This window comes from Burkholderia anthinoferrum (genome assembly GCF_002925705.1).
GTDB classification, from domain to species: domain Bacteria; phylum Pseudomonadota; class Gammaproteobacteria; order Burkholderiales; family Burkholderiaceae; genus Burkholderia; species Burkholderia semiarida.
Genome location: NZ_LFZP01000032.1, coordinates 1 through 404,935 on the forward strand (window position 1 = coordinate 1; position 404,935 = coordinate 404,935).

Below are 404,935 nucleotides of genomic sequence, written 5' to 3' on the forward strand. Positions count from 1 at the left end.
ATCGCGATCGGCCACCCGATCGGCGCGTCGGGCTGCCGGATCCTGGTGACGCTGCTGCACGAGATGGCCAAGCGCGACGCGAAGCGCGGGCTGGCGTCGCTGTGCATCGGCGGCGGGATGGGCGTCGCGCTCGCGGTCGAGCGTCCGTGACCGGCCGTCCGTGACCAGCCGTCCGTAACCGGCCGTCCGTAACCGGCCGTCCGTAACCGGCCGTCCGTAACCAGCCGTTCGCCATCGGCGAACCGAATCCGTGCGCCGGCCGATTGCGGCTTCGGCCGGCGTCACGTGAAGTCAGAGGGGGCTCCGGCAGCTCTCGAAACCAAAAAATGGAGTGAGATTTATGTCTCAGCGAATTGCGTACGTAACCGGCGGGATGGGCGGCATCGGCACCAGCATCTGCCAGCGTCTGTCGAAGGACGGCTTCAAGGTGGTGGCAGGTTGCGGCCCGAACTCGCCGCGCCGGGTGAAATGGCTCGAGGACCAGAAGGCGCTCGGGTACGACTTCATCGCGTCGGAAGGCAACGTCGGCGACTGGGACTCGACCAAGGCAGCATTCGACAAGGTGAAGGCCGAAGTCGGCGAGATCGACGTGCTGGTCAACAACGCGGGCATCACGCGCGACGTCGTGTTCCGCAAGATGACGCATGAAGACTGGACGGCGGTGATCGACACGAACCTGACGAGCCTGTTCAACGTGACGAAGCAGGTGATCGACGGGATGGTCGAACGTGGCTGGGGCCGCATCATCAACATTTCGTCGGTGAACGGCCAGAAGGGGCAATTCGGTCAGACGAACTACTCGACCGCGAAGGCCGGCATTCACGGCTTCACGATGTCGCTCGCACAGGAAGTCGCGACGAAGGGCGTGACGGTCAACACCGTGTCGCCGGGCTACATCGGTACCGACATGGTGAAGGCGATCCGTCCGGACGTGCTCGAGAAGATCGTTGCGACGATTCCGGTGCGGCGTCTCGGGGGGCCGGAGGAAATCGGTTCGATCGTCGCGTGGCTCGCGTCGAACGATTCCGGCTTCGCGACGGGCGCCGACTTCTCGCTGAACGGCGGCCTGCACATGGGCTGAGCGTCCGGGCCGCGCGGGCGGATGGTCGCGCGGCCGGGCGTTTTCCGAAGGCCCCCGCCTCCCGGATTCGGGCGGCGGGGATTCGTCACTTGCGCTACGCTGCACTCAAAGGCGTTACATGACTACTACAAAGAAGACGGCCGAACGGCTCATCAAGAAGTATCCGAACCGCCGGCTCTACGATACCGAGACAAGCACGTACATTACGCTGACCGACGTGAAGCAGCTCGTGCTGGAGCAGGAGGATTTCAAGGTCGTCGATGCGAAATCCAACGAAGACCTGACGCGCAGCATCCTCCTGCAGATCATCCTCGAAGAGGAAAGCGGTGGCGTGCCGATGTTCTCGTCGTCGATGCTGTCGCAGATCATCCGTTTCTACGGTCATGCGATGCAGGGCATGATGGGCACGTACCTGGAAAAGAACATCCAGGCGTTCATCGACATCCAGAACAAGCTCGCGGATCAATCGAAGAACCTGTACGAAGGGAACGCGATGAATCCGGAAGTCTGGTCGCAGTTCATGAACATGCAGGCGCCGATGATGCAAGGGATGATGACGAGCTACATCGAGCAGTCGAAGAACATGTTCGTGCAGATGCAGGAACAGATGCAGAACCAGGCGAAATCGATGTTCAGCACGTTCCCGTTCAAGCAGCCGGGAGCGTCGGAACCGGAGAAGAAGTAAGCGGCGATCCGGCGTGGGCGCGCAAAGTGTCGCGCCGGCATCGCGCGGGACGGCAACGGGCCGTTTCGCGGAACGATTGTCCGCACGGTGGCATTGCCCGCGAGTGCATGGGCGTTGTCGTACCGTGGCGCATCAGTGCAAATTAAAAAGGCCGACCGGCAAAGCCCGGTCGGCCGAATATCAGATAAAGCGCTGATTGTAAAAGATGCCGATGGCCGGATTTTCGGCCGGCTTATCGAACCGCGAAGCGGCTTGCCGCCGATCCGTTCGAGCAGTTGTTTCCGTAAATAAAGATATTTCTATTTTCGGAAAATGCCGAGTAGATGATCGGAAAAACTTCCTTTGCACTGAACGAATAAATGCCATCGTTGATGGATACGAGGAGATTGCCGCTCGTATCGGTTTCGATCTTGTCGATCTTGCCTGCCTTGCAAAGCGATTCCGCAGAGGCGTACGAGGATGCAGCAAGCATCATGGCCGAAACGAGGGCGGCCGCGAGTTTTCTCATGGTCTTTCCTTGGTGAATGGATGACTTGGTTGTGGTACGGGTAATGCGCGGTTCAGTGTTGCCAGGCTGAATAGGTGTCGAATATATTGGAGATTGATCGGGTGTTGGATGGGGGTGGCGGATTTGGAAATGATTTTTGTGGATTATTGACTATTTCAAAATATTTTTGTGAATTGTGTGTTGTGATGGTTTGCAAAGAATGCGGTGATTGGGTGGTCGTAAAAAATAAATTTATGGATTATTTCGAGTTGTGGTTTTGAGTCGTGGTGTGGTTTGGTGATTTTCATGTGGTTTGTTTTTCTATTTTTATTTTGTTGGTCGGATTTTTTGAATACGATTCATCGACAAACCCGAGGCCAGCGACGAGCGAGCCGCCGTGCCGGCCGATCGGTCGGGCAAGCGCTGATCGCGCTGGCGCGGGCCGAGCATCGGTGCTCGGGAAATAGACGGGCGGCCCGTTGGCGGGCTTCGACGTGAACGGCGACTTCGTACCGGGCGATGCGCGGGGTGCGCACGTTTCGTATGCGCGTTTCGGTACGCTACAGGCGATCGCGGGAAGAGTCGCCCGGCGGCGTGCTGCGACGCGCAGGCATGCGATAACGGTGGCGCACAGGCTGGGTGCGTGCGGGGACGGCCGATAGCGATAGTCGCGCGCCTGCGCCGACAACCGGCCGACCGCAACGCGACGTGGCGCTGTGGTCGATCGGCGATGGCGACGATGCGGTCTGGTTCAATCGGTGCTTGACGGCAGCAACGTATCCGGCGCGAGCATCGGAGCGAGTACGGGCCTGCTGCGGCGGATTTTTGGCGATTGCGTCACGGAACTGGAGGCGTCAAGATTCTGGATCGAACCCGTGTTCGTCATCCGACGGCGGTAGATCGAGAACGAGCTTGACCGCGCTGTAGTTCGCCTTGAGCGAGAACACGCGGCCGATCACGAGAAACGTCTGCCGGGAGTTTTCGAGCTCGACGAAGTCGCCCGGTTGCGGGACGTGCGCGCCCTGATCATACGAAAAGCTGGTGCTCGTTTGCTCGCCGATGGCTTCCGCCGCGTGCTCGGTGAATTCGATCGTGATGTGCGTGGTCATGCGAACCCCGTTGGGTCGATTGAAAAGGGTGGAGGGTTCGATTTTCGCATAGCGGCCGGCTGGGTTCGGGCCGATTTCGGTGTGGCATGTGGCGCCGATGGCGCGCCATGTCGCCTTTGCAGAAGGTGAAGCAGATCATCAGGCGGTGGCACGCATGAGAGAACAGGGTCGCCAGGAAGCGATGTATCCATGGCGCGTTAGCCGTTGTGCCGGGCAGAATCGCTCAGCGTGCTCGTCGCGCCACCGCCCGAATGTGGCGCGACGACACGCTGATGAATGGTTGCCGCCTGATCGGCGGTGTCGAGCGTGCCGGTCCCTGACAGGCGTGCCCACTCGACCGAAGCGAGCACGTGTCACGCAACGCGCACGCTTCGGCTCACAGCGCCAAGGTGGTGATCGTCGGATCCCATTCGTAGTAGCTATGGAACTTTTGCGTTTCCCCATCGGGCGCGAGCGTATACAACGCAAACCGGATCCAGAAACTCTCCGTTCCGTTTCCAATGACGCGCGTGTCGAAGAGCGAGAACGACCTCGGGACATGAATCGCATCAAGGCCGTCCTTCGTCTCCGGATTGGGCTCCGCGGCCCGCGCCAACGTATAGCCGCGGTGGGTCAGCCCGATTCCCGGGCGCAAATCCAATACGTTATCGCCGCTCTGATGGACAAGATCGTAGACAATGACGGCGTAGCGTGAATTGGTGTGAATCGTGGTTCCGGTAAAATTGACGGAATCGAACTTTTTTGCATAGAACTTGATATTCCATGCCCCTTGGTTTTCGGATGGGCGATAGGGGTCGTCGCATAGCAGGTACTGGTGATTGTGCCCGACCTGGACGGGGCGGCTTTTGTCGGACGACACTTTCCCATTCGCTTCTTCTATTACTTTTTCTGCATTAATAACCGAGAGTAACGTGATTTCCTGAATGCTGGCGTCAACGCTGGGTCCCTTGTACATTTCATTTCCTCGGTAAGTAGATGGTTCGCATTCCTGGTAGGCGCATATGGATTTGCGGCGTGCTGTTCGATGCTCACGCACGACAAACCGTACATGCTGGAAAACAGTCGATCCATTACAGCCAATTACGCGCGGACGGCATCGAAACGCAGCGCAATTACGAGAAGTCGAGGCGTCCCGATATTTCGACACATCGCCTTGTCGGCATAAACGGGAATGGCACCATCAGGAGCCGTGGTGTCGTGAAGATCTGGCCGAAGGTTTCGACCTCGCGCCAGCGCGCCCGGGGCCGGATAAAGCCCGCAATTTCGGTTTTCTGTCCCCATTAACACGCTTTGCCCGCGCCGTGAGGTGCGCGGGATGCGGACCGTCCGCCCCCCGACGCGATCGTCAATGACCGGCACGGAGCCGACGAGCACCCGGCATGGGCGCGCGCCGGCTAGCGCTGCGGGATTTTGCCTCGCGGTCCCTAAACGGCTGTAAACTCACGCTTTTGCCGCCACGCCCCCACACCCCAGATGTCTCAGTCCCCCAAAGTAGGTTTTGTCAGCCTCGGGTGCCCGAAAGCGCTCGTCGATTCCGAACAGATCATCACGCAACTGCGCGCCGAAGGTTACGAAATCTCCGGCAGCTACGACGGCGCCGACCTCGTCGTCGTGAACACCTGCGGCTTCATCGACGAAGCCGTGCAGGAAAGCCTCGACGCGATCGGCGAAGCGCTGACCGAAAACGGCAAGGTGATCGTCACCGGCTGCCTCGGCGCGAAGTCGAGCGCAAGCGGCTCGAACCTGATCGAGGAAGTCCACCCGAAGGTGCTCGCCGTCACCGGCCCGCACGCGGTGGGCGAAGTGATGCAGGCCGTGCATTCGCACCTGCCGAAGCCGCACGACCCGTTCGTCGACCTCGTGCCCGCGGCCGGCATCAAGCTCACGCCGCGTCACTACGCATACCTGAAGATCTCCGAAGGCTGCAACCACCGCTGCACGTTCTGCATCATCCCGTCGATGCGCGGCGACCTCGTCTCGCGCCCGGTCGCCGAAGTGATGCTCGAAGCCGAGAACCTGTTTAAGTCGGGCGTGAAGGAACTGCTCGTGATCTCGCAGGACACGAGCGCATACGGCGTCGACGTGAAGTACCGCACGGGCTTCTGGAACGGCAAGCCGATCAAGACGCGCATGACCGACCTGGTCGCCGCGCTCGGCGAACTCGCCGCGCAGTACGGCGCGTGGGTGCGCCTGCACTACGTGTACCCGTATCCGAGCGTCGACGAAGTGATTCCGCTGATGGCCGAAGGCCCGTTCAAGGGCCACGTGCTGCCGTATCTCGACGTGCCGTTCCAGCACGCGCACCCGGACGTGCTGAAGCGCATGAAGCGTCCGGCGAACGCGGAGAAGGTGCTCGAGCGCGTGCAGAAGTGGCGCGAGATCTGCCCGGACCTGACGATCCGCAGCACGTTCATCGCGGGCTTCCCCGGCGAGACGGAAGCGCAGTTCGAAACGCTGCTCGACTTCATCCGCGAAGCGGAACTCGATCGCGTCGGCTGTTTCGCGTATTCGCCCGTCGAAGGCGCGACCGCGAACGACCTCGATGGCGCGCTGCCGGACGAAGTCCGCGAGGAACGCCGCGCACGCTTCATGGAAGTCGCCGAGGAAGTATCGGCGAACCGCATGCAGCGCAAGGTCGGCAAGACGCTCAAGGTGCTGATCGATGAGGTGAGCGCAGAAGGCGGCATCGGCCGCACGGCAGCCGACGCGCCGGAAATCGACGGCGTCGTCTACGTCGAGCCGGCGGCGAAGGCATCGAAGCGCTACAAGGTCGGCGATTTCGTGTCCGTGAAGATCACGGGCGCCGACGGGCACGATCTGTGGGGCGAGGTGTAAGCGATGGCCGCCGCATTCCCGGAGATTCTCGCGCTCGGCGAGGCGATGATCGAATTCAACCAGTCGCGGCCGGGGCGTCCTGAATTCCTGCAGGGCTTCGGCGGCGATACGTCGAACTTCTGCATCGCGGCGGCGCGCCAGGGCGCGTCGACGGGCTTCGTGTCGGCGATCGGCGACGATCCGTTCGGCCGCCTGCTGGCCGACATGTGGGCGTCGGAGCGCGTCGACACGACGTACGTGCGGATCGACCGTTCGGCGCCGACCGGCGTGTATTTCGTCACGCATGGCGCCGACGGCCATCAGTTCGACTATCTGCGCGCGGGGTCGGCGGCGAGCCGCTACGCGACGGTCGACCTGCCGCTCGACGCGCTCGCGGCCGCGAAGGCCGTGCATTTGTCGGGTATCAGTCTTGCGATCAGCACGGCCGCGTGCGACGCGGCATTCGCGGCGATCGATCATGCGCGCAGCAACGGCGCGCAGGTCAGCTTCGACACGAACCTGCGGCTGAAGCTGTGGCCGCTGCCGCGTGCCCGCGCGGTGATGCGCGAGGCGCTGCGCCAGACGGACATCTGCCTGCCGAGCTGGGACGACGTCACGGCGCTCACGGGCGCGAACGATCGCGACGCGATCGTCGACGCGATGCTCGAACACGGGCCGCGGGTCGTCGCGCTGAAGCTCGGCAAGGAAGGCGCGTATGTCGCGACGCCGAACGAGCGGCGCGTCGTGCCGGGCTTCGCGGTCGAGGCCGTCGATGCGACCGGCGCGGGCGACTGCTTCGGCGGCGCGTTCGTCGCGCGGATCGTCGCGGGCGACGATCCGTTCGCGGCCGCGCGCTATGCCAACGCGGCGGCGGCGCTGTCGACGACCGGTTACGGCGCGGTCGCGCCGATTCCGCACCGCGATGCGGTGGAACGCCTGATGCAGGGCTGACGCGAAACGCGCAAGCCGGCGCATTGGCCGCGCCGGTTCGCGCGGCCGCGCAGGAACCGGGTCTCGACCCGGCACGGTCCGCGATTGCCGGGCCAATCTGAAGCAAGGAGCAACACAAGGTGGGTCGATATTCGGAATGGCAACGGGCGCTCGTCGTCGCGGGTGCGCTGGCAGCAGGCGTCGCGATGCCGACGGTGGTCGCGGCGCAGGCCGTCGTACCGGGCGTGCAGCAGGATGAACCGGCGCCGGCGCGGCCGCTGAAGCCGAATCCCGAGTTCGCCCGCCTGCCGCGCTACGAAGGCACGCTCGGCGATCGGCCGATCGTCGTGCATCTCGGCCCGAAGACGGACGAGGAAGGCGTGCACGGCGAATACCAGTTCGCCGACACGGGCGAGGTCGTGCTGCTCGCGGGCGACCGCGACGGCGATACGCTCGAGATCGAGGAGTCGAACGACGGCACGAACATCACCGGCGTGTGGATCGGCCGCTTCGACGCGACGGGCGACCTGAAGGCCGACCGGATGAATTCGGACGAATCGGACCCGCAGCCGGTCGTGCTGCGTCTGGCGCCGGGCAAGCGCGCGGCGCTGCAGGTGCGCGACGGCCGCGTGAACGAAATCGAGACGGTGGGCGGCATCGTCAACCTGCGTACCGACGACTGAGCGCGTGCTGGCTCGGTGTGCGCGGCGCGCATTGTACCGGGCCAAGCGTACCGATTTTGGCTACTCTAACGACATATTCCGCAACCGAACGGCCTCGTGCCCGGCCCCAGTCATGACTGCATCCACTCCCAAGCGCGCACTGCAAACCCGTATCGTTCAACCCGACGACGTCATTCCGGAAGGCTTCCGTTCGTTCGTGCCGCCGGTCGCGCGCGCGTCGACGGTCGTGTTCCCCGATCTCGCGACGATGCGCGCGCTGGTCTGGCACGACGACAACCAGTGGCGCTACGGGCTGCACGCGACGCCGACGTCGCTCGCGCTCGCGCAGCGGCTCGCCGAGATCGAAGGCGGCACGCACGCGCTGCTGCAGCCGTCGGGTCTCGCGGCGATCATGAACGTCTACTTCGGGATCGTGAAAGCGGGCGACGACGTGCTGATTCCGCATAACGTGTACGGCCCGAACGCCGATTTCGGCAACTGGCTCGCGAAGGATTTCGGCCTGACCGTGCGCTTCTACGATCCGCTGATCGGCGCCGGCATTGCCGGGCTGATCCAGCCGAACACGCGACTGATCTGGCTCGAGGCGCCCGGCTCGGTGACGATGGAAGTGCCCGACGTGCAGGCGATCACGGCGGCCGCGAAAGCGCGCGGCGTACTCACCGCGATCGACAACACCTTTTCGGCGGGGCTCGCGTTCAAGCCGTTCGAGCACGGCGTCGACATTTCGGTGCAGGCGCTGACGAAGTACCAGTCGGGCGGCAGCGACGTGCTGATGGGCGCGACGATCACCGCGAACGCGGAACTGCACGCGAAGCTGAAGCTCGCGCGGATGCGCTGCGGGATCGGCGTGTCGGTCGACGATTGCTCGCTCGTGCTGCGCAGCCTGCCGAGCATGCAGGTGCGCTTCGACGCGCACGGCAAGAGCGCGCTCGCGCTCGCGCAGTGGCTGAAGGCGCGGCCGGAGATCGCGGCGGTGCTGCATCCGCAGATCGCCGATTGCCCGGGGCACGCGTCGTTCATGCGTGATTTCACGGGCGCGGGCGGGCTGTTCTCGGTGGTGTTCGACGCGCGCTACAGCGCGGAGCAGGTCGACCGTTTCGTCGAGTCGCTCGAGCTGTTCGCGATCGGCTGGAGCTGGGGCGGCGCGTGCAGCCTCGCGATGCCTTACGACGTCGCGTCGATGCGTCCGGACTGGCCGCATCGCGGCACGCTGGTGCGTTTCTACGTCGGTCTGGAAGACGAAGCGGACCTGCGCGCGGACATCGAGCGCGCGATGCAGGCCGCACTCGGCTGATCGCACGCCGGCAACGTCCGGCACAAAAACAAAACGCCGGCGCGATGCGATATCGCGCCGGCGTTTTTCATTGACGGTGCGGCGGGATCAGAACAGTCGCAGCAGCCCGTCGAGGCCGACATGGTCGAATGCGACGGTGGCGGCATCGCGCACGACGGGCTTCGCGTGGAACGCGACCGACAGCCCGGCTTCGGCCATCATCTTCAGGTCGTTCGAGCCGTCGCCCATCGCGATCGCGCGGCTCGGCTCGAGGCCGAGCGATGCGCACGTCTCGCGCAGCAGACGCGCCTTCACGTCCGCGTTGACGATTTCGCCGAGCACCTTGCCGGTGAGCTTGCCGTCGACGATCTCGAGCGTGTTCGCATGCGCGTAGTCGAGGCCGAGGCGGGCTTTCAGCCGCTCGGTGAAGAACGTGAAGCCGCCCGACACGAGCAGCGTCTTCAGGCCGGCGGCCTTCACGCCAGCCAGCATCGTCTCGGCGCCCGGCGACAGTTGCAGCCGTTCTTCGTACACGCGCTCGAGCGCGTGCGCGTCGAGCCCGGCCAGCAGCGCGACACGGCGCGTGAGGCTTTCGTTGAAGTCGCGGATCTCGCCGCGCATCGCCGCTTCGGTGATCTCCGCGACCTGCGTTTTCAGCCCGCAGAAATCGGCGATCTCGTCGATGCACTCGATCGTGATCAGCGTCGAATCCATGTCCATCACCGCGAGCCCGAAATCGCCGAGCGTGCGGCCGGCCTCGACGAAGCCGAAGTCGAGCGCATGCGTGCCGCAGTACGCGTCGATGTCGAGGCGTTGCGCCGGGTTCGCGTTTTCGATGCGCAGCGCGTGATCGTCGGTCTGCACGACGCGGGTGCCGCGCGACAGCGCGAGCAGCGGTTTGTGATGGGCGTCCGACAGCGGCGCAAGACTCTGGATGACGAGATTGTGGGTCATGACGAGTGGTTGGGAGGCGAATGAATGACGTGCGCGGCCCGCGGGCGGCCGCCTGCGAACGCGGGCCCCGTGCGGCTGCGGGCCGTTGTGTCGCGAACGCGCCATTGTAGCCGGTTGGCCGCGCAGGGCGCCCGGCGCCGGAGCGAAACCGTGCGCGCAGCGGTGGCGCTCACCCGTTTGCGCGATCCCAGTACGGCGGATCGCCGAAATGCTCGGCCAGGAACGCGATGAACGCGAGCGTTTTCAGCGGCACGTGCGCGCGGCTCGGATAGACGGCCCAGATCGCGACGTCTTCCGCGAACGGGTAATCGTCGAGCACGGTGACGAGCGCGCCGCTCGCGAGCAGCGGGCCGACGTCCCAGGTCGACTTGATCGCGATCCCGAAGCCGTCGACGAGCGCTTCGCGGATCGCCTCGCCGTTGCTCGCGACGAGCCGGCCGCCGACCCGCACCGTGAGCGGGCCCTGCGGCGTCGCGAACGACCAGTCGCGCTGGTCGCCGAGGATCACGCACTCGTGCTGGGTCAGGTCGGCCGGATGGCGCGGCGTGCCGCGTTCGGCGAGGTAGGCGGGCGAGCAGCACAGCACGCGGCGGTTGACGGCGAGCTTGCGGGCGACGAGCGTCGAATCCTTCAGCGCGCCGAGGCGGATCGCGACGTCGTAGCCGTCGTCGACCAGATCGACGATCTCGTCGGACAGCCGCAGATCGAGCGATACGGACGGGTAGCGGCGCAGGAACGCCGGAATTACGGGCGCGACGTGCTGGCGGCCGAACGACGACGACATCGACACCTTCAGCCGCCCGTACGGCTCGCTGCGGCCGCGGCCGACCGATGCGCGCGCGGCGTCGGCGGCCGCCAGCAGCGCGTCGGCGCGCGCCATGAAGATTTCGCCGTCCTGCGTGAGGCTGATGCGGCGCGTGGTGCGATGCAGCAACCGCGCGCCGAGCTGGCGTTCGAGTTGCGCGATGCGCGCGCTGGCGACCGCGGCCGACACGCCGAATTCTCGGCCGGCCGCGCTGACGTTCGCGAGTAGCGCCGCGCGCACGAACAGCGCGACGTCGAGCAGGTCGAGCGGCTTGTCGGGCGCAGGCATCGGATCGGACGTCATTATTCTGAAATTCCTGAAAATGTTTCAGGAAATATAGCGGTTTTCTCGAATGATCGGGGTGGCTACGATGGCACGCATGGAGGTTGCGCCGCAGCCTGTCCGAATTCCGTTGAAAGGAGTATCGAAATGAAAGCCGTTGGATTGACCCGTTATCTGCCGATCGACGACCCGCAAGCGTTGCTCGACGTCGAACTGCCGCAGCCCGTGCCGGGCCCGCGCGATCTGCTCGTGAAGGTGGAGGCGATTTCCGTGAACCCGGTCGACACCAAGGTGCGCGCGCCGAAGCCGCAGGTCGAGGAGACGCCGCGCGTGCTCGGCTGGGATGCGGCCGGCATGGTCGTCGCGGTCGGCGCCGACGTCACGCTGTTCCGGCCCGGCGACGAAGTGTTCTACGCGGGCAGCATCACGCGGCCCGGCGCGAACAGCGAATTCCACGCGGTCGACGAGCGGATCGCCGCGCTGAAGCCGCGCACGCTCGACTTCGCGGCGGCGGCCGCGCTGCCGCTCACCGCGCTGACCGCGTGGGAAGCGCTGTTCGACCGGTTGCGCGTGTCGCCGCAGGGCGCGGACGCCGGCAAGTCGGTGCTGATCATCGGCGGCGCGGGCGGCGTGGGCTCGATCGCGATCCAGCTCGCGAAGACGCTCGGCAAGCTGCACGTGATCGCGACCGCGTCGCGGCCGGCGTCGGCGGAATGGGTGCGCGCGCTGGGCGCGGATGCGGTGGTCGACCATTTCGGCGACCTGCCGGCGCAGTTGCGCGAGCTCGGGCATCCGACGGTCGACTACGTGCTGATCTTCAACGATACCGACCATCATTTCCCGGCCGCGGCGGAAGTCATCCGGCCGCAGGGCGGCATTTGCACGATCGTCGAGAACGCGAAGCCGGTGCCGGTCGAATTGCTGAAGGCGAAGAGCGCCGCGTTTCATTGGGAATTCATGTTCACGCGCGCGATGTTCGAGACGCCGGACATGATCGAGCAGCACCGGATCCTCGGCGAAGTCGCGCGGCTCGTGGACGGCGGCACGCTGCGCACGACGCTCGGCGAACAGCTCGGCACGATCAACGCCGAGAACGTGCGGCGCGCGCATCGGATGCTCGAAGGCGGGCGCGCGATCGGCAAGCTCGTGCTGAGCGGGTTCTGAGCCGGGTACGCGCGATTAAGGTCGCGGCGCCGCGAACGCAAGCGGGGTAACACCCGATGCGTTTGCGGCGCATTGCGTCCCGCTTGGCGGTAGACTGGCAGCGCATCATGCATCTAAAACCGCGCGGCACGCGCGTGCCGCCGCATGACAAGGAGGTCAGCATGAGCCAACGCAGCTTGTCGGTCGCCGCATCGTGGTCGGTCGTGTTCGCGGCGGCGTGCGCCAGCGCGAGCGTATTCGCGGCGCCGCCGGTCAAGGGCAGCCTGAAGGGCGGCGGTACCGGACAGCTCGAATACACCGTCAAGGTCGACTCGAAGACCTTCGGCAACACGCAGGAGACCCGCAAGATTCGCTCGGGCGAGACGGACGATTTCAACTGGAAATCGGTGCCGCCGAGCGGCGCGGTCGCGATGCCGGATGGCTGCCCGAACGCCGACAACCTGCCGCGCGACGCGAACGGCGCGATGGTGCGGCAGACCCAGGTGCGGCTCGCGCCGTCGGTCGACGCGAAGGGCGTCGCCAACGTGCAGTTGAGTTTCCAGGCGGCCGCACCGAAAGGCGCGCGCAGCGTGACGGCCGGCGGCAAGTCGCTGCAGTGTCCCGACGTCGTGTCGGTGAGCCAGGTGAAGTGGGTGTCGATTCCCACCAACGGCGGGTCGAAGTCCGTGACGATGAGCGACGGAACCAAGGTGACGGTGTCGATCAAGCATTGAGCGGTGCGCGCGAGCCGGGGCCTCTTCGGTGCGCGCGCAACCGGTTCGATTGGCGTGACGAGCAGGGCGGCGCGCGAGCAAGTCGCGCCGTGCCGCCGTTGCAATGCGTCCTGCTGCCCGCTTCGCGGTACGGCTCGCGCCGTCGCCGCCGCGCGTCACTGCGTGCGCTCTTCGAGCCGCGACGCGAGAAAGCGGTGATCGGCCGAGAACAGCCGGCGATAGGTCATCAGCACCGCGCCGACGGTGCCGAGCGCGGACGCCGCGGCGATCAGGAACATGATCACGATCTGGTAGCGCACGGCCTGCAGCGGCGACTGGCCGGCGAGCACCTGGCCCGTCATCATCCCCGGCAGGCTCACGACGCCGACCACCGCCATCTGGTTCAGCGTCGGCAGCATGCCCGCGCGCACGGCCTGGCGTGCGGCGTCCTGCGCGGCTTCCCAGCGCGTCGCACCCAGCGCGAGCGCGGTTTCGACGCGATCGCGGCGCGCCGTGAGTTCTTCCATCATCCGCTCGACGCCGAGCGAGACGCCCGTCAGCGTATTGCCGAGAATCATCCCGAGGATCGGGATCGCATACTGCGGCGCGTACCACGGATGGATGCGGATCACGACGAACAGGCCGACCGCCGCGACGAACCAGCTGCTGAACCAGATCGACGCGATGCTGTCGACGCGCTGGCCGCGGTACGTGCGCTTGCCGCGCCCCGCGCCGGCGAAGCCGGCGATCAGCGTCATCAGCGCGGTGAGCGGCAGCACGACGTACCAGTGCGGATGACCGAACACCCAGCCGAGCACGTAGCCGATCGCCAGCAACTGCACCACGGTGCGCACCGCCGCGAGCGCGAGCTTGCGGCCGAGGCCGAGCGACAGCGCCGCCGAGATCGCGCCGTTGACGGCGACGAGCGCGGCGGCGATGCCGACGTCGACGAGGCTCAGATCCTGCAGTGCCGGACTCATTGCGCGGCCTCCGTCGGGTTGGCCGCGTGCAGGACGCCAGCCTGCATCACGAGTCGCATCGTGCCGATCCGCGCGGCCTGGGCCGGATCGTGCGAGATCCACATGTAGGCCCGTGCGTCGGGCGCCGCGTCGAACCACGCGCCGACGAGCGCCTCGATCGCGCGCGCCGATTCGGGATCGAGCGCGGAGGTCGGCTCGTCCAGCAGCAGGACGTCCGGGTCGAGCTGCAGCACGCGCAGCAGCGCGGTAATCTGCGCTTCGCCGCCGGACAGGTCGCTCGCGCGCTTGTCGAGAAAGTCGGCGCCGCGGCCGGCCTGCGCGGCGAGCGCTTCGGCGCGCGCGCGATCGAACGCGACGTCGCGATAGATCGCGAGCGAGTACGGGTAGCGCAATTGCGATTCGACGGTGCCGTCCATCTGCGCCGGGCGCTGGCGGACATAGGCGATGCTGCGCCGGTAACGCGGGATCGCACTGCGCCGGATCCGGCGGCCGCGCCACAGGAGGTGACCGCCGTCGAGCGGATCGAGCAGCGCGAGCGCGCGCAGCAGCACGCTCTTGCCCGACCCGGATGGTCCGGTGATAGCAATTCGCGATCCCGCGGCGAGGCAGAAATCGGTCGGGGCGAGCAGCGTCTTGCCGCTGCTGGCGTCGCGCCGCGTGATGTGCCGCGCGTCGATGAGGCCGGTGGGGGAGGTCATGTCAAAAATGAAAAAAAGCGTTAATGGCGCCGAAAGGCCGCCATCTCGTGCGCCATAATACCGATTGAAAAGCCGCAGTTGTCGTGCGCCGTTCGTCCACGCAAGCGGCCCGGCATGGTGCGGCAACACTTCAGAACAACAACGGAACCGCCATGACGCTAGCCCGAACCATCGGCAAATCGGCTGCATGGATCGTCGGTATCGTCGCGGTGCTCATCGCGGCGGCCGGCATCTTTCTCTTCACGTTCGACTGGAACCGCGCGAAACCGTGGGTCAACGAACAGGTGAGTACGGCACTTGGCCGTCCGTTCGCGATCAACGGCGATCTCAAGGTCGGCTGGCGTCGTCCCGATGGCGAGACCGGCTGGCGCGCATGGGTGCCGTGGCCGAGTTTCTCCGCCACGCAGCTCGAGATCGGCAATCCCGACTGGGCGCAGGCGCCCAAGTTCGTCACGCTCGACGCCGCGCACTTCGACCTCGCGATTCTGCCGCTGCTCGCGCATGAAATCGTGATCCCGTCGATCGACGTCGTGAATCCCGCCGTCGATCTCGAGCGGCGCGCGGACGGCAGCAATACGTGGACGTTCCAGTTCAAGCAATCGTCGCAGCCGTCGCGCTGGAAGGTGCGGCTCGAGAGTTTCGGTTTCGCGAAGGGCACCGTCACGTATCGCGACGCGATCACGAAGGCCGATCTGACCGTCGCGATCGATACGCTCGGCCAGCCGATCCCGCTCGGCGACGTGTTGAAGGAGCAGGAGCAGACGTCGCGAGCGGCGTCGGCGCAGCGCGTCGGCAAGCACGGCGCCGCGCAACTGGGCGCGAAGGTCGATGCGCAAGCCGCGTCGGGCGCGTCGGTGGCGAGTGCGAGTGCGGCTGCGGCCTCGGGCGCGTCGGCGGCGAGTGTCGCTTCGGCTGCTGCCGGTTCGTCGGGTTCGTCCGCTTCATCCGCGCCTTCCGCATCGGCGGCTGCCGCGTCCGGCGCGAGCGGGGCCGCGGCGCCCGCGAAGCCCGCCGGCCCGACCTATGCATTCGGGCTGAAGTTCGACGGCCGCTACAAGAACGTGCCGGTCAGCGGCACGGGCAAGGTGGGTGGCGTGCTGGCGATCGAGAACGCGACGCGGCCGTTCCCGCTGCAGGCCGACGTGAAGGCCGGCGATACGCGGCTCGCGATCGTCGGCACGCTGACCGACCCGAGGCATCTCGCGGCGCTCGACCTGCGGCTGTGGCTGCAGGGCGCGTCGATGTCGCACCTTTACCAGCTCACCGGCATCACGCTGCCCGATACGCCGCCTTACGCGACCGAAGGGCGCTTGATCGGCAACTTCAAGCCGAACGCGAGCACGTTCCGCTACGAGAACTTCAACGGCCGCGTCGGCGGCAGCGATCTCGGCGGCACGCTCACCTGGGCGCAGCGCGAGCCGCGGCCGAAGCTGTCGGGCGAACTCGTGTCGAACCTGCTGCAGTTCTCTGACCTCGCGCCGGTGATCGGCGCCGACTCGGCCGCGAGCAAGAAGAAGCGCGGCGACACGACGCGCCAGCCGCCGGACCGCGTGCTGCCGGTGGCGACGTTCCGTACCGAACGCTGGAGCGCGATCGATGCAGACGTGAAGTTCACCGGCCGCAAGCTGATCAAGAGCGCGCAGTTGCCGATCACGAACCTGTACACGCACATCCTGCTGCAGGACGCCGTGCTGACGCTCGAGCCGCTGCAGTTCGGCGTCGCGGGCGGCACGCTCGCGACGAATGCGCATCTCGACGGTAGCCGCACGCCGCTCAAGGGGCACTTCACGCTGAGCGCACGCCACCTGAAGCTCAAGCAGCTGTTCCCGACTCAGAAGGTGATGCAGACCGCGCTCGGCGAGATCAACGGCGACGCGTCGCTGTCGGCGACCGGCAATTCGCCGGCCGCGCTCGCCGGGACGTCGACCGGCGAAGTGAAGGCGCTCATCACGAACGGCCGCATCAGCCTCCTGCTGATGGAGGCCGCGGGCCTGAACGTCGCGAACGTCGTCTACGAGAAGCTGTTCGGCACGCGCGACGCCAACATCAATTGCGCGGCGATCGATTTCGTCGCGAACGACGGCATGCTCGAGCCGAAGGTCTTCGCGCTCGATACCGACGATGCGCTGATCAACGTCGACGGCCCGATCAACCTGCGCGACGAATCGCTCGACCTGAAGATCCATCCGCACACGAAGGGCTTCCGGATCTTCTCGCTGCGCTCGCCGTTGTATGCGAAGGGCACGTTCAAGAACCCGAAGGTCGGCGTCGATGCGGGCGCGCTCGCGCTGCGCGCCGGCGCGATGGTCGGGCTCGGGCTGATCAACCCGTTCGCGGCGCTGATCCCGCTGATCGCGCCGAGCAACAACCGCGACGTGCCGTGCTCCGAGTTGTTCGGGCAGATGAAGGCGCAGGCCGCGCAGAAGGCGGCCAAGAAGGCCGGCAAGTGATGCTCAGCCGCCGGAGCGGCTTGCTCTGGTGCGCCCGGGGCGGTTGCGGCGCTCGAGCGCCCGCTGTGCGACGCCGCCGGGGGGCGTTCAGCGGCGCGCGCGGGCCCAGACGAGCACCGGTTCGACCTCCCGGCCGCCGATCCGGATCGGGGCGGTGGTGCCGAGTTGCAACCGGTCGCCGTCCAGGCTGACGACACGCTGCTGGACGTTGCCGATCCAGTTCGGATACAGGCTGACGTCCATTTCATGAGTCAACGTGCCGTCGTCGTCGACGTTGAAGGGGCCTGAATACGCAATGTAGCCGTGCGCCGCGGCCGCGCGCTCCTCGACGCTGCCGCCCTGCAGGTCGCCGTCCGCGTAAGGCGGGCGGCCGGCCGCCATCAGCTGCGCGGACATGTAGCCGTCGGGCGTATAGAGGATCCAGCCCCGCGCGTCGCGGCCGAGCGGATAGGTGATGGTCCCGCCGTCACGCGGGCGGATTTCGTAGGACACGAGGCGCCATGCGCCGACGAGTCGTTCGCGAAGCTGGCTGGCGAGCATGCGGGATTCCGGTAGGACGGCGGTGACGCGCGTGCCGTCGTGTTGACGGGCCGCCGGGCGGCGGGCCGGCGTGGCCGGAAAGCGCTGCCGGGGCGGGGCGGTCGGCAGTTTCTCCGACACCTGCTAAAATACACGGTTTTCCGTCGATTTCTCTCTTACGGGACCTGCCGTGCTTTCTACTGCCAACATCACGATGCAATTCGGGCCGAAGCCCTTGTTCGAGAATATCTCGGTCAAATTCGGCGAGGGCAACCGCTACGGTCTGATCGGCGCGAACGGCTGTGGCAAGTCGACCTTCATGAAGATCCTCGGCGGCGACCTCGAGCCGAGCGCCGGCAACGTCGCGCTGGAGCCGAACGTGCGCCTGGGCAAGCTGCGCCAGGACCAGTTCGCGTACGAAGACGTGCGCGTGCTCGACGTCGTGATGATGGGCCACACCGAGATGTGGGCCGCGATGACCGAGCGTGATGCGATCTACGCGAACCCGGAAGCGACCGACGACGACTACATGCACGCGGCCGAGCTCGAAGGCAAGTTCGCCGAATACGGCGGCTACGACGCCGAAGCGCGCGCGGGCGCGCTGCTGCTGGGCATCGGCATCGAGGAGAAGTTCCACAACGGCACGATGGCCGACGTCGCGCCGGGCTGGAAGCTGCGCGTGCTGCTCGCGCAGGCGCTGTTCTCGAAGCCGGACGTGCTGCTGCTCGACGAACCGACCAACAACCTCGACATCAACTCGATCCGTTGGCTCGAGCACACGCTCAACGAGTACAACTCGACGATGATCATCATCTCGCACGATCGTCACTTCCTGAACTCGGTGTGCACGCACATGGCCGACATGGACTTCGGCACGCTGAAGGTCTGGCCGGGCAACTACGACGACTACATGCTCGCATCGGCGCAGGCGCGCGAGCGCCAGGCGGCGGCGAACGCCCGCGCGAAGGAGCGCGTGGCCGAACTGCAGGACTTCGTGCGCCGCTTCTCGGCGAACAAGTCGAAGGCGCGCCAGGCCACCAGCCGCGCGAAGCAGATCGACAAGATCAAGATCGAGGAATTCAAGCCGTCGTCGCGCCAGAACCCGTTCATCCGCTTCGAGTTCGAGAAGAAGCTGCACAACGTCGCGGTGGTCGCCGAAGAGATCACGAAGAAGTACGAGCGCACGATCTTCCAGAACTTCAACCTGTCGGTGCAGCCGGGCGAGCGCATCGCGATCATTGGCGAGAACGGCGCGGGCAAGACGACGCTGCTGCGCTCGCTGCTCGGCAACCTGCCGCTCGATCACGGCACGGTGAAGTGGGCCGAGAACGCGAATGTCGGCTACATGCCGCAGGACACGTACGAGGAATTCCCGGACGACATCACGCTGATGGACTGGATCGACCAGTACCGCAAGGACGGCGACGACGAAACGATGGTGCGCGGCACGCTGGGCCGCCTGCTGTTCTCGTCGGACGACATCAAGAAGTCGGTGAAGGTGCTGTCGGGCGGCGAGAAGGGTCGCATGATCTGGGGCAAGCTGATGCTCGGCCGCCACAACGTGCTGCTGATGGACGAGCCGACCAACCACATGGACATGGAGTCGATCGAGTCGCTGCAGATCGCGCTCGAGCAGTTCGAAGGCACGCTGATTTTCGTGTCCCACGACCGCGAATTCGTGAGCGGGCTGGCGAACCGGATCATCGAAGTGCATACGGACGGGACGCTGTTCGACTTCGGCGGGAATTATGAGGAGTTCCTGACGAGTCAAGGGCAGGAGTAAGTGCCCCGAGGTTTCCTCCGGGCGTGAGGCCAGGTCGGGCATCAACGTACGGAGTGAACCGCCGGAAGTGCTACGGGCCCGCATCGACAGCCATGTCGATGCGGGCTTTTTCATATCCGCCGCGCCCGAACCCCGCCGTGCCGCGCATGCCGGTTTCCTCTGCTTGATCGACTTCGGGTAAATTACCCACCCAACACCCCCATCATTCCCCATTTCACCCGGAGCCGCCCTCGATGCAGGACCATCTTCTCCCGCTCGACCTGTCCGGCCTTGCGCCCAGCCTGTACGCGCAGGGCACCGAGGAGGGCATCCTGTCGCGCCTGATGGAGCGGATCGCGCCGACCCACCGCTTCTGCGTCGATATCGGCGCGAGCGACGGCCTGCGCAACAGCAATACCGCGCGGCTGCTGCGCGAACAGGATTGGGCCGGCGTACTGGTGGAAGGCAGCGCATACCGGTTCGGCAAGCTTGCCGCGCACTACGCCGGTGCGGAGCGCGTCCGCCTGCATCACGATCGCGTCCAGCCCGACACGGTCGATCAGTTGCTCACCGAGGCGAACGTGCCGACCGACTTCGACCTGCTGTCGATCGACATCGACGGCAACGACTACTGGGTGTGGCGCGGCCTGCAAGCGTTCCAGCCGCGCATCGTCGTGATCGAATACAACCCGTACTACACGCCGCCCGAGCGCTGGGTCATGTGCTTCAATCCGGACCACGAATGGGACGGCTCGACCTATTACGGCGCGAGCCTCGAATCGCTCGTGCATCTCGGCAGGCAGAAGGGCTATGAACTCGTGTGCTGCGACGACATGGGCAACAACGCGTTCTTCGTGCGGCGCGACCTGTACCCGCTGCTCGGCATCGCGAACAACGACCCGTCGGTGCTGTTCCGACCGGCGATGTACAAGCTGCGCTACGTCGGACACAACACGTTCCTGACCGGCCATCCGTATCGGCACGGGCCGGCCGAGCACATCTGAATGGATTCGCTCGCCGCCACCTTCGACGAGATTCGCGACGCCTACGGGCTCGGCCGCGGCGGGCTGCCGACGCAGGTCAGCGAGCGGGTGTGGCATCTGCCGACCGACAGCAGCGCAGGCGTGGCGGTCAAGCGCTATGCCGGCGAACACCATGCGCGTGCGGTGAAGGAAACCGCCGTCCTCGCGCATCTGGAAACGCACCGCGATACTCGCTTCCATGTGCAGACGCTGAAGCGTACAAGGTCCGGCGCATCGCTTTGGTCGGGACAAAACTCCCACGCGATGCTGACGCGCTGGGAGGCCGGGCAATTCAAAACCTACGATACGTTCTCGACAACCGAATGGGATGCGCTCGGCGCCAGTCTGGCCGCGTTGCACGCGAGTCTCGAACAACTGCATCTGCCGTCGCTCGACACGATCCATGCGCGGCTGACCTCCATCGACGCGGATGCGGTACGCGGCAGCCTGCTGGAGGCACTCGATCGAGCCGATGCGAACGCTGCCGCCGCCGCGAACCTGCGCCGCTACGTCGATCTCGCGCTGCGCATGCTCGACCGCTACTATCCGGGCAGCATCGAAGCGTTTCCGGCCGACGACCCGCAGCATCCCATTCACAACGACTACAACCAGTTCAACTATCTGTTCACGGGCACGCTGCCGCCGCTGATCCTCGACTGGGAAGCATCGATCGGTGCGCCGCGCGAATACGAACTGGTGCGATGCCTGAATCATTTGCCGCTGGAGGCGCCGGACCGCGCGGAAGCGTTCGTGCGTGCGTACCAGCGAGTGCGGCCGGTGAACCCGGCAAACATCGCATGGGCGGTCGATGCCGCCTGCTTGCAGCACGCGCTGAAGCTGTGGGTCGTGCAAGGCTGGCTCGACGATCCGTCGCGCTTCGCGTCGCACCTGAACGGCGCGGTGACGATGGCGTCCGCGATGGTGGACGCGCGTGACCATCTGATCGATTTCTTTTCCCGTTGCGTGGAAGCAGGAAGCTGATGTGAGTACGAGCCCGAACGAGATCCCGAATCGGCCACGCGCCGGCGAGCGGCAGCACGTGTTTCCGCCGCCGCTCGATCGCGATTACCGCGTCGAGGACGGACGCGTCCAGACGCGCTCGCTGGAAGCGCATATCGTCGATCACTGCAACCTCACTTGCGCGGAATGCTGCTCGCTGTCGCCGCTCCTGCCCGAGTGGCATGCGAGCCCCGCATCGATCGAAGCCGATTTGCGCAAGGCCGCGAAGGTGTTGCGCCCGCGCATGTTCAAGCTGGTTGGCGGTGAGCCGCTGCTGCATCCGGCGCTCGTCGAAATCGTCGAGCGCGCGCGCGGCACCGGCATCGCGCCCGTGATCTCGGTCACGACGAACGGCCTGAAACTCGGCGAGATGCCCGACGCGTTCTGGCAAGCGGTGGATGCGCTGACGATCTCGCGCTATCCGAAGCCGGCGCTTTCCACCGATCTGGTCGCGCATGTCGAGCGCCAGGCCGCACGCTTCGACGTGCGTCTGAACTGGAAAGTGCAGGACGTGTTCACGACGATGAACCGCGCACAGCCGGGCACGGATCGCGACGAAGCCCGACGCCTTTATCACGATTGCTGGATCCGGGAGCGCTGCCATATGATTCGCGACGGCATGTTCTACACGTGCACGCGCCCCGCGCATTTCCATACGTTGTACAAGGGCGAGAAGGACTTTCAGGCCGACGGCCTGCCGCTGCGCGACGACGCCGGCATGCTCGACGCGATGCTCGCGTATCTGCAACGCGAGACGCCGCTCGAAGCATGCCTGCATTGTCGGGGCGGCAGTGCGCCGGTCGCGCCGCATCGCATCCTGAAACGCATTGAAGTGGACACCTTGAAGGCTCGTTATCCATGATCGTCGGCACGCGCGACCCGTTCGGTTTCGATCGGCTGTACTACCATCCGCGCAGCGGCGTGTCGGCATCCGGCATCCGCGCCGTATTGCGGGCGTCGGGGCAACCGGCCGGCGCGCCGGACGCGGCCGCCATCGCGGGCTACCTGAGCGGCGAGCGTCTCGTCGGCCGTACCGTGCTGCGCGACGTGCGCGCGGTGCCGCCCGGTCATGCATTGACCCGGTCGCCGCAAGGGCTGACGGTGCAGCCGGCGCCCGAGCGGCCACGGCGAGCCGATCTCGACACCGTGCTGCGCGCGTCGCTGCAGCGCGCGCTCGACAGCGGCAAGCGGGTCGCGCTGGCGCTGAGCGGCGGGCTCGATTCGGCGCTGCTGCTCGCGTTGCTGCGCGAACTCGGCGCGTTGCGGCACGTGACGGCCTACATCCTTGCGACCGACATGCCCGATTACTGCGAACGCGACGCGGCGCTCGAACTGGCCGCGCAGATGCAGGCGAACGTGACGATCGTGCGCGCGAACGAGGCCGATTTCGTCGCGGCGCTGCCGAGAACGACCCATGCGGTCGAGGAACCGATGTTCAACCTGCATCCGGTCGCGAAGCTGCTGCTGGCCGACGCGATGGCGGCGGACGGCGTCGAGGTGGCGATTACCGGCGACGGCGCGGATCAGGTCTTGCGCCGCGACCGCTCGGCCAACTATCTGCCGCTGTGCCATGCGCTGTTCGACGAGGCCTCGGTCGACCTGCATCCGCCGTTCGTCGATGCCGCCGTCGTCGCGCATCTGACGAGCATCGCGCCCGACCCGAACAAGCAGTGCCTGCGCGATCTCGGTGCGCGCCTGAACCTGCCGGACCGTCTCGTGCACGGCCCCAAGCGCGGGCGGCTCGCGCCGGCGATGAATCTCGCGACGCTGCTCGATCGCGGCCGCACGCAGGCACTGGCCGATACGCTCGGCCTTGCCGCGCCCACGTTGCAGGCGGATACCGAACGCGTGCTGTGGACGACGCTCACACTGCTTCTCGAGCATCTCGATCGCCTTCACTGCGATGCCGCGCATCGCCCAACCTGAGCCGCTCATGAAACGCATCCTGTTCTGCGTGGTGCCCGAGAAGGGCCACGTCAATCCGTGCATCGGCTCGGCCCAGCATCTGCGCGCCGCCGGCTGCGACGTCGCGTTCTATGCGCCGGCCGACATCAGCGCGCAGCTCGACGGCGCGGGCGACTTCGCGTTCGTCGGGCCGCGCGAGACGCCCGAGCGCCACGACCTGTCGCGCGGCGCGAGCTTCGCCGCGAACATTCGCGACGCCGACTGGCTGCGGCACTGGATCCGCACGCTGCTGATCGACCTCGCGCCCGCGCAGGTGGACGGCATCCGCGCGGTGCTGCGCGAATGGCAGCCCGACGTGGTCGTGATCGATCCGCTGCTCTATGCGGCGGCGATTGCCGCCGAGCTGGAAGGGCTGCCGTGGGTGTCGATGTCCAATTCGCTGAATCCGGTGCTGCCGGACGATCTCGATTCGGAACTGCTGCGCACGGTGCGATGGCTCGAGCCGGAACGCACGCGCCTGTTCGCGCGCTACGGTCTCGACGCGCGCTTTCGCGGGTGCGACGTGCTGTCGCCGCACCTGACGCTCGCGTTCACGACCGACGCGCTGGTCGGCGCGCCGCCGCCCGGCGTCGAGCTGGTCGGCCCCGCGATGCCGTCGGGCCCGCGCGGTGACGAGACGGTGTTTCCATGGGAACGTCTCGACGCGGATCGCCCGCTCGTCTACATGTCGCTCGGCAGCCAGCTTTACTACCATCCGGACGTGTTCGCGAAGGTAATCGACGCGACGCGTGCGACGGCCGCGCAACTGGTGCTGTCGGTGGGCGAACTGGTCGATTCGGATCTGCTGCCTGCCGGCGACGCACGCGTGATCGCGGTGCGTTACGCGCCGCAACTGACGCTGCTGCGGCGCACGCATGCGTTCGTCAGCCACGGCGGCGCGAATTCGGTGATGGAGTCGCTCGCGTGCGGCGTGCCGATGCTGCTGTCGCCGTTCTGCAACGACCAGTTCCATTCGGCGCATTTCGTCGAGCGGGCCGGCGCCGGATGCGTGCTCGATCTGCGGCAGGCCGGCGTCGCGGCCATTACCGACGCGCTCGAACGCCTGTTGCGTGCCGGATCGTTGCGCGAGCAGGCGGCGCGGATCCGCGACAGCTATGCCGCGTGCGACGGCTCGGCGCGAGCCGCCCGCCTGATCAGCGCACTCGCTTCAGGAAGCCGCCTGGCGACAGCGTCATGAGCACGCGGTCCTCGATGTCGTGGTCGACTTCGAACCGGTCGTCGCGGCCAAGAAATTCGCGCGCGGCCGTGGCCGGGTTGTTGCCTCGGCCGTACGGCTTGCCGTCGAACATCGACTCGGGCAGGTACTCCATGATCGTGTCCATCACGATCGCGTAGCTGCCGGGCGTCACGAACGGCGCATAGCATTCGAGTTCGCGCAGCACGTGCGTGTGCGTATGCGTGAGATCGAGAATCGCCATCACGCGCGCGCCGTCGCCGATCTGCGCGCGCACCGACGCGAGCGTGTCGGCCGCGCACGATTCGCCCTCGATCAGCACCATGCGGTGGGCGAGCCGGTGCGCGTGCAGGCGCTGGCGGACCTCGTCGCGCAGGCGCGGCTCGATCGCGACGACGCGGCCATCGGTGCCCGCCAGCTCCAGCATCGACGCGGTGAACACCACGCCGCCGCCCGCCGCGATGCCGGTCTGCACGATGCAGTCGGGACGCTCGCGCCAGATCAGTTCCTGCAGCGCGAGCATGTCGCCGGGCAGATGGAAGAAGCGCTCGCCGAGCCAGCGGGTCTGGAACAGATGGCCGAATTCGGCGGCGCGCGTCAGCCATTCGATGTTGATGTCCCGCATGCGGGCCGAAGGACGCTCTGACATGGTCGATGCAACGAGTAGGAGTGACGTGAAAACGCTGGAATCGTGGCTTCACCGGTACTGGAACACCGGGCCGGCGCGCCTGCAGGCGCTGGCGTCGGGCCATACTAACAAAACGTATCTCGTCGAGGGCGATGCGGGGCGCACGGTGCTGCGCGTGTCGTGGTCCGGCAAGCCGGTCGCGCAGATGCGGCGCGAGGCGTCGATACTCGCGCGTCTCGGCGAGGCGCGCACGGTGTCGACGCTGCCCGCGCTGCCGCGGCTGCGCCCGACCGTCGACGCGCAACCCGGCGTGCAGAGGCCCGACGGGAGCTGGTTGCATCTGTTCGACCATATCGACGGCCGTCCCGGCCTGCCGGACGACCCGCATGCGGGCGCGATCGATGCGATGCGCACGCTCGCGCATCTGCATGCGGCGCTGGCCGCGATACCCGCCGGCGAAGCGGCGCCGCTGGCGTGGCTGTCGGCCCGTCATGCGCGCGTCGCGGCGCGCGCGATGCCGTCGCTGCCGGCCGGCTTGAGCGACGACTACGGCACGGTGATCCGGCGGATCGGCACGCATCTCGACGCGGCGGCATCGTGGTTGACGGGGCCGGTGCATTGGCTGCACGGCGACTATCACGCGGGCAACCTGCTGTATGTCGGCAACGCGGTGAACGGCGTGCTGGATTTCGACGACGTGGGGCAGGGGGCGCAATGGCTCGAGGCGGCCTTTGCGTCGTTCGCGCTGTCGCGCGATGCGGGCCGGGACGATGGCTTCGTGTTCGACCGCGGGCGATGGACGGCCGGCCTGGAGGCTTATGCGGCGACGCGGCCGGATGCGGCGCCGGCGTGGCTGCGCGACAACCACGACGCGCTGATGACGCTGTTCTGCGCGGATCAGACGCTGATCCATCTCGAGGCCGCGCAGCGCGGGCTGTGGATGCCGGGGCCCGGGATCGGTTTCCTTGGCGGCTGGCGCCAGTTGCTGGACGGGGCGGTGCCCGCCGGTTAGCGGTGCGTCGCGTCGGCGCGCCGCCGGTTCAGGAACAGGCGCACGGCTTCGACCGTGTTGGGCCGCGCTTCGCCATGCCGCGACCCGTCATGCAGGCACAACAGCACGTCGCGCTGCCGCGCCGTGCAGGCGTCGACATGCGCGCACATCGCGTCGAACAGTGCCTGGGGTGACGGGGGCGGCCGCTGCCAGTCGTTCAGTATCGCGGTCCAGCCGGTGTGTTCGCGCCGCAGGCGCGCGAGCACGGCCGCGCGATCGTCGTGCGGCATCAACCCGTACGGAAGGCGCAGCGGGATCGTGCCGGGCGCGGCAAGGCCGGCGCGGCGGTAGACGTCGCGGATCAGCGCATCGGTTGCATCGATCTCGTCGATCAGTGCGGCGTCCGCGAGCGTGCCCGGCCTCGCATGCGAATAGGTGTGATTGCCGAGCCGGTGGCCTTCGCGCGCGATTCTCGTCGCGACATCGAGCGCGCCTGGCAAGTGCTGGCCGAGCACGAAGAACGTCGCCGCGCACGCGGCGTCGCGCAGCACGTCGAGCAGCGCGGGCGTCGACGGGCCGGGGCCGTCGTCGAAACTGAGGTGAATGGACGTCATGATTGCCAGGGTCGCTCACTGAACTGGCTCGACGGCCAGCGGGCAGGTGCCGACCGGACGCAGCCGGGAGCCGGTCCATTCGTAGAAGAAGCGGGCCGCTTTCGCGTGGCCGTCGCCGCAATCGTCGTTGAAGCAGCCGGCGACGATCAGCAGCCTGCTGCCGGCACGGAAGTCGACGCGCTCGTCGTCGTTGCCCATCACGCCCGAGATGGCCGTCACGCCGGGCATCGTGTACGTCGCGCCCGTGTTCTTGTCGAGGATCGCGAAGTTTCGGCAATCCGTTCCGCAACCCCAGATCGCGACGCGGTAGTGACCGGCAAAATTGGCCGGTTGCGCGAATGCGTCACGAATGACGGTGCGATACAGGCGCGCTTCGCTGCCGGCGAGCCGAGGCGCGGCAGCCGGCTTGCGCGGCGCGCGGATGGCGGCCGGCGCCGGATAACGGTCGAACGCAGGCGAGGCGCAGGCCGCGGCCGGCGAGGCCGCGGGTGCCGCACCGGCCATCGGCGCGATCGAGGCGCCGGCGATCAGCAGAAGTCGATGGGCGAGCGTCACGCGCGTGTTCTTCATGTTCGAGAGGGATGTCGGGCCGCAGCGGCCGAGCTGCCGGCGACGACGATTCTATGACGCTTCGCGCGGGGCGGCGACACGGAATGGCGGTCGTGCGCTTGCCGCCCCCGCGACGCCGCGCGGAATCGCTCCGTCGAGCCTCGTCAAACCGCCGCGATATCACGCTGCCTGACGTTTCATGCCGCCTTTGCGCGGCTCAATCGGCCAGCCGCTTGTCGGCGAGCGCCTTGCAGCAGTCCTCGTACACCCACTGCACAAGTTTGGCCCGATAGTCGAGATCGTCGGTATCGACGATTTCCTCGACCGCGTCGCGCGCCCACGACGCGTCGACGAAGCCTGCATGCCGCTTCGCGATGTCCTGCGCGAGCGCCGCGAGCCTGGCGACCGCGAGCCAGTCGGCCTGGCGATGATGGCGGTCGAGCCAGCGGTGCGCGGCCTGGACCTGGAACGCGGCGTCCGGCCAGGATTCGTTGAGGTAAAACGCGCCGAGGTTGCCGCAGGTGAGCCAGCAAAGCAGCTCCAGGCGGTCTTGCGAGCCGAGGGTATGGGATGCGTCGGACATGGCAGCGCTCACGAAGTGCGTCGATTCCGGGCGGCGCCGGCCGCAACGGGCCGATGCCGATAGTAAAAACATAGCACGATGCGGGCCCGGCCGCGCACCCGGGTGGACGCTGACGCGGCGTTGGCCGGACGAAGGCGCCGCCGGCCATGCGCGCGGGCGGCGGAGCACCGGCGCGGGGCCTCGCCGGTCCTTTCGGACGGCTGTCATTCGTCACACCAGCCACCGAAACGCTCGCTAGAATGGCGGCTTCCCTGGAGGCGGAACACGATGAAAATCTACGACCAGTTCTACATCGACGGCGCATGGCGCAAACCGGCCGGCACGGGCACGATCGACGTGATCGATTCGGGCACCGAAGCCGTGATCGGCCGGATTCCCGAGGGCGTCGCGTCCGACGCGCAGGCCGCGATCCGCGCGGCGCGCGCGGCCTTCGACGCGTGGGCGGCCACGCCGGCCGCGACGCGCGCGGGTTACCTGCGCAAGATCGTCGAGCATCTGCAGGCGCGCAGCGAGGAACTCGCGCAGTCGATCACCGGCGAAGTCGGCATGCCGATCAAGCTGTCGCGCGCGATCCAGGTCGGCGGTCCGATCTACAACTGGAAGGCGTATGCGAAGCTCGCCGAATCGTTCGAATTCGACGCGCGGGTCGGCAATTCGCTGGTGGTGCGCGAGCCGGTCGGCGTCGTCGCGGCGATCACGCCGTGGAACTACCCGCTCAATCAGGTCACGCTGAAGGTCGCGCCGGCGCTCGCGGCCGGCTGCACGGTGGTGCTGAAGCCGTCGGAAGTCGCGCCGCTGAACGCATTCATGCTCGCCGAAGCGATCCACGAGGCCGGGCTGCCGGCCGGCGTGTTCAACCTGGTGTGCGGGTATGGCCCGGTCGTCGGCGAGGTGCTGGCCAGCGATCCGGACGTCGACATGGTGTCGTTTACCGGCTCGACGCGCGCGGGCAAGCGCGTGGCCGAGCTGGCGGCCGCGGGCGTCAAGCGCGTCGCGCTTGAGCTGGGCGGCAAGTCGGCGTCGGTGATTCTCGACGATGCCGATTTCGCGACGGCCGTGAAGGGCACGGTCAACGCGTGCTACCTGAACGCGGGCCAGACCTGCTCCGCGCATACGCGGATGCTGGTGCCGCAAGCGCGCTACGAAGAGGCGCGCGAACTCGCGAAGGCGGCGGCCGAGTCGTACGTCGCGGGCGACCCGCGGCACGAGGCGACGCGCCTCGGCGCGCTGGCGTCGGCCGCGCAGCAGCAGCGCGTGCAGGCGTACATCCAGCGCGGCATCGACGAAGGCGCGGAACTCGTGACGGGCGGCACCGGATTGCCGGCAGGGCTCGAAAAGGGTTTCTTCGTGAAGCCGACCGTGTTCGGGCGCGTCGATCCGAAATCGACGATCGCGCAGGAAGAGATCTTCGGGCCGGTGCTGTCGATCATCACGTATCGCGATGAAGACGAGGCCGTGCGGATCGCGAACGATTCGCCGTACGGGCTCGGCGGTGCGGTGTGGGCAGGCAGCGACGAGCGCGCGATGCGCGTCGCGCGCCGCATCCGCACGGGGCAGGTCGACATCAACGGCGGCACGTGGAACGCCGCCGCGCCGTTCGGCGGCTTCAAGCAGTCGGGGTACGGCCGCGAGAACGGCGTGTACGGGCTCGAAGAGTATCTCGAGTACAAGTCGATACAGTTGAAGCCGGCGAAGCCGGCCTGAACGCCGCTCGCGGCCCGAATCGGAAACGGCACGCTCGCGTGCCGTTTTTTTCTTGACGGCCGTCAAGGTGCGCGGCGGTGGATCGTCGATCATCGCGGTTCCGATGTTCCGACGAGGTTTCAGATGACCGTACGCACTTCCTTTCCGCCGCTGACGATCCGCGGCCGCACCTTGCTGCCCGTCGTGCAGGGCGGCATGGGCGTCGGCATCTCCGCGCACCGGCTGGCGGGCAGCGTCGCGCGCGAAGGCGCGGTCGGCACGATCGCGAGCATCGACCTGCGCCACCATCATGCGGATCTGCTCGCGCGTTGCCGCGCGCAGCCCGATCGCGCGACGCTCGAGGCGGCGAACCTCGACGCGCTCGCGCGCGAGATCCGTCTCGCGAAAACGTACAGCGAAGGGCGCGGGATGATCGCGGTCAACGTGATGAAGGCGGTGAGCGCGCATGCGGACTACGTGCGGGTCGCGTGCGACGAGGGCGCGGACGCGATCGTGATGGGCGCGGGCCTGCCACTCGATCTGCCCGACCTCACGCAAGGGCGCGACATCGCGCTGATCCCGATCCTGTCGGACAGCCGCGGCATCGCGCTGGTGCTGAAGAAGTGGATGAAGAAGGGCCGTTTGCCCGATGCGATCGTGATCGAGCATCCGGCGCACGCCGGCGGCCACCTCGGCGTCACGCAGCTCGACGACATGCACGACGGCCGCTTCGATTTCGCGCGCGTGCTCGACGAGACCGCGCAGGTGATGGCGTCGCTCGGTGTCGCCCGCGACACGATCCCGCTGATCGTGGCCGGCGGGATCAACAGCCACGACACGGTGCGCGCGGCGTTCGTGGCCGGCGCGAACGGCGTGCAGGTCGGGACGCCGTTCGCGGTGACCGAAGAGGGCGATGCGCATCCGCGTTTCAAGCGGGTGCTTGCCGATGCGACGCCCGACGACATCGTCGAATTCGTCAGCGTGACGGGGCTGCCGGCACGCGCGGTGAAGACGCCGTGGCTCGATCGTTACCTGCGCAACGAGACGCGCATTCGCAACAAGCTCGGCGCGTTCAGGCAGCGTTGCCCGACCGCGCTCGAATGCCTGAGCGTATGCGGGCTGCGCGACGGCATCGAGAAATTCGGCCACTTCTGCATCGACACGCGGCTCGCGGCCGCGCTGCGCGGCGACATCGCGAACGGGCTGTTCTTCCGCGGCCGCGAAGCGTTGCCGTTCGGCCGCGCGATCCGCAGCGTGCGCGATCTGCTCGACCTGCTGCTGACGGGCAGTGCGACCGAGCCTGCGGCAAACCGTCCCACGTTTACGCTGGCTTGACCAATATCAAGATGACGAAAAGACCCTACAGGGAGAATGGAAACCATTCTTTGGGGGTCCGTACCATGCATAAAACGATTCGAACTTGTGTCACCACCGCCGCCGTCGCGGCAAGCGTCCTCGCGATGCCGTCGCTGTCGTACGCGGCATCGCCGGGGGACGGCATCAACCAGGGTGACGTACTGGTTCGGCTTCGCGCGATCAGCATCCAGCCGAACGAGCGCGCGAGCGACACGCTCGGCGCGATCAACACGGGCGTGAACAACGCGATCGTGCCCGAGCTCGACTTCACGTACATGATCCGCGACTACCTCGGCGTGGAACTGATTCTCGGCACGTCGCGGCACCAGATGACGTCGAGCCTCGGCAATCTCGGCGGCGTGGGCGTGTTGCCGCCGACGCTCTTGCTGCAGTATCACTTCAACCATGCGGGCAAGGTGCGTCCGTACGTCGGCGCCGGGTTGAACTACACGTACTTCTACAACAACGGGCTCAACGTCGGCGGGGAGGGCGTGTCGATCAACAAGAGCAGCTTCGGCCCCGCGCTGCAGTTCGGCGTGGACGTGCAGTTGACGAAGAAGGTGTTCATGAACGTCGACGTGAAGAAGATCTGGATGAGCACCGATGCGACGTTGGGCGACAAGGGCATCGGCACGCTGCACATCGATCCGCTGATCGTCGGCGTGGGCGTCGGGATGAAGTTCTAGACGCGACAGTAAAAGAACAGAGTTGGGGTTGGCGGCATGGCGGTCGGCATGCCGCTCTTTTTTTGTGCGCGCGGATTTACAGCTTGTCGTACTGGAAGCGCATCGCGGTGCCTTCGCGCGTGATGCGTTCCCACACCGCCCGCTTTTCGTCGTCGCTCAGGAACACCCAGTTCGAGACTTCGGCGGCCGTGCGGCCGCACCCCTTGCAGACTTCGTCGAAAAGCGTCGAGCACACGCCGATGCAGGGGCTGTCGGGGAGGTCGTGAAGATTGGAGGCCATCGGCAGGGTTCGCGCAGTTGAATCGTCAGCCGCCATTTTAATGCATCGCGGCGGCCCGGCCGGACGTTGCCGCCCGCATGCCGTCCCGGCGCGGGAGCGCGACAGTACGGCCCGGCGTTGCGCGCGGCCGTCGAACGGGCCGTGCGTCATGCAAACGCGGATTCTCCGTCGTCCGTTTTTGCCGGTGGACAACCGCCGATTACCCGATAGAATTCCCCCGGAACGCCCCGCTGCACGGGCGGCTCGACCGACCGGCGGCGGGAATCTGTTCCGTTTGCGCGACACCGGCATGATTTTTTTGTGACGGGGCGCGAATGATGGTAGTTTTCGGGGTTTTCGAGGGGCGGCGCGCCGGAATGCGCCGCCATGACGAGGCAGACGGCAGCCGGGCAATGCGTCCGGCCGAAGGGAGAACGGGATGAAAGCAAAGGTAGTGGGCCGGTTCGCGGCGCTCGCGCTGTGCGTGGGCGCATCGGCGGCAGCGGCGAAGGATACGCAGCTCAATGTCTATAACTGGTCGGACTACATTGCGAAGGACACGATCCCGAACTTCGAGAAGCAGACGGGCGTCAAGGTCCGCTACGACAACTACGACAGCGACGACACGCTGCAGGCGAAGCTGCTGACGGGCAGCTCGGGCTACGACATCGTCGTGCCGACCAGCAACTACGCGGGCAAGCAGATCGCCGCCGGCATCTTCGCGCCGCTCGACAAGTCGAAGCTGCCGAACCTCAAGTACCTCGATCCGCAACTGATGGCGCTCGTCGCCGGCGCGGATCCGGGCAACAAGTACTCGGTGCCCTGGGCGTACGGCACGACCGGTCTCGCGTACAACCTGACGAAGGCGCAGCAGGCGCTCGGCAAGGTGCCGCTCGACAACTGGGACATCCTGTTCAAGCCGGAAAACATCGCGAAGCTGAAGACCTGCGGCGTGTCGGTGCTCGACGCCCCCGACCAGATGTTCGCGGCGACGCTGCACTACATCGGCAAGGATCCGATGAGCACGAACCCGGCCGACTACAAGGCCGCGATGGACGTGCTGAAGAAGATCCGCCCGTACATCACGCAATTCAACTCGTCGGGCTACATCAACGACCTGGTCGGCGGCGACATCTGCTTCGCGTTCGGCTGGTCGGGCGACGTCGTGATCGCGAAGCATCGCGCGATCGAGGCGAAGAAGCCGTACAAGGTCGAGTACTACATTCCGAAGGGCGGCGCGCCGGTGTGGTTCGACGTGATGGCGATCCCGAAGGACGCGAAGAACAAGGAAGCCGCGCTGCAGTGGATCAACTACATCGAGGATCCGAAGGTGCACGCGGCGATCACCAACGCGGTGTACTACCCGAGCGCCAACGCCGAGGCACGCAAGTACGTGCGGCCCGACGTCGCGAACGACCCGGCCGTCTACCCGCCGGCCGACGTCGTGAAGACGCTGTTCCTGCTCAAGCCGCTGCCGCCTGAAATCCAGCGTCTGCAGACGCGTCTGTGGACCGAGTTGAAGTCGGGCCGCTGACGCGAGCCGAAGTGAACCCGCGGTCATGAAGCCCCTGGTGCCCCCGGGGGCTTTGTTCGTCTAACGCAGGAGAGAAGCAGCACATCATGAATAGCCAGTCGGGCGCGCCGGTTGCGGGCGCGCCGTTCTCCGTTTCCTCCTCCGGCGCCGATGCGCGCGCCGAGAACTTCATCCAGATCGTCGACGTCGTCAAGAAATTCGGCGACACCGAAGCCGTGCGCAGCGTCAACCTGACCGTGCGCCAGGGCGAGCTGTTCGCGCTGCTCGGCAGCTCGGGCTGCGGCAAGTCGACGTTGCTGCGGATGCTCGCGGGCCTCGAGACGGTCACGTCGGGCAAGATCCTGATCGACGGCGAGGACCTCGCGCAGATGCCGCCGTACAAGCGGCCCGTGAACATGATGTTCCAGTCGTATGCGCTGTTCCCGCACATGTCGGTCGAGTCGAACGTCGCGTTCGGGCTCAAGCAGGAAGGCACGCCGAAGGCCGAGCTGAAGGCGCGTGTCGCGTCCGCGCTCGAACTCGTGCAGATGGGCAAGTACGCGAAGCGAAAGCCGCACCAGTTGTCCGGCGGCCAGCAGCAGCGTGTCGCGTTGGCCCGCTCGCTGGTCAAGCGCCCGAAGCTGCTGCTGCTCGACGAGCCGATGTCGGCGCTCGACAAGCAGATCCGTCAGCGCACGCAGATCGAGCTCGTCAACATCCTGAACAAGGTCGGCGTCACGTGCATCATGGTCACGCACGACCAGGAAGAGGCGATGACGATGGCGAACCGGCTCGCGGTGATGAGCGAAGGCCAGATCGTGCAGATCGGCTCGCCGAACGAAGTGTACGAATACCCGAACAGCCGCTTCTCGGCCGAATTCATCGGCTCGACGAACCTGTTCGACGGCGTGACGGTCGAGGACGAGCCCGATCACGTGTACATCGAATCGCCGGAGCTGCCGAGCCGGCTGTACGTGAGTCACGGGATCTCGGGCCCGCTCGGGATGCCGGTCACGGTGTCGGTGCGCCCCGAGCGGATCGCGCTCACGCGCAAGCCGCCCGAAGGCGCGTTCAACTGGGCGCGCGGCCGGATCAGCAACGTCGCGTACATGGGCGGCTATTCGCTGTATCACGTGAAGCTCGACGGGGGCAAGACGGTGATCGCGAACGTGTCGAGCCTCGCGATTTCCGAACTCGACACGCCGGCGCTCGCCGACGAGATCTACGTGCGCTGGAGCGCGACCGCCGGCGTGGTGCTGACGTCATGAACGCGTTCAAGTCCCTGCTCGAGTGGCCGGTGCGGCGCTTCAACCTGACGGGCGCCACGGCGGTCGTGGCCGGCCCGTTCACGTGGCTCGTGCTGTTCTTCCTCGTGCCGTTCGTGCTGGTCGTGAAGATCAGCTTCGCGGAGCTGCAGCTCGGCATCCCGCCGTATACGGAACTCACGTCGTACGCGGACGGCGTCGTGCACATCGCGCTGAACCTGTCGCACTACGCGTTCCTGTTGACCGACAGCCTGTATTTCGCGACCTACGTGAATTCGGTGGTGGTGGCCGCGATCACGACGCTGCTGTGCCTGCTGCTCGGCTATCCGATGGCGTATTACATCGCGCGCTCGAACCCGGCCACCCGCAACCTGCTGATGATGGGCGTGATGCTGCCGTTCTGGACGTCGTTCCTGATCCGCGTGTACGCGTGGATCGGCATCCTGAAGAACAACGGGCTGCTGAACAACTTCCTGATGTGGATCGGGCTCACCCATGCGCCGATCGAGCTGTACCGCACGAACTACGCGGTGTACATCGGGATGGTGTATTCGTATCTGCCGTTTCTCGTGATGCCGCTCTACGCGCACCTCGTGAAGATGGACCTGCGCCTGCTCGAAGCCGCGTACGACCTCGGCGCGAAGCCGTGGAAGGCGTTCGTGCAGATCACGCTGCCGCTGTCGAAGAACGGGATCATCGCGGGCTGTCTGCTGGTGTTCATTCCGGCGGTCGGCGAATACGTGATTCCGGAGCTGCTCGGCGGCGCGAATACGCTGATGATCGGCCGCGTGATGTGGAACGAGTTCTTCAACAACGCGGACTGGCCGATGGCGTCGGCCGTGACCTGCGCGATGGTGCTGCTGCTGCTCGTGCCGATGGCGATGTTCCAGCACTTCCAGGCGAAGGAACAGGGAGGCCGCCGATGAAGCCGAATCGCTACCTGCAGTTCGCGGCGCTGTTCGTCGGCTTCGCGTTCCTGTACATCCCGATCCTCAGCCTGATCGTCTATTCGTTCAACGAGTCGAAGCTCGTCACCGTGTGGTCGGGTTTTTCGTTCCGCTGGTACGCGGCGCTCGTCGAGGATGACGAGTTGCTGACGGCTGCGTGGCTGTCGCTGAAGATCGGCGTGCTGACCGCGTTCGCGTCGGTGTTCATCGGCACGTGGGCCGGCTTCGTGCTCGCGCGGATGGGGCGCTTTCGCGGCTTCGCGCTGTTCAGCGGGATGATCAACGCGCCGCTCGTGATCCCCGAGGTGATCCAGGGGATCTCGCTGCTGCTGCTGTTCATCGAGCTCGCGAAGTGGATCGGCTGGCCGGCCGAGCGCGGCGTGTTCACGATCTGGCTCGGCCACGTGATGCTGTGCATTTCCTACGTCGCGATCATCGTGCAGTCGCGCGTGCGCGAGCTGAATCCGTCGCTGGAAGAAGCCGCGCTCGATCTCGGCGCGACGCCGCTGAAGGTGTTCTTCACGATCACGCTGCCGCTGATCTCCCAAGCCTTGATCGCCGGCTGGCTGCTGTCGTTCACGCTGTCGATCGACGACCTCGTGCTGTCGGCGTTCCTGTCGGGCCCCGGCTCGACGACGCTGCCGCTCGTCGTGTTCTCGCGTGTGCGCCTCGGCCTGAACCCGGAGATGAACGCGCTCGCGACGCTGTTCATCATCGCGGTGACGGCCGGCGTCGTGATCGCGAACTTCGTGATGCTGCGTCAGGAACGCAAGCGGATGGCGGGATTCGCCGCCTGACGGGCCGATTGCAGCCGTCATGAAAAACGCCCGGTGCCGACGACGAGTCGGGCCGGGCGTTTTGTTTGGCGGCGCGTCACGATCGCTGGCCCGTCGCCGGCGTTCATGCGCCGAACGCCGCCTTCGCCAGCAACCCCAGCGCGACGCACACGAGCACGGCCGCGAACCCGGCCTGCACGTGCCGCGCGGCGAGGTGGCGCGACGCGCCGCGGCCGATCGCCATCCCGATCGCGGTCGCGACGGTGAACCACAGCGTCACGTCGAGCGGCGCGCGCGTGCCCGACACGAGCGTGGCCAACACGCCGCCGGTGCCGACCAGCGCGATCACCATCAGCGACGTCGCGACCACCCCATGCATCGACACGTTCGTGAACTTGCGCAGCATCGGCACGATCACGAAGCCGCCGCCGACACCGAGCAATCCCGTCATCAAGCCCGTGACCGCGCCGGTCGACGCCAGCGCGATGCCCACGGGCCACGACCACACGAGCCGGCCCGTATCGGGATTCACGCGGCCGACGCACAGCGGCGACGCGTCCGCATCGGCCGCCTGCCGCCGCAGCGCCTGTCGCAACAGGCGGCCGGCGACGACCAGCATCGTCAGCGCGAACAGCGTGAGCAGCAGGCGCTGCGGCAGCACGTGCGCGAGCCGCACGCCGAGCGTGGTCAGCGGCACGCCGGCCACGGCCATCAGCAGCGCGGCGCGATAGCGCACGAGCCCGCGGCGAAAGCCTTCGAGCGCGCCGAGCGCGGCGCTGCCGGCCACCGCGACGAGCGCGACCGGCGTGGCCTGCTGCATCGGCCAGCTCATCCCGACGACGAGCGCCGGCACCGCGAGAATGCCGCCGCCGGCGCCGGTCAGGCCGAGCACGGCGCCGACGAAACCGCCGAGCACGAGGGAAATCAGCATGACGTCATCGCGCTCCGGTCAGCGTGCGATCGCGGGCTTCGCGAGCCATTCGCGGCCCTTGAGCATCGCCTTCCAGTAGAGCGGCGGCAGCACGCGCTCCTTTAGCAGCCATGCGAGCCGCGACGGGCGCTTGCCGTCGATCAGCCATGCGGGGAAGGTCGGCGCGACCTTGCCGCCGTACAGGAACTCGGCGAGCACGATCTTGCCGCGCTCGACGGTGAGCGGGCACGAGCCGTAGCCGTCGTACACCGCGTCGCCGTGCGCGCGGCCGAGCGACGCGAGCAGGTTGTGCGCGACGACGGGCGCCTGCTTGCGGGCGGCCGCGGCGGTTTTCGCATTGGTCGTGTTGGTGACGTCGCCGAGCGCGTAGATGTCGGCAAACTGCTTGTGCCGCAGCGTCGCCGGATCGACGTCGATCCAGCCGGCCGCGTCGGCGAGCGGGCTCGCGCGCACGAAGTCCGGCGCCTTCTGCGGCGGCACGACGTGGATCATGTCGAACGCGCGCTCGACGGTTTCCTTGCCGCCTTCCGGCAGCGCGCGCGAGAACGTCGCACGGCGCGCGGGCCCGTCGATCGCGACGAGGTTGTGGCCGAACGACAGCGCGATGTCGTAGCTTTTCACGTACTCCATCAGCGCGGGCACGTAATCGGCGACGCCGAACAGCGCGCCGCCCGCATTCAGGAATTCGACGTTCGCGGCCGCGAGTCGGCCCGTGCGCCGCCAGTGGTCGCATGACAGGTACATCGCCTTTTGCGGCGCGCCCGCGCACTTGATCGGCATCGGCGGTTGCGTGAAGAGCGCATTGCCGCCGCGGAACGCCCGCACGAGTTCCCACGTGTACGGCGCGAGATCGTAGCGGTAGTTCGACGTGACGCCGTTGCGGCCGAGCGTGTCGGCGAGGCCGTCGATCGCGTGCCAGTCGAGCTTGAGCCCCGGACAGACGACGAGCTTGCGATAGCCGATGCGCCGGCAGCCGTCGAGCACGACCGCATGCGCGTCGGGCTCGAAGCCCGCGACGGCGGCCTGGATCCGCTGCACGCCGCGCGGCAGCACGTCGGTCATTGGCCGCGCGGTGGTGCCGGGCTGGAACACGCCCGCGCCGACCATCGTCCACCCGGGCTGGTAATAGTGGGCGTCGGCCGGATCGATCACCGCGATGTCGAGCGACGCATCGCGCGCGAGCAGGCTCGACGCGACCGCGATGCCCGCCGCACCGGCGCCGACGATCACGATGTCGTGCCGTGCGTCCACCGTCGGCGCCGTCCGGCGGCCGCCTGGCGCGATACGCGAGGCGAGTGCGCTCAGATCGTAGCCAGCCGCGCCGGCGGCTGCCACGAGGTCGTCCAGCGGCCGCAGCCCGGCTTGCGACAGCGCCCACAGCGTGGCCGAACGCGTGCCGCTGCGGCAGTACGCGAGCACGGGCCCGTCGAGCGACGCAAGCAGCGCACCGAACTGCGCGGCCTGGTCGTCGGTTACCTTGCCGGTATCGACCGGCAGGTAATGCACGTCGATGCCGAGCGGCGCGGCGGCCGCGCGGATCTCGGTGACGGTCGGCTGGTCGGCGCCTTCGCCGTCGGGCCGGTTGCAGATGATCGCGCGGATGCCGGCCGCGTGAAGCGCGGGCAGGTCGGCCGCCGCGATCTGCGGCGAGACCGACAGCGTGTCGGTCAGCTTGCGGATGGTCATGTCGGGGTTCTCCGGATGGGCGGGGCGCGCGGCTCAGATCGCGTCGAGCGGAATCTTCAGGTAGCGCACGCCGTTGTTCTCGGGTTCGGGCAGGTGGCCGGCGCGCATGTTGACCTGCACGGACGGCAGCATCAGCACGGGCATGTCGAGCGTCGCGTCGCGCGCGGTGCGCATCGCGACGAAATCGTCCTCGGTCACGCCGTCCTTCACGTGCACGTTCGCGCGGCGCTGCTCGGCGACGGTCGTCACGAACTGCACGTCGCGGCCGCCCGGCTGGTAGTCGTGGCACAGATACAGGCGCGTGTCGGGCGGCAGCGCGAGCATGCGCGCGATCGAGCGGTACAGCGTGCGCGCGTCGCCGCCGGGGAAGTCGCAGCGGGCCGTGCCGTAGTCGGGCATGAATAGTGTGTCGCCGACGAACGCCGCGCGCTGTGTCGCATCGTCCACGCAGTAGGTCATGCACGCGGGCGTGTGGCCCGGCGTGTGCAGCGCGCGGATCGTCAGCGCGCCGAGCGCGAGCGTGTCGCCGTCGTCGATGAGCCGGTCGAACTGGCGGCCGTCTTCCGCGAAGCCGGGGCCCGCGTTGAACAGCGTGCCGAACACGTGCTGCACGCGACGCACGTGCGAGCCGATCGCGATCCGGCCGCCGAGCCGCGCTTTCAGGTACGGCGCGGCCGACAGGTGGTCGGCGTGCACGTGCGTTTCCAGCAGCCAGTGCACGGTCGCGCCGAGTTCGGCGACGCGCGCGATCAGCCGGTCGGCGCTGGCGGTGCGCGTGCGGCCGGATTTCGGGTCGTAGTCGAGCACGCTGTCGATCAGCGCGCACGCGCGGCTCGCCGTATCGAGCAGGAGATAGCTGACGGTGTGGGTCGCCGGGTCGAAAAATCCTTCGACCGACAGGGCGGGGGCGTGGCTCACGGGGTGTCCTCGATCGGGTTCTGCATCTGCAATCGCGGTCTTTGCTTCAAGAAGCGTGCCAACCTGCGGTGCAACGTCCACCGATGTGGCAAAGACTTGATTCGGCTCGGTTTTTCGGTGCATCGGCGGCCCGCCGAAGGCAGCGTCGACATCCGGTTGACGACGATGACTGCCACAACTGGCAGTGTCGTGGCAGAATTGGCAGCCTGCCTGGCAGTCCGTCCGGGCGCCCCTTCGCCGAGCGAGCCGCCGCATGAATCCGCACGACACCATTCCGATCGTCCCCGCCCCGCGCCACGACGCGATGCCCGACGTACGCGCACTCGTCGCGTATCTCGAGCAGGACCCGCAGCCGATGATCGTCGTCGATCCCGACTACCGGATCCTCGCGGGGAACGACGCGTACCGGCGCCAGTTCGGTGTGGCCGGCGTCGAGCACGTGGGCCGGCACTGTTTCCAGGTGTCGCATCACTACGACGTGCCGTGCGATCAGGCCGGCGAGCATTGCCCGATGAAGCAGGCGCTCGAATCGCGCGGGCTGAACCGCGTGCTGCACATCCATCACACGCCGCGCGGCCCCGAGCATGTCGACGTCGAACTGCGGCCGATCTTCGATGCGCACGGCAACGTGATCGCGTATGTCGAGCGGCTGACGACGGTGCGCAGCGCGTCCGCGCAGCCGAGCGCGGAAGGGCTCGTCGGCGGCTCGGACGCGTTCAACGCGGCGCTCGGCGCGCTGCAGCGCGTGGCGCCTTCGACGCTGCCGGTGCTGCTGCTCGGCGAATCGGGCACCGGCAAGGAACTGTTCGCCCGCGCGCTGCACGAGGCGAGCGACCGCGCGATGGGGCCGTTCGTCGTCGTCGATTGCTCGGGGATCGCCGAGACGCTGTTCGAGAGCGAGCTGTTCGGCTACGAGAAGGGGGCGTTTACGGGCGCGAACCAGCGCAAGCCGGGCCTCGTCGAAACCGCGCAGGGCGGCACGCTGTTTCTCGACGAGATCGGCGACGTGCCGCTGCCGATGCAGGTGAAGCTGCTGCGGCTGATCGAATCGGGGACGTTCCGGCGTGTCGGCGGCGTCGAGGCGCTGCGCGCCGATTTCCGGCTCGTCGCGGCCACCCACAAGCCGCTGCGCGAGATGATCGACGACGGCCGGTTCCGGCAGGATCTCTACTACCGGATCAACGCGTTTCCGATTCCGCTGCCGGCGCTGCGCGAACGGCGGGGCGACGTCGCGCTGCTGGCCGAATCGATCCTGCGGCGAATCGCGAACGCGCGCGGCAAGGCGGGCGACGCGAATGCCCGGCCGTTCAGTTTGACCGAACGCGCGCGCGCATGCCTCGACGCGTATGCGTGGCCCGGCAACATCCGCGAGCTGCGCAACGTGCTCGAACGCGCGTGCCTGTTCGCGGACGACGGGACGATTCGCGTCGAACACCTGCCGGCCGAGCTGGTCGCGGCCGCGGCCGCGCCGCACGTGCAGGCGGCGGACACGCGCGCCGTGTCGGACGCGGAGCTCGTGCGCATCGCGCGCGCGTTCGACGGCACGCGCAAGGCGCTCGCCGAGCGGCTCGGATTGAGCGAACGGACGCTGTACCGGCGGATGAAGGCGCTCGGTCTCGGTACGCGGGAGCGCTGAACGGCGGGTGTCGCGCGAGGCTGTCGGCGGCACGCGGCTTCGTCGATAATGGCGCGTTCGATTCTCACCCCGTCGCCGATGAAAATACGCTTCCTTTTGCCTGGCCTGTTTCTCACGGCGGCAGTGCTGTCCAGTCCCGTACAGGCGGCCGATTACACGTGGACCGACGCGGCCGGCGCGCATGCCGTGACGCTCGCCAGAACCGTATCCGGCGACGACGTCGAGCTCAAGGTATCCGCGACGCTCGACGGCCGCCCCGACTGGACGGTGCGCGACTACGTGAAGGATTGCCCGGTCGACGTGGTTCTCGACGTCGTGCCGAAATCGATCGAGATGCACGACCTGCTCGGCACCGGCCGCAAGCAGTTCCTGTTCGCGTACAAGATCGGTTGCCGCGGCGACGTGAGTGCCGATCAGGTCAAGTATTTCCTGATCGACGCGGGGACGAAGTACGTGCTGCGCGGCGAGGAAACCGTGACGGTCAACGGCAAGTTGGTCGACGGCGGCGCGGCGCCCGTGCCGAACGCGGACCTGAAGGCGCAGCCCGCGTTTCTGCGTTACATGACGAAGCGCTGGCGCGGGATCAGCATGCGCAGCGACTAGGGCGCGTTATTGGCGTGAACGGGCCCTGGCCGGACGCCCGGCCGGTGAGCGCGCGATACCGGCCGCCAATGGCGAAACGGGCGGCAAACGGGAAACCGCTCGCCGCCCGCCCGTCATGCGATCAACGCACCGGCGCCAACTGCGCCATCGCTGCGCGCATGAAACCGAGCAGCGTGTCGTCGGTCCACGAGTCCTTCGACAGCGCCGGCTCGTTCATCAACGCCTGACGGAATTTCGCGTGCGTGGCCGGATCGTCGCCCGCGTAGCTGCGGAACAGCTCGAGCCAGCGCTGCGCGAGCGCGCGGCCTTGCGGCGAATCGGGCGGCGTGCCCGCATCGATCGCGTCGCGCACGTCGGCCATCAGTTGCGGCCATTCCATCGCGCGTTCGGCGTAGTGCGCCCGCATGAAGCGGATCTCGTCCGGCGTGAGGTACTTCTCGAAGAGCCGCATCTTCGTTTCCGATGATGCGCGCAGCACATAGTCGCGCAACGCGGTCGAGATGCCGAACTTCGACTGCATCGACGGCTCCTGCTCGTGCATCAGGTTCAGTTTCGCGAGCAGCCGCGGATCGTTGTTCGTGTCGCGCACCAGCAGCGCCATCCAGCGCGCGGCGAGCGCACGGACGCGCTCGTCCTCGGCGGGCACGCCCGCCTCGTGCAGCGCACGAACTTGCGCGACGAGCGCGATCCATTCCGCGTCGCCGGCCTGGCTCTTCTGGTACATCGGCAGGCGCGCGAGTTCTTCCTCGGAGAAATATTTGTCGTACACGGTCATCAACTCCAGTGTGGTGAGCCAATCGGCCAGTTCCGGCTCGGTGCCCGCCGCGAGCTGCGCATGCAGGCTCGCGAGCCGCTCGCGCAGCTGCGCGGTTTGCGCGAGCTGGCGGTCGAGCGACGCGATCTGCTTCGCGACGAGATCGACGAGCGGGGTGCCGGGCTGGTTCAGGTAGTCGCCGATTTCGGCGAGCGACAGTCCGAAGCGACGCAGGGCCTGGATCTGGTGGAGCCGGGCGATGTCGTCGCGGTCGTACAGCCGGTAGCCGTTGTCGGCGCGCGCCGAAGGCGTCAGCAGGCCGATGGCGTGATAGTGATGAAGCGTGCGGACGGTCAGCCCGCTGCGTTTCGCCAGTTCTCCCACTTTCAGCCGCATTCGTTCCTCCGTTCGGTGCGCACACTGGAGTCTCGAACGTTACGCTACGTGAGGGTCAAGCGGAAGATCGGCGATCGGACGCGCGTGGCGGGTAGCCGCACGCGCGTCCGATCCGAGGGGGCCGGTTATTGCGCCGAAGGCGCGGCGTCGGGCGCGGCGGCGCGTGCTTCCTTGCCGGCGGCAGTGTCGCCGGCGGCGTTGCCGGCCTTGTCGGACGGCGCGTCCTTGCCGGCCGGCGGCGTGCCCATCGCCTGGTAAAGCCGCGCGGTATCCGCGAGCCGCGCACCGGTCGCGCGAATCTCGTCGAGCCGCGCATTGCGGTACTGCAACTCGCTCGCGCGCGCGGCCGACGGCGGCAGCGCGCCGAGCCGCACGCGGGCGGCCGCGTCGTCGTATGCGCCCCGTGCGGACAGCGCGGCGCGCGACGACGCGTCGAGCGCTTGCGCGTCGTGCTCGAGCGCCGCGAGCGAATCGGCGACGTTCTGGAACGCGCCGAGCACCGCCTGCTTGTACTGATCGACCGCGGCCTCGTAGGTCGCCTTCGCCGCGCGGCGCTGCGCGAGCAGCGCGCCGCCGTGAAAGATCGGCTGGCTCAGCGACGCGCCGACGTTCCAGATCGCGCCGGCGCCCGACAGCATCGCCGGCCAGCTGAAGCCGCCTTTGCCCATCGCCGCCGACAGCGACAGTTGCGGGAACATCTGCGCGGTCGCGAGGCCCACTTCGGCGGCGGCGGCCTTCAGCCCCGCATCGGCGGCCTGGATGTCCGGGCGGCTTTGCAGCAGGTCCGACGGCACGACGACGGGCACCTGTTCGGGCAGGTGCAGGTCGGCGAGCGCGAGATCGGCCGGCGGCCGGTCGGGCGTACGGCCGACCAGCACCGCGAGCGCATGGCGCGCCGAGTCGCGCTGCTGGCGCAACGCGGGCAGGCTCGCCGAGAACGTGTCGGCGCTTTGCCGGGCATTGAGCGCGTCGCTGCGCGATGCCGAACCGAGCGCGTAACGGCGCTCGGCGTCGTGCGCCTGGTCGTTCGCGAGCGCGACGAGCCGCTCGGTCGTGTCGATCTGCGCATTGAGCACCGACACGGTGATCGACGCGGTGACGATGTTCGCGGCCAGCGCACGCCGCGCGGATTCGAGCTGGAACGCGCTGACGTCGACGCGTTTCGCGAGCGCGCGGTTCCCGAAGCGCGACACGCCGAACAGGTCGACCGTGTAGCTCGCCTGCAGTTGCCCGACGAACGTGTCGTACAGCAGCGTCGGCGCGCCGAGCGCGGGAATCGGCACGCCGAGCGCGCGCTGGCGCGCGGCCTGGCCGACCGCGTCGATCGACGGCAGCATCGAGCTGCCGATCTGCCCGCGCAACTGTTCGCGCGCGGCATCGAGCGAATGCGACGCCGCGCTCAGCGTCGGGCTGTTGCGCAGCCCTTCGTCGACGAGCGCGTTCAGCGCATCGGAACGGTACTGTTTCCACCAGTCCGGCACCGGCTGTGCGCCGACCTCGAACTGCTGCGCGACGCCTTGCGCGGACACGGTCTGCTCGACCTGCGGCGCGGCGCCGTAGTGCGCGGGCGACGGCATCGCGGGCGGCTCGCCGCTCGGCGCGAACCACGCGCAGCCCGCGAGCGGGCCGGCGAGGCTCGCCGCCGCGAGCGCCCGAACGGTTTTCGTTTTCAGGGTCATCGATCGATTCATGGTCAGGTTCCCGACGGCGCGGCAGACGTGGCGCCTGGCGGCGGGCCGTCCCGAGGGTCGCGTTCGTCGCGCTTCACGCGGAACCACGTCGCGTACAGCGCAGGCAGATAGAACAGCGTCAGCACGGTGGCGCTCGTGATGCCGCCCATCAGCGCGGTCGCCATCGGCCCGAAGAAATTCGAGCGCAACAGCGGGATCAGCGCGAGCACGGCGGCCGCGGCCGTCAGCGTGATCGGGCGGAAGCGCCGCACGGTCGCGCCGATGATCGCGTCGACGCGGCCGTGGCCGACCGCGATGTCCTGCTCGATCTGGTCGACCAGGATCACCGAGTTGCGCATGATGATCCCGAACATCGCGATCACGCCGAGCATCGCGACGAAGCCGAACGGCTGGCCAAATAGCAGCAGCGTCGCGACCACGCCGATCAGCCCGAGCGGCGCGGTCAGCACGACCATCAGCACGCGCGAGAAGCTTTGCAGCTGGATCATCAACAGCGTGAACACGGCGATCGCCATCAGCGGCATCTGCGCGTTGATCGATGCCTGCGCCTTCGCGCTTTCCTCGACCGAGCCGCCGATGTTGATCTGATAGCCGACCGGCAACTGCGCGCGCAGCGCGTTCAGCTTCGCGTCGACCGCGTGCGTGACGTCGATGCCCTGTGCGCCGGCGCGCACGTCGGATTGCACGGTGATGGTCGGCTGGCGGTCGCGCTCCCACACGACGCCGTATTCGAGCGTCGGCGTGAAACGGCCGAGCGAGCCGAGCGGCACGGGGCCGTTCGGCGTCGGCAGCGCGAGGCCCGCGAGCTTCGCCGGATCGACGCGGTCGGCGCGCGGCGCGCGCAGGTCGACGGCGATCAGCTTGTCGCGCTCGCGATACTGCGTGACGGTCGTGCCGGACAGCGTCATCGCGAGGAAGCTCGACACGTCCTGCGACGTGACGTTCAGCTCGCGCGCCTTCTTCTGGTCGAGCTCGAAGCGCACCGAGCGCTCGGCCGGCTCGTCCCAGTCGAACTGCACGTTGACCGTGCGCGCGTCGCCGCGCATCGTCGCCGCGACCTTCTCGGCGATCGAGCGGACCGTCGCGATGCTGTCGCCGCTCACGCGGAACTGCACCGGATAGCCGACCGGCGGGCCGTTCTCGAGCCGCGACAGCCGCCAGCGCACGGCCGGGAACTTGTCGCGCAGCGTGGTTTCGAGCCAGGCCGCGAGCTTCTCGCGATCCTCGACCGATTTCGCGGTGATCACGAACTGCGCGAAGTTCGGCAGTTGCAACTGCTGATCGAGCGGCAGGTAGAAGCGCGGCGCGCCGCTGCCGACGAAGTTCACCGCATGGTCGATCTCGGGACGCTTGTCGATCACCTTCTCGAGGCGCTCGGTCTCGCGCAGCGTCGCCGCGAACGACGCACCTTCGGGCAGCCGCAGGTCGACCAGCAGCTCGGGCCGGTCGGAGCTCGGGAAGAACTGTTGCGGCACGAGCGTGAAGCCCATCAGCGCGACGACGAACAGCGCGCCCGTGATCAGCAGCACGACGAAGCGCCGCTCGATGCACCAGTCGATCCAGCCGCGCAGCCGCCGGTAGAAGCGGGTGTCGTAGATGTCGTGCTCGTGATCGTCGGGCAGGTGCGCCTCGTGCGCGTGCCGCTTGCGCTCGGGCAGCATGTGATAGCCCAGCAGCGGGATCAGCACGACGGCCGCGAACCACGACGCGATCAGCGCGATCGCCGACACCTCGAAGATCGAGCGCGTGTATTCGCCGGTGCTCGATTTCGCGAGCGCGATCGGCAGGAAGCCCGATACCGTGACGAGCGTGCCCGTCAGCATCGGGAACGCGGTGCTGGTGTACGCGAAGGCGGCGGCGCGCGCGCGGCTGTAGCCCTGTTCGAGCTTCACGGCCATCATCTCGACCGCGATGATCGCGTCGTCGACGAGCAGCCCGAGCGCGAGCACGAGCGTGCCGAGCGACACCTTGTGCAGCCCGATGTCGAACAGGTACATGAAGAGGGCGGTGACCGCGAGCACGACCGGAATCGAGATCACGACGACCATCCCGGTGCGCAGCCCGAGCGACACGAGGCTCACGACCAGCACGATCGCGACCGCTTCGGCGACGGCTTCGAGGAAGTCGTCGACCGAGTGCGAGACCGCGTGCGGCATGCTCGATACTTCGGTCAGCTTCAGGCCGGCCGGCAGTTGCGCCTGCAGATCCTTCGATTCGGCGTCGAGCGCCTTGCCGAGCCGGATCACGTCGCCGCCCGGCTGCATCGTCACGCCGATGCCGAGCACCGCATGGCCGTTCGCGCGCATCTGCGTAACCTGGGGATCGTCGTAGCCGCGCCTGACCGTCGCGAGATCGCCGAGCCGGAACGTGCGGCCGTTGATGCGGATCAGCGTGTCGGCGATCGCGGCGACGTTGTCGAACTGGCCGCTGGGCCGCACGAACACGCGATCGTCGGCGGTCGTCAGCACGCCGGCCGACGAGATGTCGTTCTGCGCGTTGATCGCCTGCCCGAGCTGCTGCGGCGAGATGCCGAGGCGCGTGAGCTGCGCGTTGTTGACCTCGATGAAGATCCGCTGGTCGGGGTCGCCGAAATAGTCGACCTTGCCGACGCCCGGCACGCGCAGCAGCACGGTGCGCAACTGGTCCGCGTAGTCGTGTAGTTGCGCGGGCGTGAAGCCGTCGCCCTCGAGCGTCCAGATGTTGGTGTAGACGTCGCCGAATTCGTCGTTGAAGAACGGACCCTGCACGCCGGGCGGCAGCGTATAGCCGATGTCGCCCACCTTCTTGCGGATCTGGTACCAGGTCTCGGGCACGTCCTTCACGGGCGCCGAATCCTTCATCGTGAAGAAGATCAGCGATTCGCCCGGGCGCGAATAGCTGCGCAGGAAGTCGATGGCCGGCGTTTCCTGCAGCTTGCGGCCGATCCGGTCGGTCACCTGTTCCTGCACCTGCCGCGCGCTCGCGCCGGGCCAGAAGGTACGGATCACCATCACGCGGAACGTGAACGGCGGGTCTTCGGATTGCGCGAGCCGCGTGTACGCGAGGATGCCCGCGAGCGTCGCGAGCGCGATCAGGTAGACGACCAGCGCCTGGTGGCGCAGCGCCCAGGCGGACAGGTTGAAGCGGCCTTCTTCGTGGGAGACGCTCACGATGCGAAGTCCTCCGGATGCAGCGGCGCGATCGCGCGCACCTTCTCGCCCGCGCTGACCGTATGCACGCCCTGCAGCACGACGCGCTCGCCCGGCTGCAGCCCGCGCGACACGGTGACGGTGCGCTCGTTGAAGCGCGCGACGTCGACGCGGCGCAACTCGAGCGTGTCGTCCTTGGTGCGCACGACCCACACGGCCGGCTGCGCGCCGTCGTGGAACAGCGCGGTGGCGGGCAGCGTGATCGGCTGCGCGTCGCCGGCAACCGGCGCGCCGGCGAACGCGACGTCCGCGGTCATCCCGAGCCGGATCGCGGGGTCGGGCGTGCCGAGCGTGAGCTTCACGCGCCAGGTGCGGCTTTGCGGATCGGCGGCCGGCGCGATCTCGCGCACCTTCGCGGCGAACTGACGCCCCGGCAGCGACGGCAGCGTGACGGTGGCCGCATGACCGGGCGCGAGCGACGCGAGCGCGGCCTCGGGCACGTCGCTCACCACGTCGACGTCGCCCGACCACGCGAGCTGGTAGACCGGCTGGCCGGCCGACACGTTCTGGCCGGTGTCGGCCTGTTCGGCGGTGATGGTGCCCGCGTGATCGGCGACGAGCGTCGCGTAGCGGAGCTGGTTCTTCGCGAGCGCGAGCTGCTGCTGCGCCTGGTCGCGCTGCGCGAGCGCCGACGTGTAGCTGTTCTGGGTCTGTTCGAGCTGCGCGGTCGCGATCAGGTTTTCGCGGGCCTGCGCGCGATCGCGGTCGAGCTGCTGCTTCGCGAACGCGAGGCTGTGCGTCGCGGCATCGAGTTGCGCCTGCGCACTCGCGGCGTTCTTCTCGACGTCGGACGGATCGAGCAGCGCGACGACCTGGCCGACCTTCACCGTATCGCCGAGCCGCACCCGGCGCTCGATGATCTTGCCGGCGATGCGGAACGACAGCGGGGTGGCATAGCGCGGCTGGATGTCGCCGGGCAGCGTGCGCGCGGCCGCGGCGGTGTCGGCCCGTGCGGGCAGCGCGACGACGGGGCGCGGGGCGGGCGGCGCGGATTCTTTCGGATGACAGGCGGCAAGGACGAGCGCGGCGCCGATCAGCAGCGCGGCGCGGGAACCGGAGCGATTCACGAAACCCCCAGGTGAGGTGGAGCGGAACGAAGCCGGCAAGCGCGGCGGGCGCTTGCCCCAAAACGGCGCCGGCATCGGCGCACGCGGACAGACGGACAACATTGTCAGAAACTGTGGCGGATTCTAATACACACCTGTATCTGAATGCAAAGATGAATCTGAAAGGGAAAGGATGCTAGACTGCGCGCCATGAAACCACAGCGCTTAACTCGAGAGCAGAGCCGGGACCAGACGCGCGAACGTCTGCTGAAAGCCGCGCATCGCATTTTTCTGAAGAAGGGCTATGTGGCCGCGAGCGTCGAGGACATCGCGGCGGCGGCCGGCTATACGCGCGGTGCGTTCTATTCGAATTTCCGCAGCAAGTCCGACTTGCTGCTGGAGTTGCTGGAGCGCGATCACGAGGAGGTGCGGGCCGACTTCGAGGCGATTTTCGAAGGCGGCGGCACGCGCGAGCAGATGGAGTCGATGGCGCTCGCGTATTACCGGACGCTGTTTCGCGACGACGAATATTCGCTGCTGTGGGGCGAGGCGAAGCTGCAGGCCGCGCGCGACGCGAAGTTCCGCGTGCGCTTCAACCAGTTCCTGCACGGCAAGCGCGTGCAGATGGCCGAATTCATCGAGCGCTTCGCCGAGCGTTCGGGCACGCCGCTGCTGCTGCCGGCCGACACGCTCGCGTTCGGGCTGATGTGCCTGTGCGACGGCGTGCAGTCGTACTACACGGCCGATCCGCAGCACGTGTCGGCCGACGTGGCCGAAGCGGCGCTCGCGGGGTTCTTCGCGCGGGTCGTGCTGGGGCGCGCGCCCGACTGACCGGCGCGCGCGGTGCGGCGGCGCGCGTCAGCGCTCGCCGGTCATCCGCCGGTACGCATCGAGCAGCGACGTCTTGTAGACGACGCCCGCGAGCGTCGGCTCGGCTTCGCTCTCGATCACCGGCAGCCGTTCGCCCTGGAACGCCATGAAGCGTTCGAGCGCGGTCGCGAGCGGCATGTCGGGCGTGAGCAGCGGAAACGGCGTATGCGCGTAGTGCGCGGCCGTCTTGTCGGCCGTGTCGCGCTTGTCGAGCAGGTCCGACGTGATGTCCTTCAGCGCGACCGCGCCGCGAAAGCGCCCGGCGTCGTCGGTCACGTACAGGTACTTCACCGGATATTCGAGAAACACGCGCGTCATGTCGGCGACGCTCGCGGTGAGCGGCACGACCGTCTGCGCGGGCTGGATCAGCGTGCGCATCTGCGTGGTGCGCAGCCGCTGCCGCTCCTGCGCGTCCTGGTAGTGATGCTGCGTGATGTCGTACATCGACGTCGTGCCCGTCGCGCGCGCGACGAAATACGCGAACACGCACGACACCAGCAGCGGCAGCACGACCTGATAGCTCAGCGTCATCTCGAAGATCATCAGGATCGCCATCAGCGGCGCCTGCGTGGCGCCCGCCATGAATGCGCCCATCCCGACGATCGCGTACGCGAAATAGGCCGACGTATGGCCGGGCCACAGCGCGTCCATCGCGAGCCCGAACAGCGAGCCGAACACGGCGCCGACGAACAGCGTCGGCGTGAACACGCCGCCGATCGCGCCCGAGCCGGCGGTCGCGGCGGTCGCGATCACCTTGAACACGAGTACCGCGACGAGCGCCTGCCAGGTCCACGGCGAATGGAGGATGTGGTTCACGACGCTGTAGCCGTTGCCCCACACGTCCGGAATCCATACCGAGATCACGCCGACGACGAGGCCGCCGAGCGCGAGCCGCACGGGCAGCGGCACCGGCAGCCGCTTGAACTGCGTCTTCGACGCGTCGAGCAGGTGCAGGAACTGCGGCGCGAGCACGCCGCACAGCGCGCCGAGCACGACGAACGGCAGCACCTCGGCGCCGGTCACGGCCGGAAACACCGGCATCTCGTACGGCGGCCGGTAGCCGGCGAATTCGCGCATCACGATGTTCGCGACGACCGATGCGACGACCATCGGCCCGAAGCTCTCCATCGCGATCGTGCCGAGCACGATCTCCGACACGAAAAAGGCGCCGGCGATCGGCGCGTTGTACGCGGACGTGATGCCGGCCGCCGCCCCGCACGCGACCAGCAGGCGCAGGCGCGGCGGGTCGAAGTGCGCGAAGCGGCCGACGAGCGACGCGGCGAGCGCCGCAAGCTGCACCATCGGGCCTTCGCGGCCGATCGAGCCGCCGCTGCCGATCGTCAGCAGCGACGACACGCTGCGCCACAGGCTCTGGCGCACGGGCACGACGCCGTTGCCGAGCGCGACCGATTCCATGTAGTCGGTCTTGGCTGCCTCCTTGTCGCCGCGCGTCGCGAAGAGCAGCACGCAGCCGGCGAGGAAGCCGCCCGCGGCCGGCATCCAGAACCGCACGTACCACGGCAGGCTCCTGGCCATCTGCACGAAGCTGCCGCTGTGCCCCGAGATCAGGCGCTGCATCAGATCGATGCCTTCGCGGAACGCGATCGTCGCGAAGGCGCCGCCGACGCCGACGATGGCCGACCAGATCAGCATCGTATGGGCGTCCGACAGGCGGAGCAGCGTTCGGGCGCGAGTGCGCAGCTTCAGCAGGAACGAGAGCACGGCTGAAAGGGGGCGATGGAAAACGACGCGAAGCATAGCACCGCGCCGCGCCCGCGGGACTCTCCCGTCGGGCGCGGCGCGCGAACCGTCGCGGACGTGCGGCTCAGCCAAGCCAGTGCTGCACGGCCCAGGTGACGCCGTAGCCGCCGACGATCAGCCACACGTACAGGATCAGGCCGGTCATCAGCGCTCGCGGGCCGGCCGCGCGGATCTGCGCGACGCGCGTCTCGATGCCGAGTGCGGTCATGGCCATCGTCAGCGCGAAGGTATCGAGCACGTTCAGCGTGTGCGTGACGTCCGCCGGCAGCACGTTCAGCGAATTGACGATCACGAAGCCGAGGAAGCCGAGCGCGAACCACGGCACCGCCACCTTGCGCCTGCCTTGCGTGCCGCCGGCCGCGTCATGCGCCGACCGGGCGAGCCACCAGCCGAGCGCGAGCAGCACTGGCACGAGCAGCATCACGCGCGTCATCTTGACGATCGTCGCGACGCGCACGACCTCCGGGCTGATGTCGCTCGCCGCGCCGACCACCTGCGCGACTTCGTGGATCGTGCCGCCGAAGAACAGGCCGAGGCCCGCCGGATCGAGGTTCAGCAGACCGGCGTGATAGGCGAGCGGATACAGGAACATCGACAGCGTCCCGAACAGCACGACGCTGCCCACGGCCATCGCGCTCTGGTGCGGCTTCGACTGCAGCGTCGACTCGAACGCGAGCACGGCGGCGGCGCCGCAGATCGCGCTGCCGGCGGCGGTCAGCAGCGCGGCGTCGCGGTCGAGCTTCATCAGCTTCATGCCGACCCAGGTGCCGATCGCGAGCGTGCTGACGACGACCAGCACCGATACCGTGAGGCCCGGCAGCCCGACCTGCGCGATTTCCTGCAGGCTCACGCGCAGGCCGAAGAACGCGACCGCGATGCGCAGCAGCTTGCGCGCGGAGAAATTGACGCCGGCCGCCCAACTGGCCGGCATGCCGTCGCGCAACGCGTTGCCGTACAGCGCGCCAGCGACGATGCCGACGATCAGCGGCGACAGGCCGAGCCCCGCGATCGCGGGGAGCTCGGACAGGCTCGTGACGGCGGCGGCGAACAGCGCGACGAACAGCACGCCGTTCAACTGGCCGCGCATCGATGGCGCGGCATGGCTGAGATGGGGAGTCGGAGCAGTGGACATGGGGGCACCGTGATGGAGCGTGTGGCGATGGTGTAATCCTAATTTCGTTATATCGATATGAAAAATTGTGATTTGTGACGTAAACTATCCGGAAAGCCGATAATTCATCGCCATGACCCCGGATCAACTGATAACGTTCGCCGCCGTCGCCGAGCATTTGAACATCAGCCGCGCCGCCGTGGCGCTGCATCTGTCGCAGCCTGCCGTGTCGGGCCAGTTGCGGCTGCTGCAGGACGAGTTCGGCGAGCCGCTGTACCAGCGCGACGGCCGCGGCATCCGCCTGACGCCGGTCGGCGAACAGCTCGCGCAGTACGCGAAGGCGCAGCGCGACACGTTCGCGCAGGCGCGTGCGTTTCGCGACGCGGTGCGCGGGCTGGAAGCCGGCACGCTGCGCATCGGCGCGAGCACGACGCCCGCGAGCTACCTGCTGCCGTACCTGATCGCGGCGTTCCAGCCGCGCGCGCCGCGCGTGTCGATCCAGACGATGAGCGGCAATACGGCCGACGTGGTCGCGGCGCTGCCGTCGCTCGACATCGCGCTGATCGAAGGGCCGCCCGGCGAGGCGCTGCCGCCGGGTACGGCCGTGCACGCGTGGCACGAGGACGAGATCGTCGCGATCGTGCCGGCCGGCCATCCGCTCGCGGCGCCTGGCCACGACGCGGGCGTGACGCTCGATGCGCTCGCCGCGCATCCGCTCGTGCTGCGCGAGGCGGGCTCCGCGGTGCGGCAGCTCGTCGAGCGCGCGTTCGCGCACGGCGGCGCGCCGATGCGCGTCGCGTTCGAGATCGCCGGGGTCGAGGCCGTGAAGGAAGCCGTGCGCGCGGGAATGGGCGTCGGGTTCGTGTCCGCGATGTCGCTGCGTCACGAGGATGCGGCGCTCGTGCCGCGCTCGCTGGCGCCCGCGCCGCTCACGCGGCATTTCTCCATTCTCGTGCCGCACGGCGGCGCGCCGTCGCGAATCGCCGCGCAATTCCTCGAAATGAGCCTCGCGCAGGGCCTCGCATAGACGCTCGACGCTGCGCCGGGAACAGGTGTTGCATGCGTTCGGGCGCGTATTCGTGTGACCAGCGGGCCTTAGGGATTTCCTCTATGGCGTGGGTCTGAAGCGAAGCGCACCATCCGTCTCAAGCAAATGGAACCGGTTCCATTCCGGTTGAAAAAGGGCAACATGGCAGACATCGTGATCGTGGCGAGCGCATTCGGGATGGACTGGGTGCGCCAGGAGGGCCACAGTGCATTCATCGCGACCGTGGCGGCATCCGGTGCGACCGGGTTCGAGGTGCGGCGCGAACTGTTCGCGTCGGACGGCGACACGGCGCCCGGCGCGCTGGCCGCGCTCGGCGCGCAGATCGCCGGCCACGGACTGTGGTCGGTCTATTCGACCCCGGACTCGCTGTATACGGAAACGGGCGCGCTCGATGCCGACGCTTTGCGCGACGCGCTCGCGCAAGCCGATGCGCTCGGCGCGCGCTTCGTGAAATTGCAGCTCGGCGGCTTCGCGGGCGACGCGCACGCGGCCGAGATCGTCGCGCTGTCGCGCGGCGCGCGGGCTCGCGTGGTGGTGGAAAACGGCCAGCTCGAGGTCGGCGGCGCGCTCGAGCAGTTCCGCGCGCTGTTCGATGCGCTGGCCGATGCCGGCATGCGCGAGGCGCTCGGCATGACGTTCGACATCGGCAACTGGCTGTGGCGCGGCGAAGCGCCGCTCGACTGCGCACAGGTGCTCGCGCCGCACGTGGAATACATTCATTGCAAGACCATCGAAGGCGAGGGCGCGCGTCGTTTCGCCGTCGCGCCGGCGCCGGACGATGCGCTCGTGACCGGCGTGCTCGCGGCGCTGCCGCGGCATGCGCCGCGCGGCATCGAGTTCCCGTTCGACGCGGCCGACCTGGCCGGCGATGCGTGCCGGCGCGTCGCGTGGCTCGCGACCGCGTGACGGCAGCAGGATCCTGAGGAGTTCAGTCATGAAAGCAGCACTCGATGTCGTGACCTACGGTGAAGCGATGGCGATGTTCGTCGCGACGGAGCCCGGCCACCTCGCGCACGCCGGGCAATTCGCGAAGCGGATCGCCGGCGCCGATCTGAATGTCGCGGTCGGCCTGTCGCGGCTCGGCTTCCGGGTCGGCTGGATGAGCCGGGTCGGTAGCGATTCGTTCGGCCGCTACGTGCTCGACACGCTGGCACGCGAGGGCATCGACGCGTCGTGCGTGACCGTCGACCCGCGTTACCCGACCGGTTTCCAGCTGAAGTCGCGCAACGACGACGGCAGCGACCCGACCGTCGAATATTTCCGCAAGGGTTCGGCCGCGAGCCACCTGTCGTGCGACGACTACGTGGCCGACTACGTGCTCGGCGCGCGCCATCTGCACCTGACTGGCGTCGCGCCGGCGATCTCGGCGACGTCGTGCGAACTGGCATTCCGGCTCGCACGCGAGATGCGGGCGGCCGGCAAGACGATCTCGTTCGATCCGAACCTGCGCCCGACGCTGTGGCCGTCCGCCGACGTGATGGCGAAGACGCTGAATGCGCTCGCGACGCTCGCCGACTGGGTGCTGCCGGGCCTCGCCGAAGGGCGGCAGCTCACCGGGCACGACACGCCGGCCGACATCGCGGGCTTCTATCTCGCGCAGGGCGCGCGCGGCGTCGTGATCAAGCTCGGCGAGCAGGGCGCGTATTTCCGCACGGCCGACGGCCGCGAAGGCATCGTTGCCGGCGAGCGCGTTGAAAAGGTCGTCGATACGGTGGGCGCCGGCGACGGCTTCGCGGTCGGCGTGGTCAGCGCGCTGCTCGAAGGCCGCAGCGTCGAGCAGGCGGTCGCGCGCGGCAACCGGATCGGTGCGCTCGCGATCCAGGTGATCGGCGACTCGGAAGGGTTGCCGACCCGCGACGCGCTCGACCGGCTCGAAAATGTCAGCAATGACGCCGATCGCTTAGAGGAAACCATCACCGCGCAATGAGAGGCCGGACACGGCACAATCCGCGGATCCATTTCGTGCGCGACGCACAGCAGTTTTGTTCGAGGCCGGGCAGGCGCCAGCGCGTCCACTCCGGTCCATATACGGAGACACTCACATGGCAGCCAATCTCGCAGCCCGTCGGTGGTGGACGATCATGCCGATCGTCTTCATCACGTACAGCCTCGCCTACCTCGATCGCGCGAACTACGGGTTCGCGGCGGCGGCCGGCATCAACCAGGATCTCGGGATCAGCAAGGGCCTGTCGTCGCTGATCGGTGCGCTGTTCTTCCTCGGCTACTTCTTTTTCCAGATCCCCGGCGCAATCTATGCGGAACGCCGCAGCGTGAAGAAGCTCGTGTTCGCGAGCCTCGTGCTGTGGGGCGGCTGCGCGGCCCTGACCGGCGTGGTCAGCAACATCCCGTCGCTGATGGCGATCCGCTTCGTGCTCGGCGTCGTCGAGGCGGCCGTGATGCCGGCGATGCTGATCTACATCAGCAACTGGTTCACGAAGAACGAGCGCTCGCGCGCGAACACGTTCCTGATCCTCGGCAACCCGGTCACGGTGCTGTGGATGTCGATCGTGTCGGGTTATCTCGTGCATGAATTCGGCTGGCGCCACATGTTCATCGCCGAAGGCATCCCGGCCGTCATCTGGGCCGTGTGCTGGTGGTGCCTCGTGCAGGACAAGCCGGCCGATTCGCCGTGGCTCAACGCACAGGAAAAGCGCGACCTCGACGCCGCGCTCGCGGCCGAGCAGGCGGCGATCAAGCCGGTGCGCAACTATGGCGAGGCGTTCCGCTCGCCGGCCGTGATCAAGCTGTGCGCGCAGTATTTCTGCTGGAGCATCGGCGTGTACGGCTTCGTGCTGTGGCTGCCGTCGATCGTGAAGAACGGTTCCGACCTCGGGATGGTCGCGACCGGATGGCTGTCCGCGCTGCCGTACCTCGCGGCGACGATCGCGATGCTCGCCGCGTCGTGGGCGTCCGACAAGGTCGGCTCGCGTCGCGGCTTCGTGTGGCCGTTCCTGCTGGTCGGCGCGGCCGCGTTCGCCGCGTCGTACGCGCTCGGCTCGTCGCATTTCTGGATCTCGTATGCGCTGCTGGTCGTCGCGGGTGCCGCGATGTATGCGCCGTACGGCCCGTTCTTCGCGATCGTGCCGGAACTGCTGCCGAAGAACGTCGCGGGCGGCGCGATGGCGCTGATCAACAGCATGGGCGCGCTCGGCTCGTTCGTCGGCTCGTACTTCGTCGGCTACCTGAACGGCGCGACCGGGTCGCCCGTCGCGTCGTACGCGTTCATGAGCGCCGCGCTCGTCGCCGCGGTGATCCTCACGCTGTCCGTCAAACCCCAGGCGCGCGATGCGCATCCGCTCGCCGCGCCGCTGCAAGGAAAATGAAACGATGAAGCCCCGTATCGTCGCGTACAAGCCGCTGCCCGATGACGTTCTCGCGTACCTGCGCGAGCATGCGGACGTCGTGCACGGCGACGGCGCCGACGCGCTCGCCGCCGCGCTCGGCGACGCCGACGGCGCGATCGGCGCGAGCCTGAAGATCACGCCGCAGATGCTCGACCGTGCGCCGCGGCTGAAGGCGTGGTCGACGATCTCGGTCGGCTACGACAACTTCGACGTCGCCGATTTCACGCGGCGCGGCATCGTGCTCGCGCATACGCCCGACGTGCTGACCGAGTCGACGGCCGATACGGTGTTTTCACTGATCCTGGCCTCCGCGCGGCGCGTGGTCGAGCTCGCCGAGTGGGTGAAAGCCGGCCATTGGCATCGCAGCATCGGCCCCGACCTGTACGGCACCGACGTGCAGGGCAAGACGCTCGGCATCGTCGGGCTCGGGCGCATCGGCGGCGCGGTCGCGCGCCGCGCGGCGCTCGGCTTCCGGATGCAGGTGCTGTACGCGAACCGGTCCGCGCATGCCGAGGCCGAGACGCAGTACGGCGCCCGGCGCGTGACGCTCGACGAGTTGCTCGCGCAGTCGGATTTCGTGTGTCTGCAAGTGCCGCTGTCGCCCGACACGCGCCATCTGATCGGCGCGCCCGAGTTCGCGAAGATGAAGCGCGGCGCGATCCTGATCAACGCGTCGCGCGGGCCGGTGGTCGACGAGGCCGCGCTGATCGACGCGCTGCGTGCGGGGACGATCCGCGGCGCGGGGCTCGACGTGTTCGAGAAGGAGCCGCTGCCGGCCGATTCGCCGCTGCTGCGGATGAAGAACGTGGTCGCGCTGCCGCATATCGGCTCGGCGACGCACGAGACGCGCCATGCGATGGCGCGCTGCGCGGCGGAAAACCTGGTCGGCGCGCTGGCCGGCACGCTGCGCGCGAATCTCGTCAACCCGGATGCGCTGGCGCACGCCTGAGCCGCCTGCGATAACCGCCCTGCGCGGTTAGAGTCGATGGTCTTGGTGCCCGAGGGCTGGCTGCGTTATGATCGCCCGCGCTCGTCGCATCGACGGCCGGCCACGCGGCCGGCGGCGTCGCGCGACGGGCTTCCGCGCCAGGTCCGGTGCGGCCGACTGCTGTAACGCCATTGGCGGGCGCTGCTCGAGCGTGAAGCACCGGGCCGGCGCAGGCGCCGACGCGCCAGGACAGGGGAGGCCGCCGGCTGGCTTACGTTTCCAACAACAATGGTCCGTCTGCTCACGAAGCGGCGCGGATCGTACGTCGCGAGGCACGACAGTGACCGATTCGCAATCTTCCACGACGCGTCCGGCGACGATCAGCGACGTCGCGCGCGAGGCCGGCACGGGCAAGACCAGCGTTTCGCGCTACCTGAACGGCGAGACGCATGTGCTGTCGGTCGATCTGCGCCAGCGGATCGAGGCGGCGATCGCGCGGCTCAACTACCGGCCGAACCAGATGGCGCGCGGGCTCAAGCGCGGCCGCAACCGGCTGCTCGGCATGCTCGCGGCCGACCTGACCAATCCCTACACCGTCGAAGTGCTGCAGGGCGTCGAGGCCGCGTGCCATGCGCTCGGCTACATGCCGCTCATCTGTCACGCGGCGAACGAAGTCGAGATGGAGCGCCGCTTCCTGCAACTGCTCACGACCTACCGCGTCGAAGGGCTGATCGTCAACGCGCTCGGCGCCGAGGAAGACGTGCTGCGCCCGCTGCGCGGCGCGGGCATTCCGGCCGTACTCGTCGATCGGACGGTCGAGGGCTTCGAGGCCGACCTGATCGGCCTCGACAATACCGATGCGATCGAGACGGCGCTCGCGCATCTGGTCGCACAGGGCTTCGACGCGATCCATTTCGTCGTGCAGCCGTTCGAGCACGTGAGCTCGCGGCGCGTGCGCGAGGCCGCGTTCCGCGCGGCGCTGGCGGCGCGCGGGCTGGCGGTGCCGTCGACGGTCGTGCTCGACCTGAACGAGCCTGGCGCGGCCGCGGCGGCGCTCGCCGACGTCGATGCGCGCATCGACGATGCGGCTCGGCGCGGCGTGCGCGCGGCGCTGTTCGCCGCGAATGCGCCCGTCGCGCTGGCGATCGCGCGCCACCTGCGCGCGCGCTTCGGCGCCGCATGGCAGCAGCAGGCGGCGCTGCTGTCGATCGACGATCCGGAATGGGCCGAGCTGATCGGCATCACGACGATCCGTCAGCCGACCTACGAAATCGGCTACAAGGCCGTCGAATTCGTGCACGAGCGGATCGACGGCGCGGCGGGCGACGTGCGCGTCGCGATGCTGCCCGGCGAGTTGATCGCGCGCGCGTCGACCGCAAGCTGAGTATCATTCGGGGCACGCAGCGCGCCAGGTGCGCTGCCTCGAACAAGGAACTCCATGACTGTCGCTCCCGTCACGCTGGCGGCGCTGATCGCCGCCACGCTGATCATCGCGCTGCTGCCGCTCGTCCTCTACCGCATCCTGCGCAAGCCGCTCGTGCTCAATCGCCGCGACACGATCGTCGGCGTCGCCGTCTTCACGCTGTTTGCCATGATCGTCGAGCGCGCGTTCCACGGGCTCGTGCTGAGCCGCACGCCCGAGGACGGCTGGCTGACGCAGCCGCTCGCGTTCGTCGCGTACAGCGCGCTCGCGACCGCCGTATTCGAGGAAATCGGCCGCTATCTCGGCATGCGCGTGCTGAACCGCCGCTATGGCGCATCGGCCGGCGACGGCCGCGGGATCGGCTACGGGATCGGTCACGGCGGCGCCGAGGCGTGGTTCGTCGGCGTGCTCGTGTGGGGGCAGTGGTCGTATCTCGCGTGGCTCGCGAGCCGCGGCCAGCTCGAGACGCAGTTGTCGGACCTGCCGGTCGACACCGTGGTGCGGCTGCACATGATGCTCGCGACGCTGTCGGCCCAGTCGATCCTGCTGTTGCTGCTCGAACGCTGCGCGGCGTTCGCGGTGCAACTGGCGCTGTCGGTGCTGATGTGGCGCGGCGTGCGTGCCGGCCGCATCGCCGTGTTGCCGCTCGCGATCGTGCTGCATGCGCTCGCGGCGACGCCCACGCTGCTGTACCAGGTGCGCGTGCTGCCGGTCGCGTGGGTCGAGGCCGCGTATTTCGTGCTGGCCGCGATCCTGGTGGCTGTGCTGGTGAAGACGTGCCGGCCGTCGCGTGCGACGGCCTGACCGGAGAGACGCAATGGACGACTATCTGATCGAATGCCCGAGCGCGGAATTCGACGCGCTTGCGCGCGTGATCTGCGAACTCTTTCCGGAGCAGACGCGCTTTGTCGAAAACAGCGACGAACGCGGGCGATTCCTGTCCGTGCAGTGGCTCGCGATGCGTTTCGGCGCGACGCCGAAGCGGATGACGCTGGACATCCGGATCGTGCCGGCCGCGCTCGCGCGCTACCTGGCGCTCAAACCGATGCAGCGCGCGCGCAGCCATGCGGTGCTGCATGCGTATACGGAAGCGATGCTCGGCTCGCTCGAAGAGCGGCACGCGGCCGGCGAGGCCGTCGAGCGCGACGCGGAACTCGAACTCGACGAAGACTTTGCGTGAGCGGCGGCGCCGGCCGCGGGCCGGCGCGGTGCGTCACGCGTCGCGGTAGACCTGCGCGAAGCGCTGCGCCTGCACGACGCCGTAGTCTCCCGGCGCGTATTGCATCACCCAGTCGCCGGCGACGCCGCGCAGCGTGTCGCCGTTTTCCGAGCGGGCGATCGTGAACGGCTCGTCCATCCGGCGCGCGAGCACGACGGCCGGCCGGTTGCGGTAGGCGCCCGGCGTGCCGTGCGCGAGCGCCGGATCGGCGGGCAGGTATTTGGCGTCGAAACGTGCGCGCGACACGACCCAGCGGTCGCCGGTCGAGCCGGTGATCAATGCGTCGCCCGTCACATAACGGTTCGGGCCTTCGAGGCTCATCAGTTCGCCGTCGGCGTCCGCGAAGGACACGGCGACGGTTTCGTCCTTGACGACGCGACGGGCCTGCGGATCGGTACGCAGATCGAGTTGCTTGAGTTCGAGCATGGCGGGGAGGGGCGGGAAAGCGGGAAAAGCCGGGAGCTTATCCCGAATTCGGCGCGCCGTGTGACGCGCCGGTCGCCGATCGACGCGCGGCGCCGTTCGGCCCGGGTGGGCCGGCACGGCGCCGGCGGGGAAGGTGTCAGGGCTGCGCGCTCGCGGCCGGCGCGGCGGCTGCGTTGCCTTCCTTGCCCTTCGTCTTGCCCTTGCCGCGGTGCTCGCCGCCGTGGTGCAGCCAACTGCGGAACGTCGTGTCGGCCAGCGCCTTCTGCTCGGCCGGGAAGCTCTCGTAGAGCGGCGCGAATGCGTCGGCGAGCTTCTTCGCGCCGTCGGCGTTCGCCTGCGACAGTTCCGCGTACTGCTTCATGTCGTCGATCGCGGACACGTCGTGTTTGGCCATCCGTTCGCTGTAGAGGCGGCCCATCGTTGCGCCGTTGTCGCGCATCGTGTCGGCGAACGTCTTCCATTGCGGCTCCTGCGCCGACGTGATCTTCAACTGGTCGTGCAGGTACTTGATGCGCTGCTCGATGCGCGCTTCGTGGCGCGCCGCGCGCTGCTCGGCGCTCGGCGCCGACGCCGCGGCCGTCGTTGCCGGCGCTTGCGGCTGTGCCGGGGTTTGCGCGAAGGCGCTGGCTGCAACGGCGAGCGTAGCGAGGGTGAGCGAGATTTTCTTCATGGTTGGCTCTCCGGGGTGGTGTCTGGCGAGCGGGCGCGGCGGCCATCGCCGCCAGCGCGCCTCTCGCGTCGCCCGTTATTAGTAGCACGTTGCCTGCCGCGCGGCAGTGAATGCGACACTTGCTTACATCCGATACGAATCGAAATCGAAGGTGCGAATCCGGGCGATGCCGGTTGGGCGCGCCGGCGTTCGGCGCTATCATCGCGTCACTTTCCACTCCGCCGGCACATCGCGCGCCGGCTCAGCGTCATGCGTCCACCCCGTCTCGACCAACTCGACGATCTCGACCGGCAACTCGTCGCGCTGCTGCAAGCCGATGCGCGCGCCAGCGTCGCCGATCTCGCGCGCCAGCTCGACGTGGCGCGCACGACGGTCGTCGCGCGCATCGCGCGGCTCGAACGCACCAACGTGATCGCCGGGTACAGCGTGCGACTCGGGCAGGACGTGCTCGACGCGAGTATCTATGCGTACGTCGGCATCATCCTCACGCCGAAGTTCGGCAAGGACGTATTGCGCAAGCTCGACCGGATGCCGGAAGTCCAGCTGCTGTGCGCGGTGAGCGGCGAGTACGACTACGTCGCGTGGCTGCGCGCCGATTCGCCGGAGCGGCTCAACGACCTGCTCGACCAGATCGGCACGCTCGAAGGCGTCGAGCGCACGACGACGTCGATCATCCTGTCGCGCAAGATCGATCGCGGAACGATCGGCGGCTGACCTGTTGGATGCGGCGCCGCGCGGGCGTCGCTGCGTCACGGCTGCCCGGATTGAAGTCGAGGTACCTGCCCGCACGCATTCGTATCGGCCTTCGCTGTCCTTCGTGATCGTCACGGGCCCCCGCCGTTGTCCTTTCGCGCCTCGCGCGCTTCTTTCCAGAATCTCCTTTCGTATTCAGCTTCGACCGGCGTGTCGTACCCGATGCATGTGCGGTTCGTGCGTCCGGTGCGACGCCGTGCGTCGTCTTCATCCTCGCAATGCGCGGCCGCCAACGGCCGGCGTGCGACATCTGCTATACGCGATTTTTATGTGAATCGGTCGTTTCGACGAAATTTATCGTCATAACGTCGAAATTATCGGTCGTTTCGCATCATTCTTCGTCTTGGAACTGATTTTGCGCGTCCCTACACTGTGTTCATTGGCTCAACGCCGTTCACAACACCAAACCCATCATCAGGAGATAAGCGCATGAAAATCGCCATCGTCGGCGCAGGTCTGATCGGCCACACCATTGCTCACATGCTGCGCGAAACCGGCGACTACGAAGTCGTCGCGTTCGACCGCGACGCGGATGCGCTCGCGAAGCTGTCGCGCGAAGGCATCGCGACGCAACGGGTCGATTCGGCCGACGCGAACGCGATTCGCGAAGCGGTGAAGGGCTTCGATGCGCTCGTCAACGCGCTGCCTTACTACCTCGCGGTCAACGTGGCCGCGGCCGCGAAGGCGGCCGGCGTTCATTACTTCGACCTGACCGAAGACGTGCGCGCCACCCATGCGATCCGCGAACTGGCCGACGGCTCCGACCGCGCGTTCATGCCGCAATGCGGCCTCGCGCCGGGCTTCATCGGCATCGCCGCGCACGAACTCGTGAACGGCTTCAGCGAAGTGCGCGACGTGAAGATGCGCGTCGGCGCGCTGCCCGAATATCCGACCAACGCGCTGAAGTACAACCTGACGTGGAGCGTCGACGGCCTGATCAACGAATACTGCCAGCCGTGCGAAGCGATCCGCGACGGCCGCAAGCAGTGGGTGCAGCCGCTCGAAGGCCTCGAACACTTCTCGCTCGACGGCACCGAATACGAAGCGTTCAACACGTCGGGCGGCCTCGGCACGCTGTGCGAGACGCTGTCGGGCAAGGTCGAGACGCTCGACTACAAGTCGGTGCGCTACCCGGGCCACCGCGAACTCGTCCAGTTCCTGCTGGAAGACCTGCGCCTGTCGACCGACCGCGACACGCTGAAGTCGATCATGCGCCGCGCGGTGCCGTCGACGAAGCAGGACGTCGTGCTCGTGTTCGTCACGGTGACGGGCGTGAAGGACGGCCAACTGGTTCAGGACGTGTTCACGCGCAAGATCTTCGCGAAGGACGTGTGCGGGATGCACATGAGCGCGATCCAGATCACGACGGCCGGCGCGATGTGCGCGGTGCTGGATCTGTTCCGCGAAAAGAAGCTGCCGCAGAGCGGTTTCATCCCGCAGGAGAAGGTGTCGCTGAAGGCGTTCCTGTCGAATCGTTTCGGCAAGCTTTACGACGGCGGCACGATGGAGCGCATGCACGCGGTTGCCTGACCGCGGTTGCCAGACAGTAGTTACCAGACGATTCGCCAGACACTGGCACGAGGGCCGTACGACGCCGGGAGCGCAGCAGCGCTTCCGGCGTTGTTTTTTGGGCGAGAAGAGGAAGGGCGCCGGGGGCGCGCGATCAGGCCGGCAGCGGCGGGACCATCGTCGCCGGTTGCGGCGGCGGCACGATGCGGTACAGCAGCGCGTCGATGTCCGCGTCGGACGGCGCGGTGTTGTCGAACATCACGATGCCGTCGCATTCGCGGCCAGTCGGCACGAAGCGGCGCTGCCGGTATTCGTCCCAGTGCGCGAGCTTGTACGCATCGTTCGGGTTCGCACGCGCGACGATCCGCTGGTGCGCGACGTCTTCCGACGTATGGACCCAGACGACCGTCAGCGTGACGTCCGGCGCGATGCCGAGCCACGCGCGATCGAGGATGCGCCGGTCGCGCACTTCGCGCGACAGCGGGCCGACGACGAGCGCGCCGATGCCGAGCGCGAGATTTTCACGGGCCGTGTCGAGCAGGCCCTGGTATTCGGCATCGCGAAGGTGCTTCAGGTAGAGCGGGCTGTCGCGGTCGTTCGGATCGTCGGTGAGCGCCCCCATCGCGGCCGCACTGTAGCGGCCGTACAGCGTGTCCTTGTCGAGCAGGCAGAACGCTTGGCCGGTCGCGCGCATCAGCGGCCCGATGAGCCGCTTCGCAAGCGTGGTCTTGCCGGTGCCGGCGTGACCGCAGAAGAACACCAGGTGCGTCACGAATGCCGGCTCCCCGACCGCTGGCCGGACGTGTCGCCGCGCTTGTCGCCGCGCGAGAACACTTCCGCTTCCAGCCACATCGCGTTGATGATGCCGAAGCCGAGCGCCACGCCGATGCCGAGTATCCACGAGAAATACCACATAGGTCTGTCTCCTTGACGGTTGGGGCGCGCGGCCGTTGTGCAGTGCGCAATGCAGGCCCGGCGAGCCTGTCGAAGCGCCCGGGGCGCGTGCTGCGGTGCACGCAGCCCGATCATGACCAATATCGGCGTGCCGCGCAAGCGGGCCCGTCCGTGCAGCAAACCGGTAAACTGATGCGCAAACCGCAATATCGTGAACAACATGCTGATCAACTGTGCTGCTTACCAGGACGGCCGCAAGCTGGCCGATATCGACATCGACGCCATCAGCGATTACGTGTCGAAGCCCGAATGCTTCGTATGGGTCGCGCTGAAGGATCCGACGCCCGAGGAAATCGACCTGATGGGCGAGGAATTCGGGTTGCACGAGCTGGCGCTCGAGGATGCGCGCAAGGGCCATCAGCGGCCGAAGATCGAGGAATACGGCGATTCGCTGTTCGCGGTGCTGCATACGGTCGAACTCGACGAGGACGGCGAATTCAAGGTCGGCGAATTGAACGTGTTCGTCGGCCCGAATTACGTGCTGTCGATCCGCAACCATACCGAGCACGATTTCCGCGACGTGCGCAAGCGTTGCGAGCGGGAGCCGCATCTGCTGCGGGAGGGGTCGGCGTTCGTGTTCTACGCGTTGATGGACCAGGTCGTCGACCGGTATTTCCCGATCCTCGAAACGCTCGGCACCGAACTCGAGGAACTCGAGGACCGCATCTTCGCGAAGGCCACGCCGGCGTCGTCGCGCGCGATCATCGAGGATCTCTATTCGCTGAAACGCCGGCTCGTGCTGCTGTACCAGCACACGGCGCCGCTGATGGAGCCGCTCGCGAAGCTCACCGGCGGGCGTGTTCCGCAAGTCTGCAGCGGGATGGCGGCCTACTTCCGCGATGTGTACGACCATTTGCAGCGGATCGTGAAAACGATCGAAGGGCGGCGCGAGATGGTCGTCACGGCGATCCAGGTCAACCTCGGAATGATTTCGCTCGCGGAGAACGAGGTGACCAAGCGGCTCGGCTCGTTCGCCGCGCTGTTCGCGATACCGACGATGATCGCCGGCATCTACGGGATGAACTTCGCGAACATGCCCGAACTGCACCTGAAATACGGGTTCTACGGCTGCATCGCGGTGATGGCCGCCGCCGACCTCGCGCTGTGGTGGCGTTTCAAGCGGGCGGGGTGGCTGTAGGGCGGCGTCACGCCGGACGCGGCGCGTGCTTGCCGACCACGACGCGCCACGGCCGCACGCGCCACGATTTCACGAGGCCGTTCTGCACGTACGGATCGGCGCGCGCGAACGATTCGGCCGCTTCCGGCGAATCGCCTTCGAACACGAGCACGGCCTGGTCGGCCGGGTCGGCCAGCGCACCGGCGAGCACGAGTTCGCCGCGCTCGGTCGCCGCCTGCGCGAGCGCGAGATGCTCCGCACGAAGCGGTTCGCGGCGCGACAGGTAATCGTCGACGAGTTCGTAGATCAACTGGTAATGCATGATCGCTCCAGGAATCGGTTTCCGCCTCGGATAGTGGGCGGCCAGGTCAGTATAGGGCAGCGGGAAAGCCCTTGGCGGCGTGGTTTGCCGGCGGGATGGCGGGCATTGGGCGGGGGCGCTTCATGACCCGCGCATCCCGGCCGATATCCCGCTGGCTTCCTTAAAAACGCAACTAACGGTCGAGCTTCCAGACATCGGCGAATTGCCGGGCGCTTCGCGTCCACGGCCGATCCGCGTGGAATTCGTCTACAGGAAACGAGGAGGCGCCGGCCTATGCCGGGTCCGGATTTCGCATGCCGGCGAAGGCAGGGGAGCGGGTGAAAACGATAGGCGCCGGCCCGGGGGCGGGGGGCGTGCGAGGGGTGTTTCCATTGGGCCGGAATGCGACCTATGCTGAACGAATCCGGAGCGAACGCCGTTCGCCCGATTCGCCCAGACGAGGTGTGCCATGCCGGTCTCAGCCACCCTGCAGGATTGCCTGCGCCAGAAGTCATCGCGGTACGAAGTCGTGTACCACCCCTATAGCCATACGAGCATGGAGACGGCCGCCGCCGCGCACATTCCCGGCGATCGTCTCGCGAAAACGGTGCTCCTCGAGGACGCCGAGGGCTACGTCGCCGCCGTGTTGCCGACGACGCACGCCGTGCTTCTGTCGGATCTCTGGGTGAAGACGGGACGCCATCTCGTGCTCGCCCGGGAGGTCGAATTGCGCGACCTGTTCAAGGATTGCGACATGGGCGCGCTGCCGCCCGTGTGCATGGCGTACGGGATGAAGACGTTCCTCGAGGAACACCTCGCGCAGCAGCCGGAAGTCTATTTCGAGGCCGGCGACCACGAAGCGCTGATCCACATGATGCAGGACGAATTCCTGGCGCTGATGGAGACGGCCGAGCGCGCGCATTTCTCGCATCGTATGCAGGGGATGATGCTGTCCTGAGCGATGCCGGCCGTGCATCGATGACGCATGCGCGGGCATTTTTCCCACCGGGCCCGGTGAAGTGGAGATGCCCGTGCGCGCAGAGGGGCGGGCAACGAATTCACGCTGGCGCAGCGGTACCCGGTTTCGGAAAATAGGTTCGTTGTGCAGACGATTATTTCAACCATGCCAGTAGGAAGGTTTGCTTATTTTAATTTGGAATCCTTTGCAAAAATGCGGCGGGCAAATCCTCGGAATATCGCGTCAACGGGCCCTGGCTCCGCGTGACAACGGTCAATCGGCTTCCATCCTTGCATGAGACAACCAGACGCATCCGGCGGCGCTCATTCCAGACGCGCCAATGCAGTGCGCCGCACTAAATCGGTGATTATTTATGAGAGGCACTGAATTAGTGCGACAGCCTACAAAATAATTACCGAATTAATGGAAAATGTTTGTTGAAGCTTACTAACTTGTTATTCGAGTAAGGCCTCCAAACTTTGTATTTGGGTATCAAATAAAGTTTGACGCCCAAATTTTTTCCTTGCTATCTTCTGCACCCAAGACGAACGGCCTGGCTGACGTCGGCGTGTAACGAAGATTCAATCGTCATACGAGAACGTGCCTGCGCCGACGAAGCTGACAATTGCCTGAACGCGCTGGTGCGGGGCGGACGCCGGATAGGGCGGCTATCCCGCGGTGGTTGAAACGATTCCTTGAAATTGAATGAATTCGGATCCGAAATCGATGCTTTCGATTCGGATTACTAATTGCATTGAAAATGAAATTTCGGGTTGAGGCGGAGGCGGAACCGACCGGTTCCGGCGCCGGCCATCATCGCGAAACTGGGCGATTCGCTTGGGGGGATGGATAGTGGGCATGAAAGTCGAAGAGCATCTGGTTGCTTCGAACAGCGGACTGGCCACGCTCGGCCGTCCGCGGGAATTCGGCAAGAAGCAGCAGAATCCGGTGCGCCGTTTCGGCGGCATCGCAGTCGTCCTCCTGTTGCATGCAGTGCTGATCTACGCATTGCTCAACGGCCTCGCGACGAAAGTCGTGCAGGTGATCCAGCATCCGATCGAAACCCGCATCATCGAGCCGGTGAAGCCGCCGCCGCCCCCGCCGATGCCGGTCGTCAAGCTTCCGCCGCCGAAGTTCGCGCCCCCGCCGCCGCCGTTCGTGCCGCCGCCGGAAGTACCGGTGCAGGCGCCGCCGCAGGCGACGATCACGCACCAGTCGGCACCGGTGCCATCCGCACCGGCCGTGCAGGCGCCGGTCATCGCACCGCCCGCGCCGGCGGCCAAACCGGTCAGTCACGAAGTAGGTGTCGTCTGCCCGAATTCGGACACGATTCGCGCGTCGATGCAGTACCCGAAGGAAGCGCAGGAAAACAACATCACGGGTGACGTGACGATCGAGTTCGTCGTGGATGCGGAAGGGAACATCACGAACGAACGCGTGGCCCAGTCGGCCGACCCCGTGCTCGATCGTGCGGCCTACAACACCGTGAAGCGGTTCAAATGCGTGGCGCAAGGCCAGGCGGTACGGGTGCAGGTGCCGTTCTCGTTCAACCTGAATTGATGCAGTGGGCGGTCCGGCGGGAGCCGGACCGGTGAAAACCGGCTCGAACCTTAATCGTAAGTTCAACGAAAGAATTGGAGTGGGGTATGACGAAGCGTTCTCTGGCCGCGCTGGCGGCAAGCCTGTTGATGTCCGTCGCTGCAATCGACGGGCTCGTTGCACCGCAGCCCGCCTATGCGCAGGCGAGCGGATCCGCGGCGGCATCCGACGCGTCGCAACAGGCCGCGGCGCCCACGCAGGCGCCTTCCGCGGCCGAGCCGGCCCCGCCGCCGGCGCCTGCTACGACCGAAGCGGTCGAGAATCCGTACGGGCTCGGCGCGCTCTGGAAGAACGGCGACTTCGTCGCGCGCTTCGTGCTGATCCTGCTCGTGATCATGTCGATGGGCAGCTGGTACATCATGATCACGAAGTTCGTCGAGCAATTGCGCGCAAACCGCCGCGCGAAAATCGCGGACGCACAGCTCTGGAGCGCGCCGTCGCTGGCCGAGGGCGCGAAGCTGCTCGACGAGGCGTCGCCGTTCCGCTTCATCGCCGAAACGGCAATCGAGGCGGGCGAGCATCACGACGAGGCGCTGCTCGAAGCCGTGGACCGCAACACATGGATCGACGTGTCCGTCGAGCGCTCGATCACGAACGTGTCGAACCGCCTGCAGGACGGGCTCGCGTTCCTGGCGACGGTCGGTTCGACCGCGCCGTTCGTCGGGCTGTTCGGCACGGTCTGGGGGATCTATCACGCGCTGACGGCGATCGGGATCGCGGGCCAGGCATCGATCGACAAGGTCGCGGGCCCGGTGGGCGAGGCGCTGATCATGACGGCGATCGGCCTGGCGGTCGCGGTGCCTGCCGTACTTGGCTACAACTTCCTCGTCCGGCGCAACAAGTCGGTGATGGAACGCGTCCGCAACTTCGGCGCCCAGCTGCATACCGTGCTGCTGGCCGGCAGCAAGCGCGCGGTGCGCGCGCCGTCGCCCGCCGCGTCGCTCGTGAACTGACCGGCTGACGGAGGCGCGCGATGGGCATGAACGTCGGGCAGGACGAAAGCGACGAGGTGATCGCGAACATCAACACGACGCCGCTCGTCGACGTGATGCTGGTGTTGCTGATCATCTTCCTGATCACGATTCCGGTCGTCACGCACACGATCCAGCTGCAGTTGCCGAAGGAGATCGTGCAGCCGCTGCAGACCACGCCGAAGAGCGTCGAGATCGCGGTGAATCGCGACGGCGATTTCTTCTGGGGCGAACAACGGGTGGATGCGTCGGCGTTGCTCGCGAAGCTGAAGGGTGTGTCGCAGCAGCAGCCGCAGCCGAGCGTGCACGTACGGGGCGACCAGAACACGCGCTACGAGTTCATCGGCCGGGTCGTCACGATGTGCGAGCGAGCGGGTATCGCGAAGGTGTCGTTCATTACGGAACCGCCGGCGCGGGGTGGTTAGCCTTGCATGGGAACGGCATACGCGCCGATTCCGATTGACGACGACGCATGGGATCAGATCAGGCATCGACAGGAGCAGACGATGGGAATGAACGTGCCTTCGGGCGGGAGCGGCGGCGAGCCGGACGTGATGGTCGACATCAACACCACGCCGCTGATCGACGTGATGCTGGTGCTGCTGATCATGCTGATCATTACGATCCCGATCCAGATGCATTCGGTGAAGATGGACCTGCCGGTGGGCAACCCGCCGCCGCCCGCCACGCCGCCGGAAGTGGTGCAGATCGACATCGACTTCGACGGTACGACGACGTGGAACGGCGCGCCGGTGCCGGACCGCGCGGCACTCGAGACGAAGCTGACGGCGGTCGCGCACGAGCCCGTGCAGGCGGAGATCCATCTGCGGGCGAACAAGCTGGCGCCGTACAAGGACGTGGCGGCCGTACTGGCGTCCGCGCAGCGCGTGGGCGCGACGAAGATCGGCCTGATCGGAAACGAGCAGTTCATGCAATGACGGGACAGGCGGACCGATGAACCAGCGACGATGGAAACGGATGATGGCGCTGACGGCGCTCGGTGCGGCCTGCGTGCTCGGCCGGCCGGCGTGGGCGGCCGACGCGTTGCGGCCCGACGTGGCGAAGCCGCTGGCCGCGGCGCAGGACCTGTATCGCGCGCACAAGTATCGCGATGCGCTCGGCAAGATCGCGCAGGCGGCTGCCGTGCCCAACCGCACGCCGTACGAAACCTACATGGTGGAAGCGACGCGCGGCGCGGCGGCGATGGCGGCCGGCGATACCGGCGTGGCCGCGCAGGCCTACGAAACCGTGCTGAACTCGGGGCGCCTGTCGGGCGCGGACGAGCAGCGGACGACGGCGGCGCTCGCGGGAATCTACTTCCAGCAGAAGAACTATCCGCAGGCGATCCGCGTCGCCCAGCGCTACCTGAAGGCGGGCGGCACGGATCCGGACATGCGCACGCTGCTCACGCAGTCGTATTACCTGTCGAACGATTGCGGCCAGGTCGTGAGCCAGTTGAAGGCGAGCACGGAGGCACAGGCGAAGGCCGGCCACGCGCCGGACGAGGGCCAGCTGCAGATGCTGGCGACCTGTGCGCAAAAGAGCAAGGACGCCGTTGCCTATCGCAACGCGCTCGGCATGCTGGTGGCTTTTCATCCGAGCCCCGCGTACTGGGAGGACATGATCTCGGCCATTCGCGGCAGCCCCGGTTACCTGTCGTCGCTCGACCTCGACATCTACCGGTTGCGCAGGGCGACGGGCTCGCTGACGACGGCCGACGCCTACATGGAGATGACGCAGCTCGCGCTGGTGGCGGGAACGCCGGCCGAGGGCAGGCAGGTGATCGACCAGGGATTCGCGTCCGGCGTGCTGGGCAAGGATGCACAGGCGGAGCGCGAGAAACGGCTGCAGGCGCTGGCTGCCAAGCGTGCGCAGTCGGGTGCGGACGCCGCCAACCCGGTGGCGCCGATCGATGCCGGCATGAATCTGGTGTTCGCGGGCCATGCGGCGCAGGGGCTGTCGATGATGGAGCAGGTGATCGCGAAAGGCGGACTCGAGCATCCCGATGCCGCGCGGCTGCGGCTCGGCGAGGCGTACTACGTGGCCGGCCAGAAGGCGCATGCGGTCCAGGTGCTGCGCACGGTGAAGGGTAACGACGGGTCGGCGGATCTGGCGAAGCTGTGGACGGCGGTGGCGTCCCGGTAGCGCAACGCAAAGCCGCGACGGCATGCGACGCGCACGCAATCGACGAGCAGCGTGGCGCGATGGAAGTACAAGTCCTTGACGGTCGGACATGAAGAGAGACAGGGGAAATGTTGTTGATTAGTAACGCGAATGAAATAGGCGAAACACTCGCGGGCGCGCGGCGACGGTGCCGCGCCGCGTCGGCCGCGTCATCGCATCGGCCAAGGCTGGCCGACATCAAACCGGTTTCGACTGCGAGGCTCCGCACTTCCATGACTGTGCCCCCTGATGAGTCGGTTCTGGTCGCCGTATCGCTGGGCAGCAAGATCCGGGCGCTGCGCCAGCGCCTGAAGCTCACGCTTGACGAGACGGCCGGGATCGCGGGTATTTCGAAGCCGTTCCTGTCTCAGGTCGAGCGTGGGCGCGCGACGCCGTCGATCACGTCGCTGGTCCGGATCGCGCACGCGCTGGGCGTCACGATGCAGTACTTCATCGACACGCCGACGGAAGCGCGTTCGGTGTGCCGCGGGAACGCGCTGCAGTACTTCCAGTTCGCGAACTCGGCCAGCCTGTTCGCCAGACTGACGAACCTGGTGGATGGCCGCAAGCTTGACGCGATTCTCGTCAGGATGCCGGCGGGGCAGTCACCGTCCGAGATAACGACGCATGCGGGCGAGGAATTCGTCTACGTGATGCGCGGGCAGATCGCGCTGACGCTCGAGGATTGCACGTTCACGCTCAACGCGGGCGATACCGCGCACTACGAATCGACGATGCCGCATGCATGGCGCAACACGGCCGACGAAGAAGCGGTGATCGTCTGGGTCGGCACGCCGAGACTGTTCTAGCGGAGGCGGCAGGCGCCGCATGTCGAACGGGAAGCAGCAGGAAGTGCGCTCATGACATGTAGTAAGTATGACGAAGTAAATATAAAGAAACGGTGATGCCGGGCGGAACGGGTGCCCAAGGCCGATCCGTTCGAGTCGTGGCGGTCGGAAGGGTGGCTATTGCGGGTTCCGTTACACGGGCGCCCAGGACGCGCAAGGAATTCACAAGGTTCCGGCGTACAGCAGGTGGGGTCTTACTACGAGCGAGAGGGAACGAGATGAAGCAGAGAGTATTGGCGTTGGCCATCAAGAGGATAGTCTGGGCGGAACTGGCGCTGACGGCCGCGCTGGTGCCGCCGGCGTTTGCCCAGAGCCAGCCGGCGCCGGGCGCCGCATCGATCGCGGATGCGGTCGCGAATGGCGCACCCGTGACCGTTGCGCAGGCGAACGGTACGGCGGGCGCTGTCGCCGCCACGGGCGCCGCGGCATCCGGTGCGGCAGCCGAGGCGACGCCGGCCGCTCCCGGCGCGAACGGACAGGGCAAGGTCGCGCAGATCAAGCGGTTCGAAGTGACGGGTTCGCTGATCCGGCAGGCCGACAAGGTCGGCTTCAACCAGGTTCAGACCATCACGAGCAAGGACATCGAGAACAGCGGCCACACCAGCGTCGCCGACTACCTGCGCAGCACCTCGGCGAATTCGGCAAGCAGCTGGAGCGAAGGGACGACGAACAGCTTCGCGCCGGGCGGCGCAGGCATCGCATTGCGCGGCCTCAGCGAGAAGTACACGCTGGTGCTGATCGACGGCATGCGGGTGTCACCGTATGCGTTCGCGGTGAACGGCAGCGATCAGTTCTTCGACCTGAACACGCTGCCGCTGAACATCATCGACCGAATCGAAATCGTCAAGACAGGCGCGGTGTCTCAGTATGGTTCCGACGCAATCGCGGGCGTGGTGAACATCATCACGAAGAAAAACTTCCAGGGTCTCGAGCTGGGAGGCAGCTACGGCGGTGCGACGAACGGTGAAGGCGGCCAGGGCACGACGAAGTTCAGCATCCTCGGCGGCTTCGGCGACCTGAACGCCGACCGCTTCAACGTGACGGCGGCGCTCAGCTACTACAAGTCGAACGGCATCTCGATCGCCGATCGCGACATGACGCAGAACCAGGATTTCTCCAATTTCCCGGGCGGCCTGTCGAACCAGAGCGTGTCGTACTGGCGCAATCCGGCCACCGGCGCGAAGGTGCCGCTGAGCCCGTGTCCGAACGGCGGTCAGGCCGTGCCGGGCACCTCCGTCGCGCAGGTCAACGGTCCCGGCACGGTCTGCGCAAACAACACCGCGTACGCATCGTCGCTGTCACCGTGGACTGAACGCCTGAGCGCGAAGGTGCACGCTGACTTCAAGATCAGCGACGCGATGCAGGCGTTCGCCGATCTCTGGGAAAGCAACAATACGACGGTCACGAACAACTTCGTCGGCCGCCTCGGCAACAGCACGCAGACCTATGATCCGGCGACGGGCGGTCTCAACCCGATTTCGAACCTCGTGCCGGGCAGCAACCCGTATAACCCGTTTGGCGTGCCGGCCAAGCTGGTTTATGCATTCCCGGCCACGCAGGCCGTGCATACGAGCTCCAACTTCTGGCGTGCCGCGACGGGTGTGAAAGGATCGTTCAGCACGCCGCGCGTGGGTGACTGGGACTGGACGGCGTCCTACACGCATTCGCAGAACACGGTGTCGAACAACTATTCGAACCTGATCAACGCGGCCGCGCTCGAAAATATCGTCCAGAACGGCGTATTCAACTTCGCGAATCCATCGTCGACACCGAACGGGTTGAACGGGCTGTACGGAAGCACGTCGACGCAGGCCATCACGAAGCTCGACGCCGTCGATGCGACGCTGTCGACGCCGAACCTGTTCACGTTGCCCACGGGTAACGTCGGTCTGGGTCTCGGTACGCAATTCACGCACCAGAGCCAATACATCGGGACGGGCGCGGACTACGCGAACGGCACGCTCATCCAGCCGTCGCTGCAATCGGTCAACGGCGAGCGCAACGTCGCGGCGGTCTACTACCAGATCGACATTCCCATCCTGAAGAACCTGACGTTCAGCCAGTCGGGGCGCTACGATCACTACAGCGACTTCGGTGGCGCGTTCTCGCCGCGCTTCGCGTTGCGCTTCCAGCCGATCCGCGAGCTGACGATGTACGGTTCGTACAACCGTGGCTTCCGCGCGCCGACGCTGATCGAAAACACCTCGTCGAGGACCTACGCCGCGCAGGGCGCGGTCGATTCGAACGATCCTAACAATCCGAACGCATACAACCTCGTCGAGGAAGTGCAGGCCGGTAACAGCAAGCTGCAGCCGGAGCGGACCAAGAACTACAACATCGGCTTCCAGCTGTCGCCCACCCGCAATACCGATTTCGGCTTCGACTGGTACAAGATCCACATCGACAACGTGATCGGCACGGAAGACATCCAGACGGTGGTCGACCAGAACGATCCGTCGAAGGTGATCCGTAATCCGAATGGTTCGATCGCGTATGTCGTGCTGCCGTACATGAACCTGTCGTCGCTCGATACGGACGGCTTCGAGACCACCTTCCGCCAATCGGTGTCGACCAAGATCGGTACTTTCACGCTGTCGGGCGACTGGGCCTACGTGTGGCACTTCAAGATGCCGGTGGGCGGCGAGACGACCGACTTCGCGGGCAACAACGGTTCGCTGAACGAGCCGTTCGGCGGCAGCTTCCCGCGCTGGAAGGGCAACACGAGTCTGAACTGGAACTACCACAACCAATGGAACGCGACGTTGACGTGGATGTTCACGGGACCGTACAGCCAGGCCATCCTGTCGCCGGGCCAATATCCGAACATGCAGGACAGCGTGGCGTCGTACAGCCAGTTCAACCTGATGGTCAGCTACACCGGCTTCAAGCATTGGACGATCTACGCGGGCATCGACAACATCTTCAATCGTGCGCCGCCGTTCGACCCGGTTTTCATGAACGCGAGCTACCAGACGGGCTACGACACGTCGCTGTACACGTATGTCGGTCGATTCGCGCAGGTTGGCGCGACCTACAAGTTCTGATGCCGATTGCGATGCACGGATGGGCTTTAGACCGGCCGCTCCACGTCCACCTCCCCATTTTTTGGAGCGGCCCTTTTTCGCCTGGCGCCACGACGGCCTGCAACCGGGACGTGCGGCGATGCAGTTCGCAGGCGCGTTTTCAGCACGAACAACCAGTGGGATGCAGGTGGCACGCGGCATCCTGCACCGGCATCTACCGCGCGCAGGCATCACGCCCGCACGCTTTCGGACAGACCGACCATGAAACTGTTGAAATGGCGATGGACAGGCGTGCCGCGCGCGGCGCTGTTCGCATGCGTCGTGCTGCTCGTGTCGGGTAGCGCCATGCCACGTGCGGCGCTCGCGGTGTCGGCGATCGCGCAATACGATCAGCCGAAGTACCCGACCAATTTCGCGCATTTCGATTATGCCGATCCCGACGCGCCGGACACCGGCACGCTCAATTTCGAAAACTACGACACAGCACAGAGCTACGACTCGCTGAACCCGTTCCTCGTGCGCGGCTCGCCCGCGCCGGACATCAAGAACCTGATGTTCGACACGCTGATGCAGCGCAGCTGGGACGAGCTCGCGTCCGAATACGCGCTGATCGCCGACGACGTCGAGGTGGCGCCCGACGGGCTGTCGGCCACGTTCCACATCAATCCGGCCGCGCGCTTCTCGAACGGCGACGCGATCACCGCGGCGGACGTCAAGTATTCGTTCGACACGCTGACGAGCCCGCAGGCGTCGCCGATCTACAACGCGCAGTTCTCCATCATCAAGCGCGCGGTGGTGATCGACCGGCACGCGATCCGCTTCGAATTCCAGCACGCGGAGCGCGACGCGGCGCTGATCGCGGGCGACCTGCCGGTGTTCTCGCCGAAGTGGGGGCAGCGCGCGGACGGTACGCGGCCGCCGTTCGACCAGATCGCGAACGTGCCGCCGATCGCGAGCGGCGCGTACCTGATCGAGCAGCGCAGGAACGACAAGCAGATCACGTACGTGCGCAACCCGCACTACTGGGCCGCGAACCTGCCGTCGCGGCGCGGGATGTTCCGCTTCGCACGCGTGTCGTTCAAGTTGTACCTCGACCAGTACACGGCGCTCGAGGCGTTCAAGGCCGGCGACGTGGACGCGCGGGTGGAGTACAGCTCGACGCAGTGGGCGCGCAAGTACGTCGGCAAGAATTTCCGCAACGGGCTGCTGAAGAAGGGTGAATTCCCGGATGGCCCCGCGCAGATGCAGGGTTTCCTGATGAACCTGCGCAAGCCGATGTTCCAGGACGTACGCGTGCGGCATGCGCTCGCGCTGGCATTCGACTTCGACTGGATGAGCCGGATGATGTTCTACGGGCAGTATCGCCGCACCAACAGCTTCTGGGACGCGAGCCCGTTCGCGGCATCCGGCATGCCGAGCGCGAAGGAACTCGCATTGCTGGAGCCGTTCCGGTCGACGTTGCCGCCGGAGGTGTTCGGCCCGATGGTCAAACAGCCGTCGACGCTGCCGCCCGGCTCGCTGCGCGCGAACCTCAGGCAAGCGCGCGACCTGCTCGCGCAGGCCGGTTGGCACTATCGCGACGGCGCGCTGCGCGACGCGAACGGCACGCCGATGACGATCGAGATCATCGACGACGAGCCCGGCATGGATCGTCTGATCCTGCCGTACACGCAGGCGCTCGCGACGCTCGGCATCCACGCGTACCTGCACGAGATCGACAGCGCGCTCCACCAGAAGCGGCTCGACAATTTCGAGTACGACATGACGACGTATATCTACTCGCCCGTGACGATCCCCGGCGCGGAGCTGACGCGCCGCTTCGGCAGCGCAGCCGCCTCGCAGCCCGGCTCGGAGAACTATCCGGGCGTGAAGTCGAAGGCCGTCGACGCGCTGATCCGCGCGGCGCTCGCGGCAGATACGCTCGACGATCTCGAGACGGCCACGCACGCCCTCGACCGCGTGCTGATCAACCTGTACGTGCTGGTCCCGCAGTACTACCTGCCGAACGCGCGGATCGCATACAAGACGACGCTCGGCCATCCGGCGGTCGTGCCGGCTTCCTATCAGTACGAGGACTGGATCGTCGACTACTGGTACGTGAAGAAGCCGGCCGCACGACCACAACCCGCTCCGGCGGCCTGACGGGGGAGCAACGATGCTGGCATACATAGTGAGGCGGCTGCTGCTGATGATTCCGACGCTGATCGGCGTCGTGACGATCACATTCGCGGTCACGCAGTTCGTGCCGGGTGGCCCGGTGGAGCAAATGCTCGCGCAGTTGCGCCACGGCAGCGCGCGTGGAGGCGACGCGGGCGGAGGCGGGGGCGGCTACCACGGCAGCCAGGGTGTCGATCCGCAGCAGATCGAGCAGATCCGCAAGCAGTTCGGTTTCGACAAGCCGCCGCTCGAACGCTACGCGCTGATGCTGAAAAGCTACGCGACGTTCGACCTCGGGCAATCCTATTTCGCGCACCGCAGCGTATGGGCGGTGATCCGCTCGAAGTTGCCGGTGTCGATCACGCTCGGGCTGTGGACGGTGATTCTCACGTATCTCGTGTCGGTGCCGCTCGGCATCGCGAAGGCGGTGCGCAACGGCTCGCGGTTCGACACCGTGACGAGCGTGCTGGTGCTGACCGGCTACGCCGTGCCGGGCTTCGTGCTCGGCGTGCTGCTGCTGATGCTGTTCGGCGGCGGCACGTTCTGGCAGGTGTTCCCGATGCGCGGGCTCACGTCGGACAACTTCGACGACCTGACGCTGATCGGCCAGATCCTCGACTATCTGTGGCACATCGCGATGCCGGTCACCGCGTCGGTCGTCGGCAATTTCGCGATCGTCACGATTCTCACGAAGAACACGTTCCTCGAGGAAATCGGCCGGCAATACGTGCTGACCGCGCGCGCGAAGGGCGCGCCGGAGCGCGACGTATTGTGGAAGCACGTGCTGCGCAATGCGGCGATTCCGCTGCTCACCGGGCTGCCGGCGGCATTCGTCGGCGCGTTCCTGAACGGCAACCTGCTGATCGAGACGCTGTTCTCGCTCGACGGGATGGGGCAACTGTCGTACGACTCGGTGATCCGCCGCGACTATCCGGTCGTGCTCGGCTCGCTGTTCCTGTTCACCCTGATCGGTCTGCTGACCAAGCTTATCGCGGATATCTGCTATGTCCTCGTCGACCCCCGTATCCAGTTCAGCCGGCTGGACCACTGATCCGGCCGCCGTCGCGTGCGCGGCGTCGCCGTCGCCGTGGCGACGCACGTGGCTGCGGTTTCGCGCGCAGCGGCTCGGCTACTGGAGCCTCGTGATCTTTGCCACGCTGTTCGCACTCAGCCTGCTGGCCGACGGATTGTCGAACGACCGGCCGCTCGTGGTGCGCTATGACGGGCACCTCTATTTCCCGATCGTGAAAGACTATCCGGAGACGCAGTTCGGCGGCGATTTCCCGGCGAAGACCAACTATCTCGATCCGTACATCCGCGCGAAGATCGAGTCGCACGGCAACTTCGCGATCTACCCGCCGAACCGCTACCGCTACGACACGATCGATTATTTCGCGTCGCGGCCGTACCCGGCGCCGCCGTCCGCGAGCAACTGGCTCGGCACCGACCAGTTCGGCCGCGACGTGCTCGCGCGGCTGCTGTACGGATTTCGGCTGTCGGTGCTGATGGCGTTCGCGCTGACGGTCTCGGGCGTCGCGATCGGCGTGCTGACGGGCGCGCTGCAGGGCTTCCACGGCGGACGTACCGATCTCGTCGGGCAACGCCTGATCGAGATCTGGAGCGCGCTGCCCGACCTGTACCTGCTGATCATCTTCGCGTCGATCTTCGAACCGTCGCTGTGGCTGCTGTTCATCCTGCTGTCGATGTTCGGCTGGCTCGTGCTGTCCGACTACGTGCGCGCGGAGTTCCTGCGCAACCGCGCGCTCGACTACGTGAAGGCCGCGCGCACGATGGGGCTGTCGAACTGGCAGATCATGTGGCGGCACGTGCTGCCGAACAGCCTGACGCCGGTGATCACGTTCCTGCCGTTCCGGATGAGCGCGGCGATCCTGTCGCTGACGAGCCTCGACTTCCTCGGCCTCGGCGTGCAGCCGCCGACGCCGAGCCTCGGCGAGCTGCTGCAGGAAGGCAAGAACTACCTCGACGCGTGGTGGATCTCGATCTCCGCGTTCTCGGCGCTGGTCGTCACGCTGCTGCTGCTCACGTTCATGGGCGACGCGCTGCGCAACGCGCTCGACATGCGCGCGCGCGGCTCGGCCTTCGGCGGGGAGCAACGATGACGACGCCATTGTTGGAGATCCGCCAGTTCTCCGCGCACTTCGGCGCGAAAGCCGCCGTGCAGGACCTTGACCTCGCGGTCGCGCGCGGCGAGCGCGTGGCGCTCGTCGGCGAGTCCGGCTCGGGCAAGAGCGTGACGGCGCTGTCGATTCTGCGGCTCGCGCAGCAGGCGACGCTGTCGGGCCAGATGCTGTTCGACGGCGAGGATCTGCTCGCGAAGACCGAGCAGCAGATGCGCGGCATCCGCGGCGCCGATATCGCGATGGTGTTCCAGGAGCCGATGACGGCACTCAACCCGTTGTATACGATCGGCAAGCAGATCGCCGAGAGCCTGCGGCTGCACGAGGGGCTGCGAGCGGGCGACGCGCGCGAGCGCGGCATCGCGCTGCTGCGGCGCACCGGAATTCCGGAGCCGGAACGGCGCATCGACAGTTTTCCGCACCAGTTGTCGGGCGGCCAGCGGCAGCGCGCGATGATCGCGATGGCGCTCGCGTGCCGGCCGCGGCTGTTGCTCGCGGACGAGCCGACGACGGCGCTCGACGTGACGGTGCGCCAGCAGATCGTCGACCTGCTGATCGAGCTGCAGGAGCAGGAGGCCGCCGCGCGCGGGATGGCCGTGCTGCTGATCACGCACGACCTGAATCTCGTGCGGCGCTTCGCGCAGCGCGTGGCCGTGATGGAGCGGGGCGTGCTCGTCGAGACGAACACGACCGGCGCGCTGTTCGCCGCGCCGCGGCACGCGTACACGCGCCGGCTGCTCGACAGCGCGCCGCAACGCGCGGTCGAGCCGGTCGCGGCCGACGCGCGGACGATCCTCGATGTCCAGCAGCTTGCCGTCGATTACCGCATCGCGGCGAAGGGTTGGCGCGCGGCGTTCGGCAAGACGGCGTTCCGGGCCGTGCACGACGTGAAGCTGAGCCTGCGGCGCGGCGAGACGCTCGGGATCGTCGGCGAATCGGGGTCGGGGAAATCGACGCTGGCGGCGGCCGTGCTCGGCCTGCAGCGGCCGGCGTCGGGCGGCATCGAGATCGACGGCATGCCGCTGGCGTCGCTGCGCACGACACGCGGCCGGCGCGCGCTGTACGGCCGCATGCAGGTCGTGTTCCAGGATCCGTTCGGCTCGCTGTCGCCGCGCATGACGGTCGAGCAGATCGTCGGCGAGGGGCTCGCCGTGCACCGGCCGACGGTGGCCGGCGCCGCGCGGCGCGCGCGCGTCGCGGCCTTGCTGCAGGAGGTCGGCCTGCCGGCCGAGGCAATGCTTCGCTATCCACACGAATTTTCCGGCGGCCAGCGCCAGCGCATCGCGATCGCGCGCGCGCTGGCGGTGGAGCCTGAGTTGCTGGTGCTGGACGAGCCGACGAGCGCACTCGACGTGTCGATCCAGAAGCAGGTGCTGAATCTGCTGACGAATCTGCAAAAGAAGTATGAACTGAGCTATCTGTTCATCACGCACGATCTCGCGGTGATGCGTGCGATGGCCCATCGGGTCATCGTGATGAAGGCGGGGCGCGTGGTCGAGGAGGGCGATACGCTCGACGTGTTGCACGCGCCGTCCCACCCGTATACGCAGGCGCTGCTCGCGTCGTCGATGCTCGCGCCGGAACCGGGGCCGCGGCAGCGGGAAGGGGACGCGGATGATTGACGTGAAGCGGGCGCGGCGCGCCCGCACCGTTCGCTGACGCACGCCGATGCCGTCGTTCTTCATCGACCGCCCGGTGTTTGCGTGGATCGTCGCGCTCGCGATCGTCGTCGCGGGCGTGCTCGCCATTCCGCAATTGCCGGTCGCGCAGTATCCGCGCCTTGCGCCGCCACGCGTCGTGATCACGGCGGCCTATCCGGGCGCGTCGACCGAGACGGTCGACGGCGCCGTCGGCAGCATCATCGAGGAAAGCCTCGACGGCGCCGACGGGCTGCAGTACTACGAAACGAGCAGCGACGGTCACGGCAATCTCGAGATCGACGTGACGTTCGCGCCCGGCACGGATCCGGACATCGCGCTCGTCGACGTCAACAACCGGCTGAAGCAGGTCGAGCCGCGGCTGCCGCAGCAGGTCGTGCAGCAGGGCATCGGCGTGTTCAAGGCCGCCAACACGTTCCTGATGCTCGTCACGCTGACGTCGACCGACGGCACGCGCGACTCCGCCCAGCTCGGCGACTATCTGAACCGTTACGTGCTGCGCGAACTGAAGCGTGCGCCGGGCGTCGGCGCGGCCCAGCTGTGGGACGCCGACGAGGCGCTGCGGGTCTGGCTCGATCCGAACAAGTTGCGCGAATACGACCTCGGCGCCGACGACGTGATCGCCGCGATCGGCGTGCAGAACGCGACGGTCACGGCCGGCGCGATCGGCGATGCGCCGTTCGAGCGCGGCCAGCAGCTCACCGCGACGATCGTCGTCAAGGGGCAACTGACGTCGCCGGAGGAGTTCGGCCGGATCGTGCTGAAGTCGAAGCAGGACGGTTCGGTGGTGCGTGTCGCCGACGTCGCCCGCGTCGAAATCGGCCGCGACGACTATTCGTTCTATTCCCGGCTGAACGGCCGCCCGGCGGCTACCGTCGGGATCCAGCTCGGCCCGCGCGGCAACGCGCTCCAGACGTCGAACGCGATTCGGGCGCGGCTTGCCGAGCTGTCGAAGACGCTGCCGCCGGGCGTCGCGGTCGAGATTCCATTCGACGGCGCGCATTTCGTGACGATCGCCCTTCGGGAAGTCGTGCTGACGCTCGTCGAGGCCGTCGTGCTGGTGTTCTGCGTGATGTGGCTGTTCCTGCGCGAGCTGCGCTACACGCTCGTGCCGACCGTCGTGATTCCGGTCACGCTGATGGGCGCGTTCGTCGCGATGTGGGCGTTCGGGCTGTCGATCAACGTGTTCACGATGTTCGGCCTCGTGCTGGCGATCGGCATTCTCGTCGACGATGCGATCGTCGTGGTCGAGAGCGTGCACCGCGTGATGGAGGAGGGCGTGTCGCCGCGCGAGGCGACGCGCCTCGCGATGAAGCGGATCGGCGGGGCGATCGTCGGCGTGACGGCGGTGCTGACGGCCGTGTTCGTGCCGATGGCGTTCTTCCCGGGCAGCGTCGGCGGCATTTACCGGCAGTTCGCGGTGTCGATGATCGCGTCGATGCTCGTGTCGTCGTTCATGGCGCTGTCGCTCACGCCGGCGCTGTGCGCGAATCTGCTGAAACCGGTCGGCCGTCGCGAAGGCGCCCACGTGCCGCGACGCAGCCTCGGCGCGCGCCTGGCCGACCGCTTCGGCGTCGCGTTCGCGCGGGCCGAGGCCGGCTATCGGCGCGTGACCGTGTCGGCGGTACGCCGCACGGGCACGGTCGCGGGCCTCTATGCCGCGCTCGTGGCCGTGTGCGGGCTGCTGTCCTGGATGATGCCGGGCGGCTTCCTGCCGACCGAAGACCAGGGGCAACTGCAGGTGATGATCCAGTTGCCGGCTGGCGCGACGCAAGCGCGCACGGTGGCGGTCGTCCAGCGCGTCGAGGCGATTCTGCGCGCGGAGCGGGCCGTCGCGAACGTGACGAGCGTGATCGGCTGGAGTTTCGCGGGCAGCGGACAGAACGTCGCGATGGCATTCGTCGAGTTGAAGGACTGGACGCAGCGCGACGTCGATGCGATGACGTTGCGTGATCGCCTCAACCGGCGCTTCGACGGGATTCTCGACGGCGACGTACAAGCGACGCTGCCGCCATCGGTGCCCGGCCTCGGTCACGCGGACGGCTTCACGTTCCGTCTCGAGGATCGTGGCGGGGTCGGGCTCGACACGCTGAAGGCCGCTCGCGAGCAGATGGCCGCGCGCGCGAAGGCGGACCCGGCGCTCGCGTCCGTGCATTTCGAGGACTTGCCCGATGCGCCGCGCATCGAGCTCGACGTCGATCGCGCGAAGGCGTATGCGCTTGGCGTGCCGTTCGAGCGTATCGCGGGGCTGCTCGGCGGTACGTTCGGCTCGAACTACATCAACGATTTTCCGGCGTCGGGCCGGATGCGCCGCGTGATCATCGAGGCAGATCCGGCCGCACGCGCGACCGACGCGCAACTGATGGCGCTGACGGTGCCCAACCGCACGGGGGACATGGTGCCGCTGTCGGCCATCGCCGCGCCGCACTGGACGGTCGGCCCCGTGATGCTGAATCGCTACGACGGCTATCCGTCGCTCGACGTCAGCGGCCGGGCGGCGACCCACACCAGTTCGGGCGCGGCGATGGCGGAGATGGAGCGGCTTGCCGCGATGCTGCCGGCCGGGATCGGCTACGACTGGGTGGACGCGGCGCGCGAGGAGCGGATCGCCGCGCGGCAGACGCCGCTGCTGGTCGGGTTGTCGGTGCTCGCGGTGTTCATGGCGCTTGCCGCGCTGTACGAAAGCTGGACGATTCCGTTGTCGGTGCTGACGATCGTGCCGCTCGGCATCGTGGGGGCATTGGCGGCGGCGCTCGCGCGCGGGATGCCGAACGACGTGTACTTCAAGGTCGGGATGATTACCGTGATCGGGTTGTCAGCGAAGAATGCAATTCTGATCGTGCAGTTCGCGCGTGAGCTCGTCGGGCGCGGCGTGCCGCTGCGGCAGGCGGTGGTGGAGGCGGCGGCTGCGCGGTTTCGGCCGATCGTGATGACGTCGATGGCGTTTCTGCTCGGCGTCGTGCCGTTGGTGCTGGCGACCGGCGCGGGTGCGGAAAGCCGGCGTTCGATCGGAATCGGCGCGTTCGGGGGCGTGCTGGCGGCGACAGTGTTCGGGCTGGTGTTCGCGCCGGTGGCGTTTCGGGTAGTCGTGTCCATAGGCCGGCGCGGGCGGCATGCGGCGGTGACGAAGCGCGACGCGCAGCGCGTGGAAACGCCCGGGAATCTGGAGACCGATTGATGGTCGCGACGGGTGTTCCACACGAAGGCTGTCAACTCGCCGGTGCGCGACGCCGCGCACGTGCGCGAAGAGCTGCTCCATCAAGAGTCCGATCTGTTCTCAGGATGAGTGCCCGCTCTTTGCTAAACAAAAAAGTTTTGGCTGACGAGTACCGGCCGTGTGCTCCATTGCGGCGCATTCGCGAGGGGGTGAAAAGCAGCCAAACAAGGAAGACAAGACAACGGTATCGGCTGGTGAACCATATCGCTTTCATTCGGCACCAACCGAGTGCGCTCAATGCACCTAAACAAAGTTATGTGGCATCAAATATTTTTTGACGCATAGATTCTGTCCTGCTATGTTCGCGTCCAACGTAAAACTTTGGTAGTGAACGGTAATGAAGATTCCGTGTATTAAGGCTTTCAAAGTGAAGGCGTAAAGCAGTCATTCAACGAGCGGCTGCCTTTCCTGGCAACGCGTACGGGCTAATTGACGAGGCGCCATGGTGCGAATGTTCCAGGGTGCAGCTTTTTTGCAGCCGTTCGATGCGCGGAAAGATCGAATCATGTAATTAGGTTTCCTAACTCAATAGGGATGCCGTTTCTTGTAATTCAAGTTCATTCGGCGTGGCAGTAGAAGAAATAACGTTGAAAGAAATGAGCGGGCGAACGGAATGGTTGCGATCGCCAGATGATGAATCAGGAAAGCGGGGCAGCGCTATTTAAAGGCCGGCGAATCTCCGTGCATACAAAAAGGTCAGGCCTTGCGACGACAGAGGGGTGTTATGAAACCAACGGCTTTGGGGTCGGCAATACGCAGCATCGTATGGGCTGAAGTCGCGTTGACGGCGGCTTTGGGTACCTCCGCTTACGCGCAGACAACGCCTGTCGACGGGAGCGTCGCCGCCGAGCAAACCGGCAGCGCTGCCGCCGCCGCGCCCGCGCCGGCATCTGGCGCCACCGCGGGCGGGCAGACCGTGAAGAAGCTCGACAAGTTCGAGGTGACGGGCTCGCTGATCCGCACATCCGACAAGGTCGGTCACACCGAAGTGCAGGTCATCACCGCGAAGGAAATCCAGCAAAGCGGATACACGACGGTCGCCGATTTCCTGCGTTCGACCTCGGCCAACTCCGCAAGCAGCTGGGGCCAGACGACGATGAACAGCTCGGCCCCCGGCGGCGCCGGCATGGCGTTGCGCGGGCTCAGCGAGAAATACACGCTCGTGCTCGTCGACGGCCAGCGCGTCGCGAACTATGCGCAGTCGGTGAACTTCACCGACACGTTCTTCGATGTCAACGCGATCCCGCTGAACATGGTGGAGCGCGTCGAGATCGTCAAGACCGGTGCGGTATCCGTCTATGGCTCCGACGCGATCGCGGGCGTCGTCAACATCATTACGAAGAAGAACTTTCAGGGCCTGCAGATCGACGGCCAACTCGGCAAGGCGCAGCATCCGGGCGACGGGCAGGGTAACTTCAGCGTACTGGCCGGCTTCGGCGATCTGAATTCGGACCGCTTCAACGTCACCGCGGCCGCCAGCTATTACCGCGATTCGGGCTCGACGCTCGGCGATCGCGACATGACGTCGGCGCAAGACTTCACGCAATATCCCGGCGGGCTGGCAGCGCCGCTCGGGCCGAACCAGCAATCGTACTGGTCGCTGGCGGACGGCTCCAAGGTGCCGCTTTCGCCGTGCCCGCCGGGCAGCAAGACGAGCGCGACCAATTGCACGTACAACCCGGCCGCGTCGACATCGCTCGTTCCGTCCACGACGCGCCTGAACGCGAAGGTGCGCGCCACCTTCAAGATCGACGACAACACGCAAGCCTATGCGGGCTTCTGGGTGAGCCGCGATGAAACCGTCCAGCTGCAGGGACCGGCCTCGATCTCGAGCACGACGAACGTCTACAACCCGGCGACCGGGTCCGTTTCGCCGCTGCCGCGCACCGTACCGGTGAGCAACCCCTATAACCCGTTCGGTGTGCCGACGGCGATCAACCTGACCTTCCCGGGCAACGTCGTGGGGGCGGACACGGTATCGACGTTCTGGATGGCGAACACGGGCGTCAAAGGTTCGTTCGATGCGGGCAGATTCGGCGCATGGGACTGGTCGGCCGATTACGGTCATTCGCAGAGCACGGTCGATACGACGTATCGCAACCGGATCAACGTCGCGGGCCTCGAGAACATGCTCGCGAACGGCACCTACAACTTCTCGAACCCGGCCGCCACGCCAAACGGCCTGAACGGCGTTTTCACGGACGACGATCAGCAGGCCATCTCGAAGATCGACAGCGTGACAGCCAAGGCCTCGACGTCGAATCTCTTCACGCTGCCCGGCGGCCCGGTCGGCCTGGGCCTGGGCACCGAGTTCCGCCACGAATCGTCGACGATCAACCCGCAGACGCTCGCGTCGCAGGGCGTATCCGCGCCCGCGAACGTGCAGACGGTGGAGGGGTCGCGCAACGTCGCCGCCGCGTTCTACCAGGTCGACATTCCGATCCTGCGCAACCTGACGTTCACGCAGGCGGGCCGCTACGATCACTACAGCGACTTCGGCGGGGCGTTTTCGCCGAGTTTTGCGCTGCGTTTCCAGCCGGTGCAGATGCTGACGACGTATGCATCGTACAGTCGCGGCTTCCGCGCGCCGACCCTCGTCGAAAACTCGCAGGCCGTCTATCTCTCTCACCAGAACCTCGTCGATCCGAACGATCCGAGCGGTGTGCCGACGAAGCACTTCACGACGGAGCAAGTCGCGGGCAATCCGAATCTTCAGCCCGAGCACACGAAGAACTACAACATCGGCTTCCAGCTTTCGCCCGATGCGATGACCGATATCGGCGCGGCGTTCTACAAGGTCCGCATCGACGGCGTCATCGGCACCGACGATCCGAACGCGGTGCTCGTCGCCAACGATCCCTCCCGCGTCGTGCGCAACGCCGACGGATCGGTGCGTTACCTCGTTCAGCATTTCGTGAACCTCGGTGCGCTCGACACCGATGGTTTCGATCTCAACTTCCGCAAGGCGGTGCGCACCAAGTACGGCACGTTCACGCTCGCAGGCGACTGGGCCTATGTGTGGCACTTCAAGCTGCACAGCCCCGGAACTGCACCGCAGGACTTCGCCGGCAACAACCTTGCGCTGCTGCAGCCGTTCGGCGCGAGCAACCCGCGCTGGAAGGGCAACACGAGCCTGAGCTGGGACTACCGGCAGCTGACCACCACGCTGACCTGGCAATACACGGGACCCTATACGAACGCCGTGGCCGCGGAATTCGGCGACGGCGGTACGGGATCGGTGGCGTCGTACAGCCAGTTCAACCTCATGTTCAACTATCGCGGCTTCAAGCATTGGACGATTTACGGCGGCATCACGAACCTCTTCGACAAGAAGCCGCCGTTCGACGTCGAGTGGCAAGCCGTGCCCGACATCACTGGCTATGACCAGTCGCTCTACACGGACCTTGGCCGCTTCTTCCAGATCGGGGCGACGTACCGGTTCTGACAGGGAGGAAACCGCCAGGCGGCAACCGGTCCCGGCGCGCGGCCCGCGCCGGGACGACGAGGAATGAGCTGGACTGGCAGGCGGCTTTACTCAAGGCAAGGGCGGAGGTGCAAGGTTCGAATGCGAGGATGCTTGGCTAGCAGCACGCCGTGCAGTCGACTTTATCGTATTTGACATAATCATAATTATCGATAGTTCACGTTGTAGCGGCTAGATAGAAATGTCCGCTTTTGGCTACATAGAGATGTCCGCATTCGGGCCGCGTAAGCTGACCGGCGGCCGGCTGGTCATCGGTTTCGTCGCGTCCCGTCAAATCGCCACTTCCGGCGGTGCCTGCCGAAACAGCCGCGTAATCCAGCACAGATACACGAGCCCGAGCGCGAACCACACGACGCCGAGCACGAGCGCCGTCTTCTCGAGGCTGACGAGCAGCCATATATCGGCCACCGCGCCGATCACCGGAAAGACGATGCCGCCGAGCACGCCGATCCTGCGCTCGCCGCCGTGATTGCCCGACAGGTACAGCCGAATCACGCACAGATTGACGGCCGTAAAGGCAAGGAACGCACCGAAGTTGATGAACGACGTCGACGTGGCGACATCCAGCTTCAACGCGATCAATCCGACGACGCCGGCCAGCGTGATGTTGATCGCGGGCGTCTTGAAGCGCGGGTGAATGAACCCGAAGATCCGCTTCGGCAGGATTTCATCGCGGCCCATCGCATACAGCAGCCGGCCGACGCTCGCCTGCGCGGAGATGCCCGATGCGAACTGCGCGAGGATCAGGCCTGCCAGGAACACCGTCACGAACAGGTCGCCGCCGATCATCCTCGCGACTTCGAATGCAGCCGAATCCGTGTCCTTGAACTCGACGCCGGGGTGTGCGAGCTGCATCGTGTACGCAGCGATCACGAAGATCGCGCCACCGATCAGCGCAATCAGCAGGATCGCGCGCGGCATGTTCTTTTTCGGATCGATCGTTTCCTCGGTCAGCGTCGATACGGCGTCGAAGCCGAGGTACGAGTACGCGGCGATCGCGGCACCGGCCATCGTCGCGCCGAACGGCACATGCGGCTTGAAGAACGGCTCCGCCATCGCGATACCGCCCGCGCCTGCCGCCGCCGACGCGTAGTGCCAGCACAGCACGACGAACATCGCGACGATCGCCAGTTGCACGATCATCAGCACGATGTTGAAGCGTGCCGCCAGTTCGATGCCGACGATGTTCAGGCCGCTCGTCAGCACGATGAACGCGACGATCCAGATCCACGTCGGCACATGCGGAAATGCCGCGTTCAGATAGGCCGCGCCGATCAGCCAGATCACCATCGGCAGGAAAAAATAGTCGAGCAGCGTCGCCCAGCCGATCATGAAGCCCAGATGCGGGTTGAACGTCTTGCGCGTGTATGTGTAAGCGGAACCTGCCGCCGGAAAGAGCCGTGCAAGCTTGCCGTAGCTGAGCGCGGTGAACGCAATGGCCACCAGAGCGAGCAGGTACGCGAGCGCGGCCGTGTCGTCGCTGGCCTTGGCGAGCACGCCGTACGTACCGTAGACAATCAGCGGCGCCATATAGGCGAGGCCGAACAGCAGCACGGAGGGCAAGCCGAGCGTGCGCTTCAGGCGCGCGGGTTCGTGGGATGACGACGCTTGCATGTTATCTCCTGGGCCTTCGAGGCCGATCGAGTGCCTGTGGCAGGCCTTTCAATGGAATGAGCCGGCACCGCCGGGCGTGACGCCCGTGCGATGTCGCAGAGGAACAGCGAGTGAGCCGGATTACCCGGTGCGGTGACGGCGCGCGCCGATCATCAGCGCGCGGCGTCCGTTCGGCTCCTCGATGGGCGCGAGACCGAGTGTCACGCGTGCGTCGTGCAGATAGCTGTAGTGTTCGCGGCTTGCTTCGAGACGCGTCAGATCGAGGCTCGTCTGCACGACGGCTTCGTCCCGGCCGAGCTCGAGCCTGCTCTCGCCGAACGGATCGACCAGTGCGGACTGGCCGGCGAATGTCAGGTCGTCATCACCGGAGCCGCAGCGATTCACCATCAGCGCGAACATCTGGTTCTCCATCGCACGCGCCGCGATGGCACGGCGATGCACGGGGCCGAACGGATCCATGTTGCCGTTGGTGACGATCAACAGATCGGCATCGAGCGCACCGATCGCGCGCGCCGTCTCAGGGAATTCGATGTCGTAGCAGATCAGCAGGCCCACCGTCAGGCCATTCCACGGACAGGTTACGAAACGGTCGCCCGGCGTGAATACGCCGACATCCGACGCCCACAGATGGGTCTTGCGATAGCGCAGCACGAGGTCGCCCTGATCGTCGACGAGCACCGTGCTGTTGTAGAACCGTCCGCCGTCGCGTTCCGCGAGGCCGACCGCGACGGCGACGCCCTTCTGTCGTGCCGCATCGCGTACCGCGGACAACGCGGGACCGTCGAGCGTCTGCGCGACATCGGCGACGTTGTCCCGCGTCGGGAAGCCCGACAGTGTCGTTTCGGGGAACACGACCAGCTTCGTGCCACCTGCCACATCGACGCGCCCGATCGTGTCGATCACCTTGCGCGTGTTGTGTGCGACGTCGCCGTCGACCAGCGCGAGTTGTGCGAGTTCTACCTGCATGAAGCCCACTCCTTCCAATACCCTTTCATTCGCGTGTCGTATCCATTGCATCGCGCATACGACGCTTCGTCGAGCAAAGCAGCCTCCACCGCCGCCTGCCGAAGTGAGGTCGATTATCGGGTTATTATTTTTGACCAGAAATTCCCCACCAGGGTTACCCTCACCGGAGCACACGATGGACCTCGAATGGCGAGATCTCGCTTTTCATCGGGAGATTGGTTCGGCCATCGACGCGCTCGATGGCCCGCATTTCTGGGCGCGCCTCACGCGCGTGCTCGAACGGCACCTGGATTTCGACAACTGGGTCGCGCTGCGTTTCGCACGCGATGGCGCGCCGCTCGTGCTCGCCGAACAGGCGATGCCGGACGGCAAGATCGACCTGATGTTCCAGGACTACCTTGCCGCGCTCTACCAGCTCGATCCGTTCTATCTCGCCGCATTCGAAACGCAGGCGTCGGGCTTCTACACGCTGGCCGACGTCGCGCCGGACAACTTCCGGATGACCGAGTACTACCAGCGCTATTTCAAGAAGAACATCGTCGGCGACGAAGTGCATTTCAACGTCGTGATCGATCGCGATCACACGCTGGGTTTTTCGCTCGGCAAGACGAGCAAGTACGACGAGCGCGAGATAGCCTTGCTGACGCTGTACACGCCGTGGGTGCTGTCGTTGATGCAGCAGCGCCTGCGCTTCGAGACGTTCGCCGCGAAGGAGGCGCCGCGTGCAACGGAAAGCGAGCTGCCCGATCCGCACGCGCGCTTCGGCACGCTGACCGGCAAGAGCGGACGCGGTGCGTTGACGACGCGCGAAATCGAAGTGGCGATGTTGTCGTTGAGCGGGTTCTCGTCGCGCGCGATCGGCGAGAAGCTGTCGATCTCGTTCGAGACCGTGCGTGCGCATAAAAAGCATATCTACGCAAAGCTCGGTGTCGGGTCGCAATCCGAGCTCTTTGCGTTGTTCTACGATCCGGCAAGAGCGGGTGAATCCACGTGATTTGCCGCGTGTCCTGACGGCCCGGATGCCTGCAAGCGCCCTTCGTCAGGCTCCCCAACGGTATCCAGGTCGAGCCGCAGATCCGTCACGAATGCACTCCCCGGCTGGCGCGACAGCGTGAATCCGACGGAACGCGCAAGGCCTTTCATCGCATCGTTCTCGGTCAGCATCGTGCCGACCATCTGCCGCATGCCCGAGCGCCGCGCGAGATCGATCAGGCTCGACAGCAGCATACGGCCGAGCCCTTGCCGCTGCCATGCGTCGTCGATCACGATCGCGCATTCGACGATCTCGGTTGCTCCATCGTCAATCGCATAACGTGCAACGCCGATCAAACGCTCGCGACCGCCGGCGCGGATCGTCGCGATCACCGCGCCTTCCCGCCGGCGATCGATGCGGGTCCATCGGATCAATTCGTCTTCGGTCGGCTTACGTGCGGACATCAGCCTCAGGTAGCGGCTGCGGCTCGACAGCCGGTCGACCAGTTCGCGTTCGATGTCGAGATCGCCGGGCTCGATCGCACGCAGGAGGATCGGCGTTCCGTCCCGCGCGTCCCAGACGCGCCGGACGCCGAGCGCCGGCGCATCCTGCCTGGCCGTGACGCAGGCCGCCCATTCGGGCGCCATCGTATCCATCGTGCCCTCCGCCTTTTCCTGCCGGTCGGGCGCGTCGCCACCGGATCGCAGCGTACGCTGCCCTGACCTTATGCATCGATTATCGGGACGGCCGCCCACCCGATAAATGCCTGGCGGAAGACTTCACAGTTGGTCGTGCGGAAACAATGGACCGGCAACGCGAAGCCGGCACGCCATGTGCCGGTGTCATCGCCGTCATTGGCGCGGCAACTACCACTACTGCCAGTACCTGCACTGTCCGTGCCCCCTTAACCTTGTCGTCATCGCTGGCGCGCCGTCGAAGGCCGCGCCGCTTCGACCGGAGACACGACAGATGCCATTTGACTGGACGCAGGAGCAGCACGCGACGCGGGCGCGGTTTCGCGACATTGGCGCCGGAATCGCCGCCGCCGTGGAACGCGACGGCCGCGCGCCCGCCGGATTCGACGAAGCCGGCTGGATGAAGCTCGGGCAGGAAGGACTGTGGGACATGATCGTGCCGCAGACGTATGGCGGCGACGGTCACGGCTGGTGGCACTTTTCCGCGGCGCTCGAAGGGCTTGCGTCATCGATCCGCCGCCCGGCGCTGCTGCTGTCGGTGATCGCGCAGGCCGGCATGGTGCGCGCACTCGAACGGTATGGCACGGCCGCGCAGCAGGACCGCTATTTCGGTGCGATCCTGCGTGGCGAACTGAGCGCGACCGCGATTGCCGAGCCGGGCACCGGCACCGACGTGCGCAGCATCGCGACGACGCTCGCCGAGCACGGCGACGGCTACAGGCTGACCGGCAGCAAATTCAATATCGCGCATGCGCCGCTCGCGCGTTTCATCCTCGTCGTCACGCGCATCGAAACGCCGGGCCGGCGCAACACCGCGCTCGTGATCGTCGATCGCGACCAGCCGGGCATCACGGTGAGCCCGCCCGACCGCAAGCTCGGCCTCGACGACCTGCCCACCGGCGCGCTGCATTTCGACGACTGTCCGATCACGCGCGGGCAGCTGCTCGGCGAACCGGGCGCCGGGCTCGGCAACCTGATCGACATCATCTCGCTCGGCCGGCTCTATTACGGCCTCGTCGCCGCCCAGGTGACGGCGCCCTATCTGCGCGACGCGATCGGCTATTGCCGCGAGCGACGCAGTTTCGACAGCACGATCGATGTCCACCAGTACGTGCAGCGCCGCCTCGTCGATTTGCAGATCGGCATCGAGCGCGGCACGTGGCTCGCGCGCGGCGCGCTCGCGCAATTGCTGACGGATCACCCGCACGCGCTGATGACATGCTCGATCGCGAAGCTCGTCGGCGCTCAGGATCTCGTCGACAGCGCGCTCGGCCTCGTGCGGCTGTACGGCAGCCTCGGCTACCAGGCCGGGCCGGTGGCCGCGTTCGCGGCGGACGCACTGGGCTTCATGAGCGTCGGCGGCACCGAGGAAATGCATCGCAAGAACATCTTCAACCAGATGATGCGCGCCGGCTGATCGCCCGCGCCATCGCCACGCGCACCGCGCGCCTTACAGGAAACCACGCATGACACCGACGAACCGACGCCCTTCCCGCCTGCGCCGCTCCTGGCTGTTTCTCGCCGGCGCCGATCACGATGCGCTCGTTGCCGGCACCGCGAGCGGTGCGGATGTGCTGATCCAGGAACTCGAAACCTTTACGCCGCCCGACCGGCGCCCGGCCGCGCGCGAACTGAGCGAGCGGGTGCTCGCGGGCTGGCGCGATGCCGGCGTGCTGGCGTCCGTGCGCGTGAATCCCCTCGACGCGGGCGGCATCGACGACCTGCGCGCCGCGATGCGCGGCCGCCCGGACATCGTGATGATGTCGTACGTCGCGACGCCCGAGCAGGTCGTCGCGCTCGACGAAGCCGTCACGCGCTTCGAGCGCGAATACGACATCGTGCCGGGCTCGACCGAACTGGTGCCGAACGTCGAGACGACGCTCGGCCTCGTGAACACGATGGCGATCGCGCGCTCGAGCCCGCGCGTGTCGGCCGTGCTCGTCGCGACCGAGGACATGGTGGCCGACATGGGCGCCGAGCGCACCCGTGCGGGCCGCGAGCTCGACTACGTGCGCTCGCGCTTTCGCGTCGAATGCGCGGCGGTCGGCGTGACCGCGATCGACTGCCCGTACAGCTATGCCGACAACGAAGGCGCGGAACTCGACATGCGCGTGTCGCGCGGCCTTGGCTACCAGGCGAAAGCGATCGTCAACGCGCAATTCGTGCCGGTCGTCAATCGCGTGCTGACGCCGACGGCCGACGAGGTCGCCCTCGCCCGCCGCGTGATCGACGCGTTCGATCACGCGCGGCGTACCTCCGGCGGCCGCCGCGTGGCCGCCGCCGTCGTCGACGGCTTCCTCGCGGAAGTCCCCGACTATCTCGCCGCGCATCGGCTGATCGCCCGCGCGACGCAATTCGGCATCGCATGAGTATCGCCATGGATACGATCGCCACGCGCCTGAAGGCGCTGAAAACCCTCGCGCATGCCGCGCCGCACGTGCCGGCCGACCACTGGGCCGACACGCCGCACGCGCAGTTCGAACGCTGGCTCGACGAGGCCGTGACCGCCGGCGCGCTCGAACCGCAGGTGACGACGCTGTCGACGGTCCGCCCGGACGGACGGCCCGATGCCCGTTCCGTCGTGCTGCTGAACGTCGACGCGCGCGGCTGGCATTTCGCGGCGAACGCACGCAGTCCGAAGGGCCGCCAGCTCGCGAACCGGCCGTTCGCGGCGCTGACGTTCTACTGGCCCGCGATCGCGAGCCAGATCCGGCTGAGCGGCCCGGTCGAGCGGTTGCCGGACGCCGAAGGCCATGCCGATTTCGCAAGCCGCCCCGAGCGGTCGCGCGCGAGTATCCTGGCCGGACGGCAAAGCGAACGGCTCGACGATCCGGCCGACCTGACGCGTGCGATCGACGCGCAGCTCGAACGGCTGGCCGCCGATCCGGCGCTCGTGTCGCCCGACTGGCACCTGTATGCGCTGGCCCCCGACGAAGTCGAGTTCTGGCGAGCCGACAGTTCGCGCCGTTTCGCGCGGCAGGCTTATCGTCGCGCGGGCGCGCGCTGGGAACGGTGTGCGCTATGGCCGTGAAGCGTGACGAACCGCCGCCGCCGCGCGACGGCGCGCATGACGGCCTGCACGACGACACGCGGCTCGCGCACGCGGGCCGCGACAGCGCCGCGTGGCACGGCTTCGTCAATCCGCCCGTCTACCATGCGTCGACCGTGCTCAGCCCGACGGTGTCGGATCTGCTGAACCGCACGCAGCCGTATATCTACGGCCGTCGCGGCACGCCGACGACGGACGCGCTCGAGCGCGCGGTGACGAGCCTCGAAGGCGGCGCCGGCGCGGTGCTGTGCCCGTCGGGCCTGTCCGCGTGCACGCTCGCGCTGCTGTCGTGCCTGAAGCCCGGCGACCATCTGCTGATGACCGCATCGGTCTACGGCCCGGTGCGTCACGCATGCGAAGGCGTGCTTGCGCGGCTCGGCGTCGAGACGACGTGGTACGACGGCAGCACGCCCGTCGCAGCCGCGTTTCGTCCGAACACGCGTGCACTGTACGTCGAGGTGCCCGGCTCCTACACGTTCGACATGCACGACATTCCCGCGCTCGTGCGGCTCGCGCATACGCACGGTGCGCTGGTCCTCGCGGACAACAGCTGGGCCACGCCGCTGTTCTTTCAGCCGCATGCGTTCGGGATCGACCTGTCGATCCAGGCCGGCACCAAGTATCTGGTCGGGCACTCGGATGCGATGCTCGGCATGGTGTCGGCCAACGCGCGCGCATGGCCCGCGCTGAAGCAACTGCATGGCGATCTCGGACTGTGCGCCGGCCCCGACGACGTGTATCTCGCGCTGCGCGGGTTGCGCACGCTCGGCGTGCGGCTGCGGCAGCATCAGCGCAATGCGCTTGCGGTCGCGAGCTGGCTCGCGACGCGCGCCGAAGTGCAGCGCGTGCTGTATCCGGCGTTGCCGGGCGACGCGGGCCACGCGCTGTGGCGCCGCGATTTCCGTGGCGCGTCGGGGCTGTTCTCGATCGTGCTGCAACCGGCTCCCGCGCACGCGATCGACGCGTTTCTCGATCATCTGGCGCTGTTCGGGCTCGGTTATTCGTGGGGCGGCTACGAGAGCCTCGCGTTGCCGTTCGAACTGGACGCGCACGGCCTCGCGGCGCGCTGGCCGGCCGGCAGTTGCGGCGTGCGCCTGCACATCGGACTCGAGGATGCGGACGACCTGATCGCCGATCTGGCGGCGGGCCTCGACCGCTACGCGGCATGCGCGTCGACCGCCGCCTGCGAGGATGCCGCGCGATGCTGACCGTCTGGGGCCGCCGCACGTCGTTCAACGTGCAGAAGGTGTTGTGGCTCATCGGCGAGCTCGGCCTGCCTTACCGGCATATTCCGGCCGGCGGCGAGCACGGCTCGCTGCAGACGCCCGCGTTCGCGGCGCTGAATCCGACCTGCCGGATCCCGGTGATCGACTGGGACGGCGACGTCGTGTGGGAGTCGCACACGATCCTGCGCTATCTGGCCGCGCGCGTGCCGAACAATCCGTTCTGGTGCCGCGACACGTTCGCCCGTTCGCGCGCGGAGCGCTGGATGGACTGGTCGCAGACCGCGCTCGAACCCGACGTGATGACCGGGTTGTTCTGGGCACTCGTGCGAACGCCGCCGGAGCGGCGCGACGATGCGATCGTGCGCGACAAGGCCGCGCGCAGCGCGACGCATTACCGGCTGCTCGACCGGCTGCTGTCGACCCAGCCGTTTCTCGGCGGCGCGACGCCGGGCCTGGCCGACATCCCGGCCGGCGCGACGCTGTTCCGCTATTTCTCGCTCGACGTCGAGCGGCCGCCGTTGCCGCACGTCGAGGCCTGGTACGCCCGCCTGTGCCGACGGCCCGCCTACCGCGAACAGGTGATGGTGTCGTTCGACGCGTTGCGCGGCCAGCCGGGCTGACCTTCTACCGACCTCACGACATGACGCATTCCGCCCTTCGCCCGATCCTGATCGTGCTGCATCGCGAACAGTCGAGCCCCGGCCGGATCGGCCGGCTGCTCGCCGCCCGCGGCCATCCGCTCGACATCCGGCGCCCGCCGCTCGGCGATCCGTTGCCGGCGACGCTCGCCGACCATGCGGGCGCCGTGGTGTTCGGCGGCCCGATGAGCGCCAACGACGGCGATCGCTGGATCCGCGACGAGATCGACTGGATCGGCGTGCCGCTGCGCGAGGCGGCGCCGTTTCTCGGCGTCTGCCTCGGCGCGCAGATGATGATCCGCCATCTGGGCGGTCGCGTGAACGCGCATCGCGACGGGCGCGCGGAAATCGGCTACTGGCCGATCGCCGCGACGCCGGCCGGCCGGCGGCTCGGTTCATGGCCGTCGCACGTGTATCAGTGGCATCGCGAGGGCTTCGAGCGCGTCGCGGGGCTCGAGATCCTCGCGACCGGCGAGCATTTCGAGAACCAGGCCGTCCGTTACGGGCCGCGCGCGTACGGTGTCCAGTTCCATCCGGAAGTGAGCTATCCGATGATGCGGCGCTGGAGCACGGCGGCCGCGCACAAGCTGGGGGTGCCCGGCGCGCAGGATCTCGCGACGCAGGCGAACGAAGGCTGCCGGCACGACCGCGCGACGGCCGCGTGGCTCAGCGCGTTTCTCGACCGCTGGCTCGACGGGACGCCGGCATCAGGTCTGCACGGTCACGTCGGAGATGCTGATCAGCCCCCACTCGACCGCGCGCAGCACGGCTTCGTGCCGACGTGACACGTTGAACTTGCGGCGGATGTTCATGAAGTGGAAGTTGATGCACGACTCGGTCACGTTCAGGATGTGGCCGATTTCCCACGAGGTCTTGCCGGCCGCATGCCAGCGCAGGCACTCGACCTCCCGTCGGCTCAGACGCGGCACGCTGTCGGGCGGTGCGTGGCAGCGCGTGCCGGCGATCGCTTCGCAGGCGATGTCGCGCAGCAGCGTGAGCGCCGCCAGATGCCGGTCGCAGCGCTCGCACGTGGTGGCGAGATCGTCCGCGCTCGCGCACGACAGCATGCCGACCTCCCCCTTCGGGCCGCGCACGGGCAACACGACGCCGCTGCGCATGCCGTACGCGGCCGCCGCCTCGTAGCATGGCCGTTGCCCGGGCAGCCCGAACAGCGCGCCGTCCCAGACGAGCGGCAGCGCCGAACGGAAGCAATGCTGCAGCATCGGGTCGATGCGGTCGAACTGCCGCTGCCGGTACAGCGCCGTCCAGCCCGGCACGCCGCTGCTCCACTTGCGCGCGAGATCGAACGATGCGCCGGCAAACGGCAGCACGATCAGCACGACCTTGTCGAACCCCATGCCGGCGGCCGCGTCGGTCATCCGCTGCCATGACGCGTCCGTGTCGCCGGGTACCAACCATTTCAGACAATCCAGTCCTTTCATACAAGCCACCCCGTTTATTAGTTGGAATCTGCAATCAGGCGGACTTGCGCAACCGGTTCGAGGCGTTGCGCGCGAACGGGCCGCGCTAGACCGCCTCGGTCAGACGTCGCCGACCCGCCTGCTTCGCGTCGTCGAGCGAAGCCGTCACGTCGAACGGGATCCCGAACGCCTTTTCGATGCCGGATGCGTTCGCGATGGCCGCTTCGCGCTCGTTCGGGTCCGGTTCGACCGACACGAGCGCGCGGCAGACCGCGGCGAGCGCGGCGCGGTTCTGCTTGAGCCACATGCCGCGCTCCTTGCGGTCGTCGTGCGGCTCGTCGGGGCGGGCCGGCGGAAAGATCATGACAAACGGCTCGCCGTGCCGCATCAGCGCGTGCATGTCGTCGAGCCAGCGCTGCGCGTAGCCGCGGGAGGCAATGGCGTCGTTGCGCACGACGACGAGCGGGAATTCCGTGACGTCGAACACGGCGAGCGCCGCCAGTGCGGACGGCGCGTTTCCAGCGTGGTGGGTAGGCATCGGGTCAGTCTCCATCGAGTTGAACAGCATGGGTCGGAACGGGCCGCGCGGCGCCCGCTTCATCGTTTCGCGGCAGCGCCGGGGCCGAACGGCGGGCGGGCGAACCACACCACCGCGATCACGGCGAGATACACGCAGCCGAGCGCGAACGACACGTCGTTGAACGAGATCTGGTACGCCTGCGCGTCGACCAGGTTGCCGAGCAGCGCTGCCGCGCGTTGCGGATCGCCGCCGCCCAGCTGCGCGAGTTCGGCGCGAACGGCCGGATCGAACCTGCTCAGGTGTTCGCTGAGCTGCGCGTGATGCAGGATCGCGCGCCGGTCCCACAGGAACGACGTGATCGACACGGCGAAGCTCGCGCCGAGCGTGCGCAGGAACGTCGACAGGCCGGAGCCCGCGGCGATCTCGTCCGGCTTCAGGTCGGACAGCAGGATGCTGTTGATCGGCATGATGAACAGCGCGAGGCCGAGGCCTTGCAGCAGCTGGATCAGCGCGATGTGCGTGAAGTCGACGTCGGGTACGAAGCCCGCGCGCAGGAACGACGACGTGCCGAGGATCGCGAACGCGCAGCACACGAGCACGCGCATGTTGAAGCGCGGCGCGTACTTGCCCATGAACGGCGTCATCAGCACGGGGATCACGCCCATCGGCGCGACGGCCAACCCGGCCCAGAACGCCGTATAGCCGAGCGTGCGCTGCAGCCACTGCGGCACGATCACGTTGACCGCGAAGAACGCCGAGTACGCGAGCACGAGCGTCAGCGTGCCGGCCGCGAAGTTGCGATGCGCGAACAGCCGCAGGTTCACGATCGGGTTCGGCTCGTTGAGTTCCCAGATCAGGAACAGCGCGATCCCGAACGCGGCGACCACCGACATCACGACGATGAACGTCGAATTGAACCAGTCGGCTTCGTTGCCCTTGTCGAGCACGATCTGCAGCGCGCCGACGCCGACGACGAGCGCGGCGAGCCCGACATAGTCGACGCGCGCGGCGACCGTCGTCTCGACGCGCGCGCGCATCTGCGCGAACACGCACATCGCGGCGAACACGCCGATCGGCAGATTGATCAGGAACGCCCAGCGCCACGAGTAATGTTCCGTCACCCAGCCGCCGAACACGGGGCCCGCGATCGGCGCGACGACGGTCACCATCGCGATCATCGACAGCGCGAAGCCGCGGCGCTGCGGCGGGTAGATCGACAGCATCAGCGCCTGGGTGGTCGGGATCATCGGCCCGGCCACGAGGCCCTGCAGCGCGCGGAACGCGACGAGCTGCGGCAGGTTTTGCGCGAGGCCGCACAGGAGCGACGCGAACGTGAACGCCAGCGTCGCCCACACGAACAGCCGGACCTGCCCGACACGCTTGACGAGAAACCCGGTCAGCGGCAACGCGATCGCATTGCTGACCGAGAACGTCGTGACGACCCATGCGCTCTGCGTCGTGCTGACGCCGAAGTTGCCGGCGATCGTCGGCAGCGAGACGTTCGCGACGGTGCCGTCGAGCACCTGCATGAACACCGCGAGCGCGAGGCCGAACGTCGTCAGCGCGACGCTCGACGGGCGAAAACCGGCGTCCGCGGCCGGCATCGGGCCGCTCATCGCACACGCTCCGCACGCACCGCCGCCGGCAGGTTCGCATGCACGACGTCGGCGATCAGGCTGTCGGCGCGCGCCAGCTCGTCGCGGTACACGTCGGTCCTGAACACCGGCGCGTCCTGCGCGCGGCGCGACAGCATCGCACCGCTGCGGTCGTGCTGGTCAACGCGCGCGTGCATCGACAGGCCGATGCGCAGCGGATGCGCGTCGAGTTGCGATGGATCCGTCAGTTCGATTCGCACCGGCAGGCGCTGCACGATCTTGATCCAGTTGCCGGTCGCGTTCTGCGCGGGCAGCAGCGAGAACGCGCTGCCGGTGCCGACGCCGAGGCTCTGCACGCGGCCCTTATAACGCACGGCGTCGCCGTACAGGTCGGCCGTCAGCTCGACCGGTTGCCCGATCCGCATGTGCTCGAGCTGCTTTTCGGTGAAGTTCGCGTCGACCCACAGCTCGCGCAGCGGCACGACGGCGAGCAGCGGCACGCCGGGCGACACGCGTTGCCCGACCTGCACCGTGCGCTTGGCGACATAGCCGGTGACCGGCGCGACGATGTCGGTGCGCGCACGGGCAAGATAGGCCGCGCGCAGCCGCGAGGCCGCGGCCTCGACGTCGGGATGCGACGCGACCGCGGTGTCGTCGACGAGCGCCTTGCTTGTCTGGTGCTGTTCGCTCAACGTCGCGAGCGCGCTTTGCGCGGCGGCGTACGCGCTTTGCGCGGACGTCAGCGTATCGAGCGCATGCGCGAGCTCCTCGCGCGAGATCGCGCCGGAGCGGCCGAGATCCTCGCGGCGCCGGTAGTCTGCCTTCGCCTTGTCGAGCGCGGTGCGCCGCGCGTCGAGATCGGCACGCGCGCCGTCGATGCTGTTCGCGAGCCCGCGCTCGTTGCTGTACAGGCCGCGCACCTTGCGCACCGTGGCCGCGAGGTCGGCCTGCGCGGCCGCGAGCGCGATCTGCGCGTCGCTCGCGTCGAGACGGACGAGCGGCGTGCCGGCGCGGACGAGGTCGCCGTCGTCCGCGTCGATCGACACGACGGTGCCCGTCACCTGCGGCGTCAGCTCGACGACGTTGCCTTGTGCGTATGCGTTGTCGGTGGACTCGTACCAGCGGCCGACGAGCCCGTACCAGATGCCCCAGCCGACGATGCCGAGCGCGAACGCGGCGACGAGCGCACGCACGAGGTGCTTGCGTCTTGCGGGCGGCGGCGTGGCCGGTGCGGCGCCGCCCGGTGCCGGTTGCGTGCGGGCGTCCGACCCGCCTGGCGCGCGCGGCGCGCCGGTGTGGTCGGCCGACGGTTGCTGGCGGGCGCTGGCCGGATCGGCGGCTGCGGGCCGCGCGGGAGTCTGCAGGGTGTTGTCGCTGCTCATGGTTCGATGTCAAGGACGGTGGGAAGGAGTGGCGGCGAGCGCGACGTCGTCCGGCTCGGCGCGGAAGCCGCCGCCGAGCGCGGCAACGAGCTGCAGCGACTGGTCCGCGCGCTGGGCGCGCAACGCGGCGACTTCGCGGCTCGCGATCAGGAGCTGCTGGCGCACGACGAGCGCGTCGAGGTAGCTGCCGACGCCCGCGCGGTAGCGCGCGTCCGCGAGCCGCCATGCATCGGTGGCGGAATCGAATGCGCGCTGCTGCGCATCGGCCTGCACGGCGAGCGAATGCAGCCGGTGCAGATCGTCGGCCACCTCGCCGATCGCGCCGATCAGCGTCTTGTTGTAGCTGGCGACCGCGACGTCGTATTGCGCGTCGCGCTTGCGCAGCACACCGCGCCGTTCGCCGCCGTCGAAGATCGGCAGGCTCACGGCCGGGCTGACGTTGTAGGTGCGCGACGCTGCCTGGAACAGCGATGCGCCGCCGCGCGTCGCGAGACCGATCAGCGCGGTGAGGCTCACGTCGGGCAGGAAGTCCGCGCGGGCGGCCGCGACGTTGCGACTCGCGGCTTCCACCCGCCAGCGTGCGGCGACGAGATCGGCGCGCCGGCCGAGCAGCGCGGCCGGCAGGTCGGCCGGCACCGCGAGCGCGGCGGTGGGCAGCGGCGCGGGCCGCGCGAGCGCGAGGCCGCGATCGGGGCCCGCGCCGAGCAGGATCGCGAGCGCGATGCGCGCGCTGTCGATCGCCTGCGCCGCGCGTGCCTGCTCGCGCATCGCGGCCGCGACTTCGCTTTCCGCCTGGCGCTGCTGCGCGACGTTGTCGATGCCTTTCGTGACACGCTGACGCGTCAGCGACAGTGCTTCGTCGGCCCGTTCGTATTCGGCCCGCGCGACGTCCTGCTGATCGAACGCATAGGCGAGATTCACGTAGGCACGCGCGACGTTGACGGACAGCAGCACGCGCGCGGCCCGTGCATCGATCTGCGCGGCCCGCGCTTCGCCGAGCGCGGCTTCCCACGCCGCGCGGCGGCCGCCCCACAAATCGAGATCCCAGCTCAGGCCGAGATTGATTTCGCGCGTGTGGCTGAAGACGCCGCCGCCCTCGCCTTTCGAGAACTGCGTGCCGGACGTGCGTTCCCCTTTCGCGCCCGCGCGGCCGACCAGATGCGGCAAGCGGGCAGCCTGTGCTTCGATCACGAGCGCCTGCGCCTCGCGCGCACGCGCATCGGCGGTCGCGAGATCGGGATTGCCGGCAAGCGCTTCGTCGATCAGCGCATTCAACTGCGCATCGTTCAGCGCAACCCACCAGTCGGCGGCCGGCCAGTCGGCGGCCGGCGCATGCGCGAGGCTGCGCGCTGCGGCGAGCGTATCGGCGCCGCGCAGCGTGCCGGCCGGCGTGAGCCCGTCGCGGCTCGCGCATGCGCCGAGCATGACGAGCGCCACGACTGCGGCCATGCGCGACAGGACGCGCCGCGCGACGGCATCGCGTGGCGAGGGAGCAAGTGCTGCGTGCATCGCGTTCCTCTGCTTCGTTTGGGTTTGAACACGACACGCATTGTTGGACGCTCCCGGGTAAAGCTGATAATGTTGTTTAGACAAAAAATAATGAATTCCGGCCATGCCCATCCGAGAAGCCTCTCCCGCCCGCGCGGCGCAACGCGCCGACGCCGATCCGAGCGAACGCGCGGACGGCCCATCGCTGATCGCCGTCTGGGGCGAGGACGACGGCAGCAATACCTACCAGCTCGGCACGCGCGAGGTCGACTGGCACAGCCATCTGCGCGGCCAGGTGTTCTGCGTCGAAAGCGGGTTCGCGCACGTGCGCACGCCGCACGGTTCGTGGCTGCTGCCGCCGCATCGCGCGGGCTGGATTCCGCCGGGCGAGCAGCACAAGGTCAGCATCAGCGGCGCGTTGAGCGGCTGGAGCGTCGTGATCGCGCCGGCCGCGAGCCGCCGCATGCCCGACCAGCCGTGCGTGATCGCGATCACCGATCTGATGCGCGCGCTCGTGCGGCGCGCGGTGTCGTGGGCCGACCAGGACCGGCTCGACATCGAACAGGCGCGCATGAGCGTCGTGCTGCTCGACGAGATGCGCCGCGCGCCGCACGAACCGCTGCACTTGCCGATGCCGCACGACCGGCGGTTGCTGCGGATCGCCAATGCGATCCTCGGGCAGCCGCACGACAGCCGCACGCTCGACGCGTGGGCCGAGTGGGCCGGGCTGTCCGCCCGCACGCTGAGCCGGCTGTTCGTCGCGGAAACCGGCACGAGCTTCGCGCAGTGGCGGCAACAGGCGCGGCTCACGCATGCGCTCGAACGTCTGGCGAACGGCGACAGCGTCGCCAACATCGCCGACGCGCTCGGCTATGCGACGCCGAGCAATTTCATCGCGATGTTCCGCCGCGCGTTCGGCGATTCGCCCGCGCATTACTTCGCGAAGCGCAAGCAGCCGTAATGTCGCGCGGCCTCGCACCGCCCCTATCACCCCTGCCAGTACTGCGCGCGCATCGACGTCGCTATAGTCGCCGTGCGACCGGCCGGTCGGTCGCCCAATGTGACCTGTGGAGGATGTCGATGTCGAACGCCGTCGGATCGGACAACACGCCGATCGTCTCCGAGCAGCAGCTCGCCGATCATCTGGCCGCCGGCTGCAAGCCGGCCGCGCAGTTCCGGATCGGTACCGAGCACGAGAAGTTCGTCGTTTCCCGCGCGACGCATGCGGCTGCGCGTTATGAAGGGCCGTCCGGCATCGCCGAGGTGCTGGCGCGGCTGCGCGGCGACGGGACGCCGATCGTCGATGCCGGGCAGACCGTCGGCGTGATCCAGCGCGACGGCGCCGCGATCTCGCTCGAGCCGGCCGGCCAGCTTGAACTATCGGGCGCCCCGCTCGATACGCTGCACGACACGCACGCCGAGCTGCACGCGCACCTCGCCGCGGCCCGCGCGGCATGCGATCCGCTCGGCCTGCGCTGCGTGCCGCTCGGTTTTCACCCTCACCTGTCGCGCGACGCGCTGCCGTGGATGCCGAAGCAGCGCTACGCGATCATGCGGCGCTACATGCCGCGGGTCGGCACGCGCGGGCTCGACATGATGCAGCGCACCTGCACCGTGCAGGTCAACCTCGATTTCGCATCGGAAAGCGACATGGCGCGCAAGATGCGCGTGTCGCTCGCGTTGCAGCCGGTCGCCACCGCGCTGTTCGCGAATTCGCCGTTCCGCGACGGCCGCCCGTCGGGCCTGCTGTCGACGCGCGCGCACACATGGCTCGATACCGACGAGGATCGCTGCGGCGCGCCGGCGCTGTTCCTGTCGCGCAGCTTCGGCTTCGAGCGCTACGTGAGCTGGCTGCTCGACAACGTGCCGATGTATTTCGTGCGGCGCGGCGATCGTTATGCGGACGCGACCGGGCACACGTTCCGCGATTTCATGCGGCGGCGCATTCCGCACCTCGAAGGCGAGACGCCGACGCTGGGCGATTTCGCGGACCATCTGACGACGGTGTTCACCGAGGTCCGGCTCAAGCGCTATCTCGAGATGCGCGGCGCCGATGCCGGCTCGCCCGACATGATGGTCGCGCTGTCCGCGTTCTGGACCGGCCTGCTGTACGATCCGGCGGCGCTGTCGGATGCCGGGACGCTGGCTGCCGAGATCGACCGCGGTACGCTGCTCGCGCTGCGTCGCGACGTGCCGCGTACCGGGCTCGATACGCCGGCCGGCGGCCGGTCGTTACGCGCGATCGCGGCCGATGCGCTCGCGATCGCGCATCGCGGCCTGCGCGCGCGGGCGCGCACGGATGCGGCCGGCCGCGATGAATCGATGTATCTCGCGCCGCTCGACGAGATCGTCGCCGGTGCGCCCACGCAGGCCGAGCACTGGCTGGCCCGCTATCGCGACGCGTGGGCCGGCGACGCGACGCGCATCCTTGACGAAGCCGCCATCTGAGCGTGTCGCGCCGGGCCGCTCACGCGCAGCAGGCGAGCAGCGGCTCGTGCGCGAACTCGGCGCCGAGGGGCAGCGGGTGGCCGCGTCGCCGCGTACGCACCGCGTGCGCGAGCGTCTCGAACAACTGCGCGGTATCGGCGAACGACAGGCACGCATCCGTGATGCTCTGCCCGTAGCGCGGCGGCACGCCGGGCACGAGATCCTGCCGCCCTTCGATCAGGTTCGATTCGATCAGCACGCCGACGATGCGCGTATCGCCGGCCGCCACCTGCGCGGCGACTTCCGCGCCGACGGCGAGCTGGTTCCGGTACTGGCGGCGGCTGTTGCCGTGGCTGACGTCGATCATCACGCGCGGCGCGAAGTGCGCGGCCGTCATGCGTTCGCAGGCGGCGTTCACCGCGGCCGCGTCGAAATTCGGTTCGCGTCCGCCGCGCAGCACGACGTGCGTATGCGGATTGCCGGGCGACGCGCTCGCGCATAGCCGGCCGCCTGCATCGATCGACAGGAACCGGTGCGCGTGCGCCGCCGCGCGCATCGCGTCGACGGCGACCTGGACATTGCCGTCGGTGCCGTTCTTGAAGCCGATCGGAACCGGCAGCGACGACGCGAGCTCGCGATGCACCTGCGACTCGACGGTGCGCGCGCCGATCGCGCCCCAGGCGATCAGATCGGCCAGGTAGCGCGGCGACAGCGGATCGAGCAACTCGGTCGCGGCCGGCATCTCCGCGCCGTTGATGTCGCACAGCAGCGCGCGGGCCGTATGCAGTCCGACGTCGATCCGGTCGCTGCCGTCCAGCAGCGGATCGTTGATCAGCCCCTTCCAGCCGACCGTCGTACGCGGCTTCTCGAAATACACGCGCATCACGATTTCCAGCTCGTCCGCGAAGCGCGCGCGTTGCAGCGCGAGCCGTGCCGCGTAGTCGCGCGCGGCGTCGGGATCGTGTATCGAACACGGGCCGGCGATGACCACGAGCCGGTCGTCCGCGCCGTCGAGCACGTCGACGATCGCGCGGCGGGTCGTATGAACGGTGCGCGACGCGCGCCACGCCGGCGGCAGCGCGCCGGCCAGATCCGCAGGGGACGGCAAGCGCAGCACGGCGTCGCGGTTTGTCGTCCAGGCGTTTGCATGCATGGGGACTGCCCTCCTGTCGATAATGAACGTGACTTTTTACTACAGCGCGACTGTATTGAATGGTGCTTTCGGCGCGCAACTAACATAGTTATCAGTTTCTAATTCATAACCTTATGAATGAGGTAAATAAGCGTCGGATTCGATAATTGAGGATCCTGTCGTCATGCCTGTTCGCGGGTGTCGAATGGAACGTTCATTGGGTTTTCGTTCGAAAATCAGGCTGTGATCTTGCAGCGGCGAATGCGTCCGCATGCGGCTTTCCGCCACGCTTCGCTATTCGTTCTGATAGTGGCGGCCCGATAGTCGTTCGATTAATTTTCGGATGCCCGACAGGCCATTCGGGCTCGAAAATATAAATCAACCCAGTCATTGCGGAGAGTCACCATGTCGAAACGGCATTACGAAACCCCCATTCACGTCAAGTATCGCGATACGGATTCGATGGGGCATGTGAGCAGCCCCGTCTATTACGACTATCTGCAGCACTCGTACCTCTGCTACATGTTCGATCTGCTCGGCCTGCCGCGCACCGAGAAACTGCCGCACATCATGGTGAAGACGCAGTGCGAGTACCTCGCACCGGCCCAGTTCGGCGACAACCTGACCGTCCGCTCGAGCATCGTGCGCTTCGGCAGCAAGAGCTTCGATCTCGAACACCTGATGGAGCGCGACGACCAGACCATCGTCGCGCGCGGCGTGTCGACGCACGTGATGTTCGATTACGCGAACAACACGACGCTGGCCGTGCCCGACGAATTCAAGACGCGCGTGCTCGAATTCCAGGGGTCGCTGTGATGCGTGCGCGCGCGCTCGGGAGCGACACGTGAGCTGCGCGGTGGCGCGCGCCCGGCGCCGCATCGGTGCGATCGTCGAGCGGCGGGACGATCGCGCGATCGTGATCGTCCGGCATGCGGCGCAGGCGCTGCTCGAGCCCGCCGCGCTCGAGCGGCACCGTGCGCTCGCGTGCCGCCACGAGGACGAGCTGGAAGTGCTGCTGCAGCCGTGCGGCGGCGCGCACGACGGCGTGCGGACGCTGCTCGGCCGGCTGCGGGATGCCGGCGTGGCCGTGGCGCTCGACGCGGCCACGGTTGCCCACGACGCGTCGCTGCTCGAATTCGCGAGCTGGGTCACACGGTGTACGACGGCCGACGGTCTGGCCGCGGCACCCGACGACACGGCCGTGCCGGGTGGTGCGCTGCTCTACGGGCTCGTCGTGCGATGGCGCGATCTGCACGGCAGGTGGCGGCGGCCCGAGCGCGACGCGGCGCCTGAACGCGCGCCGCGGACCATCGCGGCGGATGCGGCCGAGCACATCGCGGCCTGCGATCCGGACGAGCAGGTGCTCGGCGCGCTGCTCGACGCCGATGACGCGTCGACCGGCGCGGCGCTCGACACGCTGTCGGACGCGGTGCGCGCGCGACGGATCTGCCTGGCGACGCGGGCCGGCTGGTCGCTCGCGCGACGGTTATGAGCCCCGCCGTCGAGACGGCCGGCGGGCGCGCGTTTCTGGTCGGCATGATGGGCGCGGGCAAATCGACGCTTGGCCGCGCGCTCGCGGCTTCGCTCGGCTGGGCGTTCGCCGACAGCGACGACGAGATCGAGCGGCGCACCGGCCGCTCGGTCGCCGCGCTGTTCGACGTGGTCGGCGAAGGCGGCTTTCGGCTGCTCGAAGCGCATATCGTCGACGAGCTGACGCAGCGCGCGAACGTGGTCGTGGCGACCGGCGGCGGCTCGGTCCTGAATCCGCACACCCGCGCACGCCTGAGCGAGCGCGGCAGCGTGATCTATCTGCATGCGGATCCCGATGTGCTGTGGCGGCGTACGTGCGACGACACGCGGCGGCGGCCGCTGCTGCAGGCGGGCGAACCGCGGCAGACGCTCGCCGCGCTGTACCGGACGCGCGACCCGCTGTATCGCGAATGCGCGCATGCGCTGGTCGATACGACCGCACACGATGTCGCTCGCGCGACGGCGGAGGTGTTGACGCTGCTGTTTGCGCGGAGGAACGCGCCGGCGTGACGGCGCGGTCGCTTCCCTGCCCTTCGATTCGACGACGCGCTCGACGTCATACGCGTTTTTGAAGTGGCGAGTTTGGATTTTCGATAGTGCTATCGTGATAAGAAAAGTTATCCGGATAGAGGTATTTTCTTATCCAACCTCGTGTTTTCGTGGCAAACGAATCGACGCTTCAAGCTCCCGGAAAATCGGTCCATCAGGCACGATCCCGCCCCGCGCCGACATTCTCCCGTAGCGCACCGACTTGGCGAGCACCCGGCGCGGCGGTGTACCCGACTCCAGCGCGGCGATCGCCGCAGACCCTCGCCTTTCCCGTCATTTGTTCCCGCGACGCAAGACTGTTGCTCCATGGCGGGTGTTCGAAATCGTGACCGGCACGCCTACAGTCTGCCCATCGGATTCATCGATCCGGTCGGCATCGAGGCCGAACATCATTCACCCGTCGAGGTACATCATGAGCGCATCCAAAGTCATCATCGTCACCGGCGCATCGCAAGGCATCGGGGCGGAAACGGTCAACGCATTCCGGGCACGCGGCCATCGCGTCGTCGCGACGTCCCGTTCTATCGGCCCGTCGCACGGTCCCGATCTCGTCACCGTCGCGGGCGACATCGGCGATCCGGCCGTCGCGCACCGTGTGGTCGATGCGGCAATCGAACATTTCGGCCGTGTCGACACGCTCGTCAACAACGCGGGCATCTTCGTCGCAAAGCCGTTCACGCAATACACCGCGGACGACTATGCGCGGATCACGAGCGTCAACCTGAACGGCTTCTTCCACGTCACGCAGCGTGCGATCGCCGCGATGCAGAAGCACGGCACGGGCCATGTGGTCAGCATCACGACGAGCCTGGTCGATCACGCGAACAGCAATGTACCGTCGGTGCTGGCGTCGCTGACGAAAGGCGGATTGAATGCCGCGACGAAGTCGCTCGCGATCGAGTATGCGAAGGCCGGCATTCGCGTCAATGCGGTGTCGCCCGGCATCATCAAATCGCCGATGCATGCGGCCGACACGCACGCGACGCTCGCGTCGCTGCATCCGGTCGGCCGGATGGGCGAGATGAGCGATATCGTCGGTGCGATCCTGTATCTCGATTCGGCGCCGTTCGTCACCGGCGAAATCCTGCACGTGGACGGCGGTCAGAGCGCCGGGCATTGAGCGCCGGCGTCGAAGCCGCGAGCCGGCGTGTCTATCGCGATGCGCCGGCGCGTTTGCCGCGTGTGCCGGCTGTCCGGTTGGCAGGCGCCTGCGCGAGCTGTTCGACGAGAAAGTCGACGAACACCCGCACGCGCGACGACAGAAAGCGTGCATGCGGGTACAACAGCACGAAGGGCCGCGACCGGCCGCCGACGCTGGACAGCACTTCCACGAGCGTGCCGGCGCGCAGATCGTGCTCGACGATGAAGCGGTAGGTCTGGAACAGCCCTGCGCCGCTGCGCGCGAGCGTCACGCCGGCCAGGACGTCGCCCGACGTGCCGTAGCTGCCGGCCGTCGTGACGTCGATTTCATCCGCGCCGTCGTCGAACAGCCAGGGAATCGTCCGTCCGCTGCTCGGCAGCTCGAACTGGATGCATTCGTGCGCGTGCAAGTCGGCGATCGCGGTCGGCGTACCCGCGCGCTTCAGATAGTCGGGCGTCGCGACGACGACGAGTTCGGCGTCCTCCAGCTTGCGCGCGACCAGGCTCGAATCGGCCGGCGCGCGGCCGCGGATCGCGAGATCGTAGCCTTCCTCGGCGAAGTCGACGTTGCGGTTGCTCAGGTGAGTTTCGATGCGTACCGCCGGGTAGCGCTCGCGAAACGCCGGCAGCAGCGGCAGCACGCGATAGTGCCCGTACGGCGTCGGCATGCTGATCCGTAGCAGGCCGGCGGGCGTGGCCTGCTGGCCCGTGGCTTCGCGCTCCGCGTCGACGAGCTGCGACAACGCATCGCGACATTGCTCGAAATAACGCCGGCCGGAATCGGTCAGCCGGATCTGTCGCGTCGTGCGGACGAACAGGCGCACGCCGAGACGCTCCTCGAGCCGTGCGACCGACCGGCTGACCGCGGCGGGCGTGACGCCGGCCGCATTTGCCGCAAGCGTGAAGCTGCCGAGCTCGGCAGCCAGACAGAACAGCTCGATGCTGCCCAGCAGCAGATCGTCGAATTGTCGTTGCATGGGGCGATTCCTGCCGTCTCGGCCATGGGGGACGCGGTGAAGCAACGAGTGTGCATGAATCTCGTGCGGGAAACCAGCCGGTGCGGCGGGCGCGATTCGTTACATGACGTCCCGACTCAATTGCGCGGCCGGCATTTACCGGCTTCGGCCGCGTGACTACAGTGATTCACGGGCCATGCGGCCGCCCGATCCCTTTTACCGCAAGGAGCACGACATGAGCGTCGAACAGAACCTGGCCGAACTCGGCCTCGCATTACCGGAACCGCCGAGTCCGCTCGGCAGCTATACGGCCGTCGGCGAAGCCGGCAACCTGCTGTTCGTGTCGGGACAGTTGCCGCTCGCCGACGGCAAGCTTGCTTATACCGGCCGTGTCGGCGAGCAGTTGAGCGTCGACGACGGCAAGCATGCCGCGCGGCTGGCGGCACTGAACGTGCTTGCGCAAATCCGCAAGCATCTGGGCGGGTTCGATCGCCTGCGCAAGATCGTGCGCGTCGAGGGGCACGTGAGCTCTGCCGACGGCTTTTTCGGACAGCCGGCCGTGATCGATGGTGCGTCCGACCTGTTCGCCGCCGTGCTCGGCGCCAAGGCCGGACATGCGCGTTCGGCGTTCTCCCAGCACCAGTTGCCGGCCAACGCCGCCGTGATCCTGGTCGTGATCGCCGAGATCGAGGTGGCGTGATGACAGGCCGGACGTGTGGGGCGGCATCCGGTCCCGCAAGTGTTCTCGCGCGCCCTACCCGGCATCCGGCACGCACGTCGGCGCACCGTGCAATCGGGGGCCGGATCGTCTGAAAAGCTTGTCAGGAAAGGCGCTACACGATCCGGATACATTGAAATACAAAATATCGCATGCGATTTAATCGAATCCGCTTGACGAGAGAGGTCGTCAGGCGGAAACTGCGTCGCATGCGATCGAATCGCATCTGAGACAAACCAACCGACGGAGCAAATGATGAGCAAGATCGACAAGGTGCTGTACACGGGCAAGACGCATACGACTTCCGGCGGCCGCGACGGCGCGGCGCGCAGTTCCGACGGCCGCCTCGACATCCAGTTGTCGTCGCCGGGCAGCGCCGGCACCGGCACCAACCCGGAACAACTGTTCGCAGCCGGCTGGTCGGCCTGCTTCATCGGCGCGATGCAGCTTGCGGCGCGTGCCGCGAAGGTGACGCTGCCGGCCGACCTCGCGGTCGATGCCGAAGTGGATCTCGGCACCGCGGGCAACGCGTACTTCCTGCAGGCCCGGCTGAACGTGAGCGTGCCGGGGCTCGAGCGCGACGTCGCGCAACGCATCGTCGACGCCGCTCACCAGACCTGCCCGTATTCGAAGGCGACGCGCGGCAACATCGACGTCGACATCCGGATCGTCTGAACGTTGCATCGGGCGGCCGAGCGCCGCCCTCCCGAATTCCCGATTCCTTTTCCATCGAGGTGAATGATGAAAACCCAACTGATCGCTACCCTGCTCGTCGCTGTTTCGGCCGCTGTTGCCGCACCGGCGTTCGCCAACGAAACCACCGTGACGCGTGCGCAGGTGCGCGCCGAACTCGCACAGCTTCAACAAGCCGGCTATCCGCTGAACCGCGCGACCGACGCCACCTACCCGAACGATCTGCAGGCCGCGCTGACGCGGATCCACGCGGGCGACGCCGTCGCCGCCAACGCAGCGGGTGCCGGCTACGGCAGCGACGGCGGCGCCGCGACGCAATCCGGCCGCCGCGATGTCGCAAGCGTGGCCGAGCGTTCGGTGTACTTCGGTCACTGAGCACCACGCCGGTACGTGAACCCTGAGTCCTTTTATTCCTGATTCCATTTTGTCGAGGTGAATGATGAAAACCCGCCTGATCGCTGCCCTTCTCGTCGCTGTTTCCGCTTCTGCCGCCGCGCCGGCGTTTGCCGACGCAGCCGTGGTGTCCCGCGCGCAAGTACGCGCCGAGCTCGTCCAGCTGGAACAAGCCGGTTATCGGCCGGGACGCGCGAACGATCCGCATTACCCGGACGACCTGCAGGCCGCGTTGACGCGCATTCATGCGAACGACGCGGTGGCGGCCGACGCATCGGCATCCGGTTACGGCAACGATGCCGCTGCCGCGACGCAGTCGGGCAGCCGGCCGGCGATGCGTGTTGCCGAACGCTCGATCTACTTCGGTCATTGAACGAACGCGCGAACGGCGCCGATGGCCGGCGTGCGGTGCGCCCCCTGAATTCCTGAATCCCTGTCGAGGTGAATGATGAAGACCCAACTGATTGCCGCCCTGCTCGTTGCCGTGTCGGCCGCCGTCGCCGCGCCGGCTTTTGCCGGAGAAAGCACCGTCACGCGTGCGCAAGTGCGTGCCGAACTGGCCGCGTTGCAGCAAGCCGGCTACCAGCCGAATCGCCCCAACGATCCGCACTATCCGGACAATATCCAGGCGGCGCTGAAAAGGATTCGCGACGATGGCGCCGTCGCGGCCGATACGCAGACAGCCGGTTACGGCGGTGATGCCGGCGGCGCCACGCAGTCCGGCAGCCGCAGCGCGATCCACATGGCCGAGCGCTCGATCTATTTCGGGCATTGAGCGTGGTACGGCGAATTCTGTCGCTGAAGTCCATCATATAAAGCGCATGCGATGTAATCGCATGCGCTTTTATTTGCATTGCCGCAGCCTGCATTCCCGCCCATCCCGGATTATTCTGTGCGGCACCCCCATCTTTCACGAAGGAGCCGCCGATGCCGGATGCCATGACCGGAAACGCGACAAGCGATGCGCACGTGCTCGATCGCGTTGTCTGGAACGCGCTGACGGGCAAGCAGCACCGCTTTGCGCTCGGCAATGACCGCGCATGGCGGTTTCCGGTGGCCGTGGCGCCGTTTGCCGCGCTCGCCGACACGAGCCCGGCGTCGTTCGACGCGCTGCGCGCGCTGGTCGCCGCACACGGGCCGGCCGCGCTCGTCACGCCGGACGAGATCGCGCCACCGGCGGGATGGTCGGTGATCCGGCGCGCGACGCTGCTTCAAATGATCTGGCAACGGACGTTCGACCCGGCACATGAATCGGAACATGTCCCGCTCGGCGAAGCCGACGTGCCGGACATGCTTGCGCTGACCGCCGCCGCGCAGCCGGGCCCGTTCGGCCCTCGTACGTTCGAACTCGGCCGCTACATCGGCGTGCGCAGCGAAGGGCGGCTGGCCGCGATGGCCGGCGAGCGGATGCAGTTGGACGGCTATACGGAAATCAGCGCCGTGTGCGTGGATGCCGCGTTTCGGCGGCAAGGGCTGGCGGCGAGGTTGATCCGGTCGCTGATTGCGTCGATCGACGCACGATCGGACACGCCGTTCCTGCACGTGCTCACGACGAACCAGGTGGCGATCGAGCGCTATCTCGCGCTCGGTTTCGTCGTACGGCGCGACATGCACCTGCTGGTGCTGGGCGATGCGCACGCGTGACAATGCGGCCGGCGCGATTCACGCGCCGGCCGCTCGTCATGCCTGAGTGCCTGAGTGCCTTTATGCTTCGGTCGACCGGATCAGGTTGCCGCGCAGCGTGACGATCGCCTTCTGCACCTTCGCGAACTCGTCCGGCTTCAACCCGGTGGCTTCGACCAGGTTCATGTCGAGCCCCTTCTCGCGCACGCGGCGGCCGCTTTTCGTCAGGCTGACGAGCACCTGGCGTTCGTCGGACGGATCGCGGTGCCGCTCCAGGTAACCCATTGCCTCGAGCTTCTTCAGGATCGGCGTCAGCGTATTGGATTCGAGGAACAGCTTCTCGCCGAGCTGGCCGACGGTCTGGTTGTCCTGCTCCCACAGCGCGATGATCGTGATGTATTGCGTGTACGTGAGGCCGAGCTCGTCGAGGATCGGCTTGTACGCCTTGCCGAACGCGAGGTTCGCCGAGTAGATCGCAAAGCACAGGAACTCGGACAGCTTCGGCGCGGCGGGCGACGGGGTTTCGGTCGGTTTCATGGACTTCCTCCAGCGACGCGAACGGTCGCAGACAATCGCATTATATATCGCATACGATCTTATCGGAAGCATGATAATCGGGGTCGATGGGCTGGCGCGCGCCGCGCTCAGCCCGGCTTGCGGCGCTTGCCGGTTTGCTGACGGCTGACCGACAACAACGTGCACTGTACCGGATGCGCGATTTCGGTCGCGAGCCCGCCCGCGGCAAACAGCAGGATCATCAGCCAGCGTTTCATGCGTCCTCCACGACCGAGAGGCTCGCACCATCGGCCACCGTCGCGTCGAGCGTGTACGGATCGACGCCGTCGAGGCAACCGAGGTTGACGCGCCAGCAGGCCGGGTCCTTGCGGGTCTGGTGGAACGGATAGACGCCGCACCGGCTGCAGAAATAGTGACGTGCGGTGTGCGTGTTGAAGCGATAGCACGTCAGTGCGCCCTCGCCTTCGACGATCGTCAGGTTGGCGGCGGCGAACATCGGGCTCATCAGCGCGCCGCGCCGGCGGCACAGGCTGCAGTTGCAGCGAACGGCCGGCGCAATGGCCGTGCTGACTTCGAATTTGACGGCCCCGCAATGGCAGGATCCTTTGAACCGGGTGGCAGACATAACGGGCTCCGAAAGAGGTCACGCCTGCTTTATAGCGAAGCCGCGCGCGGGCGGTGTATCGCACTGTATCGGCCGTCGGGGCGGATACAGGACATTGCAAATCTACAGCGCGCGGCGACACGTATCGCATTTCCGGTTTCGGCCCTAGAATGGCGGCCGGAGAAACCGCATCCAGGGCCGTCAGCGCGCAGCGTTCGTCGAACGCTTCGCCGACATTCACGCGGTTCCGCCGAATAACGAACAACACCATTACAACATTCATGAAAAGAAGAACATTTCTCGCGCTGCCTGCCATGGCGGCGTCCGGCATGCTGGCCGGCTGCGCCGATTTCGGTCCCGTCACCAAGGAGTGGATGAAGGATTCGAAATACGACGAAACGTTGTCGACCTTCCTGATTACATCCGACGGCAAGCAACTCGTCGTGCTCGGCAAGCGGTATCACTACATCTTCGAAATGCCGCCGGGCCTCGCGACCGTGCTCACCGCGCCGTATCGCCCGAAGCTCCACACGGCGTTCAACGATTTCGAGGCGCATGGCGACACGATCACCGGTCATTACACGATGATGCTGGACTACGCAGATGCGCCGACCGGCTCCGACACGCGCCAGCGTGCGCTTGCGGACGGCTTCAGGAAGGACTCGGGCCACCTGGAGTCGGAAGGCACGATCAGCGGCAAGCGCTACCTGCCGAACGATGTCACGCCGTCGGCAGTCCCGCAGGCGTTCAATCATGCGTATGGCGTCACGGTGACGGAGAAGCTGTCGGCCGTCGGCAAGGGCGCCAAGCTCGCGCTGTCGCCGATCACGATGGCGGCGGACGGCGCGCTGGGCCTGCTTGGTCTCGCGCTGTTCCCGATCGCGCTGACGGTATTCATCGTGATGGCGAGCTAGGGTCGCCGCGTCAGACTTCGTAGCGCACCGCATGCGCTTCGGTCGGCAGCGGCAGATCCCAGCGCAGCAGCATCGCCTCGAGCGCACGGTTCGTCAACGACGTGTCGCGCCGTGCATTGCGGCGCAACAGCTCCGCGCGGGGCCGTTCGAGGTACACGAGCGTCACGTCGGCGCCGTACGCATACAGCAGGTCGAGCGTCTTCTTGCGCATCAGCGGCGACAGGTTCGTCGCATTCCACACGAACGGCCGCTGGTCGCGCAACAACACCTTCGCGGCATCGATCGCATGGTGCGCGACCGCGCCTTCGTTGCGGCCGTGACGCAGCCCCAACGCATCGCGCGCATCGTCGAACGACACGACCGGCAGATCCGGATGATGGCGCGCCACCCACGTGTTCTTGCCCGATGCAGGCAAGCCCGCCATCACGACGACCGACGAGCCCGGCGTGCGGAACAGCGGATAGTCGGGATGCACGTCCGCGCCGCGGAAGTAGCTGAGTGCGGTATGCGCGTCGGCGAATGCACGCGGCTGGCCGTAACAGCCGTCCTCCCGCGCCAGTTCGCGCCACAGCTCGATGTTGTCGAGCACGCGCTGCGTGTCGTGGCAGATGCGGCCGCGGATGTCGGCTTCGGCGAGCAGGCACAACAGCGGCAGGCTGACCTGCCACGACAGTTCGCGCGCGATGAACTCCGGCGTGCCGCGGCGCGCACCGCTCATCGCGAAGAACGGCACCTGATGCACGGCGATCATCCGGCAGATGGCCTCGCGCACCGCGAACGGCACGCCGGCATCCCATAATGCGATGCGCGCATCGATCGCCCCCTTGCGCGAGTGGCCGGGATGGCCGATCGCACCGGTGACGGGGTCGAGCACTGTCGTGCTCGACTTGGCGATGTCGTGCAGCAGCGCGGCCAGGAACACGATTTCCTGATCGGCGCGCGACGCTGCCTGATAACCGGGCAGTTCCAGCAGCGCATCGATCACCATCATCGTATGCGTCCATACGTCGCCTTCGCCGTGATGCGCCGGCTCTTGCGGCGTTGTTTTCGCATGTTCGAGCGCGGGGAACGCCGCGAGGCACGCGCGATAGTCCGGCTGTCGTCCGGGCGCAGGCACGAGCGCCTGCAAGTTTTCGTACTTCATGATCTGGACTCCTGTCGACGCGGCGCGCAGCCGCTTCGTATTCATGGGTTCGAATGCGCAGCCGGACACGACGCCCACGTCACCGTCGGGCGCGGCGCATACAGGTCGACACCCGGCGCGAGCAGGTTCGGGATGAACGGCTGCTCCGAGTGATGGCGCGCGGAATCGAGAATCGCCTGCACGAAATCGGGGCGCACCCACTTCAGGCGCGCGGTCGTCGTGTCGTCGGTCTCGACCTTCACGTAGAGCCCTTCGGAGCGCTCCGACTTGTCGCACTGCTGCCAGGCACGCGCGAGATCGAACCCTTGCCGCCGCACGGTGTGCTCGAATGCGCGGCGCCAGTCCGGCGTCTTCGCAAGCGACGGACCGAGCAGCGCCTTGAGGTCCGCAAGCCGCGCCGGCGCCACGCCTTCGTACAGCACGGGCACCGACAGCACGGGCCCGTCGGCGAGCAGTGCGCGCCGCGCGGGCGTCGACAGGAAGCGGCCCGTCGCGCGGTCGAACACGTCGAATTCGAAGAAATGATGCGGCAGCGCGTCGTAGAACACCGCGTGCTTCTTGCTCATCGTCTCGCCGTACATCACGTAGCGATCGCCGAGGCGCTCGAGCAGCCAGCCGGCATGGGCCGCTGCCCAGGTCTTCACGAAACCGAACTGCCGCTCGCGGCCGCCGCCGGCCAGATAGTGGCCGCGCGACTGCAGCAGCAGTTCGCCAGCCGGGCTGAAGCTGATGCCCGTGTTCGCGCCGTCGAGCTTTTCCTCGACGACGAGGTGCGCGCCGGCGAGCGTGCGATAGGGAACATGGTCGTGACCTTCGTCGCCGTCCTGCAGGCGTGAGCCTTCAAGGTGCGGCGTGCGCGGGTAGCGGGCGAGGTCGAACGATTGCGCGTAGGCGCGAAAATCCAGCGTCATGGTCTTTCTCCGGAAACAGGGAAAAAGCCGACGACGTGAACGAACGGATTGGAGTGCGTTGCGGTGTCAGTGCGAGTCCGGGCGCGGCCCTGCGATCACTGTTCCGACGCGATGGCGCAAACGGAAACGGGCAGGACGACACGCGGCCGGGACGGCAGTCGTCGGCGTATCAGGCGAAGGGACGAATGATTGCGGGCACTTGGATCACCGGTTCGATGAGGGTTCAGGGATGAAGCAGGCGGATGCTACGAAACGGTTTTTGCGGTGTCAAGCGCGACCGGGTGCGTCCATTGCGGCCTGCCGAACGCGTCGAACGCCTGCTGCGACGCGCCGCACCGGTGATCGATACATGAACGATCCGGAATCCTATGTGTGTGTTTTTCGCCACATCGCGCGCCGAATCGATCGCCGGCATCGCGTCGTCCGCTTGCTGCGCCGGTTGCGTGCATGCTAGAGTCGCCGCCATTCCGATCAACCCCTCACTCGCAAGGAGAAGAACATCATGACGTCACGCCAACGCTCCTCCCGTCGCGGGTCGTAGTTCGGGTTTTTCGCGTCCGCTCGTTTCATCGCTCACGCCACGCAGCACATCGCATCGCCGTCATCGCGATGCGCCGGATCGTTCCGGTCCGGTCGTGCCGCCCTCCTCCCGACTTCCGATGTCGGACAGCGCATGTGCGCTGTCCGCGCCATGGCCCGCCGTTCTTCCTTTTCATCGAACGGAAACCTCCATGGGCAATTCCATGCAATACCTGGCCGAGCGCATCACGCTGTGCGCTTGCGCCACCACCTGGATCGAAGGTGAGGCCATCCGGCAGCTCGAACAGGCTGCCACCCTCCCCGGCATGCGGCGCGTCGCCGGCATGCCCGATCTTCATCCCGGACGCGGCTACCCGGTCGGCGCCGCGTTCTTTTCGACCGGCCGGCTCTATCCGGCGCTGATCGGCGGCGATATCGGCTGCGGGATGGCGCTCTGGCAAACCGCGCTCGATGCGCGGCGCGTCGGTGCGTCGAAGCTCGCGAGCCGGCTCGGCTCGATCGACGCGACGCCCGATGCCGGCTGGCAGCCGCTGATCGCGGCTGCGGGCTTCGCGGATCATGCGTTTGCCGCGTCGCTCGGTACGATCGGCAGCGGCAATCATTTCGCGGAGGCGCAGCGCATCGACACGGTGTACGACGCCGAGGCCGTCGAGGCGCTCGATCTCGATCGCGACCGCCTGCTGTTGCTCGTGCACAGCGGGTCGCGCGGCTTCGGCCAGTCGATCCTCGAGCAGCACATGCGCGAGCATGGCTACGACGGCCTCGGCGAGTCGGACGCCGCATGCGCCGCGTACCTTGCGCGTCACGATGCGGCGTTACGTTATGCCGTGGCGAATCGCGACCTGATCGCGCGGCGCATGCTGGCGCGCTGGCGCAGCGATGGCCGCTGCGTGCTCGACGTGAACCACAACCTGGTGAGCCGCGCGACCGTCGACGGCGAATCGGGCTGGCTGCATCGCAAAGGTGCGACGCCGGCCGACGCGGGGCCCGTCGTCATTCCCGGCTCGCGCGGCGACTACAGCTATCTGGTCGCGCCGGGGCGGCCCGACGATGCGGCGAGCCTCGCGTCGCTCGCGCACGGCGCGGGCCGCAAGTGGGCGCGCGGCGATTGCAAGGGCCGCCTCGAGCGGCGCTTCACGCCGTCGCAGCTCACGCGCACCGCGCTCGGCAGCCACGTCGTCTGCGAGGATCGCGACCTGCTGTACGAGGAAGCGCCGCAGGCGTACAAGCCGATCGACAGCGTCGTCGACGCGCTCGAGGCGGCCGGCCTGCTGCGTCGGCTCGCACGGCTCGCGCCGGTGCTGACCTACAAGACCTCCGGGGCGGGCGACCGATGCTGATGCAGATTTCTTCGGCACAGGGGCCACTCGAATGTCAGCTCGCCGCGGCGCATGCATTGCGGCGTCTGCAGGCGGAAGCCGATGCGCGGTGCGTGATCGTCACGGTGCTCGATGTGCAGCCGGGCGACCTGCCCGGCACGCTGCGTTCGGCACTGGTCGATCTCGACGGCGATGCCGCGCAGGCGCTCGCGCAGCGGTGGACGGGCACGCTGCAATGGATTTGCGCGAGTCTGTACCGGTCACGCCATCCACGCAAGAACTGGTTCATCGGCGTCACGCGCTGTGCGGACGCGCAGCCGCTGCCGGACAGCGACGTGCGGTTCGAAGCGATGCGTGCGCGCGGGCCCGGTGGCCAGCACGTGAACAAGACGAGCTCGGCCATCCGCGCGACCCATGTCGCGACCGGCCTGTCGGTACGCGTGGAAAGCGAGCGCAGCCAGCATGCGAACAAGCGTCTGGCGTTGCAATTGCTGCACGTGCGTTTGCAGCAGGAAGCCGATCGTCATGCGTCGGACGCGCGCCGGCAGCGGCGGATGCAACACTTTGCGCTGGCGCGCGGGAACCCCGTGCGCGTGTTTCATGGGACGGCGTTCGTGCCGGCCGATTGAGCACGACCGTGTGGTCGTCGGCGGCGGTTGCGCCGGCGGCCACGCCACCGGCGTCATGGTTTTCCCGGCCTCGCCGGATGGCGCGGGTGCGCATCGTTTTCGATACGCACTCGCCCGCCACGCAGGCTGCAACGGCCTGCCGCGCGAATCGTGTCCACCGCGCGCTCCCTACCCTTTCTGCTCGGGAAAGGATGCTTGAAACATCCTCAATTATCACGTGCCGCCGATTTGCCCACCATGTGTCGGACGATCGGCGCAGCCCGCATGGCCGCCTCTTGCACCTGCCCGGCGATGCCTGGCGTCGCATCGTGCGGCCGACGCGTGACGCCGGCTAAGAACGGCCAGCCCCGCGCCCCCGCATATCGATAATCAGGAGACACGATGAACAGCCAATCCCTCGACCTCGACGGCCACGCGGGCGCACGCGCATCCGCCCGCACGTCGGCTGCCTCCGCAGGCACCGGCGTCGACGCAACGACCCTCCCCGCCCGCCGCGTCACGCTCGGCGATTTCATGGACGATCTGCCGGTCGGTGCGTTGCACCGCTTCGTCGTCTGGGTGATCGGCATCGGGCTGTTCTTCGACATGTACGAGATCTTTCTCGTCAGTACGATCGGCTCCGCGTTGCAGCACGAATACGGGCTGAGCCGGCAAAGCGCCGATTTCAAGCTGCTGCTGGCGTCCGCGTTCATCGGCATGTTCGTCGGCGCGATGTGCCTCGGCAGCCTGGCCGACCGCATCGGCCGGCGCAAGGCGTTCCTGCTCACGCTCGGGTGGTACAGCGCGTTCTCGCTGGTCGGTGCGTTTTCGGTGAGTGCCGACATGCTCGTGGCCTGCCGGTTCCTGACCGGCATCGGCGTCGGCGCGATCTATCCGGTCGCCGACAGCTTCCTGTCCGAAATCCTGCCGAAGGACAAGCGCGGGCGGCTCGCCGCGTGGGCCTACACGACTTCGTATGTCGCGGTGCCGCTCGTCGGCTTTCTCGCGCTGTGGCTGAACCCGCTGCATGTGGCGGGCGTCGCGGGCTGGCGCATCATCCTCGCGGTCGGCAGCCTCGGCGCCGTGTACGTGCTGCTCGTCCAGCACCGGCTGCCGGAAAGCCCGCGCTGGCTGCTCGCGCAAGGCCGCACGGCCGATGCGCACGCGGCGCTGCGGCGTTTCGCGCAAAGCGCCGGCGTGCCCGTGCCCGAGCATTTCGCGGAACCGGTCCAGCCGCAGCGGCCGCTCGGGCTCGGCGAGCGCATCGCGCTGCTGCGTCGCCGTCCGTACGGCGCGCGCTACGTGATGCTGGCGATCTTTCACCTGTTCCAGGGCTTCGGCTATTACGGGTTCGGCACGCTGGCCGGCACCGTCGTGAAAAGCCGCGGCTTCGACGTGACGGACAGCACGTTGTTCATCGCGCTGTCGTTCATCGGCTATCCGATCGGCTCGCTGCTGTCGATTCCGCTGCTCAACTGGATCGAGCGCCGCACGCTCGTGATCGTGTCGATCCTGTCGATCGCGGTGTTCGGGCTGTGCTTCGCGTATTCCGGCAATACCGTGCTGATCGTCGGCTTCGGGTTCCTGACGACGTGTGCGTCCAACGTGTTCAGCAACGCGTATCACGTGTACCAGGCCGAGATTTTCCCGGCCGGCGCGCGTTCGACGGCGATCGGCAGCACCTATGCGCTGTCGCGCATCGTCAGCGGCGCGCTGCCGTTCGTGTTGCTGCCGGTGCTCGTCGACTACGGCGCGGGCGCGATGTTCGGCGTGATTTCGGTCGCACTCGGCATCGTCGCCGTCACGCTGCGCGTGCTCGGCCCGCTCACCACGCGGCGCAGCCAGGACGAGATCAATCCGGTTTGACGCGGCGATCGGCACGGGGCGCACGCACGCGTGCCCCGTGCGTCGCCGTTTCATCGCCTCATCGCATTCAGCGCGCCGACATGAAATCGAACAGCTTCGCGACGTCGGTCGTCAGCACCGCGCCGGCCTTCACGCCGACCCATAGCGTGCGCGTCGCCCACGCGTCGTCGAGCTTCACGACACCGAGCCGCGCCGCGCGCTCGCCGGTCACCGCATCGCGCGGCAGCACGCCGATGCCGAGCCCCGCCTCGATCATCCGGCTCACGCCGTCGAAATTCGATACCTGGATCCGCAGCTTCAGCGAGCGCTCGGCCGCGAACGCGGCGTCGGTCATGCGCGCGAGCAGCGAGCTGCCGTCGCTCAGGCCCACGTAGTCCTCGTCGAGCGTATCCGCGAAGCGGATGCTGTCGCGCACGGCGAACCGGTGCGCGCGCGGCACGAGCAGCACGAGCTCGTCGCGCCGGTACAGCCGCCGGTCGATGCCGGGCGCCGGCACGTTGTCGGCGAATACACCGAGATCGGCCTTGCCCGACGCGATCGCGTCGACGATCTCGTGGCTCAGCCGCTCCTCGAGACTCACCTTGATGCCGGGGTTGCCGGTGAGGAACGCGGCGAGATCGGCGGGCAGGAACTGGACGATCGCCGACGTGTTGGTCCATACGTGGATATGGCCGCGCACGCCTGCGACGTAGTCGCTCATCTCGTGCGCCATCCGGTTCACCTGCTCGATCACCTTCGCCGCATGATCGAGCAGCGCGCGGCCCGCGGGCGTCAGCTCGACGCCGCGCGCGTGCCGGACGAACAACGCGCTGCCGGTCACGCTTTCGAGTTCGGCGATGCGCTTGCTGACCGCGGACAGCGTGAGCTGGCCGTGTTCGGCTGCCTTCGTCAGGCTGCCGTGCTCGGCGACGAGCGCGAACACGCGCAGCGACTGCAGATCGAAATGAAGCGGGTTCACCATGTCGGGGGTCCTGGGAAGGCCGTGCGGGGGACGTCGTCATCGCGCCGGCCTGACGCCGATCATACGCCGGGCCGTGCGCATGCGATACGCACGATACGGCGCGGCTAGCGCGGCGCGATGGCGTGCAATGCGGCGAGCATCGCGCCGTCCGGCGTCGCGAGATCGTCGAGCACCGCGAAGTGCTGCATGCCGGGCAGCCACGCGCGGGCGATCCGCTCGCCGGCGGCTTCGCACGCCGTCGCGTATTCGTCCGCCTGCCGAACGAGTTCGGGCAGTTCGGCGTCGCCGACCGCCACGACGGTCGCCGCGCCCGGTCCGACATGGCGCAACGGGCTGTACGCGTCGACCTCCCGCGCGGTGAGCTGCAGCTTGTCGTTCAGGCAGCACAGCGCGATCGGTTCGAGATCGACGAGCGGACTGATCGCGAGTGCCGACACGACGGCCGGATGCGCGCGATGCATGGCCGTCAGATGGCCGCCCGCCGAATGGCCGCTCAGATGGATCGGCCGCCCCGCGATGCCGAGGCCGTCGCGGTCGGCCGCGAGATGGTCGAGCAGCGCGCCGATCTCGCCGACGATATCGGTCATCGTCGCGACCGGCGCGAGCGTGTATTCGGCGAGCACGACGTCGTAGCCGCACGCGAGCGGCCCGCTCGCCGCATACGCGAAATCCTCTTTCGTGCAGTGTTGCCAGTAGCCGCCGTGGATGAACACGAACAGCGGCGCGTCGGGCTGCCCGCACGGCAGCCAGTCGAAGCGCTGCGCGGGTTGCGCGCCGTAACGCAGGTCGCGGCGGCCGGGCGTCGCCGCGTACAGCGCCGCGCTGCGTGCCTGGCATGACGCGAGCAGCGCGGGGAAATCGGGAACAGCCCTCGTGTTCAGGTACGCGGCGTCGAGCGCCGCACGGTCCATGCCGCGATAGAGGATCGTCATTCGGGAAGCGTCTGGATCGGGTTGCGGATGCGCGCGGCACGTTTGTCCGTGCGCGCGGCGAAGGCGGCGGTCGGGCCGACGCCGTTGCGCCATTATCCGCGGCGCGGCCGCGCACGGCTATCCGGAATCGGCGGGCGCGGCGCGTGCCTGTCCGCTTTCGGCGAAGGACTGCGACGCCGTGCGCGCGGCGGCCGGCGCTCGCGCGGGCGACCGAGCCCGGCAAGTCAGATCGGTTCGGAAATCTCGATCAGGTTCAGGTCGGGATCGCGCACGTAGATCGAGCGGATCTTCTGCGTCGCGCCGGTGCGTTCGACGGGCCCTTCGACGATCCGCCAGTCGACGCGCCGCAGGTGCGCGATTACGTCGTCGAGCGGGACCGACGCGATGAAGCACAGGTCGAGCGCGCCCGGCACCGGCACGTGCGCTTTCGGCTCGAATTCCGCGCCGCGCACGTGCAGGTTGATCTTCTGGTTGCCGAAACGGAACGCGAGCCGGCCCGCGCCGAAGGTTTCGAGCTGCATCTGCAGCACCTCGGTGTAGAAATGCTTCGTCCGTTCCGGATCGACGCAGGTCAGCACGAGATGATCGAGGTGGTCGATCAGCGCCATGGCATTCGCTCCTGTTTATGTTTCTGTTGCTGTTCACGAGAACGCGCGTTGCGCGGGCTTGCCGCCGGCATCGGCGCGCGGCGGCGGATGAAGGTCCGAGCGGCGCCCGGCCTTCAGGATCTGGCTCGGCACGTCATGCCCGATCAGCGCGGGCAGCCGTGCGGCCGCGGCGAGCACGGCCGCGAGGTCGATGCCCGTATCGTAGCCGTCGAGTTCGAGCATGTGCACGAGTTCCTCGGTGCAGACGTTGCCGGTCGCGCCCGGCGCATACGGGCAGCCGCCGAGCCCGCCGAGCGACGCGTCGAAACGGTCGATGCCGGCGTCGAGCGCGGCGAGCGTATTCGCGAGCGCCATCCCGCGCGTGTTGTGGAAGTGCAGCGTGAGCTGCAACGCAGGGAAGCGCTCGCGCGCACGTCCGGACAAGTCGCGCACCTGCGACGGAAACGCCATGCCGGTCGTATCGCACAGCGTGAAGCCGTGCACGCCGAGATCCGCGAAGCGCTGCATCCATGCGAGCACGGTTTCGGCCGGCACGTCGCCTTCCATCGGGCAGCCCATCGCGGTCGACAGCGACACGTTGATCGCGACACCCGTGCCGCGCACCGCGTCGATCACGTCGCGCAACTGCGCGAACGACTGCTCGCGCGTCATCCGCAGGTTCGCGCGGTTGTGACTCTCGCTCATCGACATCACGAGGTTCACCTCGTCGACGCCGCACGACAGCGCGCGCTCGGCGCCGCGCACGTTCGGCACGAGCGCCGTATAGACGACGCCCGGCGCGCGCGCGATGCCGTGCATCACGGCTTCCGCGTCGCGCAGCGCGGGAATCGCCTTCGGCGACGTGAACGACGTGACCTCGATCTTCGCGTAGCCGCAGGCGCTCAGCGCGTCGACGAGCGCGATCTTGTCGTCGGTGTCGACGAACGCCGCTTCGTTCTGGAAACCGTCGCGGGTCGCGACTTCGTGGATGTGGAGTCGTTGCGGATGCGCGTTCATGTATTCGTCCCGGTGGCTGTTTCAGATCACGCCGCGCGTGCGCCAGTCGTCGCGCGTCGCCGCATCGATGCCGAGCGATTCGAGCACCGCGTCGGTATCCGCGCCCAGCGCGGGGGCCGGCCGCTCGATGCGCCCGGGCGTGGCATCGAGTTTCGGCACGATGCCCGGCACGAGCAGGGGCGTGCCGTCGGGCAGCGCGGCGTCGACGATCATGTCGCGCGCACGGTAGTGCGGATCGGCCGCGATGTCGGCCACGTCGTAGATGCGTCCGGACGGAATGCGCGCGTCGTTCAGCGCGGCGAGCACGTCGTCGAGGTCGTGGCGCGCGCTCCATTCGCCGATCGCCGCATCGATGTGCGCGACCTGCGCGACGCGCCCGTCGTTGTGCGCGAGCGCCGGATCGTTGCCGAGATCGGGCCGGCCGATCAGTTCCATCAGGCGCCGGAAGATGCTGTCGCCGTTGCCGGCGATCAGCGCGTACCGGCCGTCGCGGCAGCGGTACGCGTTGGTCGGCGCGATCCCCGGCAGGCTGCTGCCGGCCGGCCCGCGCACCGCGCCGAACGCCGCATATTCGGGCAACAGGCTTTCCATCATGTTGAATACCGATTCGTACAGCGCGACGTCGACGACCTGCCCCTTGCCGCCCTGCTGCTCGCGATGCCGCAACGCGAGCAGCACGCCGATCACGCCGTGCAGCGCCGACAGCGAATCGCCGAGCGAGATGCCCACGCGCACCGGCGTGCGGCCCGGTTCGCCCGTGAGGTGGCGCAGCCCGCCCATCGCCTCGGCGATCACGCCGAAGCCGGGGCGGTCGCGATACGGGCCGGTCTGCCCGAAGCCCGACACGCGCAGCATCACGAGCCCCGGGTTGAGCGCGGACAGCGTGTCCCAGCCGAGCCCCCAGCCTTCGAGCGTGCCGGGCCGGAAGTTTTCGATCAGCACGTCGGTCTCCGCGACGAGGCGGCGCACGACGTCCTGCCCTTCGGGCGTGCGCAGATCGAGCGTGAGCGAGGTCTTGTTGCGCGACTGCACGGCCCACCAGACCGACGTGCCGTCGTGCAGCAGCCGCCACTTGCGCAGCGGGTCGCCGACGCCGGGCGGCTCGACCTTGATGACGTCCGCGCCGAATTCGGCGAGCATCCGGCCCGCGAGCGGCCCGGCGATCAGTTGGCCGAGTTCCAGCACGCGGATGCCGTCCAGGGGGCGTGTCATGACTGTCTCCGATGAAATCGCGTTGTCGATGACGGCGATCATGACGGCGTTCGCGCCCGGCGAAAATCGCTCGATGGTCAACCTGCCTTTCCGAAACGGAAAGGCGGGCGACGGCGCGATCGCGGTATCGGCCAAGCGGGACGCGCCAGCCTTTCCGTCCGGGAAAGCGCGCTCGCGCAACGGTCAAACGACGGCGCGCGCGCCGCCGGCAGAATCGGGGCCGTTCCGCGCCATCGGGCGCTTGCCAGCGAGACCGCCATGTTTTCCGTTTCTTCTCCCGCGAAGATCGTGTTTCTCGACCGCGCGACGCTGTCGCCCCAGACCGTGCTGAAACGATTTCCGTTTCCGCACGCCTTGCAGACATTCGACCGGACGGCCGCGCACGAGGTCGCGGCGCGCATCCGCGACGCGCACATCGTCGTGACGAACAAGGTGCGGCTCGACGCGACGGCCCTCGCCGATGCGCGGCAGATACGGATGATCGCGATCGCGGCGACCGGCACCGACATCGTCGATCTCGATGCGTGCGCGGCACGCGGGATCGTCGTGAGCAATATTCGCGGCTATGCGGTGCGCACGGTACCCGAGCACACGTTCGCGCTGATCTTCGCGCTGCGCCGCAGCCTCGTCGCTTATCGCGACGCGGTGCGCGCGGGGCGCTGGCTCGACAGCGGACAGTTCTGCTTTTTCGATCACCCGATTCGCGACCTGGCCGGTGCGACGCTCGTGATCGTGGGCGACGGCGTGCTCGGGCGCGCGGTGGCCGCCATCGCGCGGGCGCTCGACATGCGCGTGCTGTTCGCGGCACACGGCGACACCGCGCGCGACGGCCATGCACCGTTCGACACGCTGCTGCGCGACAGCGACGTGATCACGCTGCACTGCCCGCTCACGCCCGCGACGCGGCACCTGATCGACGCCCGCGCATTCGCGCGGATGGCGCGCCGGCCGCTGCTGATCAATACCGCACGTGGCGGGCTCGTGGACGAAAGCGCGCTCGTCGAGGCGTTGCAGTCGGGGCAGATCGCGGGCGCGGGGTTCGACGTCGTCACGCAGGAGCCGCTGCCGGCCGCGCATCCGTTTCACGCGATCCTGTCGCATCCGGCGTTCATCCTGACGCCGCATGTCGCGTGGGCGAGCGACGAGGCGATGCAGACGCTGGCCGATCAGCTCGTGGACAACGTCGCCGCGTTCGTCGGCGGCGAGCCGCGGCATGTCGTGTGACACGCACGAACGGAACGGCCCCGCTCGATTGCTCGAAGCGGGGCCGACTGAATGCGGGGCTGCTTGCGCCAGCGACCCGGCACATGAAGGGTTCGTGCCTCGGCCCTGTCTGGCGGCGGGTTTCCGACTATCTGATGGGCGCTACTTCAACGCGTTCAGACCGGCAAGGATGCCGATATCAGGCCAGTCCGAAAAGCGGAAAGCCGGCTCAGTAGGCGGACATCTCGACGCAAGGGTCGACCTTCGACGGCGAACAGATGACCGAGTACTTGGCGCTCTCGCGCATCAGCGCCTCGCCTTCGTGCAGCGCGATCTTGATCTCGGGGTGACGCTCGTACGCGAGGAAGGCCGAGCACACGACCGCGGACATCACGACGAGGGAAAACACAAATTTTTCAAGGGCTTGGAAACGTTCAGGCATGATCTTGACCTTTCTCTCAGCCCGGAATTATACCTTGAGATAAGGGTTTTCCCTATAACCCTGCCCGCATACCGAGGATGCGTTCAAATCAAGATAGGCGCGATGGTCGCGCCCTTTCATCAAAAACATGTCGCCGCGGCCCGCGCGGATGGGGCCGCATACACGAGGAAGGAGAAGAAGGTTCGCCGCCGGCGCGTCACTGCGGCGTCGAAGCGCCGCTCGCCGCATTGCCCGGCCACGCCTTGCCGATATGGTCGATCAGCGACTTCGCGGTGCCCGTCACGAGCGCCGCGTCGACGCCCGACGTCTGCCATGAGCCGTCGGCCGCCTTCACGAAGGTCAGGTTCGCGCGCGACGGCGAGTAATCGGCGTTGCGCCACGTGACCACGACGTCGCACGAGTACGTGCGATCGCCGAGCTTCTTGCAGTCGCCGTCGGGTTTCGCCGATACGACGTCGGCCGATACGGGCAGCGGCTGGCCGAACAGCGCGTTCAGCCCGCCGTGGTTTTCCGCTTCGAGCGCGCGGCGCACGGCGGCGTCGACGTCGCTCGATCCGGGACCGTCGTGAAGCAGGTTGCAGGCCGCCAGCAGCGTCGACGCGCCGGCGAGGGTCAGCAGCAGTTGAAACTTCATGGATATCCGTCGATCGGGGGAACGCCGCGTAGTCTGCAACGTCCGCGTGTCGTGCGCGGTATCCATTTGTAACCAATTGCACGACGGCTGGGCGGCACGGCGGCCGCGCGCGATCGTGCGACGCCCCCGCCTACTGCCGTTGCTGCTTCACGCGGCTCACGAGTTGCGTCGGGCTGACGAACTGCAGCGCGATCACGACCCACACGAGCGTGATCGCCATGTAGATCATCGCCATCGCGTCGATCGACTGCGGCGCGCGCACGCCGGTCGAGAACACCGCGTAATACAGCGCGACGACAAGCGTCTGCGTGCTCGGGCCCGCGGTGAAGAACGTCAGCTCGAACATCCCGATCGTGCGCACGAGCACGAGCAACCCGGCCGCGAGCATGCCGGGCACCAGCAGCGGCAGCAGCACGTAGCGGAAATAGCGCCACGTGTTCGCGCCGAAGATGCGCGCGGCGGCTTCGAGGTTCGGATCGATCTGCTCGATGAACGGTGTCATCACGAGGATCACGAACGGCAGCGCCGGCACGAGATTCGCGAGGATCACGCCCGGCAGCGTGCCCGCGAGCCCGATCTTGTACATCACGGTCGCCATCGGGATCCCGTAGGTGACGGGCGGCACCATCAGCGGCAGCAGGAACACCAGCAGCGCGAAGCGCTTGCCGCGAAACTGCACGCGCGCGAGCGCATACGCGGCCGGCACGCCGAGCGCGATCGACAGCAGCACGACCGCGCCGACGACCTCGACGGTCACCCACAGCACGCTCGCGAGCTGGAAATCCTCCCATGCCTTCGCATACCAATGCAGCGTGAAGCCCTGCGGCAGCGGCGTGCCGAACCAGCGCGTCGCGACCGAGTTCACCGCGACGGTCGCGATCAGCAGCATCACGTTCAGCAGGAAGAACGCCATCAGCCCCCAGACGAGCGCCTTCCATGCGCGGCCGGCGAGATTGCTTTTCATCCGATGCGGTTTCCTTGCATCGACGGGCCGCGCATCGGGGGCGTCGTGCTTCGGCGGCCACGTGCGAGCGGCATGATTGTCGGTCGCCATCAGCCCTTGCCTCCCGTTACCGCACCCGTGTAGAAGAAGCGGCGCGCGCCGAGCATCGACGCGACCACCAGCAACTGCGCGAAGCCCATCACGATCGCGATCGCCGATGCGAGCGAATAGTCGTAGCTTTCGAACGCGGCTTCGGCCGCCGCGATCGAGATCACGCGCGTCGGCCCGGCCGGCGCGCCGAGCAACACGGCCGACGGGAACACCGAGAACGCCTGCACGAACGACAGGCACGCGGCCATCGTGAGCCCCGGCACGAGCAGCGGCAGGTAGATCTGCCGGAACTGCTGCCACGGGTTCGCGCCGAGCGTCGCGGCCGCGCGCGCGAGCGTCGGGTCGATGCCGCTGATGTACGACAGCATCAGCAGGAACGCGAACGGAAAGCCCGACACGATCAGCGACAGCAGCACGCCCCAGTAGTTGTGCGTGAGGCGCACTTCGTCGGTGTACAGGTGCAGCCCCTGCAGCGCCTGCGGAAACCAGCCGTTCGGCCCGAAGTACGTGAGCATCCCGTCGGCGACGAGCACCGTGCCGAGCGTGACGGGAATCACGAGCAGCGTCGTGACGAACTTCTGGTACGGCGAATGGCGGCGCAGCGCGAACGCGACCGGCACCGCGATGCCGACGTTGAGCAGTGTGGCCGGCACCGCGAGCTTGAGCGTGACGAGCACGGTCGGCCACATCGCCGTGTCGGTGAAGAACTGCACGTAGTTCGCGAGCGCGCCGCCGCCGTTCATCGGCTGGAACGACAGCACGAGGCCGTACGCGAACGGATAGATGAACAGCGCGGCGATGAACGCGAGCGCCGGCGTGACGAGCCAGGCTTTCGCGTCGCGCGCCGCGCCGCCGGTCGCGAGCGTGCTCATGCGGCCTCCGGGCGGGACGCCGCCGAGCGCGCCGCGTGGCGCAGCCCGTTCATTGCCCGTCTCCCGCATAGACGAGCGTGCGCGCCGGCGCCACGCGCAGCCTCAAGCGCTCGCCTTCCGTGAACTCGCAGGCCACGCGCGCCCAGATCGCGCCGAACGGCGTGATCGCGCGGATCAGCGAGTCGCGCCCGCCGTACTCGACCGTCTCGACGGTCGCGTCGAATGCATTGTCGGCGCCTTGTTCCGCGCGCTCGATGTCGTCGGGGCGCAGCGCGACGACGACCTCCTTCGCGTCGAAGCCGGCCATCGGCACGCCCGCGAGGCGCACGCCGCCCGACGCGACGTTCACGTAATCGCCGGCCATGCCTTCGAGCGTGAACGGCAGCACGTTGCGATAGCCCATGAAACGCGCGACATGCAGATTGTGCGGGCGCGTGTAGACGTCCTTCGGCGACGCGACCTGCTGCACGACGCCCTCCTTCATCACGACGATACGGTCGGCCATCGACAGCGCCTCGTCCTGGTCGTGCGTCACGTAGATCGTCGCGCGTTCGAGCTGCGTGTGGATGCGGCGGATCTCCGCGCGCATCTCGATGCGCAGCTTCGTGTCCAGGTTCGACAGCGGCTCGTCCATCAGCACGAGCGGCGGCTCGATCACGATCGCACGCGCGATCGCGACGCGCTGCTGCTGCCCGCCCGACAACTGCCCGGGCAGCTTGCCTTCGTGACCGACGAGCTGCACGAGCTCGAGCGCCTGCTGCGCGCGCCGCCGCGTTTCCTGCTTCGGCACGCCGCGCATCTTGAGGCCGAAGCCGACGTTGTCGAGCACCGACATGTGCGGGAACAGCGCGTAGTTCTGGAACACCATGCCGAAGCCGCGACGCTCGGGCGGCAGCACGTCGATGCGCGTGTCGTCGAGCCAGATGCCGCCGCGCGTGAGCGGCTGCAGCCCCGCGATGCAGTTCAGCGCGGTCGATTTGCCGCAGCCCGACGGGCCGAGCAGCGCGATGAACTCGCCGCGCCGGATCTCGAGGTCGAGCCCGTCCAGCGCGGCGACCTGCGCGCCTTGCGCATTGGTGAAACTGCGGCACACGCCGTCGAGCCGCAACCGTTCGAAACTGTGATTCATTCCACGAACTCCATCGACGCGGACGCCGCGGCGCCCGCCGGTTCAGGCGTCACTTCGATTTCTGCGAACCGATCTCGCGATCCCATTTCTGGAACGCGGCGACCATCGCCTGCGCATTGAGCGGCTGCACGTGCGGACGATCGGCGAGCAGCTTCGCGTATTCGGGGCGGCCGAACTTGCGCACGACTTCCTGGCTGTGTGCTGGCGCCATCTCGAGCGTCACGCCCTTCACCGCCGGGCCCGGATAGAAATAGCCGTCGTCGTAGGTCATCGCCTGCTGCGCCGGTTCCAGCAGGAAGTTCATCAGCTTGAACAGCACGTCGAGCTTTTCCTTCGGCACGCCCTTCGGGATCACCATGTAGTGCGCGTCGTTGACCCACGTCATGTTGTCGAACGCCTGGATCTTGAATTCGGCCGGCACGATGCCGAGCGCGCGCGGGTTGAGATCCCAGCCGGTGACGGTCACGGTCATGTCGCGTGTGCCCTCGCCGAGCTCCTTCATCACCGCCGACGTGCCGCCCGGGTAGTACGGCACGCATTCGTTCAACTGTTTCAGGAACGCCCAGGTCTTGTCCCAGCCGTTGATCGGGTCCTGCGGATTCTTGTCGCCGAGCACGTACGGCAGCCCCATCAGGAACGTGCGGCCGGGGCCGGAGTTCGCCGGGCGCGCATAGATCAGCTTGTTCGGGTGCGCCTTGCACCACGCGAGCAGCTGCTCGGGCGTCTTCGGCGGGTCGCTGACCTTCGCCGGGTTGTATTCGAGCAGCGGGCCGGCCGGCATGTAGGTCACTACGAGGCCGAAGCCCTGCGCGAGATCCTGCATCTTGCGCGGGCCGGGCGCGTATTTGTCGAGCACGCCGGGGAGCGCGGCCGCGTTGTCGGGCAGCAGCTTCTGCCACAGGTTCTGTTCGATGCCGGCGGCCAGCGCGTCGGTGCCCGTCAGCACGAGATCGATGTCGGCGCGCCCCGCCGCCTGCATCGCCTTGATCTTGCCCGGCAACTGCGGCGCGGGTGCGTTCGTGAACGTGACGTTCGCGACGAGACTCGGGTTCTTCTCCTTGAACGCCTCGATGGCCTTCTGCGTGAGCTGCAGATTGCCTGCGACGTCGACGATGTTCAGCGATACGGGGGCGGCAACGGCCGCGGCGGCCGACAGCGCGAAGCCCAGTGCGAGTGCGATCCGGCGGACACGGCGAGCGATCGGGGTGGTGTTCATGTCTCCTCACTTCGGTCGGTGGATGGGACCGTTCTTGTCAGGAAATCATGACGGCGTTATACGATGTCGGTCAACAAAAAACCGCGGGATGCGGGGCGGGACTTTCCCTGACAAAAAGCTTCCGTGCGCCGACGAATTGTGCACCGCGCGACGGCGTCCGGCGTGGGCCCGCCGCTCGCGCAGGGTGTTAGGACGTCATATATCGAGGTGAGACGAACCGCGTTGGGCCGTATACGTTTCCCCCTGCCGCGCGAGAAGCGTTGCCGTCATGTCTTGCGGCACCGCGCGCGACGCCGGGCATGGCCGTCGCGCCGAACCACGGGCGGCTGCCTACGCCTGCATCGTTTTCCCGGATCGGCTACAGTGGGCGCTTTCGGCGCGCGCCGCCCTGCCGCCGCGAACCGTGCGCGAGCGCGGCGGCACGGGCGGAGCGCGGATCATTCACTTCGACGAGCGAACCTTCATGCCCGATCTGTCCGCCTTCCCGATCACGCAAAAGTGGCCGGCCCAGCATCCCGACCGCCTCCAGCTCTACTCGCTGCCGACGCCGAACGGCGTCAAGGTGTCGATCATGCTCGAGGAAACCGGCCTGCCGTACGAGCCGCACCTCGTGCGCTTCGACACGAACGACCAGTTGTCGCCCGAATTCCTGTCGCTGAACCCGAACAACAAGATCCCGGCGATCATCGATCCGAACGGCCCAGACGGCCAGCCGCTGCCACTGTTCGAATCGGGCGCGATCCTGATCTATCTGGCGGACAAGACGGGCCAGTTGATCCCGAAGGATCTCGCGGGCCGCTACGAGACGATCCAGTGGGTGATGTTCCAGATGGGCGGCATCGGGCCGATGTTCGGCCAGGTCGGCTTCTTCCACAAGTTCGCCGGCCGCGATTATGAGGACAAGCGTCCGCGCGATCGCTACGTCGCCGAATCGAAGCGCCTGCTCGGCGTGCTTGACGCGCACCTCGCGAATCGCCAGTGGGTGATGGGCGATACCTACACGATCGCCGACATCGCGATCTTCCCGTGGGTGCGCAATCTGGTTGGCTTCTATGAAGCGGGCGATCTGGTGGGCTTCAGCGAATTCCGCAACGTGAAGCGGGTGCTCGACGCGTTCGTTGCGCGGCCGGCTGTCGAGCGCGGGCTCAATATTCCGGCGCGGGGTTGATCCGCTGCGCGGGTACGCGCCGTGCGAGCCACGGCCCATGATTTGTGCCGCCCGCCGCCCGCCGCCCGCCGCCCGCCGCATTGCGCGGCGGGTTTTTTTTGACCATTGCCGATCTCCGGGGAACGCCGGGAGACCGTCGGTATTCGGCCATGAAGCATCATCGGCTTGCGTCGACGGCGAGACGTCGAGGCGTCCCGTTTGGTTCAGGGAACGGACACCCAAGTCATGCCATGAGACGTATTCGATCGCCCCTGGCCGACTCTTGGTCGGATAGATCGCAAAATGCAGCGCCTGCGCACCCCAACGAAGATCCGCGTCGGGACAGATCCCAACGCGAGCTGGCAGCCGAATTTCGCCGCTGTGTCTGCGCAAGCTTGCGGCCTAAACTCGTCTATCGACGCTGGTAGACAACGCCTTGAATCGAGACCTGATCTGGCTCCGGCTTCTCGTCAAAACGTTTATGCGCCTCGGCAATGGCGACTTGATTCTCGCTCGCCCAATTGACCAACGCCATGACAGGCTTCAACAGCGTTCTTCCCATGTCGGTGAGTTCGTAATCGACGCGAGGCGGAATCGTTGCATACATCGTTCGCGTTATCAGTCCGTCGCGTTCCAGTCCGCGCAAGGTCAGCGTCAGCATCCGCTGGGAAATGCCCTCGATGCGGCGCTTCAATTCGTTGAAGCGCCGCGGGCCGTCGGCCAGCATAGCGACAATGTAGAGGCTCCACTTGTCGCCGATGCGATCCAGGATTTCACGAGTTGCCAGGCAGCCGCCTGCGTCAGGGGCAGGCATATCGGCAGGCAGCTCGGGGGGACTAAGTGACATGCGTGTGCCTTCTTGTGGGGAAACGGCAGGAACCATACCATCCTTTGTATGAATTCATAAGTCAGGTCACTTAATCGACTTGGTTCTTATTTTATACTTGGGAGCCGCTATGAGCCACACTCTGCTTGTCACGTCCAGCCCGCGCGGGGCCGACAGCCTTTCCACCCGCTTTGCCACCGAAATCGCAGAGGGCATCCAAGCCCGCGCGGGCGGCCCGCTGACCGTGCGCGACCTTGCCGCGAATCCTCCGCCCCATATCGCACCGGCCTACATCCAGGGTCGGGTCGCCTCGCCCGCGGATCGCACGCCGGAACAGGTCGAGGCGGTGAAGGTCGCGCAAGAGCTGGTCGATGAGTTGAAGGCCGCCGATGTGATCGTGCTCGGTTCGGGCATGATCAACTTCAGTCTGTCGTCGCAGCTAAAGGCTTGGTTCGATCACGTCACCTGGCCGGGCGTCACCTTCGGTTACGGCGATATTGGGCCGAAGGGGCTGCTGACCGGCAAGAAGGTCTATCTCGTTACCGCTGCCGGTGGCGTGTTTTCGGAAGGTGCATGGGCACCGTTCGACTTTCAGACCAGCTATTTGCTGCACCTGCTCGGTTTCATCGGCCTGACCGACGTTGAAGTGGTGCGTGTCGAAGGCACGGTTTTCGGCCCCGATGCGGCGAAGGCCGTAATCGCCAACACCGAAACGGCTATCAAAGCCTTGTTGGCGAAGGCTGCGTGACCTCATGGCCCGGAAAAAACCTCGCGCCGTTCGGTGCTTCGGTGCAACCGGGCTGGCCTGAAGGCACATCATCGAGGAAGCCTTGAAGCTGGGCTACAACGTGTCCCGGCGACGACGTGAAGAAACGCGCGTCGTTCGCGGGAAGGGTCGAATCGTTGTCGGCGATCCGGTTACGAGAACAGGGTTATGCAAATAGACCTCTATACTGAAATCACATGCCCGTGGTGCATCGTCGGGCATCACCGTCTCGACAAAGTGCTGACGGAGCGTTTTCCCAACCTGGTCGTTGACATTCGGCAGCATCCAGTCCTGCTGCTGCCAGATGCACCGTCAGGCGGTCTCTATATTCCCGATTTGCTGCGTTCGCGCTACGGCATAACCGATCCGAAGGTCGCCTTTGCTCGCCCCGAGGGAGAAGCTCGCGCATCGGGCTTCGACCTGGATCTTGGTCGCCAGCTCTGGGCCTATCCGACCCAGGCTGCTCATGCCGTGATTCTGGCAGCCGCTGGGCGTGACACGCAGCACGGGCTCGCCGTTGCAATCACCGATGCTTACTTCATCGCAGCGAAGAACATCGCCGATGCAGATGTGCTGGCTGACATTGCCGCCGACTACGGTTTTAACCGCGATCAGGCGCGTGCCATCGCTCTTGATCCTGAACAGCACCATCGCGTCGAAGCGGAGGCGTTCAAGTCAGCGAATGCCGGCGTTCGTTCGGTTCCTCATTTTGTCTTTGGGGAAAGCATTGCCATCAATGGGGGGCGCAGCGAAGACGAGATTGCTGCGGCAATACAAGCGGCTTCCGGCGCAATCCCTCTCTGACGCGGCTTCCTCAAATCCAATGACTCGGAAGTCGGCGTACGCCGAGTCGACAAGGTTCCGCGGCGCTGTTCACTGTGTTGGCCGATGCTCGACCAAAAAGACCGGCCGTCGGATGACCGAAGTACTTCAAGAAGCGACGAAGGGACCGTGATCTTACGACCGACCGCAATGGGTCGACACGCGACGTCCACGAGAATTCACGAAGAACTTTTTGCCCGCCGCGTACGTTTCCATCACGCATTGTTCAACGCGAGTTCCCTTCCTCCCCTTCCGGCGTTCCGGCTTCCAACCCCGCCAGCAGCTTCCCCAACAGCCGCGACAACTGCGCCTGTTCGGTCTCTGACAACGCAGCCAGCACCGCCCGCTGGTTATCGATATGCGCGACGACCGCCTCGTCGATCAGCGCCCGCCCGGCATGCGTCAACGCGACGAGCGTCCCGCGCCCGTCGGCCGGATTCGGCCGGCGCTCGACCCAGCCGGCCTTCTGCAGCCGGTCGATGCGCGCGGTCATCCCGCCCGACGACATCATCAGCGCGTCGTACAGCGCGGTCGGCGTCAGCGCGAACGGCGCGCCGCTGCGCCGCAGCGTCGCGAGCACGTCGAATTCCCCCGGCTGCATGCCGTAGCGCGCGAACAGCGGATTGAGACGATCGCGCGCGATCACGAGCGCGGCTTCCTGCAGCCGCCCCATCACCACCATCGACGTCGCGTCGAGATCCGGGCGCTCGACACGCCATTGCGCGAGCGCGTGCTCGGCTCGATCCATTAACCCTCCTCGGCTCACCGGTTATCTTGACGTCAAGATAAATCGCCATATATCTTGATGTCGAGATACTTTACCTGAAAAACGTGCGGCGCCTGGCTGGCAGCCGCGCACCGATATCGAGGGCCTTGCAATGAATCGCTTCATCTCCCCCGGCTGGCGGCTCGCCGCGGTCGTGCTCGTCGGGCTGAACCTGCGGCCGGCGCTTGCCGCGATCGGCCCGCTGCTCGACATGATCCAGCGCGCGACGGGCATCGGCGACGGCGCGGCGAGCCTGCTGACGACGATCCCGATCCTGCTGATGGGGCTCGGCGCGCTGAGCGCGCGGCGCCTGCAGCGCCTCACCGGGATCGCGGGCGGCGTGTGGCTCGGCGTCGCGTTGATCGCGCTGGCCTGCGCGTCGCGCGTCGGGGCGCAGCACGCATGGCTGCTGCTCGCGAGCGCGTGCTGCGCGGGCGTCGGGATCGCGATGGTGCAGGCGCTGTTGCCCGGCTTCGTGAAGGCGCATTTCGCGACACGCATCGGCGGCGCGATGGGCGTCTATTCGACGTCGATCATGGGCGGCGCGGTGCTCGCGAGCGTCGTCGCGCCGTTCGCCGCGGTGCGCTGGGGCTGGCTCGCCGCGCTCGCGGGCTGGGCGTTGCCGGCGGCGCTGGCCGCACTGGCCTGGCCGCTGGCCAGCCGGGGCGACGACGCGCTTGCCTCCGGCCCGGTGTCGGTATCGGGTGCGAGGCCATCGCGTTCGCCGCGGGCGTGGCGGCTCGCACTGTTCTTCGGCATCGCGACGGGTGCTTACACGCTCGTGCTCGCGTGGCTGCCGCCATACTACACACGGCTCGGCTGGTCGCCGACCGCGGCGGGCAGCCTGCTCGGCGGCGTGACGTTCGCGGAAGTCGTCGCGGGGCTGACCGTTTCCGCGACGATCGACCGCCTGCCCGATCGCCGGCCTGCGCTGCATGCGGCGATCGCGTCGCTGCTCGTCGGGTTGCTGGTGATGCTGGCCGCGCCCGACGCGCTCGCATTGCCGGCCGCGCTGCTGCTCGGCGCGGGCATCGGCGCGCTGTTTCCACTGTCGCTGATCGTCACGGTCGACCACGCGGCCACGCCGGCCGATGCCGCGTCGCTGACGGGGTTCGTGCAGGGCATCGGCTATCTGATCGCCGGCCTGTTTCCGTTCGCGGCCGGCATCGCGCGCCAGCATCTGGCGGATCTCACGCCCGCGTGGATCGCGATGGCGTGCCTGTGTATCGCGCTGTTCGCGCTGGCGGCCGGCTTTGCGCCGAAGCAGATGCGGCAGATCGCGCGGGCCTGACGGGCCTGACGGGCCTGCCGGCCGGGCGCGCCGATGCCAAGGCCGGCGCGCTCAGCCCGCGCTCGCGTACAGCGTCGAATCCGCGAACCCTTCGGCGTCGAGCACGCGCCCGACCAGGATCAGCGCGGTGCGCTCGATCTGCGTGCCCTGTACCTTGCCGACGATGTCGGCCAGCGTGCCCGTCACGCGCTCCTCGTCGGGCCAGCTCGCGCGATAGATCACCGCCACCGGGCAATCGGCGCCGTAATGCGGCAGCACTTCGTCGACGATGCGCGCGAGATGGCGCACGCCGAGATGGATCGCGAGCGTCGCACGATGCGCGGCGAGCGCGCCGAGCGCTTCGCCCTCCGGCATCGTCGTCTTGCCCGCGAAGCGCGTGAGGATCACCGTCTGCGCGACGCCGGGCAGCGTCAGCTCGACGCCGAGCGTGGCCGCGCATGCGGCCGTGGCCGTCACGCCCGGCACGATTTCGTATGGAATCCCGAGCGCTTTCAGGCGGCGGATCTGCTCGCCGATCGCGCCGTACAGCGACGGGTCGCCCGAATGCACGCGCGCGACGTCCTGCCCTTTCGCGTGCGCGGCGGCAAGCAGCGCGACGATCGCGTCGAGATCGAGTTCGGCCGTGTTGACGACCTGCTCCGCGCGATGACCGTCGAGCACGGCGGCCGGCACGAGCGAGCCCGCATACAGGATCACCGGGCACGTGCGCACGAGGCGCTGGCCCTTTACCGTGATCAGCTCCGGGTCGCCGGGGCCCGCGCCGATGAAATACACCGTCATCGAAATTTCTCCGTCAATTCGTGGGATGAGCCGCTGCGTTGCGTCACGCGCGGGCGGCCGGATCGAGTGCGTCGACGAGCGCCGCGACCGAGTCGAACGCGCGGTCGGCATCGGGCAGCGGCGGCCGGCGCAGCATCACGACCGGCAGCCTGCGTTCGCGCGCGACGTCGAGCTTGGCCTCGGTGGCCGCGCCGCCGCTGTTCTTGCTGACGACGACGTCGATGCCTGCCAGCGCGAACAGCGCGCGCTCGCCTTCGGGCGTGAACGGCCCACGCGCGGCGACGACCTGCGCGCGGGCGTTGCCGGGGTGCGCATCGAGGCAGCGCACGAGCCAGAACTGGTGCGGCGGGATCGCGTCGAGATGCGCGAGCGGCTCGCGGCCGAGCGTGAACAGCGGGCGCCTGAACGGCGCGAGCGCGGCCTCGATGCCGGCCCAGTCGTCGACCATCCGCCAGTCGTCGCCCGGTTGCGGCGTCCACGGCGCGCGTCGCAGCGCCCAGAGCGGCACGCCCGCGGCGCGCGTCGCCGCCGCGGCGTTCGCGCTGATTTGCGCGGCATACGGATGCGTTGCGTCGATCACGAGACCGATGCCGGCGTCGCGAAGATACGCGGTGAGCCCGGCCGCGCCGCCGAAACCGCCGACGCGCACGTCGCAGCGCAGATCGTCTGGCGTCTTGCCGAGACCGGCGAGACTGTAGACATGATGTGGGCCGAGCGTGCGCGCGATCTTCAGCGCATCGCCGGTGCCGCCGAGCAGCAGGATGCGCGGGCTCATCGCGCCTCCCCGACGAAACGGCCCTGCCGGTCGATCGCGAACATCTCGACCGAGACCGACGGCGGCACGATGTCGCGCGCCACCCGCAACGCATGCGCGCAGACGAGATCGCCGAGCGGCACGCCGTCGGCCTGCGCGAGTTTCAACGCTTCCTGGCTCGTGTTCGCGGCGCGCATCGCGGCCTGCAGCGCATCGCTCGCGCCGGCCTCGGCCGCCCACTGCGCGAGCAGCGGCAGATCGATGCTCGAATGGCGGCTGTGCAGGTCGAGATGGCCGGCCGCGAGCTTGCTGAGCTTGCCGAAGCCGCCGCACATCGACAGGCGCGCGACCGGCGCGCGCCGCAGGTGCTTGAGCACCGCGCCCGCGAAATCGCCCATTTCGATGAGCGCCATGTCGGGCAGACGGTAGTGCGCGCGCATCGCGTCCTCGCTCGCGTTGCCCGTGCAGGCGGCGATGTGCGCGATGCCGTTCGCCCGCGCGACGTCGATGCCCTGATGAATCGACGCGATATAGGCCGAACACGAGAACGGCCGCACGATGCCGGTCGTGCCGAGGATCGACAGCCCGCCGACGATGCCCAGGCGAGGGTTCATCGTCTTCAGCGCGAGCGCCTCGCCGCCTTCGACGCCGATCGTCACGTCGAAGCCGCCCGCGTAGCCGTGTTCGGCGGCGAGCGCTTCGAGGTGCGTGGTCATCATCTGGCGCGGCACCGGGTTGATCGCCGGTTCGCCGACCGGCAGCGTCAGCCCCGCACGCGTGACCGTGCCGACGCCCGGCCCGGCATGAAAGCGCACGCCGGGCGCCGCCGCGAGCGCGACACGCGCGAAGATCAGCGCGCCGTGCGTGACGTCCGGATCGTCGCCGGCATCCTTGATCGTGCCGGCTTCGGCGCCCTCGGCCGTGGCGCGGCAGAATTCGAGCCGCATCATCACGCGCTGCCCCTTCGGCAGCACGATCTCGACCGCGTCGTCCGCGTGACCCGCGAGCAGCAGCCGCGCGGCCGCGAGCGACGTCGCGGTCGCGCAGCTGCCGGTCGTGTAGCCGAAGCGTAGCGGCGCGGGCTGTTCGGGGGTTTCGTCGCGCATCACGCGTCCATTGGGTTCGACGTGTTCGACATATGCGACGAGCCGGCCGCGTCTGTCGCGTCGGCCTTGCGCACGTCGTACAGCGTGACGGGCAGCGGCTGCCGCCACGTGTCGAAGCGGCCGAGCGGCTCGGCATGCGCGAGCGACACGCGCGTGAGCGTGCCGCCATGCGCATCGCGCCACGCGGCGAGCGCGATCTCGCCCTGCAGCGTGACCGCGTTCGCGACCAGCCGCCCGCCGGGTTTCAGCGACGCCCAGCACGCGTCGAGCACACCCGGCGCCGTCGCGCCGCCGCCGATGAAGATCGCGTCGGGCGCGGCGAGCCCCGCGAGCGCAGCGGGCGCGCGGCCCGCGACGAGTTGCAGGCCCGGCACGCCGAGCGTATCGCGGTTGTATTCGATGAAGCGCTGCCGCTCCGCATGCGCTTCGATCGCGATCGCCTGGCAGGATGGATGCGCGCGCATCCATTCGATGCCGATCGACCCGCTGCCGGCGCCGACGTCCCACAACAGTTCGCCGGGGGCCGGCGCAAGACGACCTAGCGTCATCGCGCGCAGGTCGCGCTTGGTGAGCTGGCCGTCGTGGCGGTATGCGTCGTCGGGCAGGCCGGGCGTGAGCGCGCGGCGCGGCGCATCGGGCCCCGCCTGGCAGTCCAGCGCGACGAGATTGAGCGCGGCGGTTTCATCGACGTTCCAGTCCTGCGCGAGGCCGTCGATACGGCGCTCGAGCGGTCCGCCCAGATGCTCGAACACGCTGACGCGCGTCGGCCCGAAGCCGCGTGCGGCGAGTTCGGCCGCGACGGCGGCCGGCGTGCGGCCGTCGGCGCTCAGCACGAACAGGCGCCGGCCCGGCAGCAGATGGCGCGCCAGCGTCGCGAGCGGACGCCCGACGAGCGACACCGCGCCGACGTCCTGCAGCGCCCAGCCGAGGCGCGCGGCGGCGAGCGACAGCGACGACGGCGCGGGCAGCACGCGCCATTCGTCGGGAGAAAGCTGGCGGGCGAGCGTCGCGCCGACGCCGAACAGCATCGGGTCGCCGCTCGCGAGCACGCATACGGGCGCGCCGCGGCGCGCGAGCAGCCCCGACAGGTCGAACGGCGACGGCCAAGCTTCGCGCGCGGCCCGCAGCCGGGCGGGCAGCATGTCGAGATGCCGTTTCGCGCCGACCACATGCGTCGCGTCGAGCAGCGCGCGCCGCGCGTGGCGTCCGAGCCCCGCGTAACCGTCGTCGCCGATGCCCACTACCGTCAGCCACGCCGTCATGCACCCTTCCCCATCGTTCGATTCCATCGTGTCGCCGCGCGGCCGTGAAAGCGCCGGTGCAGCCGTCCGCATTGCGAAAAACGGCATGGTACCGTGTTCCACCCGGCGTTTCATCCGCCGGCCCGCCAGCGCCCGATCGTTGCCCGCTTCGCCCGCCGCGAGCGGCCGGCCGGTCGCGAATCGCGGCCGAAATCGGGTATCCTACGGCCGTTCGTTCGCCGGTGCCCCTCGGGGCCGAAGAGGGAACACAGGGCGCCTCGAGCGCCGCTGTGGCTGCCCCCGCAACTGTAGACAGCGAGCCGATCTCCCCCTCATGCCACTGGTTTCACCGGGAAGGCCGGGAGCCGGCGCCGACCTGTCAGCCAGGAGACCTGCCGGCCAGAAAGTGCGTGCGTGCCAGTCGGCGTCGGGCGGGGTGTACCGATGCGTTGGCCGCGGCGCCACACTGTCCCGGTATCCCGTTGAATTCCGCTCCCGATTCGATTCCTGCGTCGCCCGCCGTGCGCCCGTCGGCTTGCCCGGGGCTCGTGCGCGTGGTCGCGGCCGTCGACGGCGGGCTGTGCCGGATCAAGCTGCCGGGCGGGCGGCTCGACGCGCGCCAGGCGCGCGCGATCGCCGCCGCCGCGCGCCTGTACGGCTCCGGTGCGATCGACGCGACCAATCGCGCGAATCTCCAGCTGCGCGGCATTCGCGACGGCGCGGCCGATGCGCTGGCGCACGCGCTGCTCGACGCGGGGCTCGGCCCCCGCGCAAGCGCCGACAACGCCACCGTCGATGCAGCCGCGCTCGCGGCGAGCGACGACGTCCGCAACGTGATGGTGAGCCCGCTCGCCGGGCACGACCCGGCCGCGCTCGTCGATAGCCGCGCGCTCGCCGAGTCGCTGCTCGACATGCTGGCGAGCGAGCCGCGCCGCGGCGAACTGTCGCCGAAATTCTCGATCCAGCTCGACGGCGGCGAAACGGTCGCGGCGCTCGATCATCCGCACGACATCTGGCTGGCGGCGTGGCGTCGCGGCGACGGTGCGATGCGTGTCGCGGCGGGGCTGGCCGGCTGTCCGCCGGTTGCGCGCGGCGACCGGCCGGCTTCGGTCGACGTATCGCCCGATCAGGCCGTCGCGCTGGTTCGCGCGCTGCTGCGCGCGTTCCTCGATCTCGCGCCGGCCGAGGTCACGCGGATGCGCGCGTTGCTGGAGACGTGCGACGAACGCACGCTGCTCGAACGCGCGCAGCACGACCTGCCCTTCCCGCTCGCGGCCGATCCGGCGCTTGCCGACTGGCGGCGCACGCGCACCGACCCCGCGTTGCGCTTCGGCGCCCGCCCGTCGCGCGACGCGGCGCGCTGCAGCATCGGCGCGCAATTCGCGCTCGGCCGGCTCGACGCGGCGCAACTGGAACGGCTCGCGGCGCTGGCCGAAGCCGACGGCGACGGCACGCTGTCGATGACGCCGTGGCAAGGCGTGTTCATGCACGGCGTCCCGAACGCGCGTGCGGCCGCGATGCGCGAAGCACTCGCGTCGCTCGGCCTCGTGTGCGCGTCGTCCGAACCGCTGGCGGCGCTCGTCGCGTGCACCGGCAGCGCCGGCTGCGCGAAAGCGCACGCCGACACGAAACTCGACGCGCGCGCGCTCGCCACGCGTCTCGGCCATCCGCTCGACGTGCATCTGACCGGTTGCGAACGCCACTGCGCGCTGCCGCACCCCGCCGCGCATACGCTCGTCGCGGTGGCGCCCGCGCACTACGACCTTTACCGGCGCGACGCGACCGCGGGCCTCGGCGCCCCGCTCGCGCGCCATCTGACGATTGACCAGGCCGCGGTCCGACTCATGGACGCGCGGCACACCCAGGACACCACCGATGCTTGACTACATTCGCGACGGGCAGGAAATCTACCGCCAGTCGTTCGCGACGATCCGCGCCGAGGCCGACCTGTCGCAGATCCCGCCCGATCTCGAGAAACTCGCGGTGCGCGTGATCCATGCGTGCGGGATGGTCGACATCGTGTACGACCTGCGTTTTTCCGCCGGCGCCGGCACGGCCGGCCGTACCGCACTCGCGGCCGGCGCGCCGATCCTGTGCGACGCGAGGATGGTCGCCGAAGGCATCACGCGCGCACGGCTGCCCGCGGCCAATCGCGTGATCTGCACGCTCGGCGAGCCGGAGGTGCCCGATCTCGCGCGGCAACTGGGCAACACGCGTTCGGCCGCGGCGCTCGAACTGTGGCGCCCGCATCTCGCGGGCAGCGTCGTCGTGATCGGCAATGCGCCGACCGCGCTGTTTCATCTGCTCGACATGATCGACGCCGGCGCGCCACGCCCCGCGCTGATCCTCGGCTTCCCGGTCGGTTTCATCGGCGCGGCCGAATCGAAGGCGATGCTCGACGCCGACAGCCGCGGCGTGCCGTACGTCGCGCTGCTCGGCCGGCGCGGCGGCAGCGCGATGGCCGCCGCCGCGGTCAATGCGCTTGCAACGGAGGTCGAATGACGACGGCGCGCGGACGGCTGTTCGGGGTCGGCGTCGGCCCGGGCGACCCCGAACTGATGACGATCAAGGCGCTGCGCGTGCTGCAGGCGGCGCCGGTGGTCGCGTATTTCGTCGCTAAAGGCAAGAAAGGCAACGCGTACGGCATCGTCGAGGCGCACCTGCTCGACGGGCAGACGCAACTGCCGCTCGTCTACCCGGTGACGACCGAGGCGCTGCCGCCGCCGCTGTGCTACGAGACGGTGATCGCCGATTTCTACGACACCGCGGCCGAGATCGTCGCCGCGCACCTCGATGCGGGCCGCGACGTCGCGGTGATCTGCGAAGGCGACCCGTTCTTCTACGGCTCGTACATGTATCTGCACGACCGCCTCGCGCCGCGCTACGACACCGAGGTGATCCCCGGCGTGTGCGCGATGCTCGGCGGCACGGCCGTGCTCGGCCAGCCGCTCGTCTATCGCAACCAGAGCCTGTCGGTGCTGTCGGGCGTGCTGCCCGAGCACGAACTGCGCGAGCGGCTCGCGCGGGCCGACGCGGCCGTCGTGATGAAGCTCGGCCGCAATTTCGACAAGGTGCGGCGCGTGCTCGACGAACTCGGGCTCGCGAAGCGCGCGCTGTACGTCGAGCGCGCGACGATGGCGAACCAGCGCATCGTGCCGCTCGACGAGGTCGATCCGATGGCGTCGCCGTATTTCTCGCTGCTCGTCGTGCCGGGGGAAAAATGGCAAGGATGACGACGCCGCCCGCGATCGTGATTCTCGGCGCGGGCGCGCTCGATACCGCACGGCGTATCCAGGCGCGTTACCCGGGCGCCCGCGTGCACGGGCTTGCCTCGCGCGTCGACGCCGACGTGTCGTTCGACGAACTCGGCGCGCACCTGCGCGAACTCTATGCACGCGGCTTGCCGATCGTCGCGTTGTGCGCGGCCGGCATCGTGATCCGCTGCCTCGCGCCCGCGCTCGCCGACAAGGGCGTCGAGCCGCCGGTGCTCGCGGTCGCGGAGGACGGCTCGGCCGTCGTGCCGCTGCTCGGCGGGCTGATGGGCGTCAACGTGATCGCGCGTGAAATCGCCGCATGCGTCGGCGTCGCGCCGGCGATCACGACGAGCGGCGAACTGCGCTTCGGCGCATGCGTGCTCAATCCGCCGGAAGGCTATGCGCTCGCCGACCTCGCGCAAGGCAAGCGCTTCGTGTCCGACCTGCTCGCGGGCGCGTCGACGCGCATCGACGGCGCCGCGCCGTGGCTCGACGGGGTCGCGTTGCCGCGCGATGCCGCGGCCGCGCATGCGATTCGCGTGACGCCCGATGCGTGGCGCGGCGCGCGCGACGAACTCGTGATTCATCCGCGCAGCGTGGTGGTCGGCGTGGCGGCGGATGCCGTGCATGCAGCGCAAGCGCTCGCCGTGCGTATCGAAGCCGCGCTCGACGCGCAAGGCCTCGCGCGGCTGGCGCTCGCGGCCATCGTCGCGCCGGCGTCGGCGATCGGCGACGCCGCACTGGAAGAAGCGGCGAGCACGCTCGACGTGCCGCTGCGTTTCGTCGATAGCGGTGGCGATCGTGACCGCGACGCGCCCGCGGACGCCGCCACGCTGCTCGGCCGCGCATTGCGCGTCACGCATACGTTGCATGACGCATCGAACGGTCTCGCGTGCGCGGTCGCATCGCAGCCGGTCGATCCGGCCACGCTCGGCCGCGCACGCGGCCGCCTGACGGTGCTCGGCCTCGGCCCGGGCGGCGCAGCATGGCTCACGCCGGCCGCGCGCGCGGCGCTCGCGGACGCGACCGACATCCTCGGCTACACGACCTACGTGAACATGGCCGGCCCGTTTCGGGCGGACCAGCGCGTGCACGGCACCGACAATCGCGAGGAAATGCAGCGCGCGCGCCATGCGTTCGAACTCGCGGCCGAGGGCCGCCGCGTCGCGGTCGTGTCGTCGGGCGACCCCGGCGTGTTCGCGATGGCCGCGGCCGTGCTCGAAGCGCTCGACGAAGCACGCGACCCGCAATGGGCCGCGGTCGACTTGCGCGTGGAGCCCGGCATCTCCGCGTCGCTCGCGACGGCCGCGCAGGCCGGCGCGCCGCTCGGCCACGATTTCTGCGCGATCTCGCTGTCGGACAACCTGAAGCCGTGGGACGTGATCGAGACGCGCCTGCGGCACGCGGCGCAAGCCGATCTCGTGATGGCGTTCTACAACCCGATCTCGCGCGCGCGGCCGTGGCAGCTCGACCGTGCGCTCGATATCGTGCGCGCGCATCGCGCGGCCGATACGGTGGTCGTGCTCGGCCGCGACATCGGCCGGCCGGGCGCGACGCTCTCGACGACGACGCTCGGCGCGCTGCGCGGCGAGCAGGTCGACATGCGCACGATGGTGATCGTCGGCTCGTCGACGACACGGCGTTTCGCGATCGGCAACACGCGCGAATGGGTCTATACGCCGCGCTGGTATCGGTGAACGCGGCTGCGCGCGGCGTGGCGCGTACCGCATCCGGGGCGACGCTCGCGTGAATGCGCATGCACGCGCGCCGGCGATCGGCATGCCGGCGCGTCGCCGGTTCGCTGGAACCGGTCCATGCGCACTGCGTCGCGCGACCGGTCGGAAAAAGTGCCCGCCCCGCGTTTCGAAACGCGAACGAATCGGCAAGTTCGTTACGTATCGGAAATCGAATAGCAAAAAGAAGAACACCTAAATTCCCTATTCGACGCGAATCCTCCAAGATAGGCACGCCGCCGGTGGGACACCTGCGTTGCCCGCCGGCGGCGATACGCAGGCCAGCGTATCCCTCTTCCACTTGGAGAACACAGAATGAACAACAATGTGTTGCCGCGTTTCGTTCCGCGTGCGTTCGCCGCGGGTTGTCTGCTCGCGATGGCGAGCGTGTCGCACGGTGCCGGCGTCTATGCACCGTATGTCGACGTGACGCTTTATCCGACACCGCTGGTCGACCAGATCGGCGTACGCCAGGGCATCCAGCAGTTCACGCTCGCGTTCGTGGTCGCGGGCAACGGCTGCGTGCCGTCGTGGGGCGGCGTGCAGCCGATCGGCAACGGCGCGAGCGGCGGCCTGCTGACCGCGCTGTCCACGTCGATCGCGAGCTACCGCGCGAAAGGCGGCGAAGTCGCCGTGTCGTTCGGCGGCGCGAACGGCACGCCGCTGATGCAGGCGTGCTCGACGGTTCCCGCGCTGAAGACTGCATACCAGACGGTGATCGATACGTACGGCCTCACGCATGTCGATTTCGACATCGAGGGTGCGTCGCAGCAGGATACGGCGGCGGTGGCGCGCAACTTCCAGGCGGTCGCGCAACTGCAGGCCGACTACGCGGCGAAGGGCAAGCCGCTGCACGTGACGCTGACGCTGCCGACGATGCCGACCGGGCTCACGCAGGACGGCGTGAACGTCGTCAACGCGGCCATCGCGAACAAGACCACGTTCGATGCGGTCAACGTGATGGCAATGGATTACGGCCCCGCGAACATCGACATGGGCGCCGCGGCGATCAGCGCCGCGCAGGCGCTGTATTCGCAGCTCGATACGGCGTTCAAGTCCGCCGGCCAGCCGAAGACCAACGCGCAGCTGTGGCAGATGGTCGGCGTCACGCCGATGATCGGCGTGAACGACGTGCAGGGCGAAACCTTCACGCTCGCGAATGCGCAGACCGTGCTGAACGCGGCGGTCGCGAACGGCTATGGCTTCTTCGGCAACTGGTCGGTCGGCCGCGATCAGGCGTGCCCGTCCGGCGGCACGTATGCGTCGCCGACCTGCTCGGGCGTCGCGCAGCAGCCGTACGCGTTCGCGGCGATCTTCAGGAAGCTCGACGGCAAGTGGGGCGCGGGCGTCACGCAGGACCCGAACTACGGCGGCGGCTCGGACGGCGGCACGCCTCAGCCGGGCGCACCGTGGGCGGCCGGCCAGGTCTATACGGCCGGCGCGACGGTCACCTACCAGGGCACGACGTATCAGGCGCAGTGGTGGACGCAGGGCGACGTGCCCGGCCAGGCCGCCGTGTGGAAACCGATCGGCGGCGGCACGCCTGCGTGGTCGGCGACGACCGCGTACCAGGGCGGCACGTGCGTGACGTATCAGGGCGCGAAGTATTGCGCGAAATGGTGGACGCAGGGCGACAACCCGAGCGCGGGCGGCGTGTGGGTGAAGTCGTGACGGTGCGGCGCGCTCGCGCGTGACGCGCGGCGGGCCGTTTTCGGCGTGGCAGGGCCGCACGCCGGCGACGGCCCGCAGCCGGCGCCCTACCCGCGCGCGTGCTCGGCCAGCAGCCGCGCCTTCGCGTCGACGAGCAGCGCCGCATGCGTGTCGCGATGCTGGCGGATCCGCTCGGTGGGCCCAACGATCGACAGCCCGTACCAGTCGCCGTCGAGCGTCAGCGCGACCGCGATCGCCGACAGTTCGGGCGCGCTTTCGCCGAAGTTCTCCGCCCACCCGAGTTCGCGAAACCGCGCGGTCTGCGCGACGAGCGTCGGCAGGTTGGCCACCGTCGCGTCGGTGAAGCGTTCGAACGGCAGTTGCGCGCCGAGTGCCTGCTGCGCATCGGCGGCGAGTTCCGCGAAGATCGCCTTGCCGATCGAATTCGCATGCAGCGGCCGCAGTTCGCCCGGCTGGCGCGTATAGCGGATCGCCTGCTCCGATTCGACGACGTCGAGGTACGTGACCGACGCGCCCTGGATCTTGCCGAGCACGGCCGTTTCGCGGCTCGCGTCGCGCAGCGCGACGAGGTGCGGATGCACGATGTCGACGACCGGATCGGTCGCGTCGATCGCGGCGGCGACCGTCTGCAGGCGCCGCGTCGGATAGTAGCCGCCGCGCTTGCGCACTTCGTACAGATAGCCGCGGCTCACGAGCGTGCGCGCCATCGCGAGGCAGCTCGACGCCGGCACGTTGAGCAGGCGCGCGAGTTCGGTGAGCGGCAGCGGCCGCCGTTCGGCGGCGAACAGCTCGAACAGGTCGAGCGTGCGGGCAACGAGTTTGACGTCCATGACGAGCGCTTGATTCGGAACGGGAACCCGCGCGCCGGGCGGGCCGCCGGGTCGGTACGGTCAGTACGACTTCGGCAGCCCGAGCACTTTCTCCGCGATGTAGCACAGGATCAGTTGCGGACTCACGGGCGCGAGCCTCGGAATCATACACTCGCGCAGGTAGCGCTCGACATGGTATTCCTTCGCGTACCCCATCCCGCCGTGCGTCGCGATCGCCGTCTGGCACGCCTGGAACGCCGCTTCCGCGCCGAGGTATTTCGCCGCGTTCGCCTCCGCGCCGCACGACTGGCCTGCGTCGTAGCGTGTCGCGGCCTTCATCACCATCAGCCACGCGGCCTCGAGCTGCATCCATGCCTGCGCGAGCGGATGCTGGATCGACTGGTTCTGCCCGATCGGCCGGCCGAACACCACGCGCTCGCACGCATACTGCGTCGCGCGGCGCAGCGCGGCCTGCCCGAGCCCGATCGCCTCGGCGGCGATCAGGATCCGTTCGGGGTTCAGCCCGTGCAGCAGGTAGCGGAAGCCGTCACCTTCGTTGCCGATCAGGTCGTCGCGCGGCACGCGCAGATTGTCGATGAACAGCATGTTCGAATCGACCGCCTTGCGGCCCATCTTCTCGATTTCGCGCACCTCGACGCGCGAGCGGTCGAGGTCGGTATAGAACAGGCTCAGCCCGTCGGTCGGTTTCGCGACCTGGTCGAGCGGCGTCGTGCGCGCGATGATCAGCATCTTGTTCGCGACCTGCGCGGTCGAGATCCAGATCTTGCGCCCGCTCAGCACGTAGTGATCGCCGTCGCGGCGCGCCTGCGTGCTCAGGTGCGTGGTGTCGAGCCCGGCGTCGGGTTCGGTCACCGCGAAGCATGCCTTGTCGCGCCCGGCGATCAGCGGCGGCAGGAAGCGCGCCTTCTGCGCATCGTTGCCGAACACCTGCACCGGATTCAGCCCGAAGATGTTCATGTGGACGGCCGACGCGCCGGACAGCCCGGCGCCCGACGCGCTGATCGTGCGCATCATCAGCGCCGCCTCGGTCATCCCGAGGCCGGCGCCGCCGTAGGCCGGATCCATCGCGATGCCGAGCCAGCCGGCCTCGGCGAGCGCCGCGTGGAAATCGGCCGGAAACCCGCCCGCGCGATCGCGTTCGAGCCAGTAGTCGTCGCCGAAGCGCGCGCAGATTTTCTCGATCGCGCTTTCGATCGCGCGCTGGTCGTCGGTCAGGTCGAACTGCATGGACTGCTCTCCCGGCAAGCGTGAACGGCCGCGCCGCTCACAATGGAAACACGCCCGTCGCGACCGCGGCGAAGACCATCAGCACGGTGGCGGCGAACAGGAACGGAATCGTGAATTTCTGGTGCTCGGCGAGCTCGACGCCGGTCAGACCGACGATCAGGAACGTCGCGGGCGTGAGCGGGCTCACCGGAAAACCCGTCGTCATCTGGCCGAGCAGCGCGGCCTGCGCCATCTGGATCGGTGGCACGCCGAGCAGCTTGCCGCTCTCCGCGAGCACCGGCAGCACGCCGAAGTAGAACGAATCGGGATCGAACAGCAGGCTGAGCGGCATCGACAGCAGCCCGAGCACGAACGGCATGTGGCGCGCGTGCTCGACCGGCACGTGCGCGACGACGACCTCGGCCATCGCCTTCAGCATCCCGGTGCCGGACATGATGCCGGTGAACGCGCCGGCCGCGAGCAGCACGCTCGCCATCATCAGCGCGGCCTTCGCATGCGCGTCGATCCGCTCGCGCTGCGCGTGCACGTCCGGATAGTTGATCACGAGCGCGGCGACCGTGCCGAGCATGAACATCACCATCGGGTCGACGATGCCCGACACCAGCGTGACGAGCACGACCAGCGTCAGCGCGACGTTGATTCCGAAGCGGCCCGGCCGGCGCAACGCGCGCTCGGCGTCGGTCAGCTCGCGCGGTGCGATCGCGAGCGCGGCCGCGCCGGCGCGGTCGAGCCCGAGCCGCTTCGCCTCGCGCACGCCGAGCACGTACGCGGTGCCGAATACGAACACGAGCCCGACCATCTGCACCGGAATCATCGGCATGAAGATCGCCGAGCCGGGAATGTGCAGCGCGGCCGACGCGCGCAGCATCGGCCCGACCCACGGCAGGAAATTGACGCCGGCCGCCATCGACGCGACGCACGCGAGGATGCGACGATCCATCCCGAGCCGCGTATAGAGCGGCATCATCGCGGGCAGCGTGACGAGAAACGTGACGGCGCCCGAGCCGTCGAGATGGATCAGCAGCGCGAGCAGCGCCGAGCCCATCACGATGCGCGGCGGATGGCAGCCGATCACGCGCAGCACGCCGGCGATGATCGGATCGAGCATCCCCGCATCGGTGAGGATACCGAAAAATAGAATCGCAAAAACGAACATCCCGGCGATCGGGCCGATGTTCTGTACGCCGTGCACGACGAACTTGCCGGTCTGCAATCCGAAGCCGGCCGCGAGCGACGCGGCCACCGGCACGACGATCAGCGCGACGAGCGGCGACAGCCGCTTCGTGATGATCAGGCCGAACAGCGCGACGATGGCGATCGCGCCGATCCATGCGAGCATGATGCGTCTCCTCTTCAGCCGGTGCGCGTGTCGGTGCGTGTCGATGCGCGGGCCGGCGTGATGTCCGAATTGTTGGTGTGCCGGCGCGCGCGGCCGTGCGCCGCAAGGCGGCACGGCCGACGGCGGCCAGGCCGGTCACGTCCGGCGGTTGTCGTCGTTGCCGTTGTCATCCGCAAACACCTGTGCCGCATGTTCGTTCAGCGCGGGCGGCGGCCGCCGGTACGTGGCCGGCGTGCGGCCGAGCTTGATCGGCGACGCGATGCCGCGATGCCGGCCCAGCTCGACCTTCATCTGCCGATGCGCGACATGCGGGTGGTCGAGCGCCGCGTCGAGCCCGAGCACGGGCGCGCACGGCACGCCGCGGTGCATCAGTCGCTCGGCGAGCGTCGCGCCGTCGTGCGCGGCCAGCGCCGTTTCGAGCAGCGTGCGCAGCGCGGCCCGGTTACGGCTGCGCGCGCGGTTGTCCGCGAAGCGCGGATCGTCGAGCCAGTCGCGCGTGCCGAGCACGTCGCACAGCGCGGCGAACTGCCCGTTGTTGCCGACCGCCAGGAAAATGTCGGCGCCCGCCGTCGGAAACCTGTCATACGGCGTGATGTTCGGATGCGCGTTGCCGGTGCGCACGGGCGCCTGGCCCGAATGGAAGAAGTTCGGCGTATGCGGATGGAGGATCGACAGCGCGCAGTCGAACAGCGTCGATTCGACGAATTGGCCGCGCCCGCTCGCATCGCGCTCGCGCAGCGCCATCAGCACGCCGAGCGCCGCGTTCAGCCCCGTGACGAGATCGACGATCGGCACGCCGACGCGCAACGGTGCGCCGCCGGCTTCGCCGTTGACGCTCATCAGCCCCGCGAGCGCCTGCACCGCCGCGTCATAGCCCGGCAGCCCGCCGAGCGGACCATCCGCGCCGAAACCCGACACGCGACAATAAACGAGGCGCGGAAACCGCGCGTGCAGCGCATCGAAACCGAGCCCCCAGCGCTCCATCGTGCCGATCTTGAAGTTCTCGACCAGCGCGTCCGCGTGTTCGAGCAGCCCGAGCAGCCGCTCGCGATCGGCCGGCTGCGTCAGGTCGAGCGCGATGCCGAGCTTGTTGCGGTTCACGCCGAGGAAGTACGACGCTGTGTCGCCGTCGAACGGCGGGCCCCACGTACGCGTCTCGTCGCCGGAAGGCGGTTCGACCTTGATCACCTCCGCGCCGTGGTCGGCGAGGATCTGGGTCGCGTACGGGCCGCCCAACACCCGCGACAGATCGATGATGCGCAATCCCGCCAGCGCGCCCTGCTGCTCGTGTTCCGCCATGCGTCTCGCTCCTGGTTCCGGTCGATCGGACTGCCGGTTCCGGTGGGCCGGCGCTTGCGCTCGGCCAGTCCGGATTCGATGAATAATTCTTGTGTGTGAATTTATATTCACACTCACGAATTATGTTGTCAAGCCCGGATGGACCCGCTTGCCGTCCGGATCACGCCGTCGCGTGCAAGTGGGGATGACACCGAACGCGCGCCGGTTGCGGTGGCGCCCTGCGCTTCGCTAAGCTGGCGGGCAACCTTCATCCCTATCCATACAAGGCAGAACATTCATGAAACGGTTGTGGCTGGCGGCCCTCGTGCTGGTGTCGTCGCTGGGCGTCGCGCACGCGCAGAACCAGACTTTCCACTTCGGCGAAGGACAAACCGGGATGCCGGGCGCGGCGCCGCATGCTGCGCGGCCGGCCGCCCGGCCCGCGCCCGCGCGCCGGCACGTCACCGCGCCGTCGCGTCATCACCGGCGTGCCGTTGACAAGCGCCGCCATTCGCGCCGGGCGAAACCCGCGCGCAGCGGGATTTACACGCACGCGTGAACTGTCGTCCGTGGGCGCGACCGCGGCGCATGGAACGGTCACGAACGGCCGGTCACGTCGGCGCTGCGGGCTGCATGCCGTCGCCGCCGGGCGGCGCACGACACGCCGCTCGAAGCCGCGCAGCGGGAGCTTGCGGAGGAAACGCGGCCGGAGGGGCTCGCACTCGACTACGTGGTGCGGTTCGGCGGCCTGACGAAGCTGCGTCACGTGTTGGTGGCCTGGCCGACGTGCCGGCGAACCTGACGCCGTGCGCGAGCAACGAGATCGCGCGCTGCATGTGATTCACCGTCGACCGGCTCGACACGCTCGGGCGAGCGTACCGACGCGCGAGATCATCGAACTGCCGCGGCTCGACTGTTTTTCAGAGTGCACGAGCGAGCCGCTTCGCCGAGCTCGACGCCGGCTCGGGCTCGGGTACCGACCGCGGCGATTACGCGCGCAGGAACGGGCCGGCCTTGCGTTCGAGTAGCGCGACGAGTTCGGGCTGCATGAACGCGTAGCGGTCGGGGATGTCGAGGCAGACGATCTTCCGGTGCTTCAGATGCGCGCCGAATTGCGCGGACAGTCGCGCCTTGTGTGCGCGCTCCATCACGAACACGATGTCCGCCCAGTCGAGCTGCTCGGCGGTGAGCCTCGCGTCCGCATCGGGCGCGAGGCCCGCGGAATCGGTTTCGATGCCCGGCCACGCGGCGAATACCGCTTCGGCCGTCGGGCTGCGCAGCCGGTTGCGGCTACAGATGAACAGTGCGCGCGTCATGTCGCTTCGCGGCCGCCCCGGGATGGCCCGCTCAGCCTTGCGGAATCGTGCCCGGCCGCACGTACGCGAGCATGTGCGGCACGTAATCGGCCTTGCCGAGCTCGACGCCGTGATGGCGCAGGATCGCGTACGCGGCGATCGCGTGAAAGTAGAACTGCGGCAGCGCCCAGTCGCGCGCGTACTGTTCGCCCGTCATGTCGAACGCGGTCCCGTTCGGCAGCTCGAGCGAGATCGGCAGCGCCGCGCCGCCGTCGAGCGCATCGGGCGCGAGTTCCCCGAGAAAGGCGAGCGTGCCGGCGATGATCGCCTGCGCGTCGGCCGGCGAGCCCGGTTGCGCATCGGCGTTCCAGCCGGCCTCGCGCAGCGCCAGCAAGGCAGCCGGCAGCGGCTCGCCACGCAGCCGGTGGACCGGCTCCATCGCCTGGAAACACGAGAAACGCACCTGGGCGGCGAGCGGATACATGTCGGGCGCCAGCCTCAGCGTCATCGCCGCGTCGGTTTCCTCGCCCGCGGCTTGCCGGTGCGCGACGGCCTTGTCGAGCCACGCGGACTGCGCGCGCAGCATCTGGGTGTACGTCGGAACGAGAAGTTGGGTCGGTGACACGCGTGCGCTCCTGTGCTGGGGGTTCGCGCCACACGATAGCAGCGTCGGCGCAAACCTGCATCCCGGCGGGGGCGCCGACGTGTCGTTACGGCTTGCCGTGCCGCGCCAGAAAACGGTCGAGCTGCGATGCAAATGCCTTGCCGTCGCGTGCGCTGAATGGCGCCGGCCCGCCCGTGTCGATGCCCGCGCTGCGCAACTGGTCCATCATCGCGCGCGTCGACAGGCGCTCCTCGATGTTTTCGCGGCTGAACCAGTTGCCGCGCGGGTCGAGCGCATGCGCGCCCTTGTCGAGCACCGCGGCGGCCAGCGGGATGTCGGCCGTGATCACGAGGTCGCCGGCTTCCGCCAACTCGACGATGCGCGCATCGGCCACGTCGAAGCCGGCCGGCACCTGCACGGCCTTGATGAACGGCGACGGCGGCGTGCGCAGAAACTGGTTCGCGACCAGCGTCACGCAGATTTCGGCACGACGCGCGGCGCGAAACAGCATGTCCTTGATGACGGCGGGACACGCGTCGGCATCGACCAATACTTGCATGGCGGGAGTTTCCAGGGAGCAGAAGCGGTGATCATAGCGCACCGCCGGGCGGCCATCAGCCCGCGAGATCCGTGCGAAGCGCGTCGGCCGTCACCCACTGCGCGCCCCACGCCGCGGCAAGCCGTGGGCCCTGCCCGATCCGCGCGGCCGCATCGTCGAAGTCGACGAACACGACGTGATCGGCTGCCGCGGGTCTCGCCGGCATCTCGCGCGTGCGCCCGTCGGACAGCACCCACAGCCAGCGCTGCCTGGCCGGCTCGCGGCGCGCCGCGCGGGCGAGCAACTGCGCGGCGGCCGCGATGCCGTCCGCCAGCGGCGTGCCGCCGCCGCCGTTGACCGGCTCGAGCCAGCGCGCATTCCACCAGCGCGGCACGGCCGGGCCGAAGCGCCGCGCGGCGCCGTTGCCGCCGAAGCAGACCAGCGCGGTTTCGGCACGCTCACGCGCGGCCTGATCGAAATACGCGACGATCAGCCCCTTCGCGAGCGCGAGCCGCTCGTGCGACAGCATCGACGCCGAACAATCCAGCACGAAGCAATGCAGCGCGTGCGGCGTGCCCGCGCGTTTCGCGAAGCGCAGATGGTCGCGATGCAGCGGGCTCCCGCGTTTCGCGGCGAGCGTCGCCGGCCACGCGACGGCCGTGCCGGCACGCAACGTACCCGGCACGCGCGCCGCTGCGCCTGATTGCCATCGAGGACCGCGAATCGCGTTCGCGGCGGCGCCGGCTCGATGGCTCAGCGTTTTTTTAGCGGCAGCGGCACCACGCCTTTCACGTCGCGCAGCCCGGCCGGTTCGGGCGGCAGGTAGCCCCAGTCGCCCTGCGATGCCGACGCGCCGGCCTGTGTTTCGCCCGATCGGTCGCCGGGCCGCTGGCGCGTATCCGGCGGCGAACGATCGTCGCGTTCGCCGCCGTGTTGCGACGACTGGCGCGACGACTGATGCGGCGGCTCCGCATGGCGCCGATGCCGCAGGACGGCTTCGGCCACGCACTCCACGTGCGACACCGTCACCGCGTCGGCCTGCTCCAGCGCGGCCAGCGCGCGCGCGGCGCGCAGCATCACGAGATCGGCGCGCAACCCGTCGACGGCCGCATCGATGCACAGCGCGCTGACGCGTGCATGAACCGCGTCGTCGAAATCCAGCGCCGGCAGCCGCGCGCGCGCCGCGTGAATCCGGTCCGCGAGTGCGCGCTGGGCAGCCGCATGACGCGCGCGAAACGCGTCCGGATCGAGATCGAATGCAAGACGCGCCTTCACGATCCGCTCGCGCTGCCCAGCGTCGAAGCAGTTCTCGAGTTCGACCATCAGCCCGAAGCGGTCGAGCAACTGCGGGCGTAGCTCGCCCTCCTCGGGATTCATCGTGCCGACCAGCACGAATCGCGCGTCGTGCGCGTGCGACACGCCATCGCGCTCGACGATGTTCACGCCGCTCGCGGCGACGTCGAGCAGCGTATCGACGAGCCCGTCGGCAAGCAGGTTCACTTCGTCGACGTACAGCACGCCGAGGTGCGCGCGAGCCAGCAGGCCCGGCCGGAAGCGCACGCCGTTTTCGGCGAGCGCATGCGCGAGATCGAGCGTGCCCGTCACCTGCTCGTCGCTCGCCGACAGCGGCAGCGTGACGAACTGCCCTTCCGGCAACAGCTCCGCGAGGCCGCGCGCGGCCGTCGATTTCGCGGTGCCGCGCGGGCCGCTGACGAGCACGCCGCCGAGCGACGGGTCGATCGCGGCGAGCAACAGCGCCTGCTGCAATGCGTCCTGCGCGACGAGCGCCGCGAACGGAAAAACCGCGCGGGCGCGGTGCATCGTCGGATCGGTCATCGCCGTCCTCCTTCCTGGCGTTGTTCGCTGGCGAGCCAGACCGCTTCGATCCGCTCGCGATAAGGGCCCGGCTGCTGCCACAGCCCGCGCTGCATCGCTTCGACGAAGCGTTCGCAGATGCCGTGCAGCGCCTTCGGGTTGTGCCGTTCGAGGAACGCGCGGGTGGCGTCGTCGAACAGGTACGCGTCGGCGACGAGTGCGTACTGGTGATCGGACAGCACGCGCGCGGTCGCGTCATAGCCGTACAGGTAGTCGACGGTCGCGGCCAGCTCGGCCGCGCCCTTGTAGCCGTGACGCTTTACGCCGTCGAGCCATTTCGGGTTGACGACGCGCGAGCGGATCACGCGCGCGATTTCCTCGCGCAGCGTGCGCATCTTCGGCGCGACCGGGTTCGCATGGTCGCCGTGATAGATGCTCGGCTGCTGCCCCGACAGATGGCGCACGGCCGCCGTCATCCCGCCCTGGAACTGGTAGTAGTCGTTCGAATCGAGGATGTCGTGCTCGCGGCTGTCCTGGTTCTGCACGACGACGTCGATCGTCGCGAGCCGCTCGCCGAACACGTCGGCCGCCGCGTCGCCCGCGCTGTTCTGCGCGTACGCGTGGCCGCCCCATTGACGGTAGGCATCGGCGAGATCGGCGTCGGTCTGCCAGCGGCGCTGGTCGATCAGGTCCTGCAGGCCCGCGCCGTAACTGCCCGGCCGCGCGCCGAACACGCGCCAGCCGGCGCGGCGCCGCGCGTCGTCGGGCGCCACGCCCTGCGCGACCCACTTCTCGCGTTCGCGCTCGATGCGCGCGCGGATCGGGTTCAACTCCTCCGGCTCGTCGAGCGCGGCAACCGCCTGCACGGCCGCGTCGAACAGATGCATCAGGTTCGGAAACGCGTCGCGGAAGAAGCCCGACACGCGCAGCGTCACGTCGATGCGCGGCCGATCGAAGATCTCGATCGGCAGGATCTCGAAGTCGGTCACGCGGTGGCTGCCGTGCGCCCATTTCGGCCGCACGCCGATCAGCGCGAACGCCTGCGCGATGTCGTCGCCGCCGGTGCGCATCGTGGCCGTCCCCCACACCGACAGCCCGATCGCGCGCGGATAGTCGCCGTGATCCTGCAGATGGCGTTCGATCAGTTGCTGCGCGGATTTCAGCCCGAGCGACCACGCGGCTTGCGTCGGCACCGCGCGCGTATCGACCGAGTAGAAGTTGCGGCCCGTGGGCAGCACGTCGGGGCGGCCGCGCGACGGCGAGCCGCTCGGCCCCGGCGGCACGAAGCGCCCGTCGAGCCCGCGCAGCAGTTGACGCATTTCCTCGCGGCCGCACGCGTCGAGTGCGGGCAACAGCGTCGACCGCACGCGCTCGATCACCGCGAGCGTATGCGGCCATTCGCCGGGCGGCGGCACGTCGATACCGGAATTCTCCGAAGCGGTTCCGCACACAGTGGCCAGCCAGTGCTGCGCGAGCCGTTCGAGCCGCTCGCGCGTATCGCCCGCATGCCGCCACGGCGACGCGTCGAGCGTTTGCAGGATGGCCGGCCGCGGCCCCGTCCACGGCGCGGCCCAGTCGGCCGCGAGCGGATCGAACGCGTCGCCGAGCGCAAGATCGCGCGCGAGCGCGCCGATCAGCCCGGCCCGTTCGCCCTTGCCGTCGCCGACCGGAAAACGTGCGAGCGCGAGCAGCGTGTCGCGCCGCTGGCGCTCGACCGGCGACGCGCCGAACACGTGCAGCCCGTCGCGAATCTGCGCTTCCTTCAATTCGCACAGCCACGCGTCGACCCGCGTGAGCAGCGCATCCTCGTCGCCCGCATCGCGCGGCGGCGACACGCTCAGCTCGTCGTGCAGACGATGCTCGGCGATCGTCGCGAGGATCGTCTTGCGCAGCAGCTTCGCGCGCCGCGCATCGACCATCAGCGCTTCGTAGTATTCGTCGACCTGCCGTTCGAGATCCTGCAGCGGCCCGTAGTTTTCCGCGCGCGTGAGCGGCGGCATCAGGTGATCGACGATCACGGCCTGCGCGCGGCGCTTCGCCTGGCTGCCCTCGCCCGGATCGTTGACGATGAACGGATACAGGTGCGGCAGCGGCCCGAGCGTCAGGTCGGGCCAGCACGCGTCGGACAGCGCGACGCTCTTGCCCGGCAGCCATTCGAGATTGCCGTGCTTGCCGAGATGGATGACGGCGTCGACGCGATACGCATCGCGCAGCCAGAAATAGAACGCGAGATACGCGTGCGGCGGCACGAGGTCGGCATCGTGGTAGCTCGCGTAGTCGTTCTCGTCGCGCGAGCGCGACGGCTGGATGCCGACGAACACGTTGCCCGCGCGCCAGCCGGCGATCGTGAAACGCTGTTGCCGCAGCGTCGGATCGGCTTCGGGCGGCCCCCACCGTTCGTTCAGCGCATCGCGCACGGCGGCCGGCAGCCGCGCGAACCGCGCGACGTAGTCGGCCAGCGCGTAACTCTGAAATGCGGGACGCAGCGTACGCACGGCGGGATCGTTGGTGACGCCCTCGGTGAGCCGCGCAATCAGCGCGTCGCCGTCGGGCGGCAGGTCGGCCACGGTATAGCCCGCGTCGCGCAGCGCCGCGAGCACGCGCAGCGCGGAGGCCGGCGTGTCGAGCCCGACGCCGTTGCCGATCCGCCCTTCGCTTTGCGGATAGTTCGCGAGAATCAGCGCGATGCGCTTGTCGGCGTTATCCAGCGTGCGCAGCCGGCACCAGCCGCGCGCGAGCGCCGCGACGAACGCGATCCGCTCGGCATCCGGCTGGTAGCGCACGACGTCGACCTCGGTATGCGGGCAACGATACGCGAGCCCCTTGAAGCTCACAGCGCGCGTGACGATGCGCCCGTCGACCTCGGGCAGCGCGATGTGCATCGCGATGTCGCGGGCGTGCAGGCCCTGGCTGTCGGCGAGCCACGCGTCGCGATTGCCGCCGGACAGGATCACCTGCAGCACCGGCGCGTCGCCCGCGAGCACGTCGTGTTCGGGGCTGTCGATCGCGCCGGCCGCGAACGCGGTGGTATTCAGCACGAGCGCGACGCCATGCGTGTCGCACAGCTGCGTGATGACCTCGCGGCTCACCGCGTCCTTCAGCGACGTGACGGCGATCGGCAGCGGATTGAGCCGTTCGTGCACGAGCGCATCGGCCAGCGCGTCGAACACGGCCGTGTTCGCGGCCTGCCAGTGCGCGCGATAGAACAGGATCGCGACCACGGGTGCGCCCGGCGTCCAGCGCGCGCGCCAGTCGTCGACGCTCGCCGGGTCGCGCGCCGGGTGATACAGCGCGGCGGCCGGCAGCGGGCGCGGCGGTTCGGGCTCGTCGCCGAACCCGAGCGTGTGAAACGCGATGCTGCGCAGCAGCGCGTCGGCGTTGTGCACGCCGCCCTCGCGCAGATAGCGCCACCACAGCCGGCACAGGTCGGGCCTGACCGTGCTCTTCGCGACGAGGTTCGGGTCCTCCTGCAGGTCGCCCGAGAACATCGCGAGTTGCTGCCCGCGCTTCGACGCGAGCGACACGGCCTGCTCGATCCCGTACGGCCAGTATGCTTCGCCGCCGAGATGATCGATCACGACCGTCTTCGCGTGACGCAGCACGTCGTCGACGTAGAAATCGACCGACGCCGGCTGCCGCAGGAACGTGACGTTCGCGAGCCGCACGCTCGGAAATCCTTCGGGCAAGTGCGGCACGACGCTCGCGAGCAGCGACAGCGTCGTGTCGGCCGAACTCAGGATCACGATGTCGGCCGGCTGCTGGTCGATCCGGACGACGCCCTGCGTATCGTCGACGAAGCCGCCCGGCGTGGTGCGCAGCAGATGCATCGTGCGTTACGCCTGTTGCGGCTCGGCCGCGCACGCGGCGTCGAACGCGCGTTGCAGCTCGGCCGCGTCGAGATCCTCGCCGATCAGCACGAAGCGGCTCGCACGCGTTTCGCCGTCCTGCCAGCGGCGGTCGAAATAGCTGTCGAAACGGCGCCCGACGCCCTGGATCACGAGCCGCATCGGCGCGCCGGGCAGCGCGGCGAAGCCTTTCGCGCGATAGATCGTGTGCGCTTCGACCACACGCTGCAGCGCGGCGATCGTCGCTTCGCGCGTGCCGGCGTCGCCCGACACCACGACCGAATCGAAATCGTCGTGATGGTGATCGTGATCGCCGTCGTCGGCCGAGCCGTGATGGTCGTGACGCAGGTGGATCGTTTCCTCCGACGCCGATTCGAGGCCGAGCAGCATCGCGAGATCGAGCTCGCCGCGCGTCGCACGCACGATCTTCACCTGCGGCGGAATTTCTTCGCGGATCGCGGTTTCGATCCGCGCGAATTCGGCGTCGCCGACGAGGTCGGCCTTGTTCACGATCACGAGATCGGCGGACGACAGTTGATCGGCAAAGAGTTCGTGCAGCGGCGATTCGTGGTCGAGGTTCGGATCGGCGCGGCGCTGCGCGTCGACGGCCTGCGGGTTTTCCGCGAACTGGCCGCTCGCGGCGGCCGGCCCGTCGACGACGGTCACGACCGCGTCGACCGTGAAGCTGTTGCGGATCGTCGGCCAGTTGAACGCCTGCACGAGCGGCTTCGGCAGCGCGAGGCCCGACGTCTCGATCAGCACGTGATCGATGTCCGCGCGGCGCTCGACGAGCGCTTCCATCACCGGATAGAACTCTTCCTGCACGGTGCAGCACAGGCAGCCGTTCGCGAGTTCGTACAGCTGGCCCGCTGCTTCGCCCTGCGCGCCGTCGGCCTCGTCGCAGCCGATGCCGCAGCCCTTGAGGATTTCGCCGTCGATGCCGAGTTCGCCGAATTCGTTGACGATCACCGCGATGCGGCGGCCTTCGGCGTGCTGCAGGATGTGGCGCATCAGCGTCGTCTTGCCGCTGCCGAGAAAGCCCGTGACGATCGTGACGGGCAGCTTGCGTAGGGTCATGGTAGGTCCGGTGTCGAAGAGGGAATCAGGACGGGCTCGTCGCGTCGGTGGCGGCGCGGCCATTCACGGGACGGTACGCGCGAAGGTCGCCGCGCAGTCCGGCCGGACAGCCGCGGGACGGGCGGAACAACGAATCGGGCATGGTGCTTCCTTGCGAACGGTCGACATCGTGAATGCCAACACGGCTGCTGCCTGCCCCGCCCGCGTCGCGCCGTTCGCCGTGCCGGCCGGGCGCGTTCGCGCGCCGGCGGATCGGAGGTGACAGCGGGAAACACCGGGCGTCGGACCTGCTGCGGCCGTGGACGATGCGCCGCCTCCCCGCGGCGCTGAACCCCAATGTTTAGGCCGGTATCCGGGCTGACGAACACGCCGCTTCGCCTTCCCGGATGCGCGGCATCCAGTGGCGGTCGTCCGCATGCGCAGGGCATGCGGCGAAGCGGCGCTGCGTGGCGCTTGCGCGCGACGCGTTCGCTTACCGTTGCGGGGGCAGCACAGGTTGGCTCGACTGCGGTGCAGGCAGGCTCCCTGTTTCCCGTTTAACTGCGTGCGCCGGAGCGGCGCGCGCGAGCACCAAAACGCGTGCGAGTGTAGGCGGCGGGGCCGGGAGCGTCAAGGCGAGCGGTGCGCAGCGAACGCGAATGATTGTCGTTTTCAACTAAGCGAGATAAACTTCACCCGATAACAACGCAACCACCGCGCAACGGCAATGTGAGGCAATCACTCAGTCATCCTTAAATTTTCATGTCGAAACGACAGATATCCGGGCGGCGCTTTCCTGTGCTCGCCCTGTCGCTGTGCTCGATCGCCGGCGTTGCCTCCTTTCCTGCCCCGGCGGCCGAGTTCGACGACGAACTGCCCGCGCTCGAGGTGCGCAGCCGCCGTCATCCGAACGATCCGCGCGCCGAAAGCGTGAGTACGGCGACGCGCACCGCGACCGATCCGCGCGACGTCCCGCAAACGATCGACAGCGTGCCGGTCGAGGAAACGCTGTCCTATGGCGGCCGCACGCTGGCCGACGCGCTGGCCGGCGTGCCGGGTGTGTCCAATACGTCGGACACGCGCTTCGATTCGTTCCGCATTCGCGGCTTTTCCGCCGCGGGCGACCTGCTGCTCGACGGCATGCGCGACGACGCGCAATACGTGCGCAGTCTCGGCAACATCGAACGCGTCGAAGTGCTGAAGGGGCCGGCGGCGGCGCTGTACGGGCGCGGCAGCGGCGGCGGCGTCATCAACCGGATCACCAAGCAGCCGCTGCCGGAAAACTTCGGACATGTGTCGGCGGCGACCGGCAGTTATGGACGACTCGGCGCGTCGGTCGATCTCAACCGGATGCTGTCGGGCGCATGGAGCGTGCGGCTCAATGCCGGACGCGAACACGCGGGCAGCTTCCGCGACCACGTCGACGGCACGCGCCAGTACGTCGCGCCGTCGATCAAATGGCAGGACGCGCGGCGAAGCTGGCTGCTGCAGTTCGAATACGACACGTACCGGCGCGTGCCCGATCGCGGCATGCCGGCGTCGGTCGCCGCGGTCGATGCAGCCGGCAAGCCGCTCGCGTACGCGCTGCCGTCCGCGCCGCGCGCGACCTTCTTCGGCGCGGCGGGCCGCGACACCATCCGCGACGAAAACATGAACTGGCGCTCGGTCTTCACGCACGCGTTCGATGGCGGCTGGGAACTGCGCCATACGCTGGGCGTGCTGGATCTGCGCAGCACTTTCGACAACACCTACGTCACGCAAAGCTACGTCACGAAGCCGCGCGACTACCGGCGCGTGCAACGGGCGCGCTACCTTCAGGACATGACGCATCTGAACGTGCAGACCGGCGTCGAACTGGGCGGCAAGGTCGCGACCGGCCCGGGCGTGCATCACCTGCTGTTCGGCATCGAATACGGCTGGCAGAAACGCGCCCCGACGCTCTGGCAGGCCGACGCGGCGCCGGTCCCGATCACCGGACCGGATCGTCTCGCCCTGGCCGGCTCGACGCCGCGTCCGTATGCGATGAATCGCCACCGTGTCAGCGATTACGCGATCTTCGCGCAGGATCGCATCGACTTCGGGCGAGCATGGAAGCTCCTCGGTGGCGTGCGGGGAGAACGCTTCGACGTCGATTCGACCAACGCGCTGAACGATCTGCATGCACGGCGCACGACGACGGCGTGGAGCCCGCGGCTCGGCGTCGTGTGGTCGCCGGTGAGCGCGCACAGCCTGTATGCGTCGTACAGCAAGAACTTCGCGCCGGTCGGCGGCGACCTGATCGGCATCACGCCCGGCGCGCGCGGCAACGCCAACGATCTCGGCCCGCAATACACGCGTCAATACGAGATCGGCGTGAAAAGCGACTGGCGCGACGGCGCGCTGAGCACGACGCTCGCGCTGTTTCAGCTCGATCTGTACAACCGCCGCGTCGCCGACCCGGTTCGGCCGGGATTCTTCGATCTCACCGGCCTCGAGCGCAATCGCGGTATGGAACTGGGCGTCGCCGGCCGGCTCACGGGCGACTGGTTCGTCCGCGGCGGCATCGGCTGGCAACACGCGCGGGTGGTCGACGCCGAACCGAAGTACGCGGGCAAGCGGTCGGCGGGCGTGTCGGCGTCGAACGGCAGCCTGTTCGTCGGTCATGCGCCGCTGCGCGGGTTTTTCGCCGAACTCGGGCTCGTGTACGAAGGTGCGCGCTACGCCGATCGCGACAACCTGCTCGAACTGCCCGCCTACGTGCGCTGGGACGGCAAGGCCGGATATCGCACGCGCGACCTGGAGGTGACGCTGGCGGCCGTCAACCTGACCGATCGCGACTACTACGCGAATGCGACGAGCGTCGCGCAGATCATGCCCGGCGCGCCACGCACGTTCACGCTGACGGCGACGTACAAGTTCTGACCGCGTGCATGGTGCCGCCGCCCCGCGCCGCGGGCGCGCCGGGGCCGCTCGCGCGGCGCACGCGTGTGCTATCGTATGCGCCGCGTTCGGTGCTCGCATGCGCATTCCGTGCATGCAGTTAAACGGGAAACAGGAGGCGAAGATCCGCCCGGCCTGTGCTGTCCCCGCAACGGTACGCCGCCCGCGCAACGCGCTCAGCCGCGCGTGCGCCCAGGCCGCCCGCGATGCCACTGCCCTTCAGCCGGGCGGGAAGGCTGCGGCCTGGCAAGCGGCCAGCCCGGATACCGGCCGACGCAAGGGGCGAGCGCACTGCTCGCCGAACGCCCGATCCGCGGGGAACGGATCGGGTGCGCATTCCACCCGCGTTCGCGCGGGTTTCGCCCCGATCCGCCATGCACTGCCTGCCCGCCGGCCGCCGATGCGCCGCCCGCCTGCCCTGTTCCACTGTTTCGACACGGTGCGCGCCGTGCCGCGCGCGATGAGCCGCGCCTGGCTCGTCGGCGCCGGCCCCGGTGACGCCGACCTGCTCACGCTCAGGGCCGTACGCGTGATCGGCGCGGCCGACGTGCTGCTCGTCGACGATCTCGTGAACCCCGACGTGTTGCGCCATGCGCGCGCCGATGCGTCGATCGAGCACGTCGGCAAGCGTGGCGGCCATGCGTCGACGCCGCAGGAGACGATCGTCGCCGCGATGCTCGCGCACCTGCGCGCGGGCCGCAGCGTCGCACGGCTCAAGGGCGGCGATCCGTTCGTGTTCGGCCGCGGTGGCGAGGAACTGATCGCGCTCGGCGCGGCAGGTTTTCCGGTGGAAGTCGTCAACGGCATCACGGCCGGCATCGCCGCGCCGGCCGCGCTCGGCATCCCGGTCACGCACCGCGGCGACGCGCAAGGCGTGATCTTCGTCACGGGCCACGGCGCGGGCGCCGACGAGCCCGACTGGCGCGCGCTCGCGGCCACCCGCATGACGATCGTGATCTACATGGGCATCCGCCGGCTCGACGCGATCGCCGCGGCGCTGCGCGACGGCGGCCTGCCCGGCGACACGCCGTGCGCGGCGATCGAGAACGCCACGCGCGCCGAACAGCGCCACGTACTCGCGACGCTCGATACGCTCGTCGCGCGCATCGGCGAAACCGGCATCGGTTCGCCGGCGATCGTCGTGATCGGCCGTGTAGCCGCGCTCGCCGACGATCCGGCGGTGCGTGCGGCGTTCGGCGGCCGCGCATGATGCGCGTCGCGCTCGGCGTCGGCTTCCGCGCAGGTGTCACGCCCGCGCAACTCGATGCCGCGATCCGCGCCGCGCTCGCGCGCCATCCGGGCGCCGAACCGGCGCTCGTCGCGACGCTCGCCGACAAGGCGCGCGCCCGTGCGCTGCGCACGCTGTGCGCGCGCCGTGGCTGGCCGCTCGTCGCGTTCGATGCGGCGCAACTCGCGAGCCGTCCGGAACTGGCCGCGAGCGGTCCTTCCGACGCAGTGCTGGCGCGCTTCGGCGTCGCGGGCGTGGCCGAGCCGTGCGCGCGGCTCGCGGCGCCGCATGGCCGGCTGCTCGGCCCCAAATCCATCCGGGACGGCGTGACGGTCGCGCTCGCCGGCCCGCTTTGAACCCATTGTTTCGCTTTCGACAGGACGATTCCCGATGAAGACCGATTCCGAATCCCATCAGCGGATGGCCGAACGCCGCCGCGCCGGCCACGAGAAGAAGCAGGCCGCCGCCACGCAGGAGAAAGGCCTGCTGATCGTCCACACCGGCAACGGCAAGGGCAAGAGCACGGCCGCGTTCGGGATGGCCGTGCGCGTGCTCGGCCACGGCATGCGGCTCGGCGTCGTGCAGTTCATCAAGGGGGCGCTGCACACGTCCGAGCGCGACTTCCTCGGTGCGGTCGCGCAATGCGATTTCGTGACGATGGGCGACGGCTATACGTGGAACACGCAAAACCGCGACGCCGACATCGCGACCGCGCGCAAAGGCTGGGACGAGGCGCGCCGGATGATCGAAAGCGGCGACTACCGGATGGTGATCCTCGACGAGCTGAACACCGTGCTGAAGTACGAATACCTGCCGCTCGACGAAGTGCTCGCGACGCTCACGGCTCGACCGGAGTCGGTGCACGTCGTCGTCACCGGGCGGCACGCGCCCGATGCGCTGATCGATGCGGCCGATCTCGTCACCGAAATGCGACTCGTCAAGCATCCGTACAAGGAGCAAGGCGTGAAGGCGCAGCGCGGCGTGGAGTTCTGAGCATGCCGGCCTGCCCCGCGCTGTTCGTCAGCGCGCCCGCGTCGGGCCAGGGCAAGACGTCGGTGACGGCCGCCCTCGCGCGGCTGCACCGCCGGCTCGGCCGCCGCGTGCGCGTGTTCAAGACCGGGCCCGATTTTCTCGATCCGATGCTGCTCGAACGCGCGAGCGGCGCGAGCGTGCATGCGCTCGATCTCGGCATGGTCGGCGAGGCCGGCTGCCGCGCGCTGCTCGCCGAAGCCGCGCGCGACGCGGACCTGATCCTGATCGAAGGCGTGATGGGCTTGTTCGACGGCACGCCGAGCAGCGCCGATCTCGCGGCCGCGTTCGGCGTGCCGGTCGTCGCGGTGATTTCGGCGAAGGCGATGGCGCAGACGTTCGCGGCGATCGCCTTCGGGCTCGCGCGGTTCCGGCCGGGGTTGCCGTTTCACGGCGTGCTGGCCAACCGCGTCGGCTCGGCGCGGCATGCGGAGTTGCTGCAACAAGCGTTGCCCGGCGACCTGCGCTGGCTCGGATACGTGCCGGCCGACGCGGGCATCGCGCTGCCGGAGCGGCATCTCGGCCTGCATCAGCCGGCCGATATCGACGATCTCGATGCGCGGCTCGACCGCGCGGCCGACGTGCTCGCGCAAACCGCGCTCGCCGAGTTGCCGCCTGCCGTCACATTCGCGGAACCGGACGTGGCCGCGCCGCTGCCGCGTGCGCTGGCCGGCAAGCGGATCGCGGTGGCGCGCGATGCGGCGTTTTCGTTCATCTATCCGGCGAATCTCGCGTTGCTCGACGCACTCGGTGCCGAGCTGCGATTCTTCTCGCCGCTCGCCGACGAACCCGTGCCCGACGATTGCGACGCGCTGTTTTTGCCGGGCGGCTATCCGGAACTGCATGCGGCGACGCTTGCCGGGAATGCCGCGACCGCACGGACGATTCGCGCGCATGCGGCCGCCGGCCGGCCGATCGTCGCGGAATGCGGGGGGATGGTGTATCTGTGCGAATCGCTGACCGATGTGGATGGGTCGACGACGCCGATGCTCGGCGTGCTGCCGGGGCAGGCGACGATGCAACGCCGGTTCGCGGCGCTCGGCATGCAGCAGCTCGATACGCGCATGGGGCCGATGCGCGGGCATACGTTTCACTACTCGCGGCTCGCGACGCCGCTGGTGCCGATTGCGAACGCCACGCGCCCCGACGGCACGCCGGGCGGCGGCGAAGCCGTCTATCGCAGCGGCGCCATCGTCGCGACGTACATGCACATGTACTGGCCGTCGAATCCGGATGCGGTCGTGGCGTTGTTCAGCGGGGACGTGCTCTGAACGGATCAATGCCGCGCCTGCATCGAGGCGGCATCCTGTCGGCTTTGAGCGTCGCTTTGTAGCGACTACGGCATTCGACGGGCGCGGCTACGGATGCCGTTCGATGTCCATTCGCTGATGCAGGAGCCGAATCACATCGATCGCGTCATCCGTTTCACGGTAAAACACAACGTGAGATCGAGCGGGGTAGCGAAAATACCCGTCGCGAACGACGCAAGTTCGCCCCGTTTTTTTGCCGCGCGCAGCGCTTCGATGGTGCCGCTCAGATCACGGTGATGGTGCTCTGCCTGCTCAGGAGACCCACGCTGTCTAGCCTCGTCCGTCACACCAGAAACGCCTCGGCCAACTTCACCCAGTACGACGCACCGGTCGGCAACGCCGCGTCGTTGAAGTCATAGCCGGGGTTGTGCACCATGCAGCCGCCCTCCCCGTCGCCGTTGCCGATGATCAGGTAGCAGCCCGGCCGCTTCTCGAGCAGGAACGCGAAATCCTCGCTGCCGGTGAGCGGCACCATTCCGTCGATCAGATTGGCTTCGCCGACCCATTCACGCGCGACGCCGCGCGCGAACGCCGTCATCTCCATATCGTTGACGAGCACGGGGTAGCGGCGCTGGTAGTCGATCGTCGCGGTCGCGCCGAACACGGCTGCCTGCGCATGCACGACCTCCTTGATGCGCGTCTCCAGCAGGTCGCGCACGTCGGGCTTCAGCGCACGCACCGACAGGCGCATCTGCGCGCGATCGGGAATCACGTTCGGCGCGTCGCCCGCATGGATCGCGCCGACCGTGACGATCGCCATGTCGAGTGGCGACACATTGCGCGACACGATCGTCTGCAGCGCCAGCACGATCTGCGCGCACACGACGACGGGATCGATCGCCCGGTGCGGCACCGCGCCGTGTCCGCCGCGGCCCTGCACGTCGATGACGACCGTATCCGACGACGCCATGAACGGCCCCGGCAGGAAACCGAACGTGCCGGTCGGGAAGCCCGGCATGTTGTGCATCGCGAAGATCGCGTCACAGGGAAATTGCTCGAACAGCCCGTCGTCGAGCATCTTCTTCGCGCCGCCGAGCCCTTCCTCGGCCGGCTGGAAAATCAGATTCAGCGTGCCCGAGAAGCGGCGTTCGCGCGCGAGGTGCTTCGCGGCCGCGAGCAACATCGCCGTGTGGCCGTCGTGGCCGCACGCGTGCATCTTGCCCGCGATCGTGCTCTGGTACGGCAGGCCCGTCGTTTCGTGGATCGGCAGCGCGTCCATGTCGGCGCGCAGCCCGAGGCGCTGCTGGCCGTCGCCCACTTTCAACTGCGCGACGACGCCAGTGCCGCCGAGCCCGCGATGCACGGTGTAGCCCCATGATTGAAGTTGCTCCGCGACGAGATCGCTCGTCGCGAATTCCTCGAAACCCAGTTCGGGGTGGGCGTGGATGCGATGCCGGATCTCGATCATTTCGTCGGCAAGGCCTGCGGGGATCACGCTGTGCGTCACGGTGTCGTCTCCTGTTGTCCAGTGGGGAACGTGCAGGCAAGGATAGTTCGTTGAGCAGCAACCGGACAGACAGAAAGTCGTCGCGGTGGCAACCGTTGATTGTCGGTCGATCGCAGGACGCGGGGCAAAGCGCGGCCGCCCGTATGGGCTATCCCATACGAACGACTGCCGCTAGCGACAGGCATGCCCGACACGGGGTGTTCCGGCTCGATTTTCACACGGAGGTTATCGTTGGCAGTCGCCCAACATCCCGGAATAATCTCTTTACATCAACGGGTTGAAATGATTTGTTCATTTTTTGACGGTTGTACATTTTTTGTGTACGCTGACAAAACAGTGAACAAGCGATTCTCCGTGATGCCCGCGAACGTCCCCCTCCCCATCTCGGAACAGCATGTGCTCGACGAGGCTTGTGCCGCGTTCGGACGCGCGACCCGGCGCTTCGCCGCGCGGCCCGTGCGCGTGCCGCAGGCGTACCAGGCGCGCGCCGACGCCATGATTCGCTTCGACATCGCCGGGCAGACCTTCGAGATGCCGGCAGCCGTGAGCGTCGGCGTCGAATCGCTGCAAGCAGCGCTCGCGGCGCTGCGTCGCCGCGGCGGCCCACCGGTGCCGAGCGAGCGGCCGCTGATGCTGGTCGCACCTTATTTTTCTGCCGAACTGGCCGCCCGCCTGACCGAGCACGACATCCCGTTTCTCGATACCGCCGGCAATGCGAGCCTGATCCAGCCGGAGGCCACCCTGATGATCGCCGGCCGACCGAAACCTGCGCGTACGCCGCGCCGTCAGGCGTCGCGCGCGACCACGCCGAAGGGGCTCGCCGTGATGTTCGCGCTCGCGACGCAGCCGGGCCTCGTCGCACAGCCGTACCGGGCGATCGCCGCCGCGTCGGGCGTCGCGCTCGGCACGGTCAATCTCGCGATGGACGACTTGATCGCGCGCGGCCTCGTCGCGCAGCGGCGCAACGGCGAAAGGCTGATGCCGGACTGGCCGCGCTTCCTGCAGGAATGGGTCGCGCTGTACCCGAGCCGCCTGCGCCCGAAACTGCCGGCCCGGCGGTTTGCCGCGATCGCACCCGACTGGTGGCGCGGCTTCGATTTCGCCGCCTTCGATGCGCGGCTCGGCGGCGAAGCGGCGGCGGATCTGCTGACGCACGACCTGAAGCCGGCGGCGATCACCGTCTATACGCACGGCGCCGTGCCGAACCGCCTGCTGCTGCAGGCGCGCCTGCGCCCGGACGAGCACGGCGACGTCGAGCTGCTCGAAGCGTTCTGGCCGCGCTCGCCGGCGCTCGACTGGGGCGAGCAGGATGTGCCGCTCGTGCCGCCGCTCCTGATCTATGCGGATCTCGTCTCGTCCGGGGACAGCCGCAACCTTGCTGCCGCCGAACGGATCCATGACCGATACCTCACCCACCCGCCCGCTTGAAGTCGAGGCGAGCCGGCCGCTCGAACCGGCGGCGGTCGCGCTGCTGCGAGCGGTCGGCACGACCTGCGCGCAACTCGACGCGGCCTTCGTCGTGGCCGGCGCAACCGCGCGCGACATTCTGATGTGGCATGTCCACGGCATCCGGCCGGCGCGCGCGACGCGGGACGTCGACGTTGCCGTATGCGCGGTGAGCTGGCCGTTCCACGCGCAGCTCGTCGATGCGCTCGTCGCGACCGGGCGATTCACGCGAGCACCGAAACAACAGCAGAAACTGCTGTTCGAAAGCGGCATGCCGGGCTTTCGCACCGAGCTCGATCTCGTGCCGTTCGGGCCGCTCGAAGCGCCGCCGGGCGAGATCGCGTGGCCGCCGGCCGGTGAATTCGTCCTGAACGTGCTCGGCTTCCAGGAAGCGGTCGACACGGCGCAGCCGGTATCGATCGACGCGCGGACCGTGGTGCCGGTCGCCCGTTTGCCCGCCCTCGCGCTGCTCAAGCTGCTCGCGTGGAAAGATCGGCGCGCGCGCCAGAACAGCGACGCGTACGACCTGCTGTTTCTGCTGCGCCACTATCATGACGCCGGGAATCGCGAGCGCATCTGGGACGCGGCGGCCGATCTGCTCGAGACACATGCGTTCCAGCCCGGTCTTGCCGCAGCCGGGTTGCTCGCGCGGGATGCGAAACGCATCGCCCTGCCGCAAACGCGCGACGCCATCCGCGCATTGCTGTCCGACGAAGCAACCTATGCGGCACTCCGCCAGGATCTGCTCGCTCGCGCGTTCGCGCTGCTGCCAGGCGAATTCAGCGACGACGCCGAACGGTATCTCGACGCGTTCCGCCGCGCGTTTCTCGTCGATTCGCCTGCGCCGCACGCATGATGCGCCAAGCAGCGGCGACGGCATCGCACTTGCAGCCCGACGTATTCATGCCGCCCAATCCTCCAGCGACAACCCCGCGACACGGCCGAATTCGCGGCCGTTGTGCGTGACGAGCACTGCACCGGCCGCGATCGCATGCCCGGCGATCGACGCATCGTTTGCGCCGATCGGCGTGCCGCGTACGGCGAGCGCCGCGCGAATCGCGGCCGTGGCGTCCACCGCCGCGGAATCCCACGACAGCACGCCATCCAGCCGGGAAACGAAGGCCGTCACGAGTTCCGCATGCTTCGGGGACGCTCGTTTGCCAACCGCGCCGAAGCGCATCTCGGCGTAGGTAACGGCCGACACGACGATCCGGTGCTGCGCGTTGACGCACGACTGCAACCGCGACAGCACGACGGGTGGCCGCTCGCGCATGATGAACGAACAGATGTTCGTATCGAGCATGTAGAGCGTGGTCACCGGTTGGACTCCGTCGGGGCGTCGGCGTCGCCGGACAGATCGAAGCGACCGGACTCGATGACGGCCGGGCGTTCGGCAAGGAAATCGGCATCGGCCAGCGGTTCGTTCGCGAACGACAGCCACGTGGGACGTACCGGCCTTAACAGCAGCGTATCGCCCTCGCGGCGGATCTCGAGTTCCGTGACACCCTCGAACTCCATGTCCTTCGGGATGCGGATTGCCTGGTTACGGGCGTTCTTGAAAATGGAAACGGTGCGCATGAGCCACTCCGTGGAAGTACGATGCGCCCATTCTAGACATATGTCGGCATATGTCAATTTGGCGGGTGGCGAACTCGCGGTTGCGTCCCACGTTGTCGAGGATGTCTGATTCATGCTGGCGGCCTGTCGTCGATGAGAGAAGTGACCCATTCTTCATGACGCAGGCCGCGCGGTCCATATACCGGACGGCCGATGCATGCGCATCGCAAGGCTGCGCGCACCGTCGCAGCGACGCCGCGTGCCCGGCCCCGTCAAGGCAACCGGAAAGTGTCAAAAAACGTATCGCGCTCGATCACGGTGAGCGCCGCGCGCTTGTGCGGGAAATCGAATTCCTTCAGCGTGTAGAACCCCAGCCGGTGCATGTACGCGATATGCCGCACGTGATCCACGCGCGGCTCGCCGACGAGCCGCTGCGTACGCGGCTCGTCGACGAACATGTAGTGCAGCACCCCGCTCCACCACGCATGCAGCTTGCCCGCGCTCTGGAAACGCGAATCGCCGATCAGCAGGTGCAGCCCGCGATCGTAGTCGTGCGCGTCGTAGAACGGCGCGAGGCGGTCCTCCTTCGCCCAGTAGAACTCGAAATAGCCGAACGGCGTGTCGTCGAAATAGCCGATCATCGGGTGCATGTGCGGGTCGGCCAGCCGTTCGGCGAGATACGCCGCATGCTCGTCGCGCGTGCCGCGCTGGTCCCAGAAATGCGCGACACGGTCGAGGTTCATCCAGCCGCTGAACAGGTCCGCGTGTGCATCGATGTCGACGGTGCGCAGGCTGAACGTCATCCCGACCTGCGGCATGTGGCGCGCATAGATCTCGCCGGCGGGCGACGGCGGCCGCACCGGATGCCGATGGCCGTTCGTGATCGCGTAGCGCAGCGGCATCCCGCCCGACGCGCTCGCCTTCAGCCACGGCCGCGGATTCTGCCAGAACGTCGTGCGCGACACGGTGAGCCGCAGCGTGTCGCCCGCGACTTGCGCGCCGTCGATCACGCCCTCGCGCACCGCACGCGCGACGTACGCCGCCACGGCCGCCGCATCGGCGCCGCCGCGCGGCACCGAGATCGTCGCCGCGTCGTACCGCGTGTCGGTGTTGAACAGCGCGACGAACGTCGCGAGCAGCGCGTCGGGCGCGTCGTTGGGCCGCCATGCGTCGAGCGCATGCTCGACGACGGCCCCCGCCTGCCCGTGCGCGGCGCCGTCGAGCGCGGCGGCCGCTTCACCTTCGACCGCGTCGGCGGCGCCGGCCGGTTTCGTCAGCGTGTCTTGCATCACAATGCTCCCGCGTCGTGGCGGTCGGCGAGGACGTGCAGCCCGCGCTCGAGCGCCGGAAACAGGCTGCGCTGGAAGTTGTTCCAGCGCAGTTCGAGAATCGTGTCGTCCGGCGCGATCGGCGTGTCGAGCACGTCGCAGATCACCTCGCCGGAATCGATACCGTTGTCGACGTAGTGGAACGACGCACCCGTCATCGTCACGGGTTCGACCGCCGACGTGGCGCCCGTGGCCCAGTCGACGCGTTCGCCGCGCGCGCCGTGCAGCGCGTCGAGCGTCGCCCACGCGCCGCGCCGCTGGTACGGCGAATCGTCGGCCGTGATGCCCGGGTGGATGTTCGCGATGCGCCGGTGAAAGCGCGCGCCCGGCCGCACGAGTTCGTCGAGGATCACGAGCAGCCCGTCGAGCACGACGATGTCCGCTTCGAGTTCGAGCAGGCGTTCGAGCAGGCGGCGCTCGAACGCCTGTTTGCCGGCCACGCGCTCGCGCGCGTCGCGCGGCAGCCGCCGGTACGTCGACGCAATCGTGCAGAACAGTTCGTCGACCGGTCTGCCCTGCACCGTCAGGCCTTCCGGCAGGATCCACGGGCGGCCCGGGGTGCGCGCGAAACCGTAGTCGGCCACTTTCGCGCGGTCGGCGGGCGAGCCTTCGTCGTCGTCGACGATCACGCCCTGGAGCGTGTAGCGTTCGCCGAGCGGCGAATCGTTCAGGCGCTCGACGAGGAATTCGAGCGGCGCCTTCATGTAGCGCGTGCCGCCCCGATAAGCGACCGGCTGGCCGGCACGATCGGCCGCGCCGTTGCGCAGCGACTGGATGTAGACGAGATTTTTCTTCGGCATGGATGCGTCGTGGAAAAGCGGACGAAGGCGCCGCGGCCGCCCGCGCCGGCCACGAAGGCCGGCCGGCGAGCCGCGGCGCGCGACGTCACCAGTTGTATTTCGCGGTCGCGATAACCGTGCGGTCGGTCCCGAAAATGCAGACGTTGTTCGACTGGCAACCGCTGATGTAATGGCGGTTGAACAGGTTCGTCCCGTTCACGGCGAAGCGCCAGTTACGCATGTCGTAATGCAGGCCCGCGTCGAACAGCGTGACGCTCGATACCGTCAGCGAGTTGTCGGCCGCACCGGCCGACGCGCTCTGGTAGCGAATGCCGCCGCCGAGGCCGAAGCCCGCGAGCGGCCCCGTGTGCCACGTCCAGTCGGTCCACAGCGACGCCATCTGGCGCGGCCGCGGGATATCGACCGGCCAGTTGTTCAGCGAGACGTCGTTGGCCTGCACGTTCTTCACGTCCTGATAGACGTACGACGCGATCACCGACAGGTTGCGCGTGACCTTGCCGGTCGCGCTCAGCTCGATCCCGCGCGAGCGTACCTCGCCCGTCTGCACCGACTTCGTGCCGGTCGGGTCCTGGCTCGGCAGCGCCGACGTGAGCACGTTGGTCTGGTTGATCTGGTAGATCGCCGCGTTCAGCATCAGGTTCTTGCCGGGCGGCTGCCAGCGCAGGCCGGCTTCGATCTGCTTGCCGCGCGTCGGCTGCGGCAGCCCGCCGCCGACCAGGTTCACGCCGATCAGCGGATTGAACGACGTCGCGTAGCTGACGTACGGCGACAGCCCGTAATCGCCCTGGTACGTGAGGCCGACGCGGCCCGTGAATGCCGTCACATCGGCCTTCGTCGACGTGCCGGCCGCGCGGTCGTCCTGCCGCAGGTTGACCCAGTCCTCGCGGCCGCCGAGCGTCAGCGTCCAGCGGTTCCACTTGATCTGATCCTGCGCGTACAGGCCGAACGTGTTCAGCGTCGTGTACGTGTTGGTGCGGATCGTCGCGTCGGGCGTGAACACCGCCGTCGTGACGGGCTGGTACACCGGGTTGTAGATGTTCAGCGGCGGCGCGGCGGCCAGCCATTCGCTGTCGGTCGCGGTCTGCCGGTTGTACTGGAAGCCGAGCAGCAGCGTGTGCTGGAGCGGGCCCGTGGCGAAACGGCCCTCGAGGTTGTTGTCGATGTCGAAGCGGCTGTAGTTCATCTGGAACACGCCGGCCCAGCGCGACACGTCGGTCGTGCTGCCGTCGACGAAGCCGTTGCCGAACACCGAACCGTTGTCGAGCGACAGGTGCATCAGCCGCGTATTCTGGCGGAACGTCCAGGCCGGCGTCAGGTTGCGCTCGAACTGGTAGCCGACCGACCACTGCTTCTTGCGGTAGTAGTTGAAATTCGGGTCGCCGCCGTAGACGTCCTTGTCGAGCTGCCCGTTCGGATTCGGCAGCACCGTACCCTGCGCGGGCAGGAAGTTCGACGAGATGTCGCCCCAGTCCTGCAGGTAGGTCGCGGACAGCGTCAGCGACGTATCCGCGTCCGGGCGCCAGCGGAACGACGGCGCGAGCGCGACGCGCTGGTCGTTGTTCGGGCCCGTCAGCGCGTTGCCGTCGCGCGCGACGCCGACGAACCGGTACGCATACTTGCCGTCCGGATCGAGCTTGTCGCCGACGTCGATCATGAACTGCTTGCGCGCGTAGTTGCCGATCTGCACGCCCGCTTCGCGCACGCGCTCGCCGTCGGCGAGCTTGGTGTGCACGTCGATGATCGCGCCCGGATCGCCCGCGCCGTACAGCACCGAGGTCGGCCCGCGCAGCACGCTGATGCTGTCGATCATGTACGGATCGACGCGCCAGCTCGCGAGGTTGATCGTGTTCGGCACCTGCAGCCCGTTCACGTAGGCGGTCGGCGTGAAGCCGCGCAGCGCCGCGTACCAGTCGGAGCGGTTGTCCGAGCCGTACGACGAGAAGCCCGGCACGTAGCGCAGCGCCGCGTTCACGTCGGTGGCGCCGGTCATCTCGATCTGCTGCGCGGTGACGACGTTGATCGTCTGCGGGATCTCGTTGAGCGGCGTGTCGGTCTTGGTGCCGGTCGTGCTGCGCTTCGCGACGAGCCCGACCGTGCCGTCACCTGCCGAGGCCGCGTTGACGGTGATCGCCGGCAGCGTGCCGTTTTGCGCGCTGGTCGACTCATTCGCCGTCGCGCCGTTTTGCGCACTGCTGGCCGACGCCGCGGCGCCCGCGTTCACGGCCGGCGCCGTCTGGGCGTATGCGTGCCCTGCCGCCGTACCGAACGCCACGCTTGCCGCGGCTGCGATCGCACGCAAACGCGTGCCTGTTGCCCACTCCATCTTCTTCTGCTCCACTTTTTCGTGCGGTCTCCGACCGCGCCTTTGTCAAAGAGCGAAAGCCATCCGGCCCGCGCTCACCCCGTTGTTCGGTCGTTTTTCTTGCGTTGCCCGGGCCGCGCCGTCGTCCTCGGCGAGCGCGATCCCGTCTTCGAGCGACGCGCAGATTTCGTCCGCGCGGCGCGCCAGTACCGACAGCAACGTGTCGGACAGGCCGTGGCTGTCTTCGCAGCAGCCTTGCAGGTAGATGCGCGGCGCGAAGTGCTCGGGCGTCGCGAGCAGGTAGTCGCGCGTCACGTCGCCGCGCGTGAGCGCATCGCCCAGATGCGGCGCGAGCCCTTCGAGCAGCGCCGAATGCGTGTCGCGGCGATAGCCGGTCGCGAGCACGAGCGCATCGAAACGCTCGACGCGCGTGGCGCCGCTCATCCGGTCGCGCAGCGTCAGCTCGATGCGGCCGTCGGCGGCGCGCACCGCGGCCTCGATCGCGCTGTTCGCGAGCAGCGCATGGCGCGGCGTGCCGTCGATGCGCTGCAGGTACAGCATTTCGTAGATCTGCTCGATCAGCGGCCGGTCGACCACCGCGTAGTTCGTGTCGCGATAGCGCTCGAGCAGCGCACGACGCGCGTCGTGCGGCTGCGCATAGACGACGTCGGTGAATTCGGGGCTGAAAATTTCGTTGACGAACGGGCTGTCGTCGGCCGGCTTCAACGCGCCGGCGCGCATCACGAGACTCGCGTCGACGTGCGGGAAGCGGCGCGCGAGGTCGATGAACACCTCGGCCGCGCTCTGCCCCGCGCCGATCACCGCGACGCGGCGGCGTTCGCCGTCGGGCGACGCGACGAGCCGGTCGATGTCGGCCAGGTACGACGACGAATGGATCACGCGGTCGCGGCCGAGCGCGGCGAATGCATCCGGAATCGCCGGCGTGCCGCCGACGCCGACCGACAGCGCGCGCGTGACGCGCTGGCGCTCGTGGCCGGCCGCGTCGCGCGACAGCACGCGCAGCGCGTCGATCTTCGCGCCGTCGCCGCGCACCGGTTCGATCCCCAGCACCGTCTCGCTGTAATGGACGCGGTCGTCGAACGCATCGGCGACCCAGCTCAGGTAATCGTGGAATTCGACGCGGGTCGGGTAGAAATTCTTCAGGTTGATGAATTCGTTCAGGCGGCCGCGTTCGAACAGATAGTTGATGAACGTGTAGCGGCTCTTCGGATCGCGCATCGTCACGAGATCCTTCAGAAACGAAATCTGCATCCGGCAGTCGTCGAGCAGCATCCCGCGATGCCAGCCGAATTCCGGCTGGCGCTCGATGAAGCAATGGGCGAGCGTGTGCGCGCCGCCGCGCTCCGCGAGGCGCACGGCCAGCGCCAGATTCGACGGCCCGAAGCCGACGCCGATCAGGTCGAATACGGTTTCTCTCTGCATGTCTCAGCTCCCTTGTCGGTGAATCCGGCCCGTCAGACGTGACGGCCGGAGAAGAACGTCTCGCGCAGCGTGCGCATCCACAGCGGCTGCGCGTCGGCCAGCGCGAGACGGCGCTGCCGCGCGAAGCCATGCCGCGCGAGATGGTCGGCAACCCGCGTGTGGCCGGCCGGAACGGCACAGCCGACCGCTTCGGTACGCAGGTCGTCGAGAAACAGGTAATGCACGACGGACGGCAGCCAGCCGGCCACGCGGTGCGCGCCGCGCCAGCGCGACTCCCCGACCAGCATCCGCAGCCCGCGGTCGTAGTCGCGCGCCGCGACGTGCGGCGCGAGCGCGTCCTCCTTCAGCCAGAACGCCTCGAAATACGCGAACGGCTCGCCGTCGAAACAGCCGACGAGCGGCGTCACGTGCGGATCGGCTTCCTGCGGGCCTTGCGCACCGCATTGGTCAGGCTGGGCCCCCGGCCAGCCGTCGCGCACGCGCGGCTCCGTGAACCAGCGCGCGAGCCGTTCGGCGTCCTCGGCCGGCTGCCAGCCGCGCAGCGTGAAGCGCACGCCGAGCGCCGGCAGGTCGCGCGCATAGACGTCGCCGCGCGGTGCGGGCGGCCGGCGCGGATGACGCCGGCCGTCGGTGATCGTCGGCAGCGTCGCGCACGGCAGAGCCGGGCCGACGCGCCACAGGTCGGCCTGTTGCGCCCAGCCGTCGCGCAGGCAGCGGCCGCCGTCGGCGAGGACGCCGCTCGCGCGCAACGCATCGAGCGCGACGGCCGGCCAGGCAGCCGGGTCGAGCCGGACCGCCGCGTGGCGCGCGCTGTCCGAAAACACCGCGGCCAGGGCGGCCAGCAGCGCCCGCCGCTGGTCGGCCGGCGCCGCGCGATGGTTGTACGCGACGAGGCGCAGCGCGCCGTCGTCACCGAGCTGCGCGCGCAGCAACTGCGCGCCGATGCCGTCGCCGTGCGCGACACGGATCTCCGCGCCGTCGCGCACGGCGAACAGGCCGTCCGCGAACGCGAGCCGGTAGGTATCGAGCATCGTGAATCCGTCCGGACGCACTTCAGCCAGCATGGCGCGCCTCCTGTCCCGTTTCCGCTCGCGCGTCGAGCCGCGCGGCGAGCGCCGCGAGCGTCGGCGCCGCGAACACGTCGGCGACCGTCAGCGCGTGACCGGCGCGGCCGGCCGCGTCGACGAAGCGCACGACGTCGAACGACGTCGCGCCGGCTTCGAACAGGTCGGCATCGGGCTCGGGCGCGGCCGTCGCGAACGTGTCGGACCACAGCGCGGCGAGCGCGGCGGCGGCATGCGACGGCGTTGCATCGACCGGCGCTGCCGCGTGAGCGTGGGTGCCGAACGCACCGTGCACGGCTGCGCGCGCCTCGGGTGCGCCGAGCGCCGCTTCCGACGCGCCGGCGAAACGCGCGACCTCGTCGTGATACAGCTCGACGAGCGCGTCGACGAAATCGCGCGCGAGCAGTTCGTCCGCATATGAGAACGCGGCGCTCACGCGGCCGTCCGGATGCTCGACGACGTCCAGCTCCAGCGTGAACACGACGCGATGGCGCGTCTCGTTGAATCCGGCCAGCGACAGGCCGGCCCAGTCGCGTGCGGCGGCGCCGGTCGGGCGCAGATAGTTGAACATCACCTGGAACAGCGGATTGGCCTGCGCGGCGCGCGGCGCACGCAGCGCGGCCACGACGTCGGCGAACGGCACGTCGGCATGCGCATACGCGGCGAGCGCCGTGTCGCGCACTTGCGCGAGCACGTCCGCGCGGCGCGCCGACGGGTCGATCCGCGTACGAACGACGACCGAGTTGATGAACAGGCCGAGCGCGGCGCGGGCCGCGTCGCCCGTGAGCTCGCGCGTCGACGCGAGCACGCCGACCGGCTGGTCGGCCGCGCCCGTCGCACGGAACAGCGCGGTGTTGAGCGCCGCGTGCAGCAGCATCGGCAGCGTCGCGTGCGAGGCCGATGCGGCGTCGCGCGCCGCGCGAATCAGTTGCGCGTCGAATTCGAACGCGATACGGGCCGCGCGCCATTGCGGCACGGCCGGCGCATCGGCGCGCTGCGGCAACACGCGCGACGGCAGATCCGCGAGCGCGTCGCGCCAGTACGCGACGCGCGCCGGATGGCACGGCGCGGGCAGCACGAGCGGGAGGGCCGGTCGGGCGGCTTGGTCGGCCGGCGCGCCGCTGCCCTGCACGCGGGCGACATAGCGGGCACGCACCGCGTCGAGCCACAGCTCGATCGATTCGCCATCCGACACGATGTGATGGATCGTCACCGACAGCACGTGGTCGTTCGCACCGAGCCGCAGCACACGAGCGCGCCACAGCGGCGCGTCGGCCAAGAGATCGAACGGCGCGAGCGCATCCTCGTCGGTCAGCGCGGCCGCGCGGGCCAGCGCATCGGCTCGGGCCGACAGGTCGATCACCGGCAGCGCGACGGCCACGTCCGCGTCGATCCGCTGACCCGGCAGCGCGCCGTCGCGGGCGACGAGCCGCGCGCGCAGCGCCGGATGCACGGCCGCCGCATCCGAGAACGCCGCGCGCAGCGCATCGACGTCGAGCGGGCCGCGCACGCGCAGCGCGACCGGAATGTTGTATGCGGCGCTGTCCGGCTGCGCGCGCCACAGGAACCACAGGCCGAGCTGCGCGGGCGACAGCGGCCACACGCCATGCGCGTCCGGTTTGGCCACGGCGATACCCGGCGCCGTGGCGCCCGACTGCGCGGCGCGCGGCGCGTCGGCCACCTGCAGCGCGTACTGGGCAAGCACGGGCGCCTCGAACAGCGCGCGCACCGGCACGTCGCGGCCGAGCCGTTCGGCCACGCGCGTCGCCACGCGCACGGCCGCGAGCGAATGGCCGCCGAGATCGAAGAAATGATCGCCGCGACCGACGCGTTCCAGGTTCAACACGTCGCACCAGATCGCCGCGAGCGCGGCTTCGTCGCCGTCGCGCGGCGCCTCGTACGCGCGTTCGACACGCACGGGCGCCGGCAGCCGTGCACGGTCGACCTTGCTGTTCGCGTTGCGCGGCAGCGCGTCGAGCACGATCAGTTGCGCGGGCACCATATAGTCGGGCAGCGTGCGGCGCAGATGCGCGTCGAGCGCCGCGGCTTCGACCGGCTGCGCGGCCGCCCGCGCCTCGGCGGTCAGCTCGACGTACGCGACGAGCTGCGCGAGCGCGCCCTGCCCGTGCACGACCGCACAGGCTTCGCGCACCGCGTCGTGCGCGGCGAGCTGCGCCTCGATTTCGCCGAGTTCGATGCGCAGGCCGCGCAGCTTCACCTGGTGGTCGACGCGGCCGATGAAGTCGAACACGCCGTCCGCGCGGCGCCGCACGAGGTCGCCGGTACGGTACAGCCGCGCGCCCGGCGCGCCGTACGGATCGGGCACGAAACGCTCGGCCGTCAGCGCCGGACGGTCGAGGTAGCCGCGTGCGACGCCGATCCCCTCGCCGCCCAGATACAGTTCGCCGATCACGCCGACCGGCAGCGGATGCAGTCGCGCGTCGAGCACGTGCGCGGTGCGCGCGCCGACCAGCGTGCCGATCGGCAGATACGCGGCGTCGCCGAGCTTCGCGAGATCGTCGCCGGGACGGAACATCCACAGCGTCGGCGTGATGACCGTTTCGGTCGGGCCGTAGCCGTTGACCACGCGCACGTTCGGCAGCGCGCGGCGCAGCATCGCGAACGCCTCGCGCGACGTCGCCTCGCCGCCGACGGTCAGCGAACGCAGCGTCGGCGGCGCGCCGTGCGCGAGCGCCCATTCGGCAAGCTGGGCGGCGCAGCCCGGCGGCACGTAGGTCATCGTCACGCCGTCGCGGATCATCATCGCGCAGGTCTGCGCGGGCGGCCACAACACGTCGGCCGTCACCGACACGGCGGCGCCCGACATGTATTGCGAAAACCAGCCTTCGTGCGCGCCGTCGAAATTGACCGACTGGAACAGCAGGAACACGTCGTGCTCGCCCGCGCCGTAGCGCTCGGCGATCGCCGCGCAGTGCCGCGCGAACGACGCATGGTCGACGATCACGCCCTTCGGCTTGCCGGTCGAGCCCGACGTGTAGATTGCATACGCCGCGTGGCCGGGCAGCACGTCCGGCAGCGCGACGTGCGCGGCTTCGTCGAGCGCATCGATTTCGTCCGCGCGCCAGATGCGCAATTCCGGCAATTCGGGCAGCGACGCGGCGCTCGCGGCGTCGGTCAGCACGTGCGCGATGTTCGCATCGCCGACGATCTGCGCGAGCCGCTCGCGCGGGTGCGCCGGGTCGAGCGGCACGAACGCGGCGCCCGACTTCAGCACCGCGATCAGCGCGACGAGCAGATCGACTGAGCGCTGCAGCGCGACGCCCACGCGCATCTCGGGCCGCACGCCGGCCGCCACCAGATGGCGCGCCAGGCGCGCGGCACGCGCATCGACTTCGCCGCGCGTCAATGCGCGATCGATATCGGCGACACCGCGTGCGTCGGGCCGCGCGTGCGCATGCGCGGTGATGCGCACGTGCACCGGCACGAAAGGCTCGGCATCGGTCGCGCCGGCCGGCGCGTTCCATGCGAAAAGCTGCGCGCGTTCGTCGGCGGGCAGCCAGTCGAGATCGCCGATCGGCATGTCGGGGCGCGCGAGCGCATCGGTCAGCAGCGTGACGAAGCGCGCGGCCAGCCGTGCGATCGCGTCCGCGTCGAACAGGTCGAGCGCGTAGATGAAGGCCGCGTCGAACGTGCCGTCCGGCGTCGCTTCGACGGATAGCGTCAGGTCGAATTTCGCGGACGGCGTGCCCGACGGCAGCAACGCGGCCGACGCCGCGCCGAGCGGCGGCAGCGCGCGGCGTTCGCCATACGCGGCCATCACCTGGAACAGCGGATGGTGACTCGCGCTGCGCGGCACGCCAAGCGCGTCGACCACCTGCTCGAACGGCACGTCCTGGTGCATCTGCGCGTCGACGAGCGCGCGCTGCGTACGCGCGACCAGCGACGAGAAATCGCCGTGCGCGGGCACGTCGACGTCGATTGCCAGCGTATTGACGAAGAAGCCGATCAGGCCGGCGACTTCCGCGCGCTCGCGGTTCGCGGCCGGCACGCCGACGCAGATCCGCGCGTCGCCGGTCGCACGCGCCAGCAGCGCGTCGAGCGCGGCGAGCAGCACCGCGAACGGCGTCGCGCCCGACGCGGCCGCGAACGCGCGCAACTGCGCACCGATGCGCGCGTCGAGCGAAAACACGTGACGCGCGCCGCGCGCACTGCGGCGGGCCGGCCGTGCGGCCGCGCCCGGCAGCGTCAGCACGCCGCGCTGCGGATCGAGCCGCTCGCGCCAGAACGCGAGCTGGCGGTCGCGCTCGCCGGCATCGAGCCAGCGGCGCTGCCACAGCGCGTAGTCGGCGTACTGGATCGGCAGCGGCGCGAGCGGCACCGGCTCGCCCGACGCATACGCGCGATAGAACGCCGCGAGCTCTTCCAGCATCACGCCCGACGACCAGCCGTCCGACACGATGTGATGCACGGTGAGCGCGAGCCAGTGATGCGTCGCGTCGAAGCGCACCAGGTGCGCACGCACGAGCGGCGCGGTACCGAGGTCGAACGGTTCGGCTTCGTCGGCCGCCGCGACGGCTTCGGCGCGCGGCACGCGCTGCGCGTCCGGCAGCGCTTCGAGATCGGTTTCGCGCCACGGGCAGCGCAGCGGCGCGTGGATCGTTTGCGCGACGCCGTCCTGCGCTTCGTCGAAAGTCGTGCGCAGCGCCTCATGGCGCGCGATCAGCGCATCGCACGCGAGACGCAGCGCATGCCCGTCGAGCGGGCCCGTGAGCGCCAGGCGCTCGGTGATGTGGTACGCGTCCGGCGCATCGATCAGCCGCGCATGCAGCCATAGCCGCGTCTGCGCGAACGACGCCGGCACGCGGTCGCTGCGCGGCGTGCGCGGCGGAATCGGCAGCACGCGGAAATCGATGCCGGCCGCGCCGAGCTTGTCGATGAAGACCGCGCGCTGCGCGTCGGGCAGTTGCGCGAAACGCGTCGCGAGCGCGAGCCAGTCGGGTTGAACCTTCGTCATCCGTCGTCCTTATTGGGTTTCCAGTTCGCCGAGCAGCGCGTCGATCGCGCTCGCCGCATCGGTCTCGCCGCGCGCCGCGCAGGCCGCGTCGATCGCTTGCGCGCAGCGCGCGAGCGTGCGCGTGTCGAACAGCGTGCGCAGCGGCAGCGCGAGCCCCCAGTGCAGGTTCGCCTGCGCGTGAGCCTGCGTCGCGAGCAGCGAGTGGCCGCCGAGCAGGAAGAAATCGCCGTCGCGGCCGATCGCGTCCACGCGCAACACGCGCTGCCAAATCGCCGCGAGCGCGCGCTCGGTATCGGTCGCGAGTTCGACGGCTTCGGCCGCTTCGCGCACCGGCGCCGGCAGCGCATGGCGGTCGCACTTGCCGTTCGGCGTGACGGGCAATGCGTCGAGCTCGATCAACTGCGACGGCACCATGTACGCCGGCAGTTGCGCGCGCAGCGCGTCGAGCAGCGCCGCACGGTCGAGCGCGCCCGCGTCGCCGCGCGCGACATAGCCGATCAGTTGCTCGTCGCGCACGATCACGACCGCATCGTTCACGCCCGGCGCCGCGCGCAGCAGCGCCTCGATCTCGCCCGGCTCGATCCGCTGGCCGCGCAGCTTCACCTGCGTGTCGACCCGGCCGAGGTAGTCGAGCGCGCCGTCCGCGCGCCGGCGCGCGAGGTCGCCGGTGCGGTACATGCGCGCGCCCGGCACGAACGGATCGGGCACGAAGCGCTCGGCGGTCAGCGCCGGCCGGCCGAGATAGCCGCGCGCGAGGCCCGCGCCCGCGAGATACAGTTCGCCGGTCGCGCCGGCCGGCACCGGCTGCCACGCGGCATCGAGCACGTGCAGTTGCAGGTTCGCGATCGGATGGCCGATCGGCACCGCGACCGCTTGCGCGTCGTCGGGGCCGCAGGTCCAGTGCGACACGTCGATCGCGGCCTCGGTCGGCCCGTACAGGTTCACGAGCGTCGCGTTCGGCAACAGGCGCGCCATCTTCGCGACGAGTTCGGGCGCCAGCGCCTCCCCGCTCGCGACGATCAGACGCACGCTGTCGCATTGCGCGGCGGCCGAGAAATCGTCGAGATGCGCGGCGAACGCGGCGAGCATCGACGGCACGAAATGCAGCACCGTCACGCCGTGCGCGTGGATCGCCGCGGCCAGACGCGCCGGATCGCGGTGGTCGCCCGGCGCGGCGATCGCGAGCGTCGCGCCGATCGCGAGCGGCCACACGAATTCCCACACCGACACGTCGAAGCCGAACGGCGTCTTGTGCAGCACGACGTCGTCGCGCGTCAGCCGGTATGCGTGCTGCATCCACGCGATCCGGTTCGCGAGCGCGCCATGCGTGTTGCCGGCGCCCTTCGGCTTGCCGGTCGAGCCGGACGTGTAGATCAGGTACGCGAGCTGCGCGTCGTCGACCGCGGCGGTTTCGCCACCGATATCGCCGGCCTCGTCGGCCAGCAGGTCGGCGACCGTCAGCAGTCGCGTATCGGCGCCCTCGCCCAGCGCGGCCTCGACCTGCTCGCGCAGATGCGCCTGCGTGATCGCGACGGCCGGCCGCGCGTCGCGCAGCAGGTACGCAATGCGCTCGGCCGGATAGTCGGGATCGACCGGCAGGTACGCGGCGCCGGCCTTCAGCACGCCGACGAGCGCCATCACCATGTCGAACGAGCGCTCGACGCACAGCGCGACCGGCGTGTCCGGCCGCACGCCGCGCCGGCGCAGCGCGGCGGCGATGCGCGACGTGGCGGCGTCGAGTTCGCGATAGGTCGCGCGCTGCACGCGGCCTTGAGCGTCCGCGTATTCGAGCGCGATCGCGTCGGGCGTCGCCCGTGCCGCGTCGGCGAATTGCAGGTGTAGCGGCTGGCGTCGTTCGATCGGCCAGACATGTGCGGTGTCGTGCGCGCGGGCCAGCGCGTCGCGGGTCGCATCGTCGGCGATCGACAGCGTGCCGAGCAGCGCGTCGGGCGTACGGGCCAGCGCGTCGAGCGCGCAGGCGAACGCGCGATGCCAGGTCTCGACCTGACGTGCGTCGATGCGGGCGGTGTCGTAGCCGTAGTCGATCGTCAGTTCGGCGCCGCTTTCGATCACGAGCGTCAGTGCGAAATCGGTCGCTTCGATGCTGCGTACGTCGCTCAGCGCCAGCGCGCGCGGATCGGCAACACGCGCCGTGTCGTCCACCGGATAGTTCTCGAACACGACCAGCGTGTCGAACAGCGCGCCGCCCGACCCGCGCGCCCAGCGCTGGATGTCGGCAAGCGGCGTGTGCGCGTGTTCGGCGGCCGCCGCGTTCTCGCGTTGCAGCGTTTGCAGCCAGTCGGCCGCGCGTTGCTGCGGCGCCGGCGCGGTGATGACCGGCAGCGTGTTGATGAAGAGACCGAGCACCGAATCGACGTCCGCGAGCGCATCGGGACGGCCGGCGACGGTCGCGCCGAACGCGACGGCCGGCTGGTGCGTCATCCGCTGCAGCGCGAGCGCCCACGCGCCCTGCACCAGCGTGTTGACGGTCAGCTTCAGCGCGCGGGCCGTCTGCGCGACGCGCGCCGTCGTGTCGGCGTCGAGCGTCGCGCGCCACGTGGCCATCTCGGCCTCCGCGCGATCGGCCGTGCGTTCCGCGATCAGCGTCGGTGCGTCGAGGCGCGCGAGGCGTTCGGTCCAGAAGCGTTCGTCGGCGTCGCGCTCGCGCGTGCCGAGCCATGCGATGAAGTCGCGATAGCGCAGCGCCGGGCGGCTCGCGAACGGCGACACGGCATCCGGGTCGCGATAGTCGCGCAGCACGTCGGCGAGCAGCCGCGCGGTGCTCCAGCCGTCGAGCAGCACGTGGTGGCGCGTCCAGACGACGCGCCACGCGTCGTCCGTCACGCGGATCAGCGTGAGCCGCATCAGCGGCGGCTCGCGCCAGTCGAAGCCGCGCGTGCGGTCGGCCGCGAGCCATGCATCGAAATCGGCGTCGAGCGTGTCGCCGCGCGTACGCCAGTCGAGCTGCTCGACCGGCATGCGCGCGTGACGATGCACGCATTGCAGCGGCGCGGCTTCGTCCGGCATCACGCTCGTGCGCAGGATGTCGTGACGCGCGACGGACGCGTCGAACGCGGCCGCGAGCCGGTCGGCGTCCAGCGCGGTCGCGGTCGCGACGAGCTGGTTCACGTAGCTCGCGTGGCCGGGCGCGAACAGCGCATGGAACAGGATGCCCTGCTGCATCGGCGACAGCGGATACACGTCGTCGATCGCGCGCCAGTCGAGCGGTGCGCGTTCGATCGCGGCCTGCGTGAGGCCGGCGGCCTGCGCGAGCGGGAAATCGCCCGGCGTCGCGCCGGCGCCGCGATGCGCGATGCGTGAAGCGCATGCCTCGACGAGTTCGCGCAGCGCGGTTGCGAAGCGTGCGGCGAACGCGTCGATCGTCGCGCGTTCGAATTGCGGCGCACCGTAGACCCAGTGCACCTTCAGCGTGCGCGCGCCGTCGCCGTCCGTGTCGAGGTACGCATGGATCGCGAGCGTATTGCCGAGCGGCCCGTTCGGATCGCGCTCGACGCCGGTGCCGCCGAAACGCGGGACGAGCGTCGCATCGCGCGGCGCGTCGAACTGGCCGAGATAGTTGAACGTGACGCGCGGGCGCGGCACGGCGGCCAGCGCCGTGCGCGTGGCCGCATCGCCGTAGTGCGCGAGCACGCCGAAGCCGAGCCCCTTGTGTGGCACCGCGCGCAACGTATCCTTGACCGCGCACAGCGTGTCGCGGGCCGTTGCTGCGACCGGCAGCGTCACCGGGTAATGGCTCGTCAGCCAGCCGATCGTGCGGCTGGCGTCCGCGTCGTCGAACAGCGCTTCGCGGCCGTGCCCTTCGAGTTCGATCCGGCACGACGCGGCGCCGCGCGCGCCGGCCAGCGCCAATGCGAGCGCCGCACCGAGCAGTTCGATCGTCTGCGTGCGATAGGCCGCGTGCGCGTCGGTCAGCGCGGCGCGGGTCAATGCCGGGTCGATCGTCTGCACGACGACGGCCGCATCGGCGTTCGTCGCTACTGCGTCGGGGTGATCGGGCACGATGTCGTCGCCCTGCGCCATGCCAGCCCAATAGATGGTTTCGCCCGAGAACAGCGACGCCGGTTCCGTTGCCGCGCGGGCGAGCCGTGCCGCCCAGGCGTCCGCACGCAGGCCCGGCTGCGACAGGCGAACCGGCGTGCGTTCGCATGCCGCGCGGTAGGCGGTGTCGAGGTCGTCAAGCAGGATGCGCCACGACACGCCGTCGACGATCGCGTGGTGAATCGCCAGATAGAGTCGCGTCGAACCGTCCGGCAGCCGTGCCGCGCACGCGCATGCGAGCGGCCCGCGGCCGAGATCGAGACGGCGTTGCAGCGCGTCGAAGCGGGCCAGCGCGTCGGCGTCGTCGCGTGCGGCGACTTCGACGAACGGCAGCGCGTCGTACGGCTTCGCCGCGTCGCTCGCGTGCCACGTGCCGTCGGCGCCGCGTGCGAAGCGCTGGCGGAATGCGTCGTGATGGGTGAGCAACGCGTCGAAGGCGCGTGCGAATGCGTCTGCGTCGAACGCACCGCGCACGTCGAACGACACCGACTGGTTCCAGTGGCCGCGGTGCGGAATATCGAGCGCGAAGAAGCGTTGTTGCGCGGGCGTCAGGATCGGCGTGGCAGCCGGCGTGACAGCCGTGGTCGCTGCCGCCGCGCCCACAGGTTGAGCGGCGCCGGCCGCGTCGTCCGTTTTCGCGACGCGTGCGAGTTCGGCGACGGTCGGCCCGTCGAACAGTTGCTTCGGCGTGAAGCGCACGCCGCGCTTGCGCGCCCGGGCGATCACCTGCAACACGAGGATCGAATCGCCGCCGAGCTCGAAGAAATTGTCGTCGCGGCCGACCTTCGGCGCTTTCAGCACGGCCTGCCAGACGTCGGCAAGCACCGTCTCGACCGCACCCTGCGGCGCATCGCCCGGCGCGGCCGCGACCGGCACCGCCGCCCGTTCGCGCAATGCCGCGCGATCGATCTTGCCGTTCGCCGTCACCGGCAGGCGTGCGAGCGCGACGAACTGCGCGGGCACCATGTAGTCGGGCAGCGTCGCGGCGAGTGCTGCGCGCACCGCGGCTTCGTCGAACGCCGCGCCGTCGCGCATCACGACGAACGTCGCGAGCCGCAGGCGGCCATCGTGCTCGATCGCGAGCGTTTCGGCCTGCGCGATCGGGCCGGCCGCGCGCACGGCCGCGCTCACCTCGCTCGGCTCGACGCGGTAGCCGCGAATCTTCACCTGATCGTCGATGCGGCCCAGGAACGCAAGGCGGCCGTCCGCGCGCAACCGCACGCGGTCGCCCGTGCGATACAGCCGCGCGCCGGGCGTGAACGGATCGGGCACGAAGCGCTCGGCGGTTTGCGCGGGGCGCCCGAGGTAGCCGCGCGCGACGCCCGGCCCACCGAGGTACAGTTCGCCCGTCGCACCGGCCGGCACGCACGCGCCGAACGCGTCGAGCACCAGCGCGCGCGCATTCGGCAGCGGCAGCCCGAGCGGCACACCGCTCGCGGGATCGCGCGCGTCGGCGGCGATCGACGCCGTATCGCACACGATCGCGCCGACCGTCGCTTCGGTCGGCCCGTAATGGTTGATCACGCGGCAGGCCGGCGCGAGCGCGGCCAGCCGCGCGACGAGCGCCCACGTGAGCGTTTCGCCGCCCGTCACGAGCGCGTGGCGCGGCAGCACGTCGGCCGGCACGCGCGCGTCGAGCAGCGCTTGCAGATGGCTCGGCACGATCTTCAGCACGCCCACTTCACGGCGGCGCATTTCGTTGGCGAACAGGTCCGGATCGAATGCGCACGCGGCCGGCAGCAGGTGCAGCGTGCGGCCCGCGCACAATGCGCCGAACAGCGTCGTGTGGCCGAGATCGGCCGCGACCGTCGAGACCATCGCGAACGATGCGTCGGGCGCGAACGCGAGTTCGTCGAGCATCCCCTGCACGTAATCGGCCAGCGCGCCGTGCGAGACGACGACGCCCTTCGGCGTGCCGGTCGAGCCCGACGTATAGATCAGGTACGCACCCTGCTCCGGGTGCGGCGCGACGCGCACGCCGGCCGCATGGGCGAGCGTCGCGTCCTGCGCGAGCGCGTCGACGTCGAGCGGCTGCGCGTCGATGCCGGCCGGCCACGCGGCCGGCTGCGCGACGAGCGCCCAGCGCGCGCCGCAGTCGGCCGCGGCCGCGGCGAGGCGGGCGGCCGGCTGCGCGGGGTCGAGCAGCACGGCCAGCGCGCCGGCTTTCAGCGCACCGAGCAGGCCGACGACGAAACGCGCCGAACGCTCGATGCAGACGACGACCGCCGCTTCGGCGGTCACGCCGCGTTGCGCCAGCGCGCGTGCGATGCGGTTCGACGCGTCGTCGAGTTCGGCGAACGTCAGCGATGCCGATGCGTCGGAAAGCGCGACGCGATGCGGATACGCGGCCGCCTGCCGTGCGAACGCGGCGACGATGTCGGCATGTTCGACGCGCAGCGCACGGCCGTCGCGCGGCTGACGCGACGCAGCCGACGCATCGCACGGCAGCGCGGCCGTCGTGGCGTGCGGTTCATGCGCGGCGGACGCGACGAGCGCCGCATAGCTGTCGAGCCACGCGCGCGCGGTATCCGCATCGATGCAGTCGGTCGCATACGCCGCGACCAGCTCGATCCCGTTCGCGTCGTCGGTGAAATCCAGCGCGAAGTCGAAGCGCGCGGCGAGATCCGGCCCCGGCGTCGCGACCGCGATCGCGCCCGGCAGCACGCTGTCGTGCCGCGCGTCGAACTGCTGCGCGAACTTCACGCGCAGCCATTCGTCGCCGCGCTTGACGGGCGGCTTCACCGCATCGACGACGCGCTCGAACGGAACGTCCTGATGCGCGACCGCATCGAGCGCCGCGGTACGCGCCGCATCGACGAGCGCGCGGAACGGCAGCGTCGGCGCCACGCGCACGCGCAGCGCGACCGTATTCAGGAAAAGGCCCAGCAACGCACGCGTTTCGGGGCGCTGGCGATGCGCGACCGGCACCGCGACGACGACGTCCGTTTCGCCGGTCACGCGCGACAGCCATGCGTCGAGCGCGGCCAGCAGCACCGTGAAGACGGTTGCGTGCGCGTCGCGTGCGAGTTGCCGCACGTCGGCCGCGACCGCATCGGGCAGGCGCACCGACACGCGCGCGCCGTGCAACGTACGCACGGCGCCCGGCTGGCGATCGACCGGCAGCGCGAGCGGGCCCGGCACGTCGCGCAACGCGCCGCGCCAGTAGTCGAGCTGACGCTCGCCCTCGCCGCCGGCCAGCATGTCGCGCTGCCAGTCCGCGTAGTCGGCGTACTGGATCGGCAACGCAGGCAGCGACGGTTCGCGGCCTTCGGCATAGGCGCGATACGCAGCCGACAGTTCGTCGAACGCGCAGCGCGAGCTCCAGCCGTCGGTGATCGCGTGATGCGCGGTCAGCAGCAGCCGGTGACGGTCGTCGGCGAGCACGACGAGCGTCGCGCGCAGCAGCGGGCCGCGCGCGAGGTCGAACGGCGCGGCCGCGTCGCGCTCGGCGAGACGCGCGGCTTGCGCGTCGCGGGCGGCCGGCGGCCGGTCGCGCAGATCGACGGCGGCGATCGACACCGGCAGATGCGCATGAATCCGCTGCATCACGACGCCGTCGTCGTTGTCGACCAGCGTCGTGCGCCATGCTTCGTGACGGCCGATCACGTGATCGAGCGCGCGCTGCAGCGCGTCGCGGTCGAGCGCCCCGTCGATCGTCCAGTGCGCGGCGATGTGATACGCGGCGCTCGCGTCGCGCGTCTGCGCGAGCACCCAGAAGCGTTGCTGGGCAAGCGATGCCGCGCGATCGACGTATGGCGCGCCCGATACGGCCGCATCGGCCGGCGTGCGGCGCGCGGCAATCGTGGCCAGCGGTTCGCCGGTCTCGCGCTCCGCGCGATCGACTGTTTCGGCCAGTTCGGCAAGCGCCGGATCGGCGAACAGCGTGTCGAGCCGAAGGTTCACGCGGATGGCGGCACGGATCGCGGCCTGCAACTGCATCGCGGCGAGCGAATCGGCGCCGAGCGCGAAGAAGCGATCGGCGCGCGATGGCGTGACGTCGAGGCCCAGCAGCGTCTGCCAGAGGCCCGCGATCTGCTGTTCGGTCGGCGTGCGCGGCGCATCGCCCGCGGCTTGCGTCGTGTCGCGCGCGGTGGCAACCCGCTGGGCGGCAATCCGCTCGCGCAGCGCGGCACGGTCGAGCTTGCCGTTCAGCGTGTACGGCAGCGCATCGCAACGCACGAACCGGTGCGGCTGCCACGCGGCCGGCAATTGCGCGGCCACGTGCGCCTTCAATGCGGCATCGTCGGCCGCCGCGCGCAGCGCGACGCACGCGATCAGCCGCGTCGGCCCGCTGGCGGTTTCGGCCAGCACGGCCGCGTCGGCCACGGCCGGGTGCGAGCGCAGGCATGCGGCGATTTCCGCCGGCTCCACGCGCACGCCGCGCACCTGGACCTGATCGTCGAGGCGGCCGAGATAGTCGAACGCGCCGTCGTCGCGCAGCCGTGCGAGGTCACCGGTGCGATAGACGCGCGCGCCGGGCTCACCGTCCGCATCGGGAATGAAACGTTCGGCCGTGAGCGCCGGGCGACCGTGATAACCGCGAGCGACGCACACGCCGCCGAGCAGCAGTTCGCCCACCCCGTCGCCGTCGGCGCCGTCGATGCGCGCGACGCGCGGGCCGATCGCGCGGCCGATCGGCAGCGACGCATACGCGTCGTCGGCGGCCAGCACCGGCGTCTCGCCCGGCTCCACCGGCCACAGCATCGGCGAAATCACGGCTTCGGTCGGCCCGTAACCGTTGATCAGGCGCACGGCCGGGAACGTGCGGCGCACGAATTCGAATGCCTGCTGCGGCAGCGCTTCCCCGCCGAACGCGAGCACGCGCAAGGCCGGCGGCACGCCGTCGCGCGCGGCGACGGCTGCGAACTCGCGCAGGTACGCAGGCGGAAATGCGGCGACGTTGACCGCTTCGCGCACCATCAGCGCATGCGCGGCGTCCGGCGCGAACGGTTGCGGCGGCGCCACGACGATGCCGGCGCCGACCGCGAGCGGCGCGAGCCAGCATTCGTGCGCGGCGTCGAAGTTGACCGACGCGAAATGCAGCAGACGGTCGCCCGCCTCGATCGGCAGCGCGGCCGCGAGCGCGTCGCAGTGCGCGGCAAGCGGCCCGTGCTCGACGACCACCGCCTTCGGCGTGCCGGTCGAGCCCGACGTATAGATCATGTACGCGGCCGAACGCGGATGCACGGCCACGGCATCGTCGTCGAACGCGTGAACCTGCGCGACGCCCGACGCTTCGGCCGTCACGTCGAACGCGTGTTCGAACGGCGTGCCGAGCGCCGCGCGGCCGGCGGCGTCGACGATGCCGTGCCGCAGTTGCGCATCCTGCACGATCCAGTCGAGGCGCGCGGCCGGATGGCGCGGATCGAGCGGCACGAACACGCCGCCGGCCTTCAGCACGGCCAGCAGCGCGACGAACAGTTCGCCGGAACGCTCGACGCACACGCCGACCCGCACTTCGGCGCCGACGCCGGCCGCGCGCAGTTGCCGGGCGAGTTGCGATGCACGTGCGTCGAGCGCACCGCGCGACAGGCGCAGGTCGTTCTGGAAAGGCACCGCGATGGCGGGTGCGTCGGGCGCGAGGCGCGCCAGTTCGCGGATTCGGTGATGCAGCGCAGTCGGGAAACTCGTCATGTGCGTGAAGTCCTTCGGTCCGGCCGCTTCGGCCAAGTCTCGGGGCCGCGAGGGGCGGCTTCACTGGTGTGACGAACGACGCAGCCGATTTTTTACCGTTTTGCGCGCAAAGTGCGTGCGACCGCTTTTTTTGACGATGGGACTAAATATTTGCGCGGCCCGTTCGTCTATCAGGGAGGAAAGCCGCAACGGGGCTCGCCCCGCCCGCCGCTTTCGCGTCAGATTTGCCGTTTTCGCGTTATTGCCTGCCCTCCCTTTACCGACGTTGCCGATGACAGCCGCCCACGAGCCTTCTTCCCCGCCGTCCCTCGACGCTTCCCCCGGCCGCCCCGCGGCGCGCCTGATCCTCGCGCTGCTGCGCGAAAGCCGCGTGTCGCTCACGCTGGCGCTCACCGCGTGCGTGCTGAACGGCGTCGCGAGCGTGCTGCTCGTCGCGACGCTGAACCGCGCGCTGTCGCAACCGGGCGCCGCCGACGCGGCGCTGGCGTGGCGTTTCGCGCTGTGCGCGGTGATCGCGCTCGTCACGCGGATCGTGTCGGGTACGCTGTTCGCCCGCCTGTCCCAGGACACGATGGCGCGGCTGCGCGTGCATCTGGCGCGGCGCGTCGGCGCGGCCGAACTGCGCGACATCGAGCGCATCGGCGCGGCGCCCGTGCAGTCGGTGCTGACCGACGACGCGACCAACGTGTCGATGCTGTTCTTCGCGCTGCCGAACCTGGTCATGCACGGCTCGATCGTGTTCGGCTGCCTCGGCTATCTGGCGTGGCTGTCCTGGCCCGTGTGCCTGCTGGCGCTGGCCGCGATCATCGCCGGCTCGCTCGGCTATCACACCGGCGACCGCCGCGCGATCGCGGCGCTCGAAGCCGCCGGCCAGGCGCAGGACCGGCTGTTCGGCTATCTCGGCTCGCTGTTTTCCGGCGCGAAGGAGCTGAAGCTGCACGATGCACGCGCCCGCCAGTTCGTCGACGGCCAGCTCGGCGCCGCCATCGGCGAGGTGCGCGACCACCGCCGCCGCGCGTTCAGCGCGTATGCGGTCGGGGTCGGCTGGATCATCTTCCTGTTCTACGTGTTTCTCGGCGTCGCGTCGTTCTGGCCGCAGCTCGGCGTGCATGCCGACCCGGCCGCCGCCGCCGGCTACGTCGTCGTGTTCCTGTTCATGCTCGTGCCGCTCGACGGCCTGCTGAACAACTTGCCGACCGTCAACGCGGCGCGCGTGTCGCTCACGCGGATCGAAGGCGTGATGGCCGAATTCGGCGCGCTGCGCACGGTGCCGCCCGCGGCCGATGCGCCCGACGTACCGCCGGCCGGCGCCGTCACGCTGCGCGGCGTCACGCATGCGTATTTCCACGAACGCGACGAACGGATGTTCAGCATCGGGCCGATCGACCTGACGATCGAGCCGGGCGAGCTCGTGTTCATCGTCGGCGGCAACGGCAGCGGCAAGACGACGCTCGCGAAGGTGCTGACGGGGCTCTACGAGCCCGAGCAAGGCACGATCGAGGTCGACGGCCGCACGATCGGCTGGCGCGAGCGCGCGGCCTACCGGCAGCGCTTCAGCGCGGTGTTCAACGATTTTCACCTGTTCGATGCGCTGCTCGGCATCGTCGACCCCGACGACCCGTCGCGCGCGCAGGCCGATGCGCGGGCCAACGCGCTCGTCGCGAAACTCGCGCTCGACCACAAGGTGAAGGTCGTCGACGGCGCGTTCTCGACGCGCGCGCTGTCGACCGGGCAGCGCAAGCGGCTCGCGCTCGTCGTCGCGTATCTGGAGGATCGCCCGTTCTACCTGTTCGACGAATGGGCGGCCGACCAGGACCCGTCGTTCAAGGCCGTGTTCTACGAACAACTGCTGCCCGAGCTGCGTGCGCGCGGCAAGGCCGTGATCGTGATCACGCACGACGACCGCTACTTCGATCTCGCCGACCGTCTGCTGAAGCTCGACAACGGGCGCATCGTCAGCGATACGCAGCCGGCGCGCCTGCGTGCGCAGGATGGCGTCGATGCGCTGAGCGCGTAACCCGACACGACCGTCGACGAGAAAAATCGCCGGCACGCTGCATTCATTGGCAGTGTGTCGGCGATTGTCGTTTCAGCGGGGAACGTTGCTGACGCGCGGTGAAAAGGAAAGGTGGCAACCGCGCGTCGTGAGGTCGGTCGCAACGCCCTGCCCGTCAAACGCAGCATCGTCCGCGGCTCGACGCGCGCCGCGCGCTCAACGCACGGCCGGCAGCTTCAGCATCGTATCGGTCATCACGTCGGCCAGCTTCAGCGCCGACATCGGGCCGCCGAACCCCCAGATGTTGCGCTCGATCAGCGCGATCCGGTGCGCCTTCAGCGCGGGCACGAAACGCCACACCGGCGAATCGAGTTTCGCCGACAGTGGCACGTCCACCCCCGACGCGGTCACGAACAGCACGGCCAGGTCGCGCTGCCGCAGCAGATCGGCCGACGTCACGTACAGCGTGCCTTCCCGCGTCGGCTTCTTCGGCCACGGATCGAGCCCGAGCGCGCGCGCGAGGCCCGCCGACGTGCTGTTGCCCGTATAGGCCCAGTAACGGTCGGGCAGGCCGAGATCCTGCAGCAGCGCGACGCGCTCGCCGTGGCGGCCCGCGGCCGCGAGCCGCGCCGCATTGCGCGCGATGCCGGCATCGAGTTGCGCTTCGACCGCCTGCGCGCGCGCGTCGCGGCCCGTGACCGCACCGATCGTCCGGAAGATCTGGCGCATCCAGTCGAGCTGCGTGACGGGCACGCCGCCTTCGGACACGTTCGGGCTGAACTGGAACAGGATCGTCGGTGCGATCCGGTCGAGCGCATCGAAGATCGGCGCATGCCGGAAACCGACGCCGATGATCAGGTCCGGCTTGACCGCCGCGATCGCCTCGAGCCCCGGCTCCTGCCGCGAGCCGATGTCGGTCACGTGCGCGAGCTGCTCGCTGCGATAGCCGAGCCAGCCCGGGTAGAACGCGGTATCGGCCATCCCGACCGGCACGAGGTCGAGCGCGATCACGCTTTCCGCGAACATGAAGTCGAGCGCGACCACGCGCTGCGGCCGCACGGGCATCTTCGTGCTGGCCTGCGACACGACGGGATTGCCGGCCAGCGACACGGCGCCCTGTGTACCACGTGCATCGCCGGCGACGGAAGCCGCAGCGGCCGATGCGGAAAACGCGCCGCAGCATGCGGCGCCGAGTGCCGCCGCGAGCGTGCCGAGCGCGTGACGGCGGCCGGCGTGCGTCACCGGCACGCGTCCTGCTCGGCCAGCGCCGCGTCGTCCATCGTCAGTAGCAGGGGGCAGCTTCCACACAGTTGCGTTTCTCCAGGAATTTCGTAGCGCAGGCAGCACACGCGGCGCGCGCGAAACGGCGTCGGCAGCAGCGGCGAGCGCGGCACCGCATCGCGCACGGGCTGGCGCAGCGGATTCGGTTCGCCGCGCACGCAGGTCGAACCGAACAGCCAGTCCGCATCGCGGACGGGATCCACCGCGCACGGCAGCGAACGATACGTATCGAGCAGATAATCGAGCAGATTGCCCGCGTTGCTCCACAGCACGCGCGGCGTGACGCGGCCCATCGCCGCGAGCCGCTCGATCACCGCGCCGAGATGCGCGATGAGCCCCGCATAGCGCGGCTCCGGTTCGTCGCACGGCGCGCCGAGCGCATCGTTCGCGAAATACAGCGCGGCCGGCATCCCGTCGTCGAGCGCGACGAACGTGCGCTCGGGCGTCATGTCGAGCGGCCGGCCGAGCGTCAGCGCGGCGACGACGCCGGCCGGCGCCGCGCGGCCGAAATAGTATTTGCTCCATTGCGACATCAGCGCGCGCGCATGCTGCGCGGGATCACCGCCGTAATGGTCGACCATCGCGGCGAGCACGGCGTCGCGATGCGCGGGCAATTCGGCGACGGGCACGACGATACGGCCCGGCGCATGCACGTGTGCATCGTCGGGCATGCCGAGCCAGACGACGTCGAGATGTTCGGCGAACGGTTGCGGCGCGAACACCGAAAAGCGCGTGGCGCGCGCACCGTCGAGCGCGGGCGTCATCGCCCCGCGCGCCGGGCGCGGCGCCCCTCGAGAATCAGCAGCCCGAGCAGGTACGGCGCGCCGATCAGCGCGGTCAGCACGCCGGCCGGCACTTCGCGCGGCGCGACGACCGTGCGCGCCGCGAGATCCGCGACGCCGAGGATCAGCGCACCGCACGCCGCCGCGAGCCACAGCCGTGTGCGATGCCGGCGCGCGCCGAGCATCGTCGCGACGTGCGGCGCCATCAGCCCGATGAAGCCGACCGGCCCGACCGCCGCGACGGCCGCGCACGCGGCGAGCGTCGCGATCGTCAGCGCGAGCGGCCGCAGCGCGGCCACCGGCAGGCCGAGCGCGGCCGCCTGATCGTCGCCGAGCGCGAGCATGTCGAGCGGCTTCGCGAGCCACGCGAACACCGGCACCGCGAGCACGCACCACGGCAGCAGCATCGACACCTCGCCCCAACTGCGGCCATACGTGCCGCCGACGAGCCACACGACGAAGCGCGCGGGCTGCACGCTTTCCTGCGTGATCAGCCATTGCGCGAGCGTGGTCCACAATGCGCCGATCACGATGCCGGTCAGCGCAACCGCGAGCGGCGCGTAGCGATGCCGGTGATTCAGCGCGAGCGTAATCGCGAGCGACAGCCCGCCGCCGACCAGCGCGGCGGCGGCAAGCGTCACATGGCCCATCAGCGGCCACGTCGACAGCGCGAACAGCGTGACGAGCCCCGCGCCCTGCGTGACGCCGAGCACTTCGGGGCCCGCGAGCGGATTGCGTACGACGCTCTGCATCGCGACGCCGCTGACGGCCAGCAACGCGCCGGCGAGCAGCGCGCACAGCAGGCGCGGCATGCGCAGGTCGATCAGCATGCGCGCGAGCGCATCGTGACCGGACAGCGCGGCCGACCAGCGCGCGGGCGACAGCCACTCGGGGCCGGCCGACACGCCGACGAAGACCGCCAGTACGCCCGCCACGACGAACAGCGCGGTGCGCAGCGGCCAGCCGAGCCGTTCGAGCCAGCCGACGAGCCGCGTCGCGCCGCCGCCCGCCGCGCGTTCGGCATCCGCGTGCAGCACGCCCGACCACGCGGCGCCGCGCCGGATCATCGCGAGCATCAGCGGCGTGCCGACCAGCGCGATCGCGACGCCGGTCGACAGCGTTGCGTCGAGGCCCGACGCGAGCACCGCGCTGTCGGTGACGAGCACGAGCGCGCCGCCGGCGAGCGCCGACAGCGGCACCAGCACGCCGAGCCGCGCCGCACGCGCGCCGCGGACCTGGCGCAGCAGATTCGGCGCGACGAGGCCGACGTACGACAGCGGGCCCGCGATGCTGACGGCCACGCTCGTGAACGCGACCGCGACGATCGTCGCGGCGAGCCGCGTCGCATCGACGCGCACGCCGGCCGCGGCCGCCGCGTCGTCGCCGAGCGTGAGCGGATTCAGCGGCCGGATCACGAACGGCAGCGCGGCGAGCGGCACGACGAGCCAGCGCGCGGCGAGCGCGAGGCCCGTCGCGCCCGGCTGGTACAGGCTGCCGTTGGTCCACAGCGCGGCGCCCGCGATGTTCTGCTCGAAGAACGCAAGCACGAGCGTCGACAGCGCGGCAAACAGCAGCATGCACACGCTGCCCGCGAGCACGAGCCGCAACGGCGTCGCGCGCCAGCCGCCCGCCGCGACGATTGCGCACGCGGCGGCAGCGAGCCCGCAGACGAACAGCAGCGGCACCGACGCGACACCGGCCAACGCCGGCACCAGCATCGCCGCGAGCAGGCCGAGCTGGGCGCCGCCCGTCACGCCGAGCAGGTCGGGCGACGCGAGCGGATTGCGCGTGAGCGATTGAAACAACGCGCCGGCGATGCCGAGGCAGCCGCCCGCGACGAGCGCGGCCGCGACGCGCGGCAGATTCAGGTCGAACAGGAACACGTGCGCGAGCGCGGCGGCATCGCTGCCGGGCGCCGCGTCCCACCACACGCGCAGATCGGGGGCGATCCGTAGCGCGGCGAGCAGCGCGATCAGCACGACGAGGCCGAGCGCAATCGCGCCGGCCCGCCCTGCGGTCGCCCGCTTGCCCGTCGCCGCGAGGCGCTTGCGCATCGCGAACGTCGTCATACCGCGAGATCCCGGTCGAAAACGCCGGCCGCCTGCGGCGCGCCGTCGGTCGACGGCCCGTAGGCCGGCACGCACATCGGCGCGCCCGTCTGCGGATGCGCGAGCTTCAGCATCTCGACGCCGAACGCCGCACGCAGCCGCGCCGGATCGAGCATCGCGTCGGGTGTGCCCTGCGCGACGAGGCGACCCGCGCGCATCAGCACGATCTCGTCGCTGTACGCGGCCGCCTGGTTCAGGTCGTGCAGCACCCACACGATCGTCAGCCCGCGCGCGCGGTTCAGCGCACGCAGCGCATCGAGGATGTCGAGCTGGTGATGGATGTCGAGGTAGGTCGTCGGTTCGTCGAGCAGCACGATCGGCGCCTGCTGCGCGAGCGCCATCGCGATCCACGCGCGCTGGCGTTCGCCGCCCGACAGCGCGCCGACGTCGCGCTCCGCGTCGCCCGCGAGGCCGCTCGTGTCGAGCGCCTCGTCGATCGCCGCATGATCGGCCCGCGACAGGCCGCGCAGGAAGCCGCCGTACGCATAGCGCCCGTACGCGACGAGCTCGCGCACCGTGAGGCCCGACGGAATCTGGTTGAACTGCGCGAGCATCGTCAGCTCGCGCGCGAGCGCGCGGCGGCGAAACGACGCGAGCGGCCGGCCGTTCACTTCGACATGGCCGGCACGCGCGGGCTGCAGGCCCGCCAGCGTGCGCAGCAGCGTGCTCTTGCCGCAGCCGTTCGGTCCGCACAGCGCGGTTACGCGGCCGGCCGCGATCGACAGGTCCAGCCCGTCGATCACGACATGGTCGCGATATCCCACCGACAGCCCGCGCGCGGCAAGCGCGGCGGTACTACGCGTCATCAATCCTCCGTTCGGTCGCGCGGGACCGTATAACTCTGCGCCATCGCGACGACGACCTTGCGCGGCCCCTCGAACGGGTCGCGCGCATGCGCGGTCAGCATGTTGTCGAGCATCAGCACGTCGCCGGTGCGCCACGGGAACACGATGCGCTGCTGGTCGAGCACGCCGCGGATCTGCGCGAGCACGTCGGCCTCGAGCGGTTCGCCGTCGCCGTAATACACGTTGCGCGGCACGTTCTCCAGCCCGACCGCGTCGACGAGCGCTTCCTGCATGTCGTCGTCGAGCGCCGACAGGTGAAACAGGTTCGCCTGGTTGAACCATACGCGATCGCCCGTGCGCGGATGACGCGCGACGGCCTGACAGCGTTCGCGTGTGCGCAGCAGCAATTCGCCGTCGTCGTCGGTGCGCCATGCGCATTCGATCCCGCGCGCCGCGCACATCCGCTCGACCTCGGCCGGCTCGTCGGTGCCGAACGACTGCTGCCACGGCAGGTCGAGGCCCTGCCCGAAATTGCGCACGTACAGCAGCTCGCGCTTCTCGAAGCGCGCGACGAGCGCGGGATCGAGCGCGCGATACACGGCGCGGCTGTCCGCGATCGGCGTCGCCCCGCCCTTCGGCGCGGCGAGCGCGCAGTGGAACCAGATGCGCAGCGGCCATTCGCGCGTGTACGACTGCTCGTTGTGCAGCGGAATCGCGCGGTGCGGCGGGTATTCGGTCGACGTGTAGACCGCGCCCTCGACCTGGCTGCGCGGCGTCGACGCGTATTCATAGCCGATCAGCGGATCGCCGAACGAGGCCGCGAATTGCTGGAATGCGTCGATCGACGGCACGCGAAAGCCCGTGAACAGCACGCCGCCCGCCCTCTCGAGCGTGTCGGCCGCGATCTCGCGCGCGAGCGGCGCGACCTCGTCGATCGACATCCCGTCGTTGCCGCGCGGCGACACGACGGTGGGCAGTCCCGGCTCGATACGCAGGTCGTCGAGCGTCGGCAACGAAAGCAGGGTCATGCAACGTCCTCTTCAGGTGGCGCGCCGCGCATGCGGCGCAACGGGTCACGACGCGCGCGTCGCGCGCTCGCCGTCCATCGCGCGGCGCAGGCTCGCGGGGCGCATGTCGGTCCAGACGGTCTCGATGTGCGCGAGACAGTCAGCCTTCGGGCCGCTCACGCCCACTTCGCGCCAGCCGGCCGGCACGGGCCGGAACGTCGGCCAGATCGAATACTGTTCTTCGTCGTTGATGACGACCGTATAGACGAGATCGTCGGTGTCGGCGGAAGGCGTCGGGGCTTGCGTCATGATCGGAAATCGCTGGGCGGTTGAAGGAGGCGGAGCGGCGAATTGGGCCGCTCCTGTCTGATAGACGGTTGGCCGGCGCGTTTTTTTACCGCCGCCGCGCGCGGCCGCCCAGGAACACCGGGCAGGCGACGCCGCGATGGCACGCGTCAAGGCATTCCGCGCAGTGGCGCTCCGCGTCGCGCACCATGAAATGCACGAGCGTCTGCGACACGTTCAGCGCGCGCGCCGCGGTCTGCAGCGTCTCCTCGCGCAGCCGCACCATCTCGAATGCGGCCCGGCTGCGCGCCGGCAGGTCGTCGAGCGCGGCCCACACGCGCCGCAGCGTGTCGCGCGTCATCAGCGCGGCTTCCGGCGTCGGCTCGGGCGACGGCACGTCGAAGCCGTCGTCCTCTTCCGTGTGATAGATGTTTTCGAGGCTTTGCCGACGGCACGCGTCGATCGACGCATTGCGCACCATCCGCGTCACGTACGCGACCGGCTGACGCACCGCGTCCTGGTTCGGGAATTCGACGAGCTTCACGAACACGTCGTGCACGACGTCCTCCGCGCGGCTCGCGCAGCCGACGAAGCCGCGCGCGACGTTGACGAGCATCGCGCGATGCGAGATCAGCACGTCGAGCAGCGCGCCCTGCGCACGGGGCTCGGCCGCCCGGCGCGCACGCGGCGCGGCGCGCGGCGGCAGGTCCGGATAACTGCCGAGGAACGGGTTCGCCGCTGCCGCCGCCGGTCGGTCGAGCACTTCCGCCATCGCCATCGATCTGCTCCGTCAAATTCCGAGATAGCGCAATTTAACGTAAACGCAAATCATTCTCAATCCGATTACAGGATGACCCTTCCGGTTGTCGGGATTTGTCTGAACAATCGACGGAATCCATGTTTTGACGGATGGGACGCATCCGGCCGCACCATCTGGCGGCGAGTTTGAAAAAACGCCGACACGCCGCCGTTTCCCTTGATCCGCGTGCCGCCGCTTCGGCCGTGCCCGCCGCCGTCCGCCGTCAGTAGATAAACAACCGAATCGTCGCCGTCGCGTCGAATCGTCCGATCTTCGGCGGACCGAACGACTTCAGCACCGCGTCCATCAACACGCTCTGATTCATCACGTTGGACGCGAACTGAGCCAGCGTGAACTGCTGGTTGAACGGAATGGCCCTGCCCTGGCTGTCCTCGATGCCGATCCCGAAATTGCTGTCCTTCGCCGGCACCAGCAAACCGTTCTGGACCGGAAAACTCGTTTCGAAATACCCGTCCACCCGCACCGCGACGTTGCACTTCTTGGTCAACGACAACGAGAACCGCTTGCGCGGCACCGCCGGCAGGAAGCCGCTACCCGCCGCCTGCACCTGTCCGAAATTGACGATGCCCGGTTCGGGCGTCACGAGCACGTCGACGAAGCACGGCGTCGGCTTGAGGTTGCGCAGGCCGCTCAGGCGGTACTGGAAGCTCGTGCCGAACGCATTCAGTCCGAACTCGCCGTCGAACTGGAACACCGTATAGATATCGCTCGGCGGCTGGATCCAGTTGCCCTTCTTGCGCACGACGACCTGGTAGTCGATGCTGATGTTCGTGCGCTGGCAACGGCCCCGATCGAAGTCGTACCGGCTGCACGGCGGCACCGCATACCCGGTAAACACCCCGCCGCCGCGATTGCTGGTCTTGTCGAAATAATCGACGCCCTTGTAGCGGATGCCGATCTCGAGCCCCCATGCGGCAGGGTCCGTGCGATTCGGATTCGCGTAGAAGTAAATGTTGTCGACGACCTTCAGGCTGCCGGCGTCACCCAGATCCTTGTAGCAATACCCCGACGTCGTGCGCACCGGCGACACCCAGATCACATAGCCGTCCGGCGCATCGGTCGGGTACGACGCCACGCCGCCGATCGGCTCGGTCAACGAAGTCGCGCCGCTGTTGGTCAGGCAGCGCAGCGCCCACGCCGGCTGCACCGCCGCGACCAGCAGCGCGAGGACGACCCAGCGCAACCATGCCGCCGGCGACACCCGTTGACGCATGCCCCCGCTCATCGCTTCACGCTCTTGCACACACCCGCGTCGCACGCATATTCGACCGCCACCTGGCCACCGTAATCGTCGATATGCGTGACGAACAGCGTCGACGGCGTCGCCGCCTTGAACGGCACGTCGGCCGTGCTCATCGGGCTCACCATCACCGGGTCGATCGGCACCGGCGTCTTCTGCGCGCCCGCGCTCACGTCGACGACCGTCACGTGGTACGGCGTCGGGTTGTCGAACACCAGCCTGTGCGCGGCCGCGTCGACGCGCAGCGTCATCGGCAGCGTCCAGTCCTCGTCGCGGGCGGGCTGCACGGCCTTCGGCCGGTAGAACAGCTTCATCTGCGTATGCAGCGCGATCTGCAGCGTGTTCGGCGTGTCGGTCTTCGGCGGCACTTCGCGGATGTTCAGATAGAACACCGTTTCGCGATCGGCCGGCAGCTCGGCGCCCGGCAGCTTCGCGATTCGCAGCACGTTGCGCTCGTTCGCCTCGATGCGCTGCAGCGGCGGCACGACCATCAGCGGCGACGTGACCCTGTTGCCCTTCGCGTCCTCCAGCCACGACTGCACGAGATACGGATACGTCGTGCTCTTGTTGGTGATCGTCACGATCGCGGCCTGTTCGCCTTCGTTGAAGATCACGCGCGTGCGATCGGGCACGATCGCCGCATGGGCGGCGCCCGCGAGCAGCGCGCCGGCGGTCGCGAGCGCGCACAGCGCGCGCCGCGGGAAAGAAAGGGCAAAGGAATTGTTCATCGCTGGATCCGTGAAATCATCGTTCGACGCGCGCGGCCGCCGCATGCGACTCGCCGGACGTCCGGCACGTCACCGGAATCGGCGTGCCTTCGAGTTGGAGCTGGCTCGGCAGTGCGTCGATCGTGCAGAGCGTCCGTTCGCCCGCCCGCACCGCCAGCGTGGATTTCGGCTGAACCTGGGTCAGGAACGCCGCACCGCCCTCGCCGACGATGCCGAGTTCCTTGCCGTTCGCCGCGTCCTGCACCGACGCGCCGAACGGCAGCGGCTTGCCGGCCGGGTCGGTCAGCGTCAGGTACAGATTGCTGCCGCGCGCGGTGGAGAATTCGACGAAGCCGATCGCGCCGTCGGTCAGCACCATGCGCTGGATCGGGTTCGTCACCTGCACTTCGAGCGGCAGCTTCTCGACGTTGACGGTCGCGTCGTACACGTTGTACGGCGAGATGCCGTCGAGCACCGCGTAGCCGCGCGAATCGGTATGCGCAAGCGTGCCCGACAGCGGCACGTCGGGCACGCCGTCGGTCGACACCAGCAGCCGCGTATCGCCCGCATTGCCGTTCGCGTGCGCGGACACGCCGTACTGCGTCGCGACGAACGAGCCGTCGACCTCGAGCGACGCGGCCGCATACGCATTGGCGAGCGTCGATGCCTGCGCGGTGAGCTGGTACGCCGACGTGCGCTGGCGGAAGCTCGCGTTCGCCGATGCACGCCCGTCGGTCTCGCCCGCATTGACCTGATACGTGCGGCCGGCCGGATCGTCGTAGATGTAGCCGGCGTTCACGCTGGTGCTGCCGCTGCCCGTCGTCAGGTTCGACGTGACGGTGTGGCGGCCGCCGATCGGCAGCGTCGCGGTGACCGAGAACTGATTGCCGCTCGCGCCCGCGCTCTGCGTGCGAAATGCCGACACGCTGACGTTCAGGTTGCGCAGCGTGCCGATCGAGAACGCACGCGTGAGCGTCAGGCCGACCCGCTGCTCGGATGCGCGCGCCCAGTAGGTCGTCTGGTCGTACGAGAAATAGGTCGACGTGTCGCCGAAGCGCTTCGACAGCGTCGCCGAATAGCGCTGCTTGCTGTTGGCGAGGCCGTACGCGGTCGGATCGCCCGAGAATTGCGCGAAGTTCGTGTACTCGCGCTCGGAGAAGCGGTAGCCGAAAAAGCGCACGTCGGCATCGAGCCCGTCGAAGTGCTTCGAATAGTTGACGCGATACGAGTTGCCGTTGCGTGTCGCGCCGTTCCACCACAGGCGCGCCCGAGCATGCGTGACGTCGGCCGACACCGCGCCGAACGCGCCGAAATCGCGGCCGACGCCGAGCGCGACCGACGTGTAGCCCGACGCGGCGATGAAACCGCCATAGGCGGTGATGTCGAACGGCAGCCCGTACGCGATCTCGCCGAAGCCGAAGAACGGCGCGATGCCGGCGCCGCCGAACAGGCGCGGCTTGCCGACCGCGGCCTTGTAGCGCAACTGCCCGGTGCGCGCGAGGAACGGCACGGCGGCCGTCGTCACCTGGAAGCGCTGCACGCTGCCGTCCTCTTCCTCGACCGCCACGTCGAGCGTGCCCTGCACGCTCGTATTGATGTTCTGCAGCGCGAACGCGCCCGGCGACACGCGCGTCACGTACAGCACGCGGCCGGCCTGCGACACCGTCACGGTCGCGTTGGTGCGCGCGACGCCCGAGATCAGCGGCGCATAGCCGCGCAGCGACGGCGGCAGCATGCGGTCGTCGCTGCGGATCGACGCACCCGTCAGCGCGAACGTGTCGAAAATGTCGGAGCTCAGGTAGTCGTCGCCGAACGTCACCGTCGATTCGATCGACGGCAGCGCGCGAAAGGCATACAGCCGGCTGAAGCGGAACGTGCGGTCCGCGTACGCGGTATTCCCTACGTTCGATTGCGCCTGGTAGTCGCCGCGAAAGCGCCACGCATCCCAGTTCGCGCCGACCGTCCCGTACGCCTGGATCGAATTCGTCTGGCCGCCGCCCGAGCCGAAGTTGCGGTTCGTGTTCGCGATCACGCGATAGTCGAGCATCGCACCCGGAATGCCTTCGGACCAGCGCGCCGGCGGCAGGTAGGTCGAATCGGTGAACTCGAGCGCCGCCTGCGGAATCGTGATCTTGAGCCGCCCGTCGCTTTTCAGGTAACGCACGGTCGCGCCCTCGATCGCGCCGAGGTCGACGCAACGCCCACCCTGGAAGCGCGGCAGATCCTTCACGAGCGACGGCTTCAGCCCGAACTGCGCGACGAGCTCCGGCCGCAGGCACGGCTTGCCCGCGCCTGATGCGTCGAGCGCGATGAACTCGATCGATTGCAGCCCGTAGAACAGGTCGTTGACCTGCACGTCGAGCATGTATTCGCCCGGCAACGTGAAGTCGGGCTGCGAGAACTGCGACAGGTCGACGTTGTTCGTACCGCCGATGTCGAGGAACGACGAATTGAATTCCGTCGCCTGGCTCTGGCTGCCGACGACCAGCACGGAGACGCAAAGGAAGGAATGTCTGATTCGCACGCGGCGCTACCGGGAGTCCAGGGAGAAGGAAAACGGGGGAAAGATGACGGAGGAAGGGATGCACGCCTCCCTCCTCCGGTACGGACGCTTACTGGTAGCGGACCGTGAAGTTCGCGACGCCGTCCGCGGTACCCGGCGTCACGCCGGCTGCCGTCGCTTCGTACATCGCCGCGAAGCGCGCGATGTTCGTGCCGTTCTGCAGCACCGTCGGCGCCTTCTGTTCGGCGCCGTTGTCGAGGTACTCGCCCGACGCGGCCTGCAGGCGGATGCCGACATTGGTTGCCGAACCGATCGTGGCGAGCAGCTTCGGCTGGCCGGCGCTCGACGTACCCGTGAACGTGAAGTACGCGTTCTTCGCGACGCTGGTGTCGCAATCGGTCAGCTTGATGTCGAAGTTGGTCGGCGTGGACTTGTCGCCGGCCTGCTTGAACACGTTGGTCGGCACCTTGCCGAGGTTCACGGTCTGGTTGACCGAGCCCGAGTCGATGCCGCATGCGCCCGCGACGATCTCGCCGGTGAAGTTGATCGTGCCGGTGCCCGCCGCGAAGGCCGAGGTGGACAGGGCCGCGAGTGCGACAGCGGTCAGGATGGGTTTTTTCATGAAGTTTCCCGTAAGGAGTGCAAATGGAATGGATGACGTGGCGGACGCAAACGGCAGCGTGTGGTGGCTCCCGTCCGTCACGAGGCGGCATTATCGAGATAACCATGAAAGATTTCTGTAAATCATTGTCAAATCCGCCTGACAATGTTCGATTTACCCCTCTAAACCCGCATTCTTTCCTTTCCATTTTCAATTATCGAATTTTCATCCGCAGTCCTTTTTTATTTTTCGGAACTGGTTGAAGATTAAGGGAATTTCTTGCCGATAATCGCTGTCGCGCCACCAGCCCTTGCCTGCATTGGTTTGCATGGGAGCGCCATTCAAAAGACAAAACATTGTCCAAAGCCGCCACCGTTGTCATATTGCAACGCGAATATCGCGCCATTTTCAACTGACAGGAAATTAACGACGGCACTCCATCGATATGGATTTATCGCGCAAACGATTGCGAAAAGCATACAAACGTTTTACCGCGACACTTTGTCGCCGCCATTAATTCCAATGCATTGATTAATTCGATCGTCAATTGCCGATCGTGAAACCGCATGCACGCGCGGCCGCTGGAACGCGGCTGGCATGCCGGATTGGGCGAAATGAAAAGCGCGGAGACGGTCCGCCGAACGGTGAAAGGAAGCGCCGACGACGATCGGCGGCACGGCGGGCGGTACGCCCTGTCGAAGCGGCGGCCGAACGTCGAAGCGCGTGGCCGCCGTGAAGTCGCCCGACACGCCGCGGCGTCGGGCGACGAATCGCACGTCACGCGGAAGCCGCGGCCTCCGCCGTTGCCGGCGCCCAGCCGCCGCCGAGCGCACGGTACAGCGCGATCGCGTTCGCGAGCCTGAGCTGCCTGAGCCGGATCTGTTCCTGCCCCGACTCGTACGTGCTGCGCTGGGCGTCGAGCAGTTCGAGATAAGTCGCGACGCCGCCCGCGTAGCGACGCTCCGCCAGCTTCAGCCGCGCGCCGTCCGCCTCATATACATCCTGCTGCGCGGCGAGCTGCCGGTCGATCCAGTCGCGCGCGGCGAACGCATCGGCCACTTCGCGAAACGCGGTCTGCACCGCCTTCTCGTATTCGGCAACGGCGATGTCCTTGCGTGCGTTGGCGACGTCGAGGTTCGCGCGATTGCGGCCGCCCGCGAAAATCGGCAGCGTGATGCGCGGCGCGAACGTCCACACGCTCGTGCCAGCCGCGAACAGGCTCGAGAACGCGTCGCTCACCGAGCCGTAGTCCGTCGTCAGCGCGATGCGCGGGAAGAACGCCGCGCGCGCCGCGCCGATGTTCGCGTTCGCGGCCTTCAGCCGTGCCTCGGCCTGCCGGATGTCCGGCCGCCGTTCGAGCAATGCGCTCGGCGCACCGGGCGCCACGGGCGCGATCGACAGCGCGTCGAGTGCGGTCGCGTCGCCGGGCACGCTGCGCGCGAAGTCGCCCGCCAGCAATTGCAGCGCCCGTACGGCCTGCGCATGCTCGCGCCGCAGCGCGGCCTGCGACGCGCGCGCGGACGCCACCAGCATCTCGGCCGAGCGCAGCTCGATCGCGTCGCTCGTGCCGGCCGCATAGCGGCGTTGCGTGAGCGCGGCCATCCGCTCGCGCGCATCGAGCGTGCGCTGAGCGAGCGCCAGTTGCTCGTGCAACGATCGTTCGGAAACGTACGCGCCCGCCACTTCGGCGATCACGCCGATGCGGACCGTACGCTGCGCGTCGGCCGTCGCGAAATATTCGGCGAGCGCCGCGTCGGACAGGTTGCGCACGCGGCCGAACAGGTCGAGCTCGTATGCGCTGACGCCGACGCCCGCGCGGTACAGCCCGCTGATCGCGCTTTCGCGCACGACCGGATCGTACTGGCGCGCGCGTTCATAGCCGAGATTCGCATCAACCGACGGCATCAGGTCAGCACGCTGCACGCCGTACAGCGCGCGCGCTTCCTCGAGCCGGCCGGCCGCGATCCGCAGGTCGCGATTGTTCGCGAGCGCCGCGTCGATCCACGCCTGCAGCGCCGGATCGGTGAAATACGCATGCCAGTCGTCGAGCAGCGCCGCATCCTGCGCCGCGGCCGACGCGCCGGCCGGTGTCGTATTGCCGTCGACCGGCGCATAGGTCGCCGGCACCGGCGCCGCCGGGCGTTCGTAACGCGGCGCGAGCGAGCACCCGGCGAGCGCGAGCGCGGCGGCGAGCGCCGCCGGAAGCCGCCGCGCGGCGCGTGCATTCAGCGCGAACATCATGGTTGCGAACCCTCCATCGTCGTCGGCTGCGCGCCGCCGCGCCGGCGCGGGCCGACGTCGAACAGGCGGCCGACGATCACGAAAAACAGCGGGACGAGAAACACCGCGAGCACGGTCGCCGTGATCACGCCGCCGAGCACGCCGGTGCCGATCGCCGTCTGCGCGCCGGACGCGGCGCCCGATGCGAACGCGAGCGGCAGCACGCCGACGCCGAACGCGAGCGACGTCATCACGATCGGCCGCAGCCGCAGGCGCGCGGCCTCGAGCGCCGCGTCGACGAGCGACATGCGCTGCGCGACGAGATCCTTCGCGACTTCGACGATCAGGATCGCGTTCTTCGCGGACAGCCCGATCGTCGCGATCAGCCCCACCTTGAAATAGATGTCGTTCGGCATCGCGCGCAGCGTGACGCCGAGCACCGCGCCGATCACGCCGAGCGGCACGACCAGCATCACCGCGAACGGAATCGACCAGCTCTCGTAGAGCGCCGCGAGCGCGAGGAACACGACCAGCACCGACAGCGCGAACAGCATCGGCGCCTGCGCGCCCGACAGCCGCTCCTCGAACGACTGCCCCGACCACGCATAGCCGATGCCGGCCGGCAGTTTCGCGGCGATCCGCTCGATCGCGCTCATCGCCTCGCCGCTGCTGTGGCCGGCCGCGGCCGAGCCGTTGATCGTGAACGACGGATAGCCGTTGTAGCGCGTGAGCTGCGGCGGCCCGAGCGTCCAGTGCAGCGTCGTGAACGCCGCGAGCGGCACCATCTCGCCGCGCGCGTTGCGCACGCGCAGCTTCTTCACGTCGTCCGGATCGAGCCGGTGCCGCCCGTCGGCCTGCACCATCACGCGCCGCACCTGCGTGCCGTGCATGAAGTCGCCGATATAGTCGGAGCCGAACATCACCGCGAGCGTCGTGTTGATCTCGTCCATCGACACGCCGAGCGCGGACGCCTTCGCGCGATCGATGTCGAGCTTCAGTTGCGGCGCGTCCTGCGTGCCCGCGAACATCAGATCGGTGAGCGCACGATCCTTGCCGCCCGCCGCGAGCAGTTGCTCGCGCGCGGCGCTGAACGTCGCGTAGTCGAGCCCGCCGCGGTTCTGCAGCCGGAAGTCGAAGCCGCTCGACGAGCCGAGATCGGGCAGCGCCGGCGAGTTCATCGCGAACACCGTCGTGTTCGGCGTGCCCGCGAAGCGTTCGTTGATGCGCGCGACGATCGCTTGCACGTGATCGCGCGCGGCCTTGCGCGCCTTCCAGTTCTTCAGCGTGACGAAGATCATCCCGCCGTTCGGCCCTTCGCCGTAGAGGTTGAAGCCGCCGAGCGCATAGGTATAGGCGGCCGGCTCGTCGCGGCGGATGGCCGACTCGACTTCGCGCACGCTCTGCATCGTTTCCGCGAGCGGCGTGCCTTGCGGGCGGATCACCATCACCATGAAGTTGCCCTGATCCTCGTCCGGCAGGAACGCGGTCGGCAGTTGCGTGAGCATCAGCGCGGCGGCCGCGGTCAGCGCGCCGTACACGACGAGCCAGCGTACCGGCTTCTTCAGCATCGCGCCGACCCGCGCCGCGTAGCGCTGCGTCGCCCGCGCGACGAAGCGGTTGAACCCGCCGAAGAAGCCGCGCTTCTCGTGATGGTCGCCGGACACCGGCTTGAGCAGCGTCGCGCACAGCGCGGGCGTCAGCGACAGCGCGAGGAAGGCCGAGAAGCCGATCGACACCGCGAGCGACAGCGCGAACTGCCGATAGATGTTGCCCACCGCGCCGCCGAAGAACGCCATCGGCACGAACACCGACGTGAGCACCACGGTGATCCCGACAATCGCGCCGCTGATCTGCCGCATCGCCTTGACGGTCGCGTCGTACGGCCCGAGCCCTTCCTCGACCATCAGCCGCTCGACGTTCTCGACGACGACGATCGCGTCGTCGACGAGAATGCCGATCGCGAGCACCATCCCGAACATCGTCAGCACGTTGATCGAGAAGCCGGCCGCGTACATCACGCCGAACGTGCCCGCGAGCGCGACCGGCACGACGAGCGTCGGAATCAGCGTCGCGCGCAGGTTCTGCATGAACAGGAACATCACCAGGAACACCAGCACGCCGGCCTCGATCAGCGTCGTGACGACCTTGTTCATCGACACGCGCACGAACGACGACGTCTCGTACGGGATCTGGTATTTCACGCCCGGCGGAAAGTACTTCGACAGCTCGTCCATCGTCGCGCGCACGCGCTTCTCGGTGGACACCGCGTTCGAGCCCGGCGCGAGCTTGATGCCCATCCCGGTCGCGACCTTGCCGTTCACGTACGACGGATAGTTGTAGTCGTTGCCGCCGAATTCGATGCGCGCGACGTCGCGCAGGAACAGCGCGGAGCCGTCCGGCCGCGCGCGCAGCGCGATCGCGCCGAAATCGGCCGGCGTCTTCAGCGGCGCGTCCGCGAACACGGTCGCCGCGATCGGCGCGCTGTCCGGCACCGCGCTGCGGCCGATGTCGCCGATCGTCACGCGCGCGTTGTGCGCGCGCACGGCCGACGCGATGTCCGACGCGGTGAGGCCGTGCCCGGCCAGCTTCACCGGGTCGGGCCAGATCCGCATCGCATATTCGGCGCCCCAGAACTGCACCTTGCCGACACCCTCGACGCGGCGCAGCGCCTGCACGACGTTCGCCGACGCGTATTCGCCGAGCTGCACGTCGGTCATCCGGCCGTCGTCGGACGTCAGCGACACGACGAGCTGGATGTTGTCGGCGGCCTTCTCGACCTGGATGCCGTCGCGGCGCACGGGCTCGGGCAGGCGCGCATCGACCGTCTTCAGCCGGTTCTGCACTTCGACGGCCGCGAGATCGGCGTTCACGCCCTGCTTGAACGTCAGGTACAGCGACGCCGCCCCGGCGCTGCTCGTCGCGGACGTATACAGCAATCCCGGCGCGCCGTTCATTTCGCGCTCGATCAGCGCGGTCACCGATTCCTCGACGACCTGCGCGGACGCGCCCGGGTACGCCGCATAGATGCTGACGACGGGCGGCGCGATGTCCGGGTACTGCGCCACGGGCAGCGCGCGGATCGCGAACAGGCCGCCCAGCATGATGAAGATGGCGATCACCCACGCGAAGACGGGGCGATCGATGAAGAAACGTGCCATGTTGGTTTGAACCGGTCAGGTTTGACGGGCGGCCGCCCGCGAAGCGGCCGCTGCCGGCGCCGCCTTCGACCGCGGCGCCTTTTCGACGGGCTTGACGGTGGTATCCGGCGCGAACTGCGCGGCGTCGTCGACGATCACGCGCTCGCCGCCCGCGAGGCCGCGCGTGATGCGCCAGTCGTGGCCGCTCATCTGGTCGGCCGTGACCTCGACGTCCTTGACCTTGCCGTTCGCGCCCACCACACGCACCGACGTACGGTCGGCGGTACGCAGCAGCGCGTCGCGCGGCACGAGGATCGCCCGCTGGTCGACCGCCGTGTCGAGCGCGATCCGCACATATGCGCCGGGCAGCAGCTCGCGCTCCGGATTCGGGAACAGCGCGCGCATCGCGACGGTGTCGGTGGTCGGATCGACCGCGAGATCGCTGAACAGCAGCTTGCCCTTCAGCGGATACGCGGTGCCGTCCGCGCGCAGCAGCGTCACCGCGATGTCGTGCTGCGCGATGCCCGTCGCGCGCCCGCTCTTCACCGCGCGACGCAATGCGTCCACGTCGGCGGCCGGCTGCGAGAAGTTCACGTAGATCGGATCGAGCTGCTCGACGGTCGTCAGCGGCGTCGCCTGGTCCTGGCCGACGAGCGCGCCCTCGGTCACGAGTGCGCGCCGTGCGCGGCCCGCGATCGGCGCGGTGACGGTCGCGTAGTCGAGCTGCAGTTGCGCGCGTGCGAGTTCCGCCTTCGCCGAAGCGACCTCGGCCTTCGCCTGCGTATCGGCCGCGACGGCCTCGGTGTGGTCGCGCTCGCTCACCGCGCGATCGCGCACGAGATCGTCGTAACGGCGGCGCTTGTCGGTCGCCGCGAGCGCGGCGGCCTGCGCCTTCGCGAGCGCGCCCTGCGCGGCGTCGCGGGCGGCCTTCAGCGGTGCGGGATCGATGCGGAACAGCACCGCGCCCTGCTTCACTTCCTGGCCTTCCTCGTAGGTGCGCGCGGTGACGATGCCTGCGACCCGCGCGCGGACTTCCGCCTGCCGGTATGCGTCCAGCCGGCCCGGCAGTTCGACGGTCATCGGCACCGCCGTCGGGCGCACCGTCACGACGGCGGCCTGCTTCGCGGCCTCCGGCGCGGCGTCCTCGTCGCCCTTTCCGCATCCACCCACCGCCAGCAGGGCCGCGAGCGCGAACGGCGCCAGCCGCGTGCGGCGCCACAGGGTGCGTTTGTTATTCATGTTCTGACCTCGGAACGTTCGCCGCCGATACAATGCGGCGGCTCAGGGTGGCCGATTATAATCAGTCATGTCTGATTAAATACAGGCTCCTTCAATCTGACCGACACACTGTCTCAATAAAACGACAGCGAACTGTAAGGAATTTCACGACATGGCCCGCAAGACCCGGGAAGAATCGCTCGCCATCAAGCACCGGATCCTCGACGCCGCCGAGCTCGTGCTGCTCGAGCGAGGCGTCGCGCAAACCGCGATGGCGGACCTCGCCGAGGCCGCCGGGATGTCGCGGGGCGCCGTCTACGGCCATTACCGCAACAAGATGGAAGTCTGTCTGGCGATGTGCGACCGCGCGTTCGCGCGCACGTCGGAAGGTTTCGACGCCGGCGACGGCCTGCCGCCGCTCGCGACGCTGCGGCGCGCCGCGTCGCACTACCTGCAGGAATGCGGCGAGCCGGGCCCCATGCAGCGCGTGCTCGTGATCCTCTATACGAAGTGCGAGCAGAGCGAGGAAAACGGCGCGCTGCAGCGGCGCCGCATGCTGCTCGAGCTGCAGATGCTGCGGATCACGAAGGCGCTGCTGCGTCGCGCGATCGCGGCCGGCGAAATCGCCGCCGATCTCGACGTGCATCTGGCTGCCGTCTATCTGGTGTCGCTGCTCGAAGGCGTGTTCGCGTCGATGATCTGGACCAACCGGCTGCGCGGCAACCTGTGGAACGACGCCGAGGCGATGCTCGACGCCGGTTTCGACGCCGTCCGCACGTCGGCCGCGCTGCGCCGGCGCGCGCAAAAATTGCCGGACTAACGAAAATCGTCGTAACAAATGCTGATTTAACCCGACTTACCGCACTGCGAAACGAATGAGTTGACCCTCTTTAAAATTTTTAACGTTTCGCGGAACATCGGTAGACTGACGCTGTCATCTTTCTTTAGCGTCTTCGTGATAACCGGGTTCGACCCGGCATGCACGCCGCCGTTCGAAGCGGGGCCCGCCCCGCGAGTTGGGTCGAACGGGAACGATACAGGCCCCTGGCGGGGCCTGTTTTGTTGCACGCCCGTCGCCCGCCATGTCGCCCCCCTGACGCATGGACCGCCGACGGCTCCTGCCCACACCTCTTTGAACCGCTTTCCTGGATGTGGACACCTTTGGTCAAGCCTGCCGCAACCCCTGATGCTTTCGCGCCCGGCCGCGCGCAGCGCCTCGTGCGCGCGCTCGTGCCGGCCGCCGTGCTCGGCGCCCTCGCCGCCTTCGGGCTCGCCGCCGCGCTGCCTGCCGTATCGCAACTGCCCGGCGCCGTCGACTCGGGCACGGCCGCGCTGCCGCAGCGCGTGCTGTCCGATACGCCGTTTCCCACCGCGCAGCATTTCGTGACGAGCGAGCTTGCACGCACGCTCGGCGAGCGCAACGACTACCTCGAGCGCAACGATCGCAGCCCGCAGCCGGGCCTGTTCGCGCCGCTCAGCGCGCATCGCAACGACATGCTCGGCTACGCGAGCCTGTTCCAGTTCGCGTCGCCCGATCACCGGCAAGGGATGCGCGCGGGCGACATCGAGCTCACGCTGTCCGATACGCTGAATCGTCTCGACGTGCCGCCCGAAGTGCGCATCCAGCTGGGCGATCTCGTCACCGGCAAGGTCGCGATGCGCGCGAGTGCGCAGCGCGGCGACTATTACCGCCTCGCGTTCGACACGCACGACGGCACGCCGCGCCTGACCGCGCTCGAGCTGCGCGTCGCCGGCCGCACGTTCGGCGCGATCTGGTTCCACGCGCCGGGCGCCGAACACGGTGCGTACTACACGCTCGACGGCTCGCCGCTCGAAGCCGCGGCGTTCACGATGCCGGTCAAGTGGACGCGCATCAGCTCGTTCTTCGGCGAGCGCATCCATCCGCTGTCGCAGGCGATGGCGTTCCATACGGGCGTCGATCTCGCCGCGCCGAGCGGCACGCCGGTCGACGCGGCGGCCGATGGCGTCGTGTCGTTCGTCGGCACCGATCCGGGCGGCTATGGCCGCTACGTGATCGTCGACCATGCGGATGGCTATTCGACCTACTACGCGCACCTGTCCGCGTACGCGCGCGGGCTGAAGGTCGGCGAAACGGTGAAGCAGGGCCAGCGCATCGGGTCGGTCGGGATGACGGGCGCAGCCACCGGCCCGCACCTGCATTTCGAGGTGCGGGTCGCGAACGATCCGGTCGATCCGCTCGTCACGCTCGCGAACGCGCAGACGGGGCTGTCCGACATGCAGCTCACCGCGTTCCGCCAGGAAGCCGCGCAATGGCGCTTCCGGCTTGCGTCGATCAAGACGACGCCGTTCGCGTTCGCGCAGAACGACGGGCCGCTGTGGGGCGATTTCGCGACCGGTCCGTCGACGCTGCGTGCGGTTTTCGATACGCACTACTCGGCGGAGCGAAGCTGATTCGGGGGCACACGATCCTGGTGGTTGCGGAAGAGCGTACGGTCAAGTGCTCCGCCACTCTTCTCTACACCGTCCGCTGGTCACGGGCTTGAGCCGATGTTTTGGCGCGGGGTAAAAGCAGACTTGCGCCTGATACCGAAGGCGGCTCGCACTACATCCCCTCGTGGTCATAGCGCCGGCGCAATACCGGATCCCGAGTGATTCGCAACCGAAAACAGTTCGGGCACCACGCACCGCGATTGACCACCGTGTTCGGCATCGAGTCCCAAACATGTCCGTGTGCGCATTGCCACGTCAATTTGACTCGATTGCCGTGATATTCGGTACTCAAGCATCGACCACCGCGCTCCGCGGCAATTGCCTGCATGTCCTCTATCGTTCGGCGTTTCGCGAGATTGGCGCAATGCCGACACCATGCCCCGCCGAGCACCAAATGCCCCCACGTCGTCCATTCATGTCCACGTGCGCATCGGAATCGGTACTTCGAATTTGTCACGTGATACTCCGTCGAGAGAAGCTGTCCACCGCGTAGTGCCGCTGCGGCCTGCAATCGCTGGAGCCCGTTCGGATCGCGTTGCTGTTCTCCATGCCTGATTCGAGCACAGTGCGGGCACCATCCGCCGTCGACGATTCTGTGAGCTACGGCTGTCCATCGATGGCCCTCGGCACACTCCCATTCGTAATGCGCGGCGATACCGATATACGTGTCAGTCAGACAACGACCGCCGCGCTCCGCCGCCGCCTCATGAAGACGTTCCAAGCCATCGGAATGTAGGAGACACGCGGCCAACTCGATTTTTGCGCATCGCGGACACCCGTGGCCGTCTAGAATCTTGCGAGCCTCGGTCGTCCATTCGTGTCCAGAACGACAGGTGAAATGTTGCCGCGCCGTTTGACCGAGATAGGTTCCTTCATGGCAAACAAGACCGCGTTCACTCAATAGTTCCTGAAAGCGGTGCTGCACGCGCACTTGTTCGCACTGGAGGCAGGTTATCGTGCCGCGCATCGCGACAGTGCCTATGCGCGTGAAGTCATGGCCCGATTCGCAGCGGAATTCATAGTAGGACTTCAGCCCTCGCCATTCGAGCGTTAGAAGCGTATGCCCCCGTTCGGCGGCAATCTCGACCAGACGGGCATATGCAACGTCGGGCTTGCGACGTGTACGTGTCGGAGAAGTACCTTGGCTCATTGTCTTCAGAACTGAGCAGTCACCTGAAAACCGAGCGTCACTCGCGCGGTCGGAAAACCCGACGGCTTGTAGACAGGCGTACCCGCGAAGAGATCGTAGCCGTATCCGCCGAACCGAGTCGCGACACTGCCCTTGAAGCCAATCACTGCACCGGCGAGCTGCGTGCCGACCAAGGCAACCGGCTCCGGTCCCCAGACCCGACCGTAGTCGAGACCTGCATAGGCCGATGCCCCGGTCTGCGCGATGGGTACCTGCAATTCGTTGCGCCAGTAGAACCCGCGTGATGCCGCCAGCAGCGTTTCACCGTCGAATCCCCGCACGGTATAACGACTGCCGATCGTGACGCTATCGAGGTATGAAACCGTGTTGCCGGTGTACTGACCATGAAAGGTCGTCACGTATTTGAACGGCTGCGCCCCAATCGCAAACGGTGTCGACAGATTCGCATCGAGCACGATCATCTTGAATCGGTACGTCTGCCCTCCCTCTGCCGCGAACATGCTATCGGTCGAGCCGAGCCAGCCCAAGCCCTGACGATAGGCAAGCGAGCCGTCGAACTGCGACGAGCCGAAATAGTGCCGGTCAGTCAACCCGAGTTCGAGAAAGGTCGCGTTCTGGTGCGACGACGGTATCGTCGTGCCTTCGATATAGCTGTCGCCGAAACGGCGCGTCAGGCGAACCTGTGCGCCGAACACATCGTTCCGGCTGCGCGTCAGCACACGATTGAGCCTGAAATCGATCGTCTTCATGTTGCCGCTCGCAACGAACGTCTGATTCACGGCCGCAAGTGGTTGAAAGTACGTGTTGGTGTAGGCGGAGAGCGTGCCGGTCCAGTAGCCCCAGGGGATCGAATAGAACGCGTTCCATCCGTGCGAGCCGAAGCGCTTGTCGCCGAATTCCAGATCCTGGTTGAAGCCGACGTTGAAGATGTCGTTCAGGCCCAGCGGGTTGTCGATGCCAAGCGATACGTTGCCTTGCAGTTTGCCCGTCGCACGCGTGCCGGAATTGTCGATGGAGGCGACGACGGTCCATGGCTTGCCGCGCTTCACGTCGAGTACGACATCGCTTTCGCCAGGCGTATCGCCCGGTGCGATCCGCATCGACACATCCTGGCTTGAGACGCGCTTCATCTGCTCAAGCCCTTGTTCGATGTCGCGCAGGTTCAACACGTCGCCGTCGCGCGTCGGGAATGCGGTCTTCCACGTTCCGCGTAGCTTCTCGTCCTCGAAACGCACGTGGCGGATCACGCCCGGAATCAGCGCAAGCTTCAATGTGCCGGTGGACAAATCCTGCTCGGGCACGAGTACGCGGGTCGTGATGTAACCGCGTGCGAGGATGGCCTGCGAGAGTCCCTTGACGATCAGGTCGACGCCTTGCTTGCCGACGCATTGGCCGGCGTAGTGCGCAAGCCAGTCGCGCGCAAAGGCGAAGCGATCCATCGGCAAGGCGGATGCGCCCTGCATCTTCGCGGCGACCGGTAACGAGTCGGGCACGTCGAGCGTAAAACGATCGATTCGGAAACACGACGTCTCAGTCGGCAGTACGGGGTAAGATTCTGGACGCGGCACATCGGAGCGCACGCCCGGCGCTTGCACGGTGGCTTCGCGCTGCTGGGCATCACGGCGCTGTTGCACCTGTTGATTCTGCTCGGCATTCGCGCGGGCGGCGGCCTGATCAGGCGGCGTCGGCGCTTGTTGTGCCTCCGCGACACACGAAATGAAGACAGAAAGCAAGCAAACCCAACACCGCTTCATATTTTTCATTTTTCGAGACAATCTATATTCAAAGCGGTTTTTGATGAATTTTCAACAACAACTCCCTCCTAAATTCATTAGGCGAGAATTCTCGTCCGGGATACAAATACCCAGCATCATCATAAACTTGACCACCAAACATCGATGCAATTGCCGATACAACAATCGCAGAAAATAAATCGTCACCGCGGCTTTCTATAGAACAGGAGTACGGATACCCATCAGAAATACTTTGCCCCGGCGGCCACTCAATTATATTGACCCAGCACCATTCGTCCTCCCGCCCTCCTCGCACGTATAGCGCCTCATTGCCTCCCCCATAATTTCTCGAGTCAATGATCGGGCACGAGCTTCCGAGTTCGAGAAATAGCATTTCAATGCATTTCGCCATTCGCTCGCCCGACGGACGTTCTTTCATATCCACCAAAGAGCTGTTCATTTGCTTCCTCCCGGGGGAGTGGTGATTGCAGATCTGGTCAAATTAACCCAGCCATTGAGGGTTTTAATGACGATATTGTTAACCATCCCCTCATTCAAAATATTGGAGACCGGGGTTCCGGGTTGAACCCACTTCGTCACATCTTGAATGTTGACACCAGCTTTTGTTGCGTCGACATAGATGTTTCCAACTTCACCGGCATTTTTCATTTGATTTGCACCGGTTACGATATTTCTCTGAACAGCATTCATTCCATTCCCGGTCACACTCTTCAGGCTTGCAGGAACTCCGTCTATCCAGCCATCAATGCCTGGATAGTTGTTGGTTGGTGCACCGACAAATTTCCCCCCCTGCATTGCAACAATGTCATTTGCTTGCGATACCTCGGTGGGGTTCATCGCATTTGCCACTACGATACCGGGCTTAGCGGCCGGCAGTAGCGCGGTAGCCTTCGCGCCTCCTGTTGCCTTACCGCCAGCGAACACACCCGCCACAGCAGTGGCCGGCACAGTTGTCAGTCCGTCCTCTTGGCGTTGCGTCAGATTGACTTGACCGATCATCGCGCGCTCTTTATCCAGCGCCTTCTTAAGCTCCGCGATTTCCTTCTGATCCTCGCCTCGGTTCTTGTCTTCGCTGGCATTGTAAAGCTCGACGTTCGATGCGGCGGCCGCTCCGGCGCTGCCGCCGACTAGTGCACCACCCACCGTTGCCGCCACGTTCGCAGCGATGCTGCCGACCAACGACGAGCCGGTCGTATCACCGACCGATTTGCTGATCCTCTCAGCCTGGTTCGCCAGCAGTGATGACGTGCCGGCCCCCGCTGCACCACCTATCGCCGTGAGCGCGCTGCCGCCGCCGAGCCCGCCGATCAGCGCACCACCGCCCATCTGCAATTCCGCGCGTGACGCCCCGCCCTCATCCCAGCTCTTCGCCTGGTCAATGTACGACTGCATCGCAACGAGGTCGCCGCGCTCGTAGGCGGCCTTGGCAGCGTCGATCGCGTCCTTGCGCTTGCCGTCAGCATACGCACCGATCGCCTGCGACACCGTCTGCCCGGCCGCCTGCGCCGCATTCATCGTATCGGCCTGCTGCGACAGCGTTTTCTGAACGTCGGGCGTCTTCGAAACGGTCCCGTTCAAGTTCGTCGCGTCGCGGTTCAGATTCGCGACATCCTGCGTCTGCTCACCCGGCTTCGTGATGTTGATCGTGCCGGCGCTCACCGCGCTCTTCGTCGTCGCGCTCTGGTCGCCGCTGTCGTTCTGGAACACCATCGGCGTGACGCCGCCCGAGCCCGATACCGACGACGGGCCGACTGCCTTGTTGCTCGACCCGACCGACGCGCCCGCGCTGAAGCCCGCGCTGTTCGCGCTGTAGTGCGAGTGGTTCTCGATGTCGCTCGTCGTGAGCGTGCCAGTCGTCAGGTTGTTCTTCGACGCGTCGGCCGTGCTGGCGATATACGCGCCCTTCAGGTCGGTATTGCCCTTCACGGCCACGTCGAACCCGCCAGCACCGGCCTGGATGCCCGCCTGCTCGTTCACGCCCGCATAGTTGCCGTCTGCATGGCCATTCTGCGCACTGAAACTCGCTCCGCCGCCGGTCTGGCTGATCGTGAAACCGCCGCCCGCGCTCGATTGATGCGCGGCGCTCACGGTCGTATCCTGAACGCTCGCCACGTTAAGGTTACCGCCCACGTCAGCCACAACCTTGTTCGCGTTCACGTTCGCGCCGATCACGTTCGTGTCGCCGCCGCTCACGATGGTTGCGGTCTGGCTCGCGTTGATATGCGTGTTGTTCTGGATCGCCGCGTCCGAATTGCCGTCGCCATGCGCACGCTGCATCGACGCGGACACGCCGATGCCGTTCGTGCCGATCGATACGCCGACGCTCGACCCCGACGACGAGTTCGAACTCTGTGTCTTGTCCGTATCGGTCGTGTTGACGAGATTGACCTGGTTATTCGCGATCAACGCAACGTTGGCCGCGTTCACGTTCGAACCCGCGATCGTGATGTTGCCGTCCTTCGGCGTACCGTTGCCCGTCGCGATCAGCTTCGCATTGCCGCCCGCGTTAATGCTGGAGCCGCGCTGAATCCTCTGGTCTTCGGACGACTGCATCGAACTATGGCTCGAACCGACGCTGACCTGCACGCCGATGCTCGGGGCCTGTGGCCCCTTTGCGCCGTTCAACAGCGCTGCGCCGCCCATGCCGCCGAATGCCACGTCTCCGGCCGCCGCGATGCTATGCAGTGCCGATGCGCGGCCGTTGCTGTCCTTCGCCGATTCGCGCGCGGCCTGCGTCTCGCCGATCGCGTTGTTGATCGCATCGCCTACCGAGCCCGACAGGCCGACCGTCAACCCGCTCTTGCTCGTCTGCTGCTGTTGCGCCTGATGCGTGGTGTCGGTGGCCGAATCGACGACGATGTTCGCCGCCTTCCCGGTCACGTCCTTGCCTGCAACCAGATCGCTGCCTTGCACATGCAGCGTATTGCCCGCGTTGACGGACAGATTGCCGTCGACCGAGCCGACCGTACTGGCGTTGTTCGTCACGCTCGACGATTGATTCTGCTGCGCAAGCTTGCTGTTGCCGACCGAGAACGACAGGCCGCCGCCCGACATCAGGCCCGAGTGCTGCTCCTGATAGGTGGTTGATGATTGGCTGGTGTCCTGCGACGTCGTGATGTTCACGTCGTGCGCCGCGTTCAGCGTCACGTCGTGTGTACCGACGACCGTACTACCCTGAACGTTGATGTCCTTGCCGCTACCAATTGACACACCGTCCGCCGAAATCAGGCTGCCGTTCGCGACAGTGCTGGTCGCGTCCTGGCTGCTGGCGATTTTCGTGCCGCTCACGACGCCGCTACGGCTATGCGTCTCGTGCGAGTTGTACACATGCGTTTCGGTCGCGGCCCCGACATTCACATCGCCGGCCGCCAGCAAGTTCGCATCGCCCTTGTTCAGGTCGATCGTGCTGCCGATGACATTGATGTCCTTGCCCGACACCACGTTGAGCGTATCGCCGCCCTTGACGGTCGTGCCCGTCAGCGCCTGGTCCGCCCCATGCCGGGTTTCCGCATAGCTGCGATTGCCTTGGTCGCCCGAACTGTTGGCGTTGATGGTCGACGTGGTGCTCGCCGCGCCAAAGGTCACGTTGCCCTTGGCCGCGACCGTGCCGCCCTGACCGAAGTTGAGTTGCGCACCCTGCGCCGTCAGGTCGCCGCCCACACCGATGGCCGACTTGCCACCGACGTTTACGGTGCTGCCGGTCGCGCTGTTGAGGTCCGTATCCGACACGCCGTTCGCTCGCTGCACGACCTTGTGCTCGCCGGTCTGCTGCGCGCCGAGGTTCCAGTTCCCGCCAATATTGGCGTTCAGATTCCCGCCGACGTTCAGGTTGCCCGCGTTCTGCTGGAAGTCGCCGCCGGTCTTGATCGACGCGTCGCCGACCACGTTCAGGTTCGCGGCCGGCCCGAGCGCCGTCTTGTCGCTCTTCGCGCCGTCGCGGCTGACCTGGTGCGTCGTCTGCGTCGCGGTATCCAGAATCAGCTTGTTGCCTGCGTTCAGTTCGAGGCTGCCGGCCTTCACGTTGGCCGACGTGAGATCCACGTTGCCTGTCGTATCGAGCGACATCAGCCCGCCGCTTTGCAGCGCACCGAATGCGTTGTCGATCTGCTTGCCCTGAAGCGCGAGCGTCGTATCCGCCTTCACGGTGCCGCTGTTCGTGAAGACCTGCGTGTTCTTCAAATCGATATTGCCGGCCGTGATCAGCGGACCGTTCGCATTTTGCTGATCGGCCTTCGCCAGATACACGACCGGCACGAGCACTTGTTGACCGCCGACCGTCTCGGTCTGCATGATGATCACGTTGCTCGTGAGCGCGGCCACCTGCTGCGCCGACAGGCTCATGCCGAGCGGCAGGTTCAGCGACTTCGACAATTCAGCGCCCGCGGCCATCAGCGACTGATACATGCCCTGAAGGTCCGTATACGGCCCCAATACCGCCTTGCCCGTCAGTTGCGTTACCTGGTTGCGCACGAGCTGCTGCTCGTAGAACCCGTCTCCGAGCCGCTTTTCGGTCGTCAGCGGATTCACGCCGATCTGCTGAAGGTAATAGTCGCTCGACAGGAAATTGTTCATCCGCGTGAACGCGGGGTTCGTCTCGATCAGGTACGTCGGATTCGGAGCCGGATTGGGCCGGTACAGGCCGCCCTGCGGAATCGTCAGGTTGTTCAACACGCTCACAGCGGTCGCGCTTGCGATCACCGGATCGACCCAGGTGGGCGTACCACCCTTGATCGCGGCGGCTCCGGATTGCGTGCCGCTCGCGTTACCGCTCACCGTGCCGATCGTCAGTCCCGGCACGGCCTGACCGGGCAGCAGGCCGAGCGACGGAATGGTCGCATTGGCCGCCGTGTTGTTCACGCTCACGCCATTGCCCGAGATCGCGCCGTTCGCGCCCCACGTCGAGCGATAGTCGGGCAAGCTGTATTGCCGCACGTCGGCCGGCGCCGCCTGCGTGTATCCACCCGGGCCGCCGACGAACGGCTTGTCGCCGAACGGCAAGGTCCAGTTGTGTTCGGTGTTGTCGTAGTTGTTGTAGTGGTAGTACCCGGAATACGTGACCGTCACGCCCGGCGCTTGCTGGCTCGTTGCGCCCCAGCCGTCCATGTCGAGACTCACGGGCTGCTTGATGTCGCCGGCCGCCGTCACGCTGCTCCAGTAGTTCTGGAACGTCTTGACCGTCGACGCGTCGAGATCACCGCCCGACGCGATCTGCGCGCCCGGGCTCAGCTTCGTCACGGTGTTGGCGGTCGCCTTGCCCTCGTAGGTCGTGTACTGATACCCGCTGTTCCACTGGCCGCCGTCCGGCGGAACGGTGAACACACCACCCGGCTGCAATTTGAGCGCGGCGATGATCGGCGCGGGATCGTAGCTGGGATCGTTGGGGTCGTGAAAGATGTTGACCCAGTGAACGTCCTGACCGCTACAGGCTGCCATGAAGTAAGCAGCGCACCCTGACATGCTGATGCCGAGCTGTTGCAGCAGCGCGGGATCGACCTGACTCGTGTTGCCCGAGGTCTGCATCACGCGCCGCGTGTTCGTAACCTTGTCGGCGTGCAGTTCCATCGAGCTACCCGACTGGATCGCTGCCGACGAATTGTTGATCAACGCCGCGTTCGTGTAGTTGCCGTTCGCGTCCTTGCCGCCCGCCAAAGCCACTTTGCCGAGCCCGAAGATCGTCGTGGTCGGCATCGAATCGCCCAGCGTCGTGTCGTCGCGGTTCTCGATGTCGTGTGCGAGGATTTCCAGCAGGCCCGACGTGTCCGATGCGCCGATCAACGCGACAGGGCCGAGGTTCGACACGGTACCGCTAGCCTGGATGGCGACGCTGCCGCCCACCATCGCGCCATAGTTCGTCAGGTCGCCCGAATGCGTCCTGAGCAAGCTACCGGCCGTGATCGCGCCCGTGTTGACGATGTTGCCGGCGTTGAGCGTCAGATTGTTGACCGATTGCAGGTTCGCGTTGTTCGTGAACGTGCCCGGCAACGCGAAGGTCAGGTCGTGACCGATGTTGAACTGCGTTTGCGGTGTGGTCGTGAAATCGCCTTGCAGGTTGATCGTCGCGTCGTGCGCCGCGCTGTATGTGCCACCGCCGAACAACGTCGAAGCCGCCACCGTCAGGTCGCGTGTCGAGCCGATCGAACCACCGGTGTTCGAGATCGCGCCTGTCGTGTTTACGTTCACGTCGCCCGCTGCATTCGCAACATTGCCGATCTGGCCTCCGGTGTTGTCCAGCGTATCGCCTTGAACCAGCAGGTTCGCGCCCATCAACTGGCCGCCCTGCGTGTTCGAGATCGAGGCCGCGCCGATCGTCACATCGCCTTGCCCTGTCATCTGCCCCATGCCGGCGACGCCGCCCGCGTGGCTGTTCACGATCTGGCTGCCGCCCCGCACGTTCATCGCGCCGCTACCGAAGTCGTGCACCGCACCGTCGGTGTTGTCGATCGACGCGGCCTGAATCGACAGCGTGCTGGCGTCACCCGCTTGGCCCGCCTCGATGTGCCCTTGCCGGTTCGACAACGCGCCGCCGCTGATCATCGACAGGTGCGCGTTCGAGCGCATCAGGCCCTGAGCGTTGTTCATTGCTCCGGCAATCATCGCAGACAGACCCAGCTTCGCAGCGATGACGCCGCTACCATTGTCCAGACTGCCGGCCTTCAAGATGGCTTGGCCGTTGGTGCCGATCGTGCCGCCACTGTTGTTCAAGGCCCCCGCGCCGTTACCGGGCATGAGCGTCAGCGTGCCGGTGCCGCCGTGCGTGAGGGTGCCTTTCGAGTTGTCGAGAACGGCTGGTGTGAGCGTCAGATCCGCACTGTTGGTCTGGATGACACCGCCATTCGAATTATCAAGCGTGCCGGAAATGGCGAGCGTGGTCGGCCCGTTCTGCCATTGCGAGATGCGGCCGCCCTCGTTTTTCAGGTTCGCGGCTGTCAATGCAAGCCGATTGGCTTCGATGTCGCCGTTCTGACTGTTGTCAATCAGGCCGGCGACGGTTGCCGCCAGCACGGGCGACGCGATTTTGCCGCCGAGGTTCGACAGCGACGCACCATGAATTGTCGTGGTCGCCGTCTTCGAACCGAGTTCGCCGCCGTCGTTGATCAGTGCGCCGCCGGCGTTTACGTCGACGTTGGCGTTCGACGTGAGCTTGCCGCTCGTATTCGTGATCGAGTCGGCCGCATTGACGCTCAGGCCCGTTTGGCCGGACGCTGAACCGGCCGAGTTGTCGATCGTCTTGCCCTGCAAGACCGTGCGGCCGTTGCTGGCGATGGCCCCCGCTTGGTTGTTGACCGTGCCTGAAGCGTTGCCGACCGTCAGCGCACCCGTGCCGACGTGCGTGATCGTGCCGCCGTTGTCGTTGATCAGCGTAGCAGGCGTGAGCGACAGATCCGTGCTGCGCGTCTGAATCAGACCGTTGTTCGAATTGTCCAGCGTGTCGGTAATCGCGACCGTCATCGGGCCAGTGCCGGTCTGCGTGACCGTACCGCCGTGGTTCAGCAGCGTCGAACCGTTCAGCGAGACTGTCTCCGCATTGATCGTGCCTTGGGAGTTGTCCAGCGTCGTGCCGTTCAACACGGCGCTTTGGCCCTCAACCCGGCCGTTCGCATTCGCAAAATGAGTGCCGGCTTCGACTGTCGCAGTCTGCCCGGCGTGCAGGATACCGTTGCCGTTGTCGACGCTCTGGCCGATCACGTGCAGGTTCGCGTCGGCCGACACCGAGCCGCTGTTCGTGACCGTGTTCCCCTGTACGGTCACGTCGCCCTTGCCGCCGATGACGCCGCCCGGATCGCCGCTCACATTCGCGCCGGCCGCGTTCGTGAGTGCGCCCGTTGCCGTCACCGACAGGCCGTCCGCGTTCAGGGAAATCAGCCGACCGGCGCTATTGTCGATCGATGCGCCCGCAATCGTTTGCTTGCCCGCGCTCTGAATCAGCCCGGCATTGTTCTGGATCGCACTCCCGAGAACGTCGACCGTGCTTTGCGAACTCAGCATGCCGTTTTGGTTCGACACGGTGCCGGCCATCTGCACGGACAGCGGGCCTTGCGAATAGGCGCGGCCGCCCTGATTCGACAGGTTGCCGCCGCCGAGCGTCATGCCCGCGCCGCTGGACAGGTTGCCCCGATCGTTGATGATCGTGCCAGCCGCATTGGCATTCACTGCACCTTTCGCGGTGACGGTCGAGCCCGCCAGATTCGCGTCGCCTGCCGTGGCGCTCACCATCAGGTTGCCGTTGGCGGCCGTCGCGCTGTGCGACAGATCCACACCGCTACCGATGAACGTCGCGTTGCCGCCCGCGCTGTTAGTCCCCGTCGCGGTTAGCTGTCCTGTGCTCGTCACGCTCAGATCGCCACTCGTGCCGACCGTGCTGTCGGCGTTGATGCCTGCGCCGAATGTGCCCGTCGAGTTGAGGCTGCCGACGTTGGCGGTCAGGTTCTGTTGGGCGGTCAACGCACCGCTGTTAGTCAGGTCCGCGCCGGTGTCGACCGTGACCGACTGTTTGCCGTAGGTGACCCCACTGTTCTGGATACCACCCGCGGCCGACAGCGACATATTGCCGGCCGCATTGGTCTGCCCCGACAGCACGAGACGACCGTTCGCGAGCAGCGTCAGATCCCCCGCTTGCGCGGCGATGTCGCCCGCATTGGCAACACCGACGCCCCTCTCTGAAGACACCAAAAACACCCTATTGGCGTACATACCGCCGAGCTGGCTGACATCGATCGCGATGCTGGGTGCTGCGCCGTTGCCGGCGATCGGCGTGGCGTTCAGGGTGGTGTAGTCGACCTGATTCGATCCGGCGACGACATTCAGCGTCTTCGCGTAAGCCTTCGCGTTGATCTGTACGGCGCGCGCCAACAAATCCACCTGATCGACATTGGCGGTATCGAGACCCGCGCCGGCCACGGTAATCAGACCCTGGTTCACGTTGAAGCCCGTGAGCGAACCGTCCGGCCCGAAGTTCGGATTGCCTGTTGTCAGCGTGGCTCGGCTCGTATTCAGGAAGCCGCCTCCATCCACGACCAAGCCGGCCTGGTTCGCGATCACGAGCTGCGCGGCTGCGCCTCCAATCTCGACCTTGCCGCGAATAAAGCTCGGGTTGTTGCTGTTGACCTGGTTGACGATCAGACGCGCGGCGTCGCCAGCGCGGTAATTAGGATTGCCGCCGATAACGCCGCCCAATTGAGTCTGGACGTTGATCGGGGAGTTATTGAGAATAATCCCGGGCTTGGGTACGTCGAACTGGTTGTACGTGTTCATCGACACGCCCGACGAGCCGGGACGGTTGATGTTCACCTGTTGAAGTCCGTTCTGTGTCTGGATTACCGATGGCGCATGCGCACCGCCCGCAACAACCTGGGCATTGGCCCATATCGGCACCACGCCGACTGCAACCAGTGCAGCGAGTGCTACCTGACGAAGCGCGCATCTTGCGAATGTGTGCGGCGAACGAATGGCGAAACCGATTTCGCCCCGCCCAGCGTTACCCGATGCACTTGCGGTTTCTTCCACCGCAACCAACATACCCCGCACGCGGCTGAATACCAGCCGATAATGGTTTTTGTTCATGATCCTGGTCTACTCGCGATTCGTCCGATCCGCTCTCACGGCCGTCGAACATCGCACGGAATCTAATCGAACAGCGTCAACAAGTGTCAAGCGTTGCCGAGAAGCGACGAGCCGGTGATCTCTTCACAGTCGTATTAGCGACGAACGCGCCGATCGGCGGCCCCAACCGTGCAGACTGAACAGTGAATTCGGTTAGTCGCAAATATTGACGGTATTGGCTACGGCAATTCGCGCGAATATTACCTCACCCATCATCTCAAAAATCCCTGACAGAATTGCGAGGGCGAATCGGCGCATGACCTGAAATTAGCCTTCTTTCAGCCACATATCAGCTTCCTCGGCGCGGCCAGATACGGCACCTCCGGCGATGCATTTCCGCATCGGCGCACTTACCACAGGAGTTTCCGCGATCGCTGCCCCCCACCATTGTGTCGATCGGGCTGGGCCTCGCGTTCATCGCAATGTTCACGGTGAGTTTCTATTTGCTCGCCACCGAGGACCGGCCGACACACCGACGCGCGCCTGTCGTTCGCTCACCGGTTTCTGGCACTGCCGTCCGGTGTTTCCTCGACTATCGCATTCGTGGAACGGGAGCAGGATCACTCGAATCGGCATGCGACCAGTAATCGGCTCCCTTGCAACCGCGTATCGGGATTACATCATCGGAGGGATTTGATCCGTTCAACCGCCGTGCTCTCGACACGCCGCCCCCGCGGCCGCCACGACAGCAACCACCGCGCCGCGCCGTCGAGCGACGTGCACAGCACCAGATAGATGACCGCGACGAACAGGAAGATCGGCGCCGGATACACCATCAGCCGGTTGTTCACCTGCGTTGCAACGAACGACAGTTCCGGCACGCCGACGATATACGCGAGCGACGTGTCCTTCACGAGCGCGACCCACTGGTTGACGAACGACGGCGTCATGATCCGGATCGCCTGTGGCAACAGCACGTAGCGCACCGTCTGCCAGCGCGTGAGCCCGAGCGACAGGCCGGCCTGCCATTGCCCGTCGCCGGCCGCGACGATCCCCGCATGCACGGCATGCGCGAGATACGCGCCACCGATCAGCGCCAGCGCGCACACGACCGTCGCGAGCCCCGGCACATCCATGTGCAGCAGCACCGGCATCAGGAAATACGTCCAGAAGATCAGCATCAGCACCGGAATCGCGCGAAAGAAGCCGATGAACGCGAGCAGCAGCACGCGCGCCGGGCCGCGTACAAGCGCCATCGCGACGCCGAGCACCACGCCGAGCGCGGCCGACGCGATCGCGGACGCGAGCGCCAGCACCAGCGACAGCGCGGCGCCGCCGAGCGGGCCGTCCGGAAACGCGCCGACGAGCAGGTACGGCAGATTCGAGAAAAGCAGCGAAAGATCCATCGTCAGCGCCCCGCTCCGAGCCGGTCGCGCCATTGCGTGGCCGCATACGCGCCGGCCTCGATCGCGGCCACCGCCGCGACGTACAGCAGCGTCGCGACGCCGAATGCGGCGAACGTCTTGAACGTCTCGGTCTCGACCTGCCGCGACGCATACGACAACTCGGCGACGCCGATCGCCATCGCGAGCGACGAGTTCTTCACGAGATTCATGTATTGGCCGAACAACGGCGGCAACGCGATGCGCACGGCCTGCGGCAGCACCACGTAGCGCAGCGACTGCATCGGCGTGAGGCCGAGCGCGGCCGCCGCATCGTGTTGCGCACGCCGCACGCCGCGCAGGCCGGCTTCGCATTCCTCGGCGACGAAGGCAGCCGTATAGGCGCTCAACCCGACCCACCCGGCCACGAATTCGAACGACGGCCACGCGAGCGTGAACGGGCCCACGCTCGCGGCATGGCGCGCATTGAGCCACGCCGTCCACGTATCGGGCAGCAACGACGCGACACCGAAATACCAGAACAGCAACTGCACCAGCAACGGCGTGTTGCGAAATGCAATCACGTACGCGGTGGCGGCCGCACGCGGCGCCCTGCCGCGCGCATGCCGCATCACGGCGAGCAGCAGCCCGCCGACGGTCGCGGCGACGGCCGACGCGGCCGCGAGGCCGAGTGTCAGCAGGAAGCCCTGCCAGAGCCAGGACAGATATTTGGGAGCCAACCCGAGCATGCTGGGAAGCGCGCACGAAGCGCGCGATCGGAGGTATGCGAACAACGCCGCGCGGCCGATCTTCCGGCCGGTCGCGGCGTGCGTGCGGAAGCGGTCAGGTCTTGTCGCCGATCCGGAAAATGCGCGTGAGCGGCGTCTTCGTCGTCGGCCCGAACCATGCGTCGTAGATCTGCGTGGCGCGGCCGCTCGCCTCGAGCCCCTTCAGCGTGTCGTTGACGAAGCCGAGCAGGCGCGTCTCGCCCTTCGGCACGCCGACGCCCATGTAGTCGTTCGAGATCGTGAACGCCGGGATCTCGTAGTTCTGCTTGTCAGGCACGTTCGCGAGCAGGCCGATCAGCTTCGGGCCGTCCTGCGTGATCGCCTGCACGTTGCCGGCGCGCAGCGCGGCGAATGCGAACGGCGTGTCGTCGTATGCGACGATCGTCGCCTTCGGGAATTTCTCGCGCAGCGTGATTTCGTTGGTCGTGCCCTTGTCCGCGCCGACGCGCAGGCCGTTCAGCTGGTCGGCCGATTTCAGCACGCCCTTCTTCGCGAGAAACTGCTGGCCCGACGAGAAATACGGGATGCTGAAGTCGACTTGCTTCGCGCGCTCGTCGGTGATCGTGAAATTCGCGAGCACGAGGTCGACCTTGCCGGAGGTCAGGAACGGAATGCGGTTCGCGGGGTTGGTCGGCTGCAGTTGCAGCTTCACGCCGAGCTTGTCGGCAAGCGCCTTCGCGTAATCGACGTCGAGACCGACGATGTGGTTGCTTTTCGCGTCGACATAACCGAACGGCGGGTTGCTGTCGAACGTCGCGACGCGCAGCACACCGGCCTTCCTGATGTCGTCGAGACGGTCCGCATGCGCGACGGTGCCTGCGGTAATGAGCGCGACCCCGACGAGCCACGTAGCGAGCGTGTTGATTTTCATGAGCACGACCTGATTTGTTATGAGGCCGCCGCGGATCGCGCGGCGGCACGGTTCGAAAAACATCGCGGCGAAGTGTGTCGTCGCGAAGCCGCTAACGTATCAGCGCGTGCGGCGAATCCGAACCAACAAATGGTGCTTTGCTCTGCGGGTTTCGTGATGAGACGCGCGAGCTACGAGAACACATTGCCGCCGCACAAAAAAACGCCCGCTGCAAGCAGCGGGCGCGAATCCCAGTCAAGGAGGTGTCACACGAACTACGGGTTCAGAGTAAGGAAATCGCCCGCAACAGGCAACGAATCGATTTCCATATCGATATGACGGCGTACGCTCATGCCCGCGCCTGTCCAGGCCCCGGCACCGGATCCCGACCGTGCGTCGCCCCGGCAGAATCGCGCGCACCAACGAAAACGTCCCGCCGGCTGGCGGGACGTTCGTCACGATGCACATGCGCGCACGGCGCAATCGATCACGGCTCGTGACGCAGGTACCCTTCCTTGCTCGGATCGCGCATCCGCCACGACACGATCAGCGAGATCGCGCACAGCACGGTCACGTACCAGTAGAAGGTTTCCTCGCTGCCGATCGACTTGAACCACAGCGCGACGTACTCGGCCGAGCCGCCGAAGATCGCGTTCGCCACCGCATACGACAGGCCGACGCCCATCGCGCGCACTTCCGGCGGGAACATCTCGGCCTTGATGAGGCCGCTGATCGACGTGTAGAAACTGACGATCGCCAGCGCGACCGTCACCAGCACGAAGGCGGCCACCGGGCTCGTCACGTCCTTCAGCGCATGCATCAGCGGCACCGTGCCGATCACCGCGAACGAGCCGAACAGGATCATCGACGTGCGGCGGCCGATCTTGTCCGACAGCGCGCCGAACACCGGCTGCATCAGCATGTAGACGAGCAGCGCGACGGTCATCACGTTGCTGGCCGTCTTCGCGTGCATGCCGGCCGTGTTCACGAGGTACTTCTGCATGTACGTCGTGAACGTGTAGAAGATCAGCGAGCCGCCGGCCGTGAAGCCGACCACCGTGAAGAACGCTCCCTTGTGCTGCCACACGCCGCGGATCGTGCCCGCGTCCTTCTTGTCGCGCGACGCGCTCGTCGACGTCTCGTCGAGCGACTTGCGCAGGTACAGCGAAATCAGCGCGGCCGCCGCGCCGACCACGAACGGAATGCGCCAGCCCCATGCCTTCAGCTCGCCGGCCGACAGCGTCTGCTGCAGGATCACGAGCACCAGCAGCGCGCACAGCTGGCCGCCGATCAGCGTCACGTACTGGAACGACGCGAAGAAGCCGCGACGGCCCTTGAGCGCCACTTCACTCATGTAGGTCGCACTCGTCCCGTACTCGCCGCCCACCGACAGGCCCTGGAACAGCCGTGCGACCAGCAGCAGCGCCGGCGCGAGCGCGCCGATCTGCGCATAGGTCGGCAGCACCGCGATCACGAGCGAGCCGCCGCACATCATCAGCACCGAGATCATCATCGCCGCGCGCCGGCCATGACGGTCGGCGATGCGGCCGAACAGCCAGCCGCCGATCGGACGCATCAGGAAGCCGGCCGCGAACACGCCGGCCGTGTTCAGCAGCTGCGTCGTCGTGTTGCCGCTCGGGAAGAATGCCGGCGCGAAGTACAGCGCACAGAATGAGTAGATGTAGAAGTCGAACCACTCGACGAGGTTGCCCGATGAGGCGCCGACGATGGCGAACACGCGCCGCCGGGTGTCATGCGCGGACAGCGCAGCTTGGTCGGTCTGGACGTCCATGGGTTGGTCTGTTCCTTTTAGTACTTTCTGGGCGCGACGGCCGGGGCCGCCGCGTGCGGTCGCGCGTGGCACCGGTTCCGGCGCACGGCGCTACGGGATTTTAGCGAAATGTAAAGTAACAGGCTTTGCGGGTTCGTCCGGATGTAGAAAATTTTTCTCCCGCCACCCGTTCGTCATATGAAAACGCCAGCCGGCAGGCTGGCGTCGGATGCAAACATGCTCGACCGCGACGATCACACGCGAACCTCCGGCGGCACGTAGCGGCACTCGTAGCGCTTGCGCACGGTGCCGGCCTCGTCGACGCTTTCCAGGTACACGTCGAACTGCCAGAGCCGCGCCATGTGCTTGAGCACTTCGTCGCTGTCGTTCGACAGGTGGCGGTTGTCGGTCATGAAGTGGCGCAGCGTGAGGCTGCGGTCGCCGCGCGTGTTGACGGCCCATACCTGGATGTTCGGCTCGCGGTGATGGATGTCGTACTGCCGCGACAACGCCTGCCGCACGTACTGATAGCCGGAATCGTCGTGGATCGCCGATACCTCGAGCGAATCGCGCATGTCGTCGTCGAGCACCGAGAACAGCCGCATCTCGCGGATCAGGTTCGGCGACAGGTACTGCGCGATGAAGCTCTCGTCCTTGAAGTTGCGCATCGCGTAGTGCATCGCCGGCAGCCACGGCGTGCCCGCGATCTCCGGAAACCACTTGTAGTCCTCTTCCGTCGGCGCTTCGCAGATCCTGCGAATGTCGCTCATCATCGAGAAGCCGAGCGCATACGGGTTGATCCCGCTGTAGTACGGCTTCGTGACGGGCGGCTGATAGACCACGTTGCTGTGCGAGTGCAGGAACTCCATCATGAAGCCGTCTTCCAGCTTCCCCTGGTTGTACAGCGTATTGAGCAGCGTGTAGTGCCAGAACGTCGCCCAGCCTTCGTTCATCACCTGCGTCTGCCGCTGCGGATAGAAATACTGGCCGATCTTGCGCACGATACGGATCACCTCCCGCTCCCACGGTTCGAGCAGCGGCGCATTCTTCTCGGCGAAATACAGCAGGTTCTCCTGCGGCTCGGGCGGATAGCGGTCTTCCTGCTCCTCCGTCAGTTCGGGCTTCTTGCCCGGCAGCGTGCGCCACAGTTCGTTGACCTGCGACTGCAGGTACGCCTCGCGCTCGCGCCGCAGCGCCGCTTCCTTCGACAGCGACGGCTTCTGCGGCCGCTTGTAGCGGTCGACGCCGTAGTTCATCAGCGCATGGCACGAGTCGAGCAGTTCCTCGACGCGATCGAGGCCGTAGCGCTCCTCGCATTCCGCGACGTAATTCTTCGCGTACACGAGATAGTCGATGATCGCGTGCGCGTCCGTCCACAGCCTGAACAGGTAGTTGCCCTTGAAGAACGAATTGTGCCCGTACGCCGCATGCGCGATGACGAGCGCCTGCATCGTCATCGTGTTCTCTTCCATCAGATACGCGATGCACGGGTTCGAATTGATGACGATTTCGTAGGCCAGGCCCATCTGCCCGCGGCGGTAGCTCTTCTCGGTCGCGAGAAAGTGCTTGCCGAACGACCAGTGACGGTAGTTGACGGGCATCCCGACCGACGCATACGCGTCCATCATCTGCTCGGCGCTGATCAGTTCGAGCTGGATCGGGTAGATGTCGAGCTCGTATTGTTCGGCGACCTGCGAGATGTGCGTGTCGTATTCCTCGAGCAATTCGAACGTCCAGTCGGACGGGCACGGCAGCGGCTTGCGTTCGGCAACGTTCATACGCGCTTCCTTTTGCCCGGAACCGGGCAAGTCGGCGGCCGGCGGCGGCTCGGCCTGCCCGGGTTGCTGCGATGCGGCAGGGCCGGCCGTGTCGTCGCCGGAAGGGCGCGGCTCGTAGCCGCGCGACTCGTTGTGCAGATGGCGGCTCGTCATGACATTTCCACCTGCTTTTCGAACAATTCGCGAAACACCGGGTAAATGTCCGCAGCCGATTCCACTTTTTTCATCGCGAGATGCGGTTGCGACAGGGCCAGTTGCGCGTATTCCAGCCACAGGTTCTGCTCTTCCGGCGCGACCTGGATATACGCGAAGTAACGCGTCTTGGTGAGGATATCCTCTTCCAGGATTTTGCGACACTTGGGCGAATCGTCAGTCCAGTTGTCGCCGTCGGACGCCTGCGCGCCGTAGATGTTCCACTCGGTCGGCGAGTAGCGCTCGTCCATTACCTTACGCATCAGTTCGAGCGCGCTCGACACCACCGTGCCGCCGCTTTCGGTCGAATGGAAGAAGGTGTCCTCGTCGACCTCCTCGGCGCGCGTATGGTGGCGGATGAACACCACTTCGATGCGCTCGTAGTTGCGCTTGAGGAACAGGTAAAGCAGGATGAAGAAGCGCTTTGCAAGATCCTTGCGCTGCTCGTCCATCGAGCCCGACACGTCCATCAGGCAGAACATCACGGCCTGGCTCGACGGCTGCGGCTGCTTCACGCGGTTGATGTAGCGCAGGTCGAAAGGGTCGATGAACGGAATCCGCCAGATGCGCCCTTTCAGGTGATGGATCTCGGCTTCGAGCGTCGCGATTTCCGCGCGGCGGTCTTCGGGGTCGCTCTTCAGCGCTTCGAGCTGCGCCTCGAGCTCGCGCAACTCGTTGACGAGCGGCGAGCCGAGCGCGATGCGCCGGCCGAGCGCGCTGCGCAGCGAACGCACGACGTCGATGTTGTTCGGCGTGCCTTCCGCCGACCAGCCCGCGCGCACGTTCTTCCAGCTCGGCACCGTCAGCAGGTGCGTCTTCACGAGGCGCGGCAGTTCGAGATCGTCGAAGAAGTACTGCATGAACTCGTCGCGCGACAGCTCGAACACGAAGTCGTCCTGCCCTTCGCCCTCGTTGCTCGCCTGACTGCCGCCGCCCCCCGAGCCGCCTTGCGGACGCGGGATCTTGTCGCCGCGCACGTAGTCCTCGTTGCCGGGGTGCACGTATTCACGACGCCCGCCCGGCGCGTGCCGGAAATTCGGCTCCGCGATGTCCTTGCGCGGGATCGTGATGCTCTGCGTGCTCTGGATATCCTTGATGCTACGGTCGCGCACCGCGTCGGACACGGCGCGACGAATGTAGTTCTTGACGCGACGCAGGAAGCGTTCGCGATTGGCGATGCTCTTGTTCTTGCCGGCCAGCCTGCGGTCGATGATTTGATGAAGCACTCCCGGTCTCCCGCTCGAAAGTCGATCTGCCGGGGCACTCGCCGCGCATGCCGTCTGCCGTCATGCGGGTGGCGCCTCTGAAAGTGCCCGTACGGACTCGCCGTACGGGCGCGATACCGCGCGTGTCATGACGACTTGCGCACGCGCAGGTACCAGTCACAAAGCAGCCTCACCTGCTTCGGCGTATAGCCCTTCGCGACCATCCGGTTCACAAAGTCCTCATGCTTGCGCTGCTCCTCCGCCGAGCCCTTCGCGTTGAACGAAATGACCGGCAACAGTTCCTCGGTATTCGAGAACATCTTCTTCTCGATCACGACCCGCAACTTCTCGTAGCTCGTCCACACGGGGTTCTTGCCAGCGTTCGCCGCCCGTGCGCGCAGCACGAAGTTCACGATCTCGTTGCGGAAATCCTTCGGATTGCTGATCCCGGCCGGCTTCTCGATCTTCTCCAGCTCCGCATTCAGCGCGGCGCGATCGAAGCTCTCGCCCGTGTCGTGATCGCGGAATTCCTGGTCCTGGATCCAGAAGTCCGCATACGTGACGTAGCGGTCGAAGATGTTCTGGCCGTACTCCGAATACGACTCGAGATACGCCGTCTGGATCTCCTTGCCGATGAACTCCGCATAGCGCGACGCGAGCACGTCCTTCACGAACGACAGGTACTTCTGCTCGGTTTCCGGCGGGAACTGCTCGCGTTCGATCTGCTGTTCGAGCACGTACATCAAATGCACCGGGTTCGCCGCGACCTCGCTCGTGTCGAAGTTGAACACGCGCGACAGGATCTTGAACGCGAAGCGTGTCGACACGCCGGTCATCCCTTCGTCCACGCCCGCGTAATCGCGATACTCCTGGTACGACTTCGCCTTCGGATCGGTGTCCTTCAGATTCTCGCCGTCGTACACCTGCATCTTCGAGAACAGGCTCGAGTTTTCCGGCTCGTGCAGGCGCGACAGCACCGAGAACTGCGACATCATCTTCAGCGTGCCCGGCGCGCATACGGCCTCGGCCAGCGACGAATTGCGGATCAGCTTCTCGTAGATCTTGATCTCTTCCGACACGCGCAGACAGTACGGCACCTTCACGACGAAGATCCGGTCGAGCAGTGCCTCGTTGTTGCGGTTGTTGCGGAAAGCCTTCCACTCCGACTCGTTCGAGTGCGCAAGAATCACACCGTCGAACGGAATCGCGCCGAAACCTTCGGTACCCTTGAAGTTGCCTTCCTGCGTCGCGGTCAGCAGCGGGTGCAGCACCTTGATCGGCGCCTTGAACATTTCGACGAATTCGAGCAGACCCTGGTTCGCGAGGCACAGGCCGCCCGAGTAGCTGTACGCGTCGGCATCGTCCTGCGCGTATTGCTCAAGCTTGCGGATGTCGACCTTGCCGACCAGCGACGAGATGTCCTGGTTGTTCTCGTCGCCCGGCTCGGTCTTCGCGATGCCGACCTGCCGCAGGATCGACGGATAGCGGCGCACCACGCGGAACTGGCGGATGTCGCCGTTGTATTCGTGCAGGCGCTTGACGGCCCACGGACTCAGGATGCTTTTCAGGTAGCGGCGCGGAATGCCGTACTGTTCCTCGAGGATCGGACCATCCTCGTCGTAGTCGAACAGCCCGAGCGGCGACTCGTTGACGGGCGAGCCCTTCAGCGCATAGAACGGCACGCGCTCCATCAGTTGCTTCAGGCGCTCGGCGATCGACGACTTGCCGCCGCCCACCGGGCCCAGCAGATAGAGGATCTGCTTCTTCTCTTCAAGACCTTGCGCAGCGTGGCGGAAGTACGCGACCACCTGCTCGATCACCTCCTCCATTCCGTAGAACTCACGGAATGCCGGATACACCTTGATGACCTTGTTCGCGAAGATCCGCGACAGGCGCGGGTCGTTGCGGGTATCGATCTGTTCAGGTTCCCCGATTGCTTCCAGCATGCGTTCACCAGCCGTCGCGTACGCGGATGGATCGTTCTTGCAGAGCGCGAGATACTCCTCCAGCGAGAGCTCTTCCTCTCGCGTTTTTTCGAAGCGGTTCGCGAAGCTGCTGTAAATATCCATGCTACCTCCCTCGCCTGAGTCTGAAGACGTGCCTGCCTTCGTATGACTGCGCAGAAGCAAGCGCGTTCGAATTCATCCTAAACCCTTTCTTATTTTTTTTCACGAACTCTTCGTATGAAGTTCGTCATTCTCGACAACACCGCTTGGACAACGCATTTCGTCGTTTTACAATCGATCTCCCGAGCCGCAGAAACTGCATCCGCCGCGTCTCGTCGAACACCGAAACGTCTCGTGCGTTGGACACCGCCGACGTCGCCACCTCCTCCCTTCATCCCTTTACGTTCGAGCGGCCGCGTCCGATGACACGCCGCGCGAACCGTTACAAATTTTTTTCGCAGTCCCTTACGGACATACCCGTACGACGAACGCGGGAACATGACGCGCACGCAGCGCATTCCGGCGAATCTCTCGGTGCGCGACGCTCGGCACACCTGCCGATGCGCGATCGACTCGTCCGCACCGTCACATTTCGTCCGCCGCAGAAACGGCAACGCCCGCGGATCGCGGGCGTCGTCACCAAATGGGGATAGATACGCGGCGCACGCGAATCAGAACGTCTCCCAGTCGTCGCCGCCGGCGGTCGCGGCGGCCGGCGCGGGTGCGGGGGCGGCCGACACGGCGGCGGGCTTGCGCGCCGGCATCGCGGCGCTCGCGCGTTTCGGCGCGGCCTCGCGCTCGACGCGCGCGGCAGCCGGTGCGGGCGCAGCGGTCGGCGCGGAAGGCGCACGCGTTGCATGACGTGCGGCAACGGCAACGACGGTGCCCGCACGTGCCGCCTCGTCGTCGAGCTGGAATACCGCCGCCGTTTCGCGCAGGCGGGCCGCCTGCTCCTCGAGCGACTGCGCGGCGGCCGCGGCTTCCTCGACGAGCGCGGCATTCTGCTGCGTGACCTCGTCCATCTGCGCGACCGCGCGCGCCACCTGGTCGATCCCGCCACTCTGTTCCTCGGACGCCGCCGCGATCTCGCCCATGATGTCCGTCACGCGCTGGACCGCGCCGATCACGTCGCTCATCGTGCGCCCCGCCTCGTCGACCAGCGTCGAGCCCGTCCGGATACGCTCCACCGACGCGTCGATCAGCGCCTTGATTTCCTTCGCCGCGCTCGACGAGCGCTGCGCGAGGCTGCGCACTTCGCCCGCGACGACCGCGAAGCCGCGGCCTTCCTCGCCCGCCCGCGCGGCTTCGACGGCCGCATTCAGCGCCAGAATGTTGGTCTGGAACGCGATTCCCTCGATGATCGCGATGATGTCCGCGATTTTCGCCGAGCTGTCGTTGATCTCACCCATCGTGCCGACCACCTGGCCGACCACCGTGTTGCCCTTGTTCGCAATTTCGGACGCATTCGCGGCCAGCGAGCTTGCCTGACGCGCATTGTCCGCATTCTGCTTCACGGTGCCCGTCAGTTGCTCCATGCTGGACGCGGTTTCCTGCAGCGCAGCAGCCTGTTCCTCGGTACGCGACGACAGGTCGATGTTGCCGGCCGCGATCTGGCGGGCCGCGGTCGCGATCGACTCGCTGCCGCCGCGCATGGTGCGCACCGTGTCGACGAGCCCGCGCTGCATCCTCGCGAGGCCTGCCAGCAACTGGCCCATCTCGTCGCGCCGGTCCACGACGATCGGCCGGCGCAGGTCGCCCGCGGCGATCGCGTCGAAATGCGACAGCGCATCGGCGATCGGGCGGCCGATCGCGCGGCTCAGCGTCAGCCACGACAGCACCGCGGCGCCGATACCGACCAGCAGCACGACGATCGACAGCACGCGCATCGTCTCGAACACCGATTCGGCCTGATCGAAGCGCGCTTGCGCATTGGTGAACTGGAAGCCGCGCAGCGCTTCACCGGCCGCGGCCAGCTCGGTATAGCGCGCCTGAAGCTGCTTGGCGCCGTCGCCGATCCGCTCGTGGTCGCCGGCCGCGACCGCGCTCGCGAACGCGTCGCAACTGCTCTGCAGCACCTTGCGCCGGGCGACGACGTCCTGTGCGAGCCGGTCCTCGTCGGCGTCGCGCGGCAGCGCAAGGTACTTCTGCCACCAGGCGTCCGATTGCGCCCGCATCGCGCGGCTGCGCTCGATGGCCGCCGCCGAGTCGGGCGTGCCGACCAGCAGCGCGGCACGGTCGAGCGCGAGGCGCTCGCGCGCGGCGAACATTTCCGCCATCGCCACGTCGACCGCGCTCGGCATCTGGTTCGTGAAAATCTCGCGCGTCGAATCGTTCGAACGCGTCATCCCGTGCAGACCGAGCACGCCGGTCACCGCCAGCAGTACCGCCAGAAACGCCATCGTGAAACCGATGCGCGCTCGAATCGTCAGGTTCCTGAACACCATCATCCATCCTGTGTTGCGTCGTCTTGAACGGGCCTGGCCCGTTGGCTCGAAGCATTGCTTCACTTGGTGCATTTACGACCGCACGACGCATAACTTGATGGTTTTAGCGTGTTTATTTCGAATTATTCGTCTGTTTATTTCATAAGTCTGAATAAATGACGGAATTCGGGTCGGGATGGGGAATCGCCAAAGGCCAGTGGAAACGCCAAGCATTGCGGGGCCGCCGCCAGCCGTCTCATGCGACGGACCGGCAGCGCGATGGAACCGGAAAACCGGGGATCCGGCCCTAGTCGGCCAATTCGGCGCGCGTCGGAATCGACGGCTGCGCGCCCGCGCGCGTGACCGACAGCGCCGCCGCGCGTTGCGCGAAGCGGATGGCCGTGTCGACGTCCGCGCCGGCCGCGAGCCGTGCGGAAAAGCCGCCGATGAAGGTGTCGCCGGCCGCCGTCGTGTCGATGGCCTGCACGACGGGCGCCGGATAGTGGCGCGCGGCGCCGTCGGCCGTCAGCGCAAGCACGCCGCGCGCGCCGAGCGTGATCAGCACGTTGCGCGCGCCACCGGCCTGGAGCGCCCGCGCGGCGGTTTCGGCCTGCGCCGGATCGCGCACCGGCAGCCCGGTCAGCGCGGCCGCCTCGACCTCGTTCGGGATCAGGTAATCGACGAGCGGCAGCCAGCCGTCCGGCAGCGGCGCGACGGCCGGCGCCGGATTGAGCACCACCGTGCGGCCGAGGCGGCGCCCGGCCGACAGCGCCGCGAACACCGCGTCCGGCGGCGTCTCCAGCTGGCAGATCAGCACGTCGGCCGCCGCCAGCGCGGCCTCGTGCCGCGCGATCGTATCGGTCGTGACCTCGCCGTTGCCGCCCGCGACGATCACGATCGCGTTCTGGCTTCCGTCGTCGACGACGATCAGCGCGACGCCGGTCGACGCCGACGCGCTCGTCGCGAGCCCCGCGCAGTCGATTCCCTCGGCCTCGAGGCCCGCGCGCAGCGCGGCGCCGTGCGCATCCGCGCCGACGCAGCCGATCATCGCGACCTGCGCGCCGAGCCGGGCGGCGGCGACGGCCTGGTTGCCGCCCTTGCCGCCCGCCGCCTGCGCGAACGCATGTCCGGCGAGCGTTTCCCCCGGCAGCGGCAGCCGAGGCGCCCGCACGACGAGATCCATGTTGAGGCTGCCGACCACCGTCACGCGGCCGGCGCCCGTTACGCTCGCCGTCATGCGCGAGCGCCCGGCGCGGCCGGCTCGCGATAGACCGCCGTCGATTCGCGCAGCACGAGGCGCGGCGACACGACGCGGCGACGGCTTGGCACGGCCGTGGAACCGCCGCCGATCCGTTCGATTAGCGTCTGCGCGGCCATTTCGCCGAGCGCGCGCACCGACTGGCCGACCGTCGACAGCGCCGGATACGTGTAGCGGGAAAATTCGATGTCGTCGAAGCCGATGATCGAGCAGTCGTCGGGCACGCGCAGCCCGCGCTCGGCCGCCGCGCGCAGCGCGCCGACGCCCATCAGGTCGTTGCCCGCGAAGATCGCGCTCGGCCGCACCGATTCGAATAGCCGCGACGCCGCGTGATAGCCGCCCAGGCACGAAAAATCGCTTTCCGCGATCGCGCCCGGCACGATGTCGACCCCGCGCTCGGCCATCGCGCGGATGAAGCCGTGCACGCGCATCGCGCTGACGGCGGTGTCGGTCGGCCCGGTGATGCAGCCGATCTTCGCGTGCCCGAGCTCAAGCAGGTGGCGCGTCGCCAGGTACGCGCCGCGCTCGTGGTCGATCTGCACGAGATCGGCCGCGAGCCCCTCGATGTTGCGATCGACGACGACGAGCGGCGCATGGATATCGGCGAGCGTCTGCGCGAGCACCGCGTCCTCGCCCGCCGACGCGACGATCAGCCCATCGATGCGCTTTTCCTGCAGCACGCGCAGGTAGTTGCGCTGCTTCACGGGATCGTCGTCCGAATTGCAGAAGAACACGCAATAGCCGTTGGCCGCGCACTGATCCTCGATGCCGCGCGCCAGCTCGGCGAAGTACGGATTCGTGCTGTTCGGCACGACGAGGCCGATCGTCGCCGTCGCCCGCGCCTTCAGCGAGCGCGCCACGGCCGACGGCACGTAATTCAGCTCGCGGATCGCGCCCTCGACCTTCGCACGCACATCCGCGGACACCGGCCGCGAATTGTTCACCACGTGCGAGACGGTCGTAAATGACACGCCCGCCATGGCCGCCACATCCTTGATCGTCGCCATTTCCCGTTTCTCTCTGGTCTGTTCTGTCTGTCTTTTTACCGCACGCGCGTACGCCGGCTGCGATACGTATCGAGCACGACCGCCACGACGATCACCGCGCCCGTGATGATCCGTTTGGTCGGCTCGTTCGCACCGATCTGCGCCAGCCCCGCGGCCAGCACGGAAATGATCAACACGCCGAAGAACGTGCTGATCACCGAGCCGCGCCCGCCCATCAGGCTCGTGCCGCCGATCACGACGGCGGCGATGACCTGCAGTTCGAGGCCCGCGCCCGCGTTCGGATCGGCCGCCTCGAGCCGCGAAATCTGGAACAGCGACGCGAGCCCCGCGAGCGCGCCCATCAGTGCGAATACGAGGATTTTATACGGCCGCGGGTTAACCCCTGCAAGTCGGACCGCTTCCTCGTTCGTGCCGATCCCGACCAGATAGCGCCCGAACACGGTGCGCGTGAGCACGAACTGGGCGGCGATCATCACCGCGACCGCGATCAGGAACGCCGGCGAGATGCCCAGCGCGATCGGGTTCGACAGGAAATCGAACGCGTCGCCGATATACGCGGTGCGCGAATTCGTCAGCTGGTACGCGAGGCCGCGCGCGGCCTCCAGCACGCCGAGCGACACGATGAACGACGGAATCCGCCAGCCGACCGTGACCGCGCCGGTCAGCGCGCCCGTCGCGGTCGCGACCGCGATCCCGATCAGCGCGGCCGGCAGCGGCCCCCACTGCCACTTCAGCGCGGCGACGCTGACCATCGACGCGGCGAGCGCGAGCACCGAGCCGACCGACAGGTCGATCCCGGCGATGATCAGCACGAAGGTCATCCCGACCGACATCACGACGAGATCGGGAATCTGGTTCGCGATCGTGCTGAACGTGTCGTAGGTCAGGAAATGCGAGCTCAGCGCCGAGAACAGCGCGATCATCGCGGCCAGCGCGCCGGCGAGCCCGAGATAGTTCGACAGGCCGAGCCGCGTGCCGGACAGCGTGCGCGCGCGGCGCCCGGTCACGTCCTGCTGCGCGCCTGCATCGGTCGGGGATACGGGAGGCTGGGTCATTGCTGTCGTCCTGTCGTCGAAGTGCCCGAAGCGGCGCCGCGCGCCTGCTCCGCGTCCGGATGCTGCATGGCGGCGGCCGGCGTCTCGCGGCCGAAGCCGGCGAATGCCGCGGCCAGCAGCGCATCCTGGGTCCAGTTGCCGCGCTCGAACACGGCGGTCATGCGCCCGGCCGACATCACGCCGATCCGGTCGCAGATCAGCATCAGCTCGCGCAGGTCGCTCGATACGACCACGAGCGCGCGGCCTTCGCGCGCGAGCGCGCCCATCAAAGTGTAGATCTCGAATTTGGCGCCGACGTCGATCCCGCGCGTCGGCTCGTCGAACAGCAGCACACCCATGTCGCGCGCGAGCCAGCGGCCGATCACGACCTTCTGCTGGTTGCCGCCCGACAGCTCGCCGACCGCCTGCGCCGCGCCGTGCGTGCGGATCCGCAGCGCCTCGATCTGCTGCTCGGCGAGCGCCGTTTCGCGTGCGGAATCGACGATGCCGCCGCGCGCGAGCCGGTCGAGCTGGCCGAGCGAAACGTTCGCGGTGATCGACTGCGACAGCAGCAGCCCTTCCCCCTTGCGATCCTCGGTGATCAGCGCGATGCCCAGCTTCACCGCCTCGACGGGCGACGCGATCCGCGCCGGCTTCAGCGGCTGGCCGACCGCGATCGTCCCGGCGTCCGGCGTATCGGCGCCGTAGATCAGCCGCAGCAGCTCGGTGCGCCCTGCGCCGATCAGCCCGGAGATGCCGAAGATCTCGCCCGCGCGCACCTCCAGCGACACGTCGCGCACGGCCGTCCCGCGCGTGAGGCCCGATACCGCGAGCCGCGGCGCGCCGAACCGGCGCTCGCCGAGATCGATGTGTTCGCCGATCTCGCGCCCGACCATCAGCGTGACGAGCCCGTCGGACGTCGTCGCCGCCATGTCGCCCGCATGCACGAGCCGGCCGTCGCGCAGCACCGCGACGCGCTCGGCGACGCGCGCGAGCTCTTCGAGCCGGTGCGAGATGTAGACGATCGCGACGCCGCGCGCCTTCAGCCGGTCGATCTGCTCGAACAGCAGCTCGACTTCGCGCGCGGTCAGCATCGCGGTCGGCTCGTCGAGAATCAGCACGCGGCAGTCGCCGATCAGGTTGCGGGCGATCTCCACCATCTGCTGGTGGCCGATGCCGAGCGCGCCGACCGGCGTATCGGGGTCGACCGCGTCGAGCCCGACCTGCGCCATCGCCGCGCGCGCGTCGTCGCGCAGCCGCGCGCGATCGATGATGCCGAAGCGGCGCGGCAGTCGGTTCAGAAACAGGTTTTCGGCGACGGTCAGCGTCGGCAGCAGATTCAGCTCCTGCATCACCATGCGCACGCCGAGCGCCTCGGCCTGCGTGCGGCTCGCCGGCGCATAGGCCTCGCCGCCGAGCTGCATCGTACCGGTGGTCGGGTCGACGAGCCCGCCGATGATCTTCGACAGCGTGCTCTTGCCCGCGCCGTTCTCGCCGGTCAGCGCGAGCGCCTGGCCTGCATCGAGCGTCAGCGTGACGTCGGCGAGCACGGGTTCGGCATAGGTCTTGCCGATGCCGGAGACGGACAGCACGGGGTGGGCTGAACGGGAGGGTTGGAAGGTCGGTTCCATCGCGATCCTGATTGCGGCCGCGCGCACGCGGCGCGCGGGTATGACGCTCACAAGTGCATGTGCATGCAGTGGCCGTGATCGCGCTCACACCGGATAACGGCCGCCGCGCCGGATTCTTGAGGCCGGCGGCCGGACCGGTGCGGCGTTACTTCGTCACGAGATCCACCGGCGTCTCGACCACGCCGGACATCTCGGCCTGCTTGCGATGCTCGGCAATGGCCTTGAGCGCCGTGTCGATGCCGAACACGGCCTGCTTCGCCGCGTACTGGTCGGCGGTCGCGAGCACGCGGCCGTCCTTCAGCATCGGCTTGATCGCGTTGATGTTGTCGTAGCCGACCACGAGCACCTTGCCCTGCTTGCCGGCCGCGCGCACGGCCGACACGGCGCCGATCGCCATGTTGTCGTTGCCGCACAGCAGCGCCTTCAGGTTCGGGTATTCGTTGAGCATCGCGGCGGCCACCGCATTGCCCTTGTCGATCTCCCATTCGCCCGACTGCACCGACACGACCTTCATCCCGCCCGCCTTCATCGCGTCCTGGAAGCCGGCCGTGCGCTGCTGCGCGTTGGTGGTCGTCGACACGCCTTCGACGATGCCGACCTGGTCGCCCGCCTTCAGCCGCTTCGCGAGGTAATCGCCGATCTTGCGCGCGCCCTTGCGGTTGTCCGGGCCGACGAACGGCACGTTCAGGTTCTTCGACTTCAGCACGTCGGGATCGAGCCGGTTGTCGATGTTCACGACGACGATGCCGGCGTCGACGGCCTTCTTCACGACCGGTACGAGCGCCTTCGAATCGGCCGGCGCGAGCACGATCGCGTCGACCTTCGACACGATCATCTGCTCGACGATGCGGATCTGGTTCGCGGTGTCGGTCTCGTCCTTGATGCCGTTCGTGATCAGGTCGAACTGGTTCGCGTTGTGTTTCTGGTATTCCTTCGCGCCCGTTTCCATGGTCAGGAAGAACTCGTTGGCGAGCGACTTCATCACGAGCGCGACCTTCGGCTTGGCCGCGGACTGCGCGTGGACAACCGGTGCCGCGGCCACCGCGACGGCGGCGAGCGCGGCGGTCAGGAAGCGACGGCGAAAGCGGACATTCATACACATCTCCTGGCGACGGCCCGAAGGCCGGATTGTTGTTTTAATGTGAGCAAACGTTTGCGCCACACTACCCGGGCAATGGCCATCGATGCTGCTGTCGGTACCACGGAATGGAAGCGAGGCAGACGGCCGACTGCCTGGCGCGTGCTGTCGTCGACGCGCCACCGCCGGCGGAACGCCGGCGGAGTGAAGGCTATGCTGTACCGATTCGCTTCGGCGCGCAACCTGTCTGATCAATATTTAAGGGTTTATTCGGAGCGCGCGAGCGGGCTTCGCGACGCGCAAATGCGACACTCGCGACGGCTGCTCGCCGAAGCGCTCGCTTCGCGGGCGGCGGCCGACGATGGCGCGGTTCGTCGTGGACAACGCGCTTTGCGCCGACGATATCGACGCGCGGCGCGCGGGCATTCGTCGTCGCGACCTGTCGCCGACCATGACGGAAGCGGCGAGTCGGACGGCGCTGTTGCGTGAATGGGGAAACTGCCGGTTTCGTGTGCCGCGCCGAGGTTCGGCAGGTCGTTCCTGTTTTTCCGTTGGCGTGGGAACGTGTATCGATCGCCGTCTGGCGTGAAGCATCGGATCGAAAACCTCGGCCGAGGCTTCGATCGTGACGGCGCCTCCCCCTGCCGCCGCCCGGTGCGTCGGACGGCAAGGTAAGCGTGTCGCGCGGCATCCGCGGCATCCGCCCGGACGGCGCGCGACGCGCAATGGTCAAACGGCTTCGCGCAACAGCCCGGCGATTTCCGCTTCGTTCAGGTGCGGCGCGAACATTTCGATCAGCCGGTACGCATACGCGCGCAGGAATGCGCCCTTGCGCAGCCCGACCCGTGTCGTGCTCGCCTCGAACAGGTGCTGCGTATCGAGCGCGACGAGCCCCGTGTCGCGCTGCGGATCGTAGGCCATCGCCGCGACCACGCCGATCCCCATCCCGAGCTCGACGTAGGTCTTGATCACGTCCGCGTCGATCGCGGTCAGCACGACGTCGGGTACGGCGCCCGCCTGCGTGAATGCCTGGTCGATGTGCGAGCGGCCCGTGAAATCCTGGTCGTACGTGATGATCGGGTACTCGGCGATTTCCTCGAGCGTCAGGTTCTCGCGGCCGACGAGCGGGTGGCCTTTCGGCACGACGACCGTGTGGTGCCACGAATAGCACGGGAACGTGACGATGTCCGGATAGCGGTCGAGCGCCTCGGTCGAGATGCCGAGATCGGCCTCGCCGTTCAGGATCATCTGCGCGATCTGCTGCGGGCTGCCCTGGCGCAGCGCGAGATGCACCTTCGGAAACACCTCGGTGAACTGCCGGATCACCTTCGGCAGCGCGTAGCGCGCCTGCGTGTGCGTCGTCGCGACGACGAGGTGGCCGCTGTCCTGATCGGCGAACTGGCGCGCGACGCGCCGCAGGTTCTCGGCGTCGAGCAGCATTCGCTCGATCAGCTGGTGCACGGCCTTGCCGGGCTCCGTGAGCCCCGTCAGCCGCTTGCCGCGCCGAATGAAGATGTCGACGCCCAGTTCATCCTCCAGATCCTTGATCTGTTTCGACACGCCCGACTGCGACGTGTACAGCACGTTCGCGACTTCGGTCAGGTTCATGTTCTGGCGCACCGCTTCGCGCACGAACCGCAATTGCTGAAAATTCATGGGTATGCCTCTTAGGCTGTCGTTGTTTGATTGTCGAATCGGAGCGAATCCCGCCCTTTGCCCCACATTGCCTCGTCAACGCGCGGGAAATACCCGCACGGCACGCGGCACGGCCGTCGCGCCGTCGCCGACCTGCAGCGAGAGCGCCCGCCAGGCGTCGCGGTCGAGTTCCGCCTCGAGCGCGCCGCCCGCGCGTGCCTCCAGCTCCACGCGCACCGAACCGCCGAGCGGAATTACGCGCCGCACGTCCACCGCGATGCCGTCGCGGTGCCCTTCGCCCGCCGGCCACAGCTGCAGATCGTGCGGCCGCACGTACGCATTCGCGGGGCCCGCGAAATCGGCGTCGACCTCGATCGGCGCAGCCGCGCCGTCGGCGACGAAGCCGCGCCCGGCGACCGTGCCCGGCAGCCGGTTCGCCGCGCCGAGAAACTCGTACACGAACGCGCTTTGCGGATGATCGTAGACGTCCTGCGGGCTGCCGACCTGCTCGACGTGGCCGCGGTTCAGCACGACGATGCGATCGGCCACCTCGAGCGCCTCCTCCTGATCGTGTGTGACGAAGATCGTCGAGATGTGCAAGTCGTCGTGCAGGCGACGCAGCCAGCCGCGCAGTTCCTTGCGGACCTTCGCGTCGAGCGCGCCGAACGGTTCGTCGAGCAGCAGCACCTTCGGCTCGACCGCGAGCGCGCGGGCGAGCGCGATGCGCTGGCGCTGGCCGCCCGACAGCTCGGACGGGTAACGCTGCGCGAGCCAGTCGAGCTGCACGAGCTTGAGCAACTCGTGCACCTTCTCGCGAATCGCGGCTTCCGACGGCCGCTCGCGGCGCGGCTTCACGCGCAGCCCGAACGCGACGTTCTCGAACACGGTCATGTGGCGGAACAGCGCGTAGTGCTGGAACACGAAGCCGACCTGGCGGTCGCGCGCGCCGACCGACGCGACGTCGAGCCCCTGCAGCACGACCTGGCCGGCGTCCGCGTGCTCGAGGCCCGCGATCACGCGCAGCAGCGTGGTCTTGCCGCAGCCGGACGGCCCGAGCAGCGCGACCAGTTCGCCGGGCGGGAAGTCGAGCGATACGTTGTCGAGCGCCGTGAAATCGCCGAAGCGCTTCTGAAGGTTACGGACGGTGATACCCATTCTGGTTGCCTCTTTACGATTTCGACGAAACGGCGCCGACAGGGCCGGCATGTGCGGGAACGGCGTCGGCCAGTTCGGCGGCGAGATGACGCTCGGCGATCAGCTTCAGCGCGAGCGTGACGAGCGCGAGCAGCGCCAGCACCGACGCCACCGCGAACGCCGCCGCGAAGTTGTATTCGTTGTACAGGATCTCCACGTGCAGCGGCATCGTGTCGGTCACGCCGCGGATGTGGCCGGACACGACCGACACCGCGCCGAACTCGCCCATCGCGCGCGCATTGCACAGGATCACGCCGTACAGCAGGCCCCATTTCACGTTCGGCAGCGTCACGCGGCGGAAGATCTGCCAGCCCGATGCACCGAGCACGCGCGCCGCTTCTTCCTCGTCGGTGCCTTGCGCCTGCATCAGCGGAATCAGCTCGCGCGCGACGAACGGGAACGTGACGAAGATCGTCGCGAGCACGATGCCCGGCACCGCGAAGATGATCTGCACGTCGTGATCCTGCAGCCACGGCCCGAACCAGCCCTGCGCGCCGAACAGCAGCACGTACACGAGGCCGGAGATCACCGGCGACACCGAGAACGGCAGGTCGATCAGCGTCGTCAGCAGCGCCTTGCCGCGGAATTCGAACTTCGCGATCGCCCACGATGCGCACACGCCGAACACGAGGTTCAGCGGTACCGCGATCACGGCGACGGTCAGTGTCAGCTTGATCGCCGACCACGCATCGGGATCGGCCAGCGATTCGAGATAGAAGCCGACGCCCTTGCGCAGCGCCTCGACGAACACCGCGGCGAGCGGCACGACGAGGAAGAACGCGAGGAACGCGAGCGCGATGCCCGTGAGCAGCCAGCGCACGACGCGCGACTCGCTGACGGGGTCGAGCCGCTTCGTGGCGCGCACGGCGGACGACGGGGTTTTCAGCACGACGGTGGCCTCCTGGCTCATTGCTGGCCTCCTGCCGCGACGGCGTTGACGGTGGCGGGCGCCGGACCGCTCGCGCCCTTGCTCGTCCTGCGCTGCAGATACCACTGCAGCGTGTTGATCAGCAGCAGCATCAGGAACGACACCACCAGCATCACGACCGCCAGCGCGGTCGCGCCCGCGTAGTCGTACTGTTCGAGCTTCGTGATGATCAGGAGCGACGTGATCTCGGATTTCATCGGCACGTTGCCGGCGATGAAGATCACCGATCCGTATTCGCCGAGCGCGCGCGCGAACGCGAGCGCGAAACCGGTGAGCAGCGCCGGCAGCACGGCCGGCAGCACGACGCGGCGGAAGGTCAGCCAGCGCGACGCGCCGAGGCACGCGGCGGCTTCTTCCTGCTCCCGCTCGAAATCCTCGAGCACCGGCTGCACGGTGCGCACGACGAACGGCAGCCCGATGAAGGTCAGCGCGACCAGCACGCCGGCCGGCGTGAACGCGATCTTGATGCCGAGCGGCGCGAGATACTGGCCGACCCAGCCGTTGGTCGCGTAGACGGCCGCGAGCGAGATGCCGGCCACCGAGGTCGGCAGCGCGAACGGCAGGTCGACGACCGCATCGACGAGGCGCTTGAACGGGAACGTGTAGCGCACCAGCACCCACGCGACGAGAAAGCCGAACACGGCGTTGATCAGCGCGCCGCCGAGCGCGGCCGAGAACGTCAGCCGGTACGACGCGAGCACGCGCGGCGACGTGACGGCGGTGACGAACTGGTCCCACGACAGCGTCGCGGTCTTCAGGAACGTGGCGGCGAGCGGAATCAGCACCACGAGGCTCAAATAGGCCACCGTGATGCCGAGTGTCACGCCGAAGCCGGGCAGCGCGCTCGGCTTGCGAAAGGTATACGTCGTCATCGGATGCGCTTGCTGGGTCGATGCTGCTCACGGGTCCGACGCAAACGCCGGCGCAGTGCATCGCGCCGGCGGCCCGTCGGGGATGCGGCGCGCTGTCGTGGCGCGCCGCTTGGTCGTTATGGTGTGACTGCGTGCGTTACTGCGGCTTGTAGATCGAATCGAACACGCCGCCGTCCGCGAAATGCGTCTTCTGTGCATTCGTCCAGCCGCCGAACGTGTCGTCGACCGTGTACAGCTTCAGCTTCGGGAACTGCCTGGTCAGTTCAGCCGGCACGTTCTTCGAGCGCGGCCGGTAGTAGTTGCGCGCCGCGATTTCCTGGCCCTGCGGGCTGTACAGGTAATTCAGGTACGCCTCCGCCAGCTTGCGCGTGCCCTTCTTGTCGACCACCTTGTCGACCACCGCGACAGGCGGCTCGGCCAGGATGCTCACCGACGGCACGACGATCTCGAACTTGTCGGTGCCGAATTCCTTGACCGACAGGAACGCCTCGTTCTCCCATGCGATCAGCACGTCGCCGATCCCGCGCTGCACGAAGCTCGTCGTCGCGCCCCGCGCGCCGGAATCGAGCACGCCCGCGTTCTTGTAGAGCTTCGTGACGAATTCCTTCGCCGTCTGCTCGTTGCCGCCCGGCTTGTGCAGCGCGTACGCCCATGCGGCCAGGTAGTTCCAGCGCGCGCCGCCCGACGTCTTCGGGTTCGGCGTGACGATCGAGATGCCCGGCTTGGTCAGGTCGTCCCAGTCCTTGATCCCCTTCGGATTGCCCTTGCGCACGAGGAACACGATCGTCGACGTGTACGGCGACGCGTTGTCGGGCAGGCGCTTCTGCCAATCCTTGTTCACGAGCCCCTTGTTCGCGAGCGCGTCGATGTCGTACGCCAGCGCCAGCGTGACGACGTCGGCCTGCAGGCCGTCGAGCACCGAGCGCGCCTGCGCACCCGAACCGCCGTGCGACTGCTTGAAGTTGACGGTTTCGCCCGTCTTCGCCTTCCACTCCTTGCCGAACGCCTGGTTGAAATCCTGATACAGCTCGCGCGTCGGGTCGTACGACACATTCAGGAAAGTCGTATCGGCCTGCGCATGCGTCGCGACGCCCAGCGCCGCCGCCGCGCCCAGCGCGAATGTTGCGATCAGGCGGCCCACTCCGCCCACCAGCCCCGTGTTGCGCTTGCCCATCCTTGGTTCTCCAGTGTTGTCGGTATTGCGATGTCGGGCCAGTCTATCGAACGGGTTACATGATTAAAAATAATCCTTCCTCATTTTTTAATACTCAAAAGTGCTAACGCATACGGGACGGACGGTTGCGGCGGACAAACCGGCGTCCGGGCGTCGCGAAATCACGCCGGAATCGACGCAATCGCGTCGAACCTCAAGTAACACTTGAAATTCACGAAGTACTGTATAAAAATACAGCTCACTGTCTATCCATACAGTTGAGCCATGACCAAACTCACCGCCCGTCAGCAGCAAGTGTTCGACTTGATCCGCCGCGCGATCGAGCGCTCCGGATTCCCGCCCACCCGTGCCGAGATCGCGGCCGAACTGGGCTTCAGCTCGCCGAATGCGGCCGAGGAGCACCTGCGTGCGCTGGCGCGCAAGGGCGTGATCGAGCTGGCCGCGGGCGCATCGCGCGGCATCCGGCTGCTCGGCATCGACGACGCCCCGCATCAGTTCACGCTGCCGCACGCCGGCCTGATGCAACTGTCGCTGCCGCTCGTCGGCCGCGTCGCGGCCGGTAGCCCGATCCTTGCGCAGGAGCACATCTCGCAGCACTACGCGTGCGATCCCGCGCTGTTCACCAGCAAGCCCGACTACCTGCTGAAGGTACGCGGGCTGTCGATGCGCGACGCCGGCATTCTCGACGGCGACCTCCTCGCCGTGCAGAAGCGCACGGAAGCGAAGGACGGCCAGATCATCGTCGCGCGCCTGGGCGACGACGTCACGGTCAAGCGCCTGATGCGCCGGCCCGGCGGCCTCGAGCTGATCGCGGAGAACCCGGATTACGAAAACATCTTCGTCAAGGCCGGCAGCGCGGATTTCGCGCTGGAAGGCATCGCCGTCGGGCTGATCCGCTCGGGCGAACTCTGACATTCCGTCTCGCTAGGAGAACATCATGGAACGCCTTGCCCGCCTGCTGCCTTTCCGTCAATTCGGTCGCCTGCGTCATCTGCGCGGCCGCACGCCCTGCGCTCCGCTGTCCGCGGCGGCGCCCGTGCAAGAAGAAGTCGCAGTCGAACGGCAGGCGTCCCTGCTGCCGTCAGCGCTCCCCGCGTTCGCGCGCGTATCGCTGAACGCTGGCCTGAATCACGCGGAACCCGCGCGTCGCGCGCCGGTGCGCGTCTATCACGGTCGTTCGCGCCTGATCATGGTGGGCACGATCGACGCCGTTTGCCGGATGATCGATCGCTGCATCGCGGAGGAACGATCGGCCACGCCGGGCGGTCTCTGATTGCGGAACCTTCCCGCACCGGAGGCAACGTGACTGGTTCGTCGCGCCGTGCATGGCGACTCAAGCCCCTGTTGATCGTCGCGCTCGTCGTCGCTGTTATTGCGGCGCTCGGCTATGGGTACGCGTCGCCGTATGTCGCGCTCGGCCGCCTGAAATCGGCGATCGATGCGCGCGACGCGCAGGCGATCAGCGAATATGTGGACTTTCCGTCGCTGCGCATCAGCCTGAAGCAGCAGGTCACGGAAGAATTGATGCGCCGCGTCGACGCCGTAAAAAAGGACAATCCGTTCGCGGTGATCGGCGCGTTGATCGGGTCCGCGCTGATCGGCCCGCTCGTCGATGCGTACGCGACCCCGGAAGGCGTCGCCGCGCTGATGAGTGGATTGCCGCCGCGCGGCAATCCGGGCGAGCGTCCGCCTGACTGGTCGAATCAGCCGCCGGCGGGCAATGCGCCCGGCAACACGCCTGCCGCGCCACCCGCCCATCCGGCGCCGGCAAGTAACGGCGTACCGGGCGGCACCGCGGCCGCTTCGGCGGCATCGTCGCCGGCCCCCGCGCCGGCCGCACCGGCCAGCCCGAGCGAAGCAACGCAAGCGCCGCGCCAGCAACAAACCAGCGCGGGCTACCGAAATATCGATGAATTCGTCGTCACGTATCAGCGCGGCGCCGACGGCACGCGCTATGCGGCGATCTTTCACCGCTTCGGGCTGTTCTCGTGGAAATTGTCCGGGATCGACCTGCATGCATAGCAGGCCGCGCTGGACGCCCGCTCCGCCGATCCAGCGCGATGCCTGACCGGCATGCATCGCCAGTCAGGTCGTCATCCAGTCTTTAGATCATTGGCCGGTCGCCATGGCCGCCTCGCGCTCGCGCGCGATTTCGGCCTTCTGCTCTTCCGCCGACGAACACGCCACCAGAATGCTGCAGTTCACGCGATCGAGCAGTTGCGTATTGCCCGAGCCCATCCACCATCTCGACAATCCGCTGCGGCACCGGTGGCCGACGACGACGAGGTCGACCTTCAGCTCCGACGCGAGATTCGCGATTTCGTCGATCGGATAACCGAAGGCGAAATGGCCCTCGGCTTGCACACCGCGCTCGCGCAGCCAGTTCACGCCTTCCTGCAGGATTTCGCGCGCGGTTTCCTCGAAGCGGCCGCATGCGACATCGGTCAGCAAGCCGGCGCTTTGCGCAATGCTCGAACGCATGTCGACGACCGACAGCAAATGCGTTTCCGCCTTCAGGTCCATTGCGAGATTGGCTCCGCAGCGTAGTGCCTTGCGCCCTTCGAGCGTGCCGTCGTAACACAGCAAAATCTTGTTGTAGCTAGCCATGAAGCCTCCCTATCGCGACAACGAGCCGACGCATTCATCATGGTGCGCCGCAATTCAGGACGCAAGGGATGGAAAACGCTGATTCGCCCCGCGTCGCGCGTGCGCGATGATGCGGTGCATGATCGGTGCGCACATGCATCGCACCGGGCGGGCGTGCCCTGAAGCGACGCAGCCGATGCACTAGAATGGCCCATTCGTACACCAGCGAGCCGCGTCGCGCCGGCATCGTGCGCTTCGGTCACGCCCGTGTGACACGGATTCGTGCGATCCGTTCGGAAACCGGCCACGCACGGGGCAGCAGCACACGCCCGCTTACAACGACAAGCGCCCATGTCCGTCGCACCGATCGATTTCCGCAACGTCGAAAAACGCTATGGCGACAAGCTCGTCGTCAACGGCCTGTCCTTCCACGTGAAGGCCGGCGAATGCTATGGCCTGCTCGGCCCGAACGGCGCCGGCAAGACCACGACGCTGAAGATGCTGCTCGGCCTCGCGCATCCCGATGCCGGCACCATTTCGCTGTGCGGCGAACCGGTTCCATCGCGTGCCCGACATGCACGCCAGCGCGTCGGCGTCGTCCCGCAGTTCGACAATCTCGATCCGGACTTCACGGTCCGGGAAAACCTGCTCGTGTTCAGCCGCTATTTCGGGATGTCGGCGCAGGCGGCACGCGCGCTCGTGCCGCCGCTGCTCGAATTCGCGAAGCTCGAGAACAAGGCCGATGCGAAGGTGGGCGAGTTGTCGGGCGGCATGAAGCGTCGCCTCACGCTCGCCCGCGCGCTCGTCAACGATCCCGACGTGCTCGTGCTCGACGAGCCGACGACGGGCCTCGATCCGCAGGCGCGGCATCTGATGTGGGAGCGGCTGCGTTCGCTGCTCGCGCGCGACAAGACGATCCTGATCACCACGCATTTCATGGAAGAAGCCGAGCGTCTGTGCGATCGGCTGTGCGTGATCGAGCAAGGCCGCAAGATCGCCGAAGGCGCGCCGCATGCCCTGATCGCATCGGAGATCGGTTGCGACGTGATCGAGATCTACGGGCCCGATCCGGCCGCGCTGCGCGACGAGTTGTCGGCCTTCGCGAAGCGCACCGAGATCAGCGGCGAGACGCTGTTCTGCTATGTGACCGATCCCGAACCGCTCGGCGCGCGCCTCAAGGGCCGCACAGGATTGCGCTATCTGCATCGCCCCGCCAATCTGGAAGATGTGTTCCTGCGGCTCACCGGCCGCGAGATGCAGGACTGAACGACCATGGACGTCCGCAACTATTCCGCCACCACGCCGTCGGCCCCGCCGCGCGAATCACGCTTCGCGATCGCGATGCCGGCCAATGCAGGCAACTGGGTCGCCGTCTGGCGACGCAACTACCTCGTGTGGCGCAAGCTCGCGCTCGCGTCGATGTTCGGCAATCTTGCCGATCCGATGATCTATCTGTTCGGGCTGGGTTTCGGGCTCGGCCTGATGCTCGGCCATGTCGACGGCGTGTCGTATATCGCATTCCTCGCGGCCGGCACGGTCGGCTCGAGCGTGATGATGTCCGCGAGCTTCGAGTCGATGTATTCGGGTTTCTCGCGGATGCACGTGCAGCGCACGTGGGAAGCGATCATGCATACGCCGCTCGCGCTCGGCGACATCGTGCTCGGCGAAATCGTGTGGGCGGCCAGCAAGGCGATGCTGTCGGGGGGCGCGATCATGCTCGTCGCGGGCGTGCTCGGCTATGCACGCTTTCCGTCGATGCTCGCGGTGCTGCCGGTGATCGCGCTGGCCGGTCTCGCGTTCGCCAGCATCGCGATGATCGTCACGGCGCTCGCGCCATCCTACGATTTCTTCATGTTCTATCAGACGCTCGTGCTGACGCCGATGCTGCTGCTGTCGGGCGTGTTCTTCCCGATCACGCAGTTGCCGCCGATCGCGCGGCATGCGGCGCAGGCGCTGCCGCTTGCGAATGCGGTCGAGCTGATCCGGCCTGCGATGCTCGGCCGGTCGGCGACCGACATCGCGCTGCACGTCGCGGTGCTCGCCGGCTACGCGGTCGGCGGATTCCTGCTGTCCGCGTGGCTGTTCCGGCGGCGGATGATGCGCTGACGGCCGGCGCGTCGGGCACCACGCACCGGCCGCCGGCCAAATGCGACGACGTTACTCGTCGTCGTCGCTCCACGGAATTTCGACGTCGGTCAGGAACGCGACGGTCGCGAGCGGGCCGCCTTCGTGGCGGCCGAGCTTGCCGTCCGCGCGATGCCATTCCACGCGGAACTGCGTGCCCGGATCGTCGGCCACCAGATACACCGTGCGCAGCTCTTCCTTGTCGGCTTCGTCCACCGGGCCGTCGAACGACACCAGCATCTTCTGCGGCCACAGGCCGTTGACGGGATCGTAAATGCGATCGCCCTGCGGAATGTCGATACTGGCCTCGACACCGATCGTGGCGGAGGCCTCGATGATCATCGTGCCGAGTGCGTGCAGCACGGCCGTCGCCCGCGCGGAATTGGCCTGACGAATCGCGAGATCGCCGCGCGTCAGCGCCTTTTCGAGTCGAGGATGAATCTTCGGTTGGGTCATGCGTTTTCCTGTTTGCTTCTTGTAAAGGGCGCCGCACGCATGAAGCGGCGGCGCCGGGTGAATACGACGATGGCGCGCGACGGGCGCGCCGTTGCGCGCGTCAGAACCCGAACGCGATCGCGAGCAAGCCGCTCACGATCCCGAATACGACGACGAGCGTCGCGACGATCGCCAGCATGTACGGCTTGAACGAACGCGCGAGCATCGCGAGCGACGGCACGCTGATCGGCGGCAGCGTCATCAGCAGCGCGGCGGCCGGACCGACGCCCATGCCGAGCGACAGCATGGCCTGGATGATCGGCACCTCGCCGGCCGTCGGAATCACGAACAACATGCCCGCGACCGCGAATGCGACGATCCAGCCGAGCTGATTGCCGATGTCCGGGCCGATATGCGGAAACAGCCACGCGCGCGCGGCGCCGAGCAGCAGCACGAGCACGATGTATTCGGGCACGAGCCGCACGGCCATGCGTGCGAGCAGCTTCATCCAGCGGACGAACGGATTGCCGGCCGCGGCCTGTTCGGCCGCCAGCGCGGCAAGCTGCGCATCGTCGATGCTGCGGTCTTCGGGACGTGCGACGCGATTCAGCAGATAGCCGATCCCGAACACCATCGCGATGCCGAGCACGAGGCGCAGCGCGCTCCAGTGCCAGCCGAGCACGAAGCCCATGAACACCAGCGCCGCCGGGTTCAGCACCGTGTTGCCGAGCCAGAACGCGACCGCGCCGCCCGGCGACGCATGACGCGCACGCAGGCCCGCGACGACCGGCGCCGCGCAGCACGTGCACATCATCCCGGGCAGCGACAGCAGCCCGCCCGCGGCGACGCTGCCGAAACCCGTGCGACCGAGCACGCGCGCCACCCAGTGCGCGGGCAGCAGCGCCTGCACGGCCGAGCCGAGCAGCAGGCCCAGCACCATCGCCTGCCAGATCGCCTTGCCGTATGCCCACGCGTAGTCGAGCGCCGCCTTCAGCGACGGCTCGGGCGCGGCCGCCGACGTGCCCATCAGGATCGACTGGCCGATCGAATGGTGCTCGGCGGCAACGAACGCCTTGTTGTAGTACGGAAACCATTTTACGTAGAACAGTCCCGCGACCGCGATCAGCAGGAAGGTCATCCAGCCGAGGGCCGGGTTGGGTTGGGTGCGTGTGGTCGTCATCGTGTGATGGTCGTCGAGTGGTTTTTATCGATTTCGGATGTCGTGCCGGCCGCAAATGCGGCCGATGCGGGCAGCCCGGCTTGCGCGAGTTCGGCCAGCAGCGTGCGCGCCTGATCGTGCACGTCGGCCGCGTTGGGCCGGAACGTGAACGTCAGCACCCGGTTCGGCTTGTTGTACGTCGCGCGGTAAGTGCGCGCATAGGCGGGATCGTAATGCCTGTCGATCAGTTCCGTGAACAATTCGGCTCGCGCGCCGGCATCGATCAGCCCCTTCCAGCGCGTCACCGCTTCGCGGCTGTGCAGGCCGATCAGCCGATGAAGCTGCGCCTTGAACGCGTCCGGCGCGTCGAACAGATGGGCGTAATCGTCGAGAAGGAACGCGATCCGCTCGTCGTGGGCGGCTTCGACCTGAACCCACGGCCCCGCGTGAAATGCCTCGATCAGCGCGATCGGCAACTGCACGAGCCCGATCCTGCGGCTTTCCGACTCGACGAACACCGGCCATTGGGGGTCGAAGCGTCCGAGCGCCTCGACGAGCCCCGAATCGAAGCCCTTCTGCGCCGGCTGCGGCTTGCCCGGCAGCGCGCCGAGCAGCGAGCCGCGATGACACGCGAGCGCTTCCAGATCGAGCGTCTGCGCGCCCACGTCGCCCAGCGCGTTCAGCAGGCGCGTCTTGCCGCAGCCCGTATGGCCGACGAGCGCGATGTAGCGAAAGCGTGTAGGCAGCGAATCGAGCGTCGCGCACACCGACCGGCGGTACGCCTTGTAGCCGCCGTCGAGCTGGCGCGCCTTCCAGCCGATCAGGTTGAACCAGGTCGTCATCGAGCCCGAACGCTTGCCGCCGCGCCAGCAGTAGATCAGCGGCCGCCAGTTGCGCGGACGGTCCGCGAACGTCGTGTCGAGATGGCGCGCGATGTTGCGCGCCACCATTGCCGCGCCGACGCGCGTCGCCTCGTACGGCGACACCTGCCGGTACATCGTGCCGACGAGCACGCGCTCCTCGTTGCCGAGCACGGGCGCGTTCAGCGCGCCGGGGATATGGTCCTCGGCGAACTCGAGCGGCGTGCGCACGTCGATGATCTCGTCGAACTCGCCGGCGCGATCGAGGGTGACAATCAGGTTCTTCAATTTGGCGTCGAACAGGGGCGATGCGGCTCGAGAAGCCGCATGGGCGCGGAAGGCGGATTGACGATTATCTCACGGGCCGGCGTCCCGGGCCTCGCGCGGCGGTCGGCGGCGACGAAGCGGCCTGCATCGCGTCGATCAGATGGTCGCGGAACGCGCGCACCGACGCGGGCAGATCGCGCCCCGCCATCGTCTGCACCTGGATGCTGCGTTCGCGCAGTTGCGGATTGGTCACGGGCACGACGACGAAGCCGTCCGCCTCGGAGCGGCCGCGCACCGACAACAGCCCCGTGAACATCACCGCGCCCGTGCGCCGCGCGTAGCCGTACATCGCCGCGGTATTGTTGCTCGTCAGCTCGGGCTCGAGCAGCAGCCCGTCGAGCGCGCACGCGATGTCGATCAGCTGCCGCACCGTCGTGCCGGCCTCGGGCAGCACGTGCGCGTACCGGGCGACATCGGCAAGCGACACCGCGTCGCGCGCCGCGAGCGGATGATCGTGCCGGACCAGCGCAAAGACCGGCGCGCGCTCGGTGTGGTCGACGCGCACGCCCTTCTCCGGCGCGAGGCTGAAGGTCAATGCGATGTCCGCATCGCCGTCGCGCACGCGCCGGGTCGCGTCCGCCGGCGACACGACCCACACGATGAAATCGACGCCCGGGTGGCGCGCCTTGAAGCTCGCGAGCACGCCGGGCAGGAAATCGATCGCGAACCCTTCCGAGCACGCGATCTTCAGCAGGCTGCCGTGCAGCGCGTCGAGCCCGCCGATGTCCTTCATCACGTGCTCGGCCTCCAGCAGGCTGCGCTGCGCGAACGCCAGCAACCGCTCTCCCGCCTCCGACAACGCCATCCCGCGCGGCCGCCGCTCGAACAGCGGCGCGCCGAGCCCGCTCTCCAGCTTCGCGATCTGGCGGCTGATTGCCGATACGGCCACGTGCAGCCGCGCGGACGCGTCGCTGATCGACCCGGTACGCGCCACCTCGACGAAATATCGCAATGCCAGGCCATGCAGGAAAGCCGCCATCGTTCTGTCTCCGCGCCGCATCCGGCCGCGCTGCTTTGCCTTTTCGGCAAAGAAAGGTTCGAAATTCGATCATTGTGACAAAAAAACCGGCTTTCTAGAATCGATCGCACTTCACGCTGCCTGCGCGCCCGCGCACGGCGAACCCGACCGAGGAGACCCGACTTGAGCCGTACCGCCGCCATCCAGCACGCGCTGAACCAGTTCGAATCCGGTGCGTTCTTCACGACCCTGAGCCGCCGCGTCGGCCTGCGCACCGAAAGCCAGGAAAGCGGCAGCGAAGCCGCGCTGCGCGCCTATCTGACCGACGAAATCGCGCCCGAGGCTGCACGCCTCGGCTTCACGTCGCGGATCGTCGACAACCCCGTCGCTGGCGGCGGGCCGTTCCTGCTCGCGTCGCGCCACGAAGACGACGCGCTGCCGACCGTGCTGATCTACGGCCACGGCGACGTCGTGCGCGGCTACGACGCGCAGTGGCGCGCGCCGCTGTCGCCGTGGACGCTGACGGCCGACGGCGACCGCTGGTACGGCCGCGGCAGCGCCGACAACAAGGGCCAGCACACGATCAACCTGGCCGCGCTGGCGAGCGTGCTCGAAGCACGCGGCGGCCGGCTCGGCTTCAATGCGAAGCTGCTGATCGAGATGGGCGAGGAAACCGGGTCTCCGGGCCTCGACGCGCTGTGCCACCAGGAGCGCGACGCGCTCGCGGCCGACGTGCTGATTGCGTCCGACGGCCCGCGCATTGCCGCCGCGCGCCCGACGGTATTTCTTGGCTCGCGCGGCTCGGTCAACTTCAAGCTGAGCCTGCGCGCCCGCGACGGCGCGCATCACTCGGGCAACTGGGGCGGACTGCTGCGCAACCCGGCGATCGTGCTCGCGCATGCGCTCGCGAGCCTCGTCGACGCGCGCGGCGCGATTCGCGTCGACGGGTTGCGCCCGCCGCCGATCCCGGCCGCGGTGCGCGACGCGCTCGCCGATCTTTCCGTCGGCGGCGGCCCCGGCGACCCGGCGCTCGACGCCGACTGGGGCGAGCCCGGCCTGTCCGCGGCCGAGCGCGTGTTCGGCTGGAACACGTTCGAGATCCTCGCGTTCAAGGCCGGCAATCCGGAGCATCCCGTCAACGCGATCCCGCCCGCCGCGTACGCGCACTGCCAGTTGCGCTTCGTCGTCGGCACCGACTGGGAAGCGGTGCAAGCACACCTGCGCGCGCATCTCGATGCGCACGGCTTCGCCGACATCGAGATCGACGTCGAACGCGGCGCACCGGCGACGCGCGTGCCGCCGGACGATCCGTGGGTCCGCTGGGCCGTCGCGTCGCTCGCGCGCACCACCGGCAAGAAGCCCGCGATCCTGCCGAATCTCGGCGGCACGCTGCCGAACGAGGTGTTTGCCGACACGCTCGGGCTGCCGACGCTGTGGGTGCCGCACTCGTACCCGGCGTGCTCGCAGCACGCGCCCGACGAGCACCTGCTCGCGAGCGTCGTCAGCGAGGGGCTGCAGATGATGGCCGGCCTCTTCTGGGATCTCGGCGAGAACGCGCCGCCCGTTCGCCGCGCGGCATCCGCCGCGGCCGGCGCCGCCCTGTAACGCGCTTCGCCCCTTTCACGGGACCTGCACACACGATGAATACGACCACCCTGACCTCACAGGACGCCGCGCGCCCCAGCGCCGCGCAAATCCGGCGCATCATCTTCGCGGCGTCGATCGGCAACGCGCTCGAATGGTTCGACCTGATCGTCTACGGCTTCTTCGCGGTGACGATCGCCAAGCTGTTCTTCCCGGCCACGAGCGAAGCGACGTCGCTGATGCTGACGCTCGGCACGTTCGGGCTGTCCTACCTGATCCGGCCGATCGGCGGCTTCGTGCTCGGCGCGTACGCGGATCGCGCGGGCCGCAAGGCGTCGCTGCTGCTGTCGATCGCGATGATGATGGCCGGCACGCTGCTGATCGCGCTGATGCCGACCTACGCATCGATCGGCATTCTCGCGCCGCTCGGGATCATGCTGTCGCGGCTGATGCAGGGCTTTTCCGCCGGCGGCGAATTCGCGAGTTCGACCGCATTTCTCGTCGAGCACGCGCCGCAGCGGCGCGGCTTCATGTCGAGCTGGCAGTTCGCGAGCCAGGGCCTCGCGACGTTGCTCGCGTCGGGCTTCGGCGCGCTGCTGACGGCCACGCTGACCTCCGCGCAACTCGAAAGCTGGGGCTGGCGCGTGCCGTTCCTGTTCGGGCTGGCGATCGGCCCGGTCGGGCTGTACATCCGCCGCTACGTCGACGAAGGCGTCGAATTCAAGACGCAGGCACGCTCCGAGGCGCCGGTGCGCGAGCTGTTCGCGGGCCAGAAGGTGCGGCTGCTGCTGTCGATCGGCGTGCTCGTGATCTCGACCGCGATCAACTACATGATCCTGTACATGCCGACCTATGCGATCAAGCAGCTCGGGCTGCCGGCATCGACCGGCTTCGCGGCGACGCTCGCGACCGGCTTCGTGCTCACGCTCGTCACGCCGGTCGTCGGCCATCTGTCCGACCGCACCGGGCGGATCCGCATGATGGCGGTCGCGGCCGTGCTGATGCTCGTGACCGTGTGGCCGACGTTCGCATGGCTCACGCGCCACGCGTCGTTCGCGACGATGCTCGCCGCACTGGTCTGGATCGGCGCGCTGAAGGCGATGTACTGCGGCGCGCTGCCGGCACTGATGGCCGAACTGTTCCCGTCGCAGACGCGCGCCACCGGGCTCGCGGTCAGCTACAACACCGGCGTCACGCTGTTCGGCGGCTTCGCGCCGTTCGTCATCACCTGGCTGATCAGCGCGACCGGCAACCGGCTGTCGCCGGCGCTCTATCTGATCGGATGTGCGCTGCTGAGCCTCGCCGCGCTGTTCGTCGCACGCACGCGGCTGAAGATGCGCTGACGCGAGCAACGACGGCGCGGCGCGGCGCCGTCGAAACCGCCCGATGCGGCCCGTCGCGGCATCGCTGCCGCGCGGGCCGCGCGCCGCTTACGGCGCCGGATTCGGCTGCCGTTCGTGCAACGCGTCGATCTCGGCGAGGATCTCGTCGGACAGCGTCACGTCGATGCTGCCGATGTTCTCCTTCAACTGCTCGAGCGACGTCGCGCCGACCAGGTTGCTGCGCACGAACGGGCGGCTGTTGACGAACGCGAGCGCCAGTTGCGCGGGCGACAGCCCGTGACGTCGCGCGAGCGCGACATAGCGCGACGTCGCCTCGACGGCCTGCGGCTTGCTGTAGCGCTGGAAACGCTCGAACAGCGTGATGCGTGCGCCGGCCGGACGCGCGCCGTTCTCGTACTTGCCGGACAGCCAGCCGAACGCGAGCGGCGAATACGCGAGCAGACCGACGCCGTCGCGATGCGTAAACTCCGACAGCCCGTTCTCGAACGTGCGGTTCAGCAGGCTGTACGGATTCTGGATGCTGGCGATGCGCGGCAGCCCGAGCCTTTCGGCCGCGCGCAGGAACTGCGCGACACCCCACGGCGTTTCGTTCGACACGCCGATCGCGCGCACCTTGCCGGCCTTCACGAATTCCGCGAGCACGCCGAGCGTTTCCTCGATCGGCACCGTGTACGCGTCGTCGACCCACGGATACGCGGGCCGGCCGAACGTGGTCGTGCTGCGATCGGGCCAATGCAACTGGTAGAGATCGACGTAGTCGGTCTGCAGGCGCTTGAGGCTGCCGTCGAGCGCTTCGGTCAGGTTCTTGCGGTCGAACTGGTTGCCCTCGCCGCGAATATGGCGTGGATTGTGCGGCTGCCGCGCCGGCCCCGCAATCTTCGTCGCGAGCACGATGCGATCGCGCTGCGCGCGATGCCGCGCGATCCAGGTGCCGATGTATTGTTCGGTGCGGCCTTGGGTGTCGGGCTTCGGCGGCACCGGATACATCTCCGCGGCGTCGATCAGCGTCACGCCCTGCCCGAGCGCGTAGTCGATCTGCTCGTGCGCGTCGCGCTCCGAATTCTGCTCGCCCCACGTCATCGTGCCCAGACCGATCAGGCTGACCTCGATACCCGAATCGCCGAGTGTGCGGTATTCCATGCTGTTCCTGTCGCGTCGGTGGAAAGCAGGAACGCTATCACATTGGAGCGACTGCTTCAGACCGGCGCGGCACATGCTTACAAGCGGCCTGCGGTGCCGCCCGGCACGCTCCTGCGCTCCTTCGCCCGCTCCGTCAAGCGTGAGGCCGCCCCAGGTTACTGCGGCCGCTGGATGAAGCAGGTCGCCGACGCATGCGCGACGATCTTGTCGTCCGGCGTCTTCAGCGTGCCCTCCGCGACGCCCAGCGAACGCGACAGGTGAATCACCCGCCCTTCCGCGATCAGATCGACGTCGCGCGGCACGGGCCGCAGCATCTTCACGTGCAGATCGACGGTGCCGTAACCGACACCCGCATCGAGCATCGAATGCACCGCGCACCCGGTGACCGAATCGAGCACCGTCGCGGCGAACCCGCCGTGCACGCCGCCCAGCGGATTCAGGTGCCGGCCGTCCGCCCGCGCCGAGAACTTCACGTAACCGAGCTCGACGTCGAGCGGACGCATCGGGATCGTCTCGGAAATCGACGCGAGGGGCGCGTCGCCCGACACGGCGGCACGCAGCAGATCGAGGCCAGACAAGGAAAGCGGATTCATCGGGTTGTCTCCGGGTTGAAAGCGCGTCGCCGCGCGAGTAAGTTCTAAATTGGAACTCATTATTGTCAACGACGCCGGCCGTTGTCAACGCGGCTGCGCCCGTTGCGACCGAAGGCGGGTTCTATAATCGAACCCGCTATTTCGCTGAACCGCCGCAAGACCGCCGCAAGAGGCAAGAGACTCGACGATGAAATGGGATGACATCGGCACGCTGAACTGTTCGGTCGCCCGCACGCTCGCCGTGCTGGGCGACCGCTGGACCATGCTGATCCTGCGCAACGCCTTCCTCGGCTGCCGCCGCTTCGATGCGTTCCAGGCCCAGCTCGGCCTGACGCGCCACGTGCTGGCCGAACGGCTCGCGCGGCTCGTCGACGAAGGCGTGCTGGTCAAGCGCGCGTATCAGGAACGCCCGCCGCGCTTCGAATACCGGCTGACGGAAAAGGGCCTCGACCTCTACCCGGCCCTGCTCGCGCTGATGGCGTGGGGCGATCGCTGGAAGGACGATGGCCACGGTCCGCCGGTGCAATTGCGCCACCGGGCCTGCGGGCAGTTGATGCACGCGGTCACCGTGTGCTCGGCCTGCGGCGAACCGCTCGACGCTCGCGACGTGCAGCCCGAGCCCGGGCCCGGCTGGATCGCGTCCGACGAAGCCGGGGCGCGTGCAGCGGCGGATTGACGATGCGTTGCGTGCGGATGCCCGAGCGGCATGCCCGCCAGACGTACGCCTGAGCCGCGGGCCGCATTGATTGGGCGCCCGTCCGACCGGGCGCGCGCATTGCTCGCACGCGCGTGCTCGGCAACGGTACACGCAAAACGCACACAATCGTCGGGCCTACTCCTGTCCGTTGATCGCCGATCGCACACGGACCGAACAACGCAACTTTGCGTCACCCTTCTCCACCCCTACCGATCATCGCGTGGCCCGTCGCTTCGCATCCGCACGTGACCGGGCCGCCACGCGTGCGTTACACTCACGGCCCGCTGTCTCGAAATCATTCGCTGTCCAACATGTTGTCGCGCAATCGCCTCGCTGCCGCCTGTCTCGCCGCTTCCCTGCTCGCCACACCCTTCGCCGCCTTCGGCAAGACGCAAAGCGAATCGCTGCTTCAGCAGGCGATCGATCTCGTGTCGCGATGGTTGCCGGCTCCGACTCACGAAGCCCCCGCGACGCAGGTCGTCGAATCTGCCTTCTCGCCCGACGGCGGCGCCGAGGCGCTCGTGCTGAAAGCGATCGGCGCGGCGCGCAGTTCGATCCGGGTCGCCGCCTACTCGTTCACGTCGCCGCCCGTCACGCGTGCACTGCTTGCCGCCAAGCGCCGCGGCGTCAATGTCGCGGTGGTCGTCGACGACAAGGGCAACCGCGCAAAGAGCAGCAAGCAGGCACTGAACCTGCTCATCAACGCGGGCATCCCGACGCGCACGATCGACACCTATGCGATCCATCACGACAAGTACCTCGTGATCGACGCCGAGCACGTCGAAACAGGCTCGTTCAACTACAGTGCGTCGGCGGCCAGCCGCAATTCCGAGAACGTCGTCGTGGTCTGGAACAACCCGCAACTCGCGTCGCGCTACCTCACCCACTGGCAAAGCCGCTTCGATCAGGGCACGCCGTACCGCTCAAGCTACTGACGCGCCGCACGCCCTTTCGCCCGTCGGCGCTCGTCCGCTCGCGTTCCCGCCACCATGGTGCAGATGATCGGCGAGCGCGGCGCGATGTTCAATTCGGCCGAATGGCCAGTGCACCGCTGCGCGAAGCGCCCGTCACGCGCGATGCCGCCATGCTCAATGGATCTCCGGCACCCGGCCGGTCGCGACGCCGGCATGCGCGCTCGACGCACAGCGATTCGCATGTCCGTCCGCACCGCTCGCCGAATTCGCCGACAAGCCGTGGGCGCCCATCGGCAGCGCACTGCGCACGCAATCGGTGCTGAATGTCAGTGTGTTCTGAACCAGCGGGTAAAGGAAATACAGCGCGAACGCGAGATAGCCCGCGTACAGGATTCGAACCATGGTGCGATGGGATGAACGATTGGACTTGTCCTGTTTACGGCGCGGCGACGCGCGCCTTGAGGTTATTGCGTGCCCGGTTCCGCAGCGGGACGAAACCCGGGCCGCTGACACGCGCCTTTCACGGCATCGTCACCGAATCTCGCGAACCCGGTCACCGCCGTGGCCGAACATGCAGCGTGGCGATGCATCGACGAATGCGCGATACTGTTCCGCGTACGACCCATCACCGGCCCGACGGCCGGGACAAGAGGCAACGCCCATGCAAATCGCACCGAAATCGGCCGACGAGGCGGCCCGGCTCGATACGCTTCATTCGCTTTCGATCCTCGATACGCCGCCCGAAGAGCGTTTCGATCGCCTGACACGCCTCGCGCGGCGGCTGTTCGACGTCCCGATCGCCCTCGTCAGCCTCGTCGACGAGAATCGCCAGTGGTTCAAAAGTCATCCGGGCCTCGACGCCGCACAGACGCCGCGCGACGTGTCGTTCTGCGCACACGCACTGCTCGCGCCCGATACGATGGTGATCCAGGACGCGCTGAACGACGACCGCTTCCACGACAATCCGCTCGTCACCGGCGCGCCCGGCATCCGCTTCTACGCCGGCCGGCCGCTCGCCGCACCGAACGGCGCCCCCATCGGCACGTTGTGCCTGATCGACACGCGGCCCCGCTCGCTCGAACCCGACGAACTCGCGCTGCTGGGCGATCTCGCCCACATGACCGAGCGCGAGATCGCCGCGCTGCATTTCGCGACCACCGACGAACTCACGCAACTGACGAACCGGCGCGGCTTCGAGCTTCTCGCCCGCCACGTGCTGAGGCTGTGCGATCGCGTCGGCCGTCACGCCGTGCTGCTGTTCTTCGACCTGAACGATTTCAAGGCGATCAACGACCGCTTCGGCCATGCCGAAGGCGACCGCGCGCTCAAGGCGTTCGCCGAAACGTTGACGGGCGCGCTGCGCGACAGCGACGTCATCGCACGGCTCGGCGGCGACGAGTTCGTCGTACTGTTGAGCGCCACCGATCCGGCCGACGTCGCCGAGCCCGTCGAACGCGTCACGCAGGCGCTCGCGCAGCGCAACGCCGCCGACGCACGCGGCTACGCGATCCGGTTCAGCGTCGGGCACGTTGCCTACGATCCCGCATACCATCGCACCGTCGCCGACCTGCTGGCATCGGCCGATCGCCGGATGTACGAACACAAGCAGCGCGGCAAGACGGCCGGCGCATGACCGCGAACGCGCCACGCGGGCCGCGGCGAGATCGCGCCGCCGCGCAGCGCGCTCGCCCACGGTCGTTCGACGAGGGCCGGTTCAACTGCCGCAAGGCGGCGCGCTGGCCATGGCGTCCGCGATCTGCTCGGGTGTCAGATCGCGCTGATGCGTCGCCAGCGACCAGCGATGCCCGAACGGATCCTCGACCTGCCCGTAACGATCGCCCCAGAACATGTCCGCGGCCGGAATCGTGACCGTCGCGCCGGCTGCCACCGCCTTCTGGATCGCCGCATCGGTGTCCGGCACGTACAGATGCAGGCAGACGGGCGTGCCTTTCAGCGCCTTCGGCCCCAGCGCACCGTGCTCGGGCATCTCATCCACCAGCATCAGCGTCGAATCCCCGATCGCGAGGCACGCATGCGCGAGCCGGCCGTCGGGCATCGCGAGGCGGAATCGTTCGGTCGCGTCGAACGCGCGCTTGTAGAAATCGATGGCTGCGGTCGCACCCGCACAGATCAGGTGCGGGGTCAGCGTGCGCATCCCTTCCGGGATCGGCTTGACGGACGTGGGCATGGTGTCGCTCCTTCAGTCGGTTGTCGTATCGAAAATCGGGACGGACGCGCGTTGCGCACGCCTCCGATGCTACGACGGACGACTCCGGCGAAAATCGACATGGCGCCCGGGATTTTTTTGTTTGCTCGTGTGACAGGGGCGCGGGACAACGCGGCTTCAGGCGTCATCGGCCCGTTCGCTCGGCCTGCTCGTCCGGCAGGCCGAACTGACGACGGCAGGCTTCAAGCAACGCGGCCACCGCGCCGAGCGGAAAATCGGCAAACCGGGCGATCGGCAGCATCACGCCACCCGGCACCTTCGTGCGCGACGAATGCGCGGAGAACTGGTAGCCGATGTAATGATTCCCGGCGACGCTGACGATCCGGAATTCGGTGACGTCCCGCCACGGCGTGACGGGTTTTTCGCGCGCGGCGCCGATCAGCCGGAAGCCCGTCTCGTCGATCTGCAGCGCGAGCTTGCGCCGCGACGACACGAACAACGCCGCACTAGCCAGCCCAAGCAACGCGGCCAGCGCCGCCACCGGCCAGAGCGCCGGCGCGGCCACGTAACCGCACAGGCTCGCCGCGGCCAGCCCCGCACACACGATCGCCCTGCTTTTCAGGCTTCGGCTGTCGACTGCCAGCGTGACCGGCAACGCGCCGATGAACGTTTCCGCGTCGGGATCGACGCGCCGGCCGGAATCCGTTGGTTTCTGCTCGTCGATCATTGCACGCCCGCTCGTGCCGACGGCCGCCGGCCCATCGACGCGGCCGGCATGTGAGGATTCCGATACCGATGGCGCGGATCACGCGCCGCGGCGCCGACATCGGTCAATTGCATACGTTGACGGTACCGCTGGTCGTGCATTGACCGGTGGCCCGGTGAGTCTGCTCCGCCAACCGAGGCGCGAGGCCCATGCCGCGATCCGGCGCGGCCGCCGACGACGAGGCAGGATCGGTCGTCGACGCGGTCTCCGGCGACGGTTGCACGGGCGCCGGCCCGGACGCGGTCTGGCAGGCGGCAAGCGCCAGACACAGCGCGAATGCCGACGGGACGATGGAAAATCTGGACAGGGTCATGGACGCGCTCGCTCGATTCGTTTGGGGTAACGGCCCGCAGTCAGATCTGCGGCAGATCGCGCAACGTGCGCGACTCGCTCGTTGCATCGATGTCGAGCTCGATGCCTTCCGACGCATCGCGATACAGCACGCGTTTCAGCCTGGGCCCGATCGCGGTGGTATCCGATGCCGAGAAGATCGCGCGGACATCGTTACCGGACGCAAGCGCACGCGCCACGTCCGCCACCGGGGCTTCGCGCGGCGTCTCCGCCCACGAGCGATCGGCCGGGTTCACGGCCGCCCAGCGCACGTGCGTCACGCGCGCGCTGAGCGGATCGATCCGCACACCATTCACCGCAAACGTAGACATCGGCATCTCCTTTGAATTTTTGCGGCCTGCCGCCTGCACGCGGCAAGCGGCAAGCTGCTGACAACCGGATCTCGCGACCATGGCCCGCACGTGCCGGCGATCATGCGCGCTTGCCCGGCCAACGCGATTTTCGATGATACATTGGGACGCTTTGCAACCGTCAACAGACAATCGTGTACGGGAGAAACACATGAGCGACGCCTGGGGAACCTTCCCTGCCAGAATGGGCGACCATCAGGCTTTCATCAGCTTCAACCATGGCTTTGCGGAAATCGCCGAAGGCGATCCGCGCACGTCGCTGCTGAGCGTGCGCGTCCCGTTCGCGCGCCCGTCGCCCGAAGGCCTGCCGACCGGCGACGAATTCGCCGATCTCGCGAAGATCGAGGATCTGCTCGACGCGGCGATCATCGCAAAAGGCGGCGTGCAGGTCGGCCGCATCACCGTCGACGGCAACCGGGATTTTCTTTTCTACGTGCCGTTCGACGAGGAGGCAGCCGCGGAGATCGTCGATTCGCTGGCCGACCAGACGACCTATGCACTTCAGTACGCGCATCAGGACGACCCGGACAAGGCCACTTACTGGCAGACGCTCTACCCGACCGACGACGACTGGCAGATCATGCGCGACATGCGCACGCTGGATGCGCTGCGGCAGCAAGGCGATGTCCCCGACGTGAGCCGGCGCGTGATGCACTGGGCGTACTTCCCCGACCCGAGCGACGCGCACCAGTTCGCGGACTGGGCCGAAGCGAAAGGCTATCCGGTCGAATCGGTCGCGCCGACCGAAGACGGCAAGTCGGCCGTGCGGTTTTCGCACGAAGGCACGATGGCGCTCGCCGACATCACGCGCCATACGATCGCGCTCAATCGCGAGGTACGCGCGCTCGGCGGAAACTACGACGGATGGGAAACCAGCGTCGAACAGGCGGGGTGAGCGAAGCGCCATGCCCGTGGCGCGCGATGTGACGTCACGCCATCCGACGCAAAAAACATCCCGGCAGCGATGTTGCCCGCCGCCGGGATCAAGGCATCGCCGGCAAAAACCGGCGATGGGCCTGAGGGTTCGCTCAGGCACGAGGAAAGCGATTCGTACGGATCAGGCGAACGGATGTGGGGACGCGAACGAATGCCGTCGCGCAGCCCGCCGGACGCCTGTCCGGTTCCGCCGACGCAGCCTTCCGGCGTCGGGGGGCAAAAAGCCCCCGCTCCTGCGCGAGCGAGCGGGGAAACGGTTGACCGGGCCGGGGAAGAACGGTCAACCGGTCAAATTGTGATCGCGGGTCACGCGACGGTCTGTGCGGCAACTCACCCTTTGGTGACAATGTGACGATAACCGGCATGCTCGCGTGCCGACGAATACCTTCATGGTTCAAGCGCGACGCATTGCTTGTGGACTTCGCTGACGAAGAGCCGGCCGACAGCGTTCGCCTTCCCATCCAGCGGTTTATCCCGTCTTAATTCAATTCAATTTTTCAGCACCGAGCGCAGTTTCCGGTAAGTCGCCGGTATTGTCAAAGCAGGATTATTCTATTTTTTGACGCGAAGTGATTTTCGCTTCATTTTTTCGCGAGGAATTTCACGCACGCAATGATCTGCGTCACGAAAACCCGAGTTCGTCACTACAACGAGCCGCTGAAAAACCAGTCGGTAACCATATCGATCCAGTCGAGATTGCTGACGATCTCGACAGCGGCATCGCCGACGATCTCGATAGCGGCGTCGCCAACGATTTCGGCCGTCGACGAATCTGCCGCCACCGCGCCGGTCGCCACCGCGCTCGCCTTCGCAATCGCGGTCGATGCGACGGGCTTCGGATCGGCAAGTCGCTCCAGCCAGTCGATGATATTGGCGCGCGCGTCTTCCGCATCGGCGAAATCATTGCGCTCCAGAAAGCGATCGAACACGATCCACGCGAGCGTCCTGCTTCGCACCGCGGATTCGAGTTGCCTGTCGACAACGGCGGTACGGCCCGACGCCGTGATGTCGAGCGTTGCTGTGAAACAGTAATCGAGATATTCGATCTCGAGTTTCGACGACATGGCTTCTCCGCTCAATCCGCCCTCTCTATTTTTATGACGCCCGGCACCCGACGGGCTTCGCGGCACAATGTGAATCTTGCGTGAATTTAGCGCAGCGCTTCATTTTCACCGGCAGCATCACGATATTCTCGCAACCTGTCGATATCGACCGCAGCCATATGACCGCTCTCATTCCTTTTGCCCTTCCGATGGCACCGGAAGTTGCCCCGCCTTGCTATTTCCGTTGTCGACCTGCTCCGCGGCCGTCGTCGCGCTGCTAAACTCGGATCACAACGACCGCGCGCCACCAGAGGAAATAATGACGCTCGCTCACGCAAAACAAAGCGGCGTAGATGTCTGGATCGTCCAGCTTCCCGGACACGCCCCCTATACCTACACGCAGCTCAAGCGAGTATTCTCGTCCGACGACTCGCGGCATCGGGTCGTGACGGTCGACCTGAAGAAATTGCTGGCCTGCGCCGACCGCGACACCACCGACTACGTACTGCCGTCGGTTCAGTACTGGGCCCCTGGCAAAGCCGCCGGCATCCGCGAATTCCTCGATCCGAACCGCAGCAGGATCCCGGACATGCCGTTCATCACGTTTCGCGAGACGAGAACGCGAACGCTACTCGGTATTCCCGGCCTGTCGAAAATCGGCGTCGCGTCGTTCCGTAACGGCCAGCATCGCGCGCGCTATCTGGCCTATGCCGGTGCGACGACCTTGCCCGTCGAAATCCACGAGACCGAAGCCGATTTGCTTGTGCGGTATTGCGGCGAATGATAGCAATGTCCGTTCGGCTTTCCCCTCGCGCGATGCCATGGCGGCCGGGTGCCGCCGCCCGCGCCGAAGCCGCAAGCGTTCAAGCCTCGATCGCGTAAATCCGGTCAATGACTTCCGTTTGGCCGAGGCGACACGTTTCGACGCCGGCCAATCGCCAGCCGTTGTGTTCGTAGAACCCGATCGCGCGCACGTTGCCCTCCAGCACCTGCAGATGGACCTTGCCCACGCCGATCGACCTGGCCCACGCGCGAACGGCTTCGATGATGCGCTTGCCCGTGCCGCCGCCGTGATGCGAGGGATGAACGTGCAGGCAGTCGAGCAGCACGCCAAGCGCCGGATCGACGGGGCGCTCGGCGCTGACGAAGCCGACCGGCTCGCCGTGCGACTCGGCGATCAGCACGAAGCCCCACTCGCTCTCGTCGCGATCGAAATACTTGCGCCAGCGAACCGCGTGCTCAGTCGGCACCTCGTCGGTCAGATAGGCGGCCGGAAGGATATGGCTATAGGCGGTTTGCCAGCTCAGCGTGTGCAGGCGAGCAATGTGGTTCGCGTCGTGCGCCGTCGCGACGCGCAGTGTGGTCCGGGTGCCCGGCATCGGCGGCAACTCCTTGTGCTGGTTTTCGTGATCGGCATGCGTCATCGCAAAATATACCGTGCTTTGCGGGATGCATTTCATGCGGCGCGTTGTCGGGACCTCGGCGTGCGGGCAAAAAAAATCCCGACACCTTCATCGGTCATCGGGATCGAACGGCCCTGCAAAGCATGAGGGCACGAGGAAGGTCCTACATTACACGCATGCAAGACTGTTGCACTTTGTCGGTTTGCGCCAAGCCCCTGTTCGATTCCGCCAATCAGCCGGTTATGCGCAGCCGTAAACGAAAAAAGCCTGCTCGCGTTTGGCGCGAGCAGGCAAGAAAACGGATCAGCATTCGAGGCACGAGGGCTGTCCAGAGAAGATAACGGCACGGCGCGCGGGAACCTTAGGCGGGAAAGAAAAACGTCGTGGGCAAACGGGTACGAACGTTGTCAGCGCAACGACACGGAAGCGCGATACGAAACGGGCCCGGGGCCTCGTCGCCATCTCCGTCATCCCCGTCGGCGATGCGAGTCAAGCTGTGCTATCGGTCGATACCACGCACGATCACGCGCCCGATTTCAATACCTGCCCGTCTCGCCCACGATCTCATATTCGGCATCGAAGCCATATCGTCGGGGCGACTCGATTTACGCAACCGCACTTTCGAAGCGCACGAGCGCCGACATGGTATCGCGGTCGCTTCGTTGAATACGGGATGCCGTTTCGTTAAAGACGCCGCGGGCAAGACACGCCGAGGCTCTATCCGAACGCCGAAAAGCAAAAAGCCCGGTTCAACGAACCGGGCTTTTTGCTTGAATTTGTTGGGGTGGCTGATGGGACTCGAACCCACGACGACAGGAATCACAATCCTTATACATTTTTCTTATATTTCATGGGGTTGGAGAAGAACATTGGAATATGCGGTGTCGCGAGAGCCTTGTCTGGCGTAGCGAAAATTCCTCATCTTCCAGAGAAATTCGCCTCATTCGGCTGCCGCCGGCTCGGCCGCCATGTCCTCCGCCGGGTACAACTGCAGCATCGCGCGGGCCGCCTCGACGTTCGACGTCGTCAGCCATTCCTCCCAGTCGTCCGGCCGCAGGATCACGACCGACCGTTTTTCGTCGCCGGGCCGGTGCATATGCTTCATGATCGGGTGCTCGTCGCCGTTGACCGTGATCATCGCCATGGTGTGCTGCTCGGTGCCGTCCGGGCGCTGCAGCGTCCGCCAGATACCAGCCACGCATAGCGGCCGCCAGCCGGCCAGCCCGATCCGGTACCGGATGTGCTTCCCAGTCTCCCAGTTCGGCTCGTAGATCCACTTCGCCGGGATCAGGCAACGGCGCCCGGCACGCCACGCCGGCGCGTACAGCGGAGACTTGCCGAGGTTGTCGTCGCGCACGTTCATCGTGCTGCGGATGATCGGCGGCTTCTTGCCCTGCTCCTTCGCCTTCTCGGCATTGGCCTTCTGGAGCGCGCGGGGCCAGAAGCCGAATTCGGCGACCATCGGCTTGAACTGCCCGTCGACGTAGCCGACGATCGGCGCGTCGTAGTCCTGGTAGATCTCGGGCTTCCACGGCGTCCAGCGGTACAGGTCATGGAAGCTGTCGATCTTGAGCTCGCTCAGGCCAGGGTCCTCGCCCGGCGCGACGTAGTTCGTGCACATCGCCGTCCCCAATTTTTCGAGTTGACGATCCCATCTTACCGCGCGATAAACTGTATATCCATACAGTACTTCGAGCAGCATCATGCAGCACTATTTCATCCTCAATGATCAGCAGGAGCCGGTCGAGGTCGATCTAGGGACGTTCTGCGCGTTCGACAAGAACGTCGCGGACACGACGGTCGCGGAGAACACGCGCGTCTGGACAGTCTTTCTCGGCACGACGGTGGATCGTGATCCTCCCGCACAACCGTACTTCGTCCACTACGTCTATGAGCCCGGATCGCAGTATCGGACAGTCAATACGTACGGGTATCACGAGGCAGTCGCGCGGCATGGCCGGATCGTTGAGTGGCTGACGAAACGTGCCGAGCGAAGGCGTCAGCGTGCCACCGCCGTCAGGGCATCGTAGTCGCGCTCGCACTGCCGGCCGGCGATGCCGCGTTGGTCAGCGATCGCTGCCAGCTCTCCCGACGTTTCGTCAGACCGGCCGAGCACGTCGGCAAGCAGATCGAGGGCGTCGCCGGCTGCCGGGCTTCCGGCGGCAGCGGCGGGATGGCGGGCGGCGGTGACGAGCTGGTCGACGCGCTGCTGCAGGCTGCCAGCGGCAGCACGAGCAGCAAAAGCATCCGCAAGCGCGGCCGTTCGTTGTTGGTTCGCATCTTTCGCAATCTCCGATTGAGCCGCGGTGCGGCGTTGTTCCTCGGCGCGCGCGGCATCCACAGCCTTCGCTTGAGCCATCGCGGCGTCGGCCTTCATGCCGGCGATCTCGCGCGCGCTGATCAGGTGCTCGCCGTAGACGCCGGCGGCGAAGCCGAGCAGCACGGCGAGCACGTACGGCCACACCAGTTTCAGAAGTGTCATTTCAGCTCCTTCGCATGCAGCTGCTTCAACTCGTCCGGCGAGTAGAGGAAGCCAGGCAGCAGGAACGCCTGCACGCTCCAGACCGGATCGCTTTCCTCATGCCGGCCGTGATCCTTGCCCCGGTGATGGAGCGCGCACAGCAGCAACTGGTTGTAGGTCGAGTCGACGAATGCCTCCGGCCGGGCCGGGTCGAACGCCTCCCAGTCGAAACCTTGCGTCAGCCTGATCACGTCCCAGACGGGGTGCTGGCGCGGGATCGGCACGACGCGCTGCAGCTTGTGGCTGAACATCGTGTCGATCTGATTGAGCGCGACGCCGCGGATCCACTTCCAGTCGATCGCGTGGGAGAACGCCCACTCGAAGAACCGGTGATGCGACTCGACCGCCTCGTCGTCGCCGCAGACCGCGCAGACGTAGCCGCCGGCCGCCTTCATCGTGCGCTTGCTCGCGCGGAACGTCGGCGACTCGGTGCGCGGCTCGTGATCTGGATAGAAGACGTCCTCGGCGAGCGTGCGCCGCGTTTCGTGAGATTCCTCAACATCCATAAAACCTCCGGGCAATAAAAAGGCCCCCGGGGATGCCGGGGGCCACGTAACAACGTCAGAATCAATCAGTGATGTGCGGAGCCGCGATGCTCGCGATTGGTATATCCAGATGCTCGTCGCATCCGGCCTTGATCGCGCGGCACCAGCTCTCCGAGCCGCGTGAGCCCGCGCATCGTAATGCGCACCTGCTCGCTGACGCGCTCGTCGCCAGTCACTCGATCGGTGTAGGGGGTGCTCTTGTGAACCAGATAGCCAGCCTGCTGCTTGTCGTGATACGCGAGCCACCCAGACTTGCCGGCGCGATGGTAGATCCAACCATTCGCGCTCAGCCACGCCGTCAGCTTGCTCGGTTGCATCTGGAGCGAACTGGCAGCATCGCGGATACACATCGATCCTTCAGCGTCGGAAATCCGCTCGTACGTCTCGACCTTCGGCGCAGCAATTGCGAGTGCCTCTTCAGCCTTCGCCTTCTGGTCGGCCAAATCGGCCGCGAGGCGAAGTGCTTCGGGCAGCGTCTTGGGCAATGCGGCTGCGCCGCTTTCCAGTTCCTGCCACCGGTCCACCAGCCGGGCCGTGAACTGCGGCGAAAGCTGTGCGACCACGACGATGCTGTCGCGCTTGCCGCGTTCGCCGGTAAAGACATAGACCTGCGTGATGCGCGGACGCCCCATCGCATCGTTACCCGGTTCATCCTCAATTTGAGGACGGACGATAACCCCTTGATCTGCAAGAGATTCAATGGTTCGCTTCACGTTGTCGTGGCGCTTCTCGACCAGATCGGCAATTTCCTGGCTGGTCATCCGGAGGGCGGCATCCGAGCCGCCGAAGATCAGGGCGCCCATCAGTGCACCTCCCGGCTGACCGACAGAACGTCCGCGCAACCCGCGTCGAGCAGATCCTCGGTGTTCTCTGCCACGAACTGACCGAGCGCCGCGAGGTCAACGGCAACCTTCGAGGACTCGCCGGCCGTAGCCTTGATTGCGACGAAAAGCGCGTGCATGTAACGAAGGTGGTTGTCCATCATGCTCGACAGGTCGACCACGCGCCGTTCGAGCGGCCGGGATTGCTGAACCTTGTCATTACCAGATGTAGTGCTATCATGTCTCATGACCATTGTTCCTTACCAAGGGGTTCACTGCGTCACCAACGCCTGACCGGTTGCCGCCGGTTGGGCGTTTTCTTTTTGTCGGCTGGCTTCGAGCCGCTGGATGATTTCGTTGTTCAAGCTCCGAAAATTTTTCTGGGCCTGCTCCGTGAGGTACTGGCGCAGTTCCGGCTGCATCCTCAGGCCGAACGGGGCGATCTGGTACGCCTTCATGCTAGCTCCATAGTGATGCCGAGTCGGCATGATCGACAGACTAGTTCCGACTTGGCATCATGTCAAGCCATGTGGCAAAAAAATATGCCGACTCGGCATCAACGGACCATGACGAAAAAACCATTTCCCAGTGAACAGCAAGAACGGTTCATCGTCCGTCTACCCGATGGCATGCGCGATCGCATCGCCGAAGCGGCCAAGACAAACAACCGGTCGATGAACGCAGAGATTGTGGCGCGGCTAGAAGAGTCGTTTTCCGAAGCTGAGCCAGTTGCAATCGAGCATATCTTCCCGAAAGCAGTCGCCGAAAACACGAAGCTTCGCCTCGAAATGGCGAAGCTGCGAAATCTTGTTCTCGTCGAGCGCCGGACCAATGAAGCCCTCAACGCGAAGATTCACGAGAATGCGCGAATCCAAGTGACACTGGATGCGTCTGGTCATCCGATCTCATGGGATGAGATCAGCGAACACCTTGCTGCGATCAGGAAAACGGGAAAGTTCGACGTCGTTGAAATGCATACGTCGGTCGTCACGCCCGAACTGGTGAGCTCCAGCAAGCGGCGTGATCAAACAGCGGAGCTTGCCGAGTTCTACAAAGGCAAGACCACCGCGAAACGCATCCGCCGCACTAAGCCTGAAGACTCGAATCAGTAATTCGACACTGCACTACAAATCCCTCTCGCATAGCGCCCGCTCTTCCGCGCGGCGTTTCACCAGACCGGGCAGCACACGGCCGCCGGCCGTCACCCACTGCGGCCGCCCGTTGTCCGCCTCGTTCAGCGCACGGCACGCGCCCTTCCAGTCGCCGGCGTTGAACCGCTTCGCCGTCGTGCTGCCGCAGTACGCCCCCGTGCCGACGTTGTAGGCGAAGCTCACCGCGGCCGCGAGCTGGTACGTGTGCCCCTTCAGGACCGGCGTGCATTTCAGAACCGGCTCGGCGTGCTCGATCAGCCGCTGTTCGAGGCGCGCGCGGCACTCGTCCGGCGTGAAGCGCTGGCCGGCGCGCACATTCTTCGTGTCGCCGTAGCACGCCGTGATGATCCCGATCGGGTCGGGCCGCGCGACGAGCTCGAGGCCCTCGAACTTCGGGACCATGGAAAAAAGAAGGGCTGCCGCAGCAGCCCCCACAACACCCGCCAGTGTCTTCTTCGGTACGTTAGCCATCGAGCAATGCCCTCTTCCCTTTGTTCTTGACCAGGTAGTACGCCTGCAGCCCGATGTACGCGATCGTCGCGACGGCTACCCACCAGTTGATGTCGTGGCTTGTCAGCCACAACCAAAAGTTGCTCCCCACTGCCGGCGCCACCTTCGCAGCGCTTGTCGCGAGATCGCTCTTCATCGATTCCCCGAAATGAAAAAAGCCGCCAGAAGGCGGCTGCCAATTGGTTTTTGATTGAATCGCACATCCGACCCCGCCCCGGTCGGCGGGACATGGAGCAAATGTGGTCATGTAAAATTTGCGGCGCTGCTGTTTAACCACCACACTTGCAGCCCTACTGTCCAAAGCCAGCCACGCCTTCGCGCATATGAACCAGAGACTCACTTTCGCTAACGATCTACGCGGACTGGCGGCATTGTCGGTACTGGTCAGTCACTTCATGCACAACATATGGGTACTACGATCCGCCATGGGGACGTTAGCGAATGTCATCATGCCGCCGGAAGCGGCAGTGCCGACGCCTTGGTACATCGAGCTACTCGGTCGAATTCCAGCATTCGACTGGGGCGGCTACGGTGTAGCGATGTTCTTTCTGGTGAGCGGGCTCGTGATCCCTTTGTCGATCAAGAAGTACTCCCTGGCGGGATTTCTTGCAGGGCGCGTGCTTCGGCTTTGGCCCGTCTACGCAGCCGGGTTTACCGTGTCGCTACTGTCAATATGGATCGGCGGGAAGGCGTTCAACCTTTCATTTCCATATTCTGGCGAGCAGGTTGGAATCCATTACGTACTCGGCCTACGGGACCTGCTCTGGTTTCCCAATATCGATGGTGTGATCTGGACGTTGGAAATCGAGGTCAAGTTCTATGTAGTTTGTGCGCTCCTTGCATGGTTTATCCGTCGCAACGATTGCCGGATGTTCTTCGTGCCAATACTGATAGGTATCGCCTCCTTTGCACTCGTTCCAGTAATGAACTCACATACTGGCGCGGACCGCATATACCAACTGCTCTACGTATTTTCAATCTCTGCCCAATTCATCATATTCATGATGATAGGAACGGTATTTGCCTTCTGGAACGATCGCGCAATTAAAACAGATCGCGCGATCGCGATCGCGACCGTTCTGCTTGGTCTGTTCCTTGCGCTCACATGCTGGGGGCCGCTCCATGTGCTTCCCGTCAAACGGCTGGGATATATCGCGGCCATCGTAACGTTTCTTCTGTACTACAAGTTAAACAAGCATTCGCATCGCATTACGCGTTTCCTCTCCGATATTAGCTTTCCTCTGTATGCGTCACATGGGATGTTAGGCTACGCCATCATTGCTGTCATGCTCGACAAAGGAGCTACGCCACTGCTCGCAATCGCTGCCGCGTTTGCATGCTCCATCGCTACGGCCTGGGCACTGCACCGATGCATCGAAGCTCCGTCACATAAAATTGGGCAAAGGATTGCGCGCGCGCTCACTCGAAAAACTGAGGCCGCGTCATTTCCTGCATAGAGCCAAGGAATGCCGCCAACCGGGGGTCATCTCCGTCAACCACGCCTTGGTTTGGAAATTTGCCTTTATCCTGCTCACAACAGAAAACCGATACAATTTCTTTTTGTGACGCGTCATTAAATTGCACAAATATCTTCATGGATAATCTCATCAAAAAACATACGATGATATGGAAGAGGAGAAGTTTGGAGTTCCAGCCGTGGACGTCGCGGCGTAATAAATCGTCTGCGGGTAAATAATCGGGATATTGAAAGACGCGACACCACCTTGACTTCCACCTGCGGTAGTGAAGCCCGTACGGTTTTGTCCCGTCGTGTTCGCATCCCCAGCCAAATCCATTTGGAGTGTCGATGCACTGGTAGACGACATAGCGCACGATCCGGAGACAGAGAGGGCGTTTGCCGGGATAACGCTCGCTACCGACAAGCTGGTAAGTGACGGTTGCGTAACATTCGTCGTCAGAATGTTGGTATACGTGAATGAAACGCGGCGATCATTCTGATAACCTGATTTTAACTGCCCGCTGCTGTTTGTCGGCCAAACAGATACCAATGCGCTGGCGGTGAACCCGGCCGGCATGTTCGCACCACCATATACATTAGGCGCAATGGCGCTTGTCGCGTTCCTCGCCAAAAGACCCGTAGTGCCAGTCGTCGGGTTATAGATTGCATACAGCGCGACGTAACCGGAAAGTGGCGCACTGCCCGTGTCCATCCCCCCAGCGCCAGTCGCCGTCAGATTGATTGACTTGGAGAATTGCTTCAACAAATACTTCTGACCTCCGAGCGCAGTGCCCACGACGACCTCGTCGGCGGTCAGTGTCGCGGCGGTCGAGGCCAGGGGAACGGACATGACCAAGTTGCGGGCGTGCCCGATTACTGCGGCCGACTGCGCCTGAACAGCGATTTTCAAATTTGCGAGCAACGTAGCCGTCGTCCCGTCATCGACTGCGTCCTGCCCGGTCAGATCGACGATGAACTGCGCGAGTACGGCGGCAATAATCGAACTCTGGCGCCAAACCTTGTTGAGCTGCGCCGACTGCGCAGTGCCGCTCACGAAGCCGGTTACGAGCGCGGCAAGCGCCTCGTAGTCGGCCTGCGTCATCACGTTAGCATTGGCCGCTGCCGCGAAGGGTTTGAAATTGTTGTTTGCCATCTGTGCTCCGAGCATAAAAAAAGCCGCCCGAAGGCGGCTCACAGTGTGAAATGCATTGTGTGGATCAGATCGGCTTGCCCCATGCCCCGACATCAAAGCCGGCCACGTACGGGCCAGACATGTCGAAACCGAACAGCGGCGCGCCATCGGCAGTCGTGACGATTGTGTAGTTGACGCGCACACCCTCCGGCTTCAGCGGGATATAGCCACCCGCGAGCAGCGCGAGGAACACGGCCGATGGCACCTTGCCCGCGATCCCGATCGTCATCGACATGTCCTGGTGGTCCTCGATGAACACGTGCGTGTCCGCGTCGAAGATGCTGTTCAGGATCGCGGCGCTGGATTCGAGCGTCCCGTCCCAGTGATTCGCGCCGATCTTCGCGCGGATGACGAGCCGATACGTGTCGTCGTCGAGCACCGTGAGGCCGGTGTCCGGGTCGAACGGCCCCTTCCAGATGCCCTGATCGAATCCGAGACCAGCGACATCGAACGAGAAGTAGATGCCGGACAGCGGCGTGCGGATCTTCCGCGACACGCCGACCCAGACGCCGACGTCGTCGAGCTGCACACCGACCGCGTTGTCGAGGTCGAACTTTCCCGGCATGCTCTGCAGCACGTTCATCTGATCGACGAGCGGCTGCACGAGTGCGCCGAGCACCGCCGAAAACCGAGGCAGGTCGCGGTGCTCGGACGTGATCAGCGCGGTGTAGTCGGTCAGTTCGGCCATCACGTCACCACCAAAGTCACATTCGCGGGCGTGCACGACGCCGCTTCGTTGAACAGCAGCGCGACGTCCGGCGCGCCGGCGCCGCGCGGGCCGGAAAGCGCCAGCCCCGACAGCTTGAACGTGACGCCGCCGCCCACGCCATTCGCCGCGGTCAGCGCGTCACCCCATTCGACGCTGCCGGACAGGCCACCGCCGATCTGCACGCCGTTGATGTAATCCGACACGGCTTGCTGGATCTGCTGGCCGGCCTGGCTGGTGTAGCCGGTGAGCGCCTTCAGAGTGACCGTCGCGATGATCGGCGCGGCCACCGGCCGGAAGAACCTGATTGTGATCGGACGACCGTAGATGTCCGTGACGATGACGGCGGTCGTACCGTAGGTCCCGGACCCCGGCGTCTTCTTCGCCGCGATCGCGTTCGCGATGGCAGTCGCGTCGCCGCCCTCGACGACCAGAGAAATCGAGTGCGACGGGATGCCGTTCGCGTCGGTCACGCTGGTGTCGTTTTCGTAGGCGACATACCGGGTGACGCCCGAGACATTCGCCACTGCGCCAATGATGCCGTCGAGCACCGTGAGCGACGGCAGCGCGGTCGACACCGTCTGGCGCTGCCGCAGCACCGGGTCTTTCTCGACGGGCGCGCCCTCGGCGGCATCCGCCGGGTTCGTCACCGACTGCCAGCCGAGCGCCGGCGTCGCGATCTGGTTGATGGTGCCCGCGCGCGCGGAGACATCGCCGATCGTCGCGCATGTGGCCGTGACGGTGATCGTGCCGCTCGGCGGGATCGTCACCGTAGCCGGCAGCATCCACTGCACGCCATTGACGTCCTTCGCGACGCCGTTGGTGATCGTCGCGCCCGCTTGCCCGACCAGCACCAGGTCGGCGCTCGAGTACGACGCGACCTTGCGCGCGATGCCGTTGATCTTGACGTTGCTCGACAGCGCGTCGCCCTGCGCCGTCGCCGGGCTGAACGACCGGTAGATCGCGATCGCTACCGAGTTGACGTCGCTGATGGCTTTCGCGAACACGCCGATCAGTTGACCGTCCTGGCTGTCCGGCTCCAGGTACGTGTCGGCGCCATAGATCGAACGGTACTGATCCTGCAGATACGCGAACACGTCCGCGTACGTCGGCGCAGTGATGCCGTTCGCGTCGATGGTGGGTGCGAGAGTCGTGAGAGTCACAATGTCGCCTGTACCGTGGTGGTGCCGTAGATGGTGTTGATCGTCGCGGTGACGGTCAGCACACGCGTCTCCGGATCAGCCGTGCTCGTGTAGCTGACGAGTTCGGTCACGCCCTGCGTGCCGAGAATGCACGTCCGAATGGCCGCGTCATACTTGCCGCTCGTGTACTTTCCGAGCACGTCGGTCGCCCATGGCATGCCGGCCGTCGTGTCAAGGAACCATTCGCCGCGCAGCAGGCGCAGGCGTGTCAGCACGGCCTGCGCGACCGTCTCCGGCGTGTTAACAAGGAAGTCGGCCGCGCCCCCGCCGAGGACATAGTCGCCGTCAGCGTCGAGTTTTCGGTATCGCATGGAGCCCCAGAAACGAAAAACCCGGCTCGGGGCCGGGTCAGTTGAGCAGCGAAGGCTGCATCTGGCTTTCGAGTAGCTCGCGCTCGGCATCGAGGCCGGGCAGCTCCCGCTTTCGGGCCAGCATCAGGTGCGAGCCGAATGAGGCACGCACCTTCGATTCCACCTCGCGCGCGATCAGCGCCCGCATCTGCTGCCAGAGAGTCTGCTCTCGGCGGCCGAGTTCGTCGCGCATCCGGAAGAACTCCTTCACCAGCGCGATCTTGAAGGCGATCACCTTCGGCGAGTTGCGCATGAACGTGATCAGGAGCGTTGCCTGATGCTCGTTCAGCATCGCGTACTCGGTCGGCGAGCCTCGGCGGTTAAGCCGCATTTCAAATTGCACTTTCCCGAACTCCTCGAAGCTGTCGAGGTAGCTTCGGATCAGCTGCATCATGCCGCGGTGCCCTTGCCCTACGCCATTCGCGATGATCTCGGACGACGCGCGTGCCTCGCCATCCACCGGCACCACCAGGGGAAACGGAAAATCTTTCACTGGAACCTCCTGCAGATCCCTGGGTGTGAGCGACTGCGGAAACGCGCCCAGGACGCGCGCTTTCGGCTGGCCGGCCTATCCGCAGTCTTGAAACAAAAAACCCCGCGCGAGGCGGGGTTCGGTAGATGGTTTCGGGTGATCAGTTGACCGGGCCGGTGTTGCCGCCCTGCGGATCGGAGTGCGTGTGCGTGTCGTCGACGCGCTTGCCGTTCGCGAAGACCTGACCGATGTACTGGATCACGCCGTTGAACACCGCGGCGGCACCGCTCGCGGCGCTGCCCACCATGCCACCCACGAACGTCAGCAGGCCGGTGATCGTCACGGCCGCCGAGAACGTAGACAGCGGCGCGACGACATCGAAGCCGCCCGGAGCCACGATCTTCACCTTCTGCAGCGTCGGGTTCAGGTCGATGTACGTCGCTCCGTCGTCGCTGCGCAACTGCGTCGAGGTGCCGCTGACGCCGACGAGCGCGCGCGGCCGCGATCGAAAGCCGAGCAACACAAACCCGTCCGACAGATCGTGCATGCGCAACTCGGCCTGCTCCTGCACGCCGCCCGACTGCCACCATGCGTCAATGCAGCGCGACGCGAACACGACCAGGCACTCGTCGCCCTGCTTGACCGGGAACGTCAACGTACAATTTCCGCCAGCGGGGAACTGGACCGGGCAGTCGACCAGCAGCGGCAGCGCGACGCTTTGGACGGTGCCGTCGATGCCGCGCACCTGCGCCTTGATGGCCGGCTGCACGCTGCACGTCGGCGGCCGGCCGGCGGCGCTTTCGAACGACTGGATAATGCCGGGCATCGCCGTCCAGATGCCCGCGCGCACGCCGTCGAACGCTTCACGCAGGGCGACCTCCTGGTCGCCTATCCTTTCACGTCGATCCATGGAATGAAAATGAAAAAACTGCTGTTGACCGCGGCGCTCCTCGCACCGCTCGCTGCCGTCGCTGACGACGCCTACGTCTACCCGTTCGCCGGCATGAAGGTCGGCGTGACCGTCGAGAACGAATTCCCGACCATCCTGTACACAGCGAAGAAGTGCGAACTTCCGCTCGCGAACGCGAAGAACATGCGGCGCTACGAGTCCTACCGCGGCGTGTGGGACATCGGCTGCTGGGGCGAGACGATCGACGGCGACGCCGTGATCATCGTTCCGACGATGCCGACGAAGTCGATGCCGCTCAACGTGCTCGCCCGCGCGGATGTGAAACGCAACGGCGACAACACGACGATGACAATCAAGGCCCTTCCGACGTACGGCCGCTAGCCGTATTTCTTGATCACGTTCGCGGGCGGTACTGCGGCCTTGTCCTTGAACGAGTCAGGCAGCACCGTGACGTCCGCCGCCAGGCAGATCACGCTCGTGTACCACTCTTCGCCGCGCGTATCGCCGCTCACGTCCGCGAGCATCACGTAGTAGAAGCCGTCGTCCTGCAGCTTCGCCTGCATCTCGATCCGCTCGTTCTCGGCCTGCTGGCCGACGTTCAGGCTGTACTCGTACTGCTGGATGCTCGCGTTGTCGATCCAGATCAGCCGGCCGATCTTCACGCTCGGGTTGAGCAGCATCTTCACCTCGATGCCGTTCGGCGTCTGCTGCGGCAAGCCGACCATGCCGGTCTCGGACGTGATCTTCGGGATGTCACCGGGCATGTACGCCGTCTCGGGCACCAACACGACCTTCCCGTCCTGGATGCTCCAGACGGTCTGCGTGGTCCGGGCGGTCCATCGCATGAAGTCACGCGCCATTCCGAACATCACCTTGCCACGCGGCAGCGGGTTCGACGGTAGTTCGGGCAGATAGCCTTGCTGCACGCCGTACGGGTTCATGGCCGTGCACGCTGCCGCGACGTGGTCGGCCGGCGTTGAGCCGGCCGCCAGCGTTGTGTTCACCACGGCGAAGTTGTACGCCGAGTCGCCGTCCGCCGCGGTGATGTCGAGGAACGTGTCGGTCTGGCTCTCGCGGCCGCGTCGCACCTGCTTGATCTGGCCGTCGAAGATGATCCCGTAGTTGCCCTCGTAGCCGGCCTGCAGCACGACGCGCGTGAACTCCTTCCGCGCGCGCCGCGCCGTCGTCGCGGACACGTTGTAGACGCGGATCCGCGCCTGGTTCGGCGTTTGCAGATCGCCACGCTGAACGCGGAACACGATCCGCAGCTCGGACAGGTCGAGTGCCTCGCCGCTGTCGAACCCGATGATCAGCGATACCTTCCGGCCGAACTGCTCAACGCTCATTGGTCCGTCACCCAGAAAACATGCGATCCGATGCCCAGATCCTCGTACGTCGGAACGTCGTCAGGATCAGCGGCGCCCTGCACCCATAGCCGGCCTTGAAAGCCCAGGTGCTTGTACTGGCCGAGCAGGTCGATGCCGGTTACCAGCGGGATGCCGGACACCAGCGGGTTATCCGAGGCGTCCGCGATGTCGAGCACCCAGCCCGCGCCGCCGGCCTTGCGATACTGGACGGTCAGGCGATAGTCGGTCCCGCTCAGCGTCACGGTGAAGCGCTCCGGGCGCGGCGAAAACGGAATCTCGAAGAAGCTCGGCATCACATACTCCCCGGCGGCACTGCGCCGCCCGGCGCCGGCGTCGCAGGCACGGCGGCCTTCGCGCCGCCGTTGCCGGTCTCGGCCGTCGATGCCGGATCGGCCTGGTTCTCGCGCGGCGGCAACTTCGTCACCTGCGTCGACACGATGCGGATCTGCTTGAGCGTCGCCGTCAGGATCAGCGCGCTCGACGTCTTCGCGTCAACCGTGAGCCGCAGCCCCTGCAGAAGCATGTTCTGGTAGGTGCGGCGGCTCGTCGTGACGTCGAACGGCGTGCGTGCCTGCTGCAGCGCCAGCAGCTGCGAGTAGATCGCGTTGACGTACTGCGCCGACGGCAGACCGCCGCCGTCGAACGTCGCCTCCGCCGCGCCGAGCAGCGCTTCGTAGTCGGCGTTGCTCCACCCGCAGCGCATCACGAGATCCGGCTGACGCTTGAACGCGTGATCGGTGATCTGTGCGCCTTGCTCGACCGGATGCTCGGTGATCGCCAACTCGTCGTTGTAGACCTCTTCGATCGCGACCTGCACCGTGATGCTACCGATCTTCTTCGGCGAGATCATGATCATGTCGAGGATCACGAGATCACCCCCTGTAGATTGCGCACCATGTCGGCGTTCACCGCGCGCTGCTCGCGCTCGACGGCGCGACCGGCTGCCGAAGGATCGCCTGCGCCGGTCACGTGGATCTGCGTGGACTGGTGCAGCTCGACCTTCCTCGATCCGCCGCCTGCTGCCGACTGTGCGGTCAGCGCGCCGGCCGGCTGGTACATCGCGCGCGTGTTGCGCAGCGCGGCTTCCATCTCGGCGGCCGTGATGCTCGCGCGGTTGTTGCCCTTGCCGGCGTAGTAGCTGCGGCCCGTGTCCGGATCCGCGACGCTGGCCCACTCGCGCGACGCCGCGCGCAGCGCGCCGCGTAGATCGTCGCTGCGCCCTTCGACGTAGTCGGCGATCGCGCGGCGCTTGTTGCGCACGAGGTACTGCTCGAAGATCCGGTCCTGCAGCTTGCGGTCGAACATCTCGTCGCCGTTCAGCTTCAACCCGCGCGCCGCCTCCGCCAGGGTGCTACCGATGATCTGGTAGCGGCCGGCGGCATTGAACTGCCCGGCGCGCTGCGCCGCCATGACCTGCGCCAGCGTCATGCCTTCGAGGTTCTCTGTGCCGGAGCGGTATCCACCGCGCGCGCCGCGGTTGACGCTGTTGTAGTCGCCCTCGCCGCGCGCGATCAGCCGGCCGAATGCAGTGTCGGCGAGACGCGACATCGCGCCGGCCAGGCCGGCCGATGCGGCGGGTACAGCGGGCGCGGCAGGCGACGGTGCAGGAGCAGCGCCGCGCGGCGACGCCAACTTCGCGCCACCGCCGCCGTCCTTCCGCACACTATCGAGCTCGGCCTGCGTGTAGCCGCCGGTCGCGTCGAGCCCGCGCCGATCCTTCCCGGTCAGCACATCCCAGATCGAGCGGAACCGGCCGCCGGACGCCTTTGAAATCCAACCGTCGACGGAGTCGCGCAACGCATCGCCAATCTTCCAGCCCGCGAATGCGGCACCGACTGCGGCCGCCGCTGTCGCGAGACTTCCGAGCACCGTCAGCAGGCCGCCGCCGGCGGCAGTAGCCGTACTCGTGGCTGCGCCTGCGGCGCGCAGTGCGCCGGCCATCTTCAGAATGCCGCCAGCGATCTTGAATACGCCCAGCGCCTTCAGCGCCACCCCGAGCAGCAGGATCTTCGTCGACCAGCCGTCGGTGTCACGATCGAGCTCGACGAACTTGTCGGCAAGCCAGGCCAGCGGCGGCCCCATCGCTGCGGCCGCCTTCACGACCGCGTTGGCGATGTCCGTTATCCGATTGGCGATCTCGTCGCCGTGCGCGTCCATCCACCGTTGAAACCGATCGAGACTGGGCCCGACCTTCTGCAGCATCGCGCCCTCGACGCGAATGCCGAGGTTCTCGAACGACGTGCCGAGCCCGCGCAGCTGCGTCATGAACCGGTGCGAGTCGTCGGCCGCCTTGTCCAGGCCGGTCGACTTCGCCATCTCGCGGTACTGCGCGAGGAGCTTCTCGAAGTCCCCGTTACGCATCGCGAGCATCAGGTTCTCGTCGATGCCGAGGATGTTGCCGTACTGGCTCGCGAGCCACGTCGGCTTGTTCGCCAGCGACTTCCCGAGGTCGGACATGATGTCGACCGTGTCGCGCAGCTCGCCGTTCGCGTTGCGCGTCTGCACGCCGAGTGTCGCGAGGTAGCCTTCGCCGGCCGGGTTGTTGCGCAGGAAGCGCGCGAGGTTTTCGATCGTGCCGGTGGCCGCCTCGGCCGAAACGCCCATGTTCCGCGCGGCGAACTCGAAGCCGCGTAGGTTGGTCGCCGACGCGCCGGTGCGCTGCGACACGAAGTACAGGCGCTCGAGCTTCGAGGCGAATGCCGCGACGCCGGCGCTCACCGTGAGCGCGGCGCCGGACACCGTGGCGATCAGTTGCTTGACGCCCTTCGTCGTGCCTTCGACGCCTTCCTTGAAGTTCTTCAGGCCCTTCTCGTCGACCTTGAAGCCGAGCGCGACCAGGAACTCGCGGATGACGACCGAATCAGCCATTTTCTCTTTCCATCTTGCGGCGGTACGCCGCTTCGTTATCTGCCTGGACTGCGATCGCGTCGTTCATCAGCGCGACGTCGTCGAGCCCAAGCGTGCCGTCCAGCAGCGACTCGTACTTGCACCAGCCGCGCGATACAGGCGCGAGCAGCCAGTCCTCGCCGCCGGGCAGTGTGCGGATCCAGCCTACGTCGCCGCCGGGCTGCTCGCTTGGCTGGTAAGCAGCCCGCTGATAAAAGGGCCGAGGTTCGCCACCACGACGCGCACGACCAACGGCAGCATCACGTCAATGCCGATGTCATCGAACATCGACGTCTTGTGCGCGAGGTTCCAGACCTTCGCCCAGCCGGCGCCCTGCCAACGCTCGACAACGGACAGGCATGTGCCGAAAACGTATTCGGCATCCTCGTCCTTCAGGCCGGCCAGCGCGTCGGCGAACGGTTGCAGCACGGGCGCGATCGCATCGACCATCGACAGCAGGTCGCGCGATCGCTCGCCGGCGGCCGCGGGCACAGCGGCGGCCGGCGCTTCCGCGCCCGACTCGCCCTCCGCACCTTCGACACCTGCGGCCAGCGCCGCGAGCGCGGCGTTCGCGCGCGCCTGCTCGCGCGCGACGTCGGCCTGCTCGAGCTCGGCGTAGAACTTCATCAGCACCGGGATCATCGGAGGGATGATCGGCGCGATGCGACGCGACACGTGGAACTGCTGCATCGCGTTCAGCTTGCCGATCACGTACCGCACGCCGTTCAGTTTGAGTTCGGTCGTCATGCTCAGTACGTCCCGAGGATGTTGTCGATCTTGATCGCGTCGAAGACCCATTCGACGGTGTCGCCGTCCTTCGCGTACTTCAGGTCCGGCGCCTTCTTGAAAGCGCAGCTGCGCGCGGTCATCACGTCGCCGGCGGCCGTCTGCCGAACCTCGATCAGGTTCTTGCCCCACAGGCGGCTGTCGAGCGACTGCGCGTCGTAGAGCGCCATCAACTTTGCATTGATCGGCGCGGTCTTCAGGTAGCGCAGCGTGACCTGCCCTGACTTGTCGGCATGCAGACTGTGCATGCCCTCACCGTCCGAGCCGACCGTCATCGTGTTCTTGTCGCCCGCGCGCACGATCGTGATGCCTTCTTCCGCGGTCGCTTCTCCGTAGCCGAGCGAGAACGCACCGCCCGGGCCTACGATCGTCGCCGCGACGTCCTGAAAGCTGTAAGTCGTCATGTTGATATGCCCCTGTTAGCGGTTGACGTTGACGAGGATGTCCACGCTGTGGATCGCGCCTGCTTCCTTCGCTGCGACCTGGAACGTGACGGACTTGCGCGCCTCGCGATCGGCCTGCGACTGCGTCGCGATCGCCGGCTGATACACGTAGTAGCCCTTCGCGAGCGTGTCACCCTGGTTCAGCGCGCCGAAGCCGGCCGAGTTCCATACGCCCGGCGCGAGATACCCGTTATTCACCCCCGCCTCGCAGGCCGCGGAGATCGTCGCAGCGATCTGGGCGTTGCCGCCGTCGGTCTGCGGGATCTTCGTGGGGCTCTGGTACAGCAGGTTGTAGACGTCCGTCTCGATACGGTTGCGGAACCAGATCGCGTTGTAGACCGAATCGACGTAGATGCCGCTCGGCGTCACGCCGTACTGGATGATCGAAGTGTCGTTGCTGTAGTTCACGAACACGTTGCAGTTCTTCGCCTGCAGCGTGTTCGCCTGCGTGCTGGTGAGCTGTTCGACGGCGACGCTCGGCTCCTGCTTGAACATCAGCGTGATCGTCGTGTTGTTGCCGTCGAAGTTCACGGTCAGCAGGCGGCCGAGCAGCGACGACACCGCGTACGGCGTCGAGCTCGAATACTGCAGGATCGTGTACTTCAGGTTCAGCGCCTTCAGCTTGCTCGCGATGTCGGTCGTCACCGTCGAGTCGAGCACCTGCGGGTTCTGCGTCGTGATGCCGTAAATATGCCGCTGGTCGGCCTCGATGAGATTCGCGACCGCGATGTGCTGGTCGTCGGTGATCGCCGCGTCCGCGAACTCAAGGCCGAGGAACTGGTTCGCGAAGCGATCGAGGAACAGCGCGGCGGCGTCGACAGGTTGCTCGGGCGCGATGCCGTCCGCCGGCACGCCGGCGAGGCTGCTCGTCAGGCCGAGCATCGCCGAAATGTCCGTGCCGCTGCCCGGCGCCGTCGCATAGCCGACCTTCGAATTCGTGCCGGTCGTGTTCGACGTCACGACGAACTGCGAACCGGTCCACGCGATAGTCGCGCCCGTCAGCTTGGCGTTGATCACCGTCGCCACGCCGTTCAGGTTCGTCTGCGCCGAGAAGTCGAGGCCGGTGACCGACTTCGCCACGCCGTCGATCGTGATGCTGAACGCGCCGGTCGTGACCGCATCCCACAGCGCGATGTCCTTCTGCGCGGCCGACAGCACGCCGCCGCGCAGCGAGCCGGCCGTCGCCGTCTTCGCCCACCGACCAATCAACAGCGACTTCGGCTGCGGCACCTGGTTGAAGTACAGCGCAGCGGCGTAGTACTCCGGCGTGTTCGTGCCGAAATCAGGCGTCACCTCATCGATGCTGCCGTACGAGCGCGCGCGCTCGTTGGTGTCGATGATGGCCGACGGGCCGAGAATCAGCCCGGTGTTCATGTTCGCGCCCTGCGCCGCCAGCGCGGCAAGGTTGATCGTCACGTTGATCAGACGCGATACCGGCAATCCGTTGGACATGCTGGTCCCCTACGAGTGGATGTTCGAAACGCCAACCACCGGCGTCGACGAGTCGGTCGTCGTCGCCACGGTGGCCGATTTGAGGTTGAGGACCGCGTAGGTCCGGGTGATCTTGCGGCGCAGCGTCACGGTCATGTCGTAGCGCCGCACCCACTGCTGATTGACGAGGTCGGGCGCCGGGCGGATCGCGCCGACGCCGACGAACGCCATCTCCTGCAGCTGGAGCTGCTCGCGGTTCTGCGGCATCGCGAGGCCATCGGCGAGCCGCTGGGCGTAACCCTTCGCGCGAGGGCCGTAGAACGTGCACAGGACGTCGACGTCCTGATGTCGGATGTACGTGTCGTGCCCGTCGCCAGTGCCGTCGTGCTGGATGGCGGGGCCTGCGTCCGGCTCCTGCTCCTGGACGCCGAACGCGCACCAGTCGACGGACGGCTCTGGTTGCTTCGGCACGGTCTGCTGCCAGCGCGGCCGCACAAGGTCCGGCGGCAGAAGCGTGATGCCCGCGATCAGGTCGTGGACCAGATCGTCAAGAGCATCGTCCTCGGCAGGCGGCGCATCGACGGCTGGCGCCAGGTATCCGCCGGTCGAGCTGTCGTTCATGGGGTCATCCCGAGATAGGCTTCAGGTCGCACGTCGCGCAGACGAAGCCGCGACCGAAGTGCGAGTAGTCGTTCACGTTCACGACCGTGTAGGTGCGGCCCGCCCACACGACTTCGTCGGCGTCGTGGCCGGCGCTGCCGTCCATCAGCCGGAACATCGTGTGCAGCGTGATGGAACCGATGATTCGGCTGCCGTCCGCATTGCGATGCAGGATGTCGCCCTTGTCGCTGGTCACGACGGCCGAGAATGGCGTCGGCGCCGCTGTGTTCTGCGCGCGACCGTGATCGTCGACTGTCTGCGTCATGCGGTTGCAGAGCAGACCGGTGTCCATGAAATCCGGGTCGAGCAGTACGTCGGTAACGTCGAGGAAGGCCATTGCGCGGGCACCAACGAAAAAGGGCCGCACGCGGCGGCCCATGGATCGGGGAGACTGGAAACTACTTCTTGCGGACCACGTACGTGATCGCGTTTCGATACTGAGCGGTGTCTACCAGCGTGTTCTCGCGCGTGACGCCGCGGCGCCGGCGCGCGGCCAGCGTCGAGTCAGCGAGTTTGGGAGCGATGTTGCTGTTGATCTTCGCGCGCACGCCGTTTTGCCCGGCAAGACCTGCCAGCTTGAGCCTGCGCTCGACCTGTTCGAGATCGCCGTCGAGTGCCGCTTCGACACCCTTCTGGAGCTGCGGCTCGAACTTCGGCCGCGCGTCCTGCACGCCGGGCACCAGGTGCGGGCGCGCCGGTATGTTGTTGGCCGGCGAGCCGTTTTCCATGATGTAGCCGATCTCGGCGTTGCTGAGCGGCTCGCCCTCGTTCTTCCGTCCGGCGGTGCTGTCGGGCACGCCAACGAGCACTTCTTTCTGCACGAGCCCGCTGATCGACTTCAGCACCTCGTCGAGGCGGTCGATTTTCATGCCGTCCATGGGATTCTCCCGATGGGCGGCGGCAGCGTTACAGCTGAATGCCGCCCGAGCCCATCATCTGCGCCAGACTGAGATAGCGAACGCCGTACATCGTGGCGTTCCAGAAGCCGCCGTCCTTGATGGCAACGGCCGCGGTGTCGTAGCTCGCGCTCACCTTGTCGACGGCCTTCGACGACTGCGGCCCGGTCACCTGCCCCGGCACGCCGCCGACGGCGGCCGTCTTCTGGTCCTTCAGCGCGAGCGCGAGGTGGTGCGCGGTGACGAGCGCGATACCCAGATCGGTCAGCTCGCCCCACCGGTCAGCGTTGACGAGCGACACCGCGACGGTCATCCAGAACTGGACGAGCGAGTCGGGGTACGTCGTCGTGTCGTTGAACTCGGGGAAAGACTGTCGGAACTGGGCGATATCCACGTGTCACCTTGCCAAAATGCGGATGCCCGGCGCGCGCGTGCATGGCGCGGCGCCGGGAGGCCATTATGCCTTCTTCCCGCTGCCGGACTTCTGGGTCGCGCTGTCGGCCGCGCCATCCTTCGCGGCCGCCGCGGCGTCCTTCTGGGCTGCCTCGAAGGCCGCGACCCGCGCGGCAAGATCCTGCTCGCTCGCCGCAACAGCAGCTTCACGCGCATCGAGCGCCGCCGCGCGTTCGTCCAGACCTTTGCTGAACGTGTCGAGCTCGACACGCAGCTTTTCGAGGCGGTCCGACTCGGCCTGAAGATCGGCCTTGGTCGCTGCCAGCGCGGCGGCCTGATCCGCCTCGCCGTCTTGCGCCCCACCCGAATCGCCGGATTTCTCCGGCAGCGGGCCCGTGTGCGCCTTCGCGTACCAGTGGTCGGCGATGAAGTCCTCGACCTCCTGCACGCCGGCCTCGACGCGACGGATGACTTCCTCGCCCTCGTGGGCCAGCCGGATCGTGAACGCCGTCAGAACGTTGATCTTCGCCATGTCAGATCCCGTCCCGATATGCAGCCGTCGTGCCGTAGCGCCACTCGACCTGACCGATCCGCGACCAATAGGTCGTGATCTGGTAGAGCGAGCGGTACTCGAGCGGCGTACGCTGCAGGTCCGTCATCGGGAACTGGACGTACTTCTTGTCGCTGTTGTACGCGACCATCCGGTCCACGGTGCCGAGCTGCCCCTGCGTGCCGCCCGCGCCGGCACCGATCAGCCACTTCAGCTCGAGGATCTCCAGCGGCGTGCCCTGCTGCGTGCAGATGTTGTTCTCGAGCAGATAGGTCAGGATCGACTTGCTGCCGGCATTGCTGATGATGCGCGATGCGATACCACCGAGCGTGGCCGGCGGAAGCATCAGGCGATTGGGCTTCACCTTCCAGCCGGTGGCCTGCCACGCCGACGTCAGGATTTCGTTGACGTCCTTCAGGATTTCGTCCGGCGTCTTCGTGTTCCACTGCGGCGTGCCGGCCGCACCGTTCGCAACGTTCGAAACGCTTCCGACGGCGCCGATCGAGTTCACCAGGCCGGTGAAGTTCAGTTGCGGATCGCCGTAGTAGACGATCTGGTCGAGGTCCATGTTGCGCTTCATGTTCATGGCTTCGACTTTCTGAGAGTCGATCGGCATGCCGAGCGCCTGGGACTTCACGAGCTCGGGCACCGTGTACTTGACCTCGGCGCCCCACAGACGCATCGGCTGCGGCGTCTTGCCGATGTCGACCGACGGGCCAGCGATCGCGTTGCCCTCGTTCGAGATCCAGTTCAGACCGTTCGGGTTGATGCCGCCGCTCATCCCGAACGCCGAGTTCGTGAACGACGCGACTTCGTCAGCCGCCGACACGTCGCTGCGGATGTAGATGTCGCGCGACCAGGTGTACTCGACGAGCGGCTCGTTGAGCGTCGGGTCGAGGCGTTCGAGCTGGCCGACGAGGAACGCGCCGGTCGAGTCGATCGTCGCGCGATCGTAGGTGTACTGCTGGTCCTGCGTACGTGCGCGGACCAGCCGGCGCGTCGCATCCGCGACGGCCGCCGACATCGGGATCGAGGCCCCGGCCCGGCGCAGGTGCTTCAGTTCGGACATGTCCATGTAATGGCTCCAGAAATGCAAAAGCCCCGCGATTGCGGGGCTTCGGGTGAAGCGCTGTTCAGCGCCGGATCAGATGTTGACGGCGATCTCGACGATGCTGTAAGCGTCGGCCGGACCGGTGAAGTACCAGTTCGAGGGCATCGCGACGGTGTTCGTGCCGTCTGCGGCCGCTTCGAAACCACCGAGCGGCTTGCCGGCCGCGGCCGCCGCGACGCGCACGTACACCGTACCGCTCTTCGTGGCCGGCGCGGTGCCGCCGAGCGCGGCGTTGAAGTAGCCGCGCTTCAGGATGTCGGTCGCGCCGCTCGTCGGCGGCGTCGACGTGCCGAGCGGATCCGTGCCGTTGCCCTGGATCGGATACGCGCGCAGATTCACGCCGTAGACGAGCGCCGCCGTGTCGGCAGCATTATTGATCGGCTGGATCTTGCCGTTCACCATCTTCACGGGAACGCCGAACGCCGTCGGCGGTGCCGCCGGGTCGATCAGCTGCGTCTCGACCGTGGCGACTTCGGCGCGCTGGAGGTCACCGGCAAAGCCTGCCGGCATGCGATATTGATAAGCTTGCAACGAGGGCATGTCGGCTCCTTACTTGCGGACCTTCCAGAATTCCGCGTGGATTGCGTTGATGTCTTTCCGCTCGGCTTGAGCGGAATCGTTCGTCCGGCGCTGCGTGACGCCGGAGTTCTTGCTGCGCACGACCTCCGACGCTGCGTTGAAGAACGCCGCGACGGAATCGCAGGTCATGCTGGCCACGTTCGCGCCGCCGACCACCGACTTGACAAGTTCGGCGTTCTCGTTGTCCAGCGCGGCGCGCAGCGCGCGCCGGCGCAGCACGCAGATGGCGTCGACCGTCTTCTTTCGCGCGACCTTCGCGTCGAACGTCGGCAGTCGAACGCCCGGCGCGAGGATCTCGGCGCGCGAGAGCGCGTCCTGAAATTGGTCGCGCAGCGCGGCGCTGTCGCCGGTCTTCGCGGCCTTCGGATCGGGATCCTCGTCCATCGTCGGATTGGGATCGTCTTCGGGATCGGGATCCTCGTCACCCGTCTGCGTGCCGCCGCCTTCGAGCTTCGTCACGCGATCGGCGAGCGCATCGATCTTGCCGTTGGTGGCTTGGATCGCATCGAGCACCTGCTTGAGCGGATCGCCTTCACCACCGCCCGCGCCTTCGTCGCCCGTCGGGGAGACAGCCGGCTTCGGATCGACGCCGGTGCCGGGCATGTGGATGTGAATCTGGGGCTGGCCGTCGCCGCCCTCGCCGCCTTCGTCGCCGGTCATCTCGCTCGCGACCTTCTCGAACGCTTCGGAATCGCGCGTCATGAACGCCTTGCGCAACGCGTCGACGAACTTGGAGCCTTTCTTGGTTGCCATGCTTGTATCTCCTGTCGGGAGTAGGTTGGAACTGCTATCCCCGATCGAACACACGGGGCCACAGCGGGCGCTTTTCACGAGGGCGACATGGTTGCCCACGATCACCACCTGTCGCGCCCGCCCAGGCGCAATCTGTTCGTAGTCGGCGTCGTAGCCGTTGCTGACCTGAGTGAGCGCGTCCGCGCCCTTGCTCTGGACGCGGCGAATCGCCTCGGCGTCGGTGATCAGCAGGTCGGCGAGCATCAGCTCGGCCTGGTCACCCTCGCCTTGCCGCACGTTGCGGACCGTGCCGCGCGCCACCGACATGTAGTTCGCCGGCGTCACGAAATCCGGCGGATGGTCGATCGTGATCGGCTTGCCTTCGAAGCTCGCGAGCGTCTCGGGGCTGAACAGCACGTCGGCCGTGCGCTCGGCGACGATGACGCCGTCCTTCGCCTCGATCTCGGGCAGCTCGAAATAGGCGTAGTCCTGCGCGCCGACGCGCGCGATCGGCACGGCCTCGCAGAGCAGGAAGCCTTCAGGCGTGATCGACTGCCGCTCGCCGAGCTGCTCAGTCGCGTACACGCCCGATGCAGTGATGCCGTCGCGGGTATGCGCGCGAGCGCGGGCGGCACCCGCACCGCAGCTACAGGCGTGGTCCGCCGTTGGAATTCGAATAGTTCGCATCTGGAACGATTTGGAAGTAAGTCGATGATTCGGCAAGGATTTCGCACGCCATCCGGACTTGGCTATAATGCGGACAGGGACGGTCGCCGGAGGTGAGCCGACTGCCGAAAGGCAGGGGGTGCCTTATTTAAACGACGACTGGCCCTATTCCCCTTCCCGCACCAGGCCCTGGTTGTAGTACCGATGGCCGTCGTAGAACACCTTCACCGTAATCACCGCCCGATAGCTCTTGCCGTCCAGCTTGAGCGGAGCTGAGTACGTCTCGACCGCCTTCACGTTCGGATCGCCACGCTTATCGGGCTGCGAGTCGATGAGTCGAGCTCTCGTCAGCAGGTCCGGCAAGACAGGAATGGAACGCAGCACCTCATCGTGGCCGGTCGCCACGGTGTGCCGTATCCCGCCGTTCGTCACCTCGATCTGGTTGCCCGTCGCCACGTTCTTGAACTTCTTCCCGGCGAACTGCTTGCCGTAGGCGATCGCCTTCTGGCGCAGCTCCTTCATGCTGGTAAAGTCACCCAGCTCGTCCCCTTTCAGCGTCGTCGGTGCGGCCGCTGCCCCGGCACCACCGCCTGATCCGAACTGACCGTTCGCGGATCGTGGATGTTTCGACTCCTCCCACGACGCGTCATACGTGTGGAAGTAGATATGCAGATGCTTTGCCATGGGCCTGTTGGGTCATGCGGGCTCGGCCCGGCAACTACTCAAAGCGGAGGCCGACGCCGGCCGGCCCGTTCAATCTCACGACATCAGTCCGCCGGCAAAACCACTTCCGCCCAGCACCGGCAGTTGTAGATGCAGCCCGGATGCGCCCGCGCGCCGGTCCGCTTGTCTGCGATCGGTGGTTTGTCCCATGTGAAAAACTTGCCTTCCAGCTCGCGATGGTCTTCGCGGACGTCGGAGTCACCCGATGTCCGCCAGAAGTAGCCGGGACTGCCGACGTCGATGGCACGCGCCTCGGTGAGCGTCGCGGCCGTGCGACTGACCTCGGTTCTCGCGATCGTGTCGGCCCGGCTCTTCGCGCCCTGCCCGGACTCCTGAATCGCCTTCGAGATCTGCGCGGCGCGCGCGCCGTCGACGATTCCTTCGAGCGTCAGCCGGTGCACACGCTCGGCTGCGTCGAGCGGGATGGACTTGATCAGCCGCACCTGCTCGGACAAGAGCGCACGCATCGTCTCGCCGGTGGCCGCCCCGCGGATCTCTTCGCGCAGCGCGCGCGACATGTCGGCGGCCTGCTTCATCCACATCTGCTCGTCGCGCCGGTTCAGGTCGGCGATCATCCGCGCCGCGGTCGCCTCGGCCCACGGCGCGAGCGCCTCGGCGTACCGCCGCAGCAGTTCCTCGATCGTCGGCGCATACGACGCGTCATCGGCCGGAAAGCCGTTCACGAGCACGCCAACCTGGTGGGCGATCTTTCGCAACTGGCTGCCGTACTGCCGCTCGGCACCGCTCAGCCGGACAGGATTCTTGCGCCGGTCGCGCTTTCGATCGAGGGTGAGGATCATCGACGTCGGAAAAGCCTGCGAAGCAGAGAATCGTTCGTGCGTGCGGCCGCGCCCGGCGTCGGGCCGAGCGGAAGCGTCGGGTCAATGCCCGGCGGATCCTCGCCCTGCTCGTCGCGCTCGGCCTGCTCGATTGCTTCGTCGGGGATGTCGCCGAACATGCCGGTGTCGGGCGACGACGCCTTCAGCTCGCGCATGCCCTGGCTGCGGGGGATCAGGTCGGCGTCGACGGCCTTCGTCACCGAGTCGACCGTCTTGTTGCCGATCTCCGCCTTCTCGGCGGCCGACATCTCCTGCAGCGGGTTGAACTCGTACGAGAAGTCCTCGGGCAACGGCTGCCCGATTTCCGACCGACACATCACGTCAAGCAGTCCGTGCAGCGGGTTGCGCAGCCGACGCTCCTGCCGCGTGTGCACCTTCTCGTGATACAGCAGGCGCGACCCTTCGCCGGTGTCGCTCAGGCCGGCCGGCTGCTGGCCGAACAGTCGATCAAGCGGAATGCCCGTCGCGCCGCTGAGCTGCATCGCGAACTGCTGCATGACGTCGGACAGCCCGCTGAACGAGTACTGGTGAGTCTCGAACTTGTCGGTCGAGTCGATGAGGGTGATGCCCTCGTTCGACTGCCCGAGCCGGATCATCTCTACCTGCTTCAGCAGGCCGTTGAGCGCCGGGCCGCCGGCCGCGATGATCTCGCGCAACTTCTCGACGCTCAGCGTGCGCAGATGTGCCTTGTAGACGAGCTGGCCGCCACCGACCGTCGCGCTGTCGAACGCGATCAGCCGATCCCACATCGGCTCGAGGATCGACAAGCCCCAGCCGTTCTCGCTGATGCGCTGGTAGTACGGCAGTGCCTCGCCTTCCATTCGTAGCACGCGCGAATGGTGAATGCGCCCCTGCGGCAACCCGATCGTCGTCGGCAGCACGTCGTAGAACTTCGGCATGCCGAGATCGGGGCCGAACTCGGTCACGACTTCGCCGACCGGCGGCGCAACCATCCAACGGTCGAGCACGAGCAGGCCCTTGAACTGGCCTTTCCCGATGGTCTCGCGCCGAAGCGGCTGCGACATGTCCTGGCCGTCTATCAGCATCACCGCGATCGCGCCGCCGTACAGCTGCGCCCACTTGCCGGTGTCGCAGAGCTGGTCCCAGATAGCCTTGCGCGTGAGCGCCGTCTCCATCTTCGACACGTCGGTCGGGTCGAGCCCGGACATCTCGATGCCCTTGCGGGTCATGTCCTCCGGGATCGCGTCCACCGCAGCGCGCACGATCCACGATCCGCGATACGCCGCTTCCAGCCAGACGCGGTTGCGGCTCTGGTACGTCAGCGTGTACTGCGCTGCCGATGCCTGGTTGTCGGCGCCCCATCCCAACCGCGCTTCGAAGTTGGCGAACGAGTCCACCGTGCGATGGGCGTGCGTCGTCGCCGGCGCGCGCGGCGGCCGCGTCTGTTGCTTCCGTTTCGACATTCCGGGAAATCCTGTCGTGCTTAACCGGCAAGCCGCTCCCAGACCGACAGGTCCTTCGCGCCTCCCAGCATGTCGTTGATTGCGTCGACCATCGGATCGATCTGGTCGTCGTGCATGTGCGTGTCGTCAGCCGTGAACGAGTCGCACTCGGTCAAGAAATCGCTGACCCATGGGGCATCCAGCGGCACACCGACGTTGCCGGCGTCGATTTGGCTGACGACGTCCATGACGCGCGTCAGCTTGTCCTTCACGCGTTCGATGCCCTCGATCGGGATGCCGCCCTCGGCCTGAATGTCCTGAATCAGCCCGGTGCCGCTGGACTTGTCCTCGACCTTCATCTGGCGCAGCACCGGCGCGCCCGGATCGTCGGCGCCGATGGCCGCGTGCTTGTTCCAGAAGTCGATCGCGCGGCGCTTCAGCTCGGGCGCCTTCCACTTCCCGCGCACCAGGTCGATCAGGTACACGCGGTTGTCGTAGCCCAAGCCCCAGCACTCGAACACGCTGTAGTCGTTCCGCTCGGCGGTCTTTTGCGCCGTGTCGGCGAAGATCTTCCGGTACTGCAACTGCGGCAGCGCGCCGTAGCGCAGAAACTTGCCGCTCTGGATGATCCCGCCGCCCAGCGGGGACGGACGCTGCATGTACTGGCCGTTGAAGACGTACGCGTCGGCCTTCTCGGACGCGAGCAGCTCCTGCAGCGGTTCCTTGTACGGCCAGTAGCTGTACCGGCCATCCTCGTCCCGCTCGTCGCGCTCGACGCGGTCGCGGATGTGCGCCGGCAGCTTCGCGACGTACTCGTCCGTGATCAGCGCCGGGATCTCGATGAACTCCCAGTCGCCCGGCAGCTTACGCGCCTTGATGAAGCCCGTCGGGTCTTCCTCGGCGAGCCGCTGCATGATCACGATGATCGGCGTGTCCGGACTCGCCTTTCGGCTCTTCACGGTCGACTGCAGCTTGCGGTTGGCCTTGTCCCGGTTCGTCTTGCTGTACGCGTCTTCGACCTTCAGCGGGTCGTCGATGATGATCGCGCCCTGCCAGCCCTCGGCCATGTGGCCGGCGCGGAAACCCGTGATCTGCCCGCCGAGAGATACCGCGTACACGCCGCCGGCTTTCTTTCCGTCGACGAGCACGTTCCAGCGCTTCTTCGACTTCGCGTCGTCGGCCACCTTGAGCGGCCAGAGCGCCTGGTACTCGTCGGATGCGACGATGTCGCGCGCCGTCTCGCTGTTCAGCAGCGCGAGGTCGTCCGAGTAGCTGATGTGCAGGAATCGCGCACGCGGGTTCAGCGCGAGGCCGCGCGCGATCAGGTTGATCGCGACCAGCTCGGTCTTCGACGAGCCCGGCGGCACGTTGATGACGACGTTCTTCAGCGTGCCGTCGATCACGCGCTGCACCGTGTCGGCGATCAGCACGTGGTGCCAGTTGACGCGGAACTTGATCGCCTGCCGGTGCTTGAAGAAGTACCGGCTGAAGAACAGGTGATCCCGCTCGCATTTCGCCTTCAGGACGGCCCGCTCGATGGCGGGGTCAATACTCGTCTTCGAGTTTGGCGACGGCGGCTGCGACCTGGCTTTCATCGACGACGACCGTCCTGTTCTCGATCGGGCCGCCGTTCTCCCCAGTGTGTTCGAGGCGGCGCCGGTTCGTGTAGGCGTCGCCGGATTCCTTCGCAGCCTGTTCGAGCAGCTGCGCCATCAGCGGCAGGTTGTTGCGTCGCTCCGCTTCCGTGACGGCTCGGTCGAGCGCACGCAGGCGCACCGCGCGGTGCGACACACCGATGCGGGATGTGTCATTGAGGAACTCCGCGCGCGTGCGCTCGAAGATCTCGCGGTACTTCTTGCTGAGCGTCTCGCCCGCCCTCTTCGTCGGGTCGTAGCGCTCGCACTGCTGCGGCGACACCTCGACGCCGAACTCGTCGCGCACGGCCTTGGCGGTGCGCGAGATCGTGTCGAAGCACGCCAGCGACTGCACGATGAACACCTTGATCGCGTCGGGAAGTGCTGCCATAGCGGGAAAACGGTCGGGTTATGCGGCCCGCAGGATGCAGGTTCCGCAAGCACGCGCGATGTCGGCATGGCCGACCTCGGGCGCGCGCTGGGCTGCGGCGACGAGCTTCGCCGTGTCGCTGGCGCCGCCGGCCACGCCGTAGCGCCGGACGATGCCGACGAATTCCTCGACGTCGTGCCCGCGGATACCGAGCTTCGGCATGCCGTCTTTCGTGAAGGCTGGCGCGCCGAACTCGTCGGTACGCTGGCCGATGTGATACAGCTCATGCTCGACGAGCGCGCACCACTGCAGGTCGCTGCATTCGCGCGCGTAGTGCGCGTCGAGTGTGATCAGGAACGTCGGCACGCGGCCGAACCATTCGAGGTACTGCTGTTCCTGCCTGGCGCGCTGCCAGCCGCCGGCGCGAATCGCCACCTCTTCGCACTGGCCGACGACGCGCCGCATCTGGCGCACGTTCTCGACGGCCGCCCAGAGGTAGGCGACGTCAGCGTCAATCAGGTGCTCGTGATCAGGGTTGTGCAGCGGCGCGCCGTCGCGCAAGAGCGTCTCGTTCACCCACTCGGCAACGCCGTCGGCCGGCGCGATGCGCTGAATCCAGTTCGAGTCGTCGAAGAGGATGTCCGGCGGCGCAGGCCGCGGCGCACGCGTCACCGGAGCGACTTCTGTTCGCTTCGAACGAGGCACGTTTATCGCGGACTCAGGTGGGGCAAGCGGTCGGCGTAGAATCGTCGTGCCGGAATCCACCGGCTCACGCTACGGGGTTAATGCTATGTCACGTGCTGACGCAAAGAATCGAGCAGTAGAACTCGTGAAGGCTGTTCTCGAAACGGGGATTTTCAGCCCCGTAGCACCGCCCGCTTGGCTGAATGATCCAGAGAAGCACGGGGATGCGCTCGGCAAGCTGATTGCCGCAGCGGTCAAGACGGCAACGAACGAGCTCGAGAACCTGTAACAAAGAGGCCCGCTGGTTCCGGCTCAGCGGGCACCTATCACGGGAGACCACCGAGATGGATCGCGAATATAGATTCAAGTACCACACGAAGCGCTGGGGACACTCGGAAACGCTTCGCCTTCGCAAAATCGACACCGGCTGGCACGTTCAGCATCTCGCCATCAACGGAGATTCGGACAAGGAAGGCAATCCATTTCTCTACGCCAATTTCGACCAAGACTACGTGAAGTACCCGACCGGGCTCGGCGGCTTCTTCGAGTTCATCTGGGGCGAACTCGACAGTGGGAACATTGACGAAGACCGCGCGCAGCAGCTTTTCGACGAACTCGGTGAGTGGGTAGCAACCTGCGAAATGAGCCAACCCGTGTGGCGTGGGTGGAACGCATAGCAAACAAAAAGCCCGCTGGCTTTCGCTCAGCGGGCTCAACATGTCTGGTGCCAGCAGGGCGGCGGAAACCCGTCTGCACCTTTCGGCGCGCTGGCTGATCGCCTCGCCACGTCTTCCCCGCCGGCGCAGCTAAGGCCGAGTCGAGTATAGCGCGGCACACCACAATGAAAAAGCCCACTGGCTTGTCGGCTCAGCGGGCTTCGGTCGCAACTCTGCAATCTGGCGAAAATTTACACCCCATCCGCCACATTTGCAAGGGGTATTTTCGCTGTACCCCTTACGCCTCAACGGACTCCGCAATCGTCACGTTGTTTCGCTCGAACAGCGGCGTCAGCCGCTTCACAGCCTGGTGCTCCAGCTCGACGAGGCGCTTCCGGATGATCTGCGCGTTCCGCTCGAGAGTGCGCACCGTGACGTGCGTCTCCTCGGAAATTTCCCGATACGACAACCCGTCCTGCCGCAGCCGCGCCTGCGAATGGCCGGCGATCAGCGCCATGATTGCCTTGCCGTTCGTCACGGTGAGCGACGGCCGCAGGTACGTCCGCATCTCAACGAGCGCCCGCTTCCACTCGACCGACGGCGGGATTCCCGGGTCTGCCGCGCGCGTGGCGCTCGCCGGCCGCGCCGGCATCCCGCAGGCGTATCGCAGCCACACCGCGTTGCGTTCCGGCTTCAGCAGGTGATCGCGCACCGCACCGACAACCATCGCGCACTGGGCCCGGATTTCGTCACCGCTCAGGCCGTCGAAGTTGATCGTGCCCGACGAGCTGCCGTACAGATATTCGAGAAACTCAGCCTGCCGGTCAGTGAGACGGCCGACCGATTCGAGGATCTGGATCAGCGCCAGGCGGAACTGCTGCTTCTGCCGCGGCGGCAGCGACGTCACCAGGAAGCTGACGTGCAGCGCCTGCTGCGTGTTCTCGAAGATGGCGATCACCGGCCACCCCGCGTCATCGTCGCCAGCGCCTGGCGCGTGTTGAGCTCGGCCATGTAGCCCGACAGGTTGCTCGTGAAGTCGGGCCGGATGCGCGTGTCGACGTGCGTGCCCGGTGAGCGGCTCGTGCCCGCCAGCGAGTACATGCGGCCGCGGGCCGCCGAATGGCAGTCGAGCCGCGCGAGCGCGACGTCGAGCGACAGCAGCTGGCGCACCGACGAAACGGGATGCTTCGTGCGGCGGGCAAGGTCGTGCGCCGAGTACCGGACGCCGGGCTTCATCGCGCCGATCAGCCCGTTGATGGTGAGTTTGCTTTTTGCTTTCAAGGCCCGCTCCTTATGCTGACTTCAAATTCAACTCGATCGCCTCGATCCGCACGCCCGGCGTGCGCGCGTAGCGCTTCGACACCCAGAGGTCGACGACCTGGCCATCGTCGACGTACACCACCCCGTTCATGCCGTCCTTCAACGCCTTGACAACGTTGTCGGCGTCCGGCTTCTTCGTCGCGCCGATGGCGCCGGCGGCCGCCTCGCCCTGGCGCTTCATCGACCAGCTCGCCGGGATCGGCAGGCCGATGTGCACGATCAGACGGATCGGGCCGGCGTACGGCTCGGTGCTGCGCATCGCCGCGCGGGCGGCCATCTTCACGAGGTTCTCGTAACGCTCCGTCTTCTCGGGCGTGTAGGTCGTGACGTGCGCGCCGCGGCGTGCGAACTTCGGGCGCCCCTTCGCGACCGGCGCGCCGGGAACGACGAACTCGACGCGCTGCATGATCGGCGAGGTCGTGATGAGGGATTGCTGGGTCATTGCTTTCCCCTAGCCGCACGCTCACCGGTCACCATGTCGAACGGGAGCCGAATGGTGGTAGCGAATTGCTGAGCGGCCAAGCGGACGACCTCGTACGGAGAGAGGCGCGCGGCGCGCACTCGCAGGAGAGCCCGGCGCACGATACGGCGTTGATGTGCGTTCATGCCCGCACCTCGCTCGCGGGCCGCACCGCCGTCTCGGCCGGCTTGTGCGCATCGCAGCAGTAGCGATGGCCGCCGGCCTGCTTCATCGCTTTCGTGATCCGCTTCATGCCGTCACCTCGTCTTCGATGTCGTCGGTCATCGGCACACCGCTGATCGGGCGTAGCTCGGCATCAAGCGCGCCGAGCGTGCGCGACGTGCTGACTTGCTGCGTGCCCGAAATCCAGCCCTTCAGCGGGACTGTCGACTCGATCACCCAGACCCATCCGCCGTCGCCTTCGAAACCATCGTTCGTCACCTTGACGACATGGCCCACGTTTTCCGGAAAGTCGGAGGCGGTCATGTACGCCAGATCGCCGGGTTTGCAGTTCATCGCCCTTCCCCCATCAAAGCGCCGGCCGCGACCGGGCCAGCAGTGTTGCGAAACGCGCGGTTGTGGTCGTCCCACCACGGGCCGTCGCCCGCGGCATCGAACACGCGCAGCTTGAAATCGAACGGAGGCTCGTCGCGGCCCTGCTCGACACCGAGCGCGAGTCCGTGCTCGACGATGCCGGTCCACGAGCGCCACCAGTCGCCGACGGTGCGCGTCCCCGTTGCGGGTTTCGCGGCGCGCGCGGCGAGCATGTCGCCGAGGATCAGCTCGAGCAGGCCGAGGTTCAGCGGCTGCTCGGAGCGCTCGCGCTCACGGCGTTTGCGGCCCGTCGCGATGGCCGAACGCAGGTCATCCGCCGTCACGCCGCGCCCGGGCCAGCTCGCCAACCGCGCGTCATCGGCGGCGAAGCCGACGCCCGACGAGCGAAGGATTTCGACGAAAGCGGCGGCGGCGATCGGCACGTCATCGCGCGCTACTGCCTGTGCTGTGCCGCCGCCGCTTGGGTTTACATCTTGGTTATTGGTTGTTGGTTCTTGGTTAGTTTTAGAACCGGTTATGTCTGGGGGGCAGCTAGCATCCGGATGGGAACCCGGAGAAAACCCAGTGGGTTTTTCTTGGGTTCCGGATGGGTTAGGTTTGGTACCCGACCCGCTACCTGTTCGCTTCTTCGGCCGGCCGCCTTTCTTCCCGTTCTCTTGGGCAGTTTCTGCGCGCGAACGGTACGCCGCGATCTCGATTTCGCAACGATCGTGCACATACCCGGCGTCGGTCTGGGTGAACTTGAAGCGCAGCAGATTGGCAACCGCGCGACGCTCCTCCTCGGAGCTGACGCCGACGGCATAACACACTGCGTCGAGATCGAGCGGGAGTGGCTTCTCGGTGTCGTAGTAGACGTCGATCAGGTCGCGATAAATCCAGCGCTCGACACGGGTCATGTTGACCGTGCCGGACCGGAAATCGCCGATGTGATGGGGGTAGTAGTTCATGGCGCCCCCCGTTCAGAGAGCGCCGGCCACGCGTGTGTTACTTGTGCCGCTTGGCGAGCGCAATCAGCGCTTCGGCAACTTACTCCGCGCATTCGAGCGGAAACACGACCTCTTCGCGCACGACCTGTTGCGAATCGACGTCCATCGAATTGACGATGATCTCGACCTTCCCATCGCTCGTGGGCGCAACCATGATCTCCGGTCGCGCTTCGATCAGCAGCTCGAGCGGTAGTGGTTGATCCTTGTTTTCCGACATATCTGCGTCCTTGCTCCGCCATAAAGAGGAGCCGGGCACGCGTCACCTGGCAGAAGGTAATGACGCACCGGTGCGCACCGGTCGCCCGACGAAAAAATCGATGATACGGCATCGAAACGCCCTCAATGCGAAAGCGGTAGGTGAGAGGATTCGGGAGGTCGTTCACACGTATTCCTCTTCCGAAAACAACCGCGGCTGCACCGCGCCGTTCGCATACACGACGTCGAGGATGACGTCACCGGTCGGCTCGTCACCCTCCCATCCTTGCGGCCAGGTCTGTGCTGCGATCAGCTCGCGGATACGAGCCTCTTCCTCTGCGTCGATCAGGTCGATCATCGGTCGGCCCGTAGCATGCGCAACGCGGTTGCATTCGTTTTGGATTGAAAGGATTCGGTCGAGCGCCATCAGCCGCGCCTCGAACGTGAGCGGGCCCAAGCGCTGCGGGTTCTTCGCAACGCCGCCGCCCTTCAGCTTCTCGAGTCCCGGCTTCCGCAGGCGATGGTGCGGCTCACGCAGCTCACGCCACAACGGCTTGATGCCGCGCAACGGAGCGAGATAGGACCACTGGGAACTACGAAGCACCGTCTCCAGCGCCTTCTCTTCCTGTGCCAATGGGCAGCCGATGCAGCCCGTGCGTGCGTTCAGCTCTTCAGCTTCGTCGCCGCCGTATGCATCCGCGATCGCGCGCGTCGACCAGTCGCCGAAATCGGCTTCTGGCGCCCAATGCTTGAGCCATTCCCAGACGTGGCAGACTCGCCAGTGCAACAGCGGCGCGAGCGTCGCAATGCGACCGCGCAGGCCGCGCGCGTTCGGCAGCACCTGCTGATACCAGCCTTGGCCGCACTCGGCGCCATCCTTGCCGCAGCTCATTTCGATGCGACGATCGCGTATCGCGCTTTCGCCCTGACGCACACCGGTGATCATCAGGATCCCGCCATCGACGCCATCGAGGCGGCGGCGTAACGCTTCTTCCATCGGATCGATCTTGATCTGCCGCGTGCACCAGCGCAGTGTGTTGTTGTTGGGTGGCGGAACGCCGCGGCCGAGGATGTAAACCATGAACCGCTTGTCGAGCGGCGCGCGCACGACTTCGACCTGGATGCGACGGTCGCGAAGCTCGTCCATGATCCTCAACGCTGAGATCGCGAGCGGCGGAAGCTCTTGCCGGGTGTCCGCATAGAAGACCGTCAAGGTCTTCGGCGCGGCGATCCTGCCGGTGTCGATCAGCCAGCAGATGATCGTGAGCGTCGCGGTGCTATCCTTCCCGCCAGACCAGGCAATCCCCCAGTGGTCATGCTCGGGCCCGTAGGCCTGCATCGACTGGATCGTGAGCTCGATGGACTCGGTCATCTGCAGGCGCTGTGCACCGGCGGCGAGAAAGTCGAGTTGTTGGCCGCTCATGCACCCTCCCGCGCGATATGCGGCAGCGGCTCGGCAGCCGACTCGATCGCGACCTGGACGCGCTCGAGCTGCTGACGGAGCCGCCTGATCTCGGGTTCGGCACTGAGCCGGCGCGCGGCTTCTCTGCATGCCATGGCGATCCGCGCTGCGCTCGCGCTCTCAGGCAGCCCAAGCGCACGTGCCAGCTCGACACGCGCGCCGTCAACCTGCGCCGCGTCGCGTTTCGCATCCTCCTTCGCACGATCGAGGATCAGTCGCCGCTCGCTTTCGGCTTCCTCCGCGAGCCCCTGCAGTCGGTCGGTGGCCAGCTTCAGGCGGCGCTCGGCATGCAACCGATCGCGCATCGCATCCGCGACGATGTCGCCGAGCCGCTTGCGGAGCGTCTTCTCGATCGACCATTCGCTATGAAGGCCGACCCGCAGTTGCTCAAGGTTCGTGTTTGCGAGCCGCCCCATGCCGTCGATGATCAGCTTGATCCACGCGTCGCGCGGCAGGTTCTCCATGTTCTTCAGCGTCGGCCCCTTCAGCGAGCGCCAGCCGTCCGGCCCGCGCACGATCAGGCCGCAGCCGGCGGGGATGTCCTCTTTCTTCAGCAGCCCGGCCGGCGCAGCGAAGATCACGCCGGCGGCGAAGCGCAGGTAGGAGGTCCACTTCCCCGCCGTCACGTCACGCCGGAAGTCGGCGACGCTGATCTTGCATTCGTAGGCGACCGGCTGGAACCGCGCGAACGAGCATGGCACCGTGTAGACGTCGGGCCGCGGCGAGCCGGCCGGCCCGAGTTGCATGTCGGTCCACACGAGGCGATCGGACGCGCCGCGAAGATGCGCGGCGAGATCCTTGGCGAGGTCATCGTGCGCCCACGTCATGCGACCTCCAACTGCAGTTCGAGCTGAGCGGCGCCGAAGCGCGCTGCCAACCATGCGTCGTAGGAACCGAGGCGCGTCACGTCGCGGCGGTCGACACCCGTCTCGGCCACGAATTCCCGAACCCGCGTGCTGTTCCAACAGATGAAGCCCGCCATGCGGCCACCGGGAAACGCGACACGGTCGGCCTCGCACACTTGCTCGGGCGTCATTCCGCGCGATTGCGCGTATGCGAGAAATCGAGGATTCCAACTGGTCGGCGTGCTCATGCGGCGTCCCGATACGGTTCAGCCGACGTCGAGCAGATGCCCTGCTCCCAGTCGTAGACGTTGTACGCCCGCGGGCAGTCATTCGCCGCCGCCCAGCCGCCCCCCCACTGCCGCGAGAAGCACGCGAGCGGGCCGCGCAGCGGGTTCTCGTGAAATGGGATGCCTGCGCGCGCGGCGCGCCAGCCTGCGCGGAACGCCGCGCGCTCGAACAGATGGATCAGCACGTGCTGCCCTCCTTCTCGTTGTCGATCGGCGCCGCCTCGGGCCGCACGCGCTCGAGCATCCAGAGCTGGTCCGGACGGAACGCGAGATAGTCCTGCGGGGGATCGCGGAAGATGAAAAGGTGCTTTTCCTCGACGAGGCCGAGGTAGGTCATGGGCCGTCCGAGCTTGCGGACGAAGTCCTTGCCGATGTCGCGCCGGCTGATCGTGACCGTCATGCCGCCACCTGCCGCTGGCCGAATGCCTGCTGGACGAACTCGCCGATCGCCTGCTGGCTGAGCCGGCGGTATTCCTCGATCGCCTTGCGCTCCTGGATGGCGAGCCACTGCCGCGGATAGTCGCAACCGCTGAACATGCAGAACAGGTGCAGTTTCGTCGCGGGAAATGGACGGCGACCGGCGATCAGATCGCCGAGATGCGGATAGTGGATCTTCGATTTCTTCGCGAGCGTCTTTCGATCGAAGCGCGTGACGCCAATCTCGAGTGCCTTCGCCAGGCACTCCTCGAACGTCATCGCCTCGATCTCGCTCTCGGGAAGCGTGGCGGCCGGCGTCCACAGCGCAAACATCCTGATTTCTGGCTGGTTCATATGAAAAATCAATCGTTACCCAGTTGATTACCCACTTGCTTACCCAGTTGGGCCGAGCTCGAAATAAAGGCCAGGTCCACACCTGGCCAACATTGGAGAAGACAGCCCTGCCGCGATGAACGCATCGGCTACGCCACAAAAATCTGGGCAGACCGAACGTCGTTCATCCCAGGGACACCCCCCTTCACGCGCTCTCGTTCACAGACGCACACCGCTCCGCATGCAGGGCCATCACGCGACTCGCGATCGCAAACGAAACACGCGAGCCGCGGGCTCCCCTGAGAAGCGCGGAGATGAGGGATTGCGAGCACGGAATAAGACCGGCCAGCTGGGATTGGGTGAGCCCCGAACCAAGGAGATCGGAGACGGCTTTTTGGATGTCCATGACCCAGTATCACATTTGTGTTTGCTTGGGTCAACACAAATCGAATGGGTCGTTCTATTACGATTGTGATATGTACACGCTAGCCGACAGACTGAAATGGGCGAGAGCCCGAGCCGGCCTATCCCAAGAGGAATTGGGCGCCAAGGCCGGCGTTTCCCAGTCGACGATTGGGAATCTGGAAGCAGGAACGCGCAACAGCGCGCGCCGCCTCCCTCAAATTGCCGACACGCTCGGCGTGAGCGCACTATGGCTCGCAGAGGGGAAAGGCAAACCGACATCGGAGGCCGATACCGCGGAAAGCTACGATTCCGCGCTGGTCACCGCGAGCGCAGGCGCGAAGGCGCTGATTGATGCGATCCTCAAGGCAGACAAGGCTGGTGAGCCGGCACAGACGTTCGCGCTGATGCTTCGGATGCTTCCGAATCCGGACGAGCCATTTCGCCTGGAAGACCCGTCCCGCTGATAGGCGTCAAATTCCAGTCGTTCAGCAATGCACGCCGGCGCAGAGTAACGTCCCCCGTTACAGCGCCGCGCGCCCATACCCCCGGCCCCTGCAGGACTACGAGCCAGTCATGCTGCCCGTCCCAGCACCGCTCAATCACCCGCACCAGTAGCCCAATCCGATCGGACACCCCGCATTTCGTTACGATCGCCAAATCCCCCGGCTTGCATCGCAGACGCACCTTCACTTCTTGTTTCATCAGTCGCCCTCGTCTCTCTGCATCGAACACTGTATGAATGTACAGTAGTTTAGTACCAGATCCGGGCGACTTTCAACTGGTGTCAGCAACTGCTTAATGGACGGGCGTCTGCCGGACCGTTACCGCCCTCTGTTACAAACTTTTCCCGCCAAAATCACATTTGTGTTGACTGTGATAAATCACGTATGTGATTATTCGTTCAACGCGACACCGACGTCGCGCCACCGCCCAGGCGGACCGCTCTATAACAATCGAAGGTAAGCCGGGACCGCACACGCGGAGCAACCGGCCGGCGCGATCTGCGTCGTGAGTCAGGACGGACGCTGCGGAAGACCGCGGCGGTATGCAATACCCGAGTGAACTTGACACAAGACAGCCAGCAACACGTGACCGATGGCGTCGTAATCGGCACAAACCTCGCGCGGCCCGGAGCCGGCACGGCCGGGAGTAGTCGGGCGCGCGAGTGATGCAGTTCTGACCGGTGGCGGTTCTTCTTCTGAGGCGTCACCAGTGAGAGCTGCGCATGCAGCGTTGCAATTCAAGACTGCAATTTGATTAGTAATCCTACTTTCCACGGAGCGCGCTATGCACACTCCTCGATCTCATCATCACAACATACGCACCCTGCCCGTGCGGGTCGACCGACACGCCGACCAGCTGCAGGCGGCGGCCGACGACGCCGCGCTGGAGCGCGACGAGCGCAACGAAGCGATCGCCGACGCCGTCACGTTCGACGTACTGCCGTTTTCGACCGAGCAGATCGCTGTGCTCGATGCCGCGCTGCGTCGCGGCCGAATCGAGGACGTGTACGAGGTCTGGAATGTCTGCAAGGCAGCCCTCGACGCGGAAATCGCGCAGCGCATCGCCGACGCTGATCTCGCCGCCGCCGCGCCGCGTTTCGCCAACGTCTACTGCTCGGGATGTGGCCAGAAGTTCGCCGCGGGCAACGCCGGGTTTTCCCGCTGCACCGACCACATGAGACGTCGCGCGTTCGACGACTGACCGACCGCTCCCGCTACGGCGGGCAATCTGACCACAAGGCCGAAACCTGCCCGCCGCAGAGCATCGCGGCGAGGTCGCAGCGTGTGGCGCTGCCTGACGATGGCCGTCAGTACCGCGAAGAGGATCGAAATGGACAATACGAAGCATGGCGGCCCGGCGTTTCCGATTGCCGATGCACAGTCGGTGCATCGCATCGGCACAGCCGCGATTGAAGGAATCACTGATTCGGCCGAACGCGACCGCCTCTATACCGAAGCGACCGCGCACGCTTGCGCCGGCATGACGCTTCGCGACTACTTCGCGGCGAGGGCGATGCGGCCACTGACGCTGTCGATGAAGAGCGCCCGCGATGAAGAAATGCGCGGCATGGCACGTGAGGCATACGCGATCGCCGACGCCATGCTCCGCGCGCGAGGTGCAGCGTGAGAGACCGCGACGGACTGTACCTGTCGGACGAGCGCTACATCGCCGCGCTGAAGCGCTTTCGTCAGCGCATCGTTGATGGCCGCGAGTATGCGGCGCACGACGATGATGAGCCCGGCTTCAAATCAAGCGGCTGCACGTGGGGACTCTGCAGCGAAGAACCCGGCGATTGGGAAAAGCCGATCGACATGCTGTTTCCAGAGACGAAGGATCGCAACACCCCGAAGTATCTCGAGGATCGGCATCTCTGCCCGCTGGACATGCGAACCCCGTCTCAGGAGCTCATGAACGGCTGCTTCCATACATGTCGCGCATTCCAGCGCAAGACCTGGCGCAAGCCGCTCGATCGCGAGGCGGTCATCAAGCTCTACGACCAAAGGCTACGTGAAGCCGACACCATTCTCGCCGCGCGAGGTGCCTGACATGCACGAGATCAAGCACACGCTCGGCCAAGCATGGCTGCAGCGCGCGAAGGAACTGGCGCAGGAGCGGGCCGATTCGAGCTTCGCGTACGGCGAATTGCCGTCTGACGCGGGCGAAACCGAATCGGCCGACGCTTATGCGCGCTCGCTCGCGGCCGATCGGTCGCTCGACGCGCACCTTCAACCGATGGCACACCTGATCGACGCGCTGCACCTGGTCGCGTCGAAGACCGTGTTGACGTCTGGCATCCGCGCCGTCGTCGACGACGCGCTGGCGAAGGCGGGTTTCCGCGCGCCGATGCCCGTGTCCGATCCCGTTCGCCACATCACCATCGCCGGAGTCGACCGATGAGCACCCTCAAAACCCCTGCCCAATGCGGCGACCTCGCCGAGAAACTGATCGCCGACTACGTGCGCAACTGCGGCGCATACGGAAATCCCGACGCGCTCGCGAACGTGATGGAAATGCTGATCAGCAAGGCCGCGCTCGGGATTGCCATGGTCGGCAGCGAGGCGATCGCGCATCAGATCCTCAACCGGACGAAGCACAACGTCGCAACCTTCGCCGAGCGGAACCTACGGAGGAATCACTGATGCGAGTTTCCCTCAACAGCCTGTCGCCTGTATCGCGCAATTACAAACGATCAGCTGTATCGCGTCTGCGCTATGTGATCGAAGGCTCGGTATGGGCAATTGCGTACGGCGTCGCGATCGGCGCGCTCTGGTTCGGCGCCGATCTGGCCGGCCCGTACCTGCGGAGCCTCGGATGACGCCCTTCGATCTCCTCGGCGCACTGCTCGACCGGGTATTCGAATGGAATCCCGTAGCCGGTTACCTTGTCGCGCTCGCGATAGCCGCCGCGTGCACGTTCGTGCTCGCCCGGCTCAACGCAGACGGCACCGCCATTACCGCCCTCGTCACGAGACCCTCATGAGCCGCTTCACCGATCACGCCGACCTCTTCGAGCGGCGGCACCCGCGCGCCGCGCGCGTCCTCGCCGTCGCGATCCTCGTCGCGGTCGCTCTTCTTGCTGTCGCCATCGACGGCATCGCCAAGCACTTCGGCATTCTGTAACGCCGCCGAGCCGCACCGCCTCGCATCCTGCGGGACGCTGTCTCCGCCCACCCCGTCGAATCCAGTGCCACCGCGCCGCGAGTTTGCGCGCCGCCGACGCACGCCCCGATCCCTCTATCAGGAGCAACCGAGATGAAAACCATCGACACCCTGCCGGTCGAATCGTCGCAGATCCACAGCATCGGCTACGACGCTGAATCCGAAACGCTTGCGGTCCGGTTCAAGGATCGCAAGACCGGCGCGCGGACGTCGCTGTATCACTACGCCGACTTCACGCAGGCCAACTTCGACGCGCTCAAGACGGCCGACTCGATCGGCTCGCACTTCTACAAGCACATCAAGCCGTTCCCCGAGCGCTTCCCGTACGTGTGCATCGAGAAGATGCCTGCACCAGAGGCGGACATCGACGCCGAAGCCGCAGGTGCGGCATGACTCCCTCGATCTATACCGTGCGCGCGTCGAGCTGGGGCGGCCTGTTCGATTGCGCGTACCGCTGGGAAGGCATTCACCTCCTGAAGATGCGCAACGTCGTGGGGCTACGCGCCGCGCTCGGTACCGCGATACACGCCGGCACGGCCGTATTCGACCAGGCGCGCCTCGATGGCTCCGGTCTGACAGTCGACGATGCGGCCGGTGCCTTCGTCGACAAGCTGCGCGACCCGGAGAACGAATTCGACCCGGCGCGCGACGACCTGAGCCTGACGGAAGCCGAGCGCATCGGGCTCTCGCTCACCACGAAGTACTGCCTCGAGGTCTCGCCGCGCTACGACTTCATCGCGGTCGAAATGGAGACGAAGCCGCTCGACATCGACTGCGGCGGCGGCATCACGATTCGCCTGACCGGCACCATGGACCGGGCGCGCGTGCGCCGTACCGCACTCGGCCCCGGCATCGCCGACCTGAAAAGCGGCTCAGCCGCGGTGCAGAAAGGCGTGGCGGTGACGAAGGGACACGGCCCGCAAATTGGCACCTACGAGATGCTCTACGAGCACACGGCTGGCGAGCTGATCACCGACACGGCCGAGATCATCGGCCTGAAGACCAAGGGCACGCCCGAGGTAGCCACCGCGCCCGTGAAGAACGCCAAGCGCGTGATGATCGGCACCGAGGACGAACCCGGTCTCATCGAATTCGCGGCCGACATGTTCCGCACCGGCCGCTTCTACCCCAACCCGAAATCGCTGCTCTGCGACGCGAAGTACTGCCCGCGGCACGGCGTCTGCAAATTCCACGAATAACGAGGCACCCATGAATGCACCCGCACAACTGAGCGAAGTGAAGGCAGCCGGCGGCGTACCGGCGCTGATGCCGGACCAGGCCGTCGACATGTTCACCGAGCGCGGCTTTGTCCTGGCCAACCGGATCGCCAAGGCGTACGCCAGCAGCGATGCCGTTCCGGCGCAGTTCCGGTCGCACAACCTGAAGAAGGCGAACGGTGAGGAAATCTGGGTCGAGAACCCTTCTGCGATCGGCAACTGCCTTGTCGCGATCGAGGTCGCGCGCGCCGTCCGCATGTCGATCACCGCCGTGATGCAGAACGCCGACATGATCGAGGGCAAGCTGCGGTGGTCCGGCAAGTTCGTGATCGCAGCGATCAACGCGTCGGGGCGATTCACGCCGCTGCGCTTTCAGATGATCAGCCGCGGCAAGATCACGGCCAAGTACAAGGAAAAGACCGGCTGGAATCAGCAAGCTCGAAAGCCGATCTTCGAAGAGCGCGAGGTCGAGGTCGATGACATCGAGTGCATTGCGTGGGCACTTCCGAGGGGCACACCGGAACCGCGCCTCGCTCCCGACCAGGTGCGCCAGTACGCGGGCCGCATGCTCGACCTGTACCGGGACATTGGCATGCCTGTGATCGAATCGGCGCCGGTCAGCATGCGAATGGTCGTCGAGGAAGGTTGGTACGGGAAGGCTGGATCGAAGTGGCAGACCGGGCTGCGCACGTTGATGTTCCAGTACCGCGCCGGCAGCTTCTTCGGGAACATCCACGCGCCCGACATCGTCATGGGCATGGGCCGCACGTCCGAGGAAGAGGCCGACATCGTGGACGTCTACCCCGACGGCTCGTTCACCGTGCAGACCACGACACTCGACACCCTGCGATCGGGCCCGACACAGCCCGCCGAAGAGGTGCGCCGCACCACCGTGGCGGCGCCGACCGCGCCGACAGACGAGCAATCTCCCGATGGCGACGGCGCAGACCAGATCGGAGCACGGACAGCGGACGAGGAGGAGCCGGGCGACGCTGACCACGCACCGCAAGGCGGTTTCGATTTCGATGCCGCCGGCCTCGTGCGCGGTATCCGCGAAGACATCGAGTCCGCCAAGACGCCCGAGGACCTCGACCTCGCGCGCAGCGCGATCGCCGGTGTGCCGGACGAAACCGCCAAGGCCGAACTGAACGCCCTCGCCTCGGCGCGCATGCGCGCTATCACCGCCGCAACTGAGCAGGCGGCCGCCGGCAAGGCAACCGCCCAGACGACTGCGCCGGCCGGCCGCCGGCCGCGAGGCCCGATCAACGCCGACTAACCCGCCACTACCGCCGCCAAGGATTTCGACATGACCGACAAAAACGTACTCCAGATGACCGCCGAATCGATCGGAAAAGACCTGCTCTCCGCGCTTGTCACCGAGATCAAGCTCCTGCCGGACCTGTGGGTCAAGCTGTCCGAGAAAAAGCAGAACGACGTCATCGATCGGCTGAAGGCGCGCGTCGAGCACAACGTGAAGATGGCGACGCATCTGATCGCGAGCGATGGCCGGATCGTCGTCCAGGGCGACCTCGACCAGATCACGATCAAGGACGGCGTCAAGGCGGTCGTGAAATTCGGCGGTTCGCAACCGAACCTGCACGAGCTGTACGAGGCGAGCGGAAAAGCCGTCCTGGTCGTCGTCGCAAACCCCGACGAGCACACCGGCGGCATGGACGAGATCCGCGGCGAATCGGATCAGCGCGGTTTGGACCTCGGCCGCGAGTACACCGATCAGGACGGCGACGGCATGGACGGACAGCGCCCGAACGGCAACGACGTCGTCGACGCCGAATTCCGCGAAGTGCCGAAGCTCGGCGACGGCCCGACGCAAGCGCAACTCGACGAACAGCATCAGGCCGGCCGGCAGGCCGCCGCCGAGGGCAAACCCGAAAGCGAATGCCCCGTGATGGCTGGCGAGCTGTGCATCGCATGGGTGAAAGGCTGGAAGGAGTGGCACGAGGAACAAGCCGCCTCCGGCAACGAGGACCCGCTGTACGCCCAAGTCGAAGCATTCGTGATCGAGCAGCAGAAAGTGACGATTTCGAGCGTGCAGCGCCAGTTCAAGATCGGCTACAACCGCGCCGCGCGGCTGGTCGAGCTCCTCGAAGCGAAGGGCATCGTCAGTGCGATGGATTCGGACGGCGGCCGCACGGTGCTGCGGCCGCGCGGACGGCAGGAGGAGGAATCGTGAAAATCACCGACATCTACGTGGCGAACGTGCTCGGGATCCGCACGGCTGACATCCGGCTCGCGAAGCCCGTCGCCCTCTTCACCGGCCCGAACGGCGCCGGCAAGAGCAGCCTGCAGGAAGCCGTGCGCATGGCGCTCACTGGCGACACCGTGCGCGTCGCGCTGAAGAAGGAATACGGCTCGCTCGTTACCGAGGGGGCCGACGGCGGCCAGATCGTGGTCGCATGCGGAGAGCAGGCGAACAGCGTCATGCTGCCGTCCGGCAAGCTCAAGCGCGAACTCGCCGAGGATCCGCGCCTGCCGCTGGTCCTCGACGCGCAGCGGTTCGCACACCTCGGCGCGGCCGAGCGCCGCGCGTTCCTGTACGACCTGATGGGTGTGAAGATCGGCGTCGACGAAATGCGGGCCCGGCTGCTCGATAAGCTTGGGTTCCGCGCCGATGCGGTGCCGGCGCCGGCCGCCGCGCGGCTCGCGGCCATCACGCCGATGTTACGTGCCGGCTTCGAAGCTGCGCAGAAGGAAGCCGCCGATCGCGCGCGCGGCGCGAAGCAGTCGTGGCGCACCGCGACCGGCGAGACGTACGGCAGCCAGAAGGCCGCCACCTGGCGCCCGGCGGCGGTCGAGTTCGACGAGTCAGCATTGCGGAAGCTCACGGGCGACCGCGCGGCGCTCGACGACCGGATCGGCGAACTGCAGCAGCAGATCGGCGCAGCCGACGCGGCCGACACCGCGGCCCGTGCGCGCGCGTCGAAAATCGCCGACCTGCGCACGCGCGCCGCCGGCTACGCGAAGGCGGTCGAGCTCGCGCAGCTCGCCGACGAGCAGGTCGCTGATTTCCTGCCCAAGGTCGAAGCGCTTCGTGTGCTCGCCGGAGCGGCGCCGGCCGGAACAGAATGTTCGTGCCCGGAATGCGGCGCGCTCCTGCGCTACCTCAACGGCGTGCTGTCGGCGGCGGCCGCATCCGGCGCGCGCGACGCTGACGCGGCCGCAAAGCTGCCCGAGTATGAGCAGGGGTTGAAGACGCTGCAAAACGCCGCCGCGAACCGCAAACGCGACCTCGAAGCGGCCGACGCGGCCGCGACGCAGCTGCGCGCACTCGAAGACGATGCGGAGGAAAGTGGCGCGGCCGCCGCACGCGAGAGCGGCGACGCCGCTCGCTCGGAACTGGCCGACCTCCAGCGCCGCCGAAAGCAGCTCGACACCGACATCGCGACGCTTCGCGAAATCGAGCGGCGCGCCGCCAGCGCTGCCGATCTGGCGAAGCAGGCCGCCGCGCTGCACGAAGACGTCGCCGCGTACGAGGCGATCGCCGACGCGCTCGCGCCAAACGGCATCCCGGCCGACCTGCTCAGCGAAGCGCTCACGCCGATGAACGAGCGCCTCGTCGCGCTCGCCGAGATGTCCGAATGGGCCGACGTGACGATCACGCCGGAGATGGAGATCTTCGCCGACGGCCGCGCCTACGCCCTGCTGTCCGAATCCGAGCGCTGGCGCGTCGACGCACACATCGCCGCGGCGATCAGCCACTTCTCGGGCCTCAAGCTGCTCGTGCTCGATCGCGCCGACGTTCTGGTTGGCCCGGAGCGCGACCGGCTGCTCTACTGGCTCGACGATCTCGCGTACACCGACCAGATCGACACGGCGCTCGTGTTCATGAGCCTGAAAACGCCGCCCGGCGGCCTGCCCGAAGCCATCGAAGCATTCTGGGTCGAGGATGGTCAGGTCGCGCCGGCCGCGCAGCATGCAATCAGGGAGGCAGCGTGAGAGAGGACATCGAGAAGTATCTCGCCGCGACATCGGAAGCCACGGCGAAGGCCGTGGCGACAGGAACCGGGCTCCCGCATCTCGACGTGACGAAAGAGCTGAACCGGATGCTCGGCGAGGCGATCGTCGAGCGCGAGAAGCGGGCCGGCGGCGGCAACGAGTACGTGTACTGGCTCGCGCGCGTAGCGCAGTCAGCCACGCCGGCCGGCGACACGCCGCCGTCCGATGCCGCTCCGGCGCTGGTTTCGGTCGGCCTAGTCGAGAAGTCGCTGGATCCGAACGCCCGCGTCATCGACGTCGCACAGATCATCGAAGGCCTGCGCGCCGACGTCGAGCGCCTCACCGCCGAGCGCGACGCCGCGCAGCAACGAGCCGACACCTGGCGCGCGAACGCCGCGGCACTCGAAGCGCGCATCGACGAGCTGACGCTCGGGCCGGTTGGCGCGAGCGCACCGCTGTTCGTGACGGTCGGCAGGTATTGCAAGCCGAAGCGCCACACGTCGCTCGAGAAAGCCCAGCGGCGCGGCAGCGCACTTGTGCGCAGCGAGAAGGAATCCGAGGTGCTCGTGCTCGAGCCGGTCGGCCGGATCGTGCGCGGAACGCAGTGGATGCCGCGACACCGCAGTATCGCAAGCGCATGAGACATCCCTCGCAACATATCAAGCAATGTCAATTAGAGAATGTCCGGCGCGGGCTCGAAACCATGCTTTGCTCGCTCAGCGTCCAGCCACGACTTGATGCGGTTCAGTGCGTCGTCAGTTGACTGCATGCGCGCCTTCGCACGAGTCCGGTCATTCGGATGAAGGTAAGTAGACCCACTGCTGGAATTGAACTCCCGAATCGCCTGTGCCGAATATGTAGCAAGACGTTGAAGTTCGAGGATATCGCTTAGAAGCTCCGACGGCATGGACCGACCATAGAGAAACTTCAATGAGTTTTGAGCATCACTGACACGCTCCAAACTGAACGCAAAGATTCTCCCATTTTGGAAATCATTTATGTACGTGTTCGCAACAAAAATTGCAGCCATCGTGTCCTTCGCAAAAACATACGCTAACTCGCCCTCTGAAAGGCGAGCTTTGTCGGAGTTTTCGCGAACGTGTGCAAGTTGCTGTTGTCCCTGGTAATGTGCGACCAAAAATGCACCAAGAATTGCCAATATTGATCCAACAGCCTGCACCCAGGACGCCCACTCGCTTGAGTTCCCCGGCAATCGCCCGAGAAAGCATGCGAACGTCAATCCAAGAACAAAGCCGGCAATTCCAATCGCTGTACCGTGGGCGGTCCCGCCATTAAATAGATCTTTAACTTTCATTGCACCACCGCTTCTTTGGCATCGATTCCCATAACGATCGCTTCGTAGCTTCGCTCAGGCTACCTTAACGTTCGTGTCTCAGTCCCTTGGAAAGCCAGCTTCAATAATTTGACGTGCCTCTTGCTCCCCGTGCCGGATTGCATCAGCAAGCCGAAGCGTGCCTCGAATCGCAGCAACATACCGAATAAACGAATTCACGAGCTCCCCAGAACTGGTTCTGCGAATCGCAACATCCACACGAAATCGTAATCCCTCATCCCGCGAGTCGTCTGGACTGGCAGTTGCCGTGACCGTGTATTCGCCTTCAACAGAATCTCTTTGCATTTTAGTGCCCCGATTTTTGTGGTGCTTGATCGTAGCACGCCCACGCCAACCCCAAGCCGCGCAAATTCCGGTGCCTCGGACGCGTGGCTTTTTTATGGGCGGCCAGCACGGCGCCCGTTTTTTTGAATTATTCCGACATCTATGAACGTCCAGCGCGTATACAACAGCTTCGGATTCTGCTGCGGCCTTGGCGGCGGCGCCAAGGGCTTCACCAAAGCGACTTCCCACGTCGGAAACATGACCGCGACGTGGCGCTGCATCGGCGGCATCGACAACGATCCGGCGGCCGCGCGCGACTTCGAGATGCTGGTCGGCACGCCGTGCACGGTCATGGATCTGATGACGCGCGAGCAGTACACGGCGTATCACGAAACGGAACCGCCACCCGGGTGGCGCGAGGCAACGCCCACGGATGTACAGCGGGCTGCCGGCTACGAGCACCCACATTGTGTGTTCATCTCATCGCCGTGCAAGGGCGCGTCGGGTCTGCTCCCGGAGAGCAAAGCCCGGACGCCGAAGTACCAGGCGCTCAACGAACTGACGCTGCGCTGCGTGTGGCTGATGTGCGAAGCGTGGAAGGACGACCCGGTCGAGCTGATCGTGTTCGAGAACGTGCCGCGGCTCGCGACGCGCGGGCGGCACCTGCTCGATCAGATCGGCCAGATCCTGCGGCACTACGGCTATGCGGTGAACGAAACGACGCACGATTGTGGCGTGATCGCCGGCCTCGCGCAGAGCCGCAAGCGATTCCTGCTCGTCGCGCGGCACATGGAAAAGGTGCCGGCGTGCTTGTACGAGCCGCCGGTCAAGCGCCTGCAGGGCGTCGGCACGCTGCTCGGCCGCATGCCGCTGCCGGGCGACGTCGAGACCGCCGGCCCGATGCACCGAGTGCCATCGCTGCAGTGGAAAACGTGGGTGCGTCTCGCATTCGTCGAAGCAGGCAGCGACTGGCGCAGCCTGAACAAGCTCGCGGTCGAAAACGGCCACCTGCGCGACTACCTGATCGTGCCGGACATGCACAACGGGGTGCTCGGCGTGAACCGCTGGGAGGAACCGTGCGGCGTCGTGGCCGGCGCAAGCCGCCCGGGCAATGGCACGTTTTCAGTCGCTGACCCTAGGTTCGCCCAGAGCGCGAAGTGGAACGATGGGCATGCATACGGCGTGCTTCCGTGGGATGACCATAGCGGCACGATCGCAGGCCAGCAGACGCCCGGACAGGGCTATTACACCGTGGCTGATCCGCGCACAGGCGTGAAGCACAACAACTGCTTCCGCATTGTGCCCTTCGATCAGCCGGCCGGCGTTGTCACGGGCGGCACCGGGCCAAGTGCAGGCGGTCAGGGCGTCGCCGACCCGCGGCCGCCGGCCGGCCCGCTGTTCAGCAAGTACAAGGTGACCGAATGGGGCGGCCACGCCGGCACGGTCATCGGCGGCGATGACCAGGGCGCGTACGTGGTCGCCGATCCGCGCGCGAGCACCGGTTTCAAAGGTGCCGGCAAGTACCGCGTGACCGGCTTCGACGAACCGGCGGGCACGGTCATCGCGCGCAGCGACAGCGGTCAAGGCGCGTTCGCCGTGGCTGACCCGCGCCCGGGCATGCGCCGCGAGCGCGGCGACGCGTACCTGACCGGCGGCCACTACGGCGTGGTCGGCTGGGATCAGCACAGCGGCGCGGTGTCAGCAGCCGCCGGCCACGACAACGGGCGCTGGTCCGTCGCCGATCCGCGCATGCCCGCGGCGAACGAGAAGACCGTCGCCGTGATCCGGGCGCTCGACGGCACGTGGCACCGGCCATTCACGACGCTCGAGCTGGCGGTACTCCAGTCGCTCGTCGAGCCGGAGGAATACATCGAGCTCGACGGACTGTCCGACCAAGCGTGGCGCGAACGCATCGGCAATGCCGTACCGCCCGACGCCGCGCAGGCGATCGCCGAGGCGATGGGCACCACGCTGCTGCTCGCCGAATCCGGCGAGACGTTCCAGCTTTCGTCGACACCGGTCTGGGTGCGCCCGATCGCGATCGCGCTGACTGTCGCGCCGCAGACCTTCTAAGACGGAGGCACCTGATGCCATGCACCCCGTTTCGCCTTCCCGGCGGTATGTCCGGAATCATTTGCACGCGAGGTCGTAAACGCGAGCGCCGCTGCTCGGTCGACGGTTGCGACGCGCCGGGCGATTTCCTCTGCGATTTCCAGACGAAGCCGGGCAAAACATGCGATCGCCACCTGTGCGCGGCGCATGCGCATCAGGTCGGCGCCGATACCCACTTCTGCCCTACGCACCTCGCGGAGTCGAGCGGCAAAAAACAGGGCGACCTATTCGCATGACCATCGAGGCTCACACCATGCCCACCAACACCTACGGCGGCTATACCGTCGACCAGTTGCGCGAGTTCATCCGCCACCACTACGACGCGGAGCGTGGCGGCGACAGCATCGACGAACTCACGAACGACAGTTCGGCGAGCGTCAAGATCGTGCGCGATCTGCTCGACGCCATCGAGCCGCAGCAGGACGGCGATCTGCTGCGTCCGATTGCCCGCTGGGTCTACAACGCGGTGCGCGTGAATCTGAACCTGTTGCATGGAATCTGCAGCGAATTCGGATGCCAGCAGGGCGAAGACGTCGCAACGTGGCTGCGCGCGCGGCTGGCTGGTGTGCCGACGCCGTGCATGTGCAGCGGCGTAGGCCCGTGCGAGCAGCGCACGGACGGTTCCTGCCGGCGGGAACCCGCGGCCGTCCCCTCGCAGGCGGCGTCACCGGTGGCGCGCATCAGCGCCGTTGGCGGCATCAATGGCATCGCCTGGCGCCATCGCGACATCGCCAAACTGGCTCCGGGAACGATGCTTTACGCTGGCCCGCAGCCTTCCGCGCAGGTACCGTTCCAGCAGCGCGTGCAGCCGTGGATGCTGGCGTGCTTCGGCGCCGAGATCTCAGCGGACAAGCTCGAGCGCAATCACCGCTTCTTCGAGGAGGCCGGCGAGCTCGTACAGGCGTGCGGCATGACGCGCGAGGAAGCGCACATGCTGGTCGATTACACCTGGTCGCGGCCCGTCGGCGAGGCGACGCAGGAAGTCGGCGGCGTCATGGTCACGCTCGCCGCGCTGTGCGTGGCGAACGAACTCGACATGCACGCGGCCGGCGAGACTGAACTCGCCCGTGTCTGGACGATGGTCGAACAGATCCGCGCGAAGCAGGCGGCGAAGCCTAAGAACTCGCCGCTACCCGGCCCTTCGGAGCCGCGCGCACCGTATGCGTGGAGCGACACGGGCGCGCCTGAATCTGGAGACGAAAGATGATCCCCCGCAACGGAAAAGGCCCCGCTCCCGAACAGGCGAGCGAGGCGGCGCAACAGCGGACGGGAATGGACAGTACCCTTATGGAGGTTGTCCCGACCGCCGAGTGCATTGTCGACACGCGCGCCCGCGGCAGCAATGGGACGAGTTCGAAAGTGAGCCGTGACGTCGCTTCGATCGCTATCGAAATCGACTATGCAGCCGACGACAGCTGCCAGATCCAGTGTTGGACGCGTGGACACCATGATCGCGCGGCGTTCCTGAAGGCATGTGAAGCGGCACTCTCGGATTGGGACGGGCGTGTCGCGTACCTCGACGGAAAACCGGTGAAGCACCTGCATTGGCGCACTGTACGCCCCGACGCCGAAACTGCCGCGCTCGGGGTCGTCGACTGCCTGCACGTCGAATCGAAGCCGGGCCGCGGCGCGTACGCGGTGACCCTGCTCGATGAATGGCTTCCCCTCTTCACGCCCGTGGCGGCGACCGAGTAAGGATTCGACCATGACCACTAATATGACCCGTGCTGACGCGCTGATGGACGAATCGGCGCGGAAAATCGCGCATCGCATCTATTGCAACCTCGGATATTGTGGAAGCGACCCGCGCTGCTTCAATGGGGCAGATTCAGTCACACAGCAGCGCTGGATTTGCGCGGTCAAAGATGCCGCGCCGCTATTCCCCGCAGCCACTGTCGAGCAGCCCGGACCGATCACAGCGCAAACCGCACTCGCCGCGATCAAGACGTTCGAGATCGTCGGCGAGAACAACGATTCGCGCGAGCCGAACGCCGATGACCGTTTCATCCTGACCGAGTTTATCGCGCACGCGTTCGGCGGCTTCCGCATCGAGCCGCCCGCTGCAGCGCCGACCGCGCAGCACCGGTTGCATGGGATCGCTCGCGTCGATCTTGAATTGGTCGAGCGTGAGGCGCGTGCACTTGCTCCTATCGCACCTGCGCCGGCGCCCGATCGGGCGGCGTTCAGCGTCGACGACCTTGATTTCGAGCCAGACGCGCAGCACACGGTCGCTGACATGGCGAACATCGGCTACGCGCTGCTCGAACAGATTGCGCGGTTGGCGCCCGGCTACCACTGGAACGATTCGCCGGTCGAGATCGTCAGCGACCTCATCAACGAGCGCGACGAAACTCGTACCTCTTTGCGGCCGGAAATGGCGCCGCGATACGCCGAATGGCGTCAACTCGTCGAGCAAGGCCAATGGACCGCCGGTGTTCCGGACTGGGCCCGCGATCACGATGGTCGTATGAACGACGTGACCGCTATGCGTGCGGTGATCGACGAACTCGCCGCGATCGTATTGCGCTCCCCCGCGCAGGCGGTCGCGGCGTGGATGCGCGATGACGATCCGAGCGACTGCATCTCGGACGCGAAGAAGCGTTCCATGAACGAGCACAACGGCCTTCCCGGTAAGCGAGCTGCCGAGAAATACTCGATCGCGCTCGGCATGCTCGCCCCGGAGCCGGCACCGGCGGCGATCTATCAGATCCTCACCGAAGATGGCGCGTGGCTCGACACGACGCGGGAGCACTACAAGCGCGTCAAGAGTGATCCGGCGCTCGCGCGCGTCGTCTACGCCGCCCCCCAGCCTCCCGCGCACGCCGCCATTCTGACGCGTGAAGAGATCGGCGAAGCATGGCGCGAAGCTGGCTCGTTTGGCGTCGAAAAGGCGATACGGAACGCTCGCGCGCAGGCAGACGCTCGGGATGGGCTGACGGACGCGCTTCGCCGAGCACGCGAGGAACTGGCGATCGTCGAGTGGGATAACGACCCGCCGGCACGCGTCACCGACATGTTATCGACGATCGACGCGTTACTCGCCGCCCATCCGGGCCAGCCGGGGCCGCACGCGTCGGCAGGCGTCATCGCGGCCGCGCGTGCAGTTATCGAAACCGACCGTGCGCAGACGCTCACGACCGAGCACGTCAACGCGCTCGACAACGCTATCAAGATCCATCACGGCGAACTGACGCTGCGGAAACCCCGCGCCGCGGCGTCACCCGACGATCAGCGGGACGGAATGCGCTGGCGCGCGCTCATGAAAAACGGTGAGCCGGAGGTATTGGTGGAACGCACGCAGCGCCGCGTGATTCAACGTACGCAACCCGTCGCGTTCTCCAGCCCGAACCTCACAGGGCCGGATCGTTTCGACACACCGTCCGAGATGTGGGTCAAGCGATATGTGATGTTCGCATGGTGGGCGCGCGAGAACGAGCATCGCAAGTTCATCGAGGCCATCGACGCGATCAGCGCGGGTGAAATCCAATGAAGCTGACCGACGTCGAAGTGTTCGAGATCCGCGCGTCCGGACTGCCCAATCACCTGCGCGAGAAGCTGTATCCGGAGCTGACGCCGCGCTGCTCGGCCTGCGACGGAACAGGGGATGTTCACGACGCGAGCGGCCAGCGGCGCGGCGTATGCACCGACTGCACCGTGCCGGGAGGCCCATCATGAGCAAGTACCAGAAGCTCGACGCGTTGATCCTCGCGTCGATCGACGAGTTGCCGAAGAAGTTCGCAGCGGTCAACACTGGCGCAGTGCGCGAGGAAAGCGAGCGCCTTGCGCGCGAGGAATGTCGGCCGACCACCTTCGGCGAAGTCGTCGGCTGGCGCATCGTCGACAGGCGCCTTCAGGCACTCCGCAAGACCGGGAAGATCCGTTCGACGCCGAAAGGGTGGGTGCGAGCAGGAGACGCACCATGAGTGATCCCAATTACGGCGGCGAAAGCGGAAAGCCCGGTTGCAACGCGCCTCTCTTCAGCAGCCTCTCAGTGCTTCCGCCGATGCATCGCCCCTGACTCATGGCCACCTTTAGGTCCAAGTGCCTGTATCCGAACAAGCTCCTCAACCGACGTGGTGACGACATCGAGGATGTGTCGCGCAATGTCTTCTTCCGACATTCCAGATTTCACGTACTGCTCGACACTCAAGGTGCGAGGTGTCTGCACACTGAGATCCTCGTTGACGATGTATATCTTGGCCGTCACTTCCTCAGGTAACAATGTCACCTGGATAGTCTTACCGCAGACAATCGTCTGCAAGCACAAGGTGGGCACACGTCTCTCCAGTCGCAACAGGTGTGCCCGAAGTATGGAACATGTCTGCGAGGAATTCTTCGCCAAAGTGTTTCGCTCGCCGCATGTTACGCATCGAAATCGAACCGTGCGGAGAACAGCTAACTCAGCTGCAAGCGCATGAATCGTGCGACGTATTCCGAGTTACCCGTACCGGCTCAACCACTCGACTGAGAAGCTCTTCGCGTACGTGATGGCCTCGACTTCAGTGTCGAACTCGCCAAGTTTCCGAAACGCCGCCTCGCGGCTGAATCCCACCTTCGTCACTTCGACCTGCGCGGCGAACTTGCCGTCGTCGGTCGGGCGTGGCGTGCAGTTCATCTCGTACCCACGCATCAGGAAAACCGTCTTCATCTGGTGCTCGCTGGAAGAATCCGGAGGAATCGTAGCATGTCGACGTCGACACACAACCTGTGGACGACCGCCGAGGCGCGCCGGCTCGCCCGCCTCTATCCGTCGCCCATCCCGTCCAAGGCCCTGTACGCAGCGTTTCCGCGTCATTCGCGTAAGTCAGTCCAGACCTTTGCCACCAGGGTACTCAAGATCAAGCGGGCGCCTGACTACCGGTCGCGCGCGACGCCGGCGTGGGACAGGATGCGCGCCATTCTCGAACGGGAGCCGCTGTCGGTTCGCGAGCTGGTCAAGCGCTGCGGCGTGTCGCAGCAACGTGTCAGCGAGTTGCTGACGATTCACCGCACCGAAGTGCAGATCGTCGACTGGATTCCTCCGGTCGGCCGCGCTCAGTGGCGTGCGGTTTGGGCTGTCGGCACTGGGCCCGATGTGCCGTGCCCGGCCGCTATCAAAACCGAAGCTGCTCGCGCGGCACGCAGCGCCATGAAGCGCAATCCGTTCCTCGCCGCAGCGGGTCTCGTGACGATCCCCGCCGGCGAGCGGGGCCGCGTCTTTCAGCAACCCATGGACATCGACGACGAGGAGCTCGCGGCGTGAGCGCGATCATCAAACCCCCTGCCTCTGCATACGGTACTGGCTCGAATGCGAAGTCGCGCCGGCCTGCCGAGTCGTGGCGTTCGTCGGAGTGAACCCCTCGCGCCTCAACGCGAGCGTGCACGATCACTGGTACGCGGCAGCTATTTGGCACCACGCCGCCGCTTGCATGATGGTGGGGCGATGATCGACCGATTAATTCTTTCGGCCCGCACTCGTAGTGGGATCGTCCCGAATCTCGATAGCCCTTCGATTGCCTTCGAATTTAGTGTTGCCTTCGAAATCAATCTGCGCGTTTGCGTCCTTCGGCATAGAAAGGCCAGTCTCGTTATTTACGAAGGCAACGCTCGCAAACGTGATGTGAGAGGCGTGCGAAGCGGCGATCGAAACAGCAGCCGGGGCGGCAACTGTAGGGCTTGCCTGAGCGACGCTCGACGTCCGGGTTTGAGCAGGATCGTGAATACCGACCGTAGACCAATACACGACGATCGCAAAAAGCGGGGTCCCGACGAGCGGGATCAGTGCGAGTTTCAATTCCCATCGTCGCTTGCGAGCTTCCGCAGGAGTTGGCGTAGCCGAAGATTTCTTCGGACTCTTAGTTGGCGTCTTTGCGATTGGCATCCCTCTTGTCCCCCGTCACGTCAGTGCCTAAGCGAGGAATCCTAGCATGAGCGAGAACACAAAAATCGAGTGGTGCGACCACGTCGATCCGTTCGCTACCGGGCGACGACTCGGTGCCTATAAGAGCGCCGCGAAGAAAGTAGGTTGCTCAGTGCAAGAGTGGATTGATCGCCGTTTGGCAGGCTTGCGGCATTGTTTTACCTGTCGGACGTGGAAAGCTCGAACGCAATTCACAGTCGATCGCCAGAGACCCGGTGGCTTAGCCGCCAGGTGTCGCGAATGCATGTCCGACGCGAGCAGCGCATCGCGTTACGGCATAAGTGTCGAAGAACTTCGCGCATTTCGCGTTGCTAACGACCACCGCTGCCAAATTTGTGGCGCCACTGACATTCTGTACATCGACCACTGCCACAAAACCGGTAAGTTGCGTGGGCTTCTTTGCCCGAACTGCAATTCGGGTATCGGCCATTTTCGCGAGAATCCGGAGCTTTTCATTGCTGCAATTCACTATCTCAACATGCACCTCGCAAGCAAGCGCACCGCCAGCCGGTTGATCGACGGCCGCACTCACGACGAATTCCCTTCCGTCACGAACGGAATCTAATTCGAATCCAGAAGGCGCTGTCGCGCTTGCTTGAGTTTCAGAATATCGCCTTTGAACGCCCCAGCTACGACCTCCTTCACTACGTCGGCCGGCCCGTCAGGCAAGCCGCCGTCGCGCTTCGCGAGCACGTCGCGCACCGTGTCAACAGCCCTCGACATATGGACCATAGCTTCCGCAGAGTCCATATCGGCAATTGAGAAAGAAGTCATCTGCTCGAAGGCGTATTCAACACGGCGCGTGTTCAAAGAAATGTAGTAGTTAAAGGCCCGTTCGTAGTCGTCAGGAATCTCGCCCAATGCAGTCAGCGCTTCAATCGCCAGATCTATCGTTGCTGCTGCATATCTCCTCTTTTGCTGGCGCTGAAAACGCGCCTGGTAATGAATGAGGCCGAGGCCCGCAAGAATCGCGCCGATCGTACCGACAGCCTGGGCCCAACCAGCTGCCGAAGCGCTATCCGTCGGTGGAAATCGAATAAACCAACCGACGATCGCACCGCACGCTAGACCTACGAAAAACAGCAATGTGCCCCGAAGGAATGCCATGCGAGAACTCCCTATTCTATTCTCCGGCCCGATGGTACGGGCCCTCCTCGAAGGTCGCAAGACGCAGACGCGCCGAGTCGTGAAGGTGCGTAACGAGTTGCCGCCCGCCTGGGCAACGTTTGCCTCGGAAGGTCATTCGTTGATGCAGGACGGCAAGGCACGCCCAGTCGGATCGTTTTTCTGGTCCGAAGAGCAGCAGCCGGAGCAACCCCTACAGACGCTGCGGCGCTGGCCGGTATTGCCGGCGAAGCACCCGATGGCTGGTGACTGGTACTGGACGCCTAGCCCATACGGAAAGATCGGCGACCGACTGTGGGTGCGCGAAACATGCCGCGCGGATGAACTCGATAGCGGGCTTGACGGCGTGCGCTATCAAGCCGATGACGCGTTCCGCGCGATCGAGGATTCGCTCCTTGCTGCAGAGCGGTGGCTCGACCTAAACGCCTACCGCGGGCGGGAAGGCGCGACGGTGCCGGCCATCCACATGCCGCGCTGGGCCTCGCGCATCACGCTCGAGATCACCGGTGTGCGCGCCGAGCGCCTGCAATCAATCAGTGAGTCGGACGCCCGCGCCGAAGGCGTGACGATCGCCGACCACCACATGCGCGGGTACTGCGCTGGCGCCTATCGGCCGCCGAGCATTCGCGCCTTCCATGACCTGTGGGACAGCCTCAACGCCGCGCGTGGGCATGGCTGGGACATGAACCCGTGGGTCTGGGTCGTGGAATTTCGAAGGATCGAACGATGAGCATCTACCTCACCACGCCGGAGCTGGCCGAGCTGGTCGGCTGCAAGCCGCGTAGCCACGCCTGCATGAAGCGCTGGCTCGAGCGTAATCACTGGCCGTTCGCGGTCAACATCGCCGGCGTGCCACTCGTCGCGCGCGAGTATTACGACGCCCGCATGAACGGCACCGCGCCGCCCTCACCCGCGCTCCGGCACCGCACCGCTGCGTCGGAAGAACCGAACTTCGCTGCACTCTAATCATGATCGGACGACGGAAACGGCCGGACGGGTTGCCCTTCCGGCTCTACGCCCACTACGGGAAACACAAGGTCAGCTTCGGCTACAAGCTGCCGAACGGCCGCTGGGCGTTCCGCCTGTCGGCGCCGGCGCACAACAAGGAAGCGCTCGCCGACATCCGCAAGCAGGCGATCGAGCGTGCGGAAGCGCTCAACGGGAACGCGATCGAACCCGGCACGGTCGAGGCGCTCGTCGCGCGATACTTCGAATGGCAGGACGGATTGCCGCACACCGACGAGCGCCGGAAGGCCCAGTCCACCCTGGACGAGAACCGCGTCGAGTCGAAGCGCCTGATCAAGGTCTTCGGGAAGATGGCGCCGGCCGCGATCAAGCCGAAGCACGTGTACGGCTACCTCGACAAACGCGCCCAGCTCGGCGCGCCGGCGAAGGCGAACAAAGAAATCGCCCTCCTGTCCGCGATCCTCGAATACGGCCGGCGCCGCGGCGAGCTCGAAACGAACCCGTGCCGCGGCATCGAGTACAACCCGACGCGGCCGCGCCAGCGGTACGTCCGGCAGGACGAGATCGATCTCGCCGTAGAAGTCGCGCGGTCGCGCCGGAGCGTCGGCGACCAGCACCCGAGTTCGGCGTACCTGATCCTCGCGCTATGCGTGAAGGCTGCCTACCTGACCGTCAGCCGGCCGACCGAGATGCGCGAGCTGCACCGCCAGAGTATCCTGGCCGAAGGCGTCGAAGTGCCGATCGGCAAACGAAAGGCAGGCGAGCAGCAGCGCATGAAGCTCGTCCTGTGGTCGCCCGAGCTGAAGGCAGTGATCGACGAGGCGCTCGCCCTGCAGCGCACGTCGAGCGTTCACGTGTTCGGGAACACCGCCGGCCAGGTGTACACGCGCAGCGGATGGAACACGAACTGGTCGCGGTTGATGGGATATTGCGAGAAGGAAGCGCAGGAGCGCGGCGTGCCGTTCGAACGGTTCGCGCTACGCGACATGCGGCCGGCCGCCGTGACCGATCGCCAGGAGGAAGGCGACGATCGCATCATCGATGCGACTGGGCACGTAGATGAACGAATGGTGCGGAAGACATACGACCGCCGGCGGCAAAGAAAGGTGCGCGCCACACGGTGATGCACTACTTGACGAGCCGCAGGTGCGGTCGCCCTGCGGGCCCTGCCGTCCTCACTGTGGATTCATCGGGGTGCGGCGCAGCGTTCGCGAGGAAGTGCCGTTTCGCGTCGGCAACCAAGCCCTCCAATATGTCGAGATAATGCTTTGCGACCTCCTCGACTGATCGCACTCCGACCTCGCCAAATTTCTTGTCATCGAGTCCGACGAAATATTGCTTCCACGAACCGATATCGCCGGGGAGTTCCACGTAATATGGCTCTGTCGACCCGTCCGCTAGACGCACAGTCCAACCGGAGCCGCCGGTAGCATCGAACATGAAAAAGGCCTCGGCGCCTACCGGTTTCGGAAATCTCGCTAGGTCGTCCGTGCTGAAGCTTTTCAGGTGGCCGAATCCGGCAACCCCGAGTTTGCCCTCCTTCAGGATTTCGTTCCGCACAGAATTCATGTGTTTGCAGACGGGATCTTTCGACATTGCCTCCTGCTTCGGCAAATACCACTCGTCGAATTCCGTCTTCCCGACAACGCCTCGCAAGTTTTGCAGGGCGTATGACACTGACCGGCCGAAGACTACGAAATTGCGCAAGCCCACCATGCGGCGCGCTTGATCGTCTCCAATCAAATCCGAATACCCGTAGCGCGCAGTAACGAGCGTGTCTTCTGTTTGCTTTAGTACAACGCCGATGTCATCAATCAGTGCCATGGCTGTTTCCCCGGTTGTCGCAACACATGCGCGGCCGCAATGCAAAAAGCCCGCTCTTCGGCGGGCCTTTCTTTGATCATCTTCCAAGTTTTGGAATCTCATCTTCCAAAACTTGTAACACGTCAGCTTGATTCTGCTGCAAGTGCTTGAATTTGTTGGGGTGGCTGATGGGACTCGAACCCACGACGACAGGAATCACAATCCTGGACTCTACCAACTGAGCTACAGCCACCACTGATACTGCTTGCTTCGTTTCGCTGTTTTGTTTCAGCAGCGAAGAACAAGATTATACGAAGTCTTTTGAATCTTGCAAAGCATTTTTTTCAAAAATTTCTTCGGCCGCGTTCAGATGCGCACGCGCCTCGTCGAACACGGCCAGATCGCCGCGTGCGAGCTTCTTGTTGTCGGACAGCACGCGACGCCAGCCGCGCGCGCCCGGCATGCCGCGATACAGCCCGAGCGCGTGCCGCACGATCGCGCCGAGGTAGGTGCCGCGCTTCAGCTCGGCCGCGCAATACGCGATCAATTGCGCCTCGGCCTCTTCGCGCGTCGGCACCGCCGAGGTCGCTCCGTAGAAGCGCGCATCGACCTCCGCCAGCACGTACGGGTTGTGATAGGCCTCGCGGCCGAGCATCACGCCATCGACGTGCTCGAGATGCCGCGCAACCTCATCGAGCGTCGTGATGCCGCCGTTGATCACGATCTCCAGCGACGGAAAATCGCGCTTCAACCGATACGCATAGTCGTACTTGAGCGGCGGGATCTCGCGATTCTCCTTCGGCGACAGCCCTTTCAGGATCGCGTTGCGCGCATGCACGACGAACGTTTCGCACCCGGCCTCGGCCACCGTGCCGACGAAGTCGCGCACGAACGCGTAGTCCTCGACCGCGTCGACGCCGATCCGGTGCTTGACCGTCACCGGCACCGACACTGCATCGCGCATCGCCTTCACGCAGTCGGCGACGAGCGGCGGCTCGTTCATCAGGCACGCACCGAACGCACCGCGCTGCACGCGCTCGGACGGGCACCCGCAGTTCAGGTTGATCTCGTCGTAGCCCCACTGCTCGCCGAGCTTCGCCGCGCGCGCGAGATCGTCCCGCTCGCTGCCGCCCAATTGCAGCGCGACCGGCGATTCGCTCGGCGTGAACGCAAGATGCCGCTGGGCGTCGCCGAACAGCAGCGCGCCCGTCGTGATCATCTCCGTATACAGCCACGTATTGCGCGTCAGCGTGCGGTGGAACGACCTGCAATGGCGGTCGGTCCAGTCGAGCATCGGCGCGACGGATACGCGGCGGGGAGGAAGCGAGGGTGGAACGGACATGGAATTCGGGTACAGGCCAGACGGCACGGAACAACCCGACATTTTACCGCAAGACCGGCCCTGCCCGCCCGACACGCGCACTACCGGCCGCCCAATTCAGCATCGACCGCGCGGCGCGCCTCGTCGAACACGCGCTCGATCACGCGCCGTTCGGTGAGCAGCATCCCGTCGATCTTGACCAGCCGCCAGTCGATCCGCACGGCATCGCCCTGCAGCACGCGATAGTGCGCCCGCTCGCCGTCCCAGACCTGCTCGGTCTTCACCTCGATCTCGAAGCCGCGGTACGGCTCGCTGAAATCGCCGAGGTCGCTCCCTCTCGGTTCCATCGCACGCTCCGTGGTGATGCCGCGCCAAGCCGCCCGCGCGGCCGGCGCCGCGCGCTCAATCGTATTCGTCGGACAAAAACGACCGGCCATCGGCCGTCAGATCGACCCGGTCGGCCGTCGCCTGATAGATCAGCCCGTCATTCAGCAACGCGTAGACGACGTCGTCGAACGCGGCGGGAACCGGCCGGCTGTCGCCGAACTGGTCGATCCATTTCAGCGCCTCGATGGCTTCGGGGGAAAGGATGGGGGTCATGCGTTGGCCTCCGGCATCGGTGTCGTTCCATCCTAGCACTTCGCCCGGAAGCCGAATACCGTGGCAAACGCGCCGCGCGAAATGCAATGCGGCGCCGGCGGGCACGCTGCCCGGCGGCGCCGCACCGAGGCGCGACCCGCGCGCTCAGAGACGCGCGATCGAGACTTCCGTCGACTTCACGAGCGCGACGACTTCGGCGCCGACCTTCAGTTCGAGTTCGTCCACCGAACGGGTGGTGATCACCGACGTGACGATGCCGAACGGCGTCTCGACGTCGACTTCGGAGACCACGGAACCGCGGATGATCTCCTTGACCTTGCCCTTGAACTGGTTACGTACGTTGATTGCAGTGATGCTCATCGGGATGATCGCTCCGAAGAAAAAAGTCTCAGAACGGGCGGCCGAAGCCGCCCGGAATTAAACGGCCCAGCGGATCTGCCCGACCGGTCGAACCTTGTCTGCTTCATGCGCCGCGTCGTGCTCGCCCGCGCCGGGGCCGCCGGCGAGCACGCGTTTCAGCACGCGGTCCTCCAGCGCCGCGAAGGCGGCCGACGCGCGGGCGCGCGGCCGGTCGAGCGGCACCGACTGGTCGAGCGCCACCCGCCCCTGCTCGATCAACAGGATGCGGTCGCCGAGCGCGACGGCCTCCTGCACGTCGTGCGTGACGAGCAGCGCGGTGAACCGGTGTTCGCGCCACAGGCGCTCGATCAGCGCATGCATCTCGATGCGGGTAAGCGCGTCCAGCGCGCCGAGCGGCTCGTCGAGCAGCAGCAGTTGTGGCCGGTGCACGAGAGCGCGTGCCAGTGCGACGCGCTGCCGCTGGCCGCCCGACAGTTGCGCGGGCCAGTCGTTCGCGCGTTCCAGCAGCCCGACTTCGTCGAGCACCGCGCGGGCCTGGTCGCGCGCGCCGCGGCCGAGCCCCAGCATCACGTTCTGCAGCACGGTCTTCCACGGCAGCAGGCGCGCATCCTGGTACATGATCCGCGTATCGAGCGCGCCGCCGCCCTCGCCGCGCGTCACGAGCGCGCCGCTGCTCGGTTGCTCGAGCCCCGCGACGAGACGCAGCAGCGTCGATTTCCCGCAGCCGCTGCGGCCGACGATCGCGACGAAGCTGCCGCGCGCAATGCCGAGCTCGACGTTGTCGAGCACCGTGCGGGCGCCGAAGCGCTTGCTGACGCCCGACAGCGTGACCGCGTCGTCGGGAGCCGGGCTGCCCGGGCGCCGCCGTGCCAGCGGCACGACCGATGCGCTGCCGTCGCGTTCGAGGATCGCCGCATCGCGCGCGTCGCCATCCGCGACGCGGGCCTGCGCGAGCTCGGCCTCGAGGTCTGCGCCGGCGAGCGGGCCGTAGGCGGCCGCCGAAGTCGTCGCATTCATGCCTTTGCTCCTGATTGATAGGCGGGGTGCCAGCGCAGCGTCACGCGCTCGATCGATTTCGCCAGCACATCGGCCAGCTTGCCGAGCACCGCGTACAGCAGGATGCCGACCACCACCACGTCGGTTTGCAGGAATTCACGCGCGTTCATCGTCATGTAGCCGATGCCCGACTGCGCGGAGATCGTTTCCGCGACGATCAGCATCACCCACATCAGCCCGAGCGCGAAACGCACGCCGACGAGGATCGACGGCAACGCGCCGGGCAGGATCACGTCGCGGTACAGCGCGAAGCCGCGCACGCCGTAGCTCTTCGCCATCTCGATCAGGTTCGCGTCGACCGAGCGGATCCCGTGATACGTATTGATGTAGACGGGGAAGAACACGCCGAGCGCGACGAGGAACAGTTTCGCCTTCTCGTCGATGCCGAACCACAGGATCACGAGCGGAATCATCGCGAGCGCCGGAATGTTGCGGATCATCTGGATCGTCGAGTCGAGCGCGACCTCGGCCGCTTTCGACAGCCCGGTCGCGAGCCCCAGCGCGAGGCCGACGCCGCCGCCGATCGCGAAGCCGAACAGCGCGCGCCACGTACTCACTTTCACGTTCGCCCACATTTCGCCCGACGTCACGAGCGACCACGCCGCGCGCACGACCGCCACCGGCTCGGGCAGCACGCGGGTCGACAGCCAGCCGGTGCGCGCACCGACTTCCCATACCACCAGCAACGCGAGCGGCACGAGCCACGGCGCGACGCCGCGCCACGCGCGGGCGGCCACGGCGACGCCCGTCGTCGAGGTTTTCGTTGTCATCGCAGGCCTCCGTCGCTCAGCTCTGGCTCGTCTTCGGCAGATAGTTGTTGCCGACGATCTCGCCGAACGGCCCCGACAGCGGGCCGGCCGCTCTCTCCACGCCCTTGCCCTTGATCAGCGGGAACACGAGCTCGGCGAAGCGATACGACTCCTCGAGGTGCGGATAGCCGGACAGGATGAACGTCTCGATGCCGAGCTCCGCGTATTCGCGCATGCGTTCCGCGACCTGCTCGGGATTGCCGACGAGCGCCGTGCCGGCGCCGCCGCGCACGAGCCCCACGCCGGCCCACAGGTTCGGATAGACCTCGAGCGCCTCGCGGCCGCCTCGCTTGCCGCCGTGCAGCGCGGCCATCCGGCGCTGGCCTTCCGAATCCATGTTCGCGAACGCCTTCTGCGCACGTGCGATCGTGTCGTCGTCGAGCCGGCTGATCAGCCGCTCGGCGTCACGCCATGCTTCGTCCTCGGTCTCGCGCACGATCACGTGCAGGCGGATGCCGAACTTGATCTTGCGGCCGCGCGCGTCGGCACGTGCACGGATGTCGGCGATCTTCTTCGCGACGGCCTCGGGCGGCTCGCCCCAGGTCAGGTAGGTATCGATGTGATCGGCGGCGATCGCGTGAGCGGCCGGCGACGAGCCGCCGAACCACAGCGGCGGATGCGGGCGCTGCACGGGCGGGTAAAGCGCCTTGCCGCCTTTCGACTGCAGGTGCTTGCCGATGTAGTCGAACCCGCCGTTGTCGTGCGACGCGGCAAGCAGCCCGCGCCAGATGTTCAGGAAATCGTCGGTAATCTCGTAGCGCGTGTCGTGATCGGCGAAGAGGCCATCGCCTTCCAGCTCGGCCGCATCGCCGCCCGTGACGACGTTGATCAGCAGGCGGCCGCCCGACAGGCGGTCGAACGTCGCGGCCATCCGCGCGGCGAGCCCCGGCGAAGCGATGCCGGGGCGCACGGCGACCAGGAACTTCAGGCGCTGCGTCGCGGGAATCAGGCTCGACGCGACGACCCACGCATCCTCGCAGGAGCGGCCGGTCGGCAGCAGCACGCCGTCGTAGCCGAGCGTGTCCGCCGCCACGGCGACCTGCTTGAAGTAATCGTAGTCCGCGGCGCGCGCGCCTTCGGCCGTGCCGAGATAGCGGCTGTCGCCATGCGTGGGGATAAACCAGAACACATTCATCTGCTGCTCCTGCTTGACTGTCACTGCCGAAATTTGAAAAAAACATCGCCCTGCTCGCGTCGCGGATGAGCGACGCATGCATGGTGTGCATTCGAATCGGGATGGCTCGCCGGTCACGCCGTGCAGCGGACGAGGACGCGATCGCACGGCTGTTTCTGGGAAATCAGTCTAGGGATCGGTACCAGGCTTTGGAACGATTTTTTTGAGCTTAGGTTTTCCGCTTTCGTGATTAGCACGACGCTGGAGCGAATATCGCCGCGGCCGGGCCCTATAATGGCGCACCTATCCGAATAACTCCGCGCGCCCGGCCCCGGCCGTGCGCGCCTGCGGTGCACTCATCGATGCAGAAAGTCATCCTGCCCTTCCTGTCCGGCTTCCTGGCCGCCCTGTTCTTCCGCGAGGCCACGCTCGCCCTTCTCCACACGGCCGACCTGATCGCCGCAACCGGTTTCTCGACACAACCGTTCGCGCCGCTCGGCATTCCTGAATTTGTCGCGAACGCACTGATCAGCGCGTGCTGCGCGATTCCGATGGCGTGGCTGTTGCGCGTCTCGCCCGAGCGCGAAGCATCGTGGATCGGCGCGCTGGTGTTCGGCGGTATCGTGCTGACGGCCGCCCGCGTGTTCGCGATCGATCCGCTGCGCGGCATCTGGCCGTCGGGCAACATGCTGCCCGTGCTCGCGGCCGGCTTCGCGGCGAATGCGGTGTGGGGCTTCGGCGCGCTCGTGTTCATGCGCGCGTTCATGTCGGACGACGCGGGCGACGAATAACGCCGGCGCGCGCGACGCGTCCTTCGCGACCAGCCGACTTCCATGAAAAAGGCCGCGTGCATCTGCACGCGGCCTTTGCGTTTCCGTGTCGCGCGCCGGTCGGCCGCGCGGGCCAGCCCGATCGGCGTCAGTCCTTCAGCTTGCGCAGCGGATGCGTGTCGGGCGTCCACGGACTGTCGAACATCGCGAGCACGTCGGCGCGCGCGACGTCGGCGGCCGACTTGAAGCGCCACACCGGCTGATGATCCTTGTCGACGATCAGCGCGCGCACGCCTTCGATCACGTCGCCGTGCGCGAAGGTCGAGCGCGTGAGGTCGAGATCGCGCCGCAGGCAATCGGCCATCGTCGCGCCGCGCGCGCGTTCGACGACTTGGAGCGACACGGCCATCGACAGCGGCGACAACTGCTCGCGCATCGCATGGGTCGCCTTCTCGACCCACCCGTCCACCGCCGCGCAATCGGGCTCGGCGTCGAGCGACGCGAGGATCGCGTCGAGGTCGGGTTGCGCGAAATGCCGGTCGATCCCGGCGCGCGCATCGGCAAGCGCCGACGTGTCGGGCGTCGGCACGACCTTGTGCGCGGCAGCCGCGTCGGTCACGCACGCGACGGCCTGCGCGCCGCTGTCGATGCGCGCGCCGCGCAGCGTGTCGAGCAGCGCCGGCAGCGCGGCATCGGGCAGATAGACGTCGGCGAGTTGCGCGTACAGCGCGCCGGCCGCGTCGAGCGTCGCGCCCGTCACCGCGAGATAGCGGCCGATCGCGCCGGGCGTACGCGCGAGAAACCAGCTCATCCCGACGTCCGGGAACAGGCCGATGCGCGTTTCGGGCATCGCCATCTTCGTCGAATCGGTCACGACGCGCAGGCCGCCCGTGTGCCGCGCCGCCTGCGAGATCCCCATGCCGCCGCCCATCACGACACCGTGCATCAGCGCGATGTACGGCTTCGGATACGTGAAGATCGCATGGTTCAGCGTGTATTCCTCGATGAAGAACGTGTCGACCGCGTCGCGGTCGCCGCGCTGCCACGCGTCGTGGAAGAAGCGCACGTCGCCGCCCGCGCAGAACGCGCGCGGATGCGGGCTGTGCACGACGACCGCGACGACGTCGGGATCGTCGCGCCACGCGTCGAGCGCCTGCTGCATCAGCCGGATCATGCCGACCGACAGCGCGTTCAGCGCCTTCGGCCGGTTCAGTTCGAGAAAGCCGATGCGGTTCGCGACATACGCGCGCACGTCGGGCTGGGCGGATTCGGCGGAAACGGCGGCGGAAGTGGAGTCGGTCATGAAGGTCGTCCGGCAAACGGCAGTCGCACGCTCAGTGCGCCTGCATCTTCGAGAACAGGTTCAGCACCACGACACCCGCGATGATCAGCCCGAGGCCGATCACCGCCGGCACGTCCGGCACCTGACGATAGAGCAGCATCGCGACGAGCGTGATCAGCACGATGCCGGCGCCCGACCAGACTGCATAGATGATGCCGACCGGCATCGTGCGCAACGTGAGCGACAGGCAGTAGAACGCAACGCCGTAACCGGCGACGACGAGCACCGACGGCCACAAGCGCGTGAAACCGTCCGCCGCGCGCAGCGCGGACGTGCCGATCACTTCCGCGACGATCGCGATCGCGAGCCATGCGTAGCCGGGCAATTGCATCGCTCAGCTCCTTGCGAGGGCCAGTACCGCGTAGTCGTGGCCGAGCTCGGCGCACAGCGCCTCGACGACGAACTCGTGATCCGCGCGCTGCGGCAGCCCGGACGCGGTGATCGAGCCGATCACGCCGGCGCCGGCGACGGTCAGCGGAAACGAGCCGCCGTGCGACGCATACTCGGCGACCGGCAATCCGTGCTTGTCCGCGAGCGTCGCGCCGGCCTGCTGCATGCGCAGGCCGATCGCGTACGAGCTGCGGCGAAAATGCGCGACGACGTTGCGCTTGCGGCGCACCCAGTCGGCGTTGTCAGGCGTGGCTCCGGCGAGCGCCGCGTAAAACAGCGGCTGGCCGAACGTGACGATGTCGATCGCGATCGCATGACCGCGCGACGTCGCGAGCGCATGCATCCGGTTGCCGAGCGCCCATGCGCGAGCCGGGTCGAAATGGGGAAACACGAGCGCCTGTTCCTGCGCGCCGATCGATTGCAGATCGTGAGCGATGTCCATGAATCCGTCGATGCAGTAAGGAGAGCCGCAACGGCGCCGATGCGATCGCGCCGGGCCGCTGCCGGGATGACGACACAAACCGCTCGATTCTAGCGCACGTGCCTGCCCGTACCGGCCCCACCAGCGCTCGCCATGCGATTGTCACAAAACACTTGCACGCATTCGGGATAGCCCCTATAATTCAATTCTTCGACGGACGCGGGGTGGAGCAGTCTGGCAGCTCGTCGGGCTCATAACCCGAAGGTCGTAGGTTCAAATCCTACCCCCGCAACCAACCGTCCAGAATTTCGCAGAAAGCCCGGCCTCGCGTCGGGCTTTTTGTTTTTGCGCGTCCGGGCGCCGCGCGCCCTTCGCTTGCGCACCCGCCGTTTCGCACGACACGCCGCCGCATGCGCAGGCGTTCAAGAATGCCGCGGCCCGGTGATACACTCGCATCACCTCGTCCCTTCCACTCGACATGAAATTCTGCTCCGTCTGCGGTCACGAAGTCCTCGCGCGCATTCCTCCGGGCGACAATCGTGAGCGCTTCGTCTGCGATCACTGCGGCACGATCCACTATCAGAATCCGCGCAACGTCGTCGGCACGGTGCCGGTCTGGGGCGACCAGATCCTGCTGTGCCGCCGCGCGATCGAACCGCGCTACGGATTCTGGACGCTGCCGGCCGGTTTCATGGAAATGGGCGAAACGACCGCGGAAGCCGCCGCGCGCGAAACCCTCGAGGAGGCCGGCGCGCGCGTCGAGGTGCAGAACCTGTTCACGCTGCTCAACGTGCCGCACGTGCACCAGGTCCACCTGTTCTACCTCGCACGACTCACCGACCCGGGCTTCGAAGCCGGCGAGGAAAGCCTCGAGGTGAAACTGTTCGACGAAGCGGACATCCCGTGGGACGAGATCGCGTTCCCGACCGTCAGCCAGACCCTGCGGTTCTTCTTCGCCGATCGCGCCGCCGGCGACTACGGCGTGCACACCGGCGATATCTTCCGCTCGCTGCGCAACGGCTGAGCCGCGCCCCATGGTTCCCTGGCTCGGCCCGGACGATCCGTTCCCGCCCATCGAGCGCGCGCTCGGCCCCGCGACGGGTGCGCCCGGGCTGCTCGCCGCGAGCGCCGACCTGCTGCCGTCGCGCCTCATCGACGCCTACCTGCGCGGCATCTTCCCGTGGTACTCGGACGGCCAGCCGGTGCTGTGGTGGAGCCCCGACCCGCGCATGATCCTCGTGCCGGCCGAATTCAAGGTGTCGCCTTCGCTGCGCAAGACGCTCAAGCGCGTGCTGCGCGAGCCTCAATGGGAAGTGCGCGTCGATCACGACTTTCCCGGCGTGATGCGCGCCTGCGCGCAGGCGCCGCGCCGCGGGCAGCGCGGCACCTGGATCACCGCCGAGATCATCGACGCCTATACGTCGCTCTACCGCTCCGGCAACGCGCACAGCATCGAGACGTGGCACGACGGGCGCCGCGTCGGCGGCCTGTACGGCGTGTCGTTCGGCCGGATGTTTTTCGGCGAGTCGATGTATGCGGACGTGACCGACGCGTCGAAAATCGCGCTGGCCGCGCTCGTCGCGCACCTTCGCGAGCACGGGCTGGAAATGATAGACTGCCAGCAGAATACGTCGCATCTAGCGTCGCTCGGCGGCCGCGAGATCGCACGCAAGGCCTTTGTCGCTCACGTGCGCCGCGCGGTAGCCGAACCGCCGATTCCGTGGCACTTCGACAAGCGCGTGCTCGCCGCGCTGACGAGCCCCGCCGAAACGGCGGCGCCCACCGGGACCGAGCGCTAGCGCGGCACTCCTTCCCTGCATCGAGAGCTGCCCATGACTCATCCGACTGAGCTGCCGCTTTCACCGCTTTCGGCGCTGCAATTCTATGCAACGGCGCCCTATCCGTGCAGTTATCTGGACGGCCGCATCGCGCGCTCGCAAGTCGCGACGCCGAGCCACCTGATCAATTCCGACATCTACACCGAGCTCGTGAAGGCCGGCTTCCGCCGCTCGGGCGTGTTCACGTACCGCCCGTACTGCGACGGCTGCCGCGCATGCGTGCCGGTGCGCGTGCCGGTCGCCGCGTTCGCGCCGACGCGCACGCAGCGCCGGATGTGGAAACGGCATCGCGCGCTGGTCGCGACGGTGTCGCCGCTGCACTACGACGAAGAACACTACGCGCTCTACATGCGCTACCAGTCCGCGCGCCATGCGGGCGGCGGCATGGACCGCGACAGCCGCGACCAGTACGAACAGTTCCTGCTGCAAAGCCGGATCAACTCGCGCCTCGTCGAATTCCGCGACCTCGACGCGCCGGGCGGCGAACCCGGCAAGCTGCGGATGGTCAGCATGATCGACATCCTCGGCGACGGCCTGTCGTCGGTCTATACGTTCTTCGAGCCCGACGACCGGCACACGAGCTACGGCACCTACAACATCCTGTGGCAGATCGAGCAGGCGAAGAGCCTCGGGCTGCCCTACGTGTACCTCGGCTACTGGATCCGCGAGAGCCCGAAGATGGCCTACAAGGCGAACTTCCATCCGCTCGAAGGGCTGATCGACGGCCGCTGGAAGACGCTCGATCCGGAACGGGTCGACCTGCCGCCCGTCGACGCGGCGCTCGCGCGCGCGCCGTTGCCGGGCGGGCATTCCGGGTCGAGCTGACGCGCGTCGCGGCGGCTACGAAGCGAAGCGCGCCCGTGCCGCGCAACTCCCGGTAAAATAGCGGGTTGTCATTCATTCCGGCCGTCCGCCCCATTCCCGTGTTCAGTTCCCTCTACCCGCTGGCCCGCGCATCCCTGTTCAAGATGGATGCGGAAGACGCTCACCACCTTACGCTGCGCGCGCTCGGCGCGGCCGGCCGTACGGGCCTCGCCTGCGCGCTGTCGGCGCGCGTGCCCGACGCGCCGCGTACCGTGATGGGGCTCACGTTCCGCAACCCGGTCGGCCTCGCGGCCGGCCTCGACAAGGACGGCGCGGCCATCGACGGCCTCGCGGCGCTCGGCTTCGGCTTCATCGAGGTCGGCACGGTCACGCCGCGCCCGCAGCCCGGCAATCCGCGCCCGCGGATGTTCCGGCTGCCGCAGGCGGAAGCGCTGATCAACCGGATGGGCTTCAACAACCACGGCGTCGACCAGTTCGTGAAGAACGTCCAGGCCGCCCGCTATCGCGGCGTCCTCGGCCTGAACATCGGCAAGAACGCCGACACGCCGATCGAGCGCGCGGCCGAGGATTACCTGTACTGCCTCGAGCGCGTGTATCCGTTCGCGAGCTACGTGACGATCAACATCTCGTCGCCGAACACGAAGAACCTGCGCCAGTTGCAGGGCGCGGGCGAGCTCGACGCGCTGCTCGCCGCGCTGAAGGACAAGCAGCAGCGCCTCGCCGACCTGCACGGCAAGCTCGTTCCGCTCGCACTGAAGATCGCGCCCGATCTCGACGACGAACAGGTCAAGGAAATCGGCGACACGCTGCTGCGCCACAAGATCGAAGCGGTCATCGCCACCAATACGACGCTGTCGCGCGCGGCCGTCCAGGGCCTGCCGCATGCGGACGAAGCCGGCGGCCTGTCGGGCCGCCCGGTGTTCGACGCATCGAACGAAGTGATCCGCAAGCTGCATGCGGAAGTCGGCAACGACGTGCCGATCATCGGCGTCGGCGGCATTTTCTCGGGCGAGGATGCCCGTGCGAAGCTGGCGGCCGGCGCGGCGCTCGTCCAGCTCTATACCGGCTTCATTTATCGCGGCCCGGCGCTCGTGTCGGAATGCGTGAAGGCGATCGCCAGCGAACGCGGCGCGTAATATAGCCATAAGCAAAGTATATTTAGCTATCGATAGCATTTTTGCTATCATCGCCGTATGACGAAAACCATTGACCCCACCAGGGCAAGGACACACACGATGAAATTTCCGCTGTTGAAGAAGCTGCTGGTTGCCGGCGCGATCGGCATGTCGTTCGCCGCGGCAACCGCGCATGCGGCCGACCTCCTCGACCAGGTCAAACAACGCGGCACGCTGCGCGTCGGCCTCGAAGGCACGTTCCCGCCGTTCAACTCGAAGAGCCCGCAAGGCGACCTCGTCGGCTTCGACGTCGACATCGCGAAGGCCGTCGCGGCGAAGCTCGGCGTGAAGGCCGAATTCGTGACGACCGAATGGAGCGGCATCATCGCGGGCCTGCAGGCCGGCAAGTTCGACGTGATCGTCAACCAGGTCGGCATCACCGACAAGCGCAAGGAAACGCTCGACTTCTCGCCCGCATACACGTACTCGTCCGCGCAGCTGATCCAGCGCAAGGACGACACGCGCGCGTTCAAGTCGCTGGAAGACCTGAAGGGCAAGAAGCTCGGCGTCGCGCTCGGCACGAACTACATGGACATGGCGAAATCGGTGCCGGGCATCGACGTGAAGACGTACCCGGGCGCGCCCGAGTACCTGCGCGATCTCGCGGCCGGGCGCCTCGACGCGGCGCTCAACGACCGCCTGATGCTCGCGTACCTGACGAAGAATTCGCAGCTGCCGCTGCGCCCGGGCGCGAACGTCGGTTCGGCGAACCCGTCGGGCATCCCGTTCAAGAAGGGCAACCCGAAGTTCCAGAAGGCGATCGACGACGCGATGGCGCAACTCGAAGCCGACGGCACGTTCACGAAGATCTCCGACAAGTGGTTCGGCATCGACGTGACGAAACCGCTCAAGTAAGCACGCCTGCATTTCCCGCCTGACGGCGGGCCGGAAAGGGCGGCATCCGCAACGATGCCGCCCTTTGTTTTATCGGTCCGGTTTATGATTGCGCTTTCGCGCACGCATTCGCTTCGTATTCCATGTCGACAACGTCCCTGCTCGTCCAATCGCTGCCGGTGCTCGCCCAGGGTGCCGTGCTGACCGTCAAGTTCGCCGTGCTGTCGATGGTGTTCGGCCTGCTTGGCGCCGTCGTGCTCGCGATGATGGGCATCCGGCAGAGCGAAGCGCTCGACGGCTTCGAGCGCATCTGGGTCAACGCGCTCGCGTGGCTGGCGCGCGCGTACGTGAGCCTGATGCGCGGCACGCCGCTGCTCGTGCAGATCTTCGTCATCTATTACGGGTTGCCGAGCCTCGGCATCTCGCTCGATCCGACGCCGGCCGGCGTCATCGCGCTCTCCGCGAACGTCGCGGCCTACATGTCGGAAAGCATGCGCGGCGCGATCAACGGGATCGCGCGCGGCCAGTGGCTCGCCGCGTACAGCCTGGGGCTGTCGTGGGGGCAGACGCTGCGCTACGTGATCGGCCCGCAGGCGCTGCGCATCGCGGTGCCGAGCCTGTCGAACAGCCTGATCAGCCTGATCAAGGACACGTCGCTCGTGTCCGTGATCACCGTGACCGAACTGCTGCGCAGCGCGCAGGAAGTGATCGCCGCGACCTATCAGCCGCTGCCGCTCTATCTCGCCGCCGCGGCCGTGTACTGGATCCTGTGCCAGATCCTCGAATGGGTGCAGCGCTGGTACGAAAAGCGCCTGTCGCTGCCGTCGCGGCACTGAGCCACGCGGTTGCACCGGGCCGGCGCTCGCCGGCCCGACGCCCGCTTTCCCGTCTTCCCGTCTATTCGCCCGAATAGCGCACGCCGAGCACGGCGCGCGCCGCATCCGTCATCGCGATCATCCGCCGCGAATGGTCGTGCGTCATGATCGGGCTTTCGGTCTCGCCCGCACGCAGCAGATCGCAGAAGTGCTCGGTTTCGTAGTTCAGCCCGCCGCCGTCGACCGGCGCATCGAGCTCGACGGTGCGCCCGTCCGCGTAGCGGATCGTCGCACGCGCGGGGTTCCACCACTTCTCGTGTATCGTCACGTGGCCGCCCGCCGCGGCGATCAGCGCGTCGCCGCGCCCCATCACGTCGAGACCGCAAAAGAGCTGTGCGATCCCGCCGTTCTCATGCACGCTGTTCAGGCTCGCGAACAGGTCGACGCCCGTCGCGCCGACGCGTCCGAGCGTCTGCACGTCGCGCGCCGCGCCGAGCCAGTCGACGGCAAGGAACGCCTCGTAGATGCCGATGTCGAGCAGCGCGCCGCCCGCGCGATCGAGCCGATAGACGGAATGCGCCTCCGGCACCGACGACGATGCGCAGCCCGCCCGCACGAGCCGGATCTCGCCGATCGGATCGTCACGCAGGTGCGCACGCAACTGACGGTACAGCGGAAAGAATGGCGGCTTCATCGCCTCCATGAAGAGCCGCCCGGCAGCGCGCGCCGCGTGCAGCACCGTGTCGAGTTGCGCGGCGTTCAGCGCGGCGGGTTTCTCGCACAGCACCGCCTTGCCGGCAGCCAGTGCGGCCAGCGTGTACTGCGCATGACTGTCATGGAGCGTCGCGATGTAGACCGCGTCGATATCGCTCGCGAGGAGCGCGTCGAGGCTCGCGGCAGGCGTGCCGCCGCATGTCTCGCAGAAGGCGGCCGTTGCGTCGGCGCGGCGGGCCCAGGCGCCGGCGAGCGTGGCGCCCGGCACGTGCGCGAGGCTTTGCGCGAAGCGGCGCGCGATGCTGCCTGCGCCGACGATGCCGAAGCGCACCGGGCGATGGTCGTTGTCGTTCATCCTGATCTTCCGTGTCGGTCGTATGGCGGTTGCCGGCACGCTGCCGGCCGGCCGTCATGATAAACGGCCCCGCGGCACACGGATGGACGACACGCGCGCCGTCAGGCCCGCACCGGCACGTCGACCGAGAAATCGCGCGAAATCTCGTCCGCGCTGAAATCGATCAGCGCGAGGGACGCTGCTTCGGCTTCTCGCGGGTCGCGCCGCTCGATCGCGTCGACGACGCGCGCATGCGCCTTCACCGCGATGTCGTGCGCGCCTTCCTTCTGCACGACGCGCGGATTCACGAGACGCACCGCCCCGCGCACGATCGCCGCCATCTGCTGGAAGAACTGGTTGCCGCTTGCCTGGACGATCCGCGTATGCAGCAACTCGTCCGCCGTGTCGTAGCCGGAATCGCCCGGCTGCAGCACCTTGAACGCATCGAACGCTTCGCGAATGCCCGCGATGTCGGCGGCCGTCGCACGCACGGCCGCCTGCGCGGTCGCGCGTGGTTCGATCAGCATCCGGAATTCGATGACGTCGCGCATGAACTGCGGATCGGGCTTTGCCCGAAATCGCCAGCTCACGACGTCTTCGTCGATCATCCGCCAGTCGCGCATCGGCCGCACGCGCGTCCCGACTTTCGGACGCACGTCGAGCATGTCGCGCGCAAGCAACATCGACAACGCCTCCCGCATCACCGTGCGGCTCACGTCGAACTCTTTCGACAGCACGTCCTGCGGCGGCAAGATGCCGCCGTACTTGTCCTCGACGATACCCGCGACAAGCCCATCCATCACTTTGGCGACCAGTGACCGGTCTTTGCCCTGCTCCATGACACCTCCCCGTGCGTCGATTTGCGAACACCTGCTCCGCAGTTCCGCCGGCCCTGGTTACTACTCTGTTCTTATGATCTATAAGTTGATGAGTTCGACGATATTTCGCTATCTGGTAAACACCTGACAGGGTTATCCCTCTTTTGAACGAGGTGATTTATACGGCTAAAAAAAAAGCCCGGGAAGCGCGCCGCGCCTGCCGGACCCCGGTTTCCACAAGATTTAACTATGCAATCCGTGACGACCGATACCGCGCCGTTACGGACTGCTTCTCATTCAGTTTCAGCCAGCCGGATAAGCGATCGTTTCAACGCCGTTTTCCGTGCCGAGCAAGCACAGATTCGCGCCGCGCTCCGCGAACAGGCCGACCGTCACGACGCCCGGCCATGCGTTCACCTGTGCCTCGAAACCGCGCGGATCGGCGATCTGCAGGCCCTTCACGTCGATGATCTCGTTGCCGTTGTCGGTGATGTAGGGTGCGCCGTCCTTCGTCACGCGCAGCACGGGCACGCCGCCGAGCGCGGTCACGCGCCGGCCGATCGCCGTGCGCGCCATCGGTACGACCTCGATCGGCAGCGGGAACGCGCCGAGCACCGGCACGCGCTTGCTCGCGTCCGCAATGCAGACGAACGTGTCGGCCACCGACGCGACGATCTTCTCACGCGTCAGCGCGCCGCCGCCGCCCTTGATCATCGCGCCGCCGGCGTCGATCTCGTCGGCGCCGTCGACGTACACCTGCAGCGAGTCGATCTCGTTCAGGTCGAACACCTTGATGCCGTGCGATTTCAGGCGTTCGGTCGTGGCGACCGAGCTCGACACGGCGCCGCGATAGCGCGACTTGACGGCCGCGAGCGCGTCGATGAAGCAGTTGGCGGTCGAGCCGGTGCCGACACCGATCACGGCGCCTTCCGGCACGTTCTGGATCACGTAATCGGCGGCGGCCTGGCCGACGAGGCGTTTGAGTTCGTCTTGAGTCATGGCGTGGTAATGCTGCGGGATTGCTGAAAACCGCCAGTTTACCGGAGTCGGCGGACGCCCCCGCGTTTTTCGGCGTGCAATGCGCCGCGCATTCAGCGCGTGTCGGCCACCGGAGCGGGAACCGCCGTTTGCGCGCCGGGGAAGTACTTGTCGAGCAGCGCCTGCGCGATCGCGTCGCTTTCCGCGTCCGGGTCGCCCGCGTAGTCGGACGGCCGGAAATGCATCTGGAACGCCGCGAACACGCGCCGCGTGCGCGTGTCGAGCACGCCGTCGGTCGGCACGTCGTAGCCGTAGCGCGCGAGCTTGAGCTGCAGTTCGCGCACGTCGACCGGCGCGTGCGGGTCGCGGCCGCCGAGCCGCGCGGCAACGGTGGCGTCGTCCGGCCACGCGCCGATGCCTGCTTGCGCGAGCGCATGCCACGGGAACAGCGGCCCGGGATCGATCTTGCGTTGCGGCGCGATGTCGCTGTGCCCGACCACGCGCGTCGGCGCAATCCCGTAGCGCGCGACGATGTCCTTCGACAGGCGGATCAGCGCGTCGACCTGTTCGGGTGGATACGGCTGCCAGGTGCGCTGCTGCGGGTCGAGCGGGCCGCGGTTCACGTTCTCGATGCCGATCGACACCGCGTTCAGCTCGGTCGTGCCCTGCCACTCGCTGACGCCCGCGTGCCATGCACGCCGCGCTTCCGGAACGAGTTGGTGGACGACGGGCATCCCGCGCTCGGTGGGCGGCCGCGGCGGAACGACGTAGTGCACGCTGACCGAATCGCCGGTCAACGTGCGCAAGGATTTCGTCTCGTCGCTTTCGGTGTAGTGCATCACGAGAAAGCGAATCCGCGAATCGGCGCCGCGCGCGTGCAGGCTCGTGTCGGCGTAGTAGGTGCCGCGCTCGACGAGCGACGGCGACGTGCAGGCCGCCAGCAGGCCGAGCACGGCGCAGGAGATGCCGGCACGAAACAGGGTCATCGGTCGCGGGTTCCGGGTAGCCGCGTGCCGCCTTGCATCGGGGCACGCGTCGCTTGGGTGATTCGACGCCCGCGCATCGCGCGCGGGACGGGCGGACCCGGGGCTCAGCCCTTCACGCGCCGCTGGCGCACGGCTTCGTACAGGCACACGCCGCTCGCGACCGACACGTTCAGGCTTTCCACGCTGCCGGCCATCGGGATGCTCATCACTTCGTCGCAGGTGTCGCGCGTGAGCCGGCGCATGCCTTCGCCTTCCGCGCCCATCACGAGCGCGACCGGGCCGTCGAGCTTCGTTTCGTAGAGCGTCGCCGGCGCCTCGTCCGACGTCCCGATGATCCACACGCCGGCTTCCTTCAGCTCGCGCAGCGCACGGGCGAGGTTCGTCACGGTGATGTAGGGCACGGTATCGGCTGCACCGCTCGCCACCTTGGCGGCAGTCGCGTTCAGGCCGACCGCGCGATCGCGCGGCGCGATGACCGCGTGCGCGCCGGCCGAATCGGCGACCCGCAGGCAGGCGCCGAGATTGTGCGGATCGGTGACGCCGTCGAGCACGAGCAGCAGCGCAGGCCCGTTGATGCCGTCGAGCAGCTCGGACAGGTTCTGCGCGAGCGGCATGTCCTCGACGCGTGCGACGACGCCCTGGTGGCGCTCGGTATGCGCGAGACCCCACAGGCGCGTTTCGTCGGCTGCGATCAGCCGCACGCCCGCTTCCTTCGCGGCGTGCAGGAACTCCTGCATGCGGCGGTCGCGGCGCGTCTGGTCGTACAGCACCTCCGCCACCGTCGATGCATCGTGCCGCAAACGTGCGGTCACCGCATGAAAACCGTAAAGAACCTTCAGACGTGACATGACTGGAACAACCTTCGATCAAACAGGCGGCCGCGCGATTCGCGCAGCCGCGATCCATGGAAAAGGAAAGCGCCGCGTGGCCGGCCGATGGCCGATAACGCGGCGTCTTTCGATACTGCAGGGCGTGCGCACACGCCGCCCTGAACGCTCAGTACTTCTTGCGGGCGCGGGCCTTCTTCGCGGTCGGCTTCGCCGGCGCGCCGCCGCCACCGCCGCCCTTCTTCTTCGCGGCGCCACGTGCGGCGCGCGCTTCCTTCACCGCGACACTCGGCGCGCTCGCGGCCTTCTTGCCACGCGGCACGGTGTCCTCCACCGGCGGCAGCGCACGCACGCGCGGGCCGCTGCCGTTGCGATCGACGCCGGCAGCCGGTGCGGGCGACGGACGCGGCGCCTTCACCGGCGTATCGCGCACGAGGCGGAAATCGATCTTGCGCGCGTCGAGATCGACGCGGCTCACCTGCACGCGCACGCGGTCCGACAGGCGATAACGGATACCCGTGCGTTCGCCGCGCAGCTCGTTCTTGATCTCGTCGTACTGGAAGTAGTCGGAGCCGAGCTCCGTCACGTGCACGAGCCCTTCGATGAACAGCGTGTCGAGCTGCACGAAGATGCCGAACGACGTCACGCCGTTCACCATCCCGCCGTACTCCTCGCCGAGCTTGTCGCGCATGAAGTAGCACTTGAGCCACGCCTCGACGTCGCGCGACGCCTCGTCCGCACGGCGCTCGTTCGCCGAGCAGTGCAGGCCGAGCTCCTCCCAGATTGCCGTGTTCGAACGCGAGCGGCCGCGCGCCTCGTCGTCGGCCTGCTGCATCGCGCGGGCGCGCGGCGACAGCGCGGTGTTCAGCTCGAAGCCTTCCGGCGCCTTCGGCACGTACTTCTTGCCGGACAGGATCGCGTAGATCGCGCGATGCGTGAGCAGGTCCGGGTAGCGGCGGATCGGGCTCGTGAAGTGCGCGTACGCCTCGTATGCGAGACCGAAGTGGCCGATGTTGTCCGGGCTGTAGACGGCCTGCTGCATCGAGCGCAGCAGCATCGGCTGCAGCATCTGCGCGTCCGGCCGGTCGCGGATCTGCGCCATCAGCGCCGCGTAGTCGCTCGCGTGCGGCTTGTCGCCGCCGCCGAGCGACAGGCCCATGCCGCGCAGGAACGCACGCAGGTTCTCGAGCTTCTCCGGCGTCGGCCCCGCGTGCACGCGGTACAGGCCCGGATGCTTGTTGCGCTTCAGGAAATCGGCCGCGCAGACGTTCGCGGCCAGCATGCATTCCTCGATCAGCTTGTGCGCGTCGTTGCGCTGGCGCGGCACGATCTGCTCGATCTTGCCTTGCGAGTTGCAGACGATGTAGGTCTCGGTCGTGTCGAAATCGATCGCGCCGCGCTTTTGACGTGCGGCGAACAGCGACTTGTAGACGCCGTACAGATCCTGCAGGTGCGGCAGCAGATCCGCGCGGCGCGCGGCCTCCGGCCCCTTCGTGTTCGACAGCACGGCGGCGACTTCGGTGTACGTGAGGCGCGCCGCCGAATGGATCACGGCCGGATAGAACTGGTATGCCTTGATCTCGCCGCGCGCGGTGATCACCATGTCGCATGCGAGCACGCAGCGGTCGACCTGCGGGTTCAGCGAACAGAGCCCGTTCGACAGCTTCTCCGGCAGCATCGGGATCACGCGGCGCGGGAAGTAGACCGACGTGCTGCGCTCCAGCGCGTCGGCATCGAGGCCGCTGCCCGGCTGGACGTAGTGCGACACGTCGGCGATCGCGACGATCAGCCGGTAGCCGTCGCCGCGGCCGACCTTGACCGGCTCGCAGTAGACGGCATCGTCGAAGTCGCGCGCGTCCTCGCCGTCGATCGTCACGAGCGGCACGTCGCGCAGGTCGACGCGGAAACGCAGGTCGGCCGGCCGCACCTTGTCGGGCAGCGCGGCGGCTTCGTCGAGCGCCGGCTGACTGAATTCGTGCGGCACGCCGTACTTGCGCACCGCGATCTCGATTTCCATGCCCGGATCGTCGATATCGCCGAGCACCTCGACGACACGGCCGAGCGGCTGCGAATGGCGGCTCGGGAAATCGGTCAGCTCGACGACGACGACCTGCCCGACCTTCGCCTTCTTCACGTTCTGCGTGATCAGGATATCGTGGCCGATACGCTTGTCTTCCGGCGCGACGATCAGCGCACCGTTCTCGTTCAGCAGGCGGCCGATCACGCGCTTGTTCGCGCGCTCGGTGACTTCGACGACATGCCCTTCCGGGCGGCCGCGGCGATCGTAGCCGACGATCCGCGCGAGGACGCGATCGTTGTGCATCACCTTCTGCATTTCGCCGTTCGGGAGGAACAGGTCGTCCTGGCCGTCGTCGCGGATCACGAACCCGTAGCCGTCGCGATGCCCCTGCACACGCCCCGCGACGAAATTCGACGGATGGGTCAACTGATAGTGGCCGCGCTTGTCGAGGCGGATCTGGCCATCGCGCTCCATCGCGGCGACCCGTCGGAAGAACCCCTCGCGCTCCTGACGCTTGATCGACAGGGCTTCGGCGATGTCGTTGGCGGCTAGCGGCGCGTCGCTCGTACGCAGCACGCCGAGAATTTCTTCACGGCTCGGAATGGGGTACGGATATTTGCTCAAGGGTTTGTCGATGATTGTTCTCGTTGCGTTGACTGATGGTGCACGGCATCAACATAGAGGTGTCCGTCTGACAGTTCTATATTGACGGCGGCGGGTCATTCTATCACCCGCCCGTGTCGCCAAATGTCGGGAATGCCGCCCGCAGGCGCGGCGACGGCCGGTTTGCGATGCATCGCAAAAAAGTGTTGACAGGGATAATTGGGGCGCTATAATTTCGCTTCTTTGCAGCAAGCAGCTCCTGCAAAACGTGCCCAGGTGGCGGAATTGGTAGACGCACTAGGTTCAGGTCCTAGCGGTGGCAACATCGTGGAGGTTCGAGTCCTCTCCTGGGCACCATCGGTTTTTTAAAAGGTCGGCTTCTAGCCGGCCTTTTTTCATTTCCAGCCCAAGAAGCAAAGTGCTTCCGGCATTCAAAAAGGTCAGAGAAAGCCGACCTTTTTCGTTTGCCCGGCGGACGCCGCCGGCCGTACCGTACGCAGTCGCGCGCCAGCCCTCCCTTTCATCGGCTCAGGCGGCACGCGAGCAACCCGTTGCGTGTCGACACGAAACGCCAGACATCCGGCTGGTAATGAAGAGCAGCGAGCATCCGGCCACCATCGTGCACGGGATCACGACCGCGAAGATCCAGTGGAATGCACGGGAAAAGCGATCGTCGTTCTGGATCTTGAACTCGCCTTTGTTCGAGAGGGCCGCGGCCGGCAGCGACCTCCCCGCGACGCGAATCCCCTGCAGCGCGACATGCGACAGTTCGCGGTCCGAATTGCCGGTCCGAGCCATGGATCGCGTCGATACGGGGCCACGGGCACCGGAACCTCGCCGCGCAACGTTTTAGGAGGTGCGAGCGGGCGATCGAGCGCGACTGAATATTTTGGGAGCTCCGATGAAATTGTGTTGACAGCCACTCGGGACCAGCTATAATTGCGGTCTTTCGCATCGCAGCAAGCGAAACGTGCCCAGGTGGCGGAATTGGTAGACGCACTAGGTTCAGGTCCTAGCGGTGGCAACATCGTGGAGGTTCGAGTCCTCTCCTGGGCACCATCTGTTTTTTAAAAAGGTCGGCTTCTAGCCGGCCTTTTTTTCATTTCAAGCCCAGGAAGCAAAGCGCCTGCGCGCTTTGCGCGAGGGCTCGAAAGGCTGCGCTTGCAAGCGCAGCCGGGGTCGCGCTTGGGTGACCGAGTCCTCTCCTGGGCACCATATGTTTTTTAAAAAGGTCGGCTTCTAAGCCGGCCTTTTTCATTTCAAGCCCAGGAAGCAAAGCGCCTGTCTTCGGCCCTTATGTCGGCCGCTCCGATCGATAGCAGAATTTATCGGTTATCAATCACCCTCTCCCGTTGTTACGTTAGCCGCCTCGCTTTCAACGCATCCAACGAGGAGCCCCCTTCATGACGTCGATGAACCGCCGCGCGTTCGCACGCGCAATGCTGGCCGCAGGCCTCGCTGCCGCCGGCGTCCGCGCGCACGCCGAGAATGCGCCGGGCACATTGCGCATCGGCTACCAGAAGTCGTCGACGCTGATCACGCTGCTCAAGACGCGCGGCACGCTCGAGCAGGCGCTGACGCCGATCGGCCTGCGCGTGTCATGGCATGAATTCGCGAGCGGATTGCCGCTGACCGAAGCGCTCAATGTCGGCGCCGTCGACTTCAGTGCCGATGTGGCCGATACGGTCCCGGTCTTCGCACAGGCCGCGCATGCGCATTTCGTGTACGTCGCGCAGGAGGCGCCTTCGCCGAAAGCGCAGGCGATCGTCGTCAAGCAGGACAGCGCGCTGCGCACGCTCGCCGATCTCAAGGGCCGGCGTATCGCGGTCACCAAGGCGGCCGGCAGCCACTACCTGCTGCTTGCCGCGCTCGCACGCGCGAAGCTCGCGCCCGCCGAGGTGGCGATCCATTACCTGACGCCCGCGGACGGCCGCGCCGCGTTCGAGCGCGGCAGCGTGGACGCATGGATCACGTGGGACCCCTATGTCGCGTCGGTCGACCGGAATCCCGACGTACGGATCCTGGCCGACGGCAACGGACTCGCGTCGTACCAGCGCTATTACCTTGCATCGAGCAGCTTTGCCGCCGCGCGCCCCGACGTCGTCCAGATTCTGTTCGACCAACTGTCGCTGGCCGGCGCGTGGCTGCGCGACCATCCGCAGGAGGCCGCGAACACGCTCGCACCGATCTGGGGGCTCGATGCCGCGACGATCGCGCGGGCGAATGCGCGACGCAGTTACCTCGTCCGCGCGGTGACCACGCAAAACTTCGGCGAACAGCAGAAGATCGCCGATACGTTCCTGGCGGCTGGACTGCTACCCGCCCGCGTCGATACAAGCCAGGCGCAGCGCTGGAATTTCACCGCGAAGCGTGCGGAACCGGTCGGCGCGTGACGGCCTCGCGGCGCAATATTTTTATCGTCGCGAATGAAATTATGTTGACAGGCTCAATCAGCACGCTATAATTTCGGTCTTTCGCATCGCAGCAAGCGAAACGTGCCCAGGTGGCGGAATTGGTAGACGCACTAGGTTCAGGTCCTAGCGGTGGCAACATCGTGGAGGTTCGAGTCCTCTCCTGGGCACCATATGTTTTTAAAAAGGTCGGCTTCTAGCCGGCCTTTTTCATTTCAAGCCCAGGAAGCAAAGCGCCTGCGCGCTTTGCGCGAGGACTCAAAAGGCTGCGCTTGCAAGCCCGGCGCATGCAGGCCCGAGCGACAATCGCGACGCGCGGCCGGCCCCACTTTCACCAGACAAATCCGAAATTCCCGGCCGCGCGGCGAGCCGCGTGTGCCCTGCCCGGCGCGCCTTCCCGGCCGCAACCGGGATTTCCCTAGGCTGACAGGTCGCCGCTCACGCGGTTAAATAAATCAACGTGATTTATTTAATGCGCCGCCGAACGGCGCGCCATGGAAGGAGACGCCATGAGAAGCCCGCACTTCGGCCAGGGAAGCAATTCGGCCAACGTGCGCCGTTACAACGAGCGCCTGCTGCTGAAGACGCTGCGCCGCGCGGGCAGCGCATCGAAGGCCGATCTCGCCCGTCTCGCGAGCATGACGGGTACGGCGGTCGGCAGCATCATCGCATCGCTCGCCGACGCGAAGCTGATCCAGTTCGCCGGCCGCACCGAAGGCCAGCGCGGCCAACCCGCTTCGCTGATCCGTCTCGATCCGCGCGGCGCGTTCGGCATTGGCGTCCATCTCGACCGCATGCGCATCGAGACGGCGCTCGTCAACTTCGCCGGCGACGTGCTCGGCCGCCGCTCGCACGACACGCTGCTGCCCCCGCCCGCCGACGTGCTCGAAATCGTGCGTCGCGACATCGACGCGATGCAGGCCCTGCTCCCCGACCATGAACGCGCGCGCCTGACCGGCGTCGGCGTCGCGCAGCCGTACAACCTCGGCGCGTGGATGCGCGAGCTCGGTCTCGCGCCCGACACGTTTCACGCCTGGGAAGACGTCGATTTCGCGGCCGACCTCGGCCGCACGCTGTCTCTGCCCGTGTTCGGCGAAAACGACGGCAACGCGGCCGCGATCGCCGAACTGTTCTACGGGTACGGCCGGCAGTGCGACGACTTCGTCTACCTGTTCATCGGGCCGGCGATCGGCGGCGGCATCGCGATCGACGGCGACTGCCTGCGCGGCGTGACCGGCAATGCGGGCGACATCGCGGTGATTCCGGTGCCGCCGAGCCGGCTGGCCTCCGCGCCGCCGCCGCGCGGCCCGTGGGACATCCTGCTCGCACGCGCATCGCTGCATGCGCTCGTGCGCCACCTGCGCCATCACGGCGAGACGGTCGAGAACCGCGCCGATCTCGAAACATGCATCGCCCGCGGCCTGCCGGCCGTCGACGAATGGATCGACGACTGCGTCGACGCGCTCGCGCCGGCGTTGCGCGCGGTCCTGTGCGTGATCGACGCACCGGTGGTCGTGATCGATGCCGACACCGACGCGGGCCTGCTCGACGCGGTCACGACCCGCCTGCGCGCTGCGCTCGTGGCCACCGCGCCCGAGGCGCGCGGCACGCCGGTGCTCGTACGCGGCACGTTCGGCGCCGACGCCGGCGCGATCGGCGCCGCCACGCTGCCGATGTTTTTCAACTTCTCCCCGCGGGCCGGCATCCTCAAGGGCGCCCGCACCGATTCGCAGGAGGTCCACCATGTCGCGTTCTGAGTCGCCCCGTCCGCTGCTCGAAATGCGCGGGATCAGCAAGACGTTCCCGGCCGTACGCGCGCTCGACAACGTCAGCCTGACCGTCTATCCGGGCGAGATCCATTCGCTGATGGGCGAGAACGGCGCCGGCAAGTCGACGCTGATGAAGATCCTGTCGGGCGCATACCGCGCCGATGCCGGCGGCGAGATCCTGATCGACGGCGAACGCATCGACATCGACGGCCCGCTCGCCGCGCGCGATGCCGGCGTCGCGGTGATCTACCAGGAGCTGTGCCTGTCGCCGAACCTGACCGTCGCGGAAAACATCTACGTCGGCCGCGAACTGCGCCGCGGCAACCGGCGCTGGGGCACGATCGACCGCGCGGCGATGGCGCGCGGCTGCCAGGACGTGCTCGCGCGCCTGGGCGCCCCGTTCGGGCCCGACACGCTCGTCGACACGCTGTCGATCGCCGAACAGCAGCTCGTCGAAATCGCGCGCGCCGTGCACACCCGCGCCCGGATCCTCGTGATGGACGAGCCGACCACGCCGCTGTCGTCGCGCGAAACCGAACACCTGTTCCGACTGATCCGCCAGTTGCGCGAGGAAGGTCTCGCGATCATCTACATCAGCCACCGGATGGCGGAGATCTACGAGCTGTCCGATCGCGTGTCGGTGCTGCGCGACGGCACGTACGTCGGCACGCTGGAGCGCGAGGCGCTGTCGGCCGACCGGCTCGTCGGGATGATGGTCGGCCGCGACATCTCCGGTTTCTACAAGAAGGAACACGCGCCGTACGACCCCGGCCACCTGCTGCTGTCGGTCCGCGACATCGCCGACGGCGCGCGCGTGCGCGGCTGCAGCCTCGACTTGCACGCAGGCGAGGTGCTCGGCATCGCGGGGCTCGTCGGCGCGGGCCGCACCGAGCTCGCGCGGCTGATCTTCGGGGCCGAGCCGCGCGTGCGCGGCGACGTGAAGCTCGGCGAGCGCACGTTCGGCGCGCACTCGCCGCGCGACGCGATCGACGCGGGCCTCGTCTACCTGACGGAAGACCGCAAGCGCCAGGGCCTGTTCCTCGACATGAGCGTGCGCGACAACATCAACATCTCAGTGTGCAACCGCGATGCCCGGCTCGGCGCGCTCGACCTCGCGCGCGGCGCCGAACGTGCGCGCGACGCCATCGCATCGCTGTCGATCCGCGTCCCGCACGCGAACGTCAACGTCGGCGCGCTGTCGGGCGGCAACCAGCAGAAAGTGCTGCTGTCGCGCCTGCTCGAGACGAAGCCGCGCGTGCTGATCCTCGACGAACCGACACGCGGCGTCGACATCGGCGCGAAATCCGAGATCTACCGGATCATCAACGAACTGGCCCGTGCCGGCGTGGGCGTGATCGTGATCTCCAGCGAGCTGCCGGAAATCATCGGCGTCGCCGATCGCGTGCTCGTGATGCGCGAAGGCGAGATCGCGGGCGAACTCGGCGGACACACGCATACGCCGATCACGCAGGAAGCGATCATCGCGCTCGCCACCGGCTCGCAGGCCGAACTGGCCGACGCGCACTGAGCCGCCCTTTTCATTTCACTCTTACCTTCAGGCTACCGAAATGATCAACCCGACCAAGCAGCGGAACCTCGCTTCCGCGACCGCCCAACCGGTCGCCAACCGCACGCCCCTGATGCGCGGCGCCGATCATCGCGCCCGCATGCAATCGCTGATCCGCACGGCCGGCATGCTGCCGGTGCTGCTGGTCCTGTGCGTCGGCTTCGGCTTCCTGACCGACGGCTTCTTCACGTTGCAGAACCTGTCGATCGTCACGCAGCAGGCGTCGATCAACATCGTGCTCGCCGCCGGCATGACGTTCGTGATCCTGACGGGCGGCATCGACCTGTCGGTCGGCTCGGTGCTCGCCGCCGCGGCCGTCGCGGCGCTCATCGCGTCGACCGTTCCCGGCTGGGGCTGGCTCGGCGTGCCGTTCGCGCTCGTCGTCGGCCTCGTGTTCGGCGCGATCAACGGCGGGCTGATCTCGTTCCTGCGCCTGCCGCCGTTCATCGTCACGCTCGGCGCGATGACGGCCGTACGCGGCGTCGCGCGCCTGATCGGCAACGACACGACCGTGTTCAATCCGCAACTGCCGTTCGCGTTCATCGGCAACGGCTCGATCCTCGGCGTGCCGTGGCTCGTCGTGATCGCGTGCGCGGTGATCGCGATCTCGTGGTTCATCCTGCGCCGCACGGTGCTCGGGATGCGCATCTATTCGGTCGGCGGCAACCCCGAAGCCGCGCGCCTGTCGGGCATCAACGTGCGGGCGATCCAGATGTTCGTGTATGCGGCGTCGGGCCTGCTCGCCGGCCTCGGCGCGGTGATGTCGGCCGCGCGCCTGTATGCGGCCAACGGCCTGCAGCTCGGCCAGTCGTACGAGCTCGATGCGATCGCCGCGGTGATCCTCGGCGGCACGAGCTTCGTCGGCGGCGTCGGTTCGATCGTCGGCACGCTGATCGGCGCGCTGATCATCGCGGTGCTGACCAACGGCCTCGTGCTGCTCGGCGTGTCCGACATCTGGCAGTACATCATCAAGGGGCTGGTGATCATCGGCGCGGTCGCGCTCGACCGCTATCGCCAGCGCGACTCGGCCCGTACCTGACACGCTTTCCTCACCGCGCATTCCTTACCATTCCACCATCGCGGCGCAGGCAGGTCCTCCTGCGCCCGTTCGCCAACAGACCTCTCGGAGACACAACGACATGTTCAAGCACACCGCCGCCCTGACCGCCGTCGCCTGCGCACTCGCCTTCGGCGCCACCGCCGCCCAGGCAGCCGACAAGCCGCTGAAATCGATCGGCGTCACGGTCGGGTCGCTCGGCAATCCGTACTTCGTCACGATCGTGAAAGGCGCCGAAGCGCGAGCGAAGCAGCTCAACCCGAATGCGAAAGTCACGGCCGTATCGGCCGACTACGACCTGAACAAGCAGTTCACGCAGATCGACAACTTCATCTCCGCGCACGTCGACATGATCCTGCTCAACGCGACCGACCCGAAGGCGATCGAGCCGGCGGTGAAGAAGGCGCAGGCGGCCGGCATCACGGTCGTCGCGGTGGACGTCGCGGCGGCCGGCGCGAACGCGACCGTGCAGACCAACAACGTGAAGGCCGGCGAACTCGCGTGCGACTACCTCGCGAAGAAGCTGAACGGCAAGGGCAACGTGATCATCGAGAACGGCCCGCAGGTGTCGGCCGTGATCGACCGCGTGAACGGCTGCAAGACCGTGCTCGCGAAGAACCCGGGCATCAAGCTGCTGTCGAGTGACCAGGACGGCAAGGGCTCGCGCGAAGGCGGGATGAATGCGATGCAGGGCTACCTGACGCGCTTTCCGAAGCTCGACGGCGTGTTCACGATCAACGACCCGCAGGCGATCGGCACCGATCTCGCGGCGAAGCAGCTGAACCGCCCGAACATCGTGATCACGTCGGTCGACGGCGCGCCCGACATCGAGGTGGCGCTGAAGTCGAACACGCTCGTGCAGGCGTCGTCGAGCCAGGATCCGTGGGCGATGGCGCAGCAGGCGGTCAACGTCGGCTACGGGATCATGAACGGCCAGAAGCCGGCCAATCCGATGATCCTGATCGAGCCGACGCTCGTCACGCGCGACAACGTGAAGACCTACAAGGGCTGGAGCTCCCCGCGCTGATCGCGGCGACCGCGCCGCCCGCCCGCGAGGCCGGGCGGTGCCGGGCCGCGTCTGCGCGCGCGACGGCCGGCACTGCCCGCCTGTTCAGATCAACCGCTGTACGGCCGCGTGCGATGCCGCGGCACAAGGTTTCCCCATGACGACGACGTTTCCCCGCCTGATCGTGTTCGGCGAAGCGCTGACCGACTTCATCCGCGACGACGCGCAGCACTGGCGCAGCATCGCCGGCGGCTCGTGCTGGAACGTCGCGCGCGTCGGCGCGCGGCTCGGCGTGCCGACCGCCTTTGCCGGCACGGTCAGCCGCGATACCTTCGGCGACGAGCTGATGCGCAAGAGCGCCGACGCGGGGCTCGACATGCGCTTCATCCGGCAGGTCGACCGCGCACCGCTACTTGCGATGGTCGTGTCGAAGCAGCCGCCCCACTATTTCTTCATCGGCGAAAACAGCGCCGATCTCGCGTTCGATCCGGCCGACTTGCCGGCCGGCGCCTTCGACGCGGCCGACATCGTGCACGTCGGCTCGCTCGGCGTCGTGCGCGAGCCGCTCGCGTCGCGCCTGATCGAACTCGCGCAGGCCGCGCGGGCGGCCGGCAAGCGGATCTCGTTCGATCCGAACTTCCGCGCGCCGATGGCCACGCCGTCGTACCGCGACACGCTGCACCAGCTGAGCGCGCTCGCCGACTGGATCAAGGTATCCGACGAAGACCTGCGCGGGCTCTTTCCCGAACTCGACGAAGCGGCCGCGCTCGCGCAACTGCGTGCATGGGCACCCGACGCGACGATGCTCGTCACGCGCGGCGCAGCCGGCATGCAACTGCTGCATCGCGATACCGTGCTGTTCCAGCCCGCGTTCCCGACCGAGGTCGCCGACACGGTCGGCTGTGGCGACGCGAGCATCGGCGGCTGGCTCGCGAGCCAGCTCGCCCGGCCCGACGCGTCGGCCGCCGAGCATCTGCGCTACGCGGCCGCTTGCGCGGCCGTCGTCTGCGAGCATGCGGGCGCCTATGCGCCGACGGCCGCGGAAGTGGCCGGCATGATCGAGCGCACCGGCGCCGGCGCCGGCGCCGCGCTTTCGCAATAGACGGCGCCGACGCGCGGCGCGGGCGGTGCGTCAAGCGCCGCGAAATGATCGGGCTGCGGCGAGTCGGCGTCGGGGCGGATCGTCCTCGAGCCCCGTCAGCGCCTTACGCGTGATCGCGCGAACCGTTGATCCATCACGACCGCGATACGCATCCGGTTGACGATCTCCGACATCCGCCACGTGCGCGACGCCGCGCTACGCGCGCAAATCGTCGCGTTCGAGGCGATGACGAATGTAAGGAATGCCATCGTGCACGACGCTCACACGCCGCATGCCGAGCTTGCGCGCCACGTTCAGCGAGCCGCCGTTGGCCTCCGCGATATCGGCGATCACGCGCGGCAGGCGCAAGGTATCGAACGCGTGCCGCACGACGGCCGCCGCGGCTTCGCTCGCGATGCCGCGCCCCCACGTCGCCCGCACGAGCCGCCAGCCGATCTCGACGTCGCGCGAGCCGTCCTTGTAGTCGGGAATCAGCAGGATCCAGCCGACGAACACCTCGGGCGCGGCCTTCTCGAAGATCGACCAGTAACCGAGGCCCGGCGGATAATCGCGCGTGATCCGATGCGTGACGAAGCGGCGATGCTCGACGGGGTCGTGCCACGGGCCCGCGATATGCCGCGTGACCTCGGGATCGCGATCCATCTCGAGGCATGCATCGAGATCGGCCAGCACACGTGGACGCAGCCACAGCCTCGCGGTTTCGAGCGCGGGCAACGGGGCGGCGGAATGGTCGTTCATCCGGACTCCTGATTCGGTGACGATGCGCATCGAATGCATTACAGAACTGATACAAAAAGCCTTCCAGAATGATACAGGCACCTGTCGCGTGCCTCGCGCGGTGCCGTTTCCGTTTCCGAAACAGTGCATTTCGTAGGGATTATTCCCGATTCGGGCGTATCGCGCCCCACGTCGCGCGGTGCGCAAGCCTACACTCGATCAGTGCGCCCCGCATCGCGCGCGAGCGGGCCGGCATCCGCATGCCTGTCGCGAGCGCGCAAGCCAACGAGGAGACCCGGACATGAGCTGGACCCGCGAGCAACGCAACGTCACGATCGCCGCCTACCTGGGCTGGACGCTCGATGCGTTCGATTTTTTCCTGATGGTTTTCGTGCTGAAGGACATTGCCGCTGAATTCGCGTCGACGATCCCCGCCGTCGCGTTCGCGCTCACGCTCACGCTCGCGATGCGCCCGCTCGGCGCGCTGATCTTCGGCCGGCTCGCCGATCGCTTCGGTCGCCGCCCGACGCTGATGGTCAACATCGCGTGCTATTCGCTGCTCGAGCTTGCGTCGGGTTTCGCGCCGAGCCTGACCGCGCTGCTCGTGCTGCGCGCGCTGTTCGGCATCGCGATGGGCGGCGAATGGGGCGTCGGGTCCGCACTGACCATGGAAACCGTGCCGACCCACGCGCGCGGCGTCGTGTCCGGGCTGCTGCAGGCCGGCTATCCGAGCGGCTATCTGCTCGCGTCGGTCGTGTTCGGCCTGTTCTACCAATACATCGGCTGGCGCGGGATGTTCATGGTCGGCGTGCTGCCCGCGCTGCTCGTGCTGTACGTGCGCGCGCACGTGCCCGAATCGCCGGCGTGGAAACAGATGGAGAAGCGAGCGCGCCCGAGCCTCGGCGCCACGCTGAAGCAGAACTGGAAAGTCACGCTCTACGCGATCGTGCTGATGACCGCATTCAACTTCTTCTCGCATGGCACGCAGGATCTCTATCCGACCTTCCTGCGCGAACAGCATCACTTCGATCCGCATACCGTGTCATGGATCACGATCGTGCTGAACGTCGGCGCGATCGTCGGCGGCCTGGCGTTCGGCGCGATCTCGGAGCGGATCGGCCGGCGTCGCGCGATCTTCATCGCCGCGCTGATCGCGCTGCCCGTGCTGCCGCTGTGGGCGTTCTCGAGCGGCGCGATCGCGCTCGCCGCCGGCGCGTTCCTGATGCAGATCTCGGTACAGGGCGCGTGGGGCGTGATACCGGTTCACCTGAACGAGATCTCGCCCGACGAAATCCGCGCGACCTTCCCCGGCGTCGTCTACCAGCTCGGCAACCTGCTCGCGTCGGGCAACGCGACGATGCAGGCGTCGCTCGCCGTATCGAACGACAACAATTACGGCTTCGCGCTGGCGCTCGTGGCCGGCATCGTCGCCGTCGCGATCGCGGTGCTGATCCTGTTCAGCCGCGAACGGCGCGGCATCGACATGACGCAATCGGTCAATACGCGTAGCACGGTCGCGTGAACCCGCATGTTGCGGCACCGCATCATCGCTCGCGCCCCGCCCGGCCGCGAGCGGATGCCGCGCTTTCCGCACCTGCACATCGAACTAGAGGAATTGGTCCAGATTCCGCGCTTGCCCCCTCCACCCGCGTTTTTTTATCTTAATAAAAACGACTGTTTGAATCGAACAATCAAAATCACCTGTTCGCGGCCGGGAAACCGGCATGGGAGGCGGAACATGGCAGTAAGTCAGGAGGGGCGGCCATCTTCGGGACGGCCGTCCGGGGCCCGGTCATCCGGCACGCGGCAGACCGGCGGGACGAAGGCCCGCATTCTCGATGCGGCCGAGGATCTGTTCATCGAACATGGCTTCGAGGCGATGTCGATGCGGCAGATCACGTCGCGCGCGGCGGTCAATCTCGCCGCGGTCAACTACCACTTCGGCAGCAAGGAAGCGCTGATCCACGCGATGCTGTCGCGCCGGCTCGATCAGTTGAACCAGGAACGCCTCGGCATCCTCGACCGCTTCGACGCGCAGCTCGGTGCGCACATCACCTGCGAGCACGTGCTCGGCGCGATGTTCATTCCGGCGCTGAAGGCGTCGCGCAACCCCGAACGCGGCGGGCCCGGGTTCCTGCGGCTGATCGGCCGTGCATACACCGACCCTTCGCCGTTCGTGCGCAACTTCCTGACCGCGCACTACGCGAGCGTCGCGGGCCGCTTCTTCGACGCCTTCCAGCGCGCGCTGCCGCACCTGCCGCGCACCGAGCTCGGCTGGCGGCTGCACTTCGCGATCGGCGCGCTGTCCGGCGCGCTCGCGGGCGCCGAAACGGAAAGCCTGATCGACGAATTCTCGCAAGGCCGCACGATGAACGACGTGCAGATGATCGCGCGGCTGTCGTCGCTGATCGTCGCCGCGCTGAAGGCGCCGATGCCCGACAGCGCGCAACTGTCGATCTTCGCGGCCGTGCTCGACGACGCGGGCGCAAGCGAAGCGTTCGGGCTGCCGCAGTCGTGCGCGGCGACGACCGCCGAGACGGCCACGCTGCATTCCACGAACTGAGCGCGCGAGGCCAACGCGCGGCTGCCTGTTCACGATTTGATTGATACGCGCGGTCAGGCGCGGCGTCGAGACGCCCGCGCCGGCCAGCCGCGAAGCACGGGGCATGGGCACGCGCCGAAGCGCGGCCCTCGCCGAGAGCCAAGACCGGAGACACGTCATGTCATCTTCCGCAGCACCCACCTCGGCCCAGCTTCCGCCGAACACCGACGGCATCTGGTACGCGTCGTACCCGCCCGGCGTCCCGCACGAGATCGACGTCACGCAATACGCGTCGCTCGTGCAGTTCTTCGACGAATGCACGACCCGCTTCGCCGAGCGCGTCGCCTACGTGAGCGCCGGCGCGTCGATGACCTACCGCACGCTCGCGCGGAAGGTCGACGCGTTCGCGTCGTATCTGCAAAGCCTCGGCGTGAAGCCCGGCGACCGCGTCGCGATCATGCTGCCGAACACGTTCCAGTATCCGGTCGCGCTGTTCGGCGCGCTGAAGGCCGGCGCGATCGTCGTCAACGTGAATCCGCTCTATACCGTGCGCGAGCTCGCGCACCAGTTGAAGGACAGCGGCGCGCAGACGATCGTCGTGTTCGAGAACTTCGCGCGCACGCTGCAGGACGCGCTGCCCGAAACGCAGGTGAAGCACATCGTCGTCACCGCGCTCGGCGACCTGCTCGCCGACGGCTTCAACGCGAAAGGACGCCTGATCAATTTCGTGCTGAAGCACGTGAAGAAGCTCGTGCCGGCCTACCACCTGCCGCAGGCGATCCGGCTGCGCTCCGCCCTCGCGCTCGGCGCGCGCGGCAAGCCGCAGCCGGTGCCGACCACGCGCGACGATCTCGCGTTCCTGCAGTACACGGGCGGCACGACCGGCGTCGCGAAAGGCGCGATGCTCACGCACGGCAACCTGATCGCGAACCTGCTGCAGGCGAAGGCCTGGATCGCCGACCAGGTGTCGGGCGACGTCGAAACCGTGCTCACGCCGCTACCGCTCTATCACATCTATTCGCTGACGGTGAACGCGTTCATCTTCATGGGGCTCGGCGGGCGCAACATCCTGATCGCGAACCCGCGCGACATGAAGATGGTGATGAAGATCATCCGCCACGAGACGTTCACGGGAATCACCGGCATCAACACGCTGTACAACGCGTTCCTCGACAACGAGGAATTCCGCAAGCGCGACTTCTCGAAGCTCAAGCTCGCGATGGCGGGCGGGATGGCGATGCAGCGCGCGGTCGCGGAGCGCTTCCAGCAAGTGACGGGCCGGCCGGTGGTCGAAGGCTACGGCCTCACCGAATGCTCGCCGATCGTCACGATGAACCCCGTGGACCTGAACGACATGGCCGCGTTCAGCGGTTCCATCGGCCTGCCCGCGCCGTCGACCCTCGTGCGCTTTCGCCGCGAGGACGGCACCTGGGCCGCCATCGGCGAGCCCGGCGAGCTGTGCGTGCACGGCCCGCAGGTGATGCGCGGCTACTGGCAGCGCCCCGACGAGACGGCCAAGGTGCTGGATGCCGACGGCTGGCTCGCCACCGGCGACATCGGCGTGATGGACGAGCGCGGCTTCATCCGCCTGATCGACCGCAAGAAGGACATGATCCTCGTGTCGGGCTTCAACGTGTATCCGAACGAGATCGAGGAAGTGCTCGTGATGCATCCCGGCATCAGCGAGGCCGCGGCGATCGGCATTCCGGACGCGGTACAGGGCGAGCGGATCAAGGTGTTCGTCGTGCGCCGCGACCCGTCGCTGACGGCCGAGGACGTGCTCGCGCACTGCCGCAAGAACCTGACCGGCTACAAGATGCCGAAGTTCGTCGAGTTCCGCGACGCACTGCCGCAGACGAACGTCGGCAAGATCCTGCGCCGCGCGCTGCGCGACGAGGAACTCGCCAAACTCAATGCCGCGAAGCAGAGCTGAACGATCCATCGCTCCGGGAGACGCCGTCGATGAACGAAGGAATGAAACGCCGCGCGCGGCATGCCGCGGCGGCAGCCATCGCGGGCGTGCTGTCGCTCGCACAGGCAGGACTGCATGCACAGGAGACGGCAGGCGCCGCGAGCGCGGCACAGGAAGTCGCGCTGCCGGCAGACCTCGCGAAGGTCACGCACGAGCCGCTCGCGCAACAGGCGCGCTGGCTGCGCACGGCGGCCCAGCGCGGCACGCTCGCGCAACTCGACGACGCGACGCTCACGGCGCTCTTCAAGGCGCTGGACCCGCTCGCCGTGCCGCTTTACATCCGCAACGGCCCGAACGGCTATCCGTCCTACCAGTTCACGATGGTGCGCCAGGAGCGCATCGGCGGAAAATGGTCCGACACGCCCGACCGCATGCTCGTGAAGACGACCCGCGAACCGCTGCGCGTGTATGCGAAATGGCTGCCGGGCGGCGCGCATGCCGGACAGGAGACGATCTACGACACGACCCAGCGCAAGGACGAGATGTATGGCCACCTCGGCGGCCTGCTCGGCAAGATTCCGCTATGGACGGCGATCGACGGCGCGCTGGCGCGCGCCCAGTCGAATCATCAGGTGAAGGACCTCGGCACCGAATTCATCGCGAACCTGTACCTGGCCGAAGGGAAGAAATACCTGGAAGCCGGCGTGCAGCGCCCGACGGATGTGGAAGCCAGGACGATCGGCGGCGTGCGCGTCGTCGCGCTCACCTACGAAACGCCGACCGGCCGGCCGCAGTTCTATGCGAAAAAGGAAGTGCTCGGGCTCGATCTGCACGCACCCTATTTCCGGACCGTCGAGTCCTATGACAACGACGGCAGGATCTTCGAGCGGATCGTCATCGAGAAAATCGCGCCGACGCCGCTCGACGACACCGCATTCGACCCGAAAAACCCCGACTACGCGTTCTGACGCGCGCTGGCCGGCCGGTTTCGGGCTCAGTCGTCATCGTCGTCGTGGTGCCGATGCCGGTGCTTGTAGTAGTGCTTGCGCCACTTGCGGTAGCGATCGTCGTCGTCATCGCCGTAATAGCCGTACCCGTAGCCCGGATAGGCGACGACGGCGGGTTGCGGCGCCACATAGACCGGCGCCGGCTCGACATAGACCGGCGCGACCGGTACGCCGATGCCGACCGACAGGTCCACATGGCCCGCCATTGCACTGCCCGAAACGAGCAACGCCATGCTCCCGATCATCCCTGCCACTTGCCTCTTGTTCATGCTCCGCATCCCTGATAAGCCGGCCCGCCCGGCTCGCGCGACCAATGTAAGCGCGGTGTGCGCGCCAAGGTGATACGGGGCGGCGAGAGTCGTAACGCGACGTAACCGAACGGCTTTCGCCGTTCGGCCGAATCGCGAAAATGCGCGGGAACGTCTATAGTGGGTTACGGTTCGACACAATCACGACTGCGCGCTTCCCTATCGAACAAGGTAGAATTCCGCCAAACACCATGTGGACGAACACGCCACACACACGCACAACATATTCTCTGACGCAGGCTCCTGCCGCACCTCAATGGCCAATCCCGCAGAATCCCATCCGCAAAACGACTTCATCAATTCGGCGCGCAAGGAACGTAAGCGTGTTGAAATCTATCTCGTCAACGGCATTCGTCTGACGGGGTGTATCGAGTCGTTCGACCAGTATCTGGTGATGCTGCGCACCCCCGTGGGTCTGCAAGGCATCTACAAGCGTGCGATTTCCACGATCCAGCTCGACACGGGCGGCTCGCGCCCGGGCGGCGGCCCCCGCGGCCCGCGCACCGGTGGTCGCCCCGGCGGCCGTGAAGGCGGCGGTCACAGCCCGTACGGCTCGCACGGCGGCCCGCGCGAATCGCGCGGCGACGGCGGCTACGGCTCCCGCGAGCCGCGTGAAGGCTACGGTTCGCGCGAACCGCGCGAGGGTTACGGCTCGCGTGAGCCGCGCGAAGGCTATGGCGCGCCGCGTGAGCCGCGCGAAAGCTACGGCGCGCCGCGCGATACCGGCGACGCATCCGGCAACGCCGCACCGTCGGATTCCCGTGGCGGCAACGGGCCGGTCATCGTGACGCGCCGCCGGCGAATCGTGCCGGACGGTCAGTAAAACAAAAAGGGCAAGCCAACCGGCTTGCCCTTTTCACTTGTACGACCGGCGCGGCACGTCGCCGCACCGCCGCTACCGCGTTCAGCGTGCCGTCGTCGGCAGGCCCGCGTTGGCCTCCCGCTGCAGCGAACGCACCTGCTGCTGCAACGCCCGCAGTTGCGACTGGAGCTGGGCCTGTTGCGCCTGCAGCGCCGCCGTTTCGCTCCGCACGCTCTTCTGGCGATCCGCCACCGCCGCCTGCTGCTGCCGGGCGATCGAGATGTCCGCCTGCAGGCGCCGCGCGCGGTTCTGCGCGACTTCGATCTGCTTGTCCATCTGCGCCTTCTGCGATTCCAGCTTCGCCGCCCGCAGTTCGTCGACGGCCAGCCGCTCGGCCTGGCGCGAGAAATCGCGGTAGATCGCTTCCGCCCGTGTTTCGTCGTAAGTCTTGATCACGCGCCAGAACGCCTTCTGCTGGAACAACGCGACGAAGTACGCACCGTCCTTGACGTTGAACAGCAGGCTCGCGCCATAGCTGCCGTTGTAGCTCGTGCGCATTTCCGTCAGCGAATGCGCCTGGATCTGCCGCTGCAAGTCGTCGACCGTGCTCGGCCCAGTCGTCTCGCCGGCCTGCGGCTGCACCGACGTCTGAGCCTGCGAGTCGATCACCGGAATCGCGGCCACCGGCGCCGACGCCGGCTGCACCGCCGACGAATCGCTGCCTGCCAGCCCTTGCGCGAACGCGCCGTGCATGCCTCCCACCATCGCGAGCACCATGCTCACCCGCCCCAACCCCGTCATATGGCTCATGAAGTTTTATTCCCGCCCGAGTCGTTGTAATTCACCGCGATTTTATCTCATTAATTACTCGCTTTCGCGGGTCTCGGGCTCTTCGTCGAAGATCTGGTATTTGCGCATTTTTTCCCACAACACCTTGCGGCTGATGCCGAGCTGCTGGGCCGTGTCCTGACGCCGCCAACCATTTGCGTCGAGCGCCGCGATCACGCGATTGCGCTCGTTCATGTCCCACTTGCTGCGATCGACGAACACCTCGGCCGCGCTCTCCGCCGGCACCGGCTGGGCCGAACTGCGTGCGTGCGCGATCAGCCGCTGCAGCCGCGCGGCATCCCAGCCGCCCGTCTGCCGCACCGTCACGCCGACGCGCTCGGCGAGGTTGCGCAGTTCGCGCACGTTGCCGGGGAAGTAGCTGTCCGCGACCGAATCCGTGAGCCAGTACGGCAGATCGGACAATTCGGCGAGCCGCTCCGCGCCCACGACCTGCGCGACGAACGACTTGAACAGCGCGATCTTGTCCACTGCACCACGCTCCTCCAGCGACGGAATGCTCAGCTCGATCACCGCGAGCCGGTAGTACAGATCGGCGCGGAACAGACCGTCCTTCACGAGCTGCGGCAGTTTCTTGTTGCTCGCCGCGACCAGACGGAAATCGACCTTGACCGGCGCCGTCGCGCCGACCCGCAGCACGGCGCCGTCCTCGAGCACGCGCAGCAGCTTGACCTGCTGGTACAGCGGCAGATCGCCGACTTCGTCGAGGAACAGCGTGCCGCCGGCCGCCTGCTCGAAATAGCCTTTATGCGCAACAACCGCGCCCGTGAACGACCCTTTCGCATGGCCGAAGAACAGCGATTCGAACAGGCCGTCGGGAATCGCGCCGCAGTTCACCGGCACGAATTCGCCGTGCCGGTAGCGTGAATGCTTTTCGTGCAGCAGTTGCGCGATGCGCTCCTTGCCGACGCCGGTTTCGCCGTGCAGCAGCACGTTGGTGTCGCAGTCGGCGAACGTATCGACTTCGTGCAGCAGCGCCTGCATCGATTCGGAGTGCGCGACGAGTTCCGACGGCTGCAACGTTTCGGCCGCGTGCGCGCGCAGTTGCGTGACGAGCTTGCCGATCATGCCGCGCAGTTCGGCGCACGTGAAGTCGAGCGGCAGGATGTGCGAATACTCGGGCGGATACTGCGACGCGTCGTGGTCGCGCGCGGCGCCGACCCAGACCACCGGCATGCCGATGTTGGCCTGCCAGTCGCGCAGGAATGCCGCGCCGCCTTCGATCATCGTCACGCTGATGATCGCCAGCGACCGCCGCAACGCGGCGCGCTCGGGCGAGACCGTCGCGTTGTCGGCACGGATCACTTCGACGTCGAAGCTCGCCATGCATCGGGCGACACGGTCGACGATGTCCGCCTTGCCTTCCCAGACGTACAGGTCGAGCTCTTCGATTGCGGGCGTGGTTCTCATGTTTCGGGTGCGGCTTCAGTAATTGACGGGTTGCGTGGCGTGGCGGACCAGTAGCCGGATGCAGGCGGCCATACCGCCTGCTTCGGTAACGGCACGTTCAGGTGTTCATTGAACCAGCATGGGATCGCCGCATTTGATCGAATCCGGTGTGTTGGTGACATAGGCATTCCCCAGGCTCAGGCCAAGGAGCCCCGTGACGGAAGTCAGGAGCGAATCGATCGGTTGCAGGAGCAGCGGAACGAGTGTGTTCCCGAGCGCGCTCAGAAGCGGACCTAGCAGCTTACTCAACACCTGACTCAGTACTCCGCTCAGATCGATGCCAACTGCCTTCAACGCCGCAAGCAGTCCACTGTCACCCAGCGTCAACGACACGGTCAGACCATTATTCGTGATGCCTGTCACTGCGGGCGACAGAAACTGGTCCGTTCCGACGCCCAATGCGTACGGCGCCGGCGGATTCGGCGCAGCGGACGACTGCGGCCCGGGATACGAGAACAGCAACTGCGTCGGACTTTGGTTAGCGACGGGCACTGTCGTCATTTGCCCGGGCCGCAGGCCGATGTTGACCGAAATTGCGTTCAGGTCGACGATGCCGAGCGTCAGGGTCTTGACCAAGACCGCCAGCGTGGACGATAACCCGCCAAGGTTCAGCAGATTGAGCAGGCTGCTTAGATTGACGGACACCAGTTGAATCGGAGCCGCGCTGCTGTCGGGCGAATAACCCGACGGCGCAGAGAGATTGATCTTCGTACTTGAAGAACCACCGACATAGACGGCGACGACGCCGGTCTGTACGTTCACTGTCGCGCTTTTCGTACCGTTCGCAGAACAACTGACAGACGCCAAGCCGGCCGTGGCGGGCGCCACGTATGCCGTAATCGGCAATTGAACGGCGGCAAGCGGCGTCGCGCTACCCGACGGGCAACTGCCCCCCGGAAAGACCAACCCGCCAGTAGGGCAGCTCGACAGCAGCGAGATCGACGTATTGAGGAACACGTTGCCCTGCGCGCTCGACGTGTTCGTCGTGCAATCGGATGTTCCGCAATTCGATGGCCCGGGCTGACCGCTCGCAGTGGACGGCGGATTGGCCCCCAACTTGACTGAACCCGAGACGGTCACGTTCAGCAGCGGTGACAGCACCGTAGGCGTCTGAACCGTGACGCTCGGAATGTCGACGGAATTCGTGCCGTTCGCGATCTGCAACGCCGTCGACAGCAAGCCGAGCGCATTGACGCTGGCGTTGACGGCGGAGCTTCCCGTCGCGGTCGCGGCGGAAACGAGTTGACCGAGCGCGATCTGCGGGCCGCCGCAGGCTCCGCCCGGACAAAGGGCGATGACCAGTGCGTTCAGCACCTTCAGGTTCGCCGCGGCCACGCCTTGCTGCGTCGCTGCCTGCACCGCGGCATTGGCCAGTTGACCGAGCGTCACGGTGCCGTTCAGCACGCCCGTACTGGTGCCGACCGGGAGATTGGCCAGAATGCCGGCCAGCTTCAAGTTGACTTGTGCGAGCCCCTGATAGTCGACCAGTTGAAGATTCAGCGCATTGTCGTTCGATCGGGTCAGCGCCTTGAGCAATTGGTTGGCCAATCCACCGTTCAACGCTGCAAGCGACGTGGTCAGCGTAAAAGTGTCGGTGGGTACGCTCTTGGCAATGGCAGATCCGCCAATCGTGACGCCACCGCGAAAAACCCCGTCGACCGGCTCGGTCACCGTGACGCAAACGGCGTTGATCGACTGGCCATTGACCGCTCCGGCCGACAGACCCGCGCACTGGTTTCCGCTGATCGGGTCACCCGACACCGGTGTGAACTGCGCGCTGCCACTGCCCTGGGGCGCGGTCCAGATGCCGCACGACACGGAAACTTTCGAACCCGCCGGCAATGCATTCGTCGCGGGGTTCGCGATTTGACTGGCTGCGGTCCTCGCCGCCTGACAAGTCGAGTCGGTCGTGACCTGAGAGACCGCCGACAACGCGGCCAGATCGGCCGCCGCTTGCATCCGGCGTCTTTCGGCATAGAAATGACCGACGTCGATCGCCCCCAGGATAATGATCGCGGCCAGCGCCCAGATCGTCGCCATGATCGCGACGCCACCGCGCTGGCGACTTCCGCCGGGACTGCCGGCGCTCCTCCGCCGCCCCGCGTGCGATTGATCTGCGCGCATGGTCATCCCGCTTATTGCGCGCCCTGCCCGCCGCCCGACATGCCACCCACTGCGCCGAGCTGCGAACTCATCGAATCCGGAATCTTGTTCTTGAACGAATCCAGATAGCGCTGGTACGCGAGCGACGCGACGTCGCCGAACACAGGTTGCGTCGGAGCCGCCGCGCGGTTGTCGCGTTGCATCGCGAGCCAGTCTTTGGTCGAGCGGCCGACCTCGGACGCACCCAGTGTCACGGCGTCTTGACCGTATGCGGCAGCAGAACCCGTTACGATGCAGACGATAGCGGCCAGCGCCGCCATCCGCCCCGCGCGTGCGCTTCGATTGTGTGTGTTGTCGTTCATATCGTTCCCCGATAGCTGTTCATTGCGCAAACCGTTGCAGCAGCGGCACAGTCTGGTCGTAACCGAAGTTGTTCGCCATCGGCGTGATCGCCGTCGTCGCGCCGGGCCGCGACACCACCGGCGGCGTCGCGATCGCGCGCTGCTGCGCACGCACTGCCGCGGCAATCTTCGCGGCATCACCATTGATGTCCTTGCGAATTTCCGGCGGCAGATGCTGCTGGTTCATCAGCCGTTGCGCATCCTGCGCACGTCCTGCCGCAAACAGATACAGCACAAGGTTGCTGACGATTTTTGGATTGCGCTGATCGAGTTCGGCAGCTTTCATCAGCGGCACTCGCGCGCCGACGACGTCGCCGCTGCGCAACTTCGCATAAGCAAGGTCGGACAGTAGCGACGGATCCGTCGGCGCGAGCTCCGACGCTTGCGTCAGCGCTTGCACCGCACGGTCGAAATCGCCTGCGGCGCCCGCAAGCAACCCCAGCCCGCGATAGCCGCGTGCCGCAAGCGGCGTCTTCAGCAATTGTCCATACACAGCGGCACTTGCGGCCGGCTGGTCGGTCATCCGCAGCGCGTCCGCACGCAACAGGATCGATTCCGGCATGACACCGTATGTCTTGTCATATGCATCGATGTGCGCGAGCGACGCGTAATAGAGTCCCTGCGCTTGCATGCGCTGAATCAGACCGAGATACATCCCCGGCGTATCGGGCACGGACTGCTTCTGATCTGCTGCTTGCATCAGTGCCGCACGCTCGGTCTGCGCGCCGACGCCATACCCGCTTTCCTTGGTCGCGCATGCACCGAGCAGCAGCGCCGCCGCCAGCATGCCCGCCCGGGTTACCGCTTCGCCGATTCGCTTCATCGTCTGTCCTTCCATCCTTCAATGCTGCGACGACAACGCGCGCATCACCGCCAGCATGCCCGGTCCCGCCGTCACGATCAGCAAGGCCGGCAACAGCGTCAGCACCATCACGCCCGTCATCTTTACCGTCAATCTGCCGATCCGTTCGCGCAGCATCGCACGACGCGTCTCGCGCAAACGATCGCCGAACTGCTTGAGCGGTTCCTGCACCGCACCGCCATGCTTGTCGACCTGAATCATCAATCGCACGATCGCGCGCAAATCCTCGTTGTCGAATCCACTGGACAGCCGCTGCAGCGACTGCTCGCGCGTACGGCCGGCGGCGAACTGACGCTGCGCGATTCCCACCTCCGACGACAAGACCGGCAGCATCCCCCGAAAATCGTTCGTCACGACCTGCAGGCTTTGATCGAGCGACAGGCCGACGCCTTGCAGCAAGCGCAACATGTCGACGAGTAGCGGCAATTCGTCGACGACGCTCTGTCGCCGCGACGCGGCGCGGCGCTGCACGTAGAGTTTCGGCAGCATGAAGCCGAGCCCGAAGGCAGCGCACATGCCGACCATCCAGATGCTGCCTTTCATGCGCCCGCTCGCGAAAATCGCGAACAGCAGCGGCAACACGATCCCGCATGCCACCCGCGCGCTCAGAAACAGCCCACGCGTGCGTGCATCGACATACCCGCACTGCTCCAGCAGGCGACGATCCTCTTCGGCGACGGCATATTTGCCGAATCCGGTGTCCAGCCAGCGCATGCCTGCCGCCGACAGGCGATCCAGCCAACGTTCGACGCGCCGCCCGCGACGCGCGTTGGCTTTCGCCTGCGCATCGCCATCCTGCGCGGGCCGCGCTTTCGCCGCCTCCAGTGCAGCCATTCGCCGATCCAGCGCATCGACCAATGCTCGTTCCGCCCGCGCCGCGGCATTCGCACGTAACGTCACGGCCATCCCGAGGAGCAGCACCCCGAGCGCGCCCACGGCCAACGCAATCGCCCCGATCTGAGTTGCTGTCATAGCGTCACCTGAGCCGAGCCATTCGATACAACCATATGCTGCCGACCACTTGAGCCAGGAACGCGATCATGAGCAGCGACCGCCCGCTCGGATCGCCCCACATCCCGTACAGGTACTTCGGATTGGTCATCACGACAAAGCTCCCGATTGCGATCGGCAGCATGACGAGGACGAACGCGGACAGCCGCGTCTCCGACGACATCGCGGTCAATTCACGCTCGGCCTGCTCGAGATCGCGCATGAATACGGCCATCCGCTCGAGCATCACATCCGCACGACCGCCATATTTGACCGACAAACGCAACACCGACCCGACGAGCTCAAACTCTTCGGTCCGGTAGATCTTCGCGATGTGCATCATGGCGCGGTCGATCTCGATACCGCCGCGCAGCATCCGCGACACGACGTCGAGACAGCCGCGCAGCGGCTCCTCGGTCGTCAACAGTGACGACTGGAAAGCAGCCGGTACGCTGTTGCCCAGTGTCACGAGACGCACGATCCCGTCGAGGAACGACGGGATCTGCCGCACGATCTTCAGCCGTCGCCGCTGGATCCGCGACGCGAGCCAGACACCGAGTATCGCGCTACCGCAAATGATCGCCGCGCAACACGCCAGCATGCCGCCGTGACTGCCGGCAATGACTGCAGCCGCAACGAGCGCGGCAATCGCGACGACCGCCTTGCCGCGCGCATCGTCTATCCCCGCACGGCTTGCAAGGTTGGACAGATATTCGGATGCGGTCGCATACCAGTGCACCCAAAAGGCATCCGACGATACCTTCCGTGCCGCTCCCGGCTGCTGTACGGCACGCACTGCACCAGCCGCCGGCGCACGCTTCGCCGGTGCGTCGACACGTGCGCCAGGCTCGAGCCGGCTGTCGATGAAACGCTTCGCGTCGGTCCTTACGCGCCGGGTCTGCGCGTGATGCCACAGCATCATCGCAGCCGCGACACACAGCATCGCGAGCGCCAGCGCCCACACCATCCCGCTATACATTGAAGCCCCCGCCGCCGCGGCCGAACCCGCCACCGCCAAAGCCGCCGCCACCGAATCCGGCATCGCCGAACCCACCGCTCGTCAGCGTCTGACGGAAGCGCGCAAGCTTCGGTGAATGCGGATGAATGCCCAGGGTTTCCCAGTGATCGACTTCCTCGCCCTCCGGCGTCACACGCGCTTCATAGCGGTAAAGCTCCTGGGTCGCGATGATGTTGTCGGACAGCCCGGTCACTTCGGTGATCGACAGAATCCGTCTCCGCCCGTTCGACAGGCGTCCTATCTGCACGATGAAGTCGATGGCGTTCGCGATCTGCCGACGCAGGCTCGACTCGGTGCCCTGGAAACCTGCAAAACCGGCAAGCATCTCGAGACGGTACAGACACTCGCGTGGAGAACTCGCGTGCACCGTGCCCATCGAGCCGTCGTGGCCTGTGTTCATGGCCTGCAGCATTTCAAGCACCTCGCCGCCGCGTACTTCGCCGACGATGATCCGGTCCGGACGCATCCGCAACGTATTGCGCAGCAAGTCGCGAATCGACACGATACCGGTGCCGTCGAACCCGCCCGGACGGCTCTCGAGCCGCACGACGTGCGGGTGGTTCAGCGACAACTCGGCCGTATCCTCGATCGTCACGACACGCTCTATTTCCGGAATATGGAACGCGAGCGCGTTGAGCAGCGAGGTTTTACCGGAACTCGTACCGCCCGACACGAGAATGTTGCAGCGCGCCTCGACCGCCGCCTGAAGCAACGTGTTGATCTCTTCGTTGAATGTCCCGTTACCAAGCAGGTCGGACGGCTTCAGCGGATCCTTGCGGAATTTTCGGATCGACACGACCGGACCATCGATCGACAGCGGCTCGATCACGACGTTCACGCGGCCGCCGTCGGGCAGCCGTGCATCGACCATCGGATTCGACTCGTCGAGCCGGCGACCGATCGGCGCGAGTATCCGCCGCACGATGCGCAACAGGTGCGCGTTATCGGTGAAACGCACCGGCAGCTTGGCAAGAATCCCGTGACGCGACACATACACGTCGTTGTAGCCGTTGATCAGGATGTCCTCGACCGCCGGGTCCGCCAGCAAATCCTCGATCGGGCCGAAACCCGCGAGTTCCTTCGTCAGCGCCTCCGCGATCGTCCGTACCTCGTTTTCATTGAGCGGAATGCGGCGCAGGCGCACGAAGCTGTCGATCTCGAGATCGACGAACTGGTTGATCGCCTGGCGGGACCATCTGCCGAACTCGGCGCCCAATTCTTCGATGCGCGTCAGCAAGTGTTCGTGCGCGGCATTCTTGATGTCGTGGAACTGCTGAGTCTGGGAGAACGGCGCTGCGCCGTCGGCAAATTGAATGTCGTGTGCCATCGCTTACGACCGCTTGGACAAGGGTTGAATGAAACGCTTCAGCGCGGACAATCCAGACGCCGGACCGGGTGCAGCCGGACGAATCGACACGCCCGGCAGCCGCGCGGCGAGCGACTCGAGCGCGCGCACGTACGGATCGCGCTCCGCCATATCGACGATGAGTCGCCCCTGGTTGGCCGCATGACCGATCGCGACGCGGCGCGACGGCAACGTGCCGGCCAGCGACAGCCCTAGCCGCTCCGCGATCTGCCCGGGCGTCAGATCGAGCGCGGGGTCGTACTGGTTGACGACGAGCCGCATGCGATCGGTCTCGACACCCGCATCGCGCAGCCCGGTGAGCAAATCGGCCGCCGATACGATCGACGCGACGCCCTGATCGCAGACGAGCCATGCTTCGTCGGCGGAGCTCGTGATTTGTGCCACGAATTCGCGATTCGAAAAACCGCCGAGGTCGACGATCTGCTGATCGAAGAATGCGCGAAACCGGTTCAGCAAACCGGCGCACGACGCGTACGACACGTCGCGCAGCGCGCCAAGATCCGCCGGCAGCGTCGTCAACGCAACGCCGCTCTCATGCCGGGTCAGCGCAGTATTCACGAAGGTCCTGTCGATGCGGCGCAGGTTGTGAACCGCATCGATGAAATGGAATTCACAGCGCGTATTCAGGAACAACGCGCCATCACCCGCTGGTAACCCGAGGTCGACGAGCGCGGTCTGGCGACCGGCCGGCGTCCCGCCGTTCGGCACGCCGCTCCCGTCCGGGCTCACCGAGCGCTTCTGCAACCATACGGCCAGATTCGCCGCGAGCGTGCTCACCCCCATGCCCGCACGCGCGCCGAGCAATGCAACGAGCTTGCCGTGGCGGCTCGCCGGCTCGCCGACGTTCTCCAGCAACCCGCGCGTGGTGCGCAAAGCATCTTCCGCCGGAGCCGACACGTCGATGAAATCGCGGACGCCGGCGCGCAATGCAGCGAGCGTGCTCTCCGGCTGTGCGAGCGAACCCAGCGCGACAATGGGCAGCCCCGGATGCGTGGCGCGAATCGCAGCCGCGGCAATGCTCGCCGCCGCGCTGCCGTCGGAGAAATCGATAAAAACGAGCGTCGGATTGAGGCCCGTAATGCGTTGCGCCAGCACACCCGGATCGAGCGATGCGGCCTCGACCGCGCCGGCCGATACGAGCGTATCGGCCAGCCAGCGGACATGTGCCTCATGCTGCGACGCACAAACGAAATAGTCGGTCACGGCGGGTTCACACAAGGATTGAATTCGCGCATTCATGTCGAACACCCCCGATTACACAAGGCGTGGCGTTGCATCGCAAGCCGCGAGACATTCCACTCATTTCGAAAATCCGGGAGCAGCGTCGGGCGACGCAACTCCGCCCAGATACGATTTCCAGACCGGCCCGTCGCGCTGCTCGGACAACTCGCCGGGCGTCGCGGGCAACACTGCACCCTTGGCAATCGGCGCAACGAGATGCGGCGTCACGATGATCAGCAGTTCCTTGTCGTTCTGCTGATAGCTCAGATTCTTGAAGAAGGACCCGATGATCGGCAGATCGCCGAGCAACGGCACCTTGCTCACGTTCGACATCGTCTGGCGATCGATCAGCCCGCCAATCACGAAGCTCTCGCCGTCGCCCAGTTCGACGGTCGTATCCGCGCGGCGCGTCGTAATGCCGGGCACTGCGACGCCGCTGATCGTCACGCTGTTCACGAAGTCGAGCTGACTCGATTCGGGCGCGACCTTCAGCGCGATCCGGCTCGGACTCAAGACCGTCGGCGTCAACGAGAGCCCGACGCCGTATTGCTTCCACTGGATCGCCGTCGAACCGAGCCCCTGCGGCGATGGCACCGGAATCTCGCCTCCCGCGAGGAAGCTCGCGCTCTGCCCGGACAGCGCGACCAGTGTCGGCTCGGCCAACACGCGCGCGAGATTGTTCGCCTCCAGCAGAGACAGGTCGGCAAAGATGCCGCGTCCGGCCGCGTTCACGACCAGGTTGAATGCGGACGCGACTGGCGATCCGAGCGTCGGAACGTATCCCCCGGTCCCCGGGCCCGACCCGCCGCTATAGGATTGCACGCCGCCCGGCGAAAACGATCCGAACGAAAAGCCGTTGCTTTGCTTGAAGAAATTGAACCCGACCTGCTTGAGCACCGAACGGCTGAATTCGACGACCCGCACATCGACTTGCACGACGCTCTTGCCGGGCACCGTCGAGCGGTCGATCACGGCGCCCTTGCCGCTCATGTTCTTGCCGACCGCGGCCGCACGCGCATGTGCCTCGAGCGACGCGGCCGAGCCTTGCAGCACGGCCGTGCCGCCGTATGCATTCACGCGCGGCGTAGCGCCGTCGAGCACGGCTTGCGCGGCCGCGTCGACCACCGCGACGTTCCAGATCCTTGGTTCATCGTGCCCGCGCTCCCACAGCATCACGTTGGTTGCGCCGGGAGCCTTCGCAGTGAGCAGCACGGAACCGGAGCGGCTACCCTTCATGATCAGCACGTCGGCAATTGCCGGATCACCGACTGCGACGCGCTGCAGCGTGCGGCCCGCCGAAATCTGCCGTTGTGCGCCGACGGCGAGTTCGATCGTAGCGCTCGCGCTTGCGAGCGAAGCGAAGGTCATGATGCAGATGGCAATCGCGAATGCAATCAGAGTGTTTTTCATCGTTTGGTAGACCGGCGCGCGGCCTTTTGCTTGTCGTCGCTGGTATCGATGGCCGTCGACCTGGTTCAATAAGCAACCGTTTCCGACCGGCCGCCGCGAATCACTTCGATGCCGCCCCCCCCGCTCGGCCGTACAGGCGGCGGCAGGTGCGACGGCAACGGAGGCAGGTTCGTACTGGCTACGGGCGTTCTCGGTGTGCCCGACAGTTGCTGCAGCGAGACGCCTGCTGCGGCCAGCGCCGACGGCGACAGCTTGTTATCCGTACGTACTGCGACCGTCTGCAGCGCAAGATCGTCGTCACGCGGGTTGCGCAATGCCAAGGTCAGGCGGCCGGTCGCCTCGCCGAGCGTCAGCGCATCGACCTGCGCGGTCGGCACCGCGAGCACCGCGATGCGGGCGCCGGTCGGTTGCCCATTACCACCGTTGTTGTTGCCGCTGTCGCGCTCGGCGGTCGCATCGCCGAACGACAGCACCCTGACCTTCGACAACAGAAGCCGCGCCTGTGTCTGCGAAACCTCGCCGTCAAGCATCGTGCTGCCGACTTCGCGTTTCAGGTTCAGGAACACGTCGACGAAATTTCCGGGCCGCAGGCGGTTGCCGACCGCGTTCGTTTCGTCGACCCGAACCGCAACCGCGCGCTCGCCGGGCTGCACGTCCTCGGCAAGCCCCGACACGAGTGCATCCGCAACGACCGGGGTCGAGGCCGGAATGTCGCGAATCGGCACGCGGCCAGCCAGCGCAGCGGGGTCGCTGAAAGCGCCTGCCGGTGCCGGCACCGTCGCCTGGATCTTCAGCGCATCGGCCGGGATCGGCTGTCCACCGGACAAAGCACGCGTTGCAATGACGATCGGCACCGCCGTTGCCGCCACCATCGGCTGTGCCGGCGTGGGACTTGACACGCTGCGTCCAAGCACCCATGCATAGATTCCGAGCAGAACCGCGATCGCAATCAGCAGCCCCGCGATGATCTTCGTTATGTTGTTGGCCATGTTGTCGTATGGATGCCGGATTGAATCCAATCAGTTTCTTCTTGTCGCGCGATTTGCACGTGACAGATCTATCGCATCATGATGCCCAACTCACAGCATCGACTGCGGAATTTGCACCACTGCCGTACCCGTCAGTGGTTTGGTCATGATCGTCCCGAGGAACGGCATGATCGTCATCCAGCTATCAGGCGTATAGCTCACCGTGACCGTCAGGCAGTACAGCAACGGCGTAGGCGTTCCGTTGTAGTTGCACTGCTGCGCCACCACGTTGGGCGGACTGCTGTTCAGCCAACCTAGAACGTTCTGCGTGGTCGTCTTGGCGTTCGCGACGCGCGTCGAGAGGTCCGGTGCATAAGCCAACCCAGCACGCGCGCCCTCGCTTGCAGCCAGCGTCAAGCTCTGCTGAATAAGGAAAATCATCCCGAAACTCAGAATCGCGTAGAAAATCACGAAGAACAGCGGAAACACGATTGCAAACTCCACCGCTGTCGCTCCACGTTGCCGTCGCCATCTCCGGCATGCGTTCTGTCGTTTCATCGCACGCCCCCGATTGCGACCAGATAGACCAACCAGGCGGCAGCCGGCACCGCGAGGCATGCGGCATAAGGCGTCGCGCGATACCCGCCAACTGCCAGCACTGGCGCGCGCTGCCGCCACAAGCCTCCGAGCGACGTGCGCGACAACAGCATCAGCACGAGCGCGTGCAGCCCTGCAGCCAGACTGGCAGCCACCCAGAGCCAAAGCAGCGCATGCGCACCGCACCAGATGCCGAGCACGGCGAAAATTTTGACGTCTGCTGCGCCCATGACGCGCAGAAGGAAAAACGGCATCAATCCGATCAGGCCGATCAGCATGCCGACCACTGCCTGATGCACGGAAATGCCAAATGGACTCGCGGCCACGCATGCAGCGCCGACCCCGCCGATTAATCCGGCCACGACAAGGGTGTTCGAAATACGGCGGAAACGAATATCGCTGACCACGACCGAGCCGGCCCAGGTCAGAAATACCCCGCTAAAAATGAGATGTCCCATCGCACCACGATCCGCAGCAGATGCAAGGGCGGGCGGATTACCGAGGTAGTCCGCCCGCTACTGCGCCACGACGACTTCCGGAAAAGAAGAAGTCGGCTTAGCCCGCCGTGGTTGTCGGAGTTGCCCGAATCGCGGAGGCGGAACAGTTCGTAGACGAAGGAGACGACACGCACGTGCCGAGATTGGTGAACATGTTGCCGAGACTGCTGCCGATGTTCGTCACCCCGGCGACGATCGCGACAGCGATAAGACCCGCGATCAGCCCATACTCGATCGCGGTAACCCCGTCTTCTTCCTTAAGGAAACGCTTGATGATTGCTTTCATTTTATTCCTCGTGCCTGTATTTACGTTTTCTGGCCTTTTATACGTATACGTCCCCGCATATCTGGCCGTTTGCCCCGGACCGTTCGTCACATCTGCTGTAACGACAACCGGGTGCGCTTTCTTTATAGGTCGCCCCGAAGGGCATTGCTCACGATTTGATGCAAGTTAACATTCGCGATAGCGCTCCTCCTCGAACGTAGTGTACCGAACCGTACATACCCTTACATCTGCTCCGGATTCTATATCCGATCCTATTTGAATTCCAACCTCTTTTAACCACTCTGCCGGAAAAAAATGACCAGGAGCACGACGTATTTGTACGGCGTTTCGGTACGACTTACACATAGGATTTACGATAGGTTAGATGTGCACACCTAATCCACCAGTAAAACAATTGCCGCGTCCACCAAGCCCGTGTGGGCCCCGCGTTACGCCCCACGCGTAACGCCATTGTTGTGACGTTACGTTACGAAACGGGCGAAACCGTTCTCATTCCTCTGCACTTAAACAGATTCAACAATCTTTCAATTTCCGGAACTTCCTTTGCCGACAAGGAATTGCCTCGTTTAAAACCTGTTGCCGAACCGTCGGGCATCGAAATGGCACGACAGTTGCAGAGTAGTCCTCGCACCACTCAACACAACGCAGTTCACAACACACTTTTAATGCGAGGACGAAATGGACATTAAGGTTATCCCTCATGGCGTGTTCCGGACGACTCTGATCGCGGCCACCGTTGCAGCCATGCTTTCCCTCTCCGCATGCGGCGGCTCCGGCTCCATCAGCCAGGGCCTCGGCGGCGGCTCGAGCTCGGGCGGCGGCGATACGATCTCCACGTCGGGCGGCAATGGCTCGAGCGGCACGTCGGGCACGAGCGGTACGTCCGGCACCAGCGGCACCTCGGGCACGAGCGGCACGTCCGGCACTAGCGGGACCTCGGGTACGAGCGGAACGTCGGGCACCAGCGGAACTTCGGGCACGAGCGGTACGTCCGGCACCTCGGGTGTGTCGGCGAATCCAGTGGGAAATGTCCTCGCAAGCACCGGCAACATCATCACGAATGCCGGCGGCACCGTCTCCGGCCTCGGCTCCGTCATCGGCAGCCAGACGCTGCCGGGCGTCAATCCGGCCACCACGCAATCCGCGGGCGGCATCGTACAAAGCGTCGGCGGCGCGGTCACCGCCCTGGGCAACGGCCTCGGCAGCGGTCTCGGCCAGTTCGGCGCGACGAAGGATCCGGTCGGCACCACGGTTGCCAGCACCGGCGGCGTGGTCAATCAGCTCGGCGGCGCAGTCACGCAAACGGGCAACCTGGTCACGAGCCTCGGCAGCGGCCCGCTGTCGCCGCTCGCGCCCGTCACGGGCGCCGTCGGCGGCCTCGTCTCGACGCTCGGCGGCGCCGTGTCGAACGGCGGCACCACGCTCACCAACGCGCTGTCGACCGGCCCGATCCAGCAAGTCACGCAAACGGTTAGCTCGGCCATCACGCCGATCACGACGATGGTCGGCCAGACGACCCAGACGATCGGTTCGGCAACCGGCCTCGGCGCACCGGTCAACACGCTGCTCGGCACGGTCGGCAACGGCCTGAACCAGGCCGGCGCCCTGCTCGCATCGACGGGCGGCAACCCGGTCACCACGGGCCTCGGCAACACCGTCTCGTCGACCGGCAACACCGTGAAGGCGGTCGGCGGCCTGCTCACGGGCGGCACCGGCGGCGTGACCAACCCGCTCGCTCCGCTCACCGGCATCGTCTCGACGGTCACCGGCGCACTCGGCGGCGCAACGGGTGGCGGCAGCGGCCCGCTCGCGCCGGTCACGGGTCTCGTCTCCACGGTCACCGGTGCACTGGGTGGTGCAGCAGGCGGCAGCGGCGGCCCGCTTGCGCCGGTCACGGGTCTCGTGTCCACGGTCACCGGTGCACTGGGCGGCGCAGCGGGCGGCAGCGGTGGTCCGCTCGCGCCGGTCACGGGCCTTGTCTCGACGGTCACCGGTGCACTGGGTGGCGCAGCAGGCGGCAGCGGTGGTCCGCTCGCGCCGGTTACCGGTCTGGTCTCCACCGTGACAGGCGCGCTCGGCGGCGCAACAGGCGGCAGCGGTGGCCCGCTCGCCCCGGTTACGGGCCTCGTCTCCGCGGTTACCGGCGCACTCGGCAGCGTAGCGGGCGGCGGTAATCCGATTGCCGCCCCGGTCCCCGCTGTCACCAGCACGGTCAGCGCACCGGCACTGAGCGGCGGCACGGGTGCCGTCACGAACTCGGGTTCGTCGTCGAATCTGCTTGCGCCCGTCACGTCGCTGATCGGCGGCCTGCTCGGCGGCACGCACGGCAAGTAATCCGACATCCATTCATCGAAAAGACAGCGAGGAGTCCATCATGTCCCAGCAACGTTCCATCACGACCGCCGCCCTGCGCCAGTGGCGCGTGCCCCTCACCGCCTTTGCCGCGGCGTGCCTGCTGGCCGCCTGCGGCGGCGGCGGCGTCAGCTCGCCGCCGACCAGCAGCAACGACAACAACAACCCGAGCACGAGCGGCACGCCGGGCACGAGCGGCACCAGCGGCTCGTCGACCGGCACCAAGGGCGTCATCAGCACGGTCGGCCAGACGGCCAGCGACCTCGGCAGCACGGTCGGCAACATCAGCCTGCCGGGCCTCGGCGACGGCGTGACGAAGGGCGTCGGCAGCACACTGGCGAGCACCGGCACGATCGTCGGCGCGGCAGCCGACGCGGTGAGCAACGGGCTCGGGCAGATCGGCTCGACGAAGGACCCGGTCGGCACCACGGTGGCCGGTCTCGGCAACGTCGTCGGTGCGACCAGCAACACGGTGTCCGGCCTGAGCTCGACGGTCAAGGCGCTGGGCACGGGCCCGCTGGCACCACTCGCACCGGTCACGACGCCGGTCGGCACCGTGCTGGACACGGTCGCCAACGGCCTGACGGCCGCCGGCACGACGATCGGCTCGACGCTGTCGTCGGGCGCCGTGCAGCAGGTCACGCAGCCGATCAGCTCGGCGATCACGCCGCTCGTGATCACCGCCGGCCAGGTCACGCAGCAGGTCGGCACGACGACCGGCCTCGGCCAACCCGTGTCGGGCCTGCTCGGCCAGATCGGCGGCGCCATCAGCTCGGCCGGCAAGCAGGTCGGCGCAACGTCGAGCCAGCCGCTCGTCGGCGACGTCGGCCAGCTCGTGACCGCGGTCGGCAATACCGTGACCAACGCCGGCGGCCTCGTCAATCCGAACGGCCCGAACGGCGCGGCACCGATTCCCGGCCTGATCACGAGCCTCGTCGGTGGCTCGACGGCAACCGTCCAGAACGGCTCGTCATCGGGTTCCGGTTCGACGAACCCGCTCGGCGGCCTGTTGTCGGGTCTCGGCTCGACGCCGCTCGGCTCACTCACGGGCGCGCTCGGCGGCGCAACGGGCGGCTCGGGCAGCAGCCCGCTCGCACCGGTCACGGGCCTCGTCTCGACGGTCACCGGCACGCTCGGCGGCGCAACGGGTGGCGCAGGCAGTGCAAACCCTCTCGCGCCCGTCACCGGTTTGCTGAATACTGTCACCGGAGCAGTGGGCAGTGCGGCAGGGTCCGGGGGCTCGAGCCCGCTCGCGCCGGTCACGTCGCTGGTCGGCAGCGTGTCGGGTACGGCATCGTCCGGCAGCGGTTCGACGGGCCTGCTGGCGCCGGTCACGGGGTTGCTGGGTACGCTGGGTAGCGTCGGCAAGTAAGGAGGACGGTCGCGTCATCGCAGCCGGAGCGACTGACGCGGCCGTACCAACACGCCCGGCATAGCGGCACGCGGCGCGCGACACCCTGGTGTCGCGTGCCGGCATTACAAAGAAGACGAAAAGCAAGGCCTACGAGGAAGAACAATGAAATCCAGACTCGACAGATGGATGATGCTGCTCGCCATCGCGGCAGCAGGCACGGCACAGGCACAAACGCGCGTCGGCGGTAACCCGCTCGACTCCCTCCCCCAGATCAACGCACCGAAGACGGGCCCGAACGTCACCGTTCAGGTCGCGCCGCAGGCCCCGCAATTGCAGGAGCTGCTGTCGCGGCACCTGACGCCGAAGACGTTCCAGGTCGAAGGTGTGAAGTCGATACCGTTCGAGGAAATCACGCGCCGCTTCACGCCGCTCGTCGGCAAGGACATCACGATCGGCGAGCTGATCGAAACCGCCAACGGTGTGACGAAGCTGTATCAGGAACGCGGCTACGCGCTGTCGTTCGCGTTCGTTCCCGCGCAGACGTTCGAGAACGGCGTCGTGCGCATCACGGTGGTCGAAGGCTATGTGTCGGACGTCAAGGTCACCGGCAAACCCGGCGCGATGGAACCGAAGATTCGCGCGATTGCCGCGCACATCACGGCCGATCGTCCGCTGCGCCGGGCCACGTTCGAGCGCTACGTGAACACGTTCGGCCTGCTGCCCGGCCTCACGGTGAAAGCGAACGTCCCGCCGCCGCAAACCACCGACGGCGCGACGACGCTCGAGCTCGCAGTCGATCGCAAGCCATTCAACGTCAGCACGGGGGTCGACTTCAACCACCCGGGCGTCCAGGGCCTCATCACCGCGACCGAAAACGGCCTTACGCGGTTCGGCGAGCAGTTGAGCATCTCGGCGCTCGCACCGCCGGGACGCGACAAGCAGACCTACTTCGCGTTCAGCGGCGCGCTGCCGGTCGGCAGCAGCGGCCTGATCACGCGTCTCGATGCGAGCACGTATCGCGGCAAGCCGACCGACAACCCCGGCCTGCCGTCGTCAGTCGAGCGCACGGTCAAGAACGAGAAACTCGGTCTTTCGGCTTCCTATCCGATCTTGCTGAACAACCAGCGCAGCCTGCTCGGCACCGTGTCTGGCTATGCGTCGCACAACGAAGATCGTTACCAGAGCAAGATCAACGGCAACAGCATCGACACGCGCTCGCAAGTCCGCGTGCTGCAGATGCAGCTCGACTACACGAGTGTCCAGCCGAAACAGGTGCAGAAGCTGAGCGTCAACGTCGCGAAGGGCTTCAATATCCTCGGCGCATCGAAAGCGCAGGACATTACCGTCGGCACGACGACGACCTCGGTGGACAGCCCGATCTCGCTGACTTTCGTTCGCACCGGCGCGACGTTCACGCAGACGAACGAATGGCCGTTCCGGATCGGCACGTCGGTTTCGCTGACCGGGCAATACAGTCCCGACTCGCTGCCGACGTCCGAACAGATCTCGTTCGGCTCGACCCGTTACGCGCTCGGTTACCAGCCGGGCGAAACGTCGGGCGACTCGGGCTGGGGGATGTCGCTGGAAGTCAACCGCGGCTTCACGCCGGGCTGGACGTATCTGAAATCGATCACGCCGTACATCGCGTACGACATGGCCCGCGTGTATCTGCACGCGGGCACGCCATCGCCGAACCGCATGTCGTCGGTCGCCGTCGGCGTGCGGCTCACGGACAGCCGCTACTACAGCCTCGATCTGAACGTCGCGAAACCGGTGGGCGATGCGCCGGTCGAAAGCGCGTCACGCAGCCCGCGCATCAACGCCGCGTTCTCGTATCAGCTCAACTGATCGGTCACCCAAACCACGAAACGGCCGGCGCCATGCCGGCTGTTTCGATTAGAGTCCCCTCTATCAAACGTAGCGTGCTGTTTCACGTATTCTGGCGAAGCTCGCAACATGCCCGCCCCATGCAGACGGTCGTGCGAGCGAATCGAACAGACATGCAAAACAAGGAGGAAGACAATGATTCACCTGACCCGCCCGTTGCGTGCAATCGCCATCGCCGGCGCCCTGCTCGCGTGCGCAGCGCCCACGTTCGCGCAGGCCGACAGCCCGATCGGCATGTGGCAGACGATCGACGACAACACCCATCAACCGAAGGCACTGGTACAGATCGCCGAGGACGGCGACGGCTCGCTGACGGGCAAGGTCGTCAAGGGACTCGGCGCGAACGATACACCCGATCGCCGCTGCACCGCGTGCACGGACGAGCGCAAGGATCAGCTCATCAAGGGCATGACGATCATCAAGGCGATGAAGAAGGACGGCGACCACTGGGACGGCGGCAACATCCTCGACCCGGAGAACGGCAAGGTCTACAAGTGCAAGATGACGCTTGAAGACGGCGGCCAGAAGCTCGTGGTGCGCGGCTACATCGGCGTGTCGCTGCTGGGCCGGTCACAAACCTGGGTTCGCCAGCAATAACGCGGTACGCGCCCGAACGCGCGATTAGCACGACTCAATAAAAAATCGGCCTGCGACGACGTCGCCAGGCCGATTGCTTTTGGTGCGCGCACAACGGAAACCGATGGCCATCACGCTGCGTGCTTCATCGTATCCGGTGCATAGCTGCCCGGTGCGCGATATGCGGGCGCCGCGTTGCTGCGCGCCTGCGCCGCCTTCGATTGCGTGTGCTTGCGCATCCGCGCGGACAGTTCATTGCAAAGATTCATGCCGGCGTCGCCATAGAGCTCGCGCATCACGTTCATCAACGTGCCCGTTTCGTGCCATACCTTGAAGCGGCGATGACATGTTTGATACGACGGGTAACGGCGCGGCATGGCCGACCACGTTGCGCCGCTGTAGATCACCCACAGCACACCGTTCAGCACGGCGCGCGTATTGGCTAACGGCCGGCCGCGCAACTCGGTGCGCGGCTGCATTTCGGGCAGAAGCGGCGCGACGCAGCGCCATTCGTGGTCGGTCAAATCGCGATACGGTGTCATGGACATCTCCAGCCTTAATAACCATGACACCACAATATCGGCTCACCTCAACGATGAATATAAGACAAATCCGAAAATACCCGAAGATTGACGAAATTTAACCGAAATTGATGTTTAAACCCCGCCACTTTCCCGACCGGCAACCGGTTCAGGTCAACGACGTATCGACGATACGGCGCGGCGTTTCGAGATACTCCTTCGACTGCATCTCGACGATGCGCGAGACCGTACGCGCGAATTCGTTGGCCATCGGGCCTTCGACGTACAACGCCTCCGCCGGCACCGCCGCGGACATCAGCAGCTTGACCTTGTGATCGTACAGCACGTCGATGAGCCACGTGAAGCGGCGCGCTTCGGACGCCATCCGCGGCGACATCTGCGGCACCTCGGACAGCACGATCGCATGGAAGCGGCTCGCCAGTTCGAGGTAATCGTTCTGCGAACGCGGGCCGCCGCACAACGTCGCGAAATCGAACCACACGACGCCGTCCGCCTTGCGCAGCGCCTTGAGCTCACGCTTCTCGATATGCAGGATCGGGCTCTCGTCGGGCACGGCCGCGAGCTTGCCGAATGCATGGCGCAATTCGCGATCGGCGTCCGCGCCGAGCGGCGTGTGATACATCTTCACCTGCGCGAGCGTGCGCTGGCGATAGTCGACGCCCGCATCGACGTTGAGCACGTCGAGCTTCTCCTTGATCAGCGCGATCGCCGGCAGCATGCGGTCGCGATGCAGGCCGTCCGGATACAGGTCGTCGGGATCGTAATTGGACGTCATCACGAACTGCACGCCGTTGTTGAACAGGCGATCGAGCAGCCGGTACAGGATCATCGCGTCGGCGATGTCCGACACGTGGAACTCGTCGAAGCAGATCAGCCGGTAGCGCTTCGCGATGCGTCGTGCGAGTTCGTCGAGCGGATCGGCCTGCCCTTTCAGCTCCTCGAGCTCGCGGTGCACTTCGCGCATGAATTCGTGGAAATGCAGGCGCGTCTTGCGCTGCACGGGCACCACCGCGTAGAAGCTGTCCATCAGGAAGCTCTTGCCGCGGCCGACACCACCCCACATATAGACGCCGCGCGGGAGATCCGGATGATTGATCAGCTTCTTGAACGCGTTCGAGCGGCGCGCCTTGTACTCGACCCATTCGTCGAAACAGCGCTGCAGGCGATCGACGGCCGCGCGCTGAGCGGGATCGGACTGATAGCCGCGCGTGGTCAGCTCGCGCGTGTAGTATTCGGTGACGTTCATCGGGCAAACCGGAAAGGACGAAGGCGAGCGGGAAACCCCGCCCGCCTTCGTCATGAGACGGCTGCGCCGGCCGACGGCCGGCAGGCGCTACGCCGTGCTCAGCTGTTCAGCGAGCGCTTGTCGACGGCGAGCGCCGCTTCGCGCATCACTTCCGACATCGACGGGTGCGGATGGCAGATGCGGGCGATGTCTTCCGACGCCGCCTTGAATTCCATCGCCACCACGGCTTCCGCGATCAGGTCCGACGCGTTCGCGGCGATCACGTGCACGCCGAGCAATTCGTCGGTCTTCGCATCCGCGATCATCTTCACGAAGCCGTCCGGCGCGTTCATGCCGAGCGCGCGGCCGTTGATCGAGAACGGGAACTTGCCCGTCTTGATCTCGCGGCCTTCCGCCTTCAGCTGCTGCTCCGTCTTGCCGACCCATGCGATTTCCGGGTACGTGTAGATCACCCACGGAATGCAGTTGTAGTCGATGTGCGGCTTCTGGCCGTCGATCACTTCCGCGACCAGCACGCCTTCGTCTTCCGCCTTGTGCGCGAGCATCGGGCCGCGCACCACGTCGCCGATCGCGTAGACGTTCGGCACGGCCGTACGGCAGTGGTCGTCCACATCGATGAAGCCGCGCTCGTTCGCCTTCAGGCCGATGGCCTCGAGGCCGAGGTTGTCGGTGTTCGGCACGCGGCCGACCGACACGATCAGGCGGTCGGCGTCGAGCGTCTGCGCATTGCCGTCCTTGTCCGTGTAGGCGATCGACACGCCGTTCGCGGTCGTCTTCACGTCACCGATCTTCACGCCGAGATGGATGTCGAGGCCCTGCTTCTTGAACAGCTTGGCCGCTTCCTTCGCGAGCGCTTCGTCGGCTGCGCCGAGGAATGCCGGCAGCGCTTCGAGCACCGTCACTTCGGCGCCCAGACGGCGCCACACCGAGCCGAGCTCGAGGCCGATCACGCCTGCGCCGATCACGGCGAGCTTCTTCGGCACCGAGTCGAACGTCAGCGCGCCTTCGTTGTCCGACACGATCTTGTTGTCGACCGGAATGCCCGGCAGATGACGCGCCTTCGAGCCCGTCGCGATGATCACGTTCTTCGCGGTGACGACTTCGGCTTCGCCCTCGCCGCTCACTTCGATCTGCACGCCGGCATCGGTCTTGCCGGTGAACTTGCCATGGCCCTTCAGCCAGGTGATCTTGTTCTTCTTGAACAGGAACTCGATCCCGCTCGTCATCTTCTCGACGATCGCATCCTTGCGGCCGAGCATCTTCGCGACGTCGATCTTCACGCCGTCGACGGTGATGCCGTGGTCGGCCAGGTGATGCGACGTGTTCTCGAACTCTTCCGACGAAGCCAGCAGCGCCTTCGACGGGATGCAGCCGACGTTCAGGCAGGTACCGCCGAGCTTCAGCGCGCCGGCCGGGTTCTTCCACTTCTCGATACAGGCAACGGTCTTGCCGAGCTGCGCGGCGCGAATCGCGGCGATGTAGCCGCCAGGGCCGGCGCCGATCACGACGACGTCAAATTCCTTGGACATGACAATCCTTTCTACTTGTACGCCTGCACGTTCGCGCGTGGGCGCGAACGTGCAGAACGGGTCGATGCAGTGAGACTCGGCTTACAGGTCGAGCAGCAGGCGTGCCGGATCTTCCAGCGCGTCCTTCATCGCGACGAGCGACAGCACGGCTTCGCGGCCGTCGATGATGCGGTGGTCGTACGACAGCGCGAGGTAGTTGATCGGGCGGATCACGATCTGGCCGTTTTCGACGACCGGGCGCTCCTTCGTCGCGTGCACGCCGAGGATGGCCGACTGCGGCGGGTTGATGATCGGGGTCGACAGCATCGAGCCGAACACACCGCCGTTCGAGATCGAGAACGTACCGCCCGTCATTTCCTCGATCGACAGCTTGCCGTCCTTCGCCTTCTGGCCGAATTCGGCGATCTTCTTCTCGATCTCGGCGAGACTCAGCTGATCCGCGTTGCGCAGGATCGGCACGACCAGGCCGCGCGGCGACCCGACCGCGATACCGATGTCGAAGTAGCCGTGGTAGACGATGTCGTTGCCGTCGATCGACGCGTTCACCAGCGGGAACTTCTTCAGTGCATGGACGGCCGCCTTCACGAAGAACGACATGAAGCCGAGCTTCACGCCATGTTCCTTCTCGAACTTGTCCTTGTACTTGTTACGCAGCTCCATGACCGGAGCCATGTTCACTTCGTTGAACGTCGTCAGGATCGCGTTGGTCTGCTGCGACTCGAGCAGACGCTCGGCGATACGCGCACGCAGGCGCGACATCGGCACGCGCTGTTCCGGACGGTCGTTCAGCCAGGTCGCTGCCGACGCCGGCACCTTCACTTCCGGCAGCGACGGCTTCGCGGCGGCGGTCTTCGCCGGTGCGGCGGCCGGAGCAGCCTTCGGTGCGCTGCCTGCCGCCAGCGCGTCGCCCTTCGTGACGCGGCCGTCGCGGCCCGAACCCGCGACGTCGCCCGTCGACAGGCCCTTCTCGGCCAGCAGCTTGGCCGCGGCCGGCGACGCAGCCGCCGAGCTCGATGCGGTGGCGGCGGCCGGTTGCGCAGCCGGTGCGGCCGCGGCGGGCGCGGCCGCCGGCTTGACTTCGGCGGCGCCTGCCGCGGCTTCGGCGGCACCTGCCTTCGCTTCGGTGTCGATCGTCGCGATCACCTGATCGGCGACCACCGTGTCACCGTCGTTCTGCAGCACTTGCGCGAGCACGCCCGCCGCCGGCGCCGGCACTTCGAGGACGACCTTGTCGGTCTCGAGTTCGATCAGGATTTCGTCCTGCGCGACTGCTTCGCCCGGCTTTTTCTTCCACTGCAGCATGGTGGCTTCCGACACCGACTCCGACAGCTGGGGGACTTTGACTTCTACGATAGCCATGTGATTTTCCTGGATGCTTAATCTGGGGTATGACGAGGTTCGTGCGATTCCTTCAGCCGGTGCGGCGCGCCACGCGCCGGCGGGCCAAAAGGAACGGGAAAGCGCCGTGCGCCTTCCCGTTTCGCTTGACGTCGGTTATTTCGCGATCGATGCGCTCTTCAGGCGGCCGAATGCACCTTCGATCAGGGCCTTCTGCTGCTCGTAGTGCTTCGCGTAGTAGCCAACCGCCGGCGAGGCCGAAGCCGGACGGCCGCTGTACGCCAGCTTCTGCCCTTCCTTCATGCCTTCCTTCAGGTGGTGCTCGACGTAGAACCAGGGGCCCTGGTTCTGCGGCTCGTCCTGCACCCAGACCACTTCAGTCGCGTTCTCGTACTTCTTCATTTCGGCTTCGAACTGCTTGTGCGCGAACGGATACAGCTGCTCGATACGGATGATCGCGACGTCGTTCGCCTTCGCTTCGCGGCGGTGCGCGACGAGGTCGTAGTACACGCGGCCCGAGCACACCAGCACGCGCTTGACCTTCTTCGCGTCGATGCCGCCGTCGATTTCGCCCAGCACCGGCTGGAACGAGCCCTTCGCGAGTTCCGACAGGTCCGACACCGCTTCCTTGTGGCGCAGCAGCGACTTCGGCGTCGCGACGATCAGCGGCTTGCGGAACAGGCGGATCATCTGGCGGCGCAGCAGATGGAAAATCTGCGCCGGCGTCGTCGGCTGGACGACCTGCATGTTGTGATCGGCACACAGCTGCAGGAAACGCTCGATACGCGTGGACGAGTGTTCCGGACCCTGGCCTTCGTAGCCGTGCGGCAGCAGCATCGTGAGACCCGACACGCGGCCCCACTTCACTTCGCCCGACGAGATGAACTGGTCGATCACGACCTGCGCGCCGTTGACGAAGTCGCCGAACTGCGCTTCCCACAGCACGAGCGTGTTCGGCTCGGCGGTCGAGTAACCGTATTCGAAGCCCAGCACCGCTTCTTCCGACAGCACCGAGTCGATCACCGTGAACTTCGCCTGGCCTTCGGCGATGTTCTGCAGCGGCACGTACGTGCCGTCGTTCCAGCGCTCGCGGTTCTGGTCGTGCAGCACCGCGTGACGGTGCGTGAACGTGCCGCGGCCCGAGTCCTGGCCCGTCAGGCGCACCGAGTAGCCCGATGCGACGAGCGACGCGAATGCGAGATGCTCGGCCATGCCCCAGTCGAGCGGCTGGTCGCCGCGCGCCATGTTGCGGCGGTCGTTGATCACGCGCTCGACGAGCGGGTGAACCTTGAAGTTTTCCGGGACCGTCGTGATGCGTTCGCCCAGGCGCTTCAGTTCGGCGAGCGGCACGGCCGTGTCGGCTGCGTCCGTCCACTTGCGGTTCAGGAACGGCACCCAGTCGACCGCGTACTTGCTCTTGTAGTTCGACAGGACCGGGTCGACGGTATGGTGGCCGTCGTCCATCGCCTTGCGGTACGCCTTCACGTAGTTGTCGGCGTCTTCGGCGGTGATCACGCCCTGCTGCACGAGCTTCTCGGCGTACAGCGCACGGGTGCCCGGGTGCTGCGCGATCTTCTTGTACATCAGCGGCTGCGTGACGGCCGGCGTGTCCTGCTCGTTGTGACCCAGCTTGCGGAAGCAGACGATGTCGATCACGACATCCTTGTGGAACTGCATCCGGTAGTCGATCGCGATCTGGATCGCGAGCACGACGGCTTCCGGATCGTCGCCGTTCACGTGCAGCACCGGCGCTTCGATCATCTTGACGACGTCGGTACAGTACAGCGTCGAGCGCGCGTCGCGCGGGTCGGACGTCGTGAAGCCGATCTGGTTGTTGATGACGATGTGCAGCGTGCCGTGCGTGCCGTAACCGCGCGTCTGCGCGAGGTTCAGCGTTTCCATCACGACGCCCTGGCCGGCGAAGGCCGCGTCACCGTGGATCTGCACCGGCAGCACTTGCAGGCCGTCCTCGTCGCCGCGGCGGTCCATCCGCGCCTTCGCGGAACCTTCGACCACCGGGTTCACGATTTCGAGGTGCGACGGGTTGAACGCGAGCGACAGGTGGACCGGGCCGCCTTCCGTCGACACGTCCGACGAGAAGCCCTTGTGGTACTTCACGTCGCCGGCCGGCAGGTCGTCGACGTGCTTGCCTTCGAATTCGGCGAACAGGTCGGCCGGCATCTTGCCCAGCGTGTTGACCAGCACGTTCAGACGGCCGCGGTGCGCCATGCCGATGATGATTTCCTGCACGCCGCTCTTGCCCGCGTGCTGGACGACTTCGTCCATCGCCGCGATGAAGCTTTCGCCGCCTTCGAGCGAGAAGCGCTTCTGGCCGACGTACTTGGTGTGCAGGTAGCGCTCGAGGCCTTCGGCGGCCGTCAGGCGATTCAGGATGTGCTTCTTCTTGTCGGCCGAGAACGACGGCGTCGCGCGGGTCGACTCCAGGCGCTCCTGCCACCAGCGCTTCTGTTCCGGATCGCTGATGTACATGTACTCGGCGCCGATCGTGCCGCAGTACGTGTCGCGCAGACCCTTGACGATGTCGCGCAGCGACGCCTGGTCGAAACCGAAGTACAGGTTGCTTGCGCTGTACGTCTGGTCGAGATCGCCCTCGGAGAAGTCGTAGAAAGCCGGTTCGAGCTCGGGGATGGCGGGACGTTCGCGGCGCTTCAGCGGATCGAGATTGGCCCATTGCGAGCCGAGGAAGCGGTAGGCGCTGATCAGCGACTGGACGTGCACCTGCTTGCGTGCGGTCGCGAGGTTGCTGGTGCTTTCGCGCGGGATGAAGGCATTGGCCTTCGCACGCTCGGCGAACGATTCGACGATCGGGAAGTGAGCGACGTCATTGGCGTTCGAGCCGTCCGTTGCAGGCACGTTCTGCAGCGCGTCGAAATACTCTCGCCAGTTCTCCGGCACCGACGCCGGATTGTTGAGGTATGCATCGTACAGTTCTTCAACGTACGAAGCATTGCCGCCGAACAGATAGGAGTTCAGCTGAAACTGCTTCATTACATCTGACATTTTACGCTCACCTTTCTTCGAGCTTCTCGAGAAATAGCGGGTTACTCAACCTTCCGCGACACGGCCTGACCGTTTAGCGGATTGCGAATCAAGTCTTGCTTGGAAGGACCTAAAACTTGCGTGCGCGCAGCATATCACAGAACCGATACCGGAGTTCGCGGCGAAATGTGCGTGAAAGCACCGCGCGACGGGGTTTTGCCGGATTGCGGCGGCCCGCGGGAACAGTGTTTTGCAGGCAATCCGGCTGCACGATGCGCGGATGCGAAAAAGGCTGCCCGAAGTGAACTGCACCCCAAAAGTTGGACACCCGTCCAACCTTTGGGGTGTTTTTCATGACGAAGTACAACGAGCAGTTCAA

384 protein-coding genes, 5 tRNA genes, 3 pseudogenes and 3 riboswitches are annotated in these 404,935 nt (G+C 66.8%); of the genes and pseudogenes, 169 read left to right on the forward strand and 223 right to left on the reverse strand.

Translation table 11 applies throughout. The features are described from left to right. From C5F75_RS09380 to phaR, 3 genes and pseudogenes are all read left to right on the forward strand, one after another. Positions 1-150 (forward strand): annotated as a pseudogene (locus C5F75_RS09380) (acetyl-CoA C-acetyltransferase); the annotation flags it as partial. A 190-nt stretch (positions 151-340) separates the two neighbouring features. Beyond that, the gene (locus C5F75_RS09385; RefSeq protein WP_059583517.1) at positions 341-1,081 is read left to right on the forward strand and encodes a 3-ketoacyl-ACP reductase; all 741 of its coding nucleotides are present in this window, start codon (positions 341-343) and stop codon (positions 1,079-1,081) included. A gap of 118 nt (positions 1,082-1,199) precedes the next feature. After that, positions 1,200-1,766: a polyhydroxyalkanoate synthesis repressor PhaR gene (gene phaR / locus C5F75_RS09390; RefSeq protein ID WP_006485265.1), complete on the forward strand. Its 567-nt coding sequence runs from the start codon at positions 1,200-1,202 to the stop codon at positions 1,764-1,766. 232 nt (positions 1,767-1,998) lie between these two features. On the opposite strand, the gene C5F75_RS09395 is transcribed toward phaR, so the two are convergent. The 3 genes from C5F75_RS09395 to C5F75_RS09405 all read right to left on the reverse strand — a co-directional run bounded on the left by C5F75_RS09395 (position 1,999) and on the right by C5F75_RS09405 (position 4,317). Then, entirely contained in the window at positions 1,999-2,274 is a 276-nt protein-coding gene (locus tag C5F75_RS09395) for a hypothetical protein (RefSeq protein WP_081059350.1), read from the reverse strand. A gap of 833 nt (positions 2,275-3,107) precedes the next feature. Beyond that, positions 3,108-3,362 (reverse strand): hypothetical protein, encoded by a 255-nt coding sequence (locus C5F75_RS09400; protein ID WP_059583515.1) that lies wholly within the window; start codon positions 3,360-3,362, stop codon positions 3,108-3,110. Between the two features lie 376 nt (positions 3,363-3,738). After that, positions 3,739-4,317: an inclusion body family protein gene (locus tag C5F75_RS09405; RefSeq protein WP_059583513.1), complete on the reverse strand. Its 579-nt coding sequence runs from the start codon at positions 4,315-4,317 to the stop codon at positions 3,739-3,741. 59 nt (positions 4,318-4,376) lie between these two features. On the opposite strand from C5F75_RS09405, the gene C5F75_RS36250 reads away from it, so the two are divergent. The 5 genes from C5F75_RS36250 to C5F75_RS09425 all read left to right on the forward strand — a co-directional run bounded on the left by C5F75_RS36250 (position 4,377) and on the right by C5F75_RS09425 (position 9,083). Then, positions 4,377-4,646 carry a hypothetical protein gene (locus C5F75_RS36250; RefSeq protein ID WP_146075193.1) on the forward strand — a complete coding sequence of 90 codons (270 nt, stop codon included), beginning with the start codon at positions 4,377-4,379 and terminating at the stop codon, positions 4,644-4,646. A gap of 189 nt (positions 4,647-4,835) precedes the next feature. Further along, positions 4,836-6,197: a 30S ribosomal protein S12 methylthiotransferase RimO gene (gene rimO, locus C5F75_RS09410; RefSeq protein WP_059583511.1), complete on the forward strand. Its 1,362-nt coding sequence runs from the start codon at positions 4,836-4,838 to the stop codon at positions 6,195-6,197. A 3-nt stretch (positions 6,198-6,200) separates the two neighbouring features. Continuing rightward, positions 6,201-7,127: a sugar kinase gene (locus tag C5F75_RS09415; RefSeq protein WP_059583510.1), complete on the forward strand. Its 927-nt coding sequence runs from the start codon at positions 6,201-6,203 to the stop codon at positions 7,125-7,127. 119 nt (positions 7,128-7,246) lie between these two features. Continuing rightward, complete coding sequence (locus tag C5F75_RS09420; RefSeq protein ID WP_059583507.1) at positions 7,247-7,789, forward strand: hypothetical protein; 543 nt, start codon at positions 7,247-7,249, stop codon at positions 7,787-7,789. A gap of 112 nt (positions 7,790-7,901) precedes the next feature. Continuing rightward, complete coding sequence (locus C5F75_RS09425) at positions 7,902-9,083, forward strand: cystathionine beta-lyase (protein ID WP_059583506.1); 1,182 nt, start codon at positions 7,902-7,904, stop codon at positions 9,081-9,083. 87 nt (positions 9,084-9,170) lie between these two features. On the opposite strand, the gene serB is transcribed toward C5F75_RS09425, so the two are convergent. After that, positions 9,171-10,016 (reverse strand): phosphoserine phosphatase SerB, encoded by an 846-nt coding sequence (serB, locus tag C5F75_RS09430; RefSeq protein WP_059583505.1) that lies wholly within the window; start codon positions 10,014-10,016, stop codon positions 9,171-9,173. Between the two features lie 169 nt (positions 10,017-10,185). Beyond that, on the reverse strand, positions 10,186-11,124 hold the full coding sequence (locus C5F75_RS09435; RefSeq protein ID WP_059583504.1) for a LysR family transcriptional regulator: 939 nt from the start codon (positions 11,122-11,124) through the stop codon (positions 10,186-10,188). 126 nt (positions 11,125-11,250) lie between these two features. Here C5F75_RS09435 and C5F75_RS09440 point away from each other — a divergent pair, with 126 nt between their 5' ends. After that, on the forward strand, positions 11,251-12,267 hold the full coding sequence (locus C5F75_RS09440; protein WP_104012119.1) for a zinc-binding alcohol dehydrogenase family protein: 1,017 nt from the start codon (positions 11,251-11,253) through the stop codon (positions 12,265-12,267). Between the two features lie 161 nt (positions 12,268-12,428). After that, positions 12,429-12,980: a DUF6013 family protein gene (locus C5F75_RS09445; RefSeq protein WP_059583526.1), complete on the forward strand. Its 552-nt coding sequence runs from the start codon at positions 12,429-12,431 to the stop codon at positions 12,978-12,980. A 155-nt stretch (positions 12,981-13,135) separates the two neighbouring features. Here the strand turns inward: C5F75_RS09445 and C5F75_RS09450 are convergent, their stop codons facing one another. Both C5F75_RS09450 and C5F75_RS09455 read right to left on the reverse strand, forming a co-directional pair. Then, entirely contained in the window at positions 13,136-13,939 is an 804-nt protein-coding gene (locus tag C5F75_RS09450) for an ABC transporter permease (protein ID WP_059583499.1), read from the reverse strand. Beyond that, on the reverse strand, positions 13,936-14,637 hold the full coding sequence (locus C5F75_RS09455) for an ABC transporter ATP-binding protein (RefSeq protein ID WP_059583498.1): 702 nt from the start codon (positions 14,635-14,637) through the stop codon (positions 13,936-13,938). The genes C5F75_RS09450 and C5F75_RS09455 overlap by 4 nt, the downstream gene beginning before the upstream one ends. Positions 14,638-14,789: 152 nt before the next feature. Here C5F75_RS09455 and C5F75_RS09460 point away from each other — a divergent pair, with 152 nt between their 5' ends. Continuing rightward, a complete protein-coding gene (locus C5F75_RS09460; protein WP_059583496.1) occupies positions 14,790-17,087 on the forward strand; it encodes an AsmA family protein in 2,298 nt (765 codons plus the stop codon). An 87-nt stretch (positions 17,088-17,174) separates the two neighbouring features. Here the strand turns inward: C5F75_RS09460 and C5F75_RS09465 are convergent, their stop codons facing one another. Beyond that, positions 17,175-17,627 carry a lipocalin-like domain-containing protein gene (locus tag C5F75_RS09465; protein WP_059583495.1) on the reverse strand — a complete coding sequence of 151 codons (453 nt, stop codon included), beginning with the start codon at positions 17,625-17,627 and terminating at the stop codon, positions 17,175-17,177. A gap of 169 nt (positions 17,628-17,796) precedes the next feature. Between C5F75_RS09465 and C5F75_RS09470 the strand changes: the two genes are divergently transcribed. The 6 genes from C5F75_RS09470 to C5F75_RS09495 all read left to right on the forward strand — a co-directional run bounded on the left by C5F75_RS09470 (position 17,797) and on the right by C5F75_RS09495 (position 24,531). Next, positions 17,797-19,389, forward strand: a complete 1,593-nt coding sequence (locus C5F75_RS09470) for an ABC-F family ATPase (RefSeq protein WP_059583493.1) — start codon at positions 17,797-17,799, stop codon at positions 19,387-19,389. Between the two features lie 233 nt (positions 19,390-19,622). Next, a complete protein-coding gene (locus tag C5F75_RS09475; protein ID WP_059583491.1) occupies positions 19,623-20,372 on the forward strand; it encodes an FkbM family methyltransferase in 750 nt (249 codons plus the stop codon). Continuing rightward, the gene (locus C5F75_RS09480; protein ID WP_059583489.1) at positions 20,373-21,371 is read left to right on the forward strand and encodes a phosphotransferase enzyme family protein; all 999 of its coding nucleotides are present in this window, start codon (positions 20,373-20,375) and stop codon (positions 21,369-21,371) included. It abuts the gene before it with no gap. A gap of 1 nt (position 21,372) precedes the next feature. Beyond that, positions 21,373-22,251 carry a radical SAM protein gene (locus C5F75_RS09485; RefSeq protein WP_059583487.1) on the forward strand — a complete coding sequence of 293 codons (879 nt, stop codon included), beginning with the start codon at positions 21,373-21,375 and terminating at the stop codon, positions 22,249-22,251. Further along, positions 22,248-23,315 (forward strand): asparagine synthase-related protein, encoded by a 1,068-nt coding sequence (locus C5F75_RS09490; protein ID WP_059583485.1) that lies wholly within the window; start codon positions 22,248-22,250, stop codon positions 23,313-23,315. Before C5F75_RS09485 ends, C5F75_RS09490 begins: the two co-directional genes overlap by 4 nt. Positions 23,316-23,322: 7 nt before the next feature. Next, positions 23,323-24,531 (forward strand): glycosyltransferase, encoded by a 1,209-nt coding sequence (locus tag C5F75_RS09495; RefSeq protein WP_104012120.1) that lies wholly within the window; start codon positions 23,323-23,325, stop codon positions 24,529-24,531. Here the strand turns inward: C5F75_RS09495 and C5F75_RS09500 are convergent. After that, a complete protein-coding gene (locus tag C5F75_RS09500; protein WP_059583480.1) occupies positions 24,488-25,177 on the reverse strand; it encodes a cephalosporin hydroxylase family protein in 690 nt (229 codons plus the stop codon). The two genes, C5F75_RS09495 and C5F75_RS09500, sit on opposite strands and share 44 nt — an antisense overlap. A gap of 25 nt (positions 25,178-25,202) precedes the next feature. Between C5F75_RS09500 and C5F75_RS09505 the strand changes: the two genes are divergently transcribed. Then, complete coding sequence (locus tag C5F75_RS09505) at positions 25,203-26,168, forward strand: phosphotransferase (protein ID WP_059583479.1); 966 nt, start codon at positions 25,203-25,205, stop codon at positions 26,166-26,168. Here the strand turns inward: C5F75_RS09505 and C5F75_RS09510 are convergent. The 3 genes from C5F75_RS09510 to C5F75_RS09525 form a co-directional block, all read right to left on the reverse strand. Further along, complete coding sequence (locus C5F75_RS09510; protein ID WP_059583477.1) at positions 26,165-26,761, reverse strand: polysaccharide deacetylase family protein; 597 nt, start codon at positions 26,759-26,761, stop codon at positions 26,165-26,167. The two genes, C5F75_RS09505 and C5F75_RS09510, sit on opposite strands and share 4 nt — an antisense overlap. A gap of 15 nt (positions 26,762-26,776) precedes the next feature. Beyond that, positions 26,777-27,316 carry a hypothetical protein gene (locus C5F75_RS09515; protein WP_059583524.1) on the reverse strand — a complete coding sequence of 180 codons (540 nt, stop codon included), beginning with the start codon at positions 27,314-27,316 and terminating at the stop codon, positions 26,777-26,779. Between the two features lie 211 nt (positions 27,317-27,527). Then, positions 27,528-27,893 (reverse strand): hypothetical protein, encoded by a 366-nt coding sequence (locus C5F75_RS09525; protein ID WP_027784520.1) that lies wholly within the window; start codon positions 27,891-27,893, stop codon positions 27,528-27,530. 267 nt (positions 27,894-28,160) lie between these two features. Between C5F75_RS09525 and C5F75_RS09530 the strand changes: the two genes are divergently transcribed. From C5F75_RS09530 to C5F75_RS09540, 3 genes are all read left to right on the forward strand, one after another. Beyond that, positions 28,161-29,597 carry an aldehyde dehydrogenase family protein gene (locus C5F75_RS09530; RefSeq protein WP_059583475.1) on the forward strand — a complete coding sequence of 479 codons (1,437 nt, stop codon included), beginning with the start codon at positions 28,161-28,163 and terminating at the stop codon, positions 29,595-29,597. Positions 29,598-29,720: 123 nt separating this feature from the next. After that, complete coding sequence (locus tag C5F75_RS09535) at positions 29,721-30,911, forward strand: NAD(P)H-dependent flavin oxidoreductase (RefSeq protein ID WP_059583472.1); 1,191 nt, start codon at positions 29,721-29,723, stop codon at positions 30,909-30,911. Between the two features lie 65 nt (positions 30,912-30,976). After that, positions 30,977-31,618 (forward strand): OmpW/AlkL family protein, encoded by a 642-nt coding sequence (locus C5F75_RS09540; RefSeq protein ID WP_059583469.1) that lies wholly within the window; start codon positions 30,977-30,979, stop codon positions 31,616-31,618. 76 nt (positions 31,619-31,694) lie between these two features. Here the strand turns inward: C5F75_RS09540 and C5F75_RS09545 are convergent, their stop codons facing one another. Beyond that, complete coding sequence (locus C5F75_RS09545; protein WP_006493160.1) at positions 31,695-31,898, reverse strand: DUF1289 domain-containing protein; 204 nt, start codon at positions 31,896-31,898, stop codon at positions 31,695-31,697. A 418-nt stretch (positions 31,899-32,316) separates the two neighbouring features. Here C5F75_RS09545 and C5F75_RS09550 point away from each other — a divergent pair, with 418 nt between their 5' ends. From C5F75_RS09550 to C5F75_RS09565, 4 genes are all read left to right on the forward strand, one after another. Further along, on the forward strand, positions 32,317-33,411 hold the full coding sequence (locus tag C5F75_RS09550) for a polyamine ABC transporter substrate-binding protein (protein ID WP_059583467.1): 1,095 nt from the start codon (positions 32,317-32,319) through the stop codon (positions 33,409-33,411). Between the two features lie 86 nt (positions 33,412-33,497). Next, positions 33,498-34,658 (forward strand): ABC transporter ATP-binding protein, encoded by a 1,161-nt coding sequence (locus C5F75_RS09555; protein ID WP_059583465.1) that lies wholly within the window; start codon positions 33,498-33,500, stop codon positions 34,656-34,658. Then, positions 34,655-35,581 (forward strand): ABC transporter permease subunit, encoded by a 927-nt coding sequence (locus C5F75_RS09560; RefSeq protein WP_059583463.1) that lies wholly within the window; start codon positions 34,655-34,657, stop codon positions 35,579-35,581. The genes C5F75_RS09555 and C5F75_RS09560 overlap by 4 nt, the downstream gene beginning before the upstream one ends. Further along, positions 35,578-36,399 (forward strand): ABC transporter permease subunit, encoded by an 822-nt coding sequence (locus C5F75_RS09565; protein ID WP_059583461.1) that lies wholly within the window; start codon positions 35,578-35,580, stop codon positions 36,397-36,399. The genes C5F75_RS09560 and C5F75_RS09565 overlap by 4 nt, the downstream gene beginning before the upstream one ends. A 103-nt stretch (positions 36,400-36,502) precedes the next feature. On the opposite strand, the gene C5F75_RS09570 is transcribed toward C5F75_RS09565, so the two are convergent. Genes C5F75_RS09570 through C5F75_RS09580 form a run of 3 tightly spaced genes read right to left on the reverse strand, consistent with a single transcriptional unit; the run spans position 36,503 to position 39,913 of the window. Next, entirely contained in the window at positions 36,503-37,309 is an 807-nt protein-coding gene (locus C5F75_RS09570; RefSeq protein WP_059583460.1) for a sulfite exporter TauE/SafE family protein, read from the reverse strand. A gap of 18 nt (positions 37,310-37,327) precedes the next feature. Further along, complete coding sequence (locus C5F75_RS09575; protein WP_104012121.1) at positions 37,328-38,995, reverse strand: bifunctional protein tyrosine phosphatase family protein/NAD(P)/FAD-dependent oxidoreductase; 1,668 nt, start codon at positions 38,993-38,995, stop codon at positions 37,328-37,330. Between the two features lie 33 nt (positions 38,996-39,028). Continuing rightward, the gene (locus C5F75_RS09580; protein ID WP_104012122.1) at positions 39,029-39,913 is read right to left on the reverse strand and encodes an MBL fold metallo-hydrolase; all 885 of its coding nucleotides are present in this window, start codon (positions 39,911-39,913) and stop codon (positions 39,029-39,031) included. A 253-nt stretch (positions 39,914-40,166) separates the two neighbouring features. On the opposite strand from C5F75_RS09580, the gene C5F75_RS09585 reads away from it, so the two are divergent. Beyond that, on the forward strand, positions 40,167-41,549 hold the full coding sequence (locus C5F75_RS09585) for a sigma-54 interaction domain-containing protein (protein ID WP_104012123.1): 1,383 nt from the start codon (positions 40,167-40,169) through the stop codon (positions 41,547-41,549). A 78-nt stretch (positions 41,550-41,627) separates the two neighbouring features. After that, positions 41,628-42,152, forward strand: coding sequence for a M949_RS01915 family surface polysaccharide biosynthesis protein (locus C5F75_RS09590; protein WP_059583522.1), 525 nt, complete (start codon positions 41,628-41,630; stop codon positions 42,150-42,152). Positions 42,153-42,273: 121 nt separating this feature from the next. Here the strand turns inward: C5F75_RS09590 and C5F75_RS09595 are convergent, their stop codons facing one another. The 4 genes from C5F75_RS09595 to C5F75_RS09610 all read right to left on the reverse strand — a co-directional run bounded on the left by C5F75_RS09595 (position 42,274) and on the right by C5F75_RS09610 (position 49,248). Then, positions 42,274-43,302: a MerR family transcriptional regulator gene (locus tag C5F75_RS09595; protein WP_059583452.1), complete on the reverse strand. Its 1,029-nt coding sequence runs from the start codon at positions 43,300-43,302 to the stop codon at positions 42,274-42,276. A gap of 125 nt (positions 43,303-43,427) precedes the next feature. Next, a complete protein-coding gene (locus C5F75_RS09600) occupies positions 43,428-44,993 on the reverse strand; it encodes an efflux transporter outer membrane subunit (RefSeq protein ID WP_104012124.1) in 1,566 nt (521 codons plus the stop codon). A gap of 2 nt (positions 44,994-44,995) precedes the next feature. Continuing rightward, the gene (locus tag C5F75_RS09605) at positions 44,996-48,142 is read right to left on the reverse strand and encodes an efflux RND transporter permease subunit (protein WP_060009807.1); all 3,147 of its coding nucleotides are present in this window, start codon (positions 48,140-48,142) and stop codon (positions 44,996-44,998) included. After that, complete coding sequence (locus C5F75_RS09610; protein ID WP_059583447.1) at positions 48,139-49,248, reverse strand: efflux RND transporter periplasmic adaptor subunit; 1,110 nt, start codon at positions 49,246-49,248, stop codon at positions 48,139-48,141. The genes C5F75_RS09605 and C5F75_RS09610 overlap by 4 nt, the downstream gene beginning before the upstream one ends. A 189-nt stretch (positions 49,249-49,437) precedes the next feature. Between C5F75_RS09610 and C5F75_RS09615 the strand changes: the two genes are divergently transcribed. After that, a complete protein-coding gene (locus tag C5F75_RS09615; protein WP_059583446.1) occupies positions 49,438-50,058 on the forward strand; it encodes a TetR/AcrR family transcriptional regulator in 621 nt (206 codons plus the stop codon). Positions 50,059-50,085: 27 nt separating this feature from the next. On the opposite strand, the gene C5F75_RS09620 is transcribed toward C5F75_RS09615, so the two are convergent. Beyond that, positions 50,086-51,819, reverse strand: a complete 1,734-nt coding sequence (locus tag C5F75_RS09620) for a ClcB-like voltage-gated chloride channel protein (protein ID WP_196485203.1) — start codon at positions 51,817-51,819, stop codon at positions 50,086-50,088. A 103-nt stretch (positions 51,820-51,922) separates the two neighbouring features. After that, positions 51,923-52,990, reverse strand: coding sequence for a YeiH family protein (locus C5F75_RS09630; RefSeq protein WP_059583443.1), 1,068 nt, complete (start codon positions 52,988-52,990; stop codon positions 51,923-51,925). A 112-nt stretch (positions 52,991-53,102) separates the two neighbouring features. Between C5F75_RS09630 and C5F75_RS09635 the strand changes: the two genes are divergently transcribed. From C5F75_RS09635 to C5F75_RS09670, 8 genes are all read left to right on the forward strand, one after another. Beyond that, positions 53,103-53,996, forward strand: a complete 894-nt coding sequence (locus C5F75_RS09635) for a LysR family transcriptional regulator (RefSeq protein ID WP_059583441.1) — start codon at positions 53,103-53,105, stop codon at positions 53,994-53,996. Positions 53,997-54,158: 162 nt separating this feature from the next. Next, on the forward strand, positions 54,159-54,923 hold the full coding sequence (locus C5F75_RS09640) for a sugar phosphate isomerase/epimerase family protein (protein WP_059583439.1): 765 nt from the start codon (positions 54,159-54,161) through the stop codon (positions 54,921-54,923). A 28-nt stretch (positions 54,924-54,951) separates the two neighbouring features. Next, positions 54,952-55,944, forward strand: a complete 993-nt coding sequence (locus tag C5F75_RS09645) for a sugar kinase (RefSeq protein ID WP_059583437.1) — start codon at positions 54,952-54,954, stop codon at positions 55,942-55,944. A 115-nt stretch (positions 55,945-56,059) separates the two neighbouring features. Continuing rightward, positions 56,060-57,340 carry an MFS transporter gene (locus C5F75_RS09650; RefSeq protein WP_059583435.1) on the forward strand — a complete coding sequence of 427 codons (1,281 nt, stop codon included), beginning with the start codon at positions 56,060-56,062 and terminating at the stop codon, positions 57,338-57,340. Positions 57,341-57,344: 4 nt separating this feature from the next. After that, entirely contained in the window at positions 57,345-58,310 is a 966-nt protein-coding gene (locus C5F75_RS09655; protein ID WP_104012245.1) for an NAD(P)-dependent oxidoreductase, read from the forward strand. Between the two features lie 319 nt (positions 58,311-58,629). Beyond that, positions 58,630-59,673: a LacI family DNA-binding transcriptional regulator gene (locus C5F75_RS09660; protein ID WP_059583434.1), complete on the forward strand. Its 1,044-nt coding sequence runs from the start codon at positions 58,630-58,632 to the stop codon at positions 59,671-59,673. Between the two features lie 54 nt (positions 59,674-59,727). Then, a complete protein-coding gene (locus C5F75_RS09665) occupies positions 59,728-60,516 on the forward strand; it encodes a YhfC family intramembrane metalloprotease (protein WP_059583432.1) in 789 nt (262 codons plus the stop codon). Between the two features lie 13 nt (positions 60,517-60,529). Continuing rightward, positions 60,530-60,892, forward strand: coding sequence for a DUF3022 domain-containing protein (locus tag C5F75_RS09670; RefSeq protein WP_059583430.1), 363 nt, complete (start codon positions 60,530-60,532; stop codon positions 60,890-60,892). A gap of 33 nt (positions 60,893-60,925) precedes the next feature. Here C5F75_RS09670 and C5F75_RS09675 read toward each other — a convergent pair whose 3' ends face one another. Continuing rightward, positions 60,926-61,357 (reverse strand): PGDYG domain-containing protein, encoded by a 432-nt coding sequence (locus C5F75_RS09675; RefSeq protein WP_059583428.1) that lies wholly within the window; start codon positions 61,355-61,357, stop codon positions 60,926-60,928. 136 nt (positions 61,358-61,493) lie between these two features. Beyond that, complete coding sequence (locus C5F75_RS09680; RefSeq protein ID WP_059583427.1) at positions 61,494-62,027, reverse strand: Spy/CpxP family protein refolding chaperone; 534 nt, start codon at positions 62,025-62,027, stop codon at positions 61,494-61,496. 249 nt (positions 62,028-62,276) lie between these two features. Between C5F75_RS09680 and C5F75_RS09685 the strand changes: the two genes are divergently transcribed. After that, on the forward strand, positions 62,277-62,741 hold the full coding sequence (locus tag C5F75_RS09685; RefSeq protein ID WP_006481526.1) for an Lrp/AsnC family transcriptional regulator: 465 nt from the start codon (positions 62,277-62,279) through the stop codon (positions 62,739-62,741). A gap of 468 nt (positions 62,742-63,209) precedes the next feature. Next, positions 63,210-64,310: a saccharopine dehydrogenase family protein gene (locus C5F75_RS09690; RefSeq protein ID WP_059583425.1), complete on the forward strand. Its 1,101-nt coding sequence runs from the start codon at positions 63,210-63,212 to the stop codon at positions 64,308-64,310. 133 nt (positions 64,311-64,443) lie between these two features. On the opposite strand, the gene C5F75_RS09695 is transcribed toward C5F75_RS09690, so the two are convergent. Next, a complete protein-coding gene (locus tag C5F75_RS09695; RefSeq protein WP_059583424.1) occupies positions 64,444-65,061 on the reverse strand; it encodes an AAA family ATPase in 618 nt (205 codons plus the stop codon). After that, positions 65,058-65,204 carry a cytochrome bd-I oxidase subunit CydX gene (gene cydX, locus C5F75_RS09700; RefSeq protein ID WP_063892434.1) on the reverse strand — a complete coding sequence of 49 codons (147 nt, stop codon included), beginning with the start codon at positions 65,202-65,204 and terminating at the stop codon, positions 65,058-65,060. The genes C5F75_RS09695 and cydX overlap by 4 nt, the downstream gene beginning before the upstream one ends. A 199-nt stretch (positions 65,205-65,403) precedes the next feature. On the opposite strand from cydX, the gene corA reads away from it, so the two are divergent. After that, positions 65,404-66,381 carry a magnesium/cobalt transporter CorA gene (corA, locus tag C5F75_RS09705; protein ID WP_059583422.1) on the forward strand — a complete coding sequence of 326 codons (978 nt, stop codon included), beginning with the start codon at positions 65,404-65,406 and terminating at the stop codon, positions 66,379-66,381. 7 nt (positions 66,382-66,388) lie between these two features. Here the strand turns inward: corA and C5F75_RS09710 are convergent, their stop codons facing one another. Continuing rightward, positions 66,389-66,682: a YciI-like protein gene (locus tag C5F75_RS09710; protein ID WP_059583421.1), complete on the reverse strand. Its 294-nt coding sequence runs from the start codon at positions 66,680-66,682 to the stop codon at positions 66,389-66,391. 448 nt (positions 66,683-67,130) lie between these two features. Between C5F75_RS09710 and C5F75_RS09715 the strand changes: the two genes are divergently transcribed. From C5F75_RS09715 to C5F75_RS09780, 14 genes are all read left to right on the forward strand, one after another. Then, complete coding sequence (locus C5F75_RS09715) at positions 67,131-67,619, forward strand: aminoacyl-tRNA deacylase (protein WP_104012125.1); 489 nt, start codon at positions 67,131-67,133, stop codon at positions 67,617-67,619. Between the two features lie 858 nt (positions 67,620-68,477). After that, positions 68,478-69,179 (forward strand): energy transducer TonB, encoded by a 702-nt coding sequence (locus C5F75_RS09720; protein WP_059583418.1) that lies wholly within the window; start codon positions 68,478-68,480, stop codon positions 69,177-69,179. Positions 69,180-69,265: 86 nt separating this feature from the next. Continuing rightward, positions 69,266-70,171 (forward strand): MotA/TolQ/ExbB proton channel family protein, encoded by a 906-nt coding sequence (locus C5F75_RS09725; RefSeq protein ID WP_059583417.1) that lies wholly within the window; start codon positions 69,266-69,268, stop codon positions 70,169-70,171. Positions 70,172-70,191: 20 nt separating this feature from the next. Then, positions 70,192-70,614, forward strand: a complete 423-nt coding sequence (locus tag C5F75_RS09730) for an ExbD/TolR family protein (RefSeq protein WP_059583415.1) — start codon at positions 70,192-70,194, stop codon at positions 70,612-70,614. A gap of 81 nt (positions 70,615-70,695) precedes the next feature. Then, complete coding sequence (locus C5F75_RS09735) at positions 70,696-71,127, forward strand: ExbD/TolR family protein (protein ID WP_059583519.1); 432 nt, start codon at positions 70,696-70,698, stop codon at positions 71,125-71,127. Between the two features lie 16 nt (positions 71,128-71,143). Beyond that, the gene (locus C5F75_RS09740) at positions 71,144-72,334 is read left to right on the forward strand and encodes a tetratricopeptide repeat protein (RefSeq protein ID WP_059583413.1); all 1,191 of its coding nucleotides are present in this window, start codon (positions 71,144-71,146) and stop codon (positions 72,332-72,334) included. 251 nt (positions 72,335-72,585) lie between these two features. Further along, positions 72,586-73,161 (forward strand): helix-turn-helix domain-containing protein, encoded by a 576-nt coding sequence (locus C5F75_RS09745; RefSeq protein WP_059583412.1) that lies wholly within the window; start codon positions 72,586-72,588, stop codon positions 73,159-73,161. Positions 73,162-73,418: 257 nt separating this feature from the next. Continuing rightward, entirely contained in the window at positions 73,419-76,244 is a 2,826-nt protein-coding gene (locus tag C5F75_RS09750) for a TonB-dependent receptor (protein WP_059583409.1), read from the forward strand. A 240-nt stretch (positions 76,245-76,484) separates the two neighbouring features. Next, positions 76,485-78,365, forward strand: a complete 1,881-nt coding sequence (locus C5F75_RS09755; RefSeq protein WP_089464772.1) for an extracellular solute-binding protein — start codon at positions 76,485-76,487, stop codon at positions 78,363-78,365. Positions 78,366-78,378: 13 nt separating this feature from the next. Continuing rightward, positions 78,379-79,431 (forward strand): microcin C ABC transporter permease YejB, encoded by a 1,053-nt coding sequence (locus tag C5F75_RS09760; RefSeq protein WP_059583406.1) that lies wholly within the window; start codon positions 78,379-78,381, stop codon positions 79,429-79,431. Further along, entirely contained in the window at positions 79,385-80,500 is a 1,116-nt protein-coding gene (locus C5F75_RS09765) for an ABC transporter permease (RefSeq protein WP_059583404.1), read from the forward strand. Before C5F75_RS09760 ends, C5F75_RS09765 begins: the two co-directional genes overlap by 47 nt. After that, positions 80,497-82,140 (forward strand): ABC transporter ATP-binding protein, encoded by a 1,644-nt coding sequence (locus C5F75_RS09770; RefSeq protein WP_059583403.1) that lies wholly within the window; start codon positions 80,497-80,499, stop codon positions 82,138-82,140. The genes C5F75_RS09765 and C5F75_RS09770 overlap by 4 nt, the downstream gene beginning before the upstream one ends. 46 nt (positions 82,141-82,186) lie before the next feature. Further along, the gene (locus tag C5F75_RS09775) at positions 82,187-85,354 is read left to right on the forward strand and encodes a multidrug efflux RND transporter permease subunit (protein WP_059583401.1); all 3,168 of its coding nucleotides are present in this window, start codon (positions 82,187-82,189) and stop codon (positions 85,352-85,354) included. A gap of 763 nt (positions 85,355-86,117) precedes the next feature. Further along, positions 86,118-88,838 (forward strand): TonB-dependent receptor plug domain-containing protein, encoded by a 2,721-nt coding sequence (locus C5F75_RS09780; RefSeq protein WP_059583399.1) that lies wholly within the window; start codon positions 86,118-86,120, stop codon positions 88,836-88,838. Positions 88,839-89,147: 309 nt separating this feature from the next. Here the strand turns inward: C5F75_RS09780 and C5F75_RS09785 are convergent, their stop codons facing one another. Then, positions 89,148-90,491: an APC family permease gene (locus tag C5F75_RS09785; RefSeq protein WP_059585370.1), complete on the reverse strand. Its 1,344-nt coding sequence runs from the start codon at positions 90,489-90,491 to the stop codon at positions 89,148-89,150. Positions 90,492-90,611: 120 nt separating this feature from the next. Further along, positions 90,612-91,457: a carbon-nitrogen hydrolase family protein gene (locus C5F75_RS09790; protein ID WP_059585369.1), complete on the reverse strand. Its 846-nt coding sequence runs from the start codon at positions 91,455-91,457 to the stop codon at positions 90,612-90,614. 175 nt (positions 91,458-91,632) lie between these two features. Between C5F75_RS09790 and C5F75_RS09795 the strand changes: the two genes are divergently transcribed. Next, complete coding sequence (locus C5F75_RS09795; RefSeq protein WP_059585368.1) at positions 91,633-92,451, forward strand: response regulator transcription factor; 819 nt, start codon at positions 91,633-91,635, stop codon at positions 92,449-92,451. On the opposite strand, the gene C5F75_RS09800 is transcribed toward C5F75_RS09795, so the two are convergent. Continuing rightward, positions 92,418-93,185, reverse strand: coding sequence for a GNAT family N-acetyltransferase (locus tag C5F75_RS09800; RefSeq protein WP_124658034.1), 768 nt, complete (start codon positions 93,183-93,185; stop codon positions 92,418-92,420). The two genes, C5F75_RS09795 and C5F75_RS09800, sit on opposite strands and share 34 nt — an antisense overlap. A 214-nt stretch (positions 93,186-93,399) precedes the next feature. On the opposite strand from C5F75_RS09800, the gene C5F75_RS09805 reads away from it, so the two are divergent. Genes C5F75_RS09805 through C5F75_RS09830 form a run of 6 tightly spaced genes read left to right on the forward strand, consistent with a single transcriptional unit; the run spans position 93,400 to position 98,823 of the window. Next, positions 93,400-94,542 (forward strand): acyl-CoA dehydrogenase family protein, encoded by a 1,143-nt coding sequence (locus C5F75_RS09805; RefSeq protein WP_059585366.1) that lies wholly within the window; start codon positions 93,400-93,402, stop codon positions 94,540-94,542. 49 nt (positions 94,543-94,591) lie between these two features. After that, complete coding sequence (locus C5F75_RS09810) at positions 94,592-95,494, forward strand: HpcH/HpaI aldolase/citrate lyase family protein (protein WP_059585365.1); 903 nt, start codon at positions 94,592-94,594, stop codon at positions 95,492-95,494. A gap of 8 nt (positions 95,495-95,502) precedes the next feature. Then, positions 95,503-96,156 carry a pyridoxine/pyridoxamine 5'-phosphate oxidase gene (locus C5F75_RS09815; protein WP_059585364.1) on the forward strand — a complete coding sequence of 218 codons (654 nt, stop codon included), beginning with the start codon at positions 95,503-95,505 and terminating at the stop codon, positions 96,154-96,156. Beyond that, positions 96,147-97,382: a cystathionine beta-lyase gene (metC, locus tag C5F75_RS09820; protein WP_059585363.1), complete on the forward strand. Its 1,236-nt coding sequence runs from the start codon at positions 96,147-96,149 to the stop codon at positions 97,380-97,382. The genes C5F75_RS09815 and metC overlap by 10 nt, the downstream gene beginning before the upstream one ends. Beyond that, a complete protein-coding gene (locus C5F75_RS09825) occupies positions 97,376-98,020 on the forward strand; it encodes a glutathione S-transferase family protein (RefSeq protein ID WP_063892451.1) in 645 nt (214 codons plus the stop codon). The genes metC and C5F75_RS09825 overlap by 7 nt, the downstream gene beginning before the upstream one ends. 20 nt (positions 98,021-98,040) lie before the next feature. Next, positions 98,041-98,823: a glutamine amidotransferase gene (locus C5F75_RS09830; RefSeq protein WP_063896780.1), complete on the forward strand. Its 783-nt coding sequence runs from the start codon at positions 98,041-98,043 to the stop codon at positions 98,821-98,823. Here C5F75_RS09830 and C5F75_RS09835 read toward each other — a convergent pair. From C5F75_RS09835 to C5F75_RS09855, 5 genes are all read right to left on the reverse strand, one after another. Further along, a complete protein-coding gene (locus C5F75_RS09835) occupies positions 98,746-99,480 on the reverse strand; it encodes an autoinducer binding domain-containing protein (RefSeq protein WP_059608823.1) in 735 nt (244 codons plus the stop codon). The genes C5F75_RS09830 and C5F75_RS09835 overlap by 78 nt on opposite strands. Before the next feature lie 85 nt (positions 99,481-99,565). Beyond that, entirely contained in the window at positions 99,566-99,997 is a 432-nt protein-coding gene (locus C5F75_RS09840; RefSeq protein ID WP_059585360.1) for a hypothetical protein, read from the reverse strand. Positions 99,998-100,056: 59 nt separating this feature from the next. Beyond that, positions 100,057-101,595, reverse strand: coding sequence for a DHA2 family efflux MFS transporter permease subunit (locus C5F75_RS09845; RefSeq protein ID WP_059585359.1), 1,539 nt, complete (start codon positions 101,593-101,595; stop codon positions 100,057-100,059). Continuing rightward, entirely contained in the window at positions 101,592-102,956 is a 1,365-nt protein-coding gene (locus tag C5F75_RS09850) for an efflux RND transporter periplasmic adaptor subunit (protein WP_081059345.1), read from the reverse strand. The genes C5F75_RS09845 and C5F75_RS09850 overlap by 4 nt, the downstream gene beginning before the upstream one ends. Positions 102,957-102,965: 9 nt before the next feature. Beyond that, on the reverse strand, positions 102,966-104,405 hold the full coding sequence (locus C5F75_RS09855; protein WP_226093782.1) for an efflux transporter outer membrane subunit: 1,440 nt from the start codon (positions 104,403-104,405) through the stop codon (positions 102,966-102,968). A gap of 163 nt (positions 104,406-104,568) precedes the next feature. Between C5F75_RS09855 and C5F75_RS09860 the strand changes: the two genes are divergently transcribed. Continuing rightward, positions 104,569-105,405, forward strand: coding sequence for an AraC family transcriptional regulator (locus tag C5F75_RS09860; protein WP_059585357.1), 837 nt, complete (start codon positions 104,569-104,571; stop codon positions 105,403-105,405). A 119-nt stretch (positions 105,406-105,524) separates the two neighbouring features. Next, positions 105,525-106,892, forward strand: a complete 1,368-nt coding sequence (locus tag C5F75_RS09865; RefSeq protein WP_059585378.1) for a glutamate--cysteine ligase — start codon at positions 105,525-105,527, stop codon at positions 106,890-106,892. A 19-nt stretch (positions 106,893-106,911) separates the two neighbouring features. Here C5F75_RS09865 and C5F75_RS09870 read toward each other — a convergent pair whose 3' ends face one another. After that, positions 106,912-108,024, reverse strand: coding sequence for a 3-deoxy-7-phosphoheptulonate synthase (locus C5F75_RS09870; RefSeq protein WP_059585356.1), 1,113 nt, complete (start codon positions 108,022-108,024; stop codon positions 106,912-106,914). Positions 108,025-108,408: 384 nt separating this feature from the next. Between C5F75_RS09870 and C5F75_RS09875 the strand changes: the two genes are divergently transcribed. The 4 genes from C5F75_RS09875 (at position 108,409) to C5F75_RS09890 (ending at position 111,202) form a co-directional block, all read left to right on the forward strand. After that, positions 108,409-108,819, forward strand: coding sequence for an acyl-CoA thioesterase (locus C5F75_RS09875; protein WP_059585355.1), 411 nt, complete (start codon positions 108,409-108,411; stop codon positions 108,817-108,819). Between the two features lie 28 nt (positions 108,820-108,847). Continuing rightward, positions 108,848-109,495 (forward strand): hypothetical protein, encoded by a 648-nt coding sequence (locus C5F75_RS09880; protein ID WP_059585354.1) that lies wholly within the window; start codon positions 108,848-108,850, stop codon positions 109,493-109,495. Beyond that, positions 109,492-110,043, forward strand: a complete 552-nt coding sequence (locus C5F75_RS09885; protein ID WP_063892447.1) for a shikimate kinase — start codon at positions 109,492-109,494, stop codon at positions 110,041-110,043. The genes C5F75_RS09880 and C5F75_RS09885 overlap by 4 nt, the downstream gene beginning before the upstream one ends. A gap of 451 nt (positions 110,044-110,494) precedes the next feature. After that, positions 110,495-111,202, forward strand: coding sequence for an SDR family NAD(P)-dependent oxidoreductase (locus C5F75_RS09890; protein WP_059585353.1), 708 nt, complete (start codon positions 110,495-110,497; stop codon positions 111,200-111,202). Between the two features lie 31 nt (positions 111,203-111,233). On the opposite strand, the gene C5F75_RS09895 is transcribed toward C5F75_RS09890, so the two are convergent. After that, complete coding sequence (locus tag C5F75_RS09895; protein ID WP_059585352.1) at positions 111,234-112,199, reverse strand: LysR family transcriptional regulator; 966 nt, start codon at positions 112,197-112,199, stop codon at positions 111,234-111,236. A 214-nt stretch (positions 112,200-112,413) separates the two neighbouring features. Here C5F75_RS09895 and C5F75_RS09900 point away from each other — a divergent pair, with 214 nt between their 5' ends. From C5F75_RS09900 to C5F75_RS09925, 6 genes are all read left to right on the forward strand, one after another. Next, positions 112,414-112,878, forward strand: coding sequence for a RidA family protein (locus C5F75_RS09900; protein ID WP_059585377.1), 465 nt, complete (start codon positions 112,414-112,416; stop codon positions 112,876-112,878). 273 nt (positions 112,879-113,151) lie between these two features. Beyond that, positions 113,152-113,571 carry an organic hydroperoxide resistance protein gene (locus C5F75_RS09905; RefSeq protein WP_059585376.1) on the forward strand — a complete coding sequence of 140 codons (420 nt, stop codon included), beginning with the start codon at positions 113,152-113,154 and terminating at the stop codon, positions 113,569-113,571. Between the two features lie 66 nt (positions 113,572-113,637). Further along, entirely contained in the window at positions 113,638-113,964 is a 327-nt protein-coding gene (locus tag C5F75_RS09910) for a DUF4148 domain-containing protein (RefSeq protein WP_059585375.1), read from the forward strand. 64 nt (positions 113,965-114,028) lie between these two features. Next, positions 114,029-114,355 carry a DUF4148 domain-containing protein gene (locus tag C5F75_RS09915; protein ID WP_059585374.1) on the forward strand — a complete coding sequence of 109 codons (327 nt, stop codon included), beginning with the start codon at positions 114,029-114,031 and terminating at the stop codon, positions 114,353-114,355. Positions 114,356-114,427: 72 nt separating this feature from the next. Continuing rightward, entirely contained in the window at positions 114,428-114,757 is a 330-nt protein-coding gene (locus C5F75_RS09920) for a DUF4148 domain-containing protein (protein WP_059585351.1), read from the forward strand. A gap of 152 nt (positions 114,758-114,909) precedes the next feature. Next, entirely contained in the window at positions 114,910-115,626 is a 717-nt protein-coding gene (locus C5F75_RS09925; protein ID WP_059585350.1) for a GNAT family N-acetyltransferase, read from the forward strand. A 60-nt stretch (positions 115,627-115,686) separates the two neighbouring features. Here C5F75_RS09925 and C5F75_RS09930 read toward each other — a convergent pair whose 3' ends face one another. From C5F75_RS09930 to C5F75_RS09935, 3 genes are all read right to left on the reverse strand, one after another. After that, positions 115,687-116,142, reverse strand: coding sequence for a MarR family winged helix-turn-helix transcriptional regulator (locus C5F75_RS09930; protein ID WP_006482257.1), 456 nt, complete (start codon positions 116,140-116,142; stop codon positions 115,687-115,689). 107 nt (positions 116,143-116,249) lie between these two features. Next, positions 116,250-116,378 carry a hypothetical protein gene (locus C5F75_RS37145; RefSeq protein ID WP_256122098.1) on the reverse strand — a complete coding sequence of 43 codons (129 nt, stop codon included), beginning with the start codon at positions 116,376-116,378 and terminating at the stop codon, positions 116,250-116,252. Beyond that, entirely contained in the window at positions 116,375-116,746 is a 372-nt protein-coding gene (locus C5F75_RS09935; protein WP_059585349.1) for a GFA family protein, read from the reverse strand. Before C5F75_RS09935 ends, C5F75_RS37145 begins: the two co-directional genes overlap by 4 nt. 260 nt (positions 116,747-117,006) lie before the next feature. Here C5F75_RS09935 and C5F75_RS09940 point away from each other — a divergent pair, with 260 nt between their 5' ends. Further along, positions 117,007-117,639, forward strand: a complete 633-nt coding sequence (locus C5F75_RS09940) for a 5-formyltetrahydrofolate cyclo-ligase (protein ID WP_104012126.1) — start codon at positions 117,007-117,009, stop codon at positions 117,637-117,639. Positions 117,640-117,649: 10 nt separating this feature from the next. On the opposite strand, the gene C5F75_RS09945 is transcribed toward C5F75_RS09940, so the two are convergent. Then, the gene (locus tag C5F75_RS09945) at positions 117,650-118,783 is read right to left on the reverse strand and encodes an AAA family ATPase (protein ID WP_059585373.1); all 1,134 of its coding nucleotides are present in this window, start codon (positions 118,781-118,783) and stop codon (positions 117,650-117,652) included. A 41-nt stretch (positions 118,784-118,824) separates the two neighbouring features. Then, the gene (locus C5F75_RS09950) at positions 118,825-119,694 is read right to left on the reverse strand and encodes an RNA ligase family protein (protein WP_060009568.1); all 870 of its coding nucleotides are present in this window, start codon (positions 119,692-119,694) and stop codon (positions 118,825-118,827) included. 731 nt (positions 119,695-120,425) lie between these two features. Here C5F75_RS09950 and C5F75_RS09960 point away from each other — a divergent pair. The 3 genes from C5F75_RS09960 to C5F75_RS09970 all read left to right on the forward strand — a co-directional run bounded on the left by C5F75_RS09960 (position 120,426) and on the right by C5F75_RS09970 (position 124,027). Next, the gene (locus C5F75_RS09960; RefSeq protein WP_059585346.1) at positions 120,426-121,574 is read left to right on the forward strand and encodes an RNA ligase RtcB family protein; all 1,149 of its coding nucleotides are present in this window, start codon (positions 120,426-120,428) and stop codon (positions 121,572-121,574) included. After that, positions 121,574-122,182, forward strand: coding sequence for a peptide chain release factor H (gene prfH / locus C5F75_RS09965; protein WP_316252111.1), 609 nt, complete (start codon positions 121,574-121,576; stop codon positions 122,180-122,182). The genes C5F75_RS09960 and prfH overlap by 1 nt, the downstream gene beginning before the upstream one ends. Positions 122,183-122,563: 381 nt before the next feature. After that, positions 122,564-124,027 carry an MFS transporter gene (locus C5F75_RS09970; protein WP_104012128.1) on the forward strand — a complete coding sequence of 488 codons (1,464 nt, stop codon included), beginning with the start codon at positions 122,564-122,566 and terminating at the stop codon, positions 124,025-124,027. Positions 124,028-124,094: 67 nt separating this feature from the next. On the opposite strand, the gene C5F75_RS09975 is transcribed toward C5F75_RS09970, so the two are convergent. The 5 genes from C5F75_RS09975 to C5F75_RS09995 form a co-directional block, all read right to left on the reverse strand. Next, entirely contained in the window at positions 124,095-124,988 is an 894-nt protein-coding gene (locus C5F75_RS09975; protein WP_059585343.1) for a LysR family transcriptional regulator, read from the reverse strand. A 104-nt stretch (positions 124,989-125,092) separates the two neighbouring features. Next, the gene (locus C5F75_RS09980; protein ID WP_059585342.1) at positions 125,093-125,920 is read right to left on the reverse strand and encodes an alpha/beta hydrolase; all 828 of its coding nucleotides are present in this window, start codon (positions 125,918-125,920) and stop codon (positions 125,093-125,095) included. A 224-nt stretch (positions 125,921-126,144) separates the two neighbouring features. Beyond that, a complete protein-coding gene (locus C5F75_RS09985; protein WP_104012129.1) occupies positions 126,145-126,528 on the reverse strand; it encodes a VOC family protein in 384 nt (127 codons plus the stop codon). A gap of 33 nt (positions 126,529-126,561) precedes the next feature. Next, complete coding sequence (locus C5F75_RS09990) at positions 126,562-127,524, reverse strand: hydroxymethylglutaryl-CoA lyase (protein WP_059585340.1); 963 nt, start codon at positions 127,522-127,524, stop codon at positions 126,562-126,564. A 21-nt stretch (positions 127,525-127,545) separates the two neighbouring features. Continuing rightward, positions 127,546-128,736, reverse strand: coding sequence for a CaiB/BaiF CoA transferase family protein (locus C5F75_RS09995; RefSeq protein ID WP_104012246.1), 1,191 nt, complete (start codon positions 128,734-128,736; stop codon positions 127,546-127,548). Between the two features lie 258 nt (positions 128,737-128,994). On the opposite strand from C5F75_RS09995, the gene C5F75_RS10000 reads away from it, so the two are divergent. Next, on the forward strand, positions 128,995-129,960 hold the full coding sequence (locus C5F75_RS10000) for a D-2-hydroxyacid dehydrogenase (protein ID WP_104012130.1): 966 nt from the start codon (positions 128,995-128,997) through the stop codon (positions 129,958-129,960). A 208-nt stretch (positions 129,961-130,168) separates the two neighbouring features. On the opposite strand, the gene C5F75_RS10005 is transcribed toward C5F75_RS10000, so the two are convergent. The 6 genes from C5F75_RS10005 to C5F75_RS10030 form a co-directional block, all read right to left on the reverse strand. Next, positions 130,169-130,381 (reverse strand): hypothetical protein, encoded by a 213-nt coding sequence (locus C5F75_RS10005; protein ID WP_059585338.1) that lies wholly within the window; start codon positions 130,379-130,381, stop codon positions 130,169-130,171. A gap of 196 nt (positions 130,382-130,577) precedes the next feature. Further along, positions 130,578-131,015, reverse strand: coding sequence for a hypothetical protein (locus C5F75_RS10010; RefSeq protein WP_059585337.1), 438 nt, complete (start codon positions 131,013-131,015; stop codon positions 130,578-130,580). 130 nt (positions 131,016-131,145) lie between these two features. After that, entirely contained in the window at positions 131,146-132,069 is a 924-nt protein-coding gene (locus tag C5F75_RS10015; protein ID WP_059585336.1) for an ABC transporter permease, read from the reverse strand. Beyond that, a complete protein-coding gene (locus C5F75_RS10020) occupies positions 132,069-132,941 on the reverse strand; it encodes an ABC transporter permease (protein ID WP_059585335.1) in 873 nt (290 codons plus the stop codon). The genes C5F75_RS10015 and C5F75_RS10020 overlap by 1 nt, the downstream gene beginning before the upstream one ends. A 49-nt stretch (positions 132,942-132,990) precedes the next feature. After that, on the reverse strand, positions 132,991-134,070 hold the full coding sequence (locus tag C5F75_RS10025) for an ABC transporter ATP-binding protein (protein ID WP_059585334.1): 1,080 nt from the start codon (positions 134,068-134,070) through the stop codon (positions 132,991-132,993). A 49-nt stretch (positions 134,071-134,119) separates the two neighbouring features. Further along, positions 134,120-135,286: an ABC transporter substrate-binding protein gene (locus C5F75_RS10030; RefSeq protein ID WP_059585333.1), complete on the reverse strand. Its 1,167-nt coding sequence runs from the start codon at positions 135,284-135,286 to the stop codon at positions 134,120-134,122. A gap of 463 nt (positions 135,287-135,749) precedes the next feature. Here C5F75_RS10030 and C5F75_RS10035 point away from each other — a divergent pair, with 463 nt between their 5' ends. Next, a complete protein-coding gene (locus C5F75_RS10035; RefSeq protein ID WP_059585371.1) occupies positions 135,750-136,454 on the forward strand; it encodes a glutathione S-transferase N-terminal domain-containing protein in 705 nt (234 codons plus the stop codon). 391 nt (positions 136,455-136,845) lie between these two features. Here C5F75_RS10035 and C5F75_RS10040 read toward each other — a convergent pair whose 3' ends face one another. Continuing rightward, the gene (locus C5F75_RS10040; protein WP_059584039.1) at positions 136,846-137,280 is read right to left on the reverse strand and encodes a winged helix-turn-helix transcriptional regulator; all 435 of its coding nucleotides are present in this window, start codon (positions 137,278-137,280) and stop codon (positions 136,846-136,848) included. Positions 137,281-137,389: 109 nt separating this feature from the next. Between C5F75_RS10040 and C5F75_RS10045 the strand changes: the two genes are divergently transcribed. Continuing rightward, positions 137,390-138,007: an FMN-dependent NADH-azoreductase gene (locus tag C5F75_RS10045; protein WP_104012131.1), complete on the forward strand. Its 618-nt coding sequence runs from the start codon at positions 137,390-137,392 to the stop codon at positions 138,005-138,007. A 186-nt stretch (positions 138,008-138,193) separates the two neighbouring features. Next, positions 138,194-138,829 carry a DsbA family protein gene (locus C5F75_RS10050; protein ID WP_104012132.1) on the forward strand — a complete coding sequence of 212 codons (636 nt, stop codon included), beginning with the start codon at positions 138,194-138,196 and terminating at the stop codon, positions 138,827-138,829. A 244-nt stretch (positions 138,830-139,073) separates the two neighbouring features. On the opposite strand, the gene C5F75_RS10055 is transcribed toward C5F75_RS10050, so the two are convergent. Further along, positions 139,074-139,595, reverse strand: coding sequence for a MarR family winged helix-turn-helix transcriptional regulator (locus C5F75_RS10055; protein ID WP_059584044.1), 522 nt, complete (start codon positions 139,593-139,595; stop codon positions 139,074-139,076). Positions 139,596-139,725: 130 nt separating this feature from the next. On the opposite strand from C5F75_RS10055, the gene C5F75_RS10060 reads away from it, so the two are divergent. After that, positions 139,726-140,904: an MFS transporter gene (locus C5F75_RS10060; protein WP_104012133.1), complete on the forward strand. Its 1,179-nt coding sequence runs from the start codon at positions 139,726-139,728 to the stop codon at positions 140,902-140,904. 51 nt (positions 140,905-140,955) lie between these two features. On the opposite strand, the gene cobM is transcribed toward C5F75_RS10060, so the two are convergent. From cobM to cbiE, 4 genes are read right to left on the reverse strand one after another with little or no spacing between them, the layout of a single operon-like run. After that, positions 140,956-141,684, reverse strand: a complete 729-nt coding sequence (gene cobM / locus C5F75_RS10065; protein ID WP_059584048.1) for a precorrin-4 C(11)-methyltransferase — start codon at positions 141,682-141,684, stop codon at positions 140,956-140,958. A 43-nt stretch (positions 141,685-141,727) separates the two neighbouring features. Continuing rightward, positions 141,728-142,459, reverse strand: a complete 732-nt coding sequence (locus C5F75_RS10070; protein ID WP_104012134.1) for a cobalt-precorrin-6A reductase — start codon at positions 142,457-142,459, stop codon at positions 141,728-141,730. Beyond that, a complete protein-coding gene (locus C5F75_RS10075; protein ID WP_104012135.1) occupies positions 142,456-143,544 on the reverse strand; it encodes a cobalt-precorrin-5B (C(1))-methyltransferase in 1,089 nt (362 codons plus the stop codon). The genes C5F75_RS10070 and C5F75_RS10075 overlap by 4 nt, the downstream gene beginning before the upstream one ends. Continuing rightward, positions 143,544-144,806, reverse strand: coding sequence for a precorrin-6y C5,15-methyltransferase (decarboxylating) subunit CbiE (gene cbiE / locus C5F75_RS10080; protein ID WP_104012136.1), 1,263 nt, complete (start codon positions 144,804-144,806; stop codon positions 143,544-143,546). The genes C5F75_RS10075 and cbiE overlap by 1 nt, the downstream gene beginning before the upstream one ends. A 202-nt stretch (positions 144,807-145,008) precedes the next feature. Then, positions 145,009-145,199: riboswitch (cobalamin riboswitch) on the forward strand. 68 nt (positions 145,200-145,267) lie between these two features. On the opposite strand from cbiE, the gene cobG reads away from it, so the two are divergent. From cobG to C5F75_RS10105, 5 genes are all read left to right on the forward strand, one after another. Next, positions 145,268-146,668 carry a precorrin-3B synthase gene (gene cobG, locus C5F75_RS10085; protein ID WP_226093774.1) on the forward strand — a complete coding sequence of 467 codons (1,401 nt, stop codon included), beginning with the start codon at positions 145,268-145,270 and terminating at the stop codon, positions 146,666-146,668. Then, positions 146,661-147,287, forward strand: coding sequence for a precorrin-8X methylmutase (locus tag C5F75_RS10090; protein WP_059584056.1), 627 nt, complete (start codon positions 146,661-146,663; stop codon positions 147,285-147,287). Before cobG ends, C5F75_RS10090 begins: the two co-directional genes overlap by 8 nt. Next, the gene (locus tag C5F75_RS10095; protein ID WP_077218400.1) at positions 147,284-148,018 is read left to right on the forward strand and encodes a precorrin-2 C(20)-methyltransferase; all 735 of its coding nucleotides are present in this window, start codon (positions 147,284-147,286) and stop codon (positions 148,016-148,018) included. Before C5F75_RS10090 ends, C5F75_RS10095 begins: the two co-directional genes overlap by 4 nt. Continuing rightward, complete coding sequence (gene cobJ / locus C5F75_RS10100; protein WP_104012138.1) at positions 148,015-149,736, forward strand: precorrin-3B C(17)-methyltransferase; 1,722 nt, start codon at positions 148,015-148,017, stop codon at positions 149,734-149,736. Before C5F75_RS10095 ends, cobJ begins: the two co-directional genes overlap by 4 nt. Positions 149,737-150,087: 351 nt before the next feature. Continuing rightward, positions 150,088-151,443 carry a chitinase gene (locus tag C5F75_RS10105; RefSeq protein ID WP_060966103.1) on the forward strand — a complete coding sequence of 452 codons (1,356 nt, stop codon included), beginning with the start codon at positions 150,088-150,090 and terminating at the stop codon, positions 151,441-151,443. Positions 151,444-151,529: 86 nt separating this feature from the next. Here the strand turns inward: C5F75_RS10105 and C5F75_RS10110 are convergent, their stop codons facing one another. The 4 genes from C5F75_RS10110 to C5F75_RS10125 form a co-directional block, all read right to left on the reverse strand. Continuing rightward, entirely contained in the window at positions 151,530-152,273 is a 744-nt protein-coding gene (locus tag C5F75_RS10110) for an IclR family transcriptional regulator (protein WP_104012139.1), read from the reverse strand. 60 nt (positions 152,274-152,333) lie between these two features. Further along, positions 152,334-153,500 (reverse strand): acyl-CoA dehydrogenase family protein, encoded by a 1,167-nt coding sequence (locus tag C5F75_RS10115; RefSeq protein WP_104012140.1) that lies wholly within the window; start codon positions 153,498-153,500, stop codon positions 152,334-152,336. Positions 153,501-153,537: 37 nt separating this feature from the next. Further along, positions 153,538-154,839, reverse strand: coding sequence for a CitMHS family transporter (locus tag C5F75_RS10120; RefSeq protein WP_104012141.1), 1,302 nt, complete (start codon positions 154,837-154,839; stop codon positions 153,538-153,540). 135 nt (positions 154,840-154,974) lie between these two features. Beyond that, positions 154,975-156,138 (reverse strand): CaiB/BaiF CoA transferase family protein, encoded by a 1,164-nt coding sequence (locus C5F75_RS10125; protein WP_104012142.1) that lies wholly within the window; start codon positions 156,136-156,138, stop codon positions 154,975-154,977. 277 nt (positions 156,139-156,415) lie between these two features. On the opposite strand from C5F75_RS10125, the gene C5F75_RS10130 reads away from it, so the two are divergent. Together C5F75_RS10130 and C5F75_RS37150 are read left to right on the forward strand one after the other, a co-directional pair. Continuing rightward, positions 156,416-156,676 (forward strand): hypothetical protein, encoded by a 261-nt coding sequence (locus C5F75_RS10130; RefSeq protein WP_104012143.1) that lies wholly within the window; start codon positions 156,416-156,418, stop codon positions 156,674-156,676. Positions 156,677-156,775: 99 nt separating this feature from the next. Then, a pseudogene (locus C5F75_RS37150) lies at positions 156,776-157,064 on the forward strand (NUDIX domain-containing protein); the annotation flags it as partial. Between the two features lie 42 nt (positions 157,065-157,106). Here C5F75_RS37150 and C5F75_RS10140 read toward each other — a convergent pair. The 7 genes from C5F75_RS10140 to cobW all read right to left on the reverse strand — a co-directional run bounded on the left by C5F75_RS10140 (position 157,107) and on the right by cobW (position 165,291). Further along, positions 157,107-157,433, reverse strand: coding sequence for a low molecular weight protein tyrosine phosphatase family protein (locus C5F75_RS10140; RefSeq protein ID WP_059584077.1), 327 nt, complete (start codon positions 157,431-157,433; stop codon positions 157,107-157,109). A 31-nt stretch (positions 157,434-157,464) separates the two neighbouring features. Beyond that, positions 157,465-158,037, reverse strand: coding sequence for a DUF1993 domain-containing protein (locus C5F75_RS10145; RefSeq protein ID WP_104012144.1), 573 nt, complete (start codon positions 158,035-158,037; stop codon positions 157,465-157,467). Between the two features lie 85 nt (positions 158,038-158,122). Beyond that, the gene (locus C5F75_RS10150; RefSeq protein ID WP_021160082.1) at positions 158,123-158,575 is read right to left on the reverse strand and encodes a YaiI/YqxD family protein; all 453 of its coding nucleotides are present in this window, start codon (positions 158,573-158,575) and stop codon (positions 158,123-158,125) included. Positions 158,576-158,630: 55 nt separating this feature from the next. Then, positions 158,631-159,239, reverse strand: a complete 609-nt coding sequence (locus tag C5F75_RS10155) for a vWA domain-containing protein (protein WP_104012145.1) — start codon at positions 159,237-159,239, stop codon at positions 158,631-158,633. A 68-nt stretch (positions 159,240-159,307) separates the two neighbouring features. After that, a complete protein-coding gene (locus C5F75_RS10160; protein WP_104012146.1) occupies positions 159,308-160,390 on the reverse strand; it encodes an ATP-binding protein in 1,083 nt (360 codons plus the stop codon). Further along, positions 160,387-164,196 (reverse strand): cobaltochelatase subunit CobN, encoded by a 3,810-nt coding sequence (cobN, locus tag C5F75_RS10165; protein ID WP_104012147.1) that lies wholly within the window; start codon positions 164,194-164,196, stop codon positions 160,387-160,389. The genes C5F75_RS10160 and cobN overlap by 4 nt, the downstream gene beginning before the upstream one ends. Positions 164,197-164,202: 6 nt before the next feature. Beyond that, positions 164,203-165,291 (reverse strand): cobalamin biosynthesis protein CobW, encoded by a 1,089-nt coding sequence (gene cobW, locus C5F75_RS10170; RefSeq protein ID WP_104012148.1) that lies wholly within the window; start codon positions 165,289-165,291, stop codon positions 164,203-164,205. 326 nt (positions 165,292-165,617) lie between these two features. Then, positions 165,618-165,881: riboswitch (cobalamin riboswitch) on the reverse strand. Between the two features lie 151 nt (positions 165,882-166,032). On the opposite strand from cobW, the gene C5F75_RS10175 reads away from it, so the two are divergent. From C5F75_RS10175 to C5F75_RS10195, 5 genes are all read left to right on the forward strand, one after another. Further along, entirely contained in the window at positions 166,033-168,171 is a 2,139-nt protein-coding gene (locus tag C5F75_RS10175) for a TonB-dependent receptor (RefSeq protein ID WP_104012149.1), read from the forward strand. A gap of 69 nt (positions 168,172-168,240) precedes the next feature. Continuing rightward, positions 168,241-168,478, forward strand: a riboswitch (cobalamin riboswitch). 171 nt (positions 168,479-168,649) lie between these two features. Continuing rightward, positions 168,650-169,399: a uroporphyrinogen-III C-methyltransferase gene (gene cobA / locus C5F75_RS10180; RefSeq protein WP_104012247.1), complete on the forward strand. Its 750-nt coding sequence runs from the start codon at positions 168,650-168,652 to the stop codon at positions 169,397-169,399. Next, positions 169,396-169,773, forward strand: coding sequence for a cobalamin biosynthesis protein (locus C5F75_RS10185; RefSeq protein ID WP_099316395.1), 378 nt, complete (start codon positions 169,396-169,398; stop codon positions 169,771-169,773). The genes cobA and C5F75_RS10185 overlap by 4 nt, the downstream gene beginning before the upstream one ends. 34 nt (positions 169,774-169,807) lie before the next feature. Next, positions 169,808-170,410, forward strand: a complete 603-nt coding sequence (cobO, locus tag C5F75_RS10190; protein WP_059584089.1) for a cob(I)yrinic acid a,c-diamide adenosyltransferase — start codon at positions 169,808-169,810, stop codon at positions 170,408-170,410. 2 nt (positions 170,411-170,412) lie between these two features. Beyond that, a complete protein-coding gene (locus C5F75_RS10195) occupies positions 170,413-171,717 on the forward strand; it encodes a cobyrinate a,c-diamide synthase (protein WP_104012150.1) in 1,305 nt (434 codons plus the stop codon). 87 nt (positions 171,718-171,804) lie between these two features. Here the strand turns inward: C5F75_RS10195 and C5F75_RS37155 are convergent. Together C5F75_RS37155 and C5F75_RS10205 are read right to left on the reverse strand one after the other, a co-directional pair. Further along, positions 171,805-171,897, reverse strand: a pseudogene (locus tag C5F75_RS37155) (type II toxin-antitoxin system RelE/ParE family toxin); the annotation flags it as partial. 142 nt (positions 171,898-172,039) lie between these two features. Then, positions 172,040-173,203 carry a M20 aminoacylase family protein gene (locus tag C5F75_RS10205; RefSeq protein ID WP_060318504.1) on the reverse strand — a complete coding sequence of 388 codons (1,164 nt, stop codon included), beginning with the start codon at positions 173,201-173,203 and terminating at the stop codon, positions 172,040-172,042. 357 nt (positions 173,204-173,560) lie between these two features. On the opposite strand from C5F75_RS10205, the gene C5F75_RS10210 reads away from it, so the two are divergent. Both C5F75_RS10210 and C5F75_RS10215 read left to right on the forward strand, forming a co-directional pair. Next, positions 173,561-174,631 carry a type IV toxin-antitoxin system AbiEi family antitoxin gene (locus C5F75_RS10210; protein ID WP_104012248.1) on the forward strand — a complete coding sequence of 357 codons (1,071 nt, stop codon included), beginning with the start codon at positions 173,561-173,563 and terminating at the stop codon, positions 174,629-174,631. Beyond that, positions 174,600-175,505, forward strand: coding sequence for a nucleotidyl transferase AbiEii/AbiGii toxin family protein (locus C5F75_RS10215; RefSeq protein WP_104012151.1), 906 nt, complete (start codon positions 174,600-174,602; stop codon positions 175,503-175,505). The genes C5F75_RS10210 and C5F75_RS10215 overlap by 32 nt, the downstream gene beginning before the upstream one ends. A gap of 45 nt (positions 175,506-175,550) precedes the next feature. On the opposite strand, the gene C5F75_RS10220 is transcribed toward C5F75_RS10215, so the two are convergent. From C5F75_RS10220 to C5F75_RS10260, 9 genes are all read right to left on the reverse strand, one after another. After that, positions 175,551-175,967, reverse strand: a complete 417-nt coding sequence (locus C5F75_RS10220) for a type II toxin-antitoxin system VapC family toxin (RefSeq protein WP_081066539.1) — start codon at positions 175,965-175,967, stop codon at positions 175,551-175,553. Beyond that, positions 175,964-176,227 carry a type II toxin-antitoxin system VapB family antitoxin gene (gene vapB, locus C5F75_RS10225; protein ID WP_059584333.1) on the reverse strand — a complete coding sequence of 88 codons (264 nt, stop codon included), beginning with the start codon at positions 176,225-176,227 and terminating at the stop codon, positions 175,964-175,966. The genes C5F75_RS10220 and vapB overlap by 4 nt, the downstream gene beginning before the upstream one ends. Before the next feature lie 251 nt (positions 176,228-176,478). Further along, positions 176,479-177,495: a GNAT family N-acetyltransferase gene (locus tag C5F75_RS10230; protein ID WP_104012152.1), complete on the reverse strand. Its 1,017-nt coding sequence runs from the start codon at positions 177,493-177,495 to the stop codon at positions 176,479-176,481. After that, positions 177,495-178,334, reverse strand: a complete 840-nt coding sequence (locus C5F75_RS10235) for a formyltransferase family protein (RefSeq protein WP_089464741.1) — start codon at positions 178,332-178,334, stop codon at positions 177,495-177,497. The genes C5F75_RS10230 and C5F75_RS10235 overlap by 1 nt, the downstream gene beginning before the upstream one ends. 85 nt (positions 178,335-178,419) lie before the next feature. Then, positions 178,420-180,657 (reverse strand): TonB-dependent siderophore receptor, encoded by a 2,238-nt coding sequence (locus C5F75_RS10240; RefSeq protein WP_104012249.1) that lies wholly within the window; start codon positions 180,655-180,657, stop codon positions 178,420-178,422. 45 nt (positions 180,658-180,702) lie between these two features. Continuing rightward, positions 180,703-182,079 carry a lysine N(6)-hydroxylase/L-ornithine N(5)-oxygenase family protein gene (locus tag C5F75_RS10245; protein ID WP_104012153.1) on the reverse strand — a complete coding sequence of 459 codons (1,377 nt, stop codon included), beginning with the start codon at positions 182,077-182,079 and terminating at the stop codon, positions 180,703-180,705. Between the two features lie 32 nt (positions 182,080-182,111). Next, positions 182,112-183,143 (reverse strand): GNAT family N-acetyltransferase, encoded by a 1,032-nt coding sequence (locus C5F75_RS10250; RefSeq protein ID WP_104012154.1) that lies wholly within the window; start codon positions 183,141-183,143, stop codon positions 182,112-182,114. Beyond that, complete coding sequence (locus C5F75_RS10255; RefSeq protein WP_104012155.1) at positions 183,133-188,118, reverse strand: non-ribosomal peptide synthetase; 4,986 nt, start codon at positions 188,116-188,118, stop codon at positions 183,133-183,135. The genes C5F75_RS10250 and C5F75_RS10255 overlap by 11 nt, the downstream gene beginning before the upstream one ends. A 9-nt stretch (positions 188,119-188,127) precedes the next feature. Continuing rightward, a complete protein-coding gene (locus tag C5F75_RS10260) occupies positions 188,128-197,811 on the reverse strand; it encodes a non-ribosomal peptide synthetase (protein WP_104012250.1) in 9,684 nt (3,227 codons plus the stop codon). Positions 197,812-198,082: 271 nt separating this feature from the next. Here C5F75_RS10260 and C5F75_RS10265 point away from each other — a divergent pair, with 271 nt between their 5' ends. Next, complete coding sequence (locus C5F75_RS10265) at positions 198,083-199,828, forward strand: cyclic peptide export ABC transporter (RefSeq protein WP_104012156.1); 1,746 nt, start codon at positions 198,083-198,085, stop codon at positions 199,826-199,828. Positions 199,829-200,023: 195 nt separating this feature from the next. Here C5F75_RS10265 and C5F75_RS10270 read toward each other — a convergent pair whose 3' ends face one another. The 14 genes from C5F75_RS10270 to C5F75_RS10340 form a co-directional block, all read right to left on the reverse strand. Then, complete coding sequence (locus C5F75_RS10270; protein WP_104012251.1) at positions 200,024-201,049, reverse strand: ABC transporter substrate-binding protein; 1,026 nt, start codon at positions 201,047-201,049, stop codon at positions 200,024-200,026. Then, positions 201,046-201,852, reverse strand: coding sequence for a siderophore-iron reductase FhuF (fhuF, locus tag C5F75_RS10275; protein ID WP_104012157.1), 807 nt, complete (start codon positions 201,850-201,852; stop codon positions 201,046-201,048). The genes C5F75_RS10270 and fhuF overlap by 4 nt, the downstream gene beginning before the upstream one ends. Then, positions 201,849-203,939: a Fe(3+)-hydroxamate ABC transporter permease FhuB gene (fhuB, locus tag C5F75_RS10280; RefSeq protein ID WP_104012158.1), complete on the reverse strand. Its 2,091-nt coding sequence runs from the start codon at positions 203,937-203,939 to the stop codon at positions 201,849-201,851. The genes fhuF and fhuB overlap by 4 nt, the downstream gene beginning before the upstream one ends. Next, positions 203,936-204,784: an ABC transporter ATP-binding protein gene (locus tag C5F75_RS10285; protein ID WP_059584107.1), complete on the reverse strand. Its 849-nt coding sequence runs from the start codon at positions 204,782-204,784 to the stop codon at positions 203,936-203,938. Before C5F75_RS10285 ends, fhuB begins: the two co-directional genes overlap by 4 nt. Next, positions 204,784-205,791: a TauD/TfdA family dioxygenase gene (locus C5F75_RS10290; RefSeq protein ID WP_059584109.1), complete on the reverse strand. Its 1,008-nt coding sequence runs from the start codon at positions 205,789-205,791 to the stop codon at positions 204,784-204,786. The genes C5F75_RS10285 and C5F75_RS10290 overlap by 1 nt, the downstream gene beginning before the upstream one ends. Positions 205,792-205,836: 45 nt before the next feature. Then, positions 205,837-206,079 (reverse strand): MbtH family protein, encoded by a 243-nt coding sequence (locus C5F75_RS10295; protein ID WP_006476052.1) that lies wholly within the window; start codon positions 206,077-206,079, stop codon positions 205,837-205,839. Between the two features lie 85 nt (positions 206,080-206,164). Further along, positions 206,165-206,833 (reverse strand): RNA polymerase factor sigma-70, encoded by a 669-nt coding sequence (locus tag C5F75_RS10300; RefSeq protein ID WP_059584111.1) that lies wholly within the window; start codon positions 206,831-206,833, stop codon positions 206,165-206,167. Between the two features lie 244 nt (positions 206,834-207,077). Continuing rightward, the gene (locus C5F75_RS10305; RefSeq protein WP_104012159.1) at positions 207,078-208,100 is read right to left on the reverse strand and encodes a fimbrial protein; all 1,023 of its coding nucleotides are present in this window, start codon (positions 208,098-208,100) and stop codon (positions 207,078-207,080) included. After that, entirely contained in the window at positions 208,097-208,843 is a 747-nt protein-coding gene (locus C5F75_RS10310; RefSeq protein ID WP_099316629.1) for a fimbrial biogenesis chaperone, read from the reverse strand. The genes C5F75_RS10305 and C5F75_RS10310 overlap by 4 nt, the downstream gene beginning before the upstream one ends. A gap of 16 nt (positions 208,844-208,859) precedes the next feature. Beyond that, on the reverse strand, positions 208,860-211,346 hold the full coding sequence (locus C5F75_RS10315) for a fimbria/pilus outer membrane usher protein (protein WP_456151267.1): 2,487 nt from the start codon (positions 211,344-211,346) through the stop codon (positions 208,860-208,862). Between the two features lie 88 nt (positions 211,347-211,434). Next, the gene (locus C5F75_RS10320; RefSeq protein WP_099316384.1) at positions 211,435-211,947 is read right to left on the reverse strand and encodes a fimbrial protein; all 513 of its coding nucleotides are present in this window, start codon (positions 211,945-211,947) and stop codon (positions 211,435-211,437) included. Between the two features lie 756 nt (positions 211,948-212,703). Next, positions 212,704-214,164 carry an efflux transporter outer membrane subunit gene (locus C5F75_RS10330; RefSeq protein ID WP_104012252.1) on the reverse strand — a complete coding sequence of 487 codons (1,461 nt, stop codon included), beginning with the start codon at positions 214,162-214,164 and terminating at the stop codon, positions 212,704-212,706. Next, positions 214,164-217,304, reverse strand: coding sequence for a multidrug efflux RND transporter permease subunit (locus tag C5F75_RS10335; protein ID WP_059584118.1), 3,141 nt, complete (start codon positions 217,302-217,304; stop codon positions 214,164-214,166). Before C5F75_RS10335 ends, C5F75_RS10330 begins: the two co-directional genes overlap by 1 nt. A gap of 15 nt (positions 217,305-217,319) precedes the next feature. Beyond that, on the reverse strand, positions 217,320-218,522 hold the full coding sequence (locus C5F75_RS10340; protein ID WP_099316382.1) for a MexX/AxyX family multidrug efflux RND transporter periplasmic adaptor subunit: 1,203 nt from the start codon (positions 218,520-218,522) through the stop codon (positions 217,320-217,322). A 151-nt stretch (positions 218,523-218,673) separates the two neighbouring features. On the opposite strand from C5F75_RS10340, the gene C5F75_RS10345 reads away from it, so the two are divergent. After that, on the forward strand, positions 218,674-219,321 hold the full coding sequence (locus C5F75_RS10345) for a TetR family transcriptional regulator (protein ID WP_104012161.1): 648 nt from the start codon (positions 218,674-218,676) through the stop codon (positions 219,319-219,321). A gap of 341 nt (positions 219,322-219,662) precedes the next feature. Then, positions 219,663-220,934: a M23 family metallopeptidase gene (locus C5F75_RS10350; protein ID WP_099316381.1), complete on the forward strand. Its 1,272-nt coding sequence runs from the start codon at positions 219,663-219,665 to the stop codon at positions 220,932-220,934. 1,194 nt (positions 220,935-222,128) lie between these two features. Here the strand turns inward: C5F75_RS10350 and C5F75_RS10360 are convergent. The 16 genes from C5F75_RS10360 to C5F75_RS10435 all read right to left on the reverse strand — a co-directional run bounded on the left by C5F75_RS10360 (position 222,129) and on the right by C5F75_RS10435 (position 251,778). Continuing rightward, entirely contained in the window at positions 222,129-223,877 is a 1,749-nt protein-coding gene (locus C5F75_RS10360) for a ShlB/FhaC/HecB family hemolysin secretion/activation protein (protein WP_104012162.1), read from the reverse strand. A gap of 28 nt (positions 223,878-223,905) precedes the next feature. Next, the gene (locus C5F75_RS36260) at positions 223,906-224,316 is read right to left on the reverse strand and encodes a hypothetical protein (RefSeq protein ID WP_146075194.1); all 411 of its coding nucleotides are present in this window, start codon (positions 224,314-224,316) and stop codon (positions 223,906-223,908) included. Next, the gene (locus tag C5F75_RS10365; RefSeq protein WP_258048549.1) at positions 224,313-233,438 is read right to left on the reverse strand and encodes a hemagglutinin repeat-containing protein; all 9,126 of its coding nucleotides are present in this window, start codon (positions 233,436-233,438) and stop codon (positions 224,313-224,315) included. Before C5F75_RS10365 ends, C5F75_RS36260 begins: the two co-directional genes overlap by 4 nt. A 659-nt stretch (positions 233,439-234,097) precedes the next feature. Further along, positions 234,098-234,823 (reverse strand): amino acid ABC transporter permease, encoded by a 726-nt coding sequence (locus C5F75_RS10370; protein WP_059584345.1) that lies wholly within the window; start codon positions 234,821-234,823, stop codon positions 234,098-234,100. A 2-nt stretch (positions 234,824-234,825) separates the two neighbouring features. Continuing rightward, positions 234,826-235,548: an amino acid ABC transporter permease gene (locus C5F75_RS10375; protein WP_059584126.1), complete on the reverse strand. Its 723-nt coding sequence runs from the start codon at positions 235,546-235,548 to the stop codon at positions 234,826-234,828. A gap of 94 nt (positions 235,549-235,642) precedes the next feature. Next, positions 235,643-236,458 (reverse strand): ABC transporter substrate-binding protein, encoded by an 816-nt coding sequence (locus C5F75_RS10380; protein WP_059584343.1) that lies wholly within the window; start codon positions 236,456-236,458, stop codon positions 235,643-235,645. A gap of 466 nt (positions 236,459-236,924) precedes the next feature. Then, positions 236,925-238,229, reverse strand: a complete 1,305-nt coding sequence (locus C5F75_RS10385) for an MFS family transporter (RefSeq protein ID WP_059584128.1) — start codon at positions 238,227-238,229, stop codon at positions 236,925-236,927. Positions 238,230-238,462: 233 nt separating this feature from the next. Further along, a complete protein-coding gene (locus C5F75_RS10390) occupies positions 238,463-240,139 on the reverse strand; it encodes a SpoVR family protein (RefSeq protein ID WP_059584130.1) in 1,677 nt (558 codons plus the stop codon). Next, on the reverse strand, positions 240,136-241,404 hold the full coding sequence (locus C5F75_RS10395) for a YeaH/YhbH family protein (protein WP_006476064.1): 1,269 nt from the start codon (positions 241,402-241,404) through the stop codon (positions 240,136-240,138). Before C5F75_RS10395 ends, C5F75_RS10390 begins: the two co-directional genes overlap by 4 nt. 125 nt (positions 241,405-241,529) lie before the next feature. Next, positions 241,530-243,452, reverse strand: coding sequence for a PrkA family serine protein kinase (locus C5F75_RS10400; RefSeq protein ID WP_027784391.1), 1,923 nt, complete (start codon positions 243,450-243,452; stop codon positions 241,530-241,532). A 548-nt stretch (positions 243,453-244,000) separates the two neighbouring features. Further along, entirely contained in the window at positions 244,001-245,773 is a 1,773-nt protein-coding gene (locus tag C5F75_RS10410; protein ID WP_060010123.1) for a methyl-accepting chemotaxis protein, read from the reverse strand. Between the two features lie 286 nt (positions 245,774-246,059). Further along, entirely contained in the window at positions 246,060-246,989 is a 930-nt protein-coding gene (gene rbsK, locus C5F75_RS10415) for a ribokinase (protein WP_059584132.1), read from the reverse strand. Next, on the reverse strand, positions 246,986-248,017 hold the full coding sequence (locus C5F75_RS10420) for a LacI family DNA-binding transcriptional regulator (RefSeq protein ID WP_050012587.1): 1,032 nt from the start codon (positions 248,015-248,017) through the stop codon (positions 246,986-246,988). The genes rbsK and C5F75_RS10420 overlap by 4 nt, the downstream gene beginning before the upstream one ends. A gap of 35 nt (positions 248,018-248,052) precedes the next feature. Beyond that, positions 248,053-249,072 carry an ABC transporter permease gene (locus C5F75_RS10425; RefSeq protein ID WP_059584134.1) on the reverse strand — a complete coding sequence of 340 codons (1,020 nt, stop codon included), beginning with the start codon at positions 249,070-249,072 and terminating at the stop codon, positions 248,053-248,055. Continuing rightward, positions 249,069-250,682, reverse strand: a complete 1,614-nt coding sequence (locus C5F75_RS10430) for a sugar ABC transporter ATP-binding protein (protein ID WP_059584136.1) — start codon at positions 250,680-250,682, stop codon at positions 249,069-249,071. The genes C5F75_RS10425 and C5F75_RS10430 overlap by 4 nt, the downstream gene beginning before the upstream one ends. A gap of 145 nt (positions 250,683-250,827) precedes the next feature. Then, entirely contained in the window at positions 250,828-251,778 is a 951-nt protein-coding gene (locus tag C5F75_RS10435; protein ID WP_059584137.1) for a sugar ABC transporter substrate-binding protein, read from the reverse strand. 343 nt (positions 251,779-252,121) lie between these two features. On the opposite strand from C5F75_RS10435, the gene C5F75_RS36700 reads away from it, so the two are divergent. Further along, a complete protein-coding gene (locus C5F75_RS36700) occupies positions 252,122-252,349 on the forward strand; it encodes a hypothetical protein (RefSeq protein WP_155634540.1) in 228 nt (75 codons plus the stop codon). A gap of 140 nt (positions 252,350-252,489) precedes the next feature. Here the strand turns inward: C5F75_RS36700 and C5F75_RS10445 are convergent, their stop codons facing one another. The 5 genes from C5F75_RS10445 to C5F75_RS10465 all read right to left on the reverse strand — a co-directional run bounded on the left by C5F75_RS10445 (position 252,490) and on the right by C5F75_RS10465 (position 257,563). Further along, a complete protein-coding gene (locus C5F75_RS10445) occupies positions 252,490-253,416 on the reverse strand; it encodes a CysB family HTH-type transcriptional regulator (RefSeq protein ID WP_034186954.1) in 927 nt (308 codons plus the stop codon). Between the two features lie 75 nt (positions 253,417-253,491). Further along, positions 253,492-254,550: a sulfate/molybdate ABC transporter ATP-binding protein gene (locus tag C5F75_RS10450; protein ID WP_059584139.1), complete on the reverse strand. Its 1,059-nt coding sequence runs from the start codon at positions 254,548-254,550 to the stop codon at positions 253,492-253,494. Between the two features lie 13 nt (positions 254,551-254,563). Then, on the reverse strand, positions 254,564-255,499 hold the full coding sequence (gene cysW / locus C5F75_RS10455) for a sulfate ABC transporter permease subunit CysW (RefSeq protein WP_059584141.1): 936 nt from the start codon (positions 255,497-255,499) through the stop codon (positions 254,564-254,566). Beyond that, positions 255,496-256,389, reverse strand: coding sequence for a sulfate ABC transporter permease subunit CysT (gene cysT / locus C5F75_RS10460; RefSeq protein WP_046545642.1), 894 nt, complete (start codon positions 256,387-256,389; stop codon positions 255,496-255,498). The genes cysW and cysT overlap by 4 nt, the downstream gene beginning before the upstream one ends. 136 nt (positions 256,390-256,525) lie before the next feature. Further along, a complete protein-coding gene (locus C5F75_RS10465; RefSeq protein ID WP_059584143.1) occupies positions 256,526-257,563 on the reverse strand; it encodes a sulfate ABC transporter substrate-binding protein in 1,038 nt (345 codons plus the stop codon). A gap of 264 nt (positions 257,564-257,827) precedes the next feature. Here C5F75_RS10465 and lexA point away from each other — a divergent pair, with 264 nt between their 5' ends. The 3 genes from lexA to C5F75_RS10485 are packed head-to-tail and all read left to right on the forward strand — an operon-like array spanning position 257,828 to position 259,585. Further along, positions 257,828-258,475: a transcriptional repressor LexA gene (lexA, locus tag C5F75_RS10475; RefSeq protein WP_006476077.1), complete on the forward strand. Its 648-nt coding sequence runs from the start codon at positions 257,828-257,830 to the stop codon at positions 258,473-258,475. Positions 258,476-258,500: 25 nt separating this feature from the next. Then, positions 258,501-258,836, forward strand: a complete 336-nt coding sequence (locus C5F75_RS10480) for a hypothetical protein (RefSeq protein ID WP_006476078.1) — start codon at positions 258,501-258,503, stop codon at positions 258,834-258,836. A 29-nt stretch (positions 258,837-258,865) separates the two neighbouring features. Continuing rightward, the gene (locus C5F75_RS10485; protein ID WP_059584144.1) at positions 258,866-259,585 is read left to right on the forward strand and encodes a DUF2939 domain-containing protein; all 720 of its coding nucleotides are present in this window, start codon (positions 258,866-258,868) and stop codon (positions 259,583-259,585) included. Positions 259,586-259,672: 87 nt separating this feature from the next. Here the strand turns inward: C5F75_RS10485 and C5F75_RS10490 are convergent, their stop codons facing one another. Next, on the reverse strand, positions 259,673-260,170 hold the full coding sequence (locus C5F75_RS10490) for a universal stress protein (protein ID WP_059584146.1): 498 nt from the start codon (positions 260,168-260,170) through the stop codon (positions 259,673-259,675). Between the two features lie 330 nt (positions 260,171-260,500). On the opposite strand from C5F75_RS10490, the gene nodI reads away from it, so the two are divergent. After that, positions 260,501-261,415, forward strand: a complete 915-nt coding sequence (nodI, locus tag C5F75_RS10495; protein WP_059584147.1) for a nodulation factor ABC transporter ATP-binding protein NodI — start codon at positions 260,501-260,503, stop codon at positions 261,413-261,415. Positions 261,416-261,421: 6 nt separating this feature from the next. Then, positions 261,422-262,255: an ABC transporter permease gene (locus C5F75_RS10500; RefSeq protein WP_104012163.1), complete on the forward strand. Its 834-nt coding sequence runs from the start codon at positions 261,422-261,424 to the stop codon at positions 262,253-262,255. 51 nt (positions 262,256-262,306) lie between these two features. Here the strand turns inward: C5F75_RS10500 and C5F75_RS10505 are convergent, their stop codons facing one another. The 4 genes from C5F75_RS10505 to C5F75_RS10520 form a co-directional block, all read right to left on the reverse strand. Beyond that, on the reverse strand, positions 262,307-262,729 hold the full coding sequence (locus C5F75_RS10505; RefSeq protein WP_059584150.1) for a hypothetical protein: 423 nt from the start codon (positions 262,727-262,729) through the stop codon (positions 262,307-262,309). Between the two features lie 100 nt (positions 262,730-262,829). Beyond that, on the reverse strand, positions 262,830-263,888 hold the full coding sequence (locus C5F75_RS10510; RefSeq protein WP_059584152.1) for a permease: 1,059 nt from the start codon (positions 263,886-263,888) through the stop codon (positions 262,830-262,832). After that, positions 263,885-265,015, reverse strand: a complete 1,131-nt coding sequence (gene mnmH / locus C5F75_RS10515; RefSeq protein WP_059584154.1) for a tRNA 2-selenouridine(34) synthase MnmH — start codon at positions 265,013-265,015, stop codon at positions 263,885-263,887. The genes C5F75_RS10510 and mnmH overlap by 4 nt, the downstream gene beginning before the upstream one ends. Before the next feature lie 64 nt (positions 265,016-265,079). Continuing rightward, entirely contained in the window at positions 265,080-266,033 is a 954-nt protein-coding gene (locus tag C5F75_RS10520) for a LysR substrate-binding domain-containing protein (RefSeq protein ID WP_059584155.1), read from the reverse strand. A 162-nt stretch (positions 266,034-266,195) separates the two neighbouring features. Between C5F75_RS10520 and C5F75_RS10525 the strand changes: the two genes are divergently transcribed. Then, positions 266,196-267,617, forward strand: a complete 1,422-nt coding sequence (locus C5F75_RS10525; RefSeq protein ID WP_059584157.1) for a M20 family metallopeptidase — start codon at positions 266,196-266,198, stop codon at positions 267,615-267,617. A 35-nt stretch (positions 267,618-267,652) separates the two neighbouring features. Further along, on the forward strand, positions 267,653-268,939 hold the full coding sequence (locus tag C5F75_RS10530) for an MFS transporter (RefSeq protein WP_059584158.1): 1,287 nt from the start codon (positions 267,653-267,655) through the stop codon (positions 268,937-268,939). Between the two features lie 87 nt (positions 268,940-269,026). On the opposite strand, the gene C5F75_RS10535 is transcribed toward C5F75_RS10530, so the two are convergent. Next, complete coding sequence (locus C5F75_RS10535; RefSeq protein ID WP_059584161.1) at positions 269,027-270,079, reverse strand: NADP(H)-dependent aldo-keto reductase; 1,053 nt, start codon at positions 270,077-270,079, stop codon at positions 269,027-269,029. Positions 270,080-270,234: 155 nt separating this feature from the next. Then, positions 270,235-270,672 carry a PaaI family thioesterase gene (locus tag C5F75_RS10540; RefSeq protein ID WP_006484216.1) on the reverse strand — a complete coding sequence of 146 codons (438 nt, stop codon included), beginning with the start codon at positions 270,670-270,672 and terminating at the stop codon, positions 270,235-270,237. 187 nt (positions 270,673-270,859) lie between these two features. Between C5F75_RS10540 and C5F75_RS10545 the strand changes: the two genes are divergently transcribed. Both C5F75_RS10545 and C5F75_RS10550 read left to right on the forward strand, forming a co-directional pair. Further along, positions 270,860-271,348: a winged helix-turn-helix transcriptional regulator gene (locus tag C5F75_RS10545; protein ID WP_059638682.1), complete on the forward strand. Its 489-nt coding sequence runs from the start codon at positions 270,860-270,862 to the stop codon at positions 271,346-271,348. Positions 271,349-271,680: 332 nt separating this feature from the next. Next, positions 271,681-272,304, forward strand: a complete 624-nt coding sequence (locus tag C5F75_RS10550) for a phospholipase D family nuclease (RefSeq protein WP_059638683.1) — start codon at positions 271,681-271,683, stop codon at positions 272,302-272,304. Positions 272,305-272,457: 153 nt separating this feature from the next. Here C5F75_RS10550 and C5F75_RS10555 read toward each other — a convergent pair whose 3' ends face one another. Continuing rightward, on the reverse strand, positions 272,458-272,685 hold the full coding sequence (locus tag C5F75_RS10555) for a hypothetical protein (protein WP_059638685.1): 228 nt from the start codon (positions 272,683-272,685) through the stop codon (positions 272,458-272,460). 259 nt (positions 272,686-272,944) lie between these two features. Here C5F75_RS10555 and C5F75_RS10560 point away from each other — a divergent pair, with 259 nt between their 5' ends. Then, a complete protein-coding gene (locus tag C5F75_RS10560) occupies positions 272,945-273,916 on the forward strand; it encodes a GGDEF domain-containing protein (RefSeq protein WP_104012164.1) in 972 nt (323 codons plus the stop codon). 81 nt (positions 273,917-273,997) lie between these two features. Here the strand turns inward: C5F75_RS10560 and C5F75_RS10565 are convergent, their stop codons facing one another. From C5F75_RS10565 to C5F75_RS10580, 3 genes are all read right to left on the reverse strand, one after another. Further along, on the reverse strand, positions 273,998-274,471 hold the full coding sequence (locus tag C5F75_RS10565) for a VOC family protein (RefSeq protein ID WP_104012165.1): 474 nt from the start codon (positions 274,469-274,471) through the stop codon (positions 273,998-274,000). A gap of 163 nt (positions 274,472-274,634) precedes the next feature. After that, positions 274,635-275,177, reverse strand: coding sequence for an aspartyl-tRNA synthetase (locus tag C5F75_RS10570; RefSeq protein ID WP_104012166.1), 543 nt, complete (start codon positions 275,175-275,177; stop codon positions 274,635-274,637). A gap of 392 nt (positions 275,178-275,569) precedes the next feature. Beyond that, the gene (locus C5F75_RS10580; protein WP_059584348.1) at positions 275,570-275,878 is read right to left on the reverse strand and encodes a hypothetical protein; all 309 of its coding nucleotides are present in this window, start codon (positions 275,876-275,878) and stop codon (positions 275,570-275,572) included. Positions 275,879-276,068: 190 nt separating this feature from the next. Between C5F75_RS10580 and C5F75_RS10585 the strand changes: the two genes are divergently transcribed. After that, a complete protein-coding gene (locus C5F75_RS10585; protein WP_059584173.1) occupies positions 276,069-276,812 on the forward strand; it encodes a DUF695 domain-containing protein in 744 nt (247 codons plus the stop codon). A 685-nt stretch (positions 276,813-277,497) separates the two neighbouring features. Here the strand turns inward: C5F75_RS10585 and C5F75_RS10590 are convergent. Beyond that, positions 277,498-277,917, reverse strand: coding sequence for a hypothetical protein (locus tag C5F75_RS10590; protein ID WP_059584175.1), 420 nt, complete (start codon positions 277,915-277,917; stop codon positions 277,498-277,500). A gap of 298 nt (positions 277,918-278,215) precedes the next feature. On the opposite strand from C5F75_RS10590, the gene C5F75_RS10595 reads away from it, so the two are divergent. Further along, positions 278,216-278,680: a plasmid fertility inhibition factor family protein gene (locus C5F75_RS10595; RefSeq protein WP_059584177.1), complete on the forward strand. Its 465-nt coding sequence runs from the start codon at positions 278,216-278,218 to the stop codon at positions 278,678-278,680. 79 nt (positions 278,681-278,759) lie between these two features. Here the strand turns inward: C5F75_RS10595 and C5F75_RS10600 are convergent, their stop codons facing one another. Further along, a complete protein-coding gene (locus tag C5F75_RS10600; RefSeq protein WP_059584351.1) occupies positions 278,760-279,275 on the reverse strand; it encodes a GNAT family N-acetyltransferase in 516 nt (171 codons plus the stop codon). Between the two features lie 964 nt (positions 279,276-280,239). Then, positions 280,240-280,920, reverse strand: a complete 681-nt coding sequence (locus C5F75_RS10605) for an SOS response-associated peptidase family protein (protein WP_104012167.1) — start codon at positions 280,918-280,920, stop codon at positions 280,240-280,242. An 82-nt stretch (positions 280,921-281,002) separates the two neighbouring features. On the opposite strand from C5F75_RS10605, the gene C5F75_RS10610 reads away from it, so the two are divergent. Continuing rightward, complete coding sequence (locus C5F75_RS10610) at positions 281,003-281,329, forward strand: hypothetical protein (protein ID WP_104012168.1); 327 nt, start codon at positions 281,003-281,005, stop codon at positions 281,327-281,329. Here C5F75_RS10610 and C5F75_RS10615 read toward each other — a convergent pair. The 5 genes from C5F75_RS10615 to C5F75_RS10635 all read right to left on the reverse strand — a co-directional run bounded on the left by C5F75_RS10615 (position 281,299) and on the right by C5F75_RS10635 (position 283,644). After that, a complete protein-coding gene (locus tag C5F75_RS10615; RefSeq protein WP_104012169.1) occupies positions 281,299-281,781 on the reverse strand; it encodes a DUF2514 family protein in 483 nt (160 codons plus the stop codon). The genes C5F75_RS10610 and C5F75_RS10615 overlap by 31 nt on opposite strands. Then, complete coding sequence (locus C5F75_RS10620; protein WP_104012170.1) at positions 281,778-282,326, reverse strand: hypothetical protein; 549 nt, start codon at positions 282,324-282,326, stop codon at positions 281,778-281,780. The genes C5F75_RS10615 and C5F75_RS10620 overlap by 4 nt, the downstream gene beginning before the upstream one ends. Before the next feature lie 65 nt (positions 282,327-282,391). Then, a complete protein-coding gene (locus C5F75_RS10625) occupies positions 282,392-283,168 on the reverse strand; it encodes a phage antirepressor KilAC domain-containing protein (protein WP_104012171.1) in 777 nt (258 codons plus the stop codon). Next, positions 283,168-283,434, reverse strand: a complete 267-nt coding sequence (locus tag C5F75_RS10630; RefSeq protein WP_146075195.1) for a hypothetical protein — start codon at positions 283,432-283,434, stop codon at positions 283,168-283,170. The genes C5F75_RS10625 and C5F75_RS10630 overlap by 1 nt, the downstream gene beginning before the upstream one ends. A 24-nt stretch (positions 283,435-283,458) precedes the next feature. Next, entirely contained in the window at positions 283,459-283,644 is a 186-nt protein-coding gene (locus tag C5F75_RS10635; protein ID WP_181035396.1) for an Arc family DNA-binding protein, read from the reverse strand. 108 nt (positions 283,645-283,752) lie between these two features. On the opposite strand from C5F75_RS10635, the gene C5F75_RS37750 reads away from it, so the two are divergent. Beyond that, positions 283,753-284,298, forward strand: coding sequence for an Arc family DNA-binding protein (locus tag C5F75_RS37750; protein WP_104012253.1), 546 nt, complete (start codon positions 283,753-283,755; stop codon positions 284,296-284,298). 12 nt (positions 284,299-284,310) lie between these two features. On the opposite strand, the gene C5F75_RS10645 is transcribed toward C5F75_RS37750, so the two are convergent. Together C5F75_RS10645 and C5F75_RS37615 are read right to left on the reverse strand one after the other, a co-directional pair. Then, positions 284,311-284,808, reverse strand: coding sequence for a lysozyme (locus tag C5F75_RS10645; RefSeq protein WP_104012173.1), 498 nt, complete (start codon positions 284,806-284,808; stop codon positions 284,311-284,313). Further along, positions 284,801-285,094, reverse strand: a complete 294-nt coding sequence (locus tag C5F75_RS37615; protein WP_258048551.1) for a hypothetical protein — start codon at positions 285,092-285,094, stop codon at positions 284,801-284,803. Before C5F75_RS37615 ends, C5F75_RS10645 begins: the two co-directional genes overlap by 8 nt. A gap of 76 nt (positions 285,095-285,170) precedes the next feature. Between C5F75_RS37615 and C5F75_RS10655 the strand changes: the two genes are divergently transcribed. Then, positions 285,171-286,304: an acyltransferase family protein gene (locus C5F75_RS10655; protein WP_104012174.1), complete on the forward strand. Its 1,134-nt coding sequence runs from the start codon at positions 285,171-285,173 to the stop codon at positions 286,302-286,304. A gap of 150 nt (positions 286,305-286,454) precedes the next feature. Here C5F75_RS10655 and C5F75_RS10660 read toward each other — a convergent pair whose 3' ends face one another. The 6 genes from C5F75_RS10660 to C5F75_RS10685 form a co-directional block, all read right to left on the reverse strand. Beyond that, positions 286,455-287,459, reverse strand: coding sequence for a hypothetical protein (locus C5F75_RS10660; protein ID WP_104012254.1), 1,005 nt, complete (start codon positions 287,457-287,459; stop codon positions 286,455-286,457). A 64-nt stretch (positions 287,460-287,523) separates the two neighbouring features. Then, positions 287,524-288,186 (reverse strand): DUF2612 domain-containing protein, encoded by a 663-nt coding sequence (locus C5F75_RS10665; protein ID WP_104012175.1) that lies wholly within the window; start codon positions 288,184-288,186, stop codon positions 287,524-287,526. Then, positions 288,186-289,367 (reverse strand): baseplate J/gp47 family protein, encoded by a 1,182-nt coding sequence (locus C5F75_RS10670; protein WP_104012176.1) that lies wholly within the window; start codon positions 289,365-289,367, stop codon positions 288,186-288,188. Before C5F75_RS10670 ends, C5F75_RS10665 begins: the two co-directional genes overlap by 1 nt. Then, entirely contained in the window at positions 289,364-289,717 is a 354-nt protein-coding gene (locus C5F75_RS10675; protein WP_104012177.1) for a hypothetical protein, read from the reverse strand. The genes C5F75_RS10670 and C5F75_RS10675 overlap by 4 nt, the downstream gene beginning before the upstream one ends. A gap of 37 nt (positions 289,718-289,754) precedes the next feature. Continuing rightward, a complete protein-coding gene (locus C5F75_RS10680) occupies positions 289,755-290,249 on the reverse strand; it encodes a Rha family transcriptional regulator (protein ID WP_104012178.1) in 495 nt (164 codons plus the stop codon). A 139-nt stretch (positions 290,250-290,388) separates the two neighbouring features. Further along, positions 290,389-290,997, reverse strand: a complete 609-nt coding sequence (locus C5F75_RS10685) for a Gp138 family membrane-puncturing spike protein (RefSeq protein WP_316252112.1) — start codon at positions 290,995-290,997, stop codon at positions 290,389-290,391. On the opposite strand from C5F75_RS10685, the gene C5F75_RS10690 reads away from it, so the two are divergent. Further along, complete coding sequence (locus C5F75_RS10690; RefSeq protein WP_258048559.1) at positions 290,947-291,519, forward strand: hypothetical protein; 573 nt, start codon at positions 290,947-290,949, stop codon at positions 291,517-291,519. The two genes, C5F75_RS10685 and C5F75_RS10690, sit on opposite strands and share 51 nt — an antisense overlap. Here C5F75_RS10690 and C5F75_RS10695 read toward each other — a convergent pair. The 22 genes from C5F75_RS10695 to C5F75_RS10800 all read right to left on the reverse strand — a co-directional run bounded on the left by C5F75_RS10695 (position 291,516) and on the right by C5F75_RS10800 (position 309,312). Continuing rightward, positions 291,516-292,484, reverse strand: coding sequence for a phage protein (locus C5F75_RS10695; protein WP_104012181.1), 969 nt, complete (start codon positions 292,482-292,484; stop codon positions 291,516-291,518). The two genes, C5F75_RS10690 and C5F75_RS10695, sit on opposite strands and share 4 nt — an antisense overlap. Then, positions 292,481-292,798, reverse strand: coding sequence for a phage baseplate plug family protein (locus C5F75_RS10700; RefSeq protein WP_059638706.1), 318 nt, complete (start codon positions 292,796-292,798; stop codon positions 292,481-292,483). The genes C5F75_RS10695 and C5F75_RS10700 overlap by 4 nt, the downstream gene beginning before the upstream one ends. Then, the gene (locus C5F75_RS10705) at positions 292,798-293,373 is read right to left on the reverse strand and encodes a phage baseplate protein (RefSeq protein WP_104012182.1); all 576 of its coding nucleotides are present in this window, start codon (positions 293,371-293,373) and stop codon (positions 292,798-292,800) included. The genes C5F75_RS10700 and C5F75_RS10705 overlap by 1 nt, the downstream gene beginning before the upstream one ends. Beyond that, positions 293,370-295,373 (reverse strand): mannosyl-glycoprotein endo-beta-N-acetylglucosamidase, encoded by a 2,004-nt coding sequence (locus C5F75_RS10710; protein WP_104012183.1) that lies wholly within the window; start codon positions 295,371-295,373, stop codon positions 293,370-293,372. The genes C5F75_RS10705 and C5F75_RS10710 overlap by 4 nt, the downstream gene beginning before the upstream one ends. Next, on the reverse strand, positions 295,366-295,551 hold the full coding sequence (locus C5F75_RS37620; RefSeq protein WP_081059093.1) for a DUF6889 family protein: 186 nt from the start codon (positions 295,549-295,551) through the stop codon (positions 295,366-295,368). The genes C5F75_RS10710 and C5F75_RS37620 overlap by 8 nt, the downstream gene beginning before the upstream one ends. 5 nt (positions 295,552-295,556) lie before the next feature. Then, the gene (locus C5F75_RS10720) at positions 295,557-296,138 is read right to left on the reverse strand and encodes a phage tail assembly chaperone (RefSeq protein WP_104012184.1); all 582 of its coding nucleotides are present in this window, start codon (positions 296,136-296,138) and stop codon (positions 295,557-295,559) included. Positions 296,139-296,140: 2 nt separating this feature from the next. Then, on the reverse strand, positions 296,141-296,581 hold the full coding sequence (locus C5F75_RS10725; protein ID WP_104012185.1) for a phage structural protein: 441 nt from the start codon (positions 296,579-296,581) through the stop codon (positions 296,141-296,143). Between the two features lie 15 nt (positions 296,582-296,596). Next, positions 296,597-298,072 (reverse strand): DUF3383 domain-containing protein, encoded by a 1,476-nt coding sequence (locus C5F75_RS10730; RefSeq protein WP_104012186.1) that lies wholly within the window; start codon positions 298,070-298,072, stop codon positions 296,597-296,599. Positions 298,073-298,081: 9 nt separating this feature from the next. Continuing rightward, the gene (locus tag C5F75_RS10735; RefSeq protein WP_104012187.1) at positions 298,082-298,672 is read right to left on the reverse strand and encodes a phage neck terminator protein; all 591 of its coding nucleotides are present in this window, start codon (positions 298,670-298,672) and stop codon (positions 298,082-298,084) included. A 4-nt stretch (positions 298,673-298,676) separates the two neighbouring features. Then, positions 298,677-299,048 (reverse strand): hypothetical protein, encoded by a 372-nt coding sequence (locus C5F75_RS10740; RefSeq protein WP_104012188.1) that lies wholly within the window; start codon positions 299,046-299,048, stop codon positions 298,677-298,679. A gap of 61 nt (positions 299,049-299,109) precedes the next feature. Next, entirely contained in the window at positions 299,110-299,589 is a 480-nt protein-coding gene (locus C5F75_RS10745; RefSeq protein ID WP_060009935.1) for a hypothetical protein, read from the reverse strand. Between the two features lie 28 nt (positions 299,590-299,617). Continuing rightward, positions 299,618-300,001, reverse strand: coding sequence for a DUF4054 domain-containing protein (locus tag C5F75_RS10750; RefSeq protein WP_104012189.1), 384 nt, complete (start codon positions 299,999-300,001; stop codon positions 299,618-299,620). A 63-nt stretch (positions 300,002-300,064) separates the two neighbouring features. Then, positions 300,065-300,532 carry an STY1053 family phage-associated protein gene (locus C5F75_RS10755; protein ID WP_104012190.1) on the reverse strand — a complete coding sequence of 156 codons (468 nt, stop codon included), beginning with the start codon at positions 300,530-300,532 and terminating at the stop codon, positions 300,065-300,067. Position 300,533: 1 nt separating this feature from the next. Further along, positions 300,534-301,625 (reverse strand): DUF2184 domain-containing protein, encoded by a 1,092-nt coding sequence (locus tag C5F75_RS10760; protein ID WP_104012191.1) that lies wholly within the window; start codon positions 301,623-301,625, stop codon positions 300,534-300,536. Between the two features lie 69 nt (positions 301,626-301,694). After that, positions 301,695-302,201, reverse strand: coding sequence for a structural cement protein Gp24 (locus C5F75_RS10765; RefSeq protein WP_104012192.1), 507 nt, complete (start codon positions 302,199-302,201; stop codon positions 301,695-301,697). A 9-nt stretch (positions 302,202-302,210) separates the two neighbouring features. Further along, a complete protein-coding gene (locus C5F75_RS10770) occupies positions 302,211-303,557 on the reverse strand; it encodes a DUF2213 domain-containing protein (RefSeq protein ID WP_258048552.1) in 1,347 nt (448 codons plus the stop codon). 246 nt (positions 303,558-303,803) lie between these two features. Next, a complete protein-coding gene (locus C5F75_RS10775) occupies positions 303,804-304,322 on the reverse strand; it encodes an LPD3 domain-containing protein (RefSeq protein ID WP_104012194.1) in 519 nt (172 codons plus the stop codon). Positions 304,323-304,405: 83 nt separating this feature from the next. Then, positions 304,406-305,161, reverse strand: a complete 756-nt coding sequence (locus C5F75_RS10780; protein ID WP_104012195.1) for a phage head morphogenesis protein — start codon at positions 305,159-305,161, stop codon at positions 304,406-304,408. Further along, positions 305,158-306,624 (reverse strand): DUF1073 domain-containing protein, encoded by a 1,467-nt coding sequence (locus tag C5F75_RS10785; protein ID WP_104012196.1) that lies wholly within the window; start codon positions 306,622-306,624, stop codon positions 305,158-305,160. The genes C5F75_RS10780 and C5F75_RS10785 overlap by 4 nt, the downstream gene beginning before the upstream one ends. Positions 306,625-306,644: 20 nt before the next feature. Then, the gene (terL, locus tag C5F75_RS10790) at positions 306,645-308,198 is read right to left on the reverse strand and encodes a phage terminase large subunit (protein ID WP_104012197.1); all 1,554 of its coding nucleotides are present in this window, start codon (positions 308,196-308,198) and stop codon (positions 306,645-306,647) included. Then, positions 308,149-308,628: a DUF2280 domain-containing protein gene (locus C5F75_RS10795; RefSeq protein ID WP_104012198.1), complete on the reverse strand. Its 480-nt coding sequence runs from the start codon at positions 308,626-308,628 to the stop codon at positions 308,149-308,151. The genes terL and C5F75_RS10795 overlap by 50 nt, the downstream gene beginning before the upstream one ends. Positions 308,629-308,646: 18 nt before the next feature. Beyond that, the gene (locus C5F75_RS10800; RefSeq protein WP_104012199.1) at positions 308,647-309,312 is read right to left on the reverse strand and encodes a putative metallopeptidase; all 666 of its coding nucleotides are present in this window, start codon (positions 309,310-309,312) and stop codon (positions 308,647-308,649) included. A gap of 124 nt (positions 309,313-309,436) precedes the next feature. On the opposite strand from C5F75_RS10800, the gene C5F75_RS36705 reads away from it, so the two are divergent. After that, entirely contained in the window at positions 309,437-309,580 is a 144-nt protein-coding gene (locus C5F75_RS36705) for a hypothetical protein (RefSeq protein WP_181035398.1), read from the forward strand. A 55-nt stretch (positions 309,581-309,635) separates the two neighbouring features. After that, positions 309,636-309,968 (forward strand): hypothetical protein, encoded by a 333-nt coding sequence (locus tag C5F75_RS10805; RefSeq protein ID WP_104012200.1) that lies wholly within the window; start codon positions 309,636-309,638, stop codon positions 309,966-309,968. Positions 309,969-310,245: 277 nt separating this feature from the next. Here the strand turns inward: C5F75_RS10805 and C5F75_RS10810 are convergent, their stop codons facing one another. The 12 genes from C5F75_RS10810 to C5F75_RS10860 all read right to left on the reverse strand — a co-directional run bounded on the left by C5F75_RS10810 (position 310,246) and on the right by C5F75_RS10860 (position 316,828). Then, complete coding sequence (locus tag C5F75_RS10810; protein WP_104012201.1) at positions 310,246-310,905, reverse strand: MalT transcriptional regulator family protein; 660 nt, start codon at positions 310,903-310,905, stop codon at positions 310,246-310,248. Further along, on the reverse strand, positions 310,902-311,228 hold the full coding sequence (locus tag C5F75_RS10815; RefSeq protein WP_104012202.1) for a hypothetical protein: 327 nt from the start codon (positions 311,226-311,228) through the stop codon (positions 310,902-310,904). Before C5F75_RS10815 ends, C5F75_RS10810 begins: the two co-directional genes overlap by 4 nt. Before the next feature lie 10 nt (positions 311,229-311,238). After that, entirely contained in the window at positions 311,239-311,709 is a 471-nt protein-coding gene (locus tag C5F75_RS10820; protein WP_104012203.1) for a RusA family crossover junction endodeoxyribonuclease, read from the reverse strand. A gap of 267 nt (positions 311,710-311,976) precedes the next feature. Continuing rightward, positions 311,977-312,243 (reverse strand): hypothetical protein, encoded by a 267-nt coding sequence (locus C5F75_RS10825; protein WP_104012204.1) that lies wholly within the window; start codon positions 312,241-312,243, stop codon positions 311,977-311,979. Next, the gene (locus tag C5F75_RS10830) at positions 312,240-313,229 is read right to left on the reverse strand and encodes a YdaU family protein (RefSeq protein ID WP_104012205.1); all 990 of its coding nucleotides are present in this window, start codon (positions 313,227-313,229) and stop codon (positions 312,240-312,242) included. The genes C5F75_RS10825 and C5F75_RS10830 overlap by 4 nt, the downstream gene beginning before the upstream one ends. A gap of 79 nt (positions 313,230-313,308) precedes the next feature. Continuing rightward, entirely contained in the window at positions 313,309-313,485 is a 177-nt protein-coding gene (locus C5F75_RS36710) for a hypothetical protein (protein ID WP_181035400.1), read from the reverse strand. A 162-nt stretch (positions 313,486-313,647) separates the two neighbouring features. Then, positions 313,648-314,886, reverse strand: a complete 1,239-nt coding sequence (locus tag C5F75_RS10835) for a phosphoadenosine phosphosulfate reductase domain-containing protein (RefSeq protein WP_104012206.1) — start codon at positions 314,884-314,886, stop codon at positions 313,648-313,650. After that, positions 314,883-315,752 (reverse strand): hypothetical protein, encoded by an 870-nt coding sequence (locus C5F75_RS10840; RefSeq protein ID WP_104012207.1) that lies wholly within the window; start codon positions 315,750-315,752, stop codon positions 314,883-314,885. Before C5F75_RS10840 ends, C5F75_RS10835 begins: the two co-directional genes overlap by 4 nt. Then, positions 315,749-316,018, reverse strand: coding sequence for a hypothetical protein (locus C5F75_RS10845; protein WP_104012208.1), 270 nt, complete (start codon positions 316,016-316,018; stop codon positions 315,749-315,751). The genes C5F75_RS10840 and C5F75_RS10845 overlap by 4 nt, the downstream gene beginning before the upstream one ends. After that, a complete protein-coding gene (locus C5F75_RS36715; protein ID WP_104012209.1) occupies positions 316,015-316,242 on the reverse strand; it encodes a hypothetical protein in 228 nt (75 codons plus the stop codon). Before C5F75_RS36715 ends, C5F75_RS10845 begins: the two co-directional genes overlap by 4 nt. Next, on the reverse strand, positions 316,236-316,457 hold the full coding sequence (locus C5F75_RS10855) for a hypothetical protein (protein WP_104012210.1): 222 nt from the start codon (positions 316,455-316,457) through the stop codon (positions 316,236-316,238). Before C5F75_RS10855 ends, C5F75_RS36715 begins: the two co-directional genes overlap by 7 nt. Next, on the reverse strand, positions 316,454-316,828 hold the full coding sequence (locus tag C5F75_RS10860; protein WP_059584259.1) for a hypothetical protein: 375 nt from the start codon (positions 316,826-316,828) through the stop codon (positions 316,454-316,456). Before C5F75_RS10860 ends, C5F75_RS10855 begins: the two co-directional genes overlap by 4 nt. A 377-nt stretch (positions 316,829-317,205) precedes the next feature. Here C5F75_RS10860 and C5F75_RS10870 point away from each other — a divergent pair, with 377 nt between their 5' ends. The 15 genes from C5F75_RS10870 to C5F75_RS10925 all read left to right on the forward strand — a co-directional run bounded on the left by C5F75_RS10870 (position 317,206) and on the right by C5F75_RS10925 (position 326,686). Next, positions 317,206-317,676 carry a helix-turn-helix domain-containing protein gene (locus tag C5F75_RS10870; protein WP_258048553.1) on the forward strand — a complete coding sequence of 157 codons (471 nt, stop codon included), beginning with the start codon at positions 317,206-317,208 and terminating at the stop codon, positions 317,674-317,676. An 868-nt stretch (positions 317,677-318,544) separates the two neighbouring features. Beyond that, a complete protein-coding gene (locus C5F75_RS10875) occupies positions 318,545-318,916 on the forward strand; it encodes a hypothetical protein (protein ID WP_258048554.1) in 372 nt (123 codons plus the stop codon). Positions 318,917-319,045: 129 nt separating this feature from the next. Further along, positions 319,046-319,342 carry a hypothetical protein gene (locus tag C5F75_RS10880; protein WP_104012255.1) on the forward strand — a complete coding sequence of 99 codons (297 nt, stop codon included), beginning with the start codon at positions 319,046-319,048 and terminating at the stop codon, positions 319,340-319,342. Next, positions 319,339-319,761, forward strand: a complete 423-nt coding sequence (locus tag C5F75_RS10885; protein WP_104012213.1) for a hypothetical protein — start codon at positions 319,339-319,341, stop codon at positions 319,759-319,761. Before C5F75_RS10880 ends, C5F75_RS10885 begins: the two co-directional genes overlap by 4 nt. A gap of 1 nt (position 319,762) precedes the next feature. Continuing rightward, positions 319,763-320,113 carry a hypothetical protein gene (locus C5F75_RS10890; RefSeq protein WP_104012214.1) on the forward strand — a complete coding sequence of 117 codons (351 nt, stop codon included), beginning with the start codon at positions 319,763-319,765 and terminating at the stop codon, positions 320,111-320,113. Continuing rightward, positions 320,110-320,355: a hypothetical protein gene (locus tag C5F75_RS10895; protein ID WP_104012215.1), complete on the forward strand. Its 246-nt coding sequence runs from the start codon at positions 320,110-320,112 to the stop codon at positions 320,353-320,355. Before C5F75_RS10890 ends, C5F75_RS10895 begins: the two co-directional genes overlap by 4 nt. Next, positions 320,355-320,531, forward strand: coding sequence for a hypothetical protein (locus C5F75_RS36720; RefSeq protein WP_181035402.1), 177 nt, complete (start codon positions 320,355-320,357; stop codon positions 320,529-320,531). The genes C5F75_RS10895 and C5F75_RS36720 overlap by 1 nt, the downstream gene beginning before the upstream one ends. After that, positions 320,528-320,695, forward strand: a complete 168-nt coding sequence (locus C5F75_RS36725) for a hypothetical protein (RefSeq protein WP_181035403.1) — start codon at positions 320,528-320,530, stop codon at positions 320,693-320,695. The genes C5F75_RS36720 and C5F75_RS36725 overlap by 4 nt, the downstream gene beginning before the upstream one ends. Beyond that, the gene (locus C5F75_RS36730) at positions 320,692-320,835 is read left to right on the forward strand and encodes a hypothetical protein (protein ID WP_181035405.1); all 144 of its coding nucleotides are present in this window, start codon (positions 320,692-320,694) and stop codon (positions 320,833-320,835) included. The genes C5F75_RS36725 and C5F75_RS36730 overlap by 4 nt, the downstream gene beginning before the upstream one ends. A 132-nt stretch (positions 320,836-320,967) precedes the next feature. Further along, the gene (locus tag C5F75_RS10900) at positions 320,968-321,267 is read left to right on the forward strand and encodes a KTSC domain-containing protein (protein WP_104012216.1); all 300 of its coding nucleotides are present in this window, start codon (positions 320,968-320,970) and stop codon (positions 321,265-321,267) included. After that, positions 321,264-322,073 carry a RecB family exonuclease gene (locus C5F75_RS10905; protein WP_104012217.1) on the forward strand — a complete coding sequence of 270 codons (810 nt, stop codon included), beginning with the start codon at positions 321,264-321,266 and terminating at the stop codon, positions 322,071-322,073. Before C5F75_RS10900 ends, C5F75_RS10905 begins: the two co-directional genes overlap by 4 nt. Positions 322,074-322,083: 10 nt before the next feature. Further along, positions 322,084-323,367: a hypothetical protein gene (locus tag C5F75_RS10910; protein WP_258048555.1), complete on the forward strand. Its 1,284-nt coding sequence runs from the start codon at positions 322,084-322,086 to the stop codon at positions 323,365-323,367. Positions 323,368-323,397: 30 nt separating this feature from the next. Next, positions 323,398-324,282 (forward strand): DNA translocase FtsK, encoded by an 885-nt coding sequence (locus tag C5F75_RS10915; protein WP_104012218.1) that lies wholly within the window; start codon positions 323,398-323,400, stop codon positions 324,280-324,282. Next, entirely contained in the window at positions 324,279-326,045 is a 1,767-nt protein-coding gene (locus C5F75_RS10920; protein ID WP_104012219.1) for an AAA family ATPase, read from the forward strand. Before C5F75_RS10915 ends, C5F75_RS10920 begins: the two co-directional genes overlap by 4 nt. Beyond that, positions 326,042-326,686, forward strand: a complete 645-nt coding sequence (locus C5F75_RS10925; protein ID WP_104012220.1) for a 1-pyrroline-5-carboxylate dehydrogenase — start codon at positions 326,042-326,044, stop codon at positions 326,684-326,686. Before C5F75_RS10920 ends, C5F75_RS10925 begins: the two co-directional genes overlap by 4 nt. Positions 326,687-326,718: 32 nt before the next feature. Here C5F75_RS10925 and C5F75_RS10930 read toward each other — a convergent pair whose 3' ends face one another. Further along, positions 326,719-327,360 carry a hypothetical protein gene (locus tag C5F75_RS10930; protein WP_104012221.1) on the reverse strand — a complete coding sequence of 214 codons (642 nt, stop codon included), beginning with the start codon at positions 327,358-327,360 and terminating at the stop codon, positions 326,719-326,721. 465 nt (positions 327,361-327,825) lie between these two features. On the opposite strand from C5F75_RS10930, the gene C5F75_RS10935 reads away from it, so the two are divergent. The 6 genes from C5F75_RS10935 to C5F75_RS10965 all read left to right on the forward strand — a co-directional run bounded on the left by C5F75_RS10935 (position 327,826) and on the right by C5F75_RS10965 (position 333,698). Continuing rightward, entirely contained in the window at positions 327,826-329,736 is a 1,911-nt protein-coding gene (locus C5F75_RS10935) for a DNA cytosine methyltransferase (protein ID WP_104012222.1), read from the forward strand. A 271-nt stretch (positions 329,737-330,007) separates the two neighbouring features. Continuing rightward, on the forward strand, positions 330,008-330,982 hold the full coding sequence (locus tag C5F75_RS37165) for a hypothetical protein (protein WP_258048556.1): 975 nt from the start codon (positions 330,008-330,010) through the stop codon (positions 330,980-330,982). Beyond that, entirely contained in the window at positions 330,979-331,470 is a 492-nt protein-coding gene (locus C5F75_RS10950; protein ID WP_146075196.1) for a hypothetical protein, read from the forward strand. The genes C5F75_RS37165 and C5F75_RS10950 overlap by 4 nt, the downstream gene beginning before the upstream one ends. A gap of 10 nt (positions 331,471-331,480) precedes the next feature. After that, positions 331,481-333,265 (forward strand): hypothetical protein, encoded by a 1,785-nt coding sequence (locus C5F75_RS37170; RefSeq protein ID WP_258048557.1) that lies wholly within the window; start codon positions 331,481-331,483, stop codon positions 333,263-333,265. Then, positions 333,262-333,450: a hypothetical protein gene (locus C5F75_RS10960; protein ID WP_104012225.1), complete on the forward strand. Its 189-nt coding sequence runs from the start codon at positions 333,262-333,264 to the stop codon at positions 333,448-333,450. The genes C5F75_RS37170 and C5F75_RS10960 overlap by 4 nt, the downstream gene beginning before the upstream one ends. Further along, the gene (locus C5F75_RS10965; RefSeq protein ID WP_104012226.1) at positions 333,447-333,698 is read left to right on the forward strand and encodes a hypothetical protein; all 252 of its coding nucleotides are present in this window, start codon (positions 333,447-333,449) and stop codon (positions 333,696-333,698) included. The genes C5F75_RS10960 and C5F75_RS10965 overlap by 4 nt, the downstream gene beginning before the upstream one ends. Before the next feature lie 65 nt (positions 333,699-333,763). On the opposite strand, the gene C5F75_RS10970 is transcribed toward C5F75_RS10965, so the two are convergent. After that, positions 333,764-334,051, reverse strand: a complete 288-nt coding sequence (locus C5F75_RS10970; protein ID WP_104012227.1) for a hypothetical protein — start codon at positions 334,049-334,051, stop codon at positions 333,764-333,766. A gap of 162 nt (positions 334,052-334,213) precedes the next feature. Then, positions 334,214-334,423 (reverse strand): hypothetical protein, encoded by a 210-nt coding sequence (locus tag C5F75_RS10975; protein WP_104012228.1) that lies wholly within the window; start codon positions 334,421-334,423, stop codon positions 334,214-334,216. A gap of 36 nt (positions 334,424-334,459) precedes the next feature. Between C5F75_RS10975 and C5F75_RS10980 the strand changes: the two genes are divergently transcribed. Next, positions 334,460-335,017 carry a MarR family transcriptional regulator gene (locus tag C5F75_RS10980; RefSeq protein WP_104012229.1) on the forward strand — a complete coding sequence of 186 codons (558 nt, stop codon included), beginning with the start codon at positions 334,460-334,462 and terminating at the stop codon, positions 335,015-335,017. Positions 335,018-335,209: 192 nt separating this feature from the next. Here the strand turns inward: C5F75_RS10980 and C5F75_RS36275 are convergent, their stop codons facing one another. Further along, on the reverse strand, positions 335,210-335,548 hold the full coding sequence (locus C5F75_RS36275) for a hypothetical protein (RefSeq protein ID WP_146075197.1): 339 nt from the start codon (positions 335,546-335,548) through the stop codon (positions 335,210-335,212). Between the two features lie 133 nt (positions 335,549-335,681). Here C5F75_RS36275 and C5F75_RS10985 point away from each other — a divergent pair, with 133 nt between their 5' ends. After that, positions 335,682-336,239, forward strand: coding sequence for an endonuclease VII domain-containing protein (locus tag C5F75_RS10985; RefSeq protein ID WP_104012230.1), 558 nt, complete (start codon positions 335,682-335,684; stop codon positions 336,237-336,239). Here the strand turns inward: C5F75_RS10985 and C5F75_RS10990 are convergent. After that, positions 336,236-336,781: a hypothetical protein gene (locus C5F75_RS10990; protein ID WP_059638762.1), complete on the reverse strand. Its 546-nt coding sequence runs from the start codon at positions 336,779-336,781 to the stop codon at positions 336,236-336,238. The genes C5F75_RS10985 and C5F75_RS10990 overlap by 4 nt on opposite strands. Between C5F75_RS10990 and C5F75_RS10995 the strand changes: the two genes are divergently transcribed. Genes C5F75_RS10995 through C5F75_RS37175 form a run of 3 tightly spaced genes read left to right on the forward strand, consistent with a single transcriptional unit; the run spans position 336,780 to position 338,889 of the window. After that, positions 336,780-337,529 carry a hypothetical protein gene (locus tag C5F75_RS10995; RefSeq protein ID WP_104012231.1) on the forward strand — a complete coding sequence of 250 codons (750 nt, stop codon included), beginning with the start codon at positions 336,780-336,782 and terminating at the stop codon, positions 337,527-337,529. The two genes, C5F75_RS10990 and C5F75_RS10995, sit on opposite strands and share 2 nt — an antisense overlap. After that, positions 337,526-337,765: a DUF4224 domain-containing protein gene (locus tag C5F75_RS11000; protein ID WP_104012232.1), complete on the forward strand. Its 240-nt coding sequence runs from the start codon at positions 337,526-337,528 to the stop codon at positions 337,763-337,765. The genes C5F75_RS10995 and C5F75_RS11000 overlap by 4 nt, the downstream gene beginning before the upstream one ends. A 2-nt stretch (positions 337,766-337,767) precedes the next feature. Beyond that, entirely contained in the window at positions 337,768-338,889 is a 1,122-nt protein-coding gene (locus C5F75_RS37175; RefSeq protein ID WP_104012233.1) for a hypothetical protein, read from the forward strand. A gap of 4 nt (positions 338,890-338,893) precedes the next feature. Here C5F75_RS37175 and C5F75_RS11010 read toward each other — a convergent pair whose 3' ends face one another. From C5F75_RS11010 to ssuD, 9 genes are all read right to left on the reverse strand, one after another. After that, positions 338,894-339,589, reverse strand: a complete 696-nt coding sequence (locus tag C5F75_RS11010; RefSeq protein WP_146075198.1) for a hypothetical protein — start codon at positions 339,587-339,589, stop codon at positions 338,894-338,896. A gap of 156 nt (positions 339,590-339,745) precedes the next feature. After that, positions 339,746-339,821 (reverse strand) — tRNA-His (locus C5F75_RS11015). Between the two features lie 54 nt (positions 339,822-339,875). Further along, on the reverse strand, positions 339,876-340,862 hold the full coding sequence (gene dusA, locus C5F75_RS11020; RefSeq protein ID WP_059584302.1) for a tRNA dihydrouridine(20/20a) synthase DusA: 987 nt from the start codon (positions 340,860-340,862) through the stop codon (positions 339,876-339,878). A 128-nt stretch (positions 340,863-340,990) separates the two neighbouring features. Then, a complete protein-coding gene (locus tag C5F75_RS11025) occupies positions 340,991-341,236 on the reverse strand; it encodes a hypothetical protein (RefSeq protein WP_059584304.1) in 246 nt (81 codons plus the stop codon). 55 nt (positions 341,237-341,291) lie between these two features. Further along, on the reverse strand, positions 341,292-341,489 hold the full coding sequence (locus C5F75_RS11030) for a hypothetical protein (protein WP_006484168.1): 198 nt from the start codon (positions 341,487-341,489) through the stop codon (positions 341,292-341,294). 144 nt (positions 341,490-341,633) lie between these two features. Next, on the reverse strand, positions 341,634-341,849 hold the full coding sequence (locus C5F75_RS11035; protein ID WP_006476104.1) for a TOBE domain-containing protein: 216 nt from the start codon (positions 341,847-341,849) through the stop codon (positions 341,634-341,636). A gap of 57 nt (positions 341,850-341,906) precedes the next feature. Further along, entirely contained in the window at positions 341,907-342,866 is a 960-nt protein-coding gene (locus C5F75_RS11040; RefSeq protein WP_059584305.1) for an ATP-binding cassette domain-containing protein, read from the reverse strand. Next, entirely contained in the window at positions 342,863-343,675 is an 813-nt protein-coding gene (ssuC, locus tag C5F75_RS11045; protein ID WP_059584307.1) for an aliphatic sulfonate ABC transporter permease SsuC, read from the reverse strand. The genes C5F75_RS11040 and ssuC overlap by 4 nt, the downstream gene beginning before the upstream one ends. 16 nt (positions 343,676-343,691) lie before the next feature. After that, positions 343,692-344,849 carry an FMNH2-dependent alkanesulfonate monooxygenase gene (gene ssuD, locus C5F75_RS11050; protein WP_059584309.1) on the reverse strand — a complete coding sequence of 386 codons (1,158 nt, stop codon included), beginning with the start codon at positions 344,847-344,849 and terminating at the stop codon, positions 343,692-343,694. Between the two features lie 341 nt (positions 344,850-345,190). Between ssuD and C5F75_RS11055 the strand changes: the two genes are divergently transcribed. After that, on the forward strand, positions 345,191-345,619 hold the full coding sequence (locus C5F75_RS11055) for a hypothetical protein (protein WP_059584310.1): 429 nt from the start codon (positions 345,191-345,193) through the stop codon (positions 345,617-345,619). 127 nt (positions 345,620-345,746) lie between these two features. Here the strand turns inward: C5F75_RS11055 and C5F75_RS11060 are convergent, their stop codons facing one another. The 3 genes from C5F75_RS11060 to C5F75_RS11070 are packed head-to-tail and all read right to left on the reverse strand — an operon-like array spanning position 345,747 to position 347,772. Then, positions 345,747-346,901, reverse strand: coding sequence for an enoyl-CoA hydratase/isomerase family protein (locus C5F75_RS11060; protein ID WP_059584312.1), 1,155 nt, complete (start codon positions 346,899-346,901; stop codon positions 345,747-345,749). 31 nt (positions 346,902-346,932) lie between these two features. After that, positions 346,933-347,265 carry a DMT family transporter gene (locus tag C5F75_RS11065; protein ID WP_371090929.1) on the reverse strand — a complete coding sequence of 111 codons (333 nt, stop codon included), beginning with the start codon at positions 347,263-347,265 and terminating at the stop codon, positions 346,933-346,935. Between the two features lie 9 nt (positions 347,266-347,274). Then, positions 347,275-347,772 (reverse strand): heme-degrading domain-containing protein, encoded by a 498-nt coding sequence (locus tag C5F75_RS11070; protein ID WP_006476110.1) that lies wholly within the window; start codon positions 347,770-347,772, stop codon positions 347,275-347,277. Between the two features lie 197 nt (positions 347,773-347,969). Between C5F75_RS11070 and C5F75_RS11075 the strand changes: the two genes are divergently transcribed. From C5F75_RS11075 to C5F75_RS11105, 7 genes are all read left to right on the forward strand, one after another. After that, positions 347,970-348,046, forward strand: a tRNA-Met gene (locus tag C5F75_RS11075). 183 nt (positions 348,047-348,229) lie between these two features. Further along, on the forward strand, positions 348,230-348,775 hold the full coding sequence (locus tag C5F75_RS11080; protein WP_006476111.1) for an NUDIX hydrolase: 546 nt from the start codon (positions 348,230-348,232) through the stop codon (positions 348,773-348,775). 10 nt (positions 348,776-348,785) lie between these two features. Continuing rightward, a complete protein-coding gene (gene aat, locus C5F75_RS11085; protein ID WP_059584314.1) occupies positions 348,786-349,550 on the forward strand; it encodes a leucyl/phenylalanyl-tRNA--protein transferase in 765 nt (254 codons plus the stop codon). Between the two features lie 33 nt (positions 349,551-349,583). After that, complete coding sequence (locus C5F75_RS11090) at positions 349,584-350,414, forward strand: arginyltransferase (RefSeq protein WP_059584315.1); 831 nt, start codon at positions 349,584-349,586, stop codon at positions 350,412-350,414. 98 nt (positions 350,415-350,512) lie between these two features. After that, complete coding sequence (locus tag C5F75_RS11095) at positions 350,513-351,550, forward strand: quinone-dependent dihydroorotate dehydrogenase (RefSeq protein WP_063892440.1); 1,038 nt, start codon at positions 350,513-350,515, stop codon at positions 351,548-351,550. A 99-nt stretch (positions 351,551-351,649) separates the two neighbouring features. Then, complete coding sequence (locus C5F75_RS11100) at positions 351,650-352,444, forward strand: cystine ABC transporter substrate-binding protein (protein WP_059584318.1); 795 nt, start codon at positions 351,650-351,652, stop codon at positions 352,442-352,444. 122 nt (positions 352,445-352,566) lie between these two features. Then, positions 352,567-353,259, forward strand: a complete 693-nt coding sequence (locus C5F75_RS11105; RefSeq protein ID WP_006484207.1) for an amino acid ABC transporter permease — start codon at positions 352,567-352,569, stop codon at positions 353,257-353,259. A 61-nt stretch (positions 353,260-353,320) separates the two neighbouring features. Here the strand turns inward: C5F75_RS11105 and C5F75_RS11110 are convergent, their stop codons facing one another. The 6 genes from C5F75_RS11110 to rnr form a co-directional block, all read right to left on the reverse strand. Then, the gene (locus C5F75_RS11110; RefSeq protein WP_059584320.1) at positions 353,321-354,307 is read right to left on the reverse strand and encodes a Gfo/Idh/MocA family protein; all 987 of its coding nucleotides are present in this window, start codon (positions 354,305-354,307) and stop codon (positions 353,321-353,323) included. A gap of 101 nt (positions 354,308-354,408) precedes the next feature. Further along, positions 354,409-355,125, reverse strand: a complete 717-nt coding sequence (locus tag C5F75_RS11115; protein WP_059584322.1) for a FadR/GntR family transcriptional regulator — start codon at positions 355,123-355,125, stop codon at positions 354,409-354,411. Between the two features lie 282 nt (positions 355,126-355,407). After that, the gene (gene rpiA, locus C5F75_RS11120) at positions 355,408-356,103 is read right to left on the reverse strand and encodes a ribose-5-phosphate isomerase RpiA (RefSeq protein ID WP_059584323.1); all 696 of its coding nucleotides are present in this window, start codon (positions 356,101-356,103) and stop codon (positions 355,408-355,410) included. A gap of 92 nt (positions 356,104-356,195) precedes the next feature. Beyond that, a complete protein-coding gene (locus C5F75_RS11125; protein WP_059584325.1) occupies positions 356,196-357,068 on the reverse strand; it encodes an N-acetylmuramoyl-L-alanine amidase in 873 nt (290 codons plus the stop codon). Between the two features lie 104 nt (positions 357,069-357,172). After that, the gene (gene rlmB, locus C5F75_RS11130) at positions 357,173-357,916 is read right to left on the reverse strand and encodes a 23S rRNA (guanosine(2251)-2'-O)-methyltransferase RlmB (RefSeq protein ID WP_006484150.1); all 744 of its coding nucleotides are present in this window, start codon (positions 357,914-357,916) and stop codon (positions 357,173-357,175) included. Between the two features lie 148 nt (positions 357,917-358,064). After that, the gene (gene rnr, locus C5F75_RS11135; RefSeq protein WP_059584327.1) at positions 358,065-360,539 is read right to left on the reverse strand and encodes a ribonuclease R; all 2,475 of its coding nucleotides are present in this window, start codon (positions 360,537-360,539) and stop codon (positions 358,065-358,067) included. 249 nt (positions 360,540-360,788) lie between these two features. Between rnr and C5F75_RS11140 the strand changes: the two genes are divergently transcribed. Then, positions 360,789-360,875, forward strand: a tRNA-Leu gene (locus tag C5F75_RS11140). A 171-nt stretch (positions 360,876-361,046) separates the two neighbouring features. Here the strand turns inward: C5F75_RS11140 and C5F75_RS11145 are convergent. Continuing rightward, positions 361,047-361,316, reverse strand: a complete 270-nt coding sequence (locus C5F75_RS11145) for a hypothetical protein (protein WP_059575694.1) — start codon at positions 361,314-361,316, stop codon at positions 361,047-361,049. A gap of 174 nt (positions 361,317-361,490) precedes the next feature. On the opposite strand from C5F75_RS11145, the gene C5F75_RS11150 reads away from it, so the two are divergent. The 8 genes from C5F75_RS11150 (at position 361,491) to C5F75_RS11185 (ending at position 369,430) form a co-directional block, all read left to right on the forward strand. Beyond that, positions 361,491-361,577: transfer RNA gene (locus C5F75_RS11150), tRNA-Leu, on the forward strand. Positions 361,578-361,921: 344 nt separating this feature from the next. After that, positions 361,922-362,911: an aliphatic sulfonate ABC transporter substrate-binding protein gene (locus C5F75_RS11155; RefSeq protein ID WP_059575696.1), complete on the forward strand. Its 990-nt coding sequence runs from the start codon at positions 361,922-361,924 to the stop codon at positions 362,909-362,911. A 104-nt stretch (positions 362,912-363,015) separates the two neighbouring features. After that, positions 363,016-363,102, forward strand: a tRNA-Leu gene (locus C5F75_RS11160). A gap of 336 nt (positions 363,103-363,438) precedes the next feature. Beyond that, positions 363,439-364,686 (forward strand): ROK family protein, encoded by a 1,248-nt coding sequence (locus C5F75_RS11165; RefSeq protein ID WP_059575960.1) that lies wholly within the window; start codon positions 363,439-363,441, stop codon positions 364,684-364,686. Then, entirely contained in the window at positions 364,673-366,226 is a 1,554-nt protein-coding gene (locus tag C5F75_RS11170; RefSeq protein ID WP_059575699.1) for a sugar ABC transporter ATP-binding protein, read from the forward strand. Before C5F75_RS11165 ends, C5F75_RS11170 begins: the two co-directional genes overlap by 14 nt. 40 nt (positions 366,227-366,266) lie before the next feature. Beyond that, positions 366,267-367,304: an ABC transporter permease subunit gene (locus C5F75_RS11175; protein WP_104012235.1), complete on the forward strand. Its 1,038-nt coding sequence runs from the start codon at positions 366,267-366,269 to the stop codon at positions 367,302-367,304. A 100-nt stretch (positions 367,305-367,404) separates the two neighbouring features. Continuing rightward, a complete protein-coding gene (locus C5F75_RS11180; protein ID WP_059575703.1) occupies positions 367,405-368,349 on the forward strand; it encodes an ABC transporter substrate-binding protein in 945 nt (314 codons plus the stop codon). A 136-nt stretch (positions 368,350-368,485) separates the two neighbouring features. Continuing rightward, entirely contained in the window at positions 368,486-369,430 is a 945-nt protein-coding gene (locus C5F75_RS11185) for a carbohydrate kinase family protein (protein ID WP_089464722.1), read from the forward strand. Positions 369,431-369,625: 195 nt separating this feature from the next. Here C5F75_RS11185 and C5F75_RS11190 read toward each other — a convergent pair whose 3' ends face one another. Further along, on the reverse strand, positions 369,626-370,168 hold the full coding sequence (locus C5F75_RS11190) for a GNAT family N-acetyltransferase (protein ID WP_060010065.1): 543 nt from the start codon (positions 370,166-370,168) through the stop codon (positions 369,626-369,628). Between the two features lie 280 nt (positions 370,169-370,448). On the opposite strand from C5F75_RS11190, the gene C5F75_RS11195 reads away from it, so the two are divergent. The 4 genes from C5F75_RS11195 to C5F75_RS11210 all read left to right on the forward strand — a co-directional run bounded on the left by C5F75_RS11195 (position 370,449) and on the right by C5F75_RS11210 (position 375,569). After that, entirely contained in the window at positions 370,449-371,669 is a 1,221-nt protein-coding gene (locus tag C5F75_RS11195) for an MFS transporter (RefSeq protein WP_089464721.1), read from the forward strand. A gap of 216 nt (positions 371,670-371,885) precedes the next feature. Next, positions 371,886-372,710, forward strand: coding sequence for a TetR/AcrR family transcriptional regulator (locus tag C5F75_RS11200; protein WP_059575710.1), 825 nt, complete (start codon positions 371,886-371,888; stop codon positions 372,708-372,710). Positions 372,711-372,867: 157 nt separating this feature from the next. Beyond that, positions 372,868-374,622 carry an AMP-binding protein gene (locus C5F75_RS11205; protein WP_060010068.1) on the forward strand — a complete coding sequence of 585 codons (1,755 nt, stop codon included), beginning with the start codon at positions 372,868-372,870 and terminating at the stop codon, positions 374,620-374,622. A 29-nt stretch (positions 374,623-374,651) separates the two neighbouring features. Further along, on the forward strand, positions 374,652-375,569 hold the full coding sequence (locus tag C5F75_RS11210; protein ID WP_104012236.1) for a DUF1571 domain-containing protein: 918 nt from the start codon (positions 374,652-374,654) through the stop codon (positions 375,567-375,569). 26 nt (positions 375,570-375,595) lie between these two features. Here C5F75_RS11210 and C5F75_RS11215 read toward each other — a convergent pair whose 3' ends face one another. Then, positions 375,596-375,877 carry a hypothetical protein gene (locus tag C5F75_RS11215; protein ID WP_059638786.1) on the reverse strand — a complete coding sequence of 94 codons (282 nt, stop codon included), beginning with the start codon at positions 375,875-375,877 and terminating at the stop codon, positions 375,596-375,598. A gap of 295 nt (positions 375,878-376,172) precedes the next feature. Here C5F75_RS11215 and hfq point away from each other — a divergent pair, with 295 nt between their 5' ends. After that, entirely contained in the window at positions 376,173-376,739 is a 567-nt protein-coding gene (gene hfq, locus C5F75_RS11220; protein WP_012492570.1) for an RNA chaperone Hfq, read from the forward strand. Positions 376,740-376,820: 81 nt separating this feature from the next. Here the strand turns inward: hfq and C5F75_RS11225 are convergent, their stop codons facing one another. The 14 genes from C5F75_RS11225 to C5F75_RS11290 form a co-directional block, all read right to left on the reverse strand. Then, the gene (locus C5F75_RS11225; RefSeq protein ID WP_059575718.1) at positions 376,821-377,528 is read right to left on the reverse strand and encodes a DUF2968 domain-containing protein; all 708 of its coding nucleotides are present in this window, start codon (positions 377,526-377,528) and stop codon (positions 376,821-376,823) included. Between the two features lie 54 nt (positions 377,529-377,582). Next, a complete protein-coding gene (locus C5F75_RS11230; protein WP_059575720.1) occupies positions 377,583-378,974 on the reverse strand; it encodes a sigma 54-interacting transcriptional regulator in 1,392 nt (463 codons plus the stop codon). Positions 378,975-379,079: 105 nt separating this feature from the next. Beyond that, the gene (locus C5F75_RS11235; RefSeq protein ID WP_316252113.1) at positions 379,080-381,143 is read right to left on the reverse strand and encodes a pilus assembly protein TadG-related protein; all 2,064 of its coding nucleotides are present in this window, start codon (positions 381,141-381,143) and stop codon (positions 379,080-379,082) included. Between the two features lie 5 nt (positions 381,144-381,148). Continuing rightward, positions 381,149-381,478: a DUF3613 domain-containing protein gene (locus C5F75_RS11240; protein ID WP_059575722.1), complete on the reverse strand. Its 330-nt coding sequence runs from the start codon at positions 381,476-381,478 to the stop codon at positions 381,149-381,151. A gap of 19 nt (positions 381,479-381,497) precedes the next feature. Next, the gene (locus C5F75_RS11245; protein ID WP_060318757.1) at positions 381,498-382,340 is read right to left on the reverse strand and encodes a tetratricopeptide repeat protein; all 843 of its coding nucleotides are present in this window, start codon (positions 382,338-382,340) and stop codon (positions 381,498-381,500) included. An 18-nt stretch (positions 382,341-382,358) separates the two neighbouring features. After that, positions 382,359-383,351: a type II secretion system F family protein gene (locus C5F75_RS11250; RefSeq protein WP_060318302.1), complete on the reverse strand. Its 993-nt coding sequence runs from the start codon at positions 383,349-383,351 to the stop codon at positions 382,359-382,361. Between the two features lie 4 nt (positions 383,352-383,355). After that, on the reverse strand, positions 383,356-384,348 hold the full coding sequence (locus C5F75_RS11255; RefSeq protein WP_104012238.1) for a type II secretion system F family protein: 993 nt from the start codon (positions 384,346-384,348) through the stop codon (positions 383,356-383,358). Next, positions 384,341-385,714, reverse strand: a complete 1,374-nt coding sequence (locus C5F75_RS11260) for a CpaF family protein (protein ID WP_059575728.1) — start codon at positions 385,712-385,714, stop codon at positions 384,341-384,343. The genes C5F75_RS11255 and C5F75_RS11260 overlap by 8 nt, the downstream gene beginning before the upstream one ends. Positions 385,715-385,717: 3 nt before the next feature. Then, positions 385,718-386,992 carry a fimbrial protein gene (locus C5F75_RS11265; protein ID WP_059575730.1) on the reverse strand — a complete coding sequence of 425 codons (1,275 nt, stop codon included), beginning with the start codon at positions 386,990-386,992 and terminating at the stop codon, positions 385,718-385,720. A gap of 60 nt (positions 386,993-387,052) precedes the next feature. Beyond that, the gene (locus C5F75_RS11270; protein ID WP_104012257.1) at positions 387,053-388,384 is read right to left on the reverse strand and encodes a type II and III secretion system protein family protein; all 1,332 of its coding nucleotides are present in this window, start codon (positions 388,382-388,384) and stop codon (positions 387,053-387,055) included. Between the two features lie 65 nt (positions 388,385-388,449). Further along, a complete protein-coding gene (cpaB, locus tag C5F75_RS11275) occupies positions 388,450-389,373 on the reverse strand; it encodes a Flp pilus assembly protein CpaB (RefSeq protein WP_059575732.1) in 924 nt (307 codons plus the stop codon). A gap of 90 nt (positions 389,374-389,463) precedes the next feature. Then, the gene (locus C5F75_RS11280; RefSeq protein WP_059575733.1) at positions 389,464-389,910 is read right to left on the reverse strand and encodes a TadE/TadG family type IV pilus assembly protein; all 447 of its coding nucleotides are present in this window, start codon (positions 389,908-389,910) and stop codon (positions 389,464-389,466) included. Then, on the reverse strand, positions 389,907-390,407 hold the full coding sequence (locus C5F75_RS11285; RefSeq protein WP_104012239.1) for an A24 family peptidase: 501 nt from the start codon (positions 390,405-390,407) through the stop codon (positions 389,907-389,909). The genes C5F75_RS11280 and C5F75_RS11285 overlap by 4 nt, the downstream gene beginning before the upstream one ends. Positions 390,408-390,504: 97 nt before the next feature. Beyond that, complete coding sequence (locus C5F75_RS11290) at positions 390,505-390,732, reverse strand: Flp family type IVb pilin (RefSeq protein ID WP_060965977.1); 228 nt, start codon at positions 390,730-390,732, stop codon at positions 390,505-390,507. 678 nt (positions 390,733-391,410) lie between these two features. Here C5F75_RS11290 and C5F75_RS11300 point away from each other — a divergent pair. From C5F75_RS11300 to C5F75_RS11315, 4 genes are all read left to right on the forward strand, one after another. Beyond that, complete coding sequence (locus C5F75_RS11300; RefSeq protein ID WP_104012240.1) at positions 391,411-393,066, forward strand: collagen-like triple helix repeat-containing protein; 1,656 nt, start codon at positions 391,411-391,413, stop codon at positions 393,064-393,066. A 40-nt stretch (positions 393,067-393,106) separates the two neighbouring features. Continuing rightward, on the forward strand, positions 393,107-394,456 hold the full coding sequence (locus tag C5F75_RS11305) for a collagen-like triple helix repeat-containing protein (RefSeq protein ID WP_104012241.1): 1,350 nt from the start codon (positions 393,107-393,109) through the stop codon (positions 394,454-394,456). 144 nt (positions 394,457-394,600) lie between these two features. After that, positions 394,601-396,286: a ShlB/FhaC/HecB family hemolysin secretion/activation protein gene (locus tag C5F75_RS11310; protein ID WP_059575744.1), complete on the forward strand. Its 1,686-nt coding sequence runs from the start codon at positions 394,601-394,603 to the stop codon at positions 396,284-396,286. A 174-nt stretch (positions 396,287-396,460) separates the two neighbouring features. Continuing rightward, positions 396,461-396,922 carry a DUF2147 domain-containing protein gene (locus C5F75_RS11315; RefSeq protein WP_104012242.1) on the forward strand — a complete coding sequence of 154 codons (462 nt, stop codon included), beginning with the start codon at positions 396,461-396,463 and terminating at the stop codon, positions 396,920-396,922. A 110-nt stretch (positions 396,923-397,032) separates the two neighbouring features. On the opposite strand, the gene C5F75_RS11320 is transcribed toward C5F75_RS11315, so the two are convergent. The 6 genes from C5F75_RS11320 to C5F75_RS37040 form a co-directional block, all read right to left on the reverse strand. After that, entirely contained in the window at positions 397,033-397,443 is a 411-nt protein-coding gene (locus C5F75_RS11320; RefSeq protein ID WP_181035407.1) for a transposase, read from the reverse strand. Between the two features lie 148 nt (positions 397,444-397,591). After that, complete coding sequence (zapE, locus tag C5F75_RS11325; RefSeq protein WP_059575749.1) at positions 397,592-398,689, reverse strand: cell division protein ZapE; 1,098 nt, start codon at positions 398,687-398,689, stop codon at positions 397,592-397,594. Between the two features lie 98 nt (positions 398,690-398,787). After that, positions 398,788-400,218: a dihydrolipoyl dehydrogenase gene (gene lpdA / locus C5F75_RS11330; RefSeq protein ID WP_059575751.1), complete on the reverse strand. Its 1,431-nt coding sequence runs from the start codon at positions 400,216-400,218 to the stop codon at positions 398,788-398,790. A gap of 81 nt (positions 400,219-400,299) precedes the next feature. Further along, entirely contained in the window at positions 400,300-401,577 is a 1,278-nt protein-coding gene (gene odhB / locus C5F75_RS11335; protein WP_059575753.1) for a 2-oxoglutarate dehydrogenase complex dihydrolipoyllysine-residue succinyltransferase, read from the reverse strand. 135 nt (positions 401,578-401,712) lie between these two features. Continuing rightward, a complete protein-coding gene (locus C5F75_RS11340) occupies positions 401,713-404,577 on the reverse strand; it encodes a 2-oxoglutarate dehydrogenase E1 component (protein WP_059575755.1) in 2,865 nt (954 codons plus the stop codon). Positions 404,578-404,686: 109 nt separating this feature from the next. Further along, positions 404,687-404,935, reverse strand: a 249-nt coding sequence (locus tag C5F75_RS37040) for a hypothetical protein (RefSeq protein ID WP_219817248.1), incomplete at its 5' end; no start/stop codon positions are given.

What these genes read in the sequence shown, in the direction of transcription:
- C5F75_RS09385 (WP_059583517.1), top strand. Translation starts at nt 341, where the DNA reads ATGTCTCAGCGAATTGCGTACGTAACCGGCGGGATGGGCGGCATCGGC.
- phaR (WP_006485265.1), top strand. Translation starts at nt 1,200, where the DNA reads ATGACTACTACAAAGAAGACGGCCGAACGGCTCATCAAGAAGTATCCG.
- C5F75_RS09395 (WP_081059350.1), bottom strand. Translation starts at nt 2,274, where the DNA reads ATGAGAAAACTCGCGGCCGCCCTCGTTTCGGCCATGATGCTTGCTGCA.
- C5F75_RS09400 (WP_059583515.1), bottom strand. Translation starts at nt 3,362, where the DNA reads ATGACCACGCACATCACGATCGAATTCACCGAGCACGCGGCGGAAGCC.
- C5F75_RS09405 (WP_059583513.1), bottom strand. Translation starts at nt 4,317, where the DNA reads ATGTACAAGGGACCCAGCGTTGACGCCAGCATTCAGGAAATCACGTTA.
- rimO (WP_059583511.1), top strand. Translation starts at nt 4,836, where the DNA reads ATGTCTCAGTCCCCCAAAGTAGGTTTTGTCAGCCTCGGGTGCCCGAAA.
- C5F75_RS09415 (WP_059583510.1), top strand. Translation starts at nt 6,201, where the DNA reads ATGGCCGCCGCATTCCCGGAGATTCTCGCGCTCGGCGAGGCGATGATC.
- C5F75_RS09425 (WP_059583506.1), top strand. Translation starts at nt 7,902, where the DNA reads ATGACTGCATCCACTCCCAAGCGCGCACTGCAAACCCGTATCGTTCAA.
- serB (WP_059583505.1), bottom strand. Translation starts at nt 10,016, where the DNA reads ATGACCCACAATCTCGTCATCCAGAGTCTTGCGCCGCTGTCGGACGCC.
- C5F75_RS09435 (WP_059583504.1), bottom strand. Translation starts at nt 11,124, where the DNA reads ATGACGTCCGATCCGATGCCTGCGCCCGACAAGCCGCTCGACCTGCTC.
- C5F75_RS09440 (WP_104012119.1), top strand. Translation starts at nt 11,251, where the DNA reads ATGAAAGCCGTTGGATTGACCCGTTATCTGCCGATCGACGACCCGCAA.
- C5F75_RS09445 (WP_059583526.1), top strand. Translation starts at nt 12,429, where the DNA reads ATGAGCCAACGCAGCTTGTCGGTCGCCGCATCGTGGTCGGTCGTGTTC.
- C5F75_RS09450 (WP_059583499.1), bottom strand. Translation starts at nt 13,939, where the DNA reads ATGAGTCCGGCACTGCAGGATCTGAGCCTCGTCGACGTCGGCATCGCC.
- C5F75_RS09455 (WP_059583498.1), bottom strand. Translation starts at nt 14,637, where the DNA reads ATGACCTCCCCCACCGGCCTCATCGACGCGCGGCACATCACGCGGCGC.
- C5F75_RS09460 (WP_059583496.1), top strand. Translation starts at nt 14,790, where the DNA reads ATGACGCTAGCCCGAACCATCGGCAAATCGGCTGCATGGATCGTCGGT.
- C5F75_RS09465 (WP_059583495.1), bottom strand. Translation starts at nt 17,627, where the DNA reads ATGCTCGCCAGCCAGCTTCGCGAACGACTCGTCGGCGCATGGCGCCTC.
- C5F75_RS09475 (WP_059583491.1), top strand. Translation starts at nt 19,623, where the DNA reads ATGCAGGACCATCTTCTCCCGCTCGACCTGTCCGGCCTTGCGCCCAGC.
- C5F75_RS09480 (WP_059583489.1), top strand. Translation starts at nt 20,373, where the DNA reads ATGGATTCGCTCGCCGCCACCTTCGACGAGATTCGCGACGCCTACGGG.
- C5F75_RS09490 (WP_059583485.1), top strand. Translation starts at nt 22,248, where the DNA reads ATGATCGTCGGCACGCGCGACCCGTTCGGTTTCGATCGGCTGTACTAC.
- C5F75_RS09495 (WP_104012120.1), top strand. Translation starts at nt 23,323, where the DNA reads ATGAAACGCATCCTGTTCTGCGTGGTGCCCGAGAAGGGCCACGTCAAT.
- C5F75_RS09500 (WP_059583480.1), bottom strand. Translation starts at nt 25,177, where the DNA reads ATGTCAGAGCGTCCTTCGGCCCGCATGCGGGACATCAACATCGAATGG.
- C5F75_RS09510 (WP_059583477.1), bottom strand. Translation starts at nt 26,761, where the DNA reads ATGACGTCCATTCACCTCAGTTTCGACGACGGCCCCGGCCCGTCGACG.
- C5F75_RS09525 (WP_027784520.1), bottom strand. Translation starts at nt 27,893, where the DNA reads ATGTCCGACGCATCCCATACCCTCGGCTCGCAAGACCGCCTGGAGCTG.
- C5F75_RS09530 (WP_059583475.1), top strand. Translation starts at nt 28,161, where the DNA reads ATGAAAATCTACGACCAGTTCTACATCGACGGCGCATGGCGCAAACCG.
- C5F75_RS09535 (WP_059583472.1), top strand. Translation starts at nt 29,721, where the DNA reads ATGACCGTACGCACTTCCTTTCCGCCGCTGACGATCCGCGGCCGCACC.
- C5F75_RS09540 (WP_059583469.1), top strand. Translation starts at nt 30,977, where the DNA reads ATGCATAAAACGATTCGAACTTGTGTCACCACCGCCGCCGTCGCGGCA.
- C5F75_RS09545 (WP_006493160.1), bottom strand. Translation starts at nt 31,898, where the DNA reads ATGGCCTCCAATCTTCACGACCTCCCCGACAGCCCCTGCATCGGCGTG.
- C5F75_RS09550 (WP_059583467.1), top strand. Translation starts at nt 32,317, where the DNA reads ATGAAAGCAAAGGTAGTGGGCCGGTTCGCGGCGCTCGCGCTGTGCGTG.
- C5F75_RS09555 (WP_059583465.1), top strand. Translation starts at nt 33,498, where the DNA reads ATGAATAGCCAGTCGGGCGCGCCGGTTGCGGGCGCGCCGTTCTCCGTT.
- C5F75_RS09560 (WP_059583463.1), top strand. Translation starts at nt 34,655, where the DNA reads ATGAACGCGTTCAAGTCCCTGCTCGAGTGGCCGGTGCGGCGCTTCAAC.
- C5F75_RS09565 (WP_059583461.1), top strand. Translation starts at nt 35,578, where the DNA reads ATGAAGCCGAATCGCTACCTGCAGTTCGCGGCGCTGTTCGTCGGCTTC.
- C5F75_RS09570 (WP_059583460.1), bottom strand. Translation starts at nt 37,309, where the DNA reads ATGCTGATTTCCCTCGTGCTCGGCGGTTTCGTCGGCGCCGTGCTCGGC.
- C5F75_RS09575 (WP_104012121.1), bottom strand. Translation starts at nt 38,995, where the DNA reads ATGACCATCCGCAAGCTGACCGACACGCTGTCGGTCTCGCCGCAGATC.
- C5F75_RS09585 (WP_104012123.1), top strand. Translation starts at nt 40,167, where the DNA reads ATGAATCCGCACGACACCATTCCGATCGTCCCCGCCCCGCGCCACGAC.
- C5F75_RS09590 (WP_059583522.1), top strand. Translation starts at nt 41,628, where the DNA reads ATGAAAATACGCTTCCTTTTGCCTGGCCTGTTTCTCACGGCGGCAGTG.
- C5F75_RS09595 (WP_059583452.1), bottom strand. Translation starts at nt 43,302, where the DNA reads ATGCGGCTGAAAGTGGGAGAACTGGCGAAACGCAGCGGGCTGACCGTC.
- C5F75_RS09600 (WP_104012124.1), bottom strand. Translation starts at nt 44,993, where the DNA reads ATGAATCGATCGATGACCCTGAAAACGAAAACCGTTCGGGCGCTCGCG.
- C5F75_RS09615 (WP_059583446.1), top strand. Translation starts at nt 49,438, where the DNA reads ATGAAACCACAGCGCTTAACTCGAGAGCAGAGCCGGGACCAGACGCGC.
- C5F75_RS09630 (WP_059583443.1), bottom strand. Translation starts at nt 52,990, where the DNA reads ATGTCCACTGCTCCGACTCCCCATCTCAGCCATGCCGCGCCATCGATG.
- C5F75_RS09635 (WP_059583441.1), top strand. Translation starts at nt 53,103, where the DNA reads ATGACCCCGGATCAACTGATAACGTTCGCCGCCGTCGCCGAGCATTTG.
- C5F75_RS09640 (WP_059583439.1), top strand. Translation starts at nt 54,159, where the DNA reads ATGGCAGACATCGTGATCGTGGCGAGCGCATTCGGGATGGACTGGGTG.
- C5F75_RS09645 (WP_059583437.1), top strand. Translation starts at nt 54,952, where the DNA reads ATGAAAGCAGCACTCGATGTCGTGACCTACGGTGAAGCGATGGCGATG.
- C5F75_RS09650 (WP_059583435.1), top strand. Translation starts at nt 56,060, where the DNA reads ATGGCAGCCAATCTCGCAGCCCGTCGGTGGTGGACGATCATGCCGATC.
- C5F75_RS09655 (WP_104012245.1), top strand. Translation starts at nt 57,345, where the DNA reads ATGAAGCCCCGTATCGTCGCGTACAAGCCGCTGCCCGATGACGTTCTC.
- C5F75_RS09665 (WP_059583432.1), top strand. Translation starts at nt 59,728, where the DNA reads ATGACTGTCGCTCCCGTCACGCTGGCGGCGCTGATCGCCGCCACGCTG.
- C5F75_RS09670 (WP_059583430.1), top strand. Translation starts at nt 60,530, where the DNA reads ATGGACGACTATCTGATCGAATGCCCGAGCGCGGAATTCGACGCGCTT.
- C5F75_RS09675 (WP_059583428.1), bottom strand. Translation starts at nt 61,357, where the DNA reads ATGCTCGAACTCAAGCAACTCGATCTGCGTACCGATCCGCAGGCCCGT.
- C5F75_RS09680 (WP_059583427.1), bottom strand. Translation starts at nt 62,027, where the DNA reads ATGAAGAAAATCTCGCTCACCCTCGCTACGCTCGCCGTTGCAGCCAGC.
- C5F75_RS09685 (WP_006481526.1), top strand. Translation starts at nt 62,277, where the DNA reads ATGCGTCCACCCCGTCTCGACCAACTCGACGATCTCGACCGGCAACTC.
- C5F75_RS09690 (WP_059583425.1), top strand. Translation starts at nt 63,210, where the DNA reads ATGAAAATCGCCATCGTCGGCGCAGGTCTGATCGGCCACACCATTGCT.
- cydX (WP_063892434.1), bottom strand. Translation starts at nt 65,204, where the DNA reads ATGTGGTATTTCTCGTGGATACTCGGCATCGGCGTGGCGCTCGGCTTC.
- corA (WP_059583422.1), top strand. Translation starts at nt 65,404, where the DNA reads ATGCTGATCAACTGTGCTGCTTACCAGGACGGCCGCAAGCTGGCCGAT.
- C5F75_RS09710 (WP_059583421.1), bottom strand. Translation starts at nt 66,682, where the DNA reads ATGCATTACCAGTTGATCTACGAACTCGTCGACGATTACCTGTCGCGC.
- C5F75_RS09715 (WP_104012125.1), top strand. Translation starts at nt 67,131, where the DNA reads ATGCCGGTCTCAGCCACCCTGCAGGATTGCCTGCGCCAGAAGTCATCG.
- C5F75_RS09720 (WP_059583418.1), top strand. Translation starts at nt 68,478, where the DNA reads ATGAAAGTCGAAGAGCATCTGGTTGCTTCGAACAGCGGACTGGCCACG.
- C5F75_RS09725 (WP_059583417.1), top strand. Translation starts at nt 69,266, where the DNA reads ATGACGAAGCGTTCTCTGGCCGCGCTGGCGGCAAGCCTGTTGATGTCC.
- C5F75_RS09730 (WP_059583415.1), top strand. Translation starts at nt 70,192, where the DNA reads ATGGGCATGAACGTCGGGCAGGACGAAAGCGACGAGGTGATCGCGAAC.
- C5F75_RS09735 (WP_059583519.1), top strand. Translation starts at nt 70,696, where the DNA reads ATGGGAATGAACGTGCCTTCGGGCGGGAGCGGCGGCGAGCCGGACGTG.
- C5F75_RS09740 (WP_059583413.1), top strand. Translation starts at nt 71,144, where the DNA reads ATGAACCAGCGACGATGGAAACGGATGATGGCGCTGACGGCGCTCGGT.
- C5F75_RS09745 (WP_059583412.1), top strand. Translation starts at nt 72,586, where the DNA reads ATGACTGTGCCCCCTGATGAGTCGGTTCTGGTCGCCGTATCGCTGGGC.
- C5F75_RS09750 (WP_059583409.1), top strand. Translation starts at nt 73,419, where the DNA reads ATGAAGCAGAGAGTATTGGCGTTGGCCATCAAGAGGATAGTCTGGGCG.
- C5F75_RS09755 (WP_089464772.1), top strand. Translation starts at nt 76,485, where the DNA reads ATGAAACTGTTGAAATGGCGATGGACAGGCGTGCCGCGCGCGGCGCTG.
- C5F75_RS09760 (WP_059583406.1), top strand. Translation starts at nt 78,379, where the DNA reads ATGCTGGCATACATAGTGAGGCGGCTGCTGCTGATGATTCCGACGCTG.
- C5F75_RS09765 (WP_059583404.1), top strand. Translation starts at nt 79,385, where the DNA reads ATGTCCTCGTCGACCCCCGTATCCAGTTCAGCCGGCTGGACCACTGAT.
- C5F75_RS09770 (WP_059583403.1), top strand. Translation starts at nt 80,497, where the DNA reads ATGACGACGCCATTGTTGGAGATCCGCCAGTTCTCCGCGCACTTCGGC.
- C5F75_RS09775 (WP_059583401.1), top strand. Translation starts at nt 82,187, where the DNA reads ATGCCGTCGTTCTTCATCGACCGCCCGGTGTTTGCGTGGATCGTCGCG.
- C5F75_RS09780 (WP_059583399.1), top strand. Translation starts at nt 86,118, where the DNA reads ATGAAACCAACGGCTTTGGGGTCGGCAATACGCAGCATCGTATGGGCT.
- C5F75_RS09785 (WP_059585370.1), bottom strand. Translation starts at nt 90,491, where the DNA reads ATGCAAGCGTCGTCATCCCACGAACCCGCGCGCCTGAAGCGCACGCTC.
- C5F75_RS09790 (WP_059585369.1), bottom strand. Translation starts at nt 91,457, where the DNA reads ATGCAGGTAGAACTCGCACAACTCGCGCTGGTCGACGGCGACGTCGCA.
- C5F75_RS09795 (WP_059585368.1), top strand. Translation starts at nt 91,633, where the DNA reads ATGGACCTCGAATGGCGAGATCTCGCTTTTCATCGGGAGATTGGTTCG.
- C5F75_RS09805 (WP_059585366.1), top strand. Translation starts at nt 93,400, where the DNA reads ATGCCATTTGACTGGACGCAGGAGCAGCACGCGACGCGGGCGCGGTTT.
- C5F75_RS09810 (WP_059585365.1), top strand. Translation starts at nt 94,592, where the DNA reads ATGACACCGACGAACCGACGCCCTTCCCGCCTGCGCCGCTCCTGGCTG.
- C5F75_RS09815 (WP_059585364.1), top strand. Translation starts at nt 95,503, where the DNA reads ATGGATACGATCGCCACGCGCCTGAAGGCGCTGAAAACCCTCGCGCAT.
- metC (WP_059585363.1), top strand. Translation starts at nt 96,147, where the DNA reads ATGGCCGTGAAGCGTGACGAACCGCCGCCGCCGCGCGACGGCGCGCAT.
- C5F75_RS09825 (WP_063892451.1), top strand. Translation starts at nt 97,376, where the DNA reads ATGCTGACCGTCTGGGGCCGCCGCACGTCGTTCAACGTGCAGAAGGTG.
- C5F75_RS09830 (WP_063896780.1), top strand. Translation starts at nt 98,041, where the DNA reads ATGACGCATTCCGCCCTTCGCCCGATCCTGATCGTGCTGCATCGCGAA.
- C5F75_RS09835 (WP_059608823.1), bottom strand. Translation starts at nt 99,480, where the DNA reads ATGAAAGGACTGGATTGTCTGAAATGGTTGGTACCCGGCGACACGGAC.
- C5F75_RS09840 (WP_059585360.1), bottom strand. Translation starts at nt 99,997, where the DNA reads ATGCCTACCCACCACGCTGGAAACGCGCCGTCCGCACTGGCGGCGCTC.
- C5F75_RS09845 (WP_059585359.1), bottom strand. Translation starts at nt 101,595, where the DNA reads ATGAGCGGCCCGATGCCGGCCGCGGACGCCGGTTTTCGCCCGTCGAGC.
- C5F75_RS09850 (WP_081059345.1), bottom strand. Translation starts at nt 102,956, where the DNA reads ATGAGCAGCGACAACACCCTGCAGACTCCCGCGCGGCCCGCAGCCGCC.
- C5F75_RS09855 (WP_226093782.1), bottom strand. Translation starts at nt 104,405, where the DNA reads ATGGCCGCAGTCGTGGCGCTCGTCATGCTCGGCGCATGCGCGAGCCGC.
- C5F75_RS09860 (WP_059585357.1), top strand. Translation starts at nt 104,569, where the DNA reads ATGCCCATCCGAGAAGCCTCTCCCGCCCGCGCGGCGCAACGCGCCGAC.
- C5F75_RS09865 (WP_059585378.1), top strand. Translation starts at nt 105,525, where the DNA reads ATGTCGAACGCCGTCGGATCGGACAACACGCCGATCGTCTCCGAGCAG.
- C5F75_RS09870 (WP_059585356.1), bottom strand. Translation starts at nt 108,024, where the DNA reads ATGCATGCAAACGCCTGGACGACAAACCGCGACGCCGTGCTGCGCTTG.
- C5F75_RS09875 (WP_059585355.1), top strand. Translation starts at nt 108,409, where the DNA reads ATGTCGAAACGGCATTACGAAACCCCCATTCACGTCAAGTATCGCGAT.
- C5F75_RS09885 (WP_063892447.1), top strand. Translation starts at nt 109,492, where the DNA reads ATGAGCCCCGCCGTCGAGACGGCCGGCGGGCGCGCGTTTCTGGTCGGC.
- C5F75_RS09890 (WP_059585353.1), top strand. Translation starts at nt 110,495, where the DNA reads ATGAGCGCATCCAAAGTCATCATCGTCACCGGCGCATCGCAAGGCATC.
- C5F75_RS09895 (WP_059585352.1), bottom strand. Translation starts at nt 112,199, where the DNA reads ATGCAACGACAATTCGACGATCTGCTGCTGGGCAGCATCGAGCTGTTC.
- C5F75_RS09900 (WP_059585377.1), top strand. Translation starts at nt 112,414, where the DNA reads ATGAGCGTCGAACAGAACCTGGCCGAACTCGGCCTCGCATTACCGGAA.
- C5F75_RS09905 (WP_059585376.1), top strand. Translation starts at nt 113,152, where the DNA reads ATGAGCAAGATCGACAAGGTGCTGTACACGGGCAAGACGCATACGACT.
- C5F75_RS09910 (WP_059585375.1), top strand. Translation starts at nt 113,638, where the DNA reads ATGAAAACCCAACTGATCGCTACCCTGCTCGTCGCTGTTTCGGCCGCT.
- C5F75_RS09915 (WP_059585374.1), top strand. Translation starts at nt 114,029, where the DNA reads ATGAAAACCCGCCTGATCGCTGCCCTTCTCGTCGCTGTTTCCGCTTCT.
- C5F75_RS09920 (WP_059585351.1), top strand. Translation starts at nt 114,428, where the DNA reads ATGATGAAGACCCAACTGATTGCCGCCCTGCTCGTTGCCGTGTCGGCC.
- C5F75_RS09925 (WP_059585350.1), top strand. Translation starts at nt 114,910, where the DNA reads ATGCCGGATGCCATGACCGGAAACGCGACAAGCGATGCGCACGTGCTC.
- C5F75_RS09930 (WP_006482257.1), bottom strand. Translation starts at nt 116,142, where the DNA reads ATGAAACCGACCGAAACCCCGTCGCCCGCCGCGCCGAAGCTGTCCGAG.
- C5F75_RS37145 (WP_256122098.1), bottom strand. Translation starts at nt 116,378, where the DNA reads ATGAAACGCTGGCTGATGATCCTGCTGTTTGCCGCGGGCGGGCTCGCG.
- C5F75_RS09935 (WP_059585349.1), bottom strand. Translation starts at nt 116,746, where the DNA reads ATGTCTGCCACCCGGTTCAAAGGATCCTGCCATTGCGGGGCCGTCAAA.
- C5F75_RS09940 (WP_104012126.1), top strand. Translation starts at nt 117,007, where the DNA reads ATGAAAAGAAGAACATTTCTCGCGCTGCCTGCCATGGCGGCGTCCGGC.
- C5F75_RS09945 (WP_059585373.1), bottom strand. Translation starts at nt 118,783, where the DNA reads ATGAAGTACGAAAACTTGCAGGCGCTCGTGCCTGCGCCCGGACGACAG.
- C5F75_RS09950 (WP_060009568.1), bottom strand. Translation starts at nt 119,694, where the DNA reads ATGACGCTGGATTTTCGCGCCTACGCGCAATCGTTCGACCTCGCCCGC.
- C5F75_RS09960 (WP_059585346.1), top strand. Translation starts at nt 120,426, where the DNA reads ATGGGCAATTCCATGCAATACCTGGCCGAGCGCATCACGCTGTGCGCT.
- prfH (WP_316252111.1), top strand. Translation starts at nt 121,574, where the DNA reads ATGCAGATTTCTTCGGCACAGGGGCCACTCGAATGTCAGCTCGCCGCG.
- C5F75_RS09970 (WP_104012128.1), top strand. Translation starts at nt 122,564, where the DNA reads ATGAACAGCCAATCCCTCGACCTCGACGGCCACGCGGGCGCACGCGCA.
- C5F75_RS09975 (WP_059585343.1), bottom strand. Translation starts at nt 124,988, where the DNA reads ATGGTGAACCCGCTTCATTTCGATCTGCAGTCGCTGCGCGTGTTCGCG.
- C5F75_RS09980 (WP_059585342.1), bottom strand. Translation starts at nt 125,920, where the DNA reads ATGACGATCCTCTATCGCGGCATGGACCGTGCGGCGCTCGACGCCGCG.
- C5F75_RS09985 (WP_104012129.1), bottom strand. Translation starts at nt 126,528, where the DNA reads ATGGCGCTGATCGACCACCTCGATCATCTCGTGCTGACCTGCGTCGAT.
- C5F75_RS09990 (WP_059585340.1), bottom strand. Translation starts at nt 127,524, where the DNA reads ATGAACGCGCATCCGCAACGACTCCACATCCACGAAGTCGCGACCCGC.
- C5F75_RS09995 (WP_104012246.1), bottom strand. Translation starts at nt 128,736, where the DNA reads ATGACACGCCCCCTGGACGGCATCCGCGTGCTGGAACTCGGCCAACTG.
- C5F75_RS10000 (WP_104012130.1), top strand. Translation starts at nt 128,995, where the DNA reads ATGTTTTCCGTTTCTTCTCCCGCGAAGATCGTGTTTCTCGACCGCGCG.
- C5F75_RS10005 (WP_059585338.1), bottom strand. Translation starts at nt 130,381, where the DNA reads ATGCCTGAACGTTTCCAAGCCCTTGAAAAATTTGTGTTTTCCCTCGTC.
- C5F75_RS10010 (WP_059585337.1), bottom strand. Translation starts at nt 131,015, where the DNA reads ATGAAGTTTCAACTGCTGCTGACCCTCGCCGGCGCGTCGACGCTGCTG.
- C5F75_RS10015 (WP_059585336.1), bottom strand. Translation starts at nt 132,069, where the DNA reads ATGGCGACCGACAATCATGCCGCTCGCACGTGGCCGCCGAAGCACGAC.
- C5F75_RS10020 (WP_059585335.1), bottom strand. Translation starts at nt 132,941, where the DNA reads ATGAGCACGCTCGCGACCGGCGGCGCGGCGCGCGACGCGAAAGCCTGG.
- C5F75_RS10025 (WP_059585334.1), bottom strand. Translation starts at nt 134,070, where the DNA reads ATGAATCACAGTTTCGAACGGTTGCGGCTCGACGGCGTGTGCCGCAGT.
- C5F75_RS10030 (WP_059585333.1), bottom strand. Translation starts at nt 135,286, where the DNA reads ATGAACACCACCCCGATCGCTCGCCGTGTCCGCCGGATCGCACTCGCA.
- C5F75_RS10035 (WP_059585371.1), top strand. Translation starts at nt 135,750, where the DNA reads ATGCCCGATCTGTCCGCCTTCCCGATCACGCAAAAGTGGCCGGCCCAG.
- C5F75_RS10040 (WP_059584039.1), bottom strand. Translation starts at nt 137,280, where the DNA reads ATGTCACTTAGTCCCCCCGAGCTGCCTGCCGATATGCCTGCCCCTGAC.
- C5F75_RS10045 (WP_104012131.1), top strand. Translation starts at nt 137,390, where the DNA reads ATGAGCCACACTCTGCTTGTCACGTCCAGCCCGCGCGGGGCCGACAGC.
- C5F75_RS10050 (WP_104012132.1), top strand. Translation starts at nt 138,194, where the DNA reads ATGCAAATAGACCTCTATACTGAAATCACATGCCCGTGGTGCATCGTC.
- C5F75_RS10055 (WP_059584044.1), bottom strand. Translation starts at nt 139,595, where the DNA reads ATGGATCGAGCCGAGCACGCGCTCGCGCAATGGCGTGTCGAGCGCCCG.
- C5F75_RS10060 (WP_104012133.1), top strand. Translation starts at nt 139,726, where the DNA reads ATGAATCGCTTCATCTCCCCCGGCTGGCGGCTCGCCGCGGTCGTGCTC.
- cobM (WP_059584048.1), bottom strand. Translation starts at nt 141,684, where the DNA reads ATGACGGTGTATTTCATCGGCGCGGGCCCCGGCGACCCGGAGCTGATC.
- C5F75_RS10070 (WP_104012134.1), bottom strand. Translation starts at nt 142,459, where the DNA reads ATGAGCCCGCGCATCCTGCTGCTCGGCGGCACCGGCGATGCGCTGAAG.
- C5F75_RS10075 (WP_104012135.1), bottom strand. Translation starts at nt 143,544, where the DNA reads ATGCGCGACGAAACCCCCGAACAGCCCGCGCCGCTACGCTTCGGCTAC.
- cbiE (WP_104012136.1), bottom strand. Translation starts at nt 144,806, where the DNA reads ATGACGGCGTGGCTGACGGTAGTGGGCATCGGCGACGACGGTTACGCG.
- C5F75_RS10090 (WP_059584056.1), top strand. Translation starts at nt 146,661, where the DNA reads ATGCTTGACTACATTCGCGACGGGCAGGAAATCTACCGCCAGTCGTTC.
- C5F75_RS10095 (WP_077218400.1), top strand. Translation starts at nt 147,284, where the DNA reads ATGACGACGGCGCGCGGACGGCTGTTCGGGGTCGGCGTCGGCCCGGGC.
- cobJ (WP_104012138.1), top strand. Translation starts at nt 148,015, where the DNA reads ATGACGACGCCGCCCGCGATCGTGATTCTCGGCGCGGGCGCGCTCGAT.
- C5F75_RS10105 (WP_060966103.1), top strand. Translation starts at nt 150,088, where the DNA reads ATGAACAACAATGTGTTGCCGCGTTTCGTTCCGCGTGCGTTCGCCGCG.
- C5F75_RS10110 (WP_104012139.1), bottom strand. Translation starts at nt 152,273, where the DNA reads ATGGACGTCAAACTCGTTGCCCGCACGCTCGACCTGTTCGAGCTGTTC.
- C5F75_RS10115 (WP_104012140.1), bottom strand. Translation starts at nt 153,500, where the DNA reads ATGCAGTTCGACCTGACCGACGACCAGCGCGCGATCGAAAGCGCGATC.
- C5F75_RS10120 (WP_104012141.1), bottom strand. Translation starts at nt 154,839, where the DNA reads ATGCTCGCATGGATCGGCGCGATCGCCATCGTCGCGCTGTTCGGCCTG.
- C5F75_RS10125 (WP_104012142.1), bottom strand. Translation starts at nt 156,138, where the DNA reads ATGGCGGAACACGAGCAGCAGGGCGCGCTGGCGGGATTGCGCATCATC.
- C5F75_RS10130 (WP_104012143.1), top strand. Translation starts at nt 156,416, where the DNA reads ATGAAACGGTTGTGGCTGGCGGCCCTCGTGCTGGTGTCGTCGCTGGGC.
- C5F75_RS10140 (WP_059584077.1), bottom strand. Translation starts at nt 157,433, where the DNA reads ATGACGCGCGCACTGTTCATCTGTAGCCGCAACCGGCTGCGCAGCCCG.
- C5F75_RS10150 (WP_021160082.1), bottom strand. Translation starts at nt 158,575, where the DNA reads ATGCAAGTATTGGTCGATGCCGACGCGTGTCCCGCCGTCATCAAGGAC.
- C5F75_RS10160 (WP_104012146.1), bottom strand. Translation starts at nt 160,390, where the DNA reads ATGACCGATCCGACGATGCACCGCGCCCGCGCGGTTTTTCCGTTCGCG.
- cobN (WP_104012147.1), bottom strand. Translation starts at nt 164,196, where the DNA reads ATGCATCTGCTGCGCACCACGCCGGGCGGCTTCGTCGACGATACGCAG.
- cobW (WP_104012148.1), bottom strand. Translation starts at nt 165,291, where the DNA reads ATGACCCTACGCAAGCTGCCCGTCACGATCGTCACGGGCTTTCTCGGC.
- C5F75_RS10175 (WP_104012149.1), top strand. Translation starts at nt 166,033, where the DNA reads ATGTCGAAACGACAGATATCCGGGCGGCGCTTTCCTGTGCTCGCCCTG.
- cobA (WP_104012247.1), top strand. Translation starts at nt 168,650, where the DNA reads ATGAGCCGCGCCTGGCTCGTCGGCGCCGGCCCCGGTGACGCCGACCTG.
- C5F75_RS10185 (WP_099316395.1), top strand. Translation starts at nt 169,396, where the DNA reads ATGATGCGCGTCGCGCTCGGCGTCGGCTTCCGCGCAGGTGTCACGCCC.
- cobO (WP_059584089.1), top strand. Translation starts at nt 169,808, where the DNA reads ATGAAGACCGATTCCGAATCCCATCAGCGGATGGCCGAACGCCGCCGC.
- C5F75_RS10195 (WP_104012150.1), top strand. Translation starts at nt 170,413, where the DNA reads ATGCCGGCCTGCCCCGCGCTGTTCGTCAGCGCGCCCGCGTCGGGCCAG.
- C5F75_RS10210 (WP_104012248.1), top strand. Translation starts at nt 173,561, where the DNA reads ATGCCCGCGAACGTCCCCCTCCCCATCTCGGAACAGCATGTGCTCGAC.
- C5F75_RS10215 (WP_104012151.1), top strand. Translation starts at nt 174,600, where the DNA reads ATGACCGATACCTCACCCACCCGCCCGCTTGAAGTCGAGGCGAGCCGG.
- vapB (WP_059584333.1), bottom strand. Translation starts at nt 176,227, where the DNA reads ATGCGCACCGTTTCCATTTTCAAGAACGCCCGTAACCAGGCAATCCGC.
- C5F75_RS10230 (WP_104012152.1), bottom strand. Translation starts at nt 177,495, where the DNA reads ATGCAAGACACGCTGACGAAACCGGCCGGCGCCGCCGACGCGGTCGAA.
- C5F75_RS10235 (WP_089464741.1), bottom strand. Translation starts at nt 178,334, where the DNA reads ATGCCGAAGAAAAATCTCGTCTACATCCAGTCGCTGCGCAACGGCGCG.
- C5F75_RS10240 (WP_104012249.1), bottom strand. Translation starts at nt 180,657, where the DNA reads ATGGAGTGGGCAACAGGCACGCGTTTGCGTGCGATCGCAGCCGCGGCA.
- C5F75_RS10245 (WP_104012153.1), bottom strand. Translation starts at nt 182,079, where the DNA reads ATGCAGAGAGAAACCGTATTCGACCTGATCGGCGTCGGCTTCGGGCCG.
- C5F75_RS10250 (WP_104012154.1), bottom strand. Translation starts at nt 183,143, where the DNA reads ATGCTGGCTGAAGTGCGTCCGGACGGATTCACGATGCTCGATACCTAC.
- C5F75_RS10255 (WP_104012155.1), bottom strand. Translation starts at nt 188,118, where the DNA reads ATGACGAAGGTTCAACCCGACTGGCTCGCGCTCGCGACGCGTTTCGCG.
- C5F75_RS10260 (WP_104012250.1), bottom strand. Translation starts at nt 197,811, where the DNA reads ATGACGAGTTTCCCGACTGCGCTGCATCACCGAATCCGCGAACTGGCG.
- C5F75_RS10265 (WP_104012156.1), top strand. Translation starts at nt 198,083, where the DNA reads ATGACAGCCGCCCACGAGCCTTCTTCCCCGCCGTCCCTCGACGCTTCC.
- fhuF (WP_104012157.1), bottom strand. Translation starts at nt 201,852, where the DNA reads ATGACGCCCGCGCTCGACGGTGCGCGCGCCACGCGCTTTTCGGTGTTC.
- fhuB (WP_104012158.1), bottom strand. Translation starts at nt 203,939, where the DNA reads ATGACGACGTTCGCGATGCGCAAGCGCCTCGCGGCGACGGGCAAGCGG.
- C5F75_RS10285 (WP_059584107.1), bottom strand. Translation starts at nt 204,784, where the DNA reads ATGACGCGTAGTACCGCCGCGCTTGCCGCGCGCGGGCTGTCGGTGGGA.
- C5F75_RS10290 (WP_059584109.1), bottom strand. Translation starts at nt 205,791, where the DNA reads ATGACCCTGCTTTCGTTGCCGACGCTCGACGACCTGCGTATCGAGCCG.
- C5F75_RS10295 (WP_006476052.1), bottom strand. Translation starts at nt 206,079, where the DNA reads ATGACGCAAGCCCCGACGCCTTCCGCCGACACCGACGATCTCGTCTAT.
- C5F75_RS10300 (WP_059584111.1), bottom strand. Translation starts at nt 206,833, where the DNA reads ATGGCGATGGCGGAAGTGCTCGACCGACCGGCGGCGGCAGCGGCGAAC.
- C5F75_RS10305 (WP_104012159.1), bottom strand. Translation starts at nt 208,100, where the DNA reads ATGAGCGGGGGCATGCGTCAACGGGTGTCGCCGGCGGCATGGTTGCGC.
- C5F75_RS10310 (WP_099316629.1), bottom strand. Translation starts at nt 208,843, where the DNA reads ATGAACAATTCCTTTGCCCTTTCTTTCCCGCGGCGCGCGCTGTGCGCG.
- C5F75_RS10320 (WP_099316384.1), bottom strand. Translation starts at nt 211,947, where the DNA reads ATGAAAAAACCCATCCTGACCGCTGTCGCACTCGCGGCCCTGTCCACC.
- C5F75_RS10330 (WP_104012252.1), bottom strand. Translation starts at nt 214,164, where the DNA reads ATGTTCGCGCTGAATGCACGCGCCGCGCGGCGGCTTCCGGCGGCGCTC.
- C5F75_RS10335 (WP_059584118.1), bottom strand. Translation starts at nt 217,304, where the DNA reads ATGGCACGTTTCTTCATCGATCGCCCCGTCTTCGCGTGGGTGATCGCC.
- C5F75_RS10340 (WP_099316382.1), bottom strand. Translation starts at nt 218,522, where the DNA reads ATGAATAACAAACGCACCCTGTGGCGCCGCACGCGGCTGGCGCCGTTC.
- C5F75_RS10345 (WP_104012161.1), top strand. Translation starts at nt 218,674, where the DNA reads ATGGCCCGCAAGACCCGGGAAGAATCGCTCGCCATCAAGCACCGGATC.
- C5F75_RS10360 (WP_104012162.1), bottom strand. Translation starts at nt 223,877, where the DNA reads ATGAAGCGGTGTTGGGTTTGCTTGCTTTCTGTCTTCATTTCGTGTGTC.
- C5F75_RS36260 (WP_146075194.1), bottom strand. Translation starts at nt 224,316, where the DNA reads ATGAACAGCTCTTTGGTGGATATGAAAGAACGTCCGTCGGGCGAGCGA.
- C5F75_RS10365 (WP_258048549.1), bottom strand. Translation starts at nt 233,438, where the DNA reads ATGAACAAAAACCATTATCGGCTGGTATTCAGCCGCGTGCGGGGTATG.
- C5F75_RS10370 (WP_059584345.1), bottom strand. Translation starts at nt 234,823, where the DNA reads ATGGATCTTTCGCTGCTTTTCTCGAATCTGCCGTACCTGCTCGTCGGC.
- C5F75_RS10375 (WP_059584126.1), bottom strand. Translation starts at nt 235,548, where the DNA reads ATGCTCGGGTTGGCTCCCAAATATCTGTCCTGGCTCTGGCAGGGCTTC.
- C5F75_RS10380 (WP_059584343.1), bottom strand. Translation starts at nt 236,458, where the DNA reads ATGAAAATCAACACGCTCGCTACGTGGCTCGTCGGGGTCGCGCTCATT.
- C5F75_RS10385 (WP_059584128.1), bottom strand. Translation starts at nt 238,229, where the DNA reads ATGGACGTCCAGACCGACCAAGCTGCGCTGTCCGCGCATGACACCCGG.
- C5F75_RS10390 (WP_059584130.1), bottom strand. Translation starts at nt 240,139, where the DNA reads ATGACGAGCCGCCATCTGCACAACGAGTCGCGCGGCTACGAGCCGCGC.
- C5F75_RS10400 (WP_027784391.1), bottom strand. Translation starts at nt 243,452, where the DNA reads ATGGATATTTACAGCAGCTTCGCGAACCGCTTCGAAAAAACGCGAGAG.
- C5F75_RS10410 (WP_060010123.1), bottom strand. Translation starts at nt 245,773, where the DNA reads ATGGTGTTCAGGAACCTGACGATTCGAGCGCGCATCGGTTTCACGATG.
- rbsK (WP_059584132.1), bottom strand. Translation starts at nt 246,989, where the DNA reads ATGACGGCGAGCGTAACGGGCGCCGGCCGCGTGACGGTGGTCGGCAGC.
- C5F75_RS10420 (WP_050012587.1), bottom strand. Translation starts at nt 248,017, where the DNA reads ATGGCGACGATCAAGGATGTGGCGGCCATGGCGGGCGTGTCATTTACG.
- C5F75_RS10425 (WP_059584134.1), bottom strand. Translation starts at nt 249,072, where the DNA reads ATGACCCAGCCTCCCGTATCCCCGACCGATGCAGGCGCGCAGCAGGAC.
- C5F75_RS10430 (WP_059584136.1), bottom strand. Translation starts at nt 250,682, where the DNA reads ATGGAACCGACCTTCCAACCCTCCCGTTCAGCCCACCCCGTGCTGTCC.
- C5F75_RS10435 (WP_059584137.1), bottom strand. Translation starts at nt 251,778, where the DNA reads ATGAATGTCCGCTTTCGCCGTCGCTTCCTGACCGCCGCGCTCGCCGCC.
- C5F75_RS36700 (WP_155634540.1), top strand. Translation starts at nt 252,122, where the DNA reads ATGGCGCGGTTCGTCGTGGACAACGCGCTTTGCGCCGACGATATCGAC.
- C5F75_RS10445 (WP_034186954.1), bottom strand. Translation starts at nt 253,416, where the DNA reads ATGAATTTTCAGCAATTGCGGTTCGTGCGCGAAGCGGTGCGCCAGAAC.
- C5F75_RS10450 (WP_059584139.1), bottom strand. Translation starts at nt 254,550, where the DNA reads ATGGGTATCACCGTCCGTAACCTTCAGAAGCGCTTCGGCGATTTCACG.
- cysW (WP_059584141.1), bottom strand. Translation starts at nt 255,499, where the DNA reads ATGAGCCAGGAGGCCACCGTCGTGCTGAAAACCCCGTCGTCCGCCGTG.
- cysT (WP_046545642.1), bottom strand. Translation starts at nt 256,389, where the DNA reads ATGACGACGTATACCTTTCGCAAGCCGAGCGCGCTGCCCGGCTTCGGC.
- C5F75_RS10465 (WP_059584143.1), bottom strand. Translation starts at nt 257,563, where the DNA reads ATGGGCAAGCGCAACACGGGGCTGGTGGGCGGAGTGGGCCGCCTGATC.
- lexA (WP_006476077.1), top strand. Translation starts at nt 257,828, where the DNA reads ATGACCAAACTCACCGCCCGTCAGCAGCAAGTGTTCGACTTGATCCGC.
- C5F75_RS10480 (WP_006476078.1), top strand. Translation starts at nt 258,501, where the DNA reads ATGGAACGCCTTGCCCGCCTGCTGCCTTTCCGTCAATTCGGTCGCCTG.
- C5F75_RS10490 (WP_059584146.1), bottom strand. Translation starts at nt 260,170, where the DNA reads ATGGCTAGCTACAACAAGATTTTGCTGTGTTACGACGGCACGCTCGAA.
- nodI (WP_059584147.1), top strand. Translation starts at nt 260,501, where the DNA reads ATGTCCGTCGCACCGATCGATTTCCGCAACGTCGAAAAACGCTATGGC.
- C5F75_RS10500 (WP_104012163.1), top strand. Translation starts at nt 261,422, where the DNA reads ATGGACGTCCGCAACTATTCCGCCACCACGCCGTCGGCCCCGCCGCGC.
- C5F75_RS10505 (WP_059584150.1), bottom strand. Translation starts at nt 262,729, where the DNA reads ATGACCCAACCGAAGATTCATCCTCGACTCGAAAAGGCGCTGACGCGC.
- C5F75_RS10510 (WP_059584152.1), bottom strand. Translation starts at nt 263,888, where the DNA reads ATGACGACCACACGCACCCAACCCAACCCGGCCCTCGGCTGGATGACC.
- C5F75_RS10520 (WP_059584155.1), bottom strand. Translation starts at nt 266,033, where the DNA reads ATGGCGGCTTTCCTGCATGGCCTGGCATTGCGATATTTCGTCGAGGTG.
- C5F75_RS10530 (WP_059584158.1), top strand. Translation starts at nt 267,653, where the DNA reads ATGAATACGACCACCCTGACCTCACAGGACGCCGCGCGCCCCAGCGCC.
- C5F75_RS10535 (WP_059584161.1), bottom strand. Translation starts at nt 270,079, where the DNA reads ATGGAATACCGCACACTCGGCGATTCGGGTATCGAGGTCAGCCTGATC.
- C5F75_RS10540 (WP_006484216.1), bottom strand. Translation starts at nt 270,672, where the DNA reads ATGAATCCGCTTTCCTTGTCTGGCCTCGATCTGCTGCGTGCCGCCGTG.
- C5F75_RS10545 (WP_059638682.1), top strand. Translation starts at nt 270,860, where the DNA reads ATGAAATGGGATGACATCGGCACGCTGAACTGTTCGGTCGCCCGCACG.
- C5F75_RS10550 (WP_059638683.1), top strand. Translation starts at nt 271,681, where the DNA reads ATGTTGTCGCGCAATCGCCTCGCTGCCGCCTGTCTCGCCGCTTCCCTG.
- C5F75_RS10555 (WP_059638685.1), bottom strand. Translation starts at nt 272,685, where the DNA reads ATGGTTCGAATCCTGTACGCGGGCTATCTCGCGTTCGCGCTGTATTTC.
- C5F75_RS10560 (WP_104012164.1), top strand. Translation starts at nt 272,945, where the DNA reads ATGCAAATCGCACCGAAATCGGCCGACGAGGCGGCCCGGCTCGATACG.
- C5F75_RS10565 (WP_104012165.1), bottom strand. Translation starts at nt 274,471, where the DNA reads ATGCCCACGTCCGTCAAGCCGATCCCGGAAGGGATGCGCACGCTGACC.
- C5F75_RS10570 (WP_104012166.1), bottom strand. Translation starts at nt 275,177, where the DNA reads ATGATCGACGAGCAGAAACCAACGGATTCCGGCCGGCGCGTCGATCCC.
- C5F75_RS10580 (WP_059584348.1), bottom strand. Translation starts at nt 275,878, where the DNA reads ATGTCTACGTTTGCGGTGAATGGTGTGCGGATCGATCCGCTCAGCGCG.
- C5F75_RS10585 (WP_059584173.1), top strand. Translation starts at nt 276,069, where the DNA reads ATGAGCGACGCCTGGGGAACCTTCCCTGCCAGAATGGGCGACCATCAG.
- C5F75_RS10590 (WP_059584175.1), bottom strand. Translation starts at nt 277,917, where the DNA reads ATGTCGTCGAAACTCGAGATCGAATATCTCGATTACTGTTTCACAGCA.
- C5F75_RS10595 (WP_059584177.1), top strand. Translation starts at nt 278,216, where the DNA reads ATGACGCTCGCTCACGCAAAACAAAGCGGCGTAGATGTCTGGATCGTC.
- C5F75_RS10600 (WP_059584351.1), bottom strand. Translation starts at nt 279,275, where the DNA reads ATGCCGGGCACCCGGACCACACTGCGCGTCGCGACGGCGCACGACGCG.
- C5F75_RS10605 (WP_104012167.1), bottom strand. Translation starts at nt 280,920, where the DNA reads ATGTGCACGAACTACGTCGCGCCGGGCGAGGACCCTGGCCTGAGCGAG.
- C5F75_RS10610 (WP_104012168.1), top strand. Translation starts at nt 281,003, where the DNA reads ATGCAGCACTATTTCATCCTCAATGATCAGCAGGAGCCGGTCGAGGTC.
- C5F75_RS10615 (WP_104012169.1), bottom strand. Translation starts at nt 281,781, where the DNA reads ATGACACTTCTGAAACTGGTGTGGCCGTACGTGCTCGCCGTGCTGCTC.
- C5F75_RS10620 (WP_104012170.1), bottom strand. Translation starts at nt 282,326, where the DNA reads ATGGATGTTGAGGAATCTCACGAAACGCGGCGCACGCTCGCCGAGGAC.
- C5F75_RS10625 (WP_104012171.1), bottom strand. Translation starts at nt 283,168, where the DNA reads ATGGGCGCCCTGATCTTCGGCGGCTCGGATGCCGCCCTCCGGATGACC.
- C5F75_RS10630 (WP_146075195.1), bottom strand. Translation starts at nt 283,434, where the DNA reads ATGAGACATGATAGCACTACATCTGGTAATGACAAGGTTCAGCAATCC.
- C5F75_RS10635 (WP_181035396.1), bottom strand. Translation starts at nt 283,644, where the DNA reads ATGAAGGCGTACCAGATCGCCCCGTTCGGCCTGAGGATGCAGCCGGAA.
- C5F75_RS37750 (WP_104012253.1), top strand. Translation starts at nt 283,753, where the DNA reads ATGACGAAAAAACCATTTCCCAGTGAACAGCAAGAACGGTTCATCGTC.
- C5F75_RS10645 (WP_104012173.1), bottom strand. Translation starts at nt 284,808, where the DNA reads ATGGCTAACGTACCGAAGAAGACACTGGCGGGTGTTGTGGGGGCTGCT.
- C5F75_RS37615 (WP_258048551.1), bottom strand. Translation starts at nt 285,094, where the DNA reads ATGACCACATTTGCTCCATGTCCCGCCGACCGGGGCGGGGTCGGATGT.
- C5F75_RS10655 (WP_104012174.1), top strand. Translation starts at nt 285,171, where the DNA reads ATGAACCAGAGACTCACTTTCGCTAACGATCTACGCGGACTGGCGGCA.
- C5F75_RS10660 (WP_104012254.1), bottom strand. Translation starts at nt 287,459, where the DNA reads ATGGCAAACAACAATTTCAAACCCTTCGCGGCAGCGGCCAATGCTAAC.
- C5F75_RS10665 (WP_104012175.1), bottom strand. Translation starts at nt 288,186, where the DNA reads ATGGCCGAACTGACCGACTACACCGCGCTGATCACGTCCGAGCACCGC.
- C5F75_RS10675 (WP_104012177.1), bottom strand. Translation starts at nt 289,717, where the DNA reads ATGCGATACCGAAAACTCGACGCTGACGGCGACTATGTCCTCGGCGGG.
- C5F75_RS10695 (WP_104012181.1), bottom strand. Translation starts at nt 292,484, where the DNA reads ATGAGCGTTGAGCAGTTCGGCCGGAAGGTATCGCTGATCATCGGGTTC.
- C5F75_RS10700 (WP_059638706.1), bottom strand. Translation starts at nt 292,798, where the DNA reads ATGCCGAGCTTCTTCGAGATTCCGTTTTCGCCGCGCCCGGAGCGCTTC.
- C5F75_RS10710 (WP_104012183.1), bottom strand. Translation starts at nt 295,373, where the DNA reads ATGGCTGATTCGGTCGTCATCCGCGAGTTCCTGGTCGCGCTCGGCTTC.
- C5F75_RS10720 (WP_104012184.1), bottom strand. Translation starts at nt 296,138, where the DNA reads ATGACGACCGAACTCAAACTGAACGGCGTGCGGTACGTGATCGGCAAG.
- C5F75_RS10725 (WP_104012185.1), bottom strand. Translation starts at nt 296,581, where the DNA reads ATGACGACTTACAGCTTTCAGGACGTCGCGGCGACGATCGTAGGCCCG.
- C5F75_RS10730 (WP_104012186.1), bottom strand. Translation starts at nt 298,072, where the DNA reads ATGTCCAACGGATTGCCGGTATCGCGTCTGATCAACGTGACGATCAAC.
- C5F75_RS10735 (WP_104012187.1), bottom strand. Translation starts at nt 298,672, where the DNA reads ATGAACGACAGCTCGACCGGCGGATACCTGGCGCCAGCCGTCGATGCG.
- C5F75_RS10740 (WP_104012188.1), bottom strand. Translation starts at nt 299,048, where the DNA reads ATGGCCTTCCTCGACGTTACCGACGTACTGCTCGACCCGGATTTCATG.
- C5F75_RS10745 (WP_060009935.1), bottom strand. Translation starts at nt 299,589, where the DNA reads ATGGACGGCATGAAAATCGACCGCCTCGACGAGGTGCTGAAGTCGATC.
- C5F75_RS10755 (WP_104012190.1), bottom strand. Translation starts at nt 300,532, where the DNA reads ATGGCGAAGATCAACGTTCTGACGGCGTTCACGATCCGGCTGGCCCAC.
- C5F75_RS10760 (WP_104012191.1), bottom strand. Translation starts at nt 301,625, where the DNA reads ATGGACATGTCCGAACTGAAGCACCTGCGCCGGGCCGGGGCCTCGATC.
- C5F75_RS10765 (WP_104012192.1), bottom strand. Translation starts at nt 302,201, where the DNA reads ATGCCCTCGTTGCAAGCTTATCAATATCGCATGCCGGCAGGCTTTGCC.
- C5F75_RS10775 (WP_104012194.1), bottom strand. Translation starts at nt 304,322, where the DNA reads ATGGCAAAGCATCTGCATATCTACTTCCACACGTATGACGCGTCGTGG.
- C5F75_RS10780 (WP_104012195.1), bottom strand. Translation starts at nt 305,161, where the DNA reads ATGATCCTCACCCTCGATCGAAAGCGCGACCGGCGCAAGAATCCTGTC.
- C5F75_RS10785 (WP_104012196.1), bottom strand. Translation starts at nt 306,624, where the DNA reads ATGTCGAAACGGAAGCAACAGACGCGGCCGCCGCGCGCGCCGGCGACG.
- terL (WP_104012197.1), bottom strand. Translation starts at nt 308,198, where the DNA reads ATGAAAGCCAGGTCGCAGCCGCCGTCGCCAAACTCGAAGACGAGTATT.
- C5F75_RS10795 (WP_104012198.1), bottom strand. Translation starts at nt 308,628, where the DNA reads ATGGCAGCACTTCCCGACGCGATCAAGGTGTTCATCGTGCAGTCGCTG.
- C5F75_RS10805 (WP_104012200.1), top strand. Translation starts at nt 309,636, where the DNA reads ATGGATCGCGAATATAGATTCAAGTACCACACGAAGCGCTGGGGACAC.
- C5F75_RS10820 (WP_104012203.1), bottom strand. Translation starts at nt 311,709, where the DNA reads ATGACCCAGCAATCCCTCATCACGACCTCGCCGATCATGCAGCGCGTC.
- C5F75_RS10825 (WP_104012204.1), bottom strand. Translation starts at nt 312,243, where the DNA reads ATGAACTGCAAACCCGGCGATCTGGCGTACATGACCGCCTCCGACTTT.
- C5F75_RS10830 (WP_104012205.1), bottom strand. Translation starts at nt 313,229, where the DNA reads ATGAACTACTACCCCCATCACATCGGCGATTTCCGGTCCGGCACGGTC.
- C5F75_RS36710 (WP_181035400.1), bottom strand. Translation starts at nt 313,485, where the DNA reads ATGTCGGAAAACAAGGATCAACCACTACCGCTCGAGCTGCTGATCGAA.
- C5F75_RS10835 (WP_104012206.1), bottom strand. Translation starts at nt 314,886, where the DNA reads ATGAGCGGCCAACAACTCGACTTTCTCGCCGCCGGTGCACAGCGCCTG.
- C5F75_RS10840 (WP_104012207.1), bottom strand. Translation starts at nt 315,752, where the DNA reads ATGACGTGGGCGCACGATGACCTCGCCAAGGATCTCGCCGCGCATCTT.
- C5F75_RS10845 (WP_104012208.1), bottom strand. Translation starts at nt 316,018, where the DNA reads ATGAGCACGCCGACCAGTTGGAATCCTCGATTTCTCGCATACGCGCAA.
- C5F75_RS10855 (WP_104012210.1), bottom strand. Translation starts at nt 316,457, where the DNA reads ATGACGGTCACGATCAGCCGGCGCGACATCGGCAAGGACTTCGTCCGC.
- C5F75_RS10860 (WP_059584259.1), bottom strand. Translation starts at nt 316,828, where the DNA reads ATGAACCAGCCAGAAATCAGGATGTTTGCGCTGTGGACGCCGGCCGCC.
- C5F75_RS10870 (WP_258048553.1), top strand. Translation starts at nt 317,206, where the DNA reads ATGTCCATGACCCAGTATCACATTTGTGTTTGCTTGGGTCAACACAAA.
- C5F75_RS10880 (WP_104012255.1), top strand. Translation starts at nt 319,046, where the DNA reads ATGGACAATACGAAGCATGGCGGCCCGGCGTTTCCGATTGCCGATGCA.
- C5F75_RS10890 (WP_104012214.1), top strand. Translation starts at nt 319,763, where the DNA reads ATGCACGAGATCAAGCACACGCTCGGCCAAGCATGGCTGCAGCGCGCG.
- C5F75_RS10895 (WP_104012215.1), top strand. Translation starts at nt 320,110, where the DNA reads ATGAGCACCCTCAAAACCCCTGCCCAATGCGGCGACCTCGCCGAGAAA.
- C5F75_RS36720 (WP_181035402.1), top strand. Translation starts at nt 320,355, where the DNA reads ATGCGAGTTTCCCTCAACAGCCTGTCGCCTGTATCGCGCAATTACAAA.
- C5F75_RS36725 (WP_181035403.1), top strand. Translation starts at nt 320,528, where the DNA reads ATGACGCCCTTCGATCTCCTCGGCGCACTGCTCGACCGGGTATTCGAA.
- C5F75_RS36730 (WP_181035405.1), top strand. Translation starts at nt 320,692, where the DNA reads ATGAGCCGCTTCACCGATCACGCCGACCTCTTCGAGCGGCGGCACCCG.
- C5F75_RS10900 (WP_104012216.1), top strand. Translation starts at nt 320,968, where the DNA reads ATGAAAACCATCGACACCCTGCCGGTCGAATCGTCGCAGATCCACAGC.
- C5F75_RS10905 (WP_104012217.1), top strand. Translation starts at nt 321,264, where the DNA reads ATGACTCCCTCGATCTATACCGTGCGCGCGTCGAGCTGGGGCGGCCTG.
- C5F75_RS10910 (WP_258048555.1), top strand. Translation starts at nt 322,084, where the DNA reads ATGAATGCACCCGCACAACTGAGCGAAGTGAAGGCAGCCGGCGGCGTA.
- C5F75_RS10915 (WP_104012218.1), top strand. Translation starts at nt 323,398, where the DNA reads ATGACCGACAAAAACGTACTCCAGATGACCGCCGAATCGATCGGAAAA.
- C5F75_RS10930 (WP_104012221.1), bottom strand. Translation starts at nt 327,360, where the DNA reads ATGAAAGTTAAAGATCTATTTAATGGCGGGACCGCCCACGGTACAGCG.
- C5F75_RS10935 (WP_104012222.1), top strand. Translation starts at nt 327,826, where the DNA reads ATGAACGTCCAGCGCGTATACAACAGCTTCGGATTCTGCTGCGGCCTT.
- C5F75_RS37165 (WP_258048556.1), top strand. Translation starts at nt 330,008, where the DNA reads ATGACCATCGAGGCTCACACCATGCCCACCAACACCTACGGCGGCTAT.
- C5F75_RS10950 (WP_146075196.1), top strand. Translation starts at nt 330,979, where the DNA reads ATGATCCCCCGCAACGGAAAAGGCCCCGCTCCCGAACAGGCGAGCGAG.
- C5F75_RS37170 (WP_258048557.1), top strand. Translation starts at nt 331,481, where the DNA reads ATGACCACTAATATGACCCGTGCTGACGCGCTGATGGACGAATCGGCG.
- C5F75_RS10960 (WP_104012225.1), top strand. Translation starts at nt 333,262, where the DNA reads ATGAAGCTGACCGACGTCGAAGTGTTCGAGATCCGCGCGTCCGGACTG.
- C5F75_RS10965 (WP_104012226.1), top strand. Translation starts at nt 333,447, where the DNA reads ATGAGCAAGTACCAGAAGCTCGACGCGTTGATCCTCGCGTCGATCGAC.
- C5F75_RS10975 (WP_104012228.1), bottom strand. Translation starts at nt 334,423, where the DNA reads ATGAAGACGGTTTTCCTGATGCGTGGGTACGAGATGAACTGCACGCCA.
- C5F75_RS10980 (WP_104012229.1), top strand. Translation starts at nt 334,460, where the DNA reads ATGTCGACGTCGACACACAACCTGTGGACGACCGCCGAGGCGCGCCGG.
- C5F75_RS10985 (WP_104012230.1), top strand. Translation starts at nt 335,682, where the DNA reads ATGAGCGAGAACACAAAAATCGAGTGGTGCGACCACGTCGATCCGTTC.
- C5F75_RS10995 (WP_104012231.1), top strand. Translation starts at nt 336,780, where the DNA reads ATGCGAGAACTCCCTATTCTATTCTCCGGCCCGATGGTACGGGCCCTC.
- C5F75_RS10990 (WP_059638762.1), bottom strand. Translation starts at nt 336,781, where the DNA reads ATGGCATTCCTTCGGGGCACATTGCTGTTTTTCGTAGGTCTAGCGTGC.
- C5F75_RS11000 (WP_104012232.1), top strand. Translation starts at nt 337,526, where the DNA reads ATGAGCATCTACCTCACCACGCCGGAGCTGGCCGAGCTGGTCGGCTGC.
- C5F75_RS37175 (WP_104012233.1), top strand. Translation starts at nt 337,768, where the DNA reads ATGATCGGACGACGGAAACGGCCGGACGGGTTGCCCTTCCGGCTCTAC.
- C5F75_RS11010 (WP_146075198.1), bottom strand. Translation starts at nt 339,589, where the DNA reads ATGGCACTGATTGATGACATCGGCGTTGTACTAAAGCAAACAGAAGAC.
- dusA (WP_059584302.1), bottom strand. Translation starts at nt 340,862, where the DNA reads ATGCTCGACTGGACCGACCGCCATTGCAGGTCGTTCCACCGCACGCTG.
- C5F75_RS11025 (WP_059584304.1), bottom strand. Translation starts at nt 341,236, where the DNA reads ATGGAACCGAGAGGGAGCGACCTCGGCGATTTCAGCGAGCCGTACCGC.
- C5F75_RS11030 (WP_006484168.1), bottom strand. Translation starts at nt 341,489, where the DNA reads ATGACCCCCATCCTTTCCCCCGAAGCCATCGAGGCGCTGAAATGGATC.
- C5F75_RS11035 (WP_006476104.1), bottom strand. Translation starts at nt 341,849, where the DNA reads ATGAGCATCACTGCAATCAACGTACGTAACCAGTTCAAGGGCAAGGTC.
- C5F75_RS11040 (WP_059584305.1), bottom strand. Translation starts at nt 342,866, where the DNA reads ATGAATGCGACGACTTCGGCGGCCGCCTACGGCCCGCTCGCCGGCGCA.
- ssuC (WP_059584307.1), bottom strand. Translation starts at nt 343,675, where the DNA reads ATGACAACGAAAACCTCGACGACGGGCGTCGCCGTGGCCGCCCGCGCG.
- ssuD (WP_059584309.1), bottom strand. Translation starts at nt 344,849, where the DNA reads ATGAATGTGTTCTGGTTTATCCCCACGCATGGCGACAGCCGCTATCTC.
- C5F75_RS11055 (WP_059584310.1), top strand. Translation starts at nt 345,191, where the DNA reads ATGCAGAAAGTCATCCTGCCCTTCCTGTCCGGCTTCCTGGCCGCCCTG.
- C5F75_RS11060 (WP_059584312.1), bottom strand. Translation starts at nt 346,901, where the DNA reads ATGACCGACTCCACTTCCGCCGCCGTTTCCGCCGAATCCGCCCAGCCC.
- C5F75_RS11070 (WP_006476110.1), bottom strand. Translation starts at nt 347,772, where the DNA reads ATGGACATCGCTCACGATCTGCAATCGATCGGCGCGCAGGAACAGGCG.
- C5F75_RS11080 (WP_006476111.1), top strand. Translation starts at nt 348,230, where the DNA reads ATGAAATTCTGCTCCGTCTGCGGTCACGAAGTCCTCGCGCGCATTCCT.
- aat (WP_059584314.1), top strand. Translation starts at nt 348,786, where the DNA reads ATGGTTCCCTGGCTCGGCCCGGACGATCCGTTCCCGCCCATCGAGCGC.
- C5F75_RS11090 (WP_059584315.1), top strand. Translation starts at nt 349,584, where the DNA reads ATGACTCATCCGACTGAGCTGCCGCTTTCACCGCTTTCGGCGCTGCAA.
- C5F75_RS11100 (WP_059584318.1), top strand. Translation starts at nt 351,650, where the DNA reads ATGAAATTTCCGCTGTTGAAGAAGCTGCTGGTTGCCGGCGCGATCGGC.
- C5F75_RS11105 (WP_006484207.1), top strand. Translation starts at nt 352,567, where the DNA reads ATGTCGACAACGTCCCTGCTCGTCCAATCGCTGCCGGTGCTCGCCCAG.
- C5F75_RS11110 (WP_059584320.1), bottom strand. Translation starts at nt 354,307, where the DNA reads ATGAACGACAACGACCATCGCCCGGTGCGCTTCGGCATCGTCGGCGCA.
- C5F75_RS11115 (WP_059584322.1), bottom strand. Translation starts at nt 355,125, where the DNA reads ATGGAGCAGGGCAAAGACCGGTCACTGGTCGCCAAAGTGATGGATGGG.
- rpiA (WP_059584323.1), bottom strand. Translation starts at nt 356,103, where the DNA reads ATGACTCAAGACGAACTCAAACGCCTCGTCGGCCAGGCCGCCGCCGAT.
- C5F75_RS11125 (WP_059584325.1), bottom strand. Translation starts at nt 357,068, where the DNA reads ATGACCCTGTTTCGTGCCGGCATCTCCTGCGCCGTGCTCGGCCTGCTG.
- rlmB (WP_006484150.1), bottom strand. Translation starts at nt 357,916, where the DNA reads ATGTCACGTCTGAAGGTTCTTTACGGTTTTCATGCGGTGACCGCACGT.
- C5F75_RS11145 (WP_059575694.1), bottom strand. Translation starts at nt 361,316, where the DNA reads ATGGCTCGGACCGGCAATTCGGACCGCGAACTGTCGCATGTCGCGCTG.
- C5F75_RS11155 (WP_059575696.1), top strand. Translation starts at nt 361,922, where the DNA reads ATGACGTCGATGAACCGCCGCGCGTTCGCACGCGCAATGCTGGCCGCA.
- C5F75_RS11165 (WP_059575960.1), top strand. Translation starts at nt 363,439, where the DNA reads ATGAGAAGCCCGCACTTCGGCCAGGGAAGCAATTCGGCCAACGTGCGC.
- C5F75_RS11170 (WP_059575699.1), top strand. Translation starts at nt 364,673, where the DNA reads ATGTCGCGTTCTGAGTCGCCCCGTCCGCTGCTCGAAATGCGCGGGATC.
- C5F75_RS11175 (WP_104012235.1), top strand. Translation starts at nt 366,267, where the DNA reads ATGATCAACCCGACCAAGCAGCGGAACCTCGCTTCCGCGACCGCCCAA.
- C5F75_RS11180 (WP_059575703.1), top strand. Translation starts at nt 367,405, where the DNA reads ATGTTCAAGCACACCGCCGCCCTGACCGCCGTCGCCTGCGCACTCGCC.
- C5F75_RS11185 (WP_089464722.1), top strand. Translation starts at nt 368,486, where the DNA reads ATGACGACGACGTTTCCCCGCCTGATCGTGTTCGGCGAAGCGCTGACC.
- C5F75_RS11190 (WP_060010065.1), bottom strand. Translation starts at nt 370,168, where the DNA reads ATGAACGACCATTCCGCCGCCCCGTTGCCCGCGCTCGAAACCGCGAGG.
- C5F75_RS11195 (WP_089464721.1), top strand. Translation starts at nt 370,449, where the DNA reads ATGAGCTGGACCCGCGAGCAACGCAACGTCACGATCGCCGCCTACCTG.
- C5F75_RS11200 (WP_059575710.1), top strand. Translation starts at nt 371,886, where the DNA reads ATGGCAGTAAGTCAGGAGGGGCGGCCATCTTCGGGACGGCCGTCCGGG.
- C5F75_RS11205 (WP_060010068.1), top strand. Translation starts at nt 372,868, where the DNA reads ATGTCATCTTCCGCAGCACCCACCTCGGCCCAGCTTCCGCCGAACACC.
- C5F75_RS11210 (WP_104012236.1), top strand. Translation starts at nt 374,652, where the DNA reads ATGAACGAAGGAATGAAACGCCGCGCGCGGCATGCCGCGGCGGCAGCC.
- C5F75_RS11215 (WP_059638786.1), bottom strand. Translation starts at nt 375,877, where the DNA reads ATGAACAAGAGGCAAGTGGCAGGGATGATCGGGAGCATGGCGTTGCTC.
- hfq (WP_012492570.1), top strand. Translation starts at nt 376,173, where the DNA reads ATGGCCAATCCCGCAGAATCCCATCCGCAAAACGACTTCATCAATTCG.
- C5F75_RS11225 (WP_059575718.1), bottom strand. Translation starts at nt 377,528, where the DNA reads ATGAGCCATATGACGGGGTTGGGGCGGGTGAGCATGGTGCTCGCGATG.
- C5F75_RS11230 (WP_059575720.1), bottom strand. Translation starts at nt 378,974, where the DNA reads ATGAGAACCACGCCCGCAATCGAAGAGCTCGACCTGTACGTCTGGGAA.
- C5F75_RS11235 (WP_316252113.1), bottom strand. Translation starts at nt 381,143, where the DNA reads ATGACCATGCGCGCAGATCAATCGCACGCGGGGCGGCGGAGGAGCGCC.
- C5F75_RS11240 (WP_059575722.1), bottom strand. Translation starts at nt 381,478, where the DNA reads ATGAACGACAACACACACAATCGAAGCGCACGCGCGGGGCGGATGGCG.
- C5F75_RS11245 (WP_060318757.1), bottom strand. Translation starts at nt 382,340, where the DNA reads ATGAAGCGAATCGGCGAAGCGGTAACCCGGGCGGGCATGCTGGCGGCG.
- C5F75_RS11250 (WP_060318302.1), bottom strand. Translation starts at nt 383,351, where the DNA reads ATGACAGCAACTCAGATCGGGGCGATTGCGTTGGCCGTGGGCGCGCTC.
- C5F75_RS11255 (WP_104012238.1), bottom strand. Translation starts at nt 384,348, where the DNA reads ATGTATAGCGGGATGGTGTGGGCGCTGGCGCTCGCGATGCTGTGTGTC.
- C5F75_RS11260 (WP_059575728.1), bottom strand. Translation starts at nt 385,714, where the DNA reads ATGGCACACGACATTCAATTTGCCGACGGCGCAGCGCCGTTCTCCCAG.
- C5F75_RS11265 (WP_059575730.1), bottom strand. Translation starts at nt 386,992, where the DNA reads ATGAATGCGCGAATTCAATCCTTGTGTGAACCCGCCGTGACCGACTAT.
- C5F75_RS11270 (WP_104012257.1), bottom strand. Translation starts at nt 388,384, where the DNA reads ATGAAAAACACTCTGATTGCATTCGCGATTGCCATCTGCATCATGACC.
- cpaB (WP_059575732.1), bottom strand. Translation starts at nt 389,373, where the DNA reads ATGGCCAACAACATAACGAAGATCATCGCGGGGCTGCTGATTGCGATC.
- C5F75_RS11280 (WP_059575733.1), bottom strand. Translation starts at nt 389,910, where the DNA reads ATGAAACGACAGAACGCATGCCGGAGATGGCGACGGCAACGTGGAGCG.
- C5F75_RS11285 (WP_104012239.1), bottom strand. Translation starts at nt 390,407, where the DNA reads ATGGGACATCTCATTTTTAGCGGGGTATTTCTGACCTGGGCCGGCTCG.
- C5F75_RS11290 (WP_060965977.1), bottom strand. Translation starts at nt 390,732, where the DNA reads ATGAAAGCAATCATCAAGCGTTTCCTTAAGGAAGAAGACGGGGTTACC.
- C5F75_RS11300 (WP_104012240.1), top strand. Translation starts at nt 391,411, where the DNA reads ATGGACATTAAGGTTATCCCTCATGGCGTGTTCCGGACGACTCTGATC.
- C5F75_RS11305 (WP_104012241.1), top strand. Translation starts at nt 393,107, where the DNA reads ATGTCCCAGCAACGTTCCATCACGACCGCCGCCCTGCGCCAGTGGCGC.
- C5F75_RS11310 (WP_059575744.1), top strand. Translation starts at nt 394,601, where the DNA reads ATGAAATCCAGACTCGACAGATGGATGATGCTGCTCGCCATCGCGGCA.
- C5F75_RS11315 (WP_104012242.1), top strand. Translation starts at nt 396,461, where the DNA reads ATGATTCACCTGACCCGCCCGTTGCGTGCAATCGCCATCGCCGGCGCC.
- C5F75_RS11320 (WP_181035407.1), bottom strand. Translation starts at nt 397,443, where the DNA reads ATGACACCGTATCGCGATTTGACCGACCACGAATGGCGCTGCGTCGCG.
- zapE (WP_059575749.1), bottom strand. Translation starts at nt 398,689, where the DNA reads ATGAACGTCACCGAATACTACACGCGCGAGCTGACCACGCGCGGCTAT.
- lpdA (WP_059575751.1), bottom strand. Translation starts at nt 400,218, where the DNA reads ATGTCCAAGGAATTTGACGTCGTCGTGATCGGCGCCGGCCCTGGCGGC.
- odhB (WP_059575753.1), bottom strand. Translation starts at nt 401,577, where the DNA reads ATGGCTATCGTAGAAGTCAAAGTCCCCCAGCTGTCGGAGTCGGTGTCG.
- C5F75_RS11340 (WP_059575755.1), bottom strand. Translation starts at nt 404,577, where the DNA reads ATGTCAGATGTAATGAAGCAGTTTCAGCTGAACTCCTATCTGTTCGGC.